Source organism: Halorientalis brevis, assembly GCF_042678165.1.
Taxonomy (GTDB): Archaea; Halobacteriota; Halobacteria; order Halobacteriales; family Haloarculaceae; genus Halorientalis; species Halorientalis brevis.
The window spans coordinates 543803-879423 of record NZ_JBHUDJ010000003.1; the positions used below are offsets into that span (position 1 = coordinate 543803).

A 335621-nucleotide genomic window follows, 5' to 3' on the forward strand; every position below is an offset into this window, starting at 1 on the left:
AGACTCGGTTTCGTTCGGGAGGTCGACAGTTTCGTCGGCGTATTCGACGGCCAGTTCTTCACTCGTGACCGGATACTTCGCCTCGTCGAGCATGCCGACGCGTCCCAGCATGGATTCGACGGAGTCCGTGCGTTCGCGTGTGCGGTCCCTGGCCTGTTCCTGGACGCGCTCGTGATTCGGGTCCGACTGCTCGGGATCGTTTGGAACCATCGTCTGACATACCGTGAGGAGCCTGAAGTCCTCCGCGGAGATGAGATGGAACTCGTAAGGAAACGGGTGGGAGCGAGACCTTGTTGAGCAGTATCGGGACGGTAGCGGAGAAGTAGTCGACGGACGCGATCAGTCGTCGAGCAGTCCGAGGTCCTTGGCGACGAGATCCGCGACCTGGTCTGCGACGTCGGGGTCCACTTCGGCGATTTGCTCCCCGTCGTGCTGGTTCTCGTTGTGTCGCTCCAGTGTCTCGGCGAGCTGAGACAGGGCGACACGCGTCGTGGTCTCACAGGCCGTACAGACGATCGGGACGGTGGCCTCTTCGCTGGACTCTCCAGACATTGGCCGCAGGTTCTGGGCCGAGTGATAAAACCTGGTCGAATTCCAATCGTCGGGGCGACTCCGCTGTACCTGTTGGGTGGGGTTGCCGTCGAACCAAGAGTTATTCTGGGCCGGGGCGCCCACAGTAGATATGCAGCTACTGGTCGACCTCCTGGAGCGGAACTGGGAGCATGCGGAGGCGTTCCAGGACAGATTCGACAGCGTACAGGACGCGCAGGAACCCGACGTGGTCACGGTCTGCTGTTCCGACTCGCGCGTCCTGCAGGATCAGATGTGGGGAAACGAGGACCCGGGGCACATTTTCACGTGCGGGAACATCGGTAACCGCGTCGTCCAGCGGACTGCGGCCGGCGAAGCGGTCTCCGGCGACGTCCTCTATCCGATCGAGCACACCGGCACGAAAACGGCCGTCGTCGTGGGTCACACCGGCTGTGGCGCGGTGACGGCGACCTACGACGAAATCACTGACGGCCTCTCCGAGCCCGCTGGCATCGAGCACTGTCTCGGGCTCCTGAAACCCCATCTCGAAGCGGGCGTCGACGCGCTGCCGGACGATCTCGACCGAACCGAGGCGATCAATCGCCTCGTCGAGTACAACGTCGACCGGCAGGTGGCGTTCCTCAGAGAGAGCGACGACGTTCCAGCGGACGTGGACGTGATCGGCGTCGTGTACGACTTCCAGGACGTGTACTCCGACCGGCGCGGGGAGATTCAGGTCATCAACGTGAACGGCGAAACCGCAGTGAAGACGCTTCGGGACGACCATCCAGCGATCGAGTCGCGAATCGAACGGCTCTGGGAGTACTAACTCGCTTCGACCGCGTGCTACAGACACACCGAAACGTGCCGACGTGTCGTTGCTGGCCTGGAAACGGCAGTCTTAGCGCGATTCTCGCTGCTCAATCTCGTTCAGTTCGGTAAACGCCACCGTACAAGACGCTGACTGGTGTCTCTTTCCGTCATCACTCTCGATGCTGATGTCGTGTCCGTGCTACGAATACTTCTCACCCCCAAGTGGCTCGTCAGGGGCGAAACTGCCTTGAGTATGAATATGATATGAATACGTATGTTCCAGAGCGAGGAGCGGAAGGTGGGCGAGCGCGGTCAGGTCACCATTCCGAAAGAACTCCGAGAAAAGCTCGACATCCACGGTGGTGACGAAGTCATCATCCACGAGGAAGACGGGAAAATAACCATCGAAAAGCCCGTGAGCCGTGATGAGCTTGCCGAAGGGTATCGGCAGTATGCGGAATCGTCCGAAGCCCTCGCAGAAGAGATGGCTGACGTGTCCCGTGAGGCCGATCAGTATCACGATGATGCGCCGGATTGGTAAGTAATGAAGGTTCGACGCGGAGACGTCGTCATCGTCGAATTGGACCCGACGGAGGGGTCGGAGCAGCGCGGCACTCGGCCCTGTCTCGTCGTGCAAAACGACGTCGGCAACGAGAACGCACCGACCACGATCGTGGTTCCGTTCACAACGTCGAGAGGTGGCAAACTGTATCCGTTCGAAGTTCGTGTCTCGGCTGATGAGTCCCCCCTTCGAGAGGATTCAGTCGCTCTCTGTAGTCAGATACGCACGATCTCTATCGAACACTGTATCACGGACAATATCGGGTCCGTCCCCGACGAACGTCTGCAAGAAGTCGATACCGCACTCGAATACAGCCTCGGTCTGAAAGAACTCTAGCGCGATTCTCGCTGTTCGACCTTGTTCAGGTTCCAAAATGGTGTTACAGATTCTGTCTCGATTGCCGCTTTTTACCTCGTGTCAAACGAGGATTCAACTTCATTGGTCGAGAAGACAGGAACGAGGTCTTGTTCGTCGAAGTCCGAATCGTCGCTCCACACACCTGCTTCACGTGCGAGCGCACACGCCACGTACAACACGTCGTCTGGGTCAGTTTCTCCAATTGCTGCGTCTGCTTGTTCGATAGACGAGTAAAACTCGCTGGCAGGGACCGTTTCGATGTACTGGAACAGCAGGTCGACGAACTGCTGGACTCTCTCTGCGTCCATTCCCGACTTTTCAATGATGAGGTCTTCGTAGTTCCCGATTTCCTCGTGGACGACTTCGGGCGTCAGCATTTCCGGTTCGAGTGTAACGATGAGTTCCCGCGTTTTCGAGTCGGCAACCAGTGCCGAGATGACGACGTTTGCATCGACAACCAACTTCATCTGGCCGAACTACCTCGTCTCTTCATCGACACGCTTGCGTGCGCTTTGATTGATTTTTGCGGCAATTTCTTCGACCCCTGACTCGGTGAGCTCGCTGTCAGCAGTCAGTTGGTCAAGTAGTTCGAGATTCTCGACTTTCTCCCGGATGGCCTGACGTGTGACTTCGCTCCAGTTGATTTCAGGATGCTTTTCCATTCGTTCTTTGAGGTCGTCGTCGACGCTCACCGTGATAGTCGGCATGCAGAAAACTATGGAGACACAGAATACTGTGTCTTTCGGTCAGCACACACCGGACCAATCAACTGGTCAGAAAACCAGTTCCAATATGGCTCTTCGAGGCCTCAGACCGCGAAAAGGGAACTCCTTCACCGGCTCTCGCGCTGCTCGACTTTGTTCAGTTCGATGAGCAGGCGGAACACGGCTTTCACGAGGTTCGAGTCGACGTCGAACTGTTCGGCGTTGTCGCCGGCCCGTTCCATGACGGCCTGCTCCTGTTCCTCGTCGGTCGTCGGCAGTCCCTGTTCTTCCTTGACGTCGGCGATCGCCTCGGCGACGTAGGTTCGCTGGGCGATCAACTCCACGATGTCGCGGTCGATCGTACGGATCTCCTCGCGGAGTTCGTCCAGGCTCATTTCGTCTGTGCGCCGTCGGTCTGTGTTGTCGTCAGCCATGTCGTACCCTCTCGAGTGCTCCAGATGTCTTCGATTCGTTCCAGGTCGCTCCGTTCGCCGATCGCGGTGAAACTCGGGCCCGTGCCGGACAGCGACACGCCCTCTGCGTGGGGCATCGCCTCCACGAGCGGATCGGTCGGGAACCCGAGCGCCGCACAGAACGCGAGGCCGTTGACCGTCATCGCGCGCGGGTAGGCGCCGTCGAGCGCCAGGTCCGCGACGAGGTCGGCCATCGGCGCGATCTGCTTGCAGCGCTCGACGTCCGCATCCGCGGAAAAGGACCGCTCTGGGGGCGTCCAGACGAGGACGTCCCAGTCGGGTTCGTCGCGAGCGAGCAGTTCGTCGGTCGTGTTGTCCGTGACCGTCACGCCGCCGAGCATGCTCGCGCTCGCGTCGTCGAACGCGCCCGTGATCGTGACGCCCACGTCCCGAGCCGCTTCGACGCCGAGGCGACACGCGTCCTCACGCGAGATTTCGTCGGTCGCGTCGAGCGCGGAGAGCGCTGCCAGCACGGTCGCGTTCGCGGCCGCGCTGGAACTCTTGAGCCCGGAGGCCATCGGCACGTCGCTCTCGGTCTCGACCGTGCCACCCTGGCCGTCGCCGAACCGCTCGGTCACCAACTCGACGCAGCGCTCGATGAGCCGCGTGTCGGCGTCGGGGGCGCCGGCGATCGTGCCCGTCACCTCGTCGTCGTCCGTCAGGTCCACGGTGGCAGTCGTGTAGACGTCGATGGCGAACGCCGACCCGGTGCCGGTCGCCAGCGCGTTCAACACGGTCCCTGCCGCGGGTGCTGCTGCCCGACCTTCCATCGCCTACCTCTCGAATACCTCGATACTTACTTGTGATGGTTGCCGTCGAACACGCCACTCGCGGGGAATCCCGTCGCGGCGTGCTCGTCGGCCAAAGAGAGCGCTTTTCCGCTCGCCGCCGGTACCATCGAGCATGACTCTCCGCGACGAGATCTCACCCGATTCGCTGCCCGTGGAACTCCAAGAAGATGGCATCCAGGTCCAGTACACGGACGGTCGCACGGTGTACTACCGCGGCGTGCCGGCCACACGCGAGGGGAGCGTTCGGACGGCACCGGGCAAGGACGTGCACGTCCTCGTGACCGACCCGACGGGCACCGAGGGTGTTCTCACCTACGTCAACGATCAGAAGACCCACGACGACATTCTCCGTGACACGGGCGTCGGACGCGTCCTGCTCGAGACGGACGAGTCGACGACGGTGTTCCCGGGCGTCTCGGTCACGAACGAACAGCACCGCGTCGTCGTCGAGGCGGACCTGGACACCGTCGACGGCCGCGTGTTCGTGTTCGAAGAAGACGAGATGAGTGAACGCTCCTACGAGATCGTCCCCGCGGAGTCCGAGACCAGCGACGACGAGCAATGACCGACGACACGAACGTGCTCGGCGGCCAGCTGCTCCCTTGCAGCAAAGACCCGATGACGGGCTGGGAGCGGGACGGCTGCTGTCGCTCGAATCCGCAGGACACCGGCCGCCACGAGATCTGTGCCGTCGTGACCGAGGAGTTCCTCCAGTTCAGCGCGGCGCGGGGGAACGATCTGGTCACGCCGCGGCCGGAACTTCAGTTCCCGGGGCTGGAGCCCGGCGACCGCTGGTGCGTCTGTATCGACCGCTGGCTCGAAGCCGAGGAGGCCGACGCGGCACCGCCGGTCGTGTTAGAGGCGACAGCCGAGGCCGCGCTCTCGAAGGTGCCACCGTCGACGCTCCGCGACTACGAGTACGACCCCGACGAGAACTGAGTCACTGGATGCCGTTGGGCAGTGCGAGGGGCACCGAACCCTTGGTGTACCCCTCGAAGCGCCCGTTCGGATGGGCTCGGAACACGACCGCTGGTTTGTGTCGAACGTCCGGTTGATCGGCGAGGAGCGCCTTCCAATCGTCGTCGTCGAACGACGAACAGTCGACGAACATCGTGACGCCGCCGTCGTGAGCCTGCAGCTGTCCGCTGGTCTTCGTTTTCGCCGTCTCTCTGATGGACGCGATCGGTGAGGAGGCCGACCGCCGCGACGGTGGGCGGGGCCGGGTCACCTCGACGAGTTGCCCCGATCCGTTGCTGTCGGCCCGGAAGTCGATGAAGTGGCCGGTCGTGACCTCGATCTCCGGGGTGACCTCGTGACCGGCGTCGTCGAGCAGGCGTGCGACCGTGAACTCGCTCATCGCCGAGCGCATCCGGTCGAGGTGGAGCTGCTCGCTGGTCCCCAGTTTCGAGGCCATCACGTAGCGGTCCTCGAACACGTCCCGGTCGAGCAACTCCTCGTAAAAGCCGAGTGCCTCGTCGGTGTCGGCGTCGGGGAAGCCCGCCGCGTGCTCCTTGAGGAACTCCCTGGTCGTGTGTCGGCCGTCCTTCGACAGCAGCACTGGGAGGAAGAACCACGAGACGTTCGGGTACGCTTCGAGCCAGGGCGACTCCTCGTGGAGCTGGGCGAGCAGTTCCGTCTCGGCCCACTCGGCTACCCCGTCGGGAACCTCCTCGAAGGTGTACTTGTTCGTTCGCCAGAGCGTCTTCGGCGTCTCGGTGTTCCCCATCCAGTAGGCCTCGCCATCGGCCCAGCAGAACAGCGCTACGTCGCCGTTGTCCATCTCGAGGCGGCAGGCGTCGTAGCCCTCGGGGGGTTTGTACCACGGACCCTGCTTCGTCGCCCCGAACTTCGATTGCAGGGGCTGGAGGAGTTCGGACCGGACGCGACCGTCGGTCCAGCGCTCGGTGGACCGCCGAAAACGGAGAGGCTTCGCCACGGTCGAGCTATGCAGTCGAGCGATATACCTCTTTTGCGAGTGGTTTTCGCACGATCGGGAAAAAAATTCTCGTACCGAGTCGTCACGCCGTCGTCACGACGGGGTGGTCGCCGGAATCCCCGTGAATGATTCGGTCGACGACGTCGGTGAGGTCCGGTACCTCCCCGTCGTCCGGCTCGTCGGACGGGTAGTGTGGGACCAGAGGCATGCTATCGCCCCGTTCGAATTTCGAACTTACAGTTATAAATGTGTACCCCGGCTCGCGTCCCCGTCGTCGTCGGTCGCTCGATATTCAAGGCTGGAGCGGTTCGTGGCGACCATGGCGGACGAACACGGTGGGTTCGAGACCGTTCGGGAGAACGTGGACGGACACCCGATGTGGAACCTGTTGGCCTACGCGCGGCCGTACTGGCTGCGCCTCACCGTCGGCGTGCTCGCTTCGTTCGTGACGCGCTTCGCCCGACTGATGCCGCCGATCATCGTCGCGACGGCCATCGACCGCGTCGTCCTCGGCTCCGCTGAACCGGGGCTGCTGGCGCGCGCTGGCCTCGTTCCGTCAGCCGCGATCACGGGCGAGGCCGCTCGACTCGCCCTTCTCGAACGGTTAGTCGTCATCGCCGCGCTCGCGTATCTCGTCCGGTCGGCCACGCGGTTCGCCTCCAGATACCTCATCCAGTCCTCGGCCCAGAAGATACAGCGCGACCTCCGCAACGACACCTACGACCACTTACAGCACCTCTCGATGGGCTTTTTCGCCAATCACCAGACCGGCGGGATGATGTCGATTCTCAATAGCGACATCAACAGGTTAGAGAAGTTTCTCAACACCGAGTTCCGCCAAATGATCCGCGTCGTGGCGACGGTCGGCGGCATCGCCGCCGTCCTCGCGACGTACTCCGCGAAACTCGCCCTCATCGCGTTGGCGCCGGTCCCACTCATCGGGTTGGCCAGCGGTCGCTTTCTCACCTGGATCGAGCCGCGGTACAAATCGATCAGAGAGACCGTCGCCCGGCTGAACACGCGCCTGGAGAACAACCTCGGCGGCGTGGCCGTCGTCAAGGCGTTCAACCGCCACGCCTTCGAGCGCGAGCGGGTCGCCGCCCAGAGCCAGACCTACCACGACGAGAAAGTCGGGGCGCTGCGCGTCCGTCGGGCCTTCTTCGCGGCACTGCGACTGCTCACGGGCGTCGTGTTCGTCCTCGTCCTGTACGTCGGCGGCCGCGACATGATCCTCGGGACCCCCGGCGCGCTCTCGACCGGCGCGTTCGCCCTCTTTTTCCTCTACCTTCGCCGGCTCTACTCGCCGATGCGCCGGATCGGGAAGTCGGCTAACAAGTACCAGCTCGCGAAATCGAGCGCCGAACGCGTGTTCGGACTGCTCGGTCGCGCCCCGTCGGTCACGTCCCCGGAGAGCCCGTACTCACCCGACGGCGTCGCTGGTGACGTGACCTTCGACGACGTGACATTCAGCTACGAGCAGGCGCACGATCCCGTCCTCCGCGGCGTCTCCCTGGACGTGTCCGCGGGCGACACCATCGGACTGGCCGGGAGCACTGGCGCCGGAAAATCGACGCTCCTGAAGCTGATTCCGCGGCTGTACGACGTTGACTCGGGCGCCGTCGAGGTGGACGGGACCGACGTGCGCGAGTACGACCTCCAGACACTTCGCGAGGAGATCGCCATCGTCGAGCAGAACCCGTATCTGTTCTCCGGGACCGTCGCCGCGAACATCGCCTACGGCGACCAGCAGGCGCTCGACGCCGAAACCGGCGACGGCGACCCCGATCCCGAGATTCGCGAGCGAATCGTCGAAGCCGCGAACGCAGCGGAGGCCCACGAGTTCGTCAGCGACCTGCCCGAGGGCTACGACACGCAAGTCGGCGAGCGCGGGATCAAACTCTCCGGCGGTCAGCGCCAGCGCATCGCCATCGCCCGGGCGCTGCTGAACGACCCGTCGATCATCGTCTTCGACGAGGCGACGAGCGACGTGGACACCGAGACCGAAGACCTGATTCAGGAGAGTCTGGACCGACTGATCGCCGAGCGGACCGCGTTCGTCATCGCTCACCGGCTCTCGACGATCAAGGACGCCGATCGCATCGTCGTACTGGAAGAGGGAGAGATCATCGAGACCGGCACGCACGCCGATCTCCTCGCGGCCGACGGCGAGTACGCGGGCCTCTGGGACGCCCAAGCGGGCGCCGGCGACTCGGCTGCCGTCGGGGACGACTGAGTGTCGCTCGTCGCGAACGACGATGGCGTTTCAGTATCACGTCTGGTCAGGCAAAGACGGCCAATCGCGTCAGCACGGGCTGGAACTGAATGCGGGAGCGAACCAGGTACCAGGGCGTGACGAGTGCGGTACCGATGGCGTTCGCGTAGGCATCACCGAGGCTGAAGTACCGATTCGGAATCTGAGACTGGCCGACCTCGATGCCGATTCCGTAGAGGACGGCGACGCCGACGACGAACAGCAACCTGAATCGGACGGACCGATCCACGTCGACCGTCGCGTACACGAGCGCGCCCGTCAGTGCGGCGTACGCCAGGAAGTGACGCCACTTGTCCAACGGTAAGAGATCGGGTTTCCCCGGGACGACGGGATTCGGTGGTGGTGTCGTCAGTATCGACGTGTAGAAGATGAACGCTGCCACAGCGCACGCGCCGACCCAGCGCAGCCATCGCGGGAGGAGCGGAACCCGAACCATACGTGTGTCAGGCGGCCGACCGATACAAAAAACTCGCGGCTCACGTGAGCGAGTCGGCGAGTTCGTCCTCGAACTCCTCCAGCGGCACGTCGATGCGGCTTCTGAGGTCTTCGATCCGACTCGTGACCTGTTCGTACGTCTCGTGTTCATCGGTTTCGGCCGGTGACAGTTCGATCTCCATCGCTGCCTGGCTTGCCGCCAGTGCGAGGTATTCCTGCTTCTGGACGGCTTCGTCGGAGCGGGCTGCCATCGTCTCGACCGTCTCGAGCAACGTCGACTCCGCGACCGGACGCACCAACTCTTCGCTGAACCGAGAGCCGAGGCCAGTCGTGCTCTCGCTGTCGTCGCTCAACCCGACGATCGGGCGATCGATCCCCATCGCTCTGAGGTCGTCGAGCAGGACTCGGGGTCGCCGTCGATCAGATCCCTGCCGAGGAGAACGAGGGCAACGTCCGGACGCACGGCTTCCACGAGCTCGTCCCTGTCCTCGACTGTCGTGACAGTCCAGTCGTCGTCGAGCCACGCCGCGTAGTCGGTGTCACGCGCCGACGAAGAGGCGATGAGGACGGCACCTGTAGACTCTGACATATTATCGTATATTCTGTACTATCTGATAAACAACCGTTACTGTTCACTCGGTTTATTTCAGTCTCGTAGCGACAGATGACATCCCCGCTGTGTGCTGGTTCGATGAGGACGACCAGGAGACACGGAGCAGTGGGCCGGGACACTCAAGTGCCAATGCAACGAGTGATTACTGATGACGGTTCTCGTCGACATTAACTGTCCGTCGTGCGATAGTACCGGGGCAGTGCGCAAGCTCGGGATCGGATCGTACCGCTGTGAGGACTGTGGCTGTGAGTTCTCGCAGGCGGATATCTTGCCTTCGTGAGTATAAACGATAATCGTGTGATAAAGATTCCCGAAGTTATTATGGGGTTGCTCCGAAGTGTCGACCTAATGGTAACGACTGAGGAACTGCTGCGGGCGGAGGCTGATTACACGGACGAGCTAACGGGGAGGGGAACGCTGTCGAAACTGTTCGTGGAGAGTGCTCAGCGTCACGCCAACCAGCCGGCTCAGCAGTACAAAGGAGGGGTGTACGATCGATCGCTGACGGACGACGTCGTGCCGGCGCCGCCGGCCGACGAGTTCGCGTTGTTGACCTACGACCAGATGCACGACATCGTGAAGAAGCTGGCAGCGGGGTTCCGCGAACTCGGCGTCGACCGCGGTGATCGCGTCGGGATGTTCGCCAACACGCGGATGGAGTGGGCACAGGCCGACCTCGGCCTGCTCGCGGCAGGGGGCGTCGTCTCGACGGTCTACACGGAGTCGTCGCCACGGCAGGTCCGATACCTGCTCGGCGATCCCGGGGCGAAGGGCGTCGTCGTCGAAAACGAGGAACTGCTGGCACGAGTCCTCGGCGTCGAGGACGACCTCGACCTGGAGTTCATCGTCATCATGGACGACGTGGACATCTACGACGAACGCGACGACATTCTCACCCTGGAGGAAGTCTACGACCTCGGCGAGGAGAACTTCGACCAGTCCGAGTACGAGTCGTGGATCGAGGCCCAGGAACCGGACGACCTCGCGAGTCTCATTTACACGTCCGGGACGACGGGCAAGCCGAAAGGCGTGAAACTCACTCACGCCAACTTCACGGCGAACTTCACGCAGATTCGCAAGCGGTTCGGTCCGCGCCCGGACAAGGACCCCGACACACCGGTGCTCGATTCGCACATCAAGACGCTATCCTTCCTGCCGCTGGCCCACGTGCTGGAGCGGACCGCCGGCCACTTCACGATGTTTTTCTCGGGGGCGACAGTCGCCTACGCCGAGAGCACCGACACCATCCAGGAGGACCTGCAGGCCGTCGAGCCGACGATGGCTACCAGCGTGCCCCGCGTGTACGAGCGCATCTTCGACGCCATGCGCGAACAGGCTGCGACCTCGGACATCAAAGAGCGCATCTTCGAGTGGGCGCTCGAAGTCGGCCGGAAGTACGGCCGCACCGAGAACCCGAGCAACTCGCTGAAGATGAAGTACTACGCCGCGGACAAACTCGTGTTCAGCGAGGTGAAATCGAAGCTCGGCGGCAACGTCGAGTTCTTCATCAGCGGCGGCGGGAGTCTCAACAAGGAACTCGCCGAGTTGTTCCGCGGGATGGGCCTGGAAATCTTCGAGGGGTACGGACTCACGGAGACGGCGCCGGTCGTCTCGGTCAACCCGGCGGAAGACCCCCGACCGGGGACGCTCGGCCCGCCGATGCACGACATCGACGTCAAACTCGACGACAGGGTCATCGGTCAAGACCGCCGTGACAAGGCAGACGGCGAGATCGGTGAGCTCCTCGTGCGAGGGCCGAACGTCACCGAGGGATACTGGGAACGTCCAGAGGCAACCGAGGACGCCTTCACCGAGCACGAAGACGGGCGCTGGTTCCGCACAGGGGACATCATCGAACAGACCGACGACGGCTACTTCATCTACCACGACCGGCTGAAACAGCTCATCGTCCTCACGACGGGGAAGAACGTGGCGCCCGGTCCCATCGAAGACGCCTTCGCCACCAGCGAGCGCGTCGATCAGGTGATGGTGCTGGGCGACAACGAGAAGTTCATCGGCGCCCTTATCGTGCCGAACTTCGAGGCCGTCGAGCGCTGGGCCGAGGAGGAAGGCATCGCGATTCCCTCCGATCCGATCGACATCTGCGAGGACAACCGCGTCAAGGAGTGGGTCCAAGAGACGGTCGAGAACGTCAACGACCGCTTCGAGAAACACGAACGCATCAAGCAGTTCGAGCTCGTGCCCATGGAGTGGACGGCCGAAAACGACATGCTGACTTCCTCGATGAAGCTCAAGCGCCGGAACATCCTGGAGAAGTTCTCCGGGAAGGTCGACGACATCTACAGCGAATAATCGCGCCGCGCACTCCCGGCCTACAGTTCTGCCACCGCCGCTTCGACGTCTTCGCGTGGAAGCGGTCCGATCCACTCCTCGGCGACGTAGGCGAACTGCACCTCCCGGTCGGGAGTCACGACGAACACTGACCGCCAGGGGGTCGCGGTGTTCGCCATGTGCGATCGGTCGGTCCGGAGGTCCAGGGCGTCCATGATCCCGCCGTTCACGTCTGCGAAGATCTCGAACGGCGGCTCGTCGAGGCGGCGCAGGAATGCGTTCTGCGCGTAGGGGCCGTCGCGACCGAAACCGAGGACCGGGACGTCCGCGAACTCGCCCCAGCCGTACTTCTCGAACCGTTTCCACCAGTTGCGAGCGATCGCGCTGAACGCGAACCCAGTGGCGACCAGGACGCCGCCGCGAGCACCGAGCGCGTCCGACAACTGCGTCGACTGGAACGTCTCACCGTCACACAGCAGCGCCTCGAAATCGGGAACCGTCTCCCCCTCGGTCGGTGGCATACGCCGAAATCTCGGGGAAGCCACAAAAAACTCTCCCCGAGACCGGGCGTGTGAGCCCCCGGTACCTTTACCGGTCGCGTTCGTACCGGGAGCCATGACGCTGACGCTCTATCGCCTCGAGGGCTGTCCGTTCTGTGAACTCGTGGTGGATCGGCTGGAGGAACTCGACGTCGAGTACGAGAGCATCTGGGTCGAGGGCCTCCACTCCCAGCGCGACGCCGTTCGACGCGTCTCGGGCCAGCGGGCCGTCCCCGTCATCGTCGACGAGGACCGCGGCGTCACGATGGCGGAGTCCGAACGGATCCTGGAGTATCTCGACAGTTCCTACGCCTGAACTCAGGCGCCGTCGATCTCCTCGTCGTTGATCCCGTGTGGGTCGAGTCCCGGGTCGTCGACGGCGGGCGCACCGACTGCCAGCACGACGCCCGTGTCGTCACCGACGTAGCGGTGGCCGTGGCCGATCTTCGGCTCGGCGACCCAGAACGCTCCCGGACCGACTTCGACGTACTCCTCCTCGCCGGACCGTCCCAGTTTGAGCGAGAACTCGCCCTCGATAGCGTAGTACAGTTCCTCCTGTTCGGAATGTGCGTGATACTGGATCTCCTCGCCGGGCTCGAAGTACCAGAGCGTGACGTGCATGTTACTGACGCCGAGTTGCCGACCGACGGGCCTGATGTCGAGGTCGGGCGGCACGCCCTCCACCTCTGAGAGGTCGGTGATCGGGACGTCTTCGGTGTCGATTACTTCGTAATCCATGACACCACGACCCACGCTACCGATGGGCAAAAACGTGTGGGACCTGGCAGTTACGCGACGAGTCGGTCGCGAATGCGCGGGAGGACGTCCGTGACGTCGGCACGGAAGTCGAAGTCCGCGTAGCCCGACGCCGGGGTGGATTCGAGGTTGGCCAGCACGAGCGTCGCCCCGCGCTCGTTGGCGACCAGCGGCAGCGACGCCGCGGGTTCGACGGTCAGCGAGGAGCCGACGGCGAGGAACAGGTCCGCGTCCTGTGCTGCCGACTGCGACTGCATGAGCGCGTGGTCCGGGAGTTGCTCACCGAACAACACGGTGTCGGGTTTGAGCGTTCCGCCACACTCCTTGCAGGTCGGCGGGAGTTCGCCGTCTCGTGCCCGTTCGATGACCGGGTCGGCGTCGAACCGACGCCCGCAGTCCCGGCAGGCGACGCGGGCCGCCGACCCGTGGATTTCGACGACGTTCTCCGAGCCGGCTTCCTGGTGGAGGCCGTCGATGTTCTGCGTGATGAGCGTATCGAGCTGGCCGGCCGCCTCCAGGTCGGCGAGCGCATCGTGGGCGCCGTTGGGGCCGATGCTCTCGTCTTCGAAGATGGCCGCCTGGAGGTCGACGCGGTCCTCCCAGAACCCCGCTGGGTCCGCCCGGAACCGATCGATGTGAAAGTCCATCGGGTCGTGGCGCTCCCAGAGCCCGTCGTCGCCGCGGAAGTCGGGAATGCCCGACGCCGTACTCACACCGGCTCCCGACATCGCTACCGTCGTCTCCGCGTCGCAAATGGCCGCTGCGACAGCTTCGATCTCATCGTCCTCGACGCTCATGTCCACGACTCAGCGGTTCGATCGACTAAAACGCTCTGTCGCCGCACGAACGGGACAGGGCTCGATTCCCCCGGACTCGTGTCTTCCGCATTTCTTTCCGAACGACCGGCTACAGCGTCCTGGATTCGACTGTCGGGTCGACGTCCGCCTCGGCGAGGTCCTGTCGAATCCGTTCGCGGAGCGGGTCGGGCACGGTGTCTCTGCCGACCGGGACCGCGACGTCACCGTCCGGCGAGACCTTCCAGTACACCACGCAGTCGCTCGGTTCGTAGTACTCGATGCTGTAGCGGTCCGTACCACCTTGGTAGTGGACGCGCGCGGCCTCGTCTTCGGCGTGCCATCCTTCCTGCCGGGCGAGAGACTCGACGGATTCCCCCATACCTGACGATGTGGGACCGTACTCCTACCGGTTTCGATGTTCGACCCCGGGAGGCTATCGACGATCGTGATCCGAGCGGCCACTGACCGGTCCCGGCACGGTGAAAAGCGATCGCTCCGGACGGGACTGGTCCGGAACGTTGCGTCCGACGAAACTGGGGAAATTCGGGCGAGGGATTGGGTGCGAACTGCAACGAGACGTACCACTGCAGTCTGCATCAGTATTTTTCACGATATTATCGGGTGTTTATATCCGTCCCCCGGGTTCGATCAGAAAAGCGGTTCCATATCACCGTCGCCGCTCGAGGAGACGTCTGCGAAGTCGTCGCTGCCGTCTCGCATCGACCGCTGCGTCTCGACGGCGGTCTGTTTCAGTCGTTCGATGCGTGGGGCGTTCGAGACGCCCGAGAGGACGACCACTGCGGCGATGTACTCGGAGTCCGGCACCGGGTAGTCTCCGCCTCGAACCTCCACGGTGGCGGTCGCCTCCTCCAGCCACTTGCGGCTCCGTTCGGCCCCTTTCCGGTCGAGATACGCTGGCGGTCCAGCGACGACGACCAGGGCGCGTTCGGTGCTCGCGATCTCACACGGGAGCGTCAGCCGTCCCTGCGTGGCCAGGCGAACCGTGCTCGTGATCTGGTTCTGCGTGTCGCTCGGTTCGGGTTTGGACCCGGAGAGCCGGGAGAGGAGGCCGCCCTGCGGTCTATCGATGTGGGACGTTGCGTATCCGATCGTCGTCACGCCGCCCGTCCCGAGCGTGTTGCGTATCTCGCTGGCGTCGACGACGCTCTCGGCCACGGTGCCGGTCGCGCCTTCGCCCGCGCTGAACAGGATCCCGACCCGTCGGGCGATGTCCGTGTTGAAGCGCTCGTACTCTGATTCGACGCTCGCGCCCTGTTTGCGCCAGCCGTCGTTGTCCACGAGGAGCAGGTTGTCCGCCTCGCGGACGAACGTCCGTATCGACCGCGCGGCGTTGAGCGCGTAGATTCGGCCTTCGTCCTGTCCGGGCAGGGCCCCAAGGCCGTACACCGGTTCCGTGTAACGTCGACCGAGTTCCCGCGCGATCGCTGGCGCGCCCCCGCTGCCGGTGCCACCGCCCAGGCCGGCAGCGACGAGAAACCCGTCGAGTTCGTGTACCGGGATCTCGTCGACGGCGGCCATCACCTCCTCGATGTCTGCCTGTACGAGTTCCGCGCCGAGTTCGTTATCAGCACCTGCTCCCTGTCCCTTCACCCGCGTTTGACCGATGAGAACCCGATGGTCTTTCGGAACACGTTCCAGCCCGAGGAGATCGGCTTCAGCGGAATTGATCGCGACGGCGTCGGCGATGAACTCCGCTCGCGAGTTCGCTTCGTACGCCACGAGGGCATCGACCAGCTTCCCACCGGCTTGCCCGACGCCGATCAATCCGAGTTTCACGCGTGAGTCCCCGTACGTCTACGTGAGGCTTGACACACATGAAGGTCGCGGCAGACGAAGACGGAGAAGGCGCGTGGGTCTACGTGTGCCGGACGATGTGAACGTCGTAGCGCGGATCCTTCGAGATCGGACTGCCGACGCTCGTGACCGGCGTCGAGACGCGGCCGGCGTTCTCGCTCCCGATGAAGATGATGGAGGCATCGACCTCGTCGGCGACGTTCCGGATCGTCCGCGTGATGTCGTCGATGACGGTCGCAGTCATCGAGTCGCTCGAATCCGGCGTCTCGCATCGGAAGGTCGCCTCGGGCGCGATCTCGCGGACGCCCCGCTCGAACTCCGCACAGAGTTCGTCGACGTCGAGGGACTCGTTTTTGGCGAGCAGTCCCCTGTTCTGGAGGTACTCCTCGTCGTCCGGGACGACGCTGAGTGCGACGACCTCTTCGTCGCGGTACTCGGCGAACTCGGTCGCGCGCTCCAGCGCCGCCTTCGAGAGTGTGGACCCGTCGAACGGAACCAGCAAGACCATACTCTCGCATTCACTCGCCGGTTTCTTAATCGCGGGGGACCCGGCAATGGGCCGGTCGATTCCAGTCGGTCGCTGAGCCGTCCCGAGGTTCTTTGTTCCGGCCGGGCCATCCCGCCAGTATGGAAACCCTGGGTGAGGGCGACGGGCCCATCGACATCCACGACTACCGCCACGGTCTGAAACTGCTCAAGGAGACCCGAGAGACCAGCCTCTGGACCAACAAGAAAGGGTACGCCTGTCCGGCCTGCGGCAAGCCCTTCGAGCAACTGTTCACCTCCGAAAAACAGCACAACACGTTCAGCCCCTCATCGGTGACGCCCTTCTGCATTCGCCGCGAAGCCGACCGCGTGCTGATGTTCCGCCACTGACCCACGAGCGCTCGGCCCGAGACGCCCGCGGCTTACGACACGCCGAGTTGCTTGGCGATGGTGTTGAGCTGGATCTCGTCGGTCCCCTCGACGATCCGCAGGATGCGCGCCACGTGGAGGTGGTCCATGAACGGATTGTCCTCTGAGAGTCCGTTGCCCCCGTGGACCTGGACCACGTCGTCGGCGACCTCCCAGAAGGCGTTCGTCGCGAACCACTTGAGGATCGACGACTCCTCGATGGCCTGGTCGCCCCGGTCCATCTGCCAGGCCAGCTTGAGTCCCGCGGCGTCGGCTGCGTAGGTTTTCGCGCGCCCCTTTGCGAGTTTGTGCGAGATTCCCTGGAACTTCCCGATCGGCCGACCGAAAGCCTCGCGGTCGGTGGCGTACTCCACCCCTGTCTCGATGAGGTTCTCGGCGTACCCGATGGCCTCCGCGCCGAGTTCGAGCCGCCCGAGCGACAGGAAGTCCATCGCGTTGTAGAATGCGGCGTCGACCTGTCCCAGGACGCGGTCTTCGGGGACGCGCACGTCGTCGAACACGAGTTCCGCCTGGAGACCCTGCATCCCGACGGCGTTGTTCATCGATCCGAGTTCGTACTCGTCGTCCTCGACGATGAAACACGTGATCCCGCCGTAGCGACCCGCGTCTTCCTGTGGGGTCGTGCGCGCGAACACCTGTACGAAGTCGGCGTACGGCGCGTTCGTGATCCACTGCTTCTGACCGTTGATGATCCACTCGTCCCCGTCTCTCTCCGCCGACGTCTGCATGCTCGGCGAGTCCGATCCGACGCCGGGTTCGGTCTGGGCGAACGCAGTCGACTTCTCCCCCCGGATGGCCGGCTTCAGGTACTCCTCGACCTGTTCGCCCTCGGCCTGCAGGAGCAGCGGTTTCGGACCTTCGGGACCCGCGAGGACGAACTCGGTGAGCCCCATCCCGTGGGAGGCGACGTGCTTTTTCGCCCGATACCAGGTGACGTTCGAGACGCCTTCGCCGCCGACGTCTTCGGGCAGGTTCATCGCGTAGAAGCCGGCGTCGGCGCTCTTCCGGCGGATCGTCTCCATCGCGTCGACCACCTCCCCGACCAGTCGCCCGTCGTCCTCGTGTCGCAGCCGCGGATTCGACCACGTCTCGCCCAGCTCGGACTCGAGCGGCTCGACTTCCTGTTCGATGAACTCGTCTAAACTGTCGAGGATGAGCCGCGTCTCCTCGTCGGTCTCGAAACTGACCCCGCCGGGACGGGTCGAGTCCTGTGTTGCCATACCGCACTAAACTGTCCACTGGTGCATTAATCCCATCGCTCCCCTGAACCTTCGTGCGTGTCTCGGACGAAAGCGGGAACAGGCGGCTAACGCCGCCCGTAACGGCTCACACCCCGAGCCGGCGACTTAGTGAGTGACGGTGCTCACTCCGCCGGTTCGGTCGGCGGTTCCGTCGGTTCCTGTTCATCTGGCTCTTCGGCGTCCGCTTCCTCGGGTTGGGTCGGCGTGTCTTCCTCCTCGACCGGCGTGTCTTCGTCCTCAGCCTCTGTTTCCGTCGGGGTGTCTTCGTCCTCAGCCTCCGTTTCTGTCGGGGTGTCTTCGTCTTCAACCTCCGTTTCTGTCGGGGTGTCTTCGTCTTCAACCTCAGTTTCCGTCGGGGTGTCTTCGTCTTCAACCTCAGTTTCCGTCGGGGTGTCTTCGTCTTCAACCTCAGTTTCCGTCGGGGTGTCTTCGTCCTCGGCTTCGGTTTCCGTCTCAGTCTCTTCGTCGTCTTCGTCATCGTCGTCTGCCGCTGCCTCGTCGATCTGGACCACCAGCGACTCGCTCCCGTTGACGTCGACCTGCTCGCCGTCTTCCGTCTCGGCGGTCAGCGTGTACTCGCCGGGATCGAGTGCTGACGTAACCGTGTCGTCGGCCGGAACGTCGATCGTCTGCTCCTCTCCGTCCTCGTCTGTCGCGGTTACCACGACCGTTTCGTCGTTCGGGTTCTCGAGAGTGAGCTGGTCGTCGTCCGTGCTGGCCGTCAGACTCTCTACCTCCGCGTCGACTTCTTCGATGGAGAAACTGTACTCGTCTTCGTCGTTCACCTGGACGGTCTCGCCGTCGTCCGTCTCGGCGGAGGCCGTGTAGTTGCCGGCCGGGAGCCCCGCCGAGACTGTCTCGTTCCCGTCGACTTCGAGCGTATCGGTCGCGCCCGCTTCGTCACTGACGGTCACGACGACTGACTCGTCGTTCGGGTTCTCGATCGTGACCTCGCTGTCGTCAGTGCTGAGGTTCAGGCTTTCCAGCGTGGGGCCGGGAGCGCCCACCTCGAAGGAGAAGGCCGACTCGTCGTTCACTGGGACACGGACGTCGTCTCGGGTCTCCGCTGTCAGCGTGTAGTTACCGGGATCGAGCTCTCGCGTGTCGTTCTCTCCGGCCAGCACGAGGAACTGCTCCGTGTCGTTCGCCTCGTCCGTGAGCAGGAACGTCAACCGAACGTCGGTGGGGTTCTCGACGTTGAGCGTCTGTCCGTCGACGCTGGCGGTTGCCGAGGGGAGCGCCTCGACCGGTAGCGTGGCTTCCGATTGCCCGTTCACCGGCACTGCGAAGCGCCGCTCCTCGGTGGCTGCCGTGACGACGTACTCGCCCGGCGAGAGCGTGGTCGTCCGCGAGTCGTTCGCGCCGACCGTGATGGATCGCTGCTCGCCCGTCTCGTTCTCGAACTCGACCGCGACGGACAAGGAGTTGGGGTTCTCGACGGTGACCACGCCGTCGGTGGCGGAGACGGTCACGCTCTCGACGGTCGGCTCGACGGTCAGCTGGAACTCGGCTTGCCCGTTGACGGGAACCGGCTCGCCGTCCGCCGTCTGGGCAGTCACCGTGTAATTGCCGTGCGGGAACGACTCCGTGAGCGCGTCGTTCGCGCCGACGGTGACATTCTGCTCGTCGAACCGGTCGCCCTCGACAGTGACGACGACCGCCACGTCGTTCGCGTTCTCGAACGACACGCTCTGGTTCTCGACCGAGACGTTCAGGCTCTCCAGGTCTATGGGCGGTTCCTCGTCCTGGTCGTCGGTGACGTTCTCGTCGTCAGTGATGTTTTCGTCACCGTCCTCGCCATCAGTAACGTTCTCGACGTCCCCGGTCTCAACAGTAACCTCGACGTTCTGCTCGACGTTCGTGACGGCCTGCTGGATGATGACGTCCGGTTCGTCCGTCCCGGTCTGTGCGGCGTCGTCTGCCGCGTCGGCCGCTGCATTCAGCACGATCGTCTGGATCTGCGTGATTTCGATGGTCTGGATCTGCGTGACGGCGCCTCGCGACGCCCCAGTGGCCGCCGCCTGGATCTGCCGCGCCGATGCCTGCTGGGACTGAGAGATCGCTCCCTGTGACGCACCGACGGAGATCTGCTGTATCTGGACGATCGACACCGACTGACTCTGTTCGAGTGACCCCTCGCAGGCGCCGCGGGCGGCCGCTTGGACCTGCTCGACCGTCACGGCCTGTCTCTGGAAGAGCGCGCCGTGGGCTGCGCCCACCGACGCCTCCTGGATCTTCTTGGGGTCGGCGTCTCCACCGTTCGCGACGCCGCCGCTCGCGGCACCGAACGCGGCAGCTTGCACCTGTTCGATGCTGACGGTCTGGTTCTGACTCAGTGCGCCGTACGCACCGCCCTGTGCTGCTTCCTGGAGCTGGCTGACGCTCAGGTCCTGTGCCTGCGTGGATTCGCTGGCGACGCCTGCAGCCCCGCCGATCGCTGCGGCCTGAATCTGGGTCACGTTGGCCTGCTGGTGCTGGGCAACCGCGCCGTGAGCCGCCCCGTACCCGGCACTCTGTAACTGGACGACGCTGGCGTTCTGTGACTGCACGAGCGCCCCAGCTGCGCCGCCGTACGCGCCCGCCTGCACCTGTTCGACGGCTGCCGACTGACTCTGCACGAGTGCACCGTGCGAGGCACCTTTCGCGGCGGCCTGTATCTGGCGGACCGACGCGTCCTGGCGCTGGGTCTGCCGCGCTGCGCTGACGGCGCCGTCGACGGCTGCCTGCACCTGTCGCTGCGTGACGTTGACACCTTGCTCCTGAGCGAGCAGCGCGCCGTCGCGGGCGCCCCTGATTGCCGCTTCTCGCAACTGCGGCGGCAAGTCGTCGTCCTGGGAGACCTCGGCGCGTGCCAGGGCGGCTACCTCGCCTGTAGCACCGCTGTCTCCGGACCCGGGTGCTGCAACTGTCGCATCGGCGTGACTCTGCGAGGCGAAAACCGGTGTTACAAACGCGCTACAGACGACGATGCCGGCGAGGACGAGCGACGGAACCGCTCTCATCGCTTCCCCGCTCGCGGCTCTCGCTCGGCGGTCGCGTGACTGATCGCTGTGACGTGTGTATGCATACTGATTCCCCACCAGCCGCGGCGTCGTGGCCGCCGCTGGCACTAGAACGTCTCCGAAACAGTGAATAAAGCCGAGCGAACGTTCGTGTCCGCTGAAGGTATCTGTTCCCGAGCCCCGGTCTGTCGAGCCGCTGGCAAGCGCTGGGTAGGGAAGGGTTACTCGCCGCCGTCCACGAGCGCGCTGCACCGGAGCTCGACGGTCCGACGCCGAATCCGCGGGTCAGTCTCGGTACGGTGGCACAAACCCGTCTCGCAGCCGTTAGTTCTGAAACGTGACTGGTCGAGACGCGGAATCGATAGCGGCGTCGACCCCAACCACGACGGCTGACACTTATTGCGCTCCCGGCTGAGGGGCCAGTATGCGACTCGATGGGATACGCGTCCTCGATCTCTCTCGATTGCTCCCCGGCCCGTACGCGACGCAGTTGCTGGCCGACGCGGGCGCCGAAGTCATCAAGATCGAGGACACGGACGCCGGCGACTACGCGCGGCTGATGCCTCCGTACACTGACGACGGCGTCGGGGCGATCTTCGACGCGATCAACCGGGGGAAACAGAGCGTCGCACTCGACCTGAAGAGCGACGAGGGCCGCGAGGCGTTCCTGCGACTCGCCGAGACTGCCGACGTCGTATTCGAGCAGTTCCGGCCGGGCGTCGTCGACCGCCTGGGTGTAGACTACGACTCCGTCCGGGAGCGAAACGAGGACGTCGTCTACTGTTCGCTGTCGGGGTTCGGCCAGACCGGCCCGTACGCCGACCGGGTCGGTCACGACCTGAACTACGTGGGGATGGCAGGCCTGCTCGACCTGACGCGGGAGGACGAGGACAGTCAGCCACAGATCCCCGGCTACCCCATCGGCGACATGGCGGGGGGGCTCTTCGCGGCCTTTAGCATCGTCGGTGCGCTCCTCTCGCGGGAACTTGGAAACACCGGCGGGGAGTACGTCGACGTGGCGATGACGGACGTGGTCGCGTCGTTCTCCCACGCCGTCGCCGACGGTGCGCTCACCGGCGACGACCCCCGACCCAGCGAGACGCCGCTGACCGGCGGGCTGCCGTGGTACGACGTCTACGAGACTGCCGACGGCGAGTACGTGACGCTCGCCGCACTGGAACCGAAGTTCTGGACGCAGTTCTGTACGGCCGTCGACCGCGAGGACCTCGTCGACGTCCACATGACACAGGACCCCGCCGAACGCGAGGCGCTCCGTGAGGAACTCGCCGCGATCTTCGCGACGCGGACGCGCGAGGAGTGGGAAGACCGTCTCGGTGACGTGGAAGCGATGGTGGCTCCCGTCCAGCGCCTCTCCGCGACGCTGGACAGCGAGTACGCCGACGCCCGCGACCTGGTCGACCGGGACGGCGGCCGTCCGCGGGTCGGATTCCCCGCGCTGTCGTCTGAGACGCCCGACGCGTCTGGCGGCCCGCTTCCCGAGCACGGCGAACACACCGACGAGGTGCTCGAAGCCGTCGGGTACGACGCCGCCGAGCTCGTGGCCCTCCGAACAGCCGACGTGATCGCGTGACCAGCGGTCCAGCGCTGGTGGCTGGACCCCCGAGTCGACGCGAGCGGACTTTTTTGGTGACGGCAGTTGGCTGGCCTGTATGGAGCCAGGACTGCTCTTGCCGCCCGCGGACGTGATGGACCCAGTCGGGGTCGCCACGACTGCCGAAGAGCTTGGGTACGACTCCGTCTGGATGCCCGAACTCTGGGGCAGCGACGCGTTCGTCCAGCTCGGCGTGCTCGCCCGCGAAACCGAAGAGGTCGGGCTCGGCACGGCGATCGCGAACGTCTTCTCGCGCTCGCCGGCCGTCGTCGCGATGGCGGCGGCGACCGTCGACCGATTCGCCGACGGCCGGATGACGCTCGGCACCGGCGTCAGCACGCCCAAAGCCGTCGAAGACCTCCACGGGATGGAGTACGACCGGCCCGTCCGCCGCGCCCACGAGACCATCGCTATCGCCAAGCGATACCTCTCGACCAGCGACGAGCCGGTGTCGTACGACGGCGAACTGTTCGAGGTCGCCGATTTCGACCCGCTCGAGGTCGACGTACCGATCTACCACGCGGCGCTCGGGCCGGCGAACCGCCGGGTTGTCGCGCGGCTCGCGGACGGCTGGATTCCGCACAACGTCCCTTTTCCGGACCTCGACGACGCCTTCGCGGAGATCGAGGAGACCGCGCGGGCGGCCGACCGCGACCCGGCGGAGATCACCGTCGCCCCGTACGTGCCGGCCGCAGTCAGCGAGGAGAATCCCGACGCCGCGAGAGACGCGATTCGCGGCCACGTCGCCTACTACGTCGGAAGCGGCGAGGGGTATCGTCGGGCCGTCGCACAGCGGTTCCCGGACGCGGCCGCGACCGTCGCCGACCACTGGCGGGACGGTGACCGCGACGCCGCGACCGAAGCGGTGACCGACGAGATGGTCGACGCGCTGGGCGTGGCTGGCTCGCCGTCGGCTGCGCGAGAACAGTTGGAGCGTCTGCAGGCCGGCCTCGTCGACTTGCCGATCGTCACGGTGCCGGCACAGGCCGCTGGCGACCTGGCGCTCGAAACGATTCGGGCGCTCGCGCCCGAGTAATCACCGGGTTCGCTCGCCGGGCAGCTCGAACTCCGATTCGATGTCTTCGAGTTGCGTCTCTAACTCCTCGATGCGGGATTCGAGCCGGCTGAACTCCTCGTTGTCGGTGAGTTCGGCCTCGGGCTTCTCGACGGCCAGGACGTTTCGCTTCACCTTCAACGTGCTGAGCTCCTGATAGGCGTCGTCGTGCTCTTTCAGCGCCAGCAGCCGCTCTACCGTGGTGAGGAGTCGCTCTTTGCCGACCGGCTTGACGACGTAATCGTCGACGCCCAGCGAGAGGATGTCGAAATCGGGGTTGACGGCCGTCACCATCGCGACTCGACAGTCGAGGTGGCGGTCCTTGATCTCCTGGAGGACTTCGTTACCCGAGATATCGGACATCCGGCGGTCCAGGAGAACGACGTCAACCTCCTCGTCGATCCGGGCGAGCCCCTCCTCGCCACCGTAGGCGATTCGCACGTCGTACTCGTCGTCGAGCGCTGCGGCGTACGTGTCGGCTGCTCGCTTCTCGTCGTCGACGATCAGAACGGTGGCAGTGGCCGAGGACTCCTCGCTCATCGATGCGTTGCCGGGTATTTCCGGCATCAGGTAATAAAATTGACTTTGTATCCTGGCCGATACGTTGTGTCGGCCGACTGCGCGACCCCGGTTCAGTACGTGAACAGGTCCACGCCGCCGGTCACGCCGATGACCTGACCGGTGACGTAACTGGCCTGCTCGCTGGCCAGGTACGCGATGAGGTTCGAGACGTCCTCTTCCCGACCGAGATGGCCCATGGGCGTCGCCCGTGCGATGTCCGCCCAGTGTTCGTTGATGTTCTCGATCTGGTCGGCCGGCAGCTCCGCCAGGTCCCCGACGACGATGGACGGGGCGATGACGTTCGAGGTCACGCCATCGGGAGCGCCTTCGAGCGCCAGCGTCTTCCCCAGCCCGATGAGGCCGGCCTTCGTCGTCGAGTACGAAATCTGTCCGAAGCCGCCGTACGCGCCTGCCATCGAGGACATCGAGATGACGCGGCCCCACCCGCGCTCGCACATGTGTGGAAACACCTCTCGGGTGATGTTGAACGTCCCCGTCAGGTTGATGCTCATGTCTCGGTCCCAGGTACTCGGGTCGAGGTCGCCCGTTCGGCCGACGGCGTCGACCATCCCCGCGTTGTTGACGAGGACGTCCACGCCGCCGGTCGCGTCCCGAAGGTCTTCGACGGCGTCGGCCACGTCGTCTCGGTCCGTCAGGTCACACTCCAGCGCGATGGCGTCCCCGCCGTCTTCCTCGATCTCGTCGGCGACGTCTTTGGCACCGTCCTCGTCCACGTCGAGGACAACGACTTCCGCGCCCTCCTCGCCGAGAATTCGACAGTCCTCGCTTCCGATACGACCCGCTCCCCCCGTCACGAGGGCCGTCTTGTCGTCGAGTCCGAAATCCATTGCAACCGACTGTTCACCACCAGGTGTGTTAACGGTTCGCCCTCACAAACGAGGTGAGCTTACCAACAGTGCGCTGAACTCGCCTTCTCGAAGTCGTTGTTCACTCGTCGACGCCGACGATCTCGAGAAGCTCGCGGTGGTCTTCGACGAAAAAGTCCACGGCTGGGTCCCCGACTACACGGTGACCGTCACGGGAGTCGTCAGCGACGTCCTCGCCGATCCTGTCGCCGTAAGCGACGGTCCAGAGCCCGGCTCGCTGCCCGCCCTGCATGTCATGTTCGTAGCGGTCGCCGACGTACAGGGACCGCGCTGGGTCGACCTCTGCCTCGTCGATCGCCGCGTCGAAGATGCGGTCGTCCGGTTTCTTGTACCCGACGGCCTCCGAGGTGGTGATGCCGTCGAACGCCTCGTCCAGGCCGAAGGTGTCGAGCATCCGGTGTGCCTCCCAGGTGTCGATGTCAGAGATGATGCCCAGGTAGAGACCCGCCTCGTCGAGCGTTTCGATCGTCTTGACGACGTGCGGTTCCGGTTCCATGGCTTCGCGCGTCGTCGCTTCGAAACCCGGCCGCCAATCCGCCTCGGTGAGGTCGGCGTCCACGAGCGCGTCGAACGCCTTGGTGTAGCCGTCGCTGGCGGTCCGGTACTCGTTTCCCTCGGCCGCTTTGAAGTGCTCGCCGAGCGTCTCGCGCCAGGCGTCGATGGCCCGCTCTGGATCGAGGTCGTACTCGGTCGCGAACTCCTGGAGGTACGCCGCGTACCCGGCGCGGATGGACGGGAGGTTCACGATGACGCCGCCGATGTCGAAGAAGACTGCCGCCCACTCCTCGGGGACTGTCTCGGTCATGCCACCGTGAACCGACGGACGCCGTCTTCGAGGGTGCTCGACGCTTCGCCGTCGCGATCGAGTTTCGCCAGTGCGCTCGTGGTCTCGATGACGAGATACCGGATGTCCCGGTCGCCCTTCCGCTGGAACGCCACGTCGACGGCGGTCTTCCCGTCGTCGTCGAGCATCTCCAGGCTCCGCTCTAAGAGGTGGTCGAGGCTCTCCCTGTCGTCGGCGATCGCGTCGTCGAAGTCGGCGTGAACGGGACCGTGGCCGGGGTACACGCGGTCGACGGTGAGTTCGGCCAGGCGGTCGACCCCGGTGTAGTAGGCGTCGATCGCTTCGTCGTAGCCGTCGTCGAAGCCGGTGTGCATCGCGACCGGCCGGAAGGTCGCCAGCGCCATGTCGCCGGCGAACAGCCGTCGCTCACCGTCGAACTCGGTCTGAAAGACGAGGTGATCAGCCTGATGCCCGGGCGTGTGGGTCGTCTCGAACGTCAGCGGCCCGATGTCGATCTCCGTCCCGCCGTCGACCCAGTGGTCCACGTAGTCGGGGCTGAGGAGACCGCCGTCCCGCTCCAGGGATTCGACGGACATCTCGACGGCCTCGTCGAGATACTCGCCGCGGAGGCCGGCCGCCTTGGCGTTCTGCTCGACGGTCTCGGCGAGTTCGTCCGGATCACGATCGAACCGCTCGTCGACCCCCGCTGGCGCGTACACTTCTGGATCGGCGGTCTCGACGATCGCCGGAACTTGCCCGATGTGGTCGACGTGGGGGTGCGTGACGACCAGGTGGTCGACGTCAGCGAGGTCGTAGCCGCTGTCGGCGAGGCCGGCGACGAGTTCCTCGTGGGCGTCCTCGCCCGCCATGCCGGCGTCGAAGAGGATCGGTTCCGCACAGTCGACGAGATACGCCGCCACGTGTCCCGGCGGCCAGTCGACGCTGAACTCGATCCGATGGACTGCGACTGATTCCGCTCGCTGTTCGGCGTCCTGTTCGCTCATTACCCCAGAAAAACGGTTTCGACCCGTTAAGAGTTTGGTTTCCATACAATGTGGTGAACTGATATAAACTAACAACCGATATCGAAGCCAGGTTTTGTTTTACGAGCTACGAACGTGTGTGACAATCTCCCGCATTTCGTAAACTCGTCTGCTCGGCCGGATCGGGTGGCAACGTACTTTTATTAACGATGAACCCGACAGGGCTGATGTAGATTAACAATGGTAAGTACTGATGGTAGCTCGACCGGACCGAGCGGGGTGGCCCGATGAGATCGCAGTTCGGCGTCGACGGCCAGGCGGTCATCGTCACTGGCGCGTCACAGGGGATCGGTCGCTCGATCGCGGAGCGGTTCGCCGACGACGGGGCCGACGTGGTCGTCTGTTCGCGCGAACAGGAGAAAGTCGACGACGTGGCCGCGACGATCAACGACCGCGACGGTGGCGAGTGTCTCCCCGTCGAATGTGACGTGACCGACCGGGACGCCGTCGACGCGCTCGTCGACGCGACCGTCGAGGAGTTCGGCGGCGTCGACACGCTGGTCAACAACGCCGGCGCGTCGTTCATGGCTAACTTCGAGACGATCAGCGAGAACGGCTGGAAGACCATCGTGGACATCAACCTCCACGGCACCTACCACGCCACGCAGGCCGCCGGCGAAGTCATGCGCGAGAACGGCGGCGGCCAGATCGTCAACTTCGCCAGCGTCGCCGGCCAGATGGGCGCCCCGTGGATGAGCCACTACGCTGCCGCGAAGGCTGCGGTCATCAACCTGACCCAGTCGCTCGCCTTCGAGTGGTCCGACGATCAGGTTCGGGTCAACTGCATCGCACCCGGCTACGTCGCCACGCCCGGCGTCGAGTCCCAGATGGGCGTCTCGGCCGACGACATCGAGCGGGACGACGTCCACCGGCGCATCGGCCTCGAAGAGGAGATCGCCGACGTCGCGCAGTTCCTCGCCAGCGAAGCCTCGTCGTACATGACCGGCGAGACCATCACCGCCAAGGGCGTCCCGCAGATCGACGAGTCGCCGGACATCTAACTCCGCAGTACTGCGTTTTCCCGGCCGCTCACTGCGCCCATCCGGCACCGCCAGTCTCCAGTTCTCTCGGCGGTCTCCCCCCAGCAGTTCACACTCCAGCGAGTCGCCACGGCGGCGCTCGATATGTGAGGGTGAAAGTATTTGTTGCAGGAGGGAGCCGTCGGTACCATGGTAACACGAGACGTTTACCTGCCGGTGGCAGCGCAGCCGAGCGTCGAGACGCTGGTCGAGCAAGCCCAGCGCGGGGAACAGCTGGGGTACGAACGCGCCTGGCTTCCCGAAACGTGGGGTCGCGACGCCGTCACGACGCTGACCAGCATCGCCCATGGGACCGACGAGATCGGCATCGGAACCTCGATCGTGCCGATCTACTCGCGGACGCCGTCTCTCATCGGACAGACCGCGACGACCCTCCAGGAAGTCTCGGACGGTCGTTTCCGTCTCGGCCTCGGCCCCTCCGGCCCCATCGTCATCGAGGGCTGGCACGGCGAGGACTTCGGCAACCCGCTCCGCCGGACGCGCGAAACCATCGACATTGCCAAACAGGTGATGCGCGGCGAGGAGGTCGAGTACGACGGGGAGTACTACCAGCTCTCCGGCTTCCGACTGCGCTGTGACCCCCCGGACCCGATGCCGCCGATCGACGCCGCCGGAATGGGTCCCAAGTCCGTCGAACTCGCCGGCCGCTTCGCCGACGGCTGGCACGCCCTGATGCTCACTCGCGAGGGCCTCGAAGAGCGCATGGCGGACTTCGACCGCGGCTCCGACATGGGCGACCGCGACCGCGACGACCAGCGCGTGACGCTCTCGCTGACGTGCTGTGCGCTGGACGATCCCGGGGAGGCAGAACGACTTGTTCGACAACATATCGGATTCTATATAGGTGGGATGGGCACGTTCTATCGCGACGCCTTGGCACGACAGGGGTACGAGGACGAGGCCTACGAGGTGTCCGAGCAGTGGGCCAGCGGCAACCGCGAGGCGGCCATGGACGCTCTGCCTGACGAACTGATCGAGGAGGTCGCTGTCGCGGGCACGCCCGAGGACGCCGCCGACCAACTGGACGCGTTCGCGGACGTCGACGGCTTAGATGCGATCAACATCTCGTTCCCGCGCGCGGCCGACCACGACCAGATCCTCCAGACGATGGAAGCGCTCGCACCAGCCTAGGGGTCGGTTCTGGGGGCGGTGGACCGAGAGGACGCGTCGGTCAGTGACGGTTTATATATGATCGACCGAACATATTGCCCGTTCTTCCTTTTTATTTTTCATTAGATGGGAACGTGCTCCCGGCGTTATGGCCGTCTCAGGGAAAGTTACCGGGTGGGAGCACATGGAAGATCTCACTGGCCAAACAGGTCGTTCGCACGCTTCAGCGACGGTCGGTCCGTCGTGGCCGAATCGCTTCGCGTCCAGTGGCGTCGCTTCGCTACCGGGTGCGAGGCAGCGTCGCCAGATCCCGAGAGGCTCTACCGCCGCGAGTGTGATCGTCCGCCCCTGCGTGCGCCGGACGGGCGGCTACGAGCCTTCCACCATTCCCCACGCCACGAACGGTGCGGTTTGCCGAGGTGATTACTCATGAGTGACAACGACAAGACGCCAGAAGACACGATCAGCGACTACGAATCGAGACTGAACGACGTCCTCGCGGAGGTCGAGGACCCGGCGGTCACAGACGAGCGGGCGTCGCTCGAACTCGCTGGCCTGGAGATCAACCGGCGCGACCTCATGCGGACCGGCGTCGTCGCAGGTGCGGGTGCTGCGACCGGGTTCGCAGGCAGCTCCCTCATGACCCAGAGTGGGCACGCGACCAGCGACGACCACTTCGTCGAGCCCGGGGAGACAGACACGTACTACGGCTTCTGGAGCGGCGGCCACTCCGGCGAGGTGCGCGTCCTCGGGATGCCGTCGATGCGGGAGATCCGACGGATTCCGGTCTTCCAGCGGGACGGCGCGGTCGGCTACGGCCACGACGAGAAGACGAAACAGGTCCTCGAGGAGGGCGGGGACATGTCGTCCCGGCATGGACTGGAGTGGGGCGACTGTCACCACCCGATCCTCTCAGAAAGCGGAGGTGACTACGACGGCAAGTACCTCTGGATCAACGACAAGGGTGGCGGACGGATGGCCCGTATCAACCTGAAGTACTTCGAGACCGACGCCATCACCGACATTCCGAACATGCAGGCCTGTCACGGCTGTTCCGTGCAGTCGCCGGACACGAAGTACGTCTACGGCGTCGGCGAGTTCCGCGAACCCGTGCCGAACGACGGCCGGAACGTCGACAACCCCGACAAGTACTGGTCGACTTTCACGGCCCTGAACCCCGAGTCGATGGACGTCGAGTGGCAGGTCCGCGTCTCCGGCAACCTCGACAACGCAGACTCGGGGAAAAACGGGCGCTGGGCCTTCGCGACCGGCTACAACAAGGAAGCTGCCTTCAAGGTCGAGGGCATGACCCGCGACGACCGGGACTACGTGAAAGCGTTCGACGTCGACGCCATCGAGTCGGCTATCGACAGCGGCAACTACAGGAAAGTCAACGGAGTGAAAGTCCTCGACGGCCGGAAGGGGTCGAGACTCAACTCCAGCGGGGACCCGATCGTTCACTACATCCCCACGCCGAAGAGCCCGCACGGGTGCGACGTGACCCCCTCTGGCAAGTACGTCACCGCAAGCGGGAAGCTCTCCCCGACGGTCACCATCATCGACATCGAGAAGATTCCGAAGGTGGACGACCCCGAGGACGCGATCGTCGGCCAGCCGAAGGTCGGGCAGGGACCGCTTCACACTACCTGGGACGGCCGCGGTCACGGCTACACGACGCTGTTCATCGACTCGAAGGTCACCAAGTGGGACATCGAAGAAGCCGTCAACGCCAAGAAAGGGTCGACCAAGCCGGTCAAGGGGAAGGTGACTGTCCACTACAGTCCCGGCCACCTGCAGGCCGCCGAAGCCGAGACGACGAACCCGTCGGGCGATTGGTTGGTCAGTCTGAACAAGCTCTCGAAGGACCGCTTCCTCCCCGTCGGGCCCATCCACCCCGACAACGACCAGCTCATCGACATCAGCGAGGACGGGACCGACAAGCAGGGCGGGATGGACCTGATCGCGGACCACCCCGTTCACCCCGAACCTCACGACTGCGTCATCGCTCACCGTGACAAGATCAACCCGAAGACCACCTGGGAAAAGAGCGATTACGCGGACGAAAAGCCCTACGTCACGCCGAAGGACAGCGAGGTCAATCGGACCGGCGACCGCTCGGTCCACGTCAAGATGTCGGCCACGCGCAACCAGTACGGGCTCCGTGACTTCACCGTCAAGGAAGGCGACGAGGTCACGATTACGGTCACCAACATCGAAACGACGCGGGACATCATCCACGGGCTGGCGATTCCCAAGCACGGCATCAACCTCGCCGTCGCCCCGCAGGACACCAGGGAGGTCACGTTCACGGCCGACCAGCCGGGCGTCTACTGGTTGTACTGTACGTACTTCTGTAGTGCGCTGCACCTGGAGATGCGGAGCCGGATGATCGTCGAACCCCGGAAGTGACGCTGCCTCCGTGGGCTCCCACCTTATCAACCATGAACTATGAATTGCCAGAGGTCAGCCAGTTTCGCAACGCCCGCCGTGCGCTCCCGGTGGTAGCGGCGCTGCTGTTCGTCGCTGCGATCCTGTTTCCGGTGTGGCGCATCGCGGTTCACGCCGTCCAGTATCCCGAAACCGTCCTGCAGGTGCGGGTGTACGCGTACCCTCGCATCGAAGGGGACTACGTCGAGTTGGCGCGATTGAACCACTACGTCGGGTTCTACTACCCCGATCCGGTGTACTGGAGCCCCAACTTCGAACCCGACCCGTACGCGGTCGACGTGCCCGAGTGGTCGCTGGGTCCGCTCGCGTTCGTGGCCGTTGGCTCGCTGTCGCTGTTCGTCGCACTGGCTCCGACCACGGAGAAGCTAAAGCGCGGTATCAAGCTGCAACTCGCCGGGACCGTCGGCCTGTTCGCGGTGATCACGGCCGACATCCAGTACCGGCTCTACCGGGCCGGCCACCGCCTCGATCCCGACGCCCCGCTGATCGGCGTCGACCCGTTCACGCCACCCCTGTGGGGCCGCTACGAGATCGCCAACCTCACCACCTACTCGCGGTTCGGACTCGGCGCCTACATGGCGATGACCGCCATCGCGCTGTTGATCGTCGCCTACTACTACCGAGAGACGGAGGTGACCGTCGACGAACTGCCGGCTCGCGGCCTCGTCACGCTGTTGTCCTTCCTCTTCGGCGCCGAGAAGAGCTCAGGTCCCGACGCCGAGGTCGAAGGGGGCGACGCGTAACCGGAACGATGTCCTCCAAATCACCCCACCTGGAACGCGGATTCGCACTCCTGGCGGTCGGTCTACTGGTCCTCACCGTGGCCACGGCGGGCGCGCTCGGAACGGCCTCACGCACCGACTCGTCCGTCGCGTTCCAGCCCCCGGTACCGGACGAGTACGAGTTCACGTCGCCGAGCGCCGACGGCGTCGCCCGCGTGGACGGAACGACGTACGAGACGGTGGGCGCGGCGGTCGAGGCGGCGCGACCGGGCGACGTCGTGCATCTGCGCGGGCGCTTCGACGAGCGCGTCGTGGTTCGGACGCCCAACGTCACTCTCGCTGGCGCGGGACCGGATCGGACGGTCGTCGACGGAAACGGGTCCGGCGACGTCCTGACGATCGAGGCCGGCAACGTGACGGTCCGCGACCTGTGGGTCCGCAACGGCGGGTACAGCCCGTCCGACAACGACGCCGGCATCTGGGTCAACGCGAGCAACGCCACCGTCGTCGACGCCCGGGTCACGAACATGACCTTCGGGGTCTGGCTCGACGGCGGGCGGAACCTGCGCGTGAGCAACAACACAATCATCGGGCGCGAATCGGTCACGCCGCTGTCCAAACGCGGCAACGGCATCCACATCTGGAAGGTGACCGACGCGGTGATCACGAACAACCGCATCACCGACGTCCGGGACGGGGTGTACTACTCCTGGGCGTCGAACGTGACTGCCAGCGAGAACGTATTGTGGGACATCCGGTACGGCATCCACTACATGTACTCCGACGACTGCACGCTCAGGGAGAACCTCGCGTTCGATAACGACATCGGCTACGCGCTGATGGTCTCGAAGCAGCTGCACATCGTCGACAACACCGCCATCAACAATTCGGGCCAGAGCAGTCACGGCATCCTCCTGAAGGGCATCGACGACACGGAGATCAGGAACAACACGCTGGTGGACAACGGCAACGGCCAGTACGTGTTCAACTCGATGGACAACAACATCACTGGCAACCTGCACCTGGCGAACGACGTCGGCATCCACCTGACGGCCGGCAGCGTCAGGGAGCGGGTCCACCACAACAGTTTCATCGGGAACGGCGAGCAGGTTCGTCCGGTCATCGGCGAACAGGTGGCCTGGAACGCGAGTTCGAGCGGGAACTACTGGGCGAGCGCACGAACGGCGGACGTCGACGGCGATAGCGTCAGCGAGCTGCGCTACCAGCCGGCGGGGCTGGTCGAGCAACTGGTCGTCGACGAACCGGCGGCCGGCCTGTTCGTGGACAGCCCGGCCTTCCACCTGATCCGGCTCGCGGAGAGTTCGGTGCCGGTCATCGAGTCGCCGGGCGTCGTCGACCACCACCCGCTCGTCGACTCACCACACGAAGACTGGAGGCGATTCTATGAACGACGTTGAGATCAAGCGCGTGACCAAGAGCTACGGGCAGGTGACGGCGCTGGAGGACGTCAGTCTCGCCGTCGAGGCGGGGACGACCTTCGGCCTGCTCGGGACGAACGGAGCCGGAAAGACGACGCTGTTCCGCCTGCTCATCGGCCACGAGGCCCCCGACGCGGGCGCCGTCGAGATCGCGGGCCTGCCCGCGGAACGGGGCGTCGAAGTCAGACGACGGGTCGGTTACCTCCCGGAGCACGCCGGGTTCCCGCCCTCGTTCACCGGGCGGGAGGTCCTCGGGTTCCACGCAGACGTGCGCGGGGTTCCGGCCACCGTCCGGGACGAACGCATCGCCGCCGCGCTCGCGACGGTCGGCCTCGCGGACGCGGCCGACCGGTCCGTCGGCGGCTACTCAAACGGGATGAACCGCCGCCTCGGGCTGGCGACGGTGCTGTTGACCGAGCCACAGGTCCTGTTGCTCGACGAACCCACCGCCGGACTCGATCCGATGGGCGTGGACGCGTTCAACCGCATCGTGGAGCGCATCGCCGCGGAGACGCCGATCACCATCGTCTTTTCCTCGCACAGCCACGCCGAGGTCGAACGAGTCTGCGACCAGGTCGCCATCCTCGACGACGGCCGCGTCTGCGCGGCTGGCGACGTCGACGACCTCCGCCGCGACGTCGGCGAAACAGTCACCATCGACCTCCGCATCGGCGAGGACGACTCCCCGTCGGCCGTGGCCGACCGCCTGCGCGACGCGCCGGGCGTCACCAGCGCCGAACCCTCCGACGACCGCGGGCTCCGCGTCCGGTGTGCCCGTCCAGACACCTACGGCGTCCTGTCGATGGTTCACGACGTCGCCGCGGTGGACGGGTTCGAGGTGCGCGAACCAAGCATCGAGGACGTGTTTCGCGAGGCGATCGACGGGGGCGTGAGCGACGCGTCAGGAGACCAACGGGTCGGTTCGGGCCCCACGGGTGGTGCGCTGTGACTGATTCCGAGGCGGACCCCGACGGTGGCCACGTCCAGGCCAGCGTGGGCGACAGCGTCGACCACGAAGCTCCGATTCCGCTTTCGGGCCCGCGTGCCGTGGCGCGCATCGCCGTCCGAGAGTACCGCATCGCCGTGCGGAGTCGCTGGGGCGTCGGACTGGCCGTTCTCTTCGCCGTCTTCTCGGTGGCCGTCGTCGGGTTCGGCACCGCCGAAGTCGGCCCGAGTCGGTACGGCAGCGTCGTCGCCAGCCTCGTCGAATTGAGCGTCTACCTCGTCCCGCTGGCGGCGCTGGCGGTCGGGTACGACACCGTCGTCGGGGCCGAGGAGACCGGCGCACTGGACATGCTGTTTGCCCTTCCGGTGTCGCAGGCACAGGTCATCGTCGGGAAGTTCCTCGGGCGCGCCTGCGTCCTCGGCGGCGCGATGGTCGTCGGGTTCGCCGGCGGCGGCGTCGCCGCGGGCGCGACCATCGGGGTCGCTGGTCTCGGACAGTACGCGGTGTTCGTGCTCGCTGCCGTCCTGACGGCGGTTGCGTTCCTCGGTCTGAGCGTGCTGCTCTCGACGCTGGCGAGTGCGAAGACCCAGGCGCTCGGGACCGCGCTGGTCGCCTGGCTGTGGTTCGTGCTCCTCCACGACCTCGTGGCGCTGGGCCTCATCGCCGGCATGGACCTGCCCGACGCGGCCCTGACGGCGATGGCGCTGACGAACCCCGCCGACGTGTTCCGGCTGCTGGTGTTGAGCCAACTTGGGACGACGACCGGTGGGTTCGCTGCCGTCCTCACGGCCGCGAACCTCTCGACGCCGGTGTTGGCCGCGACCCTTCTCGGCTGGCTCGTCGTTCCGCTCTCCCTCGCGGTCGTGGCTATCCGCCGCCGGCGGCCGTAACCGACCGGTGCCGTTCACTCACAACCCCACCCACCGACCATGACTGAATCCAACGCAGACCAACGCGACGGACGACACGCATCGGCCACACGACTACGCTCCCGCGGCGACGGCGGTCGGCATCTCGTCGACCGCCGTACCGTCCTCCGGGCGAGCGGCGTCGTCGGCGTCGCAGCCCTCGCCGGCTGTTCGGGCTCGGGGTCCGACGCCTCGCCGTCGTCGCCGGACCCGACGTCGCTCGGCGACAGCGAACAGTGTGACGTCTGTGGGATGGTCGTCTCGGAGCATCCGGGGCCGAACGGACAGATCTTCTACCGGGAACACACGCCTGAGGGGCACGACGACCCGGCGGTGTTCGACTCGATCCGCGCGTGTCTCCTCCCGTACTACTTCGATCACAAACAGTCGGACTGGTCGGCCGCCGCGGTGTACGTCACCGACTATTCGGCCGTCGAGTACGACGTCTCGACCGTGCAGGGCACTCCCTACATCGAGACGGCCACGGCTTCCGAGACGTTCGCGGCGGCGGCGGACGTCGTCTTCGTGATCGAAAGCTCGGTCCACGGCGCGATGGGGCCGGACTTCGTGCCGTTCTCGGACACGGCCGACGCCGACGCGTTCGTCGAGCAGTACGGCGGCCGGACGGTCGCGTGGGACGAGATGAACCCGGACCTCCTGGCCGGCTAATCCTGTCGGACTGACGTTCGTACAGACCGGGACCCGGCCCCATACTTTTGGGCTGGAGGCTTCAACGAGTAGGTATGCGGACGAAGCGCGCGGTCGCCCTCTGCGGTGCGTTCGTCGCCGCGATGTTCGGCGCGAGCGTCCTCGTCGGTCCCCGTCTCCCCGAGACGATGGTGACCCACTGGAACGCCGTCGACCAGCCCGACGGCGCGATGCCGAAGTTCTGGGGGCAGTTCTTCGTGCCCCTGCTGGCGCTGGGGGTCGTCGCGCTGGTACTCCTCTCGCCCCGTATCGATCCGAAACGGGAGAACATCGAAGCGTTTCGCCCCCTGTACAACGAGTTCGTCGTCCTGTTGACGGCCTTCCTCGCCGGTGTGCACGGCGTCGTCCTGGCCGTCAATCTCGGCTACGACGTGCCGATCAGCAGCGTCGTCTTCGCCGGCGTGGGTCTGGTGGTGTTCTACACCGGGCGCGTGCTGGCAAACGCCGAGCAGAACTGGGTCGTCGGCATCCGGACGCCATGGACGCTGAGTGACGAACAGGTCTGGGAGCGAACCCACGACGTCGGCGCCGCGCTGTTCAAACTCTCGGGCGTCCTCGCGTTCCTGGGGGCGTTCTCCCCTCGCTACGGAGCGGCCCTCGCCGTCGGGCCGGTTCTGCTCTCCTCGCTCGCGCTGGTCGCGTACTCGTACTACCTGTACGAGGAGCGCGACGGAACTGACGGTCCCACGGCGTAGCCCGATTGTCTCTCGGTTCACCCCGAGGTGCTTTACAGATTTTACCCAGGAGGCCGAGAGGCCAACGGGTGAAAGGCCGCTGGTGCATGGGTGAACTATTTTAGGGGTGGCCGGCACAGTCCAGGTATCTCCATGCCAGACGAGTACACGGGTGCCGACCTGTTCGTCGACGCCCTCGAACAGTACGGGGTCGAACACGTGTTCGGCAATCCCGGCACGACCGAACTTCCGGTCCTCGAGTCGATCAGCGACAGCGACCTGGAGTACGTGCTCGGGCTCCACGAGGACATCGCGGTCGGGATGGCTTCCGGGTACGCCAGCACGCGCCGCTATCACAGCACGCACGACGACGACGTGATGCCAGCCGGCGTGGTGAACCTCCACATCACGCCCGGACTGGCCCACGGCCTGGGAAACGTCTACGCCGCGTCGTTCGCCGGGACGCCGCTGGTCGTCACCGCCGGCAATCACGAGCGGGACTTCCGCCACGAGGAACCGCTGCTGTACGGCGACCTCGTCGACATGGTCGACCAGTTCACCAAGTGGTCCGCCGAGGTCCTGGACGTCGAGGCGCTGCCGACGATGCTTCGCCGGGCGTTCCGCGTCGCGCTGACGCCGCCTACGGGACCGGTCTTCCTTGGGCTCCCCATGGACACGATGCTGGCCGAAACTGATCCGGCGGAAATCGAACCGCTGGGTCCCATCCCGAACGCGGGCCGCGGCGATCCCGCACAGATCGAGCGGGCGGCTGACCTCCTCGTCGAGGCCGACGATCCGGTGCTGGTGCTGGGCGATCACGTCGCCCGCTCGGGAGCGGACGCGGTCGACGCTGCCGTGGACTTCGCCGAGACGATCGGTGCACGCGTCCACGGCGAGATCCTCGCCTGCGAGGTGAATTTCCCCACGGGCCACGACCAGTGGATCTCCTACATCCCGCCGGACGAGGGCCTGGCGAGCATGCTCATGAGCAGCGACACGGTCGTGTTCGTCGGCTGTTCGACCAACACGACGCTGATGAACCACGACGACGACCTCGTGGGGGCAGACACGACCTGCATCCACGTCTCCGACGACGCCTGGCAGGTCGGGAAGAACCAGCCGGCCGACGCGGCCGTCGTCGGCGATCCGGGTCTCGTCGTAGAGCAGTTGACCGACCGCGTCGACGACCGGTTGTCGGACGAGACGCTGGAGCAGCGCCTCCAGAAAGTCGAGACGATGAAAGCCTCGCTCTCGGACACCATCACGGGGCTGAGCGAGGACGAGCGGCCGGACGGCGACACCCGCGCCGGGAAACACGAACTCGTCGACGCGATGCGGGAGGTCGCGCCCGACGCGTACGTCGTCGACGAAGGCGTCACGTCGAAGTATCCCCTCCTGATTCGCTGGGAGATGGAGGCCGAACAGATGGTCTCGAACAAGGGCGGTGGCCTCGGCTACGGCCTTCCCGCGTCCGTCGGTGCCGCGCTGGCCGAGTCCATGCGCGAGGACCCTCGCGAGGTCATCGGGTACGTCGGTGACGGCTCGTATCTCTACTACCCCCACTCGATCTACTCCGCCGTGCGCCACGACCTGGACCTGACCGTCGTCGTCCCGGACAACCGCAACTACCGCATCCTCAAGGACAACACCCAATCGATCTTCGGCGGAACCGACGAGGACCACGACTACGTCGGGATGGACTTCGACCCGCCGGTCGACCTGGTGAAAAACGCGGAGAGTCACGGCGCCACTGCACAGCGCGTCGAGACCGCAGACGAGATCGCCCCGGCGCTGGAGGACGCTCTCGACGCCGACGGCACCACGGTGCTCGACGTACTGGTCCACGATTGACGGAATCGAACCCTGCAACGGTTCTCGTACGTAGTTTATATATAATTCGTCCGTCAAGTATATACTACGGAGTCTCGACGAGTCTCACAACGGCAGTTTGGACACAGATGACGGGCACGACACTCGGTCGGCGATTCTGGTGGCTCACGCGGAACCGTCACGGCAAGCGGGTGTACGAGTTTCTGGCGGAACGGGGAATTCGCGTCTCCAAACTGGAGCGGTACGTGCGGTCGACCGGTGGCGTCGAGACGGCCGCGGTCACAGGCCCGGAGGACGTCGAGTTCACCTGTCAGCAGGCCAGCGACGTCGATGCGACCGCCGTCGACGCGTTCGAGGAACCGGCCGCGACCGACCGCATCCTGATCGCCACCGACGACGAGACGGTCGTGGGTTATCTCTTCCTGAGTCACGACCGCTCCGTGTGGGTCGACCCGTTGGAAACCGAACTGGACGTCGACGGTGCATACATCTGGCGCGTGTTCGTCGATCCGGCGCATCGAAAGCGCGGTATCGCGACCGCGCTCGTCGAACGAGCGGTCCAGGAAGCCGCACGGCTGGGGGCTGGGCAGGCCATAGCACTCGTCGCGGTCGACAACTACCCCTCGAAACAGGTGTTCCAGGCGAACGGATTTCGGGCCGACCGCGTCATCGGCTACTACCGATTGTTCGGGCTCACGCGGCGGACGGTTCGAGAGGGTCCCCGGTAACTCGTTAAACCGTACCCGGCAACTACCTCGCAGGCAGTATCGGTATTTCAGCTATATATTTATCTTAGCGTATTTTATATAGTCTCGATGTTGCAACTCAGGTGAACAGGTAATGACCGACGAGAACAGACACGCGGTACGAACGGCGTTGAATAGCCTGCGAACGCAGGTCGACCGTCGGACTGCCGGTGTGGACGAGCCCTACATGCTGTTCAGGCTGAACGTCGCCGACTACATCAGTCTCGTGGCGCTGTTTTTCGCCTGGTGCGCGACGTTGCTCTTGCTCTCGGGCGAACCCAACTGGGCGATCATCACGATGCTGGGTGCGTTCGGATTCGACAAACTCGACGGGTTCTACGCCCGCGAGTTCGGGGAACCGACGGTTCTCGGCCGGCAGATCGACGCGTACATCGACGTGTTCACCTACCTGGTTCCCGCTGCGGCCCTCTATCATTTCGTCCTCTCTCCCCACGTCGTCGTCAGCGCCGTCGTCGGCTTCGCGGTGCTGATGTTCGGTGGGCTGCGACTGATTCGCTTCACCAACGAGGGGCTGAAAGACGACGACGGGACCAGTTACTACCGCGGCATCACCGTCGTTCACGTGAACCTCCTGGTACTGGCGAACTACTTCGCGTTCGAGCTCCTGGCGCCGTGGAACGGCTGGGTGGCGGCTCTGACCGTCGTCGCGGCCGCTCCGGTCATGATCTCGGACTATCGGAGTTACAAGACGGTCGAGCGCCACTCGGTGGTCGGGGTGCTTGGACTCGTCGTCGTCGGACTCTGCTTTGTTCTCGAATACGGACTCTGAGCAGCGATGCCACCACTCTCTCTCCGAATCGATCCACACGTCCACTCGGCTGCATCGTTCGACGCGACCGCCTCGATCGACGCGATCCTCCGACGGGCTCGGGCCGTCGGTCTCGACGGCGTCGTGGTCACCGATCACGACGAACTCGACGCCTCACTGGAAGCCGCCGAGCGCGCCGCCGAATTCGGTCTCGTCGGGATCCCCGGCGTAGAGGTGTCGACGGCCGTCGGCCACCTGCTCGCACTCGGCGTCGAACGCCGCCCTGAGCTGGGCCTCCCGCTGGCCGAGACCGTCCGGCAGATCCGAACTCAGGGTGGCGTAGCAGTCGTGCCACACCCGTTCCAGCGCAGTCGCCACGGCATCCGAAAATCGGATCTGGGGGACGTCGACGGCATCGAGGTGTACAACGGCCTGGCGATGACGGGGTATCGAAACAGGTGCGCGCGTCTGTTCGCAGCCCAGTGCGGATATCCGATGATCGGGGGGAGCGACGCGCACACGCCCGATCTGATCGGGCGCACCCACACCCAGGTCCTCGTCGACACGCCGGCCGACCGTCCTGCCGACGTGTCCCCGTCAGCCGTCCTCGACGGCATCAAAGCCGGCGCGACCCGCATCGAAGGCCGTCGGACGCCGCTGTCTCGGTACGTCAGGAAACACGCCTGGCACGCGGAGTATCGGACGAGCATGGTGCTCCGGGCGGGCGTCGGCGCGCTGGTGGCCCGTCTCGTCTGACGGTCAGTCGTCGGTCGGCTCTGCTTGCACGCGTTCTCCCTTCGCGGTTTCGGGAAATATCTTCCCGGGGTTCAGCGTGTCTCTGGGGTCGAGCGCGCGTTTGAGCGCGCGCATCGCCTCGACGCTGTCGGCGCCGTGCTCCAGTTCGAGGTACTGACGCTTCCCTCGGCCGACGCCGTGCTCGCCGGTACAGGTGCCGCCCAACTCGATCGCTTTCTCGACGACGGCTTCGTAGATCTGTTCGCCCACGGCGACGTCGTCGGGGTCGTCACGATCGACCAGCGTCGTGTAGTGGACGTTGCCGTCGCCGGCGTGCCCGAAGCAGGGCACGATTTTGTCGTGTTCCGCGCCGAGTTCCTTCGCGTAGCGGATGATCGCCGGCAGTTCGCTGATCGGGACGGTCACGTCGCCGGGGTGGAGCGGTTTCAGGTCGGGGTCCCAGGTCTGGAGCGCGAAGGCGAGTTCGCTCCTGGCTTTCCAGAGTTCGTCCATCGCCTCCTCGTCGGCCAGCTCGAACCGCTCGACGTCGTGGGACTCGAAGATAGTTCGACAGAAGTCGATCTCCTCCTGGACGCCGTGGTTGGCGTGGAACTCGACGAACGTCATCGGCGCGTCGGGGAGGTCGGTCCCGAGGTAGTCGTTTGCCATCTCGGCGCTGATCGCGTCGACGAGTTCGATCTTCGCCACGTCCACCCCGGAGCGAACGGCGTCGAAGACGGCCTCGGCCGCGTCGTCCAGCGTCGGGAAGATCGCGCGCCCGCCGCGGATCTGCTGGGGAATCCCCTCCAGTTCGAGCGTCGCTCGGGTGACGACGCCCAGCGTCCCCTCGCTCCCGACGAGCAACTCCTTGAGGTTGTAGCCGCTCGAGGTCTTGACGGCCTTCGAGCCGGCGGTGACGACCGACCCGTCCGCGAGGACCGCCTCTAGTTCGAGCACCCAGTCGGCGATCTCGCCGTACTTGACCGTCTGCATTCCGCTCGCGTCGTTGGCGATCATCCCGCCGATCGTCGAGATGCCGCCCGAGGACGGGAGCGGGGGGAAAAACAGTCCCTCGCCGCTGACCGCGTCGTCGATCGCGGTGCCCATGACGCCGGGCTGGACGTCGATCTGGAAGTCGTCGGGGCGAACGTCGAGCACGTCGTTCATGCGCGTGAGGTCCATGCTGATGCCCGCGTACTCCGGCACGGCGTTGCCTTCCAGGCTCGTTCCGGCCGCGTAGGGCGTCACCGGGACGCCGCGGTCGTTTGCCGCTTCCAGCACTGCGGAGACGTCGTCGGTCGATTCGGGCCAGACGACGGCGTCGGGCGTCACGCCGGTTCCCGCTTCGTCGGCGGCCCAGTCGGCCGCGTGACTCTCCCGCGCGGACTCGCCGAACGACACGTTCCCCTCCCCCAGGCAGTCTGTGAGAAATTCACAATCGTATCCCATACCCAACATCCCGCTCCCGTGACGGCTTAAATTTACGCCGTAAACGACAGGTGATTCATATCGACGCTTCGAAGACGCGTTCGGAAGACCGTTCCCTGGAATCGAACGCTGATCGTGACTGTCGGGACGCGCTGGCCTCTCACCGGCGCCGCCGAGATCGAGGAGTGGAAAACGCCAAGAAACCCACTGCCTGTTCCGCTCTCCGGGGTTTTGCTATCGGACTGGCCTGCCGAAGGGAATGACTTTATCACGCATGATTTACAATGGAAAGTCATGCGAGCTGCAGAGGTAACAGAGTTTGGGGATAGTTCCGTGATCGAGGTCGCCGAGCAGGACGTGCCGGAGCCGGACGCGGGCGAACTCCGCATCGAGGTGAAGGCGGCGGGGATCAACTTCGCGGACATCATGCAGCGCCGCGGACACTACCCGGAAGGTCCCGACCCGGGCTACACGCCGGGGATGGAGGTCGCAGGCGTCGTCGACGCGGTCGGTGACGGCGTCGGTCGCGAAGTTGGCGACGAGGTCATGGGCTTCGTCAACCACGGTGGCTACGCCGAGTACGCCATCGCGAACGCGTCGGGCGTGTTCGACCTGCCGGAGGCAATGAGTTTCTCGGAGGGCGCGGGGTTCCCGGTGCAGTTCCTGACCGCGCACAACTGCCTGTTCGGGTGGGGCGACCTCACCGAGGACGAGTCGGTCCTGATCCACGCGGCGGCCGGCGGCGTCGGCACCGCTGCGGTCCAGCTCGCCAGCAACGCCGGTGCCGAGGTGTTCGGGACGGCCAGCACCGAGGAGAAACTCGGTCTCGCCGAAGACCTCGGCTGTGACCACCCGATCCAGTACACCGAGGTCGACTTCGTCGAGGCGGTCAACGACCAGACCGACCACGGCGTCGACCTCGTCCTCGACGGCATCGGGGGCGAGACGACCACCGAGAGCATGAAGTGCCTGAAAGACTTCGGCCGGATGGTGTCGTTCGGTGCCGCCAGCGGCGAACCGGGCAAACCCAACACCGGCGACCTCCTCTTCCACAACCAGACGGTCATCGGCTATCACCTGGGGCAGGCTATGCGGCGCGAGCCCGGGCGCGTCTTCCAGGCCGTCCCGAAACTCACCCAGCAGCTCCAATCGGGCGACCTCGACGTCATCGTCGGCCACGAGTTCCCGCTGGCCGACGCCGCCGAAGCCCACCAGTTCATCGAGGACAGAAAGAGCAGCGGCAAGGTCGTCCTGAAGCCCTGAGCGAACGCAGCTGAACGCGTCACCGACTGTCGCGCTTCCCGATCGTGACGCTCACTCGAACTGCAGGTCGATGTCCAGCGTGACTTCGTTGGTCACGTTGTCGTACACCGGCGACGTCTCTTTGACTTCCTCGTGCAGTTCGCGGAGCGCTTCCTCCGACGCGTCCGCGTCGATGTGCGTCGTGGCTCTGATCGCTTCGTACCCGGGCCGGACCTCGTCGCTCAGTCCGAGGAAGCCGCGGAGGTCGATGTCGCCCTCGAACTCGAAGCGCATGTCCTCGATTTCGATCCCCTTCGCAGCGGCGTGACCCGCGTAGGTAACGCTCAGGCACGAACCCAGCGCGGCGAGAAGGTGTTCGACCGCGTTCGGGCCGGCGCGGTCGCCGAGCAACGCTGCCGGCTCGTCACCGGTGATCGTGAACTCCGGCGATTCCACGGTGGTCCCGTCCTGTACGAAGTCACTAATGTGCGTCTCACTCGCGAACCCACCGGTCCACTCCGTCTCTGCCTTGAACGTGAACGACGCCTGTGCTGGGTCCGCTGCCGCGCCTTCGATCAGCTCTTCGAGGTCGTCGACGTCCAGTCCGTTGACTCCGGTCATGTATATAGTGTACAATACAATATCAGGGCATGCGCCCGTTAATCGTTTCGGACTTCGCCCAGAAATAGACGAACAGCCGTCATTAACGGATTGATGCGGTGTATGTTGCTGTTTGCGGATGGGTACGTCTTGGGGCGCATCGCACTATCTGAAATGGCATTTCGATAATTGGACACAGCTGGTGTGGATCTCCGAGACCCTCGGCTGTCAGTCGGTAGGGCCTGGGCCGGGGCGGGATCAGCGATCGGTGAGGCCGAAGTGTAGTCGAACAGGAGGCGAGTGGCCCGAACGCGAACGTAATCGGGGTATAACAATGGGTACTCACGGGGTCCGAGGCTCATGGACCGACGGACCGCTTTGCGGCGTGGCCTCGTGGTCGGGGCCGCCGGCCTGGCGGGATGTAACGATCTCCTCGGATCTGGACAGTCGACCGAACACCGCCCCGGGACGACGGAATCACCTTCGAACCACGACGGGAACCCGTCGGACGGCGCCGGCATCCGCGCGGTCTTCGAACGGCAGTTTCCAGCCTCTGACGGCGTCGGCGCCTTCGAGGACGTCACCGTGATCGACGACGGGGGTTACGTTCTCGTCGGAACGCAAACGACCCCGAGCGGCGGGTCCCGCGGGTGGATCACACGAACTGACGCTCAGGGACAGGAACGCTGGGGGAACACCTACGGGAGTGGTGCCGCCCAACTCCACGGCGTCACGATCGCGGCCGACGGCGACGTGCTCGCTGTCGGTCGCCGGGGAAATCAAACCGGGCGAGCCCGGGCCTGGGCACTCCGCCTCTCGCCTGACGGACGTGAACGGTGGTCCAGAACATACGAAGGCGCAAACGATCCCATCTTCCAGGCCGTTGCTCCCGCCCCGAACGGATTCGTTCTCGCTGGCGTTCACGAGATGACTACACAGGGCGGCGGGAGCGGGTGGCTCTTGGCGGTCGATGGCAACGGGAAGGTCGTCGACGACCGCGTGTTCGAGTCGGGGTACTACAGACTGTTCAACGACGTCGTCCGAACCGGCCAGGGCAGCTACGCGCTCGTCGGCAGTGCCAGCGACCGGCGTGACGGCACCAGCAGCGGGTTCCTCGTCGGAATCGACGCCGACGGGAAGACGCGATTCGAACGCCAGTTCTCAGCGGCACGGCAGAACGTGTTCAGGGCCGGCGTCGCCCGTCCGGACGGTGGCCTCCTCTGTTGCGGTGAGACGAGTCCAGCGCCGGCCGGGAGAAACTCCGGCGAGGACGCCTGGCTGGTCGCTGTCGACCCGTCCGGACGCGAACAGTGGTCGACGTCCCGCGACGATCTGAACGGCGACAGGCTGTGGGACGTTGCGACGGCCGCGGACGGCTCGGCGCTCGCCGTCGGCCAGACGAACGGAACCGGACAGGGCACCCGGACTGGGTTGCTTCTCTCGGTGGCTGCCGACGGGACCGTCCGGTCGGTCCGCACGACGGCTGACCTCCGCGGTAGCAGTGACTCCCTCGCAGCACTCACCGGCGTCGCGGCCGACGGGGACGACTACGTGGCGAGCGGCCTGCAGAACGTCGGGGGAACCGACGCCGACTCCGCCGAGGGGCGGGGATGGCTGCTGAAAATCTCCGCGTGATCGTCACGTCAAGGACACAAGAATTAGGGCGGGGTCGTCCGTATCACGTCGTCATGACGCGGGACGCCCTGGAGAAGGGGTTCGAAACGTACGTTTCTGACATCATCTCGACGGCCTACGAGCAGTTCGACGTGACCGCCGCGTTCGGCACCGGGACGACCGCCAGCGGTCGCCTGGTCAGCCAGCTCGTCAAGAACAACGCCCTCCTCGATCGGAAGGTCGTCCAGCCGGCGCTGGAATCGTACGAGACCGACGTGCTCGATCAGGTCCAGGTCCTGCTGGACTACGCGGAAGCCCCCGACGCTGACTTCGCCGACTACAGCGACGAGGCGCTCTCCCACGATACGTTCTACCAACAGCTCCGCGAGGACCTGCCGGCGGAGCGAAAGCGCGAGATTCGCGACGAACTCGTCGAGCAACAGCGGCGGCTCGCAGCGGCCGCGAGACCCATCGTCGAGGCCGACGAAGACGAGTTCTGGCCGGCGGTCGAGGCGACGCTCTCCCGCGACGAGGCCGAATCGCTCGTCACGGAACACTTCGCGTTCACCGACCCGCTCCGCGATCACCCGGACGCGTTCCGGTTCACGGAGACGGTGAATCCCGCGAAGCTACTGGCCGGCCCGCTCACTCTCGGGATGCCGACGCCGTCGCTGACTCTGGACTACACCGACGAGGTTCGCCGCGTCCTGACTGAGGCCGAACAGGACACGATCGAGCGCGTCCTCGACGAGATCGATCGCCGGTACGAGTGACCGCTATCTCGGGAGGTCGCTCGCGTCGATCGCGTCCCGCCGCCCGTCGAGAACGCCGAACCGCTCGCCGCGTCGCTGCTCCAGCCAGGACAGCAGCCGCTCGGCCCACGCCAGCTTCTGCCGCTTCAGCTGTCCGACCGCGGGGTCGTCGAAGTCCCAGCCGACGAACACCAATTCTCCGGCCCCGAAGTGATCCGCGAGGAACGCGGCCCTGTCGCCATCGGTGAACCCACCAAAGTTGCGAACGGGGCCGACCGGCTCGGCCTGCGTCGTCGGTAACACCCATTCGTCCTCGAAGGTCGGTACGTACTCGCGAACGGCCGGCACGTTGTCGCCGTGGGCGTGGGCGGCCACCGGTACCCCGCGCTCGGTCAACTCTCTCGCGGTCTCGGGCGTTTTGTCCAGATCAGTCACCATGCAGTCCACGTCGACGCCGGCCGCGAGCAGCCTGTCGGCCGCAGTCGACGCCGCCAGGACTGCATCGGCCGAGGCCGCACGATCCCGCTCGGCGTCGAGTGACGGTCCGGCACCGGCGATGGCGACCTGCCGGCCGGCCAACGAGAGCTTCGAGCAGTCGAACGAGTCGGTGAGGTCAGCGAGCACGTCGCGTGCGCGCTCGTCTGCGGCACGGTCGAAGCCGAAGTCGTCCAGGATCGCTTCGTAGACGGGTGCCCAGGTTGGATAGTCCATAGCCGTGGCTCACCGATCTGGTCCAGATAAATCGAGGCGAGCCGAAATGGCACAACCTGGTACCCCTACCCGGGTGCCCTTTCGGCCTTCACTCGTGCATTTAGGCGCATCTGTCATAAGTTTTCTCTCTCCGTCAGACACGCGATCCGTACGCCGTCTTGCGATTGGCGCTCTCAGCGGGATTCGCCAGACGGAACCGTATCATTTAAGTGATTCACCGATTCGTTCGAGGGCAGTTTCGACCTGTGCGGGACCGTCGAACCCGTCGGTCAGTCTGGCGAGCGCCCCGACCGTTCCGAACAGGAGCACCTCGTCGCCGGTTCCCGCGGCCACGGTGGCACCGTAGGTGCCGGCCTGGGCTGCGAGCCGATCGCAAGCCGCGTCGTCGAGATCGGACAGCTCGAACACGCGGATGGTCGTGTCCTCGGCGTACGCGTCGTCGATGCCGAGGCGTTCCACGTGCCGTTGGCTCTCTCGGACGGTCGTCACGTCGAGTTCCTCGACGCCGGCGTCCGGGTCGCGGAGGCGGTCACGGCTGAAGGCGTCGCCGATGACGGCGGCGTCCCTGGTCGCTGCCACGTCGTGGGTCCTGACGACGTGAGCACCGCGCTCGACGGCCATCGAAGTCGCAGCGAGACTCACGGGCAGCGCTTCCTCGGTCGAGCGACCGGCCAGTTCACGGAGGAAGTTCTTCCGGTTGATCGAGACCAGGATGGGGTAGCCGTAGCCGCGGAACTCGCGGAGCCGCCTGAAGGTGTCGCGGTCGTCTTCGAGCGTCTTGGCTTCGCTCCAGCCGCCGAACGCCGGATCGAGGATGGTCTTGTCGGTGAAACCGTTGAGTTCGAGGGCGTCGTAGATGTCGTCCACTTCTTCGATCGCGCCCGGCCGCTCCAGGTCAGGTGGACTGGCCATCTTCGCAACGGCCACGTCGTAGTCGTCACAGACGCGGGGCATCTCCGGGTCAGCGAAGCCGCAGATGTCGTTGACCATCTCGAAGCCGCGCTGCAGGGCTTCCTCGGCGACTTCGTGGTACCGGGTCTCGATGGAGAAGACGGCGTCGCCGCTGACGCTCTGGATGGCTTCGACGGCGGTGTCCAGTCGGTCGAGTTCCTGCTCGGCAGAGAGCACCTCGAACTTCTTGTTCGCCGATTCGAGGCCCACGTCGACGATGTCGGCCCCCTGGTCGATGAGTTGCTCGTCGACGTATGCGGCTGCCTCGCCGGGGTCGTCGAAGACGCTGGGATCGTACGGTGACTCCTGTGAAACGTTGAGGACGCCCATGATTCGGGGCGGATGGTCGTCACCGATTCCCAGCCCGGCCGCGTCCACGTTGCGCATACTGGTGGCTTGGGACAGACGGACAAAAACTGTCGGTTACTGACCCTTTGTCTCGGGCCGCGACCGCTCACGCTGCGTCCGCTCGATCACCGTTCGATTCGTGCTGCCCGAACACGTCCAGATTGTGCGCGACGAACAGTAACTCCCCGTCGGTGACCTGCCGATGACGGCGCGTGAGCCACTGTTCGAGCCGCTCGCCGTCGACGTCCGGCTGGTCGTCGACCGCGCTGGCGATCGTTTCGAGCAGGTAGTGCAAGACGTATCCTTCACCTTCGGGATACGTCCCGCCCGTCGGATGGATCGTCCAGTCAGCGCCGCCGACCGCCGGAACGTCCCAGCCCGCCCCTTTCAGTTCCGAGACGAGCCGCCGGCCAGCCTGACTCCCCAGCGCGCCGTCGTTCATGGTGGCGTGGTAGCGACGTTCGATCAGCGCGTCGAACGCCGGATCGGCCGCGGGATGGAATCGGGTCATACCGTCGAAGGTGATCGGGAAGTAACACGCGCCGTCGGGCACCGCGCCCAGCAGTCGCTCGACGGCCGACGCGCCCACCAGGTCGGCGAACGCGGCCCCGATCAGGAGGTCCCACGTGCGCTCCGCCCGCTCGACGAATGCGAACGCGTCCGCTTCGCGGACGGTCACCGTGATTTCACGGTCGTCGCGCACCAGTCTGACCTCCTCGGCGGCCTGCTCGCTGATGCGGTAGTCGGCAGCTCTCGCGGCCGCTCGAACTGTCTCGCGTGCGAGGGCGACGCTGTCGGGATCGATCTCGATGGCCGTGTAGGCGGTCCCGTCCGGGAGCAGGTCCCAGGCCAGCGCTCGGGCGACCATCGCACCAGTCCCGGCACCGACTTCGAGGACGTCGGGGGCGTCTCGCTCGTCGAGAAACGTCGTCACCCGGTCGAGGACGCGGCGATTCAGCGCCCGGTCATCCACGGATCGCTTCGCTGTCAGGTACTCCTGCATCGAGTAGGACGCCGGTGTGTCAGCCATCGACCAGGCCTCCCGACGACGCTGCTGGGGCTGACTGGTTGCTCTCGGCGACTGCAGCGACGAACTCCCTGGCACCTGCCATCGACTCCTCCCAGGTGGGATGCTCGGCGTAGCGATCGAGCGCAGCGAGCGAAAGCCGTTCGAGGCGGTCCCGGTCGGTCCGCAGCGATTCGACGACGCGAGCGATCGCCTTCGGATCGTCGGGCGGGACCAGCCGTCCGTTCTCGCCGTCGGTCACGAACTCGCTGGCGCCACCGGCAGTGGTCGCCACTGGTGGGACGCCGAATCCCATCGCTTCGAGGTAGACGATGCCGAACCCCTCGTACTCGGACGGGACGACGAGCAGGTGGGCGCGGGCGAGGTGGGCCGCGACCGCGTCGTCCGGTAGTCGACCAGTCAACGTCACCGCGGCGTCGAGACCTAACTCGTCGATTGCGGCTCGGAGCCGCCGGGTGTAGTCCGGCTCGACCGTCTCGTCGCCCACGATCGTCACCTCGGGTGGCGGTGAGAGGCCGGCGACGGCCCGCAGCAGGGTTTCGACGTTCTTCCGCGGCACGAGGTTGCCGAGAAAGAGCACGTGGAACGGGTCGGTCCGCGCGCGTTCGCGGACAGTTGCTCGGTCCACGTCGGGTTCGAAGCGGTCTCCGGCCGGGGGCGCAACCTGCGTCGGAACGTCGGCCAATGCGGTGACCGACGCGGCCGTGGTCGCGCTGTTACAGATGGCGCCGTCCACCGTCGCGAGGTACGCGCGCTCGACCTGCCGATAGAGCCCCTGTGCGAGTGACCCGCGCGCTTCGCTGCTCGTGAGGTGGTGGACCACGCTGACGACGGGACGGGCTCGGCCGAGCCGGTGGTTGATCCTGAAAAGCGACGGGTGACACAGTTCGTCCTGGAGGACCACGTCGAAGTCGCCGGCCAGCCGACGGTGGATCGACGGACGGGCGTTGTGGAGGAACTGTCTGGGATAGCTCGGCCACGGCAGGTCGATCACCTCGACTGTGTCACCTCGGGCGCGCAACTGCTCGACGAGCCGGCGGTCGTAGTGGAAGCCCCCGGACGTGTTGTCGAGACCACCGTAGACGGCGAAGCCGATCTTCATAGCGTTCGTTCGTAGGCCGCCCAGGCGACGTCGTCCTCGTGTATCCTGACGGTCACGCTCGTCAGCCGATCGGTCGGGAGCTGATCGAGGAACCGGTCGCAGAACAGTCGCGTGAACCGCTCGACGCTCGGGTTGTCGTCGCCGAACTCCGGTAAGTCGTTGAGCGTGGCATCGCGGTACCGCGCGACGAGGTCGTCGATCGTCGCGGTGACTGCGTCGATGTCCACGAGATACCCCCACTCGTTCAGCGACTCGGCTTCGAGTTCGACCTCGACCTCGTACTGGTGGGAGTGGAGATCGCCCTCCGGGCCCGGGTCCGGAACTGTGAGGTAGTGCTGTGCGACGAACGGCTCCGAGACGTTCAACGTGTACGTATCGTCGGTCATGGATAGGTCAAAAGCACCTGGAGCGTCGAGTTCGGCGCGTCGTCGAGTCGCTCGTAGGCCGTCGGTGCCGCCTCGACTGGCACCCGGTCGGTGATGAGCGGCGACGCGTCGAGCGAGTCGAGCCAGCGCCAGGCCTCGTCGAGCCGCCGGTCTTTCGACCACCGGCCCCGGTGGACCGGATCGATGGTACTGACCTGGCTGGCTTTGACGTCGATGCGGCTCCGGTGGAAGTAACCGCCCAGATCCAGCTCGGCGCGTTTCGTCCCGTAACAGGAGCCGACGACGACGCGCCCGTTCTCACCGGTCGCGGCGATGGCGTCGTCGAGCGCCGCTGGATCGCCACTCACCTCGATGGCCAGGTCCGCCCCGTTGCCGTCGAGACGCTCTCGGACGGCCCCCGCGACGTCCGCCGACTCGGGATCGATCACTGCGTCCGCGCCGAACTGCCGAGAGAGCGCCCGCCGGTGTTCCAGACACTCCACGGTGACGACGGTCTCGACGGGACACTCGGCGAGCAACGCCGTCGTGAGCAGCCCGACGATCCCCTGGCCGAACACGACGACGCGCTCGCCGATCATCGGCCGGCCGTCCATCAGGAAGTTGACGGCGGTCTCGACGTTCGGGACGAGGGCGGCCTGGTCGGTCTGGCACGTTTCCGGAACCCGGAGCAGGGTCGACGGCTCCGCGACGAAGTGACTCTCGTGGGGATGGAACGCGAAGACGCGCTCGCCGCGCCACCAGTCCGGGACGTGCTCCCCGACCGCATTCACCTCACCGACCGCGGCGTACCCGTACTGCATCGGGAACTCCGTTTCTCCGCCCACGGCGTCGATGGGGTCGTCGGCCAGCAGTTCCGCCGGCGCCTCGCCGTGGAACACTAACAGCTCCGTGCCGGGACTGATCGCCGAGACGTGCGTCTCGACGCGGACTTCCTCGGCGGCACACGCCGGAATCGGCCGCTCTTCGACTGTCACCGACTCCGCGTCGGTGAAGTACAGCGACTGCCGGGTCGAATCAGTCGCCATGGGCAGTCGCGAGGTCTCGTTCGATCCGCGTTCCGTTCGTTCGACACTCCTCGAGGGCGTGCTTGGCCGACATGCCGGCCTCGTGGGCGGTCCGTCCGCGGCCGATGCCGACCTTGAGCTCGATACCGGTCTCCGCGGTGACGTGCTGGATGGCACCCTGGTAGTTCGTCGGCTCGGCCGACGGACAGATCGAGACGATGTTGTCGCCACCCACGAAAAACGACAGGGCGTCGCACTCCCGATACAGGTACCGCATCAGGGTCGCGTACGCTGTCGTGACCGACATGTGCGCGTCGAACGCGTCGACTCGATCCGTGTATCGGCTGGTGAAGTCGTCCACGTCGAAGTGCGCGACGGTGACGTCCTCGGCCGTCCGGGCCTCGTCGTCGAGTGGGTCCCCGACGAGCGCTTCTTCCCGGTTGCTGTCCTGGGCACTGCCCACCCGCTGAAGTCGCTCGGAGGCCAGTTCGAGGGCGGCGGCCGGCGTGTCGCTGGCCGCCACGCTGAGACTCACTGTCACGGGATACTGGTTGCGAACCGTCCGTTGGATCGCTGTGTGGTCCTCGTCGTCGAGGCCGTTCGTCACTGCGATCATGTTGTCGAACCGGGAGTGGAACACGTATCCGCCACCGGTCCCGACCTGCCGAGACACGTCCGCGAACAGGCGCGCCTGCAACGACTGGAGGTCGGTCTCCCGCCGCGGTTCCGGTGTCACCGTCCAGGGACCGTAGTTGTCCAACTGGACCAGCGTCACCTGTATCGTTGGGGTTGACACACCCTCACAATCACCGGCTCGATTCTCAATACTTTTGCCGCCTCTGGATATACTTTCGCGCTTATTCGATGCGCAGAGACGGCTCCTGCGGGTGATGCGCTGACAGGGGCCCAGGCGTCCGTCACGCCACCTCGCGAGACCGGGAGGAAGGGTGCGGTGACAGCGGCTTACTCGTGCTCGTTGCCGATTCCACTGATCTCGAACCTGGCACCGCCGGAGGTGCCTTCAGTGACGCTGATCGACCACCCGTGGGCGTCGACGATCTCTTTGACGATGTTGAGCCCGAAGCCGGTCCCCGACGAGTGGGTGGTGTACCCGTGATCGAACACCTCGTCTCGGTCCTCGGGGTCGATGCCCGGCCCGTCGTCTTCGACGTAGAACCCGTCCGCCAGCGTCCCGACTCTGACGGTGACGTCTCTGCCGCCGTGTTCGATGGCGTTCCGGAAGAGATTCTCGAACAGTTGCTGGGCGCGGCCGGTGTCGACGTCGAGGGTCAGATCGGTGTCGACGACGATCTCGGCGGCGTCCGTCTCGACCGTTTGCCAGCAGCTCTCGACGAGTCTGGCGAGATCGACGCGTTCGGTGTCTTCGACCTGCTGGCCGTGGCGAGCGATCGCCAGTACGTCCTCGATGAGTTCCTCCATGCGGACGAGTTGCTCGTCGATCACTGCCATGTTCTCGTGGAGTTCCTCGTCCTCGCAGGAGCGCTCGACGAGTTCGAGCCGCGATTGCGCCGCGTTGAGCGGGTTGCGAAGGTCGTGCGTGACGATGCTGGCGAACTGTTCGAGCTGCTCGTTCTTCCGTTCGAGTTCGCGCTCGCGGCGCTTCCGATCGGTGATGTCCTGGAGGATACCGTCGAAGTACACCTCGCCGTCCTCTTCGACTTTCATCGCCGTGAGCGACACCTGGATGGTCTCGCCGGCCAGCGTCTCCTGTTCGACCTCCAGGCCCGTGATCGTGCCTTCCTCCCGAAGAGACTGACTGAACGCCGCGCGCTCGTCGGCGTCGGCGTAGAACTCGCTGACGTTTCGCTGGAGGAGTTCGCTCTTCGAGTACGCGTCGTAGATCGACACGAGTTCCGAGTTCACCTCGACGAACTCGCCGTCGTCCCCCGGCGTGGTCCGGAACACGCCGACGGGCAGGTTCTCGATGATGTGCTCGTACTGCTCTAACTTCTGCTCGTAGGCCTTTCGCTGGGTGATGTCGGTGTTGATGGCGACGAACCGATCGATCTCGCCATCGGCGGTTTCGACCGGTGCGATGGTCTGTTCGACCACGTACTGGTGACCGTTCTTTCGCTCGTTTATCACCTCGCCCTTCCAGGTGCTCCCCGAGAGGATCGTGTTCCACAGCGACGCGTAGTACTCGCTGCTGTGCTCGCCCGAGTTGAGGATGTTCGGGTTCTCCCCGACCGCCTCCTCGTAGGAGTAGCCCGTCGACTCCTCGAACGCCGGGTTGACGTACTCGATCAGTCCGTCGGGGTCGGTGATGTAGATCGCGTGGCCTGCCTGCTCGACCACTTCGCGAAACCGGCGGAGTTCCCGCTCTCGCTGCTTGTGTTGTGAGATGTCCGTGAGCGTCACGACGACGCCGTTGACGGCCGGGTTCGAAAGCTGATTGCGGGCGCGACATTCGACCCAGCACCACGACCCGTCGTTGCACTCGATCCGGAACTGGACCGTGACGGTTCGTTCGGGCTTTGCGAGCACCGTCTCGAACACGTCGTGAATCCGGTCGACGTCGTCGGGATGGGTGATCGCTCCAACCTCTTTGCCGGTCAACGTGGACGGTTCGCACTCGAACAACCGGTCGCCAGACGGACTCACGTACTGAATCGTCCCCGACTCGTCGAGGACGCAGATGGTATCGGTCGTCTCCGCGAGCAGCGTGTGGACCGTCCCCCCGGCGCCGGTCCTGGGTACCGTGGTTCGATACCGCTCTGCCGCGCGCTGAATCCGCTGGGCCGTGACCGCGTACGGCGCCGGCTCCGCGTCGAGCAGGACGTACTCCGTGCGGTCGGCGTCGAGTGCGTCGAGGACCTGGTCAGTGGCTCCGTCGCTCACGAGGAGCAGGAACGGCAGTGCGGCGTCGTGCTCGGCGACGGACTGGCGAACTGATTCCCAGTCGGAGTCGGCCAACTCGTCGTCACAGACCACGCAGGCGAACGACTCCTCGGACAGTCGATCGAGCGCGTCTGGAGCCGCTGGTTCTTTGACGACGACGGCGTTCTCACACCCGAGTTCGTCAGTCACGCGTTCGACCAGGAGAGAATCGGACCCGATGTAGAGGACGCGGAGATGGGGTTTGCTGCCCATAGGTGAAACTCAATTGCTTTGATCGTTGGCTTCCAGTTCGGAAATACTCCCCGGTTTGTGATATGTGTCTAGTCCACGCTGCTTATATCAGTCAGCCGGCTAGCGTTCGAACATGGGTAAGGTCAATATCGGGCTCCGCGGTTGGCGGTTCGACGAAGACGAGGTGTTCGACGAGAGCGGCGAGTTGCGCCCCCTGGAGACGATGGAACCGGACACTCGCGACCGGATCGTCCGCCTCGCGTCGATGATGGGCGAACCCTGCGACGCGTGCTATCTGATTCACGGCGACGAGGACATCCAGCAGTGTAACGTCGCCCGCGTCATCTACGGTGAACCGCTCGGCGAAGTGTTGCTCTGTCCCGACCACGAGGCGGACTTCCTCTACTGGTTCCGCGAGGACGGCGGCAAACAGTACGCCGGCGAGACGGAACTCGAAGACGAGTTCCACGAGTGGTTCGCCGCCGGCGGTCGCGCCCCCGAGAACTACGGCGGCCTTCAGCACGTCAACACCGACCCGGACGACATCCCCGAGGAACCGGACATCAGCGACGAGATTCCGACGCTCGAAGAGGAAATCGAGAAACTCGACGACGAAGATCTCGACGCGCTGGACGTGAACCTCGACGATCTGGACTTCTAACATGTCCATCGCCGTCGCCGTCGTCGACGCAACGGAACCGGGCAACGTCGGCACGATCGCCCGCTCGATGAAGAACTTCGGGTTCTCGGAGCTGCTGCTGGTCGACCCGCCGACGCTGGACCCCGACGGGGAAGCCTACGGCTTCGCCGGGCAGGCGCGTGAAGACGTCCTCCCGAACGCACGGGAAATCGAGTTCGAAGACCTGGCCGCGAACTACCACACCGTCGGCTGTACGGCCGTCACGAACGAGGACTCGACGAAACACACGCGCTATCCGTTCAAAACCCCGACTGAGATCGCTGACAGTCTGGCCGGCGTCGAGGCCGACACGGCCATCGTCTTCGGACGCGAGCGCGTGGGGCTCACCAACGACGAACTCGCGCAACTGGACGAGATCTGCTCGATTCCGGCCAGCGCCGAGTATCCCGTGTTGAATCTCGGGCAGGCCGCGACGATCGTGCTCTACGAGTTGCGGTCGCTGACGCTCGACACCACCCAGCATCCCGACGAACGCCACGAGCGAGCCGACGAGGCCGCGATCGAGGGGCTGCACGACGAGTTCGCGGACTTCCTGGCGGCGATCGGCCATCCGGCGGAAAAACGGTCGAAGGCACAGCGGCTCTGGCGACGGTTCGTCGGGCGCGCACACCCGACGGGCCGCGAGGCCCGAACGTTACGCGGCTTCTTCCGGAAGGCGACGCTCCGCGCCACCGACGACTCGTCGGAGGACGACTAGCGTCACCGAGCGGATGTGTGCGGCGGTCCGAACACCGGCGTGAAATCGTACACGACGTCCGAGAGGATGTGGCCCAGCAGGACGACGCCGGTGACGATCGCCAGCGATGAGCTCACTGGGGCGAGTCCGGCGACGAGTCCGACGGTGATGACGGCGTGACTCGCGAGCCGCCTCACTGCCCCGACTTCCCCGTCCTCGAAGATGGCTTCCTGCTCGAACAGCAGCAGTCGAGGGTTCTCGACGACGGCGACTGTCGCTCGCCAACTGCCGGTGTTTCGCCGTGCGAGCAGGAAGTGATCCAGGTCGACCAGGACGCCCAGCGCCGCTCCGTAGCCGACGACGAGCAGTGGCGACACCGGCGGCTCGACGAGTACGACGACTACCGCGGCGAGGACCACCGAGATGAGGAAGTGATGTTTCGAGAGAATCGGAACCCACCTGTCGGTATCTCGGCGTCCGCGGCCGAATGGGTTACGGTCGGGGGAACACTCGCCGACCCCGTCGAACTGTCACCGCAGAAGGCCGACGAACGGTCGCGTTCGTATCTGTGAGCAGATGGGTGGCATAGCTGTCAATTGTGGAACAATGCTTATTCTCGCTCCGGAGTAGCTTGGCGTAACGATTCAACGATGACTGGGAGCTTTAACGGGGGCGAAACGCAGGATACTGCGCCGCTCACGACTGACGTACTGTTCGACGTGTTCTCGGACGTCACCCGGCGGATCGTCCTGTTTCACCTCCGCCAGCAACGGGCGGCGACGACCGACGAACTGGTCGACGTGATCGCAGAGGTCGGCGAGTACAACTTCTGTGAGGTCGATCACGACCGCATCCTCTCGTTGTTAGTCCACACACATCTGCCCAAACTCGAAGCCGAGGGGCTGGTGACCTACGACCCGAGCGACGGCGTGGTCACGTCCTCGGCCCTCCACCAGGAGATCGGCGAGTGGCTCGACCTGGCGGTGCGGCGCGATCTCCAACTCGAACCGACGGCCGACGACGAGGACCAGACCGACGAGCAGGGGACGATCCGCGTGTTGCTCGCCGACGACGAGCCGGGGCTCCCCGAAACGATCGCGGGATACATCGAACGCGAGAACCCGGACGTCTCGGTGACGACAGCGACGAGCGCGCTCGAAGCGGTGACCACGCTCGAATCCGAGCCGTTCGATTGCATCGTCAGCGACTACCAGATGCCGGCCATCAGCGGGTTGGACTTCCTGAACGCCGTGCGTGACAAAGATTCGGCGATCCCGTTTATCGTCTTTACTGCCAAGGGGAGCGAGGAAGTCGCCAGCAAGGCCATCGCGACGGGCGTCACGGACTACGTCCAGAAGGGGCCCGACACCGACCAGTACGACAAACTGGTCGAGCGCGTCCGAAACGCCGTCGAGCGCGCACAGTCGAGGTAGTACGCCGAACGACGATGAGCGACCAGCGCAGTGCCGTCACAGACGGATCTGAGGCCCGCGACGAGCCGACCATCTCTGTCCTCTGTGTCGACGACGAACGTGACGTCGTCGATCTAACTGGGGCGTTCCTGGAGCGGGAGAGCGACCGCATCACGACGCGGACTGTCACGAACGTCCGGGACGCGCTCGAACGACTCGACGCGGAACCGATCGACTGCGTCGTCAGCGACTACCAGATGCCCGGCACCGACGGCCTGGCGTTTCTCGACGTCGTCCGCGACGACTACGACGACCTCCCGTTCGTGCTGTTCACGGGGCAGGGGAGCGAAGAGATCGCCAGCGAAGCCATCTCGCGCGGAGTGACGGACTACCTCCAGAAGGAACCGGGGACTGACCAGTACGCGGTACTGGCGAACCGCATCGAGAACGTCGTCGTTCGACACCGGGCCGAGAGTCGCTTCGAGAGCTTCCTCAACTCTGCCCCCTACGGCATCGTCATCAGTGACGCCGAGGGCCACATCCACCAGGTCAACGAGCACCTGAACGAGCAGTTCGGCTACGAACGCGACCAGTTGCTCGGTGAACCGATCGAGGTGTTGTTGCCCGAACGCTACCGGGACGAACACGCGCGACACCGCGGGCGGTACGTCGCCTCGCCCGAACGTCGCCCGATGGGTGCCGACTTCGATCTGTGGGGCCGCCGGACGGACGGGTCCGAGTTTCCCGTCGAAATCACGCTCAGCCCGATCGACCTCGACAGCGACCTCGAAGTCGTCGCGTCCGTCCACGACGTGACCGTCCAGCGGGAGCGCGAAGAGCAATTCGAACTCGCCGAGACGCTGTTCGAGAACGCGCAGGACGCGCTGTTCATCATCGACGTGGACGAAGCCGCCGACGAGTTCCGGCTGGAACGTGTCAGTCCTGCCTACGAGGCACACGCCGGACTCTCGAACGACGAAATCCAGGGTCGATCACTGCGAGACGTCTTCGGCGACGAGGAAGGGGAGGCCATCCTCCGCCGCTACCGCGAGTGCGTCGACCGGCGCGAACCGCTCGAATACGAGGAGCGACTGTCGGTCCCCGAAGCGGGGACGTACTGGGAGACGCGAATCGCCCCGGTCGTCATCGACGGGTGCGTCGAGCAACTCGTCGGCGCGACGCGCAACGTCACCGAACGGAAGAAGCGCGAACAGAAGTACGACGCGATCTTCAACCAAACGTACCAGTTCACCGGTCTGATGGAGCCCGACGGAACCATGGTGGAAGCGAACGAATCTGCCCTGGAATTCGGCGGGCTCGCCCGCGAGGACGTCGTCGGCAAACCAGTGTGGGAGACTGGCTGGTTCACTGATGACGAGGCCACGAAAGACGTGGTGTCGGACCTCGTCGATCGCGCGAGCAGTGGCGAGTTCGTCCGTGCTGAACTGGACATCTGCGGAGCGGACCGGGACGTAACCGTCGACTACTCCATCAAACCCATCACCGACGAGACGGGCGAGGTCGGCCTGCTGTTACCGGAAGCCCGGGACATCACGGCCCTCAAAGAGCGCGAGGAGGAGTTAGAACAAAAGCGTGAGTTCCTGGCTCAGATCCAGGAGGTCGCCGACATCGGTGGCTGGGAGTACGACAGCCGAACGGACACGATGCGGTGGACCGAGGAGGTCTACCGCATCCACGGGATGCCGCTGGACTACGAGCCGACAGTCGAGGAAGGTATCGACTTTTACCATCCCGGCGACAGAGCGACGATCAGGGACGCGTTCGAGCGCCTGACGACGGCTGGGGAGCCGTACGATCTGAAGCTCCGGATCATCACGAACGACGACGAGATGCGCTGGGTCCGCTCTCGGGGGGAGCCGTGGTACGACGACGACGGCGACCTCGTCGGTGTGCGAGGCGCGTTCAGAGACATCACCGAGCGGACGGAACGCGAGCGGGAACTCGAACGGCAGAACGACCGGTTAGAGGAGTTCGCCGCCGTCGTGAGCCACGACCTCCGCAATCCGCTGACCGTCGCCCAGGGATCGCTCGAACTCGGCCGCCAGAGCGGTGCACCGGAGGACTTCGAACGCGTCGAGAACGCCCACGAGCGGATGAACACGCTCATCAACGACCTGCTGACGCTCGCTCGGCAAGGACAACTCGTCGAGGAGACCCAGTCGGTCGTGCTCGATACGATTGTCGCGGCTGCCTGGGAGACCGTCCGGAACGGGCCGGCGACGCTGGACGTCGCCCTCGATGGCTACCGACTCGACGCCGACGAATCGCGGTTGCGCCAGTTGTTCGAGAACCTCCTCTCGAACGCGGTCCGACACGGCGGCGATGACGTGTCGATCCGCGTCGGGCTGCTCGACGATGGTGACGGGTTCTACGTCGAAGACGACGGACCGGGCATCCCGGCTGCCGAACGCGAGAGCGTCTTCGAACACGGCTACTCGACGACCCGCAAAGGGACCGGGTTCGGGCTGGCGATCGTCGAGGAGATCGCCGAGGCCCACGGCTGGACGGTCGCGGCGACCGAAAGCGCCGACGGCGGCGCACGCTTCGAGATCGCTGTCGAACCCGCGAACGCGGCCGTGACGGCCGAGTAAAAGGCGATCTGCAGGCCGACCGACTCAGGCTCGCTTCTGAATCTCTTCGCGCAGGACTTCGCTGACGAGGTCGCCGTCGGCCTGACCGCGGAGCGCGCCCATGCACTCGCCCATCAGGCCGGAGAACGCCTGCATCCCCTCGTCTTCGACCTGGGCTGCGTTGCGTTCGACGACCTCGACGACGGCGTCGCGAACCTCGTCCTCGGCGGCGCTGCCGAGGTCTTCCTGTTCTGCGGCCTCGGACGCCGTCAGTTCGGGGTTCTCGGCCAGCGCGGTCAACAGGTCCGGAACGCCCTCCTTGGCGAGTTCGCCGTCGGCGAGCAACGCGAAGACCCCGCGGAAGTGGTCGTCGGTGAGGTTCTCGACTGGCACGTCGTCACGCCGGATCTCCGTCACGTCTGACTCGACGGTCCGTGCCGCGAGGTTCGGGTCGACGCCCGTCTCGACGGCCTCCTCGAACAGTTCCCACCGCTGGCCGTAGGCGACCTGGTTGGCGACGCCCTCGCCGAGGTCGAACTCGGCCTGATACCGCTCGACTTTCTCGGTGAGCAGTTCCGGCGGCTTGACCTCGGCTGGATCGGGCTCGACGGGGGGCACGTCCGTCTCGGGGTACATCCGCGCCGCACCGGGGAGCGGGCGGAGGTAACTGGACGTACAGTCCTCGTTGGCGTCGCGCGTCTCCTCGGGCACGCCGTCCATCGCCGTCTCGGCGCGAGCGGCGACGGCCTCGATGGCCTGCTCGGCGGTCTCCGGGTCGTCGGCGACGATGGCGACGGCGTCGTCCTCGCCCGCACCGACTGCCTCGGAGAGGGCGCTGACTTCGTCCTCGGTCACGCCGTAGGCCGGCAGTTCGTCCGTGTGGAAGATGCCGCCCGCACCGTGGCGCTTGGCGTGATCGGAGAACTCCGTTCCCAGCCGGCGGTCGGGCTGGATCTCCCGACCCACGAGGCCGTCGAAGCCGTAGAGGGGGACGGCCATGACTTTCCCGCCCGAAGAGAGCGCGCCACCGATGACGCCAGAGTCGGTGTCCTCGAACACTTCGGTGACGTCCCGGGGATCGCCGACCTGGCCGTCGCGTTCGTGGAGTTCGTCCTTGATGTCGAGGAGTTCGACCTGGCGGCGGACCTCGTTGCGGACGAGGTCGTCGATGTCGTCCAAACTCTGGACGCCCTTCATCTCGATGCGGGCGCCGTCGGCGATAGAGACGTTGACGTCCTGGCGGATCGTCCCGAGGCCGCGCTTGACGTGGCCCGTCGAGCGCAGGAGCATCCCGATGCGCTTGGCGGCCTCTTTGGCCTGTTCGGGTGAGCGGATGTCCGGCTTGGTGCCGATCTCGACCAGCGGGATGCCCAGACGGTCGAGGCTGAAGCGGACGCCGTCGTCGGTTTCTTCGACGCGCTGGCAGGACTCCTCTTCGAGCATCATGTCCTCGACGCCGACCGGCCCCTCCGAGGTTTCGATCTCGCCGTCGTTGGCGACGAGCATGGAGCGCTGGAAGCCGGTGGTGTTCGACCCGTCGACGACGATCTTGCGCATGACGTTGATCTGGTCGACGACGTTCATATCGAGCAGCTGGGCGATCTCCATCGACACCTCGATCGCCTCGTCGTCGACCCGGTGTGGCGGCTCGTCGTCTTCCTCGACGAGGCAGGTCGTGTCGTAGGCGAGGTACTCGAACTCGCGATCGACCATGCTCTCTTCGAGGGCGGCCTCGTCGATCTCGCCGAGTTCGCTCTTCGTGGGGTGGAGATAGCGGGTGAACCGTCGATCGGACGCTTCGGGTTCGCGCAGTTCCGTCGGGCAGCCACAGAACAGTTTCTCCGCGGTGTCCAGTTGCTGGTGGATCTCCAGCCCTGCAACGAGCCCCAACTCCTCGTAGTCGTAGTCGTCCGCGTCAGTCATTACTCGGTGGTGGGTCCCCGGGGCGCAAAAAACACACCGTTGTCGGTCACGCACACCGCCGCCGACCGATCGCTGGCGCCGCTCAGTCGACCGACCTCTCGATTTCGAATGGAAATTTCGCTCTCACTGAACGTCTTGAGGCTGGGCGTCGACAATACCGTCATGCGTCGCCGAAAGCTCCTCACAGGTATCGGGACCGCGTCACTGATCGGGCTGGCAGGCTGTGGCGGGAACGGCGGTGGCGACGGCGGCGGCAGTCCGACGGACGGTGGCGGCGGTAGTCCGGGCGGTGGCGGCGGCGGAAACCAGATCGAGATGCGCACGGAGGGCTCCGAATACATCTTCGATCCCATGGGCCTGTTCGTCGAATCTGGAACCACTATCACGTGGCTAAACGTGTCGGGTGCACACTCTTCGACGGCCTACGCGGAAGGGACCGGACCGGCGACAGTCACACAGATTCCCCAGGACGCCGAGCCCTGGAACAGCGAGACCATCAGTCAACAGGGCGCGACCTTCGAGCACACCTTCGAGGTTCCGGGGACGTACAACTACTTCTGTATCCCGCACAAGACGCTGGGGATGCTCGGCCGAATCGTCGTGGACGAACCCGGCGGGCCCGGCGAGGAAAGCATGCCCCCGGACGGCGAGGTGCCAGAGAGCAGCACGATCGTCGAGCAAGGCTCGGTCAGCTGGCAAGAGTTCCACGGTTAGCCGATTCGAGCGACGGCCGTCGACTCAGAACGGTTTCAGCCCCCCTCGACGGGGATCTTCGCCAGGTGAACTCGCTTCGTGAGCGTCCGAGGCGTCCCGGAGTCGTTGTCGAACCGCACCGCACTGACCGTCACCGAGTGGGGAGTCGTCCCCGAGGGTATCCGCCAGCGAGCGGTGACCGTGGCGGTCTCCCCCGGTTGCAGTCGGCGCGTCGTGTTCCCGTCCGGTACCGTTCGCCCGTCACCGAGCGTCAACTCCTCTAGGCGGAGTTCGTACGGCGTCGTTCCGTTGTTTTCGACCTGGACTGTCAACGTGACGGTCCACTGCCCCGAACCGGTCCCGAGAGAGGCGTCGGTCAGCGTTTCCCGCTGGGGCGTCTCCGGCAGTAGCTCCTCACCCACGGCGACGCGACGGGGCTGCGGCGTGGCCGGGGTCGGTTCGTCGCCGCCGTCACCGAACAGCTGGAACTGCATCAGCCCGGCGAACGTCAGCACCTCGACCAGGATGGGGATGGCGATCGCGACGACGACGAGAACTCGAACGAGCGTGCGGCGCTCCATAGCGATGACTCGGTCAGGGCTGGACGGGTGGCAGCCCCGGGACCAGTGGTCCGTTCGCGACGAGCCCGTAGACTGCGGCTCCGTACGCCAGGACGACGAGGACGATCGCGAGGGCTGTCCAGAGCTTGAGGTTGTCGAGGATCTCGGGGGCGTGTTCCGGCCCGGAGAGTGCGGGCGGGATCGTCCCGTCGGCCTCGATCGATCCGTCGCGGCCGGTGAACCACGTCGCGAGGACGACGAACAGGTAGAGGAGCAGGGAGGTGAACAGCAGGACGGCGCCGAGCCCCATCTGGAGGCGCATCTCCGTGACGTCGCCCAGCACCGGCTGAAACTCGACGAACCGGTACTCGGTCGCGACGGCGGTTCGGCGCGGGACGCCCGCGAGCCCCGCCCGGAACATGGCGTTGGCGAGGAACGTGACGCCGACGAACCAGAGGTACGGCTGGACGAGTGCGACCCCGCGGAACCGGAGTCGCTTGCCCGTCACCTGGGGGAGGAGCCAGTAACTGCCGGCCATCATCGTGAGCGCCGAGGCCGTGCCGACCATGAGGTGAAAGTGACCCGGCACCCAGAGCGTGTTGTGTACCAGGTAGTTGACGTTCATGCCAGCGTTGACCATCCCGGAGAAGCCGCCGGCGGCGAACATCAGGCCCGAGAGCACCATCCCGGCGAACGCCCCGTCGCCCCACGGCAGGTCGGTCAGCCAGCCGAGATACCCCTCGCCGCCGAGTTGTCGGCCGCCGTGCTCGATGCTCGCGATGACGGTGAACGCGGTCAACAGCGACGGCAGTAACAGGAACATCGTGTTCGTCATCGCGATGAACTTGAACCCCTCCGAGATGCCCGGGTCGAGGAACTGGTGGTGGAAGCCCACCGGCGTCGACAGGAGGATGAACAGGACGAACACGACGCGAGCGAGGGGGTCGCTGAACAGCCGGCCGCCCGAGAGCTTCGGAAGTACCGAGTACCACAGGAAGTACGCCGGCAGCAGCCAGAAGTACACGACCGGGTGGCCGAAGTACCAGAACATCGTCCGGGTCAACAGGGGGTCGACGACGTCGATGATCCCGAGCGACCAGGGGAGCAGAAAGACGAGGATTTCGGCCGCCACGCTCACGCTGGCGATGTACCACATGATCATCGTCGCCAGCACCATGAACGTCTGGAGCGGGATGCGCGCGTCGGAGTTGTCGTCACGCCAGTCGAAGTACTGCCAGAACCAGTCGACGCCGGCGAGCCACGTGCCCACGACGAACAGCGCCAGTCCCGCGTAGAACAGCGGGTGCGCCTCGAGCGGCGCGTAGAACGTGTAGAGAACCGCCGCGCTGAAATCTACCTCGGAGAGCAAGCCGCCGAGGATCGCGATCGTCGCCATGACCGCCCCGACGAGCATCAGGCCGAACCAGAGCCAGGAGAACCACCGATAGCGGACCGGCTGGTCCAGACTCCGCGTGGTTCCCCAGTGATAGAGCGCACAGAGGCCGAAAATCGTGAACACGAGCGCCAGCAGGACGCCGTGGCCGGTCAGGACCGTGTAGTACTCCACGGACGTGATGAGGTCGCGGTAGATGCCGGTCCGGTGCAGGGCCTGGATCAGCCCGAAGAGTCCCCCGATGACCAGCGCCGTCAGAGAGACGGCGTAGCACGCCCGCGTCACCCGCGCTTCGGCCGGATAGTCGTCGACGAACGCCACGGTCAGTCCTCCTCCTCGTACTCGGACGGCGGGACGACCTCGATTCGCCCCTCCATCGTGTGGTGGCCGGAGCCACAGTACTCGTTACAGACGACGTCGTACTCGCCGGTGTCGTCGAAGGTGACCGAGAACACCGCTGACTGACCGGGCACTGCCATCACGTTGACGTTCGTACCGACGACTTCGAACCCGTGGAGGACGTCCGGACTCGTGAGGTGGAAGGTCACGTTACTTCCCGCCGGAACCCGAATGGGCTGGGCCGTCCCGGGCTGGAAGAAGAAGCGTCGAGCCAGCACGTACACGTCACACGACGACCGATCGTCGTTGCAGTACACCCCGGGGTCGCGGAAGTCCGGCGATTCCGTGGGGTCCTGTGGGTTTGCGAGCGCCCCGCCCCGGTCGCCGACCATGTCGACGCCCGCAACGACCGCGCCGTAGACGACCGTCGCGACGAGTCCCACGATGAACAGGAGGGCGACGAAGAGCCACCCCTTCTCGTAGCGATGAATCTCCACGGCTGTCACCCCCCGATAGTCGGTCCACCGCCGAGGAACTCCACGAAGTACGTGAACAGCCAGAGGAGGGTTATCAGCGCGAAATACAGCGCGATGAGGACGACCGTTCCGATCGGATCGTAGTCGTCGTGGTCGATGTGACGGACGACCGTCCGGCGCGGTGACGCCCACGCGTCGGGGTCGATCCGCCCGGCGAGCCCCACGGCTCCGACGAGGCCCGCACTCACTGCTAACTCGACGACGCCGGGGTGCAGCGGCGCGTCCGTCGTTCGGACAGCGGACGCTCCGCGGAGCGTTCCAGGACGTCGCAGTCGCGTCGGTTCCGAGCGGCGAGCGATCGACGGTGTCCCAGCGTGACTCCTGGTCGGCCAGCGGTGTGGCGTCGGCTGATGGATCGGTAGCCTGTTCGACGGCCAGCGGCGGTGTCGGAGAGCGGGGGCCAGCGGACGCTGGCTCCAGGTCGGAGGCCGGCGAGACTGCTCGTCGAAGCTGCGTGCGGGCGAGAACTCGGCTCGTTCGCTCCCTGCGTCTCGGAGCCGAATAGCCATACCCGGCTATCCACGAATAGCCGGAAAAAGATTCTCTGCGCCTTCTGGAACCTCTCTCGGGGGGACATGTCGAGTGCGGAATCGGTGGGTGCCGTCGGCGCACGGGGCGGCGAGTAATTGACGGTGCTGGACGTGGACCCTCGCTGCATGGACCCCCGCGCAGCGCTTGCAGACCTCCCGACGTTCATCGCCCTGGAGGCGACCTCGGTGCTCACGGGCCATCGGCGGGGTGCCAGTTTCCCGCTGGACCTGCCCTACCTCCAGAGCGTCGTCCAGGCAGCACGTGCGTACGCAACCACCAGCGGCGACAGCGAACGCAGCCAGCGCCGGATCGAGTGCGTCCACCAGTCGCGATTGCGCCTCCAGACGACGCAGGTCTCGGTCGACGAACTGGAGCTCGACCCATTGCGGGAGACCTCGGCACGGATTCGGGACGTGGCAGCCCAACTCCCCGAAGTCCAGTTCCTCCGGGAATCGTATCCCGGCGACGCCGTCGTCGTCCCGGAGTGGCTTCGATACGGGCGCTCGGTCGAGTGGGGTCTTCGGGTGTACCTGTTCCGCGGCGGGGAGGCTCCTGCACCGGAGACCGTCGTCGACCGGAACCTCGAAGCGGTCGTCGACGGGTCCCGCTCCGAGTTCGAGGAGTACCAGGGGCGACTCCACGGCTACCCGGACTGTTGTATCGACGCCTTTCTGGAGCGAGCGAGCGACGACGAGCGACCGGAAGCGCGGTCGGTCGCCCCGTTGGCCGACCGCATCGACGAGCGCGCCCTCGGTGGTTCCTCCTCGATCGAGACGGTCCTCCCCGAGTTCTTCGCGTCCGATCACGCCGACGCCTTCTTCGCGCGGGAGTTCTTCCCGGAACCGGACTGCGAGACCGCACGCGAGATGGGGACGACGGTGTTCGACGCGATGACCGCGCACCTCGACACCACGCTCGTCCGGGATTTCTTCCGGCTGAATTACGCGTACTGCTACGCGGTCGCGATGACGCTGTCGAACGCGTCGGTAGCGGCGGGTGCTGGGCGGCCGGGGGCCGGCGACCTCGCTGCGGAGCACCAACTGTGGTACCTCCCGCTCGGGACGACCGCGGCGATGCCGCGGTACGACTGACTCCCCGACGCGTATCAGACCACCGTGCTGTTGTGTTCTTTCGTCTCGTAGGTGACCAGTTCGGCGGGCTCGTAGTAGCTGCGGCTGTTGTACTCCCAGGTGTACGAACTGGCCATGGACACGCTCCCCGGTTTCTCGGGGGCGGGGTACAGCTGCGTGTGGTTCTCGTCCGGGGTGTGATCGACCACGAACGTCACCAGTCCGGAGCTGCTGGTCGTGAACTCGTCGATCTGGACCGCTCCGTAGCAGGTCGCGTTCGCCGACCGGTTGGAGAACTCACCGACCTGTATTTGCTTGGTCTCGTTGCTGATGACGGCAGTGCCGAACGTGGTCGCGCCGAGCGAGGTCTCCTCGACGCAGCCCGGGAACCTGACGTTCAAGTTGTAGTTCGTGAGCACTCTGTTGTCGTCGTTGCGGAGTTCGACCACGTACAGCGAGTAGTTCTCCTCCTCGTGGATGTCGAAGTTCTCGGCGATGGCCTCGTCGGACACGCCGCTGACCTCGTGCACCGAGACCGACGGCTCCGGCTTGTCGACGATCCCGCTCTGGACGTGGAGGTCGTACATCGCCGGTCCGATCGCGGGACTGAGACTCGCGAACACGACGCCACCGATGAGACCGCCGATGATGGCAGTCTCGACCTTGTCGGCGAGCTCTAAGTTCCAGCCAGACACGCCAGCGTGCTGACAGAGGGAGCGGGCGGTCTCGCTACCGATCGCCTGGCGCAGGAACTTCGCGATGACGACGGTGAGCGGCAGCAGGACCGCCGCCGCGACGATACTGATCACGACGCCGATGAGGATGCGGAGGAGCGAATCTATCATCTGGAAGACAGTCATCGGCGATTCTCCCAGGGCTGTTAAGAATTAATCCGTTTCATATATGGTACAGGTAGTTGCGGGATGGAAACGACAGTACGGTACAGGCCCTGCGTACCTCGCGGACAGCAGACGAGCGGTCAGTCCTCAGCCGTCAGCGATTCGACGTCGATCTCACCGCGGAGGTACGACCGGCCTCGCTCGGAGAGCCGATAGAGGGCACGCGGTTCGTCGTGATACTCCACGAGGTCGTGGTCCGAGAGGAGCAGCAGGTGCTCACGGACAGTCTGGCGCTTCCAGTCTGTGTTCGCAGCGATGACGCCGGGCGTCAGGATCAACTCTCGGCGATCCCCGTTCTGGAGCAGTTCCAGGATGTCCCTGTCTACCGGCGTCATCCACGGGGCGAGGGAAGGGCGCATTGCTTGCTATACTGATTTTCCCTCTGAAATTCATTTCCATGTGAATTTCGTCTTCGATGAAGTTATTTGTCGAGCACACAGTGTCGGTGGTAACAATTAAATACATAATCAACAGGGCTGTTGCTAGGGACGTATCGGAAACCTGTTCGCTGATCGACTCACCAAGCGCGTTCATTTGACAGCGAACTGTCTCCATACGGAAAATGACAGAACAGGTGGTTTGCCCCGAGGGAGAACGACGGCGAGACGGTCTCGATCACGGGTCACAGCGGTGACTCGCTCCGCAGACGGGACGTGTTGGGCTGTCGTCGTGCTCGAACGACCGGTCGCGACCCGACAGCCAGCACAGGACGCCACCACACCAACTGTAGCATGACAGAAAACACCGCAGATACGAAGGAAGACGTCCAGTATGCTAATCTGAGTGCATTCCAGCGCGACATTCTGCTCGTTCTCCAGCGCCTGGAAGGCAGTGAGGAGGACAGCTACGGGCTCGCGATCAAACGACATCTCGAAGATCGCTACGACAGCGAAGTCAATCACGGACGGCTGTATCCGAACCTCGACGAACTGATCGAGCTGTCGCTCGTGGAACGGGGACAGATCGACAAGCGGACGAACCGCTACACGCTCACTGACGCTGGTCGCGAGTTGCTCCGATCACACGGTGCAGAAGTCACTGAACTGTTCAAGTAGTCCCACATCCTTCCGGCCAGGCGACCGGTCGTCTCGGGCGACTCGGTGCCCCGCCTGTCGTCGGTTGCCACGAGTGGTCTGTCGCGTCAATCGTCGCTCGGATACCGTTGTCGGGCCGGCGAGCGACTCTGCGGACGTCGTTTCGTGTACAGTGAGTAGGTGAGCACGGCGAAGCCGGCGGCCGTGAACACGCTCTGGATACTGGTACTCAACTCGAGCGGCAATCCAGCGAGTTGGTGGAGGATACCTCCCAGGATGACGCCGCTGGTGACCAGTCCGATCCCGATGGTCAGCGCACGTAACGCCGGTGAACCCGTGCGACGAAACGCCCTGTACGAGAGGTAGGTGATCGTCCCACCGAACAACAGGGTGACCGACTTTGTGGCAACCAGGAGGGCGATACTCCCATTCATACTTTTCGATTCGCTATTCTCACCAATATAAACGCGGGCGCGTTTCCACGCTTCGAGAATAGGCGACCGTTTCATCTTTTCAGTGCGTCTTGATGTGCATACTGAGGCGAGAGAGCGACGCGGTAGACGGCCATTCCCGGTGCCCGGGGTCGCCGCTTGGTCCGTGGGAGAAACCAAAACCATTGAACCACTCTCGACGAAGTTATCACAAATGGTTTCAAGGCTGCGAAAGAACCTGGACATCTGACATGGAACTCTCGCGACGGGCGCTACTCGGCACGATCGGCGGGGCAACGATAGCCGGCGTCACTGGCGTGACTCTCTACGGCGAGGTCGGTCGCGAAACGGAGGACCGTACGACCGCACTCGTCGCGGGCAGTTTGCTCGCAGTCGCAAACGAGGTCCCGGGCGCGACGGTGGAGGCGCACGGGAGCGCGGCAGTCAGGCGTTTGATCCTCGACGGTCACCGGGACCCCGACGCCGTCGCGCTCGCAGATCCGACGCTGTTCGAGGGGATCAGCTCCGATGCGACCTTGTTCGCGACGAACAGCCTGGTCCTGGCGTACAATCCGGAGTCGGACGTTGCAGACGACATCAGGCGCGACTGGCAAGCTGCGGTCCAGGACCCCGACGTCGGCGTGGGGCGGACGGACCCGGACCTCGATCCGCTGGGCTATCGCACGGTCATGGCGCTCGAACTGGCTGCGAACCGCACCGATATCGACGCTGATCGCGTCCTCGCGAACGCGACGACAGTACCGGAGACGGATCTGCTGAACGTCCTGGAGGGCGGGGAACTGGACGCCGCCTTCGCCTACCGGAACATGGCCGTCCAGCGCGACCTCCCAGCAGTGTCGCTGCCCACCTGGATGAACTTCTCCGACCCCGAGGCCGCCGACCAGTACGGCCAGGTCACGTACGATCTGGGGGACAAAACAGTCCGCGGGGCTCCGATCCGCTACGGCGCCACGGCCCTGACCGAGGCGGGCCAGTCGTGGATCGAGCGACTCGTGACGGGGACGGAGCGCCTCGAACGGATGGGCTTCAGCGTTCCCCAGTCGTATCCCGACCGCGACCGATCGGTCGCGACCGTCGGCGGCGAGTGACCTTCCGAACGCCTAAGCCCTCCCGCCCGTCATCGCCGGACAGATGCGACCGATTCGCGAGAGTCTCACCGCGGGGTCCTTGCTCGTCGTGACTGGCGCCCTCGCCTGGGCGACCGGCCAGCCGTTCGTGTTCCCGAGCCTCGGCCCGTCCGCGTACCTGCTGGCGACGACGCGACCGGGATCGATCCGCGGGCGAGAACTCGTGGGTGGCCATCTCGTCGGGATCGTCGCCGGCCTGGCGGCGTATCACGCGTTCGCGACGGGCACCTCGATCATGACCACCGAGCCGGGGTTCACGACGGCCCAGCTTCGCCTCGTGGCCAGTGCGGTCACTGCCGTGACGCTGACGACCGGGGGGATGCGGCTCACCGGGACCGGTCACGCGCCCGCGTGTGCGACGACACTCATCGTTTCTCTCGGACTGCTCACGACGCCGACCGAGGCGACTATCATCGCAGTCTCGGTCGTGACCCTCTACCTCGCGTTCGTCGCCCTCGACGGGACCGACCTGGCGAGGTGACGGCACCACGGCTCGGCGGCAGCTACTCCAGCGCGTCTGCAGTCCGAATGGTGACGTCGTAGTGCTGTGGGACGTCTCCGAGGTCGACGCGGACGATCAACACGGTCGTGTCCGGGTCGCTCTCGGCGTGGTGCCGGACCATCTGGTCTCGCTGGTTGCGACCGAAACTCGTCGACCCGTGTTTGATTTCCGCGACGTAGCGGTGGAGAAGCGGCCCGTCATACGCGTACGGCTGTTGGTCTGTTTTTCGCCGCACGCGGAACTCGAAGTCAGGACGCCAGAGGCCGCTCCCGCCCTTCGATTCCGGCGTGCCGACGGGCGACGGGGCGCGTTCGACCGCCACGCGGAACGCGTCGGGATCGAGCTCCAACTGGCGAGCGGCGAAGTCGACGATCGGCGGCGGATCGTAACTGTAGGCGCCGAACAGCGTCTCCGCGAGTGCGCCGACTTGTTGGGCGTCGAGCTGGTGGGTCCAGCCGTCGGCTGGTGGCCCGCGCTCGTCGGGCTCCGGCCGCAGCTCTCTCCCCTTGATCAGGTACGCGTCGACCGGGTTGGGGTCGTTCGGCGCCGCGTCCTGCAATCGGAGCGCTCGGCAGTCGATCGACTCGAGGAGTTTCTCTTCGGCCGCCCGCCGCGACTCGTACGTGACTACCTCGCCACCGTCTTCGCGTCGGGCCGCCACCTCGGGCGAGACCTCACACGCCGACTCTTTGAGCGCGACCCGAAACGGTCCCGACTCGTCCTCGGCCGGGTCGTCATCGTCGTCGAGCGGTTCACCGGGGACACCCGGCCACTCGTCTTTCCAGGACATGGTCACTCGAAGCGAGCGGTCAGTTCCGCTCGGCCCGGCCAGTCGTCCACTCTCATGTGCTTGGCCGTCGTTCGGCGACGCCAGTTGTTAGTTCACCGGTTCTCCCCGTCCACTCGACCGGGCGATTGTTTCGAGCGGTTGCGCGGTGACCCGTCGTAGTCCCCGACTGCGTGCTGGTTCCGGTCGGGCGTCTTTCCCGGATTCGAGTGGAGTTCCCGGTATGGACCTCCAGCAAATGACGCTCCTGTTGATACAACTCGTCGCCTTGCTGTTTCCCTTTCTGGGCATCGTCCTCCAGATGACGATCGGCCAACTCCGCGACGTCGACGAGACGCAGCACTGGCTTCCAGTCAGGGACATCGTCCTCGTCGGTGGCGGCTTCTCCGTCATCTTCCTCACCGGCGCGACGATACTGCTGGTGAACGTCGTCATCAGAACTACCCAGTACGGTATCGACACGCCGTTCGGATTGGCGCTCACCTTCCTGCTGGCGTCGCTGGTCATCTTCGGTCTCGTTACGGTACTGTTCCTGTGGGGAGTGTTGGTCACCGAGACCGAGTAGTCGGCGACAGGTCGTGCTCGAACGCCCGCAACAGCCCCCCGAAGACGAAGAGGCTGCCGTACACGACGTACAACCACCAGGGAACCTGGACTCGTCGCTGCGTCGGCGCCGAGGTCGAATCGTCCCGGGCGGGTTCTGATCGTCGCGGAGTGGCGGACTGTCGGTCGTCTGCGTTCTGAATCCCCTGCTCGGCGATGGACGGCAACCGATGGGTTCCCAGCGGCTCTCTGATCTCGACCGACGCGATGTCTCGCTGATCGTAGATGTGGAGGTCGTCGGCGAATATCCCGCTCGCAGTCCCGGTGTCCGAGACGATCCGCGGAACGAACTGCCACCGTGACGCGATCGATCGGTTCTCGCCGAAATCCCGGCGGATCTCCCAGGTGCCGTTGGGTTGCTGTTCGACGGTCAGTCGCGACACGTCTGCAGCGCGCAGCGTCGATCTGTCGTCGTACGCTGCCTGGCGCGTGTCGTACGCGGCAACGTTTCCGACCCACTCGTAGGTCCATCGGGCGGCGTAGTACTCGTAGGTGGTGTTGTCGACGAACTGAATCGCGAACGTCCAGTTCGGCTCGTACGCCGGCTCTGACGTGCGCGTCGGCGTCGGCGAAGGGGTGGCTGTCGGTGTCTCTGTCGGTGTCGGTGTTCCGTTGCCGTAGCCCCCGCCACTCACGATGGGTGGAACGAGAGCCAGCGTGACGAGCCCCACGACCCCGAAGACGATCAGTAGATTGTAGCCGTTCGTGACGACGTCGTCGCACGACAGGAAGACGCCCAGCGTGACCAGTCCCGCAACGGCGATCACCGCCTCGATTTCGATCCGGCCCCAGTCGGTGAGGACGGTCAACAGCGCGTATTCCGAGAGGATCACCAGCAACGAGAACGAGAGCGTTTCGAGGGCGTAGAGAAGCCGTACCTGGCCGCCGTCCTCTGCCTGCAGAACCTCGGCTCCGACGACCCCGCCGATGATCCACCCGACGAGTGCCACCGCTCCTCCGACAGGCCTGAACAGTAGCGCCCCGACGAGTGCACCCAGAACGAGCCCCACCTTGCTCCGATCGGCGAACGAGGGCGGGACGGCGAACCCTGTGCTACCGTCCCCCATGCTAGGCGGTTCGGTGAATCTCGGGTTAAGTCAATTGTCGGCTTGTTTTTCCCTTGGGTTTGCGTCGCACGACGGGAGCAGGTTCACACCACCCTGTCTGTGACTCGTGGTCGCGGCCAGGCGACCGTCCGTGTGAGAACCTGCGTGAATGGGGACGACGTACCAGTACACTGGACCTACAGTTTCGGTGTCTAGTGAGAAACTGCGGTGTGACTCCTGGGCTGTGTCGCCGACTTGTGTTCTCTCTATTATGGGCGAAACGAATGCGTATGCGTGGATTACGACCCATCTACCCTTCGAATTGCGGCTTCGAATCTAGCGATTGATGGCAGAGGGAGTATTAAGAGGCTGCTAACTAGTACCAAAAAGTATGTCGAGTACCCCCGAACGGGACAATACGGAACAGCAGTTGGCGCGCGTGTGCGAAGCGCTGGGGATTCCGGAGAGTACTGCCCGGAGCGCGCGCGAGCGATTCGACGGCGTTCGTTCCGTGACAGTGCTGGAAGACAAACGAAACGCGGCCATCGGTGCGGCGGTGCTGTCGCTCACCACGCGCGAGGACGGGTTGCCGATCACGGTTGCGAACATCGCCGACACGTGGTCGAAGACGCTGAGCGATCAGCCGCTCGACCCCGACGAGATCACCTCGCTGTTCGGGGTACTCACAGCGAATCTCGATTTCCAGGGGACGCCACCGCAGCCGCGGGCGCTCATCGAGCGGTTCGGCACCGACCTGGGTCTCCCGGACGGGATCATCGTCGTCGCGAACCGCATTCTCGTCGACGTCTTCACCCAGGACCCCGAAATGATCGCGGAAGGAACGTCTCCGGACGGCATCGCCGGGTCCATTCTCTATCTGGCTGCCAAGCTCAACGGCTACGACGACCTCACCGAAAGCGACATCAGCGACACGCTGGGGACGGGCCAGTTCACCGTCCAGAACCGGAGCAAGAAGCTCCGCGACGCGCTCGGGAAGGAGCGACTCGCGAACGACGATCGGTACCACCTCCATCCGGAGACGGGAGTGCCGAAGTCGAACGAACCAGCTCCCAGCGACCCGGGAAGCGGCGATCCAAACGCGAAAGCCCGACCGGACGGCTCGGCTGATTCCCCAGCGGCCACCGACGAAGACGCGGACGAGTCGACGACCGCTGCAGACGACCAGGCGTCGGACTCGCAGACTGAAACCGAAGCGGGCGCCGACGAAGCCGAGGACGCGGACAGCGAGGACGACCCGGCGGCTGCTCCTGAAGACGAGCAGGATGACGCCACGGCGGCCGACGACGACGAGTCGATCCCCGATGGGGACGACGCTGACGCTGTGGTGACCGGTGACGGGGAGTTCAGGGACATCGAAGCGGTCGTCCAGTCCCTGTTCCCAGACGAGTTGCCCACGACGGAACACGTCGCTGCGGAACTCGACGTGCCGATCGCGACGGCGCAGTCCGCGCTCGAAAGTGCAGCAGCCGACGGCGACATCGACCAGAAAGAGGCGGGGTCGACCGTCGTCTGGCTGCCAGGCGACCGGTCGCACCTGACGCCCGACCTGACCGAGGACGCCGTCCAGAACGAAGTCGACGAACTCGCCGAGGAACTCGACCTGAGCGCCTCGCTCCGGGTGTTCGCCCGTGGGCTGGTCAGTGACGCCGTCGACACGCTCTCCGTCGAGGACGCGAACGAGATGGCCGGGGCAGCCGTCCAGGCCGCCAGCCGAATCCAGGACGTCGACGTCGAGGCGGCCGACATCGCTGCCGCTGGCGAGTTCGAGGTGCGGATGCTCCACACGTGGCTCGACAGACTCGCCGAGACAGTCGCCGTCGAGATTCCCCGGTCCAGTCCGGAGTCGCTCGCCGAAGAGATCGCAGCGTCCCTCGACCTCGACGAGACCGTCCGTGAAGAGGGACTCCGCGCGCTCGAACAGTACGAACCTCGCGACGACGATCTCGAATACACGGCGTCCGAACTGGCCGCCGGGGGGATGTTCTTCGCCGCGACGGTCGGTGGTGCCCCGGTCGACCTCGACGAGCTGGGGTCCGTCAGCGGTGCCGACCCCGAGTACATCGAGGACGCCATGAACAGCATCCTCGTGTCGCTGTGTCTCGCGCTCGTCCGCGGCGAACTCGCGTACGAAGAGACGCCGTGGACCGGCGACCTGCTCGAATCGGACCTCTCCCAGGACTTCGGCGACATCGAGGTCGAGAAAGCCATCGCACTGGCGAAGACCCACGTCGCCGGCCGCGAGTCCCAGGCCGTCGACGAAGCGACGATCGACGTGTTGCTCCAGGAGTAGTTCCCCGCGGCTGGCCGTTTTTACATCTCGATCCAGTGGCCGAAACCACAGCCCACTTGCTCGTCCGCCGTCGAGCAACGTCTGTGCCAGACGGTCACGAGAACGCAGGCTATCAGCGCGTGTTCGGCCCCGACGCTCTCACGTTCGGAACGGGATTTCCGCTCACGGGGGCTCGGGAGTCGCGGCCAGCGATCGAGCGGGAACTGGACCTCGCTGCACACGCCGAGCGCGTCGGCTTCGACGCGCTCTGGGCGCGTGACGTGCCGCTCTACTGGCCGCGATTCGGCGACGCGGGACAGACGTTCGACACGTGGCCGTGGCTGAGTCACGTCGCCGCCCACACCGACGACATCGCCTTGGGGACGGCCAGCGTCGTCCTTCCCCTCCGACACCCGCTCCACGTCGCCAAGAGTGCGGCGACCGTCGATCGACTCTCCGACGGGCGCCTCCTGCTCGGGATCGCAACGGGGGATCGCGATCCCGAGTTCCCGGCGTTCGGGGTCGACCGCGACGACCGCGGCGAGCTGTTCCGCGAGAGCGTCGACGTCATGCGGACCGTCTGGCGAGAGGACTTCCCCGAGCTAGCCACTTCCTGGGGAGAGCTAGACGGCGACTTAGACCTCGTGCCGACACCGACGACCGAGACGATTCCACTGCTGCCGACCGGACGGTCACGCCAGTCGATGGAGTGGCTCGGCACGCACGGCGACGGCTGGCTGTTCTATCAGTTGCCGCGGGAGACGCTGGAGACGTATCTCGACGACTGGCGAGCCGTTGCCGGTGCGAAACCGTACGCGATGGCTGTCCGGACCGAACTCGCCGACGATCCGACCGCCGACCCGGAACACGTCCATCAGGGGTTCCGCGCTGGCAGCGAGTGGTTCGTGGAATACTTCCGCGACCTCGATGCCATGGGCGTCGACCACGTGCTCGTCTCGACGGCCGGCGACGACCCCGAGCGCGAACTCACTCGATTCGCCCAGTCGGTCATCGAACAGCTATGACCGTCGACTGAGACCCCGACAGTCGCGGGACCTACGATCCGCCGACCAGTCGCCAGCCGTCGTCGTCGGCGACGACGACCTCCCGCCGCTCCATCTCGGCGAGGATTTCGTCCATCCGGTCTGGTTGGGCGATCTCCATCTCGATGCGGTCTACCGAGTGATACGCCGAGAGGAAGTGACGGATGTCGTCTTCGGCGAACACCTCCTGGTCGGCCCGGTCCATGACGCCGCTGACGAGTTCGATCATGTCCTCGATGAAGTTCCACGGGTAGACGACCCAGGTCCACGATTCGAGGTGTTCCCCGACGAACTCGGGTTCGAACTCGCTGGTGTCGAGTAACTGGAGCGTGGCCGTGCGGACGTCGTTGGCCTCGCGGTCGGTGACGTATTCGTAGGCGCGGCTGATCGAGCCGCCGGTGTCGGCGATGTCGTCGATAATTAGGACGTCTTTGTCGGCGACGGAGCCCTCGGGCATGGGGTAGCGGACCTGCGCTTCGGTTCCTTTCTCCGCCGTCCCGACGTAGTGTTCCATCTTGAGACTCGTCAGGTCGTCGAGTCCGAGGAAGTCACAGAGACACCGGCCGGCGAACCAGCCGCCGCGTGCGAGTGCCACGACGACGTCCGGTTCGAATTCGGACGCCTTCACCTGGTCGCTGACGTCGCGACAGAGACCGTAGATGTACTCCCAGTTCGTTATCGTACAGTCGAAGTCGTCGGGCAGATCAGACATTCTCGAGTTCACCTTGAGCGGTTACTCTCGACAACGAAGCGACCGTAGTAGAATGCTCCGACAGGGATTCGAACCCTGGTCATTGCCGTGAGAGGGCAATATGATTGGCCGGACTACACCATCGGAGCGTGTGCACTCATTCGTAGCCGCGAGTTGTGTTTAACAGTTGCGCTTTGACTCGGCCCTGCTGCGAATTACCATCTGACACGGCACCCGCAGTCTGTTACTCCCAGACTGCCACCAGTCGTTCCGATGATCTCCGCAGCTGAAGTCAGGTCCTTAATTCCAAACTAATGCCTGAAACAAGAATCTGCGAGCAGCAGCCGAACGTGAGCGACTCTATCGTGGACTGCAAGTAAATGGACAGTAGACGGCCGCGATTCGCGTATATTCCCGCGAAATTGTTGCGAAAATATACTGGGTAGAGACTGACGAACGTACACAGGTGGTTGCGAGAGAGGAACGCGTTGGTTTGGGGGTACGATAGCTGGAGCAACCACACGAAGTAGGGACCCTCTTGGGGGCGGTAGCGTGTCTCGTGGCGACAGGAGCTGTCAGCCACGTCGAGTGCTACGGAGGGGCGACGGTTGGTCGGTCACGAGACAATCGCAGCACTGCACCCATGTACGATACAAACCTCCTCGCTAAGAGCACCGGCGCATCGTTGGGGGTCGTCGCGCTCGTCGGTGTCCTCTTTCTGAGCACCGGAACAGCCTTCGCCATGCCAGTCGCCGGCATCGGCGGCTTCCAGATCCAGGCGGATAGCATCGAGGGCGACGACCTGCTCCTGTATCCCGGCCTCGCTGACGGGAGCAACGAAGACGACTACCCACACTCGATCGTCGAGCTTCGAAACAACGAGATCGAGGACCTTCGACTGACGAAGACGCTCGACCTCTCGGACTACTCGGATTCGGTGGACGGCAGAGCGCGGCTGGTCATCGAGTCCGGTGGGACGGTCACGATCGACCGCCTGCTGTTGAAGACGCCGAAACTCTCCGCTGACGAGGCGACGTTCAGCGGACTCGAAATCAGCGAGAGTGATTCCGACACCCTCGAAGAATCGTTCTCGATTCGCGCCCCGTCCGACCCGCCGGATACCCGGCAGATCGAACTCGACGGTGGGAGCAATCCCGGCCTCGAGATGACGGACGCCAACATTCGGGCCACGTACCTCGCAACCGACGAAATCACGCTGCCGGACCTCGAACTCAAGTTCCAGTACGACAGTGACGACGACGGTGACTACGAGTACACGTAAGGTTCCGCAAGTAGCCCCGTCGCCATTTTTTCCACGGGTTTCCGGTCCCCGGTTCGTCGCCGGTCAGTCCTCGTCGTCGAACGGTGAGCCTGCGGCGTCGGGTTCGTGACCGACGAGGCTGACGATGTTTTCCCTGCCGACCCGGAGTTTGCTGATCAGTTCGTCGTCTTCCATGTCGGACAGGAGCATACTGACCTTGGATTTCGACCAGCCGGTTTCGTCGACGATGTTCGCCTGTTTCATCCGGCCACCGTTCGTCTCGAGCATCTGGAGCACGCGGTCTTCGTCCGAAAGGAGTTCCTCGTCGGTCACCGCCGGTTCGTCGCCTGCGGCCTGGTCGGCCGTCTCAGTCCCGACTGCTCGCGTGCCGGTGTCAGCGGGCGAACTCGCAGCGGCGTCCGTCTGTGTCTCCCCGTCCCCGCTCGGATCGGTGTCAGCGGTAACCGCCTCGACCAGCCCCGACCGCCAGACGACGCCGGCGACGAGCCCGACTACGAGGATGACGAGTCCGAGCACCACGATCGGAACGGAGCCGTCGCCGCCTGCCTGCTTGGCCGAGACGTTCGGCGTCGCCGTCTGTGACGATGCGCCACGAGATTGCTCCGCGGCAGTGAACACGATTCGCGGGCGGTTGTCCGGAAATCGCTGCTCCCCGAACCAGGTGATCGTGTCGCTCTCGACCACCGTCGTCCCGGAGTGCTCGTCGGGGGCGGGATCGATTCCGTCGGCAGTGAACGACAGTTCCGGCCCCGTCTCGAAGACCAGCCACTGGTTCGGCGCGATGTAGAACTCGCCTTCGAAGACGTCACCGACGATCACTCGCTGGGCCTCCGTTCGGGCGAATTCGTGCCACACGAACGACATCCGCACCTGTCCGCGGTTGCCGACCGATTCGAGCGAGGCAGACCGTTCGAACCCCGTCGCCGACATGTTCCGGCCTGTGCTGTTGGCGCCCGTGTTGACGAGCGCTCGGGCGCTCCCCCGGAAGTTCGTCCACATGTCGAGTTCCTGAGATTCGAATCGCCGAGCGTAGTCCCTGAACTGCGTTCGCTCGCTCTCGTTCAACGAGTCGGTGTAGTAATTGAACGACCACCGCGCCGACCCGTTCTCGTAGACGTGAATGTTGAACGTCGCGGACGCGAACCGACTGGGCGTCATCATTTCGGGCGAGCGGTCGCTCGTAGAAGGGACACCGTCAGTCGCCGTCGCGACACCTGCAGGCATCACGACCGCCCCGACCAGAAGGACGCAAACGAAAGCCAGCGAGAGCAGGCGAGACATCTAGTAGCAGATGAACTGCCGGCCAGCATAAAAAACACTGTGTCTGACCGAGTGAACGATTCCCAACGAAACCTGTCCGTTCCGGTGATTCGTCGGCGGGAAACCGTGCCGGGATTCCACAGCCCGATGTCGAAAACAATCAGTTCCAATACGTGTTTGAGAGCAGAACGATCCTCCGTTACGGGGCGAGTCTGTTCTTTCTGTTTTTCATGTGCTCTTCGTAGTACTCGAACGTGATCGGACACCACTCCTCGGCGAGATCGAGGATGCGTTCTGTCATCTCTCTGATCTCCCACTGGGCGTCGGCCGCGGCGCGCATGTCCGCGACGTGCATGAGCATCCTGACGTTCATCGACATGACCATGTTGACCTCCGTCCCGATCGGCAGGACGAAGCGGGCGTCCTCGGGCGGCATTCCCAGTTCGAGGAGTTCCTGGTAGGACTCGACGGCGTTCTCGATGGCGTCATTGAAGACCTGTTCGCGGCGCTCGGCCTCGTCTTCGCCGATGCTCCCGGTCTTCTGGTTGCGGCCCACCCAGTCCGGATCAGTTGCCGAGGGCGGCGTGACGACGAGTTCACCTTCGCGGACGTCCGCGGGATCGACGTCGTCGAAGGAAACGTACCGCATACTACGCACGTCGAACGACACGTGGCGGTGACGGGTGATCTGACCCATACAAGAGCGACTGATACCCTTGACCGCAAAGGTGGCCTGGGGATGCTCGAACGGGCCGAAGTGGCCGTGATCGAGCAGATGACCGATCAGCGTTTCCATCTTCTCTTCTGTGGAATCCCCTTCCACTGTTGTCATGATCTCCTCGAACGAGAGATCTCCCACGAACTCCTCCATATAATCGTTCCGTGCCCCTTTGCAGATGAGCCGCTCCGGCTCGGACGTTGCCTCGAGTAATTCGACTTCCATGTCAGGTTGCATTGGTGGTCGTGTGCCTCCAATAAAACGCTTCCTTCGTTTTCTCGTACTGTTCCTTGCTTTCTGTCGCAAACTTGTACTCGAATCCTGGTACTGGCCTGCCGATGTACTCGAAAAACCACTCCGTCTCGTCACTGGTGAGCATGAGCCGACCATCACGGAAAGAGGGTGAAATCGGTGTCTGCTCGAACAGCTCTCGAATGTATGCAATCCGATCCCTTTCGTTTTCCGCTGAGACCCATACCTGTGGACGGACGTGTCCTCCAGATCCCCAGATCAGATGCCCATCACAGACGTACCATAGCTTGAGAATCGTTGGCGAGAGGGTGAGGTCTCTCGGGTATCGTTTCTGACCTGTATCGTACCACTTCACGTACCTCTCGAGTTCCGGGTGGCGTCTCGTCGTGAGAACGTACTGATCGCGGACACTGTATTCACACGAAGCAAATCGCTCCAAACTCGATTCCCTGTTTGTTTCGTAGATGTCATCACTGGTTCGTCGGAGTTTCACGCCGGTAGATAGCCACTCGAACTGTTTGTCAATCCACGACAGAAAAGTGATTGATGTTGTGGATCTCGATGCGCGGATTGGCCGCAGATTTCGCTTCGTGAACTGTCCCATCACCCATGAGTAATCCCGTGAGCATCTTGTGGATCGCGTCGGGAATCGTTGGATACGAACACGCTGCGGACATGGCCCAGTGTTGATCCAACCGTTCGTATTTCACTCCACAGGACGGACACTTGTCTGATCCCATCGAGACAGAGCCTTCGTCGTGATCTCTGATAAACATCTGTCGGCTATTCTCTGTGGGGTCGGGCGTGTAAATTGAAACCGTTCGCTCCCGAATCCGTGCCATGGGCTATCAAACAGCCTCGACAGCGACCGTCGACTCGGTCATCGACGACGAGTACGGCGGCATGTGGTTCCTGAAGGACGCACTCGGGACGGACGAACTCGGCCTCACGATCATGGCACTCGAACCGGGGGCCAAGGGCAAAGAACACGACCACAGCGCCGACGGACAAGAGGAAGTGTACTGCGTCGTCGACGGCATCGTGGACGTGGATCTCGACGACGAGACGGTGACGCTGGGCGAGGGAGAAGCGATCCGGATCGACCCGGACGAAACTCGACAGCTGTACAATCGGGGCGACCAGCGGGCGAGACTGGTGCTGGCGGGAGCGCCGGTGTAGCGGTGGCAGCCAGGACTACAGCGTGGCCCAGGTGGTAGGGCTGTCGGTGATGCCGAGGACGCGCGCCTGGCGAGCACCTTCTGACTCCCGGATTTCGATGAGTCCGTCGAAGGCCTGCTTGATGACCTGGAGCGTCTGTTCGTCGTGAGCGCCGGTGTCGATGGTGAACACGCCGACGTAGCCGGCGGCGTCCAGTCGGGACGACAGGACGTGACAGAACTTGAACACCGTCTCGCGGTCGGTGTAGGTGAGCATCGTCGACAGCGAGACGAGGGCGAGTCGGCCCTCGGTCGCACCGTTGCTGTGGAGCGATTCGAGACACTTCGTGATGCCGATCCCGATCCCGGTCAGGTCGCCCGGTGAGGAGACGTGGTGGATGTACAGCCCGGGGGGCGTCTCGGTATCGCCGCCGCGGCCGCTCGATCCCTCGGCACGGCAGTCGACGACGCCGAGTTGGATGTTGTTCGCTCCGGAGACGCGTTCCTGGTAGTCCTCGACGACGGTGTCAGCGTCGTCGCCAGTGGTCACGACGAGCGCGCCTTCGCCCTTCCGTGACCCGTCAGCGAGAATCTCCATCGCCAGGCTCTCCTTGCCAGTCATCGCCGGGCCAGCGATGAGTACGCTCGTCCCGGGACGAATCTCCGACACCGCTTCGGTTTCAAGAACGTTTGAGAGGTCGTACATAGTTGCTACGTGTCATCTCCGCCGATCTGCTGAATCGCGGTAATGAAGTCCGAATCGTCTTCGATACCGCCCATCGTCTGCGAGAGGTCGTCTTGTAGTTCGGACACCCGGCCCTGTAATTGTTCGTATTCGTCACTCTCGGCCAGTTCCGCTCCGCTCTTTGCCGTCTCCAGGGTCGCTTGCTTTTCCACGAGTGCGTAGTACTCCTGGAGGAGGTCGTCGTAGTTCGAGCGTTCGAGGAGTTTTTCCACCGTGTCGTGGAGGTCCTCACTGCGAATCGGCTTGCTGAGATAGGCGTCGAACCCCATCTCGAGAATGTCGAAGTCAGGCTCGACCGCGGTGACCATCGCAACCCGGCAGCTCAGGTCTCGGCTCCGGATGCGCGCTAACACCTCGTCGCCAGAGAGGCCCGGCATCATCCGGTCCAAGAGAACCACGTTCACGTCTTCGTCGAGTTTGTCGAGCCCCTCGTCGCCGCTCTCGGCGATCCGAACCTCGTAGTCCGCCTTGAGCCAGAGGTTGTACGTCTCGGCGACGTCGGGCTCGTCCTCGACGATCAACACGACAGGCGCTGTCGAGTCTGTCATTCTGCTCTCTTTTACTCGTTTACCATTCCTCATACATAGCCCTGTGGGTCGTTCCGGTCCCGGGCAACCGCCACGCGGCTGCGGTTCTCGGCCACGCCCCTGCTGACGAGGAGCGCAGGAAAACGGTACGCACAAGCGGCGGGTCACTGTAGGGACTGTTATGATTGTAAATCTCGCTCGGGGTCAACGCGTCTTCACCAGCAACGCCTTTCTGGTCGACGGGGACCGCACCGTGCTCGTCGACGTCGGCAACGACTTCGACGTGGTGAGCGAAGTCCGTGACCACGTGGACGATCTCGACGCCGTCGTTCTGACTCACACGCATCCCGACCACGTCGGGAACCTCGGCGCGGTGACGGACGCCTTCGACGTCGACGTCTGGGGATACGACCCCGACTTCGCCGGCGTCGACCACGAGATCGACGACGAGGAGACGGTCACGCTCGGCGACCACGACTACGTGGCACTGCACACCCCGGGGCACAAGAACGACCACCTCTGCTTCTACTCCGAGGCGGCGGGAGTGCTGTTCGCCGGCGACCTCGTGTTCGCCAACGGCGGCTTCGGCCGGACGGACCTCGCAGAGGGCGACCGCCAACTCCTCATCAACAGCATCGAGCACCTCGTCGCCGTGATCGACGACGACCTCGAAGAACTGTACACGGGACACGGTCCGGCCGTAGTGACCAACCCGTCCCAGGACGTCGAACTCGCCCTGCAGGCCGCCCGAATGGGGTGAGTCCCTACACCGCGTCGTCCGGGTCGTGTCGGTCCATCATGCGCGCGGCTTCGTCGGCGTAGCGCTCGCGCGTCTCGGCGTCCTCGACCGGCGCGAGTTCGTCCGGATTCGCCTCGATGGCCGCCGTCACCTCCGGGGCACGGCCACCGAACCGGTTGAACGCCCGCTCTTGCTGCAGATACCGCTCGCCGTATGGCGTCGCGTAGACGATGACGAGAATGTGCGGTGAATCCGCCGAGAACGTCCGTTCGACCATCCAGACCTGCTCGGTTTCGGACTCGGACAGTTCTGCCATAGCGGAACTCGGCCGTACCGACGTATCAACCGACGGGCCGCTTCCCACACCCTGAGAACCCGTCCCTCTCAGGCCGTGCTGGCAGCATCGAACAGTGACTCGTACGCGTGCCCGTACGCGTCCGCGACCGCCGTCGGGTCCGTTCGTTCGGCCGACGACAGTGCGGGCAACTGCACCGAGTCGACGGCGTCGATGAGGTCGACGACGGCCGGGGCGCGTTCTTCGAGTTGCCCCTCGCGCGGGCCGCCGCTCGCGACCGAACAGGCCTTGACGTATCGGCTGCCCTCGTACACCCTGGCACGGCCCGGTTCGACCACTGCGACGGCGTCGGGATCGTACTCTTGCAGCGGCCGGGCGACGTTCCCGTAGGACTCGACGACTGCGCGGTCCTGCTCGCGGATTCGTCGGAGAATGCCCTCCAGTGCGACCAGATGGAGTTGCTCCATCACCTCGTTGAGTTCGTCCAGGGTGCTGACGTGGATCGCGTCGTCGAGCGGGAGGTGAGTTGCGGCGAACTCGGGGACGTCGACGGTCTCGTTGACGACGTAGTTCTCGGCGACTCTGTCGACGACGAACTCGCGGTCTTTCTGGCCCAGCATACCGGTCCCGTTGCCGGGTGACGGTCGCCAGAACCGGTGGACCGGGTTGATGTCCTCGGGATCGAACTCGCCGGCACTCGCGTCGGCGAGGCGGCGGGCGTCCTTCCCGAATAGCCGGCCCTGTTCGACGGCGTGACGGTAGTCGTCGTGGTGGAACCAGTGATCGTTCCCGGCGCGGGGTTTGAACCCGACCGCGCCGGTGTGTTCGAGGAGGCCGACGGTGAACGTCGTCTTGCCGGCGTCGACCCGGTCGGCCCCGGCGACGAGGAGCTTCATTCCTCAGCGAGTCCGTACAGCCCCGGCTCGTCCTCGCTCTGTGGCTCGGCGAAGACGAACGACTCGGCGTTGTTCACCATCCACGGGATGGTCCAGTCCAGCAGGATAGCCTCGGTCTCGGGATCGAGCTGCTGGCCCGGCTCCAGACCCTGGAAGAGGCGGGCGATCTCGTAGACGCTGTACATCTCGTCGGGATCGAGGACTTCCTCCGGGTCGCGGAAGGAAAGCGATCGCAGGTCTTCGAACTCGGACTTGGGAACTGGCATTGCCGGGCGTTGGCACCGACGGGAGTAAACCCTCCGGACTCGCCCCGAGGTGCCCGCCGGAACAGCGACTCAGGCGAGGGCGTCCCGGATCTTCTCGATCGGATGGGGCGGCCGGTCCTCGCCCGGACGGTCTCCGAGCTGGGTCCGACACGATGCGCCGGGCGCGACCACTTCCTCACCCGGACTCTCGTCGACCTGGTCGAACAGGATGCGCCCGATGGCCTTCGAGAGGTCGTAGTGTTCGGCCTCGTAGCCGAACGAGCCGGCCATGCCACAGCAGCCCGAATCCAGCTGATCGACGTCGTAGCCGGCCCGCTGGAGCGCCGCTGCGGCGTGGTGGTCCCGGTTGAGCGCCTTCTGGTTGCAGTGGCCGTGATAGGTCAGGAACTCACCGGCTCCGTCGAACTCGATGCGATCGTGGACGCGATGGGTGTGGAGGTACTCACAGACGCCGTACGCGTTCGCACCGACTGCCGCGACGTCGTCGCCGTCCAGGAGGTCCTGGTATTCGTCCTGGAACATCACGGCGTCCGAGGGCTCGACGAACAGCACCGACCAGCCGTTCTCGACTGACGGAGCGAGCGTGTCGACGTTCCGCTCGGCGCGTTCGCGAGCATCGTCCAGCAGTCCCATCGAGAACGCTGCGCGACCGCTCGGTGCCACCTCGTCAGTGTCGAGCACGCGGACGTGGACGTTCGCGGCCTCTAAGACCTCGACGGCGGCTTTCCCCGGCTTGGGGTAGCTGTAGTTCGTGAACGTGTCCGGGAAGAGCAACACCTTGTCGTCGGCCTCGTCGAGCGAGACCTGCGGCCCTCGCTCGTCGAACCAGTCGACTAGCGTCTCCCGGCGGAACGTCGGGAACGTCCGCTCGGGCGCGACGCCCAGCACCTTCTCGGCGACGAGGTCGGCACCGGGCAGTTTCTGGGCGACGTTCGAGAGCGGAGCGAACGCACTCCCGAGGGCGCTCACGCGGTCGACGTTGCCGAAGAGGCGGTCCCGGAGCGTCGTCCCCTTTTCCTCGTGGTACTGGTGTTTGACCTCGGCTTTCAGCTTCGCCAGGTCGACCCCGGTCGGGCAGTCGCTCGAACAGCCCTTGCAGCCGACACAGAGATCGAGCACTTCCTCCTGGAACCGGTCGGAGTAGATCTCCTCCTCGGGGAGTTCGCCGCTGATGGCCGCCCGGAGCATGTTCGCCCGGCCGCGAGTGGCCTGGATCTCCTCGCGGGACGCCCGGAAGGTCGGACACATCACGTCCGACCCGTGCTGGCGACAGGTCCCACAGCCGTTACACAGTTCGACGAGGTGGGAGAACCCGCCCTCGTCGGCGAAGTCGAGTTCGGTCTGCGGTTCGATCGACTGGTAGGACGGCCCGTACCGGAGGTTCTCGCGCATGTCCGCGCCGACGCCGCGGTCGCTTTCCGGACCCACGTCGGCTGCGCCGTCGCGGTAAACGACGTTGCCCGGGTGCAACAGCCACTCCGGATCGACGGCGGTCTTGATCTCCTTGAACGCCGTCCAGAGGTCGTCCCCGTACATCTTGGGGTTGAACTCCGTGCGTGCCATCCCGTCGCCGTGTTCACCGGAGAACGCGCCGTGGTGATCGAGGACGAGATCGGTCACGTCCTCGGTGATCGAGTGCATCTTCTCGATGTCGGCCTCGGTTTTGAGGTTGAGGATGGGGCGAATGTGGAGCGTGCCGCTGCCGGCGTGGGCGAAGTACGCCGCGGAGGTGTCGTGGTCTGCGAGGACGTCCTGGAACTCCTGGACGTACTCGGCGAGTTCCGCGGGGGGGACCGTCGCGTCCTCGATGAACGGGTACGGCTTGGGGTCGCCTTCCAGGCTCATGAGGAGCGGAATCGCGGCCTTCCGGAGCTTCCAGAGGTCGGTCTGGTCCTCGTCGGTGTAGGCCTCGATGACGTCGAAGGCGTCGCCCTTGTCGACGAAGTGGGCGTTCGTCTCGGCGACGGCCGCCTCGAAGTCGTCGTGGAGCTCCGAGTCGAACTCGATCATGAGCGCGGCGGCCGCGTCCTCGGGGATCGGTTCGACGTACTCCGAGTACCCGTCGGACTCGGCGGCCAGCCGGAACACCTCGTCGTCCATCAACTCGACCGCGCTCACGTCGAACTCCAGGGCCTCCGGGACCGCTCTCATCGCAGCCACCAGGTCCTCGAAACAGTACAGCGCGAGCGCCGTCTCTTCCGGAACTGTCACCAACCCGACTGTCGCCTCGACGATCACGCCGAGGGTCCCCTCGGCGCCGACGTAGAGTTTCGCGAGGTTGATGACGTCCTCGCCGTCGTCGTTCTCGTAGATGACCCGGTCGAGGTTGTAGCCGCTCACCCGTCGCTTGAGGTCGGGATAGCGTGACTCGATCTCGTCGGTGTTGTCCTCCACCAGCGACCGAACTGTCTGGTAGACGTGGGCCTCGCGGTCGTCTCTGGCGACGATCTCGTCCCACTCCTCGCTGTCGAGGACGACTTCGCGGGCGTGGAGTAACGTGCCGTCCGGGAGAACGGCCTTGACCTCCTCAGTGTAGGCGTCGGTGATGCCGTAGCGCACCGAGTGGGCTCCGGTGGAGTTGTTGCCGATGCCGCCACCGACGGTCGCCCGGCCAGAGGAGGCCGGGTCGGGGGCGAACTTCAGGCCGTGCTCGGCGAGGTGGTCGTCGAGGTCGTCCTGGACGACGCCGGGTTGAACCGTCGCGCGCTTCGCCTCGGGATCGACGTCGAGAATGCCGTCCATGTGCCGGGACATGTCGAGCACCACGCAGCCGGGTCCGACTGCCTGGCCGGCGAGTGAGGAGCCGGCTCCCCGAGGCATGATCGGGGTTTCGTGCGCTGTCGCGACTTCGACGGCAGCGCGGACGTCGTCGACGTCCGTCGGCGCGACGACGCCGGCCGGTCTGGCCTGGTAAATACTGCCGTCGGTCGCGTAGAGGATCTGTGCGTACTCGTCGAACCTCACGGCACCGTCGACGGCCTCGCGGAGATCCGCCGCGAGGTCCGTGTACTCCTCGACGGTTGCTCCTGCCTCGCGTGCGAACGCCGACGGATCGCCGGGTGGATCCGCCGGTCGAACCATCGGATCCCGATTATCAATTCCCATACTCGACACTGGGGATTGCCACCCATTAACTCTCTGGGTGTCCCAACGCGTGCACCAGACGCCCCTGACCCGGACCCACAGTGAGTGAAACGGTCGAACCCACTATATGATGGTAGCAGCAATATTGCCTTGCATTGCCAAACCTGACCGCATCGCCGCAGGACATCATCCGCATCGCGGGCACGGTGATCGTCCTCGCGCTGGCGTTCGTCACGGTCCGGCATCGACGGGAGTCCGGTGCCTGGGCGGTGACCGGACTGCTCGTCTCCATCGCGGTGTGGCTCGGCTCCTCGGTGCTATCCGCGGCCAGCGGACAGTCGCCACAGGCCGTCGTCTGGGGCAAACTCCTCTACACTGCTGCCCCGTTCGTCGTGTTGTTTCTGTTCCTGTTCGTCCTCCGGTACACGGGCAACGACGAGTACATTACACCGCGAACCCTGGCGCTTCTGGCCATCGAACCGGCCGTTGTCACCGTCGCTGTCTGGACGAATCAGTTCCATCACCTCTTCTGGCGGGACCTGCAGTTCGTCTCGGGTGGCTACTGGCACTTCCAGATGACTATGGGGCCCGTTTTCCACGCGAACGTCGCGTACTCCTATCTGCTCGTGCTGGTCGGCATCGGACTCGTGGTGCGGCTGCTTCAGGTGAGCCAGTCTCTCTATCCGGGGCAGGTGTACGCCGTGCTGGCGGCGATTCTCGCGCCGTTCGTCACCGATCTCGTGCGCCAGTTCGGCGACCTCCCGATCTCTCTGACGCCGGTCGCGTTCACGTTCAGCGGCCTCGTCGTGACGATGGCCATCTTCCGATTCAAACTGTTGGACATCTCGCCCGTCGCCCAGGACAGCGTCGTCGAAAACATTCGAGACGGGTTGTTCGTCCTCGACCGGGACGACGAGTTCGTCGAGATCAACTCGGTGGCCCGCGAGTATCTCGACCTCGAAGCCGAGCAGGTCGTCGGCAGGTCGTTCGCCGACGTGCTCACCGACTACCCCGAACTGTTCGACGAGTTCGCGGACGAGACGGACAAGGAAAGCGAGGTACGCGTCCGGACCGCAGACAGCGAGCGATTCTTCCACGTGCAGGTGACGCCGTTGACCGACCACCGCGACGAGCTGATCGGCCGCCAGTTCCTGATACACGACGTTACCGAGCGAGTTGCGCGAAAACGGGAACTCGAACGGCAGAACGAACAACTCGACCGGTTCGCGAGCGTCGTGAGCCACGACCTGCGCAATCCGCTCAACGTCGCGAGCGGACGGGTGGAACTGTTACGCGAAGAGATCGACGATCAGCACGGCCACGTCGACGCGATCCAGCAGTCCCACTACCGCATGGAGCGATTGATCGACGACATGCTGACGCTGGCTCGTGACGGACAGACAATCTCGGAGACGGAGCGCGTGTCGCTCCCGTCAGTCGCGAACGCTGCCTGGGAGAACGTGACGACGCGAGACGCGACGCTGACTCTCGGGACCGCCCTCAGCCTGGAAGCCGACGAGGCGCGGCTCTGCCGCCTGTTCGAGAACCTGTTCCGGAACGCCGTCGAACACAGTTCTACGGCCCCTCAGTCGCAGGCTCCTGAGGACGCCGTCGAGCGCGGATCGACGAGTCTGACCATCGAAATCGGAGCGCTCACTGGACCCGCGGACCGACGGCCTGTCGGCTTCTACGTCGCCGACGACGGCCCCGGCATTCCACCCGAGCAGCGCGACCGGGTCCTTGAGGACGGGTTCACGACTGACGACGACGGTACCGGGTTGGGGCTGTCGATCGTCGCGAGCATCGTCGACGCCCATGGCTGGACGATCGACGTGACGGAGAGCGACCAGGGCGGCGCGCGGTTCGAGATCCGCGACGTGACCTCTGCCAGGCAGGCCGAGCGAGCAGCCGAGCACTCGTCGTGAGAGCGCCGTCGCTGGCGGACCGAGCGCGAAAGAAGTGTGCTGTTTGACGACTGGGCTGCTTACTCGTGTTTCGAGACCGTGTTCTGGTACTGCTCTTCGACGTTGTCCCAGTCGACGACCTCGAAGAACGCGTCGATGAAGCTGCCGCGGTCCGGGCCGTAGTCGTAGTAGTAGGAGTGCTCCCAGACGTCGAGTGCCAGGATCGGATGGGCGCCCCAGAGCGCACCCTGGTCGTGCTTGTCGACCACGACGTTGCGCAGTTGCTTGGCGACGGGGTCGTACACGAGCAGGGCCCACCCACCGGCAGCGCCGGCAGCGGCCTTGAACTCGCCCTTCCAGCCCTCGTAGGAGCCGAAGTCCTCCTCGATGCGGTCAGCGAGTTCACCGGACGGCTCGCCGCCGCCGTTGGGGTCCATGTTCTCCCAGAACAGCGTGTGGAGATAGTGACCACAGCCGTTGTGGGTGACGTTCCCGATGGCGGCTGCAGACGAGCTGAAGTCGCCGTTCTCGCGGTTCTCCGCGAGGGTCTCCTCGGCGCTTTCGAGACCGTTGACGTAGCCCTGATGGTGGGTGTCGTGATGCCATTCGAGCACCTGCTGACTGATCGAGGGCTCGAGGGCGTCGTAATCGTACGGCAGTGGCGGCAGTTCGGGTTCAGATTTCTCGGGCATGCGTAATTCCTCCAGACAGAGAGTCGGCTGGACACCTGTTAAAGGTTTAGAAGGCGGCCTTTATCGTGCAATAACCGGCCCTCACGTAACTGATCGTGGCTAGTTCCCCGCCACTGGATTCGACCAGTCGGCACGAGAACGGTGCGGGGGTCGACGGCGCAATCGTGGCATCTCGCTGTCATTCGTCCGCGACTGCTGCCTGGGGTGGAACCGTCGGAACCTCGACGCGGACGACCGTCCCTCGCTCCGCTCGGGACTCGACGCTGACCGATCCACCCATCGTCTGGACGCCCCAGTTGACGAGCCACAGGCCCAGGCCGTTGGAGTGTTTCAGTGGGGTCTCGTCGCCACGCCGCAGCACCGCGCGCTCCTCGTCGGGAATCCCCGGCCCGTTGTCTCGTACGTCGACGGTCGCGGTGTCGGCGTCGAGCGTGACGTCGACGGTGACGCGTGGCTCGTCGGCGTCGTTGTGCTTGGCGGCGTTCTCGATGAGGTTTCGCAGGACCGAGCCGATCGTTCGCGGCACGAGGCGATCGGTGTCGGGACAGGACAGTTCGAAGGTGACCCCGGGGTGTGCGTCTCGTGCGCGATCGACTTCGATCTCCACGATGTCCGAGATCTCGATCGGGGGCCCGTCCTGATCGTCGTTCAACATCTGGTCGATCTCGCGGGCTTTGTTGCCCAGGTTGACCATCGTCATGGCCTTCTCCTGAATCCGGTCGACCGCGTCGCCGTCGTCCAGTTGGTCCGCGTAGCCGTACACGACGTTCATCTCGTTGCGGAGGTTGTGACGGAGGACTCGGTTCAACACGTCCAGTTGTTTGACGCGGTTGCGCCGGTTAGTCACGTCGTGAATCGAGACGACGGCCCCGCGCTGGCGGTCGTCACGCAGCCCGGTCATGCTCAGTTCGTAGTAGTGGGTGCCGTTCGCCCGGTCGAATTCGACCGTTTCGCAGTGATCGGGGTCGTCGGCCGTCCGTAACCGCTCGTACGCCGGGACGATCTCGCCCGCCGGGGCGTCGATGACCGCCGAATCGGAACAGTCCAGGATCGACGCCGCCTGGCGGTTGATGTCGACGATGCGGTCGTTCGCGTCCACGACGACGACGCCGTCGTCCATGCTCTCGATGACCGTCTCCCTGGCGATGCGGCTCGTGACCGGCAGCGCGTCGAGGAGCTTGAACTGCGTGAGAGCCGCGATCCCGGTCGCCCCGGAGATGAGAAACATGAACGGCGTCGGATCGAAGTTCCGCACCGGGGAGAGCCCGGAGATGAAGACGACGTTGCCCGCCCACGGCGCGAGGACGGTAATGAGCAGTGCCACCGCCTGGGTTCGGTAGAGTGCGCTCGCCTCGCCGATGAGTTGGAGCATCAACAGCGTCCCGACCCCCATGAGCACGTACGCATATGCGGTGTACACCCAGAACCACGGACCGGTGGACAGTTCGACGATGCTGACGTCCCCGTAGACGTGGACCGCTCGCGACGCGTACACCAGGCCGTGACTGTCCGTCGTCATCGCCAGGACGAACGTGACGACCGGAATCACCGCCAGCAGCGCAACGGTCCGCTTCGTGAGGTACTCGTCGCGGCTCGTGTATTCGAGCGCGAACAGGATCCAGGCCAGCGGAATCACGATCAGGCCGGCCCATTCGAGTTTGTGCAGGAGCAACCGACGCGCCGCGTCGAGCGTGAACAACCCGATCGACGACGTCGCCACCCACCAGGTGCCCGCTGCCATCAAGACCGCAAATGGCTCGGCCCCTGCCTTGGGCCGCTGGCGCCACGCCAGCACCGTCAACGCCGCGGCCGCAGTGATCGACCCCCAGACGAGGGCAAAGGACAGAAGCGGGCTCACCATGGTCAAAGAGACAACGTATCTAACACCTGTTCACTCTTTATTCATAAGATAACCGGTAGGTTATGACAGCCTACTAACTGGACGTGCGACCGAGCGAACGGGTTACTCGCCGTCGCGTGCGTGCTCGAACATCTCGATCGCTCGCTCCCTGCGCTCGCTGTGTTCGACGATCGGATCGGGATACTCCGGTGCGGCTTTCCGGCGCTGCGTCGGGGAGAGTGACGGCCAGTCGTGGATCAGGTCGGGGTCGACCCCCCGGAGTTCGGGGACGTATGTCGTGATGTAGTCCGCGTGTGGGTCGTAGCGTTCCCCCTGGGTCATCGGGTTGAAGATGCGGAAGTACGGCTGGGCGTCGGTCCCGGTCGAGGCGGCCCACTGCCAGCCGCCGTTGTCGTTGCCCGTGTCGTGATCGACGAGTTTCTCGCGGAACCAGTCGTACCCGCGCTGCCAGTCGACGAGCAGGTCCTTTGTCAGGAAGGAGGCGACGATCATCCGAACGCGGTTGTGCATGTAGGCCTCCTCGCGGAGCTGGCGCATCCCGGCGTCGACGATGGGATACCCCGTTTCACCCGCTTTCCAGGCGGCCAGCGCCTCCGGGTCGTCTCGCCACTCGATGGGCCGGGCGTACTCCTTGTAGTTCGCCGTGACGACGCTCGGGTTGTAGAAGAGCACCTGCGTGTAGAACTCCCGCCAGGCCAGTTGCTCCTGGAACGCTTCGACCGATTGCCGTCTCGCCTCGGCGTCGCCGACGCCCTCTGCGTTGACGTCGACGCTTTCCGCGTCGGCTTTCGCGGACTCGGTCGCGGCGTACACCTCGCGGATCCCGATAGTGCCCCACTTGAGGTGTGCCGAGAGCCGGGACGTGCAGTCGTCAGCGGGGTAGTCTCGCCGCTCGTCGTAGCGATAGACGTCCTCGGCACAGAACTCGCCGAGCCGACGCCGGGCGGCCTCGGGACTCGCCTCCGGGACGGTCGCCTCGGGGTGCTCGAAGCCGAGGTCGTCGAGCGTGGGGATCGGTTCCGCGTCGGTGAACGCGTAGAGGGCGTCTTCGTCCGGCGGATCGACGGGGGCGTCTTTCTCCCGGTCGTGCCACTTTCGGCCGTAGTAGGTGAACACCGAGTACGGCTCCCCGTCGGTAGTCGTGATGGCACCCGGCTCGTGATGGACGGCGTCGTGGACGCTTTTGCGCGCCACGTCTTCGTCGGCGAGCGCGGAGCGAACGTCGATGTCGCGGTGGCGGGCGAGCCCGGAGTAGTCCTTTCCCCACGTCACGCCGTCGGCGTCGTACTCCGCAGCCAGGTCGGGGAGCACGCCCGACGGATCGCCGTCTGTGACGAGGAGATCGCTGCCGCGGTCGCGATACCAGTCGCGCAGCGACTGGAGCGCGTCGAGCATGAACGCGACGCGCGGCGGCCCAGCGTGAGCGAGGACGTCGCGATCGAAGACGAACACCGGGAGCACGCCGCGGTCGTCGGGGTCGTCAGCGGCCGCCTCGACGGCCGCGTCGAGACCGAGATTGTCACCACCGCGGAGGTCGCGTCGGTGCCAGTGGATGCGCATACTCGGTGAGTCGCCCCCAACGGACCTGAATCCAGTGCCCAACCTGTGGGGTATCGGGTACTGTCAGCGCTCAGAGTGGATTCCTCACGCGAGTAAATCGAGGGAGAAGGGGTATCAGCCCGTTTCAGACGAGCTGCGTCGCGGTTACCGGCCCCGTTCCGTCACTCCGACGGCGTCCCGCTCTGCTGCTGGAGCCGTGATTTGACCTGCTGGAAGTCTTCTTCGGCCAGGAGGGCGCTCACTTCCTCGTAGGAGAGCGTTCCGAGGAGCGCGCTCGGGGAGCCCGACACCAGAAAGACGCCGAACTGATCGAGGGAGTCGTCGATGGTGAGGTCAGACTCGTCGCTGAGCCGGTTCTCGAAGGTGGTTGCGACCTCCCCAGTCATCTCTTCCTGAATGCGCTGCATCTCCTGCTGTGCTTCCTGCCGACTCATGTTCCCGCTCTGTACCTGTGACTGGACCTCCATCTGCTGTTGCTGGAGCTCCTGTTGATCGGGCTGGACCTGCACCGCCACCCTGTCGCCGTCACCGGTACTGCCGTCGTCGGTCCCGTCGGCGGTCGTCTCGCTCCCCGACTGGAGCGCGTTACAGCCGGCGATCGAGAGAGCTGTTCCCGTTCCCGCGAGTTGCATAAACCGTCTCCGGCCTGTGCTGTCGACCATTCGCTCGGAATTGCGAAGCGGTCCGGATAAGTGTTGGTTTTCCGTCTACTGACAGCGGACCGAACAGAACGCTCGTTCTACGGCCTCCGGCGTCACCACGGCGTCGTTCGCAACCGGAGACTCCCGAGCACGCCAACGCTTATTCGAGCGGTGGCGAAACACGGGCGCATGTCAGATCTGTTCGACCTCTCGGGACGAGTCGCGGTCGTCACCGGCGGGAGTCGTGGTATCGGTCGGGCCATCGCAGAGGAGATGGCCGCCGCCGGCGCGGCCGTCGTGCCTGCGTCACGGAGCGCCGACGCCGTCACCCAGGTCGCAAGCGACATCCGGGACGCTGGTGGCACCGCTCACGGCGCCACGGTCGACGTGGCCGACCCCGAGAGCGTCGATAGCCTCATGGACGAAGTCGTGGACACGTTCGACGGCGTCGACGTCGTGGTGAACAACGCCGGCGTGAACCCGGACGACGCGCTCGGTCGCCCGGAAGACGTCACGCAGTCCGGGTTCGAACAGACCGTCGCGGTCAACCTCGAGGGCGCGTTCACCTGTGCGCGAACGGCCGCTCCGTACTTGCAGGCGAGCGATCACGGATCGCTCATCAACGTCGCGAGCGTCGGCGGACTGGTCGGCCTCCCGCGACAACACCCGTACGTTGCGAGCAAACACGGCGTCGTGGGCCTCACCAAGAGCATGGCGCTGGACTGGGCACCGGACGTGCGCGTCAACGCCGTCGCCCCGGGCTACGTCGCCACCGACCTCATCGAGGACGCGCTGAACACCGAATCCGTTCGCCAGTCCCTGCTCGACCAGACGCCTCTGAACCGATTCGCCGAGCCTTCGGAGATCGCCGGCCCCGCCATCTTCCTGGCGAGCGACGCTGCATCGTTCGTCACTGGTTCCACCCTCAGCGTGGATGGCGGCTGGACCTGCCGGTAACTCCTGTACGCTTCTTACACTGTTAGGAACCTTCTCAGAATCAGCAACTACTGGTAGGTTCCAGGACAAGTTATTTGAACGGTTGCGTCGTTAGCAGTTGTAGCATGTCAGAAGAGGCCGTACTACTCGACGTCGAGGACGAGATCGCCACGATCACGCTGAACAACCCGGAGATGCGGAACGCGTTGACCGGGGACATCTCTTCCGGTATCGTCGACGCGCTCGACGAGATCGATGACACCGACGCCCGCTGTGTGGTCATCGAAGGCGCTGGCGACGCGTTTTCCGCCGGCGGAGACATCAATTCGATGATGGAGGGACTGGCCGGGGAGACGGAACCCTACGAGAAAGTCGAGGTCGTCGAGGAGACCGGCGCTGCGCTCCAGGAAGTCTACGAGTTTTCCCTGCCGGTCATCGCGAAAATCGACGGGACGGCGTTCGGCGCAGGAGCGAACCTCGCCATCGCCTGCGACACGCAGATCGCCAGCGAGGGCTCGAAGATCAGTTTCGGCTTCCGGCAGGTCGGCCTCGCCGTCGACTCCGGGACGTCGTATTTCCTCCCCCGCATCGTCGGCGAGAACAAGGCCAAAGAACTCGTGTTCACCGGTGAGATGCTCGGCGCGAACGAGGCCCACCGGCTCGGCATCTTCACGAAGGTCTTCGACGACGACGAGTTCGAGGCCCAGGCCGAAGAATACGTCGACCGGATCGCCTCCGGGCCGACCATCGCCCTGAAAACCTCGAAGCGACTCATCCGCCAGGGTCTCCAGAGCGACATCGACCAGGCGATGACCAACGAAGCCGCCGGCCAGACTGCCGTCTTCGCCACCCAGGATCACGAGGAGGGTGCCACTGCCTTCATGGAGCAGCGAGACGCCGAGTTCGAAGGCGAATAATTACGTCATCTGTAGAACATTGGATTCTAACGACAGTTGTTAGCCTCTGCAACATTTCCCAATCCATTGTAAGGTATAGGGGCGTTTTCTGGGAACGATGGTTGGCTTTGCCGCAACTATTTTAACCAGTAGAATCATACTGGTACTTGATGACAAATCTCGTCGCAGACATTGCCGACACGGCAGCGGAGATGCCCGAGAACGTCGCGCTTTCCTTCGCCGGTCAGGACGTTCCGTACGCCGCGTTCTGGGCGCGTGTCGGGCAGTTCGCGCGGGGGCTGGCCGACGCCGGCGTCGAACCGGGCGACAGGGTCGGCATCTACCTGCCGAACCTCCCGCAGTACGTGACGGCGTTCCACGGCGTTCTCCGTGCCGGGGGGATCGTCGTCCCGATGAACCCCCAGTACAAGTCCCGGGAGATCAGTCACCTGCTCGCCGACAGCGAGGCATCTGTCGTCGTGACGCTGTCGGACCTCGTCCCGTTCGTTCAGGAAGTGCGGGACGAAACGGCGGTCGAAACGGTCGTCTCCGTCAACGGTGAGGCCGACGGGGCCGTCACCTTCGAGGAGTTCCTGGCCGACGAGGTACTCGACGTGGTCGACCGCGCTGACGACGACGTGGCCGTCCAACCGTACACCTCTGGGACGACGGGAACGCCCAAAGGCGTCCTGCTCACCCACGAGAACCTCGCCTGGGACGCCCGCGCGACGGCGGACCTGATGCCCGGTGGCGTGAAGGAAGACGACATGTTCCTCGGCGTGCTGCCGCTGTTCCACATCTACGGGATGACGGTCACGATGATCGCCACGCTGTTCGAGGGCGGTGGCTACCGTCCGGTCCCGGAGTGGGACGCCCAACAGGCCGCCGACATCATCGAATCCGAGGGCATCACGGTCATGCACGGCGTCCCCGCGATGTTCAACGACCTCGTCAATCAGCCCAACGCCGACGAGTTCGACCTCTCGTCGCTCCGGTTCGCGAACTCCGGCGGCTCGAGCCTGCCGATCGAAGTGATGGAGCGGTTCGAGGACCTGTTCGATGTCGAGCTCTTCGAGGGCTACGGACTCACGGAGACGGCGCCGGTCACGCACGCGAACCAGCCCGGTGAGCGTCGACCCGGGAGCATCGGTCGACCGCTCGACGGCGTGGAGGCGAAGATCGTCGACGGCAACTTCGACGAAGTGGCGCCGGTCCCCGAAGGCCCGGTCGACGAGGAAGAGACCGACCTGGACGAGATCACTGGCGAACTCGTGGTCTCCGGTCCGAACGTGATGAAGGGGTATTACAACCTCCCCGAGGCCAACGAGGGCGCGTTCACCGAGGCAGCGGGCAAGCGGTGGTTCCACACGGGCGACATCGGCTACCACGACGAGGACGGCTACTTCTTCGTCGTCGACCGCGAGAAGCACATGATCGTCACCGGCGGGTACAACGTCTACCCCCGCGAGGTCGAGGAACTCCTCTTCGAGCACGAAGACGTCGCCGACGCGGCCGTCGTCGGCATCGAGGACGAACGCCGCGGCGAGACGGTCAAGGCCTTCGTCGTTCCCACCCCCGGTGCCGAGGCGACGCCCGAAGACGTCAAGCAGTACTGTCTCGACAACCTCGCGGAGTACAAGCATCCCCGTGAGGTCGAGTTCGTCGACGAACTCCCCCGCACGACCACTGGGAAAGTCCAGAAGTTCGAGCTGCGCGAGGACGCGGCCGAGTAACTGCAGTCGACTGGCAGTCAGTACGGTCCTGCTGAACGTCCGTTTTCTTCTCGTGGTGGACTGGCGGAGCGGTGGTGTCACCCCCAGGAGTGACACCGGTTATATGGCGACGGCGTTCCACCTGCAAGTATGATCGACCAGATTCTCTTCCCGACCGACGGGAGCGAGGCGGCAGCCGACGTGTTCGAGTTCGCACAGCAGATCGCGCTCGAACACGACGCGACGCTGACCGTGCTCAACGTCGCAGACACGAACAGGGACAGCGTCACCCAGATCAGCGGCGAGGTGATCGACGCCCTGGAGACCGAAGGCGAGCAGATCGTTCAGGAGCTGGCCGACGACGCGAACCCGAGGGTTTCGATCAGGACAGACGTGGTGCAGGGTGAACCGCGCCAGACCATCGTCGAGTACGGCGAGCGGATCGACGCCGATCTCATCGTGATGCCGACACACGGTCGGCGAGGCCTCGAACGCGTGCTCCTGGGGAGCGTCACCGAGCGGGTCGTCAGCACGGCGACCGTCCCGGTGCTGGCGGTCAATCCCGGGGACGACGGTGCGCCGTCGTATCCGTGTGACGACGTCCTCGTTCCGACCGACGGTAGCGAGGGCGCGACGCGGGCGCTACGGACCGGCGTCGACCTCGCGAAAGCGACTGGCGCGACCCTCCACGTCCTGACCGTCGTCGAGACGGCGAGTCTCGGATTCGACGCGCGCTCGATGCTCAAAGACGAGGAGCTCGAATCGAACGCGACCGAGACCATCACGGAAGCGACGGACGTCGCCGAGGCATCGCTGGACGACGTCAGGAGCTCGATCCGGCACGGGCGGCCCTATCGAGAGATCCGCGCGTACGTCGACGACAACGACGTCGATCTCATCGCGATGGGAACTCACGGCCGCACCGACTTCAGTCGCTATCTGCTCGGAAGCGTCGCGAACAAGCTCCTGCGCTCTTCACCGGTTCCGGTGCTGACAGTGCGGGCTGACGCGGACGACTGACGAGCCGGCGCCGTCCAGGCGAGCCGGCCCACGGACCGGACGACTGGGCTCGCCGACTCGGACGGGCCGTCGATACGGGGTGTAAGGAGCGGGATAACTGTCGTGAACTGGGGTCGCACGCCTGTCGCGGCTCGGCTCACGGCGTGGCGGATTCGTTCTAACGTCGTTTCCGTGGGGCGGAAGATATTTTTCCAATGGAAGTGAACGGCGAGATATGTCGTTTCGGCAAATCGCATTCCGGCGAGCCCAGACGGCACGTGCATTCGCCGAGCACTGGGACGGGACAGTCGATGGGCGAGCGACCGGGCTCGCGGACTGGAGCGCTGATCCACGCCGATGACCGAAACGACGTCCCTCTGGTGCCGATCCGACCTGGGTGGCGACGCGGTCGAACTCGACGCCTCTCACTCGGTCGTCGAGGACCGTCCCGGGCGAGTCACGGCAGGCGTAAATCGATTCCTAATGGAGTGAGACAGACGAGATGAACACACAGCACGAGGCGGTACGAACGGAGGGCGAATCGTGACGGCAGACCAGAACCCACCGGACTGGGAGTTCAAGGAGCGCGACGTGCTCATTCTGCGAGAGCTCTCGCGGGACCCGCAGCTGTCCTCGCGCGACCTCGCTCGCATCCTCGAAGAGGACCACGACATCCAGGTGTCCCACGTGACCGTCAGCGAGTCGATCCGCGGGATGCGCGAAGAGGGAGTCTTCCGCGAGGCCATCATCCCCAACGAGGAGTACTTCCTCTTTGCCATGTTCGAGTTCAAGATCAACCCCGAACACTTCGAGGAGGGGTGGCGCGAGGCTATGGAGTCCATCCGCGACTCCCCGAACACCCTGATGTACTTCCTCTCGGACGGGGAGTACCAGTGGAAATCGGTGATGATGTTCCCGGACCGCGTCGCCGAGTCCAAGTGGATCCACGATTTCTACAAGGAACACGGCGACGTCGTCCACAACATCAGAAACTCCGTGGTTCACAACGTCCTCAAGTTCCGCACTGATCCCGAGATCCTCGAAACCCTCCACAACGAGGAGTAACCGACGTCTGGACGCACCGGTAGGAGACGCCTTCGATCGGTGGCCGGCTCGTCGGCCGGCTCGTCGGCCGGTACCGACGGACGGTGCGCCGGTCGGTCGTCGCTCACTCACGGCATCGAACGATCCCAGGCCGACAGCCTCAGCAGTGAACACTCGGTTGGTCTCGTGTCTGCCCACCGTGTCAGGACGCTGATCGGGGGTCGTCGTCGGGGGCTGGGCGTTGCGTCCCAACCGCGTCGGGGCGTGTGTAATCACACGGACGATTTCCGACAGCGGCCGGTGTAGAAACGGTCGTGGCACCTCTGTGGTGCTTAGGAAGAGTTTCAGGCCTCGTCCAGTGCCACGAAGATAGCTATCGGGTGTTCACGGTTGGTGACACACCACACCCTGGTAAGTCACTGTTTCCGGAGAAAGCGTAGATAAGTACTGGCCACTTATTCGGGCCTGGTATCAATCCATATTTGAATTCGAATTCGTGAAGTCCGAAGACATTTACCTATTCGTGGTGGACGAATTAGCGACACCGGACATCGCACGTTCGGTCGGTCCCCGTGCGTGGTCCGTGGTGTCAGACATACCATGTTGCCCTCCACAAAAAAGGCGCTCCTCGTGAGCGTCACGGTTCTCTTAGTCGGGGGAATCGTCACAGCGTCCGCGATGCCGGCGCTGGCATCGAGCCAGTCGTCACAGGCGGATGCGAACAACCTACAGAACGTACAAGAAGACGCAGAGATCAGTTGGAACGCCCGCCTCCAGTCGGACGAAACCGTCTGGCAGAACCAGCGGGTGTACGTTAACGGTGCGGAAGTCGTGAACAACGCGAGTATTCAGCCGGTCGCACGCGCCAGTGCACAGGCCCGGACGTTCGAGATTCGAACCGTGCAGAACGACTCACTCGGTTCGAGAGTCGGACAGTTCCAGGTCAGTCCGTCTGGCGTCGCCGTCATCGATATGGGTAGCTACGAGCCGGGCGAGTACGTCATCTCGTACGAAGACATGCCGGTCATGATCGACGACGGTGACGCCGAGTTCACCACCGACGTCGCGGAGGCGTCCTTCGGCGTCGCCACGCAGACGATCAACGCGTCGTTCGATCCAGACCAGGCAGATCCTGACGAGTCGACGCAGCTCGAAGTCGACTCGAACCGGGACAGCAGTTACCTCATCAGCGTCACGGCGACGGGACTCCACCAGGCCCAGGTGACGCGCCTCTTCCAGGAAGGTGAGCCCTTCGAGAACTCCTCGGTGCAGAGCGGAACGATCCTGCGCATCGACGACGACGTCGAGATCCAGCTCTTCAACGCTGGCATCGACCCCGGGACCTACGAGTTCCAGATCGACGTTCTCGGCGCCAGCGCGAGTGACACCACGTCACTGACGGTCGGCGAACCCCAGGAGACTGGAAACGAGACGATGGGGAACGAGACGGGTGGCGTCGGTGCCACGCCCGGCAACGAGACGGGTGCCGAGAACGGCACTGACGACATGTTCACTGACACGCCCGGCAACGAAACGGACATGCCGTCAGACAGCGACACGCCCACCGAGAGCCAACCCGCCGGCGAGGAATCGCCCACGTCGACGGAACCAGGCGACGGAAGCACTGAAACGACGACGGAAACCGGTCCCGGATTCGGTCTCCTCGTCGCCGTCGTCGGGTTGCTCGGTGCTGCCCTGCTCGCCCGACGCAGAACGGACTGACTCCGTACAGCGATTCAGCACCCGTCTTTTTTGCGACCGCTCCGTGGTAGTGGCGACAGCAAAAGTCGTGCTGCGGGACCGCTACTGCATCAGCGAGAGGAACTCGCAGGTGATGACCGGTGCGTCGTTCTGTTTTTTGATCTCGGCCGCGGTGTGAAGCACGCCAGCGGCCACCGGGTGCTCTGGCTTCTCGCGTTTCTCGACGACCTCCGTCTCGACGTGGATCGTGTCGCCGAACACGACGGGGCCGACGAATCGGAGGTCGTCGACGCCGTAGAAGGCCACGAGGCTCTCGCGTTCGGCCTCGGAGCGTGACTGCCACAGGAGCCCCGTCGCGACCGAGAACACGAGCGTCCCGTGTGCGATGCGCTGGCCGAACTGGGAGTCTTCCATCCGCTCGGCGTCCATGTGGAGGTGGTTGAAGTCACCGCTCACGCCGGCGAAGTTGACCACGTCCGCTTCCGTGATGGTGCGCGCTTCGGTTCGGTCCGTCTCACCGACCTCGACGGTCTCGAAGTAGCTGTCGGATGTCCGTGTCGCGTCGTCGCTCATAGGGAACTCTCCGTGAACAGTCGGTACGTCGTCGCACCGATCGCGATCTCTTTGCTGTTGCCGTCGTCGTCGGTTCCGAGCACTGTGACTCGCGTCACGCCCGTCGACGTGCCCGCGCGGATGACCTCCGCCTCGACCGTGATGTCCGACGTGGCTGGCCGGACGTACTTCACGTTCAGGTCGGTCGTGGCCAGCGTCGTGTTCATCGGATCGTCGACGCAGGTCCGGAGCGCGAAGGCGCTACAGGTGTCGACGACCGTCGCCGTGACGCCGCCGTGGATGGTTCCCGTGACCCAGTTCGTCAGCTTCTCCTGATATGGCAGTTCCATGACCGCGCGGCCGTCCTCGAGCGTTTCCAGGGAGACGTTCAACCACGACAGGAAGCCGTGGTTCTCGATGACTGCCGAGGCGTCCTCGACGGTCACCTCGCCCTCGAAGTCGATTGGCACGTCGTCGGACCCGTCGCTCATCTATTTCCCCTCGAACTCGGGGTCACGGTCTTCCATGAACGCGCTCGCACCCTCCATCATGTCGTCGGTGCTCATCAGGAGGCCGAACGCCTGGCTCTCCATGGCGAGGGCGGCCGGCATGCTGGCGTCGTCGCCTTCGTTCATCACCTGTTTGGCGAAGCGCAGGCCGACCGGGGGTCCGGACACCAGGTCGTCGACGAACTCACCGACGACGTCGTCGAACGCTTCGCTGGGGACGGCGCGGTTGATTAGTCCCCAGTTCTCGGCCCGGTCTGCGCTGATCCGGTTGCCTCGGAAGACCAGTTCCTTGGCGCGCGCTTCGCCGATCATCCGCAGGGCGCGCTGGGTACCGCCGCCACCGGGCAGGAGGCCGAGGCTGATCTCGGGGAAGCCGAACTCCGAGTCCTCGGTGGCGACGCGCAGGTCACAGGCCAGCGCGAGTTCGTGGCCGCCGCCCAGGCAGAAGCCGTCGATCTTCGCCAGCGTGGGGCGCGGGAAGTCGTTGACCGTCTCGAACATCGACGTGACTTCGGCGGCCTCGTAGGGCTCCATGCCGGCGAACCCGCCGATGTCGGCGCCGGCCGAGAACGCTCGATCGCCCGCGCCCTCGAAGGTGACACACCGGACTTCGTCCAGGTCGGCGTTGTCAAGGACGTGTTCGACCTCGTCCATGAGGTCCTCGTTGAGAGCGTTCATGCGCTCGGGACGGTCCAGCTCGATGGCGAGCACGCCGCGGTCGTCCCGCTCGACGTTGATGGTGCGGTACTCGCGGTTGCCGTCGTCGCTCCCGTACTCGTAGAACCCGCGGCCAGCGTCCTCGCCCGTGTGGCCGCCGTTGACGAGTTCGACGAGGTAGTCCGCCGGGCGGTAGCGTTCGGCTTCCGTCTGTTCGTAGCGAGTCTCTAACGTATCGAGAATCTCGTCGAGGCCGATCTTGTCGGCGCGACGGCACGGCCCCTCGGGGAAGCCTGCACCGAGCCGCATGCCGGTGTCGATGGCGTCGGGGGTCGCAACGTCGTTGCCGACGAGCTTTGCCGCTTCGTTGACCATCCGTGCCTCGATGCGAAGCGTGTCGAAGCCCTCGCCGTCACCGGGTTCGTACGTGGTCCCGTCACCGTCCTCGTACTCGTAGTAGCCTTTGCCGGTTTTCTGGCCGAGGTTGTCGTTCTCGACTTTCTCCTCGACGATCGGCGGGATGGGCTGGCCGGCTTCTTTCCGGACGTGATAGCCGATGTCGATGCCGGTCATGTCAGACAGCTCGAACGGCCCCATGGGGTACCCGCGCTGGTGGACCATCGCGGCGTCGACCTGTTCGATCGTCGCGTCACCCTCCGAGACCGCCCAGGCAGCCTCGTCACCGAACGGCCCGAGGACCGAGTTGACGACGAACCCGCGGACGTCTTTCTTGACGTAGATCGGCGTCTTGTCGATGGATTCGATGAACTGGGAGGCCGTCTCTGCGGTCTCGTCGCTGGTCTCGTCGCCGTAGATGACCTCGACGAGATCCATCTTCACCGGCGGGTTGAAAAAGTGCGTCCCGACGACCTGTTCGGGGCGATCGGTCGCGCTCGCCATCTCGGTGATCGAGAGCGAGGACGTGTTCGACGCGAGGATGGCGTGTTCGGGGGTAAACTCGTCCAGATCCCCGTAGATGTCTTTCTTGAGATCCATCTGCTCGGGGGCCGCCTCGATGACGAGGTCGACGTCTTCGACGGCGGCTTCGAGGTCCACGGCCGTCGAGACCCGAGCCATCACGTCGTCGGGGTCCTCGTCGATCAGGCCCTTCTCCGAGAGTTTCTGCAGGCTCCACTCGATGTCGTCGTACCCCTCGTCGACGATCTCCTGTTCGATGTCTCGCATCACCACGTCGTACCCGCCGATGGCGACGACCTCTGTGATACCGTGACCCATGCTTCCTGCACCGAGCACCGCTACTCGGTCGATGTCATCGACTTGCATGCCAGAAAATGTGTCCGCGTCCGATATAACTCCACCGACGACCCGAACCAGTGTAAGGCATATGCGCCTTTTCTGGTTACTATGTTAGGGCCAGTGTACGTGACTCGCTCACTGTTAACTGCACTGGCGAAGCAGGTTTCGTATAGTCGACTCTGTCTGTTTGTCGTCGGTAGTATCCGGATTTGAGCGAACGGTTCGTGACTCGTCACGCCGGACACTCGGGAGTCCTGCGGGTCTCGACGGGGTGGCTACGTGAGAAATATCGTCGTATTACAGCTTGCTCTCGGCGTCTTCGGCGAGTTCCTTCATGCGTTTGCCGATTCGCCCGGCGTCCGAGAACTCGTCTTCGCTCATGGCAGTCGCCAGTGCGTTTCCGAGGACGAACACGGCGTGCTTGTGCTCGCTTTTCGACATGTGCACGTCGTTCGGCGTGACGTCGAGTTCGTCGTAGCCCTCGAACAAACTCGAGTCGACGTCCTCGAGATCTTTGAAATACTCCATGATCATGACCATGTGCTCGTGAAGTTCGAGTAACTCGTCTTTGTGCATCCGTACGTTCTCATTCGTGAGACGCCGGTTTAAGAATTTCTGACAACCGTTCGCACAACCGGCAACGCGTCAGTTGCCAATAAACGGCGACGTGAGTACATCTCGCTGCTGTTTGTTTCTGGCCCCGGCAGTACCGACGGGTAATCTGCTAGTTACACTACACAGCGACGGGGCAGTGCAGTTTGCGGAGTGGTATGCCTCCTGGCTGCGGAGACGTCGCGAAAAATCGGCACTAGAACACGTATTCGTCGTCGTGGCCCATCATACCGTCGTCTTCCAGACCGGTCTCCTCCTCGTCATCAACGGGTCCACTCGTCTTGTACGCCTTGATCCCTGTCGAGAGTAGGTCCTCGATGGCCTCCTCGCGGTTGAGGAATTCGCCCTTCTCGACTAACTGGGCGATCTGCATTTCGAGGTGCTCCGGGATTGTGATCTCTGCCTTCGGCATCTGAACGTTGGGGATTTCGACAGAGGGGTATTTAATTCTGACGGGGGTCATCCGCCTCTATTTAAAACGATTTCGCGATAAGAAAACCTGTGTTTTCGTACTGCAGGATGATGTTCCCGACATCGGTATTGATGTTGTGTGATATGAAACCGTCACTGCTAGTTCGGGACGAAGCTGGTTCCTAATCAGGCCTCTCTGTGTGTGACGTGCGCGAGGGTTTCGTGGTGGATCTCGATTCCTGGAGGCCGTTCGAGTCGATACGCATAGGGGCTGCCGGTCCCGTCTCTATACTGTGACAGCAACCGACGTCACGGACCTCTACGAGGAGTTCGGCGACGAGCGATTACCGCCGGGACAACACGAGACGACGGACTTTCCGGTGCTCTCGAAGTCCGGCCGACCGTCGTGGGATCCCGACAGCTGGGAGTTCACGGTCACCGGGGCCGTCGACGAGGAGTTGTCCTTCTCCTGGTCGGAGTTTCAGGCCCTCCCAGCAGAGACACAGCGGCAGGACTTTCACTGCGTGACTGGGTGGAGCAAATTCGATTGCGAGTTCACAGGCGTCCCGTTCCCCGAACTCGCAGAGCGTGCGGGCGTCCACGAGGACGCCTGTCACGTCATGTTCGTCGCCCTCGACGACTACACGACGGACCTCTCACTCGACGCGTGCATGCGGGACGAGGTCCTGTTCGCCTGGGCGTTCGATGGCGAACCGCTGGCCCCGGACCACGGCGGGCCACTGCGCGTCGTCACGCCGCACAAGTACGCGTACAAGGGGGCAAAGTGGGTCAGTGGCCTCGAGTTTCTCACCGAACCCGAGCGAGGGTTCTGGGAGCGGCGCGGCTACTCCGACACGGCGAACCCGTGGGCCGAAGACCGATACAGTTGAGGGGTGGACGTGTCGGCGCAGGAAGGACACTCTCAAGAGGGCGGAACCCTGAGTTGCAGCAGATGGAACCGGCCCAGCGCGAGGAGCGAGCAGGCCCACGCGAGGGTGCGGTGCTCGTCGGCCGCACCCGCGAGGTCACGGACGTCTCGTATCGTGCGTTTCTGGCGAGCCAACCAGCACCACGGGTCCACTGGGCAGCGCCCGACGGCCTCGAAATCGTCGGGAGCGGCTCTGCGGTAACTGTCACTGCCCACGGCCCGGATCGGTTCGACAGCCTCCGCGAGGCTGCCTCGACCGTGTTCACTGACGTCGACCGGACGGGACCCCCCGAGACCCGTCCGCGACTGCTCGGCGGACTTGCGTTCAACGAGCATCACGAGTCCGAACCGCCGTGGGAGGACTTCCCGGCGGCCGCGTTCACGCTCCCGCAGACACAGTTGACGACTGCAGGCGATACCACCTGGCTGACCGTGCGGGCCTACGGAGAGGACGTCACGGCCGACCAGGTCGAACAGCGACTTGACGCCGCCGCCGAGTCGTTGTCGACCCTCCCGATGATGCGCCCGAGCGGCGGCCCACCTGGCGTCGTCGAGACCCGCACGACGCCGTCGAAAGCCGAGTGGACCGAGCAGGTCGAGCGGGCGATCGATCGGATCGAAGCGGGCAACCTCCGAAAGGTCGTCCTCGCGACGGCACTGGAAGTCGATCTCGCCGGCGAACTCGACGTGCCGGACGCGCTCGAACGGCTCCGACGGACGTACCCGAACTGCTATCGCTTCCTCGTCCAGCCGGGCACCGAGGCCGCCTTTTTCGGTCCGCCACCCGAGCGACTCGTCAAACTGACGGGCCAGCGCGTCGAGACGGAAGCGCTCGCCGGCTCGGTTCCCCGGGGAGAGACGCCCGAGGAGGACGCCGATCTGGCGGCGTCGATGCTCGACAGCGAGAAACTCCAGCACGAACAGCGACTCGTCGTCGATGCGATCATGGATCAACTGTCGCCGCTCGGTGACGTGCAGGAGGGCGAGCAGGGCGTTCGGAAGCTGACCAACATTCAGCACCTCCAGACGCCGATCACGGCGACGCTCTCGGCGGACGAACACGTCCTGAGTCTCGTCGAGGCGCTCCACCCGACGCCGGCAGTAGGCGGTCTGCCGCCGGACAAGGCCTGGCAGGTCATCCGCGAGACGGAGACGTTCGATCGGGGCTGGTACGCCGGGCCGATCGGCTGGTTCGACGCCGACGGTGACGGGGAGTTCGCGGTCGGAATCCGCTCCAGCGTCGCCGGCGGTGAGACGGCCACGCTGTTCGCCGGCTGTGGCATCGTCGCTGACTCCGATCCCGACGAGGAGTGGGAGGAAGTCCAGCCGAAGTACCGGCCGATCCTCGACGAACTGACGAGCGACGACGCGGCGACCGACGGACGATGACTGCACCCAACCGCGCCACGCTCTGGGGCCGACTCGTCGCCGACGAACTCGCGAAGTCTGGCGTCACCGCCGCGTGCATCTCGCCCGGCAGTCGATCGACGCCGCTGACAGTCGCTATCGCGGATCATCCCGACATCGAGGTGTTTTCGATACTCGACGAGCGCGCGGCGGCTTTCTTCGCGCTCGGTCGCGGTCGTCGCACCGGCGAACCGACGGCCATCGTCTGTACGTCGGGCACCGCCGCGGCGAACTTCCACCCGGCCGTCATCGAAGCCAACCAGGCACGCGTCCCGCTGGTCGTCCTGACCGCCGATCGTCCCACCGAACTCCACGACAGCGGCGCGAACCAGACCGTCGATCAGCAGGACCTCTACGGCGACGCCGTCAGATTCCAGCGGACGCTGCCAGAGCCGGAACCGACGGCCCGAAAACTCCGCTCGGTCCGGACGACGGTCGACCGGGCAGTGGCCGCGGCGATCGGCGTCCCTGCCGGCCCAGTCCACCTCAACTGTCCGTTCCGAAAACCGCTCGAACCGGTCGAGGTTTCCGGCGACGTTCCCGAGGAACTCGCCGACGAGGCGCCAGCGGGCGGNNNTCGACGGCCGCGACGGTCCCTTCGTCGAGACCGCCCAGGGGCGTCCCGAACTGGCTGACGGTGCAATTCGAGACCTCGTCGCCGAGGTCGAGCGCGCTGAACGCGGGCTGATCGTCGCGGGTCCGATGGACCCGAGGACGGGCGACACTGACGCGATAGCCGACCTCGCGGCCGCGACGGGCTTTCCGATCCTCGCGGATCCCCTCTCTGGCCTTCGGTTCGGCGAGCACTGCGACCGCGACGGCGTGACGGTCTGCGGCGGCTACGACTCGTATCTCGCGGGCGCTGACGACTGGCCGACACCCGAGTTCGTTCTCAGAGTCGGTGCCTCCCCCACCTCGAAGGTCCTGCGTCACTCTCTCCGAGACAACGCCGACCGACAGATCGTGGTCGATCCCGCCGGTGGCTGGCGTGAGGCCGAGTTTACCGCGACGGACCTCGTCGTCGCGGATCCGATGCGACTGGCCCGCGCGGTCGCCGAACGGCTCGGAGACGACGAACCCGACGACGCCTACCGCGAGCGCTTCGAGACCGCCGAACGGGAGTACTGGGACCTGATCGCGGACGCCCGCCAGTCCGAATCCTTCGAAGGCAAAATACTCGCAGACGTCGTCGAGCGAGCGCCGGACCCGTCGACCGTCTTCGTCTCGAACAGCATGCCAGTTCGGGACGTCGACCGGTTCGGGCGACCGCGGGCGGCCGACCTGACCGTGCTCGCCAACCGCGGCGCCAGCGGCATCGACGGGATCACGAGTACGGCCCTCGGTGCCGGGAGCGCGACAGACGACCCGCTCGTCCTGGTGACTGGCGACCTGGCGTACTATCACGACATGAATGGCCTGTTGTCGATCGCTCGCTGTGGCGTCGACGCGACCATCGTGCTCGTCAACAACGACGGCGGCGGCATCTTCCACCTCCTCCCGATCGAGGAGTTCGACCCGCCCTTTACCGAGCAGTTCAGGACGCCGCACGGACTCGACTTCGAGCCGACCGCCGACCTTTACGGACTCGCGTTCCAGCGCGTTACCCCCGGCGAGGCGTTCCAGCGGGCGTTCGACGAGTCGGTCGCGAGTGAGGGAACGCAGGTCATCGAAGTTCGCGTCGACGGCGCGGCAAGTCACCGAACCCGCGAGCGGATACACGAAACCGTGCGTGACCGGATCGACGGCGCCTGATTCATCGGCGCAGCGCGTGCCGGGTCAGCAGCGCGAGGCCGAACGGGAACCACGTGACGAGAAGCGCGAGCACGCCCCAGATGCTAACCAACGGTAGTTCGAACAGCGACAGGAACAGGAGCGGGGCGAGCAGGCTCCAGGCGCCGAACACGACGATCGCGACCTCCGGGATCGAGAGGAGATAGGCGACGACGAACAGCGTACAGAGGCCGACGGTGACGTTTACGGCCACCGGGAACGCGGGGAAGAAACTCGCGAGCAGGAAGACCGGATAGAGCGCGAACAGCGCGCCGATCTGGATGATCGTTTGTGGCGTCAACGGCAGTCGAACCCGGTCGACCGAGTGGTCGGTGTAGGTCGTCCGTGTCGCGTACCCGCTGGATTCTCGCTGCCGTCCGCTTCCCGTCGTCGTTCGTTGCCACTCGGCCGTCCCCGGGTTACTCCCTGTTCGACCGGTCGACTCGTGAGCTCCGTCGGTACTCTCAGAGTCTGACTCCGACCCGGACGGCCCCTGCTCCCGTCGCCCGGATCGATCGTCAGCGGTCCCGTCACCTGCCGTGGGTTCGCTGCTCGACGGTCCCGCCTGCGCTGGCTCGTCACCCGTCTCACCGCCGGCGTGCTTGCTCCCGTCGACGACGTTGTCGGCGGCGCTGACGAACTGTTCGTGGCCGAGTCGGTCGTATCGAGCCCGCAGGTCTGGGTCGGTCAACACTTCTTTCGCCCGCGTGATTCGCTTGAACCGGGCTTCGGCGTCCGGCGCGTCGCTCACGTCGGGATGTGTCTCTTTGACCTTCGCGCGGTAGGCCGACTCGATCTCCTCGGTCGTGGCGTCGTCGTCGACGCCGAGGACCTCGTAGTACGTCTCTGACATGGAGGGTGTCACGGGGATGGACCGACTCAGCGGGGACGCCGCGTCTACGCGCACATCTGGTGACGTCCTGATAAGAACTTCGGCGCGATTCTCACGAGTGAACCTCGACGAGTGTCTACGCGACGGCAGTCCGGTCGTTCTCGTTTCAGGGTCCCGAACGCGGCCGCGGAAATCGAAGACGGGGAATCTATTTGGTGTCGCCGGTCGGAGTCCGCGTATGGTCTCGGATCTTTTCGACGCAGAGCGGTGGGAATCTATCGACGAGTTCGACTTCGAGGACATCACCTATCACCGCGCCGTCGACACCGGCGCGGTCCGGATCGCCTTCGACAGGCCCGAACTCCGCAACGCGTTCCGACCCCCGACGGTCGACGAACTCTACGTCGCGCTCGACCACGCCAAGCGCCAGACCGACGTGGGCTGCGTCCTGCTCACCGGTAACGGCCCCTCGCCGAAAGACGGCGGGTGGGCGTTCTGTTCCGGCGGCGACCAAACCGTTCGCGGGCCGGACGGCTACGAATACGACGAGGAGGGCAAAACTGGACGGTTACACATTCTGGAAGTCCAGCGACTCATTCGGACCATGCCGAAGGTCGTCGTCGCCGTCGTGCCCGGTTGGGCCGTCGGCGGCGGTCACTCCCTGCACGTCGTCTGTGACATGACGCTCGCCTCCGAAGAACACGCCAAGTTCCTCCAGACCGACCCAGACGTGGCCTCTTTCGACGCCGGCTTCGGCTCGGCGTACCTCGCTAAGCAGATTGGCCAGAAGAAGGCCCGTGAGGTGTTCTTCCTCGGGAAGACGTACGACGCCGACGAGGCCGAGGAGATGGGCATGGTCAACGACGTGGTCCCACACGAGGAGCTAGAGGAGGAAGCCCTCGCGTGGGCCGAGACGATCATGAACAAGTCGCCGACGGCCATTCGCATGCTGAAGTACGCCTTCAACCTCGTCGACGACGGACTGATGGGACAGCAGGTCTTCGCCGGCGAGGCCACGCGACTCGGTTACGGGACCGCCGAAGCCCAGGAGGGTCGTGACGCGTTCAACGAAAATCGGCAGCCGAACTTCGGGCAGTTCCCCTGGCACTACTAAAGCACCTTTTTTCTTCGGCGGGTTTCCTCGCGCGCCGAAGGCGCGCTGTGGGAACCCACCTCGAAAAAATCTGCACCAAATAAGGCCGAGAGCGCGCGTCGCGCGCTCTCGGATGCTCTACCTAGTTTCTGCCGCACTGCACTGCACTGCGCCGCACTGCACCGCACTCCTGTCCACCACAGATCTCCAAATCCCTTCGCTCCTGCCGGTCGTTCGTCATTTCCCAACTCCGTCGCGCCACGAACGCCGCGACCAGCGCGCGCCAAACTGTTGGTGGTCCGCCAGTAGGCGATTCCTGGCGTGGCGTCTGCTGGCACGCCGCAACCGCAGGAACAAGGGCCAAACTTCACACGGCTGGGGAACGAACGCCGTTGTAATGGCAACGGCTGATGCCGAGGTGTCACGCACGAAAGCCTGGCTGATGGCCGCACGACCCCAGACGCTCCCCGCGGGGGCGGCACCGGTGATCGTCGGGACTGGGCTCGCAGTTCACAGCGGCGTGTTCGCCGCGATACCGGCGGTTGCAGCGCTGCTGGGGGCGCTGCTGCTGCAGGTCGGGACGAACTTCGCGAACGACTACTTCGACGCCGTCAACGGGGCCGACACCGCCGAGCGCGAGGGGTTCACTCGCGTCACGGCAGGTGGGCTCATCGAACCGGCGCGCGTCAAGCAAGCGATGGCCGCGACGTACGCCCTGGCCGTCGTCGTCGGTCTCTATCTCGTCTACGTCGGCGGACTCCCGATCGTCGTCGTCGGCCTCTCCAGCATCGCGGCCGGCGTCGCCTACACCGGCGGGCCGTACCCGTACGGCTACCGCGGACTGGGCGACCTCTTCGTGTTCGTTTACTTCGGTCTCGTCGCGGTGATGGGGACCTACTACGTGCAGGCGGCTGCGACGCTCCCGTGGGTCGACCCGCTCGCACTCGCGGTTCCGGCGGGGACGGTCACGATGGAAGCGTTCGTCGTGAGTCTCCCGGCCGCGGGGCTCTCGACGGCCATCTTGGTCGTCAACAACATCCGGGACCGCGAGACCGACGCGGCCTCCGGCAAGAAGACGCTCGCAGTCATGCTCGGCTACACGTGGAGTCGCGTCGAGTGGCTCGCGATGGTCGGGATGGCCTACGTCGTCCCCGTCTTCTTCGCGCTCGACGCGGAGTTCGGGCTGCCGGCGTTGCTCCCGCTAGTGACGCTCCCGCTGGCGGTCTCGCTGGGACAAACGGTGCTGACGCGCACCGACGGCGAGGCGCTCAACCCCGCGCTAGAACGGACCGGACAGTTGCTGGCCGCGCACTCGGCGCTGTTCGCAACCGGGCTGGCACTCACATGATGGACGTCGAACCTTTCACACTCGACCTGGCGCGTCCGCTCTCGACCGCCCGCGGAGAACTCGAGCACCGCGAGGGCTTTCTCGTCAGAATCCAGTACGCTGACGCCGTCGGTGTCGGTGAGGCCAGTCCGCTCCCGGGCTGGACGGAGTCGCTGGACGCGTGCCGAGAGGCCCTCGAATGGGCGCCCGAACTCGCCGAGGACGAAGACTGGGGCGTCGCGCTCGGCGAGACGAACGCGCCGGCGGCCCGCCACGCGCTCTCGCTGGCGCTGGGTGACGCCCGCGCACAGCGTGCGAACAAACCTCTCTATCGCTCGCTGGGCAACGATAGACTCGTCCGTCGCGTCCCGGTCAACGCCACGGTCGGTGACGGCGCGGTCGAGGAGACGGCTGACCGCGCCGCCGCGGCGGTCGACGCCGGCTTCGACTGCGTCAAGATCAAGGTGGGCGCTCGGTCGGTCGACGACGACGTCGAACGACTCCGTGCAGTGAGGGACGCGATCGGCCCCGAGGTCGCCCTGCGGGCCGATGCAAACGGCGCCTGGTCTCGCGAAGCGGCCGAGCGCGCCTTCGACCAACTGGCCGCGCTCGACCTGGAGTACGTCGAACAGCCGCTCCCCGCCGACGACATTCCCGATCTGTCCGGCCTCCGTGACGACGGGGTGGCGGTCGCGCTCGACGAATCGCTGTCCAGCCGATCGGTGACCGACGTGTTGGCCGCCGAAGCCGCCGATTACCTCGTCCTCAAGCCGATGGCGCTGGGCGGCCCGGACCGCGCGCGGATGGCCGCACGGCAGGCCCGTCAGGCCGGCGTCACGCCGGTCATCTCGACGACCATCGACAGCGTCGTCGCCCGGACTGCCGCGGTTCACGTGGCGGCTGCGATTCCGGAGATTCCCGCGTGCGGACTCGCCACGGCGGAGTGGCTCGCCGAGGACCTCGGGCCGGACCCGGCGCCCGTCGCGGACGGCCAGATCGAAGTCCCACAACACAAGGGCCTCGGCGTCGAACTGGCGGAGTAATGCCGACGCCGGGCGAGTGGCCCACACAGGACCTCGTTTCGCACCGCGTAGCAGCGACGCCCGATCGGACCGCCGTCGTCGACGTCGACTCCGGCGAGTGCCTGACCTACCGGGCGCTGGACACTGCTGTCGCCGAACGCACTGCCGCACTCGATCGACTGTGTGACCGCGGTGGACCGACCGTCGCCGTCCTCCTCGACACGCGCGTCGCGTTCGCCGAAGTCGTCTTCGCCGTGCAGCGACTCGGCGGCCGCCTGGTCCCGCTGAACGCCAGGCTGACGCCGGACGAACTGGCCGCCCAGGTCGATCGCCTCGATCTCGACGTGCTCGTCTGTGGAAGCGACACCGAAGCGACGGCCGTCGAGGTGACTGACGCGCCAGTCGCGACCGTCGACGAGTCCGAACGGGAAGCGGGGCTGGAGCTGCGGGCACCAGCCGACGCTGCTCCCGACCCGGTCTCGTTGGACCGCGAGTCCGACGCGCTCGTCATGTTCACGTCGGGAACCACCGGCCAGCCGAAGGGCGTTCGCCTGACGATCGGGAACCTGCTTGCCAGTGCGACCGCCTCCGCGTTCCGACTGGGGGTCGACCCGACCGACCGCTGGCTCTGCTGTCTCCCGATGTACCACATGGGCGGTCTCGCTCCCGTGATTCGGTCAGTCCTCTACGGAACGACGGTGGTCGTTCAGTCCGACTTCGACGCCGCGCGGACTCCCCGCGTCGTCGACGAGTACACGGTCACCGGCGTGTCGCTCGTCCCGACGATGCTCCAGCGACTGCTCGACGCCGGGTGGACGGCACCTGACCAGCTCCGATTCGTCCTCCTGGGCGGTGCGCCAGCGTCAGCCGAACTCGTCGACCGGTGTGCAATCGCAGGCGTCCCGGTGTACCCGACCTACGGCATGACCGAAACCGCCTCGCAGATCGCGACAGCGACGCCGGAACAGGCGTTTTCCCACGAAGGTACTGTCGGCCAGCCGCTCCTGGGGACGGACGTGACGGTCGTCGACGAGGCGGGTAGTCCCTTACCGACCGGTGAGCGCGGTGAACTCGTCGTCGACGGCCCGACGGTGACGCCCGGCTACCTCGACTCGACGACGACCGACGACGCGTTCGGTGAGTTCGGGTTGCACACGGGAGACGTCGGCTATCGCGACGACGACGGGCGGCTGTGGGTGCTCAACCGGGTTGACGACCGTATCATCAGCGGCGGCGAGAACGTCGATCCGGGCGAAGTGGCTGACACACTCACCAGCCATCCCGATGTCGCGGCCGCTGCCGTCGTCGGACTCGACGATCCGGAGTGGGGCGAACGGGTGGGTGCGCTGGTCGTTCCGGCGGCGGACGAGTCGCTCGATGTCGACGCCGTGGTGGCCTACTGTCGAGGCCGGTTGGCGGGATTCAAGTGTCCGCGAACGACCGCCGTCGCCGAGGAGCTGCCGCGGACGGCGTCGGGAACGGTCGACCGCGAGGCCGTGCGTGATCGCCTGCGGTGACCCGGATACTTAACCGAGACGGACGTCTATGCTGGGGCGTGTGCACACTCGTCATCGCCTGGCAGGTGTTCGCGGACACGCCCATCGCCGTCGCCGCGAATCGCGACGAACACCTCGATCGACCGTCGGACCCGCCCGCGAAGATCGCTGCCGATCCAGGCGTGGTCGCACCCCGAGACAGCGAGGCCGGTGGCACGTGGATCGGGTACAACGAACACGGCCTGTTCGTCGCGATCACGAACCGGTGGGTGGAGGCCGACCTCGCCGGCGATCGCTCTCGCGGCCTGCTGGTCCGGGACGCGCTCAGACACCGGACGGCGGAGGACGCTGCCCGATTCGTCGAGCGCGAAGTCCAGGACCTCGAGTTCGAGGGGTTCAATCTCGTCGTCGCCGACGCCAACGCGGCGGTCCTGCTGGAGTGGGGTGGCCAACTCGCCGTGCGAAACTTCGATCCCGGCGTCCACGTCGTCGTGAACGTCGGTGCCGACGGCGACTTCGTCGTCCCGAGTCACCGCCCCGAGGTGAGCGAGCAACAAGCGGCAAACGCCGCTTCGGTCCGGACGGCCCTGCAGCCCGAACCCGGCGAACGGGCCGGGGTCTGGCTCGAACGAGCGGCGGACGTCATTAGCGACCACGAGTACGGCGTCTGCGTCCACCACAACTCCTTCGGCACGCGCTCGTCCTCCTTGGTCACCATCGGTCCCGACGGCGCAAGCTACCGGTTCGCGCCCGGCCCGCCCTGTGAAACGGAGTACTACCGCGTCGACGCGTCGTTGTAGCGGATCGCTCCGACTGCGACCGCGGTCGGATCCGTCGCGTCGAAAGCCAGTTTTAAGCGGGAGACAGTCTGAAGGTAGATATGAGCATGGCAGCGTCGGAAGAAAACCTCACCGAAGACGAGCGCGCCGGGCTGGAACTCGTCCGCGAGACGGGCGGTATTCACCAGAGCGAGTTCTGGAAGGAACTGGACGTCTCATCGCGGAAAGGCAGCCGAATCGTGGAGTCGCTCGCAGAGAAAGGACTCATCCAGCGCGAGGAGACCATCTACGAAGGGCACAACACCTATCACCTCACACCTGCACCCCGTGATCTCAACTTCTCGCTGCTGATGGCTGGCGACATGTTGTCTCCGTTCATCGGCGACGAAGAGGTCGATCCCCACTCCGACGCGTTCTCACAGTGGGTCATGAACCTCGCGTACGAAGAGTAGCTACCCGCCGTCCGCTCGCGCTCTTCTCGTCGTTCGCGACACGTCACAAGAAGTAGCGTCCAGCATCCAAAACGTCGCTCAGTCCGCGTCGCCGGAGAGCCGACTCGCGAGTCGGCGAGCCCCCGTAGTAGGTCATCTCGGCACCGTAACAGAACACACAGCCGCGGAACGGCGGGCGCTCGATACCGTCGCCGTCAGCAGAGACTTCGGCCGATTCGGTCGCCATACCGTCTCAGTGGCGAGCGACGAAAATGAACCTTCGGCCGCCAGCGTCCGTCACGCACAGTCGCGGCTTCCGAACTCAGGCAAGCGCACTGCCTGCCCGAATGATCTCCTCCTGCACCCACCTTTTACATCGTCGGGTTTCCTCGCTCACGCCGTTCGCTGCGGGAACCGCGTGGCGGCGAAGCCGCCACGTTATCCGGTTGCGGGCCGCTGGCCCGCAACCCACTCCTCGTAAAATCTGGACCAAAACCGCTGCTCGCGCTGGGGCGCTCGCAGTCGTCAGGCCAGCGCACTGCCGGCCCGAATGATCTCTTTCTCGCCGAACGCCGGGCCGATCAGCTGGAGGCCCACAGGTCCCTCCTCGGTTTCGCCCGCCGGAACTGAGATCGCCGGGAGGTTCGCCAGGTTCACCGGCGTCGTGTTGCAGTCGGCCAGGTACATCTGCATCGGGTCGTCTAAGCTCTCGCCCATCTTCATCGGGGGCACAGGCATGGTCGGCGATGCGAGCACGTCCGCCTCGTCGAGCGCTTCGTCGAAGTCCCGTTTGACCCACGCACGGGCGTCCTGGGCCTTCTTGTAGTACTTGTCGTGGTAGCCCGCTGAGAGCGCGTAGGTGCCCAGGAGGACGCGACGCTTGACTTCCTCGCCGAACCCTTCCTCGCGGCTTTTGGCGAACTCCTCGTTCCAGTTGCCCTCGTACTCGCCACCGCGTCCGTAGCGGACGCCGTCGAACCGCGCCAGGTTCGAGGAGGCTTCCGACATCGCGATGACGTAGTAGGCTTCGACCGCGTGTTCGACCGACGGGAGGTCGACCTCGTGGTAGCTGGCGCCCTGGGCTTCGAGTTCCTCGATGGCGTCCCAGAAGGTTTCGACGACGCCCTCGTCTGCGCCCTCGACGAGTTCGGTCGGAATCCCGATGTCGAGGCCCTCGACGTCGCCGTCGGCGGCAGCGGCGAAGTCGTAGTCCGAGCCCGCTTCCCGTGCGTCCCGGGTGGTCGAATCGTGCTGGTCGGGGCCGGCGATAACCTCCAGGAGTTCGGCCGCTTCCTCGACGGAGGGGGCGATCGGCCCGATCTGCTCTAAGGAGTTGGCGTAGGCGACGAGCCCGTAGCGAGAGACTAACCCGTACGTGGGCTTGATGCCGACGACGCCGCAGAACGCGGCCGGACAGCGGATCGAGCCGCCGGTGTCGGACCCGAGCGCCATGTCCGTCTCGCCCGCAGCGACCGCTGCAGCGGAGCCGCCAGAGGACCCGCCGGGAACGCGCCCCTCAGCCGCGGGGTTCTCAGTGGGGCCGAACGCGGAGGTCTCGGTGGTCGTCCCCATCCCGAACTCGTCCATGTTGGTCTTCCCGGGGATGGTCGCACCGGCGTCTTTCAGCCGCTCGACGACCGTCGCGTCGTAGGGTGGGACGTAGTTGGCGAGCATCTCCGAGCCGCAGGTCGTCGGCACGCCCTCGGTCGAGATGTTGTCCTTGACTGCGACGCTCCGTCCGGCGAGGGGTCCGTCTTCCTCGCCTTCGATCGACTTCGTCGTGATATATGCGTTGTAGGACATGCTTTACGAGACCTTCGGGCCCTTGAAGTAGCCTGCTTCGCTCTCCGGCGCGTTTTGCAGCGCCTCTTCCTGGCTGAGACACTCACGTTCCTCGTCGGGGCGCATCACGTTCGTCAGGTCCGGCTCCGCCTCGGTCTCGGGCACTTCGTCGAGACGCTCGAACGAGGCGAGGATGTCGGCGAACTGCTCGGTGAAGCGGTCGACCTCGTCCTCCTCGAGATCGACGCGGGCCAACGAGGCGACGTGACGCACTTCCTCGGGGTCGACGGCCGAATCGGTCATACTCGCCGGCAGGCCCGGGCCAGCGGTAAGGGTTTCGGTCGCCGCTGTTATCACCTGTCTCGCCGCGGGGCCCACGCTCGCACGACCGAGCGCAGTCGGGGCCAACAACCGGCAAAATGGGCTGCTTACTCCTCGGCAGTGCTGTAACCGCAAACGGCCGATATCGGCAACTCTGAGGGCTCAAACGGTCGAAAGGTTTAAGTCGGCGCAGCCACAACATAACATCGTACTGGATAGTTCTCTGGGCACCAGTGCCCGCCGATTCAACCAATGACTGACACCACCATCAGAGAGTACACGGGCGAACGCGCGAGCGAGAGCCAGGACGAGGAACCCATCGAGCAGGAGGACGAAACGCTCGTCTGTCCGGAGTGCGGTGGGTCGTTAGCCACGGATTCGGAACGCGGTGAGACGGTCTGTGAGGAGTGTGGCCTGGTCGTCTCGGAAGACGAGATCGATCCCGGGCCGGAGTGGCGCGCGTTCAACGCCAACGAGAAAGACGAGAAGAGTCGGGTGGGAGCGCCGACGACGAACATGATGCACGATAAGGGGCTCTCGACCAACATCGGCTGGCAGGACAAGGACGCGTACGGCAACTCACTGTCGTCGCGACAGCGCGAGAAGATGCAGCGACTGCGCACGTGGAACGAGCGCTTCCGGACACGCGACTCCAAGGAGCGCAACCTGAAACAGGCCCTCGGCGAGATCGACCGCATGGCCTCGGCACTGGGGCTGCCAGAGAGCGTCCGGGAAACCGCGAGCGTCATCTACCGCCGCGCCCTCGACGAGGATCTGCTGCCGGGCCGGTCCATCGAAGGCGTCGCCACCGCGTCCCTGTACGCCGCTGCCCGACAGGCCGGGACGCCCCGCAGTCTCGACGAGATCGAGGGCGTCTCTCGCGTCGAGAAAGACGAGATCGCCCGCACCTATCGGTACGTCATTCGGGAGCTAAACCTGGAGATACAGCCCGCTGACCCGGAGAGCTACGTCCCGCGCTTTGCCTCCGAACTGAACCTCTCGGACGAGGTCGAGCGGCGGGCGCGTGACCTCCTCCAGACCGCAAAACAGGAAGGCGTCCACAGCGGGAAGAGCCCCGTCGGACTCGCTGCCGCCGCAGTGTACGCGGCCTCGCTGCTGGCCAACGAGAAGGTCACGCAGTCGGAGGTCAGCGACGTCGCTTCCATCAGCGAGGTCACGATCCGCAACCGCTACCACGAGTTGCTCGACGCAGAAGGACAGATGCTGTAACGCGGTCGAGACTGGTTTTCCGGGGCGGATCGCTCGCTACTGTTCGCGGAGTCGCTCCACGTCGGTCTCGATGCTGTGGACCTGTTCGACCTGTTTCTCGTTTAGGTCTGCGACCTCGATCGCGCGGTCGGAGATGCTGTCGGCTTTCCGCACGGCGTCGTCGACCATGCCCGCGACCTGCTCGGTGCTGTGGGCCTGTTCGTCAGTCGCGGCGGCGACTTCGTCGATCCCGTTCGAGGTTTCACGCACTGCGGTGACGATGTCTTCGAGGTTCCCCATCGACTCTTCGACCATCTCCCGACCCATGTCCACCTGCTCGTTGGCGTCTTGCAGGCTGGCGACGGTCTCTTCGGTGTCTTCGCTGATGGTCGAGACGACGGACTCGATCTCGCTTGCGTGCTGCTGTGACTCCTCGGCCAGCGATTTGACTTCGTTGGCGACGACGGCGAAGCCTTCCCCGGCCTCACCGGCGCGCGCGGCTTCGATGGAGGCGTTGAGCGCCAGGATGTTCGTTTGCTCGGCGATGTCGTTGATGACGTCGACGATATCGTCGATCTCCGCGACCGCTTCTCGGAGGCGGTTCACGTCGCTCGTGACGTCGGCGGCAGCCGAATCGATGTTTTCCATCACGTCGATCGCGTCTTCGGCCGAGTCGCGGCCCTCCTCGGCGAGTCGTTCGGCCTGCTCGCTCGACGCGTTGACCTCTTCGGCGGAGGACGCGATCTCCTCGACCGTCGCGGAGAGGTTCGAGACCTCTGCCGAGATGTCTTGCATACTCGCGTGTTGCTCTTCGACCAGCGCCGTGATCTCCTGAGAGTCGCTGCTCACTTCCTCGGAACTGTCGAGCAGGTCGTTCACGGACGTCTGGACGCCGTCGGCGACCGAGCGGCGGCGCTGCATCTCCTCGATCATGTGCTCTGCCGTCTGGTCCAGGTCGTCGACGATCTTGCCGAAGATGCCCGGCAGCGAGTCGACGTCGCGGTCGGTGTCGAGGCGCGCGTCCCGGAGGTCGTCCGTGATCTGATCGAGTTGCTCCATGGCCTCGTCGACGACCGCGATCATCTCGTTGAGCGACTCGCCCATGTCCTCGTAGTACCACTCCAGGTCCGTGGTGTCGACTTCTGTGTCGAGGGACCCGCTGGACACGTCGTCGACGACGTCGTTGAACTGCTCGGTCACGGACTTCATGTCCGAGAGGTCGATGAAGCTCTCGGAGATCGCGACCACGTCGCCCGCGTCGTTTTTGATCGCGGTGGCGACGAGTTTGGTCGGAACGGTCCGCCCGTCGTAGGTGTCTTTCTCCACTTCCACTTCGATCCGGTCGGTTTCACCGGCCATGAGTCGCTTGAGGGTGCAGTTGTCCGTCCCGCAGACGTCGTCGTTGCACATCGCACCGTAGCAGGGCACCTCCTCGAGCCTGTCGTCGTCGACGCCCGACAACTCGTCCATCATGTCGTTTTGCATGATGACGTTGAACTCCGGGCCGATGATCCGCATCGCCGTCCCCGAGGCGTTGAGTACCTGCTCCAGGTTGGCCCGAACGGTGCCTTCGACTTCGCCTGTCGTGAACTCTGTGGGTGCGTCGATTTCCTGGTAGTAGTCCTCGTCGTGATCGAGCGACGGGCTGGGTGCCGCCTCGTCCGCAGAGACGACCGCGCCCCCATCGCTCGCAACTGCCGACGCTGGCGATTCCTCGTCCGCTGCTCGAACAGGGTCGGTCTGTCCCGTCCTCTCCGAGTCTATCTCTCGTTCGTTAGTGCCGGTAAATCGACGCAGTAATGATGAGATCATTGCGTGGTACTCTCTCGTTACCGGGACTTTGCCACACCCCATAAAAACTCTATACTCCTATTTTCATATTTTGAGAACAATATTTCTGACACTCGGTGTGAATAGCCAATTTGCCCACAAATATTTCTGTTACTTATATTGACAGTAGGGCTCGAATACATATATTGGGCGCTGTCTGGGCTAAGCCGTCGATTTTCATCGAACTGGTCGCGATTGCTGTGCACCCAGACGATCGGTGAACGAGATCGGAATCTCCGATAACGAGTAACTTCACAATTATTTATACCTATACGACATTTATAGTGCAGTGTTCGCGGAGATGATTGGTCGGAAGGAATCCGCCGTCGGTCCGATGGCTTGCTGCCGCTCCTCTTCGCCTCGGCCGTTTTCGCCGTCGGTTCCGGTCTCTCTCTGGGAGAATCCACCGTCTACAAACCGAACGAGCGCTTCGCGACTCACATGGAGACGACGCGTCACTACACCGCGACTGTCTACATCGTGGCTGACGGAGCGACGGCCCTCCACGAACACGAGCGTCTCGGAATCCGCATTCCACCGGGCGGACACGTCCACCGTGACGAACTACCCCACGAGGCCGCCGTTCGGGAGGTCCGCGAGGAGACCGGGCACGATCCGGACCTCGTGGCCGACGACCCAGGAATTCGCACCGACACCGGTCGCTCACTCCCGCAGCCGCGCTATCAGATGCTGTACGACATCGACGTCTGCGACGGCGAGGTGGCACACCAGCACGTCGATCACGTCTACTTCGCGCGCGTGGACAGCAGGGACGTCGATCCCGCTGCCGGCGAGGAAGGCCCCGAGGTCTGGGACTGGAACACGCCCGCGGACCTTCGGGCAACGAGCGTGGACGAGGACGTGGCGCAGATCGGCACGGAAGCGATCGAGACCGTCTCTGACGCCTGAAAACAGCGTTACGCGAGCAACGATTCGACGTACTTCGTCACGTGGTCGTCCATCCTGCGTTTGAACCCGTTCTGTCTGGCTAGCCGGTCGAGTTCGCGAGCGATCAGACTCCCGTACTGGACGGCTTTCTTGTCTCGAGTCGCGATCTCGTCGGGCAGCCACTCGCTGGCCGCGCGCCGGAGCGCGTGCTTGCGCACCCCGTCGTCACCGGGCTCGGTGACGAGCATGTGACCGGGCAACTGGAGTGCGGCTTCGACGACCCGGTCGTGGAGCAGCGGCGCGACGGGTTCGACGCCTGCGGCACGGAGCGTCAACACGTCCCGTTCGAGTTGGTCGGGGAGGGACTGAATCACTTCTCGCGTGGCGCCCCGGACCGTGTCGGCGTCGACCCGGGGATCAGTGGGCGCCTTGGCGACTTTCGCGTAGCCGCCGAACAGTTCGTCAGCGCCCTGTCCCACTGCGAGCCGGTCGTAGCCGTCGTCGGCGACCCGCTCGGCGACCAGGTACAGCGGGAGCGCGATCTGGACGTCCATCGCGTTCGTCCGACCGATTGCGGTCGCGACTTCCGGCACGGCCCGGACGACGTCGTCGTGCGTGACCTCGACGACGCGAACGTCTCGGTCGAGCGACGCCGCAGCCGACTGCGCCGCCTCGACGTCGTGACTGTCGGGGAATCCAACCACGTACAGCGGGGCGTCCAGCCGCGCGGCCAGGAGCGCGGAGTCGACGCCACCGGAGAACGCGATCGCAAGCGAGTCCGCGACCACCTCGTCCAGACTCGCGTCGATAGACGCACGAACCGTCGCGACGGCCGCCTCGTCGTCCTCGATGGTCGGCACGTCGGGGAGCGACCAGACGCGCTGGTCTCCCTCAGCAGTCCTACCATGCCCTGCCGGTACCGATTCCGGCTGGTCCAGTTCGGTCGGATCGAAACTCCACGTCGTCGGATCGTCGCGCTCGGTGAAACAGGGGTATCGACCCAAAACGTCTCTGACGAGTCGATCGTCGACCGCGCCGGCGAAGCCCCGGGTGCCTGACAACGGGTCGCCCGACTCGATGGCAGCTCGGACGCAGTCGACGGACGCCCCGTCGAGACTCGACTCATTGCCGTCGGAAGCCCTGCCGGTCATAGGAAACTGTAGAATCGGTTCTTCACGCGGCGCTTGACGCCGCCGGCGGCCTGTCGGAAACTGATCCGCCACGGCGTTCGACGACCCTCAACCGTGGTCCGACCGTCGCGGATGGCGTCGAGGATGGCGTCGACGCTACGTTCGGCGGCGTCGATGCGAGTGACCGCCTGGCCGACCATCTCGCTGATGTGGGCGTCGCTCCCGGCCGTCATCGGCATTTCGCGGAGCTTGGCGAATCGTTCCGCCTGCCGGTTCGCTCGTCCGGTCAGCAGCCGGGAGTTGTACACCTCGATGGCGTCGGCCGCAGTCAGGTCGTCACGCGAGATGTGGGCCAGCACGCCGCTGCGTGACTCCTGGAACGGGTGTGGAACGACGGCGATGCCGCCGAGATCGCGGACGCGGCCGAGCGTCTCTCCGAACGAGAGGCCCGACGGAACTGCTTCGGTCACGCCGAGTGCGAGGACGTGGCCGGCAGCCGTCGACACCTCCAGCCCCGGAATGGCGATGAGGCCGTACTCCGGGGCACGCTCGGCGGCCTCTAGGCTCGCGTCGATCTCGTCGTGATCCGTGACGGCGATGGCGTCCAGGCCGACCGCTTCTGCCTGCCCGAGCAGAAGGTCGACGGGATCGCGGCCGTCGTACGAAAGCGACGAGTGACAGTGCAACTCGGCGGCGAGCACACCTGAGCGTATGGGGCGTCTGCTCAAAAGCGAACCGGTCCTGACCAGTCAGACGTAATGACATGTGCTATCGTGAGACACGAAACGTAGTGGGCTGCTCAGTAGTGATTGTGGTGTTACATATCCGTGTAGCGGCTACCCACGGGCGGGCTGGCGGTTGTGTGGCAGGTATGTCGGAGCGGTTATATGGCTTCGTCCGCCAACCTCCGTTACATGGTCCGTGATCCGTTCGCGGACGAGGAAGGACCCGACCTGCAGGACGTTCTGGACGCCCTTGACGATCCGAAGTGTCGCGTCATCGTCCGGAACCTGGAGGAACCCATGACAGCAGAGGAAATCGCCGAAACCTGTGACGTGCCGCTCTCGACGACCTACCGAAAGTTGGACATGCTGACGGAAGCTTCGTTGCTCCGCGAGGGGATGGAGATCCGTCCGGATGGTCAACACGCTAGTAAGTACGAGGTCGATTTCGAGGAAGTCGTCGTCGGACTCTCGGAAGACCGAGACTTCGACGTCGGCATCAGCCGCGTGCCCAGAACAGCGGACGAACGGCTACAGGACCTCTGGTCGGAGGTGCGCAAAGAAACGTGACCGGAATCGTCCCACTCATCCACGTCCCGTCAGTGATCGTTGCCCTCAAGACAATCACCCTGTTCCTCGGGGGCCTGATAGCGTTCTTCTCGTTCAAGGCCTACCGTCGGACCGGGGCGAAACCGCTGCAGTTGCTAGCCGTCGGCTTCACCCTCGTCACGCTCGGATCACTCATCGCAGGTGCGCTCGACCTCGCAGGAACGGCCAACATCGGGCCAGTAATCGACCGCGGATACGCGATCGTCGTCGAAGCCGCCCTCACGGCGCTGGGCTTCGCGGTGATCGTCTACTCGCTGTACGCTCAGCAGTAAGCGGCGCGACGGTTCGATGCTGCGTTTCTGAGTTGCTTTCTCCCGTCAGGTGGCCGGCCCGGCGTTGTGAGCTTCGGAGCACCGGTGTCGATTCGGTTCGGCATTGCTCTCGGGAACTTCCATTCTTCGCTCGCGTGTGCGAATCGGGACACTGGCACTGAGTTTTCAGACGCCGAGAACGAACTACGAAGTTATGTGGGGGGCCCGACTATCTTCAGGTATGAGCGAACACGTACTCGTTCCGATGGACGAATCGCCGCTGTCAGCGAAAGCGCTCGAACACGCACTCGAGAAACACGAGGACGCCGAGTTCACCGTGATCCACGTGCTGGACTTCGTCGACGCGGGTTACGGAGCTCCGATGGAGTCGACTCTGCCCGGGTACTGGGAGGAGTGGTACGAAAGCGCCAAGGAAGAGGCCGAGACGCTGTTCGACGACGCCCAGGACGCGGCCGACGACTACGACGTCACGCTGGACTCCGAGGCTGTCGTCGGCCAGCCGGGACGCAGCATCGTCGAGTTCGCCGACGAAAACGACGTCGACCACATCGTCATGGGGAGCCACGGTCGGAAAGGACTCTCCCGACTCATCCTCGGCAGCGTCGCCGAGAACGTCGTCCGCCGCGCTCACTGTCCCGTCACCATCGTTCGGTGAGGGGGACCGACTGAGCGGTTTTCTTTGGTACTGGTTCCCACTCCCCGAGACGTTTAGGCGGGCTTTTAACTATCGGTGAAAATCGTCGCATATGGAGCGGCGTGGAGACGTCCGGCCCCCGCAGACGCCGCACTGGGACGGACGGCAGGGCAGCGACGAGACGCGCCACGGAGTGCGGCGGAGTTCGGAGTGACAGACATGAGCACGAACGACAACACCGGTGCATCCACGCAGAGCCGTCGCGGGTTCCTTCGGGCGACGGCCACTGGCGCCGCAGCCGCGGGGCTGGGCGCGAGTGCAACCGGCACGGCAGCAGCACAGGACGGTAGCAAATTCGGCGGCTATCTCGCGGAAGCGAACAACTACGACGGCACGGTCGTCGACGAGACGGGCAAAAGCGAAGTGACCGTCGAGGTCGGCGCCGCAGACACCGGGCTCGCGTTCGGGCCCGCAGCCGTCAAAGTCGATCCCGGCACGAAGATCGTCTGGGAGTGGACCGGTGACGGTGGCTCGCACAACGTCGTCGCCGAGGACGGCAGCTTCGACTCGGGCTCGGCCGTCTCTCAGGCTGGCACGACGTTCGAACAGACCTTCGAGGAGGAAGGCGTCGTCCAGTACTTCTGCGAACCGCACAAGATCTCGGGCATGAAAGGCGTGATCGTCGTCGGAGACGTCGACACGTCCGGCGGTGGCGGCGAAGGCGGCGAACACGGCGGCGGCATCGTCTTCACGCCGGAACTGCAGGCGATGGGCGCTGCACTCGCGCTGGGTATCCTGTCGCCGATCGTGTTCGCGGTGCTGCTCGCGCTCAACCGCGACAAACTCGGCGGGACCGAGCAGTCCGGCCGCGCGGACCGCGACCTCAAGCGGATCGAATAGGCCCGTCGATCGAAACGATTGACCCCCGACCGTCGCCGTTGACGGGCAGTGTTTTTCCCCTCCCACGTCCCCGTGACGCAGGAAGCGGACAGCGCGTTCAGTCCGCAGCAGCGGTGCCGTCGGTGTCGAGACTCACGAGCTCGTCCACGTCCGGGATCACCGCGTCTTCGTCGGTGATGATGTCGATGCGTCGGGTCAGCTTGTCGCGCGCGTACGTGACGAGCGGGACCGCGTTGACTGCCTCCTCGAAGTCGTTCACCGTGTTCGCGACGTGGGGCATGAGTTCCTGCAGGGTGTCCTGGACGACCTGCTCGTCGACCTCGCCGCTCTGGACGTAGCGGCGGACTTTCTGCATGCCGAAGCCGACGTGACGGCCCTCGTCGCTGCGGATCTTGCTGATGCCCTCGACCAGCCCTTCGAGGTGCGGGAACTCGCGAATCGCCACCTCGTCGGATCCCTTCGAACTGAACGCCGACGTGATGCCGTAATAGCCTGTCTGGGCGAGCACTGATTCCACCGTCAGGTGGTAGTGACAGTACGCCTTGGCGCGGTTTTCCGGCGTGTCCTCTTCGAGGAGTAGCTCCATCGCGGCCTCGGTGTCGTCGAACAGTTGGATGTAGCCGTCAGGATAGTATCGCTGATCGGTCGGGTTCGTCACCTCGAACCCGTGGTGTTCGGCGACGGGGTTGATGACGTCCCGCCAGTAGCGGTCGAAAAACTGCGTGTGTTTGGCCTCCTCGTAGATCTGGCTGGAGACGAACATCTGGTCGTTGATGTCCTCCAGCACGAGCCCCAGGGGCATCAGGTCCTCCGTCACCGCCTCTTCGCCCGCGCCGAACCGAGCGAGCGTCTGCCGGAGTTCCTCGTACTCGGCCTCGGTCAGATCGTCCTCGTCCATCAGTTTCTGTTTGTCCTCTTCGAGTCCCTCGATCGCGTACGGGTCCCAGTGACGATACACTGCGTTCTCGAAGTACCCCTGTGCGAACGAATCGCGGTCAAGCCGCATCTCGCGGCTGGTGTCCTCTACCTGCGTCATGGTACACCACACCGTAGGGTGGGGACTGCCCTATAAATACCGCCGAACAATTCGGGTAATTTAAATGGTGGCTACTGCGAACGCAATTTTCGGGCCGACGAGCGGTGTCTCGTCGGGCGCAACGGTGAAGACGCCGTGTCCGCAAGACGGCGTGTGGACGAGACAATCGAGTGGCTCCGCGGGCGGCCGTACTACGAGGGGCAGGTTCACCACCACGAGGTCGTCCCCGGTCGCGACGCCAGTTTCGCCGACGTTGATCTCGACTCTCGGCTCGGGAGCACGCTCCGTGACCGCGGCATCGAGCGTCTCTACAGTCATCAGGCGGCTGCCATCGACGCCGTCCGCGGCGGTCGGAACGTCGTCCTCGCCACCGAGACGGCCAGCGGGAAGAGCCTGGCATACACGGTCCCCGCGTTCGAGCGCGCACTCGACCACACTGGCTGTACCCTCTATATTGCGCCCCAGGTCGCGCTCATCAACGACCAGACCGACACCCTCCAGAACCTCGCCCGTGGCCTCGGGTTCGGGAGTCGCGTCACGGTCGACCAGTACACCGGCCGGCAGTCGAAAACCGAGAAACGCCAGGTGCGCGACCGCCAGCCGACCGTCCTGTTGACGACGCCGGACATGCTCCACTACGGGATTCTCCCGCACTCGCACCGGCTCTGGGACTGGTTCTTCGAGCGCCTGGAGACGGTCGTCGTCGACGAAGTTCACGAGTACCGCGGCGTGTTCGGCAGCCAGGTGTCGCTCGTGCTCCGTCGTCTCAATCGCGTCTGCGAGCGGTTCGAAGCGGATCCGGAGTACGTCTGTTGTTCGGCGACCATCGGCAATCCCGTCGAGCACGCGGCGACCGTCACCGGGCGGCCCGCGGCCTCGTTCGCGGCGGTCACCGAAGATCGGAGCGCGACGGGACCGACCCACTGGCTGCTGTGGAACCCGCCGGAGTATGCCGACGGCGGGGGCTGGGGGAGCGGTCGCCGGAAGTCCAGCCACACCGAGACCAAGCGGCTGTTCGTCGACCTGGTGAGTCGTGGTTTCCAGACCGTGGTCTTCACCAGTTCGCGCCAGACCGCAGAGCGTTACGCCACCGACAGCGCTACTGAACTGCGCCGACGCGGTGAGCGCGACGCGGCCGAGAGCGTCACTGCGTACCAGGCGGCGCTGACCAGCGACCGACGGGAGACGGTCGAACAGGGGCTGTCCACCGGCGAGATTCGCGGCGTCTGGAGCACGAACGCACTGGAACTCGGCGTCGACATCGGCGGGCTCGACGCGGTTCTGCTGGACGGCTACCCGGGCACGCGAATGGCCGCCCACCAGCAGGCAGGGCGGGCCGGTCGCGGGACCGATCCGAGCCTCGTCGTCATGGTCGGCGGCGAGGACCAGCTCGACCAGTACTTCATGGCCAATCCCGACGAGTTCTTCGAGGGCGAGGCGGAACGCGCCATCTCGAACCCCGAAAATCAGACGCTCATGCCTGGACACGTCCTGTCCGCTGCTCGGGAGACGTGGCTGAAACCCGACGACGACCGCCACTTCGGCCCGACGTTTCCGGAACTCGTGGGCGACCTCACCGAGTCGGGCGAGCTCGATCGACGGGAGACCGACGCCGGCATCCGCTGGCTGTACGACGGCGACGGCAGCCCCCAACACGAGATGAATCTCCGGACCATCGACGACCGGCAGGTCCAACTGCGGGACCGCGCGAACGGCGAGACGATCGCGAAACTCCCTTTCGGCGACGCGCTGCGGGACGCCCATCCGGGCGCGATCTACCACCACCAGGGCCAGAGTTACGAGGTGACCGACCTCGACCTGGACCACCGGATCGCCGACCTCTCGCGGACGCGCGCGGAGTACTACACCCAGGTCCTTCACGACAAGACGATCACCGTCGAGTCCGACCTCGAGGAGCGACCGATGCCCGGCCGCGAGGACAGCACCCTCCGGTTCGCGGACGTGACGATGCGCAAGCAGATCACCGGGTACGAACGTCGCGACATCGCGTCCGGCGAGCCGGTCGGGCAGTTCTCCCTCGACCTTCCGGAGACCACGCTGGAGACCAAAGCCCTGTACTTCACCGTCCCCGGCCCGGTCGAGATGGAGATGCGGGCACGCGACGGCGACTTCGACGGCGGCATCCACGCGGCCGAACACGCGATGATTTCGATGATGCCCGTGGAGTTGCTCTGTGACCGGCGAGACATCGGCGGGCTCTCGACGCCCCTCCATCCCCACACCGAGAAATCGACGATTTTCATCTACGACGGCTATCCGGGCGGCGTCGGGTTGACCGACCGCGCCTACCGTGACGTTAGTTCCCTCGTAGGAACCACTCGGAAGATGGTCGCGTCTTGCCCCTGTGCCGACGGCTGTCCGGCCTGCGTGCAGTCGCCCCACTGCGGCAACGCGAACGATCCGCTGGACAAGGAGTTGGCGCTCGTGTTGCTCGACGCGCTCGAGGGCGAGAACTGAGCGGTCCCGTCAGTCCGCGGGCTCGGGACCGGTGTCGACGACGGGGTTCGAGCCGGTGACCTCGCCATCGGTGAGATAACACTGCGGGTCCGGCGCGAAGGGGTCGTCGTGGACCGAGAGCGCCCGGAGTCGCGACCCACCGCGACAGATGGACTGGTACTGGCAGTCCGCACACTTTCCGGTGAGGTGGTCCTCGCGGTTCCGGAGTGCGCGGAGAAGCGGGTTCGAGTCGTCCTCCCAGATGGACGAGAACGGGCGGTCGCGGACGTTCCCGAGCGAGTAGCCCTGCCAGAACTGGGTGAGGTGGACGTTGCCCTGGTAGTCGATGTCGGCGACGCGCTCGCCGGTCGGGTCGCCACCGTTGGCCTCGAGGTAGCGATACACGCGCTCGGCCGTGTCGTGGCCGAGGTGTTCGCGGGCGTACTCGACCATGTACGCCGCGTCGGCGTAGTTGCCGACCAGCAGCGTCTCGATCTCTTCGCCCCGGTCGTGGTACTCGCGGGTCATGTCACACACCGTCTCGACAGCCTCGCGGCGTTCCTCGGGTGTGAGGTCGACGTCCATGATCTCGTTGCCGCGGCCGCCGTAATCGAGGTGGTAGAAACAGAACCGGTCGAGCCCCTCGTCGTACAGCATCGAGACGATGTCTTCGAGGTCGGGGGCGTTGTGTTTCGTGATCGTGTACCGGAGTCCGGTCTTGAGTCCCACGTCGAGACAGGCGTTGATTCCCCGGAGGGCGGCGTCGAAAGCGCCCTCCTTGCCGCGGAACTCGTCGTTCGCTTCCGGGAGGCCGTCCACGGAGATGCCGGCGTACTTCAGACCCGCGTCCTTGAGGGCCTGAGCGCGTTCCTCGGTGATAAGCGTCCCGTTGGTCGAGAGAACTGCGCGAATCCCCTGGTCGGTCGCATAGGCGATCAACTCCTCTAAGTCCTCGCGAACCAGGGGTTCCCCGCCCGAGAAGAGCACGACGGGGATGCCGTAGTCGGCGAGATCGTCGAGGAGTCGCTTCCCCTCTTCCGTCGAGAGTTCGCCCGGCGCACACTCCGTGTCGGCGGCGGCGTAACAGTGGTCGCAGTAGAGGTTGCACTGCTTGGTGAGGTTCCAGACGACGACCGGTCGTTGCTGCTTGCGCTCGGTGATCTGCGGTTTCTTCGACTCCTCGGCGGCGTCGTATCGGAGGCCGTCCCCCTCGGCGTCCAGGTCACAGAGCAGTTTGCTGACCGAAATCATTGGTCCGTCTCCGTGGTCGAGAACCGCTCTACCTCGTCGGCGGGACAGAGCCACACGTCGGTGACGCTCCACCCCAACAACTGCGTGGCCTGGTCGCGGGCCACGTCGGCTGTGGGTGCAGAGACACTGCCGGCGTGTCTCGGCGGGCCGTCGTCGTCACGCACGAACACTTCCCATTCGCGGCCTGTGGTCGCTCGGACATTACTGGGTCCGGTCGAGTGGGCACGCTCTGCCATGCGAATATGTTCGAAAACGCACTATATACCCCTCACTACGATTCCCATTCTCTGGGAACGGAACCGGTGAATTTACAACTGGCACGTTCTGAGACACAATGAGGTGACCAAGTGATGGATAGACGGAATTTCGTACGCGGTGTTGGTGTTCTGACAATCACCGGCGGACTGGCCGGGTGCTCGGAGGGTAGTAATTCAGGCGACTCGAACAACGGTGATACCACGACCGAGGGTGGCAGCGCCGAGATGGTGTCGGCACCGAGCGAGGTGTCGAGCTACCTCGACGGGGCGATCGGATTCGACGGCGACATGGCGGATCACACCGGCAAGGACTCCGTCGAGGTTCAGGTCGGTGTCGGCCAGGGCGGCCTCGGCTTCGGTCCCGCCGCGATCAAGGTCTCGCCCGGGACGACCGTGACCTGGGTCTGGACCGGTGACGGTGGCGCACACAACGTCGTTGCCGAAAGCGAAGCGTTCGACTCCGGCACCTCCGAAGCGGGCGCCGGGGTGACCTTCGAACACACGTTCGAGGAATCCGGAACGGAGACGTACTACTGCAACCCTCACAAGGTCTCCGGCATGAAAGGCGCCGTCGTCGTCGCGTCGGAATAAGGGCGTTCTCGACGATTCGTCACGGCGTTCTTTTTTACGTGTTGTCGCCGTGTGCAGCGCGTTAGCTCAGTACCAGGACGAAACCCGTCAGGAACATCAGTACAGCGATGCCGGCGAGGACGAGGAGCAGGAGGTCCTTTTCGGACATTACTCGTGGGTAGGAAGTGAAACGGTTAATCACCTTCGTCTCCAATCTGGAGCAATGACAGATGCCGACACGACGAGCGGAAGCCGGGTGGTCCTCACTGTTTTCACGGTCGTCGTCCTCATCGCTGGCGTGATGGGCACGATTCTGGGTGCGATCAGACCCGAGGATCTGGACCCGGAGCTGTTCGGGATCATCCAGCTTCCGCCGACGCCCCTGGGAACCGCTCTCTTCGGAATGATAACCGTCGGGGTCGGGCTCGGTGCCCTGATCGGCGCGGTCGTCTACATCTCCAATCGCTACGACGCCGACGCCGTCGAGTGAGCCAGGTTATCCCTGGCCGACCATCTGGTCTTCGTCTTCCCACTCCTGTTCGCGGAGTTCGTACTTCTGGACTTTCCCGGTCGACGTGGTCGGCAGTTCCTCGACGAACTCGAAGCGGCGCACGACCTTGTAGCCCGCCAGGTTGTCCTCACAGAACTCCTTGAGTTCCTCTTTCGTCACGCCCGGTTCCTCGGGGTCGCCGTTGTCCGGAACGACGAACGCCTTGGGCGTCTCGCCCCACTCCTCGCTCGGCGACGGGATGACTGCAGCGGACCCGACGGCGTCGTGCTCGAACAGCGTGTCCTCCAGTTCGATGCTGGAGATGTTCTCCCCGCCGGAGATGATGATGTCCTTCTTGCGGTCCTGGATGGAAATCATCCCGTTGTCGTCGACGGTGGCGAGGTCGCCCATGTGGTAGTACCCCTCCACGCGGTCGTTGAACGCTTGCTCGGTCTGCTCGGGCTTGTTCCAGTACTTGTCCATCACCTGGTTGCCCCGGACGACGATCTCCCCGATGGTGGCGTCGTCGCGCGGCACGTCGTTGCCGTCCTCGTCGACGACTCTGACCTCGGTGCCGAGGTAGCCCAGCCCCTGGCGCTTCTTGATCTTGAAGCGGGCGCTGGAGTCGTCGTCGAACAGCCGCTTGGCGTCGGAGGTGGTGATGAGCGGCCCGGTCTCGGTCGCGCCGTACACGTGTTTGAGGTACCAGTCGAACTCGTCTTCGACCGTGCGGATGGTCGCCTCCGGCGGGGCGCTCCCCGCCGTGGCGATGCGGACGTCGTTTTCCCCGCTCGTGGGGATGTCGCCGTCGTTCTCGTCGTAGTGGTCGCTCAGCATGTTCAGCACCGTGGGGGCACCGCACATGTACGAGACGTCCTCGTCGACGACGGTGTCGAAGATCCACTCGGCGTCGACCCCGCGGGTACAGACGTGTTTCGCGCCCATGCCGGTGATGGCGTAGATGTGCCCCCAGCCGTTGACGTGGAACATCGGCAGCGTCCACAGGTAGACGTCGTCGTCCGTGATCTCCTGGTGAACGGTGATGAGGTACGCGTGGATCGTCTCCGTGCGGTGGGTGCGACACACGCCCTTCGGGTCGCCGGTCGTCCCGGACGTGTAGTTGATGGTGATGACGTCGCTCTCGTCCATCTCCGGCCGGTCGTAGTCGGTGCCGGCGTCCTCGATGACCTCCTCGAAGGACTCCCAGTCGCCGTCGACGGCGTCGGCGTCGTTCGTGATGAACGTCTCCGTCGGGACCTCGTCTCGGATGGCCTCGATCCGGTCTGCGTACTCGTAATCGGCGAAGATCGCGTCGACTTCGGCGTCAGAGAGAATATATGCGAAGTCGTCCGGCGTCAGTCGGTAGTTCAGCGGCGTGTGGACGGCACCGAGCTGCATGCTCCCGTACGCCGCAGCCAGGTGGTAGTGCGTGTTCGGGTCGAGTACAGCGACGCGGTCTCCCTTCTCGATGCCGCGCTGCTGGAGTGCCGCCGAGAACCTGTCGGCGCGCTCCCCGAGTTCGTCGTAGGTGAACCGTTCGCCGGTCGTCGCCACGACGGCCTCTTCCTCCCCGTAGTACTTCCGGGCACGGTCCAGAAAGTCCGTGACTAGCAGTGGTTTTTCCATCGCACCTCGGACAAACGTGAATGAATAAAAAAGTGGTTTCTGTTTGTTCCCGAGATTTGAGAACTCGGTCAGTTGCCACGTTTCGTCGCCAAGAACACGTCGAACTCGGCGTCAGCGCCACGCTGCCACCGATCGAGCGCTGGCGAATACGTGCTGACTGCCAACCGTCGCCGATCGGGGTCGACGGTGAGCAGTCTGAGCCACCCGTTCCCGCCCCGGCGCTCGGTCTGGTAGTTGACGAACATCTGTGACACTGCGGTTCCGGCCCCGCCGTCGTCGAGTCGACGGCCGGTGTTGCCGGGGACGTGGTGACCGCTGTGGACGTTCACGAGGTTTGCGTGGTTCCGGACCAGTTCCGCCCACAGCTCGACGCCGTTGTGAACGTCGGTCAACCCGTACTGTCGCGGATTGTGATCGTCGTCCCTGTCGACCCTCGTGTCGTCGAAGTAGAGATACGAGTGTGTCGTGAGGAACGCGAGAGCGTCGCTGTGGGCCGAGAGGACGCGGTCGGCCCACTCGACGACTGCCTGTCGGGGTCCGAACTCGACGGTGAGGTACAGCAGGTCTTCGCCGGCGACCCGCTGGCGAAGGTACGCGTTCTCGGGATTCCCGTCGTACGTGCCGTATCCCACGATGGAGTCCGTCCGCGACTCGGCGGTCGCGTATCGCGCCGTCGGCAGTCGCCTCCGGAACGCGGTCGGGGCCCGGATCTCGGCCGCGTCGTGATTGCCCAGTGCGACGAGCGTCGGAATCCCGGCGTCGTCGAGCATCGACACTGCGTCCGTCGCCACGTCCCACTCTGAGTCCTCCGCCGGATTGTCGACGAGGTCCCCGAGATGGAGTACCGCCGCGACGTCGTGTTCGTCCTGGTTGTCGACGATCCACCGCGCCTGTTGCTCGAAGAGACCGTTGTCGAGTCGGGAGTAATGCTGGGTGTCCGGCAGGACGACGATGGAGAACCGTCGCTGGGCAGACTCGGGTGGACGGACGCGACAGCCCGAGAGCGTCGCTCCCAGGGCCAGACTCCCGACTGTCGCGATCGTCCGTCGACGTGTCGGCTTCCTCGGGTCTCTCTCGGTGCGCGTCATCCGTTACGCAATATGATGGTCTGTCGAAATCGTGACCCTCGCGTAATGTGTTTTGTGAAGGTCACTTTGCATATCGGACTCGTTGACACCGAGGCCAGCGCATCGAGCAGGCCTGCGTGCAGCTGTCACTCCGCGGCAGGAAACGTGAGGCGGATCGTCGTCCCTCGGTCGCTGGACTCGACGACCGTGATCGTGCCTCCGTTCGTCCGGACGATCCAGTTCGCGAGCCAGAGGCCGAGTCCGCTGCCGTGGTTGAGCGGCGTCTCCGTCTCCCCCTCCAAGACGGCACAGTCCTGGGACGGCAGGCCTGGGCCCTCGTCGCTGATCGTGACCGCGAACTGTTGCCCGTTCGAAACCCGCGAGACGGTCACGGACACGGTCGGCTCGGCCGTCGTCGCGTGTTGGAGCCCGTTCTCACAGAGTTCACGGAACGCGACGTCGACGGTCGTCTCGACGGCGGCGGGCGCGGCTTCGGCACCAGCAACGTCGACTGTCCCTGCGGGATAGTCGGCTTCGAGGTTCGCACTGATCTGGTCGAGTATCGCCCGGAGATCGACCTGCTCCAGGTCGGTGTCGCGTTCGTCGACTTTCTGGAACGTCCGGGCTTTCTCACCGAGTGCCGTCAGCTTTCGGCCCGTCTTCAGAATCTCGGCTGCGCTGCGTTCGAGGGCGGGATCGCTGGCCTGATCGCGGATCATCGCGGCGCGCCCGATGACGACGTTCATGTCGTTTCGGATGTTGTGCCGGAGCACGCGGTTGAACACGTTCAGCGCCTGTTCGCGACGCTTGCGCTCGCTGATGTCCCGGAGGCTGGCGAGAATCCTGGTCCCTTCGGGCAGTGCTATCGTCGCGGCCGTCACCTCGAGGGGGATTCGGTGGCCGTCCTGGCCCGCACAGGCGAGTTCCTCGATCCACCCGCGACCGCCCTCTCGAACCTCCGTGATCAGTTCCTCGAACCGTTCTCGGTCCTCGGGACAGATCGTCGACGCGGCGACCGACTGGAGGGATTCGGGGTCGTCGTACCCGAAGAGGTCCGTGGCCCGGTCGTTGCAGTCGACGATCTCGTCGTCGTCCGGATCGATGAGCAAGAGTCCGTCGCTGGCGGACTCGAAGATGCGTCTGGAGCGTTCGTGTGCAGCGCTGAGTTCCTCGATCCACTCGGTCCGCTCGAGTGCTGCCACGGTGTTCGATCCGATCATCTTCAACAACGAGACGTCGATCGCGTCGAAGGCTTCGGCCGTCTCGGCGGACACCGTTACGACGCCGAATCCGTCGAGCGGGATGACGACCTCGCTCTGGACGGTTCCCGCCGACGCTGCCTCGTTCTGCGGGACCGCGGTGCTGTCGAACGTCGTCACCTCGCCCTCGTCGACGGCCGCCCACAGTCGGTCCGTTCCGGCGTCTCCCCGGTGGAGCGTTCGTGACCCTACGTTGCCGCTGAGACTCGTCACCTGCTCGAGGGTCGTCTCGTCGTCGTCCAGGAGCCACGCGCGGGCGCTGGGGGCCTCCACGGCGTCCCCGGCGATGCCGATCGCGATCTCGCAGACGCCGGCTTTCGTCGTCGCACGCATGAGTTCCGTCATCCCACCCTGGAGCGTTTCCAGTGCCTCCTCTCGTCGCGTCCGCTCGAGTTCGTGGCTCAGCCACCGGGCGATGAGGCTCACGAAGGTCTGTTCAGCCTCGCTGAAGCTACTGTGGGGCGAACGGTCGAGAAAGCAGACGGTCCCGTACAGCGTGCCGCCGACCACGACGCGCGACCCCAGATAACACTCGATGTTGCTCCGCTCGTAGGCCGGATCGTCGCTCCACCCCTGTTCACTGGCGTGGCTGAACGCGAGGACGTCGTCGGTCTCGATCGTCTTCCGGCAGAACGTCCGTGGGAGGTCCATGAGATCGCCCGGTTCGATCGGCAGGTCGCCGATGCTCGCGACGATCTCGTAGTGTTCGGGTTCCCGGTCGATGGTCGACAGGTGGGCGTTCTCGACGTCGAGCCTGTCCAGCCCGATTTCGAGCATCCGGTTCGCTTTCTCCGTGAACGACAGCGACGCGTCGGTCGCGACTTCGTAGAGGTCGGTCAGGTGCGCCACGGACGCCGTCTGCTCGCGTTCGTCGTCCGACCGCCGCATCTCGACCATCCCCCGAACGCGGTTCGCCAACCGCTCGAACCGGTCCTCGCCCCCCGCGACGACGTCCGTCACCGTCGCCGTCTCCGGGCCGCGATGCCCGCCAGCCTCGGATTCGCCGGCGAGCACGACCACGGGCGGCCGGGATGCGCTGGCCGCCGCGTCTTCGACGACCGCCCACTCGTCGTCGGAGAGCGGAGCGACGGCGACGATACAGTCCACTGCGGGTCGACCGTCTGTCGATTCCAGGATCGTCACTCCGTCGTAAACCTCATCGAGTGCTGTCTCGATGCGGTCGACCGGCTCTGCCGTGTTAGCGACGACCACCGCGGTGAGTCCTTCAGACATCACGCGCTGGTTCCGAGACGACGCCAGCTACTTGCCAACTGATGAGAAGTGAGCTCCACTTCGATGCCACGTGGCAATTCATTACGTAACTCGCAGGACCAGACCGATATGAAGGTATTGGGACACACTCCACCAATGGCCACGCTGTGGGCCCGTGACAGCAGGCGGGATGCCGAGTTCTCGGACGTCACGCCAGTCCGACGGTCTCCTGGTAGGACCCGTAGTACTCCTCGAAGACGGCCATGATCTCCCCCATCGTCGCGTAGGCCTTGACGGCCGCGATGATCGACGGCATCACGTTCTCGTCGTTCGCGATGGCCTCGCGAACCGACTCGAGGGCGTCCGCGACCGCTTCGTCGTCGCGGTCGGCTTTGACCTCTGCGAGCCGTTCGCGCTGGCGTTCCTGCACGTCGTCGTCGACTTTCAGGATGTCCGGCTCGGTGTCCTCCTCGATGGTGTACTTGTTGACCCCGACGACAATCTCCTCCCCGTCGTCGACGCGCTCCTGGTACTCGTAGGCCGAGTCCTGAATCTCGCGGTGGAAGTACCCCTGCCGGATACCCTCCAGCACGCCGTCCCGGACGGAGCCGTCGCCCATTTCCTTGATCTCCTCGATGTAGGCCATCGTCTGCTGTTCGACCTCGTCGGTCAGCGCCTCGATAGCGAAGGAGCCGCCCATCGGGTCGACGATGTCCGCCGCACCGGACTCCTCGGCGATGATCTGCTGCGTGCGGAGCGCGACTCTGACGGCTTCTTCGCTGGGCAGGGCCAGGGCCTCGTCGAAACTGTTGGTGTGGAGGCTCTGGCTGCCGCCCATGACGCCCGCCAGCGCCTGAATGGTGACGCGGACGACGTTGTTGAGCGGTTGCTGGGCCGTCAGGGACTGACCCGCCGTCTGGGTGTGGAACTTCAGCTGCTTGGCCGCCGGTTCGTCGGCGCCGTACCACTCGTCCATGATCCGCGCGTAGATGCGGCGTCCGGCGCGGAACTTCGCGACTTCCTCGAAGATGGAGTTGTGCGAGTTGAAGAAAAAGGAGAGTTGGGGACCGAACTCGTCGACGTCGAGGCCCCGCTCCAGACAGTCCTCGACGTAGGCGAAGCCGTCCGCCAGCGTGAACGCGAGTTCCTGGACGGCTGTCGATCCGGCTTCGCGGATGTGGTACCCCGAGACGGAGACCGGCTTGAACGTCGGCGTTTCCGCGACGGCGAACTCGATGACGTCGGTGACGACCGAGAGCGAGGGTTCCGGCGGCACGACCCACTCCTTCTGCGCGATGAACTCCTTGAGCATGTCGTTCTGGAGTGTCCCGCGGATCTCCTCGCGCGGAACGCCCTGCTGGTCCGCCAGCGCGATGTACATCGCGTAGATGACCGGCGCGCTCGGGTTGATGGTAAAGGACGTGGAGACCTCGCCGAGGTCGATCCCGTCGAACAGGATCTCCATGTCTCGCAGCGTGTCGACGGCGACGCCTTCCTTTCCGACTTCGCCGTCGCTCATCTCGTCGTCGCTGTCCAGGCCCATGAGGCTCGGCATGTCGAACGCCGTCGACAGGCCGGTCTGGCCCTCGTCGATGAGGTAGTGGAAGCGCTCGTTGGTCTCTTCGGCGGTGCCGAACCCGGCGAACTGCCGCATCGTCCAGGTCCGCCCGCGGTACATCGTCGGATACGGCCCGCGAGTGAACGGCTCCTCGCCGGGGAATCCGAGATCCTCTGCGTAATCCAGATCGGCGACGTCCGCGGGCGTGTACAGCCGGTCGACCTCGAGGTTCGAGACGGTCGCGAAACGCTCTCGGCGCTCTCCGTAGGCGTCGAGCACCGGCCCGAGGGTCTCTTCTTCCCACTCAGTGCGCCCCTCGCGAATCGCCGCGAGGTCGTCCTCGTCGTACATGCCACATGTTTACATTCGGCGCGCGCTTAACCCTTCGGCCGGGAATAATGACTTCGATGTCGGGGACGACACCGACCGCCGACGAAGTGTGTCGGTTTCGAAGTTTCAATTTGAACCTCATTTCTTAATAGGGGGGACTCGACTGGGGAATCGTCCGAAATGGATTCGTTCCAAACACTCCTTATCATCGCCTATATTGCGTGCGGTCTTTTGCCGTTGATTCTCGTCCGTCCGGTGCTCCGGAACAGGGACAATCCGGGAGCGGTCGGCATGGGAATCGTCATTGCGGGGCTCAGCCTCTGGGGACTCGCCAGTGCTGCACACACGGCTGTCACGACGCAGGGACTGGCGTTCATCACCTGGAACGTTCTCCTCCTGGGCGCGAGTTTCTCGATCATCGGTTGGTTTCTCGTCTTATCTGTGTACACTGGGCTGCTCACACCGACGCGTCGCGTGCTTGGTCTCCTCGCGCTCGAACCCCTCCTTTTCCAATTGTTCGTCTGGACGAATCCCGCTCACCACCTCGTCTACGGTCAGGGAACCTCGTTTACCGCCGTCACGAGCATCGTGTCGAACTATCAGGCTATCTTCTGGGTGCACGCCGTCGTCGGATACGTGTTCAACCTCGTCGCTGCCCTGCTCGTTCTCAGTGAGGTGCTCAGTGCACGCGGCGTTCGCCGAACGCAGAGCATTGCACTGTTCGCGAGCCTGATTCCGCCGACCATATTCAACGTGGTCCACATCGTTGCGGAGACGCCGTTCGACCTGACGCCGTTCGGGTACGTTGCGACGGTGTTCATCCTGGGCTGGGCGCTCTTTCGCGCGCAGCTGCTGGACATCGTCCCGATCGGTCGAGCACGGGCCGTCGAGAACATGTCGGACGCAGTCGTCACTGTCGATACCAACGGGCGAGTCGTCGACTGTAATCCGGCTGCCCGCGAGATGGTCGACGTCGGCCCGAACTACGTCGGCATCTCGGGTGAGGAATTCTTCTCCGCGTTCCCGGACGCGGTCGATCGCTTCCAAGACAGGGACGTGGTCGACACGGAGATCAGCGTCACCCAGGACGGTACTGTCCGATACTTCGACATTAGCATCTCGCCGATTCACGATCTCGCCGGTAAACAGGAGGGGCGACTGATCGTCCTTCGGGAGATCACGCTCCTGAAAAAACGGGAACAGGAGCTCCGGGAGCGCGAGCAGGAACTCGATCTGTTACGGCAGGTACTGTCACGCGTGCTTCGCCACAACATCCGGAACGACCTCACGGTCGTCAAAGGCTACAACGAACTGTTGGCCGCTGACCTCGCCGGTGAGCAGCAGGCGATGGCGGAGAAAGTCATCTCGAAAGCGGACGACCTGGTCGCGATCAGTGAGAAAGCACGATCCATCGAGAAACTGATCCAGAAAGACCAGCAGCCGATGACGATCGACCTGAGTCAGATCCTTACGGAGACGTTCAACGAATACCGGACGCAGTTTCCGACGGTGTCGTTCACGCTCGACTGTCCCGAGAACTGTACCGCGGTCGTGACGCCGTCTATCGAACTCGCAGTCAAGAATCTACTCGGGAACGCAGCGAAGCACAACGACTCGGCAGCCCCTGAGGTCGACGTGAGACTCACCGAACGTGACGAGACCGTTCGCCTGACCATCAGTGACAACGGACCGGGAGTACCCGCGCAGGAACTCCGAGTGCTCGAGCAGGGAGAGGAAACGCCGCTCGAACACGGGAGCGGCATCGGCCTCTGGATCGTGCACTGGGTCATCAGCAACTCGAACGCGTCCATCGACTTCGACGTCGACGACGACGGAACCACTGCCGTACTCACCGTCCCAGCGTGACCCAGCCTCGCGAGTCCCCACTCGACGTCCTGGGGCCGTCCCGATGAGCGAAGGAAGGGCTCGTTGGGGTCGCGTCGCGCCTACCCTGCTCGAACTGTCCCGGAGGACGTCGCTACTCCGTGATCCGTGGGACCACGTCGCTCGTGATACTCGCCCGTTGCGTTCTCGATGTTTTCGACGCGAACTGTGACGGTCGTTTCACCCGGGAGCGTGTAAGGAACGCCGTTCTCGTCGACGACCCAGTCCAGCCGGACGGTGACCGTGTTCGTCGGCTGCGACTCGGGATCGAGGTTGTCGGCCGTGACCGACAGTGTGCCGATCTCGACGGTCCCGTTGGCCGTGTTCGCGTCGAAGACTTGTGCGTCCGCCTCCGAGCGGTGATCGCCCCAGCTGGAGCCGGCTTGCATCGACGTGGCGTTGACGTCCAGATCCAGCGAGAGGCCGATGGCGGGCGGTCCCGTTCGGTTCGCGCTCATCGACATCGCACCGACACCTGCGGTGACGTCGTGGAGCGTCACGTTCGTCGCGGTTTCGTTCCCCACCGGGACCGAGAGCGTGGTGTTGCGCAGCGAGAACGACACGGGGCGTGGCGTCTCTGCGCCGATCACGAGTCGACGCTCCGCGACCGCACCGCCCTCGCTGGTGTCAGCACCGCGGAACGTGAAGTCGTACAGGCCGGCGTCCACGTCGTCGACGGTGAGCGTGAGGTTCTCCGTTCCGCTCGCCGGGAGTCGCGCGACCGTCGTGCCCCGGAACTGCTCGATGCTGACGGACTCGTCGGCGAACAGGTTCCGGAGGGTCTCGGCTCCGACCTCGTCCCCGCGGAACCGATCGGCGCTGACGAGCAGGTCGTAGTTCTGGCGCTCGGATTCGATCGTGAGCGTCGCGTTGGACTCGCCAGCGGCGCGATCGACGTACTGCTTCGGTTCGCGCCCGGGGTAGTAGCCCCGGTGGAGCTCCTGGGTCTCGAGCTGGAAGGTCGCACTGTCGCGGTCGCTCTCTTTCAGCGCCCACCCGCTCGTGCTCCGGATCGGCGATCCGTCGCTCGTCTGGAGGTAGTACGTCCCGCGCTCCAGGGTCGCTGATTCGACGATCACGCGGCCGTCCCCGTCGAGTTCGACGCGGCGGACGACGTGCGGATCGAAGTCGTCGTATTCGCCGGGCACGACGACGAGGTCGACCGTCTCACCAGCCGCGCTCGGCCGAACGAATTCCAGATCCTGGCCGCGGTAGTACGTCTCCCCGGATGTGAGCGGCTCGATCGGTGACTCCTCTTGGTCCGTGGCGTTCTCCGGGAGTGTCATCGTCAGGACGCTACTCGAGACGGTTCCGGACGGACCTGGGTACCCCTGTATCCCGACGAGAGTGACCTGCCGGTTCGATCCGGGAACTGCGACTGTCGACCTGGCGCCGTCGACGCGCTCGCTGAAGCGTTCGTTGCCGTTCGGTCCGACGCCGACGAGATAGCTGCTCGCGTCTTCGGGGTCGCTCATGTCACCGCCTCCGACGAGGGTGATGCCGTCGCCGTCGGGGAAGGCGTTCTGCACCTGCACGTCGTCCGCCTGCGGATACACTCGACTCCAGCGGGCGACGCCGTCACGTCCGAGTTTGGCCGCCCACGGGTTCTGTCCGTGGTGATCTGCGCTGTACGCGCCGGCGACGAGGTACCCGTCGTCGGTCGGCACCACGCCGGCGAGTCGCTCGACGCGAGAGCTCTCGTAGGTCCGATTCGCCTCGACGGCTCCGTCGTCGCCGGTCTCCAGCACCCACGGGTGTTCGTATCCGACGGTGCCGGCGATGAGATAGCCGTCGCCGTGCGCTTCGATCGTCTGCGGCGAGGCGTCGATCTCGTACGTGCGATTCCAGCGCAGGTCGCCGTCAGTGCCGAACTGCTGGAGGGTGACGGCTTCTCGGTCCGGCGACGGACCGATGAGCGCAGGGCCGTCGGCGCCGACGGGGAACCCGCCGCCACCGTAGTGCCCACTGCGGTTGAGCGGTTCTCGCCATCTGACCTCGCCGGCTTCCGTCGCGCTGACCAGCCAGACGGAGTACCCGCCGAACCCGTCCTCCGACGGCTCGTACGCGTACTGGAGGAAGTAGACGTTACCGTTCGGTCCGGTATCGAGGGCAGCGATACCGCTTCGGTTCGCCGTGTCGTAACTCCGGGTCCACGCCGTCGACCCGTTGGCGGCGAGCTTCAACAGGGTACCGTCTCCGTCTCGGAAGCCGGTACTCCCGCCGAGGAGGACACCACCGTCGGGCGTTCTCGTGGCCGTTACGATGGCCGTGTCGTTGAAGGTTCGATTGCTGCCGTCGTCGGCCGACTGGGCTGACGACGCGTCCGATACACCCGTCTCACTGGCCGTCACTGGCGCCGCCATCGCGGCGACGCCGAGGAGGGCGACGATGACTGCCAGTTCACGTGTTCGCAGTCTGCGAGGACACATCGTCCGAGGGGTTTCATTTCATTCGAGAACAACCTTTCGAAATTAGAGACGTCTGTGAGAACGTGTGTCGTAACCAGACGCGACGTGTCCACCGGGACGTTACTGGTCGTCCTGGAGTCGTTTCGTCGTCTCGATCAGCGGATGGTGGGCGTAGTCGACCTCTTCGATGTCGTCGATGCTGGAGAGATTCTCCTTTTCGGCGGTCTTCGCCATGCCCAACTCGACGCGTTCGTCGATGACGATGACGTACGCGTCCATCTTTTCGATGTCCAGTTTGTCGGCGGCTTTCACGCGGTGGTGCCCGTCTGCGAGCAGCAACTGGCCGTCGTTGTCGATGACGACGAGCGGTTCGGCGAGGCCACGCTCGAGTTCGTACCGTCGGCCTTCGAGTTCGTCGGCGTACACTCGACTCTGGGTGGGAATCAGGTCCGACAGGGGGACCTTCCGGCGATCCTCGCTGGCCTCGATGCCGTGGATGCTTTCGAGCGTCCGGATCAGCTTGTCGACTTTCCCGGGCGTCGCGCGCTCGATCTGGCTGCGGATGACGTCGGCGTTGCTGATGATCCCGACGAGATTGCCGGCGTCGTCGACGACCGGGAGGCGCTGGATCCCCGCCCGGAGGATGACCCGAGACGCGTCGGTCAACTTCATGTCCGGATGTGCGACCAGCAGATCCTGGGTCATGACCTTGAAAATCGGCTCGTGATCTTCGGCCAGCAGGAGGTCGCGTGCGCTGACGAACCCCTCGACGTGGCGACCGTCACAGACCGGGAACCCGCTGTGGGTGTCGTCAGACTCAGCAATGCGTCGAGCGACGTCGTCGACGAAATCATCGGGTGACACGGTCGCAACGTCGCGGGTCATGTAATCTTTGACCCGTGGCTTCCCGTCGTCGTCCATCAGGGGAGTCATCTTCCCCCGCGGTGAAAACCCCTTCGCTACCGTCCCTATTCGGTCGTCGACACCGGCTCGTGGCCCTCACCGAGTCGCGAACCACGAGTCGTCGGTCGTGAACGCCAACCCGGCCGTCTCCCGTCGTGGCCGAGACCTGAGTGCCTCGTAGAAGCGCTCGGTGACGAACGTCTCCAGATCCGTCGAGGGACTGGGTTCCGAGGTCACTGCGGCCGTCGACTCGCCGTCTGACGCGCTCTCTTCGGACCCGACGGCGTCGACCGTCGCCTGGCCGTCGCCGTCGGCGCTCGTGATCGGCACCTCCGGGTCCGTCGCGAGCGTCGTCTCGGCGACCGGAATCTGTGCCCCGGCCATGTCGGCGTGGCCGCCGGCGCTGCCGATCTGGTCGAAGGCGTCCCGGAGCGTCTCGCCGAGGTCCAGGTCGGTGCCGCGGGCGCGACCGGACACGTAGATGACGCCGTCGATGACGCCGAAGACGACCGTCGCGTTGATCCCGTCGAGGTCGAGTAACTGGTCGGCTGCCTGGGCGAGCGCGTCCCTGTCACCGAGGCCGTCGACGCAACTCGTGAGGACTGCTCCGCGGCGCTCGCGGTTGCTGATCGCGCTCGCGACGGTCTCCATCGTATCGCCGCTGATGCTGGGCGACTCGATCCGTTCGAGCGTGCCGATGTCGGCCGTCGGGACGATCGTCGCAGCCGCGTGGAAGTCCGCGATGGACACCTCCCGACTGAAGTCTTTGGTGTCGATTCGAATCCCGAACAGCAGCGCCGTCGCGACCGTCTCGTCGAGTTGGATGCCGAACTGCTGGAGGTACTGGACGAGGAGCGTGCTCGTCGCACCGACGCTGCTCCGCAGGTCCACGAATCGGGCGTCGACGGGCGCCCGCGGCGGATGGTGGTCGATCACGATGTCGATGTCCGTGTCCGGCGGCAACTGATCGTTGACGCCGGGGCGCGAGTGATCGACCAGCGCGAAGCCGGCGTACTCCGAGAGATCGACGTCGGACTCCAGGCGACAGAGGTCCAGGTCGAGCAGATTGATGAACGCGCGGTTCTCCTGGTGGGAGATGCGGCCGTAGTAACAGATCTCGGCGTCGACGCCGAGCGCGTCCGCGATCCGCTGGAGGGCGACCGCGCTCGCGATCGCGTCCGGGTCCGGGTTGTCGTGTGTCACGATGGCCAGCGTGCCCTCGATGTCCCAGAATACCTGGCGGAGCTGGCGAATCTGGAGCCCGTCGTCGCCGATGCGATCCATCAGGAACTCCGTCGTCGCCGTCCCAGAGTCCACGACGTCGTCGGCGACCGAACGGAGCTCCGCCACGACGTCCGAATCCGGGTGGTCGCCTGCGTACGCTAACACAATCGCGCCGGGAAACGCGACGCTGACGGCGCGAGCCGCGTCGAGGTTGGCCGAAGGGTCGTCGTCCGCGACGACGACTGTGTCGACGCCGTCGACCTGTTCCCTGAGCGTCCCGGCATCGATGGTGGGCACGTGCGTGGCTGCGACGCCTTCTTCGCGCAATCGCTCGACGCGCCGCTCGTTCTCGTCGACGACGAGCAGCGTCCCCGGATAGCCCGCCATGGCTTCGACGAGGCCGTGTCCGAGCGACCCACACCCCACCACCAGCCGGGTGTCCATGTCCGTCCCTCACCGCCCGAGGTCAATAAAGGCTTAGAAGCAGGGCTGTCCGCCGACGAACCGGGAAACCAAGCACCGTCCACGGAGCGGACGGGCGTCTGCGATCGTTACTTCAGGCGTTCCTGCAGGAACGAGGGATGAGCGGCCGGAACGCCGTCGATGGTGAGGATGTCCTCGTTGATGACGTCCCCGAGCGCGTCGCCGTCGGGGGCGTGGACCTCGGCCATCAGCATGTGGTCGCCGCTCGAGGTGTACAACGCCTCTACCTCGTCGATGTTTTTCAGCGTCCGCGTCACCTCGACGTACCTCTCGCTTTCGACGTCCAACCCGACCAGGGCGATGGACTTCGAGGAGAGTTTCTTCGGATCGACGTCGGCAGAGTACCCGACGATGACGCCTTCGTCTTCCATCTTTTTGATGTACTTGCGAACGGTCGGTTTGGAGACGTTTGCCCGTTCGGCGATCTCCGCGTAGGATGCCTGGGCATCCTCCTCCAGAACAGATAAGATGCGTTCCTCCGTGGACTCGACGGCCATAGTAGTAGGTTTTGCTTCCGCGAAAAAATACCTTCCGAATCCGCAAATCGCGGTTTGGCTGGTCGAGTCTCGATTCGTTCCGGCCGACATCGCACCGTCGCCTACCGACGAAACCCCACGAACAGCGGTTTGCAGCCGTCCGGAGACGATTGTCGCTCTGTGGACAGGAACGCGACGGTGGTCGGGGAGTGGAAAATATCGGCGTGGTGGGTTACCGGTGGTAGTGCATCAGGTCGGCGGACCGCTCCCACTCGGCGTCGTCGTCGAAGTACTTCTCGGCGAGCGGCTCCTCGGGCATCTCACCGATCGCGCGCTTCTCTTCGCCGTAGGACGGGCGGTCCTCGTCGACGTAGAAGCGGCCGGTGAGGACTTCGCCCTCGTACAGTTTGGACTCGACTTCGTACATCATCTTCCCGGCTTCCTCCCGGTCGGTCACGTCGAAGTCGTAGTCGTCGGACTGCTGGACGTCCGTGTACGGGACGTACTGTTTCGCGTCCTTGTTCCAGGTGGGACACTGGGTCAGGAAGTCCACGTGGGCGAAGCCGTCGTGCTCGATCGCCTCGGCGAGGATCTCCTTGGCCTGGTTGGGGTTGACGGCCGCCGTCCGGGCCACGTAGGTCGCCCCGGCGGTCAGCGACAGCGAGAGCGGCCGGATCGGCGATTTGGCGCTCCCGTGGGGCTGGGTCTTGGACTTGTGGCCCATCGGACTCGTCGGGGAGGTCTGACCCTTCGTCAGCCCGAAGATCTCGTTGTTGAACACGATGTAGGTCATGTCGTGGTTCTCGCGGGCCGTGTGGATGAAGTGGTTGCCGCCGATCCCGTAGCCGTCACCGTCACCGCCGGCCGCGATGACCTCCAGACCGGGGTTGGCCAACTTGGCAGCGCGAGCGACCGGCAGCGATCGGCCGTGGATGGTGTGGAAGCCGTAGCTCTCGAAATACGAAGAGAGCTTCCCGGAACAGCCGATGCCGGTACACAGGAGCGTCTCCTCGGGGGTACGGCCCACTTCGGGCATGGCCTGTTTCAGCGCCTTGAGGACGCCGAAGTCGCCACAACCCGGACACCACGTCGGTTGCGGTTCGATGCCGGGGGTAAACTCGTCGCGGTCGATCTCCCGTTCTTCGTCGATTGCACTGAATGCACTCATGATTAATCACCTGCCGCAGGGACGAATTTCGTTCCCTCGGGGATTTCCGGCTCCCCGTCGACCGTCCGTTTGAACCCGTCGACGACCTCGTAGGGCTCGAACGGTTCGCCGTTGTACTTGAGGAAGCTGTGCAGTTTCGGCCCGAACCGACCCAGTTCCTTCTGGGTGAGGCCGCGGAACTGCGCGGTCGCGTTCATCTCCACGACGACGCACTCCTCGACCGATTCGAGGAAGTCCGTGACTTCCTGTTCCGGGAAGGGGGCGAGGTCGCTGACGCCCAGGGCCTTCACGGAGTGACCGTTGTCGTTCAGTCGGTCGACGGCCTCGAACACCGTGTCCTGGTGACTGCCCCACGCCATGATGCCGTACTCGGCGTCCTCGGGGCCGTGGTACGTCTGGTGGGACTCCTCGCCGCCGTCGAGTTCCTCGCGAATGGCGTTCAGTTTGTCGAGTCGGGCGTCCATCTGGAGGACGCGGTTCGTCGGGTCCTCGCTGATGTGGCCGACCTCGTTGTGCTCGTTGCCGGTCGCGAGGAACCGACCGCCCTTCTGGCCGGGCACCGAACGCTGGGCGACGCCGTCCTCGCGGTCGTAGTTGAACCGCTTGAACTTTCCGGAGGCGTGGTGGGCGGCTTCAGCGAGTTCCTCCTCGGTCATGGTCGCGCCGGGGTCCGGATTTGGTTCCCGGTCGAAGAAGGACTCGTCGACGTTGCGCAGTTCCCCCTGGAGCTTCTGGTCGTAGACGAGAATCGCAGGGATCTGGTACTCGTAGGCGAGGCGGAACGCCGCGCGAATCTGGTCGTAACACTCCCGGATGTTGGCCGGGGCGAACACCACGCGCGTGGAGTCGCCCTGGCTCGTATACAGGACGTGTTCGAGGTCTGCCTGCTCTGGTTTGGTCGGCATCCCGGTCGATGGGCCGGCGCGCATCGCCTCGATGAGGACGACCGGCGTCTCGGTCATCTCCGCTAGCCCGAGTGGCTCGGACATCAGCGCGAAGCCGCCGCCGGACGAGCCGGACATCGCCTTCACGCCGGCGTGGGAGGCGCCGATCGCCAGCGACGCGGCGGCGATCTCGTCCTCGACCTGCTCGGAGATGCCGCCGATCTCGGGCAGGTGCTTGGACATGATCGTGAACACGTCGGTCCACGGCGTCATCGGATAGCCCGAGATGAACCGACAGCCCTCGTCGATCGCCCCGTAGGCGATGGCGTTCGACCCCGAGAGCAGGACTTGCTGTTCGTCGTGCTCGCCCGTCGGTGCGCGGAGGTCGTGCGTGAACTCGTAGTTCTCTTTGACGTCCTCGTAGGCCTCTTCGAGGATCTGCAGGTTCGCCTCCAGCACGTCGCCGGACATGGCGTCTTCCATCAGGTCCTCGACGTGGGTCAGATCCATGTCGAGTAGCGCTGCCGTCGCGCCCACGCCGGCGGTGTTGCGCATGACCTCGCGGCCGTGCTCGCGGGCCAGGCCGCGCAGATCCAGGGGGTAGACGTGCCAGTCGTTCTCCTCGGCGCGCTCGTCGAGGTCGGCGACGTCGTCCTCGTCGAGGAGCCCTTCGTCGTAGACGACGACGCCGCCCTCGTTCAGTTCGTCAAGGTTCTCGGTGAGCGGTTTGACTTCCTCGTTGCCGTAGTAGGAGTCCTCCGAGGGGTTCCGCGCGAAGCTGTCGCCCAGCGCCAGGAGGAAGTTGAAGCCGTCGCCCCGCGAGCGGACCGGCTCCGAGTCCGCGCGTACTTCCACGTACGTATGCCCGCCGCGAATACGCGACGGATAGTGTCTGTGTGTGAACACGTGCAGTCCCGCCCGCATCAAGGCCTTGGCGAAGTTCTGGCTCGTCGAATCGATCCCGTCCCCGGAACCGCCAGCGATTCGCCACATCAATTCCGTGTCTGTCATGATAAATCATCGGCCGTGGTCGGCCGCCGTATACGAGAAACCGTTCGCCGTAGCCAAAGAGTTTGCGAATTGTTAGCACGAATTAATAATGACAAATCGCGGAAACAAACACAGAAGTTCGTGATGAACAGCGGGGGCGTTGTCGGTCGTCACCCGGCTGTCACGCCCGGCCGCACAAACGCTAAGGGGACCGACCGCCGATGGAGGGACAAGGCGAATGTCTCTCACGGAACTGATCGCGGGGGTTGAAGCCCACGAGAAGACGCTGACGGTGTTCAACGCTGCCGACGCAGTCACCCAGGAGCTGCGCGATCAGTTCGCAGACCGGAACCTGACCGTGACGAGCGAGACGACAGCGAGCGGAAAACCCGGAGAGTTCGTCACGCTAAGCGACGACGGCGAGGTGCTGACGGCGACGAGTCTCGACAGGCTCCGGTCGACGCTCGCCGACGGCGAGACGGTCATCGGACTTTCGGAGAGCCCCTATCGTCCGCTGCTCGAGTACCTCGACGAGACGATGTTCACGTCCTGGAGCACTGATCGGATGGTCGCGGCCTCTCGGGAGATCGAAGATCGCGCCTGGCGAGTGGGCGACGGCGAACTCTACGCCGGCTTCCAGTACCTCTCGACGCTCCGCGGTGAGCTCCCCGCCTACGAACGACTGGGCTCGAAAAACCTCGACGTCCACGCGTACGCGACCCCCGACGAGGACCCGCCCAGCCATCTCGGGTTCACTCTCCACATCGAACGCGCCGAAGAGATCGAACAGTCCTGGTTCGTCGTCTTCGACGGCAACGGGAAGGACGCGAACAAGTGCGCACTGCTCGCTGAGGAGCGCGAGCCGCGATCCTTCTACGGCTTCTGGACCTACGACCCCGACACCGTCGACTGGATCATCGACTACCTGGACTCGGAGTACGGGTACGTCGAGCAGTGATCTGACGGCCCTTCACGGAGGTTACGGTCGTTACCCGTGCCTCACCACTGCCCGTAGATCAGATTGCGCTGCACCTCGTTGGCACCCTCGTAGATGACGGGGATGCGCACGTCGCGGTACACCCGAGAGATGCGGTTTTCGGTGAGCACGGATCGACCCCCGTGAAGTTGCATCCCGCGTTCGGCACACATAGTCGCGGTCTCGGTCGATTTGACCTTCGCCTGTGCGGCCCAGAAGCCAGCGTTCTCGTCGTCTTCCACCTTCTGACAGGCGCGCCAGTTGAGTGCGCGGGCGCTCTCGAACTCCGTGCGCATGTCCGCGAGCGTGTGCTGGACGGCCTGGAACTCGCTCACGGTGCGGCCGAACGCGTTGCGACCGTGGACGAAGTCGTAGGCTTCCTCGATGGCCGCGGCAGCGAGCCCGAGCCCGTGGCCGCCGACGACGACGCGACCGTGGTTGAAAAACTCCGCCAGCATGTAGAACCCCGCGCCCTCGGTACCGATGAGGTTCGCTTCGGGGATGCGGCAGTCGTCGAGGGTAATGTGGGCCTGCTTGGAGGCGCGAAAGCCCATCTTCTCGGGGATGTGTTCGGCCTCGTAGCCGGGCGCGTCGGTCGGAACGACGAACAGCGAGAAGTTGCCGTAGCGGTTCGTCTCGTCGTCGCCCGTCCGCGCGTACAGCGTGATCCAGTCGGCCTCGACGCCGTTGCCGATCCAGTACTTCTCGCCGTCGATGACCCACTCGTCGCCCTCCTTCCTGGCGGTGGTCTGCATCCCAGCCAGGTCGCTCCCGGTCTCGGGCTCGGACACCCCGAGCCCCGTGCGCTGGTCGTTTTCCGCGACCGGGCGGAGGAACTGTTCTTTCTGCCGCTCGTCGCCGTACTCCTGGAGGATCTCTGCGCCGAAACTCGCCAGTTGAAGGGTCAGGGCGATACCGGCATCCGCCCGGTAGAACTCCTCTGCGATCGCCAGCACTTGCGCGAGCGACAGTCCGCGGCCGCCGTACTCCTCGCTGATGTCCTGTGAGACCAATCCGGCGTCCATCCCGGCCTGGAGGATCTCCTCGGGATACTCGCCCGACTCGTAGTACTCGGCGGCGTTGGGCTCGATGTGCTCCGCCGCGAACTCTCTCGCTTCCTGTTTCACGTCGCGAGCGTGCTCGGGGACGATGTCCTCGGTCAGTAGTTCCATGCCGTACGTCCACAGGGGCCACACTTTATTAAGCGCATGGAACGCTGGAAAGTAAAAACGGGGTTGTAGTTTAATCTGGTAACGCAGGCAGGTAGAAAATATACCGTTTCTGAGGACGGGTGCGGCGGGACCCGGTCGCTCGATCAGTAGCCTGGTCGAGACGGCTCAGTCGTCGTCGGGGGCTGCTTCTTCCGGGACTTGCCCCTCGACGAGTGACTCGTCGGCGTACTGCTCGCGCAGGACCTTCTTGTCGAACTTCCCGGTCGCGGTTTTGGGGACCTCGTCGATGGTCATGAACTCGTCCGGGAGCCACCACTTCGGATACTCGTCCTGGATGAGGTCGCGCAGGTCGGCCTCCAACTGCTCGTCGTCGACGCCTTCGGCGGGGACGACGAACGCGACGGGTCGTTCCTGCCAGCGCTCGTGGGGAACGCCGATGACCGTCGCCTCTGCCACGTCCTCGTGCGCCATGAGAGCGTTCTCGAGTTCGACCGAGGAGATCCACTCGCCGCCGCTCTTGATGACGTCTTTCGACCGGTCGACGATCTTGACGTACCCGTCGTTGTCGACGCTGACGATGTCGCCCGTTTTCAGCCATCTTCCGGAAGACGTACCGTCTTCCGACTCCCCGGTCGCTTCGCTCCCGGGGACGTCTTCGAAGTCGGATTCGTTCGCTTCCGGACGCTTGAAGTACTCCGTGGTGACCCACGGTCCGCGGACGTACAGTTCGCCGAACTCCACGCCGTTCCAGGCGATCTCCTCGCCGTCGTCGTCGATGACCTTGAACTCAAGGCCGGGCGCGATGAGGCCCTGTTTGGTGCGCTTTTCGACCTGCGTGTCGTAGTCCGCGTCTTCGAGATCGCCCTTGAGATGCGAGACGCTGCCGATGGGCGCCATCTCGGTCATCCCCCAGGCGTGGAGGACTTCGACGCCGTGGTCGTCGAAGAAGCGCACCATCGCCTCGGGCGCTGCGCTCCCGCCGACGATGACGGTCTCCAGCTCGGAGAGGTCAACGTCGTTCTCCTTGACGTACTCCATCAGCCCGAGCCACACGGTCGGGACGCCCGCAGTGATCGTCACGCCCTCGTTTTCGATGAGTTTCGCGAGGTCTTCGGGCTCGGGCGATGGACCGGGATAGACGTGTTTCGCGCCGCCGGCCGTCGCACTGAATGGCATTCCCCAGGCGTTGACGTGGAACATCGGGACCACGGGCATGACGACGTCGGTGTCCTCCATCGGAATCCCCTGGGGCGACTGGCTCGCCATCGTGTGGCTCCAGAGCATCTTGTGGGTGTACTCGACGCCCTTCGGCTTGCCCGTCGTCCCCGAGGTGTAACACATCCCCGCGGGTCGGTCCTCGGAGAGCGTGGGCCAGTCGTAGTCGATGTCGTGGCCCTCGATGAACGACTCGTAGTCGGTGATCGGGTCGAGGTCGGTTTCGGGCACCTCGTCGCCGATGACGACGAACTGGTCGACGCCGTCGAACTCCTCGGCGCCGGCGGCTGCACCCTCAAGTTTCGGCAGGAGTGAGGGATCGACGAAAATGACGCTATCGTCGGCGTCGTCCACGATGAACTGGATGTGCTCGTCGGGGAGCAGCGGGTTGATGAGGTGGAGTTGCCGCCCCGTCGTCGGGATGGCGAAGTACGTCTCGAAGTGGCGGTTGTGGTTCCAGCAGAACGTCGCCACGCGGGCGTCCTCGGCGACGCCTGCCTCGTCCAGCGCGTGCGCGAGTTGTGCTGTCCGGTCGCTGAACTCGGTGTACGTGTACCGCTCGATTCCCTGGTGGGTACGGGAGACGATCTCGGTCTCGGGATAGAGTTTCTCCGCGCGCCACAAGAACGGCCGTAGGGTCTGGTCCGTGCCTCCGGGCATGTGAAGGGATACCAGCGCTTGCGCCTTGATTGTTCCCCCAAACTATGTTGGGATCTAGTTACGAAACGGTTGTCACTGTTTGGGTCCGGGGTGGCTGCAGTAACCAACGGAAACGAAGGACCAGGTCCGGACTACACTTCGAGTTGCTGCATCAGCCCGACGAGTTCGTTGAGCTGGGGGAACGTGTACACCTTGACGTCGATGTCCTCGTCCTGGGCGTGCACGCGAGAGTCGAACATCAGCGCCATGTCGCTGTCTCGGTCGCCGATGATCTCTTTGACCGTTCCGCTGCCGGGACCGAACGTGAAGTTCGGCGTTCCCATGTCGATGGTCGTCTCCAGCACGTTCGCCCACCCGTCGATGAACGCGCTGGTCATGATGTTGCCGATCTCCTGGATCGCGCTCTTCTCCATTTCGGTGAACCCGCTGGCGTTGGGGTCGGTGTCGCCCATGTCCCCGATCATCCCGGCTGCGAGGTTCTTCGCGCTCTGGGAGCTGAACAGAAAGAGAACGTGCCCGTGTGGCGGTTCCTTCATCTCGATGTAGATCCCGATCTGGCGCTCGTCGCCGACGTGTTTCAGGATGTCCGGCACGTCGATGAAGTTGATCTTCGTGATCTCCATCTCCGTTTCCATCCCGGTCATCTGGCTCATGTGGCTCGCGACCGTGTTCCCGCCCTCCTTGGCCATCTTGTTAAAAATACTCAACTTACGGATATCGATCATCAACTCGCTCATACTGGGCCCTAACTGCCCGTGAGTTCCCATGGGTCCTATATAACTGGTCCCCAGCGAGTATCAAATGCTATAACGTACGGCCCGGCGGCCCCGTCACGCCGTCCGGTGACTGACGGCGATCCCCTCGCCCAGCGGGATGACGCCGGTCTCGAAGGCGGGGTCGCCGCGGACGGCTTCGAGGTACTCGTAGACGCCCTGCGTCTGTGCGTTCACGTCACCGATGGGTTCGTCGCCCTCGACCAGCGTCGAGAGCGCATCGAAGTCGATCGGACCGGCAGTCATCGCGTTGTCGGCGACCACGACGCCGCCGGGGGCCACCTTCTCCCGGACGGACTCGAATGCCTCGCGGTACCGATCTTTCTCGTTGTCGATGAGTACCACGTCGAACGGGCCGTCGTACTCGTCGATCGTCTCGATGGCGTCGCCGAGTTCGTAGCTCGCGAGGTCGTCGAACCCGCCGCGGGCCATGTACTCGCGGGCCTGGTCCAGTTCGTCCTGGTCGACCTCTGTCAGGACGACCTCGCCGTCGTCGGGGAGCGCACGAGCGAACCAGTACGCCGAGTAGCCGAACCCGGAGCCGAACTCGAACACGCGGCGCGCGTCGACCAGGCGGGCGAGCAACTGGAGCCACCCGCCGACCTCGGGGCCGACCGTCGGGAATCCCTCGGCGGCGGCCTGGTCGTCCATCTCGTCGATGACGTCGTCGGTCTCGGGGCCGAGCATCCGCGCGAACCTGGCGCTCGTCTCGGGGACGATGTCCGCAGTCATCACCTCATCTTCACTCGGCGTGGACAAAACGCTGGCCCAGGACGTTACCGGTCTCGCGCGGCCACGATCCGGCTCACCCGCTCCGGATCGACCGGATTCGTCGTCACGCCGTCCGTTTTCAGTGCCGTCCCGACGATAGCGCCGTCGGCCACCGAGAGCAGGTCGCCGACGTTCTCGGGGGTGACGCCGCTGCCGACGAACACCGGGATCGACGCGTCGACGTCGTCGCGCTGGTCAGTTACGCGCCGGAGGTCGGTCGTCTCTGTCGCGCGCCCGGTCGCCGGTCCTGAGACGATCAGCCCGTCGGCGTTGCCGCGGTCGATGACGTCCGCGACGGCCGTCTCCAGCGTCCGATTCCCCAGCGGCGCGGAGTGTTTGACCGCCACGTCCGCGAAGATGGCGACGTCTGCGTCAAGCCGGTCGCGGAGGCGGAGCGTCTCGTGGGCCCGCCCCTCGATGACGCCCTGATCCGTGACGCGCGCGCCAGTGTGGACGTTCACGCGGACGAAGTCGGCGTCGACTGCCGCTGCGACCGAGAGCGCAGCGGTCGCGTCGTTTCGAAGGACGTTGATCCCCAGCGGGAGGTCGACGGCCGTCGAGATCACCTCGGCCACACACGTCATGTCTGCGACGACGTGCTCTGGAACGCTCTCGGGGTAGAACGGCGCATCACCGTAGTTCTCGATCACGAGTCCGTCGACGCCGCCGTCGGCGAGGGCGCGAGCGTCCGCGAGTGCACGCTCTCTGATCCCGGCCCGGCCGGCCTGCTCGTCGTAGCCAGGTGCGCCCGGGAGCGCCGGCAGGTGGACCATCCCGACGACGGGCTGGGCGGTGCCGAACGTCGCTGTGGGGTCGAGTGGCATTGTACCCTCTTCTCTGCCGGCGACAAAACAACTTGGCTGTCTGGGTGTCCGATCTCTAACGGGTCACCCGAACATACTCCCGGCTTCTGCCCGTAGTTCACTCGTCCGATGTCTCCCGACCACCCACAACCTGATCCGCTCTACCGATTCCGCCACCTGATCGGACCGGCGATCGACCACATCGCACACGCGTTCGGACAGCGGGAGTACGTCGTTCGCGACGAGGGGTACGTCGGCACGGCCCCGGAAACGGCACCGGAGTTCGAGAAGACGCTCCGTGACCTCGGCTTTGCCTGGGACCCGCTGAGCCTCTACCACCACACGCCATCGGGACGGACGTCAGACGCGAGTTGGACCTACCGGGAGACCCCACTGGTGGACCGGCAACTCCACGTCGTGCTCTTCGAACAGGGGGACGACACCGTCGACATCTACGCTCACGAGGAACCCAGTTGGGTCCGGCATCCGCTGAAACACGCGTTGATGGACGACATCGATCGCTCCAAAGGCGTCGCCAGGACGTGCGCGCTGTTCGATCAGGCAGCGATCGAGTACCAGCAAAAGTCACCCTCGGCGATCACAGCCGGGCGGCTCACTGACTCCATCCGAGCCAAGCTCCCCGTACTGTAGCAGTCAGTCACAGTCGGGCGACGGTCGAAAAGACCGCCTGTCGTCGATCAGTCGTCCTTCCACTTGATCGAGCAGCCGCGACTCGGCTTGAACTCGTCGTCGATCGCTTCGCCGTCGAGCAGGCGGTCGATGAGCTCGCGCATCTCGTGGTTCGTCGGTTCGTCGTCGGGATTCAGCGCGTCGTCGATGCGGCCGTGGTACGCGAGCCTGAACTCTCCGTCGTCGGCCTCGAAGAGGAACGGGTCGGGCGTACACACGGCGCCGTACTCCCGGGCGACGTCCTGGGACTCGTCGCGGAGGTACGCGTCGTACTGGATCGTCCCGTCGGCGACGAGCTCCTGCATCTTCTCGTAGGAGTCCTCGGGATACTCCTCGGCGTCGTTGGCGTTGATCCCGATGACGGCGACGGAGTCGTAGGCGTCGGCGATGTGGTTCAACTCGTCGAACTTCGCCTTCGCGTACGGACAGTGGTTACACGTGAACACGACGAGTGCTGCGTCGTGGTCGTCGAAGTCCGCCAGCGAGTGCGTCTCCCCGTCTGCGCCCTCGAGTTCGAACTCGGGTGCGACGTCCCCGCGCTCGATGGCGTCCGCTTCGGAGTCGAGTGCGACCATACGAACGGTTTGGAGGGCCGCAACCAAAAGGATGGTACTACCGTGGTCAGACCAACGACTGGCAGTTACTCGTCACTGTCGGTGTGGACGTAGTTGCGGACGGTCACGTATCCGGGGACGAACAGCGAACCGACGACGCCGGCACCGACGCCGAGCAGCGTTCTCGTCTCGGTGCTGGAGGTCGGGGAACCGACTGCCTGCAACGCGAACTGACCGCTGTGCCAGACCGCGAGCACGGCACCGATCGTCGCGAGGACCGCCGCCAGTGCACGGACCGGGATGGACACGAGCTTGCGGGCATGGGAGGGGGACATGCATGCGGTCGTTGGCGGGTCCGACCCATGTGTCTTCAGCCAATCCTTTGTGGCCCTTTTAATTCACGCCAGTGAGGTAGACGGCAAGTATCGCGAAGCCGATCCCGGCTAGTTTCCGGGCTGTGAGCGGTTCATCGAGGACGGCCATCCCGATGATGGAACTCGTGACGATGAACAGACCGAAGATCGGAACGACGACGCTCACCGGTCCGGCTGCGAGCGCCCGGTAGTACGCGAGAATGCCGATCGTGAGACAGATCCCGGCACCGTAGGCGTAGATCGCGTGGGAGTCAGTGAGATACGGGACGACGGCCGTGTCGGAGGCGACGACGACGACCGTAGCACCGATCACGAGCATCCCGTTCGCGACCAGGAGCGCGACGTCGCTGGGGATCTCGGCCGTCGCAAGCTTCACCAGCGGTGCAACGAGCGTGTAACTCGCCAGTGCCAGCAGTGCCCACGAGAGATAGCGCATGGAGAGACGCAGTGTCTCATCGTGATAGCCCTTTCCTGTTGACGTCGACGCAGTTCCGTCGCGACCGATAGGTCAAAACTCGTCCGGACCGTACGTCTCGACATGACCGGCCCGTCACTGCTGGCGATGCGCTGGGAAGACGTCGTGTTCGCTCACTGGGCCATCGATCCAGCGATCGTCGCTACGAAACTACCGGCGGACCTGTCGGTCGATACCTTCGACGGAAACGCCTACCTCAGCGTCGTCGGGTTCGACATGCGAGACATCCGTCCCCGCGGGTTCCCGCTCGGCCGGTCGTTCCCAGAGCTGAACCTGCGGACGTACGTGCAGGGCGATGCCGGCCCCGGGATCTACTTCTTCAACCTGGACGCCGACGACGCTCTGAGCGTGGCGCTGGCCCGCCGGCTGTTTCGCCTGTCGTACTACCGCGCCGAGATCGAGATCGAGGAGGGCGACGACGGCGTTCTGATTCGGAGTCACCGAACGGACGACAGCGTGCCGCCGACGGACTTCGACGCGACCTGTCGACCGCGGGGCGACCCCGACGAGCCCGAACCGGGGACGCTCGCGTGGTTCCTGACCGAGCGCTACCGGTTCTACGCCAACGTCGGCGGCGGCGACCACCTGTTCGTCGGGACCGTCGATCATCCTTCCTGGCCGCTCCAGTCGGCCGCACTCACTATCCGCGAGAACGATCTGTTCAGAGTCAACGGGTTCGAGACGCCCTCCGAGGACCCGCTGGTCCACTACAGCCCGGGCGTGGACGTGACGGCCGGCGCCGCCCTCCCGCTCGCGGCGACCGGGTCGTTGTGGGGCTGATCCGCCGGGACGGTCCGCTTGCTGCAACCGAAAACGGAAACCGACGCGGCGGTGACACTCCGGGTATGCCATGGACGGTGATGCCGTCGTTCGAGACGCACGAGCAGGCCCGCGAGGAGTTCGCGTGGGACCTGCCCGACGAGTTCAACCCGGCCGTCGATTTCCTGCAGAAACAGGACAATCCGGACCGCATCGCGCTCGAACAGGCCTACCCGGACGGTCGTCGAGAGTCCTACAGCTACCGTGACCTGGACCGCCGCTCGGACCGGCTCGCACGGGGCCTCGCCGATCTCGGGATCGAAGCGGGCGACCGCGTCGGCGTCGTCGTGCCGCAGAAACCCCAGAACCCCATCACCCATCTGGCGAACTGGAAACTCGGCGCGGTGTCGATCCCGCTCACCGTCCTCTTCGGCGAGGACGCGCTCCGGTACCGCCTCGACGACGCCGGTGCGTCGGCCGTCGTCGTCGACCCGAGCGTCCGCGAGGAGATCGACGCCGTCCGCGACGACTGCCCGGCCCTGGAGCACGTCGTCGAGATCGAGACCGACGACCCCGCGGGTGACGTCCGCGCCTTCGAGGACGTGCTGGCGGGCGAGGACGGTGACGACGTCGGTTTCGAGCCCTACGACGCGACGCCCGACACCCACACCGCCATCATGTACACCAGCGGCTCGACCGGCCCGCCGAAGGGCGTGCTTCACAGCCACGCGCTCTGGCTCGGTCGCGCGGCCGCAGCGTACAACTACTTCGACCAGGGACTCGGTCCCGACGCGACGGTCTGGACGCCGGCAGACTGGGCCTGGGGCGCGGCACTCGGTGGGACGCTGTTTGCGACCTGGCACCACGGCGGCACCATCGTCGGCTACCCCGCCCGGGGATTCGACGCCGACGACGCGTTCTCGCTGCTGGAGGAGTACGACGTCACGCAGTCGTTCATGCCGCCGACGGCGCTCCGGATGTTGATGGACGTGGACGACCCCACCGACGAATACGACCTGGCGGTCGAGACGTTCGCCGCGGCCGGCGAGCCGATGACGCCAGAGATCGTCGAGTGGGTCGAGACCGCGTTCGCGGACGTGGCGGTCAACGAGTTCTACGGCCAGACGGAGCTCAACCTGGCCGTCGGGAACTCCTCGACGTGGTTCGAGACCCAACCGGGAAGCATGGGCAAACCCCTGCCGGGCTACGACCTGGCGATCCTCGACCCCGAGGCGGCCGACGCGGGTGACGTCGAGCGCCTCGACGCGGGAGAGACGGGTGAAATCGCACTCCGTCCCTACGACCGGTCGGTCTTCTTCGACGAGTACTGGAACATGCCCGCGAAGACCGCGGCGAAACGGGTCGGCGACTGGTTCCTCACCGGCGACCTCGCCGAACGAGACGAGGACGGCTACGTCTGGTTCAAATCGCGCAAGGACGACGTCATCATCACTGCGGGCTATCGCGTCGGTCCGATGGAGGTCGAGGAAGCCATCCTCGAACACCCGGCGGTCGCTCAGGCCGGCGTCGTCGGCGTCCCCGACGAGACCCGCGGGGAGATCATCAAAGCGTTCGTGGAGCCGACCGAGGCCCCGCGTGAGACCGACGACCTGCGCGCGGAGATTCGAGACCTCGTCCGAGACAACCTCGCCGAGTACGAGTACCCGCGCGAGATCGAGTTCGTGGACGAACTCCCGCAGACGACCACGGGGAAGATCCGGCGGCTCGAACTGCGCGAACGCGAAAACGAGTAGCGAGGGGATTCAGTCCGACTGTGCAGCGGTGACGGCGTCGCCGAACTCGCGGGCTTTCTCGAGGACTGTGCTGTCTTCGTTGACCGAGTAGGCGACTTCTTCACCCTCGGATTGGTGTTTCTCCAAGATCCCGAGTTCCACGACGTGTTCGACGTCGTCCATGAGATGCAGCGTCTTCAGGGCGATCCCGGTCATCTCTGCGAGCTCCGAGCGGCTGTACGTCTCCCCTTCCTCCATGGTGAGGGCAGTGTTGATGATCGTTGCGACCTCGTCGTTGTCCGCGACGAAGGCCCATCCCGTCTCCGCTGTCGTATCACCCTGCATGTGAGTGTCAGGTTCGTTGGGGTGCTGATATCTTAAACCTAGGAGCCCTTCGGCGCGCTGAGTCGCCGTCGAGTAAACAGCGGCTGCCGCGCGGGAGGTCGCAGTCTGGACGAGATACCTATTTCCCCGGTCGGGGGCAATACGAGAATATGTCGCCGAATCGAGATTCGCTCGCGGGGTCGTGGCTCAAGCGACAACTTGTGGTGTTCGGTGGCGTGTCGTGCGTCTCAGCCGTGCTGGTGAAACTGCTGTGGCTGACGACGCTGAGCGAACTCTACGGCACGCTGGCCGTCGATCTCTGGCTCTCGCTTTCCGTCGCGCTCTCGGTAGCCATCGTCTTTTACGTCAGAACTGACGCGCTGTAGGGGCGGTCCCACTGGGAATCGGAGCGGCATGTAGCAAGTCTTTAGTCCGCGCTCGGGTGCGTGTAGGTATGAGCAGTCGCGCTGAGATACTGGAGTTGCTCCGGGAGAATGCGCGCTACTCCACCGAGGACATGGCGCGCCAGACCGACCTATCGGAGAGCGAGGTCGAGGCAGCGATCGAGGAGCTCGAAGCCGACGGCGTCATTCGCGGGTACACGGCCGTCGTCGACTGGGGCGAGACGGACGAGGAACGGGTCCGCGCACTGGTCGAACTCAACGTCACCCTCGACCGCGAGACCAGCTACGCCGACATCGCGGCGCGACTGGCGAAGTTCCCCGAGGTCGAGTCGCTCCGACTCGTCAGCGGCGACTACGACTTCGACATGGAGGTCGAGGGCGACTCCATGCGCGAAGTGTCCCGGTTCATCAGCGACAAGGTCGCGCCCGTCCCCGAGATCACCCAGACCGTGACCCACTACGTCATGGAATCCTACAAGGAAAGCGGGATCGAGTTCGGTGACGGCCACGACGACGACCGCCTGTCCGTCTCACCGTGACCATGAAGGTGTCAGATCGCGTCGACCAGGTGCCGCCGTCGGGCATCCGCCGGTTCTTCGAACTCGCCGAGGAGATGGACGACATCATCTCACTGGGAGTCGGTGAACCGGATTTCTCGGCACCCTGGAGCGCCCGAGACGCCGCCATCGCGTCGCTCGAGCGGGGCCAGACCTCCTACACGGCCAACCGCGGCAAGAAAGAACTCCGCGAGGCCATCGCCCGCGACCAGAACGAGCGGTACGGTCTCGACTACGACCCCGAGGAGGAGATCATCGTCACGGCGGGTGCGAGCGAAGCCATCGACCTGGCGTTCCGGGCGCTGGTCGACCCCGGCGACACCGTGGCCGTCGCCCAGCCCAGTTACGTCTCGTACGTGCCGGGCGTTATCTTCGCCGGCGGCGATCCACTGCCGGTGGCGACCCGCGCCGAAGACGAGTTCAAACTGACCTACGAGGTCTTAGAAGAGAGCGGTGCGGCCGACGCCGAGGTGCTGGTCTACTGCTACCCGAACAACCCGACGGGGGCGACGATGACGGGCGACGAACTCCAGGAGGTCGCGGAGTTCTGTCGCGAACACGATCTGATCGTCCTCTCGGACGAGATCTACTCCGAACTCACCTACGAGCACGAGCACACCTCTATCGCGACGCTGCCGGGCATGCGCGAACGGACCATCGTGTTCAACGGTTTCTCGAAGGCCTACGCGATGACCGGTCTCCGCCTCGGGTACGCGATGGGGCCGCCGGAGGCAATCGCGGGGATGAACCGCGTCCACCAGTACACGATGCTGTCGGCGCCGACGACGGCCCAGCACGCGGCGCTCGACGCCCTCGAGAACTGCGACGAGGACGTCAGGGAGATGACCACCCAGTACGACCGCCGCCGCAAATTCGTCCTCTCGCGGTTCGAAGAGATGGGCCTGTCCTGCTTCGACGCGGCCGGTGCGTTCTACGCGTTCCCCGAGTGTCCCTGGGACGACGCCGACGAGTTCGCCGAGGAACTCCTCCACGAGGAGAAGGTCGCGGTCGTTCCCGGCAACGCCTTCGGAGAGGGCGGCGACGGCCACCTCCGCGTCTCGTACGCGACGGGACTGGGCGAACTCAAAGAGGCGATGTCGCGCATCGAAGCGTTCCTCGACTGACGGCCCGCGTTCACCGTTGCTGTACTGTCGGTTCCACGGTTAGTACCGCGATTTCGACCCCGATTATCAGACTTCGAATTCACAGGGCCACCGGCGGCTATCGCGTCGACTTGTCTCTCATCTAATCTGATAGCGAATCATCTTGTTTGGTTCGAGACTCGACCGATACCGCATATTGAATCCCTAAAAAGACGTCTGTCCGCGGAATCTACTTCCGTTGGTCGGATATCACAAAAATGTCTACTGACGACTGGTCTGTGATTCAACTGGTCGGATAGAGTTGGTGAAATAGTCAAACCGCAAGACGTGAAGGTTGTGTGATTTGATAAACCGCCCACAACCTTTTTTCCCTCTTACGAGCAACCTGTTGAGCAATGGCAGCCGATGACAAAGACGGGGGCGACGCCGAGCAGGCCCAATCCGATCAGAGCCTCGGGAGCGACTCTGAGGCGGAGGAACTCCTCGCTCGCGTCGAACGCGCGTCCGTCGGGGAGTACACGTGGGAGGACTTCAGACGAGAGTTCCACACGGGTGGTCCGTTCGACCGGACGGAGTATCTCGGATTCGACCCGCGGAAGATCGAGGACAAGCTCATCCAGGGAGCGAGCGCAGCCAAGGGCGTCAACGAACCCTGGGAGGAGTTTCTCGATCCCGATAACGTCCCGATCGTCAAGGACACGTACAAGTGGGAACACTACAAGCAGGAGTACTACTACGACGCCAACGGTGATGCACCGCGGACCAGCGGCGGCGAGAAAAAGCCCTTCGACAAGGAGGAGGAACTCGGCATGTCGACTGCCGACCTCGAGGGGCTGCTCAGTTTCGGACAGGGACTGGCGGACGAACTCCACGGGATCGTCGACGAGCGGACGGTCAACGTCAACGAGGATCTAGACGAGGACATGTTCTTCTCGACCGTCGACGGCAAGACGACGGTCGTCAACCGCTACGACGTCGAGAAAGCCGTCCCACTGGAGAAAAAGTCCCACTTCGAGGAGATCGAACGCTACTGGGTGAACAAGCCCTACGCGTGCGTCATCATCTTCCACTCGAAGAAGGAAAACGAGAAGAAGTACTACGTCATCGAGCCGTATCTCAACTCTATCGAAACGGACCTGCAGGACTTTCTGGCCGGGAAGCTCAAGACCGCGATCAAGTACTCGGAGGACGACGTCATCGTCGAGGGGACCGAGGCGGACCGGGCCAAAGTCATCCAGCGCGAAGCCCAGCGGTTGATGGACCGGTACAACCTCTACGAGGACGGCGCGGAGCCGGTCTTCGAATCCCCGATCGACGACGAAGACGAGGAGCCCGAACCCGAGCCAGAACCTGAACTCGGCGCGATCGGCGAGTTCAAGAAGATGCTCGGGATGGAGGTCGAACCGCCCGAACCGCAACCGCCGGAACCCGTCGAGGAGTCCGAAGACGAACCGGAACCCGACTCCGACGGTGAACCGGAACTCGGTGCGATCGGCGAGTTCAAGAAGATGCTCGGGATGGACGTCGAAGTACCCGACGCAAACGACGGCGACCTCGCCGGGATCAGCGCCCGTCCGGAACCCGCGGTGCTCGAAGAGGACCCGGACGAGCTGAACGAGTACCAGGTCGAGAAGCTCCTCTACGTTCTCAAGCGGAACTTCATCGGGTTCGCGAAGATCGACCCCATCAAACACGACATCAACGTGGAGGACGTGTCGTGTGACGGATACAACTCGCGGGTGTTCGTCTATCACACCGACTACGAACAGATAATCTCGAACGTCGAACACGGCGAGAAGAGCTTGGACGACTTCGTCGTCAAGCTCGCGCAGCGGTCAGGGAAAGGCATCTCGAAGCGGCAACCGCAGGTCGACGCGACGCTCCCGGACGGGTCGCGTGCCCAGCTCACCCTCGGACGCGAGGTGTCCGATCACGGGACCAACTACACCATCCGTCAGTTCAAGGACGTCCCGTTCACGCCGATCGACCTCATCAACTGGAACACCTTCTCCCTGGACGAGATGGCGTTCCTGTGGCTCTGCATCGAGAACCACAAGTCGCTCATCTTCGCCGGGGGTACCGCGTCCGGGAAGACGACGTCGCTGAACGCGGTGTCGCTTTTCATTCCGTCGAGCGCAAAAATCGTCTCCATCGAGGACACCCGCGAGGTCGAACTGCCCCAGCGCAACTGGGTCGCGAGCGTCACTCGACCGTCGTTCGGTGAAGACGACACCGGTGACGTCGACGAGTTCGACCTGCTGGAGGCCGCACTGCGCCAACGTCCGGACTACATCGTGATGGGTGAGATCCGTGGTGAGGAGGGTCGGACCCTCTTCCAGGTCATGTCGACGGGTCACACCACCTACACCACGTTCCACGCCGACTCCGTTGGCGAGGTCATCAAGCGGTTTACCACGGAACCGATCAACGTCTCGAAGACGCTGTTCACGGCGCTGGATCTCGTCTCCATCCAGACCCAGACGCGGACGGGCGGGCGCAAGGTACGTCGGAACAAGACGCTGACCGAGATCAACGAGTACTCCGCGGAACACGACGAGATCAACGTCAGGGACGTCTACCAGTGGCAGGCCGAGACGGACACGTTCATCCAGATGGGCCAGTCCAACACGCTGGAAGACATCAAGTTCGACCGCGGATGGAACCAGGATCGGTTGGACGAAGAGCTGTTCAAACGCGAAGTCGTCCTGGCGTACCTCATCAACAACAACATCAACACCTATCAGCAGGTGGCCGCGACCATCCAGGCGTTCATCAACGATCCGGACACGATTCTCACTCTCATCGCCCACGGGGCGCTCGAGGAGAGCCTCGAAGACCTCCGGGAGATGGAGTCGGTCTCGATCAACATCGACCAGAAGAAAGAGGAGATGGTTCCTCGGCCGGAGGCAGGCGAGGAGATGCTGGAGGAGACCGACGAGATTCTGGACAACGCCCAGCCGATGTTCGACCGGTTTAAGAGCACCGAGACGCCGGACATCGTCCAGGCGCTGGGTGGCATCGAGATCGAGGACGACGTCGAAGCCACCGAAGAACAAGAGACGGACACGGAGATCGACTTCGGCCAGTTCGTGACGAAGGCCGGGACAGAAATGGAAGAAGGAGAGTAAACGATGAGTCTCGATACTCGCGACAGCCAGTCGATCAGTAGTGGCGGCAGCCTCGGCGACACGTTCTATCCCCTCTACGAGTCGATGTTCGACACGGAGGGCGACTTCGTCAGCGGCGTCGAGAACAAGCTCGCCCAGGCGCGTATGCCCCAGAACGTCGAGTTGTTCCTCTCCCGCGCGCTCGGCGTCGGTGCTCTCGCCGGCCTCGCGCTGTGGCTGATCGGCTCGATGATCGGGTACGCCATCTTCATGCTCTTTCTGGACGAGGCGCCCGTCATTCTCGGGCTGCCCAAGTCACAGATCCCGCCCATCGTCACGACGCTGAAGGTACCGCTGCTGATCTTCATCACCGGTATCGTCTTCGGCCTGATCGGCTTCGGGATCGGCTTCGGCTCGATGGTGTCGATCCCGTACTTCCGTGCCGGAGCGCGCAAACGCGAGATCAACGTCCTGCTGTCGGACGCCATCTCGTTCATGTACGCGCTGTCCGTCGGTGGCCTCAACCAGCTCGAAATCCTGCAGGCGATGGCACGGGCGGACGACACGTACGGCGAAGTGTCCAAGGAGTTCCAGTCCATCGTCCTGGAGACCGAGTACTTCGACACCGACTACCGCACCTCGATCCGGAATCAGGCGCTCCAGACGCCCAGCGACGAACTGGCGCAGTTCCTGACCGACATGCTCTCGATCGTCGACTCGGGGGGTGACATGACGGGGTTCCTCGAGGACCAGAAGGAAAAGCACATGCGAACGGCCAAGCAGGAGCAAAAGCAGGTTCTGGAGACCATGGAGCTGTTCGGCGAGATGTACATGACGCTCTCGCTGTTCCCACTCCTGCTCATCATCATCCTCGTCATCATGTCGATGATGGGAAGCTCCAAGCAGATGCTGCTGCTGGGGACCGTCTACGGACTGATCCCGCTCACCGGCATCGGCTTCCTGGTGTTGGTCTCGACGATCACGCAGGACGAGATCGGCGACGGCTACCTCCGACCGGAAGGCAAGCGAGAAGACGTCGTCGTCCGCGAAGGGCTTGACGTGCTCAACCTCGGACTGGTCGAGCGCTACACGGGCGAGTACGGCGTCTTCGACAAGATCAGGAGCCGGGAACGCTCCTACGAAGTCAACGAGATTCTCGCGAAACCCCACCTCTTCTTCAGAGACAACCCGACGGTCGTGCTGGCGGCGACGGTGCCGCTGTCGCTCGTGGCACTGCTCATCTCCGTGCTGTGGGGCATGGCGCCCCTGTCGCCGCAGGGCTTCGTCGACCATCCAGTCAGGTCGACGTTCTTCTGGGTGTACGTTCCCCTGTACATCAACTTCGTCCCGCTGATGATCTTCTACGAGTGGAACGTCCGCGCTCGGAAGGGCGTCGTGGGCCAGCTCTCGGAGAACCTACGGAAACTCTCCAGTGCTAACGACACCGGGATGACGCTGCTGGAATCGATGAAGGTGGTGTCCGAGACCTCTTCGGGGAAACTGGCCGACGAGTTCGAGACGATGTACGCGAAGGTCAACTACGGCACCAGCCTCAGGGACGCGATGCGGGAGTTCAACAACAAGTACCACATCCCGCGACTCGCCCGCACTGTCAAGCTCATCAGCAAGGCACAGGAAGCGTCGAGCCAGATTCAGGACGTCCTGACGACCGCGGCGCAGGCCTCGGAGAATCAGGACGACATCGACCGCGAGCGCAAGTCGCGGACGCGGATGCAGGTCGCCATCATCATCATGACGTACCTGACGCTGCTCGGCGTCATGGCCCTGCTGAAAACCCAGTTCCTCGACGTGATGTCGGGGCTCGCCAACCAGGCGTCAGGGAGCGGTGGCGGCGGCGCAGCGGCCGGCGGTGGCCAGTTCGGCGGTAACGTCGACACGAACCTGCTGTCGGTGCTGTTCTTCCACGCCGTGACGCTGCAGGCGATCCTGTCGTCGTTCATCGCCGGGTACATCCGCGACGTCGATCTCATCTCCGGGGTCAAGTTTGCGGTGATCCTCCCGACGATCGCACTGATCACCTGGATCGCGGTGGCCTGACGACCCTCTCCCCCAACAATGTCCTCGAAACCTCCGACCAGAACGCGCCGCTCGGGATCGCTGAGCGATGACGACCGGGCGCAAACGCTCCACGACTTCCTGTTCGGCATCAGCCTGTTCCTGGTGACGGTCACGCTCGTGTTCGGGCTGTTCCCGAGTTTTCTGACGCCGTTTACCTCCGGTGTCGGCTCTGCGGAAAAGGCGCAGGCAGACCGCGTGGGGCGAGCCATCCTCCTGAACCTCTCGGAAGGGACTGAACGAAACGAGCTGAACGCCACGGAGCTGCAAACCGTCCTCAGTAAATCTGAAGACCAGCTCCGGACTCGGTACGGACTCCCGAGGAATGCAAACATAAATATATCTGTCAAGTCAATCAACAACAACGAATTGGTGACGTACGACGGGACCGTCATGGCCACGCCGAACTCCGCGTCGAATCAGAGCGCGGCGTCGAGCGCCCGGATCGTCACGTTTCGCAATCGAACGACCGACGCTTGTCGCCCCGCCTGTCGCCTGGTGGTCAAAGTCTGGTAATCATGTCTCGGAGAACGAAACGCACACGCACGGATCGATCGCAGGCGTTCACACTCGAGGGGCTCGTCGGCTCGATCGTGGTGCTGTCCGCGGTCGTGTTCGCACTGCAGGCCGTCGTCATCACGCCGACGACGGGCGGATCGGTCAATCCGGAGGTACGGACGCAGCTCCAGACCGAGGCGAGCGACATCCTCATTTCTGTCGGCCAGAACGAGACGTTCGGGCTCCAGCAGTACGTCCTGTACTGGTCACAGGACAGCCAACGGTACGCAGGCTCCGTCAACCAGCGGATCGGGTACGGGAGTTCCACTCCGCCCGGGTCGTTCGGTGACCTCCTCTCGACGACGTTCTCGGAGCGTGGCCAATCGTACAACGTCGTGTTCAAATACCGAACGAACGACTCGAATCGGACCGGGACGGTCCCGTTCGCGTACCGCGGTGAACCCTCGGACGACGCGGTGACCGCGACGTACACGGTGACGCTGTACGACAACATGACCCTCACGGCCCCGAACGCGACGGGCGTCGAAATCTGGCGGTACGACACGAACCAGACCAACAACGAGCGCGGCTACTACCCGATTCCCAACGCCATCGACGGTCCGGTGTACAACGTCGTGGAGGTGCGATTGACAGTATGGTGACCCCTGATACAGCCGCCGACGACTCGGACCGGGAACGCGGACAGCTCGTCCTCACTGCGGCCATCGGGATCGGACTCGTCATCGTCGGGCTCGTCGTCGTCATCAACACGGTGCTGGTGTCCGAGAACCTCTCGACCAGCGAGTCGCTCGAAAGCTCGGACGAGGTGACGAAGTTCAGCACGAGCGCGCAGCGGAACACGCGCTCGCTGGTCCTTCGTCTCAACCACTGGCAGCGCAACCAGACTGGACCGCAGATCGGCCGCAACGTCCGCCACAACGTCTCGAATTACAGCCGTGCGCTCGGCGAGAGCTACGCTGAAACCGGTATCTCCGTCGTGAACCTCTCGTACAACAACGACAGCTCGACGTGGGGGACCCGGATCGTCCAGACGAACGACAGTTGGATCACGGACGCCGCGAACGACTCCGACTGGACGCTCTTCGAGTCGAACGATCACGCTAACGCTCGCCGATTCGTCTTCAACCTGAACACGAGCCACACGTCGACGGACCAGTTCAACGTCACCTTCGACAACGGGACCGAGACCGTCGAGATCGGCATTCAGCGGAAACGCGAGTCGATCGCGGTGAGTTCGGAGCGCAGCCTCGGCGGGGACGTCCAGGACGTGATGTGTGATCCGTCCGGCAACCGCGTGCTGATCGATCTGATGACCGGCGAGGCGTTCACTGGTGACTGCGAGTTCAACGGCGTTCTCAATCGAACGGACCCTGAACGCACGCTCGAGCCACCGTACACTGTCTCCGTCGCCGACGGCGAGCACGGGTTCGGGAAGTTCAGCGTCGTCACGAACAGCTCGTTGGACACGTCCAGCGGGCCGTTCGGTCCCTGTGACCCACAGCAGGCTGACGATCTCGGGGTGAGCAGAACGAATCCCCACGACCCGTGTCGGTCGCCGATCGTCTGGCGTGCGAACATCACGACCACGTATCAGTCGACGTCGATCGACTACTGGCAGCAACACAACGTGAGTGTCTATCCATGAGCAGGCGCTTCCTCGACGACCGACGCGGCGTTTCGACGGTGGTGAGTCACACCCTGGCGATCGGTATCACGAGCATTCTGATCCTCGGACTGCTCTTTGCAGCCAACACGTATCTGGCCGACCAGGAGACGTTGGTGACCGAGGATTCCCTGGAGACGGTCGGGAACCGACTTGCCTCCGAACTGTCCCAGCTCGACCGGCTCAGTACCCGTCGTGCGAACGTGACGATGTGGGCCACCCACCAGGAACGCATCGCCGGGGCGTCCTACGACGTTCGGATAGATCACGGGCCAGAGTGCGACACGAACACGATCACTGCCGAGACCTGCCTCGTGGTGTACTCCGCCGAACTCGACGTCGAACGGCGCGTCCCGATCCAGAACGACAGCGATCTCGCGATCAATCAGACCAGTCCGGGACGGTTCCAACTCGTCGCGCTCGACACCGGGACGCGGTCCGGTCGGTCCTCACTCGCTGGCACGAGCGACCTCGTCGAGTCGAACATGCGAGTCGGGATCGGGGAAGACGTCAAGCGAGACAACATCGGAGAGGCGCGTGAACTCCAGAACATCCCACCGACGAACCTGTCGATCAGGATCGATCGGCGAACGTCCTCGGAGTACCCGCAGAACGGCGAGCCGATCGACTTCGTCGTCGAAGCGGACGACGCCGACGGGAAGATCGACACCTACAGCATCGAGTGGGGCGACGGCTCTGCCCAGTTCTCGCGCGATCCGGACCCCAACGTGACCGACCTGAAAGACGGCACGCCCACACACCAGTACGCGAGCGCCGGCGTGTACGGGCTCACGTTCACGGCGACCGACGACGACGGGGAATCAGCGACGATCACCGAACCCATCAACATCTCCGGTCTCCACTTGAACAGTCTCACGCGAGTGGGCTCGCCTTCTGGCTACGCCATTACGCTCGACGTGACGAACACGCACGATCGGGCCGTCGACGTCGAGAGTCTGTTCCTGAACCCCAGCGACGACGATACCGACAGAATCGACAACGACGCCGGTCCGGAGTTGGCGATCGACACCGACGATGACGGCGACTACGAACGGGCGTACTCCGCGGATGATCTCCCACAACGGAACGACATTCCCGAGACGGGGCTGTTCACTGGGACGAGTCTCGACGACGGAGACGATCCGGACGACCTGCCGACAATTCCCGCGAACGCGGACGCGAAGATCGCGTTCCGCGGCGTCGAATCGGGCGGTGACGACACCTACGACATCGGCGTCAACTACCTGCTCGACGAGCGGATCGTGACCAGTAAGTTCACCGACGTCGGTCCGGACGCTGGTCCGACGGTGTCGATCACCGGCTACTCCCCGTCGAACCCCGAGCCGTCAGATACGATCCAGTTCACGGCGAGTGCGTCTGATCCCGACGGGTCCATCACCAACTACGAATGGAACTTCGGTGACGGGGACACCGCCAGCGGACCGAGTCGGACCAACCCGTCGCACACGTACAGTTCCCCCGGCTGGTACACGGTCACGCTGACGGTCACTGACGACGCCGGCGCGACGTACACGACCACGGAAACGATTCGCGTCGCCCCAGATGCGAACGAAGTCGTCCAGCTCGACGGCAGTCCGGACGCCGGCTACGGATGGCTCCAGTTCGACCTCGAAAACACCGGCTCGGTCACCGTTTCCGTCGAGGACGTGACAGTGGACGTCACGAGCAGTAGCGACGCGACGGAGGTCGAGTGGGGAGCGTGGCGAGAGATCGAGTTCGACGAAGGGTGGCGAACCATCGGCCACTACTCGGACGACTTCGACCTGGGCACGCGTGTCGAACTCGATGACGCTGCCCAGATCGACGGCGGACACGAGACGGAAGTCACGGTGGCGTACGTCAGGGACGACGACGGTGACAGAGTCCACATGGACGACGAGACAATCGAGTTCACGGTCTACTTCAGCGACGGCACGCAGGAGACGTACACGCTCGACACATAGGACACGCAAACAATGGTTGACAAGAACCGAGTATCCGGCGCACACGAGTCCGAGACGGCCGACCAGGTCCCCGCCAGTTGGAGAGACGAACGTGGACTGAGCGATCTCGTCGGCTTCGTCCTCGCGTTTTTCGTCATTCTCGCGAGCGTGGGGTTCGTCTCGACGTTCGGCGTCGACGTGCTCGAAGACGTGCGGAACTCACAGCAGGAAAACAACGCCGAACAGGCGTTCAACGTGATGGCTAAGAACTTCGACGAGATCGAGCAGGCCCAGGCGCCGTCACGGACCGCCGAAATCGACCTGCGAGACGGGGACCTGTCGGTCAGGAACACCACGAAAGTAACGATCGAGGTGACCCACGACAACACCGGCTCGTTCGAGACGGCCGTGTATCCGCGGCAGATACGACTGCAGCCGAACCCGACCGATTCCACGGTTCTCCTCTACGAGAACGGAGCGACGATCCGGGGCACCAACCGGACCTCGCAAGGTATCGTCGACAACCCGCCGACGATGTCCTGCAGCGAGGACCAGGCGATCGTGTCGATCGTCCAGCTGAACACTTCGACCGACCGCCAGCTCGGGTCGGGAACGGTCAGAATCACTGGCTCCGAAAATCGAACGTCCCTCGTCTATCCGGTCAACCGGACCGGACAGAACAGTTCGACGAACGTCACTGATCTTCACCTCTCGTTCGAGTCGGAATTCAACACGGCGTGGGTCAGTTACCTCACCAAGAGTAGCGACGACGGGTGGGAGAAGGTGTCCGACACGGAAGTCCGCTGTCACGACATCGAACGAGTGTTCGTCCGGGAAACGGAAATCAACGTCCAGTTCGTGCGGTAACGGCTCGTCGCGTTCGGTTCGGTGACCGTCGCGAGGTCACGACCTGCCATCGTTCTTCGCGTCTCGTTACGCAGGGACTCGTCACCGTTGACAGGTGCGAGCGTGGCATCCAGGCTCACCGTCGGTCGGCTATCTGAAACCGAGCGCACGAGACCGGTCGTCCGTTCGTTCATTCTCTCGACGACGCGGTCGCGTGCTCAGCCAGCGTCACGCATCCGGACGTTCCGAACGCGGATGTTGATGATGTCCTCCGGTCGGGCTTCCTGTTCGGAGTGGCCGACTCGGTAGATGAGCGCCAGGCGGTTCCAGAGCGGGTCGTCTTCGCTCGCGACGCTATAGTTGTAGACGACGATCGCCTCGTTACTGGAGAGGTTCAGCCGGTAGTCCAGTCGGGTTCCGTTCACTTCTCGTTCGAGGTGCGACGAGAGCTGCATCGTCATGTTCTGCTCCCAGGGCGCGGATTCGTTCGCCAGGAGCGGCGTGGAACCTCTGATGTTCTCGAACTCCTGGGGATCGCCGCCGGGACCGCCAGACGGCGATCCCTTGTCGATGCCTGCCAGATACCCGTCAGTGTAGACGGTGATGTTCTCGTCGGAGATGTTGTTGGCGTTGTCCTCGTTGGGATCGTTACAGCGAACGACCTGGTGGCCGTTCTGGACCAGCGGCGTGACGGTCCAGTTGGGTTCGTCCTTGCCGTCCCCGTCGTCGTCGTGGTTGTCACCGCATCCGTACCAAGTTGCGTTGAGATACACCGTCTCGCCGTCGTCGACGGCGAACGCGTGTCTGAACGTCGAGGGCGCGAGGGGATCGTTGACGTTCAGGAACTCGCCGTTCCCCGTCGCCATCTCGTCCGTATCGCCTGCGACGAACGGCTCGAACACGCGCCCGCCCTCGATCGACGCGTTCGTCGAGACAGCGGTGCGCCGGATCTGCGTCCGAGTCACCGTCGTCGTCAGTGATTCCCTGAAGAACTCTCGGAGCTCCTCCGGATCACTCGTGTCCTTGTACTCGCCGCCGGTGATGTCGGCGATTTTCTTGAGCAACCCGTCCGCTGGGCCGCCGATTCTGACAGTGTAGACCGTGACGTTGCGAGCCGCGGCGCGTCTGGCGACGTCTTTCACGTCGCTGTTCGGATACACGTTGTTTTGCCCGTCCGTCAGGAGGACGACCGTCTGATTGCGGGTCTGGTTGCTGGCGGCGCTCAACGTGTGGAGCGCGCTGCTCAGTCCACAGTAGATACAGGTCGACCCCCCGTTGCCGACGGCGGCGATGCTCTCGTTGACGCCTGACGGAGACCATGACGTGATCCGGTCTCCCATATTACTCGTCAACAGGTGTTCGTTCCCGTGTTCGTCTTCCGGCCGGAGGATGCGCGCCGAAGCCGAATAGCCGACCACGCCGGCGCGGTCTGAGGTGTTGAGGACGGGCAACGACCCGGCTGCGGCCTCCTTTGCCTCCGACATTCTCGATCCACAGGAGTCACACAGATCGTTGCTGAGCATCGACCCGGACTCGTCGAGCACGAACACCGCGTCCGATGACACGCCGGTCTCTGCGAGCGACTGGACGACCTGGGTTTTGTTCGAGATCGAGAACGCCGTCGAGTTCGAGAGCGGCTGATACTGGACGGTGTAGGTGTTGGCTGCGCCTTTGTCGACGCTGATGTGTGCCGGCTTCGAGTCGGTGGCACTCGCACTGATCGTCGCCCCGGGACCGTTCTCGGTCATGTAGTCGGGCTGAGAACCGTCCGTAGTCAGGTTGACGACGTTGTTTTCGACGTCGTTTGCGACTTCCGAGAGTTCGTCCTGTCGGACGTACGTCAGCGCGGTCTGATTCTCCTCGAAGGTGCGTGCGTGTCCGACCTCGCTTTCGAGATAGTCGCCCCAGGCCTGATAGAAGATGCTGCCGTTGACTTTCAGCGTCACGTTGTCCGGACGGACGCAGGCCCCGCTGAGCACGCGGCCGGTCTTTCGAGCGGTCACTGTGGCCGAGGCAGTTTCGTTGAGGATCGCCTCGTTCGAGTTCTGGGTGATTCGACCCGAGAGATTGATCGCCGAGACGTCGAGCGTTCCGTTCTGGAACGTCACGTCGGGACTCGTCTGCATCACCGTGCCGCCGCCGGGATTCCCTCGCCAGACCCCACCGACCTCGTACCCCACGACCTGGTCCCGGTCCTCCTCGTACCGAATGGACGTGATGTTCACCGTGGTCTGACAATCTGGTCCCCCCGTGTGGCTGACGTTCCTGTTGACAGTGATGTTGATGACCCCGTCCCGCCTCACGCTCAAATCCCGCGGCGCCGTGTCACCGAGATCGAATCTGATCCGCGTGACGTCGGATAGCGACGAGAGCGTACTGAACCGCGAGTCGAGTTCCTGCAACACCAGCTGGGCGGACTGGTGGTTGACGTCGTTTTGCGCGTCGTCGATGAGGGTCGACCCGTTGACGGCGATGAGTAACACGGACGTGAGCACGATGCCCACCAGAATCACGTACCCGATCACCTCAGACGCACCACGGCGGTCACCCCGCAACCGAGATATGTCGCTCATGAACTTTCGGTTACACTTGATTGTTACACGATGGACATAAGATTGCCGCCTGTATTGACGTTCGTCACCGATTGCACAGCGCATGGCGACCACTACTTCACACGACAGGCTACGGTGGTCGCAGGAAGAATCTAAAGTGGCGTTCGGGTCGACGGCCTCGCGGTCACACCGGTACCGCTCAGAAGCCGTAGTCGTCGTCTTGCACGTCGTCGCTCAGGGCGGGATCGTGCTGATCGGCGACGGACTGCGTGAACAGGTCGCCACCGGTCTGTTCTTCCGGTTCCTCTGCCGGGCCGTACGCCGAGACGCCCCGTGCGAGGAGTTTTTCGACCGCTTCGTCCCAGTTGACGAACTCGCCTTGGGCCACCATCTGGTCGATGTCGGTTTCGATTCTGTCGGGCAACTCGATCTCGAGTTTGGCCATACCGACGTTCTGTGAGTTACCGGTATAACGTTTGGGCCTGCCAGTCAGACATCATCGATCGGCAACAGGTCGTCGTCGCGGGCACGACTCAGTTCCTGCTGTCGGGATACGTCTCTGCGAGCGCGTCGAGTGCTTCGTGCCGTTCGGTCGTGTGTGGGGCCGTGAGCGGTGAGACGCTGATCTTCCCGTCGACGACGGCGCGTCGGTCTGTGCCTTCCGGATCGGGGATGTCGCCCTCGGCCATCAGTTCCCAGATGCCGTCTTGGAGCGAGATCTCCTCGCCGTCCTTGACGGCGGTCATCAGATACGCAGTCGACGGTTCGGTGATCGCCATTTCCGGGCGGGTCCCATCGCTGTCGGGGTCCGGTACCGGGGCATTGACGTTCAGGTAATCGGCCTGGTCGAACACGCCCGCGTCGAGCGAGTGGTCGGCGAGGTATCGAGCCGCTTCGGCGGCGTAGTCGTAGGCTTCGTAGTCGACCTCGACGTCGGCGTAACTCGTGTCTTCGCCGACCGGCACGTACAGCGAGACTGCGATGGCGGGCACGTCGAAGAAGGCGGCTTCGACGGCCGCCGAGACCGTTCCGGAGCGGCCCAGCACGTACGCACCGAGGTTCGCGCCGCGGTTGCAGCCGGCGACCACCATGTCGGCGTCGGTGACGAGCGCCTCCATGCCGGCGACGACGCAGTCGGCCGGCGTGCCCTCGATGGCGTAGCCGAGTTCGTGCTCGCGCACTTCGACCGAGTGGGACATCGCTCGGCCGACGGCGCTCTTGTCGTCGGCGGGCGCGACGGCCGTGACGTCGGCGATCTCCGAGAGTGCATCGTAGAGGGCGCGAAAGCCGGGGCTCTCGATGCCGTCGTCGTTCGTCAACATGATCTGCAGGTCGGCCATGGCAATCACTCCGGACGGCCACCGCAAAAGTCCATTGCCTCCCCGCCCGGAAACTACCCGCCTGCAGGGACCCGGTCGATCACCGTCTCGCCGTCCACGACGAGGTTGTACGCTTCCTCGTCGTCGTTCCAGAGCGCCAGGATGTTCTCACAGAGCAACAGATCCCCGTAGTCAGCAGTTTCGAGGTCGCTGTTCAGTGCCGATTCCCGCGTCTGCACGGCGTAGTGGGCCACCTGCTCGCTGCCGTCTCCGATCTTGTACAGCGGGTTGGCGTCTTCGTCGTCGGTGAGGTCGTGGCTGAGTTTGATCGCGGCCACGTCGATGCGGTTCGAGACGTGGTTCTCCATGTTCTCCATCTTCGCCCACTGGCTGATGTCGGGCGTGAAATCGACGCGGCGCTTCTCGTCCGGTCGGAGGATGGAGTAGGCGTACTGGATGTCGACGCTGACGAACTCGCCGGGGTCGTGGTCAGGGGCGGTCGCGCCCTCGTCCAGGCGGCGCTGGAACACCGGCACGTCGATGTCGGGCTGCACGTCGAACGACCACCCCTCGTCCGCCGGTTGGTCACCCGGCCACAGGCGCACCGCCGGTGCGTAGACGCCGAGCCCGTCCTCGACGCGCCGCTCGACTTCCCGGAGGTTGATCGCCGTGTTGCGATCGGCCGGGGCGATGGCGACGACGCTCCCGTCGTCGGCCACCGAGTCGCGGTACCGTTCCACGACGGCTGCCGGATCGTCGAGTTCGCTCAGAACGTTGGCGAACAGCACCAGGTCGTACTCTCCGGACGGCTCGAACGCCTCGGCCGTCGTCTCGTGGATCGTCGTGCGGAAGTTCGGGCCCGTCTCCGCCAACATCGCGTCGAGCACGTCGGTGGCGCTGCTCGGCTCGACGGCGTGGTACTCGACCAGCGCGTCCTCGGGGAGGAGGTCGGAGAGACCCAGTGCCGGGCCGCCGACCCCCGCTCCCACGTCGAGGACGCGCAGCGTTCGGGGCAAGAGTCCGTCTTCGACCAGCACGGAGAGGACGTACTGGACCGTGGCGTAGTAATCGGGGAGGTGATAGAGCGCGTACGCCAGCGCCGTTTCGTGGTCGTACTCGACGTCGTTCTGCCAGAGGTAGTCGGTTTTGAGGTCCCGGATGCGTTCGCGGATGGCGTCGCCGGTTTCGCCGTCGGGCCAGCCGGCGCCGTACTCGGCGACGAGCAACTCCTCCAGCGCCATGGAGTAGTCCGCGGGAAACGCCTCCACGCCGCGGAACGGGGCCGCTACTGGCTCGTCTGGTATCGGTTCGAAGGTCCCGTCCTCGCGTTCGACCAGACCGAGATCGAACCCCTCCTCCCGGAGGACCTGCTTGACGGCGGCAGGGTGTGGTTGTCCCTCGACGTACTCGTGAATCTCGTCGGGATCGATCGGTCTGACTTCTCGGAGGTACTTGGCGTTCGAGCGTATCTGTTCGCGTTGTGATTCCTTCATAACTTCTCGTGCACCTGGCGGTAGAGCGTCTCGAACCGCGTCGAGTCGGCCGCTGCCAGTTCCTCGGCCGCTGCGGCCACGTCGTCGGCGCCCTCGAACGCGTCCTGGATGTCGGCGTACACGCGCGGGTCACCGCCGGTCACCTGCTCGACGAGGGCGAACAGTTCCTCCGAGATCGGGGTCTGGAACGCGTCTGGCACGTCCGCGGCCGCGAGCCCGAACGACAGCACGGCCGCGTGTGCCTGGGCCTGGACGGTCTCCATGGCCGTGTCGTGTTCGTCGGCGGTCGTCTCGAAGACGTCGTTCCCCTGGGCAGCCAGCGCGGCTCGGACGTCGTCGGTCACCGGCCCGGCTTCGTCGACGACGGCGGCGACGTTTCCGGGGGCGTTCTCCGGGGCGAACAGCGGGTGGAGGCTCAGCCGTTCGCGGTCCGGTGCGTGCTCGCGCATCGCAGCGACGGGCTCGGTGGCGACGCCAGTCACGTCGACGATGGCACGCGTCGCGCGCCCGGCGTGGGCCGCGATCGCCTCGGTCGCGACCGGAATGGGGACCGCGATACAGACGACTTCGAACCGATCGCTCGTATCGAGCGCCACCGTCCGGGCCTCCTGGACGCGGTCCGCAGCAGTCGCTGCGGCCGACGAATCGGCATCGGCGAACGCGATGTCGGGGTCGTCGGGGAGTCCGTCCGCCACTGCATCGGCGAACCACCGACCCATCGCCCCGGCACCGACGACGAGTAGTCTCATCGGCAACGGGTAGCCGGGCGGCTCTCAAAAGGGATTCGGGTCTCGACCGGACGGTACTCTTTTCTTTTCGGGCCGACAGGTCCGGATATGAACAGGCGACTGCTGCTGGTGGGTGCACTCGTCGCCACGGTCGCGTTCGCGGGGTGTTCGTGGGTGGCGGAGACGCCCGAGTCGACCCCGGCGTCGTCGGATACCGACTCGGCGGAGCACGCGATTCCGGTGTTCCGTCTCGACGGGCACGCCAGCGCGCTCGCGAACACGAGCTACGCGCTCGACATCGAAACACGGGCGTTGAAGGCACAGCAACGCGCGAACCGCACGATCACCGTCAGGAGTAACCGTTCGGCGAAGCGCTTCCTGCTCCACAACGAGATCGGGAACCGGTCGCTCACCCGGTACGTCAACGAGACCGCCATCTACTCTCGAGTCGTTCGCAACGGGACCACGAACTACACGGTCCAGTCACTCTCGGCGGTCCCAGTCAACTTCTCGCAGATCCATCGCAGGGCCATCCAGCGGGACCGGCTGACCACGGTCTACCGCGTCGCGAGCTTCGAGAAGACGGACAACGCTACTGAGGACGGGCGACGATACACCGAGTTCACGCTCGAAAATACGACCCTCTCGCCGAACGCGACGGTCGAGTCGTCCGCCGGACGGATCACGATCAGGGACGACGACGTGATCGACCGGGCGTTCGTCGACATCAGCGGCGGGGAGAGCGGAGCGCCGTTCCACATGCTCGTCGACTACCGGACGACGCGGACCGAGGACGTCAGCGTCGCGGCACCGACGTGGCTCGACGACGCCGTGGCCGCCAGCGCTGCCAATGCGACGGCCGGCACCACGACGGCCGCGAACTGACCACGCGCCCGCCTATTCGACGACCAGAGCTTCGGGATAGCTCGTGAAGTTCCGGTACCCGTCCTCGGTGACGACGACGATGTCTTCGATCCGGACGCCCCCGACCGCCGGGTCGTAGAGACCGGGTTCGATCGTGATGACGTGGCCGGGTTCGAGTTCACCGCCCCCCGGCCCGACGAGCGGTTGTTCGTGGACGTCCAGACCGACGCCGTGACCGGTGTTGTGGATGAAGCCCGTTTCGGTGGTCTCGTCGCTCCGCAGCGTCGGTTCGCCGGCGTCCTCGTAGACGTCGCAGACAGCGTCGTGGACGTCCGCGCCCGTGACGCCTGGCTCGACGAGGGCGAGCGCCGCTTCCTTGGCCGCCGCCGTGAGGTCGTACCACTCGCGGATCTCGTCGCTGGGGTCCCCTTTGCAGAACGTCCGGGTCATATCCGCGTGGTATTTCGTGGACTTGTCCCGCGGGAAGATGTCGACGATGATGGGCTCGCCGGCGGTGAGCGGCCCGCTCCCGCGGTCGTGTGGGTCCGCCGCGTTCGCGCCACACGCGACGATGGTCTCGTCCAGCGCACAGCCGTGGCGCAGGAGGGTCACCTCGATCTCCTCTTTGACGCGCTCGCTGGTCAGCGGTTCGCCCTCGTAGTGGAGTTCGTCGCCCTCGACGGTTGCCGCACGGACGAGGTCCTCGGCCGCTTCCATCGCGGCTTCGTTCGCCTCCTGCGCCGTGGCGACGTGCTCGATCTCTTCGTCGGTCTTCGTCGCGCGGATGGTCTCGATGACGTTGGCACCGCCGCGTCCGATCGGTGGGCTCTCGGGCGTCCGGACGTCGATTCCCTGCTCGCGGAGGCCGTCAGCGGTCGCCAGCGGGAAGCGTGCCGGAACCGCGACCGAGCCGACGTTCCGTTCGTCGAGGAACGACGCGAGGACGCGCCGACCGCCTTCGAGGCGGCCGTGGTCCTCGACGAGCGAGCGCATCTCGTAGTCGGCGTGGCGGTCGACCGTCGCCGCGTCGCTCTCCTTTTTCGCGCGGCCGTATTCGAGGCTGGAGACGAGCAGATGGACCTCGCCGTCGTAGAGCGTGTGGAACGGGTCGGGAGCGTCGAAGCCCGAGAGATACACCTGGTCGGAGTCGTCGCCGGCGGCGTCGATGAGGAAGCCGTCGACGCCGGCGTCGTCGAGGAAGGCGTCGAGCGCCGAGAAGTCGGAGTTCATGAGAACAGGGTGGCCCGGCGGCGACTAAACGGTACCGGGACCCTGACCCGCCGAGACACTCGCCGCGGTCGGTATCCTCATTGCACCCGCTTGCGAGGCATGGCACATGAACGTCGAAATCTCTCAGTCCGGGGTCCGCGGCGCTGCCCAGGCCCCGCCCTCGAAGAGCTACACCCACCGGGCCATCCTCGCGGCCGGGTACGCAGACGGCGCGCGAGTCACCGATCCGCTCGTGAGCGCGGACACGCGCGCGACCATGCGCGCGGTCGAAGCCTACGGCGGGTCCGTCGACCGGAGCGACGACGATTCTGTCCTCGTCATCGACGGCTTCGGCGGCCGTCCCTCGGTCCCGGCGGACGTCATCGACTGCGCGAACAGCGGGACGACGATGCGACTCGTGACCGCGACGGGTGCGCTCGCCGACGGTATCACCGTCCTCACCGGTGACGAGTCGCTGCGCTCGCGCCCGCAGGGACCACTGCTCGACGCCGTCGAGCAACTCGGCGGCCGGGCCGAGAGCACCCGCGGCAACGGTCAGGCGCCGCTGGTCGTGAAGGGACCGGTCGACGGTGACACCGTCTCGATCCCGGGCGACGTCTCCTCGCAGTACATCACCGCACTGCTGATGGCCGGGGCCGTGACCGACGAGGGGATCGACGTGGACCTTGAAACCGAACTGAAGTCCGCGCCGTACGTCCAGATCACGCTGGAAGTGCTCGAGGCGTTCGGCGTCGAGGCCGTCGAGACCGACGACGGATTCCGCGTCGACGGCGGCCAGTCCTACGAACCCGAGGGCGGCGAGTACGCGGTGCCCGGCGACTTCTCGTCGATGTCGTACTTGCTCGCGGCCGGCGCGCTGGCTGCGGACGACGAACTGCTGGTTCGCGGCGCACAACCCAGCGCACAGGGGGACTCGGCGATCGTCGACATCCTCGAACGGATGGGGGCCGACATCGAGTGGGACCGCGACGAGGGCGTCATCACCACGCGCCAGTCGTCGCTGTCGGGGATCGAGGTCGGCGTCGAGGACACGCCGGACCTCCTGCCGACCATCGCTGTTCTCGGTGCAGTCGCCGACGGCACGACCACCATTACGGACTGCGAGCACGTCCGATTCAAGGAGACTGACCGCGTGAGCGCGATGGCCGAGGAACTGACGAAGATGGGTGCGTCCGTCGAGGAAGAACAGGACACGCTCACCATCCACGGCGGCGAGACCGACCTGACGGGAGCCGAGGTCGACGGTCGGGCCGACCATCGCATCGTCATGTCGCTGGCCGTCGCCGGCCTCGTCGCCGACGGCACGACCACCATTGCGGGTGGCGAACACGTCGACGTCTCCTTCCCGAACTTCTTCGACGTGCTGTACGACATCGGCGCAGACGTGTCCCGGGACGACTGAGAGGCATCGACCGCTCGAGGGTCAGACGCCCCAGAAGAACGCGATGCCGGCCACGGTCACGACGGAGAGGATGAGCTGGAGGGGCAGGCCGACGCGGATGTAGTCGGTAAATCGGTAGCCGCCGGGGCCGTAGACGAAGAGATTCGTCTGGTAGCCGACGGGACCGAGAAACGACGTCGAGGCGGCGAACATCACGGCGAGAACGAACGCGAACACGTTCGCGCCGATCGCGCTCGCGGCCGCCGCTGCCACCGGGATCATGAGGACGACGCTGGCGTTGTTGCTGATGACCTCGGTGACGAGCCCGGTCGCGACGTAGAACACCCAGAGCACGGCGATCGCCGGGAGGAACTCACCCGTTGTAGCGACGGCGGCCCCGAGCAGCTGTGCCGCGCCGGTCTGTTCGAGCGCGATGCCGAGCGGAATGACGCCGGCCAGCAGGAAGATGACGTTCCACTCGACGGCGTCGTACAGTTCGTTGGCGTGGAGCACGCCGGTCAGCACCATGGCGACGACGCCTGCCAGGGCTGTGACGAGGATGTCCTGCTGGAGGGCGGCAAGGGGAGCCACGCCGGTCGCACCGGCCAGCGCTTCCCAGGGGAGGGCGGCGAACCCGACGACGCCGAGCATGATCGCGACGGCGTGGGGGATCTTTTCGGTCCGGTACTCCGGCCGCGATGCTTCCTGCGAGAGGATGAAATCGCCCGTCCGAGCCAGACGGTCGATGCTGTCGGTCGCCGCCTGGACGAGCAGCGTGTCGCCGGTCCTGAACGTCAGGTCGTCCAGTCGCTCGCGGATGATCTCACCGCGGCTGCGCACCGCGAGGACGTTCGCCTCGTAGCGCTGGCGGAACGCGGCCGTTCTGAGCGTCGCCCCCACGAGTGACGACTCTCGGGGGAGCACCACCTCGACGATGGTCTGCTCGGTCTCGGGCGCTGGTTCGAGCTCGGCGTCGGTGTCGAGGTGACCCATCATCGAGAGGTGGTCGAGGCGCGCCAGTTGGCGAAGCGTGTCTGCATCGGTCCGCAGCAACAGCACGTCGCCCGTGTGGACCTCTTTCTGTGCCAGCGGTTCGACGAACTGCTCGCCGTCCCGGATCACCTGGAGAACGTCGGCGTCGAAGGTGGCCGTGTCGATGGCTGCGTCGACCGTTCGGCCGACGAGCGGCGACCCCTCCCGGACGCGGACTTCGGTCAGGTACTCCCTGATTCCGTACTCCGCGATGTAGTCTTCTTCGGGCGGTACCCGCTCTGGGAGCAGCCGGTGACCGACCGTCAGCAGGTAGATGGAGCCGACGAGCAGTACGATGACGCCGAGTTTCGTGAACTCGAACATCGACAGCTCGTGAAGGCTCGGATAGGTACCCGACAGCCGCCTCGCGATGTCGGACGCGAGGAGGTTCGTCGAGGTGCCGATGAGCGTCAGCATGCCGCCCATCTGCGAGGCGTACGAGAGCGGGAGCAGTAGCTTCGACGGCGACGTGTTCCCGTTGTTGGCCACGTCGGAGATGACCGGGACGAGCACCGCGACGACCGGCGTGTTGTTGATGAATCCCGACACGGGGCCCGTTACGCCGACGGTCGCGAGCAACTGTCGCTGGAGATCGTCGCCCGCGAAGTTCGAGATCTTTCGGCCGAGTATCTGGACCATCCCCGTCCGGCTGATCCCCGCGCTCAGGATGAGCATGGCCAGAACGGTGATCGTTGCGGGATTCGAGAACCCGGAGATGCCTTCCTCCAGCGAGATCTGCGTCCACGGCTCCAGGACGATCAACAGCACCATGACGAGGATCGCCGTGACGTCGATGGCGACGGGCTCCGTCGTGAACAGGACGAGCGCCAGGAGAACGATGGCGAACACGACCAGCATCTCGACGGTGACGCCCGTGCCCGCGACTGATTGGAGGGGCGAAACTGCCACAGGGCGGCCCATAGGAAAGCGTCGGTCGATTTCGCAAAAAGGTTCACCCGACCCGTCCGTTCGCGGAGATGACGCGCTGGGTCCCGCCGGCGGGACGAGCAGTGGCCGGTATCTACAAGGTCTAAATGCCCGGGTCTCCCAGGGAGCAGTAATGAACGGCAATAGCTTCGGTCGGCTCTTTCAGCTGACCACTTACGGGGAGAGTCACGGGGAGGCCATGGGCTGTACCGTCTCCGGCGTTCCGGCCGGCGTCGAGCTCTCCGAAGAGGAGATCCAGAAGGAACTCGACCGCCGGAAGCCCGGCCAGTCGATGATCACCACCTCGCGCGGCGAACCGGACGAAGTCACGATCAACAGCGGCGTCCAGGACGGCTACACCACGGGCACCCCCGTCGGGATGGTCATCCAGAACAAGGACGCCCGCTCGGGGAAGTACGAACCGTTCGTGACGGCGCCGCGCCCGTCACACGGCGACTACACCTACTCGGCGAAGTTCGGGACGCGCAACTGGGGCGGCGGCGGTCGCTCTTCCGCCCGCGAGACCGTCAACTGGGTCGCCGCCGGCGCCGTCGCACAGCAGGTGCTCGACGCCTCCGAGTACGACGTCCAGATCAAGGCACACGTCAACCAACTCGGCGACATCGAGGCTCCGGAAGTCTCCTTCGAGGAGATGCTCGAACACACAGAGGAAAACGACGTCCGGTGTGCCCACCCCGAGACCGCCGAAGAGATGCGCGACCTCGCAGACGAGTACCAGCAGGAGGGCGACTCCATCGGCGGCTCGATCTACTTCGAGTGTCGCGGCGTGCCCCGCGGCCTCGGTGCACCGCGGTTCGACTCCGTTCCCGCACGCCTCGGGAAGGCGATGTTCGCCATCCCAGCGGTGACGGCCTTCGAGTACGGCCTGGGCCGCGACGCCCGGGACGTCGCCGGACTGGACCGCAACGAGAACTGGGAGTTCGACGACGGCGAGTCCCATCCGGAGACCGTCAGCGAGGAGGGCGACCCCGTGCCGGTCGGCAACGACCACGGCGGACTCCAGGGCGGCATCACCACAGGGGAGCCGCTCTACGGCGAGGTCACCTGGCACGCGCCCACGTCGATCCCGAGCACGCAGACGACAGTCGACTGGGAGACCGGCGAGGAAAAAGAGATCAAGGTCGTCGGTCGTCACGACCCCGTCCTGCCGCCGCGGGCGGTGCCGGTCGTCGAAGCCATGCTCGCCTGTACGGTGCTCGACTTCATGCTGCTCAGCGGTCGCATCAACCCCGACCGGATCGACGACCGGCCGGGACAGTACGACACCGAGTACCACCCGTCGAGCCCGCAGGACGACCCCGAGGACGCGGCGACGCGGGCCGAGCCGACCGACGACGAGTAGTCAGGGCGACAGCGAGATCCCTTCTTCGCGGAGCGTTCGCCAGTGTCGGCGAGCACACCGGCCGGTATCCACGAAGACGGCGAGGACGCCCAGCAGGCCGAGCCACTTGAGCAGTGGATACTGCGTGAACAGTGCCGTCGTCGCGTTCACCAGCGCGAATCCGATCAGGTATGCCAGCATGAACAGTCGTTTGACGTGCCCCATCGACTGACTCTCAGGACTCGTGATACGTCACGTTAGCGTTTGGTTTCACGCGGGGCGGTGCGAAACGACCGCGGCTGTTTTGCCCGGGCCGACCCTGGAACGGGTATGGACGCCAACCAGGAACGGGTCGCCAACCCCTACGGGATGGACGAGGAGTGCGAGAACTGCGACGTGCTGTGTGACACGCGCTCGCAGGTCGTCCACGGATACGGCGACGTCGACGCCGATTTCATGTTCATCGGCGAAGCGCCGGGCGAGGGTGCAGACCGCACCGGCCACCCGTTCACGGGCGACGGGGCCGGGGAACTGCTCCAGGACGTGCTCGGCGCACTCGGCTTCGCGAGTTCACCTCCGGACAGTCACACTCCGGAGCTGGACAACGTCTATCTGACCTACGTGACCCGATGTCGCCATCCCGATCGCCGGCCGAGCGACGAGGAGGTGCGCAACTGCGAGGGGTTCCTCACGGCGGAGATTCGGATGATCAATCCCGAGATCATCGTCCCGGTCGGCCAGCGACCGCTGGAGGCGCTGGCGTTCGAGTACACGACGACGAGTCCCGAGGAGTTCGACGTCGAGCGGGACCACGCGACGACAGTGCGTGGCCGTGGGTTCGAACTCGTGCCGATGGTTTCCCCGGAGGATCTCTTGGCTGAGCAACGAACGGCGTTCGAAAAACGGTTGTCGGACCTCATGGGTCGAGATTACAGACAGACGAAAGGACGACGGAGTCGGTGAGGACGGCGGTTACTTCGGCGACCAGTAGGGGTTCGAGACTCGCGGCCGGGACGTGATCGCCACGGCACTCGTCGCAGCCACCGCCAGGACGACGAGTCCCAGGACGACGGCCGAGCCGACCTGATACTGGGTCGAGGCGAGCGTCTGCATGACGAGTTCGATGCCGGCACCGACGACGAACAGCAGTGCGAGGAACGCACCCAGGAATCCGAGTGCCTGTTTCGTGACGACGTTCATATTCGCAAATTGATGTGCGACGACATAAATGGGAGGGCATTTCGGGCGACAGAAGCGGCGATTTCAAGGGTCGTCCGCGCCGAGGTCAGAGCATGACCACGGTCGCCGTTCTCGCAGACCCGCCACGCGATGGCCTCGTCCTCTCCGCGCTCGCCGAGGAGACGCCACTCACGCAGAGCGAAGCAACCGACCTCTACGCAGCCATGCTGCGTGACAGTTGCCGCGCCGTCGAGGCGAGCGGCGGCGAACTCCTCGTGAACTACCGCGCCGAGGAGGACATTTCCGACGAGTACGAGGGGTCGCAGGAATCAGAAGCCCAGGTACGGGCCGCCGTCCGGCCCGCGCTGGAGAACCCGGACGAGGCTCGCTTCGAGGTGCAGGTCGGGTCGACGTTCGCCGGCCGCGTCGGGAACACCGTCACGCACCTACTTGAACAGGAGGGCGTCAACACGGCGGCTGCCGTCGACCCGACGGGGCCGTTCCTGGCGCGACAGGTGATCGACAACGCGGCGATGAAGCTTCGCCGGCACGAAGTGGTGCTCGGTCCCGCCGACGCGGGTCGGGTGTACTACGCCGGGTTCGCCAATCCGATCGATTTCACCGACGCGTACGAGCCGCCGGCGGTCCGAACGTTGACAGAGCGTGGCGACGACGCCGGGCTGTCGGTCGACTTCCTGCCGATGCAGCCAGTGGTGGAGACGGCGTCGGACCTGGCGACGGTCCTGAGCCAGTTGCAGGCACGCGAGCGGGCCGGGCGCTGGGTGCCGGCACACACCGCGGAGTTCTTCGCGGAGTCGGGCCTGGACGTGGCCGCGTCTGACGAGGGCCTGACGCTCGTTCGGAACTGACCGACAAGTCTTAAAACCAGGGTGAGGAAGTAGGGGATGCAGGTGGGATAGCGAAGTGGCCTAACGCGACTGCCTTGAGAGCAGTTGTCCTCACGGACTCTGGGGTTCGAATCCCCATCCCACCGTATTTTGCCACGAGCAACTGGCGAGTGGCAAATTCGTTCGAGGAGATTCGAACCCTGCCAGTCGCAGCGCGAACGAAGTGAGCGACCGTCTGGCTCTGGTTCGAATCCCCATCCCACCGTATTTTGCCACGAGCAACTCGCGAATGGCAAATTCATTCGAGGAGATTCGAATCAGGGAGTGAGAGGTGAGCGAGCGATCGTGAGCGAACGGGAACGACCGTGGTTCGAATCCCCTTCCCACCGGATGTTGCCACGAGTAACTCGCGAGTGGTGAATTCGTTCGAGGAGATTCGAGGAAGACCAGTCACGCGAATCGCAGTCCCATCCCCCCGAGGGAGTGGACAAAGCGAGGGCGTGGTGGCTTTCGATGGTGTCGCGGTGGCAGGTTATGCGTCAGCCGTCTCGTCGGTCGCGTCGTCGTCGGCTTCGGCTGCCTCCTCGTCGGCTGCCTCGGCATCGGTGTCGACGGAGGCTTCGACGTCCTGGACGGCTTTCTCGGCGGCTTCCTGCACGTCGATGACGTTCTCCTCGACGTCTTCCTGGACGTCGTCGAAGCGGTCCTGGAGGGTGTCGAGTTGCTCCTGGTACCGGTCGAGCTGCGTGTCGAGTTGGTCTTCGAACTGTTCGGCCTGCTCGACGATGCGGTCGTCGATCTCGTCGGTGCGGTCTTCGATCTCGTCGACCAGGCTCTCGTACTGATCGATGATCTGCTCGAAGGCGTCCAGAGTCTGGTCTTCGAGTTCCTCGTTGCTCTCGATGACGGTGTCGAGCAGGTCTTCCAGCCCGTCGAGGGCGTCTTCCGTCGCGTCGCTGTAGGTGTCGATTCCCTCCCCGTACTGCTCGTCGACCGCGTCGAAGGCCTCGGCGTGCTGGTCGAGCAGCGTCTCGAACCCGTTGTTGACGGACTCGCGAATCTGATCGATTGTCTCGTCGTCGCTGGGCGTCGTCGACTCGACGGTGTCGAGCACGTTGTTGATGACGTCCTGCCCGAACTCGACGGTCCGCTGCTGGGCCGCTTTCTGGTCGTCGACCGTCCCCTGGATGGTCTCGTTGATCTCCGCCGGGACCTTCAGGGTCCGCTCGAGGACTTTCTCGCCGCTCTTGATCGTATCGCGCTGCAGTTTGAAGATCGTACTGATGGGTGACGTGTTGTCGTTACTCATTGTCATTTCCTTCCTTTCTGTCGAGTGGAACGATGATGGCCTGGACGATGTCGTTTTCCTCGATGCCCAGCACCTGTCGTTCCGCGTCGGGGATGCTGATCCGACCACTACTCTGCACTCGCGTCTTGAACGTCGCCGTCTCCTGGAGCGCTTCCAGCGGAAAGTCCGTCGGCGACTGTGCCTGTCCAAGCAGCTGTGCGAGCGCCTGCTGCTGCGTATCGATGGCACTCTCGCCCGCTTCTTGGAGCTTGTTTGCGAGCAGCGCTGGCAACAGCGCGCTCCCGTTGTGGTCGTCTGACATCCCTGTACGAGTTTATAGTTTCTCTGAGTATTTAGCTGTTGCCATTGAATCCCATCTGCTGCCATCTGATGACAACGGAGGGGTGTCCGCCGATGCCCGTGTGGAGTGGCCGATAGAACTCGTGTGAGGGAAGGTGGTCGTTCCGTACTGTCTGCTTGACCTGGCTCGTACTGCTGGACCTGGACGGGAGTGGACGACGAGCGCGGAGAGTAACGCTTTTGCGTGGTTCGTCCGCACAGACAGATATGAGCGACTGGCCGCACGACCCAGACGGCGACGAGGGCAGCGAGGGGCGGCGCAAATACGGACAGGCAATCGTTGCCAAGAAGATCGACGAAGACGAGGACTTCCCGCTGGCCCGCGACGAATTCGTCGAAGAGTACGGTGACGACCCGATCCGCATCGACTACGAAACGGTCGTGAGCCTGGAAGAGGTCTTCGACGGCATCGACCAGACCGAGTTCGAGGACTTCCCTGAACTCCACAAGGCTCTCGGTCAGAACATGCGCGAGAAGGGCTACTGGTTCTACGAGCTAGCCTGACTCCCGCGTTTCTCCGTTCCGCCACCCACCGGCGAGCCTGCAGTTCGGTCGTCGTTTCGATTGACTATTGTTAGCACGATACATACTTGTGCCTGGGGGTCGTAGTTCTCAGCCGAACCCATGGCTGTCCATCACTCACACACCGGCGTTGCGGGCGTCCCCAACGGACGGCAGGCGCTCCCAGCGAGCGTTATCGAGGACCTGCTCGCCGCGCCGCGCCGACGGGCACTGCTGGCGTGTCTCACCGAGCGTGACGAGCCGGTCGCGGTGGACGATCTGGCGTCGGTACTCCTCGATGCGGATCGGGTCGGAGCGTCGGATCGTCGGGAAGCGCGGACGGAAATCTACCAGGACGTGCTGCCGAAGCTGACCGCGACCGACGTGGTTCGCTTCGATTCGAAGCTCGGAACGGTGGAGTTCACCGGTCCGGAAGCGCTCGCGACGCGACTCACTGCCGTGACGAATCCCTGCGACGGAGCGTCGGATTCTGGAACCAAAGACAAATAGCAGGTCAGGGCTAATCGGCGAGTACAGTGACGAACACGCAGGTGACCCACATCCAGATCGACAACTACGGGCCGTGGACGGTCACCCCGGAACCGCGCCGCGAGGTCGACCTCCAGACGCTCCAATCGCGGCTGTTCGCGGACCTCTCACAGCTCTTCGGGAATCGAGATGGATACGTCTTCTTCTCGCGATTCGACAACATGATCGCCGTCTCGAACGGGCTCGACCTCGACGATCACCGGCTCATCCAGGAATCAGTCGGGAACCGCTATCCAGTGACGATGAGCCTCTCGGTCGCGACGGGAACGTCGCCGGTTCAGGCGCTCGGTGACGCGACGAGTCAGCTTCAGGAAGAAGGGAGCGCCCAGGACAAACACCGCCGGGAGATCCTCAAAGGCCGGACGATCGACGACGAGTTCCGAACCGCGGACGACGTGCAGATCGCACACTTCGACGTCAACGACGCGACCGGCAAGTACACCGATCAACTCAACGAGTTCGATACGTTCATTCACATCGAACAGGGGTACGCGGAACTGATGCGCTACATGCGTCAGGCACACGACTCCCTGTGCTTTTTCGTGGGCGGCGACAACGTCATCGGCGTCTGCCCAGATCTCGACGAAGCGGACTATCAGGACGCCGTCGACCACGTCCACGAAGCCGTCGACGTCGACCTCAAGGTCGGCGTCGGTCGCGGCCGGACGGCCCAGTCCGCCGGCATGGACGCCAAACACGCGCTCGAAGACTGCCGCGCGGCCGGGACTGACGTCGAGCTGTTGTTCTGACCGCCACCGTCCAAAAGCATTGTCAGCTGTGTTATCTATGGCGGCTTCGCTGCTTGCCTGCCGGACCTCCAAGCTACGGCTGCAACGGTCTTAAGCGTGGCGTAGGTAGCTTTTAGACCTCGTGTGTGAAAGGGTGGCACATGAACGGTGACGTCACAGTCAGGGAAGTGATGAGACGGGAGTACGTGGGGGCGAGCGAGGCGGACACCCTCGTCGATACAGCGGCCTTGATGCTGGAGGAAAACGTCGAGGCGGTCGTGGTGTTACGGGGGAGCGAACCCGTGGGGATCCTGACCCAGCGGGATCTCCTGCAGGCCGCCGTCGACCAGGGAGACCTCGAATCCATGCTCGTCAAACACGCGATGAAGGACGATCCCCCGACGGTATCTGCATCCGAGTCGCTCGCGACGGCGACGAACATGATGTCCGGGACGTCGGCGCGGCGACTGCTCGTCATGGAGAACGGCGAGCCGATCGGCGTCGTTTCCGAGCACGACATCGTCACTGCCGCGACGCTCACGCCGCAGGTCAACGGCGAGACCAGACAGGAGGTCAAAGCCGAGTCGGTCACGGCAGAGGCCGCGACGACGGCGGGTGAATCCACGACCTCGGAAGACGAGTACTCCAATCAGGGCATCTGCGAGATCTGCGGGTCGCTCACCCGGGACCTGTCCTCGTTCAACGGGCAGCTCGTCTGCAGCGACTGTAAGAACGTCTGATATATTGTCGCACCGCCCGCGAGTGCCCGTCGCCTCCTATATTGCTAACTATTCTCATCCAAATGTAACATTATGTTTTATAAACACCCGGAGTATACCTAACAAGGAACATGACACAAAAGGTTCGGCGACGGCGGGTTCTGCAAGGAATCGGTGCAGCAGGTGTTGCGAGCATTGCCGGCTGTACGACGTCCGATGAGGGCGACGGCGGCGGCACTGTCGATCTCGAAGACCGGTCGACGGCGGTCAAACTCGGCGTGCTGATGCCCGAAACGGGCGATCTTGCAGAGCTCGGGCAGCCAATTCGCGACGCGGCGTTGCTGCCGGCAAAACAGCTCAACGCTGCGGACCTGCCGGTCGATTTCGACACCCAGGTAGAGGACACGCAGACGAACCCGACGGCGGGAGTCAGTGCCGCCAACGCACTGGTCAATCAGGGCTATCCGATGGTGACTGGCCCGGCGTCGTCTGGCGTGAACATGCAGGTGTCCCGGGAAGTGTTGATTCCGAGTCAGATCGTCGGGTGTTCGCCGTCGAGCACGTCACCGTCCGTGACCGACCTGGACGACAACGACTACGTCTTCCGGACGGCACCGAGCGACGCACTCCAGGGGCAGGTGCTCGCACAGGTCGCCCGCGAGCGCCGCGACGCGAGCACGGCAGCGACGATGTTCGTCAACAACAGCTACGGGCAGTCGCTGTCCGAGAGCTTCGTCAGCGCCTTCGAGAACAACGGTGGGACCGTTCAGAACCAGGTGTCCTTCGAGAAAGAACAGCCCTCGTACACCTCGCGACTGAACAACGCGCTGAGCAACGATCCGGACATCCTGCTGGTGATCGGCTATCCGGCGAGCGGTGTCCAGATTTTCCGGGACTACTACTCGGACTTCTCCGCGGACCGAACCATCATGGTTACCGACGGTCTTCAGAGCGCGGACATGCCGAGCCAGGTCGGCAACGACATGGCGAACGTCATCGGGTCGGCGCCGCTGGCGTCCGGGCCGCAGGTCGACACGTTCAATACCCTCTATCAGGACGAATACGACTCCTCACCGGGCGTGTTCAACGCGCAGGCGTACGACGCCTCGGCAGTCATGATCCTGGCGAACGTCGCGGCCGGAGAGAACTCGGGGACGGCGGTCAAGAACAACCTGCGGAAAGTCGCGAACCCCGACGGTGAAACGGTGGGTCCGGACAACCTCGCTGAAGCCGTCGAGATGGTCGGTAACGGAACCGCTGTGAATTACGCCGGTGCCTCCTCGTCCGTCAACTTCGACGACAACGGCGACATGGCCGCGGTCAGTTACGAGGTCTGGCAGTTCGCACCCGACAGCGACAACGGGTTCGAGCAGCTCACGACTGTGGACTTCTCGGCCAACAACTGATCATCCGCCCAGGAACTCCTGGCGGACTTCCTCGTCGTTGAGAAGGGTGTCGCCGCTGCCGTCGAAGCGATTCTGCCCCTGGACGAGGACGTACCCGCGATCACAGCGACGGAGCGCTTCTTTCGCGTTCTGTTCGACCATCAACACTGCCGTTCCGGCGTCGTTGATGTCGTCGATCCGGTCGAACATCTCGTCGACCAGATCCGGAGCTAACCCCGCCGACGGCTCGTCGAGCATCAGGAGCTTCGGATCGAGCATCAGCGCCCGACCCATCGCGAGCATCTGCTGTTGTCCGCCGCTGAGCGTCCCCGCCTTTTGCGTTTTCCGCTCTTCCAGGATCGGGAACCGGTCGTAAATCGCCCGCAACTGGTCCTGCGGGACGGAATCGAGGATGTACGCGCCCATCTCGAGGTTCTCTTCGACCGTCAGCGAGCCGAAGACGTTGTCGGTCTGGGGGACGTAACTCATCCCCTTGTGGATGATGTCTTCGGGGTTCAGTCCCGTGATGTCCGCGCCATCGAAGGTGACTGTCCCGCCCATGTGAGTCGTCAGTCCGAAGACCGATTTCATGACCGTCGATTTGCCGGCCCCGTTCGGTCCGACGATGGTGACGTACTCGCCGTCGGCGACGGTCATGTCCACGTCGGTGAGAATCTGCAGATCGCCGTAGCCGGCGTCGAGATTCCGGACCTCCATGAGGCCGTCCGCAGAGTCGTCACCCGCGTCCGCGTCGGTGCGCTGTGACTCGCTCATACGTCCTCCCCCAGGTACGCCTCGATGACTTCCTCGTTCGAACGGATCTCCTCGGCGCTGCCCTCCGTCAGCACGCGCCCCTGGTGCATGACGATGATGTGGTCACAGTTGTTCATGATGACTTCCATGTCGTGCTCGACGAACAGGAACGTGTACCCGTCCGCTCGCAGGTCGTGGATGTGGTCGATGAGCTTGTTCTCGAGCGACGGGTTGACGCCGGCCAGTGGTTCGTCCAGCAGGACCATCTCCGGGTCGGTCATCAGGGCCCGCGCCATCTCGAGGAGTTTCCGCTGCCCGCCGGAGAGGTTGCCGGCGTACTCCTGTGCCAGGTGGTCGATCTCGAAGAACTCCAGCATCTCCCAGGCGCGGTCACGGACCGCGGCTTCCTGTTCGACGACGCTGCCGCGAACCCCCGGCGTGACTGCGCGCCAGAGCGACTCTCCACGCTGGTCGCGTGGCGCGAGCATCACGTTCTCCAGCACGGTCATCTCGTCGAGTTCTCGCGCAATCTGGAAGGTCCTGACGAGGCCGCGCTGGGCGATCTGATACGGTTCGAGGCCAGTGATGTCCTCGCCCTGGAACGTGACCGTCCCGTCCGTCGGCGTGTAAACCCCCGCGATGCAGTTGAACGTCGTCGACTTCCCGGCTCCGTTGGGACCGATGAGGCCAGTCAGTGACCCGGCCTCGACCTGGAACGTCGCGTCGTCGACGGCCGTGATGCCGCCGAACTCCTTTCGCAGTCCCTCGACCTGTAGCGGGAAGTCGCCGCCAGACCTTCTGGTCGCGCCAGTCGTCTGATCGGCAAGCTCGGCATCGCTCGACTCCGGTGGTGATTCGCTCACGTCTCGTCACCTCCGTCCCGGCGCGCAGAGAGGTCGATGGCTGCGGCCGGTTCTTTTCGGTGCCCGAGCAGCCCGTCGGGCCGGTTTTGCATCAGATATATAATGAGCAGTCCCAGGAAGATGAACCTGAGCGTCGAGATGTTCTGCAGCGAGTAGGCGATAAACGGCGACACGTCGAGCGAGGCCAGCGGTCCGACGGCCTCGATGAAGTTGTTCGGCGCGGCAGTGACCTCGATCCCGAACAGATCGTCGAGCAGGACTGGAATGATGCGGGCGAGTTGCGGCGGTCCCTCGAACAGGAGCGTCGCGAACACGATGCCGCCCAGGACGCTGCCCGTGTTCGATCCCGCACCGCCGATGATGAGCGCGAGGAAGACGTAGAACGTCTGGATGGGCATGTAGTCCGTGGGGATCGTAAAGCCGGTCGAGCCCCGCCAGAGGATGCCCGCCAGTCCCATCAGCGCACACCCGATCATGAACGTCTTTATCTTGAACAGCTGGGTGTTTTTCCCCAGCGAGTTCGCCACCATCTCGTCTTCGCGGATCGCCTTGAGAACCCGGCCGAACGGTGAGTTCCCGATCCGACTCAGCAGCCAGTAAAACCCGACGACGAACAGGGCGAGCACGATAGCGTACGTGATCCCGATGACCACTGACTTCCGGATCCCGACGCCCGAGATCAGGACCACCTCGAGTGAGCCCGTGATGTCGAATACGACTTCGCCGATCGGTGTTAGTCCGGCCGTCGCGTCCGTCGGATCGGTGTAGAAGATGGCTCGGATCGGGTTCTCCGGCGTGCTGATGCCCTGCCCACCGCCGGTCCCGACGGTCGTCCCGAACAGCGTCGTCTCGGCGAACACCTGTGAGTTCAGCGTCAACCGAATGATCTCGGAAAACGCGACGGTGACGATAGCCAGGTAGTCCGCATCGAGTCGGAGCGCCGGCAGCGCGGCGATCAGTCCGACGAGCGCAGACGCGAGGACGCCGCCGATAATCCCGAGCGGCAGTGGGAGTCCGAGGCCGAGTTCTGGGCCCGAGATAATTGCCATCGTGTAGACGCCGACCGCCATGAATCCGGCAACGCCAATGTTGAACAGGCCGGTGTACCCCCAGTGGAGGTTCAACGCGAGCACGAGCATCGCGTACACCGCCGAGAGGAACGTGATGCGCCGGAACGTGTTGATCAGGCCGTTCAACGGGAGTTCCAGGAACACGACCATCGCAATCCCGAACACGACGTAGAGTGCGAGCATGACGCCGATGATGAGCAACGCGTCATTCCGTGAATACCGCCACAACATGCCGACAGCGAACACGAGGCCAGCGTACACGGCAAGCACCATGACGAGTTCGCGGAGCGGCGGCACCATCCCGCCGACGCCACCCAGCGACAGCACCGAGAGGAGAATCCACAGGACTGCGAGTACTCCGAGCGCACGTGCAGCACCGCTCTCGCGGGTGTACTCGGCCAGGTCTTCGGTCGTGAACTGCCCGTGGGCGTCCGTCGTCCCAGTCATCTTCTCATCACCGTCCCGTGGCCGTCGGCTGCAGTGCCGAGCGCGATTCCAGTCATGCAGTTTTCACCCCGCCGAAGATGCCTTCCGGGCGGAACAGAAGGATGAGAATCATGATCAGGAATGCCGCGGCCAGGCTGAAGTCGGTCGGGAGCCAGAGCAGCGAGACGTTGCGGACGATTCCGATGATGACTCCGCCGATCATCGCGCCGTAGATGGAGCCGATACCGCCGAGAATGACCGCAGCGAAGATCAAAAGCAGCAGAACCCAGCCGAGGTTGAACCCCATCGACCCGCGTTTGAGGGCGATGAGATAGCCGGCCGAGCCGGCGAGGCCGGCGCCGATGATCCACGTCCACTGAATCACTCGTTCCGTCGGAATGCCGGTCACGCGCGCGAGGTCCTTGTTGTCGGACATTGCCCGCATGGCCTTTCCGAACTTCGTCCGCTGGAGCAGGACGTGAATCCCCAACATGAGAAGCACCGAACTGACGACGAGCGTGAGCTCGTGGGCGTCGATCGTGATGGCCCCGTCGACGATGGTGAGGCTGAATTTGGGGACGTCGCCCGCGGTCAGCCCTCTGAGGTTAGTTCCGTAGACGAACACGACGAGATATCGAAGCGCCAGTGCGACGCCGATACTCGCGATAAGTAGCGAGATGCCGTCCGCGTCACGCATGGGCTTGTACACGAAGCGGTCGATGCCAAGCGCCACGAGTACTGTCATTCCGATGGCGACGAGGAGACCGAAGACGACCGAGAGCGGCTCGGCCGCGACGTTGATGCCGATGTCACGCGGACTCACGTTCAACAGAAGCAGGTCGCCCAGCGACGCCGTGCCGAACCCGGCGACGAGATACGAGGCCGTCCATCCCGAAAACGCACCCGTCGTCAAGTAGTCGCCGTGCGAGAAGTTCGCGAAGTTCAGAATGCTGTACGTTAGCGACAGTCCGATTCCAGCGAGACCAATAATCAGTCCGATAACTGTACCATTCCACACATATCCGGCAACCGTCGAAATCAACGTTTGCCCTGCGACGATCTGTCGTACCAGGTCGATAACTAATAGCACTGCAACGGCCGTCACAGCGAACTGTCCCGGCCGTTCGACGAGAAGTCGTCGGCCCTGGTGGACTGTCTCACGTACCTCCATACTTTGGTACGGTATATCTCACCCCTATTAAGTATCACTACTCCGAAATAGATCCAGACGGCAGGCGTGGGGTTCTGGAACCGATCGAGTCGGCATCGTGTCACGTTGGCCGTTCGGTTGCGAACAAAACACCTTTGCTCGGTCCCAGTTGAACTGGGGGCATGGGGATACCGACGTTGGACGACCTTGCCGTCGACGGGACGACAGTGGGAATACGCGTTGACATCAACAGCCCGCTGTCCGATTCTGGGACGCTCGCTGACGACGCCCGGCTTCGTGCTCACGTCGACACGCTGAACGAGTTGCTCGACCGGGGTGGCCGAGTCGCCATCCTCGCCCACCAGGGGCGACCAGGCGGCGACGAGTTCGCCCGCCTCGAAGACCACGCCGCCCGCCTGAGTGACCTGCTCGACCATCCGGTCGAGTACTGCGACGCCACGTTCTCGGCCGACGCCCGAGCGGCGATCAACCTGCTCGAGGACGGCCAGGCAGTGTTGCTGGAGAACACCAGGTTCTACAGCGAGGAGTACATGGAGTTCCCGGCCGAGAAAGCCGCCGAGACGTTCCTCGTCGAACGGCTCGCGCCGGAACTGGACGCGTACGTCAACGACGCGTTCGCCGCGGCACACCGCTCACAGCCATCCATCGTTGGCTTCCCGTGTCGGGTCGACAGTTACGCCGGGCGGGTCATGGAACGGGAACTGGACGTGCTCAGCAACATCGAAGAGACACCGACCCCGCGCGTGTACGCGCTCGGTGGTGCAAAGATCGCCGACGCGCTGGACGTCGCCGAGAGCGTCCTCGATCGGGGCCTCGCCGACACCATCCTGACGAGCGGCATGACTGGCAACGCCTTCCTGGCTGCCAGCGGCGTCGACGTCGGCGAGCCGTCCGAGTCCGCGATTCTCGACCGCGACGCGACGGCCATCGACCAGGCCGCGGAGTTGCTGGACGAGTACGGCGAGAAGATCCACGTCCCAGACGACGTCGCGGTCTCGCGTGACGGCGACCGCGAGGAAGTCGACGTCGCGGACCTGCCGGTCGACGCACCGGCGCTCGACGTGGGCGAAGCGACGATTGCCGCCTACGCGGACGTGTTCGAGACCGCCGGGACGGCGATCCTGAACGGCCCACCGGGCGTCTTCGAGGAAGACGCGTTCGCACTCGGGACCCGGGAGATCTTCGGCGCTGCGGCCAGCGCGGAGTACAGTATCGTCGGTGGCGGGGACACGGCTGCGTCTCTCCGCCAGCTCGGAATCGACGGATTCGACCACGTCAGCACTGGCGGCGGTGCCGCGCTTCGACTGCTCACTGGCGGTACGCTCCCGGCCGTCGAGGTCCTCCGTCAGGATTCCGAAGCGTAACCGACCAGGCAGACCCCTCTCCCGTGTTCATCGAAGCTTCCGACATCGAAGCCGCGGACGCCCTCGCGGACCTCTGGGTCAGGCTCGCCGACGAGCAGCGCCAGCACGGGTCACAGCTCCGCACCGAGGCGAACCGCGAGACGATCCGCGAGTCGATCCTCCGCGCCATCGTCACCGAGGGGCTGTTCGTCGCACGCGCGGAGCCGGACGACGGGATCGACGCCGACGCCGGCACGATACTCGGGTTCGTGATGTTCAGTACGGAATCGAAGTCCTTCGAGACGACGGTGTCGCGGGGCACCATCCAGAACCTGTACGTCCGTCCCGAGTACCGGAATCGGGGAATCGGGAGCGAACTGCTCGACACGGCGACGGCGGCGCTCGAAGACCGGGGAATCGAGGTCGTCAAACTGGACGTGATGGCGGACAACGAGGCGGCCGCGCGATTCTACGAGCGACACGGCTTCGAACCCCACCGCGTCCAACTGGCAAAACGAGTGGAAAGCGATAATCACTCAAAGGACCGGGGGTAATCGGTTACTGTGCCAGGGGAGCTTGGGTGGTTCAAGCACCCGACTTGTAATCGGGAGTTCGAGGGTTCAAATCCCTCCCCTGGCTTTCTGCGACGAGTTTACGTGACGAGCGAAGGCCACATATGGGTTTGAACGAGAGGAGACGCGCAGCGAAGCGAGCAGTCTCCGCGTAGTTCAAATCCCTCCCCTGGCTTTCTGCTGCGAGTTTTCGCGAGGAGCGACGCTCACATCCCGTGAGCACCCCCATCGCGGACCGATCCCTGCGATGTCGAGTAGACAAATTGATACGTCAACACACCGCATTTCCGGTGAAACGCCGAACGCTGACTCGTTAGCGTCTGGTCTCTCCGATCCGTCAGACCACCTACTGGAACAGATATATCGTCCTGTGGAGTAGAAACCGAAATCGTCGGGCGGGTGGTGCAACGGGACACCGTCGCACAGGGAGTAGACGCGCCGGTTCGTTACTGGTCAGTCGTCCGTACGTCGATGGAGCCGTCGACGGAGACTGTCACGTCGTAGCCACAGTAGCGGAACGAAACGTGCCCCGACTGCCGGGGCACTTCGGAGATGGACTCACAGAACCGCGTGAGGGCGTCGGGATCAAGCACGTCGTGGAGGGGCGTGAGTTCCGACGGTGCGACCTCTTCCCGGGTTGCAACTGCCTTCGCGATCCTCTCAGAAAGCCGCTGGCAGTCGGATACCTCTGGGTCAGACACTGGATGAGCCATATATAATATGCATAATACACTCAATAATAAACCGGTTATGGTAGTCATAACAATCTGTTAGTGATTATTGTTAGATGGAAAGAACCTTGCATGCTTCCGATTTCGACTGGTGGCGTGTGTAGCGTCTGATCCCTTTTGGCGACGCAGCCTGAGGTGTTGTGTCGGTGTGGTAAAATACTGCCGTCTATTCACGGTGGGATGGTCGAGACGCTGGACTGATAGCGTTCGACCGAATAGGGCCTCTCGTGACCGACGACACCGACGATTGGGTCGAACAACTTCGAGCCAACCGGCGCGAGAAGGACCGATTCTTCGCCGAGCACCGCCAGTCCCCGATTCCGCCGGAAGAGCGTGCCGACTTCGACGGTCTCGATTACTTCGAACCGGACCCGGCGTATCGGGTCGAGGCGACCGTCGAGCGGCACGACGATCCCGACCCTGTCGAGATGGAGACGTCCGACGATCGAGCGGTTCGGTACCTGCGACTGGTCACCTTCTCGTTCGAAATCGATGGGGACTCGTACGTTCTCCACGGGTACCGCCAGGAGAGCGACGACTCGGCGACGCTCTTCGTTCCGTTCCGAGACAAGACGACCGGCCACCAGACGTACGACGGGGGACGCTACATGGAACTCGAACCCGAACGCGACCTCCGAGACGGTGACGAGGTGACCATCGATTTCAATCTCGCGTATTCGCCGTTCTGTGCGTTCAGCGACACCTTCTCCTGTCCGCTGCCGCCCGAAGAGAACTGGCTGGAAACGACGATCGAAGCCGGCGAACGCGCGCCGTAAGCCCCAACCGCCGGATTGCTGCGCCGTCCGCACGTCTCCTCTACATTTTCCCACGTGTTTGGCGTTTTATACAACCGCTGTGCGGTGCCGAATATATATACCATCTCAGTCGAAATCCTATGGTATGCCCCGCGACGAAGAGGAGTTCGCGCCGAAGCATTTTCAGTTCGATCCTACTGAGAACGAGCCGACGTACGTCATCGTTGAGACGATCGCCGACCTGGAGGGAGTCAGCTCAGACGAACTACCGTCTCTGTACGACACGATCGACCACGTGGTCGACCACTTGTTCGCTAACCCTCCCATTCCCGAAGCCCAGGTTCAGGTCACGTTCACCTACGCCGGCTACCGAATAACGCTGAGTCAAGACGGATCCGCGACCTTCCTGCGAATCCCGGCTCCGGATCGGTGAGCGTAGCGACTCGATTCACGCGGACTCGCTGAGCACTTTACTTACGGCAGTAGACAACGCGACGAGCGGCCTCACAGCGACGGAACTGCGAGTTCAGAAAAAAGCACGCGGACAGTGCCGGCGTTCGGCTGCTTGCTGTGGATTCGGGATGATTCTCCGAGTTCAGTCGTCAGCCGACAGGATGCCTCGCACGGTCATCTTCGCCGGGTCCAGCACGTCGTCGACTTCGTCTTCGTCGAGGTAGCCCTTCTCCAGGACGACTTCGCGGATGGTCTTGTCTTCCTTGAGCGCGGTCTTTGCGACCTCGCTGGCCTTGTCGTAGCCGATTGCCGGGTTGAGTGCCGTCGCCAGCGCCATGCTCTGTTCGACGCGTTCCTCGCAGTGTTCCTGGTCGGCTTCCAGTTTGGCGACGAACTTCTCGGCGAACACCTCGCTGGCGTTCGTCAACAGCTTCGCGGACTGGAGGAAGTTGTGCGCGAGCACGGGCTTGTAGAGGTTCAGGTCGATCTGGCCCTCGGCCGCGCCGTACTCGACGGCGGTGTCGTTACCGACGACCTGCTTGTGGGCCTGATTGACTGCCTCGGCGACGACCGGGTTGATCTTCCCGGGCATGATCGAGGAGCCGGGCTGGTTCTCCGGCTGGTCGATCTCGCCGAGCCCGTTGCGCGGGCCGGAGGCGAGCAGGCGCAGGTCGTTCGCCATCTTGTTCAGCGAGCCCGCGATGGTGCGGAGCTGGCCGTGGGCTTCGGCCATCGCGTCGTGGGCGGCCTGGGCCTCGAAGTGGTTGTCGGCCTCGCGGAACGCCAGACCGGTCTCCTCGCTGATGTACTCGGCGGCGAGTTCCGGGAAGTCCGGATGCGTGTTCAGGCCGGTCCCGACGGCGGTGCCGCCGAGGGCGAGTTCGCCGAGGTGCTCGCGCGTGCTCTCGGCGCGGACGATGCCCTTCTCGACCTGGGTGCGGTAGCCGCCGAACTCCTGGCCCAGAGTGACTGGCGTCGCGTCCTGCAGGTGGGTCCGACCGGTCTTGACGACGTCCGCGTACTCGTCTTCCTTCTCCGCGAGGGCTTCCTGGAGCGTCTCTAGCGCGGGGATGAGGTCCTTCTCGACGGCCTCCAGGGAGGCGATGTGCATCGCCGTGGGGATCACGTCGTTGCTGGACTGCCCGAAGTTGACGTGGTCGTTCGGGTGGATCTCGCGCGTGCCGATCTCGCCCCCGTAGATCTCGGTCGCCCGGTTGGCGATGACCTCGTTGGCGTTCATGTTCGAGGACGTGCCCGAGCCGGTCTGGAACACGTCGACGGGGAACTGGTCGTCGTGCTCGCCGGCGATGACTTCGTCGGCGGCCTCGATGATGCACTCGGCCTTGTCCTCGGGAACGAGTTCGAGTTCGAGGTTGGCCTGTGCGGCTCCTTTCTTGACGATCCCGAGCGCGCGGACGAACCGGCGCCCGAACGTGATCCCCGAGACGGGGAAGTTCTCCACGGCGCGCTGGGTCTGTGCGCCCCAGTACGCGTCCGCGGGCACCTGCATCTCGCCGAGACTGTCCCGCTCAGTGCGATAGTCGTCGTCAGACATGCTCGTCCGGACCTCCGACCGGAACGGTCCTAAAATGATGTGATATGCTGCTCGGGGGACGACCGCACCTACTCTCCGAGTCCGAGACTCGCCTGCAACCGGTCGCGATTGTGAGCGTACAGTCGCTGTGCGTCCTCGTCGTCGACGTCGTACGCCGTCGCGTCGCGCTGGCCGAGCAGCGACGAGGTGGCGGTGTCGGCGGTCAGATGCGCCAGGCCGAGCCGTCGCTGGAAGATCGACCGTTCACGGACGACCGTCTGCAGGCGATAGTACGGCACGACGCGGATGGTCTGGCGCCAGAACCCCGAGCGGACGACGAAGTACTCCTCGCCCGCGTCGTACCCGCGGTGTTTCCACTTGAGGTGGGCCGCCGGCGGGACCAGCACGACGAGCAGCAGCGGCGTGAACCACAGCGAGAAGTTGCCGACGACCCGCGCGATGACTGCGAAGACGCCCGTCAGCGCCAGGACGACCAAGAGATAGCGGACCGCGTACCGTCGCCGTGCGCGTTTCGGCGGTCGGGTGAACTCGAAGTCTTCGAACGGTTCCAGCGCGCGGGCGAGCGACAGCGTCCGGTCGCGCTCGGCCAGGGGGATCGCGGCCTGTGGGCCGCCCTGCCCGTTCTGCTGGCCCGGGCTGTAGCCCGCGGTCTCGACGCTCAGTCCCGCGTAGCCCAGCGTCCGCATCAGGACGTTCTCCTTGACGGTGAGCGTCTGTATCTTGTCGGTCGGGATCGACCCGCTGTAGCGCTGGAGGAGGCCCCGTTCGTACACCAGGTCTTCTCCCTGTCGACCCAGCGTGAAGTCGTAGTACTCGGTGAACGTCGCCAGCGCGCTCAGTACCCACGAGGCGACGATCGCGAGGACGATACCGACGATGCCGGCGATGAGCGCGAGATCTGGCGTCGACGTGACCGCACCGGGTGCGGGTTCGATGCCGGTGTACCGGGCGACAGTCCCGACGACGAAATCCTGGACGAGCGGAAAGCCCACGAGGAGGAAGACGATCGACGCAGACCGGAACGAGGCGGCGGCGAGCACCAACAGTTCGCCCGATCCGAGCGAGAAAAGCGCGGTGGGCTGGCCGGCGGTGTCTCTGGGTTCGGGTGCCGTCGTCTCGTCACCGGCTTCGGGTGTCGCGGGGGATTCTGCAGTCGTTTCCGCCGCAGCGTCTGCAGTTCGCGTCTCGCCCCGCGCCGCCGCTCGCCGCTTCCGAATCTCGGTCTGCAGTCGCCGCGCTTCGTCGGCCGCGACGAAGTTGAGTTCGGCTTCCGTCTCGGAGCCCCCGGCAGTTTCGACGCGGACGACCGCGACGCCGAACAGCCGATGGAAGATGCGCTCGGTGACGTCGACGTTCTGGACGCGGCGATAGGGGATCTCTCGCTCCGTTCGGCCGACGACGCCGCTGTTGATGTCGAGCGTGTCCGGCGTCAACTCGTACTCGAAGCGGTAGTAGTAGGCGACCTGGTAGCCCACGCCCAGGAGGAAGGCCACGGGGAGAAGCGCCAGAATGAGCCCGGTCCGCTGAGCAGCGCCGGGAACGGCGACGTTGGCCATGCCGAACAGGAAGAACACGAACGACGCCGCGAGCACCCCGCGCTGCAGCGAGCGCGTCACGGCGCTCAGCGGATGGAGTTTCATACCGCGTCCTCCGGCTCGCTCTCGATCGCGAGGTCACGCAATCGGTTCCGCAGTGCGCGTGCGTCCTCGACCGTGAGGCCGGGCACCGTCACGTCTGCACCGCGGGAGCCGGCGGTGTAGACGACGACCTTGCCGAGGCCGAGCGCGCGGTCGAGTGGGTCTCGCTGCGTGTCGACGTGCTGGACGCGGACGTAGGGCACTGCCGTTTCGACCTGGGTCACCACGCCGCGTTCCAGTTCGAGCGCGTCGGCCTGCAGTTCGTACCGCCATCGGCGATAGAGTGCCACGATGTACAGGACCGCGAGCACCAGGAGTATCGCGGCGACTCCGACGCCGAGCAGCGGTGTGATCGCGAGGACGAACCGGTCCAGTGCGGTCACGATCCCACCCAGAACCGCAACGAGGAGCAGCGCCAGGAGTCCCCACCGGAGTCGAACGCGGGGATGGAGGGCGTTCATACCCGTCACGAGTAGTCGAATCAGTGAAAAAATACCGGAACGTTACGTCCAGCGATCCAGGCCGGTCTGGACTGTCGCGTCCTCGATGCGTTCGAACCCGCGTTCCACCTCGTCGGCCGCGACGCCCCACTCGTCGACGACGTACTCGCGGGCCGCACTCAGTTGCGGTTCGATCTCGGTCTCGAAGCTCACGTCGTCCGTGACCGGCGGGTTCAAAAACAGGTCGCGGATGCGATCGGTGTGCTGGATGTGGACGTTGCGAGCCTCGAAGACGCCCCAGATGTCGCCGTGTTCTTTGACCGCTTTCACGGCGGTCTTGGGGCCGATCCCGGAGATGCCCTCGTTGAAGTCCGTCCCGCAGAGGATGCCGATGTCGACCAACTGCTCCCAGGTGACGTCGTGTTTGTCGAGAGTCGCGTCCAGTTCCATCAGCTCCGGGTTGCCGCTGGACGTGAGCTGTCGGAGGGTCAGGGGCGAACCGAAGAGCAACGCGTCGTAGTCTTCGGTCCCGGCGTAATCGACGCTCCCCGTGCGTGCCATGTGGGCCGCCTGGGCTTCCCCTTCTGCCGGCGCGTCGACGACTGGGATATCGAGCAGGCCGAGCAGTTCACGGGTCGTCTCGACGATGGTGTCGGTCAGCCGTTGCGTTCGGGATTCGAGCGTCGCGACGGTTTCTGCGTCCCCTTCCTCGCGGGCGGCTTCGAGCTGTTCTTCGTACCGTTCGCGCTGTTCTCGCCGCTTTTCGACCTCGTCTTCCTTGAGGTCGGTGACGCCGCCGTCGAAGACGAACACGGGCGTCACGTCGTGCTCGAGGAACTTCGGGAGGCCCTGGACGACGCCGATGAGGTTGGCCACTTCCTCGCCGTCGGTCGTCGTGTACGCCGACTCGCGCGTAAAGCGGACCGTCGTCGTCAGATACCGGTACAGCCAGTTGTGGGCGTCGACCGCGACGACCGACCCCGCCAGGTCGTCGTACGCCACGTCCTCGATGACCGCGATGTCCCGCAGATCTGCGTTTCCCATTGGCGTCCCGTACGAGCGGCCACCGTTTGAATCTCCCGACAGGACGCTACTGCGGGACGTCTACGACCCTCGGCGGCGTCGACTCGGTTCGCTCGGCCAGAAACGTCTCCTCGGCGTCCGAGAGGTCACGCTCGCGATACACGTCGAGTCCGGCCCGATACGCATCAGGAGATCGCGCGCTGGGGAACGCCAGTACGAGTTCCGCGACGCCCGTCTGCTCGCCGGTGTAGCCAAAGCCCGCGCGGTAGAGCGCCTCGAACGCGAAGGGGTTGTTCACCCCGATCTTGACGGTGTCGTAGCCGCGGTCCCGCGCACGCACGGCGACGAACCGGGCCAGCCGCGGGCCGATCCCCTCGCCGCGGTTGTCCTTGTGGACGGTGATGTAGCGGAGCCAGAGGGCGTCGGCGTCGGTGCGGTCCTCGTTGAACGCGACGGCGGCGACGAGGCGGTCCTCCCCGTCGACTCGCTCCCGTGCGACGGCCTTGCCGGTGTTGGTCATCACGAACTTCCCGGCGTAGCTGAACTGTTCGTGGTCGAGTCGCAGCTTCGGACCGTCGGGGGGCCACCCCAGGACCGCGTACTCCATACTGGTTCCTGTCGCCGCCGGCGCTTCAAGACTGTGACCCAGTACTGAAGGCGGTCCCGGCCGGTGTTCGGGTATGGCACAGCCCGAGAGAGGTGCGCCGTCTCGAACCGGCGACATCTCCGTGTTCGACCGGCTCTCGCCGCTGTACGACCAACTCCGGCCAGCGACGGACCCGTCGACGCTCGCGCCCGGCCTCGCACGCGCCGAGCGCGAGATCGAGCGCGTTCTGGACGTGGGTGGCGGCTCGGGGCAGGGCGTCCGGGCGCTCGACGTCCGGGAGGGAATCGTCGCCGACGCTGCCCCCGGCATGTTGCGACGGGCGAAACGACACGGCCTGGGGGCAGTCGCTGCTGACGCCAGTCGACTCCCCTTCGCGGCCGAGAGCGTCGACGCCGTGATCGTCCTCGACGCGCTCCACCACATGGCGAATCCGGAGTCCGTCGTGGCGGAAGCTGCTCGCGTCATCCGACCCGGCGGCGTGCTCGTGATTCAGGAGTTCGATCCGACGAGGCTTCTGGGGCGAGCGCTCGTCGCCGGCGAACACCTTCTGGGCATGGATTCGGTGTTCTTCGCGCCGGGCGACCTGGAGGCGATGGTACGGGGCGCGGGACTCGCGGCGACGATTCCACGCACGGGATTCGAGTACCTGGTCGCCGGGGTGAAGCCACGATAGACCTGGCACGCCGAAGGCGAGACACACAAGTTCCGTCGGTCCGAACGGCGAGCTATGAGTTCCGTGGCCGAGTGGATCAGAGACCGCGTCGACACCTCGCGGACGACGGTAGGACTGTTTGCTGGCGACGTGGCTGCGATCACGTTGTTCGTCGTTCTCGGCGAGCTCAGCCACGGGATCGATCCAACAGCTGTCCCCGGGTACGTCATCACGAACACGCTGTCGCCGTTTCTCGTCGGCTGGCTGCTGGTGTCGATCCCCGTTGGAATGTACGGCCCAGCGACGGACGACTCCCGCTCGAAACTTGCACTCCGCACCGCGGGGGCCTGGTTCCTCGCCGACGTCGTCGCGCAAGTGATCCGTGCGACTCCCTACATCAAGGGCGGCGCGAGTCTGGAGAACATCGTCGTGTTCGGTCTCGTCTCCTTCACCGTCGGCGGCACGCTGCTGGTGTTCTGGCGGGTCGGAACCGCAGTCGTCACGGCGCGGCGGCGGTCGACGGCGCTCGCGTGACGAGATACGCGCCGAGCCCCGAAGCACAGGCCGCCAGCCCGGCGAGCACGACGAACAACTGGTTCGCCGAGAAGTAGGTCAACATCGTCCCCGCGACGACGGCACCGAGGGCACCGACGCCGAACACGCCGAGGTACGTGAATCCGTAGGAGAGTCCGCGTGCGCCGGCGGGCGTGTATTCGGCGACGCTCGCCTGGTAGAACGGCTGGACGAAAAACAGGAAAAAGCCCAGCAGCGCTGCGACCGGAAGCAGGGCGAGCAGTCCGAACTCGGCGGCCGGGAGGAACATGAGCGCGACGACGGCCAGCGCGGCGAACCCTGCGAGGATGCCGTACTCCGGGCGCCCGCGGTCGGTGAGCTTGCCGGCGACGTACTGGCCGAGCACGCCGACCATCAGCAGTCCGACGTAGACGTAATCGCCCGGTTCGTAGGTCTGGCTGCCGATTTCGACGGGCGTCAGCGCGGGCACGTTGTGCAGGAGTTCCGGCAGGAACGTGAGTGCGCCGCGGTAGTAGAGCCCGGAGAAGAACGTGACGGCGAACACGACGGCGAAGGCGCTGGCGAACAGCGTGCGCGCAGTAGAGACGAACTCCCCCAGCGATTCGACGCCGCTCCCGGCGCGTTCGTCGCCGCCACCGTCAGTGGCCGCGACTGCGGCGCGCTCGTCGATGTCCACTCGGACGGCGAACGCGGCGGCGACGACTGCCGGAATCGTCAGCAGGCCCGCGACGAGCCGCCAGTCGAAGGTCACGAGCAGGAGGATCGTCAGGAGCGGGCCGACTGCGATGCCGACGTTGCCCGCCATCCCGTGGTAGGCGAAGGCGCTGCCGCGCTGTTCGACCCCGCGGCTGATGAGCGACAGGCCGGAGGGGTGATAGACGCTCGCTGCGACGCCCCAGATCGCCAGTGCGAGGCCGATGAACGCCGGCGTCGGCGCCACGGCGAGCACCAGGAACGACGTGCCCATCCCGAGGAGACAGGCCGTGATGAGCACTCTGGCGTCGATGCGGTCGACGAGGACGCCACTTGGGAGTGCGCCCAGACCGAACAGGCCGTACCCGACCGCGACGAGCGCACCGAGCGTCGCCTCGTTGACGGGGAACTGGACGAGTCCGAGGTCGATGACGGCGAACTCCGAGAGCCAGATGGGGACCAACACCGGGATCGACAGCTCGTAGGTGTGGACCATCGCGTGTGCAACCATGACGAGTCCGACGATGGACCGGTCGTTGCTGTTCACACCACGATGTTTACCGTTGGACCGCTTGAACGCGTCGGTTCAGCGGAAGAATAGCCGGTCCTATGGCACCAAACGAAGAAGCGACGGTCGATGCCTCGTCTCGAGGGAGTGACCTCAGAGAGGCTGATGGGCCGCTATTTCGGTGTGTTCACCGACGTCGGGTCCCCGTCTCAGCAGTGTTCCGTGATCGAGACGGCCACGCTCGTTTGAATCCACGCTTTGTGGTTTTCGCGGTCGTAGATTACGAACTCCTCTTCGCCGATGTTGAGTTCGGCGTATCGCTCGTCAGTGCTGGTGCCTGCAACGTCGTCGTGGTCCGTATTGTGGATGCTCATGGGTGAATGCTGCGGGTTGCGTGCCGCCTCGTTACCTCCGTGTAAACATGTCACACAATATTGTATAAAGGCAACTCCCCAATTATCATCGCAGAAAATAGAAGAACAGCCACTGTAACGGGTGCTGCCGGGACTTTCCACATATAATATTGTTGTGGTCAGTTCAGACTTCAAAACAGGGGCGCGGGGCACGCTCGCCTGAGTCGATTCAACGTTTTCATCGGGTCCGTCGGATCGAGATCGTCCCGCTAAGTGGGGATTCACCGTCGGAACGGGGTTGCGATAGCTGGGCTTACGATTCTTCGCCAGTACCCACCCGACTGCTGTCTGGCGGTTTCGATCTCATAACTTATGGAGATTATATCAGTATATCACTCAAAATCCTCAGAGTAAATATTCGGTGCCTACGCGAAATACTATACAGTGCCTATGGGAAACACTTATACCGATACCAATCGTATCTTCAGACACATTATGACGGGATATTATGACCTTATTCTCGGGCTCATTCCACTGGCGTTGGCAGGGATCACTGGCGCACTCAGTGTCGTGGGCCTGAGTCTGACGACCGCCGTTCCGCTCGCCTCCGTAGTTGCACTGGGCCTCGTCGGCCACGCGATGTTCGTGAACGCTCCCGTCAATACGCCGGTCGAGCCGCCGGTCGAATCGCCGAACAGACAAGACTCGACGTTCTCTGCGGATTAACTCCCTCACTTCTAAGATGCCTTCCGACGAATCGGAGGGCATGAGTGACGACGCTGCAGTCGAGGCACTATTCCTCAGAAGCGACGAACTAGCAGATCTCGCAACCCCCGCCGAATACGTCGACGCCGTCCGCGACGGTTACAGACAACGCGGCGAGGGTGCACCGGCCGAACCGCGGACGAAACTCCTCAACGAGGACCCCCCCGGATTCTTCACCAGTTACCTCGCCATCCTCCCCGAGACGGGGGCGATGGGGAGTTACACATACGGTGCCGGGTTCGGCGCTCGCGACGCGCACTTCATGCTCTCGCTGTACGACGCCGAGAGCGGCGAGCCGCTGGCCCTGCTGGACGGTGCGAGCCTGAACCCGTTCAAGACGGGTGCCGCCGGCGCCGTCGGCATCGACGCGCTCGCAAATCCCGAGGCTTCCTCGCTCGCGATCATCGGCAGCGGCGCACAGGCCCGTGGCCAGCTCCGGGCCGCGGTGACCGTTCGAGACCTCGACCGCATCGACGTCTACTCGCCGACGAAGGAGAGTCGCGAGTCGTTCGCCGCCGAGATGAACGAACAACTCGACCCGACCGTGGCCGCCGTCGCCTCAAGTGCGGCCGCCGTCGAGGGCGCGGACGTCGTCATTACGGCTACCAACGCGAGCGAACCGGTGTTCGACGGCGACCTGCTCGAAGACGGGGCCCACGTGACTGCGATGGGGCAGTACGACACACAGAAGCGCGAGGTCGACGCGACCACGATCGAACGCGCGAAGTACGTCCCCGACCTCCGTGACCGCATTCACCAGGACGCCGGCGCGTTCATGCAGGCCGTCGAAGAGGGCGTCGTCACTGAGGATCACGTCCACGCCGAACTCGGCGAAGTCGTCGCCGGACACGCCCCCGGTCGAGAACGCTCCGACGACGTCACGTTGTTCGACAGCGGCGGCACGGCCATCGAGACAGTGGCCGCAGCGTACATGCTCTACGAGAAAGCCGTCGAGCGAGGACTGGGGGAACCCCTGGCGTTCGCGCGGGCGAGCGACGCGCTGACCGGTCGCTGAGCCGACTGCTGCTTCTACAGATACGTCGCCAGGCCGATCGCTTCCAGCAGGGGAATCCCGCTGGCGAGCGCGCCGACGAGGTAGCCGGCGATCGTCCCGCCGTTGAGCAGCGGGAGTCCGGCGTGGGCAGTGCCTTTCAGCACCATCCACAGCAGGACGGCGAGACCGACGAGCGTTCCGAGCATCGCAGTCAGCGCCGGCAGCGTCACCGTCAGGCCGGCGAGCCCGAACGTCGGGATTCCTGCCGGCGAGAAGAACGCGGCGCTGGCGACGAGCACGGTGGGAATCACGGCGTCGCCGAGGCCGATGAACAGCGCGTCCCGGTCCATCGGGTCGGCCTCGATGTCGTCGGGAGCCGCGTCCGCGTCGGCTGCTGAATCCGTTTCGTCGGCTCGCTCGTCGCCGCCGTTCGCTGCCGCCTGGTCGCCTTCGTCCGCCGGGTCCGGCATGTCCGCCGACAGGAACGAGTACGACAGCGTGAGCGGAACGACGAGGACGATCGGCACCTTGAGGTCCATCACGCCGGAGGCGAGCGTGAGCATGTGCTCGGTCCCGTAGACGCTAATCGCGTCGTAGATCGCCAGGACGGTCAACAGGAGGATGGCGGGCAGGAGTCCGAAGCTGATGCCGAACAGCCCCGCGGCCCCGGCGCCCATCACGACGCCCGACGCGTCGATGACGTACCACTCGGGATAGGCGTAGAGGGCGACGCCCAGCAGGAGCGACGCGGCCACTGCCGCGACGTTCAGGCCCCCGTACGTGACCAGCGGCGGCACGACGACGCTGAACACGTACCACGAGAGGTAGACCCCGGACGCGACGATGAACGCCCGGATGAGCCGCTCGACGTTGTACCGGAAGATGAGGAGCATGAAGACCGTGGCGACGAGAATCGCACCGACGTAGACGAGACTGTTCGTCGGGTCCTGTGGGTTCTCGACCGCCTGATAGCCGGCCTGTTTGAACGGCTCGACGAGCGCCAGCGAACCGAGCTGGACGAGCAGAAAGATGACCCCGATAAACGCCGAGGCCAGGAGGGCTCGCGTGCGTTGATTCATACCTGCTTCTCTTCGCGGCTCTGATTTCAGGATTGCGAACCGGGAACCAAGCAGGGCTGGCGCTCGCTCACCGGGCGTACAGCGGTTTCCCGAACAACGTCGGCAACCGAACGTCCTCGTTCGGCGAGACGGCGACGAACGGTCGGTCGACTGGCCCGAACACGTCCACGACGCGGCCCACGTCGTTCAGGTTTTCGTCGACGACGTCCATGCCGAACGCCGGGTGGTCGTCGTCGGGGCAGCGCACCACGGCGAGGTTCTGGGCGGTGCGAACCACTTCACCGACGCGTTTCATGACCGGAGGACGTCGAGGTAGGCCGCGACGGCGCCGAGCAGGTCGCTCTTGGTCGCGTCGTCGGCGTCCTTGACGAGGACGCGCCCGCGTGGCTCCCACTCGCGCGGGTACTGCTTGTCGCGCTCGATCTTCGAGTCGTACCCCACCTGTTGGACGGCTTTGGCGATCTCGTCGACCGTCGGCTCCGATACCGCGAGGTTCTCGCTGACCCGCCGCCCCTCCGAGCGGGTCAGGTCCGCGTCCAGAAAGGCGGGCCAGATGACGTTTTCCACCATATGTGTCCCTCAACTGCCCGCGGCTTAAGGGGTTTTCTGGTCTGTCCGTCGATTACGACCGGCGTGCGAGCAGCGCGACGGCCAGCAGCGCGGTCAGGGCGACGCCGGCGCCGAAGCCGGGACCGCTGGAACTGGTCTGGGTCGTCCCCGTCTCGTTCGGCGTCGTCACGTTCGCCATCGTGACCGACTCGTTGGCTGCGGCCAGTTCGTTCGGATGCCACTGCTTCGCGAGGCGCGTCAGCGGCACCGTCACGCGCGGCCCGGGCTGGCTGATGTAGTCAGGGTTCAGCTCGACGATCTGCCCCTCCTGCATGGCCGTCGTCTCGTTGTAGGCGTTCGCCTCCGGGAGCGACGCGTGGCCCGGATAGACGAGCCACTCGGGGTTCTGATCGACGGCTACCTCGGGGCTGAGCTGCCCGTAGCCGGTGATTCCAACCTCGGTGGCGACGTTGTTCCCGCCGGCCGTCTCGACGACGTCGTCGATGTGCGTCTCGCTGCCGGCGGTCATCCCGAAGAAGTAGTACAGCACCGTGGGCCGCTGGTCGGCCTGCTCGGCGGCGTGCTCGACCGTCTCGACCTGGAGGCGGAACTCGTTGGCCCGTTCGGTGCCGGCGCTGCAACTCCCGACCAGTTCGCCGACGGTTTCGAGGTTCCCCGCGATCTCGTCGAGCGACTCGACTTGCTCGAAGTGATACACCGTGAGTCCCGCGCGCCGCAGTTCGCGAACCGTCGCGGGGTCCGTGATGTTCGACGCGAGCACGACGTCGGGCTGGAGGCCGACGACCTGCTCCGTGTTGACGCTCAGGTCCTCGTTTTTGACGTTCGTCTTCCCGCTCCGGTCGTCGAGATACGAGGTGTACTGGGTCTTGGGCATCCCGACGACGCGATCCTGCGCGCCGATCTCCCAGACGAGCTGTGCGTCGCTCGGCTGGAGGACGACGATACGTTCGGGTTTCGAGTCGATCGTCACCTCGGTCCCCGTCGCGTCCGTCGTCGAGACCGGGAAGGAGCAGTCGGACTGCGCGGGCGCCGTCGCCCCGAGTCGGTCTGCGGGCCCAGTGCTCGCGTCGGTCGCTGTGGCGATTCCACCTGCACTGACGCTCACGAGGAGGAGACAGATCGTGAGCGCTGTCGCGCGTATTGTCATCGGTCAGTAGCTCGGTTCGTATCCAATAAATATTTGCATACTGCAACCAAGGTTGTAAGTCGTGCACAGGGGTGTCCGGACGGCGCTGTTGTCGGGCGGCCTCCTGCTACTCGTGGTTGCCGTGATGCTCGGCAGCGCGACGGTGGGACCGGTAGCGATCGGACTACCAGTCGTCGCGAAGGCCGCACTCAACGCCCTCGGAATTCCCGCTGGACTGTCCGTTTCCATCGAGCCAGCCCGGACGCTCTGGGTGACATTGCCAGTTCCCGTTCCGGACGTCCACTACGTCTACCCGTTCTCGTTTGCCGTCCCGGGCGCGAGCGAGGTGATCGTTCGACAGGTCCGGCTGCCGCGCATCGCGCTGGCGGCGGTCGTCGGATTCGCGCTCGCCGGCGCCGGTGCGGTGATGCAGGGCTTCTTCCGGAATCCCATGGCGGACCCGTCGATCATCGGCGTCTCATCGGGGGCGGCCGTCGGTGCCGTCGCCACGATCGCGTTCCCGCTCGCAGTGCCAGTCGGCCTCCAGCCGGCCGCCTTTCTCGGCGCACTGGCCGCCGCGTTCGGCGTGTATCTCATCGCTAACGACGGTGGGCGAACGCCCGTCGCGACGCTGCTGCTGGCCGGCGTGGCGGTCCAGACGCTGCTCGGTGCTGCCGTCTCCTACATGCTGTTGCACGCCGGCGAGAGCATGCGACAGGCCGTCTACTGGCTGATGGGGCACCTCCACGCGTCGACCTGGGCGGAAGTCGAACTCACGTTCCCCCTGGCGGTGCTGGCGTTCGCCGTCCTGCTCGCGTACGCGCGGGATCTGAACGTCCTCCTGCTCGGCGAGGTCGACGCTCAGACGCTCGGCATCGACGTCGAGCGGACCAAGCGAATCCTGCTCGCGCTCTCCAGCGTCATGACCGCTGCGGCCGTCGCCGTGGCGGGAATCATCGGCTTCGTCGGGCTCATCGTGCCCCACGTGATGCGGCTGCTGGTCGGTCCCGACCATCGCGTCCTGTTGCCGACGAGCGCTCTCGCCGGCGCGGCGTTCCTCGTCGCCACCGACACGCTCGCGCGATCCGGGCCCGCCGAGGTCCCCGTCGGAATCGTCACGGCGGCGCTCGGGGCGCCCTTCTTCCTCTATCTCCTGCGGACCCGGGAGGTGCACGCGCTGTGATCGCCGTCGAGGACGTGACGGTCACACGCGGCGACCTCCCGGTGCTGGAGGGCGTCTCGCTTTCGGTGTCGGAAGGGGAGTTCGTCGGTGTGGTCGGTCCCAACGGCGCCGGCAAGACGACGCTCCTGCAGACCATCAACGGCGTCCTCACGCCCGACGCCGGCACTGTCACCGTCGGTGGACTGAACGTCCACGAAGAATCGGCTCGCGCCGTGAGCCGGCGTGTCGCGACAGTCCCGCAGGAGGCCACCGTCGGCTTCGAGTTCAGCGTCGCCGACATCGTCGAGATGGGGCGGACGCCCTACGCGTCGCGCTTCGGCAGCCCCGAGTACTTGACCGATCACAGATACGTCCAGCGCGCACTGGACCGCACCGACACTGCGCAGTTCGCGGACCGGTCCATCCGCGAGGTCAGCGGCGGAGAGCGCCAGCGAGTGCTCCTCGCCCGCGCGCTCGCGCAGGACGCTCCGACGCTCGTCCTCGACGAACCGACAGCGAGCCTGGACGTCAACCACCAGGTTCGCACCCTCTCGCTGGTGGCCGACCTGGTGGCTGAGGGGAAAACCGCCATAGCAGCGATTCACGACCTGGATCTCGCGGCCCGGTTCTGCGATCGGCTGCTGCTCCTGTCCGACGGCTCGCTCGTCGCCCGGGGCTCACCAGAGACGGTCCTCGACAGCGAGTACCTCGACGCCGCTTTCGAGACGACGACGGCAGTCGGGATCGACCCCGTCACCGGCACTCCTTCGGTCACGGCGATGGACGACTCGTGTGCGCGCGAGGGCCGCGTCCACGTCGTCGGGAGCGGTGCGATCGGTGCGCGCGTCCTGTCCCGGTTACACCAGGGCGGATTTGACCTCACCGCCGGACCGCTGCCGCGCGGTGATCTCGCACTCGAAACTGCACGCGGTCGGGACGTCGAGACGATCGCAGTGCGGCCGTTCGAGGCGCTCGAACCGGCGACCGAGCGCCGACTCGATTCGTTCGTCGACGAGGCCGCCGTCACCGTGGTCGCCGACCCGCCGCTGGATCCGAGTGGTGCGATCCTGGACGCAACAACCACCGCCAATACCTTGGTCGTGGTCGACCCAGAATCGGTCGTTTCGCCGATGGACGACGAGGATACCGCGCAGTACGATCGGTTGCGAGAGCGCGGCGTCGTGACTGATACAAAGTCAGTTCTCGAAACAGTGGTCACGGCGACGGCAGGGCAGGAAGTCTCTTCCGACGACTGACCCGGATCAGCCGGTTGTGCACTCGGTCTCCCTCAGGTGTCGGGATCGCAGCTCGTCGGAGGGGCCGTTCGAGTGGCCGGCAATTGCCCGAGCCAGCGGACTGGTCTCAGGTAAGCTGGACTTACCACAGTCGGGTGGAGTGAAGCGTCGAAGGTCGGTTTTGCGTGGCACGCGAAGGGAGAAGGCAATGTCCGGCAGCAATGGCAGGGGGCTTCTGTCAGGTAGCCACAGCAGACTCCTCGGGGCGGTGGTCACGGTGGTGGTTCTGGGCGTCGTTCTCATCGGGTCCGCGACGGCGATCGGCGTGCTCGGGATGCCGCGGGTAGCCGGTATCGACAATCACCTCGTCGGTGCGAACCAGACGACGACGACGGTCCAGTCGGACCTGACCGTCACCAACCCGAACCCGTTTCCCATCCCGCTCCGGCGGGCGGACGTCGCCTACACAGTGTACATGAACGGCATCCCGGTCGGTGACGGCCAGGAATCCGGCGTCTCGCTCCCGGCTGGTAACTCGACGGTCGAACTCCGGACTGGCCTGGAGAACGACCGGGTCGTCGAGTGGTGGCGCTCGCACGTCCGCCGCGGTGAACGGACCAACCTCACGGTCAGTGCGACGCTCCAATCGGCACGGCTGGACGAATCCCTGTCGCGCCGCGTCGCCGATCGCACGGTGCGGACCGACGTCATCGGCGCGTTCGAGACAAACGAGACGGTTCCGGTGAACGCCAGTCGCGAGGTCGTGTCCGATCCGGTCCTCTACGTGAACGAGACGAACGCACAGTGGGCCAACGTGACCCGGAACCGGACCGTCGTCCGGACTGAACTCCGAGTTTACAATCCGAAATCGTTCGCCGCCCCCGTCACCGGCGTGACGTACGACGTCGGGATGAACGGCGTCGCCGTCGCCAACGGCTCGACGGAGAACCTCACGGCGATTCCGGCCAAGTCACACCGGAACGTGACCGCTCGAGTGGTGATCGACAACGGCAAACTCGACGAGTGGTGGGTCACGCACGTCGAGCGCAACCAGACGACGACCGTCAGCGTCGATTACGCCGTCGGTCTCGACCTCTCTGCGTACGGCTACGGAAACCGGACGGTATCACCGGACCCGATCAACCGAACGTTCCACACCGACGTGTTCGGAAAGCAAAAGAACGGAACCACGCTCGCGTTCGACTGAGGGCGAGAACGGCGAGTCCGACTACTCCGCGAGTGCGGTTTCCAGTCGGTCGACGAGGTCCTCGTTGCCGACGTGGACCGGGACGCGCTGGTGGAGTTCCGTCGGCTCGACCTCCAGCAGCGACTGCGTTCCATCAGACGAGCGCCCGCCCGCGCATTCGATGATGTAGCCGATGGGGTTGCCCTCGAACTGGAGACGGAGCTTACCGTTCGGCGCTGACTCCAGCGCTGGATAGGCGAAGATACCGCCGTACTCCAGGACCTGGCTGACGTCGCCGATCATCGCCCCGCCGTACCGGAGCTTGAGTTCCTGTTCGACGTCGTCGACGTACGAAGCGAAGTCGTCGGGCCAGTCCGGTACCCGACCACCGAAGCCGTACACGACGGGGTCGTCGGGGAGTGTGACGTCGTCGTCGACGACGCGCCGTTCCGCGTCCGCTCGCGGGTCACTTCCCTCCCCGCTCGCGCTTTTCGAGGCGCTTCGCGCCTCGCTGTCGATCACGTACTCTTTGACTTCGCCGTCCCGTGCGACGACCATGTTCGTGATGGGGCCATAGAGGACGTACGCCGCGGCTTTCAGGTGTTTCCCGGCCGCAGGCAGCGGCTCGTCGTAGATAGCGACGATGGTCCCCATCACGTTGTTCGATTTGAGGTTCGAAGAGCCGTCGAGCGGGTCGCAGGCGACGTGCAGGTGTCCGCCATCGTCGGCCTCGACGATGTCGTCCCGTTCCTCGCTGGCGTAGCTCGCGACCGCGTCGATTGCGAGCAGTCGGTCCTCGATGAGTTGGTCGGCGTGGATGTCCGCCGCCAGCATCTGCTCGCCCGAGGGGTTCTCGTCGGTCTCGTACTCGCGACGACCGGTCAACCCGGCTCGCACGTCGGGAGCCGTCTCGGTCACCACGTCGAGAACCGCCGTGATGGCGTCGCTCATCACTCTGCTTCGGGTGCGGCTGCTTCGGCGGCGTCGAGCGCTTCCTCGACGGTGCTCTCCTCGAAGATGACCTTCTCCAGGGCGTCGAGGATGCGTTCGGGGTTCTCGCGCTGGAAGATGTTCCGACCGACGGCGAGGCCGGCCCCACCGGCGTCGATGACGGACTTGACGTTCGAGAGGAACTCCTCGTCGGAGCGCTTCGAACCGCCGGACATGACGACCTTGGTCTTGCCGGCCACGCGGACGGTCTCCTCCATGGCTTCCTTGCTGCCGGGGTACTTGACCTTCGCCACGTCGGCACCGAGTTCGAGGCCGAGGCGCGCGGAGTACGCGATGCTGTCGGGTGTGTTCGCGTTGCGCAGGCCCTGGCCGCGCGGGTAGGACCACATGACGCTGGCCATGCCGTAGTCGCGGGCTTTCTCCTGGGCCTCACGCCACTCCTCGACCATCTCGATTTCGTTGTTCGAGCCGCCGTAGACGGTGAAGCCGATGGAGTCGGCACCGACCTCGTGGGCGTAGTCGACCGACCAGTTGACCGCCGAGTCGGGTTCCCCGCGCCAGAGGTTGGACGTGCCGTTGAGCTTCGCCAGCAGATTCACGTCGTCCTCGTAGGAGGGATAGTAGGCTTCGGCGATGCCCTTCTGGACCGCGATGGAGGTGACTGCGTCGTGGGTCGCCACGTCGAAGACGTGTTCGGGGTTCGCACTTTCCGGGACGTCCTCGAAGTCGACCGGGCCGTGTTCGAGGCCGTGGTCGTACGCGAGAATAAGCACCTTCCCATCACGGGTCAGTGGACTGTCGTCGATAGGGATCATTACATCATTTGCTCCCCCACGTTCGCTAATAATCTTGTTGGACCCTCTCGGCGAGAAATGTATCCGGATCCGAGTTTCGAATCGGTGTGCCGACCTGTGGGCGGGCGAGGTGCTTCGATACCCAGGCGTGAGCGGAGTGGCTACACTGTTCTTGCGGGAACTGCAGGACGGACGCCAGGCTTACGCTACCGCGAGTGGTGAATCCATCCATGAACACGACCGACGACATCGATACGATCGGCGTAGTTGGCGCCGGGACGATGGGGCACGGCATCGCCCAGGTCGCCGCGACCAGCGGCTACGAGGTGGTGATGCGGGACGTAGAGCAGGACCTCGTCGACGAAGGGATGGCCGGAATCGTGGACAGCCTCTCGCGATTCGTCGACAAAGACGAACTCGGTCAGGACGAGGCCGACGCCGCCCGTGACCGAATCACGGGCACCACCGACCTCGACGCGCTCGCGGACTGTGAGTTCGTCGTCGAAGCAGTTCTGGAAGACATGGACGTCAAGCAGGACGTGTTCGCCGATCTGGACGAGATCACCCCAGACGACGTGGTCCTGGCGACCAACACGAGCACGCTTTCGATCACGTCGATCGCCAGCGTGACTGACCGTCCGGAGAACGTCGTCGGCCTGCACTTCATGAACCCCGTCCCGCTGATGGAGGGCGTCGAACTCGTCGTCGGGGAGCGAACCGATCCCGGGGTCGTCGAGTTGGCCCACGACCTCGCCGAATCGCTGGGGAAGACCACCTGGGAGTCCGACGACAAGCCCGGATTCGTCACGAACCGCATCCTGATGCCTTGGCTGGCAGAAGGCATCCGGGCGTTCGACGAAGGCGTCGCCTCCAAGGAAGACATCGACCGGGGGATGACCCTCGGGACGAACGTCCCCATGGGACCGCTGACGCTGGCCGACCACATCGGGCTGGACATCTGTCTCGACGCCATGGAGACGCTGCACGCGGAACTCGGCGACCGTTACCAGCCGCCCTATCTGCTCAAACGGAAGGTCGAGGCCGGCGACCTCGGGAAGAAAACCGGAAACGGATTCTACGACTACGAGGACTGATTATTTCGACTCAGCTCTCTGCCGACTCCTCGTCGGGTCGCGGGACTGGCGCAGGATGGGTCCACAGGTCGATGCCGACGGCGACCCACGCGGCGCCGACGGGCAGCGTCGCCACCAGCCCACCGACGTTTTCCAGCCCGATGTACGAGAAGTAGGGCGTCAAGATCGCTGCAGCGCCGAGCGCGTATCCCGGATACGGGCGAGCAGTCAAAACATACCCGACAACCAGCGCCACCAGCGATGGGACGAACACGAGCACGCCGATCCCGCCGGCGGCCAGCGAGAGCAGGTCGGCGGTCGCCCCTTCCGCCGCGCCCCGTCCGGTCGAGAGGTACGTGAGTCCCACGACGCTGAGAGCGGCAAACGTCAGTCCGATCACTGCGCCGACGCCGCCCCACCGTCGCCACCGACCGGCCACGGGGCGATCGCGGAGCACCAATCCGAGCAGGCCGGCGACCAGGCAGACGGTCGCGACGGCGGTCAATCCCGGTATCACAGCCCGCTGTATCCACAGAGGGGAGAACGGGTCGGGATGGAACACGTACGAGTCCGTCTGCGGAACCCCGTACCACCGACCGGGGACGGCGACCAGGACCGAGAGGACGCCGCCGAGGACGGCGACGAGACCGAACAGCCGAGTGCGCTGCTCGTTCACGGTCAGTCACCTCCACCGCTCGTCGACTGCGTGCCGACGGCTGCGACCGTTCCGCCTCTCGTGGTGGCGACCATCGCTCCGTCCAGGAGTGCCGGGGGCGTGGGCCACCCGCTCGGTTCGCGCTCCCCGTGCAGTGCCCACAGCGCGTCACCGAGGTCGCTGGTGAACGCGACGATGCTCTGCACCGAGGAGGGCCCGCCGCTGGTGGGGACGACACCGAACGCGAGGTCGCTGGTGGCAGCGACCACCGCGCCGCTGCCGACGTCCGAACACCACCGGGAACGCGGTTTCTTGCCGTCACGCCTGTCGAGCGCGAAGGTCGCCGCGCCAGCCTCGCCCGGTTGTTCCACTACGTAGATGCTGTCCGGCGTGACCACAGGGGTCTGGAGTTCCCGGTAGTCGCCCCGGCTGAACGTCCAGGCGATCTCACCGTTCGCGAGGTCGATCGCGTGGAGGCCACCGCTGCCGTTCCCGACGAAAGCAGTTCCGTCGGCGACGACCGCGTAGGTGTGGGCGTCGACCTCGGCTCGCCACCGCTGCTCGCCGCTGGCCGCGTCGACGCCGACAGTCGCGCCGTCGACTGGCAGCACCACAGTCCCGTCGCTCACCGCGGGCGGGTCCTGCGACGCCTGCCACGAGATGGACCGGCGCCAGCGTTCGCGGCCGTCGCTCGTCGCGAGCGCGACCAGCGTCTCCTCGCCGGCCGCGTACACCGTGTCACCTACGACCGTCGGCGATCCCGCACCCGAGAGCCCGTCGGTCCGCCAGCTGACGCGTCCGTCCGAGCCGTCTAACGCGAAGACGCCGTCGGTCGTGCCGACGTAGACGCTCCCGTCCGACCCGACGGCCGGCGTGGCCGTGTTCGCCTCGTATTCGTAGAGGGTGTCTCGGGTCGTCGGCGAGATCGAGGGACTTCGCCAGCGAGGCGTGCCGGTCGTGACGTCGAGTGCGTGGACGCGGGCGCTGTCGGCGACCGCCACGGTCCCGCCCCGGACGACCGGGCTGCTCGCCGAGAGTCCGCCCGCGTCCGTGTCCGGAAGCGGCAGGTCGGTCCGCCACCGGAGCCCAACCTCTTCGGTCGGGGGCCCCGTCTCGGTGTAGCCGCTGTTCGCGGAATCGGCGTGCAGCCCCGGCCAGGAACCGCTCGGGGCCCCACCGAACGGTCCCACTGGGGAGTCGCCGAGGTCGATTCGCTTCTCGGGTGTCGGGTAGCCAGAGTCCGGACACGACGAGGAACAGCCCGCGAGCAACGCGGACCCGGCGAGCGCCGCGCCACCAGTTTTGAGGACGTCTCGTCGGCGGAGGGACGGCATTGCGGAGACGCACTCGGTGCTCAGATAAAAAGACACCTGACTGAAGCAACGGTTCGAGCCGCGCCGTAGCGGGACCCCGTCGGCGAGTCCTGATCGCTACGCCTCTTCGAGGGCCTGTTCGAGTGTCCTGAGATCTGCCGCCAACGACTCGAACTCTTCGGTGACGTCGTCGCGATCGCCGAACTGCCGTTCGGCTCGCACGCGGGTTTCTTCGGCGTCGTCGCGCAGCGATTCGAGCTCTGCCTTGAGCGCGTCGCGGCGGTCGAGGAGTTCAGCGACCTGTTCCGCGAGTTCGTCGATGTCGGCATCGCCGACGAGGTCGTAGTCGTCGTAGAGGCCGTCGCCGATCGCACCGTGGCCTGCACCAGTAATCTCGTAGACATCGCCTTCGGACGCTTCGGGGCTGGTCACGAGACCGAGGGTATCGAGTTGTTGGCAACGATTTTCTGCTGCGTCCCGATCGAGTCCGGTGGTCTCGACGACGGTTTCGACCGTCGCACCGTCGGCCTCGTCGATGGCCTGGAGTGTGACGATGGCCTCCCAGTCGAGGACGTCCTGTAGTTCCGATAGCGTCGGTGACATTCGTATCGACGCCGAGGACTGCCGGCCGGGTAAGCGTTTTCGAGTCGGAACGATACATTGACGGGGCGGGTCTCAGTCGGTCACTGCTGGCTGCGTCTCCGAATCGTACATGAGCTCCCCGCTGACGAACGCCTCCGTGCGTGTATCGTTCGGGTCCTCGAACAACTGACTCGGCGGCCCGACCTCGACGACTTCGCCGTCGTACAGGAACGCCACGCGATCTGAAATCCGCTCGGCCTGGTGCATGTCGTGGGTCGCCACGATCACGCCGACTCCCCGGTCGCGCGCCCGGAGGACGGCGTCCTCGAGAACTGCCGTGTTCCGCGGATCGAGGTTCGACGTGGGCTCGTCGAGCAGCATGACGTCGGGATCGACGGCGAGCGCCCGCGCGAACGCGACTCGCTGGGCCTCACCGCCGGACAGCGACAGCGCGTTCTGGTCCGCCTTCTCCACGAGGCCGACGGTATCGAGCGGCTCCCGGATCGAATCCGGGAGCGATCCGTTCCGCGTCGATCCGAGGAGTTGGGCTTTGATTCGCTCGCGCCAGGATCGACGCACGTGCAGTCCGTATCGCACGTTCTTCGCGACCGGCGCGTTGAACAGACTCGGTTCCTGAAACACCATGCTCAGTCGGCGCCGAATTGACAGCCGGTCGTCCTCTGAGAGCGACCAGATGTCCCGATCGTTCCACTCTATCGTGCCACTGTCCGGCCGCTGGAACAGCGCCAGGAGTCGCAAAAGTGTCGTCTTCCCCGTTCCAGACGGTCCGACGACGGTGAGCACCTCGCCCGGAGTCACTTCCAGCGAGATGTCTCGTAGCACGGACTCGCCGCTGAAGCCGACTGCGACGTCGCGTGCGCGAAGACTCATGACGTCCCCCGTCCGCGACCCTGACTACGTATCCACGATCCAAGGCCGTTGACCCCCAGTACCAGGAGTAGCAGGATCGCTCCCAACACGAGCCCGATCTCGTAGCGACCCTGGCGGGCTTCGACGGTGATCGCAGTCGTCAGCGTTCGGGTGTACGACTGGCCGTCGCTGAACACGATGTTTCCGCCGACGATGAGGATCGACCCGACCTCACTGATCGCGCGTCCGAAGCCGGCCAGCACGGCCGTGACGATTCCGTAGCGTGCTTCCTTGATGACGACGAGGCCGACGTCCAGTTTCGTCCCGCCCATGGCGAACGCAGCGTCACGGATGGGTTGGCCGATGCTCTCGACGGCTGAGAGGCTGATGCTCATGATCACCGGCGTCGCGAGGATGAACTGCGACGCGATCATGGCCTGTGGCGTGAACGCGAGTTGGAGATCGCCGAGCGGCCCGCTGTTCGAGAGCGTCATGAGGACGACCAGCCCGACCACGACGCTCGGGAACCCCATTCCGGTGTTGATGACGGCAGTCACCACCCGTTTCCCGGGGAAATCGGTGAACCCGATCACGAGTGCGATGGGCAGACTGACCAGGGTGCTCAGTCCCACGGCCGTGACGCTCACGTACAGCGACACGACGACGATGCTGACGATGTATCCCCAGCCACCCTCGGGAAGCAGCTGTAGGAGCGTCATCAGCTCAGAAATCCGCGGGTACCTGTTCGTCGACCCAGTAGAGGAACTGCTGGTCTCTTCGGGAGAGGCTCTGTGCCTGTTGGGCGGAGTAGCCCTGCGGGACGTACTCTCCGAAGGTCGGCTCTTCGCTGACCGCGTTCGGGAAGAACAGCTGTGAACCGTTGGCGGTGTAGTTCTCGATCATCGACTGGCCCTTCGGACTCGTCAGGAAGCCGATGTACGCCATCGCCGCCTGGTAGTTCACGTTCTCGTACTTCGCGGGGTTGACCGCCATCACGCCGTAGGGATTCTTCAGGAGGACCGGACCGCCTTTGAGCGGGCCCTGGACGTGGATGACCAGCTCGATCTCGTCTTTCATCGAGAGGTACGTCCCGCGGTCGGCCAGCGTGTACGCGCCGGTCTGGCTCGCCTGGGTGAGCGTATCGCCCATCCCCTTTCCGATCGCCTGATACCACTGGCCGCTCGGGTCGACGCCGGCCTCGTCCCAGATGATGAGCTCTTTCTTGTTCGTCCCCGAGTCGTCGCCCCGAGAGACGAACGTCGACTGCTCCCGAGATATCGTGTTGAACGCGTTCGTCGCGCTTCCCATACCGTTGATTCCGGCCGGATCGTTCTCCGGGCCCACGATGACGAAGTCGTTGAACATGACGTCGCGCCGGTTGACACCGAACCCGTCCTGCATGAACTCGTCCTCGGCGTTCCGCGCGTGGACCAGAATCACGTCGGCGTCACCGTCCCGCGCCGTCCGGATACTCGCTCCCGTCCCCTTCGGGATCGTCTTCATCGTGATACCGTACTTGTTCTCGAACACGGGATTCAGCTCGCCGAGCAGCCCGGTATCGTACGTGCTGGTCGTCGTCGCGAGCACCAGCTCGTCGTCGCCGATGGCCCCGGACCCCTGCTCCGTGGTGGTGTCGTCGTTGCTCGGAAGGCTACACCCAGCGAGTCCGAGTGCTGCCCCGGCCCCCGCCGCTTGCAGAAACCGCCGTCGATGTATCGGCATAAGTATAACGGGCTTCTGCAGGTATTTAACCTTTTCACTGAGAAAGCGACGATCGGTTTCGGGACCGCGCTCAGGCGCCCGTCACGTAATGGATAGCAGTTTCGGAGTAGTGTCTGAGACGGGTCGTCTTTTCACCACCACGACATTCGACTCGCCGGTGATTTCGCTGGAGTCTCCCGTGAAAGAGCACAAGGCTGAGTACGCTGGCACCTGAGAGTCGACCAGATGGCGACCAAGACGGACACCCGGTTTCCGGTCGGCACGCTCGGCAGAGGGTCGATAGCTGCGGCTGTCGTCTCCGTCCAGATCGTCGCGTTCGCCGTGGCCTACAGTATCGGTCGCCCCACGTGGTACGCCCTGTTTCTGGTCGTCAGTGCTGCTGGGTTAGGCGTCGCCAGTCGGGAAGGACCGTTCGGCGTGGCGATGGCGACGCTCGGGAGCGTGCTCCTCGTCGCGCTCGGACTGCCGCTGTTCCTGTTTCTGGCGCGCCAGTCCCCGTCGCTCGTCGCCGAGAAAGCGGCGGACCCGGCCGTCCACAGAGTGCTGTACCTCGGCGTGTACGCGCCGTTCCTGGCGGCCGCCGTGAGCCTGCTCTTCGGCGTGCCGCTGGCGTACCACCTCGCCCGCGGGTTCCCCGGTCAAACGCTCATCGAGAGCCTGGTCGACCTCCCGCTGGTCGTCCCCCACAGCGTCGCCGGCATCATCATCCTCTTCGGGTTCGGACAGGGCGGCGCGTTCCCGGGACAGTCGATCCTTGGCACGCTCCCGGGGATGGTGCTCGCACTGACGTTCGTCAGCGCTCCCTACGCCGTCAACGCGGCTCGCGAAGCGTTCGAGGCCGTCGACGACCGGCTGGAGTACGCCGCGCGCGTCCACGGCGCGAGTCCGTGGGAGACCTTCCGTCGGGTCACCGGTCCGCTGGCCGTCCGCGGGATGGTCACGGGCGGCGTCCTCGCGTGGGCGCGCTCGGTCTCGGAGTTCGGTGCCGTGGCCGTCGTCGCCTACAGCGTCGAGTTCTTCTATCCGGTTCAGGGCGAGCAAGTGGTCGCCCAGCACGCCCCCGTGTTCGTCTACAACACCTACCTCCAGGGCGGCTTAGACGAGAGCGGTGCCGTCGCGGCGCTCCTGTTGGCCGTCTCGGCCGGCATCTTCCTGCTCGTCAGGTGGCTCACGAACGACGCCAGCAGTTCGCGGGGGATGCCATGATGCTCGACATCGACGTGGCAGCGTCGTTTTCGGCCGACGGAGCCGATCGGTTCGACGTGGCTGCCGACTTCGAGGTGGAAGACGGCGAGACGGTCGTCGTCCTCGGTCCGAGCGGGAGCGGAAAGACGCTCCTGCTGGAGACGGTCGCGGGCTTTCACGATCACACCGGTACCGTCCGAAAGAACGGGACGCTCGTCTCCGACGAGCCGCCCGAGACTCGCGACTTCGGCTTCGTCTTTCAGGACTACGCGCTGTTTCCCCACATGACCGTCACCGAGAACGTCGCGTTCGGCACGTCCTACCGGGAGAGCGATCGTGACCCGGAGCAGTTGTTGGCTGATCTCGGCGTGAGCGATCTGCAGGATAGGTATCCACCCACGCTCTCGGGTGGCGAGCAACAGCGCGTCGCGCTCGCGCGTGCGCTCGCGGTCGATCCCGAAGTGCTGTTGCTCGACGAACCGCTCTCGTCGCTCGACGTGCCAACCAGGCAGTCACTCCGTGCAGATCTTCAGGACGTGCTGGCGGAGGTGACAGCCATCTACGTCACCCACGACCGCACGACTGCACGTGCGTTGGCGGATCGAATCGTCGTGATGAACGACGGCGAAGTCGTCCAGACCGGGACGCCCGAAGCGGTGTTCTCACAGCCAGTGTCGCCGACCGTCGCCAGATTTACCGGCAGCAATTGCGTGTCGCTCGCGGAGACGCCGGAACTGGTGGCCGCACTGGGGCTCCAACCAACGGCAGACGAGACACACGCCGCCATCCGCCCGGAAGACGTCATTCTCGAGCGTGCCGATCCGGACCTCACTGGCACCGTCGACCGCGTCACCAGGGAGGAGACCGCTTCGCGGGTCGTCTTGACGCTCGCTGACAGTACCACGACCATCGAAGCCTTCGACGACGCACCGCCTGAACCGGGTAGCACCGAAGGGATCTCGTTCCCACGTGACAAAATCACGCTTCTCTGACAATTTCTTTGACAGGGTAATTATATAAGTTGTCCGTGGCTAGCTGACCGTATGAGCGGCGAGTTACTTTCGACTGGTATCGACGAGTTAGAAGACATCTTGTACGTGTTCTCGGTGGACGGTGACTTTCTGGAGTGGAACGAACAGTTACCCGAGATAACCGGCTACGACGACGAGGAACTCGGGTCGATGGAGCCGAGGGAACTGTTCTCCGGTGACGATCGGGAGGCCGTCGACGAAGCCATCGAGACGGCGATAGACGAGCGACGCCGGAGCGCGGTTCAGGCCAAGCTCGAAACCAAGGGTGGCAAAGAGATGGTCTACGAGCTGTCGGCCGCGCCGATCGAACGCGACGGCGACCTCGAGGCGATCGTCGGGATCGCCCGGGACATCACGGATCGGCTCGAAAACGAGCGTCGACTGCGTGAGATGGCCAACGAGATCAGAGACCTCTCGATGCCGGTCGTCGAGATCTGGAGCGGCGTCATCCTGACGACCATCGTCGGCTCGCTGGACACCCAGAAAGCCGAGAGGTTGACCGAAGACCTGCTCCAACAGATCGTCGAGGTGGAAGCGGCAGTCGCGCTGATCGACATCACGGGCGTCTCGGCGCTGGATACGGCGACGGCCCAGCACCTCATCGACACCATCAACGCCGTCAACCTCCTCGGTGCGAACGTCGTCATCACGGGGATTAGCCCCGACATCGCGCAGACTCTCGTGCAACTGGGCGTCGAACTCAACGACATCGAAACGCAGTCGTCGCTGATGGAAGGCCTCCGCGTCGCGCTCTCGTGGCAGGGAGTGGACTTCAACTGATGGCCGAACAGTCGACAGCGGTCACGCAGGTGTTCGACGTGCTGGTCGCGACGTTCCCGACCCGGCCGACAGACCAGGCCGTCGACGAGCTCCAGCGAGACGTCCTCGAAACGATGGAGACAGCCCAGCCACGTGGCGTCGTCCTCGACATTTCCGAAGTGACGACGCTGGACTCGTTTTTCGCCCGGGTTATCTCCGAGACGGCGAGCATGGTGTCGCTGATGGGCGGCGAAGCGATCGTCGTCGGGATGCGTCCGAGCGTCGCGATCACTGCGGCCGAACTGGGTTTCGATCTCGGCGAGATCGAAACTGCCCGCAGCACGGACCACGCGCTCTCACTACTCGGGATTCAGGCGGACGTCCCGGAGGAACGCAATGAATGAACGGACGGAATCAGCGGCCCAGCTAGATGGGTTCGATGGAGACGTCCTCCGTTCGGGGTCCGTCCAGATTCAGTCGGAAAACGACATTCTGCAGGCGCGAAAAACGGCACGGGAGATCGCCCAAGAGATCGGGTTCAGCATTACGGACGTGACCCGGACGGTGACTGCGGTCTCGGAACTCGCACGGAACATCCACCTCTACGCCGACGAGGGCGTCATGGAGTGGTCCGAGCTACAGGACGGCTCCAGGTCGGGGATCGAACTGACGTTCGACGACGACGGCCCCGGAATCGACGACGTCGAGGGCGTGTTGCGCGCCGAGTACTCGACGTCCGACGGCATGGGCCGCGGTATCCAGGGGACGAAAAAGCTCATGGACGAGTTCGGGATCGCCAGCAGCGCGGCCAAGGGGACGACGGTCACGATACGGAAGTGGCTCAAATGACTGCCGACGTCGACACCGAACGGACGGTCCGGGAAACGGTAGCCCAGGACGGGGACGAGGTACTCGTCCGCAAGGCCGCCGAAGACGTGGCGACTGACGTCGGATTCGACGAGACGGGCGCCGCGGAGGTCGGCATCGTCGCCGCGGAGCTGTCGACGAACGTCCTCAAACACGCAGGTACCGGCGAGGTGACGATCGAGCACGTGACGGACGACGACCGAGACGGCGTGCGGATCGAGTCCCTCGACGCGGGACCGGGGATCGACGACGTCGATGCGGCGTTCGCGGACGGAGCGTCGACGGTCGGCACCCTCGGGCGTGGACTCGGGGCCGTCAACCGACTCATGGATCAGGTGACGGTGGCAGCACCCGGGGAACCCGACTACGGAACGCACGTCGTGGCCGACCGGTGGCTCCGACCAACGTACGAGGCGACCACTCCGTGTCCGCTGGGGTTCGGTGCCGCGTCCCGCCCGAAGTCACCGGGGACGTCCAACGGCGATAGTTTCATCATCAAACGCTGGAACGATACGGCGCTCGTCGGCGTCATCGACGGTCTGGGACACGGACCGAAGGCCCACGACGCTGCGATAGCAGCCAAAGGGTACGTCGAGCGCCACTACGATCGGTCGATGGAGTCGATCTTTACCGGGACCGAGCGCGCCTGCCGGGGGACGCGTGGGGTCGTCATGGCCCTCGCTCGCTTCGACTGGGCTGCAGAGTCGGTCACGTTCGCGAGCGTCGGGAACATCAATTGCAAGGTTGACGGGCCAGCGGACCTGAGTATCGTGCCGCGGCGGGGCGTTCTCGGCAGTAACGGCCCCGATCCCGTCGTCACCACCAGCTCGTGGACGCCAGACTCTCGAATGGTCCTGTTCTCCGACGGGATGGTCTCACACTGGGACTGGGCGGAGTACGACGCTCTCTTCCAGGAACCGGCGACAGTCACGGCACGGAAGTTACTCGCGCAGTTGGGAAAGGACCACGACGACGCCACGGTCGTCGTGGCGACGGCTGGGCCGGACGAGCCCGTACCGGAGTCGTGACGCGGATACGCAGCGCTCGTGACGAGGCTGGAACGATTCCGGATGCTTTACTGTGCTCGGACGAGGGGCAAGTATAGGACGAATGTCGGATACGACGGACGATCTCGGGGATCGACTGACGGCTGCCGCGGAGGAGCACGACGGCACAGTCGCTGACCTCCTGACGGACGCTGCCGAACAGATCACTGCCCAGCGCGACCAGGTGTCGGAACTCCGGGCCGAACTGGAAGAGACGAACGAGGGGATGGTCGCGTTGACGCTCGAACTGGAGGAAGCAGAGGAACGGTATCGGTCCCTGTTCGAGAACGCCGTCGAAGGGATATACAAGACGACGCCCGATGGCCACCGCTACGTCATGGCGAACCAGTCGATGGCCGACGTGCTCGGATACGAATCACCGGCAGCACTGCAACGGGCAGTCAGCGACGTCAGCGAGGACGTCTTCGTCGACCAGGACCGGTTCGAGGAGTACAAAGCGGCGCTCCGTGAGGGCGAGGCACTCGAAAACTTCGAATACCGGGTTCGGCGGCGGGACGGCGAGATCCGGTGGGTGTCGGACAACGCGAAACCGCTGTACGACAAAGGTGTCTGCTCGGGATTCAGGGGCGGTGTCATCGACATCACCGAACTCAAAGAGTACGAGGAGCGCCTCGAAACGCGCAACGAGGAACTCGAAGCGCTCAATCGCGTCGTCAGACACGACATCAGCAACGACATGCAGATCATCCGGTCGTGGGCCGAACGGCTGGAGCGGCTCGTCGGTGAGGAGGGTGAGCGAGCCATCGAGAACATCCTCACCACGAGCGATCACATCATCAGTCTCACGGACGACGCACGCGAGTTCGTCGAGACGCTTACCGGGCCCGAAGAGCCCGAGATCGAACCGGTTTCACTGGACGAGATGCTCTCGTACGAACTCGAACGCCAGCGCGACGCCCACGAGGACGCGACGTTCAGGCTGACGACCGAGGTACCGACCGTGAACGTCACCGCAAACGAGATGCTGAGTTCGGTGTTCAGGAACCTCCTTCAGAACGCCGTCCAGCACAACGACACCGACGACCCGACCATCGAGATCACGTGTGACGTTCGGGACGAGACGGTCGAACTCCGGTTCGCGGACGACGGGCCGGGCGTCCCGGACGAACGTAAAGAGCAGATCTTCGGAAAGGGCGAGCAGTCAATCGACAGCGAGGGAACGGGGATCGGCCTGTATCTTGTAAACCAACTCGTCTCGAACTACGGTGGAGACGTGTGGGTGGAGGATAGAGAGGGACGCAGTCCCTCAGGAAACCGGCCGCAGGCCGGTGACAGATCGGAGCTTCGCTCCGCAGGCAGTCGGCCGCAGGCCGGTGACAACGAGCCCCGCGGGGCGGTGTTCGTCGTTCAGTTGCCGCGGGCCGACTCCTGAGACCACCGGCCCTCCGAGATTTGGTTGCAGAGATGAGAAAAGTAAAGGAATGACTTCTCTTACTGTTCGCATATGGATCTGAGCCTTACGCAGGAACAGCGACAGATCAAGGACATGGTGTCGGAGTTCGTCGACGAGGAGGTCAAACCGCGGGCCGCCGAAATCGACAAGAAAGACGAGTTCCCGTGGGACCTCGTCGACGAACTCGCGGAACTGGGTCTGATGGGAATGCCGTTCCCCGAAGAGTACGGTGGGGCCGGCCTCGACTATCACGCCTATCCGATGGCGCTCGAGGAGATCTCGCGGGGGTCGGGAGGTCTCGGCACCATCGTCGCCGCTCACATCAGTCTCGCGGGCAACATGCTCTACGAGTTCGGGAACGACGAGCAGAAAGAGGAGTACCTGACGCCGCTCGCGGAAGGGGACGACATCGGTGCGTTCGCGCTCTCCGAGGCGGGCGCCGGCTCCGACGTTCCCTCGATGGAGACGACTGCCGAGAAAGACGGTGACGAGTACGTGATCAACGGCAGTAAACTCTGGATCTCGAACGGCTCGGTCGCTGACACGGTCACCCTGTTCGCCAAGACCGACCCCGACGCCGGCAACAAGGGAATCTCCTCCTTTATCGTCCGCCCCGAAGAGGACGACGGCTTCATCGTCGAAGGCACGGAGGAGAAACTCGGTGACAAGGGCTGTCCCACGGCGGAACTGCGCTTCGACGAGATGCGCATTCCGGAGGATCGCCTGCTCGACGAGGAGGGCGCTGGCTTCGTCCACGCGCTGAAGACGCTCAACGGCGGCCGCATCACCATCGCCGCCCGCTCGATCGGGATCGCACAGGCCGCGCTCGACGAGGCCGCCAAATACGCCGGCGACCGCGAGCAGTTCGGCCAGCCCATCGGCGAGTTCCAGGCGATTCAGCACAAACTCGCCGACATGGACACGAAGATTCGCGCCGCCCGCCTGCTCATGCACGACGCGGCTGACAAGAAGATCCGCGGCGAGAACTTCATCAAGGAGGCTGCGCAGGCGAAGCTCTACGCCTCCGAAATCTCCCGCGAGGTCGCCAACGAGGGCATCCAGATCCACGGCGGCTACGGCTACACGAAGGACTTCCCCATGGAGCGGTTCTACCGCGACGCCAAGCTCAACGAGATCTACGAGGGTACCAGCGAAGTCCTGCGCAACACCATCGGCCAGCAACTCCTGGACTGAACGGTCTCACCCTTTCTGTTTGTACGCGCTTCACCCGACGAGTAGACCGAAGCCGACGAGTATCAACAACACGGCCTGCCACGTCGGCGTCGACGCCGCGATGCTCTCATCGCCCCCGATCCCCAGCGCGAAGATCCCCCAGACCATGGGCAGGCCCAGTACCATTTTCACGAGTGAGTTCACCCGACGATCGACCATGTACTGACTAGTAACTGAGGCGACAAAAGCACCAGGGGCGTTCGATCGACGCGAAAGATTGACTTAAAAAGTTGATTATCGAACCCACAGATTTCCTACAGCGCTCTCCCATGTCATGGGTAGACATGTCTGGAAAGACAGTGGTCGGACAGGGCGACGAACTTCCCGCACGGGACGACGCCGACGATGCGCCGACGCTCGCTGCGCTCGTCGACGATGCGCTCCGCGGCGCTGTCCCGGAGGCGATCGTGTATCGCGAGAACGACGGGACGCTCGAACAGCCGCGCGACGAGTGGCAGCGGTTCTCGTCTGTGGCGGAACTCCCGGAGCAACCGCTCGACGGGTGGGACGAACTGTACGTCTACACCGAGTCGTTCGTCTATCGGTGGGTCGGCGTCGGCTTCAACGCGGGCCCGGAGCGACTGCCGCGATCGCCCGACGTGCTTCCCGAGGCCTGACGCTGATTCGATCCCTCGCATCCCTTCTCTCCGCTCCCCGGACGGGAGTCGGAACGGTCTAAAGGGCGACCCGACTAGCGACTGTGATGTTGGCCATCTCCGAGCTGTTCCTCTCTTCGCCAGACCTCGTGCTGGCACCGACCATCGACGAGAACCCCGATGCGAGCGTCCGAATCGAGTCCCAACCGGCGATGGACCCGGACCAGCAGCGACTCTTCGTTCACGTCGAATCCACCGACTTCGAAGCGTTCGACGCCGCCCTCGAAACCGATCCCACCGTCGAAGAGCCGCTCACTCTCTCCGAGGGCGAGGAGTTCCGCATCTACCGGCTCACGCTGACTGACAAGGTGACGATCGTCTCCCCGCGCGTCGCCGAACTCGGTGGGATGGTGCTGGAAATGCGGAGTCGGAATCGCGGCTGGCAGGTCAAACTGCAGGTCCCCGACCGCGAAACGCTGGCGGCCTTCCGGGACTTCTGTGTCACACACGACATCGAGTACACGCTGGAACGGCTCTATCAGACCGAGCCGAACCGCGAGACGGACGTGTACCTGCGAGAGAGCCAGCGGGAGACGCTGCTGACTGCCTTCGAGGCCGGATACTTCAAGGTGCCACGAGCGGTCAGTCAAGCTGATCTCGCGGCGGAACTCGGCATCTCGGACTCGGCAGTCTCACAGCGGGTCCGCCGTGCCGTGGACACGCTGATCGCTAACACCATCGCTAAGGACTCCGCTCTTCGGGACGACCTGTGACACCACTGGGTCACTGCATCTGATCGCTGGCTGACTTGCACACACAGGCCGTGTCGTTTTCCGGATAGCAGGCCAATTCCTGTCACTCATGGTTGATATCATGGGGCACGTAGCGATGGGGCTCCTGTGGGCCCTTCCGGCGTGGTTCATCTGGAAGAAGCGAGTTGCGCTCGCGTTCGTCGGCGTGGTCGTCCCGACGGCGCTCCTCCCCGACGTTGACCTCTGGCTACACAGACTGTTCCCGGCGATGGTCCATCATCACGGCGTCACCCACACCGTCGTCTTCGTCGCAGGGCTGAGTGTCGTCTTCGGTGGCATCGTCGCTGCTCTGTTTACCGACCCGATCGACCGCTGGTTGCAGAGCGAACGGTTTACCTCCGGTAAGCTGTTCGGGTTCGCACTCGTCGCGTTCCTGCTCGGTGGCTTGAGCCACCTGTTCGCAGACATGCTCTCGGCGCCGGACATCGCAACGCCGATCGAGCCATTCTGGCCGTTCTTCGACAAGCCGTGGGCCGTCGACGTGATCTGGTACAACTCCCCGGTGTGGAACGCTGGGCTCCTGGCCGTTGCCGTGCTCCTCCACGTCGTCGTCGCAACCGTCACAGACCCGACCGACCATTCGTACCGACTTACGGACGTGTAGGCGGACGGGTCAGCACCGGCTGACACGCCAGCGTTACCAGTTTAAAGGATTGCATATCGAACCCAATCACTTCCGGAGTCGTAGTCCATCGAGAGACATAGTCATGGAGATCCGGACTCGCGAGTCGGCATCGAACGAGCGGGTCGGTACGGACGGCGAGTCGCGGTCCGTCCGGCGACTCGTCACGGACGCACTCGGGAACGAACAGTTCGTCGCCGGGTTTCATCGGGTCACCGAGGGGACGCCGCGCCATCCCGAGACGCATCGGGTGCGGTACGACAACCTCGGCGACCTTCCGACGGCGCCGCGGGACGACGATCCCGTCTGGGAAGAACTGGTCGTCTATTCGACGTCACACGTGTATCGATGGAAGGGGTCGCTGTTCGACGCGGACCCGACTCGTCTGCCCCGATCACCGGGCGACGTGCAACGACAGGGATAGGAGGCGGTGATCCATGAGCGATCCATTCGACATCGATTTGCCGACCGGGTGGGACGTGACGACCGAACCGGATCGCGTCGCCTATCACTCCCCGACAGACGACGTGACGGTCGCAGTCGCGGCCGCCGTCCAGGGGATTCGTCTCCACTATCGAATCGAGTGTGACTGCTCGTCGAACGTCGAGCGCGAGTTCGAGCCGACCGTCTACACCGACGAGTCCACGGCGGCCGCGAAGGCCGAAGAACTGATCGAACGACTGAGTTGAGCGCGGTGTTCCGTGCCGTCAGTTTTCGAGCGTGTCGCGCATCCACTCGTAGTGGGTCTGTAGTCTGCGGTGTCCCGCGTCGGTCAGTGTGTACACGTCAGTGAGCCCCTCGGTCCGAGACTCGACGAAGCCCTTCCGTTCGAGGTCTTCGAGCGAGCCGTAGAACCGTTTGGGCTCGATGCGGCTGTCGTAGTGGCGTTCGAGGCGCGTCTTGAGTTTTTGGGCGGGAATGGCCGCGTCGTCTGCGCCCGCGATGAGCACACAGATGTCGCGGCGGGTCCCGCTCTGGAGCCACCGGCTCATGTCCGAACGACGACACCGCGCCGATACGGGTCTTTCTATTCGACGCTCCGCTAACTGCTCACCGACTGCGGTGCGTCGCAGTCAGGTGCGCCAGCATTTCGTCGACCAGACCCGCGCGGTACGTCCAGAAGCCGCTGTAGACGTTCTCTCCCACTTCCTGTGCGAGCAAGCCGCACTTCTCCCGGTCGTCTCCGTCGCCGTCGAAGAGGACGAACCACGAGCGCGCGATCTCGTCGCTGTCGATCCCGTGGACGTTCACGTCGATGGCGTCGGAGACGGCAGCGTCGGACACGCCGTACACGTGCGTCTCGACCTCACTCTCGCCGAGTTTCCGGTAGATGCGGTGCTGGCTCTCGACGAGGGAGAGGCGCTGGAACCCCGTGTGGAGTTGGCCGTCGCCCACGTCCCAGGCCCGCTTTTCGATCTCCCGGGAGGCGATAATCATCCGTCGCTTCCCGAACTCCGAGAACGTCGTGTCGTCGACGTGTCGGAGCACGTCTGGATACTCGAACTCGCCCAGTTCCGTCGCCGTGTGGAGCCCCGTCTCGATGTCGACGTGCGAGTACACGTCGCGGAAGTCCGAGGCGGCGACGAACTCGCCGTCGTCGTGAAGGACCACGAAGTTCGTCGGCCGCCCCTTCTCGGACGTGTCGCTGACGAAGCGGACCTGCTGGGGTTCGAGATAGTTCGCCACCTGTTCGACGGCCCTCGGTGGTGCGTCGACGTTGAACAGGGTTATCGTGTTTCGCGACCCGTTGACAGAGTCGATGATCTCCCGGAAACTCATCGCCCACTAAACCTGTAGGCGTCGCGCTAATAAAAACGCGCCCGGACTCGGCAGTCGTCCCGCCGGAGGTCCCACGGCCGGTCACGGGCGCTCGGCACCGACGTCCTCGTCGGCCGGCCCCTGTCCGTCGAAGGTCGCCACGAACTCGTCCAGTCGAGCGGGGTCGTCAGCGGCCGGGAGCCGCTCGTCGGCCGTGCGACACTCCGCATCGACGGCGAGCCGGTCACAGACCAGATCGGCTGTCACCTCGGCCATCGCCCGGTAGGTAGTTAGCTTTCCGCCGACGATACTCGCCGCGTTCTCGACGCCGTCTGTCGCGTGGTCGAGGCAGACGTAGCCGCGTGAGATTCCCCGTCCCTCGCGGTCGGCTTCCGCTGGTTCGTACAGCGGGCGAACGCCCCACCACGAGCGACGTGGGTCCGCATCCGTGACGCCCGGAAGCAGCTTCGCACACTCGTCGAACACCGTCTCGATTTCCCACTCGTCTCGACGGAAGTCGTCGGGATCGTCGACCGGAACGCTCGTCGTGCCGAGGACGACCTCGCTCTCGTGCGGGACGATGATGTCGCCGTCGGCTGGCGGCCGACACCTGTTCAACACCGGTCCGAGACCCTCGTACTCGACTGCGATCATGAGTCCCTTCGTCGGCCGCATCTCCACCGTGAGTCCAGCCATCCGGGCGACGGAGCCCGCCCATGCCCCCGCCGCGTTCACGACGTATTCCGGCGCAACCGTCTCGTCGACGTTCCCGCCGACGGCGACTCCCGTGATCTGTCCGCCCTCGATGTCGATCCGTTGGACGGGCGCCCCGGTCAGTATCGTGGCACCGTGCCTGCGCGCGTCCTCCGCGTTCGCGGCGACCAGTCGCGACGGGTAGATCACCCCGTCGGGAACCCTGAGCACTCGCTCTGCGGCTTCCGCGAGCCCCGGAACGTCCTCACGGGCCGCTGCACTGTCTACGACTTCGGTCGGAATCCCGAGGTCCTCACAGGCGGCTCGCTTCTCGGCGAAGTACGCCGGATCGTCCTCGGCGAGTTGGACGAAAAAGCCGCCAGTGTCCCGCACGCACGCGCCGGCGATCTGTTTGAGTATGCGAGTCTCCTCGATGCACTCGACTGCACCCGCGCGGTCCGACTCCGCGTAGCGGGCGCCGCTGTGCAAGAGGCCGTGGGTGCGACCGGTGGTGCCGGCCGAGAGCCCGCCGCGCTCGACGAGCGTGACGTCTAGCCCGCGGAGCGCAAGGTCGCGAGCGACGCCGGCCCCGGTGGCTCCGCCACCGACGACGAGTACGTCAGTCTGTCGCATACCTCGTGGTTCGGTGTCGACGGGAATGTGAATGACGGCGAGAGCGCCCCGATTGCTACCCGGTGACGGGCGGCTGTTGCTCGGGGAGTTCAGGCCGTTCGGCCAGCGTCACGTTCACCTGCCGGCGCTCGCCGTCGCGCACGACCGTCAGCGTCACGTTCTCACCGGCGCGAACGTGCGTGAACAGGTAACTCGTCAGCACTTCGCCGGAATCGACGTCCCGTCCGTCGACAGAGACGATGACGTCACCGCCGACGGGGACGCGCGTCCCGTTCACGAACGTGAACTGGGAGGCACCCCGGAGCTTGTCTGCCGCCGGCGTGCCCTGGACCGTCGAGACGACGTACGCGCCCTCCGAGACGGAGAAGTTGTTGGCCGCGACGAGGGGCGGGGTCACCTGCGTGGTCGAGACGCCGAGGAACCCGTGTTCGTACTCGCCGGTCCTGGTCAGCGTGGGAACGACGGCGTCGATGACCGTGCTCGGGACGGCGAACCCGATGTTCTCGGCCCCGGCGCTCGCGATACCGGCCGTATTGATCCCGACCACCTCGCCCTGACAGGTGACCAGCGGTCCACCGCTGTTCCCCGGACTGATCGGGGTGTCCGTCTGCACGACGCTCGGGATCGAAAAGCCGAACACCGTCGGGAGCGTCCGATTGACGCCGCTGATGATCCCGTGCGTAATCGTCTCCTCGAGGCCGAAGGGGTTTCCGAGCGCGGCGACCTTCTGCCCGTGTGGCGGCGTTTGTTCTGCCACTGCAAGCGCGTCTGCGTACCCCGGGGTCTGGTTGACCCGCACGACTGCGAGGTCCGCGAACACGTCGCTGCCGACGACGGTTCCGGCCACCGTTTGCCCCTGACTGAACCTGACGAGCACTTCCTCGGCGTCGCCGACCACGTGTGCGTTCGTGACGACGTAACTGCTGTCGTTCACGTCTCCCTTCCGGTAGACGAATCCCGACCCCTGTCCGATCGGCGTCTGGATCGACACGACGGAGTCGATCGTCTCGTCGTAGAGCGAGACGTAGTCGCAGCCGGCCTGCTGGGGTGTGGCCTGCCGACCAGTTGCGACCCCGGTCCCGACACCGGTGCTCGCGACTACCACGACCAGGAGAACGCCCCAAATTCGGCACTTCATGAGTATCCCACACGGGTCAGAAACGGTTAGCGGACTGCAATCGTTTTGTTGCTTTGGCGCGGTCAAATGTCTCCGTTCCCTGGTCTTACTGTCGATAACCTCGGCCAAACGGAACGCTGGCGAATTGCCGACGGGTCAGCGGTGGTGACAGACGGTCGGAGATCGACAGGTACGACCCCGTCCCCTCCATACGACCGGTCATGACCGACGCCGACGCCGAGCTAACCGCGGACGGTATCACGGCTCGCTACTACGAGACGGCCGAAGAGCGCGTGCTCAGTTTCGCGCGTGAGGGTGCGACCGCCGCCATCGCACAGAACGTCGATGGCTACGCCATGCTCAAGGTCCGTCCAGCGCCCGACGGGGACGAACTCGAACGCTACTACGGGTTCGACATGGCCCTCGATCACGCCGCCGAGCTGCTCGGCGTCGCCCCCCACGACCTCCCGATACCGGACCCCGCGGCGGACATGGGGATGTAATCCGATCGAAACCGCCCGACGGTGATTGAACGAGGTTCCACGAACCGAACCCATATCGCGTCTGATACCACTCGTCACCGGCAAACATAAATGCTGAAAGACCCCTACCGGTGAGTGATGTCAGACCCACGCGTAGCCGGCATCGGCCTCACCCACTTCGGCAAACATCCCGAGCGAACGGGACGTGATCTGTTCGCCGAAGCGGGGCTGGCCGCCCTCGACGACGCGGGCGTCGACCCCGACGACGTCGAGGAACTCTTCTATGGCAATTTCATGGGCGAACTGGCGGAACACCAGGGCCACCAGGGCCCGTTGATGGCCGAAGCCGTCGGCCTCGACGTTCCCGCGACGCGCTACGAATCCGCCTGTGCCTCGAGCGGCGTCGCCGTCCGCGAAGCCGTCAAGACGGTCCGCAACGGCGAATCCGACGTCGTCATGGTCGGTGGTGCCGAGCGAATGACCAACATCGGGACTGCCGGCGCGACGGACGCGCTCTCTATCGCGGCCGACGACCTCTACGAGATCCGCTCGGGGATGACGTTCCCCGGCGCGTACGCCCTGATGGCTCGCGCGTACTTCGAGGAGTACGGCGGCTCCCGCGAGGACCTCGCCGCGATCGCCGTCAAGAACCACGAGCACGCCCTCCCCAACGAGTACGCGCAGATGCGCCAGGAGATCACCGTCGAGGACGCGCTCGACGCCCCGACCATCGCCGACCCGCTCGGCCTGTACGACTCCTGTCCCATCACCGATGGCGCGAGCGCCGCCATCATCGCCAGCGAGGAGTACGCCGAGGAGAACGACCTCGACGCGTCCGTCGCCGTCACCGGCACCGGCCAGGGTGGCGACAAACTGGCACTGCAGGACCGCCAGTACCACGCCCGCGCACCGGCGACCGAGGCCGCCGCCGATGAGGCCTACGCCGACGCAGGCATCTCGTCGGACGACGTCGATTTCCTGGAAGTCCACGACTGCTTCACGATCGCCGAGGTCCTGGCGCTCGAAGGCCTCGGCCTCTACGAGTACGGCGAGGGTATCGGTGCGGCCGCCCGCGGTGAGACGACCCGCGAGGGCGACCTGCCGGTGAACCTCTCGGGCGGGCTGAAGGCGAAGGGGCACCCGGTCGGTGCGACCGGCGTCGCTCAGATCGTCTCGCTCACGAAACTGCTGGAGGGACGCCACCAGCGAGCCGACGCCGTCGAGGACGCGACGACCGCGCTGGCCCACAACGCGGGTGGCACGGTCGCGAGTGCAACTGTTCACGTTATGGAGGTGCGAGAATGACTGACGCACGAGACGGCGAGTACGACGACCTGCTCGACGCCATCGAAGACGGTGAGGGGTACTATCTGGAGTGTGAGAACGGCCACGGGTCGCTCCCGCCGCGACTGGCCTGTCCGCAGTGTGGCTCACAAGAACTCTCGGAGGAACCGCTCCCAGAGTCCGGCGAAATCTCGACCTACACCGTAGTGACAGTCCCAACGCCGCAGTTCGAGGACGACGCCCCCTACGTGACTGCGATCGCCGACTTCGGCCCGGTTTCGATCACCGGCCAGATCACGGACGTCGACCCCGAAGACGTCGAGACCGGTGACGTCGTCGGCATCGGCGTCAGCGAGACGGTTACCAACGAAGAGCGACTGATCGCCTTCGAACCGCGGTAATCAGTCGCCCGTCTCTCGTTTTCTTTCGCTGCTCTCTCTGAGTGACGTTCTGCTTCTCCGACGCGTGCAATTTCGAGATGGACGGCAATAACCGATGGGCCGAGGGCGATGGCGACGCTCACAGCACCGATACCAGCAAGGACGGCGATCAGCCTTCGGAGCGGTGGCCTGCTCTGTTGGCTACTCTCGCGTCGTCGCGTCCTCGCCGCCCACCTCTTCGATCTCGATGTCGGTCATCGCGCCGGGGAGGTTTTCCCCGCGGACGACCTGGCGGACGAACTGGTCCGGGTGTTCGACGTGGGGCTGGAGGTCCGCCTCGTCGAACACGACGAGGCGCGCGTTCGCGGCTTCTGCGAGCCGCTCGCCGCCTTCCAGGGGCGTGGTCTTGGCCTGACGGCCCCAGACGAGCGTCACGGGCGCGTGCACGTTCGAGAGGACGGCCCCCAGGTCGACGTCCGGGTCCAGGAAGCCGGCGATGAACGAGGCGGGGGCGAATCGGCTCCCGGGCTGGTGGGCAGTTTGCCACTGGTACTCGACGAGGTCGTCGGTGATGTTGTCGGCGTCGTAGTAGCCGTGGTCGGCGTTGAAGTACCGGATGGAGCGCTTGCTCGTGATGACGTTGAACAGCGCCTCGCCGACGACCGGCGCGCGCAACAGCGAACGGAGCCAGACGCGACGCCCCGGCATCGTCTCCGCAGTCGGGCAGATCAACACGAGTTCGTCGACGGCGACGCTCTGGGCGGCGACCGCTGCGTACGCGCCCGAGAGCGACGAAGCCAGCACTCGGGGTTCGTCGGCCATCTCCGAAAGGAAGTCCTCGACGAAGGTGCTGTACAGCGACCCGGAGTACAGCAGTGGTGGGCGATCCGACCGGCCGAAGCCAGGGAGGTCGGGCGCGATGACGTGATACTCCTCGGCGAGCGCGTCGAAGACGCCGCGGAACTCGTGGCTGCTTCCCGACGCGTTCACGCCGTGGAGACACACCAGGTCGGGGGCGTCGGGATCGCCGGCCTCGGTGTAGCCGACGTCGAACCCGCGCCAGCGGTAGGTGCCCTGTTTGCCGTCGAGCGGCGGTTCCAACTCGCTGGCTCGCATGCCCAGTAGTCTGTTGACCCCCGCGGTCAGCCCGATACCCCCACCGATCCCTGCGACGAGCTTACGGAGCTTCATGTCTCGACCAACGGCAGACAAGCGCTTATACGTGGTGACTGATCAGGGACGCTGACGTTTTTCAGTAGCTGAGTGAGGCTCGAGGGAGCGCTCCAGTGCGCTCGAACCTATCAGGTGTCCCAGACCGTGCGGACGGCGACGGCCAGTGAGACGACGAACCAGGAGAGCAGTCCGAACACGTTCGTCGCCGGAGAGCCAGCGGCCGCGCCCCGCGTGAACGCTTCGCCGACGGCGAGCGTCAACACCAGGCCCCGGTACGCGCTGTTCGGGCTGAACGCGAGCAGCGGTTCAACCTGGCCCGGCGAGATGATGCCGCCGGAGAGCGCGGCGACGATGGACGCGTCGAAGCCGATGACGAGCGAGATGAACAGGATCGAGACCAGGGCGAGCGCCTCTCGCGTCGAGCGCGCGACGGCGGAGACAGCGGTCGCGATGGCGAGCGTCACGACGCCGAACCCCGCAGTCAGCGTGACGAACCGGAGGTAGATCGCCGGCGTGTCGATGGTCTCGTGGGCCGCGATGACCGTCACCTGCTCGGTCGGGGTGAAGGCCACGAGTGCGCCGGCGATCAGCAGCGGTGCCAGGACGACGGAGAGGAAGCCCGCGAGGCGGCCGAGGTAGACGCCGGCCACGAACGTGGGGCGTGAGATCGGATACGTGCGGATCGTTTCGAGTTCGCCGCGCTCCGCGTCGGCCATGATCGCCCGGTAGCCGAAGGCAAAGGCGAGGATGGGGACGAGCACTTCGGCCGGTCGCATGAGATCGAGCGTGAGGGGGAGATAGCCGCTGGTTCCGGCCCCTACGACGAGGCCGAGTAGGACGACGAGATACCCGAGCGCGAGGACGGCGATGGTTTTGGTCCGGAGGAGCGTCTCGAACTCGCGCTGGGCGAAAACCGCCGTCGTCCGCGCCGCCTTGCGCGCGTTCATGCGTCTCCCCCCTCGCCGTTTGCGCGCGGTGACTGCGCCGTTCGCGTCGCGACTTCGTCGCCCTCGTGGCTGACTAGCGCCGACATCGCTTCTTCGAGGTCGCTCGCCCCCGTGTCGGCGAGCAACTCGTTGGGCGCTCCCGTCGCCGCGACGTGTCCGCGGTCGATGAGGACTGTGTCGTCGGCGATGCGCGAGACCGCCCCGAGGTCGTGCGTGGCGACGATGACCGCTGCGCCCTCGTCGGCCAACTCGGCGATCGTCTCCGTGATGTGGTGGCTCATCATCGGGTCCAGGCCGCTGGAGGGCTCGTCGAGCACGAGCAACCCGGGATCGCCGATGGTCGCCTGCGCGATGCCGAGCAGGCGCGTCATCCCGCCGGACAGCGCCTCGACGCGACGGTCGCGGACGCCGCCGAGCCCCACTCGCTCCATGGCCGAGTCCGAATCGACGTCCTCGCCGACGAGGTCGGCGTAGAACGACAGCGTCTCGCGGACGGAGAACTGCGAGCGGAAGGCCGGTGCCTGCGCGAGATAGCCGACGGGGCGCGCGCCGGTCGTCGGCCTGGTCACGGTCCCGGAATCGGGCTGGAGCAGTCCGGTGATGACGCGCAAGAGCGTGGTCTTGCCGGACCCGTTCGGGCCGATGAGACAGGTGACTGTCCCGGGGTCGACCCCGAACGAGACGTCCTCGATGACGGTGAGGTCGCCGAAACTGACGGTGACTGCTTCCACGTCGAGTCCAACTGTGTCTGTCATGGGTGTGTTGCGTTCAGTTTGGCGAGCGTCTGGGGATGGGTCGGCTCCACGAGCGGCGCGTTGTCGACGATGCCGCTCTCCCGAAGGCCGGGGACGGCGTCCTGCAGGGTCCGGAGCATACCGACCGCGGGCGATTCCCGGAGGGTGAGTACGCCGTCGGCTTCCAGCAGGGCGCCTTCGATGTCTCCCGTCGGATGGTGGGCGGTGTCGAGCGTGCCGTCGCCGTCCTCGTCACGACCCGGGAGCGGTCCCCAGTAGTTGCCCCGCTCGTCGGTCCAGATGCGAACTGGGCCGCGGACTGCACCGACCTGGACCTCGTTGTCGACGATGTCGTTTTCGATCACCTCGTTCGAGGGCATCAGCGTGTCCGCTCTGATGCCGAGGCCGTTCCGGACGACGACGTTTTCCCTGGCCAGCGACCGGGTCGCCCCGATCGAGATGCCGATCTCGTTGTTCACGGCGACGTTGTCGACGATGAACGAGGAGGTGCCGGCGACCGAGAGGCCGATGTCGCTCCGGCGAACGTCGTTTCCGAGCAGGACGTTGCCCCGCGGCCGAGTCATGACGATGACGCCCGCGTTCGTCTCTCGCATGGTGTTGTTCGCGACGAGCGCACCGGAGGTGTACATCTCGTGGACGCCGTACCGCAGGTCCACCATCCGGCTGTCCCTGACGACGATCCCTTCAGCGCGATGGGTGTAGACGCCGTCGCGACCGCCGTGGATTGAGGTGTTCTGGACGACGACTGGATCGTACATCGCCAGGACGCCCATGAACCCGTCGGCCCATTCCTCGCTCCCTCGGACGGTCGTGTCACGAACGACAGTGCCGGGACTGTTGCGCATGATGACGCCCGTCGCCTGGGTGTCGACGTGAACGCCCGAGACGAGCGACCCGGTCGCGTTGTCGAACCGGATCGCCGAGTCGCCGCTGCCGTAGGCCACCCGGATGCGGGCGTCCCACTCGTCGTCGCCAACGTCGGCGATCGATCGGGAGCCGTTGGGCCCAACGCCCGAAATCTGCAGGTCGGTGACCGCCGATCGCGGCGCCCGGAAGTTCAGGACGGTCCCGGTCCCCGGTCCCTCGACGTGGGTCTCGTTGCCGACCCCGGAGATCGTCACCGGCTTCCGAACCGTTAGATTGGCGTCGTAGGTGCCGGCCGGCAGTTCGACGGTCGTGTTGGGCGGCGCCTGCTCGATCGCCGCGGCGAGGGTCGGCGCGTCCTCGCCCACGACGACCGAAACCGGCCGATCGTCGAGCGTCTCGGTCTCGCTGACCTGTTCGTCGGCCCACGCCGTGCGGTTCGTCACGATGGCGTCGAGTCGCTGTTCGGCGTCCGCACCCTGGCGGCCGGTCCGACTCAGGAGTTCGTTCCAGCCGACGACCGTCCCGCCGTACTCGCTCGCGAACGACTGCGCAGCCGCTTCCGATCCGAAGGGGACGACCGCGGCACCGCCGGGCGTCCGCGCCCGGCTGTCGACGACGAAATGCGCGTTGCGCGCCGACACCCACCCGACGTCGATCTCGTTCCGGGCGACGAGATAGTCGTCGCTCGTCAGCGCCGGGTCCGCGTTCGCGTAATCGGTCACGAACACGGCTAACGGCCGGCCGAACTGCTGATTCGTTCCCCTCTCACTGAGGTGGTCGGCGGCCTGGCCGACGCCGTAGTAGCCGATGACGTACTGGTACTGCGAGTAGAACACCTCGGCTTGCGGAATGCTGTAGCCCTCGTCCTGGGCTTCCTGCACGTCGACGCCCGTCAGGCCGAGCGTCAGCGTCTCGTCGAACGACACCGGTGAGACGCGCTGGTCGAGGGTCGGCGTGACGGCGAACCCGGTCGCCATCACCACCAGCACAGCCAGCAGGCCACCGAGGACGTACTTCACGTACATCGGGTTACATCCCGAGCTGAGCGATCATTTGCGGCGTCACGTCGTCGACCGTCACGAGTTCGCCGCCCCACTCGTCTTTGAACGACTGGGCGTCCGATTCCTTCGAGAACGCGATGAGATCTTTCCCCATCGCGCCCTTGACCTCCGAGCCGACGACGAAGGTCACTTTCCTGGCAGCGACGAAGTCCTCGGCGTTCACGTGGGTCGAGATCATCGTATCGCCCTGTTCCTCGAAGGTCCGGTAGTCGACGTTCGAGTAGTCCGTGACGTACATCACCGCTCGCGTCCACCCGCGGTCCTGGCGCTCGAAATCGTAGTTGAACGCCTCCCAGGTGCTGTCGAACCGCGCCGGGTTCTCGTGGCCTGACGGTTGCTCCCCCGGATAGAAGATTTCGGTCGTCGGGCCGGGATGGTTCGGAATGATCATCCCACAGACCTCACAGGCGTCGTCCGTGGTCAGGGTTACCGCGCCGGGAACGTTCTCGCTCGTCGTCGCCCCGTCGCGGTTCCCGATCTGGGTGCAGCCCGCGAGCGCCAGGGCCGCGCCGGCGGTCGCGCCGGTAAGGACCCGTCGCCGTGACAGTGCTGGGCTACAGTCGTGCGCTCGTGGTTGCGAGTGATCGTGCGAGCATGCGTGCTTTGCTGATCGTTCGTGTGAACAGGAGTTCGCGTGGGTGGGGTCGTGCATCGATGGGAGTGGTGTGGATGGTGTGCAGTTCTAGAACGTGACGTGTCGCTCTTTCCCGGATCTAGACGTTCGATGACTAAGCAGGTTTTCATCGTTCCCACACGATGGGAACTCCTCGGTCGCTACAGCCACTGGCAACGGTTTCGAGGCGGCGCTCTCAGTCTCGCTGGTCGCGGACGCACTCTTCGATCGGGTCGAGAACCTCGTCTGCGATTGTGTAGGGGTCGGTTTTGCGGTCGAGTACGCGGTCGACGAACCCGTCGATGCCGCCCCGCGCGTCGATCTCCGATGCCAGCAGTTCGCTGGCGTCCTCTCGGAGGAGCGTCCGAATCTCGGCGGCGTATCGCGAGCGGGCCTTTGCTTCTAGTTGCCCGGACTCGACGAGGTAGTCGGCGTGGTCCTCGAGGACGTCGATGAGGTCACCGATCCCGTCGCCGGTTTTGGCCACCGTCTCCACGATGGGGGGCGTCCACGACTGGCTCTCGTCGCTCGCCGTGCTCGTGGTCTCGGCCGTCTCCGCTTCCATCGCGCCGTGATGACCGGTGGCGACTGCGACCTCGTTTCGGCGCATCTCGACCATCTCTTTGAGTTCCTGGACCGTCCGGTCGGCGCCGTCGAGGTCCGCCTTGTTGACGACGAACAGGTCTGCGATCTCCAAAATTCCGGCCTTCAACATCTGCACGTCGTCCCCGCTCCCGGGCGGCACCAGCACCGCGACGGTGTCGGCGGTGCGAACGATGTCGACTTCGTTCTGGCCGGCGCCGACCGTCTCGATGATGATCTTGTCTTTGCCGAAGGCGTCGAGCGCCTTCACGGCGTCCGTCGTGGCCGTGGAGAGCCCGCCGAGCGACCCGCGGGCCGACATCGAGCGGAAGAACACGTCCATGTCGCCCGTGTTCGAGGCCATGCGGATGCGATCGCCCAGCACGGCACCGCCCGTGAACGGCGAGGAGGGATCGATGGCGATGACGCCGACGGTCAGGCCCTGCTCGCGGTACGATTCCGCCAGTTTGTCGACCAGCGTCGACTTGCCGGCGCCCGGGCTGCCGGTGACGCCGATGACGTCCGCGTCGCCCGTGTGTTCGTGCAGCTGTGACACCAGCTCGCGGTAACCCGGCGACCGGTTCTCGATCTTCGTGATGGTGCGGGCCAGGGCTCTGTGTTTGCCCGCGAGCAACTCCTCGATGAGCTGATCTGTCATTCTCGCTCGGGCACGTTCTCCTCGACGTACTCGATGATCTCGTCCATCGACGCCCCCGGACCGAAGATCTGGGCGACGCCCAGGTCGAGCAGGTCGTCGCGGTCCTCGTCGGGGATGATCCCGCCGACGAGGACGAGCGTGTCGTCGAGCGCGTCGTACTCTTCGAGGCCGTCCATGATCTTCGGCACCAGCGTGTTGTGGGCGCCGGAGAGAATCGAGATCCCCAGCACGTCGACGTCTTCCTGAACCGCCGCCTGGACGACCTCGTCGGGCGCCTTGTGCAGGCCCGAGTAGATGACTTCGAATCCCGCGTCGCGGAACGCGCGCGCGATGACGTGTGCACCGCGGTCGTGGCCGTCCAATCCGACCTTGCCGACGAGACACCGAATCGTCCGCTGCTCCTGGTCAGCGCTCATGCCAGTTCATAGCACGTTGGGCGCTTTCACTCTTGCCTTTCCACGGCGCAGTCGGGGACTCGCGGGCCCGAACCCGACGGACTCATGGGGCTGCCGTCCACAGAGCCCAGTATGGCTGTCGCCGATGATTCCCAGAGCTGGCCGAAGGCACACCCCCGCGCCGTAACCGCCGTCCTCTCCGCCCTCGGATACGTCCTCGTCGTCGGTGCGTTCGCCGGCCTCCTGCCGCTGCCGACGATCAGTCGCGACGCCGTCATCTTCCTCGGCGACGCGATCGCTGTCGTGAACACGCTCGCGCTCGCCGCCATCGTCGCCGGCGTCGCGTTCATCAAACGGGACCAGATCCGCAAACACCGGGCCGCGATGCTGACCGCGTTCGCACTCATCATGGTCTTCCTCGTGCTGTACCTGGTCAAGGTGGGCGGCGGGTTCGAGAAGTCGATCAACGCGACCGGACCGATCTACTACGCCTATCTCGTGATGCTGGCGGTTCACATCCTCCTGTCGGCGCTGGCGGTGCCGGTCGTCCTGCACGCAGTCGTCCTCGGACTCACGCACACGCCCGACGAACTCCGCGACACCAGTCACGCTCGCGTCGGCCGCATCGCCGTCGGGGCCTGGGGACTGTCGCTCGCGCTCGGGATCATCACGTACGTCCTCCTCAACCACGTCTATGGCTGGGAACCGCGCCATGCGCTGCTCTTGCTCGTCGCCACGACCAGGCCGCTGGTTCCGACGGCCGAGTGACCGGTTCCGGAAGTCGACTTCGTTGAGCCGAAAGTACATATCGGATGGCGGGGAACCCTTCCCTGGAGACATGAAGAAGGTCCTCGCACGCGTTGGTATCGGAAACGCCACAGTGGATACAGTACTGCCCTCTCCGACGGTTCGACCGGGGGAGACGATCGACGCCGAGGTCAACATCGTCGGCGGGAACGCCGAACAGGAGATCGGCGACATCCGGTTCGAGTTGGAGACGCGGTTCCGGACCGAAGACGGCTATCGCGAGATGGACATCGACCGGTTCACGCTCGCGGAGGGGCTGACCATCGCTCCGGACCAGGAGGAGACACGGCCGGTCTCGATCGAGATTCCGTACGACACGCCGGTGACTCTCGGGAACATCGAGGTGTGGGTCGAGACTGAACTCGACATCGACCTGGCGGTCGATCCGGAAGACAGAGACTACCTCGACGTCGAGCCGACGCCGCGGCTCCAGACCGTCTTCGACGCACTGGAAGACCTCGGGCTCTCGTTTCACAGCGCGGAGTGCCAGGCCGATCCGTACAACCGGTACACGAGCACCCGGTTCATCCAGGAGTTCGAGTTCCGTCCCGCGGGGGGACCGTTCCGCGGCCAACTCGACGAACTCGAAGTCGTCGCCCAGCCCGGCCCCGACGAACTCACGCTGTTCCTCGAAGTCGACCGGCGTGGGGGGCTACTCAGCGAGATGACTGACATGGACGAGCAACACGTCCGGACGACGGTGACCAGCACTGACGTCTCGGAGGTTCGGTCCGATCTCGAAACGCTGATCGAGCAACACGCCTGACGCCGGCGCGATTCCGGCTGTCAGTCCGTTCGCGGGAGTGCCACCGCACCGGCGGCGAAGAACACGAACGTCAGTCCGGCGAGTACGCCCAGGTAGAACAGCGGTCCGGGCGCGGCCATCCCGAAGAACGGCTCCGTCGAGGGCTGGAAGGTGACCGACCTGACGCCCCGGGAGAAGAAGGTCAACGGGGAGAGTTCGGTGGGGAGCCACGCCGGCAGCATCGACGGCGGCACGAACGTCTCGGAGAGAAAGAGGAGCGGCAGCGCGAGCGCGTTGCTCGCCGCGATGACGCCGTCCTGCGAGTCGGCGAAGCTCCCGAGCATCGCACCGACGCCACAGAACAGCGCCACGCCGAGGCCGACGAAGGGAACGAGCAGCGGCGAGAACGCGATCTGTGCGCCGGTCACGACCACGATGAGGCCGAGCAGGAGCAAGCCGGCGAGCCCGATGACGACGACGTTGACCAGCGTCTGAGCGAGCAGCCACTCCCACCGCGACAGCGGCGTCGTGGCGAGTTTCTCGAACTGGTTGCCGTCTCGGTGGCGGGCGACCTCGCTCCCGACGCGGGACAGCGGCGTGAAGAGGACGACGACGGCGAGATACCCGGGGACGTAGTACGCGGGCGGTTCCGTGAACAGCCCGCCGCCGGTCGCCTGGGTCTGGACCAGCGCGCCGAAGATGAGGATGATGATGACCGGGAAGAAGAACGTGAAGAACACCGCCGTCCGTCGGCGAAGGAACGAGTACCAGGCCGCGAGAAACGCAGCCTGAACGCGACCGACGGCGGTCATCGGTCACCCCCAGCGGCGGTATCGACACGGCCGCCGTCGGCCAGTGGAGTCTCGCCGGCCCGGACGACCTCTCCGCTGGCCGTGACTGCCTGGCCGGTCAGGTCGAGATACACGTCTTCGAGGTCCGGTTCGGTCCAACTCAGTGAGTCGTAGCTCGCACCGGTCGCTTCCAGCGTCTCGACCACGTCGCCGATGGCTTCCGGCGGCACGTCGTAGATCGTGAGCTGTCCGTCTGCTAACTCGGACGGATAGGAGAACTCGTTCGTCACGGACGGTTCTGCGTCCGTGTCGACGACCAGCCGACTGTCACCGCCGTGGTTCGCGATGAGCGAGTCGGGTGCATCACAGGCGATCAGTTTCCCGTCGGCGAGCAGCCCCACGCGGTCGGCCAGGCGTTCGGCTTCGGCCATGTAGTGGGTCGTGAGGAAGACCGTCGTGCCGCCGGCGGCCAGGTCCTCGATGAGTCGCCAGACTGCGCGGCGTCCAGCCGGGTCGATGCCGGTCGTGGGTTCGTCCAGCACGAGCAGGTCCGGGTCGTTGACGAGCGTCGTCCCGAGGCAGGTCCGGCGCTGTTGCCCGCCCGAGAGGTTCTCGTACCAGGTGTCGGCGTCGTCGGCGAGCCCCACGTCGTCGAGGACGCTGTCGACGTCCCTGGACTCGTCGTAGAGGCCGCCGTAGTAGCTCACGAGTTCGCGAGCCGTGAGGCGATCCGGTGGATCGAAGTTCTGCGGGAGGAGGCCGATCCGTGCACGATCGACGGCACGGGGCGACTGATCGAAGACGCGAACTGTTCCTTCTGCGTCGGTCGTCCCGAGCAACGCGCGGACGAGGGTCGTCTTCCCGGCGCCGTTCGGGCCGATGAGCGCGAACACCTCGCCCTCGTCGATCGAGAGCGAGACGCCATCGAGCGCGACGGTGTCGCCGTAGACCCGGCGGACGTCTTCGGCGACGACGGTTGCTGCCATGTCAGGAGAGGTGGCCGGAACGAGGGTAAGGGATTCGGTTCAGGTCACTGCGACGATCCACCGTCCGAGCGCGAACGCCACGATGACGGCCCCTTCCGGACGAGTCAACTCGGCGTCTGTCCAGGCGAGCACCACGACGACGGCCACCGTGAGCGCCAGCAATCCCACGCCGACGGGGGCCTGGCTGCTGACCTCCAGCGGCGCCAGCACGGCGGCACCACCGAGTCCGAGCGTGACGTTCGTGAGATCACTCCCCAGGAGGCTTCCGGCGGAGACGTCCTGCTGGTCGCGTCTCGTCGCGATGACCGCCGTCGCCAGTTCCGGCGTGGAGGTGCCGACGGCGACCACGGTGTTCCCGATTGCCCACTCCGACAGGCCGACCAGTCGCGCGAGGTCCGCTGCACTCGTCACGAGAAAGTGGGCACTCGCCACCACGACGACCAGCCCGCCGACGAGTTGCAACACCGAGACCACGCCCTCCCAGTGGTCGGTCGGATCGCTCGGTAGCGGCACTGTCTCAGGTCGCTCGCGCGTTCGGTTCGCGTCGGACCGAACCAGCAGGCCCACGTACCCGATCCACACGGCGACCAGAGCGAGCCCTTCGATCCGACCGAGTTGCAGGTCCAGGACGAACGCCGTCGTCACAGCACCGACGGCCAGCAGCACCAGCCCATCGCGACTCACGACTCGGTGCGGGACCGTCACTGGGCCCAGGAGCGCGATCCCGCCGAGGATGAGCCCGAGGTTGAACACGTTCGACCCGACGACGTTCCCCATGGCGATCGACGCCTGTCCCTCGACCGCAGCGTCGAGCGTCACGACGAGTTCCGGTGCGGAGGTTCCGACGGCGACGATAGTCAATCCGATGACGAGTTCCGAGAGCCCGAGGCGTTCGCTCACCGCGACTGCACCAGCGACGAGTCGTCCGGCACCGACGTACAGCCCGCCGATGGTCAGACAGACGACGACCAGGTCGATCGCGATCGCGGTGCCGGCGCTCATGCGTAGATGGTGGCGTGCCCTGGTCAAAAAGGACTCCCAGTCGTCGTCACTCAGACGTGCGAGCGCACTTGCCGGACGATCTCGTCGACGTCGAACTCGTCTTCGTGCTTGTCGAAGATCGTCTCTCCGTCGACGCTGACGGTGAAGACGCCGTCGGTGCCAGTGCGGAGCGTCACGGCATCCAGTTGCTCACCGTACGTCGTCAGGAGCGCGTGCTGGACGTCTGCTGCCCGATTCAAGAACCCGCAGGGGACGCAGTATTCGATTTCGACGGTCGGCATAATCGGCCATAGCGGGGCCAGCAGTTTCAACCCTTCTTACCGGCCGAACGGCCGCCAGTACAGCAGGCCGACGGTCGCGACGAACACGACGGTCGAGAGTCCGTAGGACTGTGTGTACACCGCGCTGGCGATCGCCGTGCCGCTGCCGAAAACCCCGGTGATGATCGTCGCAAGCACCGGCCAGGTGCAACTGACACACGAGAGCAGTCCGAGAAGCCCGGTCACGGCCGAGCCGGCCGCATCGAGCACGGTCGCGTACACCAGGTACGCGAGTGCCGCGTAGCCGATCGCCTTGTACGGGAGAATCGTGATGGTGAAGTGGGAACTACTGTAGAACACTGCCGGCCCCCAGCCCGGTGGGAGCCCCATCTGTACCGAGAACCCAGTGGGGCTCGGAATGGGGCCGGCGATGAGCCCACCGACGTACGCCAGCACCCCGAAGTAGCCGACAGCGAGTGCCAGCCCGATGCGACGGTGCCGTGTACTGGTCGGCGTCGGTCGCGTGCGAACGATCGCCCAGATGCCCACGTTGATCCAGACGAACGGATACAGCCAGTACCTGACGGCGGTCAAACCCGTCAGTTGGCTCTCCGAAACCGTCGCGTACAGGAAGAGGAGGAGGATCTCGAAGTTGACGACGATCGCTCCCCAGACGATGGTCTCCGTCTCCGGTCGCAGTCGAGTCGCCCACTCCGAGAGGCCTGTCGAGTTCGTGTTCATATGGCGAGTGCGTCGACGACGACCGCCAGGAGTACTGCGCCGAGATAGGCGTTCGAGGCGTGGAATGCCCGGAACGCGGCTGATTCGGTCTGCTCCCAGTGGAGTTTGATGACCGTCCACAGGAACACCGCTCCCAGTGTGGTCGTCGCCGTGGCGAAGAGCCACCCGAGGTCCGTGAGCGATGCCAGAACCGTTGCCGACAGGAGCGTCGCCGACAGCCACAGGAGGATGTGTTTCCGCGTGGTCGCCTCACCGCGGACGACTGGCATCATCGGGAAGCCGCCCTTCTCGTAGTCGTCCTTGTAGGCGAGCGCGAGGTTGTAGAAGTGGGCGGGCGTCCACACGAAGATGAGTCCGGCCAGCGCCAGTCCGGGCAGGCCGATCCTGCCGGTGACGGCCGCCGAGCCGATGAGCGCCGGGAGCGCTCCGGCTGCGCCACCGATGACGGTGTTCTGCACCGTGTTGGGTTTGAGCACCAGCGTGTAGATGACGCTGTAAAACAGGATTGCGGCCAGTCCGAGCGCGGCTGCGAGGGGATTGATCTGGAGGAACACACCGACCGAGGCCACGGCGAGCGCCAGGCCGAAGGTCACCGCGTTCCGCACTGGAATCTGGTGCGTCGCGATCGGACGGTCGCTCGTCCGGTCCATCCGCTTGTCCTTCTCGCGTTCGAGGACGTGGTTGAACGTTCCGCTGGCTCCGATCGCCAGCACACCACCGCCGAGGGTGAGCACGACGGTTCGCACGGTCAGCGCCGGTCCCGCTGCGAGGGCCATGCCAGCGGACGCCACGAGACAGAGGAGCCACATCAGCCGCGGTTTCATCAACCGGAAATACGCGTTCGCGATGTACTTTGCACGCGTGAGCGGGCCGACGCCGGCCAGTTGCTCGGACGCCCCGGATTCGTCGGCAGCGACTGGCTCGTCGTCGTGCGTGAGCTCTGCGGTCGTGGTCGCCGAGCGCGGTGCGCGCTCCGGCTCAAGGTGCCACGCCAGCGCGAGGGTCAGGCCCGCGAAGATTCCCATTCCCGTGACGAGATGCGCCATGGGAAGCGGTGCTGACGCGCCGGTGAGCGCCACGTACGCGCCGATGGCGATCTGGACGGGATAGAGGGCGAGCGTCGCTGCGAGCGTCGCCTTCACTCTCGTCGCGATACCGTCCCGGCGGAGGGCTGCGACGACGGTGCCGACGGCGAGCAGCCCGACGACCACCGTGACCATGCGGTGGACCCAGGCGACCAACAGCGTCGGCGTCGAAAGCGTTGGCGTCTGGTGACAGAGTGGCCAGCTAGAACAGGCGTTCGCGGCGTCGGCAAGTGCAGCCGTCGCACCGAGGACGACCAGGAGATACACTCCCATAGCCGTCCCTGCCAGCAGCGTACTGAACCGGAAGCGTGGGATGCGCTGGAACACGGCTGATTCTCTCACTACTGAACCCTTTGAGCGGGCCCACTTATGCCCCCCGCTTTTTGTGTGCTAACTCTGGTAAACGGACGGAGAAACCACGTGCAGGGGGTTCTGGTCAGTGGAAGACAGCAGCTATTTATGCCCGAATTCCCAACCCCCGGATAATGGTAAACCGCAAGCGCGTCGGGCTGATGTCGCTTTTCGGTGTAACCCTGTTTTTGGCTGCGGTCCAACCGGCCGTGGCGCAGGGAACGGAATCGACAGTCACAGAGGGTCTCATCTGGGGCCTCAACAGCAACCTGCTGTACGTGGCTGTCCCAATCACCGTGTTGGTCGAGGGCATCCTGATCTACACGGTCTGGAAGTACCGGAACGCGGACGAAGCGAAGCCGACTCAGGAGAACCGCCGACTCGAAATCACCTGGACCATCGCCACGGCGATCATTCTACTGTTCGTCGGTGTCGCGTCCTACCAGGTCCTCGGGAACCCCTACGTCTCGGCCACGTCCGACCAGCAGGTCGAGTCGCCGGGCAACATGGAAGAAATCGAGGTGTACGGTCAGAAGTACATCTGGAACTTCGAGTACCGCGTCGACGCCGAGGGCGTCAGTGGCTCGGGCCTCACGCTCGAGAACGTCTCCCTCGACGGGGCGACCGTGACGAACGTCACTGGTGACGGTATCCGCGTCGAAAACGCGCAGATATCCGGGAGCAGTATCGAGAGCGGCACGCTGGTCAACGGGACCGTCACGGGCGCGGAGAACACCACCGGTGACGACGTCTCCTTCGACGGAGTGACCGTCGAGTCCGCCGCGATTTCGGATGCGACGATCCGCAACGGAACGGCGTCGTCCTCCGGGACGATGATGATGCCGACGAACCGCGACGTCGAGATCAACATCACGTCGCGTGACTGGCTCCACTCCTTCCACGTCCCCGGACTGGGCCTCAAACAGGACGCCTTCCCCGGTGAGTGGAATACGATCAAGACCCGAGCGACCGAGACTGGACAACACCAGCTCTACTGTGCAGAGTACTGTGGCTCCGGCCACTCACAGATGCTCGGGAACGTCACCGTCGTCTCTCAGGACGAGTACCAGCGCTTCCTCGTGGAGTCCTGGCTCGAAGCACAGAGCTAATCCGAACCGTTCTCGCCGTTTTTTCGCCACGACGCTCGTGGCTCCCGCTTCAGTTTCCGACTGTCAGTCGCAACTCGCGAGTCCGAGAGAACTGTCGTCGATCTCACCGGCCAGGTACTGCTCGCCGAGTTCCGTCGTTCGATAGACTACTTCTTCGCTGACCTGTTCGACGAGTCCGTGCTCGACGAGGACTTCCGTCCGTCGCTCCACGTAGCCGAGGTGCATCCCCAGCCTGTTTGCGACGAGCGCCAGGTAGTCCGGACGTTCCTCTTTGAGGTGCCTGAGAATGTCTTCGTCGGCAGCCCGCATCCAGTTCGGTTGCGCCATGGTTCTCCGTTCCCAGACCATGGGGCTTGGTCACACATAACACTATCGGGCTGTCGTACGCGAAAAACTACAGCCGCAGTGTCAGCAGACGTTCGCCGTGGCGTACACGTCACCGGACTCGGTGATCTCGACGCCGACGCCGACCGCGTTCGCGTTCTCGTAGAGGAGACGAGGACGCAGGAACTGGTTCTCGAACCATCGATCCACAACTGCCGAGGCAACGGCCGTGTTGTTCTCGTGGTAGTAGTACTGGTTGTTGTGCTCGTACGTTCGCCCTGCTTTGGCGTACGCGATCGTTTCGAGTTTGTTTCCGTCGGCGTCGATGTTGTGTCCGCCGCCGTTAGAGAGGAAGATGCACGTGCTGTACAGATCGTTCTGGCGATACCGCTGGAGACTGGACTGGCCCTCGATGGTGTGACTCAACTTCCGCTCTTCGGCCATCTGTTTGCTGTGGTTGCGGGACATCGTCGTCACCTCGGAGGACAGTTTGCCAGTAACCTCCAACTCGTCGAGCCCGCGAGACTCTCGTTCCTCGTTGATGAGCCGGCCGATCTCCGTCTCGATCGCGTCATCCTCGAACTCCCTGACGCTCACGGTCGTCTCCTGGTCGCCAGCTGGTCCGCCGTTCTGGGACGAACCGTTCGGTGACGACCCGGGCCCCGCCGTTGGAACTGGTGTGCCTGTTCCACCGTCAGGAATCGGCGTCGCTCCGCCGCCACCGCCACCGTTGTTCGTTTGCGTGCCGGCCGTTCCGCCGAGTTGCATCCCGATGAGGATTCCGACTCCCATCGAGACGAGAACGATCACCCCGAGGACCGAGAGTGCCGCTTTGTTTACCATACTAAGTGGATATATGCTAGCTAGTAAATCAATGTTGGGTGGTGATCACGAGTCTCGCGTCGCTCGACGACACTGTTCCAGACGCACCGTAAGACGGTATTAACGTCTGGTTTAGGTACTATTTTCCGAATAATTCGCACTTATGACCGTTCTTCTGCCCAGATTCTCCTATCGAGATGTTCGTTTAGCTTACGTCGTTGCTGCACAGAGCAACCCAGTTAACGACTACATACACTAACCTTGGCTATCGGCTGGCAGGTTACTGCCCCTAAAGTCCCAGTAATCTGTCTGTTTCTGTGGCCCCGGTAGCGAGGGTCCACGCTGTCCCGTCTTTTGTTGCACAGCTGTCGTTTTCACGTGTCGTCGAGCCATCCCGAAAACCCAAACCGCTGCCGCTGCATCCACCGCCATGGTTCGCAGAAGCGTCCTGTTCTCGCCCGGCGATCAGCCAGCACTCATGCGAAAAGCACCCGGGTCGGGTGCAGACGTCGTCGTCTTCGATCTCGAAGACGCGGTCGCACCCGAGCGGAAGTCAGAGGCGAGATCGGCTGTCAACGACGTGCTCACGGACGAGTCCTTCGACCCCGAGTGTGAGGTCTGTGTTCGCGTGACGCCGCCAGACGTCGCTGCCGCCGCGGACCTCGAAGCCGTACTCGACGGATCGCCGCGCATTGACAGCGTCATGCTTCCGAAGGTGACGGACGCCGCCGACGTGGCAGCGGTCACTGCGTTGCTCGACAACCACGATGTCTCGCTCGACGTGATTCCGCTGGTCGAGTCAGCTGCTGGAGTGCTGCACGCCGAGGAGATCGCGGCGACGGACGGCACCGCTGCCATCGCTTTCGGCGCAGAGGACCTCGCTGCCGACGTCGGTGCCACCCGTACCGAGGAGGGTACTGAGGTGCTCTACGCACGGGAACACGTCGTCTTGGCTGCGAGCGCAGCCGACGTCGACGCGATCGACACGATCCACGCCGACATCCAAGACGCTGCTGGCCTCCGCGAGCAGACGGAGTTTGCCATCGAACTCGGGTACGACGGGAAGATGGCGATCCACCCGTCGCAGGTCGACGTCATCAACGACGCATTCACCCCCTCGACTGACAGGATCGAATGGGCCGAACGGGTCCTCGCCGCGAAGGCCGACGCAGAGGCTGAGGGCCGAGGCGTGTTCAGTGTCGACGGCGAGATGATCGATGCACCGCTGATCGCGCAGGCCGAACGCGTCCTCGAACGGGCACGCGCTGCCGACGATCGGTGAGTTGCCACTCGAATATATATTGTATTAATACATTTGTATGGTATTGACAACATCACGTTTAATACCGCAGTCGGCAATTGATTGGCCATGGCTGAGGACGTGAACCCGTTCGAGAGCCTCCAGGAGCAGATCGACGATGCTGCTGTCTACGTCGACGTGAAGCCCGACGTTCTCGAACGGCTGAAACAGCCGGAACGGGTGCTCGAGACGAACCTGTCCGTCGAGATGGACGACGGATCGATCGAGGTATTCAAAGCGTTTCGCTCGCAGTTCAACGGGGATCGCGGCCCGTACAAGGGCGGCATTCGATATCATCCGAACGTCTCTCGGGACGAGGTGAAGGCGCTCTCTGGGTGGATGGTGTACAAGTGTGCCACCGTGGACATTCCGTACGGCGGTGGAAAAGGCGGGATCGTCGTCGATCCTCGCAACTATTCAGTGAACGAACTCGAACGGATCACGCGCGCGTACGCGACCGAACTTCGTCCGATAATCGGTCCTGACAAAGACATTCCCGCGCCGGACGTCAACACCGGCCAGCGGGAGATGAACTGGATCAAGGGCACCTACGAGACGCTGGAGAACACGACGGCACCCGGGACAGTCACCGGGAAGGCGCCGACCAGCGGCGGGAGTGCCGGTCGCGTCGAGGCGACGGGCCGCTCGGTCATGCTGACTGCCCGCGAAGCGTTCGCGTATCTCGGGAAGGACATCGAGTCTGCGACCGTCGCAGTCCAGGGGTTCGGAAACGCGGGCTCGGTCGCTGCACGACTCGTCGACGAAGAACTGAACGCGAACGTCGTCGCCGTCTCTGATTCGAGCGGTGCGATCTACAACCCGGAGGGGCTCGACGTCGCCGACGCGAAAGCCCACAAGAACGCGACCGGACAGCTCAAAGGCTACGAGGGCGCCACAACGGAATTCACGAACAGGGACCTGCTCACCGAGGACGTGGATTTGCTGATTCCGGCGGCCCTGGAAAACGCGATCGATGCGGCCATCGCCGAGGACGTCGAGGCCGACATCATCGTCGAGGCTGCGAACGGGCCGTTGACGCCCGACGCCGACGAAATCCTCGCCGACCGCGACGTCGCTGTGTTCCCCGACATCCTCGCGAACGCCGGCGGCGTCACGGTGTCGTACTTCGAGTGGGTCCAGAACCGACAGCGCTTCTCCTGGACCGAACACCGAGTCAACGAGGAGTTAGAGCGGATCATCTGCGACGCGTTCGACACCCTCACGGAGACCTACGAGGCGACTGACGCACCGAACTATCGGACTGCCGCGTACGTGGTCGCTATCGAACGCGTGGCCCGTGCCGCCAAAGATGCAGGGCAGTTCCCGTAACTGTCAGGCTGGAAACGCCGGTTTTCCCGTGAGTGCCTGATTCGCTGCCCCTACCGCACGTGTTTTGCCGACTCCGTTCCTAAACGCAGCCATGGCTGTCTACCAGCGGGAGGTTCGCGTCGCCGCGCCGTTCGAGGACGTGTGGGAGTTTCACTCGCGGGTCACTGGACTGGAGGCGCTCACGCCCGACTGGATGAATCTCGACGTCGAATCTGTAACGGGGCCGGACGGCGAGTCCGATCCGGGAATCCTCGAAGCCGGGTCGCGGATCCAGTCGTCGATCCGGCCGCTCGGGATCGGGCCGCGACAGAACTGGACGTCCGTCATCGTCGATCGCGAGGAAGGTGACGGCGCTGCGATGTTCCGCGACGAGATGGAAGGCGGCCCTTTCCGGGAGTGGGAGCACACCCACTCGTTTTTCGCCGACGGCGACGGGACTCTCGTCCGCGACCGCATCGAGTACGAACTCCCGCTCGGAGGACTCGGCCGCCGGCTCGGGCCGCTCGCGACCGTCGGCCTGGGACCGATGTTCTGCTACCGCCATCGGCGGACGAAGGAACTACTGGAGTGACGACAGGCAAGTCGCCGGACACGTCCTGACCTTTTTCGCTCCGTTCGTGGAAGCGTAAGCCATGACAGACGTTGCCGTGGTCGGCGGGGGACCAGCGGGGCTCAGCGCGGCCCTGTTCACTGCCAAGAACGAACTGGATACCGTCGTCTTCGACACCGACGAGACGTGGATGCACAAGGCGCACCTGTTCAACTATCTCGGCATCGAGAGCATGGACGGGTCGGCGTTCATGGAACACGTCCGCGAGCAAGTCGACGAGTTCGGGGTCGATCTGCGGCAGGGTGAAGCGGTGACGAGCGTCACCGACGCCGGAGACGGCTTCGAGATAGAGACGGCCGACGGCGAATACCAGGCGAGGTACGTGGTGCTCGCGACCGGCACCGACCTGGATCTCGCCGAGCAGTTGGGCTGTGACATCGCTGCGAACGAAACCATCGACGTGGACCTTTCAATGGAAACGAGTGTCCCCGGCACGTACGCGACGGGCGCGATGGTACGAGACCAGGAGTGGCAGGCAATCATCTCGGCTGGGGACGGCGGCGCGGCCGCACTCGACATCCTGAGTACCGAGAAAGGCGAGCACTTCCACGACTTCGACACGCCAGCCGACGCCGAGTGACCCGACGAAGGACTGGAAGCTTCCGTGTCGGATACATGAACGCCTAAGACCGCTCCGGTCCTCGCCGGACGTATGCGACTCGACGATTACTGGGGTGTCGGGCCGAAGACTCGGGAGCGCCTCACCGAGTCGATCGGCGAACCGGCAGCGATCGAGGCCATCGAATCCGCCGATAGCCGCGCGCTGATGGCCGCTGGCCTGAGCCGCGGACGGGCGACGCGGATTCTCCGACGGGCACAGGGCGGCGAAGGCATGGACGTCCTCGCCACGCGGGACACCCGCGACGTGTACAAGGACATCCTCGATTTGGCCAGCGAGCACGCCGTCACGCGCCACGCCGAAGATCGCATCCGCGTGCTCACGCCACTGCGCGACCGTGAGACGATGGAGTCCCGCCTGGACACTGTGCTTGACGCCGTCGACGCCTGGGATGCACTCGACGCGGCGTCACGGGCCGCGGTCGTCGAGGCGTTCGAGACGCACGACAGCATCGACGGGGGCGAGCGGTCCGCCGTCGAAACCGCACTCGAACTCGTCGATGCCGAGGTTTCGGGTGGCGTGTTCGAACAGCTCGACCCGCTGGACGCCGACGCGCTCGCCGACGCGGCCGATGCGCTCGCGGCACTCGGTGACGGCACCGTCGGCGCAGGGGTCGACGACCGACTCGACGACCTCCGCGACCAGCAGACCGCCGTCGAGGAACTCTCGGCGAACCAGGCTGACGTGCTCGAAACGGTACAGGAGGGCGTCCGCGGCACCGACGAGTTCCGCGAGGAGTTCGTCCGACACGTCACCGACGAGACCGGCATCTCGCTGACCGCAGTCAGAGAAGCGATGCCGTCGGACGCGACCGACGCGGCCGGGTTCGTCAGCGAGACGCTGCGGTCGCTGGCCGACGACCGACGACGGGCCGTCAGCGAGCGTGCAGACGAAGTGGCAGCAGATCTCGAGGGCGCCATCGAGACCGCCAGAGAGGACATCGACGCGGCGGTCACGGCGGTCGACGACATCGCCTTCTACGTCTCGCTGGCCCGGTTTGCGCTCGAATTCGACCTCACGCGCCCGACGTTTGTCGAGGACCGAGAGACGATCGCGGTGGCCGACGCCAGAAACCTCGAGCTGGTCGGCGTCGGCGACCAGTCAGTCCAGCCGATCACCTACGCCGTTGGTGAGCACGATCTCGACGTCTCGACTGCGGACGCGCCGCCCCGTGGCGACCAGGTGACCGTCCTGACTGGAGCGAACAGCGGTGGGAAGACCACGTTGCTCGAAACGCTCTGTCAGGTCCAACTCCTCGCTCAGATGGGACTGCCCGTTCCCGCCCGCGCGGCCGAGGTGAGCGTCGTCGACGTCGTCGTTTTCCATCGGCGACACGCCAGTTTCAACGCCGGCGTCCTCGAATCGACGCTGCGGACCGTCGTCCCGCCGCTCACGGACGACGCCAGGACGTTGATGCTCGTCGACGAGTTCGAAGCGATCACGGAACCGGGGAGCGCGGCCGACCTCCTGCACGGTCTCGTCACGCTGACGGTCGAACGCGGCGCGATGGGCGTGTTCGTCACCCACCTCGCCGACGACCTTCAGCCGCTCCCCGACGAGGCTCGCACGGACGGCATCTTCGCCGAAGGTCTCACGCCTGATCTCGACCTGGCCGTTGACTATCAGCCCCGCTTCGGCACCGTCGGCAAGTCCACGCCGGAGTTCATCGTCTCCCGGCTCGTCGCCGACGCCGGGGACAGACAGGAACGCGCTGGCTTCGAGACGCTCGCGCAGGCCGTCGGCGAAGAAGCCGTGCAGCGAACCCTGGCCGACACCCGCTGGACGAACTGACGAAGGAGAAACGTCACGTCGCTTCTCTCACGCCAACGACACACCGTGTTTCCGGTGAATGTCCGAGTAACTACCGTCTGCACAGACGTACTGGCAGTTTCATTTCAGAAGTATACGTTCCGAAGAATCGTCGGGCAGGCTTACGTGTCACTCGCCAGGTCGATGTCGTCCAGCGCGAGCGCGACTGACGAGGGGCCGTTTGGAGCCGGGTCGTCGAGTTCCAGTGCGACGACCATGTCGCCTTTCTTCGGCGTGTAGGTCACTGCGGTAATGGTACCACGACGTTGTTCACCGTCGATCGTCGCTGTTGCTCGGCGACCCTCGAGATTGCTCGTCAGATCGTCCGTCATAGGTGACCGTCGCCGCTCTGTAACCGTGTGTGTTGCGGAGAGACACCGTGTCCCTCCGCAGCGTAAATCCGTCGCTCGCCTGTTCCTGAAACAATGGTTACTCGTAGTAAGTGGCGGCGCTCTCCACACGTCAGTTTCCTTCGAGTCGTACTATGTGTCACACGGTAACGTTAAACATCCTCGATTTGATGCCTTCGAAGGAACTCGATTGTTGCACAACCGGACCCCGGACGTTCCGGTGGATTCGGCGGGCGCCCCTCGTAACGACGGCCGTCGAGAATCGAGAGTCGGGTCAGGACAGTCCGCGGCCCTGTGGCGTGTCGTTCGCGTCCGGCGAAGACGCCGTGCCGGGAAGTTCCGAGACGCAGTTCTGGCAGTACTGGAACCCCGGTTCGTTCGCACTCCCGCAGTCCGGGCAGACCACGGCGCGCTCCTCGTCCGATGTGGCCGTCTTCCCGCCAGGAGTAGCTGGCCGACCGTCGGTCGTGAAACCCAATACCTCGGACCGTCGATACAACACCCAGAAGACGAGCAACTGGGCGAGCGCGAGTCCGACGACTGCGCCCTGCATCCAGAGGTCCGGACCCATACAAGAGGACGCTAGCTATTTCGAACACTAAACCGTTGTGCTGTCTTGTTCGCGCCTGTCGCGAGTCGGCGTCCCGCGACGTCTCTGATCAATGTCCGTTGCCCTATACTGACTTCTCCCCGTGATTATCACGATATAATACATCTATAACTTATGGAAATGTACGACAGCGGTTCAATCAGTGTTTGAAATGCCTTCACGGGAAGGCATGAGAGAAAAATTTTAGTGCTGTCATCGCAAAGGTATTAGTGAGGAGGTGGAAGAACACTATGTCCAGAAGTGACAACACTGCGCAGCGAGGTACTGCAGACGGACGACGAGTCCTGTTTCCATCGTTGTCACGGTACGACCTCCTGCTCGCGTTCATGCCGACGGTATTCCTGATCAGTCTCGTCGTGGGGAACCTGCTTTCCATCGGCTTCCGAACCGCGTTGTCGGTCGCAGGCATCGCGGGAATCGCCGCGCTGATCGACGCGCTGTTCCTCAACCCCCCGAAGACGGGAACTGGTCGCGCGTAACGACTGTTCTCAGCAGTCGCGTTGTCCCCTGTTCGTGCCGTGTTCGTCAGTTCGTGGTTTCGACAGCTTCGGCTTCGCCTTCCGTCACGCGGACGCCCTTCGAAGAGAGGTGACGCATCCGTCGCTGTGCGAAGTCCTCTTCGTTGCTCCCGCGCGTCGCGAGGACGAACACCAGCGATCGGCCTTCCGGGCGCATCGTCCGCCCGGCTCGCTGGGCGCCCTGGCGTCGCGATCCGCCGAGTCCCGAGGCGACGATGGCCAGTTCCGCGTCCGGGAGATCGATCCCCTCGTCACCGACCCGCGAGACGATGAGCGTGTCGCGCATCCCCTGTCTGAACTCTTCCAGGAGACGTTCGCGTTTGCTGTGGGGCATCTCGCCGTTGACGAACGGAACGTCGAGCGCCGCCGAGAACGCCCGCCCCTGATCGAGGTAGTCGGCGAACACGAGCGCTTTCTTGTTCGCGTGCCGGGAGAGGAGGTGTCGGGTCTCATCGATTTTCGCCGGGTTCGTGGCGGCGAGCTGTCGCCGCTCGTGGCCGTCACTGCTGACGTACTCGTTGCGGACGTCGTCGCTCGCCCAGGGAACGTACCGGATTTCCACCTCCGGCTCGGCGACGAAGCCGGCGTCGAACAGTGCGTCCCAGTCCGTCCCGATCGGCGGCCCGATGAGCGTGTAGATGTCTTCTTCCTTGTCGTCTTCGCGGACCGGCGTCGAAGAGAGTCCGAGGCGGTGTTTGGTCTGGAGGTTCGCACTCCGGCGATACACCGCCGAAGGGATGTGATGCACCTCGTCGTAGATCACGAGCCCCCACTCTCGGCTGTCGAACAGCTGTCGGTGACGGTCCATCCCGGCCGTCTGGTACGTGGCGATCGTGATCGGCCGCACCTGCTTGGTACCGCCGTGATACTCGCCGATCTGGGCCGGTGTCAGCGTCGTCCGGGCGAGAATCTCCTCGCGCCACTGGCCCGCCAGCTCGCGGCTCGGAACGAGGACGAGCGTCTCGCCGCCCACCCGCGCGAGAATCCCCAGCGCCGCGACGGTCTTTCCTGCGCCCGGCGGGCCGACGAGGACGCCGGACTTGGTCTCCATGAACTGGCTCACCCACGCGTGCTGGTAGTCGCGGAGGTCGAGCGTGAGGTCCAGATCGAGGTCCTCGCCCGTTTCCAAGTCGCGCTCGTCCTGGACCGGATAGCCGGCTTCGTAGAGGATGCGCTTGACCTCGGCGACGGCCTCTTCGGCGACCCAGCTCTCGCTGTCCGAGATGGGGGCGCGTAACTGTTCGTCGTCGAGTTTCTCGCGGGCGACGTTCCCCATCAGGTTCTCCGTCGCGGCTTCGAGGACGACGTAGCCGTCCTCGTGTGTCCGCAGCGTGAACTGATGGGCGCGCTTCCACTGGTCTTCGATCCACTCTTCGAGCGCCGGCGACCGCTCGGGCAGCACGTCCCGGATCGTCCCGAGCAGGTCCTCGAAGGTGTCGTACGGCGCGCCCCAGACGTCCTCGCGACGGACTTCGTAGAGATAGCCGCCGCGGTGGGTGGTGTCGACGAGGTGCGCGAACTGTGAGAGTTGCGCTCGCGTGAACTGCGTCGGATGGTCGACGACGATCTGTCGGCGGCCGGGAAAGAGGATGACCCGCTCGCGGTCGGTCAGCCGCGACCAGTCGGTCGGATACCAGACGACCGGATCGGTCGACACGTCGAGTTTCTGGACGAGGTCCTCTCCAGCAAGCGCGTCGAGTGCCTCGGTCGCCGCCGACTGACTGCAGTCGAGCGCCTGTGCCACGCGGCTCGCCGTCACGACGGGTCGCCCGATGTCCTGGATGACGTCGGTGAACCCGTCGCTGTCGAGAGTCGTTGCTTCGTCCGTTTCGGAGGGCTGCTCGTCGGCTGCTGTCGAACCGGCGTCCTCACCCGCGTTCGCTTCGGCTGGCTCCTCGTTGTCGGTCACTGCCAGTCCGTAGTGGGGCGAGCATCAAACGGTTTGCGCCACGAAACTGCCCCGGATGGCGTGCCCGAGGGCGGTCACGGGGAGTCGGTCCACCAGTCGTCGCGTCGGTCGCGAGCGTCGGCACTCCGGAGCGGGTCCGGCAGGTTGTCTTCGTCGATGCCGAGTACCTGTCCGAACCAGTACCCGGTGTGCCAGCCCACGGTTTCGGTGTCGACGGCTGCCACCGTGACGGTGACGTTCGCGTAGTACTCGATGGCCTGGTCGCCGTCCGGATCGAAGCCGTACTGTTGGACAGTACTGCCGCCCGTCCCCCCGTCCGGAAGCCGCTCCCGGAACTGCACGACGACGTTGGCGTCGCTCCGGTTGTCGGCCCACGAGACAGAGACGTTCGACGGCACGGCCGGGTCCTCGTCTTTGATCCGGTCGAAGTAGTCGATGACGTGCCCGACCTGGTCACGAACGGCCTCGCGGTCGCGTTGGCTGTCCTCGGTGGCGACGTGGAACCTGAACTCGGTGGTCTGCCAGGGATAGCCGCGCTCGCTCGCGTTGGGCTGGGCGGTCAGATAGGCCGTGTTCTTCGGTTGCATGTACGCCTGGGGCTCCTCCCCGTGGCGGATGCCGAGGACGTGACCGAACTCGTGGATCATGACGTCCTCGGTGCTCTGGTGGTTGTAACCCGCTTCGATCGTGACCGTCGTCGGCGGATCGGCTCGCGTGCCCTCCGTGAGCAGCGGCGCACAGCCGAGGACCTGCTCGCTCTGTTCGACCCCGCAGGTCTCGACGGACTCCCTGATCTTCACGCGGACGTCCGCGTCGTCGGCGTCGTCGACGAGGACGTACTCGACGGTGTAGTCGCCGAACTCCGCGTGAGCGTTCCAGTAGTCGAGCGCTCCCGAGAGGGCGGAGCGGTAGTCGATCTCATCGTGTCCGCCCGCCACCAGCGCGACGGTGACGGTGTCTTTCCCCCAGGGATTGTCTGCGGGTTCGACGTTCAGCTCGGGAGTCGGCGTCGCAGCCGACTGCGCCGATTCGGCGGTCGGGGTCGGGGTCGTCTGGTCACTGGTTGCGGTCGCAGCGGACGCAGTCGTCGAGGGGTCGAGGGGCGTCGAGTCGGTCGTCTCGACCGGGTGAGTCGTCTCGACGTTCGGGGTTTCAGTCTGGGTTCCGGGTATCGCGGAACAACCAGCGAGCAAAAGCAACGAAACGAGAACGAGAGCCCGCTTCATCGAGTCACCGGTACGACGGCAAGTGGCAAAAGGGTTCGTTTGGGGCTGCTGACGTGACGGGCAGTTGAAACCGCCCGCCCGCTCACTGAATGTACGACGGGCCCTCGGCTTCGCAGTTCCCCTCGTGTTTGCGCGCGTCGCTCTGGTCGTCGAACATGAGCCCACACTCCTCACACTTGTACCAGATCGTTTCGTCGCGCTGAGTCTGGACCACCATACGTTATCATGTAACGGCCGGCATCAAATGCGTTTCTGCGGGGAACCCTCAAGACGGTGGACCGACAACCCCAGGGCATGAGCCGCGAACACGGCGACGGCGTCGCCCTCACTGTGAAGGGTGCGGACAAACGCGATGCCGGTCGCGGTGTCGCACGACTGCCGGAGGCCGCACGGAACCGACTCGGCATCCTCAGCGGCGATCCCGTCATCGTCCAGGGGAGTCGCGAGACGGTCGTGAAGATGTGGCCGATGGCCGACGGCGACAGCGACGTCGTCAAGATCGACGCGGACACGCGCGCGAACGCCGGCGTCAACATCGGCGACACCGTCACGGTCTCCACGACCACCGTCGCCGATGCGTCACTCGTCTCCGTTCGCCCGACCTCGCAACTGCCGGACGGCGACGACGTCGAATCGACCGTCAAATCGGGCTTGCTCGACCGCCCGATTCGGGAGGGAGAGCGAGTCCACGTGGACGGTCTCGGCGTCGTGGTCGTCTCGTTGACCGACCCCGACGGACCGGTGAGAGTGACCGAGGAGACCGACTTGACCGTCCACGACGGGATCGACCTCGATCTGGGAGCGGGACAGCAGTCCCCTCCGGCGCAGTCCGCTGACAGCGAGGGCGGCGAGTCGCGGGACGCCACGGACCTGGGCGTCACGTACGAGGACATCGGCGGTCTCGACGACGAACTCGAGCAGGTCCGGGAGATGATCGAACTCCCGCTGTCGGACCCCGACCTGTTCCGGCGACTGGGCATCGATCCGCCGAAGGGCGTGTTGCTGTACGGACCACCTGGAACGGGAAAGACGCTTATCGCTCGTGCCGTGGCCAACGAGGTCGACGCTCACTTCCAGACGATTTCGGGACCGGAGATCGTCTCGAAGTACAAGGGCGAGAGCGAGGAGAAACTCCGCGAAGCGTTCCAGGAGGCCGAGGCGAACGCGCCGTCGATCCTCTTCGTAGACGAGATCGACTCCATCGCGGGCACCCGCGACGAGGACGCCGACATGGAGAACCGCGTCGTCGCCCAGTTGCTGACGCTTCTGGACGGCCTCGAAGAGCGCGGCCGCGTCATCGTCATCGGGGCGACCAACCGCGTCGACGCCATCGACCCCGCGCTGCGTCGCGGCGGCCGCTTCGACCGCGAGATCGAAATCGGCGTGCCGGGCGAACACGGGCGGCGGGAAATTCTCGACGTGCACACGCGCGGGATGCCGCTCGACGACGACGTCGATCTGGACTGGCTCGCCGGACGGACCCACGGGTTCGTCGGGGCGGACGTCGGCTCGCTGGTGACCGAAGCGGCGATGGTCGCGCTTCGCCGGACGCGCGAGGAACCGGTCGTCGCCCGCGCGGACTTCGAGACGGCGCTGGCGGCAGTCGATCCCTCGGCGATGCGCGAGTACGTCGCCGAGACGCCCGACGTCGGATTCGACGACGTAGGTGGCTTGACAGAAGCCAAGACGCGCCTCGAAGAGGCCGTCGAGTGGCCGCTCAGCTACCGGGCGCTGTTCGAGGCGACCCACACCGATCCCCCGTCCGGCGTCCTGCTCCACGGGCCGCCGGGCACGGGCAAAACGTTGCTGGCCCGGGCTCTCGCCGGCGAGAGCGACGTCAACTTCATCCACGTGGCCGGGCCGGAACTGCTCGACAAGTACGTCGGTGAGAGCGAGAAGGCCGTGCGCGAAGTGTTCGAGCGCGCCCGGCAGGCCGCCCCGTCGATCGTCTTCTTCGACGAGATCGACGCCATCGCCGGCCGTCGCGGCGAGGGGAACGAGGCGACCGAACGGGTCGTCTCCCAACTGCTGACGGAACTGGACGGGCTGGCCGAGAACCCGAACCTCGTCGTGCTGGCGGCCACGAACCGGCGCGACTCGCTCGACCCCGCGCTGCTTCGACCCGGCAGACTCGAAGCTCACATCGAGGTACCGAACCCCGACGAGGGGGCGCGCCGAGCGATTCTGGGCGTCCACACGCGCGAGAAGCCCCTCGGTGACGCCGTCGATCTCGACGACCTCGCCGCGGAGACGGCGGGACGCTCCGGTGCGGACCTCGAAGCGCTCGTCCGCGAGGCGTCGATGCTCGCCATCCGCGAGTTCGCCGCCGAACACGGTCCCGACGTCGCAACCGATCGAGCCGACGAAGTCGTCATCCGCCGCGAGCACTTCGATGCCGCACTCGAACGAACGGACTCGACGTAACGGTCGGCTCCTCACTCACAGTCCTCTCGTGAGCGCTCGAAACTGCCGTTTGGTAACTATTGGCATTGTTTTCGGACTATTTCAACAGGAACATTTATTATAGATTGGTCTGTACGTCGAGGTAGACACATGATGCCGATCGTACGCGTACGCTGCCTCCTTCTTCACTAGACGCGTCTCGGTATCGCCTTCAAATCGCTGTCCGCTGTCACCATCCCAAACCCATGAGCACACAACACTCGACGACGTCCGCGCCTCGCCAGACACTGCCGTCCCAGACCGAAACGGAGACCGCACCGATGATGTTCTCGACTGAGAACGAAGTCCAGATCGAGGGCCTGTTCACCGCCAAGAGCGACAAGTACCACGTCTAAAACGGCGTTCCGTCGGGCCGATTGTCGTTGCTTTCTCGTGACCTCTCGGTAGACCAGACAGCAGTGTGGATTTATTCCCGTCGCTGTGGATGCGGGACCAATGCGACGCCGACTCGGTGTCCTCGCGACGCTTTTCCTCGTAGTGGTCGCTGGGTGTAACGCACCGGTGGACAGCGAGAGCGACCCGACCGCAGTCCACGGGACTGAATCGAGGGCGCTGGATGGTAGCGCTCCGACCGCGGTGACGACGGTGCCCGCGACGCAGGAACCGCGCCGTGCCGCGGGGAACGGCACGCAGACTGCGATCACGCCGACACCGCGGCCTGCCGACGTGGCGGTCTCCGGCGACCTGCCGGTGGACGCCGGGAAGACCTTCGGCCGGGTTCGACAACTCCTCGACGCGCGGGCGGACCCACCGGCGGTCAAGGTGTATTCGGCCACGTCGACGGGGGGAACGTTCGGTGACGTCCAGAACGACGACTTCGAGGCCGTGCTCGGTATCGGTCCGCCACAACCCGTCGAAGACAGCGAGCTCCAGACCAGTGGCATGACGTTCCCGACCGGACGGGTCTTTCTCGCCCCACGAGCGGGACGGGCGCCCGCGATCGAGCGAACGCTCGCCCACGAGTTCACCCACAGTATCCAGTTCGCACAGGGCGACCGAGCGGCGATCAGGGCCGGCCTGGCTGACGACCGACTGTCGACTTCCGACGGCACGCTCACCGCGCGAAGCCTGCTCGAAGGCGCTGCAGTCTACACCGCCAGCGAGTACGTCAGGCGGTATCAGCCTCGCTACCCGACCGAGCGGACGCAGATCAGTCGACTCTACGCGAACGCCACCGGCGGGACGAGGCTCTACTGGGCGGCGTACCACCACGGCGCCGACTACGTCAGCTCGCGGGTCGATGCGCCGGCCGACCTCGGGCGCGTGTATCGAACGCCGCCGTCGACGACGGAGCAACTCCTCCACGGAACCAGGGACTCCCCAGTTCCGCTGGGAGTGTCCGTCCCGGACGGCGACTCCCGGTGGACCGTCAGTCAGCGAGACAGTCGCGGAGAACTGTTCGTGCGGGTCGTTCTCGGGACGGAGGTGCCGAGAGCGCGTGCAGCGGCCGCTGCCGCTGGCTGGGGAAACGACCGGGTCCTTACCTTTCGCGGCGGCAGCGAGCCGTCGTTCGCCTGGATCACCAGGTGGGACGATGCCGCCAACGCGACCGAGTTCGCGACCGTGGCGTCTCAGTTCCTCGACGAACGCACCGCACCCGCCTCCCGAAGTGCAACGACGAATCGGGTCACCTTCCGAATGGAACGGCTCGACGATCGGACCGTGGTGCTGCTGGCAGGCTCGGATCGGTTCGTGTCCGAGACGAGCGTCCAGACCGAGCCGTCCAGCGTCGTCGTGCGACCGCCTCGCCGGCGCTAGCTCACGCGAAGCCGAGCGTTTTCAGGCCGCCGAACTCGAAGAGGTAGTAGTACAGTTGGACCAGCCCAGCGAGAACCATCACGGCCCCCGCGGCGCGCGTAATCACGCCGGTCCTGGCCGAGAGCTGTCGAACGAGCGTGTCCCGGCCGAGCGCCGAGAGCATCGTCACGCCGATCATCAGGACGCTCATCCCCGCTGCGTACGCGCCGAGCGTCACGATCGTGGCCGCTGGCCCACTGTTCAGCGAGAGCGAAACGATCGCGACGAAAAACGGTGCGGTACAGCCGGCAGCGGCCGCGGCGTAGATGACGCCGAACAGGACGTAGCCCAGCACCGAGCGCCGGCGCTCGGGCAGTTGGACGTGGAGCGAGGACGCCTGGAGTCGGCCCGTCGCCATCCCGATACCGAGCCCGATCAACAACAGGCCGACGACGAGTTCGAGCAGGCCCACGTGGCCGAGGATCTGCGTCCCGGCGGCGATGGCGACGCCTGCCAACGCCGCGTACACGAGGAAGAATCCGAGGCTGGTGAAGAGCCCGACGAGAGCCGCCCGTCCGAGCCGCAACGGAAGCGTGCCTTCGGGCGTATCGCCGCCGGTCTTGCCGAGATAGTAGCCGACGTAGCCGGGCAACAGCGGGAACGCACAGGGCGCGAAGAACGTGGCGGTCCCGAGCCCGAAAGCGAAGCCGAGACGAAGCGACGCCAGATCGATCATTGCTGGGCGGCGTCGATGTTCGACTGGATGGTTTCTGCCTTCGCGAGGCCCTTGTGTCGCCACACTTCCTCGCCGTCCGCGTCGATGATCACCATGGTCGGGAGCCCGTTGATCCCGTACTGCTCGCTCGTTTTCAGTTTGGTGTCCGCGGCGACCGGCCAGGTCCCCTCGTACTGCCGCCAGAACTCTCTGACGCCGTCGAGTTCGTTCTCCCAGGTGATCGACAGCATGTGCAGATCGGGGGAATTCGAGCGGACCGTTCGCAGTTCCGCCATCTGTGGCTTGCAGGGCTCACAGTACGTCGCGAAGAAATCTAACAGGGCTACTTCGCCGGACGGCTGGACCCGAATCCGGTCACCGGGTGAACCGCCGACGTCGAGCGTCTGGAGCGATATCGGTTGCGGAGTGGTTTCCGACCCGTTCGACAACCCGGGGATCTGGGTACAGCCCGCCAGTGCGGCGACGGCCGTGGCGCTCCCGGCGAGGAACCCTCGACGGCCCGTGTCCTCCATGACTCGACCTCGGTGACCCGAATAGAAAAGTAGCACGCCATCTGTGCCACAGTGATACACAACAACTCACACACCGCTGCGAGTCCGAACCGTTACCTTTGAAATTCCAACATGTGGAAGGGCCGGTCGATGACTGCGACGGCCGACCGAGTGAGTTGGGGGGCTGGAATCGTAGCGCCAGTCGTGACGCTCGGCGCGATCTTCGTCGCCACGCTGCTCTCGCCCCAGTTCTCCTGGACCGGCAACGCCCTCTCGAACCTCGGAACGACGATCAGTACTGCGTCGACCCCGACGACCCGCCTCGTGTTCAACGGCGGATTGATCGCCGGCGGCTTCGTAGGGCTCTGGTTCGGCTACGCCCTCGTGGGCGCCGCGCGCAATCGCATCGAACTCGTCGGCGTCGCGCTGTTCGGCCTGGTTCTGGTCGCGCTCGTCCTGATCGGCGTCTTCCCGCAGGGGACCGACCCGCACGTGCCGGTCGCTATCGCGTTCTACGTCTTGCTGTCGATCGCCCTGTGGACCTACGGCGTCGGGAACGTCGTTGCCGGTGACCGAGTTCGCGGCGTCGCGACGATCCTGGCGGGCGGTCTGAACGGCGCCACCTGGGCGGTCTGGATCGCGACCGGTGCCCTTCTCAGACCCGGACTGGCGCTGCCAGAAATCGTGGGTGCGGTGCTGTTTGCCGGATGGGCCGTCGGGACGAGCCTGGACGTGCGCGCGAGACTCGGCTCTGATCCAGCCGCCGGGCCGTAGCGTCGCTCCCCCGCCGATCACTCGTACTGTTTCGCGAACATCGCGATGCTCTCGTCGGGGCCGGCGACGACGAGACTGTCGTCGGTGGCGAACTCGAAGTCCGGGTCGAAGTCGGTGAACACGTCCCCGTTGCGCTCGATCGCGATGACCGTACAGCCGGTCTGGGCGCGGATGTCCGCCCCGGCCAGGGTCTGACCGGCCAGACCGTTGGCGTCGAACCGGATGACTTCGACCTGTTGATCCAGCGAGATGACGTCCTCGCCCAGGATGGTCGAAGCCAGCATTCGGCCGCTGACGGTCGCAAGCGCCAGGACGTAGTCCGCGCCGGCCTGGTAGAGTTTCCTGACGCTCTCGGTCTCGTCCGCCCGGGCGATGATCTCGACTTCGGGATTGAGTTCCCTGACCACCAGCGTCGCGAAGATGGTCATCGTGTCGTCCGGCAGCGCGAGGATGACGGTGCTGGCGTCGTCGACGCCCGCTTCCCGCAGGTCGTCCTGGTCGGTCATGTCGCCGACGAAGTCGACCCCGTTGCGCTCCTCCGTGTCGATGGTGACCGACGAGATGCCCGCCGTCTCGAGGATCGACTCGATCGTGGACCCGACCTCCCCGTAGCCGCCGATGACGACGTTCCCGCCGCCTTTCGGTCGTGTCTCGGAGAGCGTGAGTTCTTTGAGCGTTTCGAGTTGGTCTTCCTGCCCGGCGACCAACAGGATCGTCTGTTCGTCGATGCGGGCGTCTGGGGAGGGCGGGCTGACGAACTCGCCGCGGAACCACGCGCCGATCACGTTCGCGCCGGTCCGTTCGCGAATGCCGCTCTCCGCGACGGTCTTGTCCGTGAGTTCGCTGCCGTACTGGACGGGCAACTCGGCGATTTCGAAGTCCTCGCCGATCTCGATGGCGTCGCCGACGTTCGCAGTGATGCCACGGGTCACTTTCTCGGCGAGGCTCTCGCCGATGAGCGTCCGCGGCGAAAACACGTAGTCGGCTCCCGCGTACTCGTGATACGCTGCGAGATCGGGATCCTTGACGAAGGTGATGAGCGTGGTGTCCGGTGCGAGCTGGTTCGCCGTCAGCGCGACCGACGGATTCGTCTCGTCGTCGATGTCCACGACGACTGCCTGCGCGTCACTGATCCGCGCGTTCTCCAGCGTCTGCTGCGTTTCTGGATCTCCGTGCAACACGGGCACGTTCGATTCGAACAGTTCGACGGCCCGGTCACGATCGGGAACCACGACGACGTACGGAATATTGAGAATGTCGAGTTCCTCGGTGAGTTTCTGTCCGCGTGAGGTGTACGAGCAGATGACGACGTGGTCTGTGAGGTCGACCTCCCCCGCCGGGGGCGTCGTCGAGAGTCGCTCTTCGATCCAGGGCGCGATAAACAGCGGGAGCGCCATGAAGATGACGAACACGCCGGTCGCCATCATCGAGACCATCAACAGCTCCATTTCCGTCGTCTGCCAGGGGGCGTCCTCGCCGAACCCCACTGTCGTGAACGTCTGGACGACGACGAGGAGCGCTTCGGGGAACGACCGCGGCCGGTTCTCCAAGGCCTCCATTCCCCACATGTACACCAGCGTGTACAGGAGAATGAGTCCGTGAATGAGCGTCAGATAATAGAGCGCTCGTCGTCGTCGCCGACCCATATCACCCCCTGTGCCCGTCGGTGGTATAACGGTTCGGTTCGCTGTCCTCGCCGAGCCAAACATCTATATCGCTCCCGGCGCGTGATAGCGTGTGTCACGAGAGATCACCCACGACGCGACCGGACCGAAGATCGTAGACGAGGACGACATCGGCGAGAAAGGCGACATCGCCATCTGCATGTGTGGTCTGTCGGGCAACTACCCGTTCTGTGACGGCTCCCACGAGGCCACCGCCGACGAAGACGAGGACGTCCGCTACAAGTACGAGGGCGACGACGACGAGAATCCGCGCCACGAGATCGAAGAGATCGTCTTCGCCAACGACGAGGACTGACGCCGCCAGGTTGTTTCTTCGGGCCGTCGTATCGCCGTCCGCCGGTTTCTAACTCGATTTTTCACACGAAGGAAACCGGGATTACATGTGAACCTCGGCTTATTCCCTGTTTTGTGGGTCATGTACACACGAGATGACTCAGTCAACGAACAGCCACTCGGGCCAGCTCGAAGCGCCCGAACTCACAGCTGACGACGTATTGCAGGTGCCCGACCCTCACTTCACTGATGAGAACGTCGCCATCGTCACCGGTGCGGCGTCGGGGATCGGTCGCGCGACTGCGCTGGTCCTGGCCGCGAACGGCCTGACGACGGTCGCGACGGACGTGGACGAAGACGGTCTGTCCGACACGGTCGAGAAGAGCGAAGCACTCGACGTCGACGGGGAGGTCGTCCAGGCGACGGCCGACCTGACCGACGACGGGGCTCTCGAGGCACTCGTCGACGTGGCCGCCGAGGAAGGACAGATTCGATTCCTGGCCAACATCGCTGGCCTCCAGCACATCTCGCCCATCGACGAGTTCCCGATGGACATGTGGGACACGATGTACCAGGTGATGCTCCGGGCGCCGATGTACCTGAGCAAGCTGACGCTGCCCCACATCAAGGACTCCGACGACGGCCACGGAGTCATCGGCAACATGGCCTCCGTACACGGCCACTACGTGACCCAGGACAAGGCCGCGTACAACACGATGAAGTTCGGACTGCGGGGGCTCACGCAGTCGATCGCGGCCGAGAGCGACGGGAACTTCCGCTCGTTCTCGGTGAGCACGGGCTACGTCAAGACCCAGCTCGTCCTCGATCAGATCGCCGACACCGCCGAATCGCGCGGCATCTCCGAGCAGGAGGTCGTCGAGGACGTCATGCTCGGCCAGGCGCGTCTGAAAGAGATGATGGAGCCCGTCGAAGTGGGCAACCTCTTCGCGCTCGGGTTCTCGAACCACGCTCGCCACCTCAACGGAGGTGACCTGCTATGGGACGGTGGCTACGTGCACACGTACGAATGACCGTCCTGCGGACCAGCCGCAGGTCGGAGGTGACGAACTGATGTTGGACCGCAAGATCGACATCTCCGACCTGACGACGCCGTTGATGGTCGCTAGTGGCCTCCTCTGGCTGGCCGTCCTCGTCCTCGGCCTGACCGGGTACTGGTTCGTGGGCCTGCTCGTGTCGGCGTTCCTCTTCCACCCGTGGTTCATCATCGGCGCGAGTTCCCGTCAGGAGATCCCGGTGAAATTGCTCGTTTACCCCCTGGGTGTCTGGACGGTCCTCCAGCTCGGTGCGTTCGGTCTCGCCGAGTACTTCTCCGGGTCGTACGCCGGCGGCTCGGCCGGCCTCATCACGGGCATGCACCCCTCGTTCGCAGCGGTGTACTGGCTCTACTGGATCGGCGGGTTCATGACGGTCGCGCTGACGTTCGGCCTGTACTACCGTCGGTACTACCTCCCGGAAGGCCGCTGGGACGAGTTCATCGAAGAAGTCGAGGAAGCGAAAGCTGCTCAGGCCGACGAGGGCGACGTGGTCGAGGACGCGCCGACGCCCGGTGAGGCGCCGGACGGGGAGGTGACCAGCTGATGGTCGACGTGCTCGTCGTCGGCTTCGTCGTGGCGTTCATCATCTCGGTGATGGGCGTCGGCCTGTACAGCCAGCGCCTGATCGAATCCTCCGACCAGTACTACGGCGCGACCAAACTCTTCGGAGCGGCCGTCATCACCCTCGCGAGTATGTCGGGCATCATGAGCGCGTTCGGGTTCGTCGGCGGCCCCGGACTGGTTTACAGCATGGGCACGTCCTCGCTGTGGATGACGTTCGCCGCCGGCATCGGGTTCGCGATGGCCTACTGGGTCATCGGGAAACGCGTCCGCGGCATGGCCGACGTGGCCGACATCGGGACGCTCGGCGACGTGGTGGACGTGCGGTTCGACAGCGGGGCGATCCGCGGCCTGCTCGCGATCACGATCTTCATGGCCTGCTGGGCGTACCTCGCCTCGCAGGTTGCCGGCGGTGGCTACGTCCTCGCCGAACTGCTCGGCGTGAGCGTGGAAGTCGCCGTCTGGTTGGTCTTCGGCCTGATGATCCTCTACATCACGGTCGGGGGCATGGCGTCCGCTCAACTCGCCGGCGCGTACACCGGCGCGGTGATGCTGATCGGTGTCGTCGGCGTCGTCTTCGGGTTCTTCCAGGTCGCCACCGGCATGGAGAACCTGACTGTGACCGTCGCCTCGGCTGGCGAGGTCACCGCCGGTGACGTGACCAAGGCGTTCACGCCGCAACTGCTCGACGGCTGGGGGCTCGCCAAGGGCTCCGCGCCCGGCCTGCTGCTGATCTGGCCCATCGCGTTCTCGATCGGCGTCATGGGCCAGCCCCAGGTCCTCCAGCGGATGTTCTCCATCGACGATCCCGAAGGCCTGCGCACGGTCGGCCTCATCAGCGGCGTCACCTACGCCGTCGGGAGCCTACTGTGGATGCTCATCGGCTTCGTCGCGCTGTTCATGGTCGCGAACGGTGACGTCGCGGCCTTCGCGAACCCCGACCTCGCGGTGTTCAAGTTCGTCAACCGGCTCCACATCGTCCTGCAGATGATCATCTACGCGGGCCTGGTCGCGGCCATCATGTCGACGGCCGGGTTCTTCATGTCGCTGGCGTCCGGCGCCATCGCTCGTGACCTGACCCGCGCGATGGGCATCGACCTCTCGGACGGCTCGGAGACCTGGGTCGGCCGCGTGACCGTCGTCGTCATCGGCGTCGGCTCCGTGCTCTTCGGGCTGTACGGCGGGGAACTCGTGGCCATCCTCGGCAGCTTCGGCTGGGGGACGTTCATGAGCGGGACGCTCCCGGCGGTCATCATCGGCCTCCTCTGGCAAGGGGCCAGCCGCGAGGGCGTCACTGCCGGCCTCGTGGTCTCGATCGCCCTGAACGTCGTTTTGCTGGCGTGGACACAGATGGGGAACGCGCTCCCGCTCGGCATCGACTTCTACTTCGTGGCCACGGCCGCGGCCATCGTGACCACGATCTTCGTCTCGCTGGTCACGAACGGCGCCAGCGGCGAGAACGTCCCCGAACACGTCAAACCGGTGTTCGACCTATGACGGAGGTGATCTAGGATGATCTGGCTCGTCGGCTTCGTCGCCATGGTCGTGGCGACGCTGATCGTCCTGTTCAGCAAAATCTGAGCCCGTCGGTCGAGTGGCCGCCAGCTGGCGTCACCGACCGAGATTCGAGACGAGGTCGTCGAACGGTGAGACGCCCTTCGAGTCCGGGCCGCCGTCGGCCTCGTCGACGAGTGCGATCAACTGTTCGAGGACTTTGCGCTGGCTTCGCCGGAGGTTCTTCGAGGTGGCGTTTTTCGAGATGTCGAACTCGTCGGCGAGCTCGCCGAGATTCGCACCGCGCGGCGTCTCGAAGTAACCAGCTTCCATCGCAGCGAGCAGCGTCTCCCGCTCACGGTCCGTGAGGTTCCACAGCCCCCTGAGCAGGTCGCGGATCGAATCGAGGTTCTGCATGATCTCGTGGTAGTCCACGATGTCGATGCTCGTCTGCCCGTCCACCTCGAACTCGTTGTTCCGCTCCAGCTCCGAGAGCGCGTCGTCGGCGTCTTCCGGCCAGTCGAAGCCGATGTTCCACAGCTCGCTCCCGTCCTCGATGACGAACGGCCCGGTGACGTACCCGTTGTTGTCGAGGATCGTGCTCATCGCCTCCGTTTCGTCGATCCGGGAGTGGATCTGTGCCGCCCCGGCCTTCTTCCCCAGGACGTTCATCTCCTCCAGGTTGTCCTCGCCTTGCAGCTGTTTGAGCGCCTGCGTCAGGTCCTCGTTCGACTGCCCGGTGACGAGCATCCGCGACTCCAGCGCGCGACGATCGTGTCTGAACTCCCAGTGTTGCGTGTAGAACGTCACGTCGTAATCGAACGTGGTCCGGATGTACGGACAGTCGTACTGGATCATATCGAGCTGGAGGGACTGCATACTCAGCGCTTTCTCATTTAAGCACAAAAGGTATATGGAAGGCCTCCAGTAAATGGTGATTTTTAAATAAGAACGATTGTCAAAACGGCCGATTCGAAACCCCACGAACACTTTTCTCGGTCGGATTCGACCCCACGGAGGATGACTGCCATCGAGACTGTCGGGCTGACCAAACGCTTTGGCGACCTCGAGGCACTCGCCGACCTTTCCCTGACTGTTCCGGAGGGAGAACTGTTCGCGCTCCTGGGGCCGAACGGCTCCGGGAAGACGACGACCATCGAGATCCTGACCGGGCAGCTCGAGCCGTCCGCTGGTACGGCCAGCGTCCTGGGTCACGACCCCGTCTCCGATCCGCTGGCCGTCCGTCGCGCCGTCGGTATCCTGCCGGAACGGGAGGATCCGCCGAGTTTCCTGACGCCGCGAGAGTATCTCGAGTTCGTCGGGACGGTCAGGAACCTCCCGGACGTCACGGAACAGATCGACGAGTGGGCGGAGCGATTCGAGTTCCGCGAGAAGCTCGATACGCTGGCGACCGACCTCTCGGAGGGTGAACGCCAGCGCGTCATGCTCGCCGCCGCGTTCGTCCACGAGCCCGATCTGGTGTTTATCGACGAACCCCTCGTGAATCTGGACCCGCTCATGCAGGAACAGATCAAGGGTCACTTCCGGGAGTACTGCGAGCGCGGGAACACGGTCTTTCTCTCGACGCACTTCATCGAGGTCGCCGACGAGCTGTGCACCCAGGTCGCGATCGTCAGCGACGGCCGACTCGTCGCAGAGTGCAATCCCCAGGAACTCGACGACGAGCGGCTGCTCGACGTGTTCCGCGCGGAAGTGGGCGCTACTGAACCGGCCACCCAGCAGGTGTCCGACTGACCAGCGATGTCGCTCACGCTCCAGCTGTTTCGGCGGATGCTTCGCGAGGAGTGGCGACTCCACGAGGAACTGTTCGGCGGCCGCCGGTTCGGCTCGTTCCCCGTCGTCGTCCTGGCGCTCGCAGCCGGCGGCTTCGAGTTACTCCGGATCACTGGTACTGACTTCGACGCCGTCGTCGCTGGCCTCCACGGCCTCGTCTTCTTCTTCGGGCTCCAGGTGGGAACTATCGGACTCGTCGGTCGCGACGCACTCCGGGACGTTCTCGGCGACGTGACGCTGCTCGTGTTCTCGGCCCGGACGCTGCCAGTGTCGTGGAACCGCCTGTTGACCGTCTTCCTGCTCAAGGACCTGGTGTACTACGCGGCGTTCTTCCTCGCACCACTCGGCGTCGCTGTCGTCCCGAGCGCACTTGGTGCGGGCGTCTCACTGGCTCAGATTGCGCTCGTCTGGGTCACGCTCGTCGGGGCGTTCGCCCTCGGCGTGACGCTGAGCCTGACGCTCGCCGGCCTCGCCACGCGGAGCAAACTCGCTGTCGTCGCGCCGGTAGCGGCGGTAGCGGCTGCCACCGTCGTAATCGGGATCGACGTCCTCGCGTACACGCCGCTCGTCGCGTATCGAGAGCCGTCGCTGCTCGCGGCTGTCCGCGGCTTCGCACCGGTGGTCGTGTTCGGGGTGCTGGGACCACTGCTCTTCCGCCCGGCAGCGAGTCGCGCGCAACGGACCGCGCCGGACCGGTTCACCCGGGTGCGGACACTCCTCGGCGACGACAGCGGGCTCACCACGAGGGCGCTGCTCGACGTCACGAGATCCAGCGGCTCGGCCTGGAAGGTGCTGTTCTCCATGGGCGTGCTCTTCGGCGTGACCGCGCTCTTGCTGGACCAGATCACCGCCGCGACCGGTCTCGAACCGTCACCGGGGATCGCCTTCGGGACGCTCCTGGGGCTCGGTGCGTTCACCACGTACAGCTGGGTGATGCAGTTCGACGACGCAACCGAGTACCTCCGCTATCCCGTCTCGATACAGGCCGTCTTCGCGGGCAAGCGTCGCGCGTACGTGCTCCTGTCGCTCCCGGCGGGATTGGTCTATCTGGCGGTCGCAGCGCTGTGGTACCGGCCGGTAGAACTGGCCGTCGGCGTCGTCGTGTTGCCACTGATCGCGACCTACGTCTACGGCGTGACGGCCTTCGTCGCTGGACTCTCGCCGACGGAGTTACTGTTCGATACCGTGTTGTTCCTGGGGTTCGGGACGGCGCTCGCCGTCGTGGCGATTCCACTGTTGGTCGCAGCGCTCGTCTATCCGACCGCACCGACTGCCACGACGGTCCTCGCGTTCTGTCTGTCGCTCGGCGCTGGTGCGATCGGCTGGTGGTTGGCAGCGCGCGCCGGGCCGCGATGGGAGCGACGGTTACGACATTGATCCTGGCGAATTATAGATAGAACAAACACATGTTTCGCAGACTATTTGGATGGGGAACGAGTTCGTGGGAGTAGTGGTACCGGTGCATCCCGTCTCCGTCACGATTCCGGTTGCGCGTCGAGTCGTCCGTTCCCATCAGGCTGGTGACTATGTCTGAGGACATCCGTCTCCTGATGGTCGACGACAGCGAGTTCTTCGCCGAGATGACGGCCCAGACGTTACGCGAGGAACACGGGATGACGACCTTCTGGGAGACGAGCGCGGAGGACGCGCTGGCGTTTCTCGACGACACGGAGATCGACTGCATCGTCAGCGACTACGAGATGCCAGGCGCCAACGGCCTCGAATTTCTCGAGATGGTCACCGAGCGACATGGCGACGTCCCGTTCATCCTTCTGACCGGCCGCGGAACCGAAGAGATCGCGTCCAGAGCGATCGCCGCCGGCGTGTCGGACTACATCCTCAAGCTCGAAGTCGTCGAAGACCAACAGTATCAACAGTTGGCAAACCGCGTCAGGAGTGCCGTCACCCAGCGGCGAGCACAGCGCCGCTACGAACTGCTCGTCAACAACACGCCGGACGCCGTGGCACAGGTCGCTGCCGACGGCGAGATCATCGCGGCCAACCCGGCGATGGCGGAGTTCGCGTCGGTCTCGCGCGAGGAACTCGTCGGCCGAGACATCGTCGAGCAACTGCCAGATGGCATCGGCAACCAGTGGCTGACCGTCGGTCAGACGGTGATCGAGGAACGAACCGCCCAGCGCACGGAGACGGAGTTCGACGGTCGGCACTTCCACAACATCTTCGCGCCGGTCGACATTCGGACCGAACGCGACACGTTTCAGCTCATCGCCAGGGACGTCACAGAGCGCGTCGAGCGCGAGCGGGAACTGGAACGGCAGAACGAACGGCTCGACGAGTTCGCCAGCATGGTCTCCCACGACCTGCGCAACCCCCTCGACGTCGCCGAGATGAACCTCTCCATGCTGGCCGAGCAGTTCGACGAGCGACCGGCCGAATTCGACCGGATCGAAGCGTCCCATCAGCGGATGGCGACGCTCATCGACGACGTGCTGACGCTGGCCCGGCAGGGCGCGACCGTCGAGGACCCGGAACCGACGCCCCTCGAACAGACCATCCAGCAAGTCTGGCCCTACGTCGAGTCGGGCGAGACCGACCTGGTCGTGGACGCGACGGGGACCATCGAGGCCGACGCCGGCCGTTTCCAGGAACTGCTGAGTAACATCTTTCGGAACGCCGTCGAACACGGCGACGCCGCGACGATCACCGTAAACACCCTCGAGGACGGTTTTTACGTCGCCGACGACGGGCGCGGCATCCCAGAGAGCGAGCGGGACAACGTGTTCGACACTGGATACTCGACAGCCGACGACGGGACCGGGTTCGGGCTGGCGATCGTCGAACAGATCGCCGACGCCCACGGCTGGACAGTGTCGGTGACTGCGAGCGACGAGGGCGGTGCCCGCTTCGAGATCACCGGCGTCACCTATCTCTGAGCCGGATCGCTCGTTTCCGATTCGGCCTGCCGCATCCGAGGACGTTATCACCGCTCCGTCCGCCTTGAAAGCCAATGAGCTACCGCGGCGCAGTTCTCGACCTCGACGGCACAGTGTACCGAGGCACCGATCCCCTCCCCGGCGCGGTCGAGGCTATCGATTCGTTTCGGGCTGCCGACCTCTCGCTGCTCTTTTTCTCCAACAACCCGACGAAGACGCGCCGAGAGTACGTGAACCGGCTCGGCGAGATGGGCATCGCGATCGACGTCGAGGAGGTCCTGTCGGCCGGCACCGTCACGACGGACTACCTCGCGACCGAACACGCCGACGACGACCTCTTTCTCATCGGGTCGCCGTCGCTGCGCGACCAGTTCGAGGCTGCTGACCTCTCGCTCGTCGCGGACGCCGAGGCGGCCGACGTCCTCGTCGCGTCCTGGGACGGCGAGTTCGACTACGGGTCGCTGACCGCCGGCCTCCGCGCGCTCCAGGACGACGAGACGACGTTCATCGGGTCAGATCCCGACCGCGTCGTTCCCTCCGGCGACGACAGCCTCATTCCGGGCTCGGGGGCGATCATCGGGGCCATCGAAGCGACTGCCGACCGCGCCGTCGACCGCGTGATGGGGAAACCGTCTCCCGAAGCGGTCGACGCAGCGACCGCGGCACTCGATCTCCCGCCCGAGGAGTGTCTGCTCGTCGGCGACCGGCTGGACACCGACGTCGCGCTCGGCGAACGCGCCGGCATGACGACCGTGCTCGTGCTCACCGGCATCACGGAGCGAGCGGACGTTGCCAGGAGCGAGTTCGCGCCGGACCACGTCGTCGACTCGCTCGCTGACGTGCCGGCGCTGCTGGAGTGACCGGCCGACGCTGCCACTCTCCCGCCCAGCCCGGGTGGCTTTATCACATTGGCAATCGATAGCACACACTGCGTTCCAGTGCGGACGCGTGTATATCATGAGCGGCAAGCGAATCCTACTGATAGCCGGCGACTTCGTCGAAGACTACGAGGTCATGGTACCGTTCCAGGCGCTCCAGGCGGTGGGCCACGAGGTCGACGCCGTCTGTCCCGAGAAAGAAGCCGGGGAGTCGTGCAAGACGGCGATCCACGACTTCCGCGGCGATCAGACGTACGTGGAGTCACGAGGACACGATTTCGAACTGAACGCCACGATGGCCGACGTCGAGCCGGCGGACTACGACGCGCTCGTGGTCCCTGGTGGACGCGCGCCCGAATATCTGCGCACGTACGACGAGGTGCTCGACGCCGTCCGCCACTTCTTCGACGAGGAGAAACCAGTGGCGGCGCTGTGTCACGGCCCGCAGATCCTGGCTGCCGCGGACGTCCTCGACGGCTACGAGATGACCTCGTATCCCGCAGTCCAGGCGGAAGTCGAGGCGGCCGGCTGTTCGTGGGTCGACGGCGTCACGCGAGACCGCAACCTCGTCACCGGGCAGGCCTGGCCGGATCACCCCGAGTGGATCGCGGAGTTCCTCGACGTGCTCGGCACCGACGTCGAACACTCCGAGCCCGCCGTGGCAGCCGACGACTGACTCGGTGCCGTCGCGATAGCGACCGAACACGTCAACGTTTTTCCCATACGAGCCGTCGCCGGAACCGATGAAGTTCGAGACGTTCGGCGAGGGACAGGACCTCCTGTTCCTGATGGGGTGGGGAAACAAGCTCGACGGCGACAACGAGCGGTGGTTCGTGGATCGGCTCGTCGAGGCCGGCTATCGCGTCCACGCGGGGCAGTTGCCGACGAACATCAGCGACTTCGAGGCGCAATATCTGGCGCCGACTCGTGAGTACCGTGACGAGCACGCACTGCAACTCGCACCCGTTCTCAGCCACAGTACCGGTGGCCTCGTCGCGGCGTCCCTCCGACCGAAGGCGGCGATCTACATGAGTCCGTGGTGGGGATTCTACGGTGGAAAGCTCAGGAAGACGCAACTGCGGATCGTCGCGGCGCTCCCGACCGACAGGCGGCTTCTTCCCATCGACTTCGGCCGCGAGGAACTCGGGTCGCTCGTGACGGAAGCACAGTGGCAGGACCTCCCGTCGAAGGTCAGTCCATCGTTCATCCGTGAGATTCGCGATGCGCAGGCGTCGATGCCCGAAATCAGTGCCGACGCGCGAGTGTTCTGCTCGCTCGCGGACACCGTCGTCGGACTGCAGGCGATCGGGTCTCGGGTCGAGCCGACACAGGTCACCCTCTACGACGGCAAACACGAACTGTTCTCGTCGGCCGGCCGCGAGGACAACACCGAGGCCGTCGTCGACGCGCTCGACGAGATCGCGTGACCCGTTAGAGAATGATCTTCCCGAAGGCGCTGGCGACCAGTTCGACGGCGAGTTCCGCGGTCTGATTGTGCTGGTCCAGGATCGGGTTCACCTCGACGAGTTCGAAGCCGCGGAGGCGGTCCGGCTGTGAGAGGTGCTTGGCGATCAGTTCCATCGCAGCGTGGGCTTCGCGGTAGGAGACGCCGCCACGGACGGGCGTGCCGACGCCGGGGGCTTCCGTGGGGTCGAGCCAGTCGAGGTCGAGACTGACGTGGACGCCGTCGGTGCCGTCCGTCGCGACGCCGATCGCTTCCTCGACGATTTCGGTCACGCCGCGGTCGTCGATGTCAGTCATCGTGTACGCTGAGACCTCGCTGTCACGGATTGCAGGGCGCTCCTGCTCGTCGATGTCGCGCAAGCCGACGAGTGCGACGTTCTCCTCGGAGACGTTCGGCGACGGTGCCCAGTCCGTCTCGGCGAACTCGCCGATGCCCAGGATCGCGGCGAGGCTCATGCCGTGGACGTTGCCGCTCGGCGTCGTCGTCGGCGTGTTGAAATCGCCGTGGGCGTCGAACCAGATGACGCCCGTCGATTCGTCGCGGGCGACGCCGCTCGCAGTCCCGATGGCGATGGAGTGGTCGCCGCCGAGGACGAGCGGGAGGTCGCCGGCGTCGACCGCATCGGCCACCTCGTGTGACAGTCGCGTGCAGACCGTCTCGGTCTCGGCCAGGAACTTCGCGTCGCCGGCCACTGGCGCACCGGCGTCCGGATCGGTCTCTTCCGGCCGTGGGACGTGAACGTCGCCCCAGTCGAGACACGTCGTTCCCATCGCTTCCAACTCCTCGGCCAACCCGGCGTAACGGATGGCGGACGGCCCCATGTCGACGCCGCGCCGGTCGGCACCGAGGTCCATCGGTGCGCCGATGATCCGTACGTTCCTGTCCATCACTATCGAGACTCTCGCGAACGTACAAAAGTCGCCTGTCCCGCGATCCGTCTCCGGCTCAGTTGGTGTACTGCGCGCAGACGCGCTCGATGCCCTCGGCGAAGTCGATCTGGGGCTCCCAGCCGGTCGCCTCGTGCATCTTCGAGGGGTCGGCACACGTGTCGTGGACGTAGACGTCCTCGGGGATCGGATTCTCGACGTACTCGGGGTCGATGTCCGTTCCGAGTTCGTCGTTGAGCATCTCGACGACCGTATTGAAACTGTACGCCTCGCCGGTGCCGAGGTTGTAGATGCCGGTCAACTCGTGGTCGGCGGCCAGTTCGAGTCCCCGAACGATGTCGCTGACGTGCGTGAAATCTCGCGTCTGTTCCCCGTCGCCGTACAGGACAGGTGCGTCGCCGTTCGCCATGTCGTCGGCGAACTGAGCGATGACGTTCGCGTACTCGCCTTTGTGTTCTTCGGCACCGCCGTAGCCCTGATACACCGAGAAAAAGCGCAGGCCGGCCATGTTCATGTCGTGATAGTTCGCGAAGTACTCGCCGTAGCGCTCGCGAGCGAGTTTCGACGCTTCGTATCCCGTGTTGACCGCGACCGGCATGTCCTCCGGGGACGGCTCGGTCCGGCTGCCGTAGATCGACGACGTCGAGGCGTACACGACCGTCTCACAGCCGTCTTCGCGGACTTGCTCGACCGTGTTGACGAACCCCTCGACGTTGACCCGGGCGCCCAGTTGCGGGTCCTCCTCGTGCATGTTCAGCGAGGAGAGGGCGGCGAGGTGAAAGCACACGTCTACGTCGGACGGGAGGTCGTCGTCCAGCACGCTCGCCTCGACGAACTCCACGTCCTCGTCGAGATTTGCCGGTGTTCCGAGATACCCGTCGTCCAGTGCGACCACGTCGTTGTCCGCCGCGAGGTGATTGGCGAGATTCGAACCGATAAATCCTGCCCCACCAGTGACGAGTACGCGTTTACCCTTCATACATCCGACACGCAACGGGATGAACTAATGTGTATCGCTTCCTCGTTTCGTCTGACCGCGATTCCGCCTGTTCGTCGGTCTGTTGTCGCATATTGGATACGTGGAACGATACTCATTTATCCGCCGGGTTTAAGGAAAACTACCACGAACGTTCCATCATGTCATCAATCGAACTCACCCCGAGCCAGAAGAACATCCTTCAGGAACTAGTCAACCTTTACAGAGAATCCGAGTCCGCCGTCAAAGGCGAAGACATCGCCGAGCAGGTAGATCGGAATCCGGGGACGATCCGTAACCAGATGCAGAGTCTCAAAGCGCTCCAACTCGTAGAGGGTGTACCTGGCCCAAAAGGTGGCTACAAGCCGACTGCGAACGCGTACGACGCATTGCAGGTCCAGGACATGGACCAAGCGGCCGACGTGCCGCTCGCGCACAACGGCGAACCGGTCGAGTCGGCGAACGTCGAGGAGATCGACCTGACGAGCGTCCACCATCCGGAAGAGTGCCGCGCGGAGATCAAGCTCCAGGGATCGATCTCCAACTTCCACGAGGACGACACGATGACCGTCGGTCCGACGCCGCTCTCCAAACTCCGGATCATCGGAACAGTCGAAGGGAAAGACGACACCAGCAACATTCTCATCCTGACCATCGACGACATGAAAGCACCCGTCGGCGAAGTCCAGAAGTAATCGATCGAGCCCAGAATCGGCCGCTCGACCGACTCACTGACACTCGTTATCGCACCTCTTTGACAGTGTTTGATTTGATACAGATTCACATGCGCTGTTCGGCGCGGCCGTAAATATCACCGGTTAGAGCCGGCCTTCCTTCGGTAACAACTGCCGATTGTTACGTCACGATTTCAAAGCCTTTGTATCAGGTGGCGCCAGAGTGGCACCTATGACAGAGAACGTAGTCGTACTCGGGTCGGGATACGCGGGTGCGGGTGCCATCAAGAGTCTCGAATCGGAGTTGGGGAACGAAGCGGATCTCACGTGGGTCTCGAACGTCGATTACCACCTCGTTCTCCACGAGTCCCACCGGTGCATCCGCGATCCCAGCATTCAGGAGAAGATCAGTATCCCCGTCGACGAGATCAAGGCGCCGAGCACCCGCTTCGTCCAGGGCGAGGTCGTCGACGTCGAGACCGACGAGCGGACCATCGAACTCGACGACGACTCGACCATCGACTACGACTACCTCCTCGTCGCGCTCGGCTCCCAGACCGCCTTCTTCGGGATCGACGGCCTCGAAGAGTACTCACACACGCTGAAGAGCCTCGACGACGCGCTGGGCATCCACGAGGACATCAAACAGGCCGCCCGGTCCGCCTCGCAGTCCGATCCCGCACAGATCGTCATCGGCGGTGCCGGCCTCTCCGGCATCCAGACGGCCGGTGAGGTCGCCGGCTTCCGCGAGGATCACCGCGCCCCCATCGACATCCACCTCGTCGAGGGTCTCGACGAAATCTTCCCCGGGAACGATCCCGAAGTGCAGGCCGCACTCCGCAAGCGCCTCGAAGACCGCGACGTCAACATCATGACCGGCGAGTTCATCGGCGAAGTGGACGAGGAGACCGTCTACATCGGCGACGACGTCGAACTCGACTACGACGTGCTGGTCTGGACCGGCGGGATCACCGGCCGCGACGCCGTCCAGGACGTCGACCTCGAGAAAGACGAGCGCAACCACCGCATCCACACGGAGATGAACTTCCAGACCGAGGACGAGCGGGTCTTCGCCATCGGTGACTGCGCCCTCATCGACCAGCCCGGCGAGAACCCCGCGCCGCCGACGGCCGAGGCTGCCTGGGAGGCCGCCGACCACATCGGGAAGAACATGGCCCGCCAGATGCGCGGCCAACCCCTCGAAGACTGGACGTTCAAGAGCAAGGGGACCGCCATCTCCGTCGGTCACGACGCCGTCGCCCACGACGTCATGATGATGCCGATGGACACCTTCGGCGGCTTCCTCGCCCGCAACCTGAAGAAAGCCATCGCCGCTCGCTGGATCGCGTCCATCACCGGCCCAGGCCGCGCGCTCAAGGCCTGGCCGGACATGTAGTACCTTTTTACTTCGAGGGGTTTCCTCGGCCGACTTCGTCGGCCTGCGGGAACCCCTCTCGCAAAAATCTACGCTAAAAAAGGCCGACGGCTCACTTCGTTCGCCGTCGGTGAACCGCGCTCGCTACGCTCGCGCGGATGCTCGTGTTTATATTAGATTTGGTGCGGGGAAATTATCATGTACAATGAGCGCAGACGCTACCTGAAGGAGGCAGCCATCACCGCCGTGTGGGGACTGGTCCTCGGTGTCGTCTTCTTCATACTGTCCTCCGATCCACGAGCGACGTGGGTCGACGCACTCGTCGACATCGTTGGCCCTGCGACGGGACTCGGTGGTGGCACCCTCTTCGTACGGACCGCACAGCGCCACTACGAACGGGAATCAGTCGAGCCCTAATCCCGCGTGCCACTCTGCGGCTCCCGACTCGGTCACTCTGTCGTCCATCTTCGCCAGCAGATGCGTCGCCAGACTCGCAGTTTTCGCGGCCTTTCGCTCGCCTTCGGTCCGGAACTCGCCGGTCACGCGGTTCGCGTAGACGGTACAGACCGCCCCTGCACGGAGGCCGTAGAGGTTCGCCAGCGTGAGGATCGTGCTGGCCTCCATCTCGAAGTTCAAGACGTTCGCGGCCCGGAGTTCCTCGATCAGTTCGTCGCTGCCGCGGGCCTCGAACCCCTCGAAGCCGGGACGGCCTTGCCCTGCGTAGAACGAGTCCGTCGAGCAGGTCAGGCCGACGTGATAGTCGTAGCCGAGTCGTTCGGCTGCGGCGACGAGCGCGGCGACGACGGCGTGGTCGGCAACGGCCGGGTAGTCCTCGCGAACGTACTCGTCGCTGGTTCCCTCCTGCCGGACGGCTCCGCGCGTGATGACGAGGTCACCCACGCTGGCTTCCTCGCGGATGGCTCCACAGGAGCCGACGCGAATGAAGGTGTCAGCACCGACTCGTGCCAGTTCCTCGACGGCGATCGCGGCCGAGGGGCTGCCGATTCCCGTCGACGTTACTGAGATCGGCGTTCCCTCGTAGGTACCAGTCGCGGTCCGGTACTCGCGGTGCTCGGCGACGACCTCGGAGGCGTCCCAGCCACCGGTGATCTTCGGGAGGCGCTCCGGGTTCCCGGGCAGCAACACCGTCTCGGCCACGTCGTCGGGACCCACGTCGAGGTGGTACTGGGTCTCGTCGTTGGGGTCCTCGCTGTCCAATTCGTCGGCGGCAGTGGCGTCGTCGGTCATTGCCCGAGCATCTCCTTCGTGATCGTGTTCGGCAACAGTTCTCCGAGCGTGTACTCGACCGGTTCGTCGGCGTCGTCACAGACGATGGGGAACGACTCGTCGCAGAACTCCGCGAGCGTCTGGCGACACATTCCACACGGGGTGACGCCGTCGCGCTCGCTCGACGAGACGGCCAGCCGCTCGAACGACCGATGGCCGCGCTTGACGGCGTCCGCGATCGCTACCTCCTCGGCGTGCAGACTGTTGCTGTAGTTCGCGTTTTCGATGTTGCAGCCGGTGTACACGGTGCCGTCCGCGGTTTCAATGGCCGCACCGACGCGGTACTCAGAGTAGGGCACGTACGCGTCGTCCATCGCGTCGCGCGCCGCCTGGAGGAGTTCGTCCATGGCGGGACGTCGAGCGGCCGGGCCAAATAGTCTCGGCTGCGCCGAGGTGTCGGGGCGAGATCGAGTACCGTAGCGCCTACCCGGCGACCTCGTCGATCGTCCGTTCGATGACCGATCTCGCCTCGGCGACGAGGGCGTCCACCTCGTCGCTCTCGGCGTACATTCGAACGTACGGTTCCGTGCCGCTCGGGCGGACCAGCAGCCACGACGCGTCGTCCCACGCCAGTCGAACGCCGTAGTCGGTCGAGACGGCGGCGTCCGAGAACGCCTCGGGCAGCCGGGTTTCGAGCGTTTCCATGACTGCCGCCTTCGACTCGTCCGGACAGGCGAGGCTCTCTTTCCGGTAAGGCCGTTCGGTGACCGGCGCTCGCAACGCGTCGAGTCCCTCTGCCGCGACGAGCCGTGCGAACACCGCCGCACTGGCGACGCCGTCGATCCAGCCGCCCAGGTCTGGATGGACGTGTTTCCAGGGCTCTGCGGCGAAGACGACGTCCGTCTCCTCGTCGGCGTTCGCCTGGACCGCTGCGATCCCTTCGTGGAGCCCACCGAGGTGGACTCGCTCGACGCGCCCGCCTGCGGCCTGAACTCGCTCGTCGATGCGAGCCGAGGCGTTCGGCGTCGTGACGACGACCGGATCAGACCGCTCGCTCTGGCGGACGTACTGTTCCGCGAGGATTGCGAGGACAGTGTCTTCGTGGACGACGCTCCCGTCCGCTGCCACGACGACGATGCGGTCGGCGTCGCCGTCGTGACCGATGCCGAGTTCGAACTCGCCCGCCGACACGAATTCACGGAGGTCCGTGAGACTCTCGGGCGTCGGTTTGCTTTCCCGTCCCGGGAAGTGCCCGTCGACGTTCGCGTTCAACGCGACCACGTCGGCGCCGAGTGCCCGCAGGACCTGCGGGGTCGCGACGCTGGCCATCCCGTTTCCGCAGTCGACGGCGACGCGTACCCCATCGAGCGGTGCACCGAATCCACTGGCGTACTCGATGACGGCCTCACGGTACGCGTCGAGCACGTCGACCGTCGTCGACGTTCCCCACTCGTTCCAGGGCGCCGGTGCGGTTCCCTCGTCCACGCGATCCTCGATTCGCCCTTCCGCGACTGAATCGTACTCTCTCCCGTCGACGAACAGTTTGAGTCCGTTGTCCGTCGGCGGGTTGTGACTGGCGGTGACCATGATTCCGCGGCGCCCCCGCGAGGCGAAGGCGAGCGCCGGCGTCGGGAGCGGTCCGGCGCGGCGAACGGTCGCCCCGCCGCTTTCCAGACCCGCTTCGATCGCCGCGGCGAGTGCCGATCCCGTCTCTCTGCCGTCGCGTGCCACGACGAACTCCCGGTCGTCGACGGCTGCGGCCTGCCCGACCGCGAGCGCGAGCGCCGGCGTCACCGTCTCAGTGACGGCGCCCCGAATGCCTGCCGTGCCGAAAAGGTCCATACGGGGCCATCCAGTGGCATCTACTTAGGTGCTGGCGAAAGTGGTGATGCGATACCGCCAGCCAGCTAGAGCTCGACGCCACTCGGTATCAGCGAGTGGTGACGGAGGAGGCTGCCGTCCTGGTCGTACACGAGGAGCGTCCGCTTTTCGGCCTCGAACAGTTGCTCGCCGTTGCGCTCGATCAGAACGCTGTACCCTTTGTCCGTGTCGTTGGTGGCTTCGCCGTACGCCCGTGCAGCGTCGATGAGCGTGAGGATCTCCGTGGCGTCGGCGTTGACCTCGAGGACGAACTCGCCGGTCATCCGGTCGGCGATCGAAAAGACCCCACTGGCTCCGCTGTCGTCCACCGGCGTCTGAAATCGGAAGGCGACGTCCACTGCCGTCTCCGGTGTGAGGCGCGTTTCGAAGGCGTCGGACGGTCCGTTGTACTCGACGTGGACCGTCGGTTGGCCGTCGGCCGTGTCCTCGACGTTCCGGAGCCCGAGGGTGAAGTAATCGCGCCTCATTCCCACTCCAACATACGGTTTCCGGAGCAATGAACGTAACGCCCGGTTGTGAATTCACACCCCACCGCCGACTGGGGTAGGTTTTAGGGACGGCCGCTCGCAGGACGGATATGGTCTGGGTCAAGTCGGAACTCGCTGAGGAACTGGCGGTGGTCGCGGCCTGGCTGTCCGCCCTCATTCCGTGGTCGATCTCGGTATCGCTGGGCGAACTGGCAGGCGGCTCACTCGTCGAATTCCACTTCCCGTTCTTCCTCGTTCGCTTCCTGTTCGGTCTCGAGGTGCCTGCACCGAACCCGCTCGTCCTGTTGCCCTGGGAGGCCGTGGCGTTCTACGGCGACGCGCCCGGGCCATTGCCGTTCATGGTCTGGACCGTCGGCGCAGCCGTCGTGGCGCTGGCCGTGGTGCTGAGCGTCGGGATGTACGTCTTCGAGGCCCGGTTCCAGCGAGCGTCGCTCGACCCCGTCCGGGTGATGGGCGGGCTCTTGCTCGCCGCGGCGATCCTCCACACCGCCGCCAGCGCGCTCCTCCAGTTCGGCGCGCTCCCGGTCGACTCGGTCCCCTCGGACAGTTTCCCCGGCATTCTGATTCCGATCGGCGTCGTCTTCCAGTTCGCGTTCGCGTACGTCCTGTTGCGGGTCGACCGCGTCGACCGTTCGACCGCTGACGAACCGGGCGAGCGGGCTGACGAGCCGGCCTGACGACGGGTTGCAGACGACGATCTGGAAACGAGTGTCGATTTTAAGTAAGTGGGGTTGCAATCGGAGGATAAGACGGCTGTCCGCCCGACGTGGCGGGTGCCACCCTAGCGATGTCACGTGAGGATACAGGCGACGACGGGACCGACTTGGGCCGCATCGGCGAAATTCGGCACTGGCTGGGCCGAACGGCGGAACTGCTCCGCGGCTCGACGATCCCCGTCCAGAACTACGACCCGGACAAACACGGTCGCCTCCTCTCGTTCAGCGGACTCTCGGGGTACGAGGAAATAGACAGATACTGGCTCAACGCACCCTTCTCCTTCGTTTCGATCAACTACGACCACGACGACGACAAACACCTCTATCACGTCGTCGAACCGGACCTGGACGACCTGGAGGTCGAACTGCTCGATCGACTCTTCGACGACATCCGCGAGCCGCTGCTGTACCGCGACGAGGTCGCCGACGACCCCGAAGGTGCCCTCAGAGACGAACTCAAGCTCAGGCTCGAAGAGTACGGCGTCGACGTCGGCATCGAGACGTTCTACCGGCTGTACTACTACCTCCACCGGCGCTTTCACGGCTACGGGAAACTCGACCCCATCATGCACGACCCGCACGTCGAGGACATCTCCTGTGACGGCCCCGGGCTCCCCATCTTCGTCTACCACGACGACTACACGGACGTCGAGACGAACGTCAGCTACGGCGATCAGGAGCTGAACAACTTCGTCATCCAGTTGGCCCAGCGGTCGGGCCGGCACGTCAGCGTCTCGGACCCCGTGGTCTCGACGACCCTCCCGGACGGCTCGCGGATCGAACTCGCGCTCGGGGAAGAAGTGACGCCGCGCGGGTCGGCCTTCACCATCCGGATGTACGCCGACGAGCCGTTCACGCCGATCGACCTGCTGGAGTACGGGACGGCCAATCTCGACATGCTCGCCTTCCTCTGGCTCTGCATCGAGAACAACAAGTCGCTGCTGTTCGCCGGCGGGACTGCAGCCGGGAAGACCACGTCGATGAACGCCGTCTCCATGTTCATCCCGCCGCGGTCGAAGGTGCTGACCATCGAGGACACCCGCGAGTTGTCGCTGTACCACGACAACTGGCTCTCCTCGGTGACGCGAGAGCGGCTGGACGACGACGACATCACGATGTACGATCTGTTACGGTCGGCGCTCCGGCACCGGCCGGAGTACATCGTCGTTGGGGAGGTGCGTGGCGAGGAGGCCATCACGCTGTTCCAGGCGATGAACACCGGTCACACCACGTTCTCGACGATGCACGCAGACAGCGTCCAGACCGTCATCAACCGCCTGGAGAACGAGCCGATCAACGTCCCGCGGCCGATGGTCCAGTCGCTGGACGTGCTCTGCGTGCAGGTCCTCACGCGGACGCAGGGCGAACGCGTCCGGCGGATGCGGACGCTCGCGGAGATCGAAGGGATCGATCAGCGGACTGGCGAACTGGACTACTCGAACACGTACAACTGGAACGCGACGGCGGACACCTTCTCGGAAACGGGCAGCGCATTGCTCGACGACATCCGCGACGAACGGGGCTGGACCCAGTCGGAACTGCTGCAGGAAGTCAAAAACCGGAAGCGGTTCCTCCGGTATCTCCAGGACGAAGACGTCAACGACTACAGGCGGTTCACGGCGATGGTGAACAAGTACTACGCGGAACCCGAGGAGGTCATGGACCGAATCGACGCCACGGGAATCGAACTCCAGGGGTAACATGGTGTCTCCGCTGGCTCTCCTTCCGTTGCTCGTCGCCCTCGTACTGGTGAGCCTCATCGTCGTCGCCGGGACTAGCGCCGGTGCGAACCGACATTTCAAGCGAATCGCACGGGTGCTGTTCGGTCGGTTCGTCGACGAGTCCCACCTCGAACGAAAACGACTGTTGCAGTCGGCGTACGTGGCTGAAACCTACAACGTCTACGCGGCGAAATCCTACCTGTACGCCGTTCTCATCGCTATCGCCGGCGGTGTCATCGGCGCGTACGTGCTGGGCGGACTGGTCCTGGCCGTCCCGCTGATCGGGGACCTGGTCGCTGGCCTCCCCAACACCATGACCGCCGCGCTGGGGCAACCCTCCACGTGGTCGGTCGAACTCTCTGATTCGGGTTGGCTGGTTCTCATGATCGGTGGCGGACTCGTCTCGGGGATTCTCAGCGGCGTCGTCAGCTACTCGTTGCGGTGGCGACTGCTCGCGGGCAGAGCAGAAGCCCGTCGCCGGCGGATCAACGAGAGCCTTCCCCGGACCGTCGCGTTCCTCTACGCGCAGTCTCGGGGTGGCATGGCGTTTCCGGCGATCATGCGCACGCTCGCCACCAACCGGAACGTCTACGGGGAGACGGCGGCCGAGATCTCCGTCGCGGCTCGGGAGATGGACCTGTTCGGCACGGACATGATCTCCGCGATCAAGCGGATGGCCCACCGGACGCCGAGCGAGGATTTCAAGACGTTCAGCGAGAACCTCTCGAGCGTCCTCCAGAGCGGACAGAACCTCCCCAGTTTCCTCCACGACCAGTACGAACGCTACCAGGAGGAGGCCGAAGAACGCCAGGAAGAGATCCTGGAACTGCTCGCGACGATGGCCGAAGCGTACGTCACGGTGCTGGTCGCCGGGACCCTCTTTCTCATCACCGTCCTGCTCGTGTTCGGGCTCACGACCACCAGCACGCTGGGCATCCTCCAACTGCTCGGGTATCTGGCGATTCCCCTCGCCAACCTCGGGTTCATGGTCTTCCTGAACCAGCGCCTGGAACTGCTCGGCATCGGGAACGAGAGCGACGCGTCGGCACTGGACGAGACGGAACTGCTCGCTGACACTGACGTCTCTGCCCGCGACCTGCAGGCGACGGACGGCGGGACGACGCCGACGCTCGCCGACAACCTGGAACGCCTGGAACTGTACGACCGATTGGAACGGATCCAGCGCATCATCCGTCGGCCGCTGCAGGTGGTCTTCTGGAACCCGACGTCGATACTGTACGTGACTGTACCGCTGGCGCTGTGCGTGACCGTCGTTCGACTGCCGACGGCGTTCACGGGCATCGGTATCAACGTCCGTGCCCTGGACGACATCGTCATTCAGGCGCTCCTGTTCGTCCTCGGCACGTACGCCCTCGTCAGGTTCGTCTACAAGCGCCGAATCAACCGGATCGAGTCGGCCAGTCCGGAGTTCCTGGAACGGCTCGCGAGCCTCAACGAAGCCGGCATGTCCGTCGTCGAGAGCTTCGACCGCGTCAGAGGGAGCGATCTGGGAGCGCTCTCCGAAGAACTCGAGCGCATCTGGGCCGACATCACGCTGGGCGCGAACGTCGAGGACGCGCTCGTTCGGTTCGGCCGACGCGTCCAGACGACGCCGATCACCCGCGCCGTCACGCTCCTGAGTAACGCGATGCGCGCCAGCGGGAACATCGGCCGCGTGCTACGCATCGCGGCGACACAGGCCAGAGCCGATCTGCGGATGAAACGGCAGCGTCGCCGCCAGATGCTCACGTACCTGGTCGTCATCTACGTCTCGTTCCTGGTCTTTCTGGTCATCATCATCGCCGTCCAGGAGGTGTTAGTTCCGAGTCTCCCGGACAGCGTCCCGACGCCCGACAGCAACAACCGCCTCGGGGTGAACGCGGACCAGATCACGCGCTTCGGCGAGGTCAACAAGGCCGCGTACACGCTCGTCTTTTTCCACACGGCGTTGATCCAGGGCCTGCTGTCGGGACTGATCGGGGGCCAGATCGGTGAAGGGACCGTCAGGGACGGCGTCAAGCACGCGTTCGTCCTGCTCGGCGTCGCCTACGTCGCGTTCATCCTGCTGTCCTCGCCGGTCGCGTCCATCCAGTTCGAACAGCAGTTCGGCGGCGAAACGGTCACGGTCGACTCGGTGTCGCTCTCGGACGGCGGCTACGTCGTCCTGCACCTCTACACGCCCACCGGCGATGTGATCGGTCGCAGCCAGTATCTCGAACCCGGCACCCACGACGACGTCGAAATCAGGGTGAACCGGGAGTTACCGGACGACGTGACCGTCGTCGCGGTCCCGCACCTCGACACGAACGACAACCAGCAGTTCGACTACGCGGGCGGTGAGACGGATCGGATCTACCCACCCCGAATCGAGGCGGTGAAAGCCGAAGCCGAAATCCAGTGATCGCCGACCGTCCGGCGCGTCGCCGAGCGGAACGCACTTCATAGCGCGCTCGTAACCGCCGGTATGGACGACCAGCCGGGCCGCGACGGCGTGCGGGACACCTACGACCGCATCGCCCCGCACTTCTCGCAGACCCGTGAGTACCCCTGGCCGGAGGTCGAAACGTTCCTGGAGGGGATCGGCCCGGTCACCCAGGCGCTCGACGTCGGCTGCGGGAACGGCCGGCATTCGGAACTGCTCGCCAGCGACGCCGAGCGAGTGCTGGGTCTGGACGTGAGTCACGGTCTCCTGGACGAAGCGCGCACTCGCGTCGACGAAGCGGACGTAGGTGATGCGGTCGCCCTGGTACAGGGCGACGCGTCGACGCTGCCCCTGTGTGCCGAGACAGTCGACGTTGCGGTGTACGTGGCGACCCTGCACCACCTCCCAGAGCGTCAGCTTCGGGTCGCGAGCCTGGACGAACTCGCCCGCGTGCTCGCCGCGGACGGGCGGGCACTGGTCAGCACGTGGAGCACGGCGCACGATCGCTTCGACGCCGACGAGGGGTTCGATACGACCGTCGATTGGACGCTTCCGGGTGGTGAGTGTGTGCCTCGCTACTATCACATCTACGACCCCGAGGAGTTCCGCGCGGATCTGGCCGAGAGCGCCCTCGAACCGCTCGACGTGTACGTGTCCAGCGGGAACTGCTACGCCGAAGTCACCGCGCCCGAAAAGGGAAACATCCATAAATAGGGGCCAGGTAAGAGAAAACAAGCCTTCGTGGTGCGGTACGGAGGTGCGGAAAACCAAGTGAGCGCCTGTGTTGAGACGGACCGAGTCCGTCGATGCTCGGCGCGAGTGAGCAAAGCGAACGAAGCGCCGGTGTCTCACCGAGCGAAGTGAGGTGAGGCTCGGGGCGCAAACGAAGTGAGCGCCGGTGGTCTAGTGGTAGGACCTGAGCCTTCCAAGCTCATGGCCCGGGTTCAAATCCCGGCCGGCGCATTTTCCGAGCGAAGCGAGGTAAAATCGCCAGAGGGATTTGAACTACGCGAGACGATCGAAGCGAGTCTCGCCATCGAGTTCACAATCCCGGCCGGCGCAGCGCTGCAAAGAGAACTACTTAGATGAAGTCGCCCTCAGCGAGCGCGAAGACGACCACACGTTTGTAGAGGAATTCTTTGGGCGTCCACGCTCGGGACAGGTCCAGCCGTTCGAGATACGGCGCGGCCTCGTCGGGAACGGTCAGTGCCGTGCGAACGCTCCCGTAATCGTCGATCTCCGGTGGGAACGCACTGAAACTCTGCTGCAGATCGCGGAGCGCTTTGGTGAGCGTTCGCTCCTCCTCGGTGAGGGCGGTCCCGTACGGGAACGTCGGCAGCAGGTCGTCGAACGGTGCCAGCTGCTCCTCGATGGTCTCGGGGTAGTTGTTCCGGTACTGCTCGGGCACCGTCCAGTCTTCGGGGAGTTTGCCGGCCGATTTGGCCTGCTCGACGAGGTCGTCCTGGAACCGCGAGTCGGCGATCTGGATCATCTCTTTGATCACGTCGGCGTCGCACTTGTCGCGGAGGTCGGCCACGCCGTACTCGGTGACCACGATGTCGCGCAGGTGGCGCGGGACCGTTACGTGGCCGTAGTTCCAGACGATGTTGGACTCGGGGCCGTCGTCGCCGTCGTGGACCGCCCGAATCATGACGATCGAGCGGCCGCCGTCGAGTTCGTGGGCCATGTTGACGAAGTTGAACTGGCCGCCGACGCCGCTGACGACCTGGTTGTTTTCGAGGCCGTCCGAGGCGACGCCGCCAGTCACGGTCGCCTTCATACCGGTGTTGACGAACCGCGCGTCCGTGCGTTGCAACCGCTTGAGTTCCTCGTCCCCGTACAACTGATTGGTGAACGTCACGCTCTGCATGCTGATCTCGCGGCGACGGTCCTCGTCTATCGCCCTGATTCCCTCGTAGAACTCGTTCGACCCGAGGAAAAACGCCGCGTGGAGGACCGACCCGTTCGCGAGAGCGTCCCCCAGTGCGCGCTCCTCGATCGTCTCCCGAGCGGCCGGTTCGGAGAGGTCGGCCGGCACGGACGCGCCGTCGACGCGGATCTCGCCGTCGTCGTACTCGACGTCCTGGCGGAAGATCCCCCACTCTTTGAGGTAGTCGACGTGGTCCTGGGTCAGGTCCGCGTCGATCAGGCCGGCGGCGAGTAGTTCGTCGAGGGTCTCGCCGTCGATCCCGTCGCCGAGGCGGTCTTCGGCGACGAGCCGCTGGATGTCGACGTCGTCGTACACCGCGCGGCTCAGCACGCCGCTTTCGTACAGATGGAGGAAGGCCTCGACGAACATCTCCGTGGCACCGTACAGCCCCTCGTCGAGGGTATCGAAGCCGCCGTACTCGTCGACGAGGTCCGGACAGTCTTCGTGGACGCCGAGCGCGTCCAGGAGATCGCGATACGAGTCGTTCTCGTGGTGCCGCAACTCGGTGGCGTGGCCGATGGCGTCGCCGAGCGAGCCGATGCCGATCTGGAGCGTGCCGCCGTCGCTGAGCAGCGAACTGACCCGGAGACCGATCGCGTGGTCCTGCGGAGAGACGGGCATGTTCGGTGGGCCGAACAGCGGGAACTCGTACGCCTCGCCGTCGAGGACGGCGTCGAACGTCTCCTCGGGCACGGGCGCGTCGCCGTACATGAACGGCATGTTGCGGTTGACCTGGCCGACGATCATGACGTCGCGATCCTCGGTCCGTCGATGTTCGCGGAGTCGCTCGATCATGTCGCGAGTCAGGTCCGTGTTCGAACCGAGGTTGAAGTGCCGATCGCCCGCTACCTCGCCGACGCCGACCTGTTGGAGGAGGAGATTCACGTCGGCTCGCTCGGTCGCACGCAGCACGTGCGTGTAGTTCACGCTGTGGTGGTACTGCTGGGCAGCCGGATTACCCAGGTGTGCGCCGGGCTGATAGTAGAACTGATGGACCTCGACGTTGTCCGGGAGGTCACCCTCGCCTAACAGCCGTTCGTACTCGAGGTTCGGATAGTCGCCGAACACGCGGTCCGCGAGCGGTTCGACCAGTCGGCGCTCTAGCTCCGAATCCCAGTCGGGCTTCGAGAGGGTCAACGCTGTCCAGATCGTCAGCTCGATCTCGGGGTCGTTCACCGCACGCCTCGTCAACTCGTTGAGAACGTGGTTTGCCTTCCCCAACCCGAGCGGCGCCCCGACGACGATGTCGCCGTCCAACTGCTCGACGATCGCGTCGACGCAGGCCTCGACGTCGTCGTAATAGGTGGTCACAGATTGTGACCGTGGGTACGGAGACTGATATAACAACCGAAGCAACTGATTTTGCGATTGTCACTAACTCAGTGCAAGCGAACACGAGTGATCCGACGATAGCGGCTCCTCTCCGTGGAATCGCAGCGAACGGCCGACGTCTCGAAAACCGAGCGCCTCAGCGCTCGACGCGTTCCCACGTGTCCGAAGTGATCGTGGCGTCGTCGGCGTCGGGGTAGTAAATCGACAGTCTGCCGTCTTCTTCACTCGCTCTCAGATCCGGTGCGTTGTCGAACTCGCGGTCACGAACGGGCTGGGTCAACGGGCGGTCCCGTTTCGGGAACCCCTCCATTGACGCCGTCCCGAGTTGCGGCAGCGCAGGTCGGTCCTGCGCGTCTTCGTCGGCAACCTCGCCCGGCAGTCGATTGCGCCGATCGACCGACTCGTCGTCGATCCTGAAAGCCCGCCCGAAGTCGAGACCCGAGAACACAGAGAGACGGCGACGGACTCCAGCGACGAACGAGTGAGCGGCCCCGACCACGTTCGTCCAGAGGGACGCGCCCGCTGTCGATTCGTCCGCGTCCGAGGAATCGCCCTCGAAGGGCTGTTGGGTGGGCGTGTTACCCATACACACAGATAGGTGCGGCACTACAAAACGGTTGTGACCTGTCGGATATTCGTCTGCTATCGCCCCGAACAACAACGTTATGGTGGCAGTCTCCGTGCCGGTGGACACAGTGAGTGAGGAACGCACGGCCCTCGGTCAGGCGGCGGACGATCGGGTGCAGATACTCGACGCCGACGGTGCTGTACTGGACGACGCTGCGGTCCCCGACCTCGCAGACGACCAGTTCGTCTCGATGTATCGCGAGATGTGGCTCGCTCGCCACCTCGACGAACGGGCGATCAGCCTCCAGCGACAGGGTCGACTCGGAACGTACCCGTCGCTGGCTGGCCAAGAGGCGGCGCAGGTCGGCTCGACGCACGCGCTCGCCGACGAGGACTGGATCCTCTTCCAGTACCGCGAGCACGGCGCCGTCGTCACCAGAGGCCTCAGCCACGAGTACCTGCTCTACTGGATGGGCCACGAGAAAGGCAACGAGTGGCTGGCCGAGCGGAACGTGTTTCCACTCAACATCTCGATCGGGAGCCACCTTCCCCACGCGACGGGGATGGCGTGGGCGTCGAAACTAAAGGGCGAGGACCGGGCGTTCGTCTGTCACTTCGGCGACGGCGCGACCAGCGAAGGCGACTTCCACGAGGCCTGCAACTTCGCCGGCGTGTTCGACGTGCCAGCCATCTTCTTCTGTAACAACAACCAGTACGCTATCTCGATGGGCCGTGGGAGACAGACGGCGAGCGACACGATCGCTCAGAAGGCGTCAGCCTACGGGTTCGACGGCATCCAGGTCGACGGCATGGACCCGCTGGCCACCTACGAGGTGACGCGCCAGGCGGTCCAGAAGGCCAAAAACCCGGAGGAGGGTCAGATGCGGCCGACGCTCGTCGAGGCCATCATGTACCGCTTCGGCGCGCACACGACGGCGGACGATCCGTCAGTGTACCGCGACGACGAGGAAGTCGAACGGTGGAAGCGCTGGGACCCGCTCTCCAGGATGGAGGGGTTCCTTCGCAACCGCGGGCTCGTCGACGACGAGTCGCTCGACGCCATTCACGAGGAGTGTCGTGAGGTCGTCGCCAACATGATCGACGAGGCGATGACCTACGAACCGGACCCCGAGCAGTTCTTCGAGCACGCCTACGCAGAGCCGACGCCGCGCGTTCGCGAGCAACGCGCCGAGTTCCAGCGACTCCGCGAGCGTCACGGCGACGACGCGTTGCTCGAAGACGAGTAGACAGTCAGTCTGCCGTCGCTTTCGCCGTCTCCGGTGCTGGTTCGATTCTGTAGAGGAACACGAACACGATCGCACCGACAGTGATGAGCAGGCTGGCGGTCCAGAACGCGGTGAACACGTCCGTGGCATCCCAGAGGACGCCGACCGTGACGGGGCCGACCACCTGACCGATCTTCCACGCGATCGAGCGCAGCGACATGCTCCCGGCGACGGCCTCGAAGTGTTCCCCCTCTTCGACGAACAGCGCCATGCTCGCGGGAAGACGGATGCTGTCGGCGACGCCACAGACGGCGAAGGCGGCGAAAAGCGGGAAGAACGCGGGCGGCAAAGTGACCACCTGGCCGACGGCGGCGACTGTCACGGGCGGGAAGAGGCCCGCCGCGAACTCGGCCAGCGGGATGAGCGCGGTCCCGAGCGCGTAGATGAGTGCGCCGGCCAGGACGAACAGGTGTTTCCGGCCGATCCTGTCCGTGTAGTCGCCGACGACGCCTTGCGTGATCGTCTTCGTTAGCTTGCCGCCCGCGAGGATGCCGCCGACCAGGACTGGCGACATGCCGAAGTTCGTCCGGGCGTAGATCGGCAGGAAGATGAGCACTGCCATCTTCCCGAAACTGAGCCCCAGGCGGAAGATGACCAGCGCGCGAATCGCCGCACGGCTCAGTAACGACCTGAAGGTCTCGATGCCGTCGGTCTCGTCTGGGTCCGTTTTCCCACCCGGATTCTCTCTGAGGTAGAGCAGCACCATGACGCCCGAGGAGACGGTGACCGCAGCGAGGACGGCGTAGGTGAACGTGAATCCGTACACCGTCAGGAGGAGGCCGCCGACGAGATCGCCCGCGAGACTGGAGAACGCGCCGACCTGGTTGTACGTCCCGAGCCACCGGCCCCGGGTGTCGTCCGGACTGATCTGGCCGGTGACGGTCGTACCCGTGATCCAGAGGATGCTCGCGCCGACCCCCTGCACGACTCGCACGAGGAGGACGTGGGAGACGGTCGTCACCAGCGAGAATCCGACGAACGCGAGGACGTTGACGCCGAGACCGATCAGGAGGATTCGTTTCGCGTTCCCGGTGTCGATCTTCCGGCCGAGCGGGAGGACGATGAGCAACTGGGTGAACGCGAAGACGGTCCCGAACAGGCCCTCGACGAACCCTGTCGTCTGGAACTGGTCGGCGTACAGCGCCAGCGCGATGATGATGGTGGAGTAGGCCTGACTGCGCGCGAACGCGGTGCTGGCGATGGCGAGGAACTCGCGGTTTCCGAACAGCGAGAGTGCTCCGCGGCCGTCACCAGTCACGACATCGAAAGGCACGCAATCGACGCGATAAGGCGTTTCGTCTCGGTCGCTTGCTGAGTCGTGGTACCACCTCGCGTCCACGGACGACGTTTTTACGACTCGTCGTCAACTGCTTCGTATGAGTGAGCAACCGGCACCGTATCAGCACGTCCAGCCGACGGCGGAAGCCGACGTTCAGGACGGCGTGTATCGAGTCGTCGGGACGCCCGACGGTGAAGTGACCTTGCTTCGGGTGACGAACGCGGCTGGCCACCGACGACACACGGGCACGGTCGTTCAGGTGTCGTCGTCGACGTTCAAGACGGCGTTCGAGCCGGCATCGAATCCCGATTCGGGGTTCAGCCTCTCTGCCATCGTCGACCGCGTCGTGACGGGCGTCAAAGGGGTGTACTGGTTCGTCCGTCCCTGAGGACACTTACAGTTCGATTCGCTCGACCAGCTGGTCGGTTTCCTCGGGGGTGTTCAGCGCGATGATCCTGATCCTGTCTTCGAGGCCGGATTTGTGGAGTTTAGCCTTCAGGAGGTTGTCGACCTGGTAGACGCCGGCGGCGCTGCTCATCTCGATCTCGACCAACACGACGTGGTCGTCGCCGGGTTCGAGCGTGACGGTCTTGATCGCCTGACTCGAGACCGTGTCGATACCGCGACCGCCGCGTTCGTAAGGGATGCGCGACCGGCCGCGCTCCATGTCGAGCGCGTCGGCGATGCGCACGACGCCGGCCTCAAGAGTCAGGGGGTCTTCCTCGGTGTGGTGACAGAGGATCGCGTGGAGGACCTCCCCTTTGAGCCGAACGGTTTCGGCGGTATCGTAGTACCCCAGATCGGGGATGATGCGATCGAGCAGATCGGCAGCGAGCGGGATCGAGTAGTAGGGGTGTTCGTCACGGTGAACGACGTGTCCGATGTCGTGTAGCGTGGCGGCCAGGGCGATGATGACGGCCTCGTCGGCTTCGTCCAGTCCCTGTTCGAGCGCGCCGTTGAACTCGATGCCTTCGCCCTTGAGGAGGTCGTAGAGACACAACGCCCGGTTGCGGACGATTTTGACGTGTTTCGTCCCGTGATCGTTGTACTTCTTTCGCGTGACGGGATTGACGTTCTGGGCCTGGAGGTAGGCAGTGACCTCCTCGTCGTCGTCGAGATACGAGAGGACGGCGTTGACGCGCTCGTCGGGGAAGGCGTGGTCGGCGTCGGGGTCGTAGACGCGACCGTCGCCACCAGCGTCTGCAGCACTCATGGCTAAACGGACGGCAGCCACCGAAAAAAAGCTGCGGTGCGCTGGAATCGGCGCGGAGACTTACGCGTCGGCCGCTGCTTCCTCGACTTCGTCGTAGTCCGGTTCGACGCCGGGGTCGTCGCTGACCCACGCGTAGGTGACCTCGCCGTCGCTGTCGACGACGAAGACGGAGCGCTTGGCGACGTCGTGGACGCCGAGTTCGGCGAAGTCCATGCCGATGCCGTACGACTCGATGATCTCCTTGTCGGCGTCACTGATGAGATCGAAGTCGAGGTCGAGCTTGTCGCGGAACTCGTTGAGCGCGAAGGGCGAATCCACGCTGATGCCGTAGACGGTGGCACCGATGTCCTCGAAGTCCGTCAGCCGGTCGCGGAACTCCGTCATTTCGTGGGAGCACACGCTCGTGAACGCACCCGGGAAGAAGGCGAGAACGAGCGGCGCGTCGTCGAGGTTGTCCGAAAGCGTGAACTCCTCGATGTCGCCGTTGGCTAGCGGTGCAGTGAAATCGGGGGCAGAGTCGCCAACTGATACCATAGCATCCTGTCGTTGGGCCACCTCTCCAATTATACTGCCGGTAGTCACAATCCGTCGAGACGGTTCGAGTCAGAGACACGACCGTCTTCCGGACCACGGACAGTCGGCCGCGCCGTTCTAGCCGAGTACCAATCGCACCGCCGGCCTAGTTGACAGTTACTCACAACTGGGAATAGTTCGGTACTGACTGGGTACTGATTGTGCATAATTTGCTTCGTTTTCTTGCCCTTGCAGGCGCGTTTGAACCGGTTACGAACGGGTTTGCGATAGGTGCAAAGGCAAAAAGCCTATAATTGGCGTCCGGCTATGCTGATGTAGACATGACCGGTATTATCCCGTTGTTCCCGGGGATTCCCGGTGGGCCGGAACTCCTGGTTATCCTGCTCATCGCGATTCTCCTGTTCGGCGCGAACAAGATCCCAGAACTCGCACGCTCGTCGGGACAGGCGATCGGTGAATTCCAGAAGGGACGCGAGGAAGTCGAGGAGGAACTCAAAGAGATGCAGGAGAGCGATTCGACGCCCGGTGCCGACGACAACTCGACCACGACGTCCGCCGACGCCGAGACGGAACCGCAGGTCGAGAGCGAGGTCAGTTCCACGACCGACGAACCGAGCACCGAGTAATACCCTTTTCCGGCCTTTCCCCGGTTTCCACGACAGCTGCAACCACCAGCATAGCCGCCGTCTCGAACTACTCCCTCATCGGTGAGGGACACTCCGCTTTTAGAACGGCTCCGAGCCGCACTGCTGACAGGCGATCTCGAACTGTCCGTCGTCGGTCAGCGCCATGTCGTGGTCCGTCTCTTCGCCACACTCGCTGCAAAACAGGAGCGCTTCGAGTTCGTCCCAGTCGTGGTGCTTCCCCGGCGCGCCGATCGCGAACCCGCGGACCAGTTCGTCGCCCCTGTTGCCGCCTGTCTGATACTCACTGCGCGCAAATCGGATACAGCCGTGAGCCGCAACTTCGACCTCCTCGTCCGGAGTCTCGAACGTCGCCGTCCCGTCGAGAACGTAGAACAGTTCCTCCTGATCGTGATGGCGGTGCATGCCGCCGGAGAACGATTCCCCGGGTTCGAGTTCGAAGTAGTTGAAGGCGAACTCTTCAGTGTCGAGGGCGTCGGACACCGGCTTCCGGACGGAGTGTACTTTGAGCGGGTTGTTCTCGATTTTCACGTCGTCCAGGGAGACTTTCTCCATATCACGTGTATGTGGACAGAGGGATTTAGATGTTCTCGGAAAGGAAACTCCTTTTCCTGGCCCTGTCGTACAATCGATAGGGCGTGTGGCCTAGTGGACAGGGCGAGAGGTTCCTAACCTCTCGATCCCGGGTTCGAATCCCGGCACGCCCGTGCAGCGACGAACGAGCGAAACAAGTGAGGAGCGAACCGGAACCGGGATTCGCAACCCTGCCAGTCGCAGCGGCCGAGCGAAGCGAGGCCGACCGTCTGGCTCTGGTTCGCCGGCACGCCCGTCCATCTTTTTCTGCGTCGGGTGTCCTCGACCTACGGCCTGCGGCACCACTCCTTGAAAAACATGAGTGAAAAAGACCCGGCCACTCACTGCGTTCGTGACCGGTGAAACGGTTCGCTACGCTCACCGTATGCTAGTGGTCCAAACTCCAGCACGGTCGTTCACTTCGTACACTCGCGGGACCTCGACAAAGACACTAATCCGCGATATGCTGGACCGCGGTTGAGTACCGTTCAGGGAAACGAGACACTGAGGGATTCAGTGCAGCTTTTACAGACAAAATCGATACGCCCTCCAACACAGACACCTGACCTCAACTGTGACTCGGTACAGAAACGCTGCGGCATTTCTCCTCCTCGCCGTCCTCTGGGGCGCGTCGTATCCGGCGGTCAAAGCTGGGCTCGACGGGTTTCCGCCGCTCCTGTTCGCCGCACTCCGTTTCGACCTCGTCGGCGTGCTCGTTCTCGGCTACGCCGTCGCTCGAAACCAGCGGTGGCGACCGAGCCGTGCCGACCTGTCGAGCGTCGTCGCCGGAGGGACGCTCTTTATCGCCGTTCACAACGGGCTCCTGTTCATCGGGCAAGGCTACGTCACCTCTGCAGTCAGCGCCGTGGTGCTCAGCTCGATTCCGGTACTCTCGGCCGGCTTCGCTCGGCCGGTCCTCCCGAGCGAACGACTTCGACCCGTCGGTCTCGTGGGCGTACTGCTCGGGTTGGTTGGCGTCGTCGTCGTCGCCAATCCCGACCCGACCGCAGTGAGTTCCCCGGACCCGTTCGGTGTGGGGATTCTGTTGCTCTCAGCCTCGGCGTTCGCGCTCGGTGGCGTCGTCACCCGGTCGCTGCGGACGACGCTTCCGGTGGCGGCGTACCAGGGCTGGCTGATGCTTCTCGGCGGCGGAATGCTCCACGTCATGAGTCTCGCTCGTGGCGAACAACAGCAGGTTGACGTGAGCCTCTCGGTCGTCGTTGCGTTCGTTTACCTCGTCCCTTTCGCGGGCGCACTCGGCTACCTGCTGTACTTCGATTTGCTCGACCGGCTGGGTCCGATCGAGATCAACCTCGTGGGCTACGTCGCGCCGGTGTTCGCAGCGCTGGTCGGCTGGGCCGCTCTCGACGAGTCGCTCACCCCTTCCGTCGCGGTGGGTTTCGCGATCATCGTCGCCGGCTTCCTGCTGGTGAAACGTGACGCGATTCGCGCCGAATTGCGGAGCTATTCTGACCGGGACTGAAGCGGCAGTGATGAAGGAGACGCCTCGACGCCGCATCCCCGGCGATCGCAAAAACGACCTCTTTTTTGAGGGAGTATTTTAATAATATGTGGGAACAGACTGATATATAACAGGGGCAGGGAGATGGGTTCGATAGAGTACGTCAAAGAGAACGTTTTCGGGGTCGAGAAGAGCAGTTCGGCGGCGTTGAAACACGGCTCGCTGCTGGTCATGAACGCGGAACTGGTGTCGATGTTCCTGACGAGTTACGCCGTCGCGAACTTTCTGTTGATCGGAGCGGGGTTCATCACCGGCGTCCTCGCCCGTGGTGGGCCGCGCTCGGCGCTCTGGCACGGGACAGTCGCCGGGACCGTCGGCGGCTACGTCATCTCCCTCATCTTTGCGGGGCAGTACGGCGCGTTCGGCTACCGCGTGACGCCGATGCTGTCGATTACGACGGTGACCGAACTGTACTGGCTGTACGACCTGACGGCCTTCGTCGCGTTCTTCGGCATCGTCCTCTTCGTGGTGCTGGACGTGCTCGTCGGTGCGCTCGTCGCCGGCCTCCTCGTGGACCGCATTGGCTTGGCCAAACCCAGCGGCAGCGAAGCCTGACTCTCCGGATCTTCGGATCACTCGCAGATAATTTAGTGTCTGTACACGCGGAATAAATGTTAAGGCAGACCATCTGGGATATTAGTGTACTATGTCTGAAAGGGACCGATCAGAACCCGAGACGGAGCAGTCATCTACCGAGGACGAGCGGGAGTCGGACCGTCCGACGCCGGGTGGACTTCGCGGGATGGTGTGACGGTCTCCGTTCGAGCGTCGACTCACCCAGCTCGGGACGAACCATTGCTATCGACGACAAGTCACGTCCCCGAAAGAATATCAAGGTTTTTAGTACGGGATGTGCCCTGTGTCTCCGTATGGATAAGCGGATACTGGCTCTCGGTGGGCTGATTACGCTCCTCGCGTTGAGTGGTTGTGTCGGATTCATAACAGGCGAGTCGCTCGTGTTCGAGGCGTCGCCGGCAGCCGTTTCGAACAGTTCTGCAGCGGAGTCCGGGTTCACTCTCCAGCAGTACAACGAGACGAACCTCAATCAGACGGTGGCTGTGTTCGGGGTGGAGCGCGAGATCAGTCTGTCGTTCCACCAGGCGATCTACGCCAAACGGCTCCCGGGCAATCTGACGCGAGAAGACGTCGACCGGTCGACGCTCTCGAAGGAACCCCAGCCCAACCAGAGCCTCCAACCGACTGTCGTGACCGTCGTCTCGGTTCCGGACGCACAGGTTTTCGGCCAGTCGGTCAATCCGCTCGTTCAGCTTCCGAACGACGAACTCGTCGAGCGGTTCGGCGGCGGGTCCGACGGAAGCGTCTCGAACCTCGAGCAAGAGAGCGAGCGCTCCGTCCAGATGCTCGGGTCCGAGCCGACGCTGACTGTCTTCAACGGGACGACGCAAAGTGAGAACGGACAGATGGCGTCCCGAATCTCCGTCGTCAAGACCGCTCACGAAGGGGACGTGGTCGTTCTGATCAGTGTTCAGCCGCAGGACAACGCGGACGACGACGCCCTGGACGCGTTCATCGCGGACATGGAACACCCGACCGACGCCCCGAACTGAGGGCCGGTTCAGTACTCGTTCTCGCCGGGTTCCGGAAACAGCGTCTCGATTGCAGGGGCAGGTTCAGTGCGAACGTAGCCGTCCGTGGACCGTTCGACGACGTCGTGAGCGAGGAGGTGCTCGAGATGGGCGTGTGCTTCTCCCGGTCCGTGGAGGATGTGGATGGTCGAGAGATCGCCGAACAGTTCGGCACTCACTGCCCAGGGGTCGGCCGGACCGATCGCGTCGAGAGCGGCCAGCACTCGTTCGGTTCGCTCGCGGTGATGAGCGATGATCGCACGTGCTCGACTCGTGGGGTCCTGTATCTGGTGACGGTGACCTGGCCAGGCACGGTCGAACGCGCCAGTCGCGATGCGATCGAGCGTCCCGAGGTACTTTTCCAGCGCACGCTCGACGCGGATGTCCGCCCCGCCAACGTTGGGCGTGTATTCGGGAAGGAGGGCGTCACCGCTCAGGAGATCACGGGAGTCCGCAGTCTCACGGACGAACCCAGTGAGACCGCTGCTGTGACCCGGGAGGTGCATCGGTTCCAGCGTCTCCGAACCGGCCGCAATCGTCTCGCCCGGCTCGAGCGGCGTGACCGCAGGGGGATTGCCACTGATCGTCTCATCGCCGTCGAGGAAGGTTAGGAGTTCGTCACGGGGGCCGTCGGGAATGCCCCACTCCTCGAACAGGCGGTCACGCTGGTCTCGCATGGCCGCCAGCGCCTCTTCGTCTTGCTCGATCAGCGGCGCGTCGGCGGGATGCGCCAGGACCGTCGCACCGCACTCGGCCTGGAGGTCGCCAGCCAGCCCCGCGTGATCGGCGTGCCAGTGCGTGAGCAGTACCTGGTCGAGGTCTCGAACGGAGAGGCCTTCGTCGTCGAGTGCTCCTTCGAGTTGCGTGCGGGTCGCTGGCACCGCAACGCCAGTGTCGACGAGCGTCGTCGGTCCATCGCCGTCGAACAGATAGGCGTTGTTCTGGCCCTCGAAGAACGTGTTGTCGAGTTGAATCCGTTTCACGCCCACGCACCTCTGGCTTTGCCATGCACGTTGCTCGCACTGCCACCGGCGACGCCCGGCGCTATCCCGACCGTATCACCGTCCGAGAGCACCGTTGCCGGACCGTCGAGGGTCCGGACGTTCTCGTCGTTGACGAGGACGTTCACGTTGGCGCGTAACTCGCCTGAGCTATCGAACAGGAGTGGCCCGAGGTCGTCGAACTCGTCGGCGAGAGTAGTGAGCGCGTCACCGACGGTCGTCCCCTTCGTCACCTCTCGATGGAGCGACTTTTGCCCGATAGCGTCCCGGATCGTCGCGTAACAGGCAAACGTGATTTGCATGCCTATCCCCTCGGCCGGCTGACGCTTAAGCCCATCGCCGCGAATAAACGCTCGTTAGCGACAAGTGGAGCTGTGTTATTGTTGGTAACCGAAGGACTATCTTGGGTCACTCTCTGGTAAGTCCTATGGGCCTTGTTCGCACACCTGACGAACAGTTCGAGGACCTACCGGGGTATCAGTACGACGCGAACTACGTGGACGTCGGCGGGCCGGAGATGGCGTACGTCGACGAGCCAGGCGACGGCGACGAGACGTTCCTCTGTCTCCACGGGGAGCCGACGTGGTCGTACCTCTACCGGAAGATGATCCCGACGCTGTCCGAAGTCGGACGGGTGATCGCGCCCGACCTGATCGGCTTCGGACGGTCGGACAAGTGGGACGATCAGTCCGAGTACACGTACGATGCCATGTACGAGACGGTGGAGCGGTTCGTCACGGAACTCGATCTGCAGGACGTCACCCTGGTCTGTCAGGACTGGGGCGGCTTGCTCGGGTTGCCCGTGGCAGCGAACAATCCCGAGCGATTCGCTCGGCTGGTGCCGATGAACACTGGCCTCCCTGACGGGACCCAGACGATGCCCGACGTGTGGCACCAGTTCAAGGACATGACCAAGAACGCACCGGAGCTGGACGTCGGACAACTGATCGATGCCGGATGTCTGAACGACCTCGACGACGGAGTGAAGGCGGCCTATGCGGCTCCGTTCCCGGACGAGACGCACATGGCAGGGGCGCGGATTCTCCCGAACCGGGTACCGATAGAGCCGGACATGGCGGGAGCTGCAGTCATCGCCGACGCACGCGAGACCTTCGCCGAGTGGGACGAACCGGTGTTCGTCCTGTTTTCCGACTCTGATCCGATCACGCGGGGGTCACGAGACGATCTGCGCGACCTGTTCCCCACAGCGACCGAGCAGCCGGACACCTGGATCGAAGGCGGCGCTCACTTCCTGCAAGAGGACGAGGGAACGCAAGTGGCAGAGGCGATCGTGAAGTTCGTCGAGCGAACGTAACGCTCAGTACTCGACGATGACGGCGCCGCGCATGTTCAGTTCGTTCCCGTGGCTGGTACATTTGTACCGATAGAGCCCCGCCTGGTCGAACGTGTGCACGAACATCGTGCCGCCGCCTGATTCCGGTTCTCCGCTGGTGAACCCCCCGTCAATCTCCGTGACGTTGTGTTTCCCACCGTCGCCCGTCCAGAGCCACGTCACTTCCGTCCCTGTCGTGATGCGGATGGCAGGTGGATCGAACGAGAACCCGTCGAACCCGTCTTTGGCGTCAGCACCGACGCTCACCGTCACCCGGGGCTGGTCACGCTCGTCGAGGATCGTCCCGTCGTAAATTTGTGCGTGCTTGAGCCAGTTGTCGACTTTCTCCTCGGGATTTGCGACCGGTGTTCGCGTGGCCGTCGCTGTCGCAGTCTGGGGTTGCGGCTCCGCCGTCGTCTGAGTCTTCCCGTCGACACTCGTCGCGTTGGACGCCTTTCTGTCGTCGTTCGTGCTGTCGTTGGAGCACCCAGCGAGTCCACCCGTCGCCGCGACGACCATCCCCTGGAGAACCTGTCGCCGCAGAGGTTGCCACGTCATGATCTGATTAATAATATACAAATATAAAATACCTGACTCTCGTTCGACCAGCGTATTTGGTGGTTCCGTGCGTAGGTCGATCCATGCAGGTTTCACATGATCCCTCGGTGATGGCGTCGTGACTGTCCTCGCATTGGGCACTCAACTCACGCGCCAGGTCGGCCCGCTGGCCAACCACGACGGGCGCGTGCTCATGATCGAAGCGCGGGAGTTCGCGCGCCGGCACCCGTACCATCCCCACAAACTCACGCTCGTGTTCAGCGCGATGCGGCACTTCCGCGACGCGCTCGTAGCCGACGGCTACGAGGTCTCCTATCGTCAGGCGGAGACCTTCGGAGACGCCTTCGAGAGCCACTTCGACGACCGCCCGGACGACGAACTGGTCGTGATGCGACCGGCGAGTCACGGCGGTGGCGATCGGCTGCGTACGCTCGCGACCGAGGCCGGTGGCTCACTCCGGGTCGTGGAGAACGAGACGTTCCTCTGCTCGCCGGCGACCTTCGACGAGTGGGCGGGCGACGCGGAGCGGCTCCGACACGAGTCGTTCTATCGGTTCATGCGTCGGGAGACAGACTATCTCGTGGACGACGGTGAACCCGTCGGTGGCGAGTGGAACTGCGACGAGCAGAACCGAGAGACGCCGTCTGCGGACTACGAACCGCCCGCGCCACCGACTTTCGAACCCGACGAGACGACCAGAGCCGTCGGCGAGTGGGTCGCCGACGAGTTCGCGGGCGGCTACGACGAGCAGCCGTACGGCGGTGACTGGGCGGACCCCGAGCCGTTCAGGTGGCCGGTGACTCGCGACCAGGCGCTCGAAGCGCTCGATGCGTTCGTCGCCACGCGCCTCCCAACGTTCGGCCCCTATCAGGACGCGATGGTCGAAGACGAGTGGGCGATGAACCACAGCCTCCTGTCCGCGGCGCTCAACCTCGGCCTCCTCACGCCGGCCGAGGTCGTCGAGCGCGTGCTCGCGGCGTATCACGACCGATCGGTTCCGCTCAACAGCGTCGAGGGGTTCGTCAGGCAAGTCATCGGCTGGCGCGAGTTCGTGCGTCACGTCTATCGCCGAACGATGCCCGAGTTGGCACGGGCCAACCAACTCGACGAGTCCGAACCGCTGCCTACGTTCTACTGGACCGGCGAAACCGATATGGCGTGCCTCTCGGACGTGATCGACGGCGTCCGTGCCCGGGGGTACTCCCATCACATCGAGCGCCTGATGATACTCGCGAACTTCGCGCTCATCTATGGGGTGGAACCCGCACAGCTCAACCGCTGGTTCCACGCGGCGTACGTCGACGCCTACCACTGGGTGACCACGCCAAACGTCGTCGAGATGGGACTGTTCGGCGCTGGCGCGTTCGCGACGAAACCCTACGCGTCCTCTGCGAACTACGTCGACAAGATGAGCGACTACTGTTCGGGATGTCCGTACGCGAAGACGAAAACAACGGGCGAGAACGCGTGTCCGTTCAACGCGCTGTACTGGGACTTCCTCGACCGTAACGAGGCCCAGCTCCGAGCGAACCACCGGATGGGACTGATGTACCATCAACTCGACAACAAGGACGAGGGCGAGCGAACGGCGATCAGTGAGCGGGCAGCCGGAATTCGGAATCGGGCCGAGTCGGGCCGGCTCTAGTTCTCGACGGCCGATGGGGGTTCGACCTCGTCGGCGTACTTGCTCCGGAACTCCTGGATCAGCGTCCCGATCTGGGCGTACCAGTCGTTGAGGAGCCTCTGCATGTCGTCGGCGACTTCGTCCGGGTCCGTCGGATAGTACACGTGGTAGTACCCGCCCTGATCGTAGTTGATCTGCTCTTTTCCGATGAGGCCCGTCTGGAGGAGTCGCTGGATCGACCGATACGCCGTGGATCGCTCGCGCTCGACGCGGTCGGCGATCTCGTCGACAGTCAGCGCCTCGTCGCTGTTAGCGACCGTCTCGAAGCATTCTCTGTCGAGGTCCTTCAGGCCGTGAAGACACTCTAAGAGGCCTTCACACTGCATGTCCTGTCTCAGCATCTCGGCCATCGAGTCTGGCATACTTGCATATAATCAGCGTGTCACTAAAAGGGTTATGTAAAAACCGTGCAACACTATCGCGAAACTGGGGCGTGGGGTGTCGCGGAAAGGCTCAGACGAGAAGCTGGATGTCGGCGTCGGCCATCTCTTCGAGTGCCGAGGCGGCACCGACGCCCGTCGTGACGCCGTCGTAGAAGTCGTCTTCGTCGTAGTCCATCAGTTCGATGGTCATCTGGCAGGCCTGCATCTCGACGTCCATGGCGAAACAGGTGTCCAGCAACTCCTCGATGCTCGCCGTCTCGTTGTCGCTGATCTTCTTGCGCATCATCTTCGTCGTCACGCGGTCCATCCCGGGCAGCGAGGCGACCGCGTTCGGAACCGGCATGTTGGGGTTTCCGACGGCGCTGAGTTGGAGATCTTTCGAGCGCTCCTCGTGGAGGATGTCCAGGCCCCAGAACGTGTGGAAGACGGTAACGTCCCAGCCGAATGCAGCTGCCGTCGACGCGAGGATCAACGGCGGATACGCCATGTCGAGGGTCCCCTTCGTGGCAATGATGACCATCGACTTCTGGTCGTCGTCGGTGTCGGCTTCGACGGCCGCCAGTTTGTCCTCCAGCTCTTCGATGCGAGCCTGGAGTTCCTCGACGTCCGCGACGCCGTCGCCGGGATCGGGCCCGTCGCTCCCCTGTGACTCGTCCGCGTCAGTGCTCATTCTTCCACCTGGACGTAGTGAACGTAAAGGCCCTCACCGCCCTCGGAACGTTCCTCCTGTTCGATCAGCGACACGCCGTCCGTCCCGGACGCCCAGCCGTCGAGGTCGCTCATGCTCCCGGAGTCAGTAGCGACCACCTCCAGTACGTCGCCTGCGGATAGATCGTCCACTGCTTGCTTGGTTTTGACGACCGGCATCGGACAGGAAGCTCCCTTCACGTCGAGCGTTTCGGTGACATCTGTTTCGAGACTCATTGTTTGTCTGCATCGTACAATACTATAGTGGGTATTGATAATTGTGTCGGTTGTGGGCACTACTGCGACCGGGCGAGATCAGAATGGTGAAATTCAGCTCCCTCAGGGCCGCATTACTGGGATTTGGTATTGTATGAATGGCGAACTTCTATGCAAATCCTTTTGCATACGCAGCCAGTACAGACTGGTGACGCATGAATGGACATCGAACTGCAGTGGCAGTCCGGCCGGGAGGGGTAGATCCCCGATGATCGGTGCGGAACTGTTCCCGCACGGTATCGCACGGTATGCGATTGGCGGTGCATTGATCGGCGGTGGCGTGGCGTTCATCTATCTCGCGACGGGCATTATCGCCGGCGCCAGTACGTTCCTGGAGTCTACCCTCTCGTACGTTTCGGACGTCCCGCGATTCAACCGCGGGCCGTACCTGCTGTCCCGGGACTGGCGCGTTCTGTTCACGGTCAGTATCGCGCTCGGTGCGGCAGTGTACGCCGTCTTCTGGCAAGGTGAGCCGTGGACGACCGACGTGCAGTGGTGGCGACTTCTCGGTGGCGGCTTCCTCGTCGGCGTCGGGACGCGCCTGGGGAAGGGATGTACCTCCGGACACGGCGTCTGTGGCGTCGGCTCGATGTCCTCGACCTCGCTCGTGAACGTCGCGACGTTCATGGCCGTCGCCATCGGCACCGCCCAACTCATCCAGGCACTGGGGGTGTCGCCATGACGCGACACAAACCTAGTTTCTACCTGACGATCCTCGTTGGCGGCCTGATCTTCGGATTCGGCCTCGCATACAGCCACATGGCGCGCCCGGAGGTCGTGCTGAACTTCCTCCAGTTCGAGGATCTCGGACTGCTGTTCGTGATGGGCGGTGCGTCAGTCGTCTCCGGACTGGCCATCATGACTGCCTCGCGACTGCACGGTCGCGCACCGCTGACCGGTGACGAGTACGTCCGCCGTCTGAAGTCGTTCGATCGGAACGTCGTCGCAGGCGGCGTCATCTTCGGTGCCGGCTGGGGGATCTCTGGCATCTGTCCCGGCGCAGCGTACGCCAGTGTCGGCATCGGTAACTTCCCGATCCTCTGGGCCATCGGCGGGATGTTCCTCGGCGCGTACGTCCAGGGACGCGTGCGCGCTCGCATGGCCGAGACGAGTTCCAACCCGACCGCAGCCGACTAATCGCGTTTCTACTGATCGATTTCTCCGGGTCAGTACCGCGCGTGACGAGCGCACGCGCCGTTCTTCGTCCTACTCTCCCCGCCCGTAGCCACCCGTAACTTACACATCGGTATGGGTTCGTTACTGGGATATAGTATTGTACCCTCAGCCCAAAACCGTTATCTACCTACTTCGATTAGTCATACGTGTGCAGAACATCCAAATCCACACAAGACTGGTGACGCAGGTGAGTACGCATGTTCGGAATTGAAACGCTCGGTGGCAACACGCAAGCGGCCGTCCTCGTCGGTATCGTCCTCTTCGAGGCGATCGTGCTGTATCTCGGCTACGGCGGTCTCGAAAAGATACTCGGCCCGTCGTTCAAGCGAGTTCTGGAGGGGCACTGTGCGTTCGTGGACGTGCTGCTCAGGCGGTGTTCCGTCTCGGAGAACGGGGGTGCTGACAGATGATGGAAATCCTCGGGGTGAGCGTCGTGCTGCTCGGAACCTTCGCCGGATTCGGCCTCCTCATCGGCATCCTGTTCGGCTTCTTCGGGATGGGCGGGTCGTTCCTCGTGACCCCGGCGCTACTCGTCATGGGGTACGAAGCGAACGTCGCGGTCGGGTCCGGGCTCGCCTTCGTGTTCGGGACCTCAGTTATCGCGACGCTCAAGCACCGCGACCTCGGGCAGGTCGACTACAAGCTGGGTGTCCTGATGATCGCCGGGACGACTGCGGGGATCGAAGTCGGGAAACTCGGTCTGGAGTACCTCCAGCACATCGGATTAGCTGATTCGGTCGTCAGCGTCGCGTACGTACTGTTGCTCGGTGGCATCGGCGTGTTCGTCACGCGCGAAGCACTGAAATCTAGCAGCGGTGGCGGGCTCGAACACGACGTCGACGAGGACGCCGACCTCGAAGACGCCGACATTCCCGACATCGCCCAGAAGATACAGTCCTACCGCGTCCCGCCCATGATTTCCATCCGGGGCGGTTTCACCGTCTCGCTGTGGATGGTGTTGGCCGTCGCGTTCGCGACCGGTCTGCTGTCCGGGTTCCTCGGCGTCGGCGGCGGGTTCATCCGCATGCCCGCGCTGTTCTACCTGATCGGCGTGCCGGTGCCGGTCGCGGTGGGAACCGACCTCTTCGAGATCGTCTTCTCGGGCGGGATCGGGAGCTTCCTCTACGCCCAATCGGGAGCCGTCGACCTGAGCATCGTCGTTCCGCTGTTGGCGGGGAGCGCGCTCGGCGCACGGCTCGGTGCAGCGGCTACCAGTCTCGTCGACGAGGAGGACATCAAGGTGTACTTCGGCGTCATGCTGTTGCTCGGGGCGATCGCGGTCGCCGTGCGACAGATCGGCGGCGTCCTGGAGATGCCAGTGCTCGACAGCGTGAGCCTGGCCATCATCCTCGGTGCCGCGCTGCTGGTCAGCGGTGCCGTCTCCTACAGTGCAGTGCGAGAATTGCGCAAAGACGATCCGCGCGGTACCGTTGCCCCAGAACTCTAACACCCGTTTCGACCGCTTTCGACTACTTCTCCCAGAAGTCTCTCGTGTCCGAGCCCAATTGGGTTTAGAGTATTGCACAGGACACACAAGATATAAGGTGTCCCGATTCCAAAGAAGGAGTGTAACATGGATCCAGACGATCTCCCCACGCCTGATGCTGAAGTTGACGAGATGGAACCTCGCGAACTCAAGCGCCGTATCGACGACGGCGAGGACGTGACCGTTCTCGACGCCCGGATGCAGGGTGATTTCGACGAGTGGCACATCGAGGGTGACAACGTCGAGATCGCGAACGTGCCGTACTTCCACTTCCTCGAGGACGAGGTCGACGACGAGTTGTTGGAGCAGGTGCCCGAGGGCGACCCACTCGTCGTGCTCTGTGCGAAGGGTGGTGCCAGTGAGTTCGTCGCTGGCTCCCTGAAGGCAGCCGGCCGCGACGTCGTCCACCTCCACGGCGGCATGAACGAGTGGGCTCGCATCTACGAGCGCGTCGAGGTATCCGAGTACGACGGTCCCGGGACAGTCTACCAGTACCAGCGCCCGTCCAGCGGCTGTCTGGCCTACCTCGCTGTTGACGGCGACGAGGCTGCGATCGTCGACCCGCTCCGCGAGTTCACGGACCGGTATCTGGAAGACGCCGAGGAACTCGGCGCTGATCTCGTCTACGCCATCGACACCCACATCCACGCAGACCACATCAGCGGCGTGCGCGCGCTCGATGACGAGGGCGTGACCGGCGTCATCCCCGCTGCGTCCGAACAGCGCGGCGTCACGTACATCGACGACCTGGAGAACGCCGCGGATGGCGACGTGTTCGAGGTCGGTGACATCGATATCGAGACGGTCTACACGCCCGGCCACACCAGTGGGATGACCTCCTACCTCATCGGCGACAGCATTCTCACCACTGGCGACGGCCTGTTCACCGAGAGCGTCGCTCGTCCGGACCTCGAAGAGGGCGACGAAGGCGCCCCCGACGCAGCCCGCCAGCTCTACGAATCGCTCCAGGAGAAGGTCCTGACGCTGGACGACGACGTGCTCATCGGCGGTGCTCACTTCAGCGACGCCGCAGAGCCGGCTGCAGACGGCACGTACACGGCCCCGATCGGCCAGCTCGTCGACGAGATGGACGCACTCACGGTCGACGAAGACGAGTTCGTCGACATCGTCCTCGCGGACATGCCCCCGCGCCCGGCTAACTACGAGGCCATCATCGCGACGAACCTCGGGAAGCAGGAGGCGTCCGACGAAGAAGCCTTCGAGCTCGAACTGGGTCCGAACAACTGTGCTGCCAGCCAGGACGCACTCACGGGCGACTAACGCCACGACGACGTCACATCCTCACCTGTCCCACTGATCGGTTCTTCCGTTTCGCCCGCGCAATATTGCTTTCCTCATACACAACTGTTATCAGCTGTGGCTGATTACCCCAAGATACCGATGACTGAGTACGGTCCCGACCGTGAGCGGACTGGGACCGAACGTCGAACGCTTATTATGTACCATAGCCAGGGGCTAAGCAACAGATGCCCTCGGGAGATGACGTGAACGACGCGGACGGCGCGTCGACCGAGTCGGCTGATCGCCCGGAGACGGAGGGTCCTGATTCCCGAATCGGCGAGGGACTGCTCGACGTTGACATGGGCCCGAGCTCCGCGTTCGCGCACCTCTACCGTGGCGAACTCCACCGGATGAAGCTCTGGCGCGAACGCCTGGACAAGACCACGAACTGGGCGGTCCTCCTGATGGCCGCGATCCTCACCTGGGCGTTCTCCAGCGAGGCGAACCCCCATTACATCATCCTCGTCGGCCAGGCGGCGATTACGATGTTCCTGTTCATCGAAGCCCGTCGCTACAGGGCCTACGACGTCTGGCGTTCGCGGGTCCGACACCTCCAGCAGAACGTCTGGGCACCGGGACTCGATCCGGACGTCGAACTGACCGACGTGAGCTGGCGGAAAGAACTGGCCCGGGATTACCAACACCCGAAGCTGAAGATCTCGGCCGAAGAGGCGATCGCCCATCGCCTGCGACGCGTCTACTTCCCGCTGTTCACGGTTCTCGACGCTGCGTGGGTGCTTCGAGTAACGGCCTTCGCCGATCAACCCTGGCCCGCGAGTGCGTCCGTCGGCGCCTTCTCGGGCGTCGTCGTCACGGTGATCGTCGTCCTCACCTACGGACTGTCACTCTACCTGTGCTGTCGGCCCCGCACGTGGCACACGCGCGGTGAACTCCTCGAAGAGGACCTCCGGGCAGACAGATCCGACGACCGAGACATATGACCGAACCGCCACGAATCCAGCAGCGCTAGTCGGTGCTGGCGGTTGACGAGGTCGACGCCACCTCCCGATGCTTATGGGGACTCGCCATCAGCCTGAGACATGGACCTCTACGCGACGCCGATCGACATCGGGACTCGCGCCCCGACGGTGATACTGAATACCGCGGACGCCGCCGAGTTAGGCGTCCATCCGCTCGATCGCGTCGAAATACAGCACGACGGCAGCACAGTCGTTGGTATCGTCGAACTCACGGACGAACTCGTCGACGTGGGCGAACTCGCGGTGACGCGGCCGCTCGGGCACATCGACGGGGAGGTGACCGTCACGATCGCACCGAACCCGACGTCGGCCTCGTCCATCCGGAAGAAACTCGACGACATCGAACTCGAAGCCGACGAACTCGACGCCATCGTGACCGACATCAAGTGGGACCGACTCACCGACGCTGAACTGAGCGCGTTCGTGACGAGCATCTACACGAACGGTCTCTCCCGGGCGGAGATCGTCCACCTCACCGAGAGCATGGTCGCTGCCGGTGAGACGATGACCTGGGACAGCGGCCTCGTCGCCGACAAGCACTCGATCGGCGGCGTCGCCGGCAATCGCGTGACCCCGATCGTCGTCCCCATCGCCGCCGCGGCGGGCGTGACGATTCCCAAAACCTCCTCGCGCGCGGTCACCTCCGCCGCCGGGACCGCGGACACGATGGAAGTGTTCTGTGACGTCGAGCTGGACATCGACGAGATCAGAGACGTCATCGCGGAGACGAACGGCTGTATGGTGTGGGGCGGTGGGGTCAACCTCTCACCGGTCGACGACAAGATCATCCGCGTCGAGACGCCGCTCTCGCTCGACCCACCAGGACAGATGATCGCGTCGGTCCTCTCGAAGAAAAAGAGCGCCGGCTCCTCTCGCGTGGTCATCGACATCCCCTACGGCGAGGGCGCGAAGGTTCACAGCCTCGACGCCGCCCGCGAGATGGCCGAGGACTTCGACCGCGTCGGATCGGCGCTGGACATGACCGTCGACTGTGCCATCACGCGGGGCAGCCAGCCCATCGGCAGGGGCATCGGCTGCGGACTCGAAGCCCGCGACGTGCTTGACGTCCTGCAAGGCAACGGCCCGCAGGACCTCAGACTGAAGAGCATCAACTTAGCCGACATGCTCCTGTCGGCCTGTGACGTCGACGACACGGCCGCGGAGATTCTCGAAGACGGACGCGCCCTCGAGTCGTTCCGCGAGATCATCGCGGCACAGAACGGCGATCCGGACGTGACGAAAGACGACCTTCCGATCGGTGAGTACACGGCGACGATCGAAGCCCAGCGTAGCGGACTGGTCAGTAACGCCAACAACCGGCTGGTGAACGAGACCGCTCGCCGCGCGGGCGCGCCGAAGGACAAAGGCGCCGGCCTCACGCTCGCCGTCCGCGTCGGCGATGCAGTCGACGAATCCAGCGTGCTGTTCACCATCTACGCCCAGACGGAGGAGAAGCTCGACGAGGCGGTGCGTTTCGCCCGGCAGGAAGTGCCCGTCCGCGTGAGCGGCCCCGACGAAGCCCTCGTCGAGCGGTACTAGGCGCAGGCCGCTCAGCAGTTCGTAGTCCTCGTCCGGCGTGTACCGCCGTCTGCCGAGTCAGCCGAGGACACGCCTCCTCGGATTACCGCCACAACAGACTGTAATCCTCGTCCGGCGTGTACCGCCGGAACGCCAGGCTGTTCGCCAGCACCGAGACGCTGGAAAACGCCATCGCGCCGGCAGCTAACACGGGCTGGAGCAGGCCCAGCGACGCCAGCGGAATCATCGCGGTGTTGTACCCAAGCGCCCAGAACAGGTTCTGCTTGATCTTCGTCAGCGTGCCGTCGGAGATGCGGATCGCTTTCAGCACGTCCTGCGGGTCCGAGCGCATCAGGGTCACGTCGGCCGCTTCGATCGCCACGTCAGTGCCGCTCCCGATGGCACAGCCGACGAACGCAGCCGCCAGCGCAGGCGCGTCGTTGACGCCGTCGCCGACCATCATCGCCCGTTCTCCGTCCGCCTGGATCTCGTCGATGGCGTCGGCCTTGTCCTCGGGCAGCACCTCGGCGCTGACGTGTTCCGGAGGAATGCCGACCTGCTCGGCCACTGCCTCGGCCGTCCGCTCGTTGTCGCCCGTGATCATGTGGACGGTCAGCCCGCGGTCGTGCAGCGCGCTGACTGCCGCCTTCGCCGACTCCTTGACGGTGTCCGCGTCGGCGACGACGCCGACCAGTCGACCGTCGACGGCAACGAGCATCGCGGTCTTCCCCTCGGACTCCAGGCGCTTCATCGCGTCCGCGGCTGGGGCAGGGTCGATGCCGTTGTCGTCCAGCAGTTTTCGGTTCCCGACCAGGACTTCGCCGTGGCTCGTCGTCGCGCGGACCCCGTGCCCGGGGACGTTCTCGAAGTCGTCGGGGGATTCGGGGTCGAGTCCGCGCTCGCGTGCGCCGTCGACGATGGCTTCGGCGAGCGGGTGTTCGCTCCCGCGCTCGGCGCTCGCGGCGGCTTCGAGGACGAACTCCTCGTCGAGTTCGGCCGCCAGCACGCCGCCGTCAGGGCGCTTACCGCCGTCGGTCGCCGCGCCGTCCACGACCACCACGTCGGTCAACTGCATCTCGCCTTCAGTGAGCGTCCCCGTCTTGTCGAAGACCACTGTCTCGACGTCACGAACTCGCTCCAGGATATCACCGCCCTTGAACAGGACGCCGTTCTGCGCGCCGATGGAGGTCCCGACCATCGTCGCGGCGGGGGTCGCAAGTCCCAGCGCGCAGGGACAGGCGATCAGCACTGCGCTCGCGAAGACGATGACCGCGAACTCGAACGCCGAGACGGCACCCCCGGCAGCGGCGGGCCCGCCGACGACCAGGCCCCAGAGCGGCAGCGCGCCGACGAGTCCGGCGAGCGCTTCGGGGAACAGGTACCAGACCACGCCCCAGAACAGGGCGTTGGCAATGACTGCGGGGACGAAGTACGCGCTGATACGGTCGGCGACGTTCTGGATGTCCGGCTGGCGGCTCTGGGCGTCCTTGACCATCGAGACGATCTGCTGGATCGCGGTTTCGGATCCGACTTTCGTCGCCTCGACGGTGAGCACGCCGTTCTGGTTGACGGTCGAGCCGACCACCTCGTCGCCCTCGCCCTTGTCCACGGGGACGGACTCCCCGGTGACCATCGACTCGTCGACGGAACTCTCGCCGTCGACGACTACGCCGTCCGTCGGGATCTTCTCGCCCGGCCGGACCTTCATGCGGTCGCCGACGTCGACCTCTTCGACGGGTATCTCGCGCTCTTTCCCGTCCTCGATGACGGTGGCCGTCTCGGCCTGCATGGCCAGCAGTTCCCGGATGGCCTCGCCGGCCTGGCCCTTCGAGCGGGCTTCGAGGTAGTTCCCCAGCGTGATGAACGTGAGGATGAGCGCCGCCGAGTCGAAGTACAGTCCCTCGGTGGCGATGAGGCCCAGGAGTGCTGCCACGCTGTAGAGGTACGCCGTCGAGGACCCCATCGCGATGAGGACGTCCATGTTGGCGCGTCCGTTCTTGACCAGCGATTTGTAGGAGTTCTCGTAGAACTCCCGCCCCAGAATGACCTGGACGGGCGTCGCCAGCAGGAAGGCGACCCACCCCATCGGGATCGGGCCGATCGCGTGGGGAAGGGTCCCGGGAGAGAGCAACTCGACGGCCATCATCGCGACCAGCGGCAGGGAAAGGGCCGCACCGAACAGCGTCAGGCGCTTCTGGCGCGTTATCTCTTCGTTACGGGCCACGTCCTGGCGCGACTGACCGGACTCGCCCCCGCTGTCCGCGTCGCCGTCACCGTCGTCCGCTCGAACTGGTGAGTAGCCGGCGTCTTCGACCGCGTCGTAGAGGTCCGATCTGTCGACGTCAGCCGGATTGTACTCGACCCGGGCCTCGTCGGTCGCGAAGTTCACCGTCGCGTCGACGACGCCCGGTACGTTCAGCAACGCTTCTTCGCTGCTGTCGGCGCAGTTCGAACAGGACATGTCCGTGATGCCGAACGTCGCGGTCTCGCGGACGACGCCGTAGCCCGCGTCCTCGACGGCGTCGAAGATGTCGGCCAGCGAGACCTCGTCTGGATCGTACGTCACGCTCCCCTCGTCAGTGGCGTAGTTGGCGGTGACCTCCGAGACGCCCGCGAGGTCGCCGACGCGCTCTTCGATCGACCCCGCGCAGTTGGCACAGCTCATGCCCGTCAACTCCAGCCGCGATCGCCTCTCTGACATTCTTGCGTATACATACGTGTCCCCTACTCAAGCAGTTTGCTCCTTGCCTCCCGTCCCCAGAACGCCCAAAAATCTTCAAGTCATAACTGAGAATGGCGTGTGGGTTTTGATTCGAAACCGGTCACCGATCGAACCGTCGACCGGCCGTTGCCGGTATCAATTATTATTGCGACGGGACCTGATTAGCAACGTTAATGGGGTGGCACACTGAGTCGGTCGACGAGATTCAGGCGGAGTTAGAGACTGACGACGCGGGATTATCGAGCGAAGAAGCCCGGCGACGGCTCGACGAGTACGGCCCGAACGAGATCGAATCCGGTGAGACCGTCTCGCCACTCGCCGTGTTCGTCTCGCAGTTCCAGGACGCGCTCGTCTACCTGCTCGTCGTCGCCGCACTGCTGGCCGTTGGGGTCGGGTTCCTGCCGGGTCAGGACCCCGAGTACGTCGACGCCGGACTCATCCTGCTCATCCTCCTGGCGAACGGCGTCTTCGGCTTCGTGCAGGATTACCGGGCGCAGCGATCCATCGAAGCGCTCAGGGAACTCGCCTCGCCAGACGCGACGGTCATTCGAGACGGAGAGCGGCGAATCGTCGACGCGCGCGAGGTCGTCCCTGGCGACCGCATCGTCGTCGAACAGGGCGACGCGATTCCGGCCGACGCCCGCGTCGTCGAGGCCAACGGCCTGGAGACCAACGAGTCGGCGCTGACCGGCGAGAGTGCCACCGTCGGCAAAGATCCCGAGGTGCTTCCCGAGGACACGCCGCTCGCAGAGCGCGAGAACATGGTGTTCATGAACACGACGGCCGTCCGCGGTCGCGGTCAGGCGGTCGTGATCGAGACCGGAATGGACACGGAGGTCGGCGAAATCGCGACGCAACTTGGCGAGACCGAAGAAACCGAGACGACCTTTCAGAGCGAGATCGACCGCCTCGGCAAACAGATCGGGGTCGGCGTCGTCGCGCTCATCGGCCTCGTCGCCCTCATCCAGTTTCTCCTCACTGGAACGGACCCGATCACGGTACTGCTCGTCGCGGTGACGCTGGCCGTCGCAGCGGTTCCCGAAGGACTGCCGGCCGTCGTCACCTTCACGCTCGCGCTGGGCTCGCGGACGCTGCTGGACAAGAACGCGCTGGTTCGGCGGTTGCCGGTCGTCGAGAGTCTCGGCTCCGTTGACGTGATCCTCACCGACAAGACGGGCACGCTCACGGAGAACCGGATGATCGTCACGCGAGCGTACGCTGACGACGCCGTCTTCGAGACGGCGGCGACCGACGGTGGCCGCGCTTTCCAGGAGGAAGCCACCGGAAGCGCGCTCGAAGCCGTGCTCCGGTGTGGGGCCGTGTGCAACAACACCGAACCCGCCCCCGCCGACGCCGACGAAGACTACCACGGCGACCCAACAGAGATCGCCGTCTTCGAGGCGGCCAAACGAGCCGGCGTCGACGCGGATGCCGACCGCCTCCGTGAGATTCCCTTCTCGTCTGAACGACGGCGCATGACAGTCGTCGTCGACGAGGACGAGCCCACTGCATACATGAAAGGAGCCCCCGGGAAGGTGCTCGAACACTGTGACCGCCTGCTGGACGACGGTGAGGTCGTCCCGCTCACCGACGAGCGACGGGCGGCCATCCTCGAGCAAACGGAGCAGTTCGCCGGCGACGCGCTGCGCGTGCTCGGGTTCGCTCGCAAGTCGGTTGCAGACACCGATGCACCGGACGACGAGATCGAGTCCGGGCTAGTGTTCCTGGGCCTCCAGGGGATGATCGACCCACCGCGGGGCGAGGTCGCCGACGCCGTGGCGGACTGTCGGCGGGCCGGCATCCGGGTCATCATGGCGACCGGTGACAACCTCGCGACTGCCAGCGCCATCGGCGAGCAGGTCGGTTTCGACCCGGACGGCGCGATGACGGGGCACGAGTTCGCATCGCTCTCGGAAGACGAACAGACCGACACCGTCGAGGACGTGGAGGTGTTCGCCAGGGCGGAACCCAGACACAAGGTCAGCATCCTCTCGGCGCTCAGAGAGAACGGGCACGACGTGGCGATGACCGGCGATGGCGTCAACGACGCGCCCGCGCTCCAGGGCGCCGACGTGGGGATCGCCATGGGCCAGCGCGGGACCGACGTGGCGAAACAGGCCTCGGACATGATCCTGCAGGACGACAACTTCGTCACCATCCGCGACGCCGTCGAGGCGGGCCGCGGCATCTTCGACAACGTGCGGACCTTCGTCAACTACCTGCTCTCGGCCAACGCCGGCGAAGTGCTGGTGGTCTTTTTCGGCGTGCTGCTCGGCGGCCTGCTGTTCCCGGACCTGTTCGCCGGGAGCGAGGCAGTCGGTCTGGTACTCACCCCCGTGATGCTGCTGTGGGTGAACCTCGTGACCGACGGGCTGCCAGCGCTGGCGCTGGGCGCGGACCCGACGGCGCCGAACGTGATGGATCGCCCGCCACGTGGCAGGGGCGAGCCGATCATCGATCAACGGGTGCTCGCGTCGGTTCTCGGGATCGGGATCGTGATGACGATCGTCGGTCTGTCGCTCTTCTTCGCGCGGCTGTCGGCCACTGGGTCGCTCGTCCGCGCGCAGACGACGCTGTTTACGTTCCTCGTGTTGATCGAGTTGGCGCGCATTCAACTGATTCGTCGCCGCTACGGCAAGTCGCTGCGGTCGAACCCCTGGCTCGTCGGCGCCGTCGTGCTCACGCTCGCCCTGCAACTCCTGGTGCTCTACACGCCGCTGGCGGGTCTGTTCGACGTGGTCCCGCTGCCGCTGGATGAGTGGCTCTGGCTCGCTGGCGCGTTCGCGGCGTTCGTCGTCCTGAACTACCTGCTGGTCCTGGCACTCGACAGACTGCTCCCCGCTATCCGGGCAGGAGAACGTTGATGACAGTCACGACGACGCCAGCGAGCCCCATCCGGATTCCGGCGACGACCCAGGACTGGCCGGAGATGCTGCCCATGTAGGCGCCGAAAAAGAACAGCAGCAGGACGCCGAGCAGGACCGCCAGCGCCGTCGCTTGCAACATCGTGATGACTGCCGGTGCGAAGGCGTACGCGCTGATGGGAATGAGAATGCCCAGGAGCGGACCGATGCCACTCATCGTGGCGTGTTTCACTCTGTCGCGCTTGTTCTGGTCCGCGAGCCGCGTCTCGGTGAGATCGGTCAGCATCGCGCGCTCGACTTCCTGGCGCTCGATTCGCATTTCCGCTCGCTCGATCTCCCAGACGCTCCAGACGCCCGAGGTACTCAGACCGACGGCTGCGCCGACGCCCACCGCGACCACGGTCGCACCGTCCGGGACGCCCGAGAGGTACGAGCCGACGGCGACGCCGGTGCTCGTCAGCGTCCCGTCGAACCCGTTCGAGACGAAGTACCGACGCGAGATGGCGTCGAACAGCGAGCCGACTCGTTCGCGGAGTCGCGTTCCCACCATCTCAGTCCTGCGGCGTCTCGCCCGCTTCGACGAGCACGTCCCCGCAGGCGAACTCGTCGATGGAGTGGACGCTCGCTCCGAACTCGTCGACCGTGGACGTGACGGCGTCGTAGTCGATCCCCGCTCCCTCCACAGTCACTTTCACGTTCTCGACTTCGCGGTCGATCTCGACGAGCGTCACGTTCACGCCTTCGACGCCCTCAGCGTCGGCGACGCCGTCCGCAAGCGCTGGAATCGCCGGTTCGTGTGGTTTCAACACGTCGAGGACGAGCCGTCGGATGTGGGCCATACACTGGTGTTACCGCTGGCGGAGAAAAGGTCGGTGGGTTCCGGAAAACGGTCTCAGCCCAGACGTGCCGTCAGGAGTCGACCCCTTCACGGAGCTGTTCGTACTGTTCGACGAACCGCGACTGACAGGACGAGCAACAGAACTGATAGAGCGTCCCGTCGAGTTTCGTCGATTCCCCTTCCGCGGTGACTGTGTTGCCACACTCCGCACAGGACGGGGCGAGTTCCGCGTTCCCCAGGGACGGATTCCAGGACGTGTCTGCCAGGAGGTCGACGGTGTACTCCTCTATGACGGCCATCTCGACGGCGTCGTCGAGGAGCGACTGCACGTCCGCCTCTGGGGCCGTCGCGGTGAACACGACGTGCTCGTCGGCGGTCGTGAACACGTGTTCGACCGTCTCAGCGGTCGACAGCGACGACCGAACGGCGGCGGCGTTCCCCGGCTCGACCTGAACGTCCACGAGGACGGGAACCCCTTCGCGGAGCATCGACCGATCGACGTCGACAGTGAACCCGCGGATGAGGCCCAGTTCCTGGAGCCGATCGACGCGGTCGGAGACGGCCGGCGGTGAGAGGTCCACGCGTTCGGCGATGTCGCTGTACGGCCGTCTCCCGTCTTCGAGCAATAACCGCAGTATCTGCCGGTCAGTGTCGTCGATCCCCCGCATTTGTCTGGCCAGGTATACCAGCGGGGCTGGCAAAGCACTTGTGGCCATCCCCAATTCCGGCTCTCACTCTCGGTCCTCGCTTGCGATCCGGTTGTAGTAGAGCCACAGGAGCCCGTACCCCAGGACGCCGGCGGCGAACACGACGACCGGGATGAGAAACGGCCCGACCCGCTGGAACAGTTCGGCGAGCAGCAGTCCAACAGTGGTCACGTCTGGACACGCGTTCCGGAGCAGCGTGGCTCTGGCGATCCAGTCCGACGCCACTTGCGGGACTGACGTCGGTCTCCGAACCTTCATTCCGGAGTGGGACCAATCGCGGCGTGTGTATCGCGCTGGCCATCTCGGTGTGTCGCTGCTCGTGTACGCGCCCGTCGGAGTCGCGCTGGTCGTCGCCGGTCGGGCGGACCTCGCGATCCTCGGCGAGTTCTGCATGCTCTCGTTGGCGACGCTCCCGGACACTGATCATCGCCTCCCCTTTGTCTCACACCGTGGCCCGACCCACACCGTCGGCTTCGCCCTGCTCGTCGGCGCCGCACTGAGTACGCTCGGCTGGGCGGTCGGCGGCCAACCCGCGGCAGCGTCGACGAGTGAACTCGCCGTCTTCGGGTTCGCCATCGGGACCCTCTCCGTCTTCGCGCACTTACTCGGCGACGTCATCACCCCGATGGGCATCGCTCCGTTCTGGCCGGTCTGGAATCGCCGGTTCACGCTCGGGCTGACCCGCGCCGACAACGTGATCGCGAACTACGGACTCCTGGGACTGGGCGTGTTCGTCACTGCGGGACTGGTGGTCGTCGCGAGGCCCCTAATTCTATAGCCCCCGAGAATTAGTGCGTGTACACCCGACCACTTGCTGGCTCGTGATCACGAGCCCGGACTCCCCCAGAACCTCTTTCCCACCCACCCTTCCCGTCCCCCTCGTTTTCGCTGCGTTTCCGACGGCGTCGAGTCGGCTGATCCGGAATCGACCGGAGGGAATTACTGGTCAGGGCCCGGACTCTCAGACATGGAACGCGAGACGCTCCGGTGTCGGCTGTGCGGGGCACAGCTCACGCGCGGACTGCTCGTGACCGACAGCCGCAACTGCTGTCTGAACGCCACGCCGATCGCTGGGACCTGTCCCGAACACGGGCCCGTGGGTCCACACCACGCCGTGGAGGCGGAATGCGAATCGTGATCAGGAACTCGAAAACCGGGCACGACACAGTCGAGTGACGGTCATCGGAGAGAGCAATGGACGACATCTACGGGTACTCGCCGCGAGCCGTGAGCCGCGACCTGGCACTCATCAGTCTCGTCGCCGTCGTACTCGTCGTGATTCACGTCGCCGTCCCGCCCGGTGGACGAGCGCGATTCGCGTTCAACCACGATTCGCTCGACCCGGTGACAGTGGTGACGAGCCCGTTCGTACACGTCGACGACGCCCACCTCTTCGGGAACCTCGCGGGGTACGTCGCGTCGACGGTCGTGGCCTACGGCCTCTGTCTGAAGGCGCGAGAGCGCCGTTGGTTCCACCTGACCTTTGCGAGTTTCCTGGTGGTGCTCCCGGCCACGGTCAGTCTGACCAGTTACGCCATCCTGGGGTGGCTCTACCCGGCGATCGATCCGATCACGCGAGGGTTTTCCGGCGTCGGGGCCGCCTTCACAGGGTTCGTCCTCATCGCCGTGCTGGTCGTCGTTCGAACGGAGTACGGGTGGCTGACGGCGCAGTACCTCGGCCTGGCGGTATGGTTGTGGCTGCTGCTCGAACTGTTTCTCATCTACGGCGGTGACACGCTGGGGGTGGCGCTCGCAGTCGCCGGGCTCGGCTGGGCTTTCTGTGGCTGGGGGTTGATCGACGAACACGGCACGACTGACATCCGCGATGGCCTGCGCCGGGCGGCCGACGACGTTCTCACCGTCGGGGTGGTGGTCTGGTTGCTGACGCTGTTCGTCGTCGTTCTCTTCCCGGCCGAACCAGTCGGCGACGGGTCGGTCACGAACGTCTTCGCCCACGCCGCTGGCATGGGCTACGGCCTCGCCGGCTCAGGGTTGACGTATCGGTTGCTCCACCGCTGAGAACCGACCCGATGACCGTCGACGAACGGCAGTCACGTCCGACAACCCCGCCACTTCTGGTGAATTGCGTCCTAGTTCGACCAACGTGTGGGGTGATATCGTTTGACGGCCGAAAAGGTTTAGTATGGTACGCTATAACATGGTAGTCGAGCCCCGGTTCAGCGGGGTTCTCGGCGGGAACGACCGTCGCCAATCACTCGGGAATTGGCATCGCCACACGACTACGCGACGCTCCCGGTCACGGCTGGCCAGCCTATGCATGCATTTGCCGGGACATCGGCGAGTTCGCTCGCCGAAAGTCGACTTTTCATGCGCTCACGTCCGATAGTCACGACTGCCGTCACTTGGGACCAGTTTCCACGCTCACCGAGGAAATCGGAACGCAGGTAGCCGAAGTGAACTACCCTACCCTACTCGCTCACGGCTGACGCCGTTCGCTCCTTGAGGGTAGGGCTTC

At 64.6% G+C, this 335621-nt stretch carries 347 protein-coding genes, 5 tRNA genes and 2 pseudogenes (1 of these 354 cut by a window edge); 174 read left to right on the plus strand and 180 right to left on the minus strand.

Annotation, left to right across the window (positions count from 1 at the left end; translation table 11 throughout):
* Both ACFR9U_RS09895 and ACFR9U_RS09900 read right to left on the minus strand, forming a co-directional pair.
* Positions 1–210 carry the 5' portion of a DUF5789 family protein gene (locus ACFR9U_RS09895; protein ID WP_247374053.1) on the minus strand. It extends 174 nt beyond the left edge of the window, so the window shows 210 of its 384 coding nt (coding positions 1–210); its start codon is at positions 208–210; its stop codon lies off the left edge, out of view.
* Between the two features lie 129 nt (positions 211–339).
* Positions 340–552, minus strand: coding sequence for a hypothetical protein (locus ACFR9U_RS09900; RefSeq protein ID WP_247374050.1), 213 nt, complete (start codon positions 550–552; stop codon positions 340–342).
* Positions 553–682: 130 nt separating this feature from the next.
* Here ACFR9U_RS09900 and ACFR9U_RS09905 point away from each other — a divergent pair, with 130 nt between their 5' ends.
* The 3 genes from ACFR9U_RS09905 (at position 683) to ACFR9U_RS09915 (ending at position 2242) form a co-directional block, all read left to right on the plus strand.
* The gene (locus tag ACFR9U_RS09905; RefSeq protein ID WP_247374048.1) at positions 683–1360 is read left to right on the plus strand and encodes a carbonic anhydrase; all 678 of its coding nucleotides are present in this window, start codon (positions 683–685) and stop codon (positions 1358–1360) included.
* A gap of 258 nt (positions 1361–1618) precedes the next feature.
* Positions 1619–1885 carry an AbrB/MazE/SpoVT family DNA-binding domain-containing protein gene (locus ACFR9U_RS09910; protein ID WP_247374045.1) on the plus strand — a complete coding sequence of 89 codons (267 nt, stop codon included), beginning with the start codon at positions 1619–1621 and terminating at the stop codon, positions 1883–1885.
* Between the two features lie 3 nt (positions 1886–1888).
* Positions 1889–2242 (plus strand): type II toxin-antitoxin system PemK/MazF family toxin, encoded by a 354-nt coding sequence (locus ACFR9U_RS09915; protein WP_247374043.1) that lies wholly within the window; start codon positions 1889–1891, stop codon positions 2240–2242.
* A 71-nt stretch (positions 2243–2313) separates the two neighbouring features.
* Here ACFR9U_RS09915 and ACFR9U_RS09920 read toward each other — a convergent pair whose 3' ends face one another.
* The 4 genes from ACFR9U_RS09920 to ACFR9U_RS09935 all read right to left on the minus strand — a co-directional run bounded on the left by ACFR9U_RS09920 (position 2314) and on the right by ACFR9U_RS09935 (position 4210).
* The gene (locus tag ACFR9U_RS09920) at positions 2314–2730 is read right to left on the minus strand and encodes a PIN domain-containing protein (protein WP_247374041.1); all 417 of its coding nucleotides are present in this window, start codon (positions 2728–2730) and stop codon (positions 2314–2316) included.
* Between the two features lie 9 nt (positions 2731–2739).
* The gene (locus ACFR9U_RS09925) at positions 2740–2970 is read right to left on the minus strand and encodes a hypothetical protein (protein ID WP_345893340.1); all 231 of its coding nucleotides are present in this window, start codon (positions 2968–2970) and stop codon (positions 2740–2742) included.
* A 125-nt stretch (positions 2971–3095) separates the two neighbouring features.
* Positions 3096–3401 (minus strand): chorismate mutase, encoded by a 306-nt coding sequence (locus ACFR9U_RS09930; protein WP_345893339.1) that lies wholly within the window; start codon positions 3399–3401, stop codon positions 3096–3098.
* Positions 3359–4210, minus strand: coding sequence for a shikimate kinase (locus ACFR9U_RS09935; protein ID WP_247374033.1), 852 nt, complete (start codon positions 4208–4210; stop codon positions 3359–3361). The genes ACFR9U_RS09930 and ACFR9U_RS09935 overlap by 43 nt, the downstream gene beginning before the upstream one ends.
* Positions 4211–4343: 133 nt before the next feature.
* On the opposite strand from ACFR9U_RS09935, the gene ACFR9U_RS09940 reads away from it, so the two are divergent.
* Both ACFR9U_RS09940 and ACFR9U_RS09945 read left to right on the plus strand, forming a co-directional pair.
* Positions 4344–4796, plus strand: a complete 453-nt coding sequence (locus ACFR9U_RS09940) for a DUF5796 family protein (RefSeq protein WP_247374022.1) — start codon at positions 4344–4346, stop codon at positions 4794–4796.
* Positions 4793–5170: a DUF2237 family protein gene (locus tag ACFR9U_RS09945; RefSeq protein WP_247374019.1), complete on the plus strand. Its 378-nt coding sequence runs from the start codon at positions 4793–4795 to the stop codon at positions 5168–5170. The genes ACFR9U_RS09940 and ACFR9U_RS09945 overlap by 4 nt, the downstream gene beginning before the upstream one ends.
* 1 nt (position 5171) lies before the next feature.
* Here ACFR9U_RS09945 and ACFR9U_RS09950 read toward each other — a convergent pair whose 3' ends face one another.
* Together ACFR9U_RS09950 and ACFR9U_RS09955 are read right to left on the minus strand one after the other, a co-directional pair.
* Positions 5172–6167 carry a DUF5784 family protein gene (locus ACFR9U_RS09950; RefSeq protein WP_247374007.1) on the minus strand — a complete coding sequence of 332 codons (996 nt, stop codon included), beginning with the start codon at positions 6165–6167 and terminating at the stop codon, positions 5172–5174.
* Positions 6168–6249: 82 nt separating this feature from the next.
* Complete coding sequence (locus tag ACFR9U_RS09955; RefSeq protein ID WP_282594004.1) at positions 6250–6375, minus strand: hypothetical protein; 126 nt, start codon at positions 6373–6375, stop codon at positions 6250–6252.
* 111 nt (positions 6376–6486) lie between these two features.
* Here ACFR9U_RS09955 and ACFR9U_RS09960 point away from each other — a divergent pair, with 111 nt between their 5' ends.
* Positions 6487–8400, plus strand: coding sequence for an ABC transporter ATP-binding protein (locus ACFR9U_RS09960; RefSeq protein WP_247374004.1), 1914 nt, complete (start codon positions 6487–6489; stop codon positions 8398–8400).
* A 46-nt stretch (positions 8401–8446) separates the two neighbouring features.
* Here the strand turns inward: ACFR9U_RS09960 and ACFR9U_RS09965 are convergent, their stop codons facing one another.
* Genes ACFR9U_RS09965 through ACFR9U_RS09975 form a run of 3 tightly spaced genes read right to left on the minus strand, consistent with a single transcriptional unit; the run spans position 8447 to position 9463 of the window.
* On the minus strand, positions 8447–8875 hold the full coding sequence (locus ACFR9U_RS09965; protein ID WP_247373993.1) for a VanZ family protein: 429 nt from the start codon (positions 8873–8875) through the stop codon (positions 8447–8449).
* Between the two features lie 40 nt (positions 8876–8915).
* Positions 8916–9254, minus strand: coding sequence for a HalX domain-containing protein (locus ACFR9U_RS09970; RefSeq protein WP_247373990.1), 339 nt, complete (start codon positions 9252–9254; stop codon positions 8916–8918).
* The gene (locus ACFR9U_RS09975; RefSeq protein WP_247373988.1) at positions 9224–9463 is read right to left on the minus strand and encodes a hypothetical protein; all 240 of its coding nucleotides are present in this window, start codon (positions 9461–9463) and stop codon (positions 9224–9226) included. The genes ACFR9U_RS09970 and ACFR9U_RS09975 overlap by 31 nt, the downstream gene beginning before the upstream one ends.
* 372 nt (positions 9464–9835) lie before the next feature.
* Here ACFR9U_RS09975 and ACFR9U_RS09980 point away from each other — a divergent pair, with 372 nt between their 5' ends.
* Complete coding sequence (locus ACFR9U_RS09980; protein ID WP_247373986.1) at positions 9836–11800, plus strand: AMP-dependent synthetase/ligase; 1965 nt, start codon at positions 9836–9838, stop codon at positions 11798–11800.
* Positions 11801–11820: 20 nt separating this feature from the next.
* Here ACFR9U_RS09980 and ACFR9U_RS09985 read toward each other — a convergent pair whose 3' ends face one another.
* Entirely contained in the window at positions 11821–12300 is a 480-nt protein-coding gene (locus tag ACFR9U_RS09985) for a redoxin domain-containing protein (protein WP_247373983.1), read from the minus strand.
* A gap of 94 nt (positions 12301–12394) precedes the next feature.
* Here ACFR9U_RS09985 and ACFR9U_RS09990 point away from each other — a divergent pair, with 94 nt between their 5' ends.
* The gene (locus ACFR9U_RS09990; RefSeq protein ID WP_247373981.1) at positions 12395–12634 is read left to right on the plus strand and encodes a glutaredoxin family protein; all 240 of its coding nucleotides are present in this window, start codon (positions 12395–12397) and stop codon (positions 12632–12634) included.
* A gap of 2 nt (positions 12635–12636) precedes the next feature.
* On the opposite strand, the gene ACFR9U_RS09995 is transcribed toward ACFR9U_RS09990, so the two are convergent.
* The 5 genes from ACFR9U_RS09995 to ACFR9U_RS10015 form a co-directional block, all read right to left on the minus strand.
* Positions 12637–13056: a cupin domain-containing protein gene (locus tag ACFR9U_RS09995; RefSeq protein ID WP_247373979.1), complete on the minus strand. Its 420-nt coding sequence runs from the start codon at positions 13054–13056 to the stop codon at positions 12637–12639.
* Between the two features lie 50 nt (positions 13057–13106).
* Positions 13107–13871 (minus strand): NAD-dependent deacylase, encoded by a 765-nt coding sequence (locus tag ACFR9U_RS10000; protein WP_247373967.1) that lies wholly within the window; start codon positions 13869–13871, stop codon positions 13107–13109.
* A gap of 109 nt (positions 13872–13980) precedes the next feature.
* On the minus strand, positions 13981–14250 hold the full coding sequence (locus ACFR9U_RS10005; protein WP_247373965.1) for a DUF7538 family protein: 270 nt from the start codon (positions 14248–14250) through the stop codon (positions 13981–13983).
* 269 nt (positions 14251–14519) lie between these two features.
* On the minus strand, positions 14520–15668 hold the full coding sequence (locus ACFR9U_RS10010; protein ID WP_247373963.1) for a tubulin/FtsZ family protein: 1149 nt from the start codon (positions 15666–15668) through the stop codon (positions 14520–14522).
* Between the two features lie 79 nt (positions 15669–15747).
* Complete coding sequence (locus ACFR9U_RS10015; protein WP_247373961.1) at positions 15748–16194, minus strand: universal stress protein; 447 nt, start codon at positions 16192–16194, stop codon at positions 15748–15750.
* 119 nt (positions 16195–16313) lie between these two features.
* Here ACFR9U_RS10015 and ACFR9U_RS10020 point away from each other — a divergent pair, with 119 nt between their 5' ends.
* Complete coding sequence (locus ACFR9U_RS10020) at positions 16314–16562, plus strand: DUF7385 family protein (RefSeq protein ID WP_247373958.1); 249 nt, start codon at positions 16314–16316, stop codon at positions 16560–16562.
* Between the two features lie 32 nt (positions 16563–16594).
* Here the strand turns inward: ACFR9U_RS10020 and ACFR9U_RS10025 are convergent, their stop codons facing one another.
* On the minus strand, positions 16595–17821 hold the full coding sequence (locus tag ACFR9U_RS10025) for an acyl-CoA dehydrogenase family protein (RefSeq protein WP_247373956.1): 1227 nt from the start codon (positions 17819–17821) through the stop codon (positions 16595–16597).
* A 143-nt stretch (positions 17822–17964) separates the two neighbouring features.
* Positions 17965–20844, minus strand: a complete 2880-nt coding sequence (locus tag ACFR9U_RS10030; protein ID WP_247373954.1) for a midas domain-containing protein — start codon at positions 20842–20844, stop codon at positions 17965–17967.
* A 424-nt stretch (positions 20845–21268) separates the two neighbouring features.
* On the opposite strand from ACFR9U_RS10030, the gene ACFR9U_RS10035 reads away from it, so the two are divergent.
* Both ACFR9U_RS10035 and ACFR9U_RS10040 read left to right on the plus strand, forming a co-directional pair.
* Complete coding sequence (locus ACFR9U_RS10035; RefSeq protein WP_247373951.1) at positions 21269–22435, plus strand: CaiB/BaiF CoA transferase family protein; 1167 nt, start codon at positions 21269–21271, stop codon at positions 22433–22435.
* A 79-nt stretch (positions 22436–22514) separates the two neighbouring features.
* Complete coding sequence (locus ACFR9U_RS10040) at positions 22515–23492, plus strand: LLM class flavin-dependent oxidoreductase (protein ID WP_247373949.1); 978 nt, start codon at positions 22515–22517, stop codon at positions 23490–23492.
* Here ACFR9U_RS10040 and ACFR9U_RS10045 read toward each other — a convergent pair whose 3' ends face one another.
* The 4 genes from ACFR9U_RS10045 to ACFR9U_RS10060 form a co-directional block, all read right to left on the minus strand.
* Positions 23493–24050, minus strand: coding sequence for a response regulator transcription factor (locus ACFR9U_RS10045; protein WP_247373946.1), 558 nt, complete (start codon positions 24048–24050; stop codon positions 23493–23495). It abuts the gene before it with no gap.
* 92 nt (positions 24051–24142) lie between these two features.
* Positions 24143–24919 carry an SDR family NAD(P)-dependent oxidoreductase gene (locus ACFR9U_RS10050; RefSeq protein WP_247373934.1) on the minus strand — a complete coding sequence of 259 codons (777 nt, stop codon included), beginning with the start codon at positions 24917–24919 and terminating at the stop codon, positions 24143–24145.
* A gap of 100 nt (positions 24920–25019) precedes the next feature.
* Positions 25020–25763, minus strand: a complete 744-nt coding sequence (locus tag ACFR9U_RS10055; protein ID WP_247373932.1) for an HAD family hydrolase — start codon at positions 25761–25763, stop codon at positions 25020–25022.
* Positions 25760–26746 carry an MBL fold metallo-hydrolase gene (locus ACFR9U_RS10060; RefSeq protein ID WP_247373930.1) on the minus strand — a complete coding sequence of 329 codons (987 nt, stop codon included), beginning with the start codon at positions 26744–26746 and terminating at the stop codon, positions 25760–25762. The genes ACFR9U_RS10055 and ACFR9U_RS10060 overlap by 4 nt, the downstream gene beginning before the upstream one ends.
* A 266-nt stretch (positions 26747–27012) precedes the next feature.
* On the opposite strand from ACFR9U_RS10060, the gene ACFR9U_RS10065 reads away from it, so the two are divergent.
* From ACFR9U_RS10065 to ACFR9U_RS10125, 13 genes are all read left to right on the plus strand, one after another.
* Positions 27013–27786 (plus strand): SDR family NAD(P)-dependent oxidoreductase, encoded by a 774-nt coding sequence (locus tag ACFR9U_RS10065; protein WP_247373921.1) that lies wholly within the window; start codon positions 27013–27015, stop codon positions 27784–27786.
* A 168-nt stretch (positions 27787–27954) separates the two neighbouring features.
* Positions 27955–28956, plus strand: coding sequence for a TIGR04024 family LLM class F420-dependent oxidoreductase (locus ACFR9U_RS10070; protein WP_247373910.1), 1002 nt, complete (start codon positions 27955–27957; stop codon positions 28954–28956).
* A gap of 408 nt (positions 28957–29364) precedes the next feature.
* Positions 29365–31344, plus strand: a complete 1980-nt coding sequence (gene nosZ / locus ACFR9U_RS10075) for a TAT-dependent nitrous-oxide reductase (RefSeq protein WP_247373907.1) — start codon at positions 29365–29367, stop codon at positions 31342–31344.
* 32 nt (positions 31345–31376) lie between these two features.
* On the plus strand, positions 31377–32126 hold the full coding sequence (locus ACFR9U_RS10080; RefSeq protein WP_247373895.1) for a hypothetical protein: 750 nt from the start codon (positions 31377–31379) through the stop codon (positions 32124–32126).
* 8 nt (positions 32127–32134) lie between these two features.
* Positions 32135–33523, plus strand: a complete 1389-nt coding sequence (nosD, locus tag ACFR9U_RS10085) for a nitrous oxide reductase family maturation protein NosD (protein ID WP_247373893.1) — start codon at positions 32135–32137, stop codon at positions 33521–33523.
* Positions 33510–34493 (plus strand): ABC transporter ATP-binding protein, encoded by a 984-nt coding sequence (locus ACFR9U_RS10090; RefSeq protein ID WP_247373880.1) that lies wholly within the window; start codon positions 33510–33512, stop codon positions 34491–34493. The genes nosD and ACFR9U_RS10090 overlap by 14 nt, the downstream gene beginning before the upstream one ends.
* Positions 34490–35380, plus strand: coding sequence for an ABC transporter permease (locus ACFR9U_RS10095; protein ID WP_247373878.1), 891 nt, complete (start codon positions 34490–34492; stop codon positions 35378–35380). Before ACFR9U_RS10090 ends, ACFR9U_RS10095 begins: the two co-directional genes overlap by 4 nt.
* Positions 35381–35419: 39 nt before the next feature.
* The gene (locus ACFR9U_RS10100; RefSeq protein WP_247373876.1) at positions 35420–36067 is read left to right on the plus strand and encodes a nitrous oxide reductase accessory protein NosL; all 648 of its coding nucleotides are present in this window, start codon (positions 35420–35422) and stop codon (positions 36065–36067) included.
* 74 nt (positions 36068–36141) lie between these two features.
* Entirely contained in the window at positions 36142–36801 is a 660-nt protein-coding gene (locus ACFR9U_RS10105) for an SdpI family protein (RefSeq protein WP_247373874.1), read from the plus strand.
* A 132-nt stretch (positions 36802–36933) separates the two neighbouring features.
* Positions 36934–38631 (plus strand): thiamine pyrophosphate-binding protein, encoded by a 1698-nt coding sequence (locus ACFR9U_RS10110; protein ID WP_247373872.1) that lies wholly within the window; start codon positions 36934–36936, stop codon positions 38629–38631.
* A gap of 107 nt (positions 38632–38738) precedes the next feature.
* The gene (locus ACFR9U_RS10115) at positions 38739–39338 is read left to right on the plus strand and encodes a GNAT family N-acetyltransferase (protein ID WP_247373860.1); all 600 of its coding nucleotides are present in this window, start codon (positions 38739–38741) and stop codon (positions 39336–39338) included.
* A gap of 112 nt (positions 39339–39450) precedes the next feature.
* Positions 39451–40146, plus strand: coding sequence for a CDP-alcohol phosphatidyltransferase family protein (locus ACFR9U_RS10120; protein WP_247373857.1), 696 nt, complete (start codon positions 39451–39453; stop codon positions 40144–40146).
* A 6-nt stretch (positions 40147–40152) separates the two neighbouring features.
* Positions 40153–40881 carry a CehA/McbA family metallohydrolase gene (locus tag ACFR9U_RS10125; RefSeq protein WP_247373846.1) on the plus strand — a complete coding sequence of 243 codons (729 nt, stop codon included), beginning with the start codon at positions 40153–40155 and terminating at the stop codon, positions 40879–40881.
* A gap of 3 nt (positions 40882–40884) precedes the next feature.
* Here the strand turns inward: ACFR9U_RS10125 and ACFR9U_RS10130 are convergent, their stop codons facing one another.
* Positions 40885–42309, minus strand: coding sequence for an FAD-binding oxidoreductase (locus tag ACFR9U_RS10130; protein WP_247373843.1), 1425 nt, complete (start codon positions 42307–42309; stop codon positions 40885–40887).
* Positions 42310–42582: 273 nt separating this feature from the next.
* Here ACFR9U_RS10130 and ACFR9U_RS10135 point away from each other — a divergent pair, with 273 nt between their 5' ends.
* Positions 42583–43551, plus strand: a complete 969-nt coding sequence (locus ACFR9U_RS10135; RefSeq protein ID WP_247373840.1) for a quinone oxidoreductase family protein — start codon at positions 42583–42585, stop codon at positions 43549–43551.
* Positions 43552–43602: 51 nt separating this feature from the next.
* On the opposite strand, the gene ACFR9U_RS10140 is transcribed toward ACFR9U_RS10135, so the two are convergent.
* The gene (locus tag ACFR9U_RS10140; RefSeq protein WP_247373838.1) at positions 43603–44151 is read right to left on the minus strand and encodes an OsmC family protein; all 549 of its coding nucleotides are present in this window, start codon (positions 44149–44151) and stop codon (positions 43603–43605) included.
* Positions 44152–44490: 339 nt separating this feature from the next.
* On the opposite strand from ACFR9U_RS10140, the gene ACFR9U_RS10145 reads away from it, so the two are divergent.
* Entirely contained in the window at positions 44491–45765 is a 1275-nt protein-coding gene (locus ACFR9U_RS10145; protein WP_247373836.1) for a hypothetical protein, read from the plus strand.
* Between the two features lie 53 nt (positions 45766–45818).
* A complete protein-coding gene (locus ACFR9U_RS10150; RefSeq protein ID WP_247373834.1) occupies positions 45819–46517 on the plus strand; it encodes a hypothetical protein in 699 nt (232 codons plus the stop codon).
* Between the two features lie 3 nt (positions 46518–46520).
* On the opposite strand, the gene ACFR9U_RS10155 is transcribed toward ACFR9U_RS10150, so the two are convergent.
* The 8 genes from ACFR9U_RS10155 to ACFR9U_RS10190 form a co-directional block, all read right to left on the minus strand.
* Positions 46521–47207, minus strand: coding sequence for a 6-hydroxymethylpterin diphosphokinase MptE-like protein (locus ACFR9U_RS10155; protein ID WP_247373832.1), 687 nt, complete (start codon positions 47205–47207; stop codon positions 46521–46523).
* A gap of 201 nt (positions 47208–47408) precedes the next feature.
* Positions 47409–48545, minus strand: a complete 1137-nt coding sequence (gene folP, locus ACFR9U_RS10160) for a dihydropteroate synthase (protein WP_247373830.1) — start codon at positions 48543–48545, stop codon at positions 47409–47411.
* A 67-nt stretch (positions 48546–48612) separates the two neighbouring features.
* Positions 48613–49536 carry a polyamine aminopropyltransferase gene (locus ACFR9U_RS10165; protein WP_247373828.1) on the minus strand — a complete coding sequence of 308 codons (924 nt, stop codon included), beginning with the start codon at positions 49534–49536 and terminating at the stop codon, positions 48613–48615.
* A complete protein-coding gene (locus ACFR9U_RS10170; protein WP_247373825.1) occupies positions 49529–50635 on the minus strand; it encodes a glycosyltransferase family 4 protein in 1107 nt (368 codons plus the stop codon). Before ACFR9U_RS10170 ends, ACFR9U_RS10165 begins: the two co-directional genes overlap by 8 nt.
* Positions 50632–51021, minus strand: a complete 390-nt coding sequence (locus ACFR9U_RS10175; protein WP_247373823.1) for a 6-pyruvoyl trahydropterin synthase family protein — start codon at positions 51019–51021, stop codon at positions 50632–50634. Before ACFR9U_RS10175 ends, ACFR9U_RS10170 begins: the two co-directional genes overlap by 4 nt.
* Positions 51018–52046, minus strand: a complete 1029-nt coding sequence (locus tag ACFR9U_RS10180; RefSeq protein WP_247373821.1) for a zinc-dependent alcohol dehydrogenase — start codon at positions 52044–52046, stop codon at positions 51018–51020. Before ACFR9U_RS10180 ends, ACFR9U_RS10175 begins: the two co-directional genes overlap by 4 nt.
* Entirely contained in the window at positions 52036–52821 is a 786-nt protein-coding gene (locus ACFR9U_RS10185) for a GTP cyclohydrolase III (protein ID WP_247373811.1), read from the minus strand. Before ACFR9U_RS10185 ends, ACFR9U_RS10180 begins: the two co-directional genes overlap by 11 nt.
* A 167-nt stretch (positions 52822–52988) precedes the next feature.
* A complete protein-coding gene (locus ACFR9U_RS10190; RefSeq protein ID WP_247373799.1) occupies positions 52989–55136 on the minus strand; it encodes a hybrid sensor histidine kinase/response regulator in 2148 nt (715 codons plus the stop codon).
* Positions 55137–55248: 112 nt separating this feature from the next.
* On the opposite strand from ACFR9U_RS10190, the gene ACFR9U_RS10195 reads away from it, so the two are divergent.
* Together ACFR9U_RS10195 and ACFR9U_RS10200 are read left to right on the plus strand one after the other, a co-directional pair.
* A complete protein-coding gene (locus ACFR9U_RS10195; RefSeq protein ID WP_247373797.1) occupies positions 55249–55776 on the plus strand; it encodes a hypothetical protein in 528 nt (175 codons plus the stop codon).
* A gap of 1 nt (position 55777) precedes the next feature.
* On the plus strand, positions 55778–56512 hold the full coding sequence (locus ACFR9U_RS10200; protein WP_247373795.1) for an RNA methyltransferase: 735 nt from the start codon (positions 55778–55780) through the stop codon (positions 56510–56512).
* Between the two features lie 2 nt (positions 56513–56514).
* Here ACFR9U_RS10200 and ACFR9U_RS10205 read toward each other — a convergent pair whose 3' ends face one another.
* Positions 56515–56910, minus strand: a complete 396-nt coding sequence (locus ACFR9U_RS10205; RefSeq protein ID WP_247373793.1) for a hypothetical protein — start codon at positions 56908–56910, stop codon at positions 56515–56517.
* Positions 56911–57141: 231 nt separating this feature from the next.
* Here ACFR9U_RS10205 and ACFR9U_RS10210 point away from each other — a divergent pair, with 231 nt between their 5' ends.
* Entirely contained in the window at positions 57142–57924 is a 783-nt protein-coding gene (locus ACFR9U_RS10210) for a response regulator (RefSeq protein WP_247373791.1), read from the plus strand.
* A gap of 14 nt (positions 57925–57938) precedes the next feature.
* The gene (locus ACFR9U_RS10215) at positions 57939–60515 is read left to right on the plus strand and encodes a PAS domain S-box protein (protein WP_247373788.1); all 2577 of its coding nucleotides are present in this window, start codon (positions 57939–57941) and stop codon (positions 60513–60515) included.
* Positions 60516–60539: 24 nt separating this feature from the next.
* Here the strand turns inward: ACFR9U_RS10215 and gatE are convergent, their stop codons facing one another.
* Positions 60540–62417, minus strand: coding sequence for a Glu-tRNA(Gln) amidotransferase subunit GatE (gatE, locus tag ACFR9U_RS10220; protein WP_247373785.1), 1878 nt, complete (start codon positions 62415–62417; stop codon positions 60540–60542).
* Positions 62418–62579: 162 nt separating this feature from the next.
* Between gatE and ACFR9U_RS10225 the strand changes: the two genes are divergently transcribed.
* On the plus strand, positions 62580–63131 hold the full coding sequence (locus tag ACFR9U_RS10225) for a plastocyanin/azurin family copper-binding protein (RefSeq protein WP_247373783.1): 552 nt from the start codon (positions 62580–62582) through the stop codon (positions 63129–63131).
* A gap of 35 nt (positions 63132–63166) precedes the next feature.
* On the opposite strand, the gene ACFR9U_RS10230 is transcribed toward ACFR9U_RS10225, so the two are convergent.
* From ACFR9U_RS10230 to ACFR9U_RS10245, 4 genes are read right to left on the minus strand one after another with little or no spacing between them, the layout of a single operon-like run.
* Positions 63167–63691: a hypothetical protein gene (locus tag ACFR9U_RS10230; protein ID WP_247373781.1), complete on the minus strand. Its 525-nt coding sequence runs from the start codon at positions 63689–63691 to the stop codon at positions 63167–63169.
* Positions 63692–63704: 13 nt separating this feature from the next.
* Positions 63705–65384: a b(o/a)3-type cytochrome-c oxidase subunit 1 gene (locus tag ACFR9U_RS10235; RefSeq protein WP_247373779.1), complete on the minus strand. Its 1680-nt coding sequence runs from the start codon at positions 65382–65384 to the stop codon at positions 63705–63707.
* Positions 65385–65386: 2 nt separating this feature from the next.
* Positions 65387–65899, minus strand: a complete 513-nt coding sequence (locus tag ACFR9U_RS10240) for a cytochrome c oxidase subunit II (protein WP_247373766.1) — start codon at positions 65897–65899, stop codon at positions 65387–65389.
* 5 nt (positions 65900–65904) lie between these two features.
* The gene (locus ACFR9U_RS10245) at positions 65905–66084 is read right to left on the minus strand and encodes a cytochrome oxidase (RefSeq protein ID WP_345893351.1); all 180 of its coding nucleotides are present in this window, start codon (positions 66082–66084) and stop codon (positions 65905–65907) included.
* Between the two features lie 510 nt (positions 66085–66594).
* Between ACFR9U_RS10245 and ACFR9U_RS10250 the strand changes: the two genes are divergently transcribed.
* Positions 66595–67560 carry a hypothetical protein gene (locus tag ACFR9U_RS10250; RefSeq protein ID WP_247373761.1) on the plus strand — a complete coding sequence of 322 codons (966 nt, stop codon included), beginning with the start codon at positions 66595–66597 and terminating at the stop codon, positions 67558–67560.
* A gap of 14 nt (positions 67561–67574) precedes the next feature.
* Here ACFR9U_RS10250 and ACFR9U_RS10255 read toward each other — a convergent pair whose 3' ends face one another.
* Both ACFR9U_RS10255 and ACFR9U_RS10260 read right to left on the minus strand, forming a co-directional pair.
* Positions 67575–68399 (minus strand): hypothetical protein, encoded by an 825-nt coding sequence (locus ACFR9U_RS10255; protein WP_247373759.1) that lies wholly within the window; start codon positions 68397–68399, stop codon positions 67575–67577.
* 119 nt (positions 68400–68518) lie between these two features.
* Positions 68519–68797, minus strand: a complete 279-nt coding sequence (locus ACFR9U_RS10260; protein WP_247373757.1) for a helix-turn-helix domain-containing protein — start codon at positions 68795–68797, stop codon at positions 68519–68521.
* Positions 68798–69169: 372 nt separating this feature from the next.
* Here ACFR9U_RS10260 and ACFR9U_RS10265 point away from each other — a divergent pair, with 372 nt between their 5' ends.
* Positions 69170–69493 (plus strand): PadR family transcriptional regulator, encoded by a 324-nt coding sequence (locus ACFR9U_RS10265; RefSeq protein WP_247373754.1) that lies wholly within the window; start codon positions 69170–69172, stop codon positions 69491–69493.
* 86 nt (positions 69494–69579) lie between these two features.
* Here the strand turns inward: ACFR9U_RS10265 and ACFR9U_RS10270 are convergent, their stop codons facing one another.
* Positions 69580–69906 carry a DUF7521 family protein gene (locus tag ACFR9U_RS10270; RefSeq protein ID WP_247373752.1) on the minus strand — a complete coding sequence of 109 codons (327 nt, stop codon included), beginning with the start codon at positions 69904–69906 and terminating at the stop codon, positions 69580–69582.
* Positions 69907–70154: 248 nt separating this feature from the next.
* Here ACFR9U_RS10270 and ACFR9U_RS10275 point away from each other — a divergent pair, with 248 nt between their 5' ends.
* Positions 70155–71012 (plus strand): extracellular solute-binding protein, encoded by an 858-nt coding sequence (locus ACFR9U_RS10275; RefSeq protein ID WP_247373750.1) that lies wholly within the window; start codon positions 70155–70157, stop codon positions 71010–71012.
* 43 nt (positions 71013–71055) lie between these two features.
* Positions 71056–71532, plus strand: coding sequence for an HPP family protein (locus ACFR9U_RS10280; protein WP_247373748.1), 477 nt, complete (start codon positions 71056–71058; stop codon positions 71530–71532).
* A gap of 22 nt (positions 71533–71554) precedes the next feature.
* Here ACFR9U_RS10280 and ACFR9U_RS10285 read toward each other — a convergent pair whose 3' ends face one another.
* Positions 71555–72343, minus strand: coding sequence for a DUF8081 domain-containing protein (locus tag ACFR9U_RS10285; protein ID WP_247373746.1), 789 nt, complete (start codon positions 72341–72343; stop codon positions 71555–71557).
* A gap of 220 nt (positions 72344–72563) precedes the next feature.
* Here ACFR9U_RS10285 and ACFR9U_RS10290 point away from each other — a divergent pair, with 220 nt between their 5' ends.
* Positions 72564–72905, plus strand: a complete 342-nt coding sequence (locus ACFR9U_RS10290) for a hypothetical protein (protein ID WP_247373744.1) — start codon at positions 72564–72566, stop codon at positions 72903–72905.
* Here ACFR9U_RS10290 and ACFR9U_RS10295 read toward each other — a convergent pair.
* Positions 72889–74010: a glycine zipper 2TM domain-containing protein gene (locus tag ACFR9U_RS10295; protein ID WP_247373742.1), complete on the minus strand. Its 1122-nt coding sequence runs from the start codon at positions 74008–74010 to the stop codon at positions 72889–72891. The two genes, ACFR9U_RS10290 and ACFR9U_RS10295, sit on opposite strands and share 17 nt — an antisense overlap.
* 370 nt (positions 74011–74380) lie before the next feature.
* Here ACFR9U_RS10295 and ACFR9U_RS10300 point away from each other — a divergent pair, with 370 nt between their 5' ends.
* Entirely contained in the window at positions 74381–76300 is a 1920-nt protein-coding gene (locus tag ACFR9U_RS10300; RefSeq protein ID WP_379814258.1) for a transcription initiation factor IIB family protein, read from the plus strand.
* An 83-nt stretch (positions 76301–76383) separates the two neighbouring features.
* Positions 76384–77304, plus strand: a complete 921-nt coding sequence (locus tag ACFR9U_RS10305) for a TIGR03571 family LLM class oxidoreductase (RefSeq protein WP_247373738.1) — start codon at positions 76384–76386, stop codon at positions 77302–77304.
* Between the two features lie 31 nt (positions 77305–77335).
* Here ACFR9U_RS10305 and ACFR9U_RS10310 read toward each other — a convergent pair whose 3' ends face one another.
* Complete coding sequence (locus ACFR9U_RS10310; RefSeq protein ID WP_247373736.1) at positions 77336–78034, minus strand: phosphoribosyltransferase; 699 nt, start codon at positions 78032–78034, stop codon at positions 77336–77338.
* Between the two features lie 53 nt (positions 78035–78087).
* Positions 78088–78162: transfer RNA gene (locus tag ACFR9U_RS10315), tRNA-Glu, on the minus strand.
* 494 nt (positions 78163–78656) lie between these two features.
* On the opposite strand from ACFR9U_RS10315, the gene ACFR9U_RS10320 reads away from it, so the two are divergent.
* A complete protein-coding gene (locus ACFR9U_RS10320) occupies positions 78657–79295 on the plus strand; it encodes a DUF6230 family protein (protein ID WP_247373734.1) in 639 nt (212 codons plus the stop codon).
* A gap of 63 nt (positions 79296–79358) precedes the next feature.
* On the opposite strand, the gene ACFR9U_RS10325 is transcribed toward ACFR9U_RS10320, so the two are convergent.
* The 3 genes from ACFR9U_RS10325 to ACFR9U_RS10335 form a co-directional block, all read right to left on the minus strand.
* Entirely contained in the window at positions 79359–80576 is a 1218-nt protein-coding gene (locus ACFR9U_RS10325; protein WP_247373732.1) for a helix-turn-helix transcriptional regulator, read from the minus strand.
* A gap of 178 nt (positions 80577–80754) precedes the next feature.
* Positions 80755–81498 (minus strand): FAD-dependent thymidylate synthase, encoded by a 744-nt coding sequence (gene thyX, locus ACFR9U_RS10330; RefSeq protein ID WP_247376123.1) that lies wholly within the window; start codon positions 81496–81498, stop codon positions 80755–80757.
* 1 nt (position 81499) lies between these two features.
* Entirely contained in the window at positions 81500–82129 is a 630-nt protein-coding gene (locus ACFR9U_RS10335) for a hypothetical protein (RefSeq protein WP_247373730.1), read from the minus strand.
* A 236-nt stretch (positions 82130–82365) separates the two neighbouring features.
* Between ACFR9U_RS10335 and ACFR9U_RS10340 the strand changes: the two genes are divergently transcribed.
* Positions 82366–82704: a cupin domain-containing protein gene (locus tag ACFR9U_RS10340; protein ID WP_247373728.1), complete on the plus strand. Its 339-nt coding sequence runs from the start codon at positions 82366–82368 to the stop codon at positions 82702–82704.
* Positions 82705–82719: 15 nt separating this feature from the next.
* Here ACFR9U_RS10340 and ACFR9U_RS10345 read toward each other — a convergent pair whose 3' ends face one another.
* Positions 82720–83388 (minus strand): RAD55 family ATPase, encoded by a 669-nt coding sequence (locus ACFR9U_RS10345; RefSeq protein WP_247373726.1) that lies wholly within the window; start codon positions 83386–83388, stop codon positions 82720–82722.
* Positions 83389–83393: 5 nt separating this feature from the next.
* A complete protein-coding gene (locus tag ACFR9U_RS10350) occupies positions 83394–83975 on the minus strand; it encodes a HalX domain-containing protein (RefSeq protein ID WP_247373724.1) in 582 nt (193 codons plus the stop codon).
* A gap of 160 nt (positions 83976–84135) precedes the next feature.
* Here ACFR9U_RS10350 and ACFR9U_RS10355 point away from each other — a divergent pair, with 160 nt between their 5' ends.
* Positions 84136–84714, plus strand: a complete 579-nt coding sequence (locus ACFR9U_RS10355; protein ID WP_247373722.1) for an MBL fold metallo-hydrolase — start codon at positions 84136–84138, stop codon at positions 84712–84714.
* A gap of 4 nt (positions 84715–84718) precedes the next feature.
* Here ACFR9U_RS10355 and ACFR9U_RS10360 read toward each other — a convergent pair whose 3' ends face one another.
* The 4 genes from ACFR9U_RS10360 to ACFR9U_RS10375 form a co-directional block, all read right to left on the minus strand.
* Positions 84719–85009, minus strand: coding sequence for a DUF7967 family protein (locus tag ACFR9U_RS10360; protein ID WP_247373720.1), 291 nt, complete (start codon positions 85007–85009; stop codon positions 84719–84721).
* Between the two features lie 68 nt (positions 85010–85077).
* Positions 85078–85884, minus strand: coding sequence for an ATPase (locus ACFR9U_RS10365; RefSeq protein WP_247373717.1), 807 nt, complete (start codon positions 85882–85884; stop codon positions 85078–85080).
* Positions 85881–86150, minus strand: a complete 270-nt coding sequence (locus ACFR9U_RS10370; protein WP_247373715.1) for a DUF5827 family protein — start codon at positions 86148–86150, stop codon at positions 85881–85883. Before ACFR9U_RS10370 ends, ACFR9U_RS10365 begins: the two co-directional genes overlap by 4 nt.
* A gap of 69 nt (positions 86151–86219) precedes the next feature.
* Positions 86220–89255: an FAD-binding and (Fe-S)-binding domain-containing protein gene (locus ACFR9U_RS10375; RefSeq protein WP_247373712.1), complete on the minus strand. Its 3036-nt coding sequence runs from the start codon at positions 89253–89255 to the stop codon at positions 86220–86222.
* 134 nt (positions 89256–89389) lie between these two features.
* Between ACFR9U_RS10375 and ACFR9U_RS10380 the strand changes: the two genes are divergently transcribed.
* The gene (locus tag ACFR9U_RS10380; protein ID WP_247373699.1) at positions 89390–91159 is read left to right on the plus strand and encodes a histidine kinase N-terminal 7TM domain-containing protein; all 1770 of its coding nucleotides are present in this window, start codon (positions 89390–89392) and stop codon (positions 91157–91159) included.
* 59 nt (positions 91160–91218) lie between these two features.
* Here ACFR9U_RS10380 and sod read toward each other — a convergent pair whose 3' ends face one another.
* The 4 genes from sod to ACFR9U_RS10400 form a co-directional block, all read right to left on the minus strand.
* Positions 91219–91830 (minus strand): superoxide dismutase, encoded by a 612-nt coding sequence (sod, locus tag ACFR9U_RS10385; RefSeq protein ID WP_247373687.1) that lies wholly within the window; start codon positions 91828–91830, stop codon positions 91219–91221.
* A gap of 178 nt (positions 91831–92008) precedes the next feature.
* Complete coding sequence (locus ACFR9U_RS10390) at positions 92009–93691, minus strand: histidine kinase N-terminal 7TM domain-containing protein (RefSeq protein ID WP_247373684.1); 1683 nt, start codon at positions 93689–93691, stop codon at positions 92009–92011.
* Between the two features lie 102 nt (positions 93692–93793).
* Complete coding sequence (locus ACFR9U_RS10395) at positions 93794–95251, minus strand: cryptochrome/photolyase family protein (RefSeq protein WP_247373682.1); 1458 nt, start codon at positions 95249–95251, stop codon at positions 93794–93796.
* 161 nt (positions 95252–95412) lie between these two features.
* On the minus strand, positions 95413–95913 hold the full coding sequence (locus ACFR9U_RS10400) for a hypothetical protein (RefSeq protein ID WP_247373680.1): 501 nt from the start codon (positions 95911–95913) through the stop codon (positions 95413–95415).
* A gap of 168 nt (positions 95914–96081) precedes the next feature.
* Between ACFR9U_RS10400 and ACFR9U_RS10405 the strand changes: the two genes are divergently transcribed.
* The 7 genes from ACFR9U_RS10405 (at position 96082) to ACFR9U_RS10435 (ending at position 103201) form a co-directional block, all read left to right on the plus strand.
* Positions 96082–96849: an SDR family NAD(P)-dependent oxidoreductase gene (locus tag ACFR9U_RS10405; protein ID WP_247373678.1), complete on the plus strand. Its 768-nt coding sequence runs from the start codon at positions 96082–96084 to the stop codon at positions 96847–96849.
* Between the two features lie 104 nt (positions 96850–96953).
* Positions 96954–97745 carry an enoyl-CoA hydratase/isomerase family protein gene (locus ACFR9U_RS10410; RefSeq protein WP_247373676.1) on the plus strand — a complete coding sequence of 264 codons (792 nt, stop codon included), beginning with the start codon at positions 96954–96956 and terminating at the stop codon, positions 97743–97745.
* A 149-nt stretch (positions 97746–97894) separates the two neighbouring features.
* Positions 97895–99457: a long-chain-fatty-acid--CoA ligase gene (locus ACFR9U_RS10415; RefSeq protein WP_247373674.1), complete on the plus strand. Its 1563-nt coding sequence runs from the start codon at positions 97895–97897 to the stop codon at positions 99455–99457.
* A gap of 129 nt (positions 99458–99586) precedes the next feature.
* The gene (locus tag ACFR9U_RS10420) at positions 99587–100456 is read left to right on the plus strand and encodes a universal stress protein (protein ID WP_247373672.1); all 870 of its coding nucleotides are present in this window, start codon (positions 99587–99589) and stop codon (positions 100454–100456) included.
* Positions 100457–100670: 214 nt separating this feature from the next.
* The gene (locus ACFR9U_RS10425; protein ID WP_379814267.1) at positions 100671–100796 is read left to right on the plus strand and encodes a hypothetical protein; all 126 of its coding nucleotides are present in this window, start codon (positions 100671–100673) and stop codon (positions 100794–100796) included.
* 182 nt (positions 100797–100978) lie between these two features.
* Positions 100979–101500, plus strand: coding sequence for an Lrp/AsnC family transcriptional regulator (locus ACFR9U_RS10430; protein ID WP_247373660.1), 522 nt, complete (start codon positions 100979–100981; stop codon positions 101498–101500).
* Positions 101501–102079: 579 nt separating this feature from the next.
* Positions 102080–103201, plus strand: coding sequence for a PGF-CTERM sorting domain-containing protein (locus ACFR9U_RS10435; protein WP_247373658.1), 1122 nt, complete (start codon positions 102080–102082; stop codon positions 103199–103201).
* A gap of 81 nt (positions 103202–103282) precedes the next feature.
* Here the strand turns inward: ACFR9U_RS10435 and ACFR9U_RS10440 are convergent, their stop codons facing one another.
* From ACFR9U_RS10440 to ACFR9U_RS10460, 5 genes are all read right to left on the minus strand, one after another.
* On the minus strand, positions 103283–103753 hold the full coding sequence (locus ACFR9U_RS10440; protein WP_247373644.1) for a MaoC/PaaZ C-terminal domain-containing protein: 471 nt from the start codon (positions 103751–103753) through the stop codon (positions 103283–103285).
* Entirely contained in the window at positions 103750–104223 is a 474-nt protein-coding gene (locus tag ACFR9U_RS10445; protein WP_247373642.1) for a PaaI family thioesterase, read from the minus strand. Before ACFR9U_RS10445 ends, ACFR9U_RS10440 begins: the two co-directional genes overlap by 4 nt.
* Complete coding sequence (locus ACFR9U_RS10450) at positions 104224–106182, minus strand: 3-hydroxyacyl-CoA dehydrogenase/enoyl-CoA hydratase family protein (protein ID WP_247373640.1); 1959 nt, start codon at positions 106180–106182, stop codon at positions 104224–104226.
* A 270-nt stretch (positions 106183–106452) separates the two neighbouring features.
* On the minus strand, positions 106453–106731 hold the full coding sequence (locus ACFR9U_RS10455) for a UPF0058 family protein (protein ID WP_247373637.1): 279 nt from the start codon (positions 106729–106731) through the stop codon (positions 106453–106455).
* A gap of 232 nt (positions 106732–106963) precedes the next feature.
* A complete protein-coding gene (locus ACFR9U_RS10460; protein WP_247376120.1) occupies positions 106964–107179 on the minus strand; it encodes a ribbon-helix-helix domain-containing protein in 216 nt (71 codons plus the stop codon).
* A gap of 292 nt (positions 107180–107471) precedes the next feature.
* Here ACFR9U_RS10460 and ACFR9U_RS10465 point away from each other — a divergent pair, with 292 nt between their 5' ends.
* From ACFR9U_RS10465 to menD, 3 genes and pseudogenes are all read left to right on the plus strand, one after another.
* Positions 107472–108068, plus strand: a complete 597-nt coding sequence (locus ACFR9U_RS10465) for a sulfite oxidase-like oxidoreductase (RefSeq protein WP_247373635.1) — start codon at positions 107472–107474, stop codon at positions 108066–108068.
* Between the two features lie 62 nt (positions 108069–108130).
* Positions 108131–109495 carry an isochorismate synthase gene (locus ACFR9U_RS10470; protein ID WP_247373633.1) on the plus strand — a complete coding sequence of 455 codons (1365 nt, stop codon included), beginning with the start codon at positions 108131–108133 and terminating at the stop codon, positions 109493–109495.
* Positions 109492–111265 (plus strand): annotated as a pseudogene (gene menD / locus ACFR9U_RS10475) (2-succinyl-5-enolpyruvyl-6-hydroxy-3-cyclohexene-1-carboxylic-acid synthase). The gene ACFR9U_RS10470 and the pseudogene menD overlap by 4 nt, the downstream one beginning before the upstream one ends.
* A gap of 1 nt (position 111266) precedes the next feature.
* Here the strand turns inward: menD and ACFR9U_RS10480 are convergent.
* On the minus strand, positions 111267–112136 hold the full coding sequence (locus tag ACFR9U_RS10480) for a DnaJ domain-containing protein (protein ID WP_247373628.1): 870 nt from the start codon (positions 112134–112136) through the stop codon (positions 111267–111269).
* 217 nt (positions 112137–112353) lie between these two features.
* On the opposite strand from ACFR9U_RS10480, the gene ACFR9U_RS10485 reads away from it, so the two are divergent.
* The 6 genes from ACFR9U_RS10485 (at position 112354) to ACFR9U_RS10510 (ending at position 118284) form a co-directional block, all read left to right on the plus strand.
* Entirely contained in the window at positions 112354–113229 is an 876-nt protein-coding gene (locus ACFR9U_RS10485) for a 1,4-dihydroxy-2-naphthoyl-CoA synthase (protein ID WP_247373614.1), read from the plus strand.
* Positions 113230–113605: 376 nt separating this feature from the next.
* A complete protein-coding gene (locus ACFR9U_RS10490; protein ID WP_247373612.1) occupies positions 113606–114556 on the plus strand; it encodes a 1,4-dihydroxy-2-naphthoate polyprenyltransferase in 951 nt (316 codons plus the stop codon).
* Complete coding sequence (locus ACFR9U_RS10495) at positions 114556–115578, plus strand: mandelate racemase/muconate lactonizing enzyme family protein (RefSeq protein WP_247373598.1); 1023 nt, start codon at positions 114556–114558, stop codon at positions 115576–115578. Before ACFR9U_RS10490 ends, ACFR9U_RS10495 begins: the two co-directional genes overlap by 1 nt.
* On the plus strand, positions 115578–117074 hold the full coding sequence (gene menE, locus ACFR9U_RS10500) for an o-succinylbenzoate--CoA ligase (RefSeq protein ID WP_247373596.1): 1497 nt from the start codon (positions 115578–115580) through the stop codon (positions 117072–117074). Before ACFR9U_RS10495 ends, menE begins: the two co-directional genes overlap by 1 nt.
* A 38-nt stretch (positions 117075–117112) precedes the next feature.
* Complete coding sequence (locus ACFR9U_RS10505; protein ID WP_247373594.1) at positions 117113–117853, plus strand: NRDE family protein; 741 nt, start codon at positions 117113–117115, stop codon at positions 117851–117853.
* Positions 117854–117933: 80 nt separating this feature from the next.
* Positions 117934–118284 carry a helix-turn-helix transcriptional regulator gene (locus tag ACFR9U_RS10510; RefSeq protein ID WP_247373592.1) on the plus strand — a complete coding sequence of 117 codons (351 nt, stop codon included), beginning with the start codon at positions 117934–117936 and terminating at the stop codon, positions 118282–118284.
* A gap of 43 nt (positions 118285–118327) precedes the next feature.
* Here ACFR9U_RS10510 and ACFR9U_RS10515 read toward each other — a convergent pair whose 3' ends face one another.
* The 3 genes from ACFR9U_RS10515 to gatC form a co-directional block, all read right to left on the minus strand.
* Positions 118328–118510 carry a hypothetical protein gene (locus ACFR9U_RS10515; protein WP_247373589.1) on the minus strand — a complete coding sequence of 61 codons (183 nt, stop codon included), beginning with the start codon at positions 118508–118510 and terminating at the stop codon, positions 118328–118330.
* Between the two features lie 278 nt (positions 118511–118788).
* On the minus strand, positions 118789–120066 hold the full coding sequence (gene gatA, locus ACFR9U_RS10520; RefSeq protein WP_247373587.1) for an Asp-tRNA(Asn)/Glu-tRNA(Gln) amidotransferase subunit GatA: 1278 nt from the start codon (positions 120064–120066) through the stop codon (positions 118789–118791).
* 3 nt (positions 120067–120069) lie between these two features.
* Entirely contained in the window at positions 120070–120348 is a 279-nt protein-coding gene (gene gatC / locus ACFR9U_RS10525) for an Asp-tRNA(Asn)/Glu-tRNA(Gln) amidotransferase subunit GatC (protein ID WP_247373575.1), read from the minus strand.
* A gap of 270 nt (positions 120349–120618) precedes the next feature.
* On the opposite strand from gatC, the gene ACFR9U_RS10530 reads away from it, so the two are divergent.
* The gene (locus tag ACFR9U_RS10530; protein WP_247373573.1) at positions 120619–121596 is read left to right on the plus strand and encodes a transcription initiation factor IIB; all 978 of its coding nucleotides are present in this window, start codon (positions 120619–120621) and stop codon (positions 121594–121596) included.
* 36 nt (positions 121597–121632) lie between these two features.
* Here the strand turns inward: ACFR9U_RS10530 and ACFR9U_RS10535 are convergent, their stop codons facing one another.
* Positions 121633–123387, minus strand: coding sequence for a methyl-accepting chemotaxis protein (locus ACFR9U_RS10535; protein ID WP_247373562.1), 1755 nt, complete (start codon positions 123385–123387; stop codon positions 121633–121635).
* 459 nt (positions 123388–123846) lie between these two features.
* Here ACFR9U_RS10535 and ACFR9U_RS10540 point away from each other — a divergent pair, with 459 nt between their 5' ends.
* A complete protein-coding gene (locus tag ACFR9U_RS10540) occupies positions 123847–124314 on the plus strand; it encodes an NUDIX domain-containing protein (RefSeq protein ID WP_247373560.1) in 468 nt (155 codons plus the stop codon).
* 8 nt (positions 124315–124322) lie between these two features.
* Here the strand turns inward: ACFR9U_RS10540 and ACFR9U_RS10545 are convergent, their stop codons facing one another.
* A complete protein-coding gene (locus ACFR9U_RS10545; RefSeq protein WP_247373558.1) occupies positions 124323–125444 on the minus strand; it encodes an asparagine synthase C-terminal domain-containing protein in 1122 nt (373 codons plus the stop codon).
* Complete coding sequence (locus tag ACFR9U_RS10550; RefSeq protein ID WP_247373556.1) at positions 125441–126124, minus strand: PHP domain-containing protein; 684 nt, start codon at positions 126122–126124, stop codon at positions 125441–125443. The genes ACFR9U_RS10545 and ACFR9U_RS10550 overlap by 4 nt, the downstream gene beginning before the upstream one ends.
* A 213-nt stretch (positions 126125–126337) precedes the next feature.
* Between ACFR9U_RS10550 and ACFR9U_RS10555 the strand changes: the two genes are divergently transcribed.
* The 4 genes from ACFR9U_RS10555 (at position 126338) to ACFR9U_RS10570 (ending at position 128560) form a co-directional block, all read left to right on the plus strand.
* Positions 126338–126715: a transcriptional regulator gene (locus ACFR9U_RS10555; protein ID WP_247373554.1), complete on the plus strand. Its 378-nt coding sequence runs from the start codon at positions 126338–126340 to the stop codon at positions 126713–126715.
* Positions 126712–127026, plus strand: coding sequence for a DUF7521 family protein (locus ACFR9U_RS10560; protein ID WP_247373552.1), 315 nt, complete (start codon positions 126712–126714; stop codon positions 127024–127026). The genes ACFR9U_RS10555 and ACFR9U_RS10560 overlap by 4 nt, the downstream gene beginning before the upstream one ends.
* A gap of 220 nt (positions 127027–127246) precedes the next feature.
* A complete protein-coding gene (locus ACFR9U_RS10565; RefSeq protein WP_247373550.1) occupies positions 127247–127681 on the plus strand; it encodes a universal stress protein in 435 nt (144 codons plus the stop codon).
* Positions 127682–127879: 198 nt separating this feature from the next.
* Positions 127880–128560 (plus strand): halocyanin domain-containing protein, encoded by a 681-nt coding sequence (locus ACFR9U_RS10570; protein WP_247373548.1) that lies wholly within the window; start codon positions 127880–127882, stop codon positions 128558–128560.
* A gap of 97 nt (positions 128561–128657) precedes the next feature.
* Here ACFR9U_RS10570 and ACFR9U_RS10575 read toward each other — a convergent pair whose 3' ends face one another.
* Positions 128658–129596 carry a ferritin family protein gene (locus ACFR9U_RS10575; protein WP_247373546.1) on the minus strand — a complete coding sequence of 313 codons (939 nt, stop codon included), beginning with the start codon at positions 129594–129596 and terminating at the stop codon, positions 128658–128660.
* A 153-nt stretch (positions 129597–129749) separates the two neighbouring features.
* Between ACFR9U_RS10575 and ACFR9U_RS10580 the strand changes: the two genes are divergently transcribed.
* Positions 129750–132074: a DEAD/DEAH box helicase gene (locus ACFR9U_RS10580; protein WP_247373543.1), complete on the plus strand. Its 2325-nt coding sequence runs from the start codon at positions 129750–129752 to the stop codon at positions 132072–132074.
* Positions 132075–132083: 9 nt separating this feature from the next.
* On the opposite strand, the gene ACFR9U_RS10585 is transcribed toward ACFR9U_RS10580, so the two are convergent.
* Positions 132084–133304, minus strand: coding sequence for a TIGR04347 family pseudo-SAM/SPASM protein (locus ACFR9U_RS10585; protein ID WP_247373541.1), 1221 nt, complete (start codon positions 133302–133304; stop codon positions 132084–132086).
* Entirely contained in the window at positions 133301–133540 is a 240-nt protein-coding gene (locus tag ACFR9U_RS10590; protein WP_247373539.1) for an Htur_1727 family rSAM-partnered candidate RiPP, read from the minus strand. Before ACFR9U_RS10590 ends, ACFR9U_RS10585 begins: the two co-directional genes overlap by 4 nt.
* A gap of 114 nt (positions 133541–133654) precedes the next feature.
* On the opposite strand from ACFR9U_RS10590, the gene ACFR9U_RS10595 reads away from it, so the two are divergent.
* Together ACFR9U_RS10595 and ACFR9U_RS10600 are read left to right on the plus strand one after the other, a co-directional pair.
* A complete protein-coding gene (locus ACFR9U_RS10595) occupies positions 133655–134152 on the plus strand; it encodes a halocyanin domain-containing protein (RefSeq protein ID WP_247373536.1) in 498 nt (165 codons plus the stop codon).
* 202 nt (positions 134153–134354) lie between these two features.
* The gene (locus ACFR9U_RS10600) at positions 134355–134621 is read left to right on the plus strand and encodes a DUF7520 family protein (RefSeq protein WP_247373534.1); all 267 of its coding nucleotides are present in this window, start codon (positions 134355–134357) and stop codon (positions 134619–134621) included.
* Positions 134622–134627: 6 nt separating this feature from the next.
* Here the strand turns inward: ACFR9U_RS10600 and ACFR9U_RS10605 are convergent, their stop codons facing one another.
* The 4 genes from ACFR9U_RS10605 to ACFR9U_RS10620 form a co-directional block, all read right to left on the minus strand.
* A complete protein-coding gene (locus tag ACFR9U_RS10605) occupies positions 134628–136247 on the minus strand; it encodes a long-chain-fatty-acid--CoA ligase (protein WP_247373532.1) in 1620 nt (539 codons plus the stop codon).
* Between the two features lie 68 nt (positions 136248–136315).
* Positions 136316–137335: a metallophosphoesterase gene (locus tag ACFR9U_RS10610; RefSeq protein WP_247373530.1), complete on the minus strand. Its 1020-nt coding sequence runs from the start codon at positions 137333–137335 to the stop codon at positions 136316–136318.
* A 125-nt stretch (positions 137336–137460) separates the two neighbouring features.
* On the minus strand, positions 137461–139806 hold the full coding sequence (locus ACFR9U_RS10615) for an ATP-binding protein (RefSeq protein ID WP_247373518.1): 2346 nt from the start codon (positions 139804–139806) through the stop codon (positions 137461–137463).
* 187 nt (positions 139807–139993) lie between these two features.
* Positions 139994–141694, minus strand: coding sequence for a methylmalonyl-CoA mutase family protein (locus ACFR9U_RS10620; RefSeq protein ID WP_247373516.1), 1701 nt, complete (start codon positions 141692–141694; stop codon positions 139994–139996).
* A 159-nt stretch (positions 141695–141853) separates the two neighbouring features.
* On the opposite strand from ACFR9U_RS10620, the gene ACFR9U_RS10625 reads away from it, so the two are divergent.
* Entirely contained in the window at positions 141854–143539 is a 1686-nt protein-coding gene (locus ACFR9U_RS10625) for a histidine kinase N-terminal 7TM domain-containing protein (RefSeq protein ID WP_247373514.1), read from the plus strand.
* Positions 143540–143619: 80 nt separating this feature from the next.
* On the opposite strand, the gene ACFR9U_RS10630 is transcribed toward ACFR9U_RS10625, so the two are convergent.
* From ACFR9U_RS10630 to ACFR9U_RS10655, 6 genes are all read right to left on the minus strand, one after another.
* Entirely contained in the window at positions 143620–145986 is a 2367-nt protein-coding gene (locus ACFR9U_RS10630) for a hypothetical protein (protein WP_379814282.1), read from the minus strand.
* A 99-nt stretch (positions 145987–146085) separates the two neighbouring features.
* Positions 146086–146886, minus strand: coding sequence for a CBS domain-containing protein (locus ACFR9U_RS10635; RefSeq protein WP_247373510.1), 801 nt, complete (start codon positions 146884–146886; stop codon positions 146086–146088).
* A 78-nt stretch (positions 146887–146964) separates the two neighbouring features.
* Positions 146965–148536 (minus strand): DHH family phosphoesterase, encoded by a 1572-nt coding sequence (locus ACFR9U_RS10640; RefSeq protein ID WP_247373497.1) that lies wholly within the window; start codon positions 148534–148536, stop codon positions 146965–146967.
* A 107-nt stretch (positions 148537–148643) separates the two neighbouring features.
* Positions 148644–149072 (minus strand): HTH-type transcriptional regulator LrpA1, encoded by a 429-nt coding sequence (gene lrpA1, locus ACFR9U_RS10645; RefSeq protein ID WP_247373495.1) that lies wholly within the window; start codon positions 149070–149072, stop codon positions 148644–148646.
* A 211-nt stretch (positions 149073–149283) separates the two neighbouring features.
* Positions 149284–150219 carry a thiamine pyrophosphate-dependent enzyme gene (locus tag ACFR9U_RS10650; protein WP_247373493.1) on the minus strand — a complete coding sequence of 312 codons (936 nt, stop codon included), beginning with the start codon at positions 150217–150219 and terminating at the stop codon, positions 149284–149286.
* Between the two features lie 2 nt (positions 150220–150221).
* Complete coding sequence (locus ACFR9U_RS10655; protein WP_247373491.1) at positions 150222–152114, minus strand: 2-oxoacid:acceptor oxidoreductase subunit alpha; 1893 nt, start codon at positions 152112–152114, stop codon at positions 150222–150224.
* Positions 152115–152331: 217 nt separating this feature from the next.
* Between ACFR9U_RS10655 and ACFR9U_RS10660 the strand changes: the two genes are divergently transcribed.
* On the plus strand, positions 152332–153051 hold the full coding sequence (locus ACFR9U_RS10660) for a DICT sensory domain-containing protein (protein WP_247373489.1): 720 nt from the start codon (positions 152332–152334) through the stop codon (positions 153049–153051).
* Positions 153052–153092: 41 nt separating this feature from the next.
* On the opposite strand, the gene ACFR9U_RS10665 is transcribed toward ACFR9U_RS10660, so the two are convergent.
* From ACFR9U_RS10665 to ACFR9U_RS10685, 5 genes are all read right to left on the minus strand, one after another.
* The gene (locus ACFR9U_RS10665; RefSeq protein ID WP_247373486.1) at positions 153093–154241 is read right to left on the minus strand and encodes an acyl-CoA dehydrogenase family protein; all 1149 of its coding nucleotides are present in this window, start codon (positions 154239–154241) and stop codon (positions 153093–153095) included.
* Between the two features lie 165 nt (positions 154242–154406).
* Entirely contained in the window at positions 154407–156116 is a 1710-nt protein-coding gene (locus ACFR9U_RS10670; RefSeq protein ID WP_247373484.1) for a long-chain fatty acid--CoA ligase, read from the minus strand.
* 131 nt (positions 156117–156247) lie between these two features.
* Positions 156248–156841 (minus strand): chemotaxis protein CheC, encoded by a 594-nt coding sequence (locus ACFR9U_RS10675; RefSeq protein ID WP_247376118.1) that lies wholly within the window; start codon positions 156839–156841, stop codon positions 156248–156250.
* A 105-nt stretch (positions 156842–156946) separates the two neighbouring features.
* The gene (locus tag ACFR9U_RS10680) at positions 156947–157621 is read right to left on the minus strand and encodes an O-methyltransferase (protein WP_247373482.1); all 675 of its coding nucleotides are present in this window, start codon (positions 157619–157621) and stop codon (positions 156947–156949) included.
* A 44-nt stretch (positions 157622–157665) separates the two neighbouring features.
* Positions 157666–158484, minus strand: a complete 819-nt coding sequence (locus ACFR9U_RS10685; protein ID WP_247373479.1) for a BtpA/SgcQ family protein — start codon at positions 158482–158484, stop codon at positions 157666–157668.
* 108 nt (positions 158485–158592) lie between these two features.
* Here ACFR9U_RS10685 and ACFR9U_RS10690 point away from each other — a divergent pair, with 108 nt between their 5' ends.
* Positions 158593–159114: a hypothetical protein gene (locus ACFR9U_RS10690; RefSeq protein WP_247373466.1), complete on the plus strand. Its 522-nt coding sequence runs from the start codon at positions 158593–158595 to the stop codon at positions 159112–159114.
* Positions 159115–159161: 47 nt separating this feature from the next.
* Here the strand turns inward: ACFR9U_RS10690 and ACFR9U_RS10695 are convergent, their stop codons facing one another.
* The 3 genes from ACFR9U_RS10695 to ACFR9U_RS10705 form a co-directional block, all read right to left on the minus strand.
* Positions 159162–159728: a thioredoxin family protein gene (locus ACFR9U_RS10695; RefSeq protein WP_247373464.1), complete on the minus strand. Its 567-nt coding sequence runs from the start codon at positions 159726–159728 to the stop codon at positions 159162–159164.
* A 65-nt stretch (positions 159729–159793) separates the two neighbouring features.
* On the minus strand, positions 159794–160042 hold the full coding sequence (locus ACFR9U_RS10700) for a hypothetical protein (protein ID WP_247373462.1): 249 nt from the start codon (positions 160040–160042) through the stop codon (positions 159794–159796).
* A 58-nt stretch (positions 160043–160100) separates the two neighbouring features.
* Entirely contained in the window at positions 160101–160517 is a 417-nt protein-coding gene (locus ACFR9U_RS10705; RefSeq protein WP_247373460.1) for an EamA family transporter, read from the minus strand.
* 102 nt (positions 160518–160619) lie between these two features.
* On the opposite strand from ACFR9U_RS10705, the gene ACFR9U_RS10710 reads away from it, so the two are divergent.
* Both ACFR9U_RS10710 and ACFR9U_RS10715 read left to right on the plus strand, forming a co-directional pair.
* Complete coding sequence (locus ACFR9U_RS10710; protein WP_247373458.1) at positions 160620–161336, plus strand: YqjF family protein; 717 nt, start codon at positions 160620–160622, stop codon at positions 161334–161336.
* Between the two features lie 65 nt (positions 161337–161401).
* Complete coding sequence (locus ACFR9U_RS10715) at positions 161402–163069, plus strand: acyl-CoA synthetase (RefSeq protein WP_247373456.1); 1668 nt, start codon at positions 161402–161404, stop codon at positions 163067–163069.
* Positions 163070–163078: 9 nt separating this feature from the next.
* Here ACFR9U_RS10715 and ACFR9U_RS10720 read toward each other — a convergent pair whose 3' ends face one another.
* A complete protein-coding gene (locus ACFR9U_RS10720; RefSeq protein WP_247373454.1) occupies positions 163079–163393 on the minus strand; it encodes a hypothetical protein in 315 nt (104 codons plus the stop codon).
* A gap of 149 nt (positions 163394–163542) precedes the next feature.
* Between ACFR9U_RS10720 and ACFR9U_RS10725 the strand changes: the two genes are divergently transcribed.
* From ACFR9U_RS10725 to ACFR9U_RS10770, 10 genes are all read left to right on the plus strand, one after another.
* On the plus strand, positions 163543–163758 hold the full coding sequence (locus ACFR9U_RS10725) for a hypothetical protein (protein ID WP_247373452.1): 216 nt from the start codon (positions 163543–163545) through the stop codon (positions 163756–163758).
* Between the two features lie 68 nt (positions 163759–163826).
* Positions 163827–164315 (plus strand): Lrp/AsnC family transcriptional regulator, encoded by a 489-nt coding sequence (locus tag ACFR9U_RS10730; RefSeq protein ID WP_247373449.1) that lies wholly within the window; start codon positions 163827–163829, stop codon positions 164313–164315.
* Positions 164316–164317: 2 nt separating this feature from the next.
* The gene (locus ACFR9U_RS10735) at positions 164318–165457 is read left to right on the plus strand and encodes a pyridoxal phosphate-dependent aminotransferase (protein WP_282593993.1); all 1140 of its coding nucleotides are present in this window, start codon (positions 164318–164320) and stop codon (positions 165455–165457) included.
* A 374-nt stretch (positions 165458–165831) separates the two neighbouring features.
* The gene (locus tag ACFR9U_RS10740; RefSeq protein ID WP_247373435.1) at positions 165832–168564 is read left to right on the plus strand and encodes a type II/IV secretion system ATPase subunit; all 2733 of its coding nucleotides are present in this window, start codon (positions 165832–165834) and stop codon (positions 168562–168564) included.
* 3 nt (positions 168565–168567) lie between these two features.
* Complete coding sequence (locus ACFR9U_RS10745; protein ID WP_247373422.1) at positions 168568–170601, plus strand: type II secretion system F family protein; 2034 nt, start codon at positions 168568–168570, stop codon at positions 170599–170601.
* 18 nt (positions 170602–170619) lie between these two features.
* Positions 170620–171135, plus strand: coding sequence for a DUF7287 family protein (locus ACFR9U_RS10750; protein WP_247373410.1), 516 nt, complete (start codon positions 170620–170622; stop codon positions 171133–171135).
* A 2-nt stretch (positions 171136–171137) separates the two neighbouring features.
* Positions 171138–171779, plus strand: coding sequence for a DUF7288 family protein (locus ACFR9U_RS10755; RefSeq protein ID WP_247373408.1), 642 nt, complete (start codon positions 171138–171140; stop codon positions 171777–171779).
* A complete protein-coding gene (locus ACFR9U_RS10760) occupies positions 171773–172783 on the plus strand; it encodes a DUF7261 family protein (RefSeq protein WP_247373405.1) in 1011 nt (336 codons plus the stop codon). Before ACFR9U_RS10755 ends, ACFR9U_RS10760 begins: the two co-directional genes overlap by 7 nt.
* On the plus strand, positions 172780–174765 hold the full coding sequence (locus ACFR9U_RS10765) for a DUF7266 family protein (RefSeq protein WP_247373403.1): 1986 nt from the start codon (positions 172780–172782) through the stop codon (positions 174763–174765). The genes ACFR9U_RS10760 and ACFR9U_RS10765 overlap by 4 nt, the downstream gene beginning before the upstream one ends.
* Positions 174766–174777: 12 nt before the next feature.
* Entirely contained in the window at positions 174778–175611 is an 834-nt protein-coding gene (locus ACFR9U_RS10770) for a DUF7289 family protein (protein ID WP_247373401.1), read from the plus strand.
* 197 nt (positions 175612–175808) lie between these two features.
* Here ACFR9U_RS10770 and ACFR9U_RS10775 read toward each other — a convergent pair whose 3' ends face one another.
* From ACFR9U_RS10775 to ACFR9U_RS10795, 5 genes are all read right to left on the minus strand, one after another.
* Entirely contained in the window at positions 175809–178163 is a 2355-nt protein-coding gene (locus ACFR9U_RS10775) for a vWA domain-containing protein (RefSeq protein ID WP_247373399.1), read from the minus strand.
* Between the two features lie 178 nt (positions 178164–178341).
* Positions 178342–178587 carry a DUF7120 family protein gene (locus ACFR9U_RS10780; RefSeq protein ID WP_247373397.1) on the minus strand — a complete coding sequence of 82 codons (246 nt, stop codon included), beginning with the start codon at positions 178585–178587 and terminating at the stop codon, positions 178342–178344.
* 88 nt (positions 178588–178675) lie between these two features.
* Positions 178676–179482 (minus strand): 5'/3'-nucleotidase SurE, encoded by an 807-nt coding sequence (gene surE / locus ACFR9U_RS10785; RefSeq protein ID WP_247373395.1) that lies wholly within the window; start codon positions 179480–179482, stop codon positions 178676–178678.
* 53 nt (positions 179483–179535) lie between these two features.
* Positions 179536–180954, minus strand: a complete 1419-nt coding sequence (locus ACFR9U_RS10790; RefSeq protein WP_247373378.1) for a small ribosomal subunit Rsm22 family protein — start codon at positions 180952–180954, stop codon at positions 179536–179538.
* Entirely contained in the window at positions 180951–181703 is a 753-nt protein-coding gene (locus tag ACFR9U_RS10795) for a prephenate dehydrogenase/arogenate dehydrogenase family protein (RefSeq protein WP_247373376.1), read from the minus strand. The genes ACFR9U_RS10790 and ACFR9U_RS10795 overlap by 4 nt, the downstream gene beginning before the upstream one ends.
* A gap of 87 nt (positions 181704–181790) precedes the next feature.
* Here ACFR9U_RS10795 and ACFR9U_RS10800 point away from each other — a divergent pair, with 87 nt between their 5' ends.
* A complete protein-coding gene (locus ACFR9U_RS10800) occupies positions 181791–182567 on the plus strand; it encodes a hypothetical protein (RefSeq protein WP_247373374.1) in 777 nt (258 codons plus the stop codon).
* Positions 182568–182579: 12 nt separating this feature from the next.
* Here ACFR9U_RS10800 and ACFR9U_RS10805 read toward each other — a convergent pair whose 3' ends face one another.
* Positions 182580–183776 (minus strand): M24 family metallopeptidase, encoded by a 1197-nt coding sequence (locus ACFR9U_RS10805; protein ID WP_247373372.1) that lies wholly within the window; start codon positions 183774–183776, stop codon positions 182580–182582.
* A gap of 106 nt (positions 183777–183882) precedes the next feature.
* Between ACFR9U_RS10805 and aroA the strand changes: the two genes are divergently transcribed.
* Positions 183883–185178: a 3-phosphoshikimate 1-carboxyvinyltransferase gene (gene aroA, locus ACFR9U_RS10810; RefSeq protein WP_247373369.1), complete on the plus strand. Its 1296-nt coding sequence runs from the start codon at positions 183883–183885 to the stop codon at positions 185176–185178.
* 21 nt (positions 185179–185199) lie between these two features.
* Here the strand turns inward: aroA and ACFR9U_RS10815 are convergent, their stop codons facing one another.
* A complete protein-coding gene (locus tag ACFR9U_RS10815; protein WP_282593991.1) occupies positions 185200–187110 on the minus strand; it encodes an SLC13 family permease in 1911 nt (636 codons plus the stop codon).
* 139 nt (positions 187111–187249) lie between these two features.
* On the opposite strand from ACFR9U_RS10815, the gene aroC reads away from it, so the two are divergent.
* Positions 187250–188479 carry a chorismate synthase gene (aroC, locus tag ACFR9U_RS10820; RefSeq protein WP_247373367.1) on the plus strand — a complete coding sequence of 410 codons (1230 nt, stop codon included), beginning with the start codon at positions 187250–187252 and terminating at the stop codon, positions 188477–188479.
* On the opposite strand, the gene ACFR9U_RS10825 is transcribed toward aroC, so the two are convergent.
* A complete protein-coding gene (locus tag ACFR9U_RS10825) occupies positions 188480–188683 on the minus strand; it encodes a hypothetical protein (protein WP_247373354.1) in 204 nt (67 codons plus the stop codon). It lies immediately after the preceding gene.
* Between the two features lie 105 nt (positions 188684–188788).
* Here ACFR9U_RS10825 and ACFR9U_RS10830 point away from each other — a divergent pair, with 105 nt between their 5' ends.
* Positions 188789–189421 (plus strand): uracil-DNA glycosylase, encoded by a 633-nt coding sequence (locus ACFR9U_RS10830; RefSeq protein ID WP_247373352.1) that lies wholly within the window; start codon positions 188789–188791, stop codon positions 189419–189421.
* A gap of 9 nt (positions 189422–189430) precedes the next feature.
* Here the strand turns inward: ACFR9U_RS10830 and ACFR9U_RS10835 are convergent, their stop codons facing one another.
* Positions 189431–189658: a hypothetical protein gene (locus tag ACFR9U_RS10835; protein ID WP_247373350.1), complete on the minus strand. Its 228-nt coding sequence runs from the start codon at positions 189656–189658 to the stop codon at positions 189431–189433.
* A 92-nt stretch (positions 189659–189750) separates the two neighbouring features.
* Here ACFR9U_RS10835 and ACFR9U_RS10840 point away from each other — a divergent pair, with 92 nt between their 5' ends.
* Positions 189751–190506 carry a hypothetical protein gene (locus ACFR9U_RS10840; RefSeq protein WP_247373348.1) on the plus strand — a complete coding sequence of 252 codons (756 nt, stop codon included), beginning with the start codon at positions 189751–189753 and terminating at the stop codon, positions 190504–190506.
* A gap of 41 nt (positions 190507–190547) precedes the next feature.
* Positions 190548–190631: transfer RNA gene (locus tag ACFR9U_RS10845), tRNA-Ser, on the plus strand.
* Positions 190632–191017: 386 nt separating this feature from the next.
* Here ACFR9U_RS10845 and ACFR9U_RS10850 read toward each other — a convergent pair.
* Both ACFR9U_RS10850 and ACFR9U_RS10855 read right to left on the minus strand, forming a co-directional pair.
* Positions 191018–191794: a hypothetical protein gene (locus ACFR9U_RS10850; RefSeq protein WP_247373346.1), complete on the minus strand. Its 777-nt coding sequence runs from the start codon at positions 191792–191794 to the stop codon at positions 191018–191020.
* Positions 191787–192095, minus strand: a complete 309-nt coding sequence (locus tag ACFR9U_RS10855; RefSeq protein WP_247373344.1) for an AbrB/MazE/SpoVT family DNA-binding domain-containing protein — start codon at positions 192093–192095, stop codon at positions 191787–191789. The genes ACFR9U_RS10850 and ACFR9U_RS10855 overlap by 8 nt, the downstream gene beginning before the upstream one ends.
* 245 nt (positions 192096–192340) lie before the next feature.
* Between ACFR9U_RS10855 and ACFR9U_RS10860 the strand changes: the two genes are divergently transcribed.
* The 5 genes from ACFR9U_RS10860 to ACFR9U_RS10880 all read left to right on the plus strand — a co-directional run bounded on the left by ACFR9U_RS10860 (position 192341) and on the right by ACFR9U_RS10880 (position 196036).
* Positions 192341–192637: a DUF5785 family protein gene (locus tag ACFR9U_RS10860; protein WP_247373342.1), complete on the plus strand. Its 297-nt coding sequence runs from the start codon at positions 192341–192343 to the stop codon at positions 192635–192637.
* Between the two features lie 120 nt (positions 192638–192757).
* Complete coding sequence (locus ACFR9U_RS10865) at positions 192758–193144, plus strand: DUF7344 domain-containing protein (protein WP_247373340.1); 387 nt, start codon at positions 192758–192760, stop codon at positions 193142–193144.
* A 26-nt stretch (positions 193145–193170) separates the two neighbouring features.
* Positions 193171–193932: a GTP cyclohydrolase III gene (locus ACFR9U_RS10870; protein WP_247373338.1), complete on the plus strand. Its 762-nt coding sequence runs from the start codon at positions 193171–193173 to the stop codon at positions 193930–193932.
* Between the two features lie 140 nt (positions 193933–194072).
* Complete coding sequence (locus ACFR9U_RS10875; protein WP_247373324.1) at positions 194073–194651, plus strand: CBS domain-containing protein; 579 nt, start codon at positions 194073–194075, stop codon at positions 194649–194651.
* Positions 194652–194761: 110 nt separating this feature from the next.
* Positions 194762–196036 (plus strand): ABC transporter substrate-binding protein, encoded by a 1275-nt coding sequence (locus ACFR9U_RS10880; protein WP_247373322.1) that lies wholly within the window; start codon positions 194762–194764, stop codon positions 196034–196036.
* Here ACFR9U_RS10880 and ACFR9U_RS10885 read toward each other — a convergent pair whose 3' ends face one another.
* The 4 genes from ACFR9U_RS10885 to ACFR9U_RS10900 all read right to left on the minus strand — a co-directional run bounded on the left by ACFR9U_RS10885 (position 196037) and on the right by ACFR9U_RS10900 (position 200298).
* Complete coding sequence (locus ACFR9U_RS10885) at positions 196037–196789, minus strand: ABC transporter ATP-binding protein (RefSeq protein ID WP_247373320.1); 753 nt, start codon at positions 196787–196789, stop codon at positions 196037–196039.
* On the minus strand, positions 196786–197631 hold the full coding sequence (locus ACFR9U_RS10890; RefSeq protein WP_247373318.1) for an ABC transporter ATP-binding protein: 846 nt from the start codon (positions 197629–197631) through the stop codon (positions 196786–196788). The genes ACFR9U_RS10885 and ACFR9U_RS10890 overlap by 4 nt, the downstream gene beginning before the upstream one ends.
* Positions 197628–198932: a branched-chain amino acid ABC transporter permease gene (locus ACFR9U_RS10895; RefSeq protein WP_247376113.1), complete on the minus strand. Its 1305-nt coding sequence runs from the start codon at positions 198930–198932 to the stop codon at positions 197628–197630. The genes ACFR9U_RS10890 and ACFR9U_RS10895 overlap by 4 nt, the downstream gene beginning before the upstream one ends.
* 268 nt (positions 198933–199200) lie before the next feature.
* Complete coding sequence (locus ACFR9U_RS10900) at positions 199201–200298, minus strand: branched-chain amino acid ABC transporter permease (RefSeq protein WP_247373316.1); 1098 nt, start codon at positions 200296–200298, stop codon at positions 199201–199203.
* A 161-nt stretch (positions 200299–200459) separates the two neighbouring features.
* Here ACFR9U_RS10900 and ACFR9U_RS10905 point away from each other — a divergent pair, with 161 nt between their 5' ends.
* The 3 genes from ACFR9U_RS10905 (at position 200460) to ACFR9U_RS10915 (ending at position 202280) form a co-directional block, all read left to right on the plus strand.
* The gene (locus tag ACFR9U_RS10905) at positions 200460–201662 is read left to right on the plus strand and encodes a phosphoglycerate kinase (RefSeq protein WP_247373314.1); all 1203 of its coding nucleotides are present in this window, start codon (positions 200460–200462) and stop codon (positions 201660–201662) included.
* Positions 201663–201685: 23 nt separating this feature from the next.
* Positions 201686–202195, plus strand: coding sequence for a GNAT family N-acetyltransferase (locus ACFR9U_RS10910; protein ID WP_247373312.1), 510 nt, complete (start codon positions 201686–201688; stop codon positions 202193–202195).
* 11 nt (positions 202196–202206) lie between these two features.
* Positions 202207–202280: transfer RNA gene (locus tag ACFR9U_RS10915), tRNA-Thr, on the plus strand.
* Between the two features lie 379 nt (positions 202281–202659).
* Here ACFR9U_RS10915 and ACFR9U_RS10920 read toward each other — a convergent pair.
* Complete coding sequence (locus ACFR9U_RS10920; RefSeq protein ID WP_247373309.1) at positions 202660–202914, minus strand: HalOD1 output domain-containing protein; 255 nt, start codon at positions 202912–202914, stop codon at positions 202660–202662.
* A gap of 257 nt (positions 202915–203171) precedes the next feature.
* Between ACFR9U_RS10920 and ACFR9U_RS10925 the strand changes: the two genes are divergently transcribed.
* Positions 203172–203720: a DUF1684 domain-containing protein gene (locus ACFR9U_RS10925; protein WP_247373307.1), complete on the plus strand. Its 549-nt coding sequence runs from the start codon at positions 203172–203174 to the stop codon at positions 203718–203720.
* Between the two features lie 124 nt (positions 203721–203844).
* On the plus strand, positions 203845–204132 hold the full coding sequence (locus ACFR9U_RS10930) for a HalOD1 output domain-containing protein (protein WP_247373304.1): 288 nt from the start codon (positions 203845–203847) through the stop codon (positions 204130–204132).
* Between the two features lie 162 nt (positions 204133–204294).
* Here ACFR9U_RS10930 and ACFR9U_RS10935 read toward each other — a convergent pair whose 3' ends face one another.
* The 5 genes from ACFR9U_RS10935 to ACFR9U_RS10955 all read right to left on the minus strand — a co-directional run bounded on the left by ACFR9U_RS10935 (position 204295) and on the right by ACFR9U_RS10955 (position 209414).
* Positions 204295–205707 (minus strand): class II fumarate hydratase, encoded by a 1413-nt coding sequence (locus tag ACFR9U_RS10935; RefSeq protein ID WP_247373302.1) that lies wholly within the window; start codon positions 205705–205707, stop codon positions 204295–204297.
* Between the two features lie 68 nt (positions 205708–205775).
* Positions 205776–207347, minus strand: a complete 1572-nt coding sequence (locus ACFR9U_RS10940) for a PH domain-containing protein (protein ID WP_247373300.1) — start codon at positions 207345–207347, stop codon at positions 205776–205778.
* Positions 207344–207805, minus strand: a complete 462-nt coding sequence (locus ACFR9U_RS10945; RefSeq protein ID WP_247373287.1) for a PH domain-containing protein — start codon at positions 207803–207805, stop codon at positions 207344–207346. Before ACFR9U_RS10945 ends, ACFR9U_RS10940 begins: the two co-directional genes overlap by 4 nt.
* Before the next feature lie 42 nt (positions 207806–207847).
* Entirely contained in the window at positions 207848–208828 is a 981-nt protein-coding gene (gene fen, locus ACFR9U_RS10950) for a flap endonuclease-1 (protein WP_247373271.1), read from the minus strand.
* Positions 208829–208874: 46 nt separating this feature from the next.
* Positions 208875–209414: a GNAT family N-acetyltransferase gene (locus ACFR9U_RS10955; protein WP_247373256.1), complete on the minus strand. Its 540-nt coding sequence runs from the start codon at positions 209412–209414 to the stop codon at positions 208875–208877.
* 73 nt (positions 209415–209487) lie between these two features.
* On the opposite strand from ACFR9U_RS10955, the gene ACFR9U_RS10960 reads away from it, so the two are divergent.
* Entirely contained in the window at positions 209488–210087 is a 600-nt protein-coding gene (locus ACFR9U_RS10960; protein WP_247373254.1) for a class I SAM-dependent methyltransferase, read from the plus strand.
* A 54-nt stretch (positions 210088–210141) separates the two neighbouring features.
* Positions 210142–210600 (plus strand): DUF3054 domain-containing protein, encoded by a 459-nt coding sequence (locus ACFR9U_RS10965; RefSeq protein ID WP_247373251.1) that lies wholly within the window; start codon positions 210142–210144, stop codon positions 210598–210600.
* Here ACFR9U_RS10965 and ACFR9U_RS10970 read toward each other — a convergent pair.
* Both ACFR9U_RS10970 and ACFR9U_RS10975 read right to left on the minus strand, forming a co-directional pair.
* Entirely contained in the window at positions 210566–211804 is a 1239-nt protein-coding gene (locus ACFR9U_RS10970) for an MFS transporter (protein ID WP_282594109.1), read from the minus strand. The genes ACFR9U_RS10965 and ACFR9U_RS10970 overlap by 35 nt on opposite strands.
* A gap of 206 nt (positions 211805–212010) precedes the next feature.
* Positions 212011–212175, minus strand: coding sequence for a DUF7331 family protein (locus ACFR9U_RS10975; protein WP_247373240.1), 165 nt, complete (start codon positions 212173–212175; stop codon positions 212011–212013).
* 474 nt (positions 212176–212649) lie between these two features.
* On the opposite strand from ACFR9U_RS10975, the gene ACFR9U_RS10980 reads away from it, so the two are divergent.
* Both ACFR9U_RS10980 and ACFR9U_RS10985 read left to right on the plus strand, forming a co-directional pair.
* A complete protein-coding gene (locus ACFR9U_RS10980) occupies positions 212650–212880 on the plus strand; it encodes a DUF8015 family protein (protein ID WP_247373239.1) in 231 nt (76 codons plus the stop codon).
* Between the two features lie 40 nt (positions 212881–212920).
* Positions 212921–213934, plus strand: coding sequence for an ornithine cyclodeaminase family protein (locus ACFR9U_RS10985; protein WP_247373238.1), 1014 nt, complete (start codon positions 212921–212923; stop codon positions 213932–213934).
* A 14-nt stretch (positions 213935–213948) separates the two neighbouring features.
* On the opposite strand, the gene ACFR9U_RS10990 is transcribed toward ACFR9U_RS10985, so the two are convergent.
* From ACFR9U_RS10990 to ACFR9U_RS11005, 4 genes are all read right to left on the minus strand, one after another.
* Entirely contained in the window at positions 213949–214992 is a 1044-nt protein-coding gene (locus tag ACFR9U_RS10990) for a presenilin family intramembrane aspartyl protease PSH (RefSeq protein ID WP_247373237.1), read from the minus strand.
* Positions 214993–215059: 67 nt separating this feature from the next.
* Positions 215060–215287, minus strand: coding sequence for an H/ACA ribonucleoprotein complex subunit GAR1 (locus ACFR9U_RS10995; RefSeq protein ID WP_247373232.1), 228 nt, complete (start codon positions 215285–215287; stop codon positions 215060–215062).
* Positions 215284–215562: a signal recognition particle subunit SRP19 gene (srp19, locus tag ACFR9U_RS11000; RefSeq protein ID WP_247373230.1), complete on the minus strand. Its 279-nt coding sequence runs from the start codon at positions 215560–215562 to the stop codon at positions 215284–215286. Before srp19 ends, ACFR9U_RS10995 begins: the two co-directional genes overlap by 4 nt.
* Positions 215563–215614: 52 nt before the next feature.
* Positions 215615–216709 (minus strand): PGF-CTERM-anchored ABC transporter substrate-binding protein, encoded by a 1095-nt coding sequence (locus tag ACFR9U_RS11005; protein WP_247373228.1) that lies wholly within the window; start codon positions 216707–216709, stop codon positions 215615–215617.
* A 61-nt stretch (positions 216710–216770) separates the two neighbouring features.
* Here ACFR9U_RS11005 and btuC point away from each other — a divergent pair, with 61 nt between their 5' ends.
* The 3 genes from btuC to ACFR9U_RS11020 all read left to right on the plus strand — a co-directional run bounded on the left by btuC (position 216771) and on the right by ACFR9U_RS11020 (position 220292).
* Positions 216771–217871 (plus strand): vitamin B12 ABC transporter permease BtuC, encoded by a 1101-nt coding sequence (btuC, locus tag ACFR9U_RS11010; protein ID WP_345893338.1) that lies wholly within the window; start codon positions 216771–216773, stop codon positions 217869–217871.
* A complete protein-coding gene (locus ACFR9U_RS11015; protein ID WP_247373226.1) occupies positions 217868–219106 on the plus strand; it encodes an ATP-binding cassette domain-containing protein in 1239 nt (412 codons plus the stop codon). The genes btuC and ACFR9U_RS11015 overlap by 4 nt, the downstream gene beginning before the upstream one ends.
* 187 nt (positions 219107–219293) lie before the next feature.
* Positions 219294–220292 carry an LEA/WHy family protein gene (locus ACFR9U_RS11020; protein ID WP_247373212.1) on the plus strand — a complete coding sequence of 333 codons (999 nt, stop codon included), beginning with the start codon at positions 219294–219296 and terminating at the stop codon, positions 220290–220292.
* A gap of 21 nt (positions 220293–220313) precedes the next feature.
* On the opposite strand, the gene ACFR9U_RS11025 is transcribed toward ACFR9U_RS11020, so the two are convergent.
* Together ACFR9U_RS11025 and ACFR9U_RS11030 are read right to left on the minus strand one after the other, a co-directional pair.
* Positions 220314–221222: a class 1 fructose-bisphosphatase gene (locus ACFR9U_RS11025; protein ID WP_247373199.1), complete on the minus strand. Its 909-nt coding sequence runs from the start codon at positions 221220–221222 to the stop codon at positions 220314–220316.
* Positions 221222–222037: a class I fructose-bisphosphate aldolase gene (locus ACFR9U_RS11030; RefSeq protein WP_247373197.1), complete on the minus strand. Its 816-nt coding sequence runs from the start codon at positions 222035–222037 to the stop codon at positions 221222–221224. The genes ACFR9U_RS11025 and ACFR9U_RS11030 overlap by 1 nt, the downstream gene beginning before the upstream one ends.
* A 209-nt stretch (positions 222038–222246) precedes the next feature.
* On the opposite strand from ACFR9U_RS11030, the gene ACFR9U_RS11035 reads away from it, so the two are divergent.
* Positions 222247–223110 carry a 3-hydroxyacyl-CoA dehydrogenase family protein gene (locus tag ACFR9U_RS11035; RefSeq protein ID WP_247373195.1) on the plus strand — a complete coding sequence of 288 codons (864 nt, stop codon included), beginning with the start codon at positions 222247–222249 and terminating at the stop codon, positions 223108–223110.
* 10 nt (positions 223111–223120) lie between these two features.
* Here ACFR9U_RS11035 and ACFR9U_RS11040 read toward each other — a convergent pair whose 3' ends face one another.
* The 6 genes from ACFR9U_RS11040 to ACFR9U_RS11065 all read right to left on the minus strand — a co-directional run bounded on the left by ACFR9U_RS11040 (position 223121) and on the right by ACFR9U_RS11065 (position 228231).
* Positions 223121–223765: a hypothetical protein gene (locus ACFR9U_RS11040; RefSeq protein ID WP_247373180.1), complete on the minus strand. Its 645-nt coding sequence runs from the start codon at positions 223763–223765 to the stop codon at positions 223121–223123.
* Positions 223766–223767: 2 nt separating this feature from the next.
* The gene (locus ACFR9U_RS11045) at positions 223768–225078 is read right to left on the minus strand and encodes an outer membrane protein assembly factor BamB family protein (protein WP_247373178.1); all 1311 of its coding nucleotides are present in this window, start codon (positions 225076–225078) and stop codon (positions 223768–223770) included.
* Positions 225079–225174: 96 nt separating this feature from the next.
* Positions 225175–225660 (minus strand): hypothetical protein, encoded by a 486-nt coding sequence (locus tag ACFR9U_RS11050; RefSeq protein ID WP_247373166.1) that lies wholly within the window; start codon positions 225658–225660, stop codon positions 225175–225177.
* A 72-nt stretch (positions 225661–225732) separates the two neighbouring features.
* Positions 225733–226530, minus strand: a complete 798-nt coding sequence (locus ACFR9U_RS11055) for an amino acid ABC transporter ATP-binding protein (RefSeq protein WP_247373164.1) — start codon at positions 226528–226530, stop codon at positions 225733–225735.
* A complete protein-coding gene (locus ACFR9U_RS11060) occupies positions 226527–227228 on the minus strand; it encodes an ABC transporter permease (protein WP_247373162.1) in 702 nt (233 codons plus the stop codon). Before ACFR9U_RS11060 ends, ACFR9U_RS11055 begins: the two co-directional genes overlap by 4 nt.
* Before the next feature lie 4 nt (positions 227229–227232).
* A complete protein-coding gene (locus ACFR9U_RS11065; RefSeq protein WP_247373150.1) occupies positions 227233–228231 on the minus strand; it encodes an ABC transporter substrate-binding protein in 999 nt (332 codons plus the stop codon).
* Between the two features lie 225 nt (positions 228232–228456).
* On the opposite strand from ACFR9U_RS11065, the gene ACFR9U_RS11070 reads away from it, so the two are divergent.
* The 8 genes from ACFR9U_RS11070 (at position 228457) to ACFR9U_RS11105 (ending at position 235727) form a co-directional block, all read left to right on the plus strand.
* On the plus strand, positions 228457–229437 hold the full coding sequence (locus ACFR9U_RS11070; RefSeq protein WP_247373148.1) for an ABC transporter permease: 981 nt from the start codon (positions 228457–228459) through the stop codon (positions 229435–229437).
* Positions 229395–230408 (plus strand): ABC transporter ATP-binding protein, encoded by a 1014-nt coding sequence (locus tag ACFR9U_RS11075; RefSeq protein WP_379814311.1) that lies wholly within the window; start codon positions 229395–229397, stop codon positions 230406–230408. The genes ACFR9U_RS11070 and ACFR9U_RS11075 overlap by 43 nt, the downstream gene beginning before the upstream one ends.
* Positions 230409–230459: 51 nt before the next feature.
* Positions 230460–231227 carry a PAS domain S-box protein gene (locus ACFR9U_RS11080; protein ID WP_247373143.1) on the plus strand — a complete coding sequence of 256 codons (768 nt, stop codon included), beginning with the start codon at positions 230460–230462 and terminating at the stop codon, positions 231225–231227.
* Positions 231227–231610, plus strand: a complete 384-nt coding sequence (locus ACFR9U_RS11085; RefSeq protein WP_247373141.1) for an STAS domain-containing protein — start codon at positions 231227–231229, stop codon at positions 231608–231610. The genes ACFR9U_RS11080 and ACFR9U_RS11085 overlap by 1 nt, the downstream gene beginning before the upstream one ends.
* Entirely contained in the window at positions 231603–232055 is a 453-nt protein-coding gene (locus tag ACFR9U_RS11090; protein ID WP_247373129.1) for an anti-sigma regulatory factor, read from the plus strand. The genes ACFR9U_RS11085 and ACFR9U_RS11090 overlap by 8 nt, the downstream gene beginning before the upstream one ends.
* Positions 232052–233101: an ATP-binding protein gene (locus ACFR9U_RS11095; protein WP_247373127.1), complete on the plus strand. Its 1050-nt coding sequence runs from the start codon at positions 232052–232054 to the stop codon at positions 233099–233101. Before ACFR9U_RS11090 ends, ACFR9U_RS11095 begins: the two co-directional genes overlap by 4 nt.
* 82 nt (positions 233102–233183) lie before the next feature.
* The gene (locus tag ACFR9U_RS11100) at positions 233184–234512 is read left to right on the plus strand and encodes a PAS domain-containing sensor histidine kinase (RefSeq protein WP_247373125.1); all 1329 of its coding nucleotides are present in this window, start codon (positions 233184–233186) and stop codon (positions 234510–234512) included.
* A gap of 72 nt (positions 234513–234584) precedes the next feature.
* On the plus strand, positions 234585–235727 hold the full coding sequence (locus ACFR9U_RS11105) for an acyl-CoA dehydrogenase (RefSeq protein ID WP_247373123.1): 1143 nt from the start codon (positions 234585–234587) through the stop codon (positions 235725–235727).
* A gap of 30 nt (positions 235728–235757) precedes the next feature.
* On the opposite strand, the gene ACFR9U_RS11110 is transcribed toward ACFR9U_RS11105, so the two are convergent.
* Positions 235758–235925, minus strand: a complete 168-nt coding sequence (locus tag ACFR9U_RS11110) for a hypothetical protein (RefSeq protein ID WP_247373121.1) — start codon at positions 235923–235925, stop codon at positions 235758–235760.
* A gap of 125 nt (positions 235926–236050) precedes the next feature.
* Here ACFR9U_RS11110 and ACFR9U_RS11115 point away from each other — a divergent pair, with 125 nt between their 5' ends.
* From ACFR9U_RS11115 to ACFR9U_RS11135, 5 genes are all read left to right on the plus strand, one after another.
* The gene (locus ACFR9U_RS11115; protein WP_247373119.1) at positions 236051–236383 is read left to right on the plus strand and encodes a hypothetical protein; all 333 of its coding nucleotides are present in this window, start codon (positions 236051–236053) and stop codon (positions 236381–236383) included.
* Positions 236384–236469: 86 nt separating this feature from the next.
* Positions 236470–237135 (plus strand): helix-turn-helix domain-containing protein, encoded by a 666-nt coding sequence (locus tag ACFR9U_RS11120; protein ID WP_247373116.1) that lies wholly within the window; start codon positions 236470–236472, stop codon positions 237133–237135.
* Between the two features lie 88 nt (positions 237136–237223).
* Positions 237224–237778 carry a metal-dependent hydrolase gene (locus ACFR9U_RS11125; protein ID WP_247373114.1) on the plus strand — a complete coding sequence of 185 codons (555 nt, stop codon included), beginning with the start codon at positions 237224–237226 and terminating at the stop codon, positions 237776–237778.
* Between the two features lie 103 nt (positions 237779–237881).
* Complete coding sequence (locus ACFR9U_RS11130; protein ID WP_247373112.1) at positions 237882–238220, plus strand: hypothetical protein; 339 nt, start codon at positions 237882–237884, stop codon at positions 238218–238220.
* 13 nt (positions 238221–238233) lie between these two features.
* A complete protein-coding gene (locus tag ACFR9U_RS11135) occupies positions 238234–238485 on the plus strand; it encodes a hypothetical protein (RefSeq protein WP_247373099.1) in 252 nt (83 codons plus the stop codon).
* 18 nt (positions 238486–238503) lie between these two features.
* Here the strand turns inward: ACFR9U_RS11135 and ACFR9U_RS11140 are convergent, their stop codons facing one another.
* The 4 genes from ACFR9U_RS11140 to ACFR9U_RS11155 all read right to left on the minus strand — a co-directional run bounded on the left by ACFR9U_RS11140 (position 238504) and on the right by ACFR9U_RS11155 (position 242018).
* The gene (locus ACFR9U_RS11140; RefSeq protein WP_247373097.1) at positions 238504–238788 is read right to left on the minus strand and encodes a PadR family transcriptional regulator; all 285 of its coding nucleotides are present in this window, start codon (positions 238786–238788) and stop codon (positions 238504–238506) included.
* Positions 238789–238846: 58 nt separating this feature from the next.
* A complete protein-coding gene (locus tag ACFR9U_RS11145) occupies positions 238847–239575 on the minus strand; it encodes a DICT sensory domain-containing protein (RefSeq protein WP_247373095.1) in 729 nt (242 codons plus the stop codon).
* An 81-nt stretch (positions 239576–239656) separates the two neighbouring features.
* Positions 239657–240880 carry an FAD-dependent oxidoreductase gene (locus ACFR9U_RS11150; protein WP_247373093.1) on the minus strand — a complete coding sequence of 408 codons (1224 nt, stop codon included), beginning with the start codon at positions 240878–240880 and terminating at the stop codon, positions 239657–239659.
* Between the two features lie 55 nt (positions 240881–240935).
* On the minus strand, positions 240936–242018 hold the full coding sequence (locus ACFR9U_RS11155) for a S1C family serine protease (protein WP_247373091.1): 1083 nt from the start codon (positions 242016–242018) through the stop codon (positions 240936–240938).
* Between the two features lie 200 nt (positions 242019–242218).
* Between ACFR9U_RS11155 and ACFR9U_RS11160 the strand changes: the two genes are divergently transcribed.
* The 3 genes from ACFR9U_RS11160 to ACFR9U_RS11170 all read left to right on the plus strand — a co-directional run bounded on the left by ACFR9U_RS11160 (position 242219) and on the right by ACFR9U_RS11170 (position 244164).
* Positions 242219–242500, plus strand: a complete 282-nt coding sequence (locus ACFR9U_RS11160; protein WP_247373089.1) for a DUF7111 family protein — start codon at positions 242219–242221, stop codon at positions 242498–242500.
* A 117-nt stretch (positions 242501–242617) separates the two neighbouring features.
* Positions 242618–243784, plus strand: a complete 1167-nt coding sequence (locus ACFR9U_RS11165) for a thiolase domain-containing protein (RefSeq protein ID WP_247373086.1) — start codon at positions 242618–242620, stop codon at positions 243782–243784.
* Positions 243781–244164 (plus strand): Zn-ribbon domain-containing OB-fold protein, encoded by a 384-nt coding sequence (locus tag ACFR9U_RS11170; protein ID WP_247373084.1) that lies wholly within the window; start codon positions 243781–243783, stop codon positions 244162–244164. The genes ACFR9U_RS11165 and ACFR9U_RS11170 overlap by 4 nt, the downstream gene beginning before the upstream one ends.
* Positions 244165–244344: 180 nt before the next feature.
* Here the strand turns inward: ACFR9U_RS11170 and ACFR9U_RS11175 are convergent, their stop codons facing one another.
* The 7 genes from ACFR9U_RS11175 to ACFR9U_RS11205 all read right to left on the minus strand — a co-directional run bounded on the left by ACFR9U_RS11175 (position 244345) and on the right by ACFR9U_RS11205 (position 251215).
* Positions 244345–245334, minus strand: coding sequence for an alpha/beta fold hydrolase (locus ACFR9U_RS11175; RefSeq protein WP_247373072.1), 990 nt, complete (start codon positions 245332–245334; stop codon positions 244345–244347).
* Between the two features lie 110 nt (positions 245335–245444).
* Positions 245445–246263, minus strand: coding sequence for an ABC transporter permease subunit (locus ACFR9U_RS11180; RefSeq protein ID WP_247373070.1), 819 nt, complete (start codon positions 246261–246263; stop codon positions 245445–245447).
* Entirely contained in the window at positions 246260–247018 is a 759-nt protein-coding gene (locus ACFR9U_RS11185; RefSeq protein ID WP_247373068.1) for an ABC transporter ATP-binding protein, read from the minus strand. The genes ACFR9U_RS11180 and ACFR9U_RS11185 overlap by 4 nt, the downstream gene beginning before the upstream one ends.
* On the minus strand, positions 247015–248910 hold the full coding sequence (locus ACFR9U_RS11190) for a NosD domain-containing protein (RefSeq protein WP_247373066.1): 1896 nt from the start codon (positions 248908–248910) through the stop codon (positions 247015–247017). Before ACFR9U_RS11190 ends, ACFR9U_RS11185 begins: the two co-directional genes overlap by 4 nt.
* Positions 248911–248914: 4 nt before the next feature.
* Entirely contained in the window at positions 248915–249598 is a 684-nt protein-coding gene (locus ACFR9U_RS11195; RefSeq protein WP_247373064.1) for a nitrous oxide reductase accessory protein NosL, read from the minus strand.
* A 157-nt stretch (positions 249599–249755) separates the two neighbouring features.
* Entirely contained in the window at positions 249756–250799 is a 1044-nt protein-coding gene (gene meaB, locus ACFR9U_RS11200) for a methylmalonyl Co-A mutase-associated GTPase MeaB (RefSeq protein WP_247373062.1), read from the minus strand.
* Positions 250796–251215 (minus strand): cobalamin B12-binding domain-containing protein, encoded by a 420-nt coding sequence (locus ACFR9U_RS11205; RefSeq protein WP_247373049.1) that lies wholly within the window; start codon positions 251213–251215, stop codon positions 250796–250798. Before ACFR9U_RS11205 ends, meaB begins: the two co-directional genes overlap by 4 nt.
* A 111-nt stretch (positions 251216–251326) precedes the next feature.
* Between ACFR9U_RS11205 and ACFR9U_RS11210 the strand changes: the two genes are divergently transcribed.
* Together ACFR9U_RS11210 and ACFR9U_RS11215 are read left to right on the plus strand one after the other, a co-directional pair.
* The gene (locus tag ACFR9U_RS11210) at positions 251327–251962 is read left to right on the plus strand and encodes a DUF420 domain-containing protein (protein ID WP_247373047.1); all 636 of its coding nucleotides are present in this window, start codon (positions 251327–251329) and stop codon (positions 251960–251962) included.
* A gap of 70 nt (positions 251963–252032) precedes the next feature.
* Positions 252033–252767 (plus strand): sporulation protein, encoded by a 735-nt coding sequence (locus ACFR9U_RS11215; RefSeq protein ID WP_282593988.1) that lies wholly within the window; start codon positions 252033–252035, stop codon positions 252765–252767.
* 20 nt (positions 252768–252787) lie between these two features.
* Here ACFR9U_RS11215 and ACFR9U_RS11220 read toward each other — a convergent pair whose 3' ends face one another.
* The 6 genes from ACFR9U_RS11220 to cyoE are packed head-to-tail and all read right to left on the minus strand — an operon-like array spanning position 252788 to position 257884.
* Positions 252788–253558: an ABC transporter permease gene (locus ACFR9U_RS11220; protein ID WP_247373042.1), complete on the minus strand. Its 771-nt coding sequence runs from the start codon at positions 253556–253558 to the stop codon at positions 252788–252790.
* Positions 253555–254523, minus strand: coding sequence for an ABC transporter ATP-binding protein (locus ACFR9U_RS11225; protein WP_247373040.1), 969 nt, complete (start codon positions 254521–254523; stop codon positions 253555–253557). The genes ACFR9U_RS11220 and ACFR9U_RS11225 overlap by 4 nt, the downstream gene beginning before the upstream one ends.
* A 39-nt stretch (positions 254524–254562) precedes the next feature.
* Complete coding sequence (locus ACFR9U_RS11230; RefSeq protein ID WP_247373038.1) at positions 254563–255525, minus strand: calcium/sodium antiporter; 963 nt, start codon at positions 255523–255525, stop codon at positions 254563–254565.
* A gap of 50 nt (positions 255526–255575) precedes the next feature.
* A complete protein-coding gene (locus tag ACFR9U_RS11235; RefSeq protein WP_247373024.1) occupies positions 255576–255806 on the minus strand; it encodes an Rdx family protein in 231 nt (76 codons plus the stop codon).
* A gap of 36 nt (positions 255807–255842) precedes the next feature.
* Positions 255843–256526 (minus strand): DUF7546 family protein, encoded by a 684-nt coding sequence (locus ACFR9U_RS11240; RefSeq protein ID WP_247373022.1) that lies wholly within the window; start codon positions 256524–256526, stop codon positions 255843–255845.
* Positions 256523–257884, minus strand: coding sequence for a heme o synthase (cyoE, locus tag ACFR9U_RS11245; RefSeq protein WP_247376108.1), 1362 nt, complete (start codon positions 257882–257884; stop codon positions 256523–256525). Before cyoE ends, ACFR9U_RS11240 begins: the two co-directional genes overlap by 4 nt.
* 212 nt (positions 257885–258096) lie before the next feature.
* On the opposite strand from cyoE, the gene coxB reads away from it, so the two are divergent.
* Positions 258097–259071 (plus strand): cytochrome c oxidase subunit II, encoded by a 975-nt coding sequence (coxB, locus tag ACFR9U_RS11250; protein ID WP_247373019.1) that lies wholly within the window; start codon positions 258097–258099, stop codon positions 259069–259071.
* Between the two features lie 63 nt (positions 259072–259134).
* On the opposite strand, the gene ACFR9U_RS11255 is transcribed toward coxB, so the two are convergent.
* Together ACFR9U_RS11255 and ACFR9U_RS11260 are read right to left on the minus strand one after the other, a co-directional pair.
* Positions 259135–259398, minus strand: a complete 264-nt coding sequence (locus ACFR9U_RS11255; protein WP_247373007.1) for a helix-turn-helix domain-containing protein — start codon at positions 259396–259398, stop codon at positions 259135–259137.
* Between the two features lie 81 nt (positions 259399–259479).
* Complete coding sequence (locus tag ACFR9U_RS11260) at positions 259480–260238, minus strand: CAP domain-containing protein (protein WP_247373005.1); 759 nt, start codon at positions 260236–260238, stop codon at positions 259480–259482.
* Positions 260239–260647: 409 nt separating this feature from the next.
* Between ACFR9U_RS11260 and ACFR9U_RS11265 the strand changes: the two genes are divergently transcribed.
* The 5 genes from ACFR9U_RS11265 to ACFR9U_RS11285 all read left to right on the plus strand — a co-directional run bounded on the left by ACFR9U_RS11265 (position 260648) and on the right by ACFR9U_RS11285 (position 265866).
* Positions 260648–261499 carry an HpcH/HpaI aldolase/citrate lyase family protein gene (locus tag ACFR9U_RS11265; RefSeq protein WP_247373002.1) on the plus strand — a complete coding sequence of 284 codons (852 nt, stop codon included), beginning with the start codon at positions 260648–260650 and terminating at the stop codon, positions 261497–261499.
* An 87-nt stretch (positions 261500–261586) separates the two neighbouring features.
* Entirely contained in the window at positions 261587–262846 is a 1260-nt protein-coding gene (locus ACFR9U_RS11270; protein ID WP_247372990.1) for a Glu/Leu/Phe/Val family dehydrogenase, read from the plus strand.
* Between the two features lie 91 nt (positions 262847–262937).
* Complete coding sequence (locus ACFR9U_RS11275; RefSeq protein ID WP_247372988.1) at positions 262938–263417, plus strand: SRPBCC family protein; 480 nt, start codon at positions 262938–262940, stop codon at positions 263415–263417.
* Positions 263418–263478: 61 nt separating this feature from the next.
* Positions 263479–264036, plus strand: a complete 558-nt coding sequence (locus ACFR9U_RS11280) for an NAD(P)/FAD-dependent oxidoreductase (protein ID WP_247372976.1) — start codon at positions 263479–263481, stop codon at positions 264034–264036.
* A 72-nt stretch (positions 264037–264108) separates the two neighbouring features.
* Positions 264109–265866, plus strand: coding sequence for a MutS-related protein (locus ACFR9U_RS11285; protein WP_247372960.1), 1758 nt, complete (start codon positions 264109–264111; stop codon positions 265864–265866).
* A gap of 140 nt (positions 265867–266006) precedes the next feature.
* Here the strand turns inward: ACFR9U_RS11285 and ACFR9U_RS11290 are convergent, their stop codons facing one another.
* Together ACFR9U_RS11290 and ACFR9U_RS11295 are read right to left on the minus strand one after the other, a co-directional pair.
* Positions 266007–266216: a hypothetical protein gene (locus ACFR9U_RS11290; protein ID WP_247372956.1), complete on the minus strand. Its 210-nt coding sequence runs from the start codon at positions 266214–266216 to the stop codon at positions 266007–266009.
* 292 nt (positions 266217–266508) lie between these two features.
* A complete protein-coding gene (locus ACFR9U_RS11295) occupies positions 266509–266805 on the minus strand; it encodes a zinc ribbon domain-containing protein (RefSeq protein WP_247372953.1) in 297 nt (98 codons plus the stop codon).
* A 269-nt stretch (positions 266806–267074) separates the two neighbouring features.
* Here ACFR9U_RS11295 and ACFR9U_RS11300 point away from each other — a divergent pair, with 269 nt between their 5' ends.
* Positions 267075–267323: a DUF8015 family protein gene (locus tag ACFR9U_RS11300; protein ID WP_247372950.1), complete on the plus strand. Its 249-nt coding sequence runs from the start codon at positions 267075–267077 to the stop codon at positions 267321–267323.
* A 46-nt stretch (positions 267324–267369) separates the two neighbouring features.
* Here ACFR9U_RS11300 and ACFR9U_RS11305 read toward each other — a convergent pair whose 3' ends face one another.
* The 3 genes from ACFR9U_RS11305 to ACFR9U_RS11315 form a co-directional block, all read right to left on the minus strand.
* Positions 267370–269271 (minus strand): DEAD/DEAH box helicase, encoded by a 1902-nt coding sequence (locus ACFR9U_RS11305; RefSeq protein WP_345893336.1) that lies wholly within the window; start codon positions 269269–269271, stop codon positions 267370–267372.
* A 74-nt stretch (positions 269272–269345) separates the two neighbouring features.
* Positions 269346–270497 carry a matrixin family metalloprotease gene (locus ACFR9U_RS11310; protein ID WP_247372947.1) on the minus strand — a complete coding sequence of 384 codons (1152 nt, stop codon included), beginning with the start codon at positions 270495–270497 and terminating at the stop codon, positions 269346–269348.
* 82 nt (positions 270498–270579) lie between these two features.
* A complete protein-coding gene (locus tag ACFR9U_RS11315) occupies positions 270580–270714 on the minus strand; it encodes a DUF7128 family protein (RefSeq protein ID WP_282593987.1) in 135 nt (44 codons plus the stop codon).
* A gap of 77 nt (positions 270715–270791) precedes the next feature.
* Between ACFR9U_RS11315 and ACFR9U_RS11320 the strand changes: the two genes are divergently transcribed.
* From ACFR9U_RS11320 to ACFR9U_RS11330, 3 genes are all read left to right on the plus strand, one after another.
* Positions 270792–272921, plus strand: coding sequence for a CDC48 family AAA ATPase (locus tag ACFR9U_RS11320; protein WP_247372926.1), 2130 nt, complete (start codon positions 270792–270794; stop codon positions 272919–272921).
* 224 nt (positions 272922–273145) lie between these two features.
* Positions 273146–273295 (plus strand): hypothetical protein, encoded by a 150-nt coding sequence (locus ACFR9U_RS11325; protein ID WP_247372924.1) that lies wholly within the window; start codon positions 273146–273148, stop codon positions 273293–273295.
* Between the two features lie 100 nt (positions 273296–273395).
* A complete protein-coding gene (locus tag ACFR9U_RS11330; RefSeq protein WP_247372921.1) occupies positions 273396–274718 on the plus strand; it encodes a hypothetical protein in 1323 nt (440 codons plus the stop codon).
* Position 274719: 1 nt separating this feature from the next.
* Here the strand turns inward: ACFR9U_RS11330 and ACFR9U_RS11335 are convergent, their stop codons facing one another.
* A complete protein-coding gene (locus ACFR9U_RS11335; protein ID WP_247372917.1) occupies positions 274720–275433 on the minus strand; it encodes a cytochrome c biogenesis CcdA family protein in 714 nt (237 codons plus the stop codon).
* Positions 275430–275945 carry a TlpA family protein disulfide reductase gene (locus ACFR9U_RS11340; RefSeq protein WP_247372911.1) on the minus strand — a complete coding sequence of 172 codons (516 nt, stop codon included), beginning with the start codon at positions 275943–275945 and terminating at the stop codon, positions 275430–275432. The genes ACFR9U_RS11335 and ACFR9U_RS11340 overlap by 4 nt, the downstream gene beginning before the upstream one ends.
* 129 nt (positions 275946–276074) lie before the next feature.
* On the opposite strand from ACFR9U_RS11340, the gene ACFR9U_RS11345 reads away from it, so the two are divergent.
* On the plus strand, positions 276075–276698 hold the full coding sequence (locus ACFR9U_RS11345) for a DUF998 domain-containing protein (protein ID WP_247372907.1): 624 nt from the start codon (positions 276075–276077) through the stop codon (positions 276696–276698).
* Between the two features lie 17 nt (positions 276699–276715).
* Here the strand turns inward: ACFR9U_RS11345 and ACFR9U_RS11350 are convergent, their stop codons facing one another.
* The gene (locus tag ACFR9U_RS11350) at positions 276716–278344 is read right to left on the minus strand and encodes a potassium channel family protein (RefSeq protein WP_247372901.1); all 1629 of its coding nucleotides are present in this window, start codon (positions 278342–278344) and stop codon (positions 276716–276718) included.
* A 91-nt stretch (positions 278345–278435) separates the two neighbouring features.
* Here ACFR9U_RS11350 and ACFR9U_RS11355 point away from each other — a divergent pair, with 91 nt between their 5' ends.
* From ACFR9U_RS11355 to ACFR9U_RS11370, 4 genes are all read left to right on the plus strand, one after another.
* Positions 278436–278678, plus strand: a complete 243-nt coding sequence (locus ACFR9U_RS11355) for a CDGSH iron-sulfur domain-containing protein (protein ID WP_247372881.1) — start codon at positions 278436–278438, stop codon at positions 278676–278678.
* 133 nt (positions 278679–278811) lie between these two features.
* Positions 278812–279687: an SDR family oxidoreductase gene (locus tag ACFR9U_RS11360; RefSeq protein WP_247372878.1), complete on the plus strand. Its 876-nt coding sequence runs from the start codon at positions 278812–278814 to the stop codon at positions 279685–279687.
* Positions 279688–279727: 40 nt separating this feature from the next.
* On the plus strand, positions 279728–280255 hold the full coding sequence (locus tag ACFR9U_RS11365) for a hypothetical protein (protein ID WP_247372870.1): 528 nt from the start codon (positions 279728–279730) through the stop codon (positions 280253–280255).
* The gene (locus ACFR9U_RS11370; RefSeq protein WP_247372867.1) at positions 280255–281769 is read left to right on the plus strand and encodes a sodium:solute symporter family transporter; all 1515 of its coding nucleotides are present in this window, start codon (positions 280255–280257) and stop codon (positions 281767–281769) included. The genes ACFR9U_RS11365 and ACFR9U_RS11370 overlap by 1 nt, the downstream gene beginning before the upstream one ends.
* A 114-nt stretch (positions 281770–281883) precedes the next feature.
* Here ACFR9U_RS11370 and ACFR9U_RS11375 read toward each other — a convergent pair whose 3' ends face one another.
* Positions 281884–282645, minus strand: a complete 762-nt coding sequence (locus ACFR9U_RS11375; protein ID WP_247372863.1) for a helix-turn-helix domain-containing protein — start codon at positions 282643–282645, stop codon at positions 281884–281886.
* A gap of 141 nt (positions 282646–282786) precedes the next feature.
* On the opposite strand from ACFR9U_RS11375, the gene ACFR9U_RS11380 reads away from it, so the two are divergent.
* From ACFR9U_RS11380 to ACFR9U_RS11405, 6 genes are all read left to right on the plus strand, one after another.
* Positions 282787–283521, plus strand: coding sequence for an ABC transporter ATP-binding protein (locus ACFR9U_RS11380; RefSeq protein ID WP_247372860.1), 735 nt, complete (start codon positions 282787–282789; stop codon positions 283519–283521).
* Positions 283522–283527: 6 nt separating this feature from the next.
* The gene (locus tag ACFR9U_RS11385; RefSeq protein ID WP_247372848.1) at positions 283528–284937 is read left to right on the plus strand and encodes a hypothetical protein; all 1410 of its coding nucleotides are present in this window, start codon (positions 283528–283530) and stop codon (positions 284935–284937) included.
* Positions 284938–285086: 149 nt separating this feature from the next.
* Complete coding sequence (locus ACFR9U_RS11390) at positions 285087–286454, plus strand: ATP-binding response regulator (RefSeq protein WP_247372844.1); 1368 nt, start codon at positions 285087–285089, stop codon at positions 286452–286454.
* Positions 286455–286528: 74 nt separating this feature from the next.
* A complete protein-coding gene (locus ACFR9U_RS11395; RefSeq protein WP_247372822.1) occupies positions 286529–287314 on the plus strand; it encodes an HAD-IIA family hydrolase in 786 nt (261 codons plus the stop codon).
* A 97-nt stretch (positions 287315–287411) separates the two neighbouring features.
* Positions 287412–288008 (plus strand): DJ-1/PfpI family protein, encoded by a 597-nt coding sequence (locus tag ACFR9U_RS11400; RefSeq protein ID WP_247372809.1) that lies wholly within the window; start codon positions 287412–287414, stop codon positions 288006–288008.
* Positions 288009–288075: 67 nt separating this feature from the next.
* Positions 288076–288759, plus strand: a complete 684-nt coding sequence (locus tag ACFR9U_RS11405; RefSeq protein WP_247372806.1) for a lysophospholipase — start codon at positions 288076–288078, stop codon at positions 288757–288759.
* Between the two features lie 4 nt (positions 288760–288763).
* Here the strand turns inward: ACFR9U_RS11405 and rocF are convergent, their stop codons facing one another.
* Positions 288764–289684 carry an arginase gene (rocF, locus tag ACFR9U_RS11410; RefSeq protein WP_247372803.1) on the minus strand — a complete coding sequence of 307 codons (921 nt, stop codon included), beginning with the start codon at positions 289682–289684 and terminating at the stop codon, positions 288764–288766.
* Between the two features lie 58 nt (positions 289685–289742).
* Positions 289743–290663, minus strand: a complete 921-nt coding sequence (locus tag ACFR9U_RS11415; protein WP_247372763.1) for an NAD-dependent epimerase/dehydratase family protein — start codon at positions 290661–290663, stop codon at positions 289743–289745.
* 158 nt (positions 290664–290821) lie between these two features.
* On the opposite strand from ACFR9U_RS11415, the gene ACFR9U_RS11420 reads away from it, so the two are divergent.
* From ACFR9U_RS11420 to ACFR9U_RS11430, 3 genes are all read left to right on the plus strand, one after another.
* A complete protein-coding gene (locus ACFR9U_RS11420) occupies positions 290822–291355 on the plus strand; it encodes an Rrf2 family transcriptional regulator (RefSeq protein WP_247372741.1) in 534 nt (177 codons plus the stop codon).
* Between the two features lie 211 nt (positions 291356–291566).
* A complete protein-coding gene (locus tag ACFR9U_RS11425) occupies positions 291567–292730 on the plus strand; it encodes an NAD(P)/FAD-dependent oxidoreductase (protein WP_247372716.1) in 1164 nt (387 codons plus the stop codon).
* Positions 292731–292907: 177 nt separating this feature from the next.
* Positions 292908–293126: a hypothetical protein gene (locus tag ACFR9U_RS11430; protein ID WP_247372713.1), complete on the plus strand. Its 219-nt coding sequence runs from the start codon at positions 292908–292910 to the stop codon at positions 293124–293126.
* Here ACFR9U_RS11430 and ACFR9U_RS11435 read toward each other — a convergent pair.
* The 4 genes from ACFR9U_RS11435 to ACFR9U_RS11450 form a co-directional block, all read right to left on the minus strand.
* Complete coding sequence (locus tag ACFR9U_RS11435) at positions 293112–293957, minus strand: nucleoside phosphorylase (protein WP_247372710.1); 846 nt, start codon at positions 293955–293957, stop codon at positions 293112–293114. The genes ACFR9U_RS11430 and ACFR9U_RS11435 overlap by 15 nt on opposite strands.
* On the minus strand, positions 293954–294343 hold the full coding sequence (gene cdd, locus ACFR9U_RS11440) for a cytidine deaminase (RefSeq protein ID WP_247372707.1): 390 nt from the start codon (positions 294341–294343) through the stop codon (positions 293954–293956). The genes ACFR9U_RS11435 and cdd overlap by 4 nt, the downstream gene beginning before the upstream one ends.
* Positions 294344–294419: 76 nt before the next feature.
* A complete protein-coding gene (locus ACFR9U_RS11445; protein ID WP_247372688.1) occupies positions 294420–295778 on the minus strand; it encodes a phosphohexomutase domain-containing protein in 1359 nt (452 codons plus the stop codon).
* A 65-nt stretch (positions 295779–295843) separates the two neighbouring features.
* Positions 295844–296284, minus strand: a complete 441-nt coding sequence (locus ACFR9U_RS11450; protein ID WP_247372680.1) for a DUF5793 family protein — start codon at positions 296282–296284, stop codon at positions 295844–295846.
* Between the two features lie 110 nt (positions 296285–296394).
* On the opposite strand from ACFR9U_RS11450, the gene ACFR9U_RS11455 reads away from it, so the two are divergent.
* From ACFR9U_RS11455 to ACFR9U_RS11475, 5 genes are all read left to right on the plus strand, one after another.
* On the plus strand, positions 296395–296982 hold the full coding sequence (locus ACFR9U_RS11455; RefSeq protein ID WP_247372672.1) for a DUF7549 family protein: 588 nt from the start codon (positions 296395–296397) through the stop codon (positions 296980–296982).
* 110 nt (positions 296983–297092) lie between these two features.
* The gene (locus tag ACFR9U_RS11460) at positions 297093–298721 is read left to right on the plus strand and encodes a type II/IV secretion system ATPase subunit (RefSeq protein WP_247372669.1); all 1629 of its coding nucleotides are present in this window, start codon (positions 297093–297095) and stop codon (positions 298719–298721) included.
* 1 nt (position 298722) lies between these two features.
* Positions 298723–301143, plus strand: coding sequence for a type II secretion system F family protein (locus ACFR9U_RS11465; RefSeq protein WP_247372666.1), 2421 nt, complete (start codon positions 298723–298725; stop codon positions 301141–301143).
* A gap of 63 nt (positions 301144–301206) precedes the next feature.
* Positions 301207–301878, plus strand: coding sequence for a class I SAM-dependent methyltransferase (locus ACFR9U_RS11470; RefSeq protein WP_247372663.1), 672 nt, complete (start codon positions 301207–301209; stop codon positions 301876–301878).
* A gap of 178 nt (positions 301879–302056) precedes the next feature.
* A tRNA-Gly gene (locus ACFR9U_RS11475) sits at positions 302057–302127 on the plus strand.
* 118 nt (positions 302128–302245) lie between these two features.
* Here ACFR9U_RS11475 and ACFR9U_RS11480 read toward each other — a convergent pair.
* Together ACFR9U_RS11480 and ACFR9U_RS11485 are read right to left on the minus strand one after the other, a co-directional pair.
* A complete protein-coding gene (locus ACFR9U_RS11480; protein ID WP_247372660.1) occupies positions 302246–304405 on the minus strand; it encodes an acetyl-CoA hydrolase/transferase C-terminal domain-containing protein in 2160 nt (719 codons plus the stop codon).
* A gap of 157 nt (positions 304406–304562) precedes the next feature.
* The gene (locus ACFR9U_RS11485) at positions 304563–305012 is read right to left on the minus strand and encodes a hypothetical protein (RefSeq protein WP_247372657.1); all 450 of its coding nucleotides are present in this window, start codon (positions 305010–305012) and stop codon (positions 304563–304565) included.
* Positions 305013–305091: 79 nt separating this feature from the next.
* On the opposite strand from ACFR9U_RS11485, the gene pdhA reads away from it, so the two are divergent.
* Entirely contained in the window at positions 305092–306240 is a 1149-nt protein-coding gene (gene pdhA / locus ACFR9U_RS11490) for a pyruvate dehydrogenase (acetyl-transferring) E1 component subunit alpha (RefSeq protein WP_379814330.1), read from the plus strand.
* Positions 306241–306244: 4 nt separating this feature from the next.
* On the opposite strand, the gene ACFR9U_RS11495 is transcribed toward pdhA, so the two are convergent.
* Positions 306245–307537 carry an MFS transporter gene (locus ACFR9U_RS11495; protein WP_247372632.1) on the minus strand — a complete coding sequence of 431 codons (1293 nt, stop codon included), beginning with the start codon at positions 307535–307537 and terminating at the stop codon, positions 306245–306247.
* Positions 307538–307655: 118 nt separating this feature from the next.
* Here ACFR9U_RS11495 and ACFR9U_RS11500 point away from each other — a divergent pair, with 118 nt between their 5' ends.
* Complete coding sequence (locus tag ACFR9U_RS11500; RefSeq protein ID WP_247372629.1) at positions 307656–307946, plus strand: hypothetical protein; 291 nt, start codon at positions 307656–307658, stop codon at positions 307944–307946.
* A gap of 6 nt (positions 307947–307952) precedes the next feature.
* On the opposite strand, the gene ACFR9U_RS11505 is transcribed toward ACFR9U_RS11500, so the two are convergent.
* Positions 307953–308771 carry an HD domain-containing protein gene (locus ACFR9U_RS11505; protein WP_247372626.1) on the minus strand — a complete coding sequence of 273 codons (819 nt, stop codon included), beginning with the start codon at positions 308769–308771 and terminating at the stop codon, positions 307953–307955.
* A gap of 60 nt (positions 308772–308831) precedes the next feature.
* Positions 308832–309305, minus strand: coding sequence for a redoxin domain-containing protein (locus ACFR9U_RS11510; protein WP_247372605.1), 474 nt, complete (start codon positions 309303–309305; stop codon positions 308832–308834).
* A 320-nt stretch (positions 309306–309625) separates the two neighbouring features.
* Between ACFR9U_RS11510 and ACFR9U_RS11515 the strand changes: the two genes are divergently transcribed.
* Entirely contained in the window at positions 309626–309931 is a 306-nt protein-coding gene (locus ACFR9U_RS11515; protein ID WP_247372581.1) for a twin-arginine translocase TatA/TatE family subunit, read from the plus strand.
* Positions 309932–310030: 99 nt separating this feature from the next.
* Here the strand turns inward: ACFR9U_RS11515 and ACFR9U_RS11520 are convergent, their stop codons facing one another.
* The gene (locus ACFR9U_RS11520; RefSeq protein ID WP_247372578.1) at positions 310031–310504 is read right to left on the minus strand and encodes a cupin domain-containing protein; all 474 of its coding nucleotides are present in this window, start codon (positions 310502–310504) and stop codon (positions 310031–310033) included.
* Between the two features lie 79 nt (positions 310505–310583).
* Between ACFR9U_RS11520 and ACFR9U_RS11525 the strand changes: the two genes are divergently transcribed.
* The 4 genes from ACFR9U_RS11525 to ACFR9U_RS11540 all read left to right on the plus strand — a co-directional run bounded on the left by ACFR9U_RS11525 (position 310584) and on the right by ACFR9U_RS11540 (position 313612).
* Positions 310584–310656, plus strand: a tRNA-Arg gene (locus tag ACFR9U_RS11525).
* Positions 310657–311096: 440 nt separating this feature from the next.
* Complete coding sequence (locus ACFR9U_RS11530) at positions 311097–312005, plus strand: DMT family transporter (RefSeq protein ID WP_247372557.1); 909 nt, start codon at positions 311097–311099, stop codon at positions 312003–312005.
* Between the two features lie 123 nt (positions 312006–312128).
* The gene (locus ACFR9U_RS11535) at positions 312129–312599 is read left to right on the plus strand and encodes a hypothetical protein (RefSeq protein ID WP_247372554.1); all 471 of its coding nucleotides are present in this window, start codon (positions 312129–312131) and stop codon (positions 312597–312599) included.
* Between the two features lie 314 nt (positions 312600–312913).
* On the plus strand, positions 312914–313612 hold the full coding sequence (locus ACFR9U_RS11540) for a DUF6517 family protein (protein WP_247372551.1): 699 nt from the start codon (positions 312914–312916) through the stop codon (positions 313610–313612).
* A gap of 8 nt (positions 313613–313620) precedes the next feature.
* Here ACFR9U_RS11540 and ACFR9U_RS11545 read toward each other — a convergent pair whose 3' ends face one another.
* Both ACFR9U_RS11545 and ACFR9U_RS11550 read right to left on the minus strand, forming a co-directional pair.
* Positions 313621–314613, minus strand: a complete 993-nt coding sequence (locus ACFR9U_RS11545; protein WP_247372548.1) for an MBL fold metallo-hydrolase — start codon at positions 314611–314613, stop codon at positions 313621–313623.
* The gene (locus tag ACFR9U_RS11550) at positions 314610–314933 is read right to left on the minus strand and encodes a ubiquitin-like small modifier protein 1 (protein ID WP_247372545.1); all 324 of its coding nucleotides are present in this window, start codon (positions 314931–314933) and stop codon (positions 314610–314612) included. The genes ACFR9U_RS11545 and ACFR9U_RS11550 overlap by 4 nt, the downstream gene beginning before the upstream one ends.
* Positions 314934–315058: 125 nt before the next feature.
* Here ACFR9U_RS11550 and ACFR9U_RS11555 point away from each other — a divergent pair, with 125 nt between their 5' ends.
* Positions 315059–315946, plus strand: coding sequence for a haloalkane dehalogenase (locus tag ACFR9U_RS11555; RefSeq protein WP_247372526.1), 888 nt, complete (start codon positions 315059–315061; stop codon positions 315944–315946).
* 3 nt (positions 315947–315949) lie between these two features.
* On the opposite strand, the gene ACFR9U_RS11560 is transcribed toward ACFR9U_RS11555, so the two are convergent.
* Entirely contained in the window at positions 315950–316522 is a 573-nt protein-coding gene (locus tag ACFR9U_RS11560; protein WP_247372522.1) for a halocyanin domain-containing protein, read from the minus strand.
* 118 nt (positions 316523–316640) lie between these two features.
* Here ACFR9U_RS11560 and ACFR9U_RS11565 point away from each other — a divergent pair, with 118 nt between their 5' ends.
* Entirely contained in the window at positions 316641–318167 is a 1527-nt protein-coding gene (locus ACFR9U_RS11565) for a cryptochrome/photolyase family protein (RefSeq protein ID WP_247372518.1), read from the plus strand.
* Here ACFR9U_RS11565 and ACFR9U_RS11570 read toward each other — a convergent pair.
* The 3 genes from ACFR9U_RS11570 to ACFR9U_RS11580 form a co-directional block, all read right to left on the minus strand.
* Positions 318164–318568 (minus strand): helix-turn-helix domain-containing protein, encoded by a 405-nt coding sequence (locus ACFR9U_RS11570; protein WP_247372514.1) that lies wholly within the window; start codon positions 318566–318568, stop codon positions 318164–318166. The genes ACFR9U_RS11565 and ACFR9U_RS11570 overlap by 4 nt on opposite strands.
* Before the next feature lie 91 nt (positions 318569–318659).
* Positions 318660–319259 carry a DsrE/DsrF/DrsH-like family protein gene (locus ACFR9U_RS11575; protein ID WP_247372489.1) on the minus strand — a complete coding sequence of 200 codons (600 nt, stop codon included), beginning with the start codon at positions 319257–319259 and terminating at the stop codon, positions 318660–318662.
* Complete coding sequence (locus ACFR9U_RS11580; RefSeq protein WP_247372486.1) at positions 319256–319513, minus strand: sulfurtransferase TusA family protein; 258 nt, start codon at positions 319511–319513, stop codon at positions 319256–319258. The genes ACFR9U_RS11575 and ACFR9U_RS11580 overlap by 4 nt, the downstream gene beginning before the upstream one ends.
* A 247-nt stretch (positions 319514–319760) precedes the next feature.
* Between ACFR9U_RS11580 and ACFR9U_RS11585 the strand changes: the two genes are divergently transcribed.
* The 7 genes and pseudogenes from ACFR9U_RS11585 (at position 319761) to ACFR9U_RS11615 (ending at position 326035) form a co-directional block, all read left to right on the plus strand.
* On the plus strand, positions 319761–320234 hold the full coding sequence (locus ACFR9U_RS11585; protein WP_247372483.1) for a YeeE/YedE family protein: 474 nt from the start codon (positions 319761–319763) through the stop codon (positions 320232–320234).
* Positions 320231–320689, plus strand: a complete 459-nt coding sequence (locus tag ACFR9U_RS11590) for a YeeE/YedE family protein (protein WP_247372462.1) — start codon at positions 320231–320233, stop codon at positions 320687–320689. Before ACFR9U_RS11585 ends, ACFR9U_RS11590 begins: the two co-directional genes overlap by 4 nt.
* A gap of 236 nt (positions 320690–320925) precedes the next feature.
* Positions 320926–321069 (plus strand): annotated as a pseudogene (locus ACFR9U_RS11595) (DUF7512 family protein); the annotation flags it as partial.
* Between the two features lie 65 nt (positions 321070–321134).
* Positions 321135–322175, plus strand: a complete 1041-nt coding sequence (locus tag ACFR9U_RS11600) for a sulfite exporter TauE/SafE family protein (protein WP_345893335.1) — start codon at positions 321135–321137, stop codon at positions 322173–322175.
* Between the two features lie 126 nt (positions 322176–322301).
* The gene (locus ACFR9U_RS11605; RefSeq protein WP_247372456.1) at positions 322302–323495 is read left to right on the plus strand and encodes an MBL fold metallo-hydrolase; all 1194 of its coding nucleotides are present in this window, start codon (positions 322302–322304) and stop codon (positions 323493–323495) included.
* A gap of 206 nt (positions 323496–323701) precedes the next feature.
* Complete coding sequence (locus tag ACFR9U_RS11610; protein ID WP_247372453.1) at positions 323702–324457, plus strand: DUF2270 domain-containing protein; 756 nt, start codon at positions 323702–323704, stop codon at positions 324455–324457.
* Between the two features lie 99 nt (positions 324458–324556).
* Complete coding sequence (locus ACFR9U_RS11615; RefSeq protein WP_247372450.1) at positions 324557–326035, plus strand: AMP phosphorylase; 1479 nt, start codon at positions 324557–324559, stop codon at positions 326033–326035.
* Between the two features lie 82 nt (positions 326036–326117).
* On the opposite strand, the gene ACFR9U_RS11620 is transcribed toward ACFR9U_RS11615, so the two are convergent.
* Complete coding sequence (locus ACFR9U_RS11620; protein WP_247372426.1) at positions 326118–328715, minus strand: heavy metal translocating P-type ATPase; 2598 nt, start codon at positions 328713–328715, stop codon at positions 326118–326120.
* A gap of 194 nt (positions 328716–328909) precedes the next feature.
* Between ACFR9U_RS11620 and ACFR9U_RS11625 the strand changes: the two genes are divergently transcribed.
* The gene (locus ACFR9U_RS11625) at positions 328910–331600 is read left to right on the plus strand and encodes a cation-translocating P-type ATPase (RefSeq protein ID WP_247372404.1); all 2691 of its coding nucleotides are present in this window, start codon (positions 328910–328912) and stop codon (positions 331598–331600) included.
* Here the strand turns inward: ACFR9U_RS11625 and ACFR9U_RS11630 are convergent.
* The 4 genes from ACFR9U_RS11630 to ACFR9U_RS11645 all read right to left on the minus strand — a co-directional run bounded on the left by ACFR9U_RS11630 (position 331578) and on the right by ACFR9U_RS11645 (position 333370).
* Positions 331578–332150: a VIT1/CCC1 transporter family protein gene (locus tag ACFR9U_RS11630; protein WP_247372401.1), complete on the minus strand. Its 573-nt coding sequence runs from the start codon at positions 332148–332150 to the stop codon at positions 331578–331580. The genes ACFR9U_RS11625 and ACFR9U_RS11630 overlap by 23 nt on opposite strands.
* A gap of 1 nt (position 332151) precedes the next feature.
* The gene (locus ACFR9U_RS11635) at positions 332152–332439 is read right to left on the minus strand and encodes a DUF211 domain-containing protein (RefSeq protein WP_247372380.1); all 288 of its coding nucleotides are present in this window, start codon (positions 332437–332439) and stop codon (positions 332152–332154) included.
* A 70-nt stretch (positions 332440–332509) separates the two neighbouring features.
* Complete coding sequence (locus tag ACFR9U_RS11640) at positions 332510–333106, minus strand: winged helix-turn-helix transcriptional regulator (RefSeq protein WP_247372358.1); 597 nt, start codon at positions 333104–333106, stop codon at positions 332510–332512.
* 63 nt (positions 333107–333169) lie between these two features.
* A complete protein-coding gene (locus ACFR9U_RS11645) occupies positions 333170–333370 on the minus strand; it encodes a hypothetical protein (RefSeq protein ID WP_247372344.1) in 201 nt (66 codons plus the stop codon).
* A gap of 58 nt (positions 333371–333428) precedes the next feature.
* On the opposite strand from ACFR9U_RS11645, the gene ACFR9U_RS11650 reads away from it, so the two are divergent.
* The 3 genes from ACFR9U_RS11650 to ACFR9U_RS11660 all read left to right on the plus strand — a co-directional run bounded on the left by ACFR9U_RS11650 (position 333429) and on the right by ACFR9U_RS11660 (position 335164).
* Positions 333429–333923 (plus strand): metal-dependent hydrolase, encoded by a 495-nt coding sequence (locus tag ACFR9U_RS11650; protein WP_247372329.1) that lies wholly within the window; start codon positions 333429–333431, stop codon positions 333921–333923.
* A gap of 189 nt (positions 333924–334112) precedes the next feature.
* Complete coding sequence (locus ACFR9U_RS11655) at positions 334113–334283, plus strand: hypothetical protein (protein ID WP_247372313.1); 171 nt, start codon at positions 334113–334115, stop codon at positions 334281–334283.
* A gap of 56 nt (positions 334284–334339) precedes the next feature.
* Positions 334340–335164 carry a hypothetical protein gene (locus tag ACFR9U_RS11660; protein ID WP_247372310.1) on the plus strand — a complete coding sequence of 275 codons (825 nt, stop codon included), beginning with the start codon at positions 334340–334342 and terminating at the stop codon, positions 335162–335164.
* Positions 335165–335621 lie beyond the last annotated feature (457 nt).

Bases quoted from the DNA above. Each gene is read 5' to 3' on its own strand.
- ACFR9U_RS09900 (WP_247374050.1), bottom strand. From the start codon at position 552: ATGTCTGGAGAGTCCAGCGAAGAGGCCACCGTCCCGATCGTCTGTACG.
- ACFR9U_RS09905 (WP_247374048.1), top strand. From the start codon at position 683: ATGCAGCTACTGGTCGACCTCCTGGAGCGGAACTGGGAGCATGCGGAG.
- ACFR9U_RS09910 (WP_247374045.1), top strand. From the start codon at position 1,619: ATGTTCCAGAGCGAGGAGCGGAAGGTGGGCGAGCGCGGTCAGGTCACC.
- ACFR9U_RS09915 (WP_247374043.1), top strand. From the start codon at position 1,889: ATGAAGGTTCGACGCGGAGACGTCGTCATCGTCGAATTGGACCCGACG.
- ACFR9U_RS09920 (WP_247374041.1), bottom strand. From the start codon at position 2,730: ATGAAGTTGGTTGTCGATGCAAACGTCGTCATCTCGGCACTGGTTGCC.
- ACFR9U_RS09925 (WP_345893340.1), bottom strand. From the start codon at position 2,970: ATGCCGACTATCACGGTGAGCGTCGACGACGACCTCAAAGAACGAATG.
- ACFR9U_RS09930 (WP_345893339.1), bottom strand. From the start codon at position 3,401: ATGGCTGACGACAACACAGACCGACGGCGCACAGACGAAATGAGCCTG.
- ACFR9U_RS09935 (WP_247374033.1), bottom strand. From the start codon at position 4,210: ATGGAAGGTCGGGCAGCAGCACCCGCGGCAGGGACCGTGTTGAACGCG.
- ACFR9U_RS09940 (WP_247374022.1), top strand. From the start codon at position 4,344: ATGACTCTCCGCGACGAGATCTCACCCGATTCGCTGCCCGTGGAACTC.
- ACFR9U_RS09945 (WP_247374019.1), top strand. From the start codon at position 4,793: ATGACCGACGACACGAACGTGCTCGGCGGCCAGCTGCTCCCTTGCAGC.
- ACFR9U_RS09955 (WP_282594004.1), bottom strand. From the start codon at position 6,375: ATGCCTCTGGTCCCACACTACCCGTCCGACGAGCCGGACGACGGGGAG.
- ACFR9U_RS09960 (WP_247374004.1), top strand. From the start codon at position 6,487: ATGGCGGACGAACACGGTGGGTTCGAGACCGTTCGGGAGAACGTGGAC.
- ACFR9U_RS09965 (WP_247373993.1), bottom strand. From the start codon at position 8,875: ATGGTTCGGGTTCCGCTCCTCCCGCGATGGCTGCGCTGGGTCGGCGCG.
- ACFR9U_RS09970 (WP_247373990.1), bottom strand. From the start codon at position 9,254: ATGGGGATCGATCGCCCGATCGTCGGGTTGAGCGACGACAGCGAGAGC.
- ACFR9U_RS09975 (WP_247373988.1), bottom strand. From the start codon at position 9,463: ATGTCAGAGTCTACAGGTGCCGTCCTCATCGCCTCTTCGTCGGCGCGT.
- ACFR9U_RS09980 (WP_247373986.1), top strand. From the start codon at position 9,836: ATGGTAACGACTGAGGAACTGCTGCGGGCGGAGGCTGATTACACGGAC.
- ACFR9U_RS09985 (WP_247373983.1), bottom strand. From the start codon at position 12,300: ATGCCACCGACCGAGGGGGAGACGGTTCCCGATTTCGAGGCGCTGCTG.
- ACFR9U_RS09990 (WP_247373981.1), top strand. From the start codon at position 12,395: ATGACGCTGACGCTCTATCGCCTCGAGGGCTGTCCGTTCTGTGAACTC.
- ACFR9U_RS09995 (WP_247373979.1), bottom strand. From the start codon at position 13,056: ATGGATTACGAAGTAATCGACACCGAAGACGTCCCGATCACCGACCTC.
- ACFR9U_RS10000 (WP_247373967.1), bottom strand. From the start codon at position 13,871: ATGAGCGTCGAGGACGATGAGATCGAAGCTGTCGCAGCGGCCATTTGC.
- ACFR9U_RS10005 (WP_247373965.1), bottom strand. From the start codon at position 14,250: ATGGGGGAATCCGTCGAGTCTCTCGCCCGGCAGGAAGGATGGCACGCC.
- ACFR9U_RS10015 (WP_247373961.1), bottom strand. From the start codon at position 16,194: ATGGTCTTGCTGGTTCCGTTCGACGGGTCCACACTCTCGAAGGCGGCG.
- ACFR9U_RS10020 (WP_247373958.1), top strand. From the start codon at position 16,314: ATGGAAACCCTGGGTGAGGGCGACGGGCCCATCGACATCCACGACTAC.
- ACFR9U_RS10025 (WP_247373956.1), bottom strand. From the start codon at position 17,821: ATGGCAACACAGGACTCGACCCGTCCCGGCGGGGTCAGTTTCGAGACC.
- ACFR9U_RS10030 (WP_247373954.1), bottom strand. From the start codon at position 20,844: ATGAGAGCGGTTCCGTCGCTCGTCCTCGCCGGCATCGTCGTCTGTAGC.
- ACFR9U_RS10035 (WP_247373951.1), top strand. From the start codon at position 21,269: ATGCGACTCGATGGGATACGCGTCCTCGATCTCTCTCGATTGCTCCCC.
- ACFR9U_RS10040 (WP_247373949.1), top strand. From the start codon at position 22,515: ATGGAGCCAGGACTGCTCTTGCCGCCCGCGGACGTGATGGACCCAGTC.
- ACFR9U_RS10045 (WP_247373946.1), bottom strand. From the start codon at position 24,050: ATGAGCGAGGAGTCCTCGGCCACTGCCACCGTTCTGATCGTCGACGAC.
- ACFR9U_RS10050 (WP_247373934.1), bottom strand. From the start codon at position 24,919: ATGGATTTCGGACTCGACGACAAGACGGCCCTCGTGACGGGGGGAGCG.
- ACFR9U_RS10055 (WP_247373932.1), bottom strand. From the start codon at position 25,763: ATGACCGAGACAGTCCCCGAGGAGTGGGCGGCAGTCTTCTTCGACATC.
- ACFR9U_RS10060 (WP_247373930.1), bottom strand. From the start codon at position 26,746: ATGAGCGAACAGGACGCCGAACAGCGAGCGGAATCAGTCGCAGTCCAT.
- ACFR9U_RS10065 (WP_247373921.1), top strand. From the start codon at position 27,013: ATGAGATCGCAGTTCGGCGTCGACGGCCAGGCGGTCATCGTCACTGGC.
- ACFR9U_RS10070 (WP_247373910.1), top strand. From the start codon at position 27,955: ATGGTAACACGAGACGTTTACCTGCCGGTGGCAGCGCAGCCGAGCGTC.
- nosZ (WP_247373907.1), top strand. From the start codon at position 29,365: ATGAGTGACAACGACAAGACGCCAGAAGACACGATCAGCGACTACGAA.
- ACFR9U_RS10080 (WP_247373895.1), top strand. From the start codon at position 31,377: ATGAACTATGAATTGCCAGAGGTCAGCCAGTTTCGCAACGCCCGCCGT.
- nosD (WP_247373893.1), top strand. From the start codon at position 32,135: ATGTCCTCCAAATCACCCCACCTGGAACGCGGATTCGCACTCCTGGCG.
- ACFR9U_RS10090 (WP_247373880.1), top strand. From the start codon at position 33,510: ATGAACGACGTTGAGATCAAGCGCGTGACCAAGAGCTACGGGCAGGTG.
- ACFR9U_RS10100 (WP_247373876.1), top strand. From the start codon at position 35,420: ATGACTGAATCCAACGCAGACCAACGCGACGGACGACACGCATCGGCC.
- ACFR9U_RS10105 (WP_247373874.1), top strand. From the start codon at position 36,142: ATGCGGACGAAGCGCGCGGTCGCCCTCTGCGGTGCGTTCGTCGCCGCG.
- ACFR9U_RS10110 (WP_247373872.1), top strand. From the start codon at position 36,934: ATGCCAGACGAGTACACGGGTGCCGACCTGTTCGTCGACGCCCTCGAA.
- ACFR9U_RS10115 (WP_247373860.1), top strand. From the start codon at position 38,739: ATGACGGGCACGACACTCGGTCGGCGATTCTGGTGGCTCACGCGGAAC.
- ACFR9U_RS10120 (WP_247373857.1), top strand. From the start codon at position 39,451: ATGACCGACGAGAACAGACACGCGGTACGAACGGCGTTGAATAGCCTG.
- ACFR9U_RS10125 (WP_247373846.1), top strand. From the start codon at position 40,153: ATGCCACCACTCTCTCTCCGAATCGATCCACACGTCCACTCGGCTGCA.
- ACFR9U_RS10130 (WP_247373843.1), bottom strand. From the start codon at position 42,309: ATGGGATACGATTGTGAATTTCTCACAGACTGCCTGGGGGAGGGGAAC.
- ACFR9U_RS10135 (WP_247373840.1), top strand. From the start codon at position 42,583: ATGCGAGCTGCAGAGGTAACAGAGTTTGGGGATAGTTCCGTGATCGAG.
- ACFR9U_RS10140 (WP_247373838.1), bottom strand. From the start codon at position 44,151: ATGACCGGAGTCAACGGACTGGACGTCGACGACCTCGAAGAGCTGATC.
- ACFR9U_RS10145 (WP_247373836.1), top strand. From the start codon at position 44,491: ATGGACCGACGGACCGCTTTGCGGCGTGGCCTCGTGGTCGGGGCCGCC.
- ACFR9U_RS10150 (WP_247373834.1), top strand. From the start codon at position 45,819: ATGACGCGGGACGCCCTGGAGAAGGGGTTCGAAACGTACGTTTCTGAC.
- ACFR9U_RS10155 (WP_247373832.1), bottom strand. From the start codon at position 47,207: ATGGACTATCCAACCTGGGCACCCGTCTACGAAGCGATCCTGGACGAC.
- folP (WP_247373830.1), bottom strand. From the start codon at position 48,545: ATGCGCAACGTGGACGCGGCCGGGCTGGGAATCGGTGACGACCATCCG.
- ACFR9U_RS10165 (WP_247373828.1), bottom strand. From the start codon at position 49,536: ATGGCTGACACACCGGCGTCCTACTCGATGCAGGAGTACCTGACAGCG.
- ACFR9U_RS10170 (WP_247373825.1), bottom strand. From the start codon at position 50,635: ATGAAGATCGGCTTCGCCGTCTACGGTGGTCTCGACAACACGTCCGGG.
- ACFR9U_RS10175 (WP_247373823.1), bottom strand. From the start codon at position 51,021: ATGACCGACGATACGTACACGTTGAACGTCTCGGAGCCGTTCGTCGCA.
- ACFR9U_RS10180 (WP_247373821.1), bottom strand. From the start codon at position 52,046: ATGGCGACTGATTCGACCCGGCAGTCGCTGTACTTCACCGACGCGGAG.
- ACFR9U_RS10190 (WP_247373799.1), bottom strand. From the start codon at position 55,136: ATGGGCAGCAAACCCCATCTCCGCGTCCTCTACATCGGGTCCGATTCT.
- ACFR9U_RS10195 (WP_247373797.1), top strand. From the start codon at position 55,249: ATGGGTAAGGTCAATATCGGGCTCCGCGGTTGGCGGTTCGACGAAGAC.
- ACFR9U_RS10200 (WP_247373795.1), top strand. From the start codon at position 55,778: ATGTCCATCGCCGTCGCCGTCGTCGACGCAACGGAACCGGGCAACGTC.
- ACFR9U_RS10210 (WP_247373791.1), top strand. From the start codon at position 57,142: ATGACTGGGAGCTTTAACGGGGGCGAAACGCAGGATACTGCGCCGCTC.
- ACFR9U_RS10215 (WP_247373788.1), top strand. From the start codon at position 57,939: ATGAGCGACCAGCGCAGTGCCGTCACAGACGGATCTGAGGCCCGCGAC.
- gatE (WP_247373785.1), bottom strand. From the start codon at position 62,417: ATGACTGACGCGGACGACTACGACTACGAGGAGTTGGGGCTCGTTGCA.
- ACFR9U_RS10225 (WP_247373783.1), top strand. From the start codon at position 62,580: ATGCGTCGCCGAAAGCTCCTCACAGGTATCGGGACCGCGTCACTGATC.
- ACFR9U_RS10230 (WP_247373781.1), bottom strand. From the start codon at position 63,691: ATGGAGCGCCGCACGCTCGTTCGAGTTCTCGTCGTCGTCGCGATCGCC.
- ACFR9U_RS10250 (WP_247373761.1), top strand. From the start codon at position 66,595: ATGGACCCCCGCGCAGCGCTTGCAGACCTCCCGACGTTCATCGCCCTG.
- ACFR9U_RS10255 (WP_247373759.1), bottom strand. From the start codon at position 68,399: ATGACTGTCTTCCAGATGATAGATTCGCTCCTCCGCATCCTCATCGGC.
- ACFR9U_RS10260 (WP_247373757.1), bottom strand. From the start codon at position 68,797: ATGCGCCCTTCCCTCGCCCCGTGGATGACGCCGGTAGACAGGGACATC.
- ACFR9U_RS10265 (WP_247373754.1), top strand. From the start codon at position 69,170: ATGACAGAAAACACCGCAGATACGAAGGAAGACGTCCAGTATGCTAAT.
- ACFR9U_RS10270 (WP_247373752.1), bottom strand. From the start codon at position 69,906: ATGAATGGGAGTATCGCCCTCCTGGTTGCCACAAAGTCGGTCACCCTG.
- ACFR9U_RS10275 (WP_247373750.1), top strand. From the start codon at position 70,155: ATGGAACTCTCGCGACGGGCGCTACTCGGCACGATCGGCGGGGCAACG.
- ACFR9U_RS10280 (WP_247373748.1), top strand. From the start codon at position 71,056: ATGCGACCGATTCGCGAGAGTCTCACCGCGGGGTCCTTGCTCGTCGTG.
- ACFR9U_RS10285 (WP_247373746.1), bottom strand. From the start codon at position 72,343: ATGTCCTGGAAAGACGAGTGGCCGGGTGTCCCCGGTGAACCGCTCGAC.
- ACFR9U_RS10290 (WP_247373744.1), top strand. From the start codon at position 72,564: ATGGACCTCCAGCAAATGACGCTCCTGTTGATACAACTCGTCGCCTTG.
- ACFR9U_RS10295 (WP_247373742.1), bottom strand. From the start codon at position 74,010: ATGGGGGACGGTAGCACAGGGTTCGCCGTCCCGCCCTCGTTCGCCGAT.
- ACFR9U_RS10300 (WP_379814258.1), top strand. From the start codon at position 74,381: ATGTCGAGTACCCCCGAACGGGACAATACGGAACAGCAGTTGGCGCGC.
- ACFR9U_RS10310 (WP_247373736.1), bottom strand. From the start codon at position 78,034: ATGTCTGATCTGCCCGACGACTTCGACTGTACGATAACGAACTGGGAG.
- ACFR9U_RS10320 (WP_247373734.1), top strand. From the start codon at position 78,657: ATGTACGATACAAACCTCCTCGCTAAGAGCACCGGCGCATCGTTGGGG.
- ACFR9U_RS10325 (WP_247373732.1), bottom strand. From the start codon at position 80,576: ATGTCTCGCCTGCTCTCGCTGGCTTTCGTTTGCGTCCTTCTGGTCGGG.
- thyX (WP_247376123.1), bottom strand. From the start codon at position 81,498: ATGGAAGTCGAATTACTCGAGGCAACGTCCGAGCCGGAGCGGCTCATC.
- ACFR9U_RS10335 (WP_247373730.1), bottom strand. From the start codon at position 82,129: ATGGGACAGTTCACGAAGCGAAATCTGCGGCCAATCCGCGCATCGAGA.
- ACFR9U_RS10340 (WP_247373728.1), top strand. From the start codon at position 82,366: ATGGGCTATCAAACAGCCTCGACAGCGACCGTCGACTCGGTCATCGAC.
- ACFR9U_RS10345 (WP_247373726.1), bottom strand. From the start codon at position 83,388: ATGTACGACCTCTCAAACGTTCTTGAAACCGAAGCGGTGTCGGAGATT.
- ACFR9U_RS10350 (WP_247373724.1), bottom strand. From the start codon at position 83,975: ATGACAGACTCGACAGCGCCTGTCGTGTTGATCGTCGAGGACGAGCCC.
- ACFR9U_RS10355 (WP_247373722.1), top strand. From the start codon at position 84,136: ATGATTGTAAATCTCGCTCGGGGTCAACGCGTCTTCACCAGCAACGCC.
- ACFR9U_RS10360 (WP_247373720.1), bottom strand. From the start codon at position 85,009: ATGGCAGAACTGTCCGAGTCCGAAACCGAGCAGGTCTGGATGGTCGAA.
- ACFR9U_RS10365 (WP_247373717.1), bottom strand. From the start codon at position 85,884: ATGAAGCTCCTCGTCGCCGGGGCCGACCGGGTCGACGCCGGCAAGACG.
- ACFR9U_RS10370 (WP_247373715.1), bottom strand. From the start codon at position 86,150: ATGCCAGTTCCCAAGTCCGAGTTCGAAGACCTGCGATCGCTTTCCTTC.
- ACFR9U_RS10375 (WP_247373712.1), bottom strand. From the start codon at position 89,255: ATGGGAATTGATAATCGGGATCCGATGGTTCGACCGGCGGATCCACCC.
- sod (WP_247373687.1), bottom strand. From the start codon at position 91,830: ATGCCCGAGAAATCTGAACCCGAACTGCCGCCACTGCCGTACGATTAC.
- ACFR9U_RS10390 (WP_247373684.1), bottom strand. From the start codon at position 93,691: ATGGTGAGCCCGCTTCTGTCCTTTGCCCTCGTCTGGGGGTCGATCACT.
- ACFR9U_RS10395 (WP_247373682.1), bottom strand. From the start codon at position 95,251: ATGCGCATCCACTGGCACCGACGCGACCTCCGCGGTGGTGACAATCTC.
- ACFR9U_RS10400 (WP_247373680.1), bottom strand. From the start codon at position 95,913: ATGGTCGACAGCACAGGCCGGAGACGGTTTATGCAACTCGCGGGAACG.
- ACFR9U_RS10405 (WP_247373678.1), top strand. From the start codon at position 96,082: ATGTCAGATCTGTTCGACCTCTCGGGACGAGTCGCGGTCGTCACCGGC.
- ACFR9U_RS10410 (WP_247373676.1), top strand. From the start codon at position 96,954: ATGTCAGAAGAGGCCGTACTACTCGACGTCGAGGACGAGATCGCCACG.
- ACFR9U_RS10415 (WP_247373674.1), top strand. From the start codon at position 97,895: ATGACAAATCTCGTCGCAGACATTGCCGACACGGCAGCGGAGATGCCC.
- ACFR9U_RS10420 (WP_247373672.1), top strand. From the start codon at position 99,587: ATGATCGACCAGATTCTCTTCCCGACCGACGGGAGCGAGGCGGCAGCC.
- ACFR9U_RS10425 (WP_379814267.1), top strand. From the start codon at position 100,671: ATGTCGTTTCGGCAAATCGCATTCCGGCGAGCCCAGACGGCACGTGCA.
- ACFR9U_RS10435 (WP_247373658.1), top strand. From the start codon at position 102,080: ATGTTGCCCTCCACAAAAAAGGCGCTCCTCGTGAGCGTCACGGTTCTC.
- ACFR9U_RS10440 (WP_247373644.1), bottom strand. From the start codon at position 103,753: ATGAGCGACGACGCGACACGGACATCCGACAGCTACTTCGAGACCGTC.
- ACFR9U_RS10445 (WP_247373642.1), bottom strand. From the start codon at position 104,223: ATGAGCGACGGGTCCGACGACGTGCCAATCGACTTCGAGGGCGAGGTG.
- ACFR9U_RS10450 (WP_247373640.1), bottom strand. From the start codon at position 106,182: ATGCAAGTCGATGACATCGACCGAGTAGCGGTGCTCGGTGCAGGAAGC.
- ACFR9U_RS10455 (WP_247373637.1), bottom strand. From the start codon at position 106,731: ATGCACAAAGACGAGTTACTCGAACTTCACGAGCACATGGTCATGATC.
- ACFR9U_RS10460 (WP_247376120.1), bottom strand. From the start codon at position 107,179: ATGCCGAAGGCAGAGATCACAATCCCGGAGCACCTCGAAATGCAGATC.
- ACFR9U_RS10470 (WP_247373633.1), top strand. From the start codon at position 108,131: ATGGAACCGGCCCAGCGCGAGGAGCGAGCAGGCCCACGCGAGGGTGCG.
- ACFR9U_RS10480 (WP_247373628.1), bottom strand. From the start codon at position 112,136: ATGTCAGAGACGTACTACGAGGTCCTCGGCGTCGACGACGACGCCACG.
- ACFR9U_RS10485 (WP_247373614.1), top strand. From the start codon at position 112,354: ATGGTCTCGGATCTTTTCGACGCAGAGCGGTGGGAATCTATCGACGAG.
- ACFR9U_RS10490 (WP_247373612.1), top strand. From the start codon at position 113,606: ATGGCAACGGCTGATGCCGAGGTGTCACGCACGAAAGCCTGGCTGATG.
- ACFR9U_RS10495 (WP_247373598.1), top strand. From the start codon at position 114,556: ATGGACGTCGAACCTTTCACACTCGACCTGGCGCGTCCGCTCTCGACC.
- menE (WP_247373596.1), top strand. From the start codon at position 115,578: ATGCCGACGCCGGGCGAGTGGCCCACACAGGACCTCGTTTCGCACCGC.
- ACFR9U_RS10510 (WP_247373592.1), top strand. From the start codon at position 117,934: ATGAGCATGGCAGCGTCGGAAGAAAACCTCACCGAAGACGAGCGCGCC.
- ACFR9U_RS10515 (WP_247373589.1), bottom strand. From the start codon at position 118,510: ATGGCGACCGAATCGGCCGAAGTCTCTGCTGACGGCGACGGTATCGAG.
- gatA (WP_247373587.1), bottom strand. From the start codon at position 120,066: ATGTCCTACAACGCATATATCACGACGAAGTCGATCGAAGGCGAGGAA.
- gatC (WP_247373575.1), bottom strand. From the start codon at position 120,348: ATGACCGATTCGGCCGTCGACCCCGAGGAAGTGCGTCACGTCGCCTCG.
- ACFR9U_RS10530 (WP_247373573.1), top strand. From the start codon at position 120,619: ATGACTGACACCACCATCAGAGAGTACACGGGCGAACGCGCGAGCGAG.
- ACFR9U_RS10535 (WP_247373562.1), bottom strand. From the start codon at position 123,387: ATGATCTCATCATTACTGCGTCGATTTACCGGCACTAACGAACGAGAG.
- ACFR9U_RS10540 (WP_247373560.1), top strand. From the start codon at position 123,847: ATGGAGACGACGCGTCACTACACCGCGACTGTCTACATCGTGGCTGAC.
- ACFR9U_RS10545 (WP_247373558.1), bottom strand. From the start codon at position 125,444: ATGACCGGCAGGGCTTCCGACGGCAATGAGTCGAGTCTCGACGGGGCG.
- ACFR9U_RS10555 (WP_247373554.1), top strand. From the start codon at position 126,338: ATGGTCCGTGATCCGTTCGCGGACGAGGAAGGACCCGACCTGCAGGAC.
- ACFR9U_RS10565 (WP_247373550.1), top strand. From the start codon at position 127,247: ATGAGCGAACACGTACTCGTTCCGATGGACGAATCGCCGCTGTCAGCG.
- ACFR9U_RS10570 (WP_247373548.1), top strand. From the start codon at position 127,880: ATGAGCACGAACGACAACACCGGTGCATCCACGCAGAGCCGTCGCGGG.
- ACFR9U_RS10575 (WP_247373546.1), bottom strand. From the start codon at position 129,596: ATGACGCAGGTAGAGGACACCAGCCGCGAGATGCGGCTTGACCGCGAT.
- ACFR9U_RS10585 (WP_247373541.1), bottom strand. From the start codon at position 133,304: ATGATTTCGGTCAGCAAACTGCTCTGTGACCTGGACGCCGAGGGGGAC.
- ACFR9U_RS10590 (WP_247373539.1), bottom strand. From the start codon at position 133,540: ATGGCAGAGCGTGCCCACTCGACCGGACCCAGTAATGTCCGAGCGACC.
- ACFR9U_RS10595 (WP_247373536.1), top strand. From the start codon at position 133,655: ATGGATAGACGGAATTTCGTACGCGGTGTTGGTGTTCTGACAATCACC.
- ACFR9U_RS10600 (WP_247373534.1), top strand. From the start codon at position 134,355: ATGACAGATGCCGACACGACGAGCGGAAGCCGGGTGGTCCTCACTGTT.
- ACFR9U_RS10605 (WP_247373532.1), bottom strand. From the start codon at position 136,247: ATGGAAAAACCACTGCTAGTCACGGACTTTCTGGACCGTGCCCGGAAG.
- ACFR9U_RS10610 (WP_247373530.1), bottom strand. From the start codon at position 137,335: ATGACGCGCACCGAGAGAGACCCGAGGAAGCCGACACGTCGACGGACG.
- ACFR9U_RS10615 (WP_247373518.1), bottom strand. From the start codon at position 139,806: ATGTCTGAAGGACTCACCGCGGTGGTCGTCGCTAACACGGCAGAGCCG.
- ACFR9U_RS10620 (WP_247373516.1), bottom strand. From the start codon at position 141,694: ATGTACGACGAGGACGACCTCGCGGCGATTCGCGAGGGGCGCACTGAG.
- ACFR9U_RS10625 (WP_247373514.1), top strand. From the start codon at position 141,854: ATGGATTCGTTCCAAACACTCCTTATCATCGCCTATATTGCGTGCGGT.
- ACFR9U_RS10630 (WP_379814282.1), bottom strand. From the start codon at position 145,986: ATGTGTCCTCGCAGACTGCGAACACGTGAACTGGCAGTCATCGTCGCC.
- ACFR9U_RS10635 (WP_247373510.1), bottom strand. From the start codon at position 146,886: ATGGACGACGACGGGAAGCCACGGGTCAAAGATTACATGACCCGCGAC.
- ACFR9U_RS10640 (WP_247373497.1), bottom strand. From the start codon at position 148,536: ATGGACACCCGGCTGGTGGTGGGGTGTGGGTCGCTCGGACACGGCCTC.
- lrpA1 (WP_247373495.1), bottom strand. From the start codon at position 149,072: ATGGCCGTCGAGTCCACGGAGGAACGCATCTTATCTGTTCTGGAGGAG.
- ACFR9U_RS10650 (WP_247373493.1), bottom strand. From the start codon at position 150,219: ATGAGTGCATTCAGTGCAATCGACGAAGAACGGGAGATCGACCGCGAC.
- ACFR9U_RS10655 (WP_247373491.1), bottom strand. From the start codon at position 152,114: ATGACAGACACGGAATTGATGTGGCGAATCGCTGGCGGTTCCGGGGAC.
- ACFR9U_RS10660 (WP_247373489.1), top strand. From the start codon at position 152,332: ATGTCTCTCACGGAACTGATCGCGGGGGTTGAAGCCCACGAGAAGACG.
- ACFR9U_RS10665 (WP_247373486.1), bottom strand. From the start codon at position 154,241: ATGGAACTACTGACCGAGGACATCGTCCCCGAGCACGCTCGCGACGTG.
- ACFR9U_RS10670 (WP_247373484.1), bottom strand. From the start codon at position 156,116: ATGCCCGGAGGCACGGACCAGACCCTACGGCCGTTCTTGTGGCGCGCG.
- ACFR9U_RS10675 (WP_247376118.1), bottom strand. From the start codon at position 156,841: ATGATCGATATCCGTAAGTTGAGTATTTTTAACAAGATGGCCAAGGAG.
- ACFR9U_RS10680 (WP_247373482.1), bottom strand. From the start codon at position 157,621: ATGACTGCGGACATCGTCCCCGAGACGAGCGCCAGGTTCGCGCGGATG.
- ACFR9U_RS10685 (WP_247373479.1), bottom strand. From the start codon at position 158,484: ATGCCACTCGACCCCACAGCGACGTTCGGCACCGCCCAGCCCGTCGTC.
- ACFR9U_RS10690 (WP_247373466.1), top strand. From the start codon at position 158,593: ATGTCTCCCGACCACCCACAACCTGATCCGCTCTACCGATTCCGCCAC.
- ACFR9U_RS10695 (WP_247373464.1), bottom strand. From the start codon at position 159,728: ATGGTCGCACTCGACTCCGAAGCGGACGCCATCGAGCGCGGGGACGTC.
- ACFR9U_RS10700 (WP_247373462.1), bottom strand. From the start codon at position 160,042: ATGTCCCCCTCCCATGCCCGCAAGCTCGTGTCCATCCCGGTCCGTGCA.
- ACFR9U_RS10705 (WP_247373460.1), bottom strand. From the start codon at position 160,517: ATGCGCTATCTCTCGTGGGCACTGCTGGCACTGGCGAGTTACACGCTC.
- ACFR9U_RS10710 (WP_247373458.1), top strand. From the start codon at position 160,620: ATGACCGGCCCGTCACTGCTGGCGATGCGCTGGGAAGACGTCGTGTTC.
- ACFR9U_RS10715 (WP_247373456.1), top strand. From the start codon at position 161,402: ATGCCATGGACGGTGATGCCGTCGTTCGAGACGCACGAGCAGGCCCGC.
- ACFR9U_RS10720 (WP_247373454.1), bottom strand. From the start codon at position 163,393: ATGCAGGGTGATACGACAGCGGAGACGGGATGGGCCTTCGTCGCGGAC.
- ACFR9U_RS10725 (WP_247373452.1), top strand. From the start codon at position 163,543: ATGTCGCCGAATCGAGATTCGCTCGCGGGGTCGTGGCTCAAGCGACAA.
- ACFR9U_RS10730 (WP_247373449.1), top strand. From the start codon at position 163,827: ATGAGCAGTCGCGCTGAGATACTGGAGTTGCTCCGGGAGAATGCGCGC.
- ACFR9U_RS10735 (WP_282593993.1), top strand. From the start codon at position 164,318: ATGAAGGTGTCAGATCGCGTCGACCAGGTGCCGCCGTCGGGCATCCGC.
- ACFR9U_RS10740 (WP_247373435.1), top strand. From the start codon at position 165,832: ATGGCAGCCGATGACAAAGACGGGGGCGACGCCGAGCAGGCCCAATCC.
- ACFR9U_RS10745 (WP_247373422.1), top strand. From the start codon at position 168,568: ATGAGTCTCGATACTCGCGACAGCCAGTCGATCAGTAGTGGCGGCAGC.
- ACFR9U_RS10750 (WP_247373410.1), top strand. From the start codon at position 170,620: ATGTCCTCGAAACCTCCGACCAGAACGCGCCGCTCGGGATCGCTGAGC.
- ACFR9U_RS10755 (WP_247373408.1), top strand. From the start codon at position 171,138: ATGTCTCGGAGAACGAAACGCACACGCACGGATCGATCGCAGGCGTTC.
- ACFR9U_RS10760 (WP_247373405.1), top strand. From the start codon at position 171,773: ATGGTGACCCCTGATACAGCCGCCGACGACTCGGACCGGGAACGCGGA.
- ACFR9U_RS10765 (WP_247373403.1), top strand. From the start codon at position 172,780: ATGAGCAGGCGCTTCCTCGACGACCGACGCGGCGTTTCGACGGTGGTG.
- ACFR9U_RS10770 (WP_247373401.1), top strand. From the start codon at position 174,778: ATGGTTGACAAGAACCGAGTATCCGGCGCACACGAGTCCGAGACGGCC.
- ACFR9U_RS10775 (WP_247373399.1), bottom strand. From the start codon at position 178,163: ATGAGCGACATATCTCGGTTGCGGGGTGACCGCCGTGGTGCGTCTGAG.
- ACFR9U_RS10780 (WP_247373397.1), bottom strand. From the start codon at position 178,587: ATGGCCAAACTCGAGATCGAGTTGCCCGACAGAATCGAAACCGACATC.
- surE (WP_247373395.1), bottom strand. From the start codon at position 179,482: ATGGCCGACCTGCAGATCATGTTGACGAACGACGACGGCATCGAGAGC.
- ACFR9U_RS10790 (WP_247373378.1), bottom strand. From the start codon at position 180,954: ATGAAGGAATCACAACGCGAACAGATACGCTCGAACGCCAAGTACCTC.
- ACFR9U_RS10795 (WP_247373376.1), bottom strand. From the start codon at position 181,703: ATGAGACTACTCGTCGTCGGTGCCGGGGCGATGGGTCGGTGGTTCGCC.
- ACFR9U_RS10800 (WP_247373374.1), top strand. From the start codon at position 181,791: ATGAACAGGCGACTGCTGCTGGTGGGTGCACTCGTCGCCACGGTCGCG.
- ACFR9U_RS10805 (WP_247373372.1), bottom strand. From the start codon at position 183,776: ATGAACTCCGACTTCTCGGCGCTCGACGCCTTCCTCGACGACGCCGGC.
- aroA (WP_247373369.1), top strand. From the start codon at position 183,883: ATGAACGTCGAAATCTCTCAGTCCGGGGTCCGCGGCGCTGCCCAGGCC.
- ACFR9U_RS10815 (WP_282593991.1), bottom strand. From the start codon at position 187,110: ATGGGCCGCCCTGTGGCAGTTTCGCCCCTCCAATCAGTCGCGGGCACG.
- aroC (WP_247373367.1), top strand. From the start codon at position 187,250: ATGAACGGCAATAGCTTCGGTCGGCTCTTTCAGCTGACCACTTACGGG.
- ACFR9U_RS10825 (WP_247373354.1), bottom strand. From the start codon at position 188,683: ATGGGGCACGTCAAACGACTGTTCATGCTGGCATACCTGATCGGATTC.
- ACFR9U_RS10830 (WP_247373352.1), top strand. From the start codon at position 188,789: ATGGACGCCAACCAGGAACGGGTCGCCAACCCCTACGGGATGGACGAG.
- ACFR9U_RS10835 (WP_247373350.1), bottom strand. From the start codon at position 189,658: ATGAACGTCGTCACGAAACAGGCACTCGGATTCCTGGGTGCGTTCCTC.
- ACFR9U_RS10840 (WP_247373348.1), top strand. From the start codon at position 189,751: ATGACCACGGTCGCCGTTCTCGCAGACCCGCCACGCGATGGCCTCGTC.
- ACFR9U_RS10850 (WP_247373346.1), bottom strand. From the start codon at position 191,794: ATGAGTAACGACAACACGTCACCCATCAGTACGATCTTCAAACTGCAG.
- ACFR9U_RS10855 (WP_247373344.1), bottom strand. From the start codon at position 192,095: ATGTCAGACGACCACAACGGGAGCGCGCTGTTGCCAGCGCTGCTCGCA.
- ACFR9U_RS10860 (WP_247373342.1), top strand. From the start codon at position 192,341: ATGAGCGACTGGCCGCACGACCCAGACGGCGACGAGGGCAGCGAGGGG.
- ACFR9U_RS10865 (WP_247373340.1), top strand. From the start codon at position 192,758: ATGGCTGTCCATCACTCACACACCGGCGTTGCGGGCGTCCCCAACGGA.
- ACFR9U_RS10875 (WP_247373324.1), top strand. From the start codon at position 194,073: ATGAACGGTGACGTCACAGTCAGGGAAGTGATGAGACGGGAGTACGTG.
- ACFR9U_RS10880 (WP_247373322.1), top strand. From the start codon at position 194,762: ATGACACAAAAGGTTCGGCGACGGCGGGTTCTGCAAGGAATCGGTGCA.
- ACFR9U_RS10885 (WP_247373320.1), bottom strand. From the start codon at position 196,789: ATGAGCGAGTCACAGCGCACCGACGCGGACGCGGGTGACGACTCTGCG.
- ACFR9U_RS10895 (WP_247376113.1), bottom strand. From the start codon at position 198,932: ATGTTGTGGCGGTATTCACGGAATGACGCGTTGCTCATCATCGGCGTC.
- ACFR9U_RS10900 (WP_247373316.1), bottom strand. From the start codon at position 200,298: ATGGAGGTACGTGAGACAGTCCACCAGGGCCGACGACTTCTCGTCGAA.
- ACFR9U_RS10905 (WP_247373314.1), top strand. From the start codon at position 200,460: ATGGGGATACCGACGTTGGACGACCTTGCCGTCGACGGGACGACAGTG.
- ACFR9U_RS10930 (WP_247373304.1), top strand. From the start codon at position 203,845: ATGCCCCGCGACGAAGAGGAGTTCGCGCCGAAGCATTTTCAGTTCGAT.
- ACFR9U_RS10935 (WP_247373302.1), bottom strand. From the start codon at position 205,707: ATGTCTGACGACGACTATCGCACTGAGCGGGACAGTCTCGGCGAGATG.
- ACFR9U_RS10940 (WP_247373300.1), bottom strand. From the start codon at position 207,347: ATGAAACTCCATCCGCTGAGCGCCGTGACGCGCTCGCTGCAGCGCGGG.
- ACFR9U_RS10945 (WP_247373287.1), bottom strand. From the start codon at position 207,805: ATGAACGCCCTCCATCCCCGCGTTCGACTCCGGTGGGGACTCCTGGCG.
- fen (WP_247373271.1), bottom strand. From the start codon at position 208,828: ATGGGAAACGCAGATCTGCGGGACATCGCGGTCATCGAGGACGTGGCG.
- ACFR9U_RS10955 (WP_247373256.1), bottom strand. From the start codon at position 209,414: ATGGAGTACGCGGTCCTGGGGTGGCCCCCCGACGGTCCGAAGCTGCGA.
- ACFR9U_RS10960 (WP_247373254.1), top strand. From the start codon at position 209,488: ATGGCACAGCCCGAGAGAGGTGCGCCGTCTCGAACCGGCGACATCTCC.
- ACFR9U_RS10965 (WP_247373251.1), top strand. From the start codon at position 210,142: ATGAGTTCCGTGGCCGAGTGGATCAGAGACCGCGTCGACACCTCGCGG.
- ACFR9U_RS10970 (WP_282594109.1), bottom strand. From the start codon at position 211,804: ATGGTTGCACACGCGATGGTCCACACCTACGAGCTGTCGATCCCGGTG.
- ACFR9U_RS10975 (WP_247373240.1), bottom strand. From the start codon at position 212,175: ATGAGCATCCACAATACGGACCACGACGACGTTGCAGGCACCAGCACT.
- ACFR9U_RS10980 (WP_247373239.1), top strand. From the start codon at position 212,650: ATGACGGGATATTATGACCTTATTCTCGGGCTCATTCCACTGGCGTTG.
- ACFR9U_RS10985 (WP_247373238.1), top strand. From the start codon at position 212,921: ATGAGTGACGACGCTGCAGTCGAGGCACTATTCCTCAGAAGCGACGAA.
- ACFR9U_RS10990 (WP_247373237.1), bottom strand. From the start codon at position 214,992: ATGAATCAACGCACGCGAGCCCTCCTGGCCTCGGCGTTTATCGGGGTC.
- ACFR9U_RS10995 (WP_247373232.1), bottom strand. From the start codon at position 215,287: ATGAAACGCGTCGGTGAAGTGGTTCGCACCGCCCAGAACCTCGCCGTG.
- srp19 (WP_247373230.1), bottom strand. From the start codon at position 215,562: ATGGTGGAAAACGTCATCTGGCCCGCCTTTCTGGACGCGGACCTGACC.
- ACFR9U_RS11005 (WP_247373228.1), bottom strand. From the start codon at position 216,709: ATGACAATACGCGCGACAGCGCTCACGATCTGTCTCCTCCTCGTGAGC.
- ACFR9U_RS11020 (WP_247373212.1), top strand. From the start codon at position 219,294: ATGTCCGGCAGCAATGGCAGGGGGCTTCTGTCAGGTAGCCACAGCAGA.
- ACFR9U_RS11025 (WP_247373199.1), bottom strand. From the start codon at position 221,222: ATGAGCGACGCCATCACGGCGGTTCTCGACGTGGTGACCGAGACGGCT.
- ACFR9U_RS11030 (WP_247373197.1), bottom strand. From the start codon at position 222,037: ATGATCCCTATCGACGACAGTCCACTGACCCGTGATGGGAAGGTGCTT.
- ACFR9U_RS11035 (WP_247373195.1), top strand. From the start codon at position 222,247: ATGAACACGACCGACGACATCGATACGATCGGCGTAGTTGGCGCCGGG.
- ACFR9U_RS11045 (WP_247373178.1), bottom strand. From the start codon at position 225,078: ATGCCGTCCCTCCGCCGACGAGACGTCCTCAAAACTGGTGGCGCGGCG.
- ACFR9U_RS11050 (WP_247373166.1), bottom strand. From the start codon at position 225,660: ATGTCACCGACGCTATCGGAACTACAGGACGTCCTCGACTGGGAGGCC.
- ACFR9U_RS11055 (WP_247373164.1), bottom strand. From the start codon at position 226,530: ATGAGTCTTCGCGCACGCGACGTCGCAGTCGGCTTCAGCGGCGAGTCC.
- ACFR9U_RS11060 (WP_247373162.1), bottom strand. From the start codon at position 227,228: ATGACGCTCCTACAGCTGCTTCCCGAGGGTGGCTGGGGATACATCGTC.
- ACFR9U_RS11065 (WP_247373150.1), bottom strand. From the start codon at position 228,231: ATGCCGATACATCGACGGCGGTTTCTGCAAGCGGCGGGGGCCGGGGCA.
- ACFR9U_RS11070 (WP_247373148.1), top strand. From the start codon at position 228,457: ATGGCGACCAAGACGGACACCCGGTTTCCGGTCGGCACGCTCGGCAGA.
- ACFR9U_RS11080 (WP_247373143.1), top strand. From the start codon at position 230,460: ATGAGCGGCGAGTTACTTTCGACTGGTATCGACGAGTTAGAAGACATC.
- ACFR9U_RS11085 (WP_247373141.1), top strand. From the start codon at position 231,227: ATGGCCGAACAGTCGACAGCGGTCACGCAGGTGTTCGACGTGCTGGTC.
- ACFR9U_RS11090 (WP_247373129.1), top strand. From the start codon at position 231,603: ATGAATGAACGGACGGAATCAGCGGCCCAGCTAGATGGGTTCGATGGA.
- ACFR9U_RS11095 (WP_247373127.1), top strand. From the start codon at position 232,052: ATGACTGCCGACGTCGACACCGAACGGACGGTCCGGGAAACGGTAGCC.
- ACFR9U_RS11100 (WP_247373125.1), top strand. From the start codon at position 233,184: ATGTCGGATACGACGGACGATCTCGGGGATCGACTGACGGCTGCCGCG.
- ACFR9U_RS11105 (WP_247373123.1), top strand. From the start codon at position 234,585: ATGGATCTGAGCCTTACGCAGGAACAGCGACAGATCAAGGACATGGTG.
- ACFR9U_RS11110 (WP_247373121.1), bottom strand. From the start codon at position 235,925: ATGGTCGATCGTCGGGTGAACTCACTCGTGAAAATGGTACTGGGCCTG.
- ACFR9U_RS11115 (WP_247373119.1), top strand. From the start codon at position 236,051: ATGTCTGGAAAGACAGTGGTCGGACAGGGCGACGAACTTCCCGCACGG.
- ACFR9U_RS11120 (WP_247373116.1), top strand. From the start codon at position 236,470: ATGTTGGCCATCTCCGAGCTGTTCCTCTCTTCGCCAGACCTCGTGCTG.
- ACFR9U_RS11125 (WP_247373114.1), top strand. From the start codon at position 237,224: ATGGTTGATATCATGGGGCACGTAGCGATGGGGCTCCTGTGGGCCCTT.
- ACFR9U_RS11130 (WP_247373112.1), top strand. From the start codon at position 237,882: ATGGAGATCCGGACTCGCGAGTCGGCATCGAACGAGCGGGTCGGTACG.
- ACFR9U_RS11135 (WP_247373099.1), top strand. From the start codon at position 238,234: ATGAGCGATCCATTCGACATCGATTTGCCGACCGGGTGGGACGTGACG.
- ACFR9U_RS11140 (WP_247373097.1), bottom strand. From the start codon at position 238,788: ATGAGCCGGTGGCTCCAGAGCGGGACCCGCCGCGACATCTGTGTGCTC.
- ACFR9U_RS11145 (WP_247373095.1), bottom strand. From the start codon at position 239,575: ATGAGTTTCCGGGAGATCATCGACTCTGTCAACGGGTCGCGAAACACG.
- ACFR9U_RS11150 (WP_247373093.1), bottom strand. From the start codon at position 240,880: ATGCGACAGACTGACGTACTCGTCGTCGGTGGCGGAGCCACCGGGGCC.
- ACFR9U_RS11155 (WP_247373091.1), bottom strand. From the start codon at position 242,018: ATGAAGTGCCGAATTTGGGGCGTTCTCCTGGTCGTGGTAGTCGCGAGC.
- ACFR9U_RS11160 (WP_247373089.1), top strand. From the start codon at position 242,219: ATGACCGACGCCGACGCCGAGCTAACCGCGGACGGTATCACGGCTCGC.
- ACFR9U_RS11165 (WP_247373086.1), top strand. From the start codon at position 242,618: ATGTCAGACCCACGCGTAGCCGGCATCGGCCTCACCCACTTCGGCAAA.
- ACFR9U_RS11170 (WP_247373084.1), top strand. From the start codon at position 243,781: ATGACTGACGCACGAGACGGCGAGTACGACGACCTGCTCGACGCCATC.
- ACFR9U_RS11175 (WP_247373072.1), bottom strand. From the start codon at position 245,334: ATGAAGCTCCGTAAGCTCGTCGCAGGGATCGGTGGGGGTATCGGGCTG.
- ACFR9U_RS11180 (WP_247373070.1), bottom strand. From the start codon at position 246,263: ATGAACGCGCGCAAGGCGGCGCGGACGACGGCGGTTTTCGCCCAGCGC.
- ACFR9U_RS11185 (WP_247373068.1), bottom strand. From the start codon at position 247,018: ATGACAGACACAGTTGGACTCGACGTGGAAGCAGTCACCGTCAGTTTC.
- ACFR9U_RS11190 (WP_247373066.1), bottom strand. From the start codon at position 248,910: ATGTACGTGAAGTACGTCCTCGGTGGCCTGCTGGCTGTGCTGGTGGTG.
- ACFR9U_RS11195 (WP_247373064.1), bottom strand. From the start codon at position 249,598: ATGCACGACCCCACCCACGCGAACTCCTGTTCACACGAACGATCAGCA.
- meaB (WP_247373062.1), bottom strand. From the start codon at position 250,799: ATGACAGATCAGCTCATCGAGGAGTTGCTCGCGGGCAAACACAGAGCC.
- ACFR9U_RS11205 (WP_247373049.1), bottom strand. From the start codon at position 251,215: ATGAGCGCTGACCAGGAGCAGCGGACGATTCGGTGTCTCGTCGGCAAG.
- ACFR9U_RS11210 (WP_247373047.1), top strand. From the start codon at position 251,327: ATGGCTGTCGCCGATGATTCCCAGAGCTGGCCGAAGGCACACCCCCGC.
- ACFR9U_RS11215 (WP_282593988.1), top strand. From the start codon at position 252,033: ATGAAGAAGGTCCTCGCACGCGTTGGTATCGGAAACGCCACAGTGGAT.
- ACFR9U_RS11220 (WP_247373042.1), bottom strand. From the start codon at position 253,558: ATGACCGCCGTCGGTCGCGTTCAGGCTGCGTTTCTCGCGGCCTGGTAC.
- ACFR9U_RS11225 (WP_247373040.1), bottom strand. From the start codon at position 254,523: ATGGCAGCAACCGTCGTCGCCGAAGACGTCCGCCGGGTCTACGGCGAC.
- ACFR9U_RS11230 (WP_247373038.1), bottom strand. From the start codon at position 255,525: ATGAGCGCCGGCACCGCGATCGCGATCGACCTGGTCGTCGTCTGTCTG.
- ACFR9U_RS11235 (WP_247373024.1), bottom strand. From the start codon at position 255,806: ATGCCGACCGTCGAAATCGAATACTGCGTCCCCTGCGGGTTCTTGAAT.
- ACFR9U_RS11240 (WP_247373022.1), bottom strand. From the start codon at position 256,526: ATGAACACGAACTCGACAGGCCTCTCGGAGTGGGCGACTCGACTGCGA.
- cyoE (WP_247376108.1), bottom strand. From the start codon at position 257,884: ATGGGAGTGTATCTCCTGGTCGTCCTCGGTGCGACGGCTGCACTTGCC.
- coxB (WP_247373019.1), top strand. From the start codon at position 258,097: ATGGTAAACCGCAAGCGCGTCGGGCTGATGTCGCTTTTCGGTGTAACC.
- ACFR9U_RS11255 (WP_247373007.1), bottom strand. From the start codon at position 259,398: ATGGCGCAACCGAACTGGATGCGGGCTGCCGACGAAGACATTCTCAGG.
- ACFR9U_RS11260 (WP_247373005.1), bottom strand. From the start codon at position 260,238: ATGGTAAACAAAGCGGCACTCTCGGTCCTCGGGGTGATCGTTCTCGTC.
- ACFR9U_RS11265 (WP_247373002.1), top strand. From the start codon at position 260,648: ATGGTTCGCAGAAGCGTCCTGTTCTCGCCCGGCGATCAGCCAGCACTC.
- ACFR9U_RS11270 (WP_247372990.1), top strand. From the start codon at position 261,587: ATGGCTGAGGACGTGAACCCGTTCGAGAGCCTCCAGGAGCAGATCGAC.
- ACFR9U_RS11275 (WP_247372988.1), top strand. From the start codon at position 262,938: ATGGCTGTCTACCAGCGGGAGGTTCGCGTCGCCGCGCCGTTCGAGGAC.
- ACFR9U_RS11280 (WP_247372976.1), top strand. From the start codon at position 263,479: ATGACAGACGTTGCCGTGGTCGGCGGGGGACCAGCGGGGCTCAGCGCG.
- ACFR9U_RS11285 (WP_247372960.1), top strand. From the start codon at position 264,109: ATGCGACTCGACGATTACTGGGGTGTCGGGCCGAAGACTCGGGAGCGC.
- ACFR9U_RS11290 (WP_247372956.1), bottom strand. From the start codon at position 266,216: ATGACGGACGATCTGACGAGCAATCTCGAGGGTCGCCGAGCAACAGCG.
- ACFR9U_RS11295 (WP_247372953.1), bottom strand. From the start codon at position 266,805: ATGGGTCCGGACCTCTGGATGCAGGGCGCAGTCGTCGGACTCGCGCTC.
- ACFR9U_RS11300 (WP_247372950.1), top strand. From the start codon at position 267,075: ATGTCCAGAAGTGACAACACTGCGCAGCGAGGTACTGCAGACGGACGA.
- ACFR9U_RS11310 (WP_247372947.1), bottom strand. From the start codon at position 270,497: ATGAAGCGGGCTCTCGTTCTCGTTTCGTTGCTTTTGCTCGCTGGTTGT.
- ACFR9U_RS11315 (WP_282593987.1), bottom strand. From the start codon at position 270,714: ATGGTGGTCCAGACTCAGCGCGACGAAACGATCTGGTACAAGTGTGAG.
- ACFR9U_RS11320 (WP_247372926.1), top strand. From the start codon at position 270,792: ATGAGCCGCGAACACGGCGACGGCGTCGCCCTCACTGTGAAGGGTGCG.
- ACFR9U_RS11325 (WP_247372924.1), top strand. From the start codon at position 273,146: ATGAGCACACAACACTCGACGACGTCCGCGCCTCGCCAGACACTGCCG.
- ACFR9U_RS11330 (WP_247372921.1), top strand. From the start codon at position 273,396: ATGCGACGCCGACTCGGTGTCCTCGCGACGCTTTTCCTCGTAGTGGTC.
- ACFR9U_RS11335 (WP_247372917.1), bottom strand. From the start codon at position 275,433: ATGATCGATCTGGCGTCGCTTCGTCTCGGCTTCGCTTTCGGGCTCGGG.
- ACFR9U_RS11340 (WP_247372911.1), bottom strand. From the start codon at position 275,945: ATGGAGGACACGGGCCGTCGAGGGTTCCTCGCCGGGAGCGCCACGGCC.
- ACFR9U_RS11345 (WP_247372907.1), top strand. From the start codon at position 276,075: ATGACTGCGACGGCCGACCGAGTGAGTTGGGGGGCTGGAATCGTAGCG.
- ACFR9U_RS11350 (WP_247372901.1), bottom strand. From the start codon at position 278,344: ATGGGTCGGCGACGACGACGAGCGCTCTATTATCTGACGCTCATTCAC.
- ACFR9U_RS11360 (WP_247372878.1), top strand. From the start codon at position 278,812: ATGACTCAGTCAACGAACAGCCACTCGGGCCAGCTCGAAGCGCCCGAA.
- ACFR9U_RS11365 (WP_247372870.1), top strand. From the start codon at position 279,728: ATGTTGGACCGCAAGATCGACATCTCCGACCTGACGACGCCGTTGATG.
- ACFR9U_RS11370 (WP_247372867.1), top strand. From the start codon at position 280,255: ATGGTCGACGTGCTCGTCGTCGGCTTCGTCGTGGCGTTCATCATCTCG.
- ACFR9U_RS11375 (WP_247372863.1), bottom strand. From the start codon at position 282,645: ATGCAGTCCCTCCAGCTCGATATGATCCAGTACGACTGTCCGTACATC.
- ACFR9U_RS11380 (WP_247372860.1), top strand. From the start codon at position 282,787: ATGACTGCCATCGAGACTGTCGGGCTGACCAAACGCTTTGGCGACCTC.
- ACFR9U_RS11385 (WP_247372848.1), top strand. From the start codon at position 283,528: ATGTCGCTCACGCTCCAGCTGTTTCGGCGGATGCTTCGCGAGGAGTGG.
- ACFR9U_RS11390 (WP_247372844.1), top strand. From the start codon at position 285,087: ATGTCTGAGGACATCCGTCTCCTGATGGTCGACGACAGCGAGTTCTTC.
- ACFR9U_RS11395 (WP_247372822.1), top strand. From the start codon at position 286,529: ATGAGCTACCGCGGCGCAGTTCTCGACCTCGACGGCACAGTGTACCGA.
- ACFR9U_RS11400 (WP_247372809.1), top strand. From the start codon at position 287,412: ATGAGCGGCAAGCGAATCCTACTGATAGCCGGCGACTTCGTCGAAGAC.
- ACFR9U_RS11405 (WP_247372806.1), top strand. From the start codon at position 288,076: ATGAAGTTCGAGACGTTCGGCGAGGGACAGGACCTCCTGTTCCTGATG.
- rocF (WP_247372803.1), bottom strand. From the start codon at position 289,684: ATGGACAGGAACGTACGGATCATCGGCGCACCGATGGACCTCGGTGCC.
- ACFR9U_RS11415 (WP_247372763.1), bottom strand. From the start codon at position 290,663: ATGAAGGGTAAACGCGTACTCGTCACTGGTGGGGCAGGATTTATCGGT.
- ACFR9U_RS11420 (WP_247372741.1), top strand. From the start codon at position 290,822: ATGTCATCAATCGAACTCACCCCGAGCCAGAAGAACATCCTTCAGGAA.
- ACFR9U_RS11425 (WP_247372716.1), top strand. From the start codon at position 291,567: ATGACAGAGAACGTAGTCGTACTCGGGTCGGGATACGCGGGTGCGGGT.
- ACFR9U_RS11430 (WP_247372713.1), top strand. From the start codon at position 292,908: ATGTACAATGAGCGCAGACGCTACCTGAAGGAGGCAGCCATCACCGCC.
- ACFR9U_RS11435 (WP_247372710.1), bottom strand. From the start codon at position 293,957: ATGACCGACGACGCCACTGCCGCCGACGAATTGGACAGCGAGGACCCC.
- cdd (WP_247372707.1), bottom strand. From the start codon at position 294,343: ATGGACGAACTCCTCCAGGCGGCGCGCGACGCGATGGACGACGCGTAC.
- ACFR9U_RS11445 (WP_247372688.1), bottom strand. From the start codon at position 295,778: ATGGACCTTTTCGGCACGGCAGGCATTCGGGGCGCCGTCACTGAGACG.
- ACFR9U_RS11450 (WP_247372680.1), bottom strand. From the start codon at position 296,284: ATGAGGCGCGATTACTTCACCCTCGGGCTCCGGAACGTCGAGGACACG.
- ACFR9U_RS11455 (WP_247372672.1), top strand. From the start codon at position 296,395: ATGGTCTGGGTCAAGTCGGAACTCGCTGAGGAACTGGCGGTGGTCGCG.
- ACFR9U_RS11460 (WP_247372669.1), top strand. From the start codon at position 297,093: ATGTCACGTGAGGATACAGGCGACGACGGGACCGACTTGGGCCGCATC.
- ACFR9U_RS11465 (WP_247372666.1), top strand. From the start codon at position 298,723: ATGGTGTCTCCGCTGGCTCTCCTTCCGTTGCTCGTCGCCCTCGTACTG.
- ACFR9U_RS11470 (WP_247372663.1), top strand. From the start codon at position 301,207: ATGGACGACCAGCCGGGCCGCGACGGCGTGCGGGACACCTACGACCGC.
- ACFR9U_RS11485 (WP_247372657.1), bottom strand. From the start codon at position 305,012: ATGGGTAACACGCCCACCCAACAGCCCTTCGAGGGCGATTCCTCGGAC.
- pdhA (WP_379814330.1), top strand. From the start codon at position 305,092: ATGGTGGCAGTCTCCGTGCCGGTGGACACAGTGAGTGAGGAACGCACG.
- ACFR9U_RS11500 (WP_247372629.1), top strand. From the start codon at position 307,656: ATGAGTGAGCAACCGGCACCGTATCAGCACGTCCAGCCGACGGCGGAA.
- ACFR9U_RS11505 (WP_247372626.1), bottom strand. From the start codon at position 308,771: ATGAGTGCTGCAGACGCTGGTGGCGACGGTCGCGTCTACGACCCCGAC.
- ACFR9U_RS11510 (WP_247372605.1), bottom strand. From the start codon at position 309,305: ATGGTATCAGTTGGCGACTCTGCCCCCGATTTCACTGCACCGCTAGCC.
- ACFR9U_RS11515 (WP_247372581.1), top strand. From the start codon at position 309,626: ATGACCGGTATTATCCCGTTGTTCCCGGGGATTCCCGGTGGGCCGGAA.
- ACFR9U_RS11520 (WP_247372578.1), bottom strand. From the start codon at position 310,504: ATGGAGAAAGTCTCCCTGGACGACGTGAAAATCGAGAACAACCCGCTC.
- ACFR9U_RS11535 (WP_247372554.1), top strand. From the start codon at position 312,129: ATGGGTTCGATAGAGTACGTCAAAGAGAACGTTTTCGGGGTCGAGAAG.
- ACFR9U_RS11540 (WP_247372551.1), top strand. From the start codon at position 312,914: ATGGATAAGCGGATACTGGCTCTCGGTGGGCTGATTACGCTCCTCGCG.
- ACFR9U_RS11550 (WP_247372545.1), bottom strand. From the start codon at position 314,933: ATGCAAATCACGTTTGCCTGTTACGCGACGATCCGGGACGCTATCGGG.
- ACFR9U_RS11555 (WP_247372526.1), top strand. From the start codon at position 315,059: ATGGGCCTTGTTCGCACACCTGACGAACAGTTCGAGGACCTACCGGGG.
- ACFR9U_RS11560 (WP_247372522.1), bottom strand. From the start codon at position 316,522: ATGACGTGGCAACCTCTGCGGCGACAGGTTCTCCAGGGGATGGTCGTC.
- ACFR9U_RS11570 (WP_247372514.1), bottom strand. From the start codon at position 318,568: ATGCCAGACTCGATGGCCGAGATGCTGAGACAGGACATGCAGTGTGAA.
- ACFR9U_RS11575 (WP_247372489.1), bottom strand. From the start codon at position 319,259: ATGAGCACTGACGCGGACGAGTCACAGGGGAGCGACGGGCCCGATCCC.
- ACFR9U_RS11580 (WP_247372486.1), bottom strand. From the start codon at position 319,513: ATGAGTCTCGAAACAGATGTCACCGAAACGCTCGACGTGAAGGGAGCT.
- ACFR9U_RS11585 (WP_247372483.1), top strand. From the start codon at position 319,761: ATGATCGGTGCGGAACTGTTCCCGCACGGTATCGCACGGTATGCGATT.
- ACFR9U_RS11590 (WP_247372462.1), top strand. From the start codon at position 320,231: ATGACGCGACACAAACCTAGTTTCTACCTGACGATCCTCGTTGGCGGC.
- ACFR9U_RS11600 (WP_345893335.1), top strand. From the start codon at position 321,135: ATGATGGAAATCCTCGGGGTGAGCGTCGTGCTGCTCGGAACCTTCGCC.
- ACFR9U_RS11605 (WP_247372456.1), top strand. From the start codon at position 322,302: ATGGATCCAGACGATCTCCCCACGCCTGATGCTGAAGTTGACGAGATG.
- ACFR9U_RS11610 (WP_247372453.1), top strand. From the start codon at position 323,702: ATGCCCTCGGGAGATGACGTGAACGACGCGGACGGCGCGTCGACCGAG.
- ACFR9U_RS11615 (WP_247372450.1), top strand. From the start codon at position 324,557: ATGGACCTCTACGCGACGCCGATCGACATCGGGACTCGCGCCCCGACG.
- ACFR9U_RS11620 (WP_247372426.1), bottom strand. From the start codon at position 328,715: ATGTCAGAGAGGCGATCGCGGCTGGAGTTGACGGGCATGAGCTGTGCC.
- ACFR9U_RS11625 (WP_247372404.1), top strand. From the start codon at position 328,910: ATGGGGTGGCACACTGAGTCGGTCGACGAGATTCAGGCGGAGTTAGAG.
- ACFR9U_RS11630 (WP_247372401.1), bottom strand. From the start codon at position 332,150: ATGGTGGGAACGCGACTCCGCGAACGAGTCGGCTCGCTGTTCGACGCC.
- ACFR9U_RS11635 (WP_247372380.1), bottom strand. From the start codon at position 332,439: ATGGCCCACATCCGACGGCTCGTCCTCGACGTGTTGAAACCACACGAA.
- ACFR9U_RS11640 (WP_247372358.1), bottom strand. From the start codon at position 333,106: ATGCGGGGGATCGACGACACTGACCGGCAGATACTGCGGTTATTGCTC.
- ACFR9U_RS11655 (WP_247372313.1), top strand. From the start codon at position 334,113: ATGGAACGCGAGACGCTCCGGTGTCGGCTGTGCGGGGCACAGCTCACG.
- ACFR9U_RS11660 (WP_247372310.1), top strand. From the start codon at position 334,340: ATGGACGACATCTACGGGTACTCGCCGCGAGCCGTGAGCCGCGACCTG.